We start from the raw sequence: 327,599 nt of genomic DNA on the forward strand, positions 1-327,599 counted from the left end.
GAAGCTACCGGCCTGGATACTGAGGGTAGGGGCATTATTCAGCACGCAGGCCAGGGAAGCAATGCTGCTGCTCAAAATCAGCCGGAATGTAAGCAATCAAAAAGCCAGGACCGTGCTAGGCTGGAGTCCTGTTGCTCCGCAGGAAGAAACGGTGCTGGCTTCTGTCGACGCTATAATAAAATATAACCTTCTTAAAACTGAGTAATATGAAGGTCATAAGCGGGCTGTTGATTCTGATTTCCTTATATTTGGGTGTCAGCCACGGAAGCCGTGCATTCAGAAAACCATCTGAGGAATATATCCATATGATGTCAGCCCTGGGCATAACGGACGCGGCGCGGACGGTATTTGGCCTTTGGGCGATAACTTCTGCCCTACTGATACTGCTGCCCAGAACGTTCTTTTTTGGAAATGCGCTGCGGGCCGTTCAATTGGTAGTTATGATGGCATTCGCACTGAAGGCAGGGAACTACAGGTTTGCTCTGATAGAAGTGCCGTTTTTGATTATGCCATTGCTGCTGATCTATCTGGGACATCCCTTCGAAGAGCAACGGGTCTGACATCACAAAATACGCTATCGATGAGAACGCTGACAAGCCAGGTAAAGCCTGATGTACTGAAAGAACAGTTCATACCCGATCACCTTTTCATATATATTGCAAAAGGTAATGTCAGTTTCTTTGACGGAAACGAGATTTACACCTACAGCTCAGGGGACTGTTGTATTGCCCGCAGGAACCATCTGGTTAAATTTATGCTCAGCGGTACGACGGAGGATTTTGAACCGATACTGTTTTGTTTTGATGAAGCGTTTCTCAATCAGTTCCGGCAAAAGTACCAAAGCAGCGCAGTCAAGTTTGCATCCGAACATGCTATTGTCAAGGTCTGTGAGAGTGAATTGATCCACAGCTTTGTCAGGTCGGTAAAACCTTATTCCATAGGTGTGATGGAACTGGACACAGCCTTTGAAGATATCAAGTACGAGGAGCTTGTGATCATCCTTCTCAGGTTGCAACCCGAGCTTGCCGGAATATTATTCAATTTTGACACGCCTGAAAAAATTAATCTGGAAGCTTATGTGAACCGGAATTTTCGGTTCAATGTCAGCCTGGAGCGGTTAGCTTTGCTGACCGGGCGCAGCCTTTCTGCATTTAAGCGGGATTTTAACGCGGTGTTCAGCGAGCCGCCGGGCCGCTGGTTGGTGCGGAAGCGTCTGCAGGAAGCTTACTTCCTGGTGCAGCATCAGGGCAGGAAGCCTTCGGATATTTATCTCGAGCTCGGTTTTGAATCCCTGTCCCATTTTTCTGTTGCCTTTAAGAAGGAGTTTGGAATGGTTCCAACCTCACTGAAGATAAGTAACGGGGACTAATTGTTATTTTCATTCAATGATGATTGTAAGAAACCATGCCCATTAGCACTTTCCCTGCAGATCTGAGCCAGAATACCGAGCTCTCCATACGTATCGTTTCTCCGGAGTTCGGACATGTATCCCCGGATTCGGCCGCTCAGCACGGTGTTGCCGGGCGGCTGCCTTATTATTTCTTTCTTTTCGTAATGAAAGGCAGCAGTAAGGAGGTGATTGACGGAGATACGATCGAAGTGGGCGAACGTGAGCTTTTTTTTGCTTTGCCTCATCAGCTCAGACAATTAAGTATGGGTTTCCATACCGCAGACTATTATAAACTGGGATTTGACGATGAGTGCCTTTCGCGATTGCCGAGAAAGTTCCCTTTTTTGCTCAACCCTTTGAGCCAGCAAAAAATCAGTTTTCCTTCCGACGCTGCGCTTAGGCTATCGAACACGTTCAGGATTTTAAGTGACCTGCTGCGCACTGCAGACAATGATCCGGAACTGATCCTGGCTTATCTAAACAGCCTGCTTACAGAAATCAACGCCGCTTATTTTGTATTAGATAAGAAACCTGCGCCACAGGGGCTTGATCAGTTTGTGGGGTTCAAGCTGTTTGTGGAAGATCATCTTACTGATCAGCCCAGTATAACCGAGATTGCGGAGAAACTGGCCCTGAGCACAGATAGTCTGTACAGGGTCGTAAAAGAACATTCCGGGGTTTCACCCAAGGAATTTATTACCGACCGTCTGATCGTAGAGGCAAGACGCAGAATGTATAATAACCGCAAGACCTCTGTAAAGGAACTGGCTTATGAGCTGGGCTTTAATGACCCGGGCTATTTTTCTCGTCTGTTTAAAAAAGTAACCGGTAAAACGGTAGCCGGATTCTATCAGGATTTGTCCTTGTAACTGCGGTATTTGTCCGGGCCTTACTGATAGATTAGCCACACCTTTGTCCAAAACAAATTTAATTATGGACAAACAATTTAGTAAGATATTGGTCACCGGTGCAACCGGTCTGGTAGGTTCAAGGCTTTTGCCACGCCTTCTTGAAGCAGGGTACGATTGTTTCGCATTGGTGCGGGGCAAAGAGGTCGCTGCCGGAGTAACGGCTGTAGAGGGAGACTTATTTGAACCTGCAACGCTGCAAGAAGCTGTCAGGGATGCAGTTGCCGTCGTTCACCTGGCCGCTGTGTTTCGTTCACCTGACACGGACCTGATCTGGAAAAGCAACCTGGAAGGCACGCGCAATCTCATTGATGCGGTAAAGCGCCATGCGCCGCATGCCCGCTTTATACTGGCAAGTACCAGCCATGTATACAACATATCCAATCCTCACCCTGGTAGGGAAGACGACGTGCTTAATCCTGAACATGCCTATCCGGCCAGCAAAGTTGCTGCTGAAAAGGAGTTGGGGGAAAGCGGTTTAAATTGGTCAGTTCTTCGTTTCCCTTTTGTTTACGGAGATGGTGACGGCCACCTGGAAGAGCTGCCCAGACACGTAGTGGCCGCCAGGTTTCATCCGGCCATGCGCATGAGCACAATCCACCACCGCGATATATACACGGCTGTCATGATGGCTTTGCAGGGGACTATGGATGGCAGAGTGGTAAACATAGCGGATGAGGCCCCGACTACATTATATGAACTATTACAGCTGGTGGGTCAGCCGATGACTTCATCCGCAGAGCCATTGACAAACCCTTGGTACCTTCATTCCGATACTTCGCTGGCCCGTAGTTTAGGCTTTCAGCCGTCGGTGAGAACCGTTTATCAGGCGGCACAGGAAAACCTGCTCTGACAACCTTGATCATTTTTTAACTGTCCGCGCCGGAATTACGTTTACGTAGTACCGGCGCCCGGGTTTGAATTGTATACATAACCTTCCGCCCTAAAAGCACAGCGGGCAAGACCCCTGAAACCAGTGACAGCCAAAAGATAAAGGGGTGTATTGTCGACATCCAAAGCCAGGCTGTTACCAATATGATCAGCCCACCAACGATCAGGTTTTCCCTTATGCTGCCACCAATGCCTGTGGTGAGCATCCCTCCTAAAACGCAACTGACCAATACGCACAATAGTTTGATCGTAAACTGAAGGCCTGTTGAAGCCAGATTTGGATCAGTAAATATTTGCAGAGATGAAGGGAAAAACATCCCCTGCAACCTGGCCAGGACAGAACTTAACAATCCAATTGTTCCAAATCCGATCAGTATGGAAATAACTTTTCTAAGATTCATCGTTAGCTTATTCTAAATTTTAACTGATCTTCTGTCAATACAATGGGATCTGTCATTATTTTTTGCACATCGAGATCCGATGCAGTCCGGAAGGAATTCACAAACCGTTTTAATTTTTCTTCGCTGTCGGGAATAAAAGATGCTGCATTATTTTTGGCGTTTGCCTGGAATTTGCGGACCACAGGTTGCATTACTGTGTTGTAATTTCTGCAAGCTGTTTTCAAATCATTGCTGTTCTCCCTGATAAAATGAGCCAATGCCTTTGCCCCGTAAATAGATAAAGAAGCACCCATACCTGATAATGCCGTAGGGCAATATCCTGCATCTCCCAACAAAACAACATTTCCCTTTACCAGATCCGGGGAATTTATCATACCCATTTTATCTGCGAACATGATTCCTTCTTCTGCAAAACGGTTCAACAGGTGCTGAATTTCCTTGTTGTAATCCTGAAATGAGGATATCAACAGCTCATTGGCTCTGCTGTGGATAGAGGCCGCATCTCCCTGACTGTGGATATAGCACTGAATAGCTATTTCATCCTGAGCAATGGGATAAATGGACAACATCTTGTCCACATCCACATAGATATCGAATTTACCGACAGTGTAAGCATGAGGTCCTTTCAGACGTCCTCCCATGTAGAGCACATTAAAATCCTCCAATACACTTGCAGGGAAATAACGTTGTCTGGTTGTAGATCGCAACCCTTCCGAAACGACCAACAGGTCTGCTTCCAGTTGCCCGCCATCCTGGAGGGTTATGCTGACCCCTTTGTCGCTTTGGGTTAGTTTATCGATGCTGGCAGAGAAGCGGAAATCAACATCTTCTTTCAGACCGTTATATAAAACGTGATGCAGACCGCCCCTGGTGATCAATACAGAACGTTCGATATGCTGGTTCATTTTTTCGTAACTGATACCTTGTATGATTTGGTCATTCGATTCCCTGAAATTCACAAACTCGGATGGTGATGATTCTTCGGCAAGTTTGTCTGTCAGTCCCAATTCGTCCATAATGGAAATACCAAAACTTTTAAGGGAGATCAGAAATCCTGATTTACTGAATGATGACGCCCTTTCCAGAACAGTCACGCAATGTCCTTGCCGGGTCAGAAATTTTGCGGCAGTTAACCCTGCTATCCCGCCGCCTGAGATTATAATTCTGTGTTTCATTGTTTACACCTTTTTGTTACTGACACAAAATTATTCCTACTTTTATGGACAAAATAGCTCCATTTAAATTAAAAATAGTCCAGAAAAATGGATCATGAAAAGCGGGAGATGCTCCGGATCGCAGAAAAACTCGGCGTGTCTGTAGCTGCTGTCGAAGAAGAAATTAAAAATCTGCGGCTAAACGACTTAAAGATTGTGGACCTGTTGCCGGAGATGCTGATTATGGTCCGCTCTTTAATTTCCAGCGAGACATTTTTGTATAAAAGGAATCAGATTGAGGCGGTAGATAAAGGATTGCTTATCTCATTTCAGAATATTTTAGATAAGCCGGGAGATGGGGCGGGTATCACAGCAGGAAATCCGGACAGCCGTCCACATGTACGCATTACGTCATCACATCTGGAAAGTGAGATATTGTTTCCGAAAGACATCCATGTCCAGCAGATTACTATCCTTGTGGAACTACAATACTTGAAACGCTTCGTGGGGTCCGACCGGAATAAATTGTATTATCTTTTCGATACCGATAAGATTTTTTGGATAGAAGAATTCATGTCGCCTGAGATGGGGATTTTAGTCGGTCAGCTTGCCAACCTTTCATTGGAGAATGTCTTATCACAAGCCTTTTATCGGTTAAAAGCGCTTGAACTGATCTATATGCTTTTCAGTAATTTACTGGGCCGGGAGAAAACAGAATACCATGACCTGAGCAAAGATGAAATTAATGCGGTTTATCTGGTTCGAAATGCCATAGCATCTTCACTGGATAAACCACCCGTAAAAGATGGGCTGGTAAAGCTCAGCGGCTTGAACGAACTAAAGCTCCGGAAAATTTTCACGCAGGTTTTTGGTAAAGGGATTTATGAATATTACAATCATTTGAGAATGCAGCAAGCGGCTGAACTTTTGAGGCAGGATAACCTTTCTGTTTCCGAAGTCGGTTATCAGTTAGGATTTAGTAACCTGAGCTATTTCGGAAGATTGTTTGAAAAAAGCTATGGCTTAAAACCGAAAAAATGGCAGCATCAAAATGCAAAGTTATTTGTGAAATGAACCTAACATATAGTTGTGTTTATCTAAATTTATTTAACGCACTTCTATTGGCTTTTACGACGTTTTCCGGACAAATCACTGATATACACATCTAAGCTCTTTACTGAGGTGTATGCTGCCCTAAAATTCCACAATACAAAGAGACTATAATACTCGCAAATAATGGGGACAGCAACTAAAATTTCTAAGTTAGTAGTTGATTATGAAAAAAGTACGTGGAAAATTCAGCTCGAGCTTCAAGGCCAAGGCTACCATAGAAGACATCAAAGAAATGAGTATCCTCCAAGACTTAGTTTCTGAGTGACCAAATCCATCCAACCCAGATTTCGGCCTTCTGCGAGTTGGCTGAAATTACTCAATAATCTGTCCTGCAAATGTCTCTTCAAATTTTTGAAGGATTGAATCTTCTGTATAGTTCTTAGCTAAATTGACACTGAACCTATGAAGTCTGTCGTAAAATGATTTGTCATAAATCAAGAGGTTGATTTTTTCTGTGATCTGATCGGCATTGTCCGTCCCAAGTGTGCCTACCAATCCTAATCCGTAGTATGCAATTCGTGCGGCAAATCCAGGCTGGTCCCACCAAATAGGATAAGCAAGCATAGGTACGCGATTGTAAATACTTTCCTTCACAGACTGGGATCCACCATGAGTAATAAATACAGATGTCTTGGATAAAATCATTAGCTGCGGGACATTTTCAAAAAAGTGAATATTTGGAGGTGTCCGCCCTAACTTAGCTGAGTATTCCTTACTCAAACTAACCACAAAAATGTAATCTTTAAGTTTTTTCGCCACATCAATTAGTGAGGTGAAAAATTGATTTATTTGTGATGACTTGTTCGATACGGTATAAACCGTTCCTAGCGAGCAGAAAATAATTTTTGATGTCTGGTCAATCTGATCAAAGAAAGATATGAATGAAGGTTCATAAGTTTCTTTCCTTTCGTGATCTATCACTGATCCAAGGTATTGTTGATAGTGTTGCTTGTGATTGGTAAATTCCAGCTCAAAGGGTGTTGTTATGAGCTCGGGGATGTTGTTGAACCCTACTCTGAAAACTTGTTTGGTACTGATGGAATACTTTAAGGGTATTCCGTTTTTTTTAAATTTATCTTTAATCATAGACAAATTAGACTTTCCCATGAAGATTATTCTGTCTGAGACGTCTTTAAAGAATCTGCGGGCATAGTATCTCTTCCAATGTTTATCGTAATCCGTTGTCTCATCGGGGATAACACAACAATCCAAGGGTAGGGACTTGGGTTGTTGTATGAATGATAGCATTATTTGTATAAATCCAAATTTAATATTATACTTCTTCAGTAACTTATATAGAATAAGAAAGTCGCTCGACTGAAAAGAGTCTAACAATATAATGTCGGGTCTGTGTTCCTCGACTAACTGAAGCATTCTATTCTCTCTGGCGTTGTATAACTTGTCGTATAGCCGATCAATTAAGTTATCCAAATACCCAATCCTGAATTCCTTATTTGTCATATCCATGAAGTTCTCTCCATTCGTAGCAAATGGTAGCCCATCCAAAGATATACATCTGAATCCATTCTTAACTACATATTGATGGATCGGATGTGGTACTGCAAATAAAATACTATACCCCTTTTTGGCCAGAATTCTTGCTAGTCCAAAAGCAGGGTGTATGTGACCCATTGCATTTGGTACAATGAACATTATCTTTTCAGACATAGGACTAACTTGCAGATAGTTGAGATACTTCTGCCCATGAATACCAATATTCACTATACAGATTTGAGGAAATCATTAGCTCCTGGTGAGAACCACTGTAAATCATTCTTCCATTTTCCAAAACATATATCCTTTCACATATATTTTTCAGGGTGTGCAGTCTATGAGTAATAAAGATGACGCCCATATCCCTTTTCAAGAGAGCTAGTAAATCCAAAACGAAACGTTCAGTGTAGCGGTCCATCGAGGATGTAATTTCATCTAGTATCAGTAGTTTCGGTTTACATGCCAAGGCACGGGCAAGGCCGATGATCTGTTTCTGACCTCCCGATAACTTGATTCCATCTTCCCCCAACTCTGTCATTAACCCCTGTGGAAGGCTTTCGAAAAAAGGAAGGAAACCATACTCTTGTAGCATTGTGAAAACCTCCTGTATATCTTGGTTTGAACTACTCAGGCATACATTGAATAACACGTTTCCATTGAAAACATGCACGTTTTGCGGCACCATACATACTGTGTTTCGCCATACATAATCGTCAACTGATGACAGAGGTATCTCATTGTTTATAAAAACGCTCTCAGATTCCGGGATGTAGAACTTATTGATAATTTGACATATCAGACTTTTACCACCTCCATTCTCTCCTACAATAGAAATAATTTCTCCTTTTGATACGCTCAGGCATATATTGTCTAATATTTTTGGCTTTCCAGGAAATCTATACGATAGACTATCTATTTTCAACGATTCAAAATTAAGGTTGGTATTATTCACAACGGCTGGATTTTCGTGAGAGAAAGCAAATTCGTACATACGGTCATACGCAACCTTAGCTTCATTGATAGGTATGCTGATGAGTGCAAGATTGCTTACCACCGGTATCAAAGTTGATGCTGTGGCCAGAATAGCCGTCAGTTCGCCGACTTTAATCATTCCCGATTGCACTTCGTAGATTGAAATTGACAAAACCGTCGCTATAAAAAAAACTGCTATCAATCCTGCAATATTGGATATACTGATTTTTATAATACCGGACCGATACAACATATCCTGGTAGGTGGTATACAGGTTATCATTTAAATTATAAAAAAGCTGTTTTCTCTTTGCTGTCTGAATATCAGCAATTCCTAGAAGGGTATTGATATAGCTGCTTTCACTGGTAGACTTGGTTGTCATAACATTCGACTGTGCCTGAACAACCTTGTCGTTTCTGGAGCTGATTAGGTAATAGTAAAGTGGTAGCACAATCACACAGACAATACCTATTACCCATTGATAATAGAACAACAGACCGATAGATGAAATAAGTAGAAAAACGTCAATGAGTATATTGCCAGCAATGTACGTTGTTGTATTGGAGATTCGTGCTGTATCATTTAGCCTGGTGATAAAGTCACCTATTTTTCGACTATCGAAAAATGACTTCGGAAGATTAAGTAGTTTGTTATAAAATGAAATATTTAATTTGGTTGCGAGCTCTTTGTGCTGCCTTAACAGTAAATACTGTCTTAATGCTGATATGCCTACTCTAGTGAAAAGAATGAGAATCAGCAAGGTTGTGGATATAATTATTTTATTTAAATCTTTAGAAGGGAGTATTTTATCTATCAGTTGCTGAGAGTATATGGCCATGGAAAGGCTCAATATCGCTCCGACCAGTCCAATTAAGGCACTGACAAATAGGATTGTGTAGTCATCTTTGAGTAGTTCTAGAAACCACTGTCTCTTTTGTTTATTGATATTGTCAGTTTTTGTGAAATCAGTTGTTAATTCCAAAGTCAGGCATATTCGTGATTTCCAAACACGAAGCAAATCCTGTTCTGAGTATTGTTTCAAACCAGATTCAGGATCACCGATCATATAAAGATTGACATTATCAACATTACTGGACGACTTTCCGTAAAACACTATGTAATGCTGCTGACCGCTTTCCAAAGCTACATGTAGAATCACTGGCTTTCCATGTTCGAGCAGACTATTAAAGTCTGCTTGACAGCCTTCCGCTTCGAAACCTGACTTTATCGCCGCCTCTTTTAGACCAAGCATCGATGTACCGTAAATATCTGTACCGGATAATCTGCGGATCTGCTCAAATGTGCTATCACCCCCATAGAAGCGAATTAAAGAGATCAAGCATGCAACTCCGCAATCTTTTTGATCATGCTGGCGTGTAAATGTTTTATTTAAAATTGATTCATTCACTGTAGGGCAGATTAATCTATGATAGTTTATATTTACATATTTAGCCTCAAATAAGCTACGTCTTTATTGGGTTATAGAAGCAGCAACTATTCTTATGTCCGTTTGACCGATGAATTTTTTAACTAGCACACCTTTATGGTTGTATACATATATGGTAGGGGTGACATTCAACCCCATGATATCTCTGGCGTTTTTAGGTGATATTGTTGCAAACATTAGATTCGGAATCATGTCGGTGAGGTTTGATTCACTATTGAAATGATTAACTACATCGGCATCTTCGCTGGAAAGCATCAATATTTTCGTTCCATTTAACTTGGGAAAGTTTGCTTTTAGATCATTAATTTCTTTATTGCAATGTTCGCATGTTGAGTCAAAATAAAATATTAATAAACCTTTGCCTTTGGACCATAATTGAAGGTTTATCTTTGCACCATTTGTATCTTTTATATTCAAGTTTGGAATGGTTTCCAACATCTCATTGGAAAGTTGTCTCTGGTTTACTTTTATGATAGTCTGCCATAGCATAACAACGGTTGCTGCGCAAACTATCATAAATATGCAGATGATTACTTTCTTAGTCATTTATGTCCGTAGGTAATTGATAAAAACATTACCGATACTATCCATAATACTAGTCCTGATCCATAGCTAGTTAGGACGATTTCAAGGGATTTGGATAAGTTCATATTTACTATTTTCCTAATTCCGTAAGCGAGAATAATCCAATATAGAATTTCAAAAATGTTTAATACCTGTAATGGGTATATAAGCCAATTCTCCAGAAGAACAGGGTCGAAAATATGGATTGCAGATAATGGGTAAAAAAAATGAATATCTTTTATACTGTAATCTATATTAACGAAATGAAACCATAATATTTTAATTACAGAAGGAATAAAGAAAATGAACTCAGCTTTCATTACGAGTGAAAACACTCGCTCGAAATCAAATCTGTCGCAATAGAAATATACTCCCAGACTTAAGCATACACTAACAAATAATAACTTGACTAATAGTATTAAAGGCATTATCAGGTATGGCACCCAAATCCACTTTCTCTCGGATTCAATAATAGATGCTATCTGATTGTAAGAGAACTGGTCTGAGAGGGACTTGAAGTATAAATTTTCAGATATGAGGAAATATTTCGTTAAGAATATAGTCGTTACCACTGACACGATCAGCATAAGAAATAGCGTTTTCTTATCTAGATGTATATCCATTCTAATTTCCCTATTCTGTTTTTCGATAATGTTTGAAATAAATCGAAACCAGGAGTATTAAAATAATAAAGAAGAGTCCGATATATAAAGGTGTTACATTCCCCCTTTCTGAAACCGGCTTTTGATAGTCTCTAATTATAAATACGGCCATCAGCAACAGACCCGATATTGCTGTTAGATTGTTTTTTAGGTATCTCATCTGATTATTCGTTTAATTAACTCGCTTGAAGTACTACTTCAAACGAGTTAAAATGTTATGCACAATAAATCGCTAACCCAGCTCCGGCGACCGCCGCTATCAGTCCGACAGTTCCTCCGGTTGCTACCGTTACAATTCCAAAATATGTTAAGCCAGCTGTTCCGACGCCCACACCGCCAAGAAAAGCCCCTGCGTTTGTGCAGAATCCACCTCCTTGTACAATTTCTAACTCACTGATTGGTAGTGTTTTCATGATTTTTTAAGTTATAGTTTACTTTATAAGTTATAGTTTACTTTATATAGGTATTCTAGCTTATTGATAACATATTTTATCCACACCCACCGCCGAAATACAATGCTGCCCCAAATCCACCGATCACAATCCCTAGTGGTGCAGCAATGATTGAAGTAGAAAGTGCGGTTCCCATGCCAATCATCGTCCATGTAACGGTATCACATCGTGCATCTCCCGCACGCGTTTGCTCTAATTCCTGTAGTCGTAGTTTTCTCATGTTTTTTGTGTTGAGGTTTACAAATTAATATTTTATAAGTGCAAATTAAACATCATATTATTTAAAAACATCTGTTTTTCGCTGGTAAATAACTAGTATAGTGATATAATTAACTTGAAAAATTATTTAATTGATTTTTTTATTGTTTACATGACAATTATTATTAACCTTCGTATCTGTGATTGGCAAACTATTACTATACACAGCAGGATGAAGAAATTACCTATTGGAGACAATATAAGGCTTGTTAGAAATCGCCTCGGTTATTCGCAAGAATATGTTGCAGAACGGTTAGGAATCTCTAAGCAGCGCTACAGACAATTGGAAAACGAGGATCAGAAGTCACTTACAATAGGGAGGATTCTCGAGATTGCAATAATCTTGCAGACAGATATAGAAACCCTGTTTAGTATCCATAGAATTAAATTCAAAAATGAAGATGTAGATATGCAACCTACTGAAAGTCAGTTGGATGAGTTGCTGTATCTGATTAAAGACCAAAAAGTTCTTATAGATGACATTCACAAGAATATGAAAAGTTAACTCTTGTGCGGATTTATTTCGTCCGTGCATTCAGATGACTAGTTACACCAGCTTTTTGTTTTGATAGGTTGTATCACGGGCCCAGGTGTTCTACTGGGTGTTGGGAATTCTAAAAAAACACAACCGAAGGATCGACCATCTGACTAATTCATACATTCATTATTATACTTTTCACAAATGATTAAAGTAGTTTGCTGTATTTCTGATTTCGGTGTGGCTGGTTACAGAAATGGTTTAAGCTATTCATGCAGGCGTTTTAAAATTAATCTTACAACTTTATTCCACAGTGATTTATGGCATAGTCATCGTTTGAAGGACAGTAGTCTGAAGTTATTCTTGCAGTCACAGCCCGCGGAGCAGATTGTTTTATTCACTGATGGTTACGACACCCTGTTTCTAGCTAGGGAAATGGATATCTATATCAAGTATTTACAGTTGTCTCCGAATAGGGATATTGTAGTGTCTGCAGAAACAAACTGCTATCCCGATGAAAATCTTGCAAGCGTATATCCGAATACTGTGGGTAGTTATCGGTTTTTAAATTCAGGAGGTATCATCGGGCCCGCTGCGAAATTGCTTTCTGCTCTTAATGAAATTGATTCCATTAAACATCTGGAGGATGATAAATACGCATGGAGCAACCAGTACCTATGGTCGAAATTGTATCTTAATAGGTCGGTCCCAATGATTGTAGATCATCAGTGCGAGATATTCCAGACATTCTCAAACGACTTAAAAAGCGCACATGCCTTCGCATTAGCATCAAAGGAAGGTAAAACGGAGCTGGTTAGTCGGTTAATAGAAGATGAACGTGTCAGAATTGATGCTAACTTTGAAATTAAAGACAGTGCGATTAGTAACTTGGAGACAAACACTAGACCTTTACATTTGCATTTTAACGGGCCAATCATGAAGTTCATGATGTTTCTTGATCCATTTAGAGCCTTGATATAGCTTACATAACTAGCAGTGTTTACATGTAAGAGAGTTAGTAAAGAAAGTATGAGTAGAGGTGCTTACTATTACAGAGTTTCAACAAGTAATCATCAATGCGGTAAATATTTTACGATAGGCGCTTCCCGGTAGTACATGATAAAATAATAGCTTCCTGGGGTGGCCCAAAAAGCGGCACACATTTTTGCACATCGTGATGCAAGTTGACATACAAAAAAACCGGTTAAAATTCTAAGGAGTTCTAATGCTGATTTTAAGCAGGAAGTGATAAGGATGCTGGCATCAGGTAGAATTACAAAGGAAATCTCCGAAGCGTTTGGAACTGCCGACAATCTTCTCCAACGTTGGAAGAGAATGGCAACAAAAATATAAAATCGACTCTTGGAGAAAATGGCAAGGAGAAGTCGGCGAAGATGGACACAGAAGTTGCTAAATTACGTGCTGAAAATGCGTGCTTAAAAGCCGAGCGCGAAATTTTAAAAAAGGCCTTAGGTCTACCATACAACTTCTCAAGCCGCAACGTCTTTCTGGCGTTTTAAAACCCTTTCCAGATTCGCTATTTTTGTTTGTCTATATTTTTCTTTGTATTCTTCGTAATCGAATGGAGTAAAAGGTTACTTATATCTAACCATACGGTAGTAGATAATTGCAATTTTTCTTGCCGTAGCGACAATTGCATATTTATGACCACCTTTTGATCTCATTCTTCTAAAATAGTCACCTAGCCAATTGCTACTGGATAACAAGCTGTTGGCCGCCATGCGAAAAGCTTGTGAGGCTAAGTTAGCTTTTTTGGATAACAATTTGCTACTGATTAGTTTACCGCCAGAGACTTTTCGGTTTGGACACAGATTTAACCAACTCACAAATTTTTCTTCCGTTGCCCACTTACTCAAATCTGTTCCTGTTTCACCTAACACCTCCAATGCAACCGTAGAACTTATACCGTATACATCGGTCCCAAGAATACCTTTTAAATATTTCCTGGTATTAAACGCGAAAAATGCATCTGATCCGGTCGTTGTCGCCAGATTGATAAAAAAAGGAATTGAGGCTAAATTTCCAAAAACGAGGTACACAGGAGCTTCTGGTGCTAAATTGATGTTATTTTTGAAAACAATGCTCTCGGACAGAATGTTTGACAAACTGGTGATGAGCCAGATGAAATAAGATGGAAACAGTAATCAACTATCTGCTGCAGTTCGGAAACCTCAACCAGCAGCAGATCAACTTTATGACGAAAAAGGGTAAGGCTTTAGAACTTACCAAAGAGGATTACTTTTCTGAAGCGGGAAAGATTGCAAAACAAGTCGGGGTTATCCTGGAAGGTATCCTGAGGGTCTGTTACTACAATAACAAAGGCGAAGATGTTACCAAATATTTCATAGACGAAAATAATTTTGTTGTGGATCTGGACAGTTTTGATAACCAGATCCTCTCATCCGAGTATGTGCAGGCCGTTACGAACTGCAAACTCATCGTTTTTTCCAAGCATGATTGGGAAGACATTTCTGCTACCATCATAGGCTGGGAAAGTATCATAACCAAAATCGTCAAAAAATCCCTGTTTCAAAAGATTGAAAGGCGCAGTCCCCTGGTTTCTGAAGATGCTACTACGCGTTATCTTGCCTTCATGGAAAAATTTCCGGAAATGGCAAACCGCATCCCGCTTTCCTACCTGGCATCTTATCTGGGTGTTACGCAATCGTCGCTGAGCCGGATAAGAAAAAGCATTCGCTGAGAACGCGTGGTAAAGTGCTTAACATTGCTGTATTGTACTGATATGATTTTTGATACGAGACTTTTTGATCAATAAAACAAGAAGCATAAACAAATCGTCAGTTGCATTCGTTAACATCGGGGTGTAGAAAAAGAGTCCTGGATGCAAGGCCGGGTCATTACTGTTAAGGTGATGTAACAATCTTACTGATAATTAGACAAGGTTACCTGTAGCAAAAGGTATTCTATGGCATAGATGCGGCAGCAGGTTGTACTGTCCGCTTTGTCTGCCCCTTGCTTTTACAAACGCATTGTTTCTGATTCTATAGCTCACTGACACAAGTCGGTAAGCAGACCTGAAGCACATCGGCATTTTTCAAACCTGATGATAGAAGGTAACGGTACAATTGAACTACTGATAGGGTATATAATCAGCTGGCTTCTTTTATGACTTAGCAGGTTAGAAGCCCGCAATTGCTCCTGGTGGTCTCCATTTGTAAATCTGTACTATCTTGCCCATTCGCCCAATACGGCAGCTTTTCGAATTAGCCCGACTTGCACACGGTTGGTTCATGTTAAACGTTAGGTTGATTCCACAGCATTTTTAGCTCTCCAGGGTGGTCTGTTTCGCCCGGAACATGTCGTCAGCTTAAATCTTACTTATCTGGTCAGTTAAACAGGTCATCGTCATTCTACTTTATTCTAAACGATCAATGACTTCATCATTACATCAGCCGATTGTTGATATCAGATCAGTTCAGAATAATTTTTTTTTCAGCCGTGCATCGTATCAGTATTTCACCTGTGTCTTAGGAGTAGATAATGGCAATACTATCTGTTATAATCTGTGTATAAGCCAACTTTCGCACGAGAATCCTGATGAAAACAGTACTTTTTTATTTAATGACCATATTGTCCGTCGGGCTTCTGTCCTGCGATAGAGTGGAGGGCCTGCAGCCGGAAGAGGGAGAGATTTCGAAAGCAACTGCTGCGCTTATTGCTGACCGCTTCCCGGATGCGGCGAACGTGACATTCAGGACCATCGATAAAGACCGGTTATGGGAAGCACGTTTCGAACAGGGTGCTGTTTCTTATTATGCAGGGCTGCAAACTGATAAAATCCTGGCGGTGCACCGGCTTCTGGGTAGCAGTGTCCCGGATTCGGTAGACCGGATTATACGCAGTAACATTCCTGTGGCCAGGACGGGCCAGTTGTCAGATTACCGCCAGGAACTGTTCATTGAGGGTGATACCGAAACCTCCCGCTACAGGGCTATGCTGTCTGTTGACGGAAATGAATACCTGGTCAAATGGAATTTTAACAGTAGTGCTTCCAATGGAAAAACCAGGGTTCAGATCGCCATGCATGAATACTCTATTTTCGAATTTGATACAGATGTTCGTACTGAGCCGTTACCGCCGGCATTGAAGGCTTTTCAGGACCGGACACAATACGTCGTGGTAAAATTAAAAACGAAGGTACTGGATGTAAATAAAATGCACTTCCATTTCGTGCCGGAAAACCGCGATGCAGCCATGATTCTGGACAGTGAAGGCGTTCTGATTGGTTCATATAACTTTATAGAAGGGTATAATTCATTTGATGAACTTCCGCTTTTGTTACAGGTCAGATTAAAATATTTCGGCACACAGAATTACCAGACATCGGTATTCAGCGGCAAATTCCAGGAAGACAATAACACAGGTTACCGTATACTGACCTGGTCAGATACGGTAACCGCTGATTTTTTCTTCGACCAGAACGGTGGGTGGCCGTCATTTAGCTACGCACTTGCTGTTAATTTATGAAAGGAGGAATTGTAGGATGACTCTCCTGATTTGTGATCACCAGAATGGGGCTGCCTTTAGCTGATGAAGTTTTTTTTGAACAGAAAATATAACGATGTAACTGAATTGGTAAGAGCCTGCCAGAGGCTGGACCCAAAGGCGCAGACAATATTCTATGACCGTTACAAGTCGGAGCTGACCGCTATCTGCAGCCGTTATGCAAAAACAAAGGCAGAAGCGGAGGATATCTATCAGGAATCGTTTATTAAAGTTTTCAATAACCTCTCAGAAGTAGCAGATCCCAACGCTATTGATGCATGGATCAAGTCAATCGTTGTCCGCACGGCAATTAATTACTACCATCGGACAACTAAAAACGAACTGCGTTCTACAGGTCCTGAAGACCATGTAGCATCTATCGAATCTGACGACTACGAGCGGATCATTGAAACAATGCGGCTGAATGATCTCAGAGATATTATCGGCAAACTGCCTGATGGTTACAGGATCATCATTAACCTGCACTTGATAGACGGATACTCGCATGTTGAAATTGCAGAAATGTTAAACATCTCTGACAGTACGTCCCGGTCACAATTTTATCGCGGACGCAACCTGTTGATCAGAAAGTTACAGCAATACGGCATTAATAGTTATGAAATACCCTGATGACCAGATAAATGAGCGGTTGCGCAAAGCGCTGCTTGCCAGATTAAGCCAGATTGAAGACCAGCCGGATCCGGCCCTGGCAAGGATCGTATTGGCTTCGGTCGCACCTGGAAACCGGATGGCCCAACAGGCCCGATGGATTCTTACGGCGCTGTTTGTTCTGCTTTTTTCCATATCACTTTATGATCCGAAATTGCCAGCCAGAGTGCTCAGCAGAGATGCATCATATGTCCCGGTAAATCCTGAAAGTATCTATGCCAAAGGAGAAAATCAGCCAAGGGGAGGCATTATCCCATCAGCACAGAAAGAGACACTGTCTCACAGGCCGCCTGCAAACAGTGTTGTCACAGCCACGGCAGATCTGGAAAAATCCGTCACGGGGACTTTTTCTTCTTCGCCCTATAATCCGGGCGCCGGACTTGCGGCAATGGATGATTTGAAGCTTCTGGAAAGCCGCCCGGCTGTGCCTTTTGAAGGGATTCCTCTTCCGGAGATTGAATCAGTTCATCAGAGCCGGCGTACTCCTGCCTTAAAACAAAGGTGGGGTCTGGTATTGGGTTTTACCCCGATGAACACCTCCCATCTGGTCAGAATTAACTCTGCCAATCATCCGGGATATCAGAATTTTAATTTCCCGGAGAATTTTTCGTCGCGGAAAATTGCATGGAAAGTCCAGGCTGGTGCAGAGTATAAAGGCTTTCAGCTATTGCTTCATTATGCCCGTGTAAAGCAGATCTTTGAATACGAACTTGCTACTGACGAGTTCGTTCTGGATGCACAGAAAAACCCGCTTCGTAAAGGGATAGAAAAACAACTTGATCAAACTCTTGAATTTGCAGGCCTGGGGATCAAAAAGAACATTGACCTGACAGCCGCCGGACTTAAAAATTATTTTGTTAATGCGGGCCTTGATTATTCAAGGGAACTGACCTCTAAACAAAATGCTTTCTGGGTAACAGTAAGTGCGGGCCGCCAGGTCAGGCTTCACCAGAACACTTATCTGATGATAGGGCCATATGCTGAGTATTCGCTCAACAGGTTAAATACCAGCGAAAGAGGTTTTCAGCTTCAGCCGTATCAGGTAGGTTTTTCGTTTAATCTCAAACATAAAATCAATTAGCCATATGTTTTCCACTCTGTTCAATCCGGTCCGCGTACTCATTTTTCCATTGTTTGCTGCCTGCGTTTTTTCCTGTAGCCGCAGCAAGGATATCCCACCCTCTGAAATCACAGAAATTAACCCGACGACAGCTTTTGAAATTTATGATTCTCTGACCTCTGCAGAGGGAACAGTGATTAAAAATATGCAAATCGACCGCACGGTTTATACCTATAACGGGGATTATCCGCCCGTTTCCTATAAGATCAAATCGGTTTACAGCTACGAATATGACCAGAAAAGCCGGCTGGTCAAATGTGTCTATAACGCTGACGATTACCGAAGAACCAGGACCACACAACTGGAGTACGGCCTGGACGGCTTGATCAGCAAGGTGACAATGAATTGGTATACCCCTCAGGGCACACCGGGCAAAGATATGGTATGGATTTTCAGAAAGGAAAACGGGGTCTCTAAAATTACGCCTGCCGGAACCTCCGTACCGTTTTTCCCACCTGTGAACCCGGCCAATGATGACTATAAAAATCTTGTGATGATCGGCGCTGACAATAAGATCATCCAGATGGGAGGTACAGAGAATGGATTTATGAGTAACTATTCTTCATTCAGCTACGACAATGAGAACAATATCAAGCAAATCATCTTCAGTTCGGTAACCACAGAGGGACAGCAACTGCATATCCCTTCCCTGGCAGGATTGGAATATACCAAATACGTCCGCTCACCATTTACTTCTTCCAGCTTTGCACTGGTGCATCATTTTACACAATATTCCGGCTTTAGTCCGTCAAGCGATATGCTGGACTTTGGTGTGAATATGCCTGTCAAAACATATACACACGAAATTATCAGAGAAGAGAGCCCTTCAAGCCGTTTCGGCTACCGCTATGGCAAGAGCGACTATGATTTTCATTATGACTTTGTATACCGTTATAATTTAAAAAAGTTTCCGGTCTCCGCTGTAAAAAAAGCCGGATATGCAGGAAAACAGGTCGCGTATGTGGATTCTATCCACTTTCAATATCAATGAATTATCCGAATAACCTGTCCCTGAATCAATATGAAATCCTGGATGTTTTCCGCTTTGGTGCCTTTGGTATTTGCATGCTCTAAACGTAACGTGATTTTACCGGATGCTTTACTGTCAGTACATCCTGTCTTCAGGGATTCTACGGCCCGGCACCGTCAGGGATACAATCTGGCGAATGGAGATCATATACCATACGACAAGCAAAACTTGTTTCTGAAGCAATATCTGACTGAACACCTGGATTCTCTGGGCTTTATCCCGGCAGATTCCAGCCTTGGACGTATTGTCAGGATTGTACAAAACTCAAAATCATTCAAGCCGCTTCCATTACCCATTAAGGTACTACCATTCTCAGAGTTTGGATATGTGAAAACAAAGGGCGGGAAGATAATTGCTTATGCAATGCATACCAATTGTTTTCACGATTTCACCAATAACAGGAGCTACGTGCCTGAGCAAGATACGCTGCGATGAAAGTGGTTTGAGTTATTATTTGATCCTATTGTCAGGTTGAATTCATAATTTAGTCCATACGATCGATTTTGTGAATGTCATTTCTCGGGCCGTAATTGTCAGGTTATCGCCGTTCATTATCAACTCGCAATCAGCTTTTGTGCTGCTACCGGGTTCGAAAATTTTTCCCTTCCAACAACTATCTGTAAATTGGACATTTTCAATTATTTTCTCCATTGATTCCTCAACGGCTCCTGTAAACCCTTTACAGCAGTGAGGATCATACAAGCAGGTTTATAGAACTATACAGAATCCTCCCTCCCTCGATTTGGATACAACATTTCCTGTTTTGGCTACAAAGATCGGATCGCTATCGTGGAATTTTGCTGTGTAAAAATTAAAATGATATGCAGACAGAAACAAAGAAAGTCGCAATGGTGACAGGAGCCAATACAGGCGTGGGATACCAGATTGCCAAATCGCTTGCCGAAAATGGCTATACAGTTTACGTTGGTGCCAGAAACATCGACAAAGGGGTGATCGCTGCTACTGAGATTGGAGAACAGTCAAAAGCAATTCAACTGGATGTTACCGATGCCAGGTCCATCGATGCAGCAGTAAAACAGATTGAAGGCGAAGCCGGATACCTCACGCTGCTGGTCAATAATGCAGCTATTTCGCATGCGGGCACACCTGAGCGCACCATGCAGGAGGTTCTTGGAGCTCAGCGGGCCAGTATTGCACCGATCGACGAAATGAAAATAGTCTGGGAAACGAATGTGTTTGGTACGCTTGCCGCTACGCAAGCCTTTTTACCTCTGTTAAGGAGGGCTGAAAAAGCACGAATTGTTACCGTGTCGAGCGCTTTGGGCTCGCTCACTTTGAATGCCAACCCGACTAACCCATACCGTTCAGCATTCGATGCCGTTTATGGCGCATCTAAAACTGCGCTTAATGGCGTTTTCCTTTCGCTTGCCATTGATTTGGCGGATACAAATATTAAAGTACACCTGGTGAGTCCTGGTTTTACGGCAACGGCTCTGAATAATTTCCAGGGAACAGATACGGTAGAGCAGGGATCTATAGAGCCCATAAGGGTGGCCTTGTCAGAAGACCTCCCGACAGGAAGTTTTACAGGGCCGGCTCATTATGCCGGAGCAGACAAAGCTGTTCCCTGGTGATAGTAAAAGGCTAAAAACCTGTGGCTGGAAACATTCACAGGTTTTTGGTATATTTATATGATGAAAAGTAAGGAAGACAAATTGATACGGTTCATAACGATATCGGAAACGCATCAGGCTTTCGGCTTGCCCAAGCCCCAGCATCCTTTAATCAGCCTTGTCCATTTCAACGAGCATAATCCTTTCAATACAGGCATGGCTCCAATCTACGATGTGCTTAGCTTTTATAAGATCACCTTCATCACCGACAACAACGGAAAGTTGAAGTATGGACGGGATTATTATGATTACGATGAAGGAAGCATGCTGTTTCTTGCGCCTAACCAGCTGGTGGGCAGTACAGACTATAACAGCAGGACCTATTGTTATATCCTGCTCATACACCCGGATTTTTTACTGGGTCATCCTTTGGCAGGCAAAATCAGGCAATACGGTTATTTCGCTTATTCAGCCAATGAGGCACTGCATTTATCCGACACAGAAAAGGAAAATATCCTTTCTATTTACCGGAACATGGAAAAGGAACTGGGCAGCCGTGTGGACGAATTCAGTCAGGAGCTCATGATTGCGCATATCGAATTGCTGTTAAGTTATGTCAACCGCTACTACAAACGCCAGTTTGTTACCCGAAAGGTAGCCAACGATGATATCCTGTCGAAGACAGAAGCGATACTGGATAATTATCTGAACAGCCGGCAGTCCCTGCATGACGGGGTTCCTACAGTTCAGTTTCTTTCTGAAAAACTGAACCTGTCGCCCGGTTACCTGAGCGATATGCTCCGTTCACTGATCGGGCTCAATGCGCAGCAGTATATCCATGAAAAACTAATCGAGAAAGCAAAGGAGAGGCTGACCACAACGCAGTTAAGTATGTCCGAAATCGCCTATGAGCTCGGATTTGAGCATTCGCAAAGCTTCAGTAAGCTATTTAAAAACAAAACCAATCAATCTCCGCTGGAATTTAGGGCATCATTCAGCTAAAGGCTTGATTATCGTTGGCAGTTGGCCGATACTATGGACGAAAAGCCATTAGAAATAGCTCCTTTAAAACACAGAATTAAATTAGGATTAATCGTTCGGTCTGCCCGCGTCATTCGTGAACACAGCTACACCCGGGCAATGTTTCTGCCGGGCCCGGAGTTTTACTGTGAAAACCGAGAGGGGAGCCCTTAGCCCAAACAGCATCAGACAGACCGGGAAAAAACATTTACAAGGTGCCGTTTCTCAAGCATACTTGCAAAACGAGGATAATCATATACCCCTCCATAGCATTAAACTGGTACTTCCGCATTTGAATAATGCCACGCTGGAGTTTGCCAAAACGCAGGAATGTAAAACGGGAGTCTCAAATGATATCACTTCGAAACAGCTTCAGGAAAGTGATATTTACAGCTGATTGTCAAGTCGCAGAGGACAAATGAATTATAGCAGTCAGCAGATGCAATCACCGGCGTTGGATGGATAAATTGTCAGGTTATATAAAAGGTTGATTATTAAGATAATTATACTTCAAAAAGCAATGTTCAACTATTTTGCCAGAATTGTCAATGACTATAAGCACTGTCTCTCCATTCCATCCGCCTGTGCTCAGGTGAAGGCGTACGTAGTGATTATCTCCAAGCTTAATATGGTGGGCAACGGTTAAATTCCGGCCGTTTCCTCGTCGCCAGGGCCATACTGATTTTTTTCTTATCGGCTGCCTTAGTCCGACGTAGAACCTTCTTTCGGTATTATTTAGATGGAAGCTGGAGTCGGCTTGCTGCTCTCTTGCCACTCTTTGCTGCAATAAGCCGGATTCATCCATTTGGCCAAGTGTCTTACATTTATCTGCAAATGGAGTTAACAGGGTTGCGTCCTCCTCGACCAGTCCTATTGAATAAGCCGTAACATCACCGTAAGTTTTTGCCGGCAGCAGACTATCTGCATAAAAATTTACAGCAAGTTGCTCAAAACAGGTGGTTTTCAAAGCCAGTTCCTGTGAATGACTTTCCAGATACGACAAGCCGGTAATCAGACCCTTATCGGTACCTTGTGATAAATCTGTACGGGTGTGAATAACACCGATGTCGACCGGTACTCCATGCGCCTCATAGTTTTTCCGGCTACTACTTACCGTTTGCCCGTTTGATAATGCAACCTGCCATCCGTTGGGCAGCCGTTTTCCAAGCATAGGTGAAAAAATTCCATTTGTGTTTTCTCCGATTTGTTTTACGTAGGGGAATTCTTTCAGGTAAAGGGCAAAGTGGTCTGCAGCACTGATCGTGGATCCGCTTGTAAGCAGAATGGTCGGTTTTATAAGCTTATGCTCCCCGACGGGATTCATAAAATAGGGTTTCCAGCGACTGTACTCATGCTTCTTACTATTTATCCTGGTGCGCCCGTATCCCACCAACCGCTTTACCTCGGTCAGCCGTCCGGCGAGCGCTTCTACAAAAGCCGGAGATCCGCCTCCATTGATCCTGATATCAATAATCAGCCCTTTGATGTCGGCAAATTCAATAATCATTTCATCCAGTTGCGTGCAGAAATCATCTAAGCGCATTCCACCAAATCCGTTAAGCTGTAAGTAGCCAAGGTCTGCTGACCTGCAGTAGCCTCCAATGTCATAATGCTGGCTGCGAAACTTCTTGATGCTTCCGAATCCGTTCTGCAATAATACGTCGAAGGTTGTTTTCCGGAATTGAGCCTGTAAATCCTTTGTAGGGAACTCATCGAAAAATGGAGCATACTTTGCACTCGCGGGTAAATCTCCTGTTGGAGATATGACAACATGACCATCCCTGAGAGGCGATGTCATCTCATTGAAAATGGTCAGCAATTGTTCCTGCGAGGTCGATCCGTTTACTTTTGGCCGAAAAGCTGCATATTGTTTTTTCCAGTCAACATTACGGGTTTCAAAATGAGCATAATTTTTATCGAACAACTTCCAGAATACTTCAAAATTATGCTCGGGATCATTTCTGCCTGCTCCACCTGCAAGAGCGATGGTTTGAACAAGAATGGTAAAAATCAGGGCGGTTAAACATTTCATCTTGCAGATTGGATTAATGTTGGCCGGAAGGTGAGTAAATAAAAGACCCTCCTGGTGTGGATATACTTCATGAACTTAGGGAGCGTGGCACTGAAAGCTATGTCTCCACAGAATGTAGCGCAGACAGGGATCCTGCACCAGGTACCACTGTTTAACTGGAACGGCTTTTTTATAACTAGCTGAGCATTTTTTATGTAGGGGAAGTAACAGGAATAGGATTGCTTGTATTGGCAATCCTATTTTTGCTAATGTATTACCAAAGACAACCGTTCAGGTGCCGGGCTTTTACCCTTCCATAAGAAACTTTTCCCAAACCAGGAAGGGTACGACAGGCGACACTTCCCGTGGAAATTCAGCAAAAAATACTCTCAGATAAATTGACTGTCTGTCTGAACTTCGAGAATATGTTCAACACCCGGCAGGTTCCTGTCTCCCTGTACAGTGATTCTCTTTCTGTGGAGTCCCTCAATAAGCTTACTGCAAGGTATGTTAGCTGAAATTAGTCTGTAATTTCGGGTAATCATTTAAATCAGGACAGACCAGGAGAACCAGCTTAACTATCTATCCATCATAAAATATAACCAGAGCCTGCTCAGATCGAGGCTATGCAGCTTCGCTCAGATGCCGTCGGCGGGCTGTCTGCAACAGCTTGGCATAACAGAGAAAGAACTGCCCGGTAGCGACTTTCATTGCCCGGTGTAGTCAGAGTGTCGAAGATAATTTTGTAATCAGCAAGAGCTTGTCCAAGTATTTAGATATCAAAAAGGGTGACCGACTTTGATTGGAGTTTGTATGTTTGAAAATGAAAGCTTCGGATTAAGTTTCACAGTAACTTTAAGTTGACAGAAGTGATAACAAAAACCCGAAGCTCATGGAAACTAATTTAAGAAATTTTAGTGGAGAATCCATTTATGTAGGGATCGATTCTCATTTAAAAAGTTGGAAGGTAACGGTTATGTCCGATGAAATGGAACTACGTAACTTTACTCAAGAGCCAGACACTAAGAAGCTTTCTTTGTTTTTACATAGGAACTACCCAGGTGCAAATTTCAAATGTGTTTATGAAGCAGGATTTGCTGGTTTTAACGCGCAGAGAGAATTAACTTCTGAGGGAATCAACTGTATGGTTATCCACCCTGCAGATGTACCTACAACAGATAAGGAAAAACGTCAAAAAAGTGATCGTATTGATAGCCGAAAACTTGCCAGAGGTTTAAAGAATGGAGATTTCAAGTCTGTATTTGTACCAGAGATATTGCAGCAACAGGACAGGTCACTACTGAGAACTTATGACAAAATTATTCGGGATACTACCCGTGTGAAGAACCGGATAAAGTTCTTTTTGATGTTCTTCGGCTTGAGTATCCCTGATGAGTTTCAGGGGAAGAATTGGACAAAGGAATTCATTAATTGGCTAGAAAAGCTTAATCCCGGCGGCTATGGCAATTTAAGTCTTCAGATACTTTTGGATGAATACCGGATGCTCTCTAGCCAGACAATTTTATTACGGAAACAAATTAAAGAATTATCAGAGCAAGCAAGATATAAAGCGAATGCTGAACTACTAAAGAGTATTCCCGGAATTGGTACTTTGACTTCAATGATCCTGTTGACAGAGATCGGGGATATTAATCGCTTCGCAGGCCTAAATGAGTTGTCTGCATATTTTGGTTTGATTCCTAACTGCCATGATAGTGGCGAAACAAAGCGGGTGGGACGTAACACTAAGAGAGGGAATGTGTATCTGAAATATATCCTTGTCGAGGTTTCGTGGATGTCTATCAGATATGATTCATCTTTGCTTCTGACATACAAATCAGCTGTCAGAAAAATGGATAGCAATAAAGCAATCATTAAAGTCGCACGAAAGCTGCTCAACCGGGTCAGATTCGTACTTAAAAATAAAAAGCCATATCAAGTGAATATGGCCTAAAATCAGACATAGTCTATTAAACCATTATGCGGGTCAACGCTTGAGGGTGTCTGTGACGCTATCATGAAGGCTGTTCACTATTTTGAGTTTGCGTCCCGCATTTATATAACATAACAACAAGACTGTGACTCTTCACAAGAAGATGTTCACTAAGAGAAGTGTGGTTTATAGAATTTAAGGGATCCCGTTAAAATGAGATAACCTTTCAGGTTAACACATTTCAACGGGAGATTAATAACCTATTGTCAAAATCTAACAAATAAGCCTAAAATTTAATCCTGGACTTGTTTTTCAACATAGAAGACACCCTCATGACATTCTGTATATACAGATCCATAACAATAACAGAGCAATTAATGGCTCCCTGTGTCTACGGATGTTTTTCTTGCCGTAGTTTTAATCATGCGGACCCTGCTTCTGATGCATTCATAGTCTGCCTGCCAGGTCTACTAACATGCTGTAGTTTATCCAAGATCTGCTATAATACTGACTATCGCGGCATGTGAGAACAAGTCATACCCGGCAGGCATTTTTCTTACATACAATTAAATTCTGATTCTTCGTCCGCTTCAATCTATCTTCCTTTCAAAAAGCATCTTATCCAGATGAAACATGGTATCGGTCGGGTTCGGACCCGAAAAGACCAGGTATATATTATGCCTGCCGGCCGAGGGTTTCAAAGGGATTGTCACCTGCTGCCAACCGGTTTTCAGGTCACTGACCTGCCCTTTTTCAATGTCAATTGAACCGATTTCAGTTCCGTTAGAAGCATTGGACCGTACAGAAATATGTCCGCCTGCACCGTGCTTTTGCACCCACAGCCGGATGGAGCTTATATTTTTCAGATCGATATCGTCGTAGCGGACATACTTCCCATCCCTGATATTGGAAATGTAGGATACGTAACCTGTATTTAATGTCGCGATCACCACGCCTACATTACCCTGTGAATAATCTTCCATCTCAATCTGAGGACTACGCAGTACCACATGCACGCCTGCGGTAATGGGCTGGATTGCTTTGTTGCCCGCATCGGTATAGGATGCCTGCAGCACATAAGCCCCATTGTCTCCCTTGCCTAAATGCTTGTTCAAAGTTAATTTTCCATGCAGGGGCAGCATCGGCTGCTTCTCATTAAGGTGCAGGATGTAATTTGTAATTTCTGTTGCCTGCTCCAAAGACAGATTAGGGTGGGGGGGCATCGGATAGGAGCCCCAGCTGCCACTTCCGCCTTTTATGATTTTTACGGCAAGTACGGATACGGCACCTTTATTTCCTGAGTATTTTGCTGCAATTTCTTTCAGGGAGGGGCCGATCGACCGCGTCTGCACCGTGTGGCATGCCTTGCAGTCAAGACCGGAATATAACTTCCTTGTCTGGGTATAGCGTACATCTTCGCTACCTGATGAGAGTACGCTGGCCAGGTCCTTCCCAAAAGGCAGGTAATTAAAAGCGATCTTCAGGCGGTCTTTGGCGATCGGATTGTCCTCCTTGTCACTGACTGATATTTTGTAATCAAACTCAGCGTTGTCCCAGTAAAAACTTTGATTGGCTTGCGAGACTATTGCCACTTTTGGGGGCTGGTTACCTACCCTGATCTGGGATGCAGTTGTTGCGCTGGCCCCTTTGGAATCCGTAACAGTGAGTACAACATTATAAATGCCGGCTTTGGTGAATGTATATGTCAGGTCCCTGCCGCTGAATGTGAGGTTACCTATTGTCCAGCTGTATGAAAGCAGGTCTCCCTGATCAAAATCTTTGGATCCGGTTGCCGAAAGCTTCACTTTTAACGGCACAGCGCCGACCGGATCAGAAATGCTCGCAATGGCAACCGGCCTTCTGTTTCCTTCGCTGTATTCTACACGGATAATCCCCGAATCTGTATTTTTTGCAAACCAGTTGGTTCCATAGGCCAGAATGTAAATGGACCCGTCTTTGGCAATCTGCATATCCATGGGCGCTACAACGCGGAGCTGAGGCAGAAACGGCTCCATTGCAATATAGTTTCCGTTTTCGTCCATTGTTACTGCAAGCATCCATTTTCTGATCCAGTCGTATATCAGTAATTTACCGTTATAATACTGTGGTAATTTGTAGGGGGCTTCCGGATATAAATCACTGTAATAAACAGGTCCGGCCATTGCGCTTGCGCCACCGCGGTCTACCAGTGGCCAGCTTTTTGAGGGGCCTTTGCCATACCAGATAAAGGCAGGCTGTGCAGCCGGTAGATTTTTCAGACCCGTATTGTTTGGTGAACTGTTAACCGGATGTCCGGGGTCTTTTCCCGGGCCTTCTTTTTTTGTTTCAAAATCGTACCTGGGGAAAATCTCATTCGCCCCTAAAAAGTAGGGATAACCGAAAAATCCCGGCTGACGGGCCTGGTTGATTTCGTCGTAACTTAGTTTTCCCTCCCGGGCAGCTACTTCAGTGTCAGGTCCGACATCTCCCCAGTATACGAAGCCGTTTTTGGGATCAACAGACATGCGGAATGGGTTGCGGCAACCCATCACATAAATCTCAGCACGTGTATTGGCCTGGTTTTTTGCAAAAAGGTTTCCGTCAGGAATAGAGTATGTACCGTCGGGTTCAGGTTTTATTCTCAGTATTTTACCCCGGAGGTCATTGGTATTTGCAGAGGTTGCCTGTCCATCCGAAAGTTGCCGGCCCGGGCGCTCGTCTGTAGGGTTATGACCTTCAATCTCTTCGGCATTTGTATTGTCGCCGGTTGAAAGATAAAGTAAGCCTTTCGAGTCAAAGGTCAGATAGCCTGCTGAATGGCAACAGTAAGTCCTTTGAGTGGGAATTTCGAGCAGCACCTTTTTTGAGCCCATATCCAGTTTTCCTTCCCGGTACACGAAACGGGAAAGTTCACTGACATGTTTGTCTCCTCCGAGTCCATAGTAGAGATAGATCCAGTTGTTTTTTTCATAGTCCGGATCCGCTGCCACACCCAGCAAACCGTCTTCTATCCCGCTAAAAACATTCAGATGGGCAACTGTACTGAGTTTTTTATCCTTTGCATTGTAAAGCCTGAGTGCCCCTTTCCTTTCGGCAACAAGAACATCGTAGTCAGGTAGAATCGCCATTTGCATCGGTTCATCAAAACCTGAAGCCAATGTGCTGTAACTGAACCGGGTAGAGTCCGGCTTTTCTGACTGTACGTAACAGCTGGTCACAGAGATTTGTCTTTGTGTTTTTTCTGTGTAAAAAAGCAGCGACAGCAAGCCGAGCAGTCCGGCTGTCCAAAGTTTATAACTGGTCAAAATTTTAACGGTTTGGTTAAGGAATCTAAAAAGGAAAAGGATTTATTTTTTCTTTATAACCATTACCAGCGGCAGGTGATCGGATGCATAAGTTTCTGAAACGGTTTTATAGGAAAGCTTGTCATATTTTTTTTGCGCTTTCCGGCTCAAAAGAATATAATCCAGGGTTTTGCCAGGATTATCTGCAGGGAACGTAAGCGGGCACTGCCAGCAAGGAATTTCAAGATATTTACCCAGCTTCTGTATGATGGCGTTGTCGGGTGTTGTGTTCAGGTCAGCACCCAGGACGATGGGCAATCTGTTATATTTTTGAAGTATTTTGTTGAGCTGCGCGATCTGATAGCTGCGTTGCTGGTCACTGAGGTGATCCAGATGGGCCGATACAAATGTCATTTTACCCAAATTGGTTTTTACAGTGATCAAAGCGACTGCACGAATTTCGTTTTCCGGATTCGTTGAGATAACATTCAGACGAAAGCTTTTACTCTTTTTGATCGGAAACCGGGAAAGTATGCCCACACCGTAATCACCGTTGCTGCGGTCAACTGCTTTTGAAAAGTGATAGTACATTCCGGTAAGCTCTGCAAGTTTTCTGGCCTGGTTGATGTCCTTTCCGGACCGGTCAGTAAAAGCATCGACTTCCTGCAAAGCAACAAGGTCCGGTTTCTGTTTTCGTATCACTTCCGCAGTAGCAGCCAGGTCTGTATAGCCCCATCCCTTTGAGGGGGGACTGGCAATCCGGATGTTGTAAGACATCACTTTGAGCGAGTCAGTAGCAGAGCCGGCATTTTGCGCCTGTGCCGGTAGCTGTGGCTGTAATGCCAGCAGTATTAGCAGGCACAGAAGAAGCTGTTTGGTCGAAGCGGTCATTTTTTAATGTTTAGTGTCGGACAAAATGCCTGATTGGCCGGTGGCGTCAGTTGTCTGGAAATAGGCCGCACTCATTCAATGTAGAATTCGTACTGGTCATAAGAGGCGGTACGCCATGCCAAATGTCTTGTAGAAGGAGATATGGCAAACAAAGGGGAGAAGGTTCTGACCTTTACGGTCTTCTGGTCCGGTAAAAATTCCAGAATTCTTATCCAGCCATCACCTCCGTTGCCACGCCAGTTTCCACCTTCATTTTGCGCATTAAAGAGCATTTGATTAACCACTTTTCCGGCACCATTTTCGTCGGTGCGGAAACCTACATGTCCGGCATGGGTTGGCTGGTCGATAACATGGCCGCAAATCACCATTCCGATATTTGAGGACGGCCTGACAAGTGAGTCCCAAAGCTGCCTGCCAAGTGTAACATCGGTAAAACCGGGAGGATAGTCCTCTTTAACGATATGTTCGTTGTCTTTAACTGTGGATCTGATGTAACTGTGCGTGAGTATCAACCCCAAATGGTTTTTGAATTGCGCGCGTGCCGATACGCTCCTGGCCCAGTCAACAATTGTTTTTCTGGGGGCAAATTCAAGAGAGAAAATGAGCATTGGTTTACCGAATGCAGGTTTAAATTCATAACAGGCATTTTCCAGAGTTTTTACGCCTTGGCCGTTTGCTGCCATTTCGACAAGAATTTTCTTGTTCAAAGCATTTTTATCGAGTGGAAAATAGCTGTTGAACTGCGAGTATCGGTTTTCGCTGCTGCCTGTTCCATAATCATGGTTACCTGTGCAAAGAATGTAGGGGACTTTTCCATCCAGCTTTCCGAATGCATTGCTGACAGCTTCCCACTGGGAGGTGCTTAGCTGATCGCCGTTTTCCTTTGTCAGCTCTGTAATGTAATTCTGTTCGACCAAATCGCCTGTGCATAGCACCATTCCGATGTTCAGCTTTTCGCGGTTGTCCTCTATCCAGGAGGTGATAAGCCCGAGCAGTGGCTGATTTCGTTTGAACTTGGTATACCCTTGCGTATCCGGCACGATCACAACAGACCACGATCCTTTTTCAGTGAGAGCAGGAGCCGTATATTGCTGGGCATGAGTGGAAAAGGTAAGAAATACAAGGGCAAGCCCAATCCCGATTACCGAAAACTGTTTCGGTATTAACCTGTGAATGTTCATCTTCATTAAGGGATAAGCAGCTTCCCGGCATCACTGGCCGGGAAGCTGTTGTCAAATTTAAGGCTTGTTGTACTTCATTTTGTAAACCATGATACCTGATGTGGTGACAGCATTGGTAGCCATAGTTGCGTAAAAGTAGATTTCATCACCTCTTACGTCGGCCACTATGTCGCCATAACGGTTGTAATTGGTGCCACCATATGCCTCGGATTCAAACAGCATAAAATCAGAATAGCCACCTGCACCGGGAAGAAGGCTGAATCTGGTAGGGTCCTTTGTCTGGAATACCTTCACGTGCGTTGCATCCCATGCATAGTAGCCCTGTGTGAGCATGGATGTAAATTCTTCTCCTTGCAAAGTGAAAGTATCAAAACCCAATACTTTGTAATAGTGATTTTGTTTGGCCATTGCAGTCACTTCCATGTCAGGTGTAAAGGACACAAAGCGGCTTCCCTGTGTCAGGTTTGGATCCGCAGCATTGTAGTTGCAATAAGTAAAGTAGTGCTCTGAGTTTGGGTCCAGCGACTTACGTTGTACAGCGGCAAAAGTCCATGCTTCGGCAGCGGCGTAACGCATAATGGTGGGTTCCTGTTTTAGCGCAACGCCGTCAAGGAATTCCCAATAGTATATGCTGTTATTGCCATTGGTGGTTGCATATACGAAGGCCTTACCATTTTTCAGGTTCCCGATCACGCTCACTTTACGGCCTAAATTGACCGGGCACCCGGCAGCTGCTGTGTAATTCAGTATTTGTTTTGGTTCACTGTCCACATTGTCATAATAGTAAACCACAAACCCGGCAGAGTAAATGTTATAACGGTTAATGATGAAATGACCTGCATCATCTGCGGTAACCTGCATACAATAGGTAGTAGGAGGAGCTATTGACTTTACAAGCTCGCCTGTATTCTTGTTTAAAACGCGAATTCCGTTATCCGGCCCGGTTGCCCCGCCATTAAAATCAGCAACAAGCAAATATTCACCGGCAACCGCTAAACCGGAAATGTTGGTTCTTTTAATGCCGAGAACATCACTGGTTTTAAACCAGAGTTTTGAGAAAACAGTCTTGGGAAGACTCGGCACCACTTTTACGATGAACCGTGCCACAGATCCGTCAGAATTGGTTACCTTGATATGTACCGGTTTTGTGAAGTCCATGATCCCGCCAAGCGCCGGTTCAATAATGCTGTTGTGATCCAGGCTCGCAAATGGTTTAAGCTGACTGGGATCCAGGGGATGCTCTTCAGTTGAAGGTACTTTAACCGTAATGGTATCTCCGTCCCGGTAAGGGCCGGCCACTGTGGCCGCATATTCTGTTGGCTGATTTGGAACCGCTACTGAAAAATTCATCAGCCCCTTTCTGGCAGTAACACCTTTATTGAGATCCGCCTGCTCACAGGAAAAAAGCAGTATCATGCATCCAAGCCAGCATGCAGTCTGATATATATATGATCGTTTCATTTTTTGCTTATTGATTTAGAATACAGGATCTTTTACTTCCACTCGTCAAATTGCTCAACCAGCGCGTTCCGCTGCAACTCAACAGAGGGTATCGGAAAGCGGTTATAGCGCGGTAGATAGATGCGCTTTCTGCCGTTATCAGCATCCACCTCTTTATAGGTGAATGTGCCGGCAGGTGCAGCAACAGGGACGCGTCCTGTAATCATGATGCCATTCAGTGCTGTTCTGGCAAGGTCCCATCGGCGAAGGTCCCAGTAACGATGCCCCTCGAAAGCGAGTTCAATCATACGTTCGTGACGAAGCAGCTTCATGAAATCCTCTTTGCTGCCTGCGGTCAGGTCCTGTTTAAAACCTGCTCTTTTACGTACTTTGTTGAGTGCTTCAAGCGCGCCGGACAAGTTGCCCTGCTCGGCCATTGCTTCTGCCTTTATCAAAAGTATTTCGGCGTAACGCATGAAGTAAAAAGTGAACTCTCCCGGCTGGAACCCAAGATCCTGTGTTTTAACGCTTCCATCAAAAAACTTTCTCATGTAGTATCCTGTGCTGGTCGTGCCCCCGCCTATCGCATACCCGTCTACGCCGCCTTCAACTGTACTGATCGTGCGGCCCTTCCAGGATGCACCGTTGTAAAGAATGGAAGCATAGAAACGAGGCTCCCGGCCTTCATAGGGTTTTTTGGCCTTGGCTGTATCAGCCCAGCTGAAACCGCTTCCATCTGCCATCTGATACTGCGAAACCAGATTTTCGGTAGGGCTTATCTGCGCGTATCCCTTATCTCCGGGAGGGCAGAAGAAATAGTCAAATGAATAACCAAAGTTGGGTGACGAGTAGGCAAATTCCAGAATACTTTCCTTGTTTTCCAGGTGCTGGGCACGCTTCATCTGAAACAGCTTTTCGTAGTCAGGGTACAAATCATAAAGTCCCAGTCCGTCCAGCGCTGTTATGGCCTCTGTTACAACATTCCAGCGTTTTGCATACAACATCGCTCTTGCCTTTAATCCAAGGGCAGCTCCCTTTGTAAGTTTTCCGGCTTTGGTAGCTGGCACAGTGGCTGGCAGGTTTGCAGCTGCAAAATCAAGATCTGTTGAAACAAAATTCCATACTTCTTCCGGTGTGCTCAAAGACCGCTGTGAACCATCAGGCAGTTTATCATAAATTATGATGCTTGCCCCGTAACGTTTTGCAAGCTCAAAGTTGACGTAAGCTCTGAAAAAGCGGACTTCAGCTTCTGCCCGCAATTTGATATCTGCTGGTAACCTGTCACCATTTGTCTTGATACCATCCAAAAACTCGTTGCAGGTCCTGATCCAGTTATAGCCCCAGTCCCAGTTGCCAAGGGGATTTTCGCCGGGAGTAATAAAGGATGAGCCGAGCGCGAAAAGGTTTGAGCTTTCGGAAGGGGTATTCTTTTTTAGAATATCTGCGAAAGCATCCTGATTTACATGAGATGTATAGTAGGTTTGTCCGATGAGCGGGTAGAACTTATTCAAAGAGAGTTCAAGGTTTGCCTCACTTGACCAGGCAACCTGCTCGCCGTATACATCCGTAAGCTCAGGGTCAATATTACAGCCTGATAACACCATTAGGAACCCGACTGTAAACAGGTTGATTTTAGTAAAGAATTTCATGATATATAAGTGGTAATATATGAAAGCCAGTTAGTTAAAAAGACAGACTTAAACCAGCCTCAACCAGCTTTTGCTGAGGATAATAACCCTGGTTAACATCGGGCATTTCGGGATCAAGATATTCGAGCCCGCTCAGGGTAAATAAGTTACTGGCCGAGACGTGCACACGAAGGTTGTCGATTTTGAGCCTTTTTGTAATCGTTGGTGGCAGTGTGTAACCGATCTGCGCGCTTTTCAGGCGGACATAAGAGGCATCTTTGATCCACCAGGAAGAAAATTTACCTCCGCTTTGCGCTGAAATTGTACTCAGACGTGGATACTTAGCATTGGTGTTTTCTGGTGTCCAGGCTCCTTCAGCCAGATATTTGGGCGCGTTTCCATCCTGATAAAACGCCATGGTATAGAACGTGTTGTCATATACCTCCGAGGTGGAGTACAGACCCGACAATGCCACGTCAGCCATGGCTGCTCCCTGGAAAAACAGATTGAAGTCGAATGCTTTGTATCCGCCGCCCACGTTAAGACCGAACATCATCTCCGGGGTGCTGCTGCGCCCGATCACGGTCCAATCCTGGTCCCACGTGATTTTGCCATCGCCATTCAGATCTTTCAGTTTCACTTCACCCACTCTTGACGGGCCGAACAGTGCGCTGTTGGCAATTTCTTCTTCACTCTGGAAAAGCCCGTCTGCGACAAAACCGTATTTCATTCCGATCTGGCGGCCGGTACGCCTGAGGTGATCAGGTACATTTACATTTTCTGTGGTTTCAATAACCTTGTTACGGGCCCAGGATACGTTTCCACGCACATTATAATAGAAATCGCCGATGCTTTTGCGGTGCGTAACGATCAGCTCGAATCCGCGGTTGTCTACAATTCCGGAATTTACCCTTGCTGGAAAATATCCGCCCATTGAAGGCGGCATCAAACCACTCTGAGCTTGCAGAATATCCTTTGTGACGTTGTAAAACACGTCGGCTTCCAGTCCAAGCAGCCCGTTCCACAGCGTACTTTCAAAGCCCGCATTGTAGGTTGTGGTAGTTTCCCACCTGATATCGGCATTGGGAACTCCTGTAACACCCAGAGACCGGACCAGCTTGTCACCGATCATCGCTACCGGATTGGCGCCCATTTGCATGGTTCGCAGGTAAGCGTAGTTGCCTACTGCATCATTTCCAAGACGTCCGGTGGATGCCCTTAACTTCAGGTCATTGACAAAATGCGCGTTTCTTTTGAAAAAATCTTCGTCCGATATCCGCCACCCTACTGCAACAGCCGGGAACAGACCCCAGCGGTTATTGGCCGGCAGGCGTGTAGACCCGTCATATCTTCCGGTAAATTCCATCAGATATTTTCCTTTGTAATCATAGGTAAGCCGTGATACATATCCTGCGCGGTGAAACATCTTATGTCCGCCTTTGACAAGATCGTCGATCACTTCCTCTCCCCAGTTCAGATCCATAATGTCAGTGATGGGAAAGCCACGGCGGCCGCCGGAAAGGGAGGTTTCGTTTTGGCGGATGTATTCATACAATAACATACCACCGACTTTATGTGCTCCGAAGGTCCGGTTGTAGTTGACCGATGGCTGAATGGTTGTTTGCCATGAATCAGCAAACCACTGGTTAATGGTTGCATTTCCGGTCAGAGCGTGCCGGGCGTAGGTTTCTGTGAAGTTTCTGGTTGTGTTGTTGTATACCGAAAGCAAGTAGGGTAGCAGGGCAGATTTACGCATGCTGTATCCCTTGTCGAGGCCACCGTTTACTTTCAGGTTAAGCCCCTGTATGCCGGGGATGTCATATGTAAGTGAAATATTTCCCTGGACACTGCTGGATCTGGTATCCTGTTTCCCTGACAAATCCCTGGCAGCAAGAGGATTTTGATTTCCGTTTCCTGTATTGAAGCTTCCGACTGGCATCCCGTTGGCGTTGGTGGCCCGCAGGAAAGGATAGGACATCATTGCCTGGCTGAATATGGATGCATAGGAATTACCGTTACCCGCCGATAATCCAGGTTGGTTAGTGGTTTCATCCCGGACTGCAATCCCGAAGGAAGCTTTAAAACGTTCAGCTACCTGGGCATCAATATTGGTCCTGAAGTTGTACCGGTTGTTGCTGGTACGTGCAATGATCCCTTGCTGATTATAGGATCCAACCGAAACAAAATATTTGAATTTATCCGAGCCTCCGTTCAATGAAAGGTTATTTGTGTAAATAGGAGCAACGCTTTTGAAGAGCATGCCAAACCAGTCCGTATTACCAAAAACACCCTGCGGATCTCCATTTGTGATCCGGTCTATTTCTTCAGTTGTAAAGCGTCTGCCAGTTTCAGCGATACCATCCATCTGCTGAGCTTTATCGTACCATTTTGCATATTCCGGACCGTTTAAGAACTCCGGAAAACGGGTGTTTGAACTGAGCGCAAGCGATGAATTGAAGGTAATCGTCGGTTTTTGAACAGTACCGCGTTTTGTGGTTACCAGAATAACACCGTTCGCTGCCCTGGCTCCGTAAACGGCCGCAGAGGCTGCATCTTTCAATACTGTGACCGATTCGATTTCATCCGGATTTATGGAAGGGAACCCGCGCTCAATTCCGTCAACAATGATAAGGGGGGAACTGCTGCTGAGAGTGTTCATTCCACGCACAAGAAGAGACGCACCGTCAGAACCGGGCTGGCCACTCGCCTGCCGGGTAATCAAACCGGGCAGGCGGCCCTGCAACATAGAAGATAAGTTTGCCGTTGGCGCGGTTTTTAATTCTGCCGAGCTGACCTGAACCACGGAAGAAACCAGACTCTGTTTTGTGGTCGAACCGTAACCCAGTACCACAACATCATCGAGCGACTTGTTTTCCGCCAGAAGCACGATGTCAATATTGTTATTTTTTCCGACTGTCACTTCCCGGGACACAAAGCCGATATAGGATACAACAAGGATACTTCCTTCCTCAGCCTGTAACAGGAACAGTCCTTTGGAGTCTGTCGTAGTACCCTGTCCCTGGCTATTTTTGATCAGAATGGAAGCTCCTATCAAAGCGTTTCCGTCTTTATCATAAACCGAACCGGTGATGGGAATACGCAGATCCGCCTTTTTTATGTCTGCTTTAATGGCTGGTTTAAGCTCCGGTTTTTTTCGGATCAGTACCGTAGACTTGTCGATTGTATAATACAGCGGCTGACCTTCCAGACAAGCATCGAGTATGGTGGTAACCGGTGTATTTACAGCTTGGATCGTAACGTTTCCGGTATGTTTGAGATCGTCAGAAACATACAGTATGTCTATGCCTGCCTTCTTTTTAAGCAAACGAAAAACCTCCTTGACCGATACGTTTCTTACATTGATACTGGCGTTTTGCCCGTAAACAGCCGCAGCAGTTACCTCCAGTACGCCGCAGAGCACCATGATGACACATAGTTTCATAATGAGAATTAATTTCACCCGGACCGAAAACTTGTTTCGAGCTCCGGGTAATGGCCTTTCTTTGTACATTTGCTACAATAGGTTACCGGTTGATTGAAATTGTTCACTGCACTTTCTTTTTGATGAGGACCTACCACAGCTTTCCGAAGCTGTCGGGCCGGGAGTGTTCGAGCACTTCCGGCTTTTTTCAATCCGGGGTCTGGATGAGCGTTTTTATTTCATGATGGTGATCTTTTTGCCCTGTTGTTTAAATTGAATATTACTTAATTGCTGTAAATAATTCAGTAAGCCGTCCAGGCCCTTTGATTTGGAAAAAGTTCCGCCAAACTTGTTATCCGGTATGGCTCCCTGGTACTCAACTTCGACATCATACCAACGGGAAACCATCTTCATGACTGACTTCAAGTCTTGATCTTCGAAGACAAAATATCCTTCTTTCCAGGCCAGGGCGCTTTCCAGGTCGACCTTTCCGAAAGTGATATCACCCGAAGCACTGCTCACCGACTGCTGTCCGGGAATTAAAGCTCTTTGGCTGTTGCTGTTTGAAACAATAACGGCCCCTTCGGCAAGTGTAGTGGTAACCTGCAGGTCATCTTCATAGGCTGACACATTGAAATGAGTTCCGGTTACAAGTATTTCGGTTCCGTTGGAAATGACCCTGAAAGGCCGCTTTTTATCCTTGGCAACCTCAAAATAAGCCTCGCCTGTCAGCTGTACAACCCGCTCGCTGTCGGCATTGCCCGCAGGATAGCTTATGGTGGTGGCAGAGTTTATCCATGCTTTTGTACCATCGGACATTGTGATCTGGAAAGTGCCTCCTCTGGGAACCGCCAGGGTGTTTCTGCCGGCGGGTGTTGAATGGTTACTTTCGGATTGATACTCCAGGGCGCCATTACTGTTTTTTAATACACGACTCGGGCCGTCGCTTGCCACTAAGCCGTTGGCAGCACCATCAAGCAGTACTGACGACCCGTCACTGAGCGTCAGCATAGCCTGTTTGCTTCCAGGTGCCACTGCGATCTGATGGAAGGGTTGTAGAGAAAGTTGCTTTTGATCGGATAAGTAAAAATACCAGCCTGAAAATAGCATCAATAACACCGATGCAGCAACGCTGATGTAGGGCCACAAGCGATTCTTCTTCTGCTCCGGCTCTTCTATTGCGGCTGTAATCCCCTTTAAAATGTCAGCCTTGATATTTTTTTTATGAGCCGGATCCCTCCATTGCCAGTCTGACTGCCCGGAGGTGATGTCAAACCACAGCTCAACAGATTCTCTTTCCTGCTCAGTGCAGTTGCCTTCGCGGTAGCGCTTTAAAAGTTCTTTTATTTCTTCTTCGTTCATACTTGCTATCTGGGCCAGGTCGCGTGCGGATCGCAGCTTTTTTTGTCTCTTTTACAGAAGAGTCAAAACAGACTGGCAGGTAGTAGGTAATCCGAGAAAAAGTTTAATTTATTTTTGAGATAGCTCCTGCAGGACAGAATTTTCTACATTTTCGAAATTGTACACAGTAAAATGGTCGTCCACATATGCTGTTCGTCGAGCTTAAATCGAAGATATTTTAGCGCATTGTGTATTTGTTTCTTGACGGTTTTGTCAGAAATATTGAGTCGTTCAGCAATTTCAGCGTAGGACAGTTGCTCCTTGCGACTCAGTAAAAAAACCTCACGCATCCGCTCTGGAAGACGTTGTATATGAGATTCAATAAATGTTTCCATTTCAGAGCCGATCAGATCCAGTTCCGGCGAATGATCATAGTCTTTGAAATATTGAAGAAATGAAGTTTTGTATTTTTCCTGTGAAAGCTGCAGACTGATGCTGCGCAGGGACTTGTAGCGTGCAATGGAAAACAGATATGATTTAAGCGACTGAATATTGGCTAGATCGCCGCGTTTCTGCCAGATGGCAATAAATGTTTCCTGGACAATGTCGCTTGCCTCCTGCTCGTCGCTTAACACTTTAACCACGTAGATATAGATTGCTTCCCAATAACGATCGTACAGCTCAGTCAACGCGGTATCGCTTCCCTCATTGATCAAATTGAGAAGGGTTGAATCCGTAGCGTTGGTCAGCCGATATTTACTGTAAATAAAATCTGTCACCGCAAATCAGGTAAGTAGTAAGGTTCTGACGGTTTTTTAGTTTAACCTGAGCAGAATGGGTTATTGCGCTGCAAGTTATTGGAAAATTTCTCTTAATACTGGTTAAGTAAATGTTAAATTTTGCTGTTTGGGGTTCATGCAAATGTAAAGTTTGGTTTCTTACCTGATAGTGAAATTTTAGTTTTTACAACTGCCAATGTGCCAAATATATGCCTGTTGGTGTTATGGTGCGGTTTTTGAAGATTTGATTTTTTTTCGCTTTTGGCATACTACCACCCCCAGCAATCCTGCACATAGTCATAGACCGCAACATATTTATGTGTCAGATGCCAACGTTGCCGGCAGAGTCTTTAACGCCTGTTCGCATTTGTGTCTGCGGGAATACTATTCCTAAATTCTTTAAAATGATCGACCTGTTTAAGCTTAAAAAGTGGGCTGTTTTCCTTTTATTACTTCTTGGGAGCTTCATCTCAACGCTTTCGATTGCACAAACGGGCAAAGATTCCGGAAAACAGAATCCTGCTCTTGCCATATCCAAAGAGAATCTGAAAGACAAAATAAAGGGTGGCTGGGCAGGCCAGACAATTGGTGTAACTTTTGGCTGGCCTACTGAGTTTGTCTACCTGGGAACATTCATGCAGGATTATCAGCAGATTAAATGGCATGATGATTACGTCAATGAAGCTATGCGCGTCTTTCCGGGTTTGTTCGATGACATCTACATGGATTTAACCTTTGTAAATACTTTCGAAAGGCTTGGACTTGATGCACCTGCCGACTCGTTCGCCCATGATTACGCGCATCGTGGTTATGAGCTATGGCATGCCAACCAAGCTGGCAGGTATAACATTTTGCAAGGTAAAAAAGCACCTGAGTCCGGTCACTGGCTCAACAACCCGCATGCGGACGATATAGATTTTCAGATCGAAGCCGATTTTGCAGGACTGATGAGTCCGGCCATGCCGAACACAGCGTCAGAGATTTCCGACCGGATCGGACATATCATGAATTATGGTGATGGCTGGTATGGCGGGGTGTTTGTAGCTAATATGTACGCGCAGGCATTCAAAAGTAAAGATATCAAGGTAGTGGTTGGTGAAGCTTTGAAAGTAATTCCAGCCCGCAGTAAGTTCTATCAATGCATTTCAGATGTGGTAAACTGGTACAAAAAGTATCCTGACGACTGGAAACAAACCTGGTTTGAGCTGCAGAAAAAATGGGCTGAGGAAGTGGGTTGTCCCGACGGAGTTTTTCATCCGCTGGATATTGACGCGAAACTCAATGCGGCCTACGTGGTGATGGGATTGCTTTATGGCAACGGAGATTTTACAAAAACGATGCAGATTACTACCCGGGCCGGCCAGGACTCGGACTGCAATCCGTCCACTGCGGCAGGGGTGCTCGGAACGATGATCGGATACAGCAACATACCCGCTTACTGGCTTAATCCGGTTAAAAAGGCTGAGGATAAAAATTTCAGTTACACTGATCTTTCCTTGAATAAAACCTACGAATTGAGCTTCAGGCACGCTCTGCAAAACATAGAGGCAAATGGCGGCAGCATAAAAGGTGACCAGATTTTGATTCCTGTGCAGATCCCAAACACTGTTGCTTTTGAAGAAAGCTTTGCCGGACATTATCCAAGGGAAAAAGTGACACACAACAAGCTGAGTGGTGAAAGGCTTGTGCTGAAAACCCAGGGGATTGGGTTCGTGCTACGCGGACATCTGCGGAAAAAAAACTATGGTGCTCCAAATAAAGTAATACGTGCAAAACTATTCGTTGATGGCGTTGAGCTGGAGGAATCTGGTTTTTCAACAGTCCCCACAGCGCGTAAAACTGAACTTTTCTGGCGATACAATCTCACAGAGGGCAGTCATCATGTGGAAGTGATAGTAACCGATCCAAGTCCTGATTACGAGTTTGTCCTGACTGAATCACTTGAATATGATGCAAAGAAGTAGCGTAAAAAGTAGCTGTTAAATCAGATTAAAAGGATGGAAAGAAGAACATTTATACAAAAGTCTGTTGCACTCGCCGGGGGCATGTTGGCAGCAAACAGCACCTTCGCCAGAGAAGATTCTGTTATTTTAGGTAAACGAATCGGAATCATCGGGCTTGACACGAGTCATAGTGAGGTATTTACCAAAATTATCAATAACAATTTGATTGACAGCCAGGGATTCAAGGTTGTCGCAGCATATGCAGATGGAAGCAGGGATATACCGTCTGCTCTAAAAATGAAACCTGCTGTCACCAATGCTGTAAGGCAGATGGGAGTCGAAATTGTAGATACAATCGATGATTTGCTTGGGAAAGTAGATGTATTGCTTCTTGAAAGTAATGACGGGCGTGTACATCTTAACCAGGCAATGCCTGTTTTTAAAGCGGGTAAACCTGTTTTTATTGATAAACCACTTGCTGCAAACCTGAAGCAGGCAGATGAAATCTTCAGACTGGCTGCCGTCTGGCACACTCCGGTATTTACATCTTCCGCATTGCGGTTCGAGAAAAATGTGCAAAGTATAACGAATGGAACGATCGGAGAAGTAACCGGTGCAGATGTCTACGTTCCGGCTGATATTGATCCGGGCCATCTGGACCTTGCGTGGTATGCAATACATGGTGTGGAGATGTTGTTTACCGTACTGGGACCAGACTGCAGATCGGTTTCAAGGGTGTACAGTGAAGGTACGGACTTGGTGATCGGGCAATGGGAAAATGGTGCTATCGGAACGTTGAGGGGAATAAGAAAGGGCGCATCGGGAATTGCAGGGACTGCCTTCGGGTCCCGTGGAATTGCTAAACTTGGTCCTTTTGAGACCTACAATCCACTTGTTGAGCAAATAATAATGTTTTTTCAAACCGGAAAGCCACCTGTGGCAGCAGCGGACACCATCGCTATGTTCCGCTTTATGGAAGCAGCGGATTTAAGTAAAGGGAGGGGAGGAAAGCCTGTCACTTTATCAGATTTGTAGTCTGTACAGCAACTGGTTCCCTGACCGGATTACACGGTGCTTGAGGCACCTTGGGATCTGGTCAGGGTTCCTAGGGGCCCGGGGATGGAATACTCCCCGGTAAGATATCAGTGTATGAGCTGAAAAGTTGTAACTTTTTTACAGATTGAGGGGCGCTTTCCGAAATCAGACGCTACCGCAACAAAAGCAAGATAGTTAGTTAGAACCAGGCCTGGATATCTTTATGCGACTTTTAGAAGGAGTAGCAGGTGTTTGTGCTGTTTGCTGTAAGGCCCGAATCACCTGCGTGCATACGTTGTATAGCCTCCATCGGCCAGAAGCTCAGTCCCTGAAATAAAGCTGGCATCATCTGAGGCCAGAAACAACACGGTTTTGGCGATTTCATCTGCATGTCCCAGGCGTTGCATAGCAGTGGCAGTGGTTAAGTACTGTTTTGCTTCAGGGGTTACGGCACCTTCCAGACCCGGGGTTTGAACTGGACCCGGACTTACGATGTTTACACGGATCTTTTTCGGGGCCAGTTCATTGGCTGCTATCTGTGCTATTTTATTTACAGCCCCTTTTGTTGCAGAATAAATGGCCGATCCCAGGTTTGCTGCTGTCGCAACTGTTGAGGACGTGAAAAGAACTGATGAACCTTCACTCAGATACGGCAGCAACTTTTGCAAGGTAAAGAAGTAGCCCTTCACGTTTGTATTGAACTGCAGGTCAAAATCAGTTTCTGTCACCAGTTCAAGCGGAGAAAAGACTGCTACCCCTGCATTCAAAAAAAGAACATCGACCTTGATCCCACTTTGAGAAATCGTTTTTTCCAGGACTGATATGCCTTTGAGTTCAGATGTATCGGAAACTACCGTTTTTAGTCTCGAATTGTTGATTTCTGCTGCTGCCTTTTGCAGATTATCCTCTTTTCTACTGGTTATCCACACGTTAGCTCCCGCGCCTATGAATGCTTTTGCTGCTGCCAACCCGATACCGGTACTGCCACCGGTAATGACTACATTTTTATTGGAGAAATTCATTTCTGTTTGTGTTTGTTTGTGAGGCAAAACTAGTTTGTGTTTGTTAATTATGGTAACTTTGTTACAAAAAGTAACAGTAACATCGAAGTAACAATGTAACCTTATGGAGTGCATCAAAGATTTTCAGCAGGAACACAAATTAGAAATGAGGGCAGTCCGTGATTCTATGGATGTGCTTAACGGGAAATGGAAAATCGCTGTCATTTCCTCAATCTGTTATTATAATAAGAGAAGGTTTTCTGACATTCTGCATGACGTCGAGGGCATTTCCAACAAAATGCTCAGTAAAGAACTGAAAGAACTGGAACTGAACCAGCTTATAAAACGGACGGTTTTGGACAGCCAGCCTGTCAGTGTGCAATATGAACTGACCGAGCATGGTCTGTCGCTGAAGACCATTATTACCAACCTGACAGTCTGGGGCATAGAACACCGGAAAAAAATTTTTGCAACCTGACCACTGTTTATTTCCGTTGGTAACAGCTTCCTGAAATCATATACATCCATCTTTGAAAGCAAGAATTCTGAAATATGGGGCCTATAGACAAATCAACCACTACGGAACTGGAGAAACTCTCAGCTGTCGTCACGCGCGTTACGTTTCACAGTCTGGAAACCGGTTATACGATACTGAAAGTGACAGCTATCCAAAGGCCTGGCCAGGAACTTACTGTGGTTGTTCACCAGTCAAAAGTATTTGCAGGCGCCACGATGGATTTTTATGGTGAATGGGTTACACACCCCAGTTATGGCCTGCAGTTCAAAGCTGCGAAAATTGTCGAGAGAAAACCCGCGACAACAAACGCCCTAGAAAAATATCTCGGATCAGGTCTGATCAGGGGGGTAGGGCCGGCGACGGCCAGAAAAATTGTGAGTTATTTCGGAGAAAAAACACTTGATGTATTTGAAGATGACATCGAAAGCCTTACTCAGATAGATGGGATCGCGCAACGGAAGCTTAGAATGATCAGTGAAGCCTGGATTGAACACCGTCAGATACGCAGTGTGATGATGTTTTTACAGTCACATAACATTTCGACGCTGTTTGCAGTTAAAATCTACAAGGTATACGGCAACGACGCGATTGAGATTGTACAAAGTAACCCTTACCGGCTAGCGTCGGATATATATGGGATCGGCTTTTTATCCGCCGACCATATAGCACTTGGTATGGGGCTGGCGGCGGACTCACCCCAGCGTATCGGGGCTGGTATCGGGCATGTTCTGCAGCATGCGCGAGAGCAGGGTCATTGCTATCTGAACCTGAAGCAGATTCTGCCGGGTGTAAGCGAATTGCTGTCTTTAACAGATACCGAATGCATCACGCGTGTGCTTGATCAGCTTTATGAAAGGGGAGAATTAAAAACCAGACAGTTGCCCGATGAAACGGGTGTGCTGCAGGTTTGCTACTACGCGCATTCGCTGTACTACGACGAGCAGTATATTGCCCTGCGGCTCAAAGAGATGGTCCGGATGACGCCGATGCCGCGTATGCCCGACCTGCAGCAGCGATTGGCGGGTTTCTGCGAGCAACAGGGGATAATACTGAGCGGGGAGCAGAATCAAAGTGTCCGGCAGATCCTTGCAGAACGGGTGTGCGTGCTTACCGGCGGCCCCGGATGCGGGAAGACTACTACGACCCGGGTTTTGGTGGGCATGCTGCAGATGGACGGAAAGCAAGTGATGCTGGCAGCTCCTACCGGCCGCGCTGCACAACGCATGAGCGAGGTGATTGGCCTGGAATCAAAGACCATACACAGATTGCTGGAGGTGGATGCAGTCAACGGAGGTTTCAAAAGAAAGGAGGACAATCCTGTGGAAGCCGATGTTTTGATTGTCGATGAATGTTCGATGCTTGATGTACATCTGACCGCTGCACTACTGCGGGCGCTGGACAAAGATACCCAACTGGTGCTGATCGGTGATGCAGATCAGCTGCCTGCTGTCGGGGCGGGAAATGTGCTGAAAGATGTTATCGCTTCGCAGCAGATTCCCTGCCTGAGACTTACAAAGATATTCCGTCAGGCCCGGGAATCATTGATTATTTCTTATGCACATCAGATCAATACGGGAGTAGTGCCACAGATAACCTCTCCTTTCAACTGGCCGCAGGCGTGGCAGCAAAAACAGGATTGCCTTTTCATAGACTCAGAAGAAGCAACGGGCGAACAGCTCCGCTTCATATCCAAGGTCAAACGCCTGGTGCACGCGACAGCTATAGACGCTGATACCTCACAGATACTTCAGGATCCCTATAGTCAGGATAACGGGCTTGTTATTCCCCAAAAGTTCAGCCATGTAAACCTGGAAGCTTTGGTGAAGGCCCGCAGCCATACGGAAGAATTAAGACAAGTGCTCCAGCGCATTCATCCCTGGTCATCCCTGAGATATGGCTATTCTGCTGTAGATATGGTCGAAAAGCTCTACGATGGTATCATCCAGAAATACTTCGGAAATGAGACCGAAATACAGATACTCTCGCCAATGACGAAAGGATCTTTGGGCACGGCGAATCTGAATAAGGTTATTCAGCAGAAGAAAAATCCTGCCTGTGCCGGAAAAGCTCAGCTTTCCATTGCGGGCAGGGTTTTCCGGCAGTCAGACCGCGTCATCCAGAAGCGTAATAACTATGATCTGAACGTCTTTAACGGGGACATCGGTTTAATTACGGATGTAGACAACGAGGGGATGGAATTGACTGTGCAGTTCAGGGCGGGGCAACAGGTAAAAGAGGTTGTTTATTCAAGGGAAAATCTTCTGGAACTGGATCTGGCCTATGCGATTACTATTCATAAATCACAGGGAAGTGAGTTTGAAACCATCATTATTCCTCTGGTTACCCAGCACTTCAACATGTTGTTTCGCAATCTCGTTTATACTGCAATTACCAGGGCCAGGAAATTGGTGGTTTTTGTCGGTACCAGAAAAGCATTGACGATGGCTATAGGTAAACAAAACCCGGCCGTCAGGCAAACAGCACTGGTATACCTGCTCAATCAGAGTGATAAGTAGACCTGGGACAAGGAAATGGCTGACCTACTTGCTGAGAAAATGCACATTAGCACTGAGCTCGCTTCTTGATCCGGTCCTCAGCGATTGAGAATGGCATAATTTTAAAACCGATGCATAGTACCGGCATTCGCGGGTCAGCACTCAGGCCTGTAAGAAGTTAGATTAAAGGATTGTAGAAAAAGTACCGAGGTTCGCTACTGTATGTGAGTTGCATGTAGATTATTGGAGTACTTATTCAAATTTTAATTGGTCCTGATACTTTCTTATTGATATGAATTTCATTCCATCTTCAAATGAAGGTACAGCAGTACCCATATGTTCCAGGTCTGGGTATACCCGGGTTTGAAGATCGATAATTCTGGAAGTTTTGAGAGCGTCGTTAAAATTTGAAAAAGAGTTTCCTGAAATCTCCATTTCGCCCATCGATAAAAAGAGTTTTAAATTCTTTCCGCCTTTTGGTAAGACTCTTTTTAACTCATTGACGATGTAGTCGTGGTGATAACTTATTGACGGACTGGCTGAGACATAATTATTAAAAACAAGACCCTTGTTTAAGCCTTGACAGAGAGCATATAAGGTAAAATATCCTCCCAGAGAATGTCCCATAATGGTACGATTTGTGGCATCTGTCTTATATTTATATTCTATCTGTGGGATCAGCTCATGTTCCAGAAATTTATAGAAATTTTGACCACCTCCGCTAACAGCAAAACTATCCGTAGCCAGAGCTTTGGGGAATGTATAGTCACGATTCCTGAGTGAATCCATTACATAGGCATCGCGGTAACCAATGCCTACAAGGATAGGCTCTTTAAAGGCTTTTCGCCTGCTAAGCTTGTTTATGGAGGTACTTACATGTTCAAAATAGGCATTTCCGTCCAGATGGTAAACAACAGGGTATTTCGTAACTGAGCTGCGCTGATAATCTTTTGGTAAACGTACAAACACATTAAATGTATCTTTTACGACTTCAGAGTATAATTTGAAAGCTGGTAATGTCTCTTTATCTTCAATCTCATCAGGCGTATCTTTGTCCACCAAGGCTGTAATAAAAAGACAATAATGGTGTGGGGGAGTATTCCATTGACCCAGGCTATTTCTTCGGTAAAAACTCTTACTTGATCCCCCTAATTTTACTTCATAGGTAAGCTTTCTGTCTGCTTTTTCAGCGTCTGGAATACATTCTACTGAAACAATGAAGTCTCCATCTACCACAACTCCGTGATCTGATACATCAAATCGCAACCAACCTTTTTTTACCGGATGCTTTTGCAAGATACTTTTTGCGATAATTCTGTCTGAGGGTTTTTCACCGTCATACCGGTAGAAATTAATCCTGAAACTTGCGCTGTCTTCGGTATCACTGCTTATATAAAGGTTTGCGGACATAATTTGCGCAGGACCGCGCCCTGGTTTTATCAACTGGCCAATTTCAAAAATATCTTCCTGCGAAAACATTCCGTCTGTAAAATGTATCGGGCCACCGCGTTTTTTGATCCCAAACTTTTTTTCAATTGGTCTGTTTTCACGGATTGTGAGTTCGTTTAACTCGACAGTTCTTTCCCGGAGTTTTATGTTTACGGACTTTTTATCACTGAGCATTTTAACGGGTAAATCCAGCTGCTGAAAACCTACCAGTGAAAAACTAAGGGTATCTCTCAGATTTTCATCTGGTATTTTTATGGAAAACCCACCATTTTCCCGTGAGATGGTCCCGATATTTTTTTTATTTATACCAACATTAACATACGCAAGTGGCTGGTTATTGCTGGCATCCACTACGTTTCCTTCAATTATGGTCTGAGATTGAACAAGGTAATTATCGCCAAAAATGAGTATCATCAAAATCAATCTGGTGATCATGGTTCACTGTTTATTATAAAAAATACATAACGCTTGTATCTGGTTACGTAGTTTTTGGGGAATATGTTGCATTATTTACAGGTTTAGATTGTTCATCCTGTTTTAAAAATCCTGGGGTATAAACTCTGGCGGATCTCATTACAGCAGCCCTTCGGATCTGATACTTTTCTTAGTATGTGAAATCTGCCATGAAGCGATAACTTCCCGGGCCGGTCTTTTATTCTAGGGTGTGCTTCAAAGAACCGGACAAACCGCATGCGTGACAAAATCCCGGCTAAGCACTGCCGAATATATATATAAACGGTTGCTTACAACCCTGTCTGACTTGCCTTGATGTATGTGGTTGGTAACAGGTACATATCCTGAATTGACAACAAGCGAAACCCTTTGCGGAAACTTTAAAAAGAGAAAAAAATTACCAGCTATCTTTTCATAGTGAAAGTCCGGCAGACGGTATGTGTTTTAAGGTCGGGATACTGTTTACATAACTCTTCGATTATTCTTAAACAGATCGTATCGAACTCTTTGTCATCTGCATAAACTTTAGCGATCTGCCTGTGCGTGAAATGGCATTCCAAGGAATTAGCCAAGCCATCGATTTTAAATTCAAAGCTTGCGCCGGTACTGTTAATTATATCGTTTCCACAGACCGTGGATTGTAATGCGCTGATCAGATAACAGGTAAGGGCAGTTCTCAGTATCTGAGCGTTTTCGAATTCAACAGGTGTGGTCATAGTGTAGCAAGGTAACTTTCCTGTAAGACCTGCTACTTTCATTTTCGTCACCGGGGCGTCTACCGGGAGCAACCGGTCTGGCGCTTGTTTGCTCAGAAATCTGATGCGCCTGCCGGTATCTGCTTGATTACCAAACAGAGCGCATCATTTTCTGATCAAATTAACTGAGGTTATGATATGAGTATTTTCCTTACCAGGGTAATAAAATTTCTTGCTGAAAGAGGCTTGAAAGCCGAAGCTTTGATCCGGGGATCGCTCAGATCCATAGTGTAAAGGTTGTCGGCTGTTATCAAACCTACCTTTACATCGGCTTCAGGCAAAGCAGCGAGCATCTGAAGGCCAGTCATATAGGGCATATTATAATCAAGAAAAACGATGTCTGGCTTTAATGACCTGATTTTCTCGATCCCGTCGACAGGAGAGTAACAGTTGGCCAGCAGTGTTAAGTTAGGCATCGTACTCAGATGAAATTCCAGGTCCTGGTGGCAACCGGGGTCGTCGTCAATAATAATACAGGTGTAAATTGGTGTCTGCATGGGAAGTAAGGTTAAGTGCAAATACGTCATAAGCCGGATACGGCTCTGGCTTTCTGTGTCGTTAATTCACCGATGAGTTACAAAGTATAATCTGCCGAACCAAGGAACTATTGAAATCTGAAAACAGATTATTCAAATAGTCAAAGAATATCTGGTGCGGTTAATCTTCATGTATGGCCGGCCGGCCTGGTTTTAAACTGAGATGTCACAGTCACATCACCCGTTTGATATGCTCAAATGCATTCAGTGTTTTGTCAAGATGCTCACGGGTATGAGTAGCCATTACGCTCATTCTAATGCGGGCATTCTTTTTGGCGACTGCCGGATAAAGAATAGGGTTGGTATAAATGCCGGCTTTCAGAAGCATCGAACCGACATCAGAGGTTTTGTGCGGATCTCCGATTTTAACCGGTATGATTGCAGACCCGGTAATGCCTACATCAAGGCCAAGACTGATTAATCCGTTTTTGAAATAAGTGATGTTCTCTGATAGCCTGGCCTGCCACTGCGGCTCCTGGTCAATCAGCTCTATAGCTTTAATAATTCCTGCCACCGCTGGCGTCGAAGTGGCCGAGAATATATGCTGGCGGGATTGAAACTTTAAATATGCTGCTACCTTGGGCGGCGCGATCACATAACCTCCGATGCCTGCGAACGTTTTACTGAAAGTTCCTGTGATAAAATCCACCTGATCAATCACCGAGTAAAGTTCCATGGCCCCACGGCCGGTTTTGCCTATTACTCCTATGCCATGCGCGTCATCGACCATCAGGTAAGCGCCATAACGGTTGGCGAGTTCTCTTATTTTATCCAGTGGAGCGATATCCCCGTCCTGTGAATAAACCCCGTCGATGATGATCATTTTAGTCCGGTAACTGCCCTGAACGTCTTTGAGTATCCTTTCCAAAGACTGAAGGTCATTATGAGGAAAGCTTTTTCTGTTCGTCAGAAGGCAGCCCTCGTAAACACTGGCGTGCACGGCCATGTCAACGATGGCAATGTCCTCTTTTCTCAGAAGGCTCTGAAGTGAGGCGCTGTTGGCCGTGTAGCCGGTGGTATAGATCACGGCCGAATCCGGGCTATGAGAGAAGAATGAAGAGATCGTTTCTTCAAGCTGCTGGTGGAAACTGAAGTGTCCGCCGATCAGCGGCGATGCCCCGGCGCCGGTGCCATAATTTTAAATGGCATCGATTACCGCTTTTTTGACCAGAGGATGCTGTGTGAAACCCAGATAATCATTGGAAACAAAACTCACATGTCTTACCGGCTGCCCACCGCTGTAAGGCGTGATTATATTCATTTCAGGTCCGCACCCTGAGCTGTTCACAAGGCGGTAATTCATGTGGCCGCTGTCTTTCATGAACTCAAGAAAGTCATAAAAAACATCAGCCCTTTCAATAGCATCCAGGCCGGGAATGTTTTCAAAATCCCGGAAGCTTGCTGTGGCGAAATTAATGTTCATTGCTGTGATATGTTTAAGTGGCTGGTAAGGAATTTGTGAAATTTACTGGTAGTTTTTCGTCGAAACGGTTACATAGTAAATTAATTTAATCCTGCCGCAGCTCGCGTGTACCATTCGAATACGTATAATGTGTTGATGTCTGTAGTCAGCCGGGGCCCGGGAAAGTGTACCCGGCAGGTGTTCGGCCAGAGCCTTTCAGGTTGATCCGGACAGCGCAGGCAGAAAATCGCCGTTGGGTAATTAACTGCAAAGTGGTCAATAGTCTTCGTTTCAATGATTTTATGAATTGTAACGGAGCGGAAAATCAGGCATTGACCATCTGATATGGCTGCTTACAGAAAAAAGCAACATTTTTTTATCATTTGAAAATCAGTGGAATAGATCCCAGTCACGCCCGGGCGCAGAGGGGAGGCGGAAAAAGCTGCGCTTTTAAATCCCCGCAGCTCAATCTTACTTTGTAGCCATCAAACATGATCACCGGTGCAGACAAGGTGACTGTGCATTTGCGAAACTATAAACGATACAATCTTATGTTTACGACCAATCCCTGGGTAGTTTATGCATATCTGACCGGCCCCGTAATTGTGGGTTACTATCTGTTTGCTGTCTTTCGATTTTACGGAAAAGAAATCAAGGCGTGGAACAGGATGACAGCGGACCGAATCAGAAATCCGTCAGCGAAATCAGCTGCGGTGGATAATTACCACAAAGATCCGGCGGAAACCGGATTGATTCAGCTCCGACCAGAGCTCGGTGCCGGTGAGATCAATCCGGCCGGACCTCAGGAAGGCTGACTGGCAGCCATGAATAATGACGATCTGGCAGCAGGTATTACAGAACTGATCCGGCGGGGCCACCAGAAAGGTTACGACAGAAGTGAGCTTATGCTGCGGGTTCAGAGGGCTTTAAGGATTTTCAAAATACCGGGCATTGATTCTGATTGAGAATGAATGCGCAAAGTACAGCCTCCTACACCTTGGTGAACAGGATAAAGCGGCGATTGGGGGTAAGGTGTAGTGGGGCGGTGTGTTTGTCTGGGCAGCATTTCCCGCCAGTGGGCGGGAAGCTGCCGGCAAACCAATGAAACAGCATGTTCAACTTTTAAATAGGTGTGGTATGAAAAGAAGGGTTATGATTTTAAAGGTTAAAAGAAAGCTGCTGCTGACGGCGGTAGGCGCTGTGACAGCCGTGTCAGCATTTTCTCAGGATGGTGCGGCCGGGATTGAAGAAGCAAATTCTCAGGTGCGCTCTTACTTTGAGCCGGGAACGAATCTGATGTATGCCATTGGGGCAGTGCTTGGCCTCGTTGGCGCGGTGAAGGTCTTTCAGAAATGGAATGCGGGGGATCAGGATACAGGCAAGGTGGCGGCAGCCTGGTTCGGCAGCTGTATTTTTCTGGTGGTCGTAGCCACAGTGCTGCAATCTTTCTTCGGATTGTAGAAGAGCGCTTTCAAAGCAGGCGAAGAGATACCTACCCCGAATGCTCTTGACTACAGGCCACCGGATCATAAGATCCAGATTCACACCGGCCCGGGCCTTGGAGAATTCTTTTTATAAGGTCCGGCCAGGGCAGAAACCAAAGGTTTTGATAGCAGGCAGACAGGATAGGGAGCTGATTTGGCAAAAGGGCCGAAGTGGCCCTGAGCCAGATCAGAAATCAGACCGCAGCGTATCAATTAACCAATACGGTTATGACCAGTAAATGCTTTGAGGGCAGGCTCCGAGAGAATATGTGGTGTTTTGTCAAGGCCAATACTGCCGACCTGACCGGTGAGCTTGAAGAATCTGGCGGCTGATTTGAAACCATCACGTTTTAATTGCCTGACAGCTGTACTGAAAGACGGATTTGCCGGGATTTATAAAAGCTGGTATCAGAAAGGCCAGACCACAGGGCATACTATCAAATGGTTTGTGATCTGTTGGGACTCAATTCAGATAGTGCTGTTATAACCGGACTTATTATCTGGTTAAAACAGAGATTCTGATCTACCTAGGTGAGCTCTCGGACGAACAGGGCTGAAAATATGGTTTACGTATATGTATTAACGGCAGTTTTGGTTAGGCCGGCTTGACAAGTATGTAAAGGATTATAAAGATTGCAAATTAACACAAGGCTTTATGGCAACTAACAGATACGTAATTAACAAAGGGGTCAATCAGAGCATTGTATTCAAGGGACTGAGAGCGCAGTATATCTGGTATATGGGAGCTGCTATGTTCGCTCTTCTGATCCTTTACTCAATCATGTATGTAGCGGGCATTAATACCTACATCAGCTTGGGTATTACCGTGTGCACAGGCACAGGAGTGCTTGTATGGATCTACCATCTGAGCAGTACCTACGGAGAGCACGGACTGATCAAGGCGCTGGCCAAACGCAGTATCCCGCGTGTGATTAAATCCCATTCAAGGAAGGTGTTCATCAGGCGCGGTGCGCCCGGGGAAAAGAACCAGAAATATTAACGAAACAAATCAGCAAGTGAAGATGGAAAAGGTGATAGATGATTTGCTGCCGATACTGGATATGGAAAATGGGTGTATTCTCTCCAAGCAGGGAGATGTTACAGTGGTGTTTCAAACAGAGCTGCCTGAGATATTCAGTCTTTCGGATAAGGATTATGACACGCTGCATCAAAGTTTTGTGAAAGCTTTAAAAATGCTTCCAGCCGGCAGCGTATTTCATAAACAGGATTATTTTATTGACAGTCGTTACAGGGCTGAATTTGGTGATCAGGACACAAGTTTTCTGTCTTTAAGCAGCGAGAGGTTTTTCAATGAGCGGCCTTATCTGGCGCACAGCTGCTATATCATGCTGACCAGAAAGCCCAAAGCGCGCAAGGCTTCAAGCTCGCTTTTCTCTAATCTGATCCGGCCCGCGCTTGTACCGCAGGACGCCATGGATGTGGCCGTTCATCAGGATTTTATTGATGCAGCCGATCAGTTCAGGCGCGTTTTGGAAGACAGCGGATATGTAAAGCTGCGTCAGCTCGAAGACCATGAGCTTTTTAGCTACGCCGGTAAAGCAGGGCTGATTGAAAGGTATTGCTATCTGAGCGAGCAGCAGACCAGTAGCATGATCCGGGACATAGAGTTCAAGGACGGTATAAAGATCGGTGAAAAGTACTGTCAGCTCTACACGCTTGCTGATGCGGCTGATCTGCCGGGATCCGCCGGGGCTGGCACTACTTATGAGAAGTACTCTACGGATAAGACAAAGTTCAGTATCGGTTTTGCTTCAACGCTCGGGCAGCTTCTATCCTGTAACCATATTTATAACCAGTATGTTTTCATTGAAGACAGCGGCGCTGCCATCAGGCGTTTGGAAAGCAAAAGGCTCAGGCTTCAGTCTTTGTCTGTTTACGCAAGGGAGAACTCTCTGGCGCTGGATGCGGCCAACGAGTTTTTGAACGAAGCGGTCAAAGAGCAGCGCTCGCCGGTCAAAGCCCATTTCAATGTGCTTGCCTGGACAGATAAACGCTCAGAGCTTCAGCAGATCAAAAGTATGGTCTCATCAGCTCTGGCGCAAATCGATGCTACTGTCAAACTGGAAACGACGGGTGCTCCACAGATATTCTGGGCAGGCATTCCTGGCAATGAGGCCGATTTTCCTATGAATGAGACCTTCGATACGTTCGCAGAGCAGGCAAGCTGTTTTCTGAACCTGGAGACAGGATATATCTCCTCGCTCAGCCCGGTAGGTATCCGGCTTGGGGATAGGCTCACCGGAAAACCGGTACATGTAGATATCAGTGATGAGCCGATCAGGCTTGGAATCTGCACAAACCGTAACAAGTTTATTCTTGGGCCTTCGGGTAGCGGCAAGTCCTTTTTTACCAACCATATGATCCGGTCTTACTATGAGCAGGGGGCCCATGTGGTGCTCGTCGACGTGGGGCACTCTTATAAAGGGCTCTGTGATCTGGTCGAAGGATATTACTTTACCTACGACGAAAAGCATCCGATCCGTTTCAATCCGTTTTATATTGAAGGCCGCGCAAAGCCTGATACAGAGAAAAAGGAGAGTATTAAAACACTGCTCTTAGCACTTTGGAAAAAAGACAACGAGGTTTTCAAAAGAAGCGAGTATGTGGCGCTCTCCAATGCGCTGACGCTTTACTACCAGTTTTTGCAGGAGCATCCAAGGGTTGTAGCATCGTTTGATTCTTTCTATGATTTTCTCAGAGATGTCTTTGTCAAGGTGCTGCAGGATGACCAGGTAAAAGACCGTGATTTTGATGTGTCCAACTTTTTGTATGTGCTTAGACCCTATTACAGAGGGGGTGAGTTTGATTACCTTTTAAATGCGAGCGAGAACCTGGACCTTCAAAATCAGCGGTTTATTGTCTTTGAGCTGGATGCTGTGAAAGATCATCCGATTCTTTTTCCTGTGATCACCATCATTATCATGGAGGTATTTATCTCCAAGATGAGAAAGCTCAAAGGGATAAGAAAAGTCATATTGATCGAAGAGGCATGGAAAGCGATTGCCAAAGAGGGGATGGCAGAATACATACGCTATCTGTTTAAAACGGTCAGAAAGTTTTTCGGAGAGGCCATTGTTGTTACCCAGGAGGTCGAGGACATTATTTCATCACCGGTAGTCAAACAGGCCATTATCAACAACAGTGATTGCAAGATACTGCTAGACCAGAGCAAGTATCAAAACAAGTTTGACCAGATTCAGCAGCTGCTGGGGCTGACAGAAAAGGAGAAGGCCCTTGTGCTGTCAGTCAACAAGGCCAATGACCCGCTTAAAAAATACAAAGAGGTCTTTATCAGTTTGGGCGGAATCAGTTCAAAGGTCTACCGCACAGAAGTGAGTCCTTCGGAATATCTGGCCTACACGACAGAGGAAACCGAAAAGATCAAAGTAGGCGAGTATGCAAAAAAATACGGCAGTGTGAAAAAAGGGATCAGTGTTTTGGCATCAGAGTTAACAAAGGGGAAAAAATGAGAAAGAACATCCTATTTTTTTTGTTTGTGAGCCTGGCCGTGCTCACGCCGGTTCACACCGCTCAGGCGGCAAACCCCTGGGCTGCTATTATCAAAGCTGCGATCAAAAGGGTGGTAAGGGCAGTAGACCTTCTGATACAACGCAGGCAGAATGCAGTCATTAAACTTCAGAATGCGCAGAAGGCCCTGGAGAATACCATGTCCAAACTGCATCTGGATGAAATTACCGACTGGGTCAAAAAGCAGCGCGACCTTTACAAGGAGTATTACGATGAGCTCAAAAAGGTCAAAGCGGTCATCTCTTATTATTTCCGCATAAAGCAGATCGCCGAGAAGCAGGTGCTGATCGTTGAGCAGTACCAAAAGGCTTGGGGATTGTTTCAGTCCGACAAGCATTTCAGCTACTCAGAGCTTATTTACATGCAGAAGGTGTATGAGGGGATTTTGGAGCAAACCGCGAAAAATGTTGATATGCTATCACTTGTTGTCACCGCATTCTCAACGCAGATGACTGATGTGGAAAGACTTGAAATGATCACCCGTGTAGCAGATCAGGTCGAGTTGGTGCACGACGAGCTGGTGAGTTTTAACCGGCAAAACCAGATGCTGAGTCTGTCGCGAGCCAGAAGCGAACTGGATGCCAAACTGATAAAACAGCTATACGGGATACAGGACTAGCAAAGTTAACAAGCCAGCAATTATGGGAAAGATTATAGCTACACTCGTTTTGGCATTGCTTAGCTGCTCGGGATGCTGCGCGCAGCGGCTGGCAGAATGGTTAAACCAGAATAAAACCCAGAAGGAGTATCTGATTGAGCAGGTTGCGCATCTGAAACTGTATCTGGAGTTGACCCAGAAGGGGTATCAGCTCGCTAAGCAGGGGCTTACCATGATTGGAGATATCAAAAGGGGGGAGCTCGCACTTCACAAAAACCGGTTTGATTCCCTTCTGATTGTAAGTGGTCAGGTAGGCTCGCATCCCGGACTCGTAGAGCTCACCAAAATGCATGGCAGGATCAACCAGATCTGCGCGCAGCTTACCGGCCAGTTGGCCAGTGAACAGGTTCTGACCCAGCAGCAGCTTGATTATATCGACCAGGTACTTGGCGTTGTCTATGATGATTGTCAGGGGATCATCTATGGTATGTTCGCTGTGATCCGAAGTGGTAATCTTTCGATGAGTGACCAAGGCAGGATCAAAAGAATCGATGCGCTGCTGGCGCGAATGCAGGACAACTATCTGTTCACTGAAAGTTTCGCCGAACAGGCCCGCCTGCTGGCATCAGAGGTCGCAAAAGAAAAAACAGAAATTGAAAACAGCCGGGTTTTACACGGCATAAAATAAAAAAAGCGATGAGAAGAAAATTTCTGAATCTGCTGCTGCTGGTTTTTCTTTCCAGCACAGTAAAGGTAAAAGCCCAGACCGCCGAGGTCACACAGTTAGTGCTTAACATTGAAAAACTTGACCAGCTGCGCAAGATCCTGCAGGAGCTCAAAGATGGTTACCAGATTCTTTTTAAAGGATACAGTACCATCAGAGATCTCTCCAGAGGTAATTTTAAGCTGCACGAAGCTTTTCTGGACGGACTTTTACAGGTAAGCCCGGCGGTAAAAAATTACAGCAGGGTGCAGGATATTATCCGCTGTCAGCTTGCTATCATCAAAGAATACAAATCTGCCTATCAGAAGCTGTCTTCCTCGGGAAGTTTTTCTTCCGCCGAGCTTGATTACATATCCGGCGTCTACGAAAGGCTCGCTTCGCAAAGTTTAAAAAATCTGGATGCGCTCGACACAGCCCTTACTCCCAAAAAGCTCAGGGCATCCGATGATGAAAGACTTGGTTTGATCGACAGGGTTTACCAGGATATGACAGATCAGCTATCATTTCTCAGGAGTTTTAATTCCAATGCCGGACTTCTTTCCGCGCAGCGCAGCGCGGAGAAGGCTGATATAGAATTGACAAAAAAGCTCTACGATTTATAACCTTTAAAACACTGACTTGTGAAAAACAAACTAATGATCACATGCTTTGTGATCGCGGTATTGCTATGGCCACACAGCGCTCCGGCCCAGGGCTTTGAACAGCAAATAAGGGGTCTGAACGGTGTATTAGACGAGCTCTACAGTGAAATGCTGCCTTTGTGTAGCAGGCTGATTAACGTAGGAAGGGGGATTGCAGGTTTTGCGGCCATCTTCTACATCGGAAACCGCGTCTGGCGTCACCTTGCCAGCGCAGAGCCGGTTGATTTTTATCCGCTGCTGCGCCCGTTTGTATTAGGGTTTGCGATCATGTTTTTCCCTTTGGTGATCGGCATGATCAACGGCATACTCTCGCCCACAGTACGCGGCACTGCGGGTATGGTCAAAGATTCGGACAAAGCGATTGCGATACTTTTAAAAAAGAAGGAGGATGCTATTAAAAGCTCTGATTTCTGGCAGATGTATGTAGGCGATGACCAGAAGGGAAGCCGGGAAAAGTGGCTGAAATACACCTACGGGGATGATTACTCTGAGGGCTTTGGTGATGGAATCAGCAATGACATCAAGTTTTACATGGCCAAGCAGTCTTATAATTTCCGCAATTCAATCAAGGCTGCGCTCGCTGAGATACTCAGGGTTGTTTTCGAATCGGCCGCGCTTTGCATTAACACAATGCGCACTTTTCAACTGGTTGTACTGGCCATTGTCGGCCCGATCGTGTTTGGTATCTCGGTATTTGACGGCTTTCAGCATACGCTCATTGCCTGGATCGCGCGCTATATTAATGTGTACCTATGGCTTCCGGTAGCCAATATTTTCGGGGCTATTATCGGCAAGGTTCAGGAAAAGATGATCGCTTTGGATATCCGTCAGGTGCAGGGCAGCGGCGATACTTTTTTCAGTGCACATGACAGCGCGTATCTGATTTTTCTGATCATAGGCATTGTCGGATACTTCTCTGTACCATCCGTGGCAGGCTACATCATTCAGGCCGGGGGGAGCAGCGCTATGCTCAACAAGGTAACCTCGCTTTTCGCTGCGGCAGCTTCAGGCGCGGGCAACAGAGCCTTTCCGGCCGGTGGTGGTTTTGGACGCTTGCCAAGACCAAAGTCAAAATCTTAAACGTAGATGAAAGATGTTTTCAAAAGCAAAAGATATTCAAAGGGCGTTTAGCCATATCCGTGTCTTTACTTTTCTTGTGGTAGTCTGTAGTTTTTTGTTCTGCTGCTTTGCTGTCTACAAAAGCTATCAGCTCACCGGGCAAAGCAGTGACCGGATCTTTATTCTGGCAGATGGCAAGGTGCTTGAAGCTTACGCGTCTGATCGAAGAGACAATATAGCGGTTGAAGCAAGGGATCATGTGGCGAGCTTTCACAGGTTCTTCTTTACACTGGACCCGGATGAAAAAGCGATCCAGTCCAATGTGGTCAAAGCGCTTTATCTGGCTGACGGGTCTGCTAAAAAGCAATACGACAATCTGAGAGAATCCGGCTTTTATACCAGCATTATTTCAGGCAACATCAGCCAGCAGATTTCAGTCGACAGTGTGACTGTTGATACAGGCAAGTATCCCTACTACTTCCGATGCAGGGCTTCTCAGCAGATTGTCCGCGCTACAAGCATCGTGACCAGAAGCCTTGTGACCGAAGGACATCTGCGCACTGTGTCAAGAAGCGATCATAACCCGCACGGATTTCTGATTGAGGGTTGGACTACACTCGAAAACAAGGATATCAGCAGTCAGAACCGCGTGCTAAGAAACAATCCGATCTTTTAAATAAAACCTGACAACTATGTTTTACCAGTTCAATGCCCATAAGCACACACCGCCAAATCGGAATAGGACAGTAGTAGACCATGGGAAATATACAGGCCGGCAGATGATGTCGGCACTCAGCCAGCTACAGGACCGCTGGATAAAGTTTACAGATATCCACAAAGGAGGGCTTCCAAAAATACTATTGGCGCTGATTTATGCTAATCTGGGATGCGGTTATGTATTAGCAATTCTCTGCATGATCCTGATTGCGCGCACTGAGCCTACAGATGTGCTTCCAATACCTGACAGGATTTCAATGCCTGCATGGTCAGATGCAGGTCTGCTAGATCAGAGTTCTGAGCATCTGACCGAATTTGAGCTTTACCTTGATAGTCTTGAAAAGCAGCTTGTGCTGGACAGTATTAATCATTTACAAACCATTAAAAAATAACAGCAATGGAAAACTCAGCTGATTCGGCCCGATTCTTACAGCAGCGAAGATTTTATATGATGCTACCCGTGCTGGTAATACCCTTTGTGACCCTTATTTACTGGGTACTGTTTGCAAAGGGTGCTAAACCCGGCGCGCAGACCGCGCACAGCCAGGGGCTGCTCACCAGTCTGCCTGACGCGATGCTTAAGGAAGATAACGATATTAATAAATTGAGTTTTTATCAGCGGGCGGCAGCTGATTCAGCAAGGCTCAGTGAGCTGATCCGCAAGGACCCTTACCATGTTGCTCAGACAGCAAATGATGATACACTGCAGACCGGCCAGCTGGCAGGATTGCAAGGGCCGGTTTCCAAAAAAGAAAAACCGGTCAGCTATAGAGGGAAAACCTACACTGGCGCCAGTGAGGTGAAAATTATCAGAAAGCTCAATCAGCTTGACAAAGCGCTTAGCAGCCCTGCAGAGCCGGCCTTCAGTCCGGTGGATAAAGACATCAATATTCAGGATCCAGGCGCCGGCGATCAGATCCGCAAACTTGAAACGCTGATGAGTAGTATGCAGAATGGGCCGGCACGTGCGGACGTATATGCTGATCCGGAGATTGCCGAGCTTAACGGAATGCTCGATAAAATTATCAGGATCCAAAACCCTGAACTTGATGGGGATAAAGTCAAAGAGCAGTCTGAGGCGGGGAAACAGAAAGTCTTCTCTGTTCAAAACATCTCTTTTGATAATCCCGTTAATTTACTGAGCACTGGGCGGGCTGAAGATTCACTAGGGCAGCAGACCCTGCAGGAAATCCCATTTGAGCAAAGCGGCTTTTTTGGTCTGGATCAGAGTGCGGTGTCTTCTGCCAGCAACGCTTTCTCTGCAGCGATTGCTCAGGATCAGACAATCACTGCCGGTTCAACAGTCAAGCTAAGTCTGATGCAGGATATCGACATTGCCGGAATACTGATTCCGAAAGGAAGCTTTGTGTATGGAGTGGCATCTTTGAACAATGAGCGGCTGATAATCAAAATAACGTCGGTCCGATATGAAAACAGTCTGTTACCTGTAAAACTTTCGGTCTACGATCTGGATGGGATTGCGGGAATTTACATCCCTGGTGCAATTGAACGAGACGTGGCCAAGCAGTCTTTGAGCCAGGATATCCAAGGGGTCAGTATAGGCTCGATTGATCCTTCATTAGGTGCGCAGGCGGCCAGCGCTGGTATTCAAACTGCGAAGACACTGATGAGCAGAAAGACCAGGCTACTTCAGGTGAAAGTGAAAGCCGGTTATCAGGTGCTTCTCCGCGATTTGGATGCCAGGGGTTAACGAACCTGAATCTAATCTAAAACATTATAGCTAACCGATTATGAAAAATTACACAAGAAAAATACTGCAGCTTCTGCTTGTTTTAGCTGCCGGTATGTTACATGCCCAGAACCCGCAGGAGCAGATGTATGCCGGCGCGTCTTATCCGCTGGAGCTGACCACAGCGAAGACTACACATCTTGTTTTTCCATTTGACATTATCAGCGTAGATAGGGGTAGCGAGAATATTCTGGCCCAGAAGGCCAGGGGAGCTTCCAATGTCCTGCAGGTAAAAGCGGCCAGATCCGGTTTTCAGCAGACGAGTCTGACTGTAATTACAGCCGACAAAAAGCTTTACGGATTTACGGTAGATTACGTTTCTAGTCCGCTGCAAACCATTATTGAATTTGTAGCGGGCCCGCCCGCGCCTGCAGTGCATCTGCAGGATCCGGCTTATAATCAGGCCGAGCTGGAAGAATTCTCTGAAAAAGTGCTGGATCAACCTAAGTCGGTGCGCGGTGTTAGAGACAAAAGTATTCAATCATCGTTTTCACTGGATGGTATTTTCATTCATAAAGACGTGATCTATTACCAGCTTCGCGTAAAAAATAACTCCCAGCTCAGCTATGATATAGAAAGTGTTAGATTTTTTGTCCGTGATAAAAAGCGGGTTAAGCGCACTGCTATACAGGAGCATGAAATCAGCCCTTTACATACCCGGTCATCTTCGGGCCTAGTGCTGGCAGAATCCACGCAACTTTTTGTGTATGCCCTGCCCAAATTTACTACTGACAAAGGCCAGTACCTAAGCATCGAGCTCAGAGAAAAAAATGGAGGCAGGCACCTTAATCTTGATGTATCAGCCAGAAAAATAGTAAGCGCCAAAGCCATTGCAGAATAACAGCCATTTGTATTTAAACCAATAAGATCATGAATCAGAAAAATTTCGATTATCTCAAAGACCAGATCAAGTACTCAGGATTTGGCGAAGGGTTGGAAAGCCAGCTGAAAGAAAACATGCAAAAACAAGCGCCCGAGTTCACGCTTCACCATCAGAATACTTTCGGAAAAGATGAGACGAGTTCAGCATTGCACTTTAAAAAATCGCCGAGCAGTGATATGTACTTTTTTAACAGTTACCAGGTGTCTGTGAAAAAGCAGGATCAGACCGAGAAGATCAGCCAGTCCTTCTACATCGAGAAAAATAATAGCATCACCTTAAAGGAGGCATTTAACCTTATGCATGGCAGGGCGGTAAACAAGGATTTGACCAATAAGGAAGGGCAGAGCTATAACGCCTGGGTTCAGCTTGACTATAAAAATACGGATCAGGCGGGCAGTTATAAACTCAAACAATTCCATCAGAACTACGGCTTTGAAATCGAAAAGGCGCTCGCAAAGCTTCCGATTAAAGAGCTTGGCAACCAGCAGGATAAAACAAGGCTGGTTGAATCGCTTCAAAAGGGTAACCGGCAGTCTGTGACTTTCATTGAGAATGGCACTGAGCAGAAACGTTTGATCGAGGCCAATCCTCAGTTTAAATCCATTACGGTCTATGATGGTAATGAAAAGCGCATCAGGCAGCAGTTGTCGGAAAAACAGGCAGAAAAACAAACACTATCGCAGAAAAAAGGTCAGCAAGTAACTCAACAGCCCGATGAAAATGATCAAAGCTCAGTCAAAGCAGGAAAGCGAAAAGGGCTCTCTGTTAGTCAGTAAGACCTGTGAATTAGGCCCGTTAGCTAGTTTTTTCAAAGCCATCGAAAAAGATCCCCGGATCAGTAGCACGCATATCGGAGTATATGCTTCCCTTCTCAACTGCTGGAATGAGCAGGGAAGGGTAGGCCCCATCCGGGTATTCAGTCATCAGATGTTAGCAAAGATGAAAATCTCTTGCCGGGATACCTATTTTAAATATATCGGCGAGCTTAGCGAATACGGATACATCCGCTATGAAAGGTCATTTAACCGTAACAGGCCCAGTGAAATTTACTTGCGTTATCAACAATGAAGGTTCGCCACTAGAACACGGCTATATTACTAGCAGAAGTGTTTTCAGGTCACATGCCGGAGATATTAATTAGCCGTAAAACCGATTCCTGCTGGAAATAATCTGATCAAAGAAACTGGCGGTTATATAGAATTATATTCTGATGATCACCGATGTGAACGGCAAAGCTGTCTATCAAACAACTCAGGTTGATTCGTCCGGAGTATCTACAGTTGGATATCCCGCCGGTCAGTATATTTTAAGAGTCGTTTATTCAGATGGAAGTACGGCAAGTGAAAAGATAGTGTTGACCCGCTAACATGTAGAGTTGTCGATTTTATCGACCCGATCTGGCAAACAGACTTTTGCCTGATCGGGTACTTTCTATATCCATCAATTCGCAGTTGACGATAGTTTCAGTTTTAGATTTGCTTATTTTCTACAGCTATATCAAGTCTATTGTGGAAGCATCTATTTTACACAACAGCAACTTTTCACAGCTTAAAGCCAAATATGGTTGCCCTTTTGAGCTTTTCTGCCAACTCACTTGATTTTCCATTTCCGGAATTAACCTGTCTCCTTATATCACTAGCTTTGAATTAACCGAACATTTAAATGACACAGCCTATCATAGATGAAAAAGATTATCTGAAACCATCTTTTAAGCTGTCGGTTTGATGCATTGATAGGTAAGATGATTTATCCTTTCGTTCCCGTTACCGCTGGATATTTATAAGCAAGCGGTAACGGATTTTTTCTATAAGCTTTTGGCTGTTCAATGATGTGTTTCAAGTCTGCTATGGGCTATCAAGATAGGACTTTCGTGGAAAAAGGGAAGAATGTCGGTGACGGGTTTAGTGGAGATTCTGTAATGTTGCGTGAGCTGAGAAAATGCCTATGATACCGAACTCTGTTATGATTACACCGAGCATTGCCAAACACTCAGTGTAAGTTGTTTTCTTGATACTACTCATTGCCAAAGGTTGCAAGGCAAGGCCTTTTCATGAGATGAAAGGTGTCAGCTGACATAGTACCACGTCTGTAAAACTTTCCACAAAACTTTCCACGTATAATCCTGTAACGAATTCCAGGTCCAAAATCCAAAAAAAGTATCCCGATAACTAATCAAGATTTTACAAAGTCTGTTTCTACTCCAGCACCAATGCAACTCCATGACTACTATCAGGCTCTTACAAATTCTCCGTTTTCACTCACGACTTGATTGCCCCATTTGGTAATAGCTTCTAAGACTGGACGAAGGCTTTTTCCAAAGTCGGTGAGATTGTAAACCACTTTGACAGGTGGTTTTTCACCATAAACCTTTCTTGCTATCAATCCGTCCCTTTCCAATTGTTTTAATTGCAGGCTTAACGTCATTTCGGTAATGGCTGGCATTTCTTTTCGAAGCTCGTTATACCTTTTGGGCTCATCCTTTAAATGATATAAGATAACAGCTTTCCATTTGCCACCCACCAAATCCATGGTCAGGCTAACTGTACAGGGGTAATTCTTCCCTCTATGTTTAACATAATCACTGATGCATTCTGTTTTCATTCTCTTTTTTTAGCCTATCTGTTTTGATAGTTATTGTAAATGCAAGGTACTAAAAATACTTTTGCTACTAAAATAATTATAGTATGTCTTTAATAGTTTTAGCACACCCCACCTTTGATAAGTCGTTGGCAAACAAAACGATTATCGAGGAATTGAAAAACAGTCCTGTTGATGTTGAAATCAGGAATATCCACGAGTTGTATCCTGACTACGACATTGATGTAAAAGCAGAACAGCAAGCCCTTTTGCGACACAAGTCCATTGTTTTCCAATATCCATTTTATTGGTACAGTATGCCCGCCATTTTAAAGCATTGGTTTGATATGGTATTTGAATATCAATTTGCTTATGGTTCAAAAGGCGACAAGCTCAAAGGCAAACATTTTCTGCCGAGTTTTACTGTGGGTTCATCTCAAAGCAGCTATACGGCTTTGGGCTTTCAGCATTTTCGTGTGTATGAATTTTGCAAACATCTGGAGCAGACTGCTTATCATAGTCAAATGGATTACATTGACCCGATTTGTTTTTATGGTACTTCGTTAACTGCAGGTTATACCGAAGATGAAATAAAAGCGGGTGCAAAGCAGCACGCTCGCAAACTAATGGAAAAGCTACTGGAATTGGGAGAATAAGAATCTGCCATCAAACCAGTAGCTGCAATATATTTTGTTATAATCTTAAATTGATCTTATAACCTGATCCAGTTCAAATCGGGATTTTGGAAAAACAGTTGGGTGCATCCAATCACTTAAATCAGCATAGCCCACGGTAACTGCAAATAAAGGAGCAAATCCATCTTGCGCTAATATCCGTTGATAGGCTTCACGATTGATTCCCTCCATTGGCGTTGCATCAAGTCCCAAACTTATGCAAGCACTCAAAAAGTAGCCCAGGGAAAGATAAACCTGATGCTCCATCCACGTTTTGGTCGCTGCATCACCATTTGATTTTATCATTGGTTCATAGAATCCTGTTATCCATCCTTCTGGGAGAATGGAAATATTATGTTTCTCAAAATACTTAATATCTTCCATTACACTGAACACGACCAACAGGCCGACATCATTGACAGACGGTTCGTTCATATAGGATTGGGAAGCTAACTCCTTTTTCACGATATCGTCTGTAACAAATGTGAATTGCCACGGCTGGCTGTTGATCGAAGAGGGGCTTAACCGGATTATTTCTTTTAGTTCGTTAATCTGTTTTGCCGATATCTTTTTAGTCGGGTCATACTTTTTTGTAGCGTATCTACGCTTTGCAAGTTCTAAAAAACTCATAATTTTCTGTTTTATAAATTCTACTATACTTTTTACTGTTGCAAAACTAAGTATAGTGCTATATCTTCGCAATAACGGTCGAATTTGATAGTAACAGATGTATAGTATAGACGACAAACAATTTCCTTGCAGTACCAGCCTTACGATGAAGTATATAGGCGGAAAATGGAAAGCGGTAATCCTTATTCACTTAATCGAAAAAAAAAGATACAGTGAGCTAAGAAAAGAATGTAAAGTGATAACGGAGAGAACATTGAGCCTTCAACTGAAAGAAATGGAAGAAGATGGTTTGATTATACGTACCGTTTATGCCAGCAAACCACCATTAAGAGTGGATTATGAACTGACTGAATTTGGCAGAACGCTCATTCCTTTGCTTTTATCTATTGCAGAGTGGGGAAAACAAACAGCAAAAAGCAACAAGAAGATTACGGTTATGGAATAGACAAAAATGACTTGGTCGGCGCCAAATTTTCGCCTTTCCCAGTACTTTTTTTCGCAATCTGACTTTCAGTCAATCGGGAGCTGGGAAGCGATACGCATGTCCGTCGTTAAGATTGGGTGATCAGGATGAGAAACGCCTGTGTTCAGCATTCTTTTTCTTAAAAGCCGATAACGTCAATCCAAAAATGATATGCGCAATGATCAGTTGAGTATAGAAACCTTTCTTGTCAGTTTTGGGAGGATTGCGATGGTTTTTGAATAAAACATCCCATGTGACCACCCCGGTTCCCCCTGCTAGGGTGCCATACAAAAGCCCGTTTGCAGCAGAGGTCGTCTATTTACGGAACCCAAAAGTAATTTATAAGCCACCGTAAAGACGACTCCGGTAAGGTAGTGTAATCCCCACCCCGAAAACGTTGATGCTTTTTTACTTGTGTGAAAAGTCTTTTTCACAAAGTTTCCAAGCAGCTTGGGGTCTTCGAAATTTTCGCCTTCTTTTTTCGAAATGCTATAACTGAACAGTGTCATTGTGGAAGTGGCCACGATGGGAAGACAATAAGGTAGATTGAGCTGATTTCATTGCAGATGTTAGATAAATGTGAAAGGCAGAATTCTGTTGATTCGCCGTCTTAGAAAAATGTGTGCCATGGCATTCCGTAAAGAGTAAAAGGCTATCAGCATGTTGGAGATGGGCCCAATATTACCCGGGAGCTTTTGAAGAGAGGATACTCCGAAGAAGATATTAAAAAGCTTTGGGGCGGTAACTTTCTTCAGGTATTCAAAGAAGTGGAGAAGCTTTCCTCTGGCAGGTAATGCAGCTGATGAATCATCTGAAACCACTTTGGGTAAATGAATATAAAGTCATAGCTTGATGATGGCAGAGCAAGTCCCACCAACCGGTTTGGTGGTATTTACACAGTTTTTTCAGTTTACGAGGTTAGACAAGGAAATTAAAGCAATACCTGGCTTAGAATACTACCAATAATAGCGGCCCCTGCAATAATATATAGCTCGGAAAGTTTCTTATATCGGTGAAGCAAAAACAGAGTTAATGCAGCGATTGCAACCGAGGGGATGTCAATCAACTGACGGCGCGCCAGAACAATTACTGCCCCGGCAATAGCCCCTATGGCTGTTATCGTTATTCCCTGCACAAAATCCTTTACCCCTGTATTTTTGCCCCAACGCTTAAAATACGGGGCGGGCAGCACTGTAAACAGGTAGCAGGGAAGAAACGTTGAAATTGCGGCAACGCAGGCGCCTGAGAATCCTGCGACAAGGTATCCGATAAAGGCGACTGTGATCACAACGGGGCCCGGAGTAATCATGGCTATGGCTACCGCATCCAGAAACTGTTGCTCTGTAAGCCACTGGTTTTCTTTGACGGCGCCTGCGTACAGGAATGGTACGATAGCCAGCCCGCTTCCAAAAACGAAAGCGCCTGCCTTGGTAAAGAAAATCGCTATTTTCCATAAAACCGAGTCCGAATTGATGGACTGAATCTGGGGCAGAAACATAGCCAGGTTTCTGACGGCACCACTCTTGATGGAGGCTGGGCGGGATTTGAAATACCAATATATTCCCCCGGAGCCCAGGATCAATGCCAACACTTCGGTTTCCATAATAGCGGTAGCCGCAGCAGAAGTAACAAACAGGAACCAACCCAACGTACCGCTTTTGACCGTTTTTAAAGTTAGCTTGTATGTACCATTGGCTATGATGCCGATTACTGATGCTTCGATACCATAGAACAATGCCTGGATCCAAGGCAGTCCTCCAAATTTTACATACGTTACTCCGAGTATCAAAACCATTAAAAAGGAGGGAATAACGAACGTAATTCCCACGACGGTCGCACCTAAATAACCGTAGTGTACATACCCAAGGTAAATGGCTAGTTGGGCTGCCAGCGGGCCGGGCGCCAGCTGTGAGAGTGCTATCCCTTCCTGGTAATCAGCTTCGGTGATCCATTTTCGCTCTACGGCAAGGTCCTGATACATGGCACTCACAAGTGCAGCAGGACCGCCGAAGCCGAGCGTTCCCAAACGCAGAAAGTAGCGTGCTAAATCGCTCAAAGAGTAGGTAGGTTCTATATTCATAAATGTGGTTACCGAAAATTAAAAGATAATACCGAACTGAAAGCCAGCAGTCAGCGATGCAGGATGATTGTTGCCAAAACGTACAGGTACTGGAACAGCAACGAAATAACTATTGGTAGGCCCCTTCCTGACAATTTTACTTATCACGGGCGTAATTCCGTATCTGCCCGAAGTTTCAAAAGCCATACGGCCGGCAAATGTAAAGTTGTGTCCCAGGTTGACAAGCACGCCTGGATGAAAGATTACATTGGCAACACGGCTTGTCGCACCTTGCGCACGGATCAAGGGGACCATCTCTACTGAGAATCCCAGCTTCTGGGTTTTCCATAAGTTTATACCAATCGGAAAACCGACTACGTAATAGTCTTTGAAGTTGGGTTGGATTGCGTCTTTATCCAGGGTAACGATGGGGTGCAGCACGCCCTGGTAGGCAGCAGTGCGCGGATATGCCGAGGGGGCTGGTGTGCTGGAAGATTGACCAAATGCGGTGAAAAACAGCAAATTTAACAGCAGCACCAGGGCATTGTTAAATTTGCTTTTGAGTTGTAGTGGGAATGTTATGATTTTCATGTAATAATCTTTTGATGCATCAAGATTACGACATGTTTGACCCCGGGAATAGAATGATTTTTACCTGGTAGAACGGATTTTACCTTTTGTCAGATTTTCTGTACTCAGAAGGGAGCCGGCCCGTTTGTTTTTTGAAGATTCTCGTAAAGTGGCTCTGATCTGAAAAGCCGGTCAGGTAAGCAATTTCGGTCAATGTGTAATTTGTCGATTCAAGCAGTTGAAGTGACTTATCGATCCGGAGCTTGCGTATGTATTCGCCATAGGACAGATCATCGAAATATTTAGTAAAGGTGCGCGACACATATGCTGGATTCACGTCAATGCTTTCTGCAAGCTCGGTCAGACTTAAGGCCAGATTCATATCAATCTGGTCCTGAATCATAGATTTGAGCTCCTTGACCCACCGGGGTGCTTTCTTTTGACCTTTTTTGTTGATGTAGGTATGCAATACGGACAGTAACAGCTGCTCTGTAGGGCTTTGTGTATGCCTGACAGACTGAAGGTGTTTTGCCCAGGAGTACAAAGCGTCGTATATTACAAATCCCTGTTGCAGGAGTTGCTGATCATCTTTAATATTGAAAGCCAGGCCGGAAGATATCGCCCAGAGTCCTGCAGACTGCGAAGTAACCGAATGATCATCCGTATCAGCTCCTCTGACAATGGGAGCCATCACCAGCAGTGCAGGATCCTGCAGATTGTGTCTTTTGATAAAGTAGTCGAATGTGCATTGGTCCTGATAATGGGTATACTCTACGCCCGGCACGTCGAAAGCAACAGCATCTAACCGGGCAGCGGCAGAGACTACTTGCGACTCCTCGACAAAATAGAACACAGCGTCCGGGTCTACAAAACGTTTAATAAGCCATGGGCATGCCAACCGGTCAATTTTGGGTCTCTCGCGGGTTATCCAGTTCATTCGTCATCAGTTTTTTGTAAATTACTGACAATTTTTTTGAAGGATAATGACTTGTGATTGGATTATGCTCAATTGAAACAGTCGAATTTATTGAGAATTTGGCGTGAGGATAATTCCGAAACTGATCCTTACCATATGAAAGCCCTACACAGAAGCAAGTTAAAAATAACAAACTAAGAGAGCTGACTAATCCAGCCAGCTCTCTTTCGTTGATTCTTAGTCGACTATTCTGCTCTTGCTTATTGGTTAACCTAGGCCTCGGCGAGTTTGGTCAGCAGGTTGGATAATACGATACTTCTGACCACTCAATTCCGATGCAAAATGACGATCTACAACAGCTCCTGTACTTTTTGTTAACTTTCAGAGAACAAGAATGACATCATGGTCATATTACTCCGAAATAGAATTGTTAGTCTAAACCCAATTACGGTGGTCAACAAATAGTTAATCGAACCAGAACTGGGAAACATTACATTTCAGGCAGGTTATATTTCGGGCGTCTGGTCGTGGCACTTTTCTGAAGCTGTGCGGCTGTATGGAATTTGAAAAAATCTAAAAAACGCGAACCTGTGATTGGCGTCCCTCTGCGAGTGGATAGATTTTTTCTACTTTTTTGAGTACAACTTGCACTGAATCCCTGTACTGATTTACACCTTTCAGAAGTATCCTGTCGCCATGGAAACTATAATGTAGTACCTGGCGCTCATCCTGATGGTTTTTATTCTTGTTTTGCAAGTATAATATCTGTTTAGTGGTATCGACATGATAAAAAAAGTAGCTGCGGTCACCGGCCATTCCTCCAACTTCCCAACGGGTTACGCCCAGGTCCCGGTTTTGTTGTTGTTTAAATAGCTGATCCGAATCCTGAGTATTGACCTGATTCAGATTTGTATTCTTTTTATCACCTTTTACACGCAAAGGAGAGTAGCCAATCATGCGGTCAACAAACGCAGTCCTGTTGGTTCTGAAGCTGAGGGTAGACCAGTCTTCAAATATGGCATCCTGCCAGCGGACCGAATCTGACGGACTGTAGGGCAGCGATTTTCCATTAAGGGCAAAGTTTTCAACATTGTAGTAGCCTTTCAGACCTGGTGCTGCTTGTGTTGAAGGTATATTGTAATTGTTTCCATTGAAAAATCCGTAGCCCCACATAAATGCTGTCAGAGGAACAAATATAAAAATACCAACAGCTTTAACCGCTAATTTTAGTCTGTTTTGGCTAGTGTTATAGGAAGGGTAAAAGCGGCTGAGTCTAACGTCTTTTTCTTTTACAAGCAAGGTGTAGATCTGACCGAAATCGCTTGCTACTACAAACAGTCCAAGCAGTGTAAAATAAGCAGCCGGCACGGCAACACCCGCATCGTAAGCATGGTTTGCCAGCACGATGTTGAAGCATACAACCGCTGCAAGTGCCCCGCCCAAAGAGGCTGTTTTACGGTGAAGCAGCAAAAGTCCCGGAATGATTTCAGCAAATCCTAAAAAAACGGTGTAACCAAATGACACACCGACATGGGACCAGTAAAGCTTCTTTTCAGCCATGTCAATAAACGGTGTGTTTAACATGCCAAGGGTCGGATAGACCATCTGCATTGGAAATGCTTTTTTCATTCCCCAGCCGACCATTCCGAATGCAAGCCTGTACCTGACCAGAACACTGACCCAGTAGTAAGCACGACGGTAATTTGTAGATCGCTTGTCAAACACTGTCCAAATCAGTCCAAGCACCACAGACACACCTAAAAGCAAAATTAGGTTAATGTAATTAAGAAATCCGAAAACACCTTCCTCCGTTTCTATCAGATATAACTGCGGAGGCCAGAAAGCAACCACATGCTGAAAGTCGTGATAGGTGATTTTAGAGAACTCCAGATTCCATAAATGCGTATAAAAGTTACTGTATGAAGGGATGCAAAGGAAAACGAAGTATGTACCCAAAATTCTGAAAAGGAGTTTTTGTCGGCTTGTCCAGATTTTGTTTTTCTCTGTTTTACTCTCAGCGTTTTGATCATCACGTGCGTTCGATGCCAGAGGCTGATGCAGTTTAATGGCTGTGTTATTGCTCATATTGGTTGGTTTTAAAGCTTGGCTGCACGCCGGCGGCCTTCGTACATCATGAATTTTCTGTCCTGACGTTCCAAAACGGCATGAATCCTGTTACCTGCCTGGTCGGTTCCTGAAAGTTCAATGTAGCGGTCGGTCGGTCGTTTAATCGCCAGTTTGAATGTTTCGTTTCGGTGATTTCGATTTTTGTTTGTCAGCAGCAGCGTATCTGCTGTAGCGTTGAGCTCATAGTGGTAGAAATGTCTGCCGGAAAGCCCCGCAAATTCGTAGTTGCGGTCAATATCTTTCAGCTGTAGTTTTTCTGCCGAGCTTCTGTCAATGATAACCGGCCTGTTTTGTTTGACGCTGATCGTAGACCACTGCTCAAAAACAACGTCCTGCCAGCGGCGGGTGTCAGATTTAGAGTGAGGGATCGTGTCATTGTTGAAGACAAAGTGCTTTACCTCATAGAGACCAAAGCTATTCTTTAATCCTTGCTGACTTGGATACTTATACGGGCCATTCGCCTGACTGCTTGCCGCTGAGACAAGTAGTAGTAATGTGAATACCGCGATACTTATTTTCGCGGCCGATCTGAGCTTGGTTAAACTGCTTGCCGAATAGTCAGCGACGAGCCTGTTGGCTAGCGCTTTTTTCTCCAGTATCAGTAGCTGATAAAGTCTGACTACATCAAACGAAAACAAGAAAACAGCCATCAATACAATCAATGTGCTGAGCGAAAGCTCACCGGCATCATAGAAACCATTTACAGCAGCTACATTGCCTAAAAAGCCAATCACAAGGCCAGCACCCATGGTTGTAGTTCTGCGGTTGAGTATCAGCAGACCAGCCAGAATTTCAACTGATCCAAGAAAAGAAGAGTACAAAGGAGAAATAGCCGTTGTCTGATAATATATTTTCCACGGGTATAAGTCTCCGTAGTTGGTCATCAGACTGCTCAGCGAAGGATAAGGAATTTGTAGTCGGAATAGCTGATACACACCATAAGCGATCAAAACCAAAGCAAGCCGGTAACGTACTATTGTTTTGGTCCATTCGAGCTCTGCAATCAGGTTCTGACGTTTTTTGTCGGTCAGGCTCCAAACAAGGGTCAATACCACCGATACGAATACAATTATTGCCCAGTTTGCAAAGCTGGCTGCGCCAAGCACCGGGTTGCCATGCTGATCGCTGAGCGGAACCCATTCCGGCTGATAACGAGCGAGGCTGAGCAGATGGTAAAAATGGAAATCTAAACTCAGCAAACTGCGGTAAAATTTCCAGTCAAGCGGAAAGATGAACAGTGTAAAAAAAACGGTTAAAAATCTGGTGGCAACAAGCTGCCAGTAGCCCCAGGATATGTTAAGTGAGCCCCCCTGATAAGGCTTCTCTAAAAACTGTCTCACAGCTGCAGTAAATGAGACAATTTTTGTCTTAGGATCGGACATAGTTCTGAAGCGTTTAGTAGCCGGGATTTTGTTGTAGCTTATCGAGTATAACTTCATCAATAGGTATTGGAAAAAGATTCAGATGGGGCTGAATTTTCAGATTTGGCTTCAGCTGCTCTATTTTTTCCTTTAACTTACCTGTTCTGCTCAAGTCAAAATACCTGTGCGCTTCCCAGAGAAATTCTAAGCGGCGCTCTTCCAGTACGGCTGCCAGCACTTCGGTGTCATTGTTCAGCGAGAGGTTGCCCAGACCAGCCCTGTTTCTGATCAAGTTTAGATCAAGAAGTGCCTTGGGCAGGTTGCCCAGCTGTGCAAGGGCTTCTGACCTGATCAGATAAAGCTCTGCTATTCTGATCACATATGAGGGGTCGGTTGCAGGACTGCGATAGTACAGAGCTCCGGCATATTGCGTGGTTCCTGCTTGGGTTGCGCTATCCAGCAAGGCTCTTCTGTGGCCGCCTGTGCCTGGGTTTCGCAGTGTCGCTACCAGATTATCCGAAGGACGGTAACGATATTCTCCCCCTCGGGACAGCAGACTCATGCGGGTGCGGAGCGCTGATGGATTTTGAGCAGAAAAAGCAATTTCAAGTATGGATTCCTGTGTTTGTACAACTCCGGCTGAAAACCAGGAATTAAATGGAGCAACCAGCCTGAAATGATTGTTAAGGGCAATGACCTTATCCGCATAATTTACCGCCTGAGTCCAGTTTTTGTTATACAAATAAAACCGGGCCTTCAAAGCCCATACGGTATAACGTGTAGCACGAACCCTGTTCAACTGCTCAGGTAAGAGCTGCTCTGCAAGATCCAGATCTTCGAGTACCTGTTTATAGGTTTGTTCCAGCGTTGCCCTGGGGATGCCCGTATCCTGACTTAAATCAGAAGTTGGTTTAAGTTTAAGCGGAACTCCGCCCCAGCCTCTTGCCAGGTCAAAGTAGGCCAGCCCGCGGAGAAAATGTGCCTCTCCCAGCGCTGCATTACGTTGGGCATCAGTCAAATTTACGTCGGTAATCTGGGGAGCTTTTTCAATGATGTGATTTACCAGATTGATCGTGGCATAAATAGCAGCCCAGCTGCCAGCAAAGGCTCCATCATCTGCACGGAAGTTCAAATCCGAAACATTATTGAAAACATTGTAGATCACATCCCCACTGGGAATAAAACCCAGATTGACATACCCTTCTCCATAATAACCTGCGTTTCCCAGACGCCTGTAAGCCCCTCGCACCGCCGTATTCAACGATGTTTTGTCTACGATGGCAAGCTCTTCTGAAATGGTTTCTTTGGGTGCTATTTCAAGAAATTCACCGCAGGAAGCAAGCAATACGAGCCCCAGGCCAAGTGTAGTCATTACAGCTACTTTTTTGGCTGCAGGTTTAAAGCGTTTAATTGTATTGAGATCTAAAATGCGTTTCATAGACTAGAATGTAAGATTGATGCCAAACTGAACCGTACGAGGGGTGGGAGGGGAAGCAAAATCATAACCTTGTATATTTTGACTTTCTCCCCTTTCTATTCTTGTTTCAGGATCGGCGCCTGAATAGCGTGTCCATAACCACAGATTTGTCCCCACAAAGTATAATCTGGTTTTAGGTAACTTCAATCGTGAAGTTGCTGATTGTGGCAGCGTGTAACCGAGGCTGAAAGAGCGGAGGCGGACAAAGGAAGCATCTTCGAAGAATCTGCTAAGCTCCTGGGTATTGTAGTTTTTCAGTGCAAGGCGGGGTACATCTGTGACATCTCCCGGCTTTTGCCACCTGTCAAGCTGGCTTGCAAATAAAACCCTGTTGCCATCCAGGCGTCCTCCCTGCTCCCCAAGCGCTCTGTTATGATTCCAAAGGTGGTTGCCAAAAGAATACGTAAACAAAATATTAGCATCAAAATTACCGAAAGTGAAATTGTTTGTCAGCCCGCCAAAGAAGTCAGGCCACGCATCTCCAACGACCTTCCTGTCATCTGCCGTGATACGGCCATCCTTGTTGACGTCTTCGATGATCAGATCTCCTGTCTGAGGATCTACACCATGCGATTTATAAAGCCAGTAGGAATAGAGAGATACCCCCTGTTCGATCCTTATAAATTGCCTGTCTTCAAATGACATCGGGTAAGGGAGTACCTCAATGCGGTTGACGTTACGGGAGATGTTGAAGGAAGTCGACCATTTAAAACGTTCCCTGCGTATGTTCTCTGAATTAACAGAGAGTTCCAGACCACGGTTACTAATCTCGCCAAAATTGGAGAGGTAAGATCTAAAGCCGGTGTAGTTGGGCACCGCGATTTCCAGCAGAGCGTCAGAGGTGTACTTACGATAAAGATTAATTTCAGCCGAGAGGCGATCCTTGAAGAGTCCCAGGTCTATACCCAGATTGAACTGACTGGTTTTTTCCCAACGCAGATCAGGGTTGGCCAATTGGAATGGCGCAGTACCGGGTAGCTCGGCTGTGCCTGCGTCAGGATAGCCCAGACCTGCAGTCCACAATCCCCTGAATGCGAAGTCGCTGATGCCGTTTTGGTTGCCGGCAACCCCATAATTAAGTCTGAGCTTTAAGTTGCTTATGACAGGGTTTTGGGCCAGAAAGCTTTCCTGACTTATTCTCCATGCGGCCCCGATAGCAGGGAAATAACCCCAGCGGTTCTTGGGACTAAATTTGGAAGCGCCGTCCGCCCGTACAGTTGCTTCGAAAAAGTACTTTCTTTTGAAATTGTATTCAAGTCTGGAAAATACAGATGCAAGGCTATTTTTGCCCCAGGATTCTCTGACAGTCTGATTGGAGGCAGCAGAAATCAGCTTGAAAGAGTTATTGGGAAAGTTGGTTCCTCTTGAAGTAGTATTGGACGTTGTACTGCCCTGCAAGTGAGTTCCTACCATCAAGGCGAACCTATGGTTGGTTCCAAGTGAGGTAGTGTAGCGCAACGTCTGTTCGTTGACCCAATAATTGGACTGTGTAAAGCCGGTGATCGCCTCGCCGTTGTTGGCGATACCTCTCAACAGGTTGGTATTCCAATATTCATTTTCCTCATAGATATTGTAATCAAGACTAAAACTGGTGCGGAATTTCAGGTTTCTCAGAATGTCGGCTTCTGCGTATAGAATTCCGATGTAATGATTGCTGAGCGCCGTTGCGTCGCTCTCGGTGGTCAACGAGTGAATATTGTCAAAGTTGACCCAGCGAAGCGGCTTGCCGGCCTGATCAAAGATAGGGAGGTAGGTGGGAATATCCACACTCGCCTGATAAAGCGCCCCTGTTCCACCGCTCCCTACTGCCCGTCCTATTGTTCTTAAAGACCGGGAAAGTGTGTTGCTGGTACCAATTGTGAGCCAATGATTGATTCGCTGATCAATATTGACCTTAAAACTGGTTCTGCTGAAACCCATAGGTTTCCAGATACCCTGCTGTGATGAATGACCGAATCCTAGATAATAACTTGTATTGGCAGTTCCACCACGTAAAGAGGCGTCGTAATTCTGGTAACGTGCAGTGCGGTTGAGTATTGCCTGGCGATCAAACGTGGGCTGATCCTGCGGAAGTCCCCTTGTTTCGGCAGTGAAAACGGGAGGAAGTTTTTCGTTTGCACGGTACTCTTCCACCAGCATGGCATGTTGTAGTCCTGTGGTAAGGTCCCATTTTTTAGGCGCCCAGCCCCAGCCCTGTGACGTACTTAGCTCCACGGTTGGCTTTTGCTCAAATTTACCTCTTTTGGTAGTGATAATAATTACTCCGTTTGCTCCCCGTGATCCGTAGATAGCAATGGCTGTAGCGTCTTTGAGGACCTCGATGTTTTCAATATCGTTTGGATTCAGGTCGGCCAGCGGAGAGGTGGTTCTGTCCGCATCCACACTCTGAAGGGAATTATTGTTGACGAAAACACCATCAATAATATACAAAGGGTCATTGCTGGAATTAATTGATGTGGCGCCTCTCACCCTGATGAATGTATTTGAACCAGGAATCCCCGTGCCGCCGTTTATCTGAACACCCGCAATGCTTCCCTGTAACTGTGTGTCGAAGCTTGCTTCAGGTATAGTCTTTACATTTTCAGGATTCACTTTCGCTACCGAACCGACCAGATCAGCTTTCCGTTGCTCACCGTAACCGACTATGATAAGTTCTTCAAGTTTGTTGGAAGAAGGTCGCAGCTGTACGTTCACCTCTGTTCGTGCGGAGATGATTTCTTCGGTGGATTCATAGCCCAAAAATGAAAAAACCAAAATTGATTTGGATGAAACTGCTGAAAGCGAATAATGACCTTCCTTATCAGTAATAGTGCCCACTAAGGTTCCCTTGATCTGAATATTTACACCGGGTATTCCCTCTTTGTTTTCATCGGTAACTCTGCCCTGTATACGTATATCATTATTTTGCTCCGGACCCGGTTTTGCTTCAGCAGCAGCTGAGGTTTTTGCTCTTTCAATGATCACACTTTTTCCTACATAAGCATATGTTAATCCGTGTGGTTTAAGGATAATGTCGAGCACTTCAGACAAAGTTTGATTTTTGACTTGCAGATCAATAAGTTTACCTGCTGAGTTGCCCAACACACTTTGGGTAAATCCTATCTTAACGCCTGAGGACTCTGAAAGCTTGATCAAGGCTGAAGTGAGCGGTTCATTTTTGAACGAGATTGTAATCTTATTCTCGAAGGCTCCCTGTGAAAGGGCTGGTAAAAACAGAAGCAAAAGCCAGCCGAAAAGCAGCTTCTTATACTTTTTGTACATGTTCTCAATCATAGTTTAGTTTAAAAATCAGATATAGTTTTCCTGGTCAGCCCCCTGGAGGCTGCTCAGGATTATGCAATCAAATGATGGGGAGGTTAGACTGTCACAGGCAGCCCTTGCCGGTCAATTGATACACTCCGTTTATGGTCTTTACTTTCGATTCCGTCAATTTTTCCAGCAGAATTAACATTTCAGCAAATGTCTCGTCGCTTAATTCGAAATAGATACGACATCGGTCAAAGTCAGCAGAGGAGTTTATTTTTTTTCCATATTTATGAAAGATACCCAGCAATACTTCCGGAAGGGGGGTATTGAAAAACACCAGACGCCCCGACTGCCATGAAATCTGTTCATGGGCATTCAGGTCATCAATCTGCGAAAGGTTCCTCGAAGCCTTATCATATACAGCTTGTTGATTGGCTTTGAGAAAAACTGAGCTTTGCTGTTTGTCTTCCAGACCCACACCAACCTTGCCGCTGATCACCGTTACAGCGACCCGGTTCATCTGAGCATAAGCCTTTACATTGAAACGTGTGCCAAGAACCTGTGTTTTAATGCCATGGCTTTTGACGACGAATGGTTTGAGCTCATTTCTTTTCACTTCAAAATATGCCTCCCCATCCAGCAAAATCTCCCGGGAAGCCCCTTGAAAGCCAGCAATATACCTGATAGTACTTCCGGTGTTAAGCCACACCTTTGAGCTATCGGGCAGGTAGCTGAGCTGAGCCTGTCTTGAATTGTTCTGAAGTGTCTGAAAGCTTGATACAGGTGCCTTCCGCTGGAAAAATAAAGTAATTCCCGCAACGAGGATAATGCTTGCCGCAGCTGCTATGGGCAAGCGCCTGAGGGAAATAACGCGCCTTGTTTCTCTGGCTTGAATGCGGGCATTTAATTTTTCATAAATCGATTCGTTCACTTCACTTTCGTTTGCCATGTAGGAAGTTTCTGCTTTGAACAGATCCTTCTCTGCCCTGCGAAAGTACCTTTCCAACAAACGATTATGCTTTGATCTCACTTTGGTACAATGTGATATGAAGAATTAAATAATTTAAATGCCTTGTATGTAAGAGTTCAAAGCTGGCCTCAACCCCCAAAGAGGTATGAATATTTTTTAATAAATTGTAGAGGACAGCTTCAAAGGATGAAATGATGTGTGTTTCGATAATCCGATTGGCTTGTCAGACGGCGCTAGAAGAGGTACCGAAATTGCCACCTATAGACCGAAAAGGTTCAAGCCTGTAGAAATGAGGTGATAATCATCACCACAAAATAATCGGAAAGCGAGCTTCGAAGCTTTTTTAAAGCGATGGTGATCTGATTTTCAACAGTTTTAGGCGATAACTCAAGATGCTGTGCAATCTGAGCGACAGGCATGGCGTGTTTGCGGCTCAGGACAAATATCTCTCTGCATTTTTCAGGCAACATGCTGATAGCCATAGAAGCTTGATGCGCCAGATCCTTTTCCAGGACATCAGAATCGCTTTCACCATGCCTGGTTGCCGCGAACAGATAGGAGCGGAGTGTTTGAATCTGGAGGCTTCCCCCTTTATCCCATAGTTGGAAAAACACATCCTGTACAATGTCTTCGCAAACAATCCTGTCCCTGAACAGATTAAACGCCAGGTGATAGAGCGCCTTCCAATAGCGGCGATAAATCAGATCGAAGGCCGGCTTGCTACCCGCCTGCATCCATTGCACCAGTATGTCGTCCGGAACAGAATCATTCAGAACGATTGCGTGATCAGGATGGATTGAAGATGCTGAAAGTGTTGTAGTGTCGGAGCTGGATTGCATGGACTCGTCGCTTTCGAAATAATGAATAGTCTATCAATATTATAGACAAATTAAGGTGTTGCAATGGGTATTTCCAAAAGTATTCTTCAAAAAGGGAGTTAATTGATAGACTTTCTTCACACTTTACCACAAGAATTGAAGAAGGTACGGGAGAGGTGGTTTATCGCTATGCAAGGTATTAAAAAGTAAATGTGATAATGTGGGTAGTTGCTTTGAAAGGGCCAGTCTTGAGTAAGCTTGACATTTACAAAGCTTAGCCGCTTTAGTCACAGACCCTGTAGATGTAGATCCTGGTGGCTTTAAAACGATCCCTTTGATGGGAATGCCAAATACTGACTATCCTACGTAGTCATTGGTCATAGTCAGATTTGGTAACCTCAATGAGGGGGCAAATAAGAAAAGAATATTTGAAATTTTGAGTTAGTGTTAAAGATCAAACCAGACAAATGACGTAAGCTCATTCGTCTGGTTTTTTATAAAATACATCCAGGCCATTCCAACTAAACAAACCATAAGTAAGTCACCATAAAGACACTAAATCTGATTGCTTTATGAATATAAACTTATCAATTGCTGCATTTTTGTTTCTGGGAATCGCAACGCTTAGTTGCAAGTCAGGTCAGGATGAACCCCTGACTGTAGGACCAGAGCCTCAGCCGCGGGTTAACTATTTGGGCAGAGACAGTATCACGACAGGAGAGTACCGGGGTCTTGTTATCAATAGTCCGGCAGATGAGGTCTATCAGGTGCTGGAAATGCACAGGTCTAATCAGGATGTTTCCTATATCAGTGCAGTGAATAATTATTTTGGCAATGTCAGCGACCTGAAAAATAGCCTGCAAGATTTCGACTGGCTGGTGCTCGATGAAAATCCAGAAACTCCTACAGGTGTACAGGTCAGGCTGAACAGGGGTAAGGTGGAACGTATCCAGCTTAATCAGGGTACACCACTCAATCAGTGGCCACAAGGCATTGATTTACAGCTGGCAATAGCCACAGGCGATTCATCGGACAAGCTATTCAATAAGCTGGTGTCGTTGAGTACTCAACTGGGCTATTCCAACAAATTTCAACGTATTGTGCTCGGATCAAAATATACATATGCATTGTATGACCCTCAGAAAGCGCAACTACCCTGGACCTTTGTATTTGACACCCGCGATCATGGCATAAAAGAGCACGTCAGGGTTCATTTTGAGGACAGAAAAGTAGCTTATATTATAGTGGACCGGTTTCAGCCGTATTAAGCCCATACCGCAAGTGCTACTGCATGTGCGCTGCTCAATTCGCAGCAAAGCGTCAGTAAGTTATAGCTTTTCCATACCGGAGAATATTCTCAATCTTAAATAGTCTCCGGTGTAATTGTCCCATCTACTTATCAGTAAATCTGTATTTTATGAAGTTCTCACAATTTGGAAAAACTATGCTGATCTCTTTGATTGTCTTTGCTATCATAGCATCAGCTATTTTGTCCGTGCTGGTCCCTGATATAGTCTGGATAAAATATGCGGCTGCGGCGGCTGTCCTTCTGGTCTTTTTGAACCTCTATAAATTGGATGTGACCACCACGGACGAATATGTTGTAATCTCATTAGGAATCGGACTGATTCAGCGGAAAATATATTTGAGAGATATTCAGCTGGCCAGGTCAGTTAAAAACACATGGTGGGTTGGTTTAGGAATTCGTTATGGACTGGAGCATACACTATATAGTGTTTTTTGCCTTGATGCTGTAGAATTATCATTAAACGCAAACAAGGGAAAGGTACGTATCAATACTGACTCTGCTGTGGAATTAGCCAAACATATTAATCAGGAATTGACTTAATATTTATTCTTGATAACTGAGCCAATATCCTAAAAGCTGAAGACACACTAGCTTTATCAGATGTATTTGTATCGTTTTTATTTCTCACTTTGGTTTACAACCAACGCTCTGAGTTTTTTTTACTGATGACATACCCAAAGTTGAGCCTAATTATCATATCTGGCAGATTTAGAAATATTATTGGACATAGGAAACCATATTGAAGAGGCTTCATTCAATTAAAGGAGCGCCTGAATTCTATTGGTGAGAGCCGGGTTTTTGCTTTAAATAACTTGCTGAACGATGGCGGATGCTCAAAACCCAGATCGTAGGCGATCTCACTGATTGTAAGGTCTGTCGTTGAAAGCTTTTGCTTTGCTTTCTCAATTAGTTTATTGTGAATATGTTGCTGGGTATTTTGACCTGTAAGGACACGCAACAGATTACTAAGATATTTCGGTGACAAGTTTAACTGGTCAGCGACCTTTTGAACAGTTGGCAGTCCTTTTCCCAGCAGATCATCGCCGCTGAAATATTCAGTAAGCAGCACCTCAAGGCGCGCCAGAATTTGATGATTGCTTTTTTGACGTGTAATGAATTGGCGTTGATAATACCTGTCGCAGTAGGTCAGCAGTAACTCCAGTTGGGCGACAATAGCTGGCTGACTGAATTTGTCGATGGTATGCTGGTACTCGTTCTTTATATTTTCTAAAAGTCTGATAATAGCGGCTTCTTCACGCTCAGACAGAAATAAAGCTTCATTTATAGCATAATCAAAGAAACCGTATTGTTTGATGTCTTTTGCCAAATGGGTATGCCATAACAGATCTGGATGCACAAGCAGTAGCCAGCCTGAACGATCAGTCGTTTCTTTGGCATCGATCTGAAAGATCTGGCCAGGCGACATCAGAAAAAGAACGCCTTTGTCAAAATCACTTTGCTGCTGTCCGTACTTCATCTTACCCTTGAAATCCCTGTCAAGAAGGATAGCATAAAAATCGAATACAAAACTTACATGTTCCTGGCAGGGTGAGAGAATAGTGTTGTAGTCGATTACGCTGATCAGTGGGTGCTGCGGACCGGGTAATCCCATTACCCGGTGATATTTGCTGATGGTGGTGATCCTGTGCGGCGTGTTACTTATCATTGTCTTTTAAAGCTTCCTCTAATTTTCTGACCATATTCTCAGGCTGTTCCCGCATCGCGTAGTGCCCTCCCTCTAAGGTAAAGATTTTCCAGTTTCTTTCCTTCGCTCTGTCATAGCCCATTTTTTGATTGCCGGGTTTACCATTTTGAGTCATAGAAATGTAGACTGCCGGGATATTTTTTGCCAAGGGATTACTGATCTTCAAAGGCTCGGTAAATGTCTTGATAGGCTGTGGTACATCCCTTGGGTAAGCGGATGTGGAAGCTCCAAAAGGATATAACATCACACTATCTTTAATAGAAGAAACCATAAGCTGATCCCACAACTCGCCGGTCACATCTTTGGCGCTTTCTCCATCATTGGGAACCATCGCATCCAGATAGACCAATTGACTTAAGCGGTCTGGCACTACTTCTGCCACCCCGGAGATAACCATACCTCCAAAACTATGGCCAACGAGTATAACGTTACGAAGGTTCTCAAATTTGATCACATTTACTATATCAGTAATATAAGTAGTCAAATTTACATTAGCGTTAGCAAGGTGCTCGCGTTCTCCGATACCGGTCAAAGTTGGCCGGTAGACGATCTGTCCCTGCGAGCTTAAAATTGAATCAACCTTTGCATAATCCCAACCTCCATCCCATGCTCCGGGAACAAATAAATAGGTTCTTGGTTGATTTTTTTGTCCAAACGAAGCGGTGCCGATCAAAAAGCTGATCGCAATAAAAATTGCTGTTTTCATTCCTTTTCTACATTAAAATTGTAATACAAAATTGTGAAAGTGAATCAACACAGATTTAGTCAAATTACACCTTGTCATAGCCAAAATGCGTCAGAGTTAGTGTGGAGAACTCGGAGTCGTTGATCCCTGCAATTCGCTTTTATCTGACCGGGTCATTTCGGTCTCAAATGATCAGGATATGACATCCATTAACTGAATATTGCGCAAAATGGAAATAGGTAACGAGGTTGGCCATTTTACTACGAAATAGGGGGATGGCCATCCGTTTTTTCAATTAGGTTAGAAAACAGGGGTCAATACTTATATTTTCAACTTTAATGCCATGTAAGTAAGGCATTCTTCGCTAATATTTAGCTATATTTGTAATACAATAGTATTAATTATGAGGTTTTAAGGCCAATATGTACTACAATGATATCACTTATATCTCCATCCAAAGCGCTTCGTAAGCTTGCTGAAAATGTCCGTTCAAGGCGTTTGAACGCGGGGCTTACTCAGGAAGGTTTGGCAGAGCGTTCTGGCGTCGCCTTGCCAACGTTAAGAAAATTTGAGCAGAAAGGGGTCATCTCACTTGAGTCGTTCCTTCGTCTTCTTTTGGTAATTGGTGGCATTGAGGAAGTGATTGAGGCTATCAAGCCTGTAAAGTCAGCTTTCTCTTCCATTGATGAAGTGTTGAAAGAAGAGACTTCAATTCGTAAACGAGGCCGTCACAAATGAAACGACTTATAAAAGAACTCAAAGTAAGATTGGATTTCGGCAGTGAAATTCTTTCGGTTGGGCGCTTGGCCATTCGCGATCATGCCATTTATTTTGAATATGAGGCCTCATTCATTCAAAGAGGGCTGGAGATTTCTCCTTTACGATTACCTCTCAAAACAGGCGTTACCGCCTTTGAAACAAGACCTTTCGAAGGATTGGCGGGTGTTTTTAGCGATAGCCTGCCCGATGGTTGGGGGCGTTTACTATTTGACCGCCTTTTGCGTTCTCAAAACATATTGCCGTCCGATATTACTCCACTCGATCGTTTGGCACATGTGGGATTTCACGGAATGGGGGCCTTAGTATATGAACCGGATTTTAGTCCGTCGGATATAGAAGATGGCTTAATTGATCTGGATCAACTGGCTCACAGGGCCGGTGAAGTTCTAACAGGAAGTTCAGAAGAGATTATTCAGGAGCTTCTGTCTTTAAATGGATCATCTGCCGGGGCACGACCCAAAGCACTTATAGGGGTTAATCCGACCCGTCAGAACATAGCTCATGGAGCGCAGCAACTCGCCCATGGATTTGAACCTTGGCTGGTCAAGTTCCCGAATTCCCAAGACGGTCTGGATTCTGGCGCTATTGAGTACGTATATGCTCTAATGGCAAAAGAGGCAGGTGTTACAATGTCAGAAACTCATTTATTCACAGCTAGTAAAGGATGCGGATATTTTGCAGCAAAACGCTTTGATCGGGATGGTCCAAAAAGATATCACATGCATACGGTAAGCGGGTTATTACATAGTGACTTTCGGACACCATCATTAGATTATGAAGATTTACTGACGCTAACTGGTCAGCTTACGAAAGACATCAGAGAAGTTGAGAAAATGTATAGACTGGCTGTATTCAATGTTCTGGCCCATAACCGTGATGACCATGCCAAAAACTTTAGTTTTCTAATGGATGATAAAGGGGAATGGAAGTTATCACCAGCTTATGATCTAACATTTTCTAATGGCCCCGGGGGAGAGCAAAGCACAATGGTAATGGGAGAGGGAAGAAACCCCGCAGAAAAGCAGCTTATAAAGCTAGGTATTGAAGGGGGGCTGTCCAAAGCTCTTGTAGATGAAAGTATTGAACAAACAAAAGCTGCATTGGGACAGTGGAAGTCCTTGGCAAGAGAATACGGTGTTGGTCAGGCAAATATAGATCTGATAAATAAAAGGCTGGCATAAAATGGATGGTATATCCACTTTATGCTGTTGCTAAATACGAAAGCGAGCAAGTAATCTTGGCGAGGCGTAAAAGGATGACACTATCTAGTATAAATATTTTTATGAAATAGGATGAAGATTGTTTCCTTAGAAATAGGAAAAAATATTTTTTAAAATTTTACATTTTTTTGGGGGGCTATTTTTACTTGTAAATAGTTGCTTTTTTTAGCCAAATGGCTGTCCCTTATTTGTCTCATTTAATATATAAATAATTGATATTCAGTTTGTTTTATATCGGAAGGTCAAAGGTGATGCCGCTTTGAATTTGTCTGACATATTTTTATTTTTCTGTCAAATTTTCTGCCATGGTGATTGGTTAGGGCGGGTAAAGCTGCTATTGACATTTCAAGAGACCTTTTCCGCGAAGGTATGGTTTTTACGCTGTGCAGCGATAATTTTGGCGTTCAGCTAAACCATCTGCAGACTACAGGTGGTCACAACCTGACAGTCTCTTTTATCTATAGGCAGCAAACTGGCGGTGAACCGGGGTAATGACAGCCCGCAGGCCAGCTCTATATTTCATACTCTGAAAATAATCTATATCCAGTAAAAAATATTCTCTTTTTGTTTAAGCCGAGAGTATTTTGTCTGTAATAATTATTGTACAGAATTTATTACGTTTTACTACAATATTAGATTGATGACTAAGGTCTGAAAATTAATAAATTGTATTTTTTGAATATTGTTTAGATACAGTATTTTAATTTTATTCTACTGTTTTATGAGCTGATGTGGTGTGCTGAAAAGGAGCATCATGTAGTTATAATTCGAAATATCCGTCTGATTTACTGTCTTTCACATTATATGTGTTTGGTGTAATTTTGGTTACATATTGACATTTGCCAGTTTGAATTTTGTACAGACTTGTCTTACAAATATTCATAATGTCAGATATGCCTTAGCAAAACTACGATCCTATTTCCAAACAAAACTTTATCTGGTGTGATTTCAAATTTTATTAGAAAAACGACTGCCTTTATTTTGCCACTCGCCTTAACGGCAGCTACTCACTACAAATCAAGCGCGCAGCTTAATCCTTTCGAATGTTCCTCTGGCGTGGGTTATATTCTTACGAATGCCGATCCTGGTACGGGAAATGTAACCAGCCTATATTCTTTCAATCTGACAACTGGAGCCAATACGTTAATCAAAGCAGATCTATTACCCAGCAGTCCTGCCAACCAAAGATTTTATAATGGATTTGGCTATAACACGGTAGACAATTTTCTATATGGATACAGGTATAATACAAGCGAGATCGTTAAAGTCGGGACCGGAGGTAATATCCAAATATTACCCATGACGGGAAGTGTTGCCAGCGGTTCTTATGCAGCGGGTGACGTAAGTCCTCAGGGAATTCTTTACTTGTTCGGTTCGGGCAGATTTATATCTGTCGACCTGAATCCTGGTTCAGCAAATTATTTGGTTGCAACCCAGAAGTTGGCTTATTCATCAACCATTAATGATTTTGCTTTCAGTCCTGTTGATGGCAATATTTATGGAATTACCAGTACAGCTGCCAGACAATTGTTCCGTTTTAATCCGGTAAGTAACACAATCACAATTTTAGGGGCTGTAACTGGCCTGAGTACGGAAACAAACGATTCTTTTGGAACTGCTTTTATGGATAATTTGGGAAACCTTTTTATCGGCAATAATTCGAGCGGAAGAATCTTCAGAGTTCCAACGCCGCATCTGCTATCGCAAGGGGCTACGATTTCTGCAACACTTTATTCCAGTGCCCTTGCCGGAAAAACACCTGGAGACGGGGCGCGGTGTTCTTCTCAGATTATTATGCCAAGTGCTAATGATGACCAGACTTGCAGCCCTTCGGGGAGTACTTCACCACTACTGATTACTGTCGCCGGTAATGATGGAGCGGGTAGCTATCAGCTAGCTAACAGCTCAGTCCGGCTGATTGATGCTTCCAATCAGCCGGTGACGACCCTGGTAACTCCGCAGGGAACGTTCACCGTAAATACCACAAGTGGTGTGATACAGTTTCAGCCATTGGCAAGCTTCACATCAGGCTCGGCCAGCGCAAGATACAGTATTTCGGATATCCAGGGCAACGTGTCTGCACCCGCAACGATTACAGTGACTATTTGTACGCCACCTACTGCAGTAAGTGACGTAGTAAATGGGGTTGTGCCCGGGCAAATTGCGACCGTGTCAACCATTTTGACCAATGACAGTGCCCCTGCAACAACTACGCTGACAGCTGCAACGATCAATCTGATTGCACCATCCTCCATTCCTTCTTCGGTTTTGGAAGATACCGATCTAGACGGAGATACTGACAAGATCACCGTTCCGGGACAAGGAGTCTGGAAAGTGGACGCTTCCGGGAATGTTACATTTACACCTGAAACAGGATTTCTTGACAGTCCCACACCAATCGCCTACACAGTAAAAAACAGCGCCGGTGCTGTCAGTAATCCAGCCAGTATTTCGGCTAATTACCTGCCTGTTGCAACAGTTAGCGGAAATGTCTTTGTAGATGGTAACGGCTTTAGCGATGGAATTGTAAATGGTGTACCATATTCAGAAGGAGGAATCTATGTATTACTGGTTTCCCCTGACGGAAAAATCCTGTTCTCTGAACAGGTATCGACCGGTGGAGCTTTCAGTTTTGTCAACATATTACACGGAAACTACACTGTGCAGTTAAGTAATGCTCATGGAGTTATTGGTAGCGACGCCCCCTTGCAGGCATCCCTTCCGTTGCCAGGCAACTGGGTATCAACAGGGGAACATGTTGGGGCTGCAGCAGGAAGCGACGGTAAGGTTAACGGCATCACCCAGGTCACAGTGAATGACAATCTTGATAACGTGAACTTTGGCATTAACCAGGCGCCAACCGCCTCTGCGGTAAATGATATGATAGCATCGCCTAAGCAGGGAGATACCTATAAGTTCAAGCCATTGACTGGTTCAGATCCGCAGGACGGAGCGTATGCAAACTTTGCCCCTGAAACTTCTGCTCAGGCACCCAAGCCCACTGTTCAGATATTAGGAAGTACTTTTCAAATCACTGCTGCGGGTAGTAGTTCTGCAAACATTATACTTAATTACGGATCAACTACGCTCTCTACCACCTCTAACAACGCTGCAATATCGAATTTTGATTTTACTGAGCTTTCTGCAGTTCTAAATGGGAGTGGCTATACAGGTTTTCAGTTTGAGTATGTGCTAATCGATGCTGCGGGTACCATATCGCGCCCTGTGATTTACAAGGTAGACTGGACGACTCCATTACCTGTTAAGCTGGCTTCATTTCAGGCCAGGCAGGAAGTAAACCAAGTCCATTTAATCTGGTCTACAACAGAAGAGTCTAATTCTTACAGCTTTGAGATTGAACGTAGTAGCAATGGTAAAACCTGGCTGCTGCTGGCCAGCCAAAAGGCAGCTGGCGAAAGTAATACAAACAGTAGTTATTCTTACACTGATGCAGGTGCTTTAAAGGGAAGAAGCTATTACCGACTAAAGATGATCGATCTAGATCAGACTTTTGCGTATAGCAGCATTGTTAGTGTGATTAATGAATCGGCCGGGTCATTGACCACCTGGCCTAATCCTTCACATGACTTTATTACAATTAAAGGTCTGACGGCAGGGGATCATATTCAGATCGTTAATGCCCTGGGAGTGAAGGTTGCGTCAATGGTTGGTCGCGATGATAATTTCAAATATGATATTTCAAGTTTGGCAACAGGGATTTATGTCATATTCGTAACAAATGCCAATGGACAGGTTCTCACACACCGCATAGCGAAGCAGTAGCAGATATCAATTAGAATCGGCCTGCTGCACCTATATTAAAATGAAGCCGGAAGCCCCAGCAGTGTACCTGGAGCTTCCGGTTTTTTATTTTTGATTGGATCAGGGAGGCGTAATTACAAAATAGCAGTCTGCTGACACCGGAACAATTCATTTTGAAGTCGGTTGATTTGTGTAGGGGAGGACTGGAGAACAGGTATTTTCCAGTCTTTGAGCATCCATAGTTTCTGATGGGAGTCTATTTTTTCTCGAAAGACCTTATCTTTCCTTCTGTGCTTTGGCCACTGTCTGATGTGAGAGAAATGTTATGCAAGCCATTGAATTTATTATATACACTTGCTTGGGGAAGTCGTAGGTTAGTATTATCCGTCAGTACAGGAACCTTAACTTTCGTGATTCCTGATTTTTTGATACCTTAGTTCTGTGCGCTCTTGCCACAGCGATATTCGCATCATGAGGTAAATATTTTTACAGGGGTGTCAGGCTTTGGCGCTCCTGTTTTTTGAATTAGCGTCTGCCTTGGTATGATAGTTTATACACCCTCCGGACTGCATTTTTCAATGTAGCGGGGAATGGTGCTTACAGGGATGCCGGGATGTGGTATCCCTGTTTTTTTGGCAGGGTATTAGTTTATGCCAGAAGCCTTAACCGACCACGATTATGTATACTTACCTTGATAGCCTTTATCTTGATATTCTCAAACATTGGGACGAAGATCACATTACGACTACGAAAAACTCTTATAGATCTATAAGTCAGATTGTTATTCAAAACTCTGACGACGTTATCTGTTGCATTGAGTATTCTTTTCATACAGATTTACGCATTACCTGTGAATTACTTAAACCGAGATCTAGGGATGTACTTGCCCATTGTGAGATGAAAACATTTAGAGTGAATTCAGGGTCACAGATATTTTTCAAAAAAAGAAATGGCCTTTCGGCGGCCTTGCCAACAGCATTTCAAAACATCTACATCATAAATAGCATCAAAGAGGTATTCAGGGAATACGAACTTATGGATCGGTCTGATTGATTCTGTTGTGTTAGAGAGCAAGCCAGACGAACTGATATTCTATATGAATAAGGTATGTTGACTGAAGGAATTTTCAATGTCTGTGAGTTTATTCTCTTGTTGCTGACAAAATAGCTGATTATTAATTTACTGAATGGTTAATGCTCCGCTTTGCTGGCTCGGTAATTGTTCACTAACGTTTATTAATTTTAAATGATAATAAGGTATGGCTTTTATTGACCACGTGCTGCAGGTGCCGTCGTATGGATGGACAGATCATAATGGAAGATTGGTCAGACCTGTAAAAGGCCAGATTCTCAGTGAATTTCTTAGACGGATAAATATATTTAAGGACTTCAGAAACTGGTTGCCACTGATGAGTTGGTTAAAAGTGTTGTGCACCGTTCCCTTTTTAGCCCTGTTTGTTTTCAAGTATTTTAGCTTGCCGTTGCTGGTGGTTGCCTTCTTATACAGCATGATTATCATGGGTACACACGGAACTATCTGGCACCACCGGTACTGTACGCACGGTGCTTATAAATTTAAAAACAGGTTTTGGCGATTCATTACGCAAAATCTAACCATCAGCATGATACCTGAAGAGATTTATGTTATTTCCCACCATGTTCATCATGCGAAGGCAGATCAGCCCGGGGACCCCTACAATGCACAAGCCGGTTTTTTATATTGCTTTCTTGCCGATGTGAACCATCAGCCTATTGCTAAGAATCTTTGTGAAAGCGATTACAACCGTGTCCGAACAATGATGAAGCATACCGGTGTATCTGCAAATACATATGTTCAGTATCTTCAATGGGGTTCTTATGTCCATCCGTTCAGAGCGGTGCTTGCCTGGGCGCTGAATTGGTCTTTCTGGTTTTTGGTATTTTATCTTCTGGGCGGGCCCGGACTGGTTGCCTGCATGTTCGGGGCAGCAGGTTTCTGGGCTGTTGGCGTGCGCACGTTTAATTATGAAGGGCATGGCAAAGGAAAGAATATGCAGGTTGAAGGCACTGATTTCAACAGAAATGATAATTCAATCAATCAGATCTGGCCGGGAATCGTGGCCGGGGAGTGGCATAATAACCACCATTTATATCCTAAAAGTGCCCGAAGTGGATTTAAACCCTATCAGGTGGATCTGGCGTGGTATTATATTAAATTTCTTTACCGAATTGGTGCCGTTACCTCTTACCACGATTCAAAGGAGGATTTTCTAAAACATCACCACGCACCCTTTATGCAAAACAGATAATGTTGTAGTTATGATCGGGCGCCAGGGATCTGTAAAAGTCTCTAATTTGATAATTCAGCAATATGCAACCCCCCAACTGATATCATACGTCAGGGGGGAAATGTATACAGTTTATGGCCGGCGGCGAAAGGGGTGATTTTATTAAAAAGGCTTTTAGCCACGTTTCACAGAAGTAAAAACTCAAAAAATAATAAAGGTTAAGTTATGGATAACAAGGTTCATATCAATAGTCTGGCAGACACGACTGCGCTACTGGAGAGCACGACCAGTAAACTGATGGGTAGTGAGATTTCCATCACACCTTCTGCAGGGATTGAATTACTTGATCAATGGATTGTACCACTCTCCGAAAATCAGAATACTCAGTCTATTTCCCGACAGCTTCAAAAATTGAAAGCACAGCTTCAGGAATCTGCAGTGGCATCTGTAGTTGCCGATCAGATGCAACTAATAGCCGGGGAGGTGTCTGAAATCGGTGCCGATATGGGTGCTGAAGGTGAAATGCCTTCATTGCTCACTGGCTTGTCTGCCGCTTTGCTGTTGGGCGGATGTCAGCTGGATGAGCGATGACCAGCTAAATTTTTGAGTATAACAGACTGTAATTAAAAGAGTATGCTAACTAAAAACAAGAATGATTATGGCAGAAAGTAAGTTAAAACAGATACATAATTTCGGCCAGAGTATCTGGCTGGACTTTATCGATCGTAAATTGATGTATTCAGGTGAATTGAAAAGACTCATCGAAGAGGATGGTGTAAGAGGCGTGACTTCCAACCCTGCTATTTTCGAAAAGGCAATCAGTAGCAGCTCAGATTATGATACAGATATCGCAGAGCTTGCTCGGAGTGACAAAACAACGGAGCAAATATTCTTTGATCTGGCAGTTTCGGATATTAAGCAGGCTTGTGATCTGTTGTGGCCGGTTTACAACAAGGAAGATGTTGTGGGCGCTGATGGATACGTAAGCCTTGAGGTTTCTCCGTTTTTAGCGAATGATACGCAGGCGACTATAAACCAGGCGCGGGCACTGTGGAAAGCTGTTGGTAAAAATAATGCGATGATAAAGATCCCGGGAACTGAGTCTGGGCTGATCGCGATCCAGACCGCAATCAGTGAGGGAATCAATATCAATGTCACTTTGCTTTTTAGTCTTGACCGTTATGAGGCGGTAGCTGAAGCCTATATTTCCGGACTGGAAAAAAGAGTTGCAGACGGGTTACCTGTCGCCCATGTGTCGTCTGTTGCCAGTTTCTTTTTAAGTCGAATAGATATTTTGGTAGACCCATTTCTGGATCAGTCAGGACTGGCAGAACTGAAAGGAGAAGTGGCGATTGCATCTGCAAGGCTGTCTTATCAAATTTATAAGCGCATGTTCAGCAGTGATCGTTGGAAAAAGCTTGCGGAAAAAGGGGCAGTGCCGCAGCGGCTGTTGTGGGCGAGTACTGGTAACAAAAATCCTGCTTTCAAAAATACCAGATATGTCGAGGCGCTCATAGGACCCGATACTGTTAATACCATGCCATTGGAAACATTGGAGGCATACCGTAAGCATGGCGAGCCGGCCAGCAGACTGGAGGGCAATTTAAACGAATCATCTGTGATCATGGAAAAAATTAAGGCGGCAGGGATCGATATGGACGCGCTGACAAAACAGTTGGAAGAGGAAGGAATAGAAAAGTTTAATACGCCATTTCGGCAACTGTTGGATGCCATTGAAAAACAACGGTAAACTCAGCACGTGGCGGGTACCGGCGTAATTTAGAGCAACTGATTCTGAAGCGGACAGAAGAATTTGAAGCTGCGGGGGAAAAGAGGGCTACCAACGAGAAAAACTTGCCGCAAGCAATCAGTAGCCGCTGACCCGCTCTAACGATAATTTACAACAGTTTTCTTATGTTGCATCCCACGATCTTCAGAAGCCCCTTAGGAAAATCCAGTCTTTTAGGAACATCTTGGATCGGGATTTCAGCCAGCATCTTGGAGCAGGGAGTGTTTACTTAAAAAAAGACGCAGTCATCGGCCCAGAGAATTTATTTTCTGATTGATGACCTGCTTTCTTTTTTACGGGTTTCTTATGTAGAAATTAAAAGGACAGCCGTAGATTTAAATATGGTGCTCGGTCTGGTTCAGTCTGATCTGGAGCTATTAATCGAGGATACATCTGCTGTAGTCGAAATAGGGGAGTTGCCGGTAGTTTATGCGGGCCAGTCGCAACTGGTGCAGCTGTTTACGAACCTTCTCAACAATGCCCTCAAATTCCGGTGTACAGATATTATGCCCCGTGTACAGGTAACTGCATATTATCCTGATCGTCGGAATCTACAGGTGTCCTGGACTGGCAACCCCCGGTTATGCCGAATCGATGTCTCAGACAATGGGATTGGTTTTGATCCGGTTTTCTCTAATAGGATTTTTCAGGTCTTTCAGCGTCTGCATGGGTGCAGCGAATTCGAAGGTACAGGGATAGGGCTTGCTATTTGTGAGAAAGTGGCGACTAACCATGGCGGCAAGATTAGTGCGTCCGGTTAACCGGGGGGATCTGTGTTTGGTGTATTCCCTCCTGTTTAAACGCTGACATTATTAGGATGCAGACACATGCGCCAGTAGTCTATGATCAATTTAAGATTGGCTTCAAACCTGTCAAGCTCACCCGCTTTCTTGTAGAACCCCTGAATAGTACCTTGGTAGGCTTTTTTTATCAGGGACGCATTGTCGGAGGTACTAAGGAAAACAAAAGGGATGGCTTTCTGTTTTAAATATTCTTCAGCTTCGATTTTTTCGCGCAGCTCTATTCCATTCATAATGGGCATATTAATATCGCAAAGTATCAGGAATGGCTGCTCTGTGGTCGTTTTTAGGTACTGATAGGCCTGCAGGCCGTTGTTGCAGAAAACGATAGTATTTTCTACTTTAAGATTCCCAAGGGAGTATTTGATCAGAAACTGATCATCTTCATCATCTTCAACAACAACAATAGGGCCTGAATGAGACATTTCGTTTGTTTTTTGGTAACTGCGTATATCAAAGGTACGGATTAGTTTGCGGCCAGCGTCATAGCTTGTAAAACTGGCGAATGTTTCCAACATATGTAGTCGGAGGGATCTGTGAAAGAGGTCTATAGATTATGTTTTGCTTGGTTCTGAATTGCAGAGTTTCGTCTTGATCTGATACATCCTTGGAAGAGAGCCTATAAATTGAAAGTCGGCAACACATGAATGATTGCAGGTTTGGCTTAGTTAAAGTTCAAACAGATATCTCAATCAGACAGACCGTGATTAGTTATGGTGTGATAATTGGGAGGGAGTAATGTGGAAATTCCCACTTTGAGAATTGCTGTGTATAACTTTAGACTTAATTTAAAGTCCTTACAGGATTTGGTAATTCATATCGCATTGTCAGAATGGCTCGCAGGCAGTTGCATTCGGTGAGTGACTTATGCTGACTGGCAGGGCAGGTCCGAAGGGCATGATCAGTGATTGTCCCTTAAAAGCTCCAGGTGAGGGGGGACAGCAAATATTATTATGGAAATAGCGGAATGTAAAGACGTATACTGTCATGGGTGTGTATTTGGCCTTACTGCAAGTCCCTAATTTGTGCCCAACGGGCAAGACTTCAAAAGCTAGTGACCAGGCAGAATTTTCGCCTGGGTTCTAACTGACAAAAAGATAATTCTGAATAGCACGTATACTGATCAATCTGCAGTAGTTATCATGTAAAGCAAACCGCCCGATCTAAGATAACTGGTCCGGCACAGCCAGCTATAGTTCAGGGTATAATAATTGCTATAAGGGAGCAATTCAAAAAATCCATATTATGGAAGGGCCAATAAAAATCGAAAAAATAAATTAATGCTTTCGTCACCAAACAGATCTGCTTTATGGCACCAAAGTTTAAATACCTAGTTTGCTTTTCCCACTTACGCTGGGATTTTGTTTATCAGCGCCCGCAGCATTTGATGAGCCGTGCTGCTGAAGGCTGTATTGTTTATTATGTTGAAGAACCTGTCTTTGATGCAGGGTCTATACCGGTTATGGAACTCGTGGAAAGGCAGGATAAGGTATGGTTAGCAGTACCGCATCTGCCTATCGGACTTGCCGAAAACGAAGTCAATTTTCACCTGGCCTCTCTTCTTGAATCCATGCTCAGTGAGATATCCATGCATGATTGCCTGTTTTGGTATTACACACCAATGGCGCTCAAATTTACAACAGGATTAAAACCTGCATACACAGTCTACGACTGTATGGATGAGCTATCAGCATTCAAATTTGCACCTGCTGAAATAATACAGTTAGAGAAGAAGCTCTTTGAGGTGGCAGATATTGTTTTTACAGGCGGACAATCACTTTACAAGGCTAAGCAAAACCATCATGAAAACATTCATTTGTTTCCAAGCAGTATTGACAAGCAGCACTTTCAACAAGCGAGGTATAACTGTCAGCAGCCGCAAGATCAGGCTTGTATCTTCGGTTTTAAACTTGGGTTTTATGGTGTTATCGATGAGCGGTTCGATATAGAACTGATCGAAGCTATCGCGACCCGGCGAGCTGATTGGCAAATTATCCTGATTGGTCCTGTTGTGAAAATCGATCCGGCAAGCTTGCCGCGCAATGCAAACATTCATTATCTGGGCCCGAAAACCTATGAGCAACTCCCGTCGTATCTGTCAGGCTGGGATGTGGCTCTGATACCTTTTCTGCTAAATGAGTCGACTGTGTTTATCAGCCCGACCAAAACTCCGGAATACCTTGCAGGGGGAAAGCCAGTTGTATCTACGGCGATTAAAGACGTGGTTTATGAATATGGTACGAACGGAGCAGTCGCCATTGGAAAGGATCCTGATGAGTTTATCGCTTTGATAGACAGATATTATGTAGAAAGACCCGACAGGCACTGGATTGAAAAAATTGACCAGCTGTTGGCCAGTAACTCCTGGGACCATACATTCTCCGCGATGTCGTCTCTGATCTCAGAAGGTATTATCGGTATACAAACAAAACATAGCCCTGACAGGATACTGGATGCAGACAATCATTGAAAATCCATTCTCGTCTTTTTGGATGGCGGGTTTTGAGAGCTCTGATCAGCTTAACGTTCACGGCGACAGGGTGGATTTCCTACAGCTGACATCTCATTTAAAACTGTTAGATGATGATTATCGCATGTTGGGGCCATTTGAAATCAGTAGCGTCCGCGAGGGGGTCAGATGGAGCCAGGTGGAGAAGAGTCCCAACGAGTTTGACTTCTCTACTGTGAAAACAATGTTGGATGCAGGTGATCGCGCGGGTGTACAGCAGATCTGGGACTTATGCCATTTTGGCTACCCGGATGACCTCACGCCGCTACACCCACATTTCTGTAGGCGGTTTGTTGCATTTTGTGCAGCATTTGCAGAGTTTCACAAAGCCTCCGGGACAAGTCAGGTCCTGATTGTAACACCGATAAACGAAGTAAGTTTTATTTCCTGGTTGGGTGGAGATGCGGCTGGCACATCTCCCTTCTGCCATCAAAATGGCTGGCAGGTCAAGTACTGTCTGGTCAGAGCATACATCGCCGGTATCCAGGCTTTGAGACAGGTCAATCCCGGCGTACGCATTCTGACGACCGAACCTTTGATCAGTATTACTGTTGAACAGTCAGCAACACAGGAGCTCATTGAGCAGGCAGCACATCATCATGAACTTCAGTTTCAGGTTCTGGATATGCTTTGTGGCAGAATGTGCCCTGAGCTTGGAGGACATCCTGAATACCTGGACCTGCTTGGTTTTAACTATTATTACGACAATCAGTGGATCCATAACCCGTATGGTGTGTTGGGGTGGAGGGATGCTGTCCCGCACCCCAACCTGAAACCATTGTCAGAACTGTTAGAAAATGCTCATCACCGCTACAACAGGCCTATAGTACTCTCTGAAACCAGCCATCCGGGCATTGACCGGCCGCTGTGGATACAGTATATAAGCGATCAGGTATGTACGCTACTGCAAAGACGAATACCGCTTTGGGGAATATGCATATATCCGATCATTGACCGTCCTGACTGGGATCGTCCCGATTGCTGGCATCACGCCGGGTTGTGGGATTACTTTCCGGATAATAATTACCGCGTTTTGCATAAGCCATCAGCCGATGCCCTTTTCGATTGCCAGCGCATGCTTGGTCCTGTTTTATCAGCCAGTGAAAATCAAAAGAGTTTTTACATCAGTAACATCAACGGATATAATCTATGTATGCGGTAAGTGATTTCGAACATCGTTTCGCTGAGATCAAGCCTGTTTTAGCCGGTACTTTTGGTAGTAGCCTGATCATAGCACCCCACCCGGACGACGAAACGCTCGGCTGCGGAGGCACTGTAGCTCTGCTTTTGCAAGCAAAAATACCCGTGTCGTTTTTATTTGTAAGCGACGGCACAATGTCTCATCCCAATTCAAAAAAGTATCCTGCGCCGCGGCTTAGAACACTTCGTGAATCAGAGGCTAAACATGCAGTGCAGTTGTTGGGTGGACACTCCTCAGAGGCCTATTTTCTGGCTTTCCCGGACCGCCATGTGCCTGACTTAGATAGTCCGTATTTCGAAGCAGCCGTGCGGCTGGTGATCGAGCGCATCGGACAGAGGCGGTCTGAGAGCATCTTTGTCCCATGGCAAAATGATCCTCATCCAGATCATCGTGCTACCTATCAGATTTTACAAGCCGCTGTCAGCCGGATGAACAGAAAGCCCAGACTGATCCAGTATCCTGTCTGGCTTTGGGAGATGGGCAGCCCAAATGATATGGATCTGATTGCCCAAATGAGTTTATACAGTGTTGATATCACCCAAACCCTCGACAAAAAAATGGCCGCACTTTGGGCACACCAGTCCCAGATCACTGACCTGATTGATGATGATGCCCAAGGGTTCAGGCTCTCAAAAGAAATGATTGCTCATTTTAGCAGTCCCAGGGAAATATTTTTTGAATTAAATCCTAATACACATGAGTCAGAAAAAGAAAACATTTAATGCTGCCTATTTCAATGAATTATACAGCAGCAACCCGGATCCGTGGAATTTTGAGCATAGTGAATACGAAAAGGCTAAGTATGAACAAACCATGCTGATGATTCCTGATACTATTTACAATGCAGGCCTTGAAATCGGATGTTCCAATGGGCTTTTGACTTTGCGTCTTAGGCAAAGGTGCCGAAATCTGCTTGCTGTCGATTCTAGTAGTGTTGCAGTTGAAAAGGCCGCTGAGAGGCTGGCCGGGTTTACGAATGTAACTTTCGCTGAGATGGAAGTCCCGGCCGAATTTGCCGAAGGGAAATTTGATCTGATCGTTTTCTCAGAGGTCGGCTATTTTATGACTGAGCAGGATCTTTTGATTACCCGGGAAAAGATAGTGGACGCTTTGTCAGATGCCGGGCATCTTTTGCTTGTCCACTGGACCGGGCCTGTGGCAGAATTTCCTTTGACTGGTGAGCGTGTACATGAGTTATTTTTAGAGTGTGCATCCAGTCAACTCCAAAAGTCACTGGTTCATCTACAAAATCATACAGATCCCCAATACAGGATGGATATGTTCCAAAAGCTATAGTTAATCAGATAAAGGCAGTCTGATCCGGTAAATTTCTGATTTGAGTGCAGGGATTACGTTGCAGATATCCTGTTTTGGCCAGATTTGTAACCATCCTTGCATTTGGAGTTGGTTTTCGACCACATCCCAAAATGTACCGAAATAGATATGTTCACCGAGCTGAGATTGTAGCCAATCTTCAGAAAGATGTAACAGATCCGCCACGGTTGCCAGACTATTTTCTGATTCAGCCTGCGCCCAGATACGACGAAGCAGTTTTTTTGCTGTGAATCGGGCGATTACAGATCCCGCAGGCTCAACCATGATAGCATGGTTGGCCAGATTCATCTCGCCCCATTGTTTCAGCTGTATTGACAGGCCAAAGTCGACCCTTCCCTGAATTCTTGAAGAGGTATTAACGCGCACAAGCGGACTGAGCCTTATTTTAGCATCTACCATTGTCAGGGATTTATGAAATGCCATATCTTCAAGAAAAGGGACAACCGGCAGGCGTCCGCTCAAATCATATATTCTGCATGTGACGGCAAAACTAGCTCCGAAACATTGGAAGTGCCTTGGCCATCTGTCGTTGCTTTGAGGATCAATTAGATCCTCGAGTCTGGAAACTAAATGTTTGTAAGTGATATCACGCAGGTAATATAATCTGGAAATGGTTTTTTCAGGTTTGGTCAGGATCCTGCCGCCCACTACATCATTACCTTTTTCTATTTCAGATAGCGTCTGATAAAGCCAGGACGCATGTACCTGTGAATCGCTGTCAGTGCTGGCAATTACGCCGTCCGGCCTATTGATCATTGAGAACCGATCATAAGCAGCGTCCATCAGCATTCTTCTGACCGTACCGATATGTGCAGTAGCAGCCGGAAGAATTATATTTTCAATGTGCAGGTTAAAGTCGGGGAACCGGATCTGATAATTACGCGCAATGCTAACAGACTGGTCTGTACAGTTGTTGGCAAGCATCAGCACCTCGTAGTTGCTGTAGGCAAACAGGTTGCCGTCAGCGTCTGTTTGGAGTCGCAGCGCTTCCAGCGCTTTCAGAATATTATCTTCTTCATCGCGGACCGGAAGTATTACGCAAATCCTGAGTGCAGGGTTTACTGCCTGGCTCTGAAAAAGTATTTGCTCATCAGCTTCGCACGGTCTGGCGTGCCGGGTAAGTGTGTCAGGCATAGCACCGCATTTTTGTGTTTTGCGCACTTCATTAAAACTTTGTACCAGTCCACGATGGCGCCATGCATGTTGGTCGGTACGATAATTTTAACAGGCTGGCAGACTTGCTTAAATCAGAATCATGGACGACAATTCTCTACACTACCTCGTTGAAAAAATAAGGATCCAGGCGCAAATAACTGATCTTCAGGAGCTGTTTCCACACAAAGAATTAGGGTGGATCCGTGATTCGCAATTACTGAGTATGCCGATTTGCAGTCAAACAATGGGACTCAGAAAGGGCAGCTCTCAACTGATTGACGTTTTGAAATTAATGGGTGGAGCAAGCTTACCCGTCGGTCGTATTTACGAAGGACATGTGAACGCTTTGCAGCTCATTAATGTGTATGCAGACCAGGAACAGAAAAATACTCTTTTCTCTGATATTATCAATCGCCAGCTATTACTTGGTGTGTGGAATACGCAACAGGCCGATGGGGTGGTGATCCGGCAAATAGAGGAAGGTAAATACAGACTTGAAGGCTGTAAGACTTTTTGCTCAGGAGGGCATTGGATTCAACTACCGATGATTACAGGACAGCTGATTTCAAAACAAACGAATGGTTGGCAGATGTGCATCATTCCGCTGGAGAAGGTAAAGCGAATTAGTGTGGATAGCAGCGGATGGAAACCGCTTGGGATGCGCGCATCTGCCAGCTACAAAATGGACTTCACAGGAATTGTTATAGATAGGAATGATTTGATCGGACAGGTCAGTGATTATTACCGGCAGCCTTATTTTTCTGCTGGAGCGTTGCGCTTTGCTGCTGTCCAGCTTGGGGCAGTTCAGATGATATTGCAAGAAACCCACCGTTTTTTGAAAGATTCCGGACGTGCGGATGACACATTCCAAAAAATAAGGATTGCTGAAATGGCCACTCTCGTCGAAACGGGGAATTTATGGGTCAGCCGGGCGACTGTGCTTACAGATCTGTGGCAAGGCGCCTGCCGCCATACAGAAAGTTTGCTTGCCTATGTGAACATGACCAGATCAGTGATTGCGGAAACTTGTATCAGATGTATGGATTTGGCTGAGCGTTCTGTGGGTATAAGTGCTTTAATGCAACCTCACCCGCTGGAAAGGATACACCGGGACCTGACTACCTATTTGAAGCAGCCTGCGCCTGATGCTGCAGTATTATCAACAGGCACATACGTATTAAATCAACAGGATGTAAATTCAATGTGGGCAGACTCCGATTGTTCAATCAGACCCTGCTGATGGCGATCGCTACATTATCAGACAGTTTATAGTCAATCTCTAAATTTTCATCAGCGATGGTTTTGCATATCATTTCTAGGTGGCCTGTCTGCGTGTCCCAAAAATGAATCTGATAGTTCCCCGGGCTCAGACCGTACACGGATAATTCAAATATAACCACTGCATCTTGTCTTTCCTTACCTTTGCAATTCTCGGGACTAACCAACCATAGAACCGCCTGATTTGCATCTGCACATCCCAGCACATTTATCGTTTTACTGGATTTTATCTGTGAGTTGATTGCTCTTCTTTTAAAATGCTTCCAGTCAATCAGCTCTGTAAAACGTGCCATATTAAGCTGAGCTCTTCGCATGCCATGTGTCAGCGTATGAGGATGCCTGTAGGGCCATCTCATACCCCCTCCGGCGGCTCCGGATGAAAGATGTGCCCACTGCATGTAGAGAAAATATTTATCGTCAAATGTTTCAGCGAGCCCTTTTTTGTTCTTGCTAAAATAGGTAATAGGGCCATGTTCACTATCTAAGAATGGTCTATTGTCTTCAATATCCAATATGGACGCCTTCACTATTTCTGCTGTGGCACAGGCAGCTGCGTATGCATTCGAAGGATAATCGATTGAAGATTTCTGATACATATGGATAGATGCGAAATCAAGTAAAGGATGTTTGAAGATGACATCTGTCATCTGATGGGCTTGTAGTGTAGGTGCGAAAACGGAAACTGTTTGCAGGTGTGATTTGTGATAAAGGCGCATCTCGGTCTGACGGATGTGTATGCTGATTTCGCAAATGTAATTGTTTAGCAGCAGCAGATCTTTACCGGCATGTTTCGGATCGATTTCATTCCACAAATCCCATCCGAACAATACACCGCTTCCGCCCCAGCGTTCAATAAAGAAGGTGAATCTATTTTTACTTGCAGCTATCATATCAGGCGATGAGAGCCACTGGTATTTGCTTGCACAGGGACCACCCAGGCGCTTGTTATAAGGATGGTATCTCCATCTTCTGGCCATCCAGAAGGTGTCAAACGGAGTGATCAACAGGCGGATGCTATACTTTTCACAGAGCGCGAACATATCATCCCAAAACCGGACCATATTTGGTTGGAACCTGCCTACCGGGTTTTCCAGGTAACGATGTTGGGTTTGACAGTATTCCATCATCATACGGATACACGTGACGCCGTGCTTTGCAAGAAAAGCCATGTGCCGTTCTGTATGTGAAAAGTCATGACGGCCAAACAAACTCTGAAAATCAGGCCAGGTGATTGCATCATTTTGTCCGACAGGCGTCCAGCTTTTATTATTTTCTGTTTTAAAGTAGGGCGAATTCTCACAGACCTTTATCCACGGCATACTGCTTTGGCTGTCTGACTGTATGATTAAATCAATAGGTTGCATCAGATTTGAAGTGTATCAATCAATTTCCGGTATTTATCTGCCTGACTTTCAAAATTTCTAATGCTACGTCTCGTAGATCAGTTTAAGAGATTCCAAATCGTCGAGGTCTTTTGCATAAGTCGGTTCCGCTATGTACGCCCGATCGAGCTCAGGCAACAATTTATGCAGCTTCTGCAATGACTGTGCGTTTTCTTGGTACTCATACCGTTTCAGCATTGTTGCGTAGCTTTTTTTCAAATTGTTTTCATACGCCATTTTAGCTCCATGATTTATTGGCGAAGTTGGTTTACAAATATGGTGCCCTGGATTCATGGATAATGTTGTCTGGGAAATTTGGATCGCTAAGCTGATCGTTATCAGGTAGCTATTGTAGGGGCGGAAGTATACAAGAAGCCGGTGTTTGTCAAAGATATTTAGCAGAACAGTGGTAGTGGTTTGAAGGTATTCTGCTAAAACTAATTCAAAATGAGAGGCTTTCGGTAGGGAAATTACAGCTATTGTACAACTGTAGCGAATCCATGCTGCAAGCAATTTAGCTACAGGATGGATCTACCTATAAATGAAAATGTCACTGGCCGTTGCCTTCAGCAGCGCCATATTCATCAGTCCTGTAAGAGTAATGCTCTATGAGAGAAGTGATGTTTGATTCGTGGAAGTTCATTCCTCAATCTTGGTGCTGAATTTGAGATTAAACCTCAAAACATGGTTATTGGCTTTAAGCACAAGGGGAAAGTATGTGCTGATGTGCTGGTTTTGAAATCGGAACTCAAATTTTGGATTAATTTAAAATTCGGAAACCTGGATGACCCTAAGAAATTGTCAAGAGATATTTCCAATATCGGGCAATGGGGTAATGGCGACTATGAATTCAGGGTGTCGGATACTGCTAATCCTGAATATATTATGAGCCTGATTAAGCAGGCTGTAAATTACTGATTCCGATTGAGCACACTAATAATCAACTTCTTAACCGTATCCATTTCCTCCGGCTTGCTGGCAGCGGCAAAAAGTGTTAAGCTGGCAAGCGCCTCATTACTAATGAGCAGATTTCCGTATTTTGACTGTAACAAACCATTCACTTCCAGGAATAGCAAAAAACAAGCTGCGGCGATTCGTTTGTTGCCATCCACAAATGAGTGATTCTTGATGATCAGATAGAGTAATGTAGCCGCCTTTTCTTCGATGGAAGGATAAAAGTCAACATCTCCGAAACCTTTGCTAATCTGTGCAACGGAGCTTTTGAAGCTATCGTCCTTTTCTTTTCCAAAAACAGAAGACTCAAATTCGCTTCTCATGGCTTCAATGACGTTTTGGTAGTCTGGTAATTCCGGGTATGTTGCCGGATGCGTGTTTCTGCCTTTCTGATCAAGATTTTCATGATCATAGTCGTCCAGAAGTTCAAGACCTTTTGCAAATTGGTCAAGCCATGCGATATCAGGATCTCCGATCTTTGTTTCAATGGCTCTGCTTAGAATACGGATTCCATCTTTCAGGGTTTGAACCTGCTGTTGTTTTTGAGCCAGTCGTTTTTCGTTGATGGCATAACCCTGTATTAGGTAGTCTTTTAAACGCTGGGTAGCCCAGATCCGGAAGTTGGTAGCTTTATTAGAGTTTACTCTGTATCCGATTGATAGGATCATGTCCAGGTTATAAACGTCCACTTGTCTAACAACCTGCCGTTTGCCTTCTGTTTGAACTATTTCCATTTTGGAAATAGTTGCGTCCGGTTTAAGCTCTCCGTCATTCAAGATATTTTTGATGTGCTTGTTAATCGCTGGTACCTCTGTGCCAAATAAAGAGGCAATTTGTTTTTGACTTAACCAAATGGTTTCGTCTCTGACAATTACCTCAATATGGCTTTGTCCGTCATTGTTCTGATAAATTTCTATTTGATTCTCCATGCTAAGATTTGATTGCGTCGAAGTTAGCGAAAAGCTGATAAAGGAAAAGTGACTAATAAAATTGAGGTATTTTTGACAGGTGCAATGCCAAACGATAATTTTTTTTGATGTTGAAAATGACAGACTTTGGTGTCAATTCGGACAAAATACCTCCACCAACTCATCCTACCTGATCACAAGCACAAAAATCCCGTAAATAACCAAAATCAGAAAGAGCACAGTAATAATGATCGCGCTTGACCTGAAAACAAATTGACTGGGCTCTCTTTCTCCGCAATGCGGACAAAATTCGGCGTTGGCAGACACTGGTTTTCTGCAGGTTCGGCATGTAATCAAGTTTGACATATCGTAGTCTGGTTTTTACTAAATAAAATAAGAATAACCCCATTCTGGTAATTTTATTTACCAACGGTCAACTGATGGCAACAAAGGGCAGATTCCGGACGTGGCGAATTATTATCAATCGTTATGACCATCAGGAACAGATGTTTTCTCTGGCTATCACAGATCTCTTGCTTTTCCAACCCATCCGCCTATTTTTGAAAGAAAAACAACTTAATGGTTTTTGAAAATTCGAACGAAATTCTAAGTCTTTATGACCTGGGGCCGGATGACAGCGGTTTGGTTTATGACGTGCGTAATACTGATATGACTTTTATCTGGAATGTGGGCGGCCGTATGAACATTACCGTGGACAAGGTCAGCTTTCACCTTCAAAAAAATCAGATCATTTTCTTAACAGAATTTCACAGGGTTGATCATATCGAAATCGAATCGGCAAGGATGGTCAGGTTCAATCAGCCGTTTTACTGTGTGGTGAATCATGACAATGAGGTAGGTAGTAAGGGACTTTTGTTTTTCGGGGCTGACGGGGTACCTATTATCACTGTGCAGGATGAAATGATCCGGGATTTTGAGCTGTCCTGGGAAAGTTTCCGTGCTGAAATGTATAAAACCGATATTCTGCAACAGGAAATGCTGCAGGCTATCCTGAAACGAATGCTGATTCTTTCAGTAAGAATATTAAGACAGTCGAGCAATATCAGCAAGCTCGACAAAAGTCAGGGAGAGATTGTCAGGGAATTCAATTATCTGGTCGATAAGCATTTTGCTTCTCACCATAATGTAGCTTTTTATGCCTCTCAGCTTAATAAATCACCCAAAACACTCTCGAATCTTTTCTCTTTGGTTTCCAACCGCACGCCGCTCAGTATCATCCATGACCGAATCATGACGCACGCTAAAAGACAGATCAACTATAGCAATTTGTCGATAAAGGAAATCGCCTACGAACTGGGTTATGACGATATCCAGACGTTCAGCCGCTTTTTTAAAGGTAAAGAGGGCGTCTCACCCGGGCATTACAGGGAGCAGTCAGGGCAAACCTTACAACAAAAGGAAGAATTGACAACAAAACAGGAATTATTGCCTATCAAAAACATATAGATATGATGCAACTTTGAGTCATTAAATCAAAAGGATTTTTTACTCAAAAACAGTATCATGAAAAAAATAGCAATTAATGGATTTGGCCGCATCGGCCGTGCTGCATTAAAGATTATCTTCGAAAACAATGATCTGGAACTGGTGGCTGTCAATGACCTGATGAGCATTGAAAACGCTGCTTATCTGCTTAAGTACGATAGTAACTACGGGAAATATGAGAAACAGGTCAGCGTGGAGGGAGACACCATCGTGGTAGCAGGAAAGGCAGTGAAATACCATAGTATCAGGGAAATTGAGAACCTTCCCTGGAAATCGCTGGGTGTGGATGTGGTAATAGAAAGCACAGGTTTTTTTACCAACAACGCCGACGCTGAAAAACACATTACTTCCGGAGCAAAATTTGTGGTGATTTCCGGCCCGACAAAGGACACACCGACGATTGTTCACGGCGTAAATACAGAAGAAGGAAAGGTGTCAATTTTCTCCTGCGCGAGCTGTACTACCAATAGCATCAGTCCTGTGATAGAGATACTGGGCCGAAAACTGGGTATCAAAAAAGCAATTCTGAATACAACACACGCCTACACAGCTTCACAGACGCTGGTAGACGCACCTTCTAAAAGAGAACCGCGTATGGGCCGTGCCGCGGGGATCAATCTGGCGCCGGCTGCCACCGGAGCAGCGATTGCTACAACAAAGGCATTACCCCAATATGCGGGTAAGTTTGATGGCATCGCAGTCCGTGTTCCGGTTGCATTAGGCTCTATTTCAGATATTACATTTATCGCCGAACGTGACACGACTGTCGAGGAAATCAATCAGATTCTCACCGAGGAAGCAGCCACAGAACGTTATGCGCAGGTGGTAGCTGTAACTGACGAACCCCTTGTTTCTACAGACATTGCCAAAAGCACTTTCGCTGCAACAGTAGACCTTGAAATGACACGTGTAGTGGATGGTGATCTGGTAAAGGTGATGGCCTGGTATGATAACGAATGGGGATTTACCAGCCAGATGATCAGACAGATCCAGTCGCTTTAATGGACAACCCAACCCTCATCAACCCGGATATGAATTACTCAAAGCTCGCATTTACCGAACAGATCAAGGCCATTCAGGAAAGAATGGGGAGTCGCAATACCTACGACAGGGTGGAAAAGATGAGTTTCAGGGAAGGGTTGACCGGGGTTGAAGCGAACTTCATCGGCCATATGGATAGCTTCTACATGGCCTCCCAGGGGGAAAATGACTTCCCGTATATTCAGCACCGCGGTGGGCCAGCAGGGTTTGTCAGGATTATTGACAACGAAACTATCGGATTTGTCGACTTCGGAGGAAACCGGCAATATATCTCGGTCGGCAATATTTCGGGTAATCCAAAAGTGTCTTTGATTTTCGTTTCCTACCCCATGCAGGCGCGGTTGAAGATTTATGCAGAAGCAGAAGTCATAGAGATCAGAGACAATCCTGATCTCTATGATCTTCTCCGGCCTGATAACTATAAGTTCAAACCTGAAAGGATGCTGATTTTTCACATCAAGGCCTATGACTGGAACTGTCCGCAACATATCACGCCCCGGTATACGCGACAGGAAATCGAGCCGATCTTGGAAGAGCAGAATGAGTATGTACTGGAACTTCAGAAGGAAATACAGAATCTGAAAAACAAATTGTTGCAGGTTGGGAGCTAAGTGGTTCTGGTGTTTAATTAGTTGTTTTTCTGTTGTTTATATGCATATTGTTGAGTCTTCAGTCAGATGCTGCTGCTGATGAAAATATCGTCCGGACTACCGGCTAAGTGAAAACTGGCACCATAGGCTCATCCGGCATGTGGATACTTTTGGAGCGAAAAGCTACTGGTTTCTTCTTTGTTAACGCTTCGAAAAAGTAGTAGTGGCCGGCCTTGACAAATCAGGGATGGCATAACCAAAAAAGTGATTGCGAAGTATGAACAGCGATTTACAGATCAGGCATGACTGGACCATTGAGGAAATAGAAAAAATTTATAATCAGCCGTTGCTGGAGCTGGTATACCGGGCAGCTACCGTGCACCGGCATTACCACCCGGCCAATCAGGTGCAGGTATGTACGCTACTTTCGATCAAAACAGGAGGCTGCCCTGAAGATTGCGCCTATTGCGGTCAGGCAGCAAGGTACAACACCGGGATCACAGTGAAGCCGCTGATGTCGGCAGAGCAGGTGGTCGGCATTGCCCGAAGGGCCAAAGAAGCGGGATCTTCCAGATTCTGTATGGCAGCTGCATGGCGCGAAGTTCGTGATAACAGGGATTTTGACAATGTACTGGAAATGGTGCGCGGAGTCAATGAGCTGGGTCTTGAAGTATGCTGCACATTGGGAATGCTGTCGCAAAGCCAGGCCGATCGTTTGCAGTTGGCAGGTCTGCATGCCTACAATCATAATCTGGATACCTCTGAGAACCACTATGATGAAATCATCTCTACCCGTACTTTTGACGACAGACTCACTACCTTAAACCGTGTACGCAAAGCAGGGATATCCGTTTGTTCAGGTGGAATTATCGGGTTGGGAGAAACACATGCAGACCGTGTAAATATGTTGCATACACTTGCGACCCTTTCAAAGCACCCGGAATCAGTTCCTGTAAACGCGTTGGCGCGGGTGAGAGGCACCCCACTGGAAGAACTACCGAAAGTCGATACCTGGGAAATGGTGCGAATGATCGCTACAGCACGGATTATTATGCCAGCCTCAATGGTCAGGCTAAGTGCCGGCCGTTCAGAAATGAGTACGGAAGAGCAATCCTGGTGTTTTATGGCAGGCGCGAATTCTATCTTTACCAGCGAAAGTGACGAGCTTTTGGTAACCCCTAATCCCAGACTTGACGATGACCGGAAGATGTTCGAGCTGCTTGGTCTGATACCGATGTCCACAGATAAGCACTATGCCTAATTTGTTTCACCCGGTTTGATCGGATGACAGGTTATGTCGGTTTTGCCCGTTTTTCAATTTTAATGATATGGCTCATTTTTCAGGGAAAACTGGCATCGTAGTTTTGCTGATGATAAGAGAGAATGGTAGAATCGCAGAGTGGAGTACTCGGTGAGAAGCTCGCATGATTCACTCTGAGGGGCATTGATGTTGAATTCACAAGCAGGTTTTGATATGGATATACAAGATTTGTTATTGGAAATAAGGCAAGTCGAACATGGCTTTAAACATATAATAGAAGCCGGGGAGAAGATTCTGGCAGAACGGGATGTAAATCATTTCGATGTAGCTGTGGGCTTGCTGTCTGAAGAAAGTTATCAGCTGCGGATGCTGGGAACCCATCTACTAGGGGAATTGTCACCTGTTCAGCCGGGTGCTTTAAAAATTCTGCAAACACAGGTTGCGGCTGATCCCAACTGGCGCGTACAGGAAATGCTGGCCAAGGCATTTGATCATTATTGTCTGATCATAGGTTACGAACATGCTGTGCCGATAGTCAGGGAGTGGCTCAACATTGAAAATGTAAATGTGAACAGGGCAGTTGTTGAGGGATTGCGGATCTGGACAAGCAGGCCCTATTTCAATGCCAATCCTGAGATTGCCATAACATTGATAAGCCAGCACAAGGCAAACCAGAGTGACTACCTGAGAAAGTCAGTAGGGAATGCCCTGCGTGACATCAGGAAAAAATATCCGGCTCTGATTGATCATGAAACAGCAGGGTGGGATCTTACAGATATAAAGATCAAATTTACCCACAAGCTGGTATATAAAACTCAGTGATATGGCAGTCGCGGCGAATAAAGACGAATTAAGCAAGGCGATAAAAGATAATTATGCCAGGCTTAAAACAGAGTTAGAAGGCATTAGTCCGGAAATTGCGGGCATTCAGGAACTGGAAGGTCATTCGAAGGGGACATTGATGAGTATCCATAACCTGGTTGCATATCTTGTAGGTTGGGGGGAACTTGTACTGAAATGGAACCAGGGAAAGGATGACTCAATGGACGTGGATTTTCCTGAAACAGGCTTCGGATGGAACCAGCTGGGGAAGCTTGCACAGAAGTTTTATGGTGATTATAGTGATGAAACCTATCCGTCATTGCTCTGCAGATTGGATAAGGTTGTTGGTCAGGTCCTGAGCCTGGTGGATCAGAAAACAGATGAGCAGCTCTATGGTTTTCCCTGGTACGGGAAATGGACGCTGGGCAGAATGATACAGTTTAATACCTCTTCTCCCTACGCTAATGCCAGAGCACGGTTAAGAAAATGGAAAAGGGAAAAGAAACGAATTTAATCAGGCCACAACCTTGAAAAAACTAATCGTTATCAAGGCTATCCATACTTTGATATGGGTGTTTTTTAATATAGTAATCTTTTACATGTCCTACGCGGTCATTACAGACAACATGGACGGCCGGTTTTGGCTGGGGTATGTGTTTGTCATTATTGAGGGACTGGTGCTTGTGTGCTTCGGCTGGACTTGCCCTATCAGTATCATCGCAAGAAAATATACTGGTTCCCAAAGGGCAAATTTTGATATATATTTGCCTGAATGGCTGGCAGAGCATACCAAAACTATTTACACGTCAATTATGGCAGCGATTGTTTTGCTTACAATCTATCGCCTGCTATGAGGTCATGCTAAAAATTACAGCTTGTTATCCCCCTTTTTCAACAGTGGAAGTAAGGTTTTTTAGCCTGCACTTACCGTGAGTGAGGAAATCCCGTATTAAAGGGTTTGGTTATGTGATTACTGATTTTGAACCATAGCCAGGGCGTCTGCAATCTACATTGATGTCCACGGGTCCGTTGAGCCGGGTTCTCAGCCCAACGGTACATAAGTTGTCAGCCGGTCTTCAGATGGATTCTGCTTGTTTACTCAATAGGACTGATCAGGACTTCTACTTCATCTGATTCAGCTGCATCATCGGCGTTTGCCTCTGAAGGTTGCCTTGTCTTGTCGCGTATAGTCAACTCCATCTCAAAATCGACTTTTGGAGTAGTGTACCTGTGCTTGTTTACACCAATGGTATCAAAATCACCTCTAATCACAGTGTAGCTATTGACTATGGTGCCGATAGGTTTGTCTTCTACATTCTTCAGGTATTTGCCCACCAGGCCAGCAATGCTGCTGACCAGATCCAGTGCCACTGTTACCGGTGTTGCTTTGGAAGCCAGCGAGGCAATCTGGGTTACCAGCGATTTGTAATCTTCATCTCCCTTCACTTCCGCCATGATGGAAGCTGCTTCACGCAGTTTCTTTCTGGATTTAATAATTGAGCAGAACGCATGTATCTGATTCGGACTCTTGTCTGCTTCACTGGTTTTCTGCCAGTAATAAATCGTTTTGTTGATCGGCAGGTATTCATGGTCGCCGATTCTGGGAAATCCCTGAAGGTCTATACCGCCTACAAGCTGATTGCCTACATCACCGACTACCACCACCAAACAATACAGATTCGCTCTGCCGGGAAACAGCGGTACTTTGGCTGTGTTGTTATCTTTGATGTACGGCGGAAGAATTCTGAGTTCCACTCCGCTGACTGACGATGAGTTTGCTATATCGCCATGTATCGTCGCAGGAGCTGTTGCCGCCGCCGGTTTTGCTTCCGGAAGAGGGGTTTGATAAATAATGTCGTTGGAAAAGAATTGAATAGCCATCTTTTTCAGGGTTAAATTTTCAGGTTCAGAAATGTTCTGGGGTTCAGTCTTGCAATCTGGTCGAACTCCTCAGTAGATAGTCCGTTCATCATTTCTGCAAGCATTTGTTTATCAGATTTGTGATTTCTTACAACATAAAAGTCAGTTCCGTAAAGTACTTTTCTGCGCAGCTCCGGATGACACAAAGTCTGTTTAAGCAGTGGCAGGATCTTTTGAGTATCGTGCAGGATATAGCTGATGTCGGCATACACATTCGGGTGTTGTAGCATCATACTGCATATCAGCGAGTACCAGTCGGCGTACTTCCAGAGCTTCTCAGGTTTGCGCCTGTCGGGTGTTTTTCCGTTTTCGGAAATGAAGGATATGCCTCTGAGGGGATACCTTTGTAGCTGTTGTCCCCAGCTGTCCCTGTCGCGTTCGAAGTATTTGAGCCATTCGTCTTCTCCACCAAAGTGCCCGAAACAGATTTTTAGCTCTTCCAGTCCGCAGGAAATAGTGCCCCTCTGCTGATCATAACCAAAGAGCTGCTTTACTTTCGGATCCTGTGATTTTGCCACGATAACCGCCAGCCATTCTCTTTTTAAAAGGCACGCATAGTTCATAGGATGTGTGAAAATTTCCTGAACGTCAATGGGTTTGGTTTGCTTGAAAAGCAGCGGTCTGAAGTGTTCTGCAACAGAAGGGGTATCGTCCTGGTTTCCTTCATATTGTTCAAATACAGGATGCTGGTCCCAATCTTTCTTTTTGTCGCCGCGGTAGAAAATCGTTCCCCGGATGCAGTGGGTCATGATCGGTAAATTATTGTCGGCTGCATATTTCCATAAAGCCAGCAGGCGCTCATCAAAAACATGATAACCAAGAGCGGGATATATTTTGAAGCCACTGAATTTGTGCACTTCGATATAAGTTTTGATAAAACAGGGTCTCAGCTTTACTTTATTATCCTGAATTTCATAATCGAAAAATAGCTCTTTACTTTCAACAGAGCGCTCATCGGTAATACGGCGGGGATCCACAAAAATAAAAGGATAGATAAAATCCTTGTGATTGGCTTTTACCCTTGCCAGTTCCTTCATTTGTGTTTCATAGGATTTTATCGGTTTTCCAGCTTTCATATATTCCATATCCATTGGAAGCACCACCATTGCACTGCCCTTCGGATATTGGCTGCGCAGACGTGAAAAGATCCGGAACTGGTCCTTATAGCGCGCCAGCATGACAATGTTGATATACCGGCTGATCAAAGCAAAGGTTTGCTTACCGGGAAGAATTTTAAAGAACCAGATCGTTCTTCTCATCAGAAAGATCAGCAGGTTTCTGCCTGAGGGAAAAAAGGTAAGCAGCAGAATCAACAGAACACTTTTCAAAAACCAGCTATTGGTGATAATCAGCATACCGGCGGATTCCAGCCAGCCAGTGAGCAGGTTGACGGCTTTAAAAAGGATATGCTGATCAGACTCTATGACCGGGAAATACAGCTTTTTAAGCTCGTAGAAGATACTTGCTGCAATAATGAGCCCGACTACGAATTTCACTGCACTCAATATCCTGGATCTTGCAATTCCGATCCTGATCCTGTACAGCGTCTGAATGAGGAGTATATACCATCTTTGGTATGGCCATTTGTATGGACTTGAATTACTGTTGAACCACCATTTGGCTGCGGGCACCAGCCAGCCCAGGCTGAATATACGGTGAAGCGGCTCAGGTATAAAGGTCTTGGCTAAATGGGGTGGTACATAATCTGAGGTGAATATATGCGTGTGGCAATTAATGACTGGATGCTTTGAATCTGCTCCGACTGATTCATGTCTTGGGTCGGTTGTCATGCGTGATTTAAGTTAAACAGAAGGGAATATAATTAAAATATTCTATTCCCGGTGAGAATCTAAGCCTGATTCGTCAAACTACTTATCAACCGGAATTGCGGCAACTGCGCAGGTGTAGGAATGCTGTAAGCAGACCGGCCCGCAGATATTAATTCCTTTTCCTGAATGCCGAAGGCGTGCTCCCATTGTATTTTCGGAACTGTTTGCAGAGATGACTTTCATCGGTATAACCAAACTCATCGGCGATTTCTGTAAGCGTATGTTGGCTGTACAACAAGCGTGCTTCAATCAGTTTGATCCTGTGCCGGATAATATATTGTTTGAGTGGCTCACCGGTCTGGGCTTTGAAAAACAGACTGATATAAGCCGGAGAATAGTTGAACGTATGCGCAAGGTGGTCAATGCTGAGCAGTTCAGGTTGGTAAATATGCTGTTTGATATACAGCAGGATTGCTTCCACTGAATGCTTTTGTACCGGCTTTGCCGGCATATCGTTAAACAAATTTCGAGCCAGGATTACTAGCATAATGCGCATGATACTATCGCGGATCAATTCATAGTGGGCCGACTGGTCATTTACTGACTCTGCTTCCAATACAGTAAGCAGCTGATGCAGTTTCAGTTTCTCGTCCTTGTCGATCACAATGGATCCTCTGCTTTGCGAAGATGTGCCCAGCAGCATTGTAATAACCGACTGCCAGGGCTGCTCTTTTTCCTGAACTGCTTGTTTATGAATAGATTCATTGAAGCGGACAAAGCAAAATTCTGTGAGTTCTTCGATCACAAAATGATGAAAATCTTCGGGACCAAGCAGAAATATATCCCCGTCTGCATATTGATATTTATTGCCATTGATAAAATGCTGCCCATTGCCTTTCAGAATGAATATGATTTCGTAATACGTATGCTTATGTACAGCGTGTGCCCATTCACCGGTTTCAAAATGGTAAATGCTGAAAGGCGTATGCAGGGTATAGCGTTTCATAGGTTTTAATAATTCTATAAATCTACCGGTAATTAATGGATTTGTACAACAAATCAGAATCCAGGCATATCTAATTTTGGACTTATCCGACAAGTCATACCAGCTAAATAAAACATACATGCTCAAATATTTTACGCCAGCAGTCGCTATTTTCGTTTTCTTAACGCTTTCTACTTTCCCGGTCTATGGGCAATGGGTCCCGCTCCTGGATAAAAATATGTCTCAATGGCAAACTTATCTGAGTTACAGACACCAGAATAACTACAATGGAAATGTACCAAAGGGCGCTGATGGAAAGGAAATGGCCCCGGTAGGCTATGATAAAGATCCGTCGGGTGTATTTTCTGTACTCAATGAACCGGAAGGATTGGTACTCAGGGTGAGTGGGGAAATTTATGGTTGTATTTTTACAAAGCAGGAATTTGAAAATTACCATCTTAAACTTCAGTTCAAATGGGGCGAAAAAAAATATGAACCGCGCCTGAACAAATTAAAGGATTCAGGTATACTGTATCATTCCACAGGGCCCGCCGGGGCGGAATATTGGAGAACGTGGATGTTATCCCAGGAATTTCAAATTATGGAAGGACATATGGGCGATTATTGGTGCCAGGCTAATTCCGTTGTTGACATACGCTCTTTTCCGTCAGAAGGAGTCATGAGTGCAATAGCCGATGCAAATCAGCCCTACCGTACCTACAAATCAGGGTCAGATTATTACTGTATGCGTTCACAGGATTATGAAAGTCCGGCAGGAGATTGGAATACGCTGGAATTAATCTGTTATCAGGGAAAGAGTCTGCACATCGTGAACGGACATGTGGTGATGGTACTGCAAAACTCCGGTTATGTAAAACCCGATGGAGAAAGAGTGGCGATGATAAAAGGAAGAATTCAATTACAAAGTGAAGCAGCAGAAGCGTTTTTTAGGGATATCAATATCATGAAGCTCGATAGAATGCCGGAAGTTTATCAGAAGTTTTTTGAGAAGCTATAAATCATCATTAAATACACGATACAAAAATGGAGAATCAATCAAGAAGATCATTTGTAAAAAGCAGTGTTGCTGCAGGACTTGCTGTCACATTGCCGGTAAGTCTGAAGCCTAAAGAGACATTTGTGCATCACGTTTTATTTTATCTGAAAAATCCGTCCAGCGCCGAAGATAAAGCGAAACTCTATGAAGGATTAAACAAACTTGCTAAATGCCCGACCATTAAGCTGGTTCATATAGGTACGCCGGCAGCAACGACCCGCGAGGTAATCGAACGTAGCTACGCTTATTCGTGGCTATGCTTTTTTGACAGCGCTGCAGATGAGGAGGCTTATCAGAAACATCCGATACATGACGATTTTAGGAACAACTATGCACACTTGTGGGAGAAGGTAGTGATTTACGACGCTGTAGGAGAGAAGAGATAAGTAATCACTTATCCTGATAGGATTATAGAAAAAAGTGTGAAGAAGAATTTAATCTCTTCTTCACACTTTTTTCATGCAGGACATGCTGAAAGTTTAAATCTGGCATAAGATCATTTTTTAAAACTTTCCGATTATTAATTGAAATTTTGCAGGAAATGGGCGGATTTTTATAACTTGCTTGTCATTTTGACACATTATTTCAAATAATAATCTAATGCAGCTTTCTGAGCCGAATGATGAAGAAACTCTTCAATGGAGCAGACTCCGGAATGGAGAACAGCATGCGCTTGCCTATTTTTATGAAAAATATGCAGATGTCCTTTTGAAATACGGTTTGTCTGTTTCCTATCATCGGGAGCTGATCCAGGACTGTGTTCAGGAGTTGTTTATACAAATCTGGAACCGCAGACAAAATCTGTCTACCCCGCGCTCTGTGAAGTATTATCTTATTTCTTCTCTTCGCCGGATCATCATGGATGAGTTGGGAAGAGGCCGTCTGGCAACAGATTCTTTTCCTGAAGATTCATTGTCATTACTGGAACACGAAAGCCAGGATCGCGAAGAGATGGAAGAAAATCTCAACTCCAGGTTGATCCATGCAGTCAGGAGTTTGCCTGCCAGGCAGCAGGAAGTGGTATTTCTCCGCTATTTTGAAAGGATGAGCTATGATGATATTTCTTCGCTGACAGGTTTGGACTATCAGGTTCTGCGTAATACCATTCACCGCTCTATCAAGACCCTGCACAAGGAATTATCCCTCACCCTGGATTTACTGATGATTATTTTCTTGTCGGTAACGCTTTGAAATTTAAAAGGTTACTCTGGTTTTGTGATTTTTTTATAATTTTTTTATTTTTTGAAGGTTACAAAACCCGGACTTTTTCCTCTCTGTATTCAGACTTAGACAATTTGGCTTTACAATTGATTTATTCTAATGGACTATCGCTTTTTTGAACCGGAAGATTTTGCTGCCGATGATAATTTCCAGCACTGGATATTGCATCCTGACCAGCAGTCGGAAAATTTCTGGACAGAATGGCTGAGAGAGCATCCGGACAAGGTGCACACGGTTCGGAAAGCTGAATGGATTGTACGCAACATTACCTTTAAAGAAAGCTGGTCGGCGAGTGAAAGAGCGGATATATGGAGTAATATCCAGCAAGGAATCGCAGCAGAAGAGACGCCGGTAGTCCCTCTTTGGAGACGCTTTCAATGGTTTGCTGCTGCGAGTGTTCTGGTGGTGGCAGCTGCGGTCTGCCTATATATGTTCAGGTTTAAGTCAGTAGAGATTCATACCGCTTACGGCGAAATGAAAGAAGTAAAGCTGGCCGATGGTTCGTTGGTGAAACTGAATGCCAACTCTACGTTACGGTACGACAGAAACTTTCTGGACAAAGCGATCCGTGAAATTTGGATTGACGGCGAAGGGTATTTTGACGTAGCTAAAAGAGAGGTGAAAGGAAAACGGGTCCCTTTTCTGGTTCATGCCAACACGCTTGAAATCCAGGTTCTGGGAACAGCTTTTAATGTCAATAACCGTCATGGAAAAGTAGATGTAGCCCTGGAGCATGGTTCTGTAAAGATCACAGACGAGAAAGACCAGAATCAGGCCATACTTCTCAAACCCGGCGAAAAAGCGTCGCGAATTTCTCAGAAAGCTGAGATTGTAAAGCAGCAGGTGCAGATTGAGGAATATACATCATGGAAAAACAATGTCATACTCTTCAAGCGTAAGTCGCTGACAGATATAGCAGTGATGATGAAAGATATGTATAACCTGGATGTTGTAATAGATAATACAGAGCTGGCCGGAGAGACTTTCACCGGATCATTCCCGACAGATTCCGCTGAGGTCTTTTTCAAAAAGCTGGAGAAGATGTACCCGATGCAGATTTCAAAAGACGGCAACACATACCATCTGAAATAAACTTACACACATATTACATTTTTGCTGATGCCCCGAAAGGGACATGCTGATATTGATTTGTATTTCCAATACCCTTTTTACTTATAAATAATGTTCCAAAAACTACGCACAATCGTACCGTCTGTTCTGGTATGTGGGTTTAGCGCTTTGCCCGGACAGGCTGCTTCCCAGACACTGGCAAAAAACGTGCTTCAAAAACCGCAGCAGGAAGTGGTGGCTCCTGCCAAATTGTCTCTGGACCAGGCGCTTGATATCCTTTCGAAAAAGCACAAAGTGCTCTTCGAGTTCAACGACAACCTGATCAAAAATAAAACAATTGATCGCAGCGAGCTGGAAGTGAAGGAAGATCTGGAAAATAAGCTCAAACGTTTATTGTCACCGTTAGAGTTGAGGTTTGAGCGGTTTCAGAGTAAATCTTATCTGATATTAGATAAAAATACAAACCGGCCGGATAACAAGGCAAAAGCTTCTATACAGAACAAACTGACAACAGATTTGCCGGCAAGCCATGCATTTGCAGGCAGAAGCGTGGCTGAAGTCGCCGCATATCAGCAGGCAAAACTGGCTGTAGCACGCGTGGAAGGCAAGGTCAGCGATGAAAACGGCGAAGGGCTGCCCGGTGTAAATGTGGTGGTGAAAGGCTCACAAACCGGAACCAGCACGGATATTGAAGGCCGCTATTCTATCGAAGCTTCTGCAGGTGCCGTGCTTGTTTTCAGCTACGTCGGCTTTCTGAGTCAGGAGGTTACACTCGGTAACAATTCGGTGCAGGACATTGTGCTGAAAGCAGATAACAAAACATTGGAAGAGGTAGTGGTAGTAGGTTACGGAACAGTGAAACGTAAGGATCTGACTGGTTCGATCGGTTCTTTGGACGCCAAGGAAATCAAAGATCTGGGTGTTGCCCGTGTAGATCAGGCATTGCTTGGAAAAGTGGCCGGTGTACAGGTGTTGCCAGTTTCTGGTGCTCCCGGAGCAGACCCGCAGATCAGGATCCGCGGTATCGGTAGTATATCGGCAGGTTCACAACCGCTGTATGTGGTGGACGGTTTTCCGACGGACAATATCCAGACGATCAACCCAAGCGATATCGAAAGCATGGATATTCTTAAAGATGCTTCCGCAACAGCGATTTACGGGTCCAGAGGTGCCAACGGGGTTATTATCATTAATACCAAAAGGGGTAAAGCAGGCAAGTCAGTGATTTCTTTTGATGCGCACTACGGTCTGCAGAAAATATCCAAGCAGCCGGAATTTATGGATGCCCGCCAGCAGGCCCAATACTACTATGATGGTGTGCGCAACCGAAATCTGGATGTAGGCAACAACATTACAGGAGCGCCGGGAAGCTGGGGTGTGCCCGTACCACAAACAGTACTCGACGTACTGGAGGGAAGAAATACCAACAATACCAATGCGCTTGATGCAGTGTTGAGGACAGCTTCTCAGCAGCAATATCAGCTTTCGGCTACGGGCGGCACTGAGAACGTGCGCTATGCAGTCAGCACTGAGTACATGAACCAGGACGGGATTATTAAAAATAGTAATTTCAGCCGTTATTCGCTAAGGGCCAACGTCGATGCGCAACTGACTAAAAAGCTTTCTGCGAAAGTAAATATGAACGCAGCGCTGGCCGACCGTCAGATCGTTGCGCCGAGTGGATGGGGTGGCGGCGCCAACGAGAGTATCGTAGCACAAGCGACGTCTGCGCAACCTTACTATCCACTCTATAATCCTGATGGTAGTTACTTTGTGTATGCCAACCTGGACGCATCTACCAACCTGAACAATCCGGTTGCACTGGCCAATGAAATCCAGTCCAGGGGCAGGCTCGCAAGATTCCTGGGTAACATCAATCTGGAATATGCCTTTACCGATGAGCTGAAACTGAATGTGATGCTGGGCGGGAATTTTAACAGTAACAAGGCCAGCAAGTTTACACCTCAGTTACCTGTATTCTTCAATACACCTGCAGTGGGTGTGGATAGTACCTCGATGGTCGTAAACTGGATTACCGAGACGACGCTGAATTACAATAAATCTTTCGGGGATCACAGTCTTTCGGCTTTGGTCGGTTATACGACCCAGAAGGAAAGATATGAATCCAACTTTCTGACCAGCAATAACTACCCCAATAACCTGGTGCCTACTTTGGGCGCTGTGAGCGGGATCATTACAAATGGTTCTTCGGCAGTTGCAGAGTGGTCATTGCTGTCGTATCTGTCCCGTATCAACTATAACTACAAGGGCAAATACTATGTAACGGCATCTGTAAGAACAGACGGTTCTTCACGCTTCGGTGCAGACAAGAAATACGGTCTGTTTCCTTCTGCAGCCCTGGCATGGCGTCTGTCGGATGAAGCATTTTTGAAAGATGTGCAGTTCCTAAGTGAATTCAAAGCACGTGCCAGTTATGGTGCGACAGGTAACAACAATATCGGGAACTACGAGCATTATGCAACTATCAATTACCACAAGTATAATCTGGGTGGGGTAGCAGTAGGAGGCTATGCGCCTGCAAAACCTTTTAACCCTGGTCTTACCTGGGAAAAACAGCAGTCGATCAACTTTGGTGTGGACCTGGCTTTCTTTAACAGAAGAATCATGCTGACAGTCGACCGTTTCCAGTCACGCAATACGGATCTCCTGCTGAACGTAAACGTACCTGCGATCACAGGATTTAACACGATGCTACAGAATGTGGGAGAAGTCAAAAATCGTGGATGGGAGTTTGTGCTCAATACTGTCAACGTTGAAAAGGCATTCCAGTGGAGCACAGACTTCAACCTTTCGACTTATAAAAATGAAGTGGTGAAACTGGGACCTTCGGGAGATCCGATCATCTCGGCAAGAAACATCACCATGATCGGGCAACCGATTGGTATGTTCTACGGCCTGAGAACAGATGGTATATTCAAAAACCAGGCTGAGCTGGATGCAGGTCCGATCTATAACCCTGGCGCTCCTGACCGTTCACGTGTAGGTGACCAGCGTTTTGTAGATGTCAGTGGTCCGGACGGTGTCCCTGACGGTATTATTAACAGCTATGATTACACGATCATCGGCTCTCCATATCCTGATTTTTACTATGGGATGACCAACCGTTTTGCTTATAAAAATTTCAGTCTGAGCGTGAGTATGCAGGGTTCTTATGGTAATGAGATTACCAGCACAGCCAACGATATCCGTCTTACAACCCGATCACGCAGCCGTACGCTTTCAACACAGGTTAATTACTGGAAGTCAGAGCAGGATCCGGGGGATGGTATGACGCCCCGTCCTAACGATGCCCCTACAGGAGGTGTTCGTCTGGTAAGTCCGCGTTACATGGACTCAGGTTCTTATCTGAGAATCAATAACATCAACTTCGGATATCTGTTCCCTGAGAAGGTTGCCAATGCAGTCAAGCTTAGCGCGCTGCGTGTGTATGTAAATGTGACGAATCCATTCATTTTTACAAAGAACACATCATTCAATCCTGACGTGAGCAACACGACAAGCGCTCTGACCCCGGGTATTGATTATAACAATTACCCGCTGCCTAAAAGCCTGATTTTTGGCGTGAATGTAACATTCTAAACCCTGCTATGATCCATTGAGATAAGAGCAAGCCTTTAAAGATTAACAAAATGAAAAAAATAGCAAGTGCAATCCTTCTCACATCGCTGCTGAGTGCTTCCTGTAGCCAGGACTTTATAGACCTGCCTCCGATCTCGACTGTGAATGTGGACCAGTTATATAAAACAGACAATGATTTCAGGGATGCAATGACAGGCGTCTACCGCAGTCTTCAGATGCAGTACCAGGATTTCTGGATCTATGGAGATGTTCCGGGAGACGACTCTGAACAGCAGGTGGCCCGAAACGATCCCTGGTACTTTGCAGATACCTTCACGATCAACAATGACCTGGTACTGCTCAATAACACATGGACGAATTACTATGTGCTGATCACACGTGCCAATACAATCCTGGACAGGATAGAAAAAGTGGACGGTGCCACATTGGCCAACCGCGACCGTCATATCGGCGAAGCTAAATTCCTCAGGGCACTAGCCTATTTTGATTTGGTCAGAATTTTTGGAAATGTTCCCATGATCACCTCGCTGATCTCGACGGAAGAAGCGCTGAAAAAGACCCGTGACAATGTGGCAACTATTTATGAGAATGTGATCATTCCTGATTTGCTCGAAGCAGAGAGCCGTCTGCCTGCGACTTACACAGGCGCCAATGTGGGGCGGGCGACAAAGGGCGCTGCGGCGTCACTGCTTGCCAGGGTATATATGACCAGAAAGGATTTTGTGAAGGCCGAAGAAAAACTCCAGCAGGTTACCACAATGGGTTACAGGCTTCTGGCCAACTATAATGACCTTTTTGACTACAGCAAAAATGAGCATCACAGCGAATACATATTTGATGTGGAATATGAAGAAGGTTTAGGTGGACAGGGTAGTGTGTTCACGCACCGCTTCATGCCTAACTCTACGACCATGGCTGGTTTTTATGGAATCAGAGGCAGTGAGCTGTCCGAAACCAATTCCCCGACCGATGAGCTGATTGGCCTTTTTCAGCAAGGTGATCGTCGTAAAGACATTACCGTGGGGCCCAAGGGAGGGTTTTACAACGCCCAGGGTGAATTCATAAGACTGCCTATTCCAAGTCAGACCTATACCAAAAAGTACATCACACCTGTAGCCATTCAAAATGATAGCAAAGCGAACTGGAAGGTGATCCGTTATGCAGATGTGCTTTTGATGTATGCCGAGGCACTCAACGAGAACGGCAAAACTGCGCAGGCTGTACAGGCGTTAAACCAGATTCGGGAAAGAGCAGGCGTAGCTGCTTACACGGCCACGACACAAGCAGACATCCGTGCAAAGATTGCATTGGAACGCAGGTTGGAATTGTCGTTTGAAGGTCACCGCTGGTTTGACCTGGTGCGTACCGGTAAGGCACTGGAAGTGCTTCGCCCGAAAGGAATTCAGGACTACATGACTATATTTCCTATACCCCTTAACCAGATACAGGTGCTCAATGACAGGAACGTGTTTCCTCAGAACCCGGGTTACGACTGATCCACCGATTACTGTCTGAAATGAAGCCACTAGTTTTTATTGTTTGTTTATTGTTTATGTTGGCCATAGGTCGGTGTGATGCGTTTGCTCAAATCACGCTGGCCTATGACAGCAGCCTTCAGCCGGTCCATTACGCCGCCGGAAAACTCAGTGATGCACTTGCCCGGAAAGGGAGAGGTATCAAAATTCTATCGGAAGTCAACCCCGGGAAATTGCCGTCGGTGTGGGTTATAAACAAGGGAAATATTCCCCGCAGGCTTCGGAAATGGGTCTCTGCCAAAGATTTCGAAGGGCTTCAGCCTGAAGGATATGCCATACAACGCATCGGCGACAAGCGGTCAATAGTCATTCTTTCCAAAGATGCAATCGGAGCTGAATACGGTTTGCTTGATCTGACAGAACATGTGGAGCTACATGGTGGTCTGGACAAAGTAGAAGCCAAACGTATCAATCCGAAATTCGAATACCGTATTGTCAAGTTCAATCTGCCCTGGTCGCCCTACCGTGTCAGCAAAGCAACGGAAGTTCATTTGCAGACCTGCCGTGATTTGAAATTCTGGGAGAAGTTTCTGGATATGATGGCTGAAAACCGACTGAATGCACTGTCTTTATGGAACAACCACCCATTTCCATACATGATCCGTTCGCAAAGTTTCCCGCTTGCCAGTGGGCTGAGCGATGCAGAAATGAAGGAGTGGCAGGGTTTCTGGAAACAGCTTTTCAGCATGGCGAAGCAGCGGGGCATCCAGACATACATCATCAATTGGAATGTGGTTGTCTCTCCTGAGTTTGTCAAAGCCTATGGCGGTAAAGAATACAGTGATTTATCTGATCAGGTTAAAAAATATACAAAGGAATCGGTCACCCAACTGATTGATGAGTACGAGGATCTTACCGGAATCGGTGTAACGCTGGCCGACTGGATGGGTAATTTTCCTGACAAACTTACACCGCAGCAGCGCGAGGACTGGATTGACGATACTTTTGTGGCAGGTATGAAAGCTGCGAGAAGACCGGTGAAATTCATTCACCGGTCTGTACTGGCAGGCGACCCCGTGGCGATGAGAGAGCTGATCTCCAAAGCAGATTTAAAAGATCCGGCTCTGGTCGAGATCAAGTTCAACTGGTCGCACGGACACTCCACACCCAAACTTTCTATTTCGCACGATTACCATTCGGGTAAAATCGACGAACGTTTCTGGAGTCCGAAACCCAAAGATTACAACATTCAGTGGATGGTCAGAAATGAGGACTTTTTCATTCTCCGTTGGGGGCAGCCTGATTTTATCCGTCAGCATATCGCGTTTAATAGCAAGGATTACGTTAATGGCTATTTCATAGGCTCGGAAGGGTATATCCCCGCCGCAGATTATTCTCAGAAGCCTTCACCTGAGAAAACCTGGCAATATGCATTCGAAAAGCAGTGGCTGTTTTACAAGTTATGGGGAAAGCTGCTCTATAATCCAAGTACCAGCGATAAAGAGTTTGAAAATGCATTTGAGCTGAAATATGGAAGTGGAGTAGGGAAGCCAATGCTTGAAGCTACCAGGCTTGCGGGTAATATGCCGCTGCGGCTGGCATCTTTCTACCGTTCTACCTGGGATTACACGCTGTACAGCGAAGGTTTTATTGAAGCCGAGCCCGCTGAGGCGAAGGGGAATTTTGACAGATCCAATCCACTTATCTCTATTACAGACCTACTGGATCACCCCACACTCGATCCAGCGATGCTATCCATTGCTGACTATGTAGATAGTGCGCTGATGAAGAAGGTGGTGGGCGAAGATGTCATTACACCTCTTGCCCTGGCAGATTCTTCGGAGCACGACAGCCGAAGGGCGCTTGAACTGGTTGATGGGCTTATGCCTCGTTCGGGAGCTGCCACCAGTGCAATTAAATCCGAGTTGGAGGATGTCGCTGTCTGGGCGCATCTGGGCTTGTACTTTGCCGATAAACTCAGAGCAGGTGTAGCGCTGAAAACATTTTACAGAACCGGAGACGCGCAACAGAAGCAACAAGCTGTTATATTGTTACAGAAATGCCTGAATCATTGGGACCAGGTGATCCGTTTTACCAAAGACAGATACCTGCCCACACCGCATGTGATGACACAAAACTACGGACCCGAATTCCAGGTTTTTCACTGGGAGCTCATGCGTCCGCAAGTGGAGAAAGATATTGCAATCGCCGACCATGCTGTTTTTAAACCCTGACCTTTTCAATTTTTTAGCTTAGCTGCCAATTTTACTATTCCTATGCTCAAAACCTTTTTATCATTTTGTCTCTTATTGCTTACCAGCGTGGCTGCCGTGTCCCAGAAAGCTTCTGCTGAAGAAGAATTATGGTGGCGTAAAAATAATCTCCGCGTCATTCAGACAAATCTTCCTGATTATGAAGCCGCTACGCTGAATCCTGATTCTCTGGTGAAGGACCTGGTTGCCTTTTCGGCCAACACACTGATCATCAACGCGGGTGGTATCATGGCTTTTTATCCTACCAAACTGGATTTTCATTACACCAATCCGCACATGAAGCCAGATATGCTCGGAGAGGTGGTTAAAAAATGTCATCAGAATGGCATTAAGGTAATGGTCAGGGTGGACTTCAGCCGGATGCACGAAAGTATATACAAGCAACATCCCGACTGGTGTTATATTTCTCCGGAAGGTGAACGTATGATCAATACGGATATGTACGTGGTTTCGATTAACGCGCCCTACGTACAGGAGAAAGCTTTCAACATCATTGAGGAGATTATGGATCTGTACCCCGTAGACGGCATTTTCCTGAACATGCCCGGTTATCAGACACGCAATTCCTATGCCGATAAATACCATGGCATAGACCAGAATGTGTATGATCAGAAGAGCTTTGCTGCCTACAGCGACGGGCTGAAGCTGCCATTAAAAGAAGACGGCTCCGACCCTGTGTTCAGAAAGTACATGGAGTTCAAAAAGTTTACCGTAGATCAGTGGTCTGAGCGGTTGAATAAGCTTGTGAAATCTAAAAACAAGCAAACCGCGATCTGTACCTATATGGACAAGCACGTCGATATTATCCGTCACGAATCCCAGAACAATACATCGTTACCGTACTGGCCGTATACAGCTTCAGATAACGTATCGAACGCTGGCAATTCCTATCCCGACCATATCATCAGCAACGCCTCAATTCAGCAAATCTCCTTCCAGTCCAGGTTCAATGCCGTGGAACCCATGGAGGTACAGATCCGATTGTATGAAAACATTGCCAACGGTTCGGGGCTCGATCTGAGCATGGCAGGTGATACCCGTGGTTACGAAGACGAACGCAATTTCAATGTGATCCGAAAAGTTTATACCCACCACAAAAAATTTGAGCCTTATTATGGCAACTACAAGTCTGTAGCCAAAGTAGCGGTGATAGCGCCCGGTTCGTGGGTGCATGGTGAGCAGGGGCAGGAGTACCGCGGCGTATCGCTGATCCTGAAAGAGGCCCATATTCAGTTCGATGTGATTGAGTTTACCCAGATCGCCAAACTTGCAGAACGTATCAAAGCCTACAAAACAATAATTTTTCCTGAAATAACCAACCTTTCAGAAGAGGCATTGGAAGTACTCAAACAAGCGGCTGCCGGCGGAACGAACCTGATCGGCACCAACCGCTCGTTTTCAGCTTATCCTTCTTTCCTCTCAGAGGTCTTCGGTGCCAAAGTAGTCAGTAAGGACAATGACGGTGCAGGTAATTATCTGGTGCCGGATCAAAAGGAATTCAAAAGATTTTCGCTGCAAAAGATGTTGTTCTGGAAGTTCAATCTGGGACTCTATAATTTCAGCGGGGCAGATGAGAAATTCTTCCCGATCCTGAGCAGCGGTCGTCCGGGTCCGCCAGAGATCATTGGCGGGCATGAGCCTACCGGTTATTATGCGATGGGGGTAAAGAAACATGCGAAGAGCAAAGCGGCACTATTGCCAATTAATGTAGGACGTTTATACTTTGTGCATGGCTATGAGCAGCACAAAAACATACTACTGGAAGCGCTGGATCACGTGATGCCTGATGCTGGGAAGCTAGTACAGACCAACGCACCTGCAAAGGTGGAAGTGATCCTGAAGGAATATGCACGCAATACGCCGGAAAACCGGAAGACACGGCAAATGGAAGGTTTGATGCTGCATCTGGTGAACCTGACTGGTTTCAGTGGCAATACCTATTTCGAGCCACTTCCCGTTCTGGATCTGAAGTTTACCCTTCAATCTGATTTCAAACCGGCCAAAGTCTTTGCTATGAATTCAAAGAAGCCTGTGAAGTATACCTGGAAAGATGGTTATCTGACCCTGGATCTAAGCCGGTTGGAAGACTACGAAGGGATTGTTATTTCAAAGAAATAATTCAAATACTACGAAAAGAGAAAGCCACTTCTGCGACCCGTAAAAGTGGCTTCCTCTTTTTGATCAATGTAAATGATCTTTATTCTCCCGGCTGCAAATGTGTACTGATCGCAATACGGTTCCAGGCGTTGATCGTGACGATCATCATAATCACCTGCGCTACATATTCCTTTCCAAGAGCAGCTTCCGCCTTTTGGTACAACTCATCTGAGATTCCTCCCTGGTGAATCAGCGTCACTGCTTCCGTCAGTTCCAGTACGATGCGCTCCTGTTCGGTATACAGATTGGTTTCCTTCCAGGCATCCAGCAGTACAATCCGCTGAATACTTTCTCCCAGTTTGATCGCATCTTTGCTGTGCATATCCAGACAGTACGCGCAGCCATTAATTTGGGATGCCCTCAGTTTGATCAGTTCCTTATGTGTTTTGCTCAGTGCGCTTTTCTGTAAATAAACTTCCAGACCAAACATTGCCTTATATCCTTCTGGTTGTACGTGCTGCATATTAAATCGATTTTCCATGATTTTCTCTGTTTTTGTGTTGTTTAATTAACATGACAAAGGTCGTGGATGCCTGTTTGGGAAATCTTAAGCTGGTTTAAGAAAGTGTAGAAATCAGATTAGTTTTTAGCCAGATATGACCTTACAATGTATTGTTCGGGTCAGCATATGATCCATCTGATGTCCGGAATTTTGCTGACTATTTTAAGATATCTACGTTTATCATCGGGATAATCAGCAGTTACTCTTTCGGATTATTAGATAAAAAATAAAATCTCCTCATTTCGGTATGGTTGTGATATTGTTGGACTGAAATCCCGAGATATGATAATAAGGTGCCCTTTGGACCAGATCAACAGGCATTTTCTATGTACAAGTCGTTTTGATTTTTGGTCCCTGATAACACTCCGGCATTGTTATGCGGTATACAACACAGAGGCAATCAGGTTCAATGGCATAATATTGATACACTTATACAGACAGGTTGTAATACCGATCGCTTGTATGCGTCGGGCAGTTCACCAGCAAGAGATATTCATCAGTATGAAGCAGAACGATAAAAAATTAACGCCGGAAGACGTTGACCGGGTCATTGAAATGGCCTGGGAAGACAGGACGCCTTTTGAGGCAATCAAGGCGCAGTTTCTATTAAGTGAACAGCAGGTGATAGCGATGATGCGTAATGAAATGCGGCCCCGCAGTTTCAGAATGTGGCGTGAGCGTGTACAAGGTCGGGTGACTAAACACATGAAATTGCCAGGGAATGAGGATCTGCGATTCAAATCGAACATGCAAAGACAGATCAGCATGAATAAGATAAGTAAACGGATGTAAAATCACAGTTCATCACAAAGACCTTCAATCAAATAAAAAATATGAGTAACTACAAAGTTAAAATTTTGTCCTTCGAGCAGATTCATGAATTGCCGGGCTCTTGGGAAAAGAATGATTTATTGAATCTGCTTAATGCGATGGATTATGATAATCCGTCAGAGATTGCAGATGCTGAAATAAAGGAAATGTGTATGATGTCGCTGACCGACTTTGAGCCTGAAGAAGCGGCAAAGATCGTTTTGGATTATACCATTGACGGACGGCTGACAAACGGACAGATCCAAAACCTGTCGCATGAAATTCTGAGCGAAAAACTTTGGGAAGAATATCCTGAGCTGCATTTGCATCCGGATCTTTTCAGATCCACTCAGTTGCTTTATGATGCTTACAATGGAAAATTTCCGCGTGCCGAGGCAGTTCGTTTCTCCGTTGAGATTGAGGGAGACATCAGTATTTTTAATGAGCATCCCGCTGCTCCTTTAGTAAGGATTCTTGCTGCCGGTATGTCGGACCGGAGTCTGATCAGCCGCTTGTTTACGGATCAGCTGAAAGACGATAAGTTTGAAGAAGCAAAGGACATTCTATGGCAACTGAACGTCGTTTCAAAAACCGAGACTACTGTTACTTACGATATTGTCAGTTCAGCATATTGGTTGGAAGAGATTAAATACGCAGACAGTTATGAAGCTGAGTCGCACGCTGATGCTGTTTCTGATGACGAAGAAAATTAATTGATTTAAAATGTAATCGATTGTATGATAGTTAGTTTTTAAAATGAAACTACTATCATACATGACCCATTCCCATCGCAGCCTAGTTCTGGTCTCACTGAAATACCTGAAAGCAAGCCAGCAGGTATCTGGTAATGCGTAAGTAAAGGGAGTGCCTCTGTGGGTCGGGCACAGCGTTGCTGGATATTTTCGATGAACAACCAGATTTATTTATCTCAATATTGCTGCAAGTCCTCGCTCGCGTCTCACTGCGGGCTTTCCGCTACTATCCCTCACGCGGGCTTGGTCGCCTTCCTCCTGATCTCACTCAGATACTCAGGTGTGATACCCAGAAAGGAGGCTAGCAGATATTGTGGGATACGTTGGCAGAAGTCAGGGTACTTCGTAATAAAATTGGTATACATTTCTTCCCTGGTCAATTCGTACAGAAAACGGATCCTGTTTTGTGCTGCTGCAGAAGCTCTCTGGTGGACAAGCCGGAAATACTTTTCAAATGCGGGATGGTCTGCAAATAGTTTCTCCAAACCCTGAGAGTCGATACAGAGAACCTCGCTTTGCTCTACCGTTTCAATTGCAAACTGGGCTGTAGTTTGTGCGTTAAATGCGGTATAGTCACTCAACCACCAGTTTTCCAGAGCGAACTGTGTGGTTTGCTGTGTCCCGTTGTCTTTGGTAAAGTAAAGCCTCAAACATCCTCTCTCCACAAAATAGATATAGCGGCAAGGATCGCCTTCGCTCAGAAGAACCGTTTTCTTCTTCACCTTCAATCGCCTAAAGCTACTACTGATCTCCTCTGAAAATGCAGGATCGTTATTCAGGATTTTGCTGATGTGCTGGTGGAGTGGGGTAGGCATGGGGAATTAAGGTTTAGAAGTCCGAAAGTAGTAAGTTTAGCAATGCGGATAAAATGATTATCCGTTTCCCTCCCCCAACCCAGGGTCAACCCACCCATAATCCGTCACCATAGGCAACTACAAAGTATATCAGGCCAACAATGAAAAAAGCATTGAAATATATATTGTTTATCGTGTTAATGGCCTATACAGCAGAGGGCTTGCTGGCACAGAACCAGTCTTCAAACAAAGCTTCTGTTGCGGGCAGGGTGCTGGATATTAGAAAATTCGGTGCGGTGGGCGATTCGGTACGGGTTAATACCAGTTCGATTCAAAAGGCGGTGGATGAATGCTTCCGCCTGGGTGGCGGTACAGTGCTTGTGACGGGAGGTGTGTATTCATCAGGTGCGATTTTCCTGAAATCCAAAGTACATCTTCGTGTTGACAAAGGGGCTAAACTACGCGCAGTGTCAGGTATTGAAAACTATCCGGTTTTAAAAAATACCCGTATTGCCGGAATTGAGATGGACTGGCCGTCTGCTTTTATCAATGCCATTGATGCTAAAAATGTGGTGCTGGAAGGTGAGGGGACTATCGACGGCTCGGGATACTATTGGTGGGAAAATTACTGGAGCAGACGGGATACACTTTCTAAAACGATTCCTGGCGATCTGATTGACTGGTATGTACCACGTCCCAGACTTGTGCTTTTTGATAAAGTAACCAACTCGCGCATCTCAGGGCTGAAGCTGATGAATTCGGGGTTTTGGACGGTGCATATCTGCTACAGTAAATCAGTGGTGCTTGATGGCCTTGATATATTCAATCCGATCAATGAGGAAGGAAAACGAGCTGCCAGCACGGACGGCATAGACATTGATTCGAGCCGGGATATTTTAGTAAGCAATTGCACCATTTCGGTGGACGATGATTGTATTGCAGTCAAATCCGGACGGGGATCAGATGGCTTGCGTGTCAATATACCTACCGAAAATGTGGTGATAGAGAACTGTTTGTTCAAAGCCGGGCACGGCGGAGTTTCTATGGGAACAGAAACCGCTGGTGGTGTCCGTAACGTACTGGTGCGAAATTGTAAAGCGGATGGCAATAGCGCTGCCATCAAGTTTAAACCGCGGCCGGGAAGGGGAGGGGTGGTAGAGAATATCACGCACGATGGCTGGGAAATCAAAAATGGCGGTACAGCTATTGACTATGCGCTCAGGAAAGTGAATGGGGATGATTATGTCGATGAATGGCAGAAAATAGTGGTTCCGTTTGCGATGGCCACCCCGAGGTACCGCAACATCACGATCCGGAACGTGAAAGCCAAGGATATGAAAAAGGCGATTGCTTTTCTGGGCTGGCCGCTGGCACATGCAGAGAATGTATTGCTTGAAAATGTGGTCCTGCAGGCGCAGCAGGCCGGTGAATTTCAGTATGTCGATAATCTGATCCTGACAAATGTGCAGGTTGCCGCACCAGGAAAGGCTTTACAGTTTACAGAAGTTACTAATCTTGTCCGTTAGATGTAAGTCTGGCGTGCGGATTTGAAAAGGCAGGATTATTGATAAAGGAAGAGTCTGTAAGCATTTGAAGAAAGGCAATAATATCCTTTTTCTCTTCAGTTTTGAGGGCAAGCGTAGTGCCATACTTGTCATTGGAAATATCCTGAAGAAAGCTACTAAGTGAAGGGCTTTGTTGAATATGGTCGCTGTAATGATCCAGCACTTGTCCTATCGTAGCGAAACGTCCGTCGTGCATGTAAGGCGCTGTGAGCATGATGTTGCGCAATGTAGGAACCCGGAACCTGCCCCGGTCGGTATCCTGTCCGGTCAGTTTTTCTCTTCCAGGGTCTGCGGGAACAGCGTCCAGTCCATTGTTGTGAAATAGCTCTTTATACATTTTTGGCGTTCCGTGGCAGTGCGCACAGTTAGCACCCCGTTTGCCGGTCGTCGGATTCGGGGCATTTTCAAACAATGCTATACCTCTCAGTTGTTGTGGTGTTGGTTTATACTGACCTGCCAGGTACTTGTCATAGTCCGATCCGGCTGAGATCAGCGTGCGTTCGAATTGTCCCAGGGCTTTCAGGATATTGGTTTCTGTAATTTGGTTGGTACCGAATGCCTGCTCAAACAGGGGAGGGTATTCCGAAATTCTGCTGATTTTTTGAACGGATTCAGACAACGATTGTCCCATTTCGTGCGGGTCGGTAAGAGGGAACTGCGCCTGGTCTTCAAGGGACGAAGAGCGGCCGTCCCAAAAGAAGTTTCTGACCCATAGCAAGTTGGCCAGAGACATCGCGTTTCGGCTGGTGAAGTTGCCATCAACGCCCATGCTGACCCGGCGCCCATCAGTAAAAGCCAGTTTTTGTTCATGGCAACTCTCGCAGGATAGCTTGTTGCCAGCAGAAAGGGCTTTTTCGTAAAACAGGTACCTCCCGAGTTTAACGCCGGCGACGGTCGTTCGATTGTCGGCCGGAATGGTAAACCGGGAACCGAAATTGGCCGGATATTTCAGAATGGGCTCATCAGCCGGGCGGAAACTTTGGATCACTATACAAAAGAGCAAAATGCCAAAAGCCAGGACGAGTTTGATCCGTCCAGGTTTTTGAAAATTACTGTTCTTTGCCTTGCTCTGATTCATTTTAGAAATGACTGAAAACCAAATTTACAAAGAAGTTGCGCCCTGCTTCGGGGAAGCCTTCCACCAGACTATAATTCTTATCGAAAATGTTGTTGATACCTGCTTCGGCAGATATGCCTTTGTAAAGTTTCACGCTTGCCTTGGCATTCACAAGGCTGTAAGCTTTTGCCTGCGTGCCGTAAGATGTGCTGTATCGGTCGCTGTTGTGTTCATAGCTGACCAGAACATTCGCTCTTCCCAGGAATGTGTAATCTGCGTAGGCGAATACCTTATGCTCGGGTACGTTGGTAAAAAGGATATTCGGGTTGCTGATGTTTTTTCTTTTGATAAATGAATAGTTCGATCCTATTTTCAATCCTTTCGCCAAAGCGTAATCCAATCCGGCTTCTGCTCCATAAAAACGGGCTTTACCTGCATTCTGTAACTGGAATCTGTTAGGTTGTACGTTGTCCACCTGCTGGATGATGTCATTGATAGCACTATTGAAAATACTTGCCTGGATACCAAGTCGCTGAGCAATTTTTCCGGTGTAACTCAGGTCCAGGTTCACAGCTGTTTCTGCGTGCAGGTCAGGATTGGGGATGGCTTGTCCCATGCGGTAGGAATATCTGTCTTTGATCGTCGCGAAGCGGGTCTTGCGTGCAACTGATCCTTTCAATGAATGATTGGTACTGATGTCCCAGAACAAACCAGCTTGCAAATTGAAAGCATTGTTTTTACTGTCAGCAAAATTGGTAATTTCTTTTGTCGTTGCATTATATTCTTCCGCTTTGTCGCTGTTTCGCATGTTGAAGCTGGCGCCTGGAATGAAAGCCAGTGCAGGTGTGATCTGGTAAGTATTTTCAATACCAATGGAAAGTGTATTGTCAATGTAGTTTTGTAGGGGTTCGTTCAGATCGTTTTCTCTGTGAATATCGCGTTTGTACTGCACGTTGAGCTTGAATACATTGTTAGCAATAGCTCTGGATTCGTATTCAGCGTTTCCGCCCACTGTATAATCGTTGTAGAAACTCTGAAAAGCATACCCGCGTGTCTGTGCCGTGTAGGTAGTATCGTCGTAGCTGAAAAGTTGGTTTACAAAGGTGTCGTAGTAAAGCCGGGACTTGATCTTGCTTTTTTCAGTCAGATTTGTGCTGGATATAAAGTAAAGACTCTGCTTATGCCATTTAGGCCATTTCCAGAAGCGGGTCGTGATCCTGGTATCATCACCTATATATGGAGGCGTTCCTTTTTCACCCTGCTGATTCACATAACCGATTACGTATTCATCGGTAGCGTTAGGGGTGAATCCGGCTTTTACACTGAACTTAAGATCGTTCCTGTAGGCATTTTCACGATCTTCGGTTTGCTGATACCGCCTTGGTACAAAATCTGCCGACAACGGATAGGTCTTCTGCTTCAACTGAGAAGCGCCGGCCTGATAGAAGAATTTACCAAAGCGCGAACCGGCATTTACGTTCCAGCGGTAACCTTCTCCGCTGAACACACCTGCACGTCCGTTGATCTCGAATTTACTGACCGGCTTGCGGGATACAAGGTTAATAGCACCACCCATCGTATTGGCACCATATAATATGGAAGCAAAACCTTTAGATACATTAATTTCTGCCAGATCGAAAGTCGTGAAACGGCCCATGTCTACGTAGCCATCGTAGGGAACATATACCGGTACACCATCTATAAATACAGGAACTTGTCTGAGGTCGAAACCGCGTACATATACTACCGACTCGTTTCGGGGACCTACATTGGCAATGTTAACGCCTGGAAGGATATTGAGTGCATTGGAAAGATCGTTGCGGTTGAATTTTTCAATGCGCTGATAGGACAGCACTGAACTACTGTCTTTGCCGGACAAGCCCGAAATGGTTACTTCGCCCAACTGGAAGGTTCTGTTGGCAGCTAAAGTGTCAGTGGATTGTTGTGCATTGGCAAATGTGGCTGAACAGGCACTCAGCATGAAAAATAGTAGCTTTTTTCTCATCAGTTTCGATATGTATTGTCGGATATATCGCAAAGATATATATCTGTCAGCAGGAAAAGACAGGTCAGGATGAAAAAACAGGATGTTGTTTGATTTTTGCAATGACAGACTGATGCAACAACGCTATTCAGGGAGTTTGGGCACAGTTTCAGGTACTATATGTTGATTCCGCCGCTTGCTATAAAATGGTACTATTTTGTTAGAAGGGTATGTTTTGTATAAAATGCTTGTAACCCTGTTTTGCTGCAAAATGAAATTTTTATACTCTTTCACTTCGTTTTTGAAACGTGATTTTTCACTACATGCATAAAAATTGTTGATTTTGAAGATTTGCTATACTTGTGTTGTGTCAAAACTTTATTCTTGTTAAAGTAATAATATTGTATAAATCTGATATAATATTCCACATAAACTAACTTTGATGATATATATGATTGTAATAATGTATTTATGCCAAATATTAGTTTAAAATAAGTTAAAAAAGATACTCTTTGTGTTAATATCGGTAAAGAAATGCTCTTTCAATGTCACTAATATTGTAAAAGCGAAACCGGAATCGCCTTACCATGGGTATTTGAAAAATGTTATTTAGCGCTCCACAATTTTTGTTTATGATGTGATAAAAAATGAATCGTTGCTCAATCTGAAAGTAAGCTAATTTTTGCGTATATCTGTGTCCGTTATGTTATTCCAGTTTGCGGATATCAGGCTGATTGACGCGTAACCGAATCGTTTCCTCTGAAGCGTCCTGCGTGTTTCGCATTCAGGATGATGTATTCATGCTGTTCCTGTAACAACGGAACGGGCATGCCTGCAATTGTTTGCTTTTTTAGTTTCGGGTGGTGCAGTTGCGCCAGTCCATGTCTGTTGTATGCTATTTCTAAACCCCACTTTCATCCTTTAAACAGTAAATACAGTATGAGAAAGTATGTTTATTTAATGTTCTGTTTGCTGCTCGCCCAGGTAGTGCTGGCCCAAACAAAGACCATCACCGGAACGGTGATCGGGAAAAATGATGATAAGCCCATACCAGGTGCTACCGTTTTGGTGGAAGGTACGAGCTCAGGTACGCAGACCAATTCTGACGGCGTTTTCTCTCTTCAGGTTTCCGGCAAGGGAACGCTTTCGATCTCCTTTATCGGTTATGTAAAGCAGACCATCGCTATTGATTCCAGGACAGATTATAAGATTTATCTTTCAGAAGACGCCACTTCACTGCAGGAGGTTACGATCAACGCTGCATACGGTACGTCTGACAAAAAAGCATTTACCGGCTCGGCCACTGTGGTAAGCAGCGAGAGGTTGATGTCGACTCAGCCCACAAACATTACGCAGTCACTACAGGGAACAAGTCCTGGTGTACAGGTGCTGAACACCAACGGCGCCCCGGGAAGTGATGCGACGATCGTGATTCGTGGATTAAGTTCAGTAGGAGGCGGTAACAATCCTCTGTATATTCTGGATGGTATGCCTTACGACGGGAGTCTGAACTCAATTAACCCGAATGATATTGAGAGCATGACTGTTTTAAAAGATGCCGCAGCTACAACCCTGTATGGTTCACGTGCTGCCAACGGGGTATTGGTGATCACCACCAAAAAAGGAAAAGCGGGTAAGCCGACTGTGAATGTAAGAAGCAACTGGGGCTATGCTGATATGGCTGTGGCTTATCCTGATAAGCTGGAACCACAGCAATTGATGGAACTTGCATGGGAATCGCTTAGAAATGGCCGTATGGACAGAGGATTGACTGCAGAGGCCGCAGCGCAGTATGCTACCGACAACGTTGTTCAGGAGTATTTCCAGAACCGTGACAGAAACATTTATAATACACCAACACCAATCGGACTGGACGGTAAATTAAAGCCGGACGCAGTTCAGCTTTTCTCTGGTGACTGGTTAACAGAATATTTTAAGCCACGTCTCAGACAGGAGTACAGTCTGGATATCAGCGGTGCTACCGGAACTGACAACAAAACTTCTTACTTCATTTCGGGAGCGTATCTGAATGACAAAGGAAGTTTCAAAGTACAGGGCTTTGAACGTTTTACCGGAAGGGCTAATCTGAATTCCCAGGTGACTAAATGGCTCAATGTAGGAACAAACCTTACCTACACGCATACAAAACAACAGAATCCGAATGTGGAAGCGCGGTTTACACGTGTAATGCCTTCAGTTTATCCTGTATATGAATGGGATTATACTGCCAATGCTTATAAACGTGACCCTTACGGAAACCTGCTGCCTGACTTCGGTGATGCAACAAGAACGGAGTGGAGAGGATGGAACCCGGCTTTTGTGGGAGATTACAAGAATCCGTACGACTGGCATTTCAGCTTTAACCAGAATGACAACATGTCGACCCGGAATTTTGCAGAGATTCAGATTCTTCCTTTCCTAAAATTCCGCAGTGGTATCAGTACTGATTTTCAACTTAGTGGAGGACACAACTACCAGTCTGCGACCCTTACTTCCACAGCAGGCTACGGTGGGTGGTCGTCACGCTGGTCGGACCGCCGCTTTACTTACACGATTAACAATCTTGTTACTTTCGATAAGGATTTTGGCAAGCACAATATCAACGTATTGGCAGGTCAGGAAATGTACCGTGCCCGTTACAACTACCTGAGTGCAGCCAAAGAGCGTTTCGCCCTGGGTGGACTCTATGAACTGGGTGCTGCAGCACAGATGTCTTCTTCAACTTCCTCGGAAGACAACTACCGCCTGATGAGCTACCTTTCCAGAGTTGAATATAACTACAATCAGAAATACTACTTGTCTGCTTCTTTCCGTAAGGACGGTTCTTCACGTTTCTCGAAAGCCAACCGCTGGGGTAACTTCTGGTCTGTGGGTGGAGCGTGGATTCTGTCAGCAGAAAACTTTATGGCCGGAGCGACCTGGCTGAATAACCTGAAAATCAGAGCGAGCCATGGTACTGTAGGAAATGACCAGATGTCTACGACTGTTGGGTACTATGCCTACCAGGGGTTGTACGCCACAGGGTACAATGACTACAACGATGCTGGGGTATTGCTTTCCAAGTTGCCAACACCTAATCTGATCTGGGAAAGTAACGAGCAGACAGATCTTGGGGTTGACTTTCAGTTATTCAACCGCCGTTTGCATGGTTCTGTGGATTTGTTCAGCAGAAAGTCCAAGGATCTGATCTTCAGCCGTCCACTTGCACCCTCGGTAGGTTTGAGCAGCATATCTGAAAACATCGGTGATATCAAGAACAATGGTATTGAGGTAGAGCTGGGTACTTATGTAGTAAGAAATAAAGAATTCTCATGGGATATTGATTTAAATGCATCTCACTACAAAAATGTGATTACCCGCCTACCTCAAGCTGAAATTATTGACGGCCGTTTCAAAATGGTGGAGGGCAAGTCGCGTTACGAATTCTTCCTTGTAGACTGGGCAGGTGTCAATCCTGAAACCGGAAACAATACCTGGTGGAAATACAACGCTGATGGCAGCCGTGAAGCTACTGAGCTTTATACAGAAGTAAGCAACAACGATCAGAAGCGTTTCCAGGGAAGTTCACTGCCTGATCTGTTCGGTGCACTGACAAACACATTTACCTATAAAGGTTTTGATCTTTCAGTAATGCTTTATTACAGTGTAGGTGGAAAAATGTACGATCAGGATTATGCTGAAGGGGTGCGTTACAGAAGAGGTTTTAACATGAGTACTGATATCCTTGATCGCTGGACTCCTGAAAACAGAGATACCCGTATTCCACGTTTGTCTGAGTTTACACAAAACAACATCACTGTGGCTTCTTCTCAGTATTTGTTTGATAACAGTTTCCTCAGATTGCGTAACGTATCACTGGGATACAACATCCCTAAAACTGTAGCTCAGAAGCTGTATGTTGGTAACATCAAAGTGTTTGGTCAGGCGACTAACCCATTAACGTGGGGAGCAGCAGCCAGAAGAGGAACAGATCCTGAAACAGGGCTGAATGGAACAGTGGCGAACGGGACAAACGGAAGCGGTGCAGGCTCTATCCGTAAGAGCTGGTCATTCGGACTTCAGGTTACATTGTAAATCGAGATACTATCAAGGTAAAATATTAAGATCATGAGATTTAAAAATGCTTTTATATATGGAATGACCGCGATGCTGGCAGTAGCATCGACAGGTTGTGACAATGAATTTCTGGAAACAGGTCCTTCAACATCTATTTCTGATGAATTGTTGTTCAGAACTGTATCAGGTGCGCAGAATGCGATCAACGGTGTATATAACTATATGCGTCTGCGTGGTACTGATATTGAATTCAGTACCATACTGCAATACAATAATGGCTTCGATATCATGGCGCAGGATCTGATCGTGCGTAACTCAATGGGCCAGATGCAGGTATATTATGCTTACAATACGAACCCGACCAGAGCAGATGGCGCGATGACTTCCAATGTGTGGGCCTATTATTACACGATTATCAATAATGTCAACATTATTCTTGATAATATCGACAGGGCAGAAGGAAGCGCAACACAGAAGAACAATATCAAAGGGCAGGCGATGGCAATCCGTGGCTGGGCCTACTTTTATCTGGTACGTTTCTATCAGCAGACTTATTCCATCGCAAAAGAACAGCCGGGAGTACCTTACTATGCTGTGGGCGGAACCACAGAGGGTAAGTCACGCGAGAAGGTGTCTGTGATTTACACCAATATCGTCAATGACCTGAAAGGTGCGATTGATTTGCTGGGAGGTTATTCCCGTAATTATAAGAGCCAGATCAACTTACCTGTGGCGCAGGGTATTTTGTCAGAGGTGTATCTGACCATGGAGGACTGGGCCAATGCGGAAGCGATGGCGAAAGCGGCGAAGACCAACTTTCCTCTGATGACCGAAACACAGTTTAAGTCAGGGTTTAATGACTGGACTTTGGGCGAGTGGATGTGGGGTGTCAATCAGTCCTCTACCCAAAATTTCGGCAACGGCTCTCCGTTTACGCTCTGGGCGAACCAGACCAGAGGCACGCGCTGGACATTTGATTTTCTTTATGTGAATGATGCATTCAAAAACCTTTTTGAGGCTGGTGATGTACGCAACCAGTTCTGGTTCAGAACCGATCACGGCCACTGGACTTCTGACAAATTCAGAGAAGCGCAGGACGACTTTTTCGGAGATGTTGTGCTGATGCGTTCGGCGGAGATGTATCTGATCGAAGCGGAGGCGCTTGCACGCCAGGGAAAAGAAGCTGATGCAAAGACCGTTTTATGGCAATTGCAGGATGCCAGAAAGGCAACGCGTGTGAATACAACCGGCAATGCACTGGTAGAAAGTATTCTGCTCGAAAGAAGAAAAGAACTTTATGCCGAAGGGAAAGCCTGGTTTGACCTGAAGCGTACACAGAAAGGATTTACCCGGACCGGGGACCATCCGGCGAAAGTAACGATTCCGGCACGTTCGTGGCAATTCGTTCTGCAGATCCCTGTCAATGAATTCAATAGCAATAAAAATCTTGTAAGTTCTGACCAGAATCCTTACGACGGAGTTTATCAACCGTAACTTTTCCTGAACTAAAATCAAAAACCTCCGCTGATCTGGTATTGGTGGAGGTTTCTGTTATAGAGTGCCTTCTCAGAGAGTTCCTGTGGAAGCTTTTGCTTCTTATTTTTTAAGAGAATTCAGTTCCTCCAGGCCGATGGGTTGAAACTGAAATAATGAATCCTTAAACACGATCGAGCCACGTGCGTACACATGAAATCCCATATATGTCCCTGCTGTGCCGGTACCCAATTTCAGTATTTCGTCCTGTTTCAAAAAGACGATAGGGGCAATAGACCTCACGTTATCTTTGGAAAGGTATTTGTATTTGCCCAACAAGGTATCGCCCGATATATTACCGGTAACGGTGCCATCGTCTGTGGATTTATCGTCATATCTGATTTGGTAATCTCCGTAAAATCCTGCGTCCGATATGTGTAATGTCAACAGTGCGGTGTCGAGCTTGTTCTCTGATATCGCTTTGAAGTATTTGGTTTCATATTTGGGGCCACAGCTTATCAGTACCACTATTAATGGTAGAAGGGATATGATTTTTATCATAAAGGTCAATTTAATGTTTGGATTTATACCTATGTGGTGGTGAGAGGAGAGGCTTCAGTTGAAGAGCCGGGCGATATTAGTATTTTGGATGTCAGATGACTCGCCGTGCGAGGAGGATCATAGAACGTATATCTAATGGGGCTCCAGATGTTTAGTGTCAGCCTTAAATTTTAAAGAGTTTCTGTGTCGAGCCAAAATACTGGAGATAGTTGTGGGTGGGGTATTATGGCCCATAATTGGATTTTTTGTATTAAAGCACAAAGTATGGGCTGTGTACTAAATCGGAAGAAGAGAACTAACGCCGATATTTTTCGGATAAACGATTAACCAATTCTTCCTTATAACCCAGTTTTTGCGTCTGTTTAAAAGAACCTTTTAACAAACTCACAGTTGGAGAAAATTCGTCTTCAGCTGAAACTTCATCATTAGATGAAGCTTTTAAGTAATTCTGAATGAGGCTGGAAAGGCTTCTCCTTCTCTGTTGAGCGTACTTTTTGGCCTTTTTAATAGTGGATTGCTCTATCATTAATGTAAGCTTTGTCTTCATAGCTTTCTCTTTTGAGTGAGATTCAAAAACCTTATTAATCCGTGTAAATTTATGCATTTTTTAGATGTCTGATGGAAAAAGATGGTTACGGATTTGCTCAGATTATATAACAAAAACGCCTCCACGATCCACTCGTGAAGGCGCTTTTTAAAGAAGTTTCTACTTATGCAGCATGCGAGCCGTCGTTATAGTTGATCATCCAGAGAATTCCGTATTTGTCTTTCAGCGATCCGAAATAGTCTCCCCAGAACATATCGTCTAACGGCATCTCAATTTCTCCGCCTTCGGCCAATGCGTTGAAGATGCGGTCGGCTTCTTCTCTGGAATCGGGGCTGAGTGAAATGTATGAGTAGTTGCCCGGAATCAGTTTATGGCCCATTGACTCAACGCAGTCGGATGCCATCAATATATTTTTACCGACAGGTAACGAAGCGTGCATGACAAGGTTTTTGTCTGCTTCGGAAAAGTTTTCTGATCCCGGTGCTCCACCCATCTTCATGATAGACAGTTCTCCACCAAGGATGGACTGGTAAAATCTGAAAGCTTCTTCTGCTGTGCCGTTGAAGTTCAGATAGGGGTTGATCGTAGCCATGTGATTAAAAGTTTTATGGTGATGTGTTGGTTAAGTAATTCAATAATAAAGATATATAGTTTTTACTGACCCGGCATTTTGGACATATCCATATGAAGCATTGCCCAGCGGTGACCATCAGGATCTTCAAATCCGACAACATACATCCAGCCATCAGCTTCACCTGGCTCGGCAAATATCTTCCCGCCAGCTTTTCTGACTGTCTCGGCGAATACATCCACCTCCTGCCTGCTTTCAGCATCAATATTGATCAGCATTTCATGTCCCTTCGCAGTGTCTGCCACAGCATTGTGTACAATCGTTGCGAATGTCTGCTCAGGGAAGAGCATCAGTACAAAATCTTTTTCTCCAATGTAAAAGCTACCGGCGTTTGGATTGTTATCGTGCATCGGGTTACTTCTGAATCCGATATCCGAGAAAAATTTGCGCGATACTTCCAGATTTTTAACCGGCAGATTGAGCCATGCTTGTTTTACACCCATGATCGTAACCTTTTAATTTTGTGAACAATTTAGCTAATTTGTCGTGCTGTCCGACGAATACAAATGTCAGGGAATCAGATCACTCGCATAAGGTGATAAAGCGACAATCAGGAGGGGTAAATGTGACAACTTTCTATTGGCGGTAGTATACTGACAGTGGAAGTGAAAAGTTTGACAAGTTTGTAATACATCTGTTTCCAAAAGTTTTGTAAAATTTGTCGCTTTAATCGCGCAACATATCCGGGAGAGAAATAACAGAGCATCGGATTGCTTGTCCCGGAAACAGGCTCAATAGTATTGCGTGATTCTATTTAGTTACTCAACAATCAGGCGTTTTTTGCAGCACTAGTTACCGCAGGTAGTGATGCATATGTATTCAATATCAATAAAATAGGGTAACAAGTGAAGATTCAGGAGGCAGTAAATTTACTTCGAAATGCAGTTTACAACCATGACAGTTCTCAGATTTGGCTCGATCTGGGTTGCGGGACGGGCACCTTCACCTACGCCCTGGCGGAACTGCTTCCGCAAACAAGTAAGATATATGCCGTAGACCAGTATCCTCAGCATCTGCAACAGGTAGCAGGAAGTAATGTGGCAATAGAGTTTATCCTCTCAGATTTTGAAAGCTTAGATATGGTTGTGGATGAGAGCATAACGGGGATTATGATGGGGAATTCGCTTCATTATGTCAGGGATAAAAAACGGTTCATTACTGAACTGTTAAAGCGCTTCCCTGCCATTCAGCAAATGATCATTATTGAATACGATACAAAGGCAGCCAATCAGCGGGTGCCGTATCCGGTCACTTTTTTGCAGCTAACAGAACTGCTTGAAAAGACAAAATTCATGGAAGTGAAGAAGATTGCGGAAAGACCTTCCGTATACGGGCAAGGGAACATGTACGTAGTGGCCGTACACTAATCACCAAAAACGAAACAATTACACTCAAACAAACATATGCATCATACTTTACTCTTGATTTTAGTCTTGCTTTTTGCCATGTTTCTGCTGGTCATGCTGGCCCAGCGAATACGAATTGCCTATCCGATTTTTCTGGTCATTGCCGGCCTGGCCGTCAGTTTTATCCCCGGGGTACCACAGCTGCATCTGGATCCGGAAGTGATTTTTCTGATTTTCCTGCCTCCGCTCTTGTATGAAGCTGCCTGGTATACTTCCTGGAATGATTTCTGGAAATGGAAACGCGCCATCTCAATGCTGGCATTTGGGCTTGTATTCTTTACATCCTCGATCGTGGCATACACTTCTGTATCACTCATTCCGGGTTTCACACTTGCACTTGGTTTTTTGCTAGGGGGAATTGTCTCTCCGCCCGATGCGGTTGCTGCAGCTACGGTACTGAAAGGTATCAAGGTCCCCAAAAGACTGATTACTATTCTGGAAGGGGAGAGCCTGGTCAATGACGCCTCTTCACTGATCGTATTCAAGTTCGCGCTGGTTGCAGTACTGACAGGTTCATTCTCGATGCAGGAGGCTACCGGCCAGTTTTTTCTCGTTGCGGGAATGGGCATTGTGATCGGTTTGGCTGGTGCGCATATCATGTATGCAGTACACAGGTTTTTACCTACAACACCTGCGATTGATGCCGCCCTGACGGTGATGACACCCTATATTCTATTTCTATTTGCCGAACAGTTTCATTATTCCGGTGTGATGGCTGTAGTGAGCGGAGGCTTATTTATATCTTACCGCTCACATGAAGTTTTCAGGACAGGCAGCACCAGGTTGAATATGCTGGGCGTGTGGACGACAATGATTTTTGTAATGAATGCGCTGGTTTTTATTCTGATCGGTCTGTCACTGCCCGATATTGTGCAGGGGCTTGGCGAATACTCGGTGATGGACGGCATTAAATACGGAGTAATCGTAAGTGCCATCATTATTGCACTGCGTTTTCTTTGGGTTTTTCCTGCGGCACATGTGCCACGTTGGCTGAGCGCAACGATAAGAAAAGAGCCGACACCAGGCTGGAAAGGGCCTCTGCTCACCAGCTGGGCAGGCATGCGTGGTGTGGTATCACTGGCAACGGCGCTTTCTATCCCGCTTGCGATGGGAGATGGTTCAGCATTTCCGCAGCGTAACCTGATCATCTTCATTACCTTTGTTGTTATATTCGTTACCCTTGTTTTTCAGGGGCTTACGCTTCCTGCGGTAATCAGGCTTATTAAAATCGGGGAGATAGACAAAACATTACCTGAAGACGAGCAGAGAACCGGTATCCAGTTGCGGCTCGATAAACTTGCTCTGCAATTATTGTCTGAACAATACAGTCATCATACGTCAACCAATGAGCTGGTGGGACAAATGAAAGACAATTTGCAAAACGAGATGCTTCGGAACGAAGAGCGGCTGGCCTCATTGGAAATGTGCCATTCGCAGCATCAGGTCATTTCCGGCTATCATCATGTTTTATTGGGCATTTACGCAGCGCAGCGTAAGGAGCTGTTTCAGCTTAGAAAGGAGAAATTTTTCAGTGACGAAGAAATCAGGAAAGCAGAATTGCAACTGGACCTGAATGAGCTGAAAGTGACCGGCAGCGGGCATTGAGATAACCTATTTTTTAACCATTACAATGAACCAAAATGAACGTAGGAAGTCATTATAAACTGATCCATTTTATTCCATGGACCAAGGAGAAAATCTATAAAATGCTGCTCATAAGTGTAGTGCCCACATTATTGTTTTACTTCCTGGGCTGGACCTGGCTCGCTATTCCCTGGGTGCCTGTGGCATTGCTGGGTACCGCTACTGCTTTCATTTCCGGTTTTAACAATACCCAGACCTACAACCGCCTTTGGGAAGCCAGACAGATCTACGGGGCGATTATCAATAACAGCCGTGCCTTGTCGATGATGATCAAGGATTTTATACGTACCGATGACAAAGCAGAAGAAAAATTACTCCATAAGGAAATGGTATACAGGCATATTGCATGGCTTACGGCGCTTCGGTTTCAGCTAAGAGAAAGCAAGAGTTGGGAGCACGTGAAAACCAAAAGCTGGAACAGGGAATATCTGCAATACTACAAAGTACCGGAATGGGAAAGCAGTCTGGAAGAAGAGTTGAAGCCCTTTTTGTCTGAGCAGGAGCGGCAATTTATTCTGGAACGTAAAAACAGGGCAGTGCAGATTATTGCCTTGCAGACCGATCAGTTACGCAAACTCAATGAGCACGGATTGGTGACGGACTTCAATTATGTAGCACTTGAAAACCAGTTTAAAGAACTTTACGATCAGCAGGGAAAATGTGAGCGTATCAAGAACTTTCCCTATCCGAGGCAGTTTTCCACCATTAATGTATTCTTTACGAATGCATTCTGCGCACTGCTGCCTTTTGGTTTTCTGAATGAATTCTCTAAAATCGGAGAACCATTTGTCTGGTTGACAATTCCTTTTAGTGTGATGACAGGGTGGGTGTTTATGACCTTGCAGCAAATAGGGGAGAGTACCGAAAATCCTTTTGAAGGAAATGCTAACGACGTTTCTATTACTCAGATCAGTCGTAACATTGAAATTGATTTGAGGGATATGCTCGGCGAAAAGGATCTTCCTGCTCCGCTCGCGCCGATGAATAATATTCTGATGTAGGGGGGGGAGGAGATAAGCTCAGCAGGCAGATTCCCGCTGAGCTTATACAAGTGAAAAATCCCTCCGCCCTTAACCCTCCGCTCCTTGCAATAAAAACAGAGCTGTTGTCAGAATACCTGAGGATTATATACTTCCATTACCACGGCACGGTCTCTGGCTACCAAAGTTTCCTTGGCCTGATACACGTTTTTGCCTTTTGTTACCGTGTAAGTGAGCTCAATTCCATTGCGGGATTTGTTACCCCACTCATAGGCACCCTTTTTGAATTCACCTGAACCTGTTATCGTGTATTCCGGACTGCCGGATGTGATGCTACATTTGTTATCGGTGAAATTGAGCAGTAAGCGTAGTGAACCTGCAAGTTTATCTGACTGGAAGGAGGTACTGTAGGTTACCTGATTTCTTCCGCTGGTGGTCAGCAGAGTAACCCCATTCTGTTCCACATACTGGGCCTTGTAAGTCTTTTGTTCGACGGTAGTTCCGGTGGAGTCCTTCACACTGCTTTCACCATGGAAGAAATAGTTTCCATGAAACTCGTTGATGTATTTGATGGCAAACATCGTAAAGTTTTTGGGAACTACCGTCCAGTTACCTGCCACCCTGGGATCTGCGTTAGGCAGGGATGTGCTTCCTGTTACGATTGAATCCAGATCAGGAGAACCTGTAATACGCAGCGGCACTACGTAGCTGAGCTTAAAGGATTTGGGATCGTTAAAAAATGCCTCAGTAAGCTGCACTTCAATACCTCCGTTGAACTTGCCCCTGGGAATTACAATAGAATTCGCAGAGCTCAGCGTGTAATAATTGGATGGAAGCGGGCGAATGGTATCACCGTTCGCAGCGAACCGGATATCCTCACAAAGTGATTCATCGAGTGCAATCTCAAATCTTCTGTCTCTGTCATTGGAATAGACACCGCCCATGGCTGCTGAAATGACAAATTTATGCGCATTGTCGTTAGAGTTGTCATAGATGTCGTCGCCCAGGATCAATGTTCTTACCGGATACTGATACGGGAAATAACCGGCGGTGTAATCGAAGTCAGGGTGAACGATGTCAAAGTTTTTGCAGGAGAAAAAACAGATCGACAGCACCAGATATAAAAGAATCCTTTTCATAGGTATGTTATTTAAGATTTTAATTATTTCCAACCCTGATTCTGCACAAACCCGAATTTGATGATTTCTCTTTCGGGAACAGGGCCGTAATGCATATAGGCATTGTCGTAAGCGCGGTTTTCAACATTGAAATAATTGATGCCACCGTCTGCTCCGAAACGTACCCCTTTTGCGGGCTCGGTCAGGTTGTGTTTCCAGCGGCGCAGATCCCAGAAACGGAAGCCCTCAAAGCAAAGCTCCAGCCGGCGCTCGTTGCGAATCAGTGTGCGCATGGCATCTTTGCTGGTTACAGAGGTCAGGTATGAATCGGGTTGGGTAATGCCGGCACGTTTTCTGATCAGACCGATAATGTCCTTTGCTGAATAAGCATTTGACCCGGTCCCTTCCGGTCCCCATGCTTCGTTGGCAGCTTCGGCATAGTTCAGATACAATTCGGTGTACCGGATATGGGTATTGAAGTGTTTCTGGTTGGAAGCCGAAGCAGGGTTTACATTCACATCTTCCCGCAGAAGCTTTTTCAGATAATAGCCCGTACGGGTAGAGTTCGGAACGGCGTCAATGGCATTATCTCCTCCGCCATCCCCTGTGTTGATTACAGTATTACGCAGTCTGCTGCCGTTGAAAACGATGTAAAGGGACAGGCGCGGATCCCTGTTCTCATAAGGTTTGGCAGGATTAAATAATGCCCTCGGGTCAGAGATAGGATAACCGTTTGCAGCGGGAAAGGCATCCACCAGATTTTGAGTAGGGTTTACCCGGCCTGATCCATACAGCGAGGGGGGGAAGTGGTCAGTTTCCCTTGTACGATCGGTGGTGATCGGCCTTCTCCACATGATCTCCTTGATATCCAGTCTGTCTCCGGTCGTTATATCGGACTCGTCAATCTGCTCTTTGAGATAGAAAATATGCCCTTTCGGATCCAGGCCCGCAATACCTCCGATCGCATTGAGAAGCTCGGCAGTCTGGTTGGCGGCGGTTTGCCATAAGGCAGCATTGTTGTTCAAATTAAAAGCAGGACTGGCTGCCAATAACGATGCTCTGGCCCGGATTGCGAGCGCATGCCGCCCGCTCATTCTCTGCTGACTGAAATCGCCGAATACCTCATTGTAATCAGAAATATCAACCGATTCAAAACCAACAGGTACAGCCGGACGGTTACCATAATCCATAGGAAGATATTTCAGTGCTTCGGTAATATCGGCATTGATACTGGCCATGGACTCTTCAAAGGAAGGACGTGGTGTTTCGAAATCTTCTCTTCCTTCCAGAAATTTGTCATAAATAGGTGTACCCAGCAAAGTGCCGTTGGCGCCCACACCTCCATGGTTACGAAGCAAAAAGTACTTGAAAAGCGCACGCAGTGCATGTGATTCACCTTTGAATTTACGGATGTATAAATCCTTCACCGCGGGGTTCGTCCATTTCCAGGGCACATTATCGACAATGCTCAGAAATTGATTGATGTACAAAATTCCGCGATTGGAAGACGTCCACAACTCCAAAGGGTTCAGACGAGGGGACCATTCACCGTTGGCAATGCGCAGGTAGTTGCTCAGACGGTCGTTGGTTACCGCATCGTCTGTAGCCACCTCGTCAAAGGTGTAATTGTTGGATGGGATCACCGTATAAGCTGTGATAAGCAGCCCTTCAGCAAAGGCCGGATCCCGGTAAACCCTGTCGAGCGTGTTATGGTTGTCATCCTCAGGCTCCAGCATGGTGCACGAAGGATTGACCAGAACTACCAACAGGATCAGCAATAGATAAGTATATGCTTTCATAGTTTTGTCAAATTAAAAATTGGCTCTGATACCCAGTGAGTAAGTCCTGTAGACAGGCTCGCTGCCAACTCTTACATCTCTTTCCAATCTGTATTTGGCAAACTGAAAAAGATCTGATGCGTTGGCAAAAATATCCATGCTGCTCATGAGTATTTTCTTTGCAGCGGTTTCCTGCAAAGTGTAGGTAAGCTGCACTCTGCGAACCTGGAAGTAATTCGTACTGTACTGCCAGTAATTGGACCGGCGGAAATTATTGGTACTGGTTTGGGAGCTTAATCTCGGATAAGTTGCCGTCTCGGCTGTTTCGGGCGTCCAGCTGCCAAGTACCACTTCAGAGTATTTTTTGTTTCCATCTACCCAGAAATAGTTGTTTTCACGAAAAGCTGTCGCACCGGCGCGTCCTTCGCCCAATACAAACAGGGACAGGTTTTTGTAACCTGCTTTCAGCTGAAGTCCTCCTGAAAATGGTGATTGCCAGCGGCCCAGATATACCTCATCATTGGCGTTAATAATACCATCATTGTTCTGATCCTGGTATTTCAGATCTCCCGGACGTACTGTTCCGAATGTGTGAACCGGGCTGGCGTCGATATCGGCCTGATCTTTGAAATAACCGACTGAACGGATGCCATAATAAGCATCCCGCGGACGACCTGCTCTGTTCTGGTAGGCATTGTCATAAAGCTCATTGACGATGTGTCTTTTAGAGGTCACATACAGCATGTTGGCTCCCGCAAAGAAACTCCAGTTACCTATGCTTTTGTTGTAGGTCAGTCCCAGCTCGGCTCCTGTATACTTGTCTGCTTCGAAGTTCTCATAACCTACGAAATCGTTATAAAAGGATGGGTATTCTACATTAGGACGCACAACCAGGTTGTTATAGTAATTGTAAAATACATTTGCCTGAACCCCGACAGCTTTATTCAGGAAAAGTCCGTCTATTCCGAGATTGATCTCATTTTTTCTGGCAAAGTCAAGATTGTTGTTGCTGCTCCAGTTTGATACGACACCATTTCTGGATCTTGTTCCCTCATACCAGTTGTAAGACCCCGAGTTTCCATATCTGTTGTCGTAGAAAAAATAATCCGAAATCGGTAGGTCTGACTTGATCATGCCGGCAGAGACACGCAGTTTCAGATAGTCAATGGCTTTAACAGAAGAAAGGAATCCTTCCTTGTTTAGCATCCAGGAAAGACCCACCGACGGGGAGAAACCTGTGCGGTTGCCGGGGGCCAATCTGGTGGAGTTGGCATAGTTGCTACTGAAATCAATGATGTATTTGTCGTCGTAAGCATACGCCGCCTGAAACCCGATGTGCGCATTGGTCATGGCCTGGAATACACCGTTCTCCTTGAAAGAGTTACCGAAACCCAGCAAATTGGCTGAGAAACGGTGCACATCATTGAATGCGCGGTCATATCTGAACTGGCCGTAGAAACCTACCCTTCTACGGAACAAGGAACCGCCAACGATTTGTGTACCCGGACGTGTATCCCTGCCATGCTGGGTAAGGCCGATAATCCTGTCTTCATTTGCTGCCCAGGTAGGAGTATATACCGAATACTCATTGGCAATGGTCTGTGTATATCCGTTAAAGAAGTCAAAGCTGATGTTGGTATGAGCTGACAATCCCGGTGTTACATCCGACAGATCAAAGTCGATACGGTTGTTAAAAGTGAATTTACGGTAGATGGTCTGCAAGACTCCGGCTGCGTAGGTATCTCCGAACGGGGTAGTCAGAAATGAGGTATTACCACCCAGCAGATACATTCCATTCACATCATTTTTGCGTGATCCCAGAAGCTCCAGGGAAGGGTCGATCAGACTGATCGGCAGAAGTGGCGTGTACTCATGAGGACGTATCGTACGCGCCCGGTCCCAGTAATTACTCCGCTGCTGCTGGTTACTGCCATAGAATGCTGCAGCATCAATAGATGTTCTGATCAGCCGGTTTACTTTCAGATCCACATTGCCGCGTACATTGAAAAGGTTGTTTCTGGCATTGGCACCTTCGCCGAAATTGAGCAGTCCTCCTGTTGAGTTCCAGCCTACATTAGTATAGAACTTTGCATTATCATCGCCACCTGAAAACTCGGTGACCACGTCATGATAGGTTTTGAAAGGACGAAGGAATTCATCGGAATAATAGTCTGTGCTGGGGTAGCGGTAGGGATTACCAGAGCGGTGGTTTTCAATAACTGCGTCGGTAAACTGAGGCGTGAGGCCATCGTTAGCACGTGCCCTGTTGAAGAGCGTCATATAATCCGCAGAATTCAGAAATTTCGGAAGTTGTCTGGGTGTTGATAATCCGTAATTCAGAATCACATTAGCAGTCGGGCGGTCCGCTTTGCCCCGCTTGGTAGTAATAAGTACCACGCCGTTTACTGCCGCAGTTCCATAAAGTATTGAGGCATTCACATCTTTGAGAACAGTGATGCTCTCCACTTCTGACAGCCGCAGCCCTTCGATATCCCTTGGAAGACCATCAACTATAAACAACATCGCGTTTCCTGAGGACAAACCACTACCGGTGAGGTCTCCCACATCAATGCCAATACCTACTCCGCGTATGCTATTGTTTCCGAGCATACCCAGGGTGCGGCCACTGAGTACACTGCTGAGCCATATGTTGTTATCAAATTTGTTAATCGCTGCAGCATCCAGTACAGTCACAGCTCCGGTGATCTGTTCCGGGTTTTGTCTTTTGAAAGCCACCGGTACGGTTTCTGCCGGCGGGGCTACTACGATGATGTTACTTTGGGTAGTATCCGTTTGCGCTTTCAGTTCTGCTCCGGCTGTCAGTATAAGCCCTGAGCAGACAAGTAAAGCGAGTATATTTTTCATCTGATCCATATTTTTAAGAATGGGTTAGGGGATGTTACCAGCCTGGGTTTTGAGGGAAATCCTTGTACATTCTTGTGAATGCAACCTGAACAGGCAGCCAGTTGTGCTTTCTCTCCACCGCTCGTTTCACGACAAGGCGTTCTGATAAATTGATCGGTTTGCCGTTGGCTCCGCGGTTGAAATCAATAGCAGTTTTATTCAGGTAACGCGGGTCTGCGTTGCGGTTCCAACGGCGAAGGTCGCAGAAACGCGCTCCCTCAAAAGCCAGTTCAACGGCTCTTTCCCTGACGATTTCTTCGAAAAACGAATCCTTCGATGTCGTGTATTTCGCGAGCAAATCAGGAAGCTGAGCTCTATTACGAATCATATTGACCGCCTTTTCAGCTGTTAGCGTGTAGTTGGAAGCAACTGCTTTCGGGCCGCCATTGGGTGAAAAGTTCACCGCTTCAGCATACATCAGATAAATGTCAGACAGTCTTAGGTAAGGAACATATGCCTGAAGCGCATTGGCCAGGGATGTCGTGAAATTAGGCCCGATAGGAGAGTAACGTTTTGCATAGTAGCCCGTCACGCTCGGAGGATTGATCTGATTCCTGTGGAAGCCCCCATTATACAATTGGGCAAACCTGTCGTTGCCTGCCGCATTGTGAATCTGGTCTCCGTCTACGACAATATCTTTGTAAAAACGAGGTTCGCGCCCTGTCCATGGATCACTCGGATTAAATCCTGAATTGGGATCGTCAATCGGAAGTCCGTTGGCCATACCGTAATTTTTGATAAAATTATGGGTAGGAACATCAGCCGAAGTTCCGCTGTTTAGTCCGAAAGACGAGGGTACCGTCCCGCCCAGTGCAGACCACCGTACGCGGTCTCTCTGAAAAACAGTCGGCATCATAATGGCTTCCGTACCACCGGGGCGTTCCCAGTTCCATCTCCAGAAGATATCCGTCCAGCTGGCCCATGGCTGCAGTTTGTACTGACCGGTCTCATCTGCCAGTTTGAGCAGTTCCCCGAATGCTTCAGCTGCCTGTTTGGACAGTTCAGGATCAAAGGCATTTACACCCGTAGCCTCCTGATTGATCATCGGACTTGCCGCATAAAGGAGCGATTTTCCCAGATAACCCAATGCGTGAAACTTATTGATGCGGTCGCGGTTATGACCCATAGTTGCCTGACCAGGCTGAGACTTATCCCAGTGAACCGGCAGCAGATCGGCTGCGGCACGGAAATCCGCAGCCATCTTTTTTGCAGTTTCCTGGAAGCTGAGCCGTTTGAATTCCTCGGTTGTCATCTCCTCGGTAGGACTCAGTACGCGGTTGATGTAGGGCATTCCTCCCCAGTAGCGGCAAATTTCGAAGTAAAACCAGCCGCGGAAGAAAAGTGCCTGGCCGCGCAGGTGGTCTTTTTCTTCCTGAGTGCCCTGGAAAAGTCCTTCCTGATCCAGTTTTTCAAGTGCAATGTTGGACTTGCGTATGGCATACCAGGCATATTCCCAGATTCTTTTGGTTCTGCTATCGTTATTGGTCGTATTCACGCTCTGACCGTAGAAGTAGCTTTCCGCTCCCCAGTAGTTGCCGTTATCAAAGGCATATGGGCTGTTATTGAGCGTTTCGTCAGCAAACAAGTAGGGGTTCCATGCTCCGCCTTTGTTAGGGTCCATGATACACCCGTACATTTCTTCAACAAATCCCTGAAAACTGTTGAAATTACCGAAAGCAACTTTTTCAGTAATGTCTGCCTCAGGGGCTCTGTCCAGATAGCTTTCGCAGCCAACAAGTAATAATGCGGATAGCAATATCTTGGCTGAGAACAGTTTTGTATATCTCAGTTTAATACTTTTCATATTTCAGGCTTTTTCTAGAATGAAAAATCGATTCCCAGATTGAATCTTCTCATGGTAGGATAGGCTCCCTGTGTACCGCTTGCCCCGCTATAGGTCGACTCACGGTCATCAGGTAGTTTCGTCCATAAAAACAGGTTGGTGCCATTCAGGAAAATACGGGTGCTGCTCAACCCCAATCGTTTTGCCAGATTGCTCTTGCCGAGATTGTAAGCAATTTCAGCAGTTCGTAACCTGAGGAAAGAGGCATCGTAAAGGAAATAGTCGCCAATGTTTTCACCTTGAGTTTTCCAGCGTGGAAGGAAAGAAGATGCGTTCTGATTGTCTTTGGACCAGTAGTCACGTGCATGACCGTAAACAATATCCACATCATACAGGTAGTTGTTAAAGTCGACCCTGCGGTTCACATTGTTTGCCCCATAGAACTGAACCATGAAACTGAAGCCTTTGAACTCGCCTCCCAGGCCCAGTGTACCGGTATTCTGCGGAACCTCTGTGTAGCCGGTCGGGGGAGTATCCTCATTGTTTTTGATGACCCCGTCGGCATTGAAGTCTACAAGGTTGTAATAGCCTGGAAGCTTTTGAAGGTCGTTGTTTTCTGTCGGAACGCTTGCATAGATATCATCCCAGTTATTATAGAATCCTGCGCTCAGCAAACTTCTCTGCTGTCCGATGGAATAGCCAGCCTGTTTAAGGTAATCCAGTTGTAGAGGCGCATCGTCGCGGAAAATGATCTTGTTTTCATTGTGAGAATAAGACAGGTTCGCCCATACGCTCAGGTTCGGATTGATACGCTTGTTGAATTTCAGTTCAACTTCGTATCCATTGGACTTAACCTGGCCAAGGTTTGCGCTCGGTGGCGTGGCTCCGAAGAAAGGAGGTACGTTGCGGCTTCCGCCAGTCATGAGAATGTTGGTCCGGTTCTCATTAAAAATATCGACATTCAGCCCAAGCATGCTCTCAAAAAATCCCATTTCAAAACCGAAGTTGGATTTAACGGCGGTTTCCCAGTGAATATTCGGATTCCCCACCACAGTTTCACGGTAATAGTTGTAAGGGCTGAAAGCATTGGTATTTTCATTCAGACGTGCCGCTCCTCCGAAAGCAAGCTGGGAGGCATAAAGCCAGCGGCTTCCGCTGATGTTGTCATCACCTACTTTCCCTATACTGTAGCGGAATTTGAGCAGGTCCATGAATTTATTCTTGAAGAATTTTTCATTGGACAGCACATAACCCAATCCTACCGAAGGGAAAAAGTCAAAGCGGTAGGCGGGGCCGAACTGCTCCGATCCGTTATAGGCTCCGTTCACTTCAAACAGGTAGGTGGTGTTGTAGTCGTAGGTAGCACGGAAAACCCAGTCTTCGCGGAAGTTTTTAAACATACTTCCCCGGGCATATTCCTCCCGTTTTACCAACCCCATCGCAGTCACATTGTGTTTGGCAAACTGACGGGCGTAGTTGAGCTGAAACTGATACATCAGTCTCCTTTCAATCGGAATACTTGTATCCCAGTTGGCAGCTCCAACTGTTTCCTGGCGTGTGGTCCACGGACGTACGATCCAGTCGTATTCTTCGTCACTGACAGGCAGATAAACCGTGTATTCGCTCGGATCCTGATCGCCGCCCCGGTAAAGCATCGGGTAGATTTGTTTGTAGGGAACATTCGAGGCAGCTTCGCCCGGGCGCACATGGTTATTGACATCATAAATACCGCCTTCAGAACGGATCGTGTTGTCATAAAACAGCATCCCGGAAGCCTTCAGGCCTTTGGTCAGAAAACTCAGATCCTGCTCAATGGTAAAATCGGAATTGAGCTGCGTAGCTCTTGTTTGTCTGATGCCCAGGTTATAGACAGCTGCAATAGGATTAAGCGTAAAGTTTCCGCCTTCCTGATAAGCGCCCCAGCGTCCGTCGCTGTAGCGGGGAAGGAAGATATTAGGAGGGGTGAAGTAAGCGGCTCCCCACATCCAGCTATCAGCACGGCTTGTACTTCCGTCGTTGTTGAAATTGGTGTTTTTCTGACTGAAATACCCGGCGAAATTCAGTTTCAGTTTGGTGGATTTGGTCAGCTTCACATCAATGTTACTGCGGAAGTTGAAGCGGTTGAAGTTATAGTTGGGCTTGTAGCCTTTGTTGTTGTCGTAATCCCGGAACATATCGCCTTCATTCAGGTAGGCCAGTGATCCGAAATACTGCACCGCTTTGCTGCCACCGCTGGCACTTAGTGTAGCGCGGTGGGACATGCCCACGTCCTTAAACATCTCCTTGGCCCAGTCTACATCAGGATAAATTTCCTGGTATTCTGCAGATCTCGGACCGCGGTAACGCTGCACAATTTCATAGGGAACATAGGCGTTCCAGGATGGCTGGTTGAGCACCCCTTCGCGTTCAATGATCTCGTTTTTTGCCATCATCGCATCGTAGGAGTTGAGTTTATCCGGAAGGCGCGAGACGGCTTTGGCTGTAGCCGTGTAGTTGAAATTGAGTTTGGTTTTACCCTGCTGGCCACGTTTGGTGGTGATCAGGATTACGCCATTGGCACCTTTCACCCCGAATACCGCTGTAGCAGAAGCATCTTTCAAAACAGATATGGACGCCACCTCGTTGGGGTCAATGTTGTTCATGCTACGTTCCACGTTATCAACAAGCACAAGAGGCTGGCCGCCGTTCCAGGTGTTCTGGCCGCGGATAAAAATGTTGGTCGCACTCTCGCCGGTTGTAATACCACCGGGCTCACCAGAGGATGTGAGTGAGACGATACCAGGTAGCTGCCCAGCCAGTGCTTCCCTGAGGTCGGTAACATTTCCATTTCGTTTGATCACTTCATCGGACATCTGCACAATGGATCCGACCACGCTCTCTTTTTTCTGCTGACCGAACCCGACTACCACTACTTCATCGAGCACTTTGTAGTCTTCTTCCATCACAATCGAAATGACGGCTTTGCCGGCAACGGGTACGTCCTTTGCTTTGTATCCGATAAAAGAGACCTTAAGCGTGGAGTTCATTCCCACATTTTCAAGTGAGAAATTACCACTTACATCGGTAACCGTCCCTTTGGTGGTTCCGGCCACCATCACAGTTACCCCGATCAGCTCATCCTGTTTGATGTCGACGATCCTGCCCCGGATGTTCAGAGTAGTGTCTTTGGCAGAAGCGCGGTTGATAACGGATGGTAGGTCATGCAACTGGTTGCGCCCGTTCGTACTACCTGCGTAGGCAAGAAAAGGTTTGGGGTTGGGTTGTTTTTTGATTTCGCCGGGCGGCTTTCCCAGGGAAATCTGCGGGCGTTCCGGAGGACCGGAAGGTTGCTGAAACGGAGTTTCTCCGGCAACTGCAGAAAGTTCCGGGAACGTTGCCAGAACCAGCAGGACTGCTGTAAATCTTCTTTTCATGAGTTTAGGAAATTAGGGGATTTAGGATTTAACGAGTGAGGTTATGACCAGACGCCATCCGGGAGTAAGACCAAATTTGGATGGGCAGGTGCCCGTTTCAGTTATGAATCTCAGATATTTTAGAAAAATTCTGAGAAAATCTATGAAATAACCTTAGTGATAAGCAGACGCCCAAACCCTGAAAGATCACCTACTTGTAACCGGCAGAAAAATGAAAATTTATTTTGACTCGTTTGTTCTAACTGCAAAGTAATCTGGAAGTTATGATATTTTTTAATGCTATTTTAATTTGCTAAGTGTCTGGTTTTCAGGAAGTGTAAGTGAGTTTACTAATCGGGTACTTATTGTTTTAGTACAATCCAATTTTATTGTAAAAAAGTACAGTTTTTTTTGAGAAAAATTTTTCGAAATTAAGGCATCGTCAGTGGGAAAAGGACTGTAAGGATGCGATTTCTACCTTCTGCACAGGGGACCAATATTCCTGTCGGCCTCCCGATTTTGCTAATCTTTCATTTAGTTTTTTGGTATGTATTTATTGGATTTTTAGATGATTAATAGGCTGAAATTAGTTAATGCAAACGTTTGCATTAATTTTGTCGTTCAGTTTTCAAGGAAGGAGAGACAGACCCGAAATCAGGCCTGAATCCTGGTGAAAGTTGCAACTTCCGATGAAATCAGTACACCAATTAATTAATTTAGTCCATGTCAGATAAAGTGAAAAAAATTAAGGTTGCCATTGTGGGGGTAGGGAACTGCGCCAGCTCATTGGTTCAGGGCGTAGAGTATTATACAACGCATTCAGAACAGTCATCCGGACTGATGGCCGATCAGATCGGAGGTTACAAAGCCGAGCATATAGAATTTGTTTGTGGCTTTGATGTTGATGAAAGAAAAATAGGTCTGCCGCTCAGTGAAGCGATCTGGGCAAAACCCAACTGCACGATTGCACTATACACACACATCACATCGCAGGCGCCGGTATACCGCTCGCCTGTCATTGACGGTGTTTCTCCTCAGATGTCGGCTTATCCGGCAGAGAACCGGTTTGTTGTTAAGGACGAACTGACTGCCACTGATCTGTTAGCCAACCAAGCCGAATATGACCCGGAGCTGGTAGCTTCGCTCCGGGAGGAGATCATCGCGCAATTACAGCACCATCAGGCTGAAGTGCTGATCAATTACCTGCCGGTAGGCTCACAGCTAGCAACAGAATTTTATGCAGAGATCTGCCTGGAACTGGGAATATCTTTGGTGAACTGTATTCCGGTATTTATTGCCTCGGACGAAAAGTGGGAGCAGCGTTTTGTGGATGCGGGTATTCCGATCATCGGAGATGATATGCGCAGCCAGTTTGGTGCGAGTATTGTCTCGCAAATGCTTCAGGAGTTGGCGTTTGAACGTGGTCACCATGTTAAAGCGCATATTCAGCGTAATGTGGGTGGTAACACCGACTTTCTGAATATGGAAGATAAAAACAGGCTGAAGTCCAAGAAAATATCCAAAGAAAACGTGATCCGTGCCCAGAATGACATCAGAGGCGTTTCATCAGAGAATAGCTTTCTGCACGCGGGGCCTTCTGAGTACATTGCCTACTATGGCGACAACAAGGTAGCCAATTTCCGTCTGGAGCTGGAAGGTTTCATGGGAGCGCCCGTAATTCTGGATGCGCAGTTGTCGGTGCAGGACTCGCCCAACTCGGCAGGTGTGGTGATTGATGCGATACGGTATGTCTATGTGGCGCGTGAGCTCGGTCTTGTGGGTGCCTTGCGTGGACCATCAGCTTCCACGCAGAAGACGCCCCCGCAGCAAATGATGTTCAGTGATGCCCTCTACGAATGCCACGCCCTGGCACGCCGGGAGCTTACCGCAACGACAAGAAAACAGGTAAGAAAAATGGAAATGATTTAACCCCTCCGCTAGGATTTTATAAATTTTTCAAACTGCACGGATTTCCGTTAATCCGCAGAAGCATCAGGAGATATTCTGAGCATTCTGCGGATTTTTATTTGGTGAAATAATAGCCTTAAGTCATAGAGTGTTATGATCAAATAAAAATTTTATGTTTTTTGATGTAGAAAAAAAGTTAACAAATTTTTCCGTTTAAGTATTTGATAATTAGCTATTTCTAATTTTTGTAGAATAAAAAAGTTTACAAATTATTAATATAATTTGTAGTTTTGTCTCAGCGAAACAAACAGGAAAAGAGAAGAATTGAATCGAAAATTGGTACTGTGCTGGATGTGAGGATTTAAGGTTCACCCAATGTATTTGCTGGCGTCATGGCGATCGCGAGGCGTCCATTTTAACTCGAATTATATCATTAAAGTTTACACATACCGCCATAAAAAATGAGCATCTTTGATAAACGTCTGCAATACAAGCCCTTCGAATACCCTGAAATTTTACAATTTACCGAAGCGATCAATAAAGCTTACTGGGTTCACTCCGAAGTTGACTTTACTGCCGATACGCAGGACTTTCACTCGCATCTGAGCCATGCGGAAAGAAATGCGGTGAAGAACAGTCTTTTGGCGATTGCTCAGATTGAGGTAGCTGTAAAATCATTCTGGGGTAATCTGTTTCATCACTTGCCAAAGCCGGAATTCAACGGTTTGGGAGCTACATTTGCTGAATGTGAGTTCCGTCACTCAGAAGCTTATTCACGCCTTCTGGAAGTATTGGGTTATACCAATCAGTTTGAGTCGTTGGTTGAGATTCCTGTGATCCGCGAGCGTATCGACTATTTGACAGAGGCCTTGGGTAATGCCAAGTCTACAGATAGAAAAGAGTATGCATTCTCTCTGATTTTGTTTTCGATCCTGATTGAAAACGTAAGTTTGTTCAGCCAGTTTGCTATTATCCTTTCGTTTACCCGTTTCAAAGGGTTGATGAAAAACGTGAGCAATATCATCGCCTGGACTTCCGTAGACGAACAAATCCACGCCAATGCAGGGATTTACCTGGTGAACAAAATTCAGGAAGAATTCCCTGAAATGTTCGATGAGGCGACAGTGGCTGAAATCATCAGACTTGTCCGCTCTTCCATTGATGTAGAAACACGTATCGTGGACTGGATTTTCAGCGAAGGAGAGATCGACAGTATCAGTAAGGAAGATCTGATCAACTTCATGAAATACCGTGCCGATGACAGTCTGCAGAAGATCGGCTTACCGCGTCAGTTTAATCTGGCACTTTCAGATATTAAGTTGTTGCAATGGTTTGAGGAAGAGGTGTTTGCTAACAGCCTTGACGATTTCTTCGCTAAACGTCCGGTAGATTATACCAAACACGACAAGAGTATTTCAGCATTCGATCTGTTCTGATCGGGCTACAGTCATATTTTATTACACAAGAATTTAAAAACAGAACAAGCTAATGAATAGTCCCGAACTTGATTTGTTGGATGGCGTAACGGCACGCTATGAAATGGAAAAGCTTTGGTGGAAAAACACCGAAAGCGAGCAGGTATTGAACAGAGGTTATTTGCTGAAAGGAGAGACTGTAGAAGGAGCGATTGAGCGCGTATGTGCTGCTGCAGCCAGACGTCTTTACCGTCCGGAATTGAAAGAGGCGTTTCAGGAAATGGTAGAGCGCGGCTGGATGAGCCTTAGCTCACCGATCTGGGCAAATATGGGAACCGAGCGTGGTTTACCTATTTCATGCTTTAATGTTCACGTGCCTGACAACATCGAAGGGATTACCCATAAGTTGGGCGAAGTAATCATGCAGACTAAAATCGGTGGTGGTACTTCTGCTTACTTTGGTGCGTTGCGCGGAAGAGGAAGTGCTGTGACTGATAACGGGAAGAGCAGCGGTGCGGTAAGTTTCATGCGTCTTTTTGATACGGCGATGGATACGATCTCTCAGGGGGGGGTACGCCGTGGTGCATTTGCTGCCTACATGGACATCGACCACGAGGATATAGAAGAATTCCTGCAAATCAAAGACATTGGTCACCCGATCCAGAATCTGTTCTCGGGCGTGTGTGTGCCTGATTACTGGATGCAGGAAATGATCGATGGAGACATGGAGAAGCGCGAGTTGTGGGCAAAAATCCTGCAAAGCCGTCAGCAAAAAGGATTGCCGTATATCTTCTTCTCTGATAATGTCAATGTCAATAAACCACAGGTTTACAAAGATAAAAATCTGAGAATCAATGCAAGTAATCTTTGCTCTGAGATTATGTTGCCTTCAGCTGAGGACGAGTCGTTTATTTGCTGCTTGTCATCAATGAACCTTGAACTGTACGACGAATGGAAAGATACCGATGCTGTGCGCCTGGCGATATTCTTTTTGGATGCGGTTCTTCAGGAGTTCATCGAAAAAACAGAAGGTAACCACTTCCTGGCCAATGCCAACCGTTTTGCAAAACGCCACCGTGCGCTGGGTCTTGGTGTATTGGGATGGCATTCCTATCTGCAACGCAACATGATCCCGTTTGAAGGGTTGCAGGCCAAGCAGTTGACTGTCAAGATATTCCAGGAAATTCAGGCAAAGTCTGAGAAGGCAACGCAGGAACTTGCTTTGATCTACGGCGAGCCTGAGCTTTTGAAGGGATATGGCCGTCGTAATACCACTTTGCTGGCTATTGCTCCTACGACATCTTCTTCCGCCATTTTGGGGCAAACTTCTCCGGGAATTGAGCCATTCAGCAGCAACTATTACAAGGCTGGACTTGCGAAAGGAAACTTCATGCGCAAGAACAAATACCTGAAGGAATTGCTGGAACAAAAAGGAATTGACAACGAGGAAACATGGCGTACCATCATGTTGAACCACGGTAGTGTTCAGCATCTGGAAGCGTTGACTCAGGATGAAAAAGATGTGTTCAAGACGTTCAAGGAAATCAGTCAGCTTGAAATTATTCAGCAGGCTTCTATCCGTCAGAAATATGTGGACCAGTCGCAAAGTCTGAACCTGAACATACCTTCCAACCTTCCGGTGAAAGAGGTAAACAAACTATTGATTGAAGCATGGAAACTGGGTGTGAAAACACTTTATTACCAACGCAGTCAGAGTGTTTCCAAGGAGCTGGTAACCAGTTTGGTAAGTTGCCAATCCTGCGAATCATAAGGATATATATATTTTAGTGTGCTGATCAGGCTGCTCTTTTTCGGAAGGGCAGCCTGATTTGCTTTGAAGCAGATGTTGCAACTTGAAAAATAAACCGTCCTGCGCGACACTTCCTGAGTAGCCAGTCTTTATATTTGCGATATAACCTTTAATACATATCGAACATCATGAACAGTTGTGCTACATCCGTATTCAATAAAATAAATGCTGTCCAATTCATCCTGTTTTTTCTGTTAATCGCAAATGCGGCTTTTGCCCAAAATGCTGCGTTGTCTGTTAGCGGTGAGGTAACAACCCCTTTGGAGCTGAAAATGGAGGATCTGTCTGCATTTAAGCAAATCACCAAAAAAGTAAAGGACCGGGACGGAAAAGAGCATGAGTTTGGCGGCGTGGCGCTGGCAGAAATTTTGGCAAAAGCGGGGGTGACGCTCGGTGCTCAGTTGCGGGGAGAAAATCTGGTGAAATATGTACTGCTCACGGCCGCAGACGGCTATGAAGTAATATATGCTCTGGCGGAGATTGATCCGGAGTTTACAGATCAGGTGGTGCTGCTGGCAACACATAAGGACGGTAAGCCTTTGCCAACCGGGGAAGGACCCCTGCGTATCGTTGCCGCAAAAGATAAAAAGCCGGCCCGATGGATTCGCGAAGTGCGTGCGGTGAAAGTGCTGTTCGCAAAGAATTGAAAGAAGGAAGTCAATAACTGAGAATTCTTTGGATAAAGACATGACGAGTATTTGTGATATTGCCAGAAGTAAAGCATCTTTGCTAATAGATCTTCTTTGTAACATTCATAGACTTTCTGGTAAAAAATCCATAATCTAATCTCAATTCTCGCTGATGAAAAAATCATTTTTCGTTCTTGGTATTCTCTTTCTGTTAACTGTCATTTCGACAAGTGCTCAAAAGCCGCTGAAGATCATGATTCTGGATGGAGAGTCCAATCCGTATCACCGCATAGATATCGGCACGCAAATCCTGAAAAAGTTGCTGGAAGAATACAAAGGCTTTCAGGTAGAGATCGTTTCTGCTCCTGGCAAGGATGGTGATTTTAGTGGTTTTATGCCGAAGTTTAAAGACTATCAGGCTGTAGTACTCAACTATGACGTTCCTACAGAACGCTGGCCGGACCCTTTGAAGAAATCATTCGAACAATATATGTCTGATGGCGGAGGACTTGTGATTATACATGCTGCCAACAATTCATTCCCGGGATGGGTAGAATTCAATAAGATGATCGGAGTTGGCGGATGGCGCGACAGAAATGAAAAAAGCGGTCCGTATTGGTATTACAAAGATGGAAAACTGGTAGAAGACAAGAAGCCGGGAAGTGCCGGAAGTCACGGAGCAAGACTGCCTTTTGCGATGAATGTGGTCAATGCCAATCATCCGATTACAAAAGGTTTACCACCCGTTTGGATGCATCACAATGACGAGTTGTATGCCAATCTACGCGGTCCGGGCGAAAACATGACCGTTTTGGCAACCTCCCGTTCTCTGAAAGAAAACCATGGGACAGGTTATGACGAGCCGCAACTGATGGTGCTGACTTACGGAAAAGGCCGCATTTTCCACCAGACAGCCGGTCATGATCCGGTAGGGATGAGTTCAGTAGATTTCGGAACGCTATTGCTAAGAGGAACCGAATGGGCAGCAACCGGAAAGGTTACTCAAAAAGTACCAGCCAATTTCCCTACTGCAAATACGGTAACCTACCGTGCGGATATCGCGGAGATGAATCCGGCACCGGTGAAGAAGTGATTTGGAGTCTTGAACAAAGCATTACAAAATTATTAGAATTGATGAGCCCCCACTCTGGGGGCTTTCTCTATTTTATTCGTCTTGTAATCAGTATAATATTCCTTTCCTTAATCTATTAATTATGAATAATACGGACACAATAAATCGCAGATCATTTCTGCAGACACTCTCGCTCGCCGCAGGCGCTCTGGCAACTACTTCAGCCTTTGCCGGAGAGTTGTTTAAAAAGGGTAATTTCAATATTGGTTATTCCTCTATTACATGGGGAGGAAAGGATTTACAGGCCATTGAGGATCTGTCTTCTCTGGGATATAAGGGTATTCAGCTAAGAGCCAATACTTTCGCACCTTACCGTACCAAAGTATCGGAATTGAAAGATGCGTTGGTAAAAAACGATCTTAAACTGGCGATGTTTTCCAGTGGAAATGTAGAGGTGGATCCTGCAAAGTTTCAAAGTACCGTCGATACACATGTGGCGCATGCAAGTTTTGTGAAAGCGCTGGGTGGCAGCGCGTTGCAGGTTACGAATAGTCTTCGCAAAAACGGCCAGGCACCCACGACGGCTGAACTGAAAAAACTAGCCGAAGTGATGAATGAGATTGGGAAACAAACGGCTGATCTCGGTGTACAGACCGTTTACCACAACCACATGAACCAATGGGGCGAAACGCCTGAGGAGGTAGACACGATAGTGCAGGCACTAAATCCAAAACATGTAAAGCTATTATTAGACATAGCGCACTACAAACAGGGTGGTGGAGAGCCGCATGAAGCTGTCCTCAAATACAAAGACATATTGCATACATTACACCTGAAGGATACCAAACCTGTTGAATCAAAAAGCGGCTATAAATTCGTAGAGCTTGGGCAGGGTCGTGTGGATGTACCGGCTGTGTTTGCGGCACTCAATAAAGTGAAATTCAAAGGCTGGGCAGTAGTGGAGCTGGATGGTGTTCCTGACCCGGACAAATCGCCTCTCATCTGTGCAGAAATTAATAAAAAATACCTCACCGAGACTTTGAAGTATCCATTGAGTTGATCAGTATAATTTAAAATGACGCCTGGAAATTCACGAACTTCAGGCGTCATTATTGTCCAGGCATCCTGAACTCTGCTTTACATTTACCATCCTTAATATACGGGGTATTGGGAACTATGCGGTAGCAGGCCTGAATCTTTTCCCCTATTTCATTGTATCGCCGGTATAGTTTTTCCAACTCTGCAAATTTTCTGTCAAGTTTCGAAGTGTTCACATCTTTGACATTGTAGATATAAGTAGGTCCGCAGCCATGGCCGGACATTATATCTCTTATTCGGCAGTCATCGACAAAAGTAACGCAGTTACGTGGGCGAATCATTTCTTGTATTTCGGTTCTTACTGTTTCGATAGAAGCCAACAGGTCAGCTTCGGTTTCCGGCTTTTTACATGCGGAAAAAATGATCAGTGCTAAGAGCAGGAAGTAGCGCATGATGTCAAGCTAGTAAAGGTGGATTTGCTGAAAGTCTATGATTTTTTTCGATTGACTTAACCGTGTCCGCTTATTGTATTGGGAATTGAGCCGGATCAGAATCCTCTGCCTTTCAATCCAGCCACACATTTACAATCTTTGACGTACAGACTGTCGAGAATATAATAATCGCAAACAGGTCCGATTGGATTGTCGATAGCGTATTCTCTTTGCAATCTTTTCAACTCCGAAAACTTAGAAGCGAGTTTAAGGGAGTCAACGTCCTTGCTATTATATACATAGACGAGTGGGCATCCACTCGGTTCAAAAATCACTTTAAGTCGGCAGTCTCCGGCGTTTGCAGCACAGCTTTTAGCCGCAACCATATTTTCTAGATCGGATTTGATCGTATTAATAGAAGCAAGCAGCTTTTCTCCGCTGATAGAATTCCTACATGCCAACATGGAGATTAAAAAGAAGAGTAGAAGTACGCGTGTCATATGGGCGTTGGCTATAATGGTGGATGATTAAATCTTTTTATATCCTGCCACACATTTAATAGTCCATGTCTTCATAACTGGTGAGGTTCGACCTGATGTAACAGTTACATCATGACATTCACATAAGCTAATTGGTTGTAACCATATTATATTTTTTGTGATTTTACTTTCTGGTCTGTATGATTTACCTATCTTTTTTAACCGCGCCTTGACACTTACAATCTTTAACGAAAAGGCTGTCAGGATTTATCCGATCGCACATAGGCCCCATCGGATTTTGTATCATGTAGCTTTCTTCCCATTTTCTCAGCTCAGCAAATTTGGCATCCAGCTCTATCGGATCTACATCTTTTATGTTATAAATGAAATATGGACTACACCCATCACCTTCCGACACCCATCTGCCCCTGCAGTCGGCTGGATCGGTAGCACAACTTCTCGGTTTGGTCAACTCTGCAATCTCGGCTTCAATTTTGGCAATTACTTTGTCTATTCTTTCCCGGGCCTGAATTGCTCTTTCTTCTTTGCTTTTGCACGAAACGAATAGTATAGCGACTAAGAGGGGGAGAATACGAACCATGTTGTAGACGTTTTGATGAGGGTTGAGTAAGGCTATACAGTTATTCCGTGACTGGAACCTATGTATCCGATAGTAAAGAAAGTGAAACTTATCAGGATATGATAGAAAAAGTATGTTAAGAATAAGAGAATATACGATTATTCGTACTTAAACTTACATTTTGTTAATGATCAAATTCCGTACTTTGTAGGGGTACGGAAGCGTTATTTTCGTTTATACTTATGCAGAACGAGAATTTGCATTAATACCAGTAATTATATTATTTATCAATAACCCCGCTTGCTTTTTTTCAAAATGAAGAGATCAAAGATCTGCACCGCATTATTATTTGCTCTGCTTAGTGTATCAACTACGTATGCCCAGAAGTCGAAGGATGGATGGCAAAGTCTTTTCAATGGCAAAGACCTGACAGGCTGGAAGCAGCTGAATGGCAAAGCCACTTACGAAGTCAAAGATGGTGCAATTGTAGGTACCTCAGTGATGGATACCCCGAATTCATTTCTTACTACTGAAAAGGACTACGGCGATTTTATTTTTGAATGTGAACTGAAAGTAGATAATAAACTCAACTCAGGAATTCAGATCCGAAGCCTTTCCAAACCTGAATATATGAATGGCCGTGTTCATGGCTATCAGGTTGAGATTGACCCGAGTGACCGTGCTTATTCAGGGGGGATCTATGACGAAGCGCGCCGTGGCTGGTTGTATCCATTGGATATTAATCCTGAAGGAAAAAAGGCATTTAAAAAAGAGCAGTGGAACAAGTACCGTATTGAGGCTATTGGCAACACCATCCGTACTTTCGTGAATGATGTACCGGTAGCTTATCTGGTGGATGATGTTACGCCAAGCGGGTTTATCTGCCTGCAGGTGCACTCGATCGGTAAGGACCAAAGCAAAAACGGAACCCAGGTTGCTTGGAAAAATATCCGAATCAAAACCACCAACCTGAAGCCAAGTCCCGCTACCAATATCCGAATCGTGAACATGATCCCGAATTCGATCACGGATGCTGAGAAGAAAGAAGGCTGGAAGCAGCTTTACGATGGAAAATCAGTTGATCAGTGGAGAGCTTACGGCGGCACGGATTTCCCGTCCAAAAGATGGAGCTACAATGACGGAACGATTACCATCGCAAAATCAGATGGCTCTGAAACCGGAAATGACATTGTGACCAAACAATTATACGGCCCTGCATTCGAATTTCAATTTGAATTTAAGCTGACAGAAGGAGCCAACAGTGGTGTGAAATATTTTGTAGATCAGAAATTCAACTCTGGTGGTAAATCGGGTATCGGCTGCGAGTTTCAGGTACTGGACGATGCGGTACACCCGGATGCCAAAAAAGGTAAAGACGGCAACCGTACCATCGGATCTTTATATGACGTGATCACATCTCAGAAGCCGGCCAATGCGATCAAGAAGATCGGTGAATGGAATCAGGGGCGTATCGTGGTAAGCAAAGACGGAACTGTTCAGCACTTTTTAAATAATTACAAAGTGGTAGAGTATGTTCGCGGATCCCAGGCTTTTAAAGACCTGATAGCAGGATCTAAGTTTAAAGATTTTGACGGATTCGGAATGTCAGAAAAAGGAAACCTGCTTCTTCAGGACCACGGCGACAATGTATCGTTCCGCAGTCTTAAAATTAAGGAGCAGTAATCCGGTCTGAACGATTTTTATCGGTCTGAACGGGGGCAGGTAAATCCATTAATATTTAACCATTAAAAATTAATAATTAAAATATATCATGACAACCAGAAGGGATTTTATAAAAAATGCAGCATTGGCTTCTGCCGGGGTTGCTATCGGAACCAGCGCTTTCAGTGCATCCAGCTACCGTCGTATTTTGGGAGCAAATGATCGTGTACGTGTGGGAATTATCGGTTTTTCTGACCGTTTCCGCAGTTCACTGGCTCCTAGTTTTGCAGAGCATTCCAAGGAACTCAATTTCGAATTTATGGGTGTTTCTGACCTTTGGAACAGACGTCGGGACGAGGCAGAGAAATTCATCACTGATAAAGGATGGGCGGCAAGCCAGTTTGTTAAGGCACGCAACAATGAAGAATTGCTTGGCCGTAAGGATGTGGATGCAGTAATTATTAGTACTGCGGATTTCCAGCACGCACTACATTGCGCAGAGGCAGTAAAGTCCGGCAGAGATGTATATGTTGAAAAACCTTTTGCAGAGTCTTTGGAAGATGCAAGAGCTGTGATGAAAGCAGTGGACGCATCAAAGCAAATTGTACAAGTGGGATCGCAGCGCCGCAGTGCACCTAACTACCACGCTGCTTACGATTATATCAAATCAGGAAAATTCGGTGATATCACAACTGTGGAAATGACATGGAACGTGAACCAGCCGGGCCGTTGGAGAAGAAAAGAACTAGTTGAGCAGATCAGAGAACAGGATACTGACTGGACACGCTTTTTAATGAACCGTCCGAAAGTAGCCTGGAACCCACGTTTCTATCTTGAATACCGTTTGTTCTATCCGTATTCTTCAGGTATTCCTGGTCAGTGGATGGCGCACCAAATCGACACTGTTCACTGGTTCTCAGGCCTTGATGCACCACGTAACGTGGTTGCCAATGGTGGTGTATATACATGGAAAGATGGCCGTACCAATGCCGATACCTTCAGTGCAACGTTTGAATATGGTCCTGCTGATGACAAAACCAAAGGCTTCCAGGTTATCTATTCTTCACGTTTCAATAATGAAGCAGGTGGTGTGAAAGAATATTATTTCTCAAACGGAGGAATGATCAATCTGGATACGAACCAGATCACACCTGAAGGAGGACTGAAAGAAAAGGACGCAAAAGGAATGGGACTGAAAGCTAATCTGCTTACAGCTTCTACTTTGAAAGCTTCCGGAAAAATAGAGACTGACGCCAACACAGGTGGTGATCCGATGACATCGCTTCACATGCGCAACTGGATGGAATGTATCCGTAGCCGCAAAGAAACGAACGCTCCTGCACGGGTAGGTTTCAACCACTCGGTGGCAAATATCATGGCTACTCAGGCGCTTCACACAGGCAAGAGAGTGAGCTGGGATCCGAAGAAGAAAGACATCGTGCTGAGCTAGTCAGTACTGAGTTATAATTGAGCGCAGAGCCAATGCCATTTGCCTGAAGAAAGCATTGCATAGCTCTGCGCTTGTTTGTGGTAAGCTGTTATATCCTAAAATGATAATCTGGTGAATTTAATCAATACAAAAGTAGCTCTGGCAACCTTATCTCTTGCTGCCTTCACTGGTCTTGCTCAGGCGCAGAAAGTGGATCTGGTCAACAATGAAAAAGAGAAGAAAGTAGAAGTATCCGTGGATGGAAAACCTTTCACATCCTACTACTATCCGGGAGAAGATGTTTTGAAGAAAGCGGTTCTGTATCCTGTTATGACGGGGAAAGGTACAGTGATTACGCGCGGCTGGCCGCTTGATCCCCGTGCCAATGAGCGCGTAGACCATCCGCACCATGTGGGCATCTGGCTTAATTACGAAGATGTAAACGGGAACGATTACTGGAACAATTCCGATGCAGTCGATCACAAGAGGCGTGCTTACGGTACAATCAAACACACCGGTATTGCTTCTATTAAAAGCGGCAAAAACAAAGGTGAACTTGTCGTGACTGCCGACTGGGTAGATAAGGATGGAAAACTTACCTTGAAGGAAGTGACCACCTATACTTTCAGTGGTAAGGGCGACACACGTGTGATTGACCGCAGTACCAAACTTACTGCAGTAAATGGTGATGTCGCTATGCCTGATATCAAAGACGGGATGTATGCGATCCGTGTAGCCCGCGAGCTGGAGCTGCCATCCAACAAACCTGAAATTTTTACGGATGCGGCAGGTATCGCTACCAAAGTGCCTGTAATGAACAATGAAGGTATCACGGGTAATTACCGAAACAGCAACGGCATAGAAGGAGAGGAAGTGTGGGGAAAGCGCGCGATCTGGTGTAATCTGACAGGGAAGATCAAAGGGGAAGATATTTCAGTAGCGATCATCGATCATCCAAAGAACGTGGGTTATCCTGCTTACTGGCATGCAAGAGGTTACGGTCTTTTTGCCGTGAATCCTTTGGGACAAAAGCAGCTGAGCAATGGAAAAGATGTGCTTAATTTCAAGATCAAAAACGGGGAGTCTACCACATTCCGTTACAGAATGGTAGTCGCTTCTGAGCACCTGAAAGATGCAGCTTTGAACGCAATAGCTGCGGATTACGCAAAAGTGAAGTAAGCCAAAGACATAATTCGATTAGAAAGCCACGGCGCCGTCCGTGGCTTTCTGCATTTATATACAGAGAGATATCACAATTTGCTGAAGTTGGAATTCGTGAAATCTGTGTCATGCGTAGTAATAAAAATAGTAGTTTATTTCACTTCTAAAACTATTTTTGCAGCCCCGAAGGGTATTGTGTAAATTCAATAAAATCAGGAAGAATTATTATTTCAATGGGAAAGTGGCTCGTGTGTTTTTTTAGTTGGTTGATTTGCATCCTGCTGCATGTACATGTAGCTTTTGCTCAGGCAAACGACTATCAGTTTGCCCGCTACAGTACCGAAAGGGGACTTTCTCATAATCAGGTCAATTGTTTTTTAAAGGACAGACAGGGTTTTGTCTGGATCGGAACCGCCGACGGACTCAACCGTTTCGATGGTTATTCTTTCAAGATCTTCAAACATGACCCCGCTGATTCGACCACTATCGACGATCATTACATCAACGATCTTTTCGAAGATCCGGAAGGTTACATCTGGATCAGTACCCATAAAGGCTACAGTGTCTATGATCCGGCCACTGAACGCATTACTTCCAACTCTGCCGGTGCGGCAAAACGTCTGGGCTTGCCCGATGCCAATTTCAGCAGGGTGATCAGGACAGCATCCGGCGACTACTGGATCAATCATAACCGTATGGGACTGCTCCGCTATTCCCCAGCCACAAAACTCTTGCTGCATGTCAAATTAAGACCGAAGCAAAATTTGCAGGCGGGCGCGGTAATCTCCGATTTTAATGAAGACAAAGAAGGCAACCTTTGGGTTGTATACAGCAATGGATATCTGGCAAGGATCAATGGCAAAACATTCCATGCCGAATACCAGAGTGATTTGCTGAGTAAACGCACTATTTCGAATTCAGTTAACCACCGTGTTTTTATTGATCAGCAGGGAGAACCATGGGTGTATGTGACCAAGGCTGTGAGAGGGCTTTTTTACTTTGATCTGAAAAATAACCGGCTGGTTGAAGGAAATACATCTTCGGCCGATATAAGGCTTACCAATAACATCGTAAGTGCTGTTATCTCAGGGCCTGATGGCAGGCTTTGGGTTGGGACCGATCACGGCGGGATCAATATAATTGACAAGAAAACGCTTGGCGTTTCAGTACTCAGCTACAATCCGAACGATCCAAAGACGATAAGTCAGAACAGTGTGATGGCTCTTTACAAGGATTCCTCTGGTATGATCTGGGCGGGAACCTTTAAAAAGGGCTTTTGTAATTACCACAAAAATCTTTTCAAATTCACCAATATCAGACATTTATCTTCCGTCCCGGGCAGTCTTCCTTTTGATGATGTCAGTGTTTTTGTGGAAGATAAAAAGGGCAATGTCTGGGCAGGATCAAATGGTGGAGGTCTTATCTATTTTGACAGAACTAAAAACACTTTCCGGCAATACCTGAACATTCCCGGTAATCCGGCAAGTCTGAGCAATAATGTTATCGTGAGCCTTTTTATGGATTCTGCCGGGATCCTGTGGATCGGGACTTACTTCGGCGGTCTGAACAGCTTTGATGGCAAGACCTTCACGCGTTATCAGCATAACCCTTCTGACCCGACAAGTCTGATTGACGACCGGGTTTGGGAAATCTATGAAGATTCTCAGCGCAGGCTGTGGGTAGGCACATTGGGAGACGGTCTGGATCTTTTCGACAGAAGTAAAAATGTGTTTACCCACTTCCGTCCCAATGCCCCGAATTCGATCAATTCGGACTATATCGCTGCGATGATGGAAGATAAGGATGGTGACCTTTGGATTGGAACAGCTGCGGGAATCGATGTGCTGATGCGTGAAACCGGGAAGTTTGTACACTACGGCCATCGCAATAATGATCCGAACACTTTGAGCAATGACGGCGTAACAGCGATCAACCAGGACGGATTGGGTAACATCTGGATAGGTACCGTTCAGGGACTTAACCTGTTTGACAAAAAAACGGGCCGGTTCAAGGTATATGATATGCGGGACGGCCTGCCTGACAACTCTATTGTTTCAGTAGCTATTGATACAAAAGAAAACCTCTGGATGGGGACTCCGAAAGGGCTGGTGAATCTGAATATTACCAAACGCCGGGGAGTAATTCCGGATGCGGTTCGGATACGCGTGTATAACGAAGTAGATGGTCTGCAGGGCAGAAGTTTCAATGAAAACGCAGCGTTGCGGTTACGTAGCGGAGAGCTGGTGTTTGGTGGAGCGAGCGGTTTCACCGTGTTTTCCCCCGAGAGTCTGGACGATGATGTGGTGCATGAAGGGGTCATGCTTACAGATTTTCAGATATTCAATAAAAGCGTTAAACCAGGCGAGCAGCTGGACGGTAACCAGATATTGTCCAACTCCATCTCGCAGACAAACCAGATTGAGCTAAAACATAGCCAGAATGTATTTACCATCGAATTTGCCGCACTGAATTTTCTTCATGCTGATAAAAATCATTACCTCTATACGCTGGAAGGCTTTAATGACCAGTGGTTTGAAGCCGACAACAATACCCGGAAGGTAACCTACACCAACCTTGATCCGGGAGAGTATACTTTCAGGGTCAAGATGCTGAACGGCAAGCAGGCAAGTCAGGACAGGCAGCTGAAAATACGTATCCTGCCTCCATTCTGGAAAACACCGCTGGCCTATCTGCTGTATGCACTGGTGATCGCCGGAGCATTGGCTATAGCCAGATGGATTCTTCTGGAACGGGAGCGGATGAGTTTTCGCCTTGTTCAGGAGCGGCGTGAAGCGCAGCAGCTGCACGAACTGGATCTGATGAAAATCAAGTTTTTTACCAATGTGAGCCATGAGTTCCGTACTCCGCTCACCTTGATGCTTACCCCGCTTGAAGGCCTACTTAAAACCATGCAGTCCAACGCGGAGGTAAAAGGCCAGTTGTCGCTTGTGCACCGCAACGCAACCAGGCTTCTGAACCTTGTCACGCAGCTTCTGGATTTTAAAAAAATGGAAGTGGAGGATACTGGTTATAATCCGGAAAGAGGAGATATAGTACGGTTTGTCAGGGAAATTACCCATACTTTCTCTGATTTGTCTGAACGCAGGCACATTGCCTATTCCTTCCGCTCCGACAGCGAGTCGCTCTACACGATGTTCGATCCCGAGAAGATGTCCAGGATCATGTACAACCTGCTGTCCAATGCCTTTAAATTTACTCCTGAGCAGGGTAGGGTAGTGGTGACGCTGGCAGCAGTGGATATTGAGGGAGAAAAAAAACTGGAGATACGCGTAGCTGATTCAGGGATTGGTATTCCTCATGAAGATCAGCCCAAAGTGTTTGACCGGTTCTTTCAGCATCAGTTGCCCAGCCATGTGGTCAACCAGGGGAGTGGAATCGGGCTGTCAATTACCAAGGAGTTTGTAAAGCTGCACGCAGGCACGATCCGCGTGGAAAGCGAAGAGGGAATGGGTAGCACCTTCATTATCGACTTGCCATTAGGACAGTTCGATAAGCCGGTAGAATCAGAGTCCGGCATTCAGGAGCAACCGTTGCTCGGCGGGCCGGAAGTGGTAGCAGAGCCGGAGGTTCAGGTAGATAAGGCAAAACCTGTGCTGCTTATTGTCGAAGACAATGATGAGTTCAGGGAGTATATGCGGGAAAAACTGGGCAGGGAGTATCAGGTATATGAGGCGCCCAATGGCAAAGCAGGTCATAAACTTACGCTGGAGCTGATTCCCGATCTGATTGTCAGTGACGTGATGATGCCGGAGATGGATGGTATGGAACTTTGCCGGCTTGTGAAAACGGACCGGCGGATTTCTCACATTCCCGTCATACTGCTGACCGCAAGAGCTGAGGATGAGCAGCAGTTGCAGGGATATGAAACAGGCGCGGATGCTTATGTGACCAAGCCTTTCAGGATGGATATTCTGATGGTTAGAATCAAAAATCTGATACAGCGCAGAGAACTGCTCCAAAAGCAGTTTCAGCAGCACGTAAAAATACAGCCCAGTGAAATTGAAATCCGTTCGGTTGATGAACAGTTTATTACAAAAGCGGTAAAACTTGTTGAAGAGAATTTAAGTAACGCAGATTTCACCGTTGAAGAGCTAAGCTCTGAAATGGCCATGAGCCGCATGTACCTGTATAAAAAGCTGCTTTCTCTGACCGGCAAAACACCCGTGGAATTTATCCGTATTATCCGCATGAGACGTGCGGCTTCACTGCTGGAGAAAAGTCAGCTTACAGTATCTGAAATTGCCTACCAGGTTGGTTTCAATAATCCCAAATATTTTGCCAAACTTTTCCGGGAAGAATTCAAAGTTTTGCCTACCGAATACCGCAAAAAGGAACCGTCTAATAAGTAACGGTTACATATGGTGTATAGAAATAGTACAACAAATAGATCATTAAGTTAAAGACGGGTTTTGGCGCCTTTAAAACCCGAAGAAGTAGGCCAATCGCTTTGAAATCTCCCCAAAACATGAATAAAAGTAGAAAATACACGCATTTTCTGCCATCAGTTTACATCTGATTCCCTATTTGTAAACATTTGATACACCTGTAGTCTCCGTTAATCAGTCACATTTGTCCAAGAATAAATTCGATTTATACTAAAACAGTGTAGGGTATGCGACTCATATTGGAAATGTATAAGGACAATTTTTCTAACTGACCTATTTTTAAAAACCATAACAACATGCAAAAAAACATGTACTTAAATCAACAGGCAAAATCGAGCCTGTTAACCATGATGAAGTTGCTTTGGATTCCCGTATTAGTACTTGCGCTGGCTTTACCGCAGACAGGTGCGTTTGCGCAGGATTCCAAAAGAACGGTGACCGGCTCGGTCGTTTCTGACAGCGATGACAGCGGAATTCCGGGAGCAAGTGTAGTCGTAAAAGGAACGTCCAACGGGACTACCACCAACACCCAAGGGTTCTTTACATTGGAAGTAGCACCGGGCAGTACGCTTGTGTTCTCTTTCATCGGTTACGAATCCACGGAAGTGAATGTAGGTAACAAAACAAAAATTGATATCAAGCTCAAAGAGAGCATCGCTAATCTGAGCGAGGTTGTGGTGGTGGGTTACGGTGAAATGAAGAAAACCGATGTGTCTTCTTCACAGGTAACTGTTTCAGGAAAAGACCTGAGCAAAACCATCAATACTTCTCTTGAACAAGGTCTTCAAGGACGTGCGGCCAACGTAATGGTCCAGCAGAATTCAGGTCAGCCGGGAGCTGCACCATCTGTTTTGATCCGTGGTTTGAGCTCACTTACAGGAACTACCCAGCCTCTTTATGTAATCGACGGGGTACAGATCAAACCTGATAACATGAGAGATGATCCCAATAACCGTCCTACAGGTTTTTCGAACATTCTTTCCAGTATTAACCCGGATGATATTGAAACCATCAACGTTTTGCAGGGACCATCTGCAACGGCGATCTACGGAGCGGTAGGAGCCAATGGTGTTGTGATGATCACCACTAAACGTGGTAAGGCAGGTGAAACCAAAATTTCGTTTAATTCACTTGTGACTCTGCAATCGGAACCGCGCCACATAGATGTTATGAATTTAAGAGAGTACGCACAGTTCAGAAATGAAACGGCGGCTGTCGGCGGAACTGCAACGGATGATCAGTTTGCTGATCCTTCTGTTTTGGGAGAAGGTACCAACTGGCAGTCTGCCCTGTATCGTCCGACTACATTGCAGAAGTATTCTTTGGGACTCAGCGGTGGTACAGAGAAATCTACTTACTATCTGTCGGGTGAATATTTCAACCAGAAAGGTATTGTGGAAGGTTCTGGTTTTAAACGCTACAATGGCCGCCTGAACCTGGAAAACCAAACCCGCAGCTGGTTAAAGATTGGTGCAAATATGAGCGTGGGTATCACAGAAGAAAAAGTAAACACTAACAACGGTGGTATCATTCAGCTCGCATTGGATCAGAATCCAAGTATTCCTGTAACAAATCCGGACGGAAGCTGGGGGGGACCTACCTCTACGCAATTCCAGTTTACCAACCCGGTAATGATTTCAAAGATCTACAACGATTACAACCGTCGTACTTCCATTTTGGGAAGCTTGTTCGCTGATGTGAAACTGGCTAAAAATCTGACCTGGCATACGGAAGCAAACGGAAGTTCTGAGTTTTTGAAATACTATTCATTTCACCCATCTTATACAATTGGCGGATTTGTGGTGTCTCAGGATGCAGCTACTTCTACAAGATCTGTCAATACCAACACGTGGTGGAGTTTTCACACGCGTCTTACCTATGATTTGAAGCTTAACAAGCACGCTGTCAACATCATGGCAGGGCATGAGGCACAGGAGTATACCTATGAGTCTTTGACAGGAACAAGAAAGAAATTCATTACCAACACCATCGAAGAGCTTTCGGGCGGAGACGGATCTGTAATCTCCAACGTAAGTAACAACAGTGGCAAGGGAGCGGGATCCCGTGAATCTTATTTTGCACGTGTCAACTATAGCTTCAACGAGCGCTATTTCCTTCAGGGAACGTATCGTATGGACGGATCATCTGCCTTTCGTCAGGGACGTCGTTGGGGTAATTTCCCGGCTGTGTCAGCTGCGTGGAGAGTATCCGAGGAAGAATTCCTGAAAGGGGTAAACCAGATCAATGACCTTAAACTGAGATTTGAAATCGGACGTTCGGGGAACCAGGGAAGTGGTGGTAACGCTATTTTCTCAACATTGCAATCCGTACCGACGGGCTGGGGGACAGGCTTTCTTGCTTCCAACTTTGCGAATGAATTCCTGACCTGGGAAAAGGATGATGTAATCAATGCAGGTCTTGATCTGCATATGTTCGGAAACCGCGTTGAGTTGATCGTGGATGCTTACATCAAAAATATTACGAGTCTGATCACTATCAACTCTTATCCGTTTACTTACGGAGGAGACATCGCCTATTCTCCTGGTTATCTGAGTTGGCCGGCTGTAAACGCAGGTTCGATGAAAAATAGAGGTATCGGCTTTACGTTGAATACTGTTAATATCGACAAAGGTGGATTTTACTGGAAAACAGGTTTGAATTTGTCATTTGACCGTAACAAAGTGACTTCACTGCTCAACCCGATCACACCAATATGGAATGCGACTTCTGTTGGTTTCAGAACCGAAGTGGGCCAGCCTGCAAGTATGCTGACTGGGTACGTGGCAGACGGACTTTTTCAAAATGCTGAAGATATCAGAGGGCATGCGATCCAGACATCTAATGGTGAGATGACTGTTAATCCTGCAACAGGAACATGGGTAGGAGATACCAAATTCCGTGATTTGAACGGCGACGGTGTGATTGATGCTGAAGATCGTACAGTAATCGGAAACCCATGGCCGAAGTTTACGCTAGGTCTGAACAACAACGTTAGCTACAGAAACTTTGAACTGAACGCATTTCTGACAGGAAGTTTCAAAAATGACATTCTGAACTATCCGCGTTACCGCGCAGAGATTCCGGGCAACGGAGGAACTTTCGGCAACCAGTGGTCATCTGTAGCTAATTATGCCCGTCCTAGCAGCTATCAGGTGGGTGATGCAGAATCTGTTACGCTGACCAATCCTGGATACAACATTCCACGTATTGCGCCTGGTGACCCTAATGGTAACAATCGTATGAACACCAATTTTATTGAAGATGGAAGTTATGTGCGTCTTAAAAATATCACTGTCAGCTACAACTTCCCTAAAACGGTTCTGAAAGATTTCTTTATCAAAGGACTGAAAGCATCTGTAGGTGCACAAAACCTTTTCACCATTACCAAATACAAAGGGTATGATCCTGAAATCGGTATGGTCAATTATGGTGGTACAGTCATGGCAGGTGTGGATACCGGCCGTTACCCGTCGGTACGCATGTACACTTTCGGATTGCTGGCTGACTTCTAAGCCGCGAAAACAAGCTGATATAACGTCAAATTATAAAAATATTCTGTATGCAATTCAAATTAAAACTCATAGCGGCCGTCGCAGCCTTAGGGCTTATGCAGGGATGCAGCGAAGATTTCCTGGATCGTCCGCCACTGGACGCGCTCACGTCAGGGAATTTCTATAAAACTGATGATGAAATTATGGCAGGAACTGCTCCGCTGTACAATATCGTCTGGTTTGATTTTAACGACAAGGCAAATATGTCATTTCAGGAGGCCCGTGCCGGAAACCTGAACTCCAACGACCGTACAGCTTATGTAAAACACGCCATTCCATCTACGGATGTGAATACGCTGCTGCCCGGCTACAAATCATTTTACAAGATTATTGCCCAAAGTAACAACGCGTACAAAGCAATCAAAGAAGCGACCGGAAGCACTGCTTCGGCAGCTGTAAAAGGACAAGGTCTGGGGGAATGCCGTTTCATGCGCGCTACTGCCTATTATTACCTGGTGACCAACTGGGGAGCAGTACCGATTGTATATGACAACGTAGCGCAGATCAACGAGCCTCCGACACGTAACAATATCGAGGACATCTGGAAGTTGCTGATTCAGGACTACCGTTTCGCGGCTGCAAATCTGCCAACGACTGCAGTACAGGGACGTCTTACCAAATACTCAGCCGAAGGAATGCTTGCCCGTATGTATCTGATGCGTGCCGGACTGAATCAGAACGGAACACGTAAGCAGTCGGATCTTGACAGTGCGAAATACTATGCTGAAAGTGTTATTACCAAGAGCGGACTGACTTTGGCACCGACCTATGCAGAACTGTTTGAAAGTGCTAATCACAATGCTACTAAAAACAATCCTGAAAGTTTGTTCTCATTGCAATGGATGCCGATCAGCAATCCATGGGGTATTAACAACTCTTTCCAGGCTTACTTCGCCTACGATGCCAACATCACAGGAACAGGTGATGGCTGGGGAGCTGCACAAGGTGTTTCTGCAGACCTGGTTAAATATTTCACTGAAAACCCTGCGGATTCACTGCGCAGAAAATCAATCGGGATGTTTGACAGTGACGTGTATCCCAATATCAGAAAGGCGAATGGCGGATTGAAATACACCAGACCTGAACAGCTTTCTGCGATCAAAAAATATATCATCGGTTCTCCGGCAGATAATGGTGGCTTAGGCGGGTTTATGTCTGCGAATATCAATTCCTACATGCTTCGTCTGGCTGAAGTTTATCTGATTTATGCTGATGCCGTACTGGGAAACAGTGCATCTACATCCGATGCGAAGGCTCTGGAATATTTCAATGCAGTCCGCAAAAGAGCCGGAATGCCTGTGAAGACATCATTGACGTTTGAGGATATTTTCAAAGAACGCAGAATCGAAACAGTGTTTGAAGGAAACTCATGGAATGAAATTGTGCGCTGGTACTATTTTGCCCCTGCTAAGGCGGTGGCTTATACGGCTGCTCAGCACAAGGAAAACTACACCATGTCTTATCTGACAGGATCAACCAATCCGAAAAGATATAATGTGGCATATTCTGCTTCCGAGTTTTATCCTGTAACTGCCAACACATTGTACCTGCCTTTCCCGGAAGCGGAGATTATCAACGCACCTTCATTGAAAAATGAACCGGTAGCTTTCGATTTTAGTAAATTAAAAGACTAATATTTAATACGTAACGATATGAATTTCAGATATATATTGAAGGTAGGTCTGGGTCTGTTACTGGCCGCTGGTATGCTGCTGACTTTCCAGAGCTGCGAAAACAATGATATGGACGGAGCACCGTCAATAACCAATGTACGCCTGCTGGATCCGACAAAGGCGGATAGTTCTCTGACAGCAGCTGAGCCGGGTAGTCTGGTTGTTATCCAGGGTCAGAATCTGGGCAGCGTTCTGAAAGTTTACTTCAACGACTTTGAAGCTACTTTTAATTCTGCTTTGGGAAGTAATTCCAACATTGTAATCGCTATTCCTGCAGATGCCCCCACCAAAGCAGTAGATGCGGGTGTTTCAAGTAAAATCAGGGTGCAGACAAAGGGAGGAGAGGCCACTTATGATTTTGTGCTAAGTGCACCGAAGCCGATCATATCAGGTCTTTATTCCGAATTTGTAAAGCCGAACGGAACAGTGGTGATCAACGGAGATTACTTCTATAATATCAAATCCGTGAAAGTCGGTACGACTACTTTGCAGGTACTGACAAGCTCGGTGAAGCAAATTACAGCACGTATGCCTGCCACTGCGATCATAGATGTACTTACTGTGGAAGGCGAATTCGGAACTGTTAAAACGAGCTACAAACTGAATGATCCGGTAACGGGAAACATGATTAATTTCGACGTACCTGCTACAACCTGGGGATCGGATGTTTGTTATGGTGCTGCTCCGATCATTGCCGCAACTGATGCCGGCGCGATTTCCGGAAAGTACTCCCGTATTAAGGAAACCAACCTTCCTAAGACAGGATATAGTGACAACTGGATATTTGCAACCTGTTACTTTGAATTCAAATTGCCTGCAGGGAGTGCTCTGAGCAACCATTTCAAGTTTGAGCATAATATTGCCGAGCCATGGAAAGCGGGTAAATATGATATTACCATCACTGCTGACGGTAAAGAGTATGCTTATTCTTATCAGCCATGGAATACTACCGAATTCTCTGCAACGGGTTATCAAACCAACGGTTGGAAAACTGCCGTTATTGATCTTGGTGAGTTCAAGAATTCAACCGGAGGGAGCATTGGTGATATCTCAAAAATTACAGATTTGAAAGTATTGTTCAATACGCCTGATGTGACGATTGCTTCATTTAACGGAAGTGTCGACAACTTCCGTATTGTCAGGAAATAGTGCTTCTTTCTGCTGCCTTCTCTGTCTCCGGAGAAGGCAGTTTTAATTTTCTTTTGTATGCCGAATACCATTAAATCTGCGAAAAGCCTGGCTTTCGCGACGGTTTTGCTATGTCTTTTTCATGGAGTTTTGTCTGCGCAAACCATCATTGAAATTGATGCGGAGGCAGATATAAAACCGGTTTCTCCGTATTTGTATGGACGCAACAATTCCTTCTCCTCCACGAATCCAAATTGGACGCTTCCCGCCGAAGACCTCATCAGGCTTCGCGATGCTGGTGTTACATTTTTCAGGGAGAGTGGTGGGAATAACTCTTCCAAATATAACTGGAGAAAAAAACTGAGTAGTCATCCGGACTGGTACAATAACGTCTACACCAACAATTGGGACCAGGCGGCGCAAACTCTTCAAAAGAACTTCCCTGGTGCACAAGGCATGTGGGCTTTCCCTTTGCTGGGCTATGCGGCTAAAACAACCAGTGCCAATTTTGCTGACTGGGACTATAACCGTTCACAGTGGTGGGAAGGTGTAAATCAGAATCTGGCAGGTAATGGGATGCCCAATCCAAACGGGACGAAAGCGAAAGTAGAAGGGGATATTAATCTTTATCTTGAAAAATGGAATGCAGACTCCGCCGTTGCTATCCTGGATCATTGGTTTGGGGATAAAGGACAGGAGCTGAAGAAGGAAGGTATCCGGTATTGGAATATGGACAATGAACCGGAAATCTGGTCTGGGACACACGACGACGTCATGCCAAGGCAAATTTCCGCTCAGGAGTTTATGACCCGTTATATTGAGCTGTCAAAAAAAGCCAGAGCCAAAGATCCGCAGATAAAACTGGTGGGGCCGGTAACGGCCAACGAATGGCAATGGTATAACTGGGACGGTAAAACGGTATCGGAAAATGGCAAGAGTTATCCATGGCTTGAATACTTCATCAAAAACGTAGCGGAAGAACAGAAAAGAAGCGGTGTCAGACTGCTTGATGTATTGGATATTCACTTTTACCCGGCGTCAAAAAAAGCAGAGGAGATCGTGCAGATGCATCGGGTTTATTTCGACAAAACTTATAATTTCCCGGAGGCGAATGGCGTCAAAACGATCAACGGGGGCTATGACAACAGCATTACCAAAGAGTACATTTTTGCCCGGTGTAATGACTGGCTTAACCAATACCTGGGAGCGGGGCACGGAGTAACACTGGGCGTAACTGAAACCGGTATTGATGATAGTATATCCTCGTCCGTCACGGCGGTCTGGTATGCTTCTACGATTGGGGAATTCATGAAAAACGGCGTAGAGCTCTTTACACCCTGGACCTGGAAAACAGGTATGTGGGAGACGCTTCATCTGATGAGCCGTTACAACCAGCGCTTATCAGTAAAAGGCACCTCATCCAATGAAACGATGGTTTCTGTATACCCAAGTCTGAATGCTTCCAAAGATTCGCTGACCGTGGTAGTGGTTAACCGTTCGTTGAACAAGAGCGAGCCGGTCGCTGTTCATTTTAAAAATTTTAACCCTCTGGCAGGAAGTACTGAAATCCTTACCCTCTCCACATTGCCTTCCTCAGAAACCTTTCAGTCACATACTGACAATGCGTTGAAAAAAGCAGCCTACACGGTATCGGGCAGCTCAGTGAATCTAACCCTGCCGGCTATGTCGGTAACTTCCTTTCAGCTTAAAGGTGGAGGGCAAATTTTGGGTACTGAAACAGATACTGATTCGGAAATAAAGGTTTTTCCCAACCCTAGCTGGGATAGCATAACTGTTAAATGGGGCAACAGATCCTTTCATTCAATTTCAATTCTTGATAAATCCGGAAAGAAAATAATGACTACGACGCTACAGAAAATGCAGCGTGAAACGGTACTTACACCAGAGCTGAAAACGGGTGTTTATCTGATCAGGCTCACTGCTGCAAACGGAGAGTCTGTTGTAAAGAAAATTATAGCTCGTTGATTTTAAGAACTTTCATTGCTGAATTATTCCATTATGTACAAAAATACACCTTCTGCCTGTAAGCTTATTCTTCCTTTTGTGCTTGTAGCTATAGGGCTTGCGGCACAGGCGCAGCATAGCAAACTCGTTAACGAACCGGTGGATGTCAGCGGTGATTTCAGGGATTTTTCCAATACCTTATTCTTTGCCGATAGTCTGGCTTCTTTTGATCCGCAGACGGGAGCAGGTAAGCTGAAATGGAAAAGGCACGAACCTTTTTCAGCGCATAATTTCGATAATTCGATGCTGAGCTATAAGCGATCTTACAGCAACGAATTTCCCGCGATTGAATATGCTCAGGATCCTGTTCTTCCTTTTTGTGTTGAATTTACATCTGACCGCAGTGTCAGGATCAGGGCGAATACAAGCACACACCCAACTGCCGGGGAAAAGTCGCTGATGCTGGTTGCTGAGCCTGCGAGAGACAATTCCTGGCAATACAGCCGCGTAGCGGGCGGACATTTGTATACTGGTAAACATGGTTCGGTAACCATCTATGAGTATCCCTGGAAAGTGCTGGTAAAAGATAAACAGGGTAAGATCCTGACCCAGACCAGAAGTAGCCAGGATGGAAGAGCATCCTACACGCCAACCCTGCCATTTTCATTTGTACGCAGGGCTTCGGATTATTCGAGAAGTGTGGCTGCTGTTTTCTCGATGTCTCCCGACGAGAAGATCTTCGGCTGCGGAGAGTCATTTACAGGCCTTGATAAAAACGGACAGAAAGTGGTGCTATGGACCCATGATCCCAATGGAGTGCAAACGCAAACCATGTACAAACCGATTCCTTTTTATCTGAGTTCGCGGGGATATGGAATGTTCATGCATACGACATCGCCTATCACATGTGATTTTGGTGCTACTTACGGAGAATCGAATGCAATGCAGATTGGCGATGAAAACCTGGATCTTTTTATATTTCTGGGAGAGCCCAAAGATATCCTTGACGCCTACACGGATTTGACAGGAAAAGCACCGATGCCTCCGTTGTGGTCGTTTGGTTTGTGGATGAGCCGTATTACCTATTTCTCAGAACAGGATGGCAGGAACGTGGCGGCGAAATTGCGTCAGAACCGTATTCCCTCCGATGTGATACATTTTGACACCGGTTGGTTTGAGACTGACTGGCGTTGTGATTACCGCTTTGCGCCAAGCCGATTCAAAGATCCTGAAAAAATGATCGCTGATCTTAAAGCACAGGGTTTCAGGACTTCGCTGTGGCAGCTTCCGTATTTTGTGCCAAAGAATGTACTTTATCCCGAGATTGTAGAGAAAGGTCTGGCAGTTAAGAACGCCAACGGAACCATTCCTTACGAAGATGCCGTACTGGATTTTTCAAATCAAAAAACCATTCAGTGGTATGAGGAAAAAATTGCAGGGCTGCTCAAACTTGGGGTTGCCGCGATTAAGGTAGATTTTGGAGAAGCAGCCCCGTTGTCAGGTGTGTATGCTTCTGGTAAAACCGGTTTTTACGAGCATAACCTGTATCCGCTCAGGTATAACAAAATTGTATCCGAGCTGACCAAAAAGCTGAACGGGGAAAATATCATTTGGGCAAGAAGTACATGGGCTGGGAGTCAGCGTTACCCGATCCACTGGGGCGGAGATGCTGAAACCACTGACAAAGGTATGCAGGCGCAACTCAGGGGAGGGCTTTCGCTGGGCATGTCGGGATTTACCTTCTGGAGTCATGATATAGGCGGGTTTACGATGAAAACGCCGGAGGACTTATACCGCCGCTGGCTGCCTATGGGATTGCTCAGCTCGCATACCCGCACGCACGGTCAGGCTCCGAAAGAACCCTGGGAGTACGGAGAAGCATTTCAGGATTATTTCAGAAAGGCGGTAGAAATGAAGTACAAACTCATGCCGTACATCTACACCCAATCCAAACTGGCATCAGAGAAAGGTTTACCGATGGTGCGTGCTTTGCTGGTGGAATTTCCGCAGGATCCTGGCGCCTGGCTCGTGGATAATCAATATATGTTCGGTTCGGATTTGCTGGTTGCGCCACTTTTTGAAAATGGGAAAGCGCGGCAGGTATATCTGCCCAAAGGGAAATGGGTGGATTATCAGACAAGAAAAGTATATGAAGGTGGCTGGCATCACATCCAGACAGGGGAGTTGGATGTAGTAATGATGGTACGGGAAGGAGCGGTGCTGCCTCATGTCAAAGTGGCCCAGTCGACAGGTGATATTGACTGGAATCAGATAGAACTGCAAAGCTTTGCCAATACGCCTGAAAAGGCAGTTTTAAAACTTTGTCTGCCGGATCAAGAGGAAATCAAAGAAGTAGTACTCACTAAAAAGGCAGGTAAACTTACAGTCAGCCAGGACCCTTTTGCCGGAAAAATTAAATGGAACCTGAAACAGTGAGCAGCCTATTTTTTAGTGGCTGCTGAATGCCAGTTGAGAACGTGGTAAGTCGCAGGAGTTTTACCGACATTTTTAATCGCATGCAGCTGATTGGAAGCCTGGAATATTACAGCTCCGGTTCCTACAGGTTTAATCTGGCCATTGACGAGCGCTTCAAGGTTGCCTTCTTTGATAATGATAATCTCTTCGTTGGGATGGCGGTGTGGGGCATGAGACGATTCGCCGGGGTTTAGGGTGGTAACATGGCATTCCAGCTCTTCAAGAGTGGCCGTTTTGGAGCGGAAGAATGATTTGACAGAGCCTGTTTTGGTAGTTTTGGACGGAATCTCATCCCAGTTAAAGATGGCCGAATCCATGATGTTCTCCTGAGAACTCACGGCAACACCAGTGAGAGTAAGACACATAGTGCAGAAAACAATGCCAAGATCACGTTTGGTAACCATCATGAGATTTAAATATTTGTTTTATAATGGGTTAAAGAAAAGGGGTTCATGAATATACTGTGAGAAGATATGGTAAGTTGAATAGCGGATTGGCCACATAATGAAATCAGATATGTAAATTGCGGCTAACACCGGAATTAAAAGCAATGAGTCAGAAGTATATCGCAATCCTGAGGGGAATTAATGTAAGCGGCAAGAACATGATCAAAATGCCACTGCTGGCAAAAGCCATGGAAAAGGCAGGATTTGAAAATACACAAACGTACCTGCAAAGTGGCAATGTTATCTTTACCAGTGAGCTTCGGGATACAATTCAAATCGCCGGACGGATCAGTGATAGTATCAAAGCTGAATTTGACATGGATGTGCCTGTGTTGGTTTTAACTGAGCAACAACTGGTAGCTGCCAGGGACAATAATCCTTATGCTGACGGTGAGAGGGATGAGACCAAACTGCATATCACTTTTCTTCAGTCAAAAGCGGTTAATGAACTGGCTGGCAAGATAGAAAAAGAGAAGTTTTTACCGGATGAATTCAGGATTGAGTCAGATTTGATTTATCTGTATTGTCCTACAGGATACGGCAAGACTAAACTGAACAATAACTTTTTTGAAAGTAAACTGAAGCAAATCGCCACAACACGAAACTGGAACACTGTTTGCAAACTTGTGGAATTGGCAGCGGCAGAGCAGAGCCAGGCCTGATAACTACCTGTTTGTGTGCCGGAATAATTACTTTTTTGATTATAGGAAATAAAACATATGATGATGGAAGAGAACTCCAGAAGAAAATTTTTACAGCAGGCAGGGATGGCAACGCTGGCATCGGTTACTCCGCTGGCAGCAGAGCCGGAACGAACCAAAGAGCTGTTTATTCACCATGTTTTCTTTTATCTGAAAAACAAGAATAACGCACAGGATGAAGCAAAACTGGTCGAAGGGTTGAAAAAACTATCAAAGGTACCCACTATCCAGTTTGCCCACATTGGAACGCCGGCTGCCACTAGCAGGGATGTAATTGTGAAAGATTATGCTATTTCCTGGATGTGTTTTTTTAAAAATATCATAGAAGAAGAAATTTACCAGACGGATCCGATTCACCTGGAATTCATCGAAAACTATTCTCATTTGTGGGAGCGCGTGGTTGTGTATGATTCGCTGGGTCCCAAGAAAATAAGCTAAATGATCCAACACATTTCTTTTGCGCATCTGTCAGAGTTGATTTTGGCAGCAGGGGCTGTGTTGGCTTTTGTTTTTCAATAGTATCAGGGTATTTTATTGCAAATGCTTGATAGTTAATTGTTTAAAAAAAAATATTCATTCAAATTCCTGAACCATGAAACATGCATTTTTGCTACCCGTTTTTTTGACCTTACTGACATTCAAAAGCCTTGCTCAGAAGTCTGAAGACATTCGTCTGAACCAGGTTGGGTTTTATCCCAAAGCGGAGAAATTGGCCGTGGTAATCACAGCAGCGCAAAGCCCTTTTACTATTATAAACGTCAGCACGGGCAAGGTGGTTCTGAAGGGACAATTAGGCGAGGTCAGAAAGAGTCAGCATTCAGGCAAAAGCAGCCGTATAGCCGATTTTTCAGCCGTGAAAACACCTGGTAAATACCGGCTGCAGGTGGGGGATCAAAAACGCATTGCAGAGTTTGAGGTTAAAGATGATGTCTACAAAAATATTGCAATTGCGTCGCTCAGAGGATTCTACTTGCAACGTGCTTCAACAGATTTACCTGAAAAGTATGCCGGCAAATGGGCAAGGCCGGCTGCACATGCTGACGAACACGTACTTATACACCCCTCAGCAATATCGGACGGGCGGCCCGAAAATTTCGTGATCAAATCGCCGGGAGGCTGGTATGATGCAGGAGATTACAATAAATACATCGTCAATTCGGGTATTACGATGGGTACGCTGCTGTCGTTGTACGAAGATTACCCGCAATATTTTGAAAACCTGAATACCAATATACCGGAAAGTAATGATGGGGTTCCGGATCTGCTCGACGAGGTGCTGTATAATTTAAGATGGATGCTGACTATGCAGGATCCTGCAGATGGCGGTGTATACCACAAACTGACCAATGCCAGATTTGATGGAATGGTTATGCCGGCTGCATGCGATAAACCGCGGTATGTCGTTCAGAAGAGTACTGCGGCCACGTTGGATTTTGTGGCAGTGATGGCGCAGTCTGCCAGGATATTCAAAAGTTTTGAGGCTAAGCTCCCGGGACTTGCAGATTCCTGTATCACGGCGGCGGTCAGGGGATGGAAATGGGCAAAACAAAATCCCGGACTTTTGTATGAACAGGAAGAGATCAACAAAAAATTCGCCCCCGGAATTCAGACGGGAACTTATGGCGACCGGAATGTTTCTGATGAATGGATCTGGGCTGCAGCAGAGATGTATACACTTACAGGCAAGGCTGAGTACATCAAAGATATCAATTTTCAGTTGGACAAACCTTTGAGTTTGCCGGGTTGGAATCAGGTTAAAACTCTGGGATATTACACGATACTACGGGCAGGTGAAGAATTAAAGCCTGAGGGAACGCTGCTTTCCGATGTCAGAAAGTCAGTGATGGCTTATTCCAATGATTTAGTGACAGAACTGGACAGACAGCCTTATCATACTGTAATGGGGAAAAAGGCTTCTGACTATGCCTGGGGAAGTAGTTCAGTGGCGGCCAATCAGGGTATAGCTTTGTTGTATGCTTACCGGCTTTCTAAAAATGTGGCGTTTCTGAATGCCGCGAGGGGCAATTTCGATTACCTTTTGGGAAGAAACGCCACGGATTATTGCTTCCTTACCGGCTCAGGAACAAAAAGTGTGATGCATCCACATCACCGTATTTCAATGGCAGACGGCATTGTGGAGCCAGTGCCCGGGCTTTTGTCGGGAGGCCCCAATCCTGGTCAACAGGATAAATGTACTACGTACCCCAATAAGTTTGCCGACGAATCCTTTACTGACCACGACTGTTCGTATGCTTCCAACGAAATTGCCATCAACTGGAATGCGCCTCTGGTTTATCTGGCTGCTGCACTCGACGCATTCAGTCAATAGCATCAGCTACTCCTGTTTCTTTGAAGATTTTACGGGTACGTCCGGTGGCGTTTCATTATAGCCTTTCTGACCGGTCATATTGTTGCTTTCGCTTTTCTTTTCAGCATCCTTTTCTACTTTTTTAGCAGGCTGTTTGCTGTCATCATCATGGCGATCTTCGTCCTCCACTCCGGAAGGGGATGGAGATCCGCCTTCTACATTTCCTTTTTTCGCGCTCATAGCTGTGATCGGTTGTTGTTAGGAGTCTGGTTTTAAAAATGCATGCCAGTGATGCAGTTACCCGGTTTTCCTATCCAAATATAAAATAAGGTTTTGTAACCTCTGGAATGATATTTTGGACTGCTACCGTATACGTAATTTATCAACAAGCACTTCTGAAAATAGAATCAGAATGCGTACCTTTTGCTATGAATCAATCCCGAAAAGAAATGACGTCGACCCCTAGAACTGCCTTGCTGGTGGGTGCCACCGGGTTAATAGGTAAACAATTACTGACCAAACTTTTACATGTGCCTTACTACGATAAGGTTGTGGTACTTTCCCGACGTTCACTGGGTATGGTACATACCAAACTGGAAGAAGTGATTTTCGACTTTAACAATCCCACCCCTTCTCTTGTCAAGGCCGATGATATATTTTGTTGCCTTGGTACCACAATAAGGAAAGCGGGATCCAAGGAAGCTTTTAAGAAAGTAGATTTGCTGTATCCGCTCAGTATTGCTAAACTTGGTTTGAAGAACGGCGCAGAAAAATTCCTGATTGTGACAGCCATGGGATCAGACGCGGAATCTGGTATCTTTTACAATCAGGTAAAAGGGGAAGTGGAAAAAGGGCTTTCACTTCTGAATTATCCAATACTGCATATCTTCCGGCCATCACTGCTATTAGGGAATCGTCAGGAAACACGTCTGGGTGAAAAAGCGGGAGAGGTTTTGGCCGCCATTTTTAAACCTATTATGCTCGGACCGCTGAAAAAATACAGAGCGATCGATTCAGGAAAGGTTGCCAACGCTATGCTTGCATTTGCCAAGAAGACCGAAAAGGGAATCTTCGTTCATGAGTCGGACATATTACAATCTTTCTGAAAATGCCGGTTCTTCCCATTATTCGCCGTGCTGCAGGTGCTGATCTTGACGTTGTATACGCCATGATTTGTGCGCTGGAGGATCAGCAATTGGATAAGGACGTCTTCTCAAAGGTGTATCTGAGAAACCTGACCAGCCCGGATATCGCCTATTTTCTGGCAGATGTAGAAGAGAAGACAGTAGGTATGGTTAGTTGCCATATTCAGGGATTACTGCATCATGCTGCACTGGTAGCAGAAATTCAGGAAATGTTTGTCTACGCCGACTACCGTTCTCAAAGGATTGGCGAAACGCTGATGACTAGGGTTGTGCAACATGCCATACTGGAAGGCGCGGCTCAGCTGGAGGTTACATCAAGGGCAACCCGGCATGCCGCCCACAGGTTTTATGAAAGGGAAGGCTTTATCAAGTCACATGTCAAGCTGGTCAGATATCTGGATAAAATATAAAAAGCATCCCGTCAGAAACAGGATGCTTTCCAAAATTACCCTAAACCTTCAAACTATCTTAGTAGCGGCCTCCACGTGCCCATCCGTCGTTGCGGCGTATCAGGCGGTGAGTTTCAGAGATCAGTTGTCTTAGATCGTTTCGCAGAATTTTAGTTTCACGGTTAGACAAACGGCCTCTGTGGCTGAACTCTCTTTCTTTCATTTCGATGCGCTCATACCTGTTTGTAAGCATATTCGCTTCACGGCGGGTAAGTTGCCGTGAACGTATACCAAACGCTATTTTTTCTCTTGCTTCTCTTTGTAAGTAGTTGATTTCAGAATTGGAACTGTGCCCGCGTCCACGATCATCGCGGTCTTCGTAGCGGTCGTTACGGTTGTCATGGCGGTAACGGTCATCACGCGGACCATATTGAGCGTTAGCTGCAGTGAAGCCGAATACCAGAAGCGTTGCAATCAAAAATATCTTTTTCATGACCTGTTGTTTTTAAAGTTCAACGGTTAGAGAAAAAGAAGTGGGAGAGGTTTAAAGTTGGGATTGTTAACGAGTGTTAACTTAGGAAAATGGTAAGAAGAAAGAGGTGTAGGCGTTTAGGAATACCGCTGATTTTTAGTGTTTTAACTTATTTTCAAGGTAGATGTTAACGACGTGTTAAGTGAGGATACGTTTTTCGGTGCGTAATGAGTACTAATCATGCATTTCCATAACAATCAGTGAAATCACTCACCGCAGTCAACAGTCCATACAATAACAAATGTTGTAAGTATTCCTCCTTCTGGATCTAAATGGATAATCATTTTTTTGCTAATTGCTCTCTCTTAGCTTCTGCAAGATCTATTCTGGCTTTATGACCGTGTTTTTCGAGAAGGAATAGCAAATGGTTTCCGTTGAGTAATGTTATAGGTTTGTTTTTAGCAAATTCGTAAGCATCTGGACCATAATCTGCCGTAGTAACAAGAATGCCTTTTGTGGCTCCTTCATTAACTACGGTTCCATACAAGTCTCTGACAGCGGAAACTCCGACCGTATTAGTATATCGTTTTGCTTGTATCACGATTTTTCCACCTCTAATTGGATCTGGATCAAAAGCAATTCCATCTACACCTCCATCTCTACTAGCTCGGGTAACCTTTACCTCACCTCCGTTACTACTAAATTCTTTTTCAAATAATTCTCTCAATAGATGCTCAAAATCTTCCCATCCCATACTTGCAAGATTATATCCTTCTGTCAGAGTTGAAGTAACCTCGTACGAAGAGACGAATCTCTTGTCATGTTTATTTATTGTAATTAGAGGTTGAATAGCTGTTATCCCACTCAACTTGCTGCTACCCACACCTTTTAAATTTTTAAAACATGTTTTAGGATCAACGTGAGCAAGGTCAATTTCCATGAATTCGGATTTCTTGACTTGAAGTGATACAATACAACTATTAACTTTTTTTCCTGTTGCTTTATTTATCACTTCAACCCAGCCATTAAATACAATTACATCAATACCGTTAATAGTATCTGCTTCAAAAAGTTCATGAACAGTTCTTAATGAAATATTATAAATAGAGGTGTCATATTGTTTTGCACTTTGTGTTTCAGAGATATATGATTCCTTTAATTCATTTCTACTAGCGATAAATTTTACTTCCAGTAACTTTGGTAGATCATTAGGTGCTGGAAGTGTGTAGTCCAGAACCATCATTTTACTTGTACTATTATAATCTAGTTCAAAATCTTTTGGAAATGTATCTGGATACACGGAATTATTTAAAACCATTTCAGAATATTGCACAATTGCTTCAGGATCTGAATTCAGGTATGCATTCTTTAATAATTCAATTTTTTCATTGTAAGAGCTTTGTTGATCCAGAAATACTTTTTTTTCCTCTTTCCATCGCTTCTCTAGATTTTGAAACTCTATTTTAAGATTTTCTTCTTGCTTATTTAATCTTTTTACCTCTTCGTTATAAAACCTCAGTTTATTTTCATTAGCTGTGATTATAGAGGCGCAACTACTTTTCCAATTTTCAATCTCAGTCTGATATATTTTGTTCGAAGTGTCCACCTTCTTTTGTCGAGATGATGAAAATAACTTATCCCAAAAAGTAAACTCTGGCTCGAACTTACTTTTTAAAGGCTCTGGAGGTTGACTGCTATACGTAGGTCTTACGGGTATCGAAAGTTTAGACACTTCTTTCAGATACGAATCCATTGGATTTGGTTTTACAAATCTTTCTCTATCCTTCAGGTCGTTCCAATTAATAGCGTCGTTTATAGAAAGAGTATGGATTAGGATATTTTCCACCTGATTCAGAGCTAGCCGGGCAATTCTGTTAAGCTCGTCAGCACTTGCCTGATTATTGGATTTCTCCTCTTGCTTTACCCTCCTAGCTTCATTCTTTTCCCATATTTCATCCCATTTAACTAACTGAGAAATAGCTTTTTTTCTCAATATTGAATCGTCTTTATCTCTTAATAATCGATGAGTTTTTAGTCCAATATGTTCTATCTGAACATAGTAAATAGTGCCACCCCTTGTGGTATATTCATCGTACTCATAAATCTTATGGTATTTGTTTTTTGATTGTATTGCCATTCTTAAAGGAGGATATAGAGGGAAGTTTTTATTGTAACGCTTATGGTTTAGAAGTGAGATGGTAATATACTGGAATTATTCTGAACATCTCCAGAGAGATGATGGAAATTCCTCATCCCTGTATCTCAGCCTGAATCGCAGCCTGCGCCTCGGCCAGGATTTCCTCTACTTTTTTACCCGCAGGCTCTATTCCCGGGAGGACTGTCCATGAAAGTCGGCTGAAAGATTTGAGGGGAAATACGCCTTTGGGATTGAAGGCTCCGGTACCGTTAATCGCTACGGGGACTATCAATGCGCCGGGTGCTCTTTTCAGAAGTGTAGCTACCCCGCCTGCGACAAAGGGCTTCATGATACCGCTCGCTGTACGTGTACCTTCAGGAAAGATAACTGCCGCACTTTTCTCGTCGTTGATCAACTTGCCGAGACGTGCGATTTCCATGATGGCCTGCTTTCCGTCTTTACGGTCTATAATGGCGGCCTCACTTTTTCTGAGGTTATAGGAGATACTCGGGATGCCGTGGGCCAGCTCAATTTTGGATACAAAGCGGGGATGATGCTTGCGCAGATACCAGATCAGTGCAGAAATATCAAACATGCTCTGATGGTTGGCCACAAAGATAATCGGGCGGTTATCGGGCAAAGAAGTTTTACTTTCAAGGATTATCCGTGAGCCAGTCAGGTACAGACCGAATGTCAGCGAGAAATTAAGATAATCGACACTTACCTTGTGCACCTTCTTTCCAAACACATGAAACGCAATTACCTGAATTACATGGAATACGAGTAGCGTCAGGCCGAAATGGAGCAGATAAAGGGCACTTAGCAGATAGTCAATGATTTTTTTCATTCCTCTTATTTTTCTGCAAAAATAGTCGAAAACTGCTTTGTATGATAAAAATTGTAGGGTACTAATTGATAAATATCATGTAAAACTTACATTAAATTACCGTACTTTGTAAAACTGTCAATTTGAGAATAAAATAGCATTTATAATGGATACCGCACTTTCAGCAGAAAGATTAGAAGTGATGCAGCATGTAGGGAAGGATTTGGACGGACTGATTTCCGAATATCTTAAGCCAATCGATGAGAACTGGCAACCAACAGATTTTCTGCCTGACTTCAGCAAGGAAAACTTTGCAACCGAAGTTAAATTACTTCAGGAAAGTTGCCGGGATTTGCCATACGATTATATAGCAGTTCTGATCGGTGACACGATCACAGAGGAAGCGTTGCCTACTTATGAGTCATGGCTGATGGATGTGATCGGGGTAGATCAGGTGGATAACCCTTCGGGCTGGTCAAGATGGGTACGTGCCTGGACGGCGGAAGAAAACCGTCACGGAGACCTGCTCAACAAATATTTATACTTATCCGGCCGCGTAAACATGCGGGCCATGGAAGTTTCCACACAGTACCTGATCGCTGACGGTTTTGACATCGGTACAGACCGCGATCCTTACAGAAACTTTATCTATACATCATTTCAGGAACTTGCTACCAACGTTTCGCACAGAAGAACAGCAACACTTGCCAAGAAATTCGGCAATCCGCATCTTTCTAAGATTTGTGGTGTGATTGCTTCGGATGAAATGAGACATGCAAAAGCGTACAAAGAGTTTGTAAGACGTATTCTTCTTGTAGATCCATCCGAGCTGTTGCTGGCATTGGATGATATGATGAGAAAGAAGATTGTGATGCCTGCCCATTTCCTTCGTGAAACGGGTGTGAAAATGGGGGATACCTTTGCGCACTTCTCTGATGCAGCACAGCGTCTGGGTGTGTATACAACCAATGATTATATTGAGATTCTTGAATCATTGCTCGTTGAATGGGAAATAGGTTCTATCCGCGATATCAACGAAAGGGCGGAAAAAGCCAGGGATTATCTGATGGCTTTGCCGGCACGTCTGAAAAGAATTGCTGAACGTACACGCGTACCTGAATTGGCCTACGAGTTCAGCTGGATCAAGTAATCTGTATTTTAGGATATAGAAAATCCCCGTAAAGCCATTGGTTTTACGGGGATTTTTAGTTGTAACAGATCAGGAATTAAGCTTCCGGATACAGGTTGTAGATTTCTCTGACGTTCTCCAGAACCTTATCAAAATCGATTTTAAGGTCTATCAGTTTTCCGGTGCGGATATCAAAAACCCATCCGTGAACTGTCAAACCTCTTTCAATTGCAGCCTGCTGTACGGCAGCTGTTTTGATCAGGTTGAAGCATTGCTCCTGTACGTTCAGCTCAACGAGTCTGTCATATCTTTTGCCTTCGTCTTCTATAGCGTTCAGCTCATCCTTATGCAAACGGTATACGTCACGGATCGTTCTCAGCCATGGGTTAAGCAATCCCATATCAACAGGTTGCATAGCTGCTTTCACACCACCGCAGTTGTAATGTCCGCAAACTACAATGTGATTCACTTTCAGGTGACGCACAGAATAATTCAGCACTGACATTACGCTCAGATCCACGTTGTTGACAAGGTTGGCGATGTTTCTGTGTACAAAGGCTTCACCTGGTTTGATACCCATCAGATCCTCTGCTGTAACACGGCTGTCTGAGCAGCCAATGTAAAGAAATTCAGGCTTTTGTCCTGAAGCAAGATTATCGAAATAATTTTCGTCAGCAGACAGTTTCGACTTTATCCACTCTTCGTTGTTCTTAAAAACGCTGTTAATATCCATATCAGAATTTAGTTAGTATGACGTCCCGCCGGGGACATCTTATTAATCCCAAATTTATGATAAAAATCATACGAGACAAGCTATACGATGTTGTGATTTTGTAATAAAACCAGTAAAAATTATCTATCTCAGTAATAAAATACTGCCTTCTTTACGGATCGTTCTATTTCGGTCACTTACTCCGGACAACTGAAAGGTATAAACGCCTGCAACCGGTTCGGCTCCCCGGAATCGCCCGTCCCAGCCTGCGGTGATATCATTCGTATAAAAGACAAGTTGTCCCCACCGGTTATAAATCCGCAAGTAGGAAAACTCTTTAATTCCCTTAGTATTCAGATAGAGTATGTCATTTTTTCCATCACTGTTCGGAGAAAAAGCAGTTGGAAGATAGATCCAGTCGGGAGGGATTATCAGCAGTGTGACTGATGCTTCTGCATAACAGCCTTCTGGTGTAGTGCCCCTCACGGTGTAAGTATTGCTTGAAAGTAGCGTAGCCACCGGATTAGCAATACGGGGATTGTTCAGCCCGGTAGGCGGAAACCATTGGTAGCTGCTTCCTGCAATATTGTCAAGCTGCGTTGAAGCGGCCTGCAATTGAAACGGTATTTCTTCTTCAATCTCCGTATCCGGTGTTACGGTAATCTCGATTTTGGGAATAACCGTAATGGTGACCGTATCCCTTTGTAGACAACCGTCACTGCCGGCTGAAACGATATAAGTTGTCGTTACATTGGGAGATGCCACCGGATCCTTTGTGGCTGCGTTGTCAAGTCCGGTTTCAGGAAGCCACGAGTGTATCTCAGAATTGCTCTCAGTGGTAAGAGAAATGGTTTGCCCTTCACATATGGTAGTGTCTTCGATAGTTTTTACGAGTACCGATCCGGTTGGGTCGATTATCAGATCTTTTCCGACAACACAGTCACCGGCATCTTTTACAAATATCCGATACGTATCTGCGGGTATGCGAAATTGTTCTGAACTCTGGAAATTAACAGAATCAACAGAAAATTGAAACGGGCCTTTTCCTTCAATAGGTGTTACTGTGACTGTTGCCAATGGATCTGCGCAAGACGGTTGTATTACCTCTGTGGTAAGATCCAGTGCGCTGATTTCGGCGATTTTGGTATTCTGGATTGTCTCGCCACATTCAGTGTGAGTGATGACCAATGATACATCTTTGGGGCCAGGCGTGTCCCAGGCTATCTGATAAGGACCGCGGCCGCTACCAGAAATTACCTTGCCGCCATCCCAATCCCATTCAAATGAATAGGCGGTGCTATTTGCGGGAATACTTCCGGAGTAATTAATTGTGATATTTTCAGGAAATCCGCAGCTTGGGTTAGGGGTGATCAGGAAGTCTACTGCGGAATTGATGTTGGCTGTGTAACATATATTACCATAGTTTTCAGCTACTTTCTGTTGAGACGAGGCTGTATTGCTGAAGGATATATAGGAAAAGTTTACTTCTGCATAGTCGCATGAGCTGACGTTTTCGTTCCGGAACAGATGGATTGCTCTGCCCGCATTGGCTGTATACCTGCCGGCAGCATCGTTGAATGTTGCAAACAGGGCATTATTTACATAAATGGACAATATGCCGGTTTGCTCATTGCGGGTAAATGTGAGCAGATAATAATTGTTTGTATTAAAAAACGGGCATTCGCCAACAGTAGCCTGACTGGAAACAGAAAGACAATATTCATTACCTACAGGTGCTTTTACAAAATAGATGCCGTCGTCGTCAGCTCCGTTGAAGAAGCTCAGGACGGGTATTTTGTTACCGCCCCAACTGGCAACTTTCACATACATGCTGATCGTGTAGCTGTTACCAATTACGCCTTGTGGGTTGGTGTAGCTCAGTCCCCAACCAGGATTATTGTGATACACCTTTCTATTCGCACGGCAGGGAGGATTGTCGTCCTGATAAGTACCGTGTACCTGACCGGCATTACAACTTCCTGCATTTTGCAATGGAATAAGATCCGGCCCACATTCCGGCGCGCTCACCGTCAGATTTTCATAAAAGCGGTAGACATGTTCAACATTTTGACTCTTACCTGACAGACTAAGAAGCAGATTACAAAATAATAACAGCCATAACGCGCGTTTCATGATACTACCGGGTGTGCTCAGCTTGGTAACTGATTACGTATACTTGTTTCTAAACTTAAAAGTGAATTGTACTGGTGGAGGCGGCTATTATGCTGCAAATTAAAACATAGAAACGGGAATGTCATCAGGTACCATCGTTTTATAAAGTTATTACCATTAATAATGAGCATATAAACAACAATAGCTACCGTGAGGGTAGCCATTGTTCTGTGTTTATTGCGGGAATTGCTTCCGGTTTCTATCTTTCTCTCAGAGATGTCTTGATCATCCGGGACTCAGTTACCTGAAGATTATCTCTGAACGAGCCTGCAACAACTGCAGAAGCCGTTCTGCCTGAGGCGGTCCTTGCATTGGTGCTTATGGGAATACCCATTACAGAAAGGGCTTTACTGAAAAGAGGCTCGTTGTCATCTCCGAAAGGTTTGTAGGGCAGAAGGTTGTCTGCAACCTGATAAACAGGCGTCATACCATTCACTGTACCGTAATCCGACTCACCGTTTGCATTAGCTGTCTGGCCGAGCATGATGTACAATCCCCATTTCCATCTGCCCTGATCGTCGCTGATTAAAGAGCCGAACAGATTCTTACCTGCCGTATGATCGCCGATTGTAACAACGTCCATGTAAGGTTTCAACCCGTTGATCACCAGCTCACTCGCCGATGCGGTTCCTTGTGAGGTCAGCACAAATACCCTGCTGATGTTGCCACCGATATTATTTGCTTCGTTCTGAAATGGATAGTCAAGCGCAGAAGATCCATACTGCTTTTGCCAGTAAGCCACATATTTATCGTTCCACTGTTCCCTGTAAAAGACTTTACTACCCGATACACTTTTTCCGATCAATGATGCCAGGGTGGTTGCAGAACTGATATAGCCTCCGGAATTGAGTCTCAGGTCCAGCACCAGCTCATTGACACCCTGACTTTTGAAGTCTGCGAAGATCTGGCGCAGTTCATTATCATATTTTGAGTCGTTGCCATCTATTCCCGGCACAAACTGAGTATAAACGATGTATCCGATCTTTTTGCCGTACGCAGACTTATCAATGACAGTAGAAAAAGCAACAGGATCCTCTGTCACAACTGCTTTGGTTACACTCACGGTGCTGCTGCCAGCCGATATCATGCTGCCATTGACAGTGCCGAGCGTGAAAGTAAGTGTTTCACTTCCTGACAACAGAGAGCTGTAGTTATCTCTGGTAAGCTGTGTTCCGTTTGCTTTTAAAATAATATCTCCCCTTTTGAGTCCTGCATTAGCAGCCGGACTGCCATTGACAACATAGTTGAGAAATAAGCCGACACTGGTATTTGTGTTGTCAATGTAAGAAATAGAATAGCTGATGCCGAAGATCTTGCTGATGCCATCGAAACTGTTCTGAAGCTCGTCAGTATCATCGGTAACCATCGAAAACCGGTCTGTAGTTGTACGCTGATAAACCAGCTTTTCAAAGTAATCGGTGGGATTCGACTTTGCATCCAGCGTGGTACTGGCAGGCATTTGCTTATACCAGAAATAGGCATCGTTCATCACTTCGTAAATCCAGGTATTCACTGACTGATAGTCAGAGTCGGAACCTGTTTCTTCATCGGGATCTACTTCATTATTCTGGCAAGCTGAAAATACAGCCAGTGCGAGAAGAAAGAGTAGTTTGTTGATTTGTTTAAACTTGATCATATAGCAGTAATTGGAATGGAATCTGTAAGTCCGGGGATTAATGTCTTGTAATGAATATTACGTGACAGGACTTTGAAGTGTGGCAAAAATGATGCTGCTATAAAAAAAATGACCCGGGAAACCCAGGCCAGTTTGTCTATATAACATCCTCTTTATTATTCACTTTTGTATCAGGTAATACTATGATTGTACCGCCTGTAAATTCCTTTGAAACCTTTTGTTAACGCCGTTTCCGTTTACTCAAAGACGTAGTTTTACGCTACCACGACTTTTGCCAGCTGCCTACTTTTATGTCAAAAAAAGCAAGCGCTATGAAAAAGTTATTTAAATCAACTATCGCAGTTTTTACGACTTTCGTCACTGTCCTTTTTTTATCCTGCGGAGGCAAAGACAACTCTCCAAGCCCTGTAAATTGCAGTAACAATGCTGAAAAGGCAACTGCAGCTGCAACTGCTTTGGCAAGTGATCCGACGAACACGGCTAAATGTGAAGCCTATAAAAATGCGATAAGGGATCTTTACAAAAGCTGTGCAAACTATTACACCGGTCAGGCTAAACAAGATCTGGATGATTTTCTTGCCACTCCGTGTAACTGATCGTTTTTTCAGCCGGTTGGATTGTATCTATCCGGCTGAAAGTTCTATATACCTGTCAGACCGTTGAAAAACTTTCTGGCAATGATCGCATATTCCAATGGATTTGCCTTGGCAGGATCCTGCTCAGCTTCCAGTACGATCCAACCCTGGTAGTCACTTGCTTTGATCACTTCGAAAAGTGAAGGAAAATCAATGCAGCCTTCTTTATCTCCCGGCACGGTAAATACGCCTTGTTTTACAGCAGTCAGAAAGCTCAGTTTTTCCTGATGAACACGTTCCAGAACATTCGGGCGAACGTCTTTAAGGTGGATATGTGCAGTGCGACTAATGTACTTTTCCAAAGCAGTAACCGGGTTTTCACCTGCAAAATGGAAATGCCCGCAGTCATAATTCAGGTACACGTAGTCAGGATTTGTCTCATTCAGCAGACGGTCTGTTTCTTCGATGGTCTGTATACAGGTGCCCATATGATGGTGGAAAGCAAGCTTCATACCACGGTCTTTTGCTATTTTACCCAGCGTATCGAGTCCTGTAGTAAAGGTTTTCCACTCGGCATCAGTATTCAGCATACCTTTTCCTTCAAAGACAGGCACGTTCAGGCCCTGGCAACTGTTACCGGTTTCTCCACCACCAATCACTTTTGCTCCCATGATTTCAAGGAAGTCGAGCAATCGGGTAAAGTTTTGAATATTCTCTTCCAGGGATTTGGTTGTCAGCTCATAGCTGTTCCATTGATTACATATCTGTAACCTTCTCAGACCAAGGGCCTTTTTCAATACATCCGTATCGCGGGGGAATTTATTTCCAACCTCACAACCAGTAAATCCGGCAAGAGCCATTTCACTGATACATTGCTCAAAAGTATTCTCGCCGCCAAGCTCCGGCATATCGTCATTGGTCCAGTTGATAGGAGCAATACCCAATTTTATATTTTCGAAATTCATTGTTTTAGAAAGAAGTTAAGTAGTAAGGGAGTTGAGAATTAAGAGTTAAGAATTGAGAGCTAAGAATGGCTTGCGGCGCAGTTAACAATTGATAATTAACAACTAAATTCTTCGCCTCGCGCTATAAAAATATTCTTTGTGTTTTCTTGTTCTCTTTATAGGTTTCAAAGGCTTTTTGGACGGATGGGGATTGAGAAACTTCTGCTACCGGAACTTCCCACCAGGCGTGGTAACCTTTTACGGTACGATACAGATTGGTTTCAATATAGATCACTGTTGTGCGTTCGTTCTGTTTGGATTGCGCGAGTGCTTCGTCGAGTGACTTCTTGTCGGTAGCACGAATTACAATTGCGCCCAGACTTTCTGCATTTTTTGCCAGATCTACCGGAAGGAATTCTCCTGAGAGATGTCCTGTATTTTCTTCTCTATATTGGTACCTTGTTCCGAACCGCTCTCCGCCTATACTTTCGGAAAGTCCTCCGATACTTGCGTAACCATTGTTGTTAAGCAAAAGAATCGTAAACCTGATACCTTCCTGAATAGCAGTTACAATCTCATGATTGTTCATCAGATAGCCTCCATCGCCACAGAGCACATATATTTCACGGGTCGGGTCAGCCATTTTTGCACCAAGTCCGGCAGCGATTTCATAACCCATGCAGGAGAACCCATATTCCAGGTGAAAATTCTTCGGATCCGTAGCGCGCCATAATTTGTGAAGATCGCCCGGAGCACTTCCTGAAGCGTTGATCATCACATCTCTGTCATCCATAAAGCTGTTCAGAGCACCAATGACCACGGCCTGGTCAATAGGGGAGATGGTTCCATTTCCTTCCTCATAAATACGGGTTACCTCATCGTCCCAAGCCTTGTTGATATCAGCAATTTTTTGACGGTAATCAGCACTTACTTCGAAATCTCCCAGCAATGCGGATAGCTCTTCAATTGTCGCTTTTGCATCTCCGACAACGGGCAAAGCAGCGTGTTTGAAAGCATCGAATTCAGAGATATTAATATTAACAAACCTGACATCCGGGTTCTGGAAAATAGACTTGGATGCAGTGGTGAAGTCGCTGTAACGTGTGCCTATTCCGATTACCAGATCAGCCTCATTCGCTACTTCAATAGCATATTTAGTACCCGTCGCCCCTAAACCTCCAACGCTGTAAGGCTGGTCGAAACGCACGGCTCCCTTTCCCGCAAAAGTCTCGCCGACAGGAATACCTGTTTTGATGGCAAACTGATGAAGGACTTCTGAAGCATCGCTATAGATGGCACCTCCTCCGGCAACAATTACTGGTTTTTTAGCAGATCTGATCCATTCTGCGGCTTCTGTTACGATGCCGGCATCCGGGCGGGGTCGGCCCACTTTCCAGACTCTCTTTTTGAATAGTTCTTCCGGGTAATCGTAAGCATGGGTTTGTACATCCTGGGGCATAGATAGGGTGACAGCACCCATTTCAGCCTGAGAGGTGAGCACGCGCATTACTTCTGGAAGAGAATAAATAAGCTGCTCCGGACGGTTAATTCTGTCCCAATATTTAGATACGGGTTTAAAACAATCGTTGACAGATATATCCTGAGTTCCGGCGCTTTCAAGCTGCTGTAAAACGGGATTGGGCTCGCGGGTAGCGAAAATATCTCCCGGAAGAAGTAAAACCGGCAGACGGTTAATCGTAGCCAGGGCAGCTCCTGTAATCATATTTGTAGCTCCCGGACCGATTGAAGTCGTGCAAACAAATGCACCCAGACGGTTTTTTACCTTGGCATAAGCGACCGCTGCATGCACCATCGACTGCTCGTTGCGAGACTGGTAGTAGCGGAAGTCAGGATTTTCGTGCAGTGCCTGTCCGAGACCAGCTACATTCCCGTGGCCGAAGATTCCGAAACATCCGCCGAAATACGGAGCTTCCTCGCCGTCACGCTCAATATACTGGTTTTTAAGAAAGGTTATAGTAGCCTGAGCTACGGTCAGTCTTCTGGTTTTCATACTCTATTTCAGTTTTGGAACTCAATAGCTTTACCTGTACTTCCGAACAGTTCAAACTTACTGATCATAAAATTTTTATAAGTCTCTATAAAAGTCTTTCCTGGTGTAGTCGGAGCGAATTCGTCCGGTTTGTCACGGAAAAATTCACGGTTGACCATCGTCCATACCAGGCGCATGTCAGTAGCAATATTGATTTTACATACACCCAGGGGAATAGCTTTTCGTATTTCATCATCCTGTACGCCACGGGCATCTGTTTTGATTTTCCCGCCTGCTGCGTTAATACGCTCTACAACCTCACTGCTGACATTGGATCCGCCGTGCAGTACCAGAGGGAATCCGGGAAGGCGCTTCTGAATCTCATTCAGAATATGAAGCTGAAGTCCCTGCCCGCCCGAAAATTTGTAGGCACCATGGCTGGTACCGACGGCAATAGCCAGACTGTCGCAGCCTGTGGCAGCCACGAAATCTTCCACTTCCTGCGGATTGGTATAGAACGAATGAGCTGCATCTACCGTCAGGTCGTCCTCTACGCCGGCGAGTACACCCAGTTCTGCTTCAACACTTATTCCCCGGGAATGCGCCAGTTCAACGATGGCTTTGGTTCGTTCGATATTCTTGTCAAAAGTATCATGTGAAGCGTCGATCATTACCGATGTATATCCTCCTTTGGCAACAGCATCATAGATATGCTCCTCATAACCATGATCCATGTGAATGGCAAAAACTGTATCAGGATAAATCTTAGCTGCAGCGTTGATCATTGCCAGAAGCATTTCGGCAGCAGCGTAATCACGTGCGAAAGGCGTTGTCTGAACAATGAAAGGCGAACCTGTCTGCTGAGCAGCGGCAAAAAGTCCGTGTATCTCTTCCATGAAAAATACATTGACCGCAGCAATCGCATAGCGACCATAGCATTTTTCAAAAAGTTGTTTGGTTGTTAGTAGCATTTAGCTGTTAGCTGTAGGCTGTTAGCAATCTTCAAAATTCCATTTGATGAGAACAAACTAACCTTTTATAATTTATTAAATCAACGAGGTCTGTTATTGGGCAAGAGCTAAGCGCTATCAGCTAAAAGCTAATAGCCATTCTACCAGAACACCGTATACAAAGCTGCCAATACACCACAGATCACAATCGATCCCACTACGAAACTTCTCCCTGCATTGAACATCGAACTTTCGATTTCCAGGCCTTTCGGATTGTTTCTGCTGTTTTTATCTGCCAGGGTCATGATGATAATCACGGCGCTGAGGATCAGGAATATGATTCCCATTCTATCCAGGAACGGAATATCTGGCCAAAGGAATTTTCCGGCTGTCGAAAGTGGAATGGTCAGCAATGCGGCGGTAAGGGCTGCAGCCGACGTCGTTCTTTTCCAAAACATTCCAAAAATGAAAATGGCAAAAACACCGGGTGTAATAAAGCTGCTGTATTCCTGAATAAACTGATATGCCTGTTCCAGAACGCGCAGCTGCGGTGCGATAAGTACACCTATTGCCATGGCTACCCAGATTGTAATTCTTCCGATTTTTACAAGTGTAGCTTCGGATGCTTTCGGATTTATATACTGTTTGTAAATATCAAGGGTGAAAATGGTTGATATACTGTTGGCCTTTCCTGCAAGTGAAGCAACAATAGCGGCGGTGAGTGCTGCAAATGCCATTCCTTTCAAGCCTGTCGGTAACAAATTCAGAAGAACCGGATACGCGTGGTCGGGTTTGATTACGCCTGCCGTATCAAGCATTTCCTGCTGAAACATTCCATTTTCATACAAAACAAAAGCAGCAATTCCAGGGATAACGACGATGATCGGGATCAGTAATTTGAGCACTGCCGCGAAAAGAATACCATTCCGTGCAGTTGAAAGATTTGCTCCGAGTGTACGCTGAATGATATACTGGTTGCATCCAAAATAAGCAAGGTTGTTGATCCACATTGCACCTATAATTACAGACAAACCCGGAAGATCTTTGTAAAACGGACTTTCTTTAGGCAGAATCATATGAAAATGACTATCCCCTTTTTCTTTCAGAAGGGCCAGTGCATTTAAAATGCCCGGTTCGTTGAAATGCTGTGATACAAGATCCAAAGCAAGATAGGTCGTCGCCAAACCGCCAAGTACCAGAACGATTACCTGAACGACGTCGGTATAGCCAATCACTTTCATACCACCCACCGTGATAATTACTGCAAAAATTCCCAGACCGATGATCCCGTAGGTGAAATCAAGCCCCGCTGTTACCTCCAGCGCAAGTGCACCCAGATACAGAATCGATGTCAGGTTTACAAATACATACAGCAGCAGCCAGAATACAGCCATAATGGTGGCAACTGTCGGATTGTAACGCTGCCGCAGAAATTGCGGCATGGTATAGATGTTGTTTTTCAGATAAACGGGAAGAATGAAAAGGGCTACAACAATCAACGATGCAGCCGCCATCCATTCATAGGATGAAATGGCAAGCCCTATCGCGAAACCGGATCCGGACATACCTATGAAGTGCTCGGCAGAAATATTTGAAGCAATAATAGAAGCTCCGATAGCCCAGAAGGTTAGCGAACCTTCTGCAAGAAAATAATCCGTTGCACTTACTTCCTTAGATTTTTTCTGATTGTAAATCCAGTAGCCGTAGGCCGATACTCCAACGAGATAGGTGAAAAAAACAACATAATCCAGCGTTTGTAAACCAGTGTTTGACATGCAGGGTTTTATATAATGAAAGTGAATATTAATTGTACTTTACGAATTGCAAACGTTTGCAATTCGTAAAGTATGCAATGTAATACATAAGATTCTAAGGACAGTCAGGGATCAGACATGACTTAGTTCCAGTACCTCATTTATTTGCACAGTGCGTCCCTCCGTCAATGACTTCATAGCCGCGATACCAATGGCAGTTGCCATAAGCCCGTCATGCGCGTCTACCGGTGAAGGTTTGTCCTGAAGTACGCAGTCGATGAAGGATTTCAGACAAACACGGTAAGCGGTCTCGTATCTTTCAAGGAAAAAATGGAGCGGCAAAGCGCTGTGTCCGCCGGCGCTGTCGAAGTGTATCAGCGAATCGGTGGTATTGTTTTCAGCTTTAGCCATGCCTTTTGATCCGAAAATTTCCAGACGCTGGTCGTAGCCATATACAGCTTTCCTACTGTTGTCTATCACGCCAATTGCCCCGTTTTCGAAGGTCAACACGATTACTGCCGTGTCAATATCCCCGAATTCTTTGATTTCAGGGTGAATCAGCGCATCACCTTTGACAAATACTTCTTTTACTTCGCTGCCCACGATGTAGCGAGCCATGTCAAAGTCATGAATGGACATGTCCAGGAATATACCCCCTGATATTTTCAGGTATTCTACAGGTGGTGGTGCCGGGTCGCGACTGGTGATTCGAAGAATATGCGGATCGCCGATTTTATTATTTTCCACAAGATTGCGGACGTTGCTAAAATTCGCATCGAAGCGACGGTTAAAACCCAGCATCAGTTTTACGCCGTTTTCAGCAACGGCTTTTTCTGCTGCCAGAATGGCTTCAATGGTAACATCGAGCGGTTTTTCACAAAATACATGCTTTCCCTGTTCCGCGGCTGCCACTGTGTAAGGAACATGGTACGGAGTAGGAGAGCAGATGATTACAGCTTCTACATCCGGATGGTTGATCACCTCGTAGGCGTCTGTTGTTACTTGTTTTACGCCAAGACGTTTGGCGAATTCATGTGATGCTTCCGATACATCCGATGCAATGATTACCTCGGCATCAGGCATGTGGTGAAGCAGGTTACTCAGGTGTATCTGGCCAATACGGCCCAGACCAATCACACCGGTTTTAAGTTTTCGTGACATTGGGGTAAGTTAGTTTAGGGATTTGGTCAAAGGGCATGGGGCAAAGGGTATGGGGTTCGAGTTAGGTGGGGCGGGTGTTTTCACCCTATTCCCCAGGCCCGAAACCCTGTGCCCTAAAACTTGCGGTTCCATTCTTTCAGCCAGCGTTCTATAACGACTTTTGTTTGTGTGAAAAACTCTACAGCATGTTTGCCCTGACCGTGCAAATCGCCGTAGAAGCTGTCTTTCCAGCCTGAGAACGGGAATTGTGCCACAGGAGCTGCAACACCTATATTGATTCCTATATTTCCGGCCTCGGCTTCATGACGGAATTTACGCGCGTTCAGACCACTGCTGGTAAAGACACAGGCCATGTTGCCATAACGTCCGGAATTGATAAACCGGATTGCTTCCTCGATTGTATTGATATGGACGAGACTCAAAACCGGACCGAAGATTTCAGTAGCTGCCAGTTCGCCATCCAAAGGAATGTCTTCAATGATCGTAGGGGCGATGAAGTTACCATTCTCAAAACCAGGAATGTTTGGGTTTCTTCCGTCAACGATAACACGGCCGCCTTCCTTAATTCCTTTATCAAGTAGGTTGTTCACACGGTTTTTGCTTTCCGCCGTAATGACCGGACCCATTTGAACTTCACTGTCCAGACCAAATCCGGTTTTACGGGTTTTCGCTGACTCGACCAGGCTTTCTGTAATATCTTTATGATCACCGACAGTGATAATTGTAGATGCTGCCAGACAGCGCTGACCGGCACATCCGTACACGCTGTCGATCACGATCTGTGTAGTCATGTCTATATCTGCATCAGGCAATACTACCACCGGATTTTTTGCCCCTCCCTGTGCCTGTACGCGTTTTCCATGCGCCGCACCTTTGGAATAGACATACTTTGCAACATTTGAAGAACCCACGAAACTAATACCCTTAACGACAGGATGTTCCAGAATCGCATCCACCACTTCACGAGCTCCCTGCACAAGTCCGAGCACACCTTTGGGCAAATCCAGCTGATCCATCAGACCCACAATTTTCGTCATGGTAAGTGGTACCTTTTCAGATGGTTTGATGATGTAGCTGTTTCCGCAAGCCAGTGCATAAGGCAGAAACCAGAAGGTGATCATACCCGGGAAGTTGAAGGGCGCTATACATGCACATACCCCCAATGGCTGACGGATCATATACTCGTCAATTCCTTTTGCGATGTCTTCCGAGAATTCACCCTGCATCATGGCAGGCATGCCGCAAGCGTTCTCTACATTTTCAATTGCCCGTACCATTTCCGCTTTCGCTTCAAGGAAAGTCTTACCTGATTCGAGTACGATGGTTTTCGCTATATCATCCAGGTTATCTTCAAGCAGTGTTTTCAGTTTGAAAAGATACTGAACGCGCTTGGAAACAGGGGTGTTTTTCCATTCCTGGAAACCTTCGTGGGCTGCTTGCGCGGCATCTGCCACATCCAGGGCATTGCCCGAAGGAACCTGAGCAAGCACTTCCTGGCTGGCAGGATTGACTACGTTCAGGAATTGTTCAGAGCGGCTATCCACCCATTGCCCATTGATATAATTCTTTAATTTTTCCATTCTTGTTTTGTTTTGAAACGCTGTGTTCGGGAAGTTATCCGTAGCGTTGCGCCGTATTTTATAAATTCTTACTGTTTGATAGAACCAAGCGAAACAGCGCGCCGAACTTCCCAGTTTTTAATGCTTTTGCGTAACTTCTACTAACTTCTACTAACTACTCTAACTTCTTCATTAAAATCCTCCTCTATTCTCCACAAATGCCATTACCTCTTCGTTGGTCGGCATAAAATTGGCACAGCCTTCTCTGGTTACGATGATTGCACCGCAGGCATTTCCCATGCGGACAGATTTGTATAAATCCCAGTTGTTCAGCAGACCGTAAGAAAAACCTGCACAGAATGCATCACCGGCTCCAAGTACGTTCAACACTTCAACAGGGAAACCGGGAACACGTATTTCTTCCTTATCTGGCTGGAAGATCGAAGCTCCCTCTTTACCTCTTTTCACCACAAGTGTTTCAACACCCGAGCTCATAATTTCCTGAATGGCACTGTCAATATTTCCTCTGATTTCAGGAGCAGAAATTTGTTGATGCTTGATCAAAAGTTGCTCTTTGTCTGTCAGATAGGTAGCCAGAATTTCTTCTTCCGTGCCAACCACGATGTTGAACTTGCTCAAAGCAGCACGCAGCGTAATTCCGAATGAACGGGGATCATCCCACTGATCGGCACGAAAGTCGATGTCCAGAAGCGTTTGTACATTGTTTTTCTTGGCCAGTTCCAATGCATAGAACATGGCAGTGCGGCTAGGGTCTTTGCTGAATGCAGTTCCAGAGAAGGCAGCAGCCTTGAAATCTGCGAACGGAATGGCATCAACGTGATCAATATTCAGGTTGATATCTGCGCAGTTTTCACGGTAGTAAACCAGAGGAAAACGGTCGGGGGGCTCAATGCCCAGCACTACCGCAGAACTTCTGGTCCCATCGATGGTGGGTACGTACTCAGTAATTACGCCTTCCTTGTCGAGAAAATGTTTGATAAAATTGCCGACCTGATCAGGGCCTATACCTGTTAGTATCGCCGTGTTCAGTCCAAGACGTTTTGCTCCGGTCGCAATATTAAGCGGACAACCGCCAACAAAAGCGTTAAAGGATGATATCTGTTCAAACGGACTTCCGACGTTAGCGGAATACAAGTCTATAGACGAGCGCCCCAAGGTCAAAAGGTCAAATTTTTTGTTGGACATAGTATGGCGTTTTACCGTCTGCACGCTTCTTCAGCGGGCTGAACGTTTATAAAATTATCTGTCACTTAGCATTCAGACTGCATTACGGTCTGCACGCTTTTTATCGGGCTGAATGTAACGCAGTAGTTGTGCTCTTCGCATTCAGACCACCTGTCGGTGTTCAGACTGCATGGCCATTCATCTCCGCAGTTACAATTGGCAACCTTGGATCAGCACCTTTCCATGACCCGTAGATCCAGTCATGATCCGGATCAGAGGTATTAGCCAGAGACTGATCACTTCCCGCCAGGAAATTCAGGTAATAGACATTATAACCATGTCCTGCTACCACAGGATGATATCCTTTCGGAATGAGTACGGCCTCATTGTGCTTCACCCTCACGATTTCGTCCAACGAGCGGTCATCAGTATAAACCTGCTGTATGGCATAGCCCTGAGGTTTGTCAATTTTATAGAAATATATTTCTTCCAGATTTGCTTCCAGTAATGTACCGTCTTCGGCTACTTTCCGTTCGTCGTGCTTGTGGGCGGGGAAGGAACTCCAGTTGCCGGAAGGCGTATAAACCTCAACGCAGACAATTTTGTGACAGTCAAAACCAGGTTCGAGTAAGCTGTTAATTTGACGGTTTGCGTTGTCCCCACCACGATACTCTATCGCCGCTTCCTCCGGGCGTTTCATACGGGGAGGGTGGTCTTCATCGCTTTTCACCCAACAAATCGCAATGTCCGTATCAGGTGATTGAGCTGTCAAAATAAAGTCCGTATTGCGGGAGAGGTACATTGCATGGCCAATACCGGTGAAAACGTCTTTTCTCCCATTGCCTGTTTCCCAAACTTGCCCGTCGGCCTCCACTTTAAAATTTCCACCCAGCAATACGATGCAATACTCATATTCACCGGTGTGTCTGCTAATTTGTTCGCCTGTATCCAGTACTTTCGCTTCAAAGTTCAGATAAGTCCAGCCAGCCTGTTCACTGGTAAGAGAATGGTAGTTTTTAGTGTCTGAAGATGGCTTGATCAGTAAATCACTCATTGAGATATTTCGATTACATTTGCACAATATTAGCGTTGTATTAATGAAGTACAAAATGTAAATATGTCGATACTGAATGCAAACGTTTGAAAAAATTTATAATTTTTAATTGTCAAAATCCTACTCATGAATTCGTCTCGTCCGGTCACAATTAAGGACATTGCCAAGCGCTTCCGGTGCTCACCATCGACTGTTTCCAGGGCTCTCAACGACCACCCGGCCATCAATGAAGACACCCGGAAAAATATACAGGAATACGCCCGTACGGTAGGGTATCAGCGTAATGAGGTGTCTTTGAGTTTGCTTAATAAAAAGACCGCCACTTTGGGAGTAGTGGTACCGACGATCAGCAACTATTATGAAACGGCAGTAATCGAAGGCTTGCATAATGTATTGCAGCCGATGGGGTACACGCTCAACATCTGCGTTACGAATGAGAGCTATCTTCTGGAGAAAGAATATCTGTCCAAATTGCTCTCAAACCGGACGGAAGGAATATTTCTATCCGTTTCGCAGGAAACATATGATTCGGGTTATTACGAACATCTCGAACAGGTAATTCAGAGGAAAACACCGCTTATTTTCATAGACAGGGAATATGAAGATTTCGAAACCAGTCGTGCAACTGTTGACGACTATCATGGAGCATTCGCGGCTGTGGAGCACCTGGTGAATATGGGTTACAAGCAAATTGCCCATTTGAAAGGCCCTAACGGACTGACTGTTTCTGAGCAGCGATTCAAAGGATACAGAGATTGTCTTATTAAATACGGTTTGCCGGTTCGTGAAGAGCTTATTATCAACACCAATTTCAAGGTTGAAAGTGCGATTCTGCCTGCCAGGCGCCTGCTTGAAATGGAGACTCCTCCGGATGCTATTTTTGGCGTGAATGATCAGGTTGCGATTGGTGCCATGCGTGTAGCAAAAGACAAAGGGTTACGTATACCTCAGGATATCGGACTGGTGGGTTTTGATAACTCTCCCATATCTGCCTACACGTTTCCGTCGCTTACCACGGTAAACCGTCCGGGCAGGAAAATAGGTATGGAGGCGTCGCGTTTGTTCCTGAGCCAGCTGAATGCTTCCGACGATTACACACATGAAGGAATTGTTTTGCCTTCGGAGTTGATTATCAGGGAGTCGTCGCTGCGGTTCTAAAAGTTTTCAATGTATCTCTAATGAATATTTATCACAATGAATTGGGAAATTAATCAGCCTGCTCCTGCACATTATGTCGCGATTGATGAAGAGACAAAAGCCTCTGGTTTTACTATGGCTTCCGACGCATTAACCTGCTCGCTTTTACGAACTCTGGCTGTAAGTAAGCCCGGCGGGAAATTTCTGGAATTGGGAACCGGTACCGGACTTTCCACCTCATGGATTCTTGATGGGATGGACGCAAGTTCAACACTTGTGTCTATTGACAATGAAGGTCAGTTTCTTGAAATAGCCAAACGGTTTCTGGGCGAGGATGAACGTTTAACGTTAATTGAAACCGACGGAGCCGATTGGGTCGAAGCTAATAAGAACAGGAAATACGATTACATTTTTGCTGATACATGGCATGGCAAGTATTTGTTGCTGGATGAAGTGCTTGCTATGCTGAACCCGGGAGGTTTGTACATCATTGATGATATGCTCCCTCAGCCCAACTGGCCGGAAGGACATGATCTGAAAGCCAGCCGCTTAATTGATTATCTGGATTCCAGAAATGATTTGTTTCTGACCAAGCAGGTTTGGGCAACAGGAATTATTGTGGCGGTGAAGCGTTGAGTATTTCTTAATCCGATTCAATTATGAATTTTGCCAAAGGAATCTTCATTGCGGTGTTCGCAGCGCTTTTGAGAAACCATGCAAGTGCCTGTTCCTGTGTAAATAATATCAGGGATTTAGAGAGTACCTCTCAGCTGGATCCTTATGAATTTGTCGCATTGGTGAAAATTACGGATGACCAGGTATATAAGGAGTCAACGACAGCGGACTACAGGTCTATTGGTCTGTTGGGGATTAAAATAATAGAACTGTTTAAGGGAGTATCTGTTGATAAAATATTTGAAGGAGATATACAAACATCCTGCGACATGGGTATTGAGAAAGGGCAGGAGTGGATGTTTTTTGGAAAGAAGATTGACGGTAAGCTCACTGTAATTCCGTGCGATAGAAATGCAAAGTATAAAGATTTGAATGGGTTTCGGGAATGGAGGAGCCTCGGCTATACCGACTTGCATGCGCTCCGTAAAATTTACAAGCATCCGGTTAAAGAGTATCGCACTGAAAAAAGAATCGAATACTACACAAACAAACAGACCGAAATTGAGGAGAATTATGTAGATGGCAAACTGGATGGAGTCCGTAAAATCTGGTATCCTGATGGCGTCCTGTTTGGAATACAGCATTATAAGATGGACAGTCTGCATGGAAGATCATCATGGTTTTATCCATCGGGTCAAATTCAGAAAGATGACTTTTATGTAAACGGGAAGTATGCGCAAGTCTCCCGGTTTTATTTCAAATCTTTGGAGCCAGAGTCTGGAAGAAACCCAAAGGTGCAATTTGAAACTGTTTTTGATTCCCTTGGTAATCCCATCATCTCCAGAGTATTTAGCTCCAGCGGAAGTTTACAAAGTGAAAGCTTGATTGATCTGGTGAAAAATACCAGAACAAACATACATTACCATGAAAATGGTATTATATCAGAAATTTCGTACAATAAAAATGATGAGAGCTCCGGGCAATACATCCGGTATGACGAAAACGGAATGCCTTTACGGAATGAGACTATGATGAAAAGGGAAGAGTGATAAAACGTAAGTGAGATTTTTGGGGTCATTGTTATGGGAGGGAAGAGGTGTATTTTTCTATAATTTGATACTCCCGTCAATGATTGAAGGTATTAGAAAAGTGGCTCGTTCGTCGTTTTTGTTAATTCTGTAGTACAAAAAGTAAAATAGATTACTTAATTGTGATACAGCCGAGTACAATTCTTTTTCTTCATCTGTACATCGTGATTCACGAAAAGGTGTACCCCGGAGGTCGAAATAAAGATATACATACCAGGCAACATTTGTGGGTTTGGCAGCAGGATTCACAATCCATAATCCATCTGTACAGTAAATATTGTCGAGAATTTTTGTTTGGACATCAAAGGGCAGATTTCCCCGGTAGGTAGTACTATCTACTTTTTTGCTGGTATTTACGCGAAAAGCAAAAATTCCCCACGAGGGTTTGCAACTGGCAGTCTGTAAAGGAACATCAGTTTCCAGCCTATCGGATAAGTTTTTTTTGTCAATGTCTGGAAATCGGAAGTACTCCGGTTTAAAATTAGCAGTATCAGATCGGAAATGTTTAACAGGCAGAGATTCCAAGCCCGGTAATATTGATAAATTGATTTTACCAGCCACTTTAGCTCTCTCCAAAGCCCAGTTGACTGCCGAATCTTCTGGAGCTACTTTTTCCTGATTGGCCGGAGTGTGTAGAGGCGCTCGTTCTGTTCCTCGTCCAGGGAATTGGTCGGTGTCAGGTATGCGCAGGGGCTTATGTTGTGCCGGGCACTGGGTTATACACGTAAGTAGGATCAGTATCGCACCTATTACACTTTCTGTTAATTTCATACACCTAAGTTCAGATTCCTAAGATGTTGTAAATGTATAATTTAATTTTATATGCGCAATGTTTTGTGCTTTTGTGGTGCCAGTGGGGGTATCACGTGGATGGACAAATTAATTAGTTGGATTTGGAACAGCATGTGTCACGGTCAATACGATAGGATAAAGGAGAGTTGAGTATATTAAGATTCAACCCTTTTTACGGTTGGCAATTCGGAATGTGGAATTGATTTGACCCCTGGGTTTTAACCCGAGGTTATTCATGTTGAATCTCTCCGGGATTTCGGGTTATACTTGATTAGCCGTTTAACCCTTGTCAGGGTTGGCTATTACGGAATGTCAGATTGATTTGCCGCCCGGGTTTCACCCGGAGTTATTCATGTTGAATCCCTATGGGATTTGGGGTTGCGGAGATTGTCCCTGTGCTAAGATGTTGCTGTAATTGAAGTTGTTTCACCATTAAGAACAGAAGGTACACATTTCGTCAAAATCCCGTAGGGATTAAATATGAGAAGCCACGGATGCCAATCCGTGGTTGAAAGAATACATCAGAATATCAGACAACCCTGTAGGGGTTGAATATTGATACCGTTAAAATCTCGCAATTTGTATTAATAACACTACCATACCTTAACCCCAAACAAAAAGGAGTCGACTCTTGCGAGCCAACTCCTTTTGCTTTCGATTCAGTTTAGGTTAAAATCAATATCCGTCATTTTGTTGCATATAACCCGGTAGGTTAGATGCGCCATCAATGGCGTTTTGCGGGATCGGGAAAATACGTTTCTTCACATCACTGTTGGTTTTCTCTGTCCAGGTTCCTTCGTATTTTCCAAAACGAATCATATCCGGGCGACGAACCATCTCCCAATATAATTCAAATCCGCGCTCACGATACAGAATATCCAGCGACATATTTGTCAGCGCCGGAGGAGGCGTAGTTTTAGTACGTGCCGCACGAACTGCGTTCACATCCGCCAAAGCTCCTGCCGCATCATTGCTCTTACGCAATTTCGCTTCAGCACGCATCAGGTAAATGTCTGCCAGACGCAGGATCACGATATCTGCATCACCTCTGTTTCTTCCGGTGTTCGACTTCTTGCTGAATTCATATTTGGATACACGGTAACCACTGTTGTAGTTACTTCCAGCCGTTGTGAAGTCAATGTTTTGTGAGAAACTAACAGGAAGATCAGCTCTGTTACGAGTCAGATACGTAAGTCTTCCGACTTTCAGTTTTCCGTCAGGACATCTCAAAAATGCTCCGTTTACACGAATGGCACCATATTGCTGATCGCGTAGAATACCACGGTTGATTTTGTAGTCGGCGTCGTTAATACAGGTATCAGCCTTGTTGGAGTAGACTGACATATTCTCCTGATAGAATCTCGGATCTGCTTTAGGATCAACCGTTCCGTAGGCATCTGTCCAGGTTTTGTAGAAATCGCTGGTGATACCTGGCCCGTCCGTTCCGTTTGCGGCTGGAAATTCTGCAAGTGGGAATTGGTCACCAGATATGGAAAAATACGCCATACGGTTATGTCCGTTCAGTTCAGCACGCTGATCCACCGCAAAAATGAGCTCATCATTGCTATGGTTGTTGTCGTTGAAAATAGAGAAGTAATCAGCAGATAATTTAGCCTGACCAGACGCAATGATTTTATCAGTATACTGAATTACTTTATCCATATCAGCTGAAGCGAATGTGAAGGATGCTCCATAGATGTTGCGGTAAACAGCAGCATTCAAATACAAACGGGATAGCAATCCCCATACAGCCGCCTGGTTAAGACGTCCCGGTCCTACAACTGATTTAGGCTGAACAAGAGGCTCAATAGCCAACAGTTCGCTTTCGATGTATTTGATCGCTTCTTCTCCTCTTACAATTGTAGAAGTTGTTCCCGGATCTTCCTTAATAAATGCAATACCATACAGATCAAGCATGATCATGTTATAGTAAGCACGCATTCCCCGCGCTTCAGCCAGATATTGAGCGGCACCCGGATACGTAGAACTTTTGAAGCTGGTGATGGCAGTGATACTTCTTGAAAGGGATTGTACCACGTTGTTCCATGTAGCGTTCACGTTCGGATCAGTACTGGTTGTGTTGTGACGATGCAAAGCCAGGTAGATCCCGTTATCGCCCCAGTCGGTTCCGCCGCGGTAAGGAAGAATAGCTTCATCTGTCGAGATTTCCTGCAATGCAAAGTATCTGGTATGCATGAAAATTTCTGGCAGAAGTGCATAGACCGGTGCCAGTAGGCCGTTGGCAGCTTCCTGTTCGGTGAGGTTTGCCGAAAGCGTTTCATCGAGTACCTGCTCGTTTAGGTCTGTACAGGCGTTAGACAGCAGAAGCATGCCTGCAGCAGTAAGTATGGTTGTTATTTTCTTTCTCATCGTTAATTTTTTAGAAGCCAAGGTTTATACCGATAATCACAGTTTTTGCCTTCGGATAGCTCAGGTAATCTACACCGTATGAAGTGATACCATTTATTTGTCTGTCGTTGTTTACTTCAGGATCGTATCCGTTGTATTTTGTCCATACGAATAAGTTCTGTCCTGTTACTGATACACGTGCAGTCTGGATCCATCTGTGGATACCCAGCTTGCTTGTATTCAGGTTATAACCAAGGGCAAGGTTGTTCAGTCTAAGGAACGCTGCATCTTTCAGGAATTGTGTTGATACAGGTGCGGAGTTATTGATAGACTCGCGTGTATCTGCAATTGCTTCCGGTGTTACGTTCAGGCCTTTCGCCAGACGCAGTTTGTAGAAATTAGAGTTGGCTGTATTGTCATAGATTTTATTTCCTGCAACACCATTAAAGTTGGCAGTAAGATCAAATCCTTTGTAAGCAATGTTACCACTGAAATTGTACATTCTGGTAGGAAGTGCAGATCCTGCCACAACCCTGTCTTTATCTGTAACGATTCCGTCTCCGTCCACATCTCTGAAAGTACTGATACCTTTGTCGTCATATCCCGTAAACTCTTTCAGATAAAATGCTCCGATCGAGTGATTGTTCAGATACCCGTTGATGGTAGCTGAGGTAAGTCCCGAACCTTGGGCAGAACCTGATACGATTACAGAATATGGTGAATTCTCAACCCGGTTTTTAATGAAAGTCATGTTACCGCCTATCGAGAACCTAAGTCCGTTGTCCAGCGTTTTTCTGAAGTTTAAATCCAATTCGAGACCCTTGTTGATAATGCGCATATTAGGAACGTTGGTCCAGAAGGTACCCGCAGGTTGAACCGGGTCAGCAGGAATTACTTCCAGCAGTATCTTTTCTGATGTCTTTGAGAAGTAATCAATTTCCCCTGTCAATGCGCCTTTGAAGAAACCAAAATCTAAACCAATATCGGTCTGAGAAGAAACCTCCCATTGAATATCAGGATTAGCAAGACGTGAATACGTAGTTCCTCCCGGAAAAGTGGCTGAGTTATCCAATGGATAGCTGGTTGTTGGCGATACAGTCGACGTGAAACGCGCCTGTGTGATTTTTGAAGGAATTTCCTGGTTACCCGTTCTTCCCCAGCCAGCTCTCAGTTTCAGATCAGAGAAGGGGCCTGATTTAAGGAAATCCTCTTCAGAAAGCCTCCAGCCCAATGAGAACGACGGGAACGATCCGTACTTGTTGTTAGCCCCGAATTTGGACGAGCCATCCACACGTAGTGTCGCTGTAACCAGGTACTTATCTTTAAAACCATAGGTAGCTCTTCCAAAGAAAGATTGCAGCTCATTGATGGTAGCAAATCCACCAGGCTTGTTCAATACCAAACTCAAATCCTGACCAAGTCCAGGATTGTAAATAGGTTCAATATCCGAGATTGGGAATTTGTCGATACTGTAGTTGCTTCCCTGAATAAAAATGCGCTGGTAAGAATGGCCCGCAAGAGCAGAGAAACTATGATTCCTGTTATTGAATGTGTACGTCAGGTAGTTTTCTATCAGACGGTTACTGTTTGTCAGTCTGTAATCTTCCAATCGTCCGATTTCGAAAGGAACTGCGTTAGGCCTCGTCTGTTTGTTCTGTGCAGAAGTAGAGTGGTCAATACCGAAGTTCAGCTTGTAAACAAGTCCTTTGATAATCTTCACAGAAGGAGAGATACTTGCCAGAACGCGGTTGTTGACCAGTTTCTCCTTATACAGATTCATTGTTACCAACGGGTTTGTTCCGTCCTGGTATTGGAAAGGAGATCCATCCTCATTATAAGGAACATAAGTTGGATTTGCCGAAAGGGCAGAACCAATTACGCTCTGGTTATTGGGGCGGTTGTTCTGGGTATTGTTGGCATTCAGGTTCAGATCCAGCGTTACTCTGTCTTCAAACATTTTCTGAGAAATGTTGATACGTCCTGTGTAACGATCCTGCTGACTGTTTTTGATGATACCCTGCTGTTTCTGTGCCCCGAATGAGGCGTAGTAGGTCATTTTGTCGTTACCGCCGCCAAGTGATATATTGTGGTTGTGCGTATAAGCGGTACGGGAAATTTCCTTCTGCCAGTCAGTATCACCACCACCGTTGATTACAGTAGCACCAAGTTTTGCGGCTTCAGCCAGAAACTCAGGTCCTGAGAATACATCCAGCGGACGAGCCATTTTGGATATACCGATGCTTCCTGAATAGTTGACGGTTGCCTGGCCGGACTTTCCTTTTTTAGTTGTGACAAGGATTACCCCATTCGCCCCACGAGATCCATAAATGGCAGTGGCGGATGCATCTTTCAAAACGTCAATAGATTCGATATCCTGAGGATTCAGAAAATTAAGCGGGTTGGCATCTCCACCTGTTCCGCTGTTATCCAAAGCCATTCCGTCGACCACAAAAAGTGGAGTACTTCCTGTGCGTACACCACCCGGTCCACGTACGGTGATACTCGTTTTTCCACCCGGCTCACCCGTAGCTGATGTGATGTTTACACCGGATACTTTTCCCTGAAGCAGCTGTTCAGGAGAGTTGATAATCCCTTGGTTGAATTCAGCGGCTTTTAACGATTTAACTGATCCGGTGATATCTTTTTTAGTACTGACACCATAGCCTACAACCACTACTTCGCCAAGGTTGGAAGCAGATTCCTTTAGATTAATTACTAAGGAGTTCGCGTTGGATTCGGTTACCAGAAAATCAGTTACCGAATGTTTCTCATAGCCAATGTAGCTGAATTGCAGCGTGTATCGGTTGCCTGTTTGCAGACGGGGGAAAGAAAATTTCCCATTTTCGTCAGTAGTGGAACCCTGCTTGCCAGAACCGTCTGTATTGCTGAGTAGGACTGTTACACCTGGAAGGCCCTCGCTGGTACCATTGGCAACTACTGTACCGGAAAGTGTGATTTCCTGAAGCATTACCACACCAGATGGATTTCCCAGAGGCGCTGTTGCCGCGAAAGCTGTTGTGTACAGTCCGCATACCGCGGTGAGCTGACACAAGCTGTTTCGAAGTAATCGCCTTTTGATAGAAAAGGTCGAGGTTTTTTTCATAAATGGATCTGATTAGTAAATAATTAAAGTGAATAATCCGCTTGAAAGATAGTGGCGGGTTTGAAATGTCCGACAATTTACAAATTGTATTATTGAAATAAATAATGTGAAATACCGAACAGTAAATGCAAACGTTTGTAATTTTTTAGAATGTGTAAAAAAATGTAAAATCGGATACATACAACCGATTTTCAGATGACATAATGGTGATAATTGGATGATGTGCTTAAATATTATAACTATTTGAGCTCTGTAAGTGTGTAGATATCCTTATTGATCAGGGCAGCGAAATAACTCGTTCTGTGTTACCTGAATGTTAACTACAGTTTATCGTTTTGTTATGCGGCGGTAAATTCCGGAAGATGGAGGCTTTTTGCGAAATTTAATTTTTTCAGGAAAAAACAAATAATATATATAACGTATTAGTGCAAACGTTTGCAATTAAGGAGCGTTCACGTAACCGGAATGGTAATGGGCACAAACCTGTATAAAAGCAAAAGCTATCCGCCCAATAATGGACAGATAGCTTTTGCTTTTAATGACAAGGTCAGGCTCAGGATTCCTGTCTGAGCACTTCCAGTGGAGGTTGAGATAAAATGCCGCGGCTGTTGAGAAGGCCTATTAAAACAGTGAGCAAAGATACAGCTAGGAACAGTCCTACCACGGGCAGAAGGGCTAGAGAGAATTCTGCTTCAAAGCTATAGGTCGCCAACGCCCAGCTTCCTCCCAGTGATAGCAAAATTCCTGTTAGCGCCGCCAGAGCACCAAGGAAAAAATATTCCAGAGCGGTGATGGCAAAAATCTGTTTGCGACTGGCTCCAAGCGTGCGAAGCAAAACACTCTCCTGCAGACGCTGGTATTTGCTGATCAGCACCGAGGCAATCAGTACGATAATACCTGTCAGGATACTGAAGCCCGCCATAAAGCGGATCACAAAACCTATTTTCCCGAAAATCTCGTCGAGTACACGTAATACCAAAGCAAGATCAATTATCGAAATATTGGGGAATGCCTGTACGATAGCTTGCTGAAAACGAGCAGAAGAGGCCGCGTCGGGCACATGCGTGAGCATAACATGAAACTGCGGAGCTTCTTCCAATACTCCGTTCGGGAAGACAACCAGAAAGTTGGTTTGCACTTCTCCCCAGTTCACATCACGCAGGCTGCCCACTATGGTTTGCATTATAGTTCCTTGTACATTGAAAGTCAAGGTATCGCCAAGTTTGATTCTGCTGCGGGTAGCAAAACCTTGTTCTACGGAAATAGGGACAGGAGTACCATTTTCGGTATAAATTCCCTGCCACTTGCCTTCTGTAATTTTTTCAGCTTTAGTAAGTGAATCCCTGAATGTTACCCGGTACTCTCTCCCAAAAATTCTTGCCGACTGCTTGTCGGTGGTGTCCTTCTGGAAATCTGCGGCAGTTTTTCCGTTCACTTCTTCCAATCTCATATTGACGATCGGCACGCTTTGGTTAACAGGGATTTTGTGTGATTGAGCTATTTTTAATACCTGCTCCTTCTGGCCCGGCTGTATATCAAACAGGACAATATTAGGCTGATTTCCGCTGGTAGAAAGATTAACTCTTGTGAGCAGGATATCCTGTGTGAAAAGCAGTGTGCATATTAATGAAGTACCAAGTCCGATGGATACGATCAGAATGGCAGTCTGGTTATTGGGGCGGAATAAATTGGCCAGTCCCTGCCGCCACAGGTAGCTCCATGAGGTAGGGAAGAACCGTCTGGTCAGATTAATCAGCAGTAACGCCGTCAGATACAATACCGCGAATGCGGCAAGGATACTTCCGGTAAAGATGAGCGCCTGCATCCACGACTGCATCTGTAGCCAGGCAAAGCCGAAAACGAACAGAACGATCAGCCCATACAACAGCCAGGTGATGGGATCTTTCTCCGATTTTACCTCATCTGCATTAGACCGGAGAACATTCAGGGGAGAGACTTTTCTGATCGAAAGCAGCGGAGGAAGCGAAAAAAGAATGGAAATAAGCGTTCCGATCACAACACCCTGTCCTATCGACAGCCAGGAAATGTCGGTGGTCAGTTCAAATGGCAGGAAGTCTTTGATTACAATAGGCAGAAACTGTTGAATAACGGCTCCGAGTACCGCGCCGATTACAGAACCTAAAAATCCGATCCCGACAATCTGTATCATGAAGATAAGCACAGCCTGATACGCTTTCACTCCCAGGCATCGTAATACTGCTATAGATTTGAGCTTTTCACGGATGTAGATATACACTGCGCTGGCTACTCCTATGCAGCCAAGAAGTAACGCTACAAATCCGACCAATGTCAGAAAGCGAGTCAGATCCCGGAACGATCTGCCGGTGTCTTCCTTCTGGCTTTCTACTGTTCTATAATCCAGATCCGCTTTTTCAAAATCATCCTTACGTTTTTCTACCAACGCCTCTACGTCAGTACCCGGCGCATATTTGATATAATACCTGTAGGCCACCCGGCTGCCTTTTTGCATAAGCCCGGTTTGATCAAGGTAATCCATCGGAATATAAACACTTGGAGCAACCGTGCTCGTAATGCCGGTTTGTCCCGGAGCTTTTTGTAAGATTCCGGCAATGGCAAAGCTTACCTCACCGATCCTGATCGAATCACCCACCTGAGCACCATATTGAAGCATCAGCGTCTGATCCACCAAAGCTTCCCGTTTGTTTCTGAAAGTTTTACCAGCTTCGCCAGGAGTAGTTTCAAGCTCTCCGTAGTAGGGGTAGTTGCCTTTCAGGGCTTTAACCTGCGCGAGGCGGTTACCGCCATTTTTAGCAAATACGACCATAGAAGCAAAGCTTCTTTCTTCGGAGCGTTCTGTACCCAGCTGATTGACAAGTTTGGCTGTTTTGTCATCAAGCGGTTTGCCGCTGTAGAGCGCCAGGTCGGCGCCAATCAGTGTGGCAGCCTGGCTGTCAATATTGTCGCGCAGGTTCTCTCCAAGGGAATAAATGGCAACAAGCGCAGCAATTCCCAGAATAATGGAGGAGATAAACAGCAGCAGCCTGGACCGGTTTTTACGGCTATCCCGCCATGCCATTTTCAGCAACCACGGGAAATTTAAATCATATTGTTTCATTAATTCAGTTGCATGAAGTGAGGGTTAGTTGATGTCAGCTCCAGCTGGTGCATCCTGGATAATCCGACCACCTTTTACGCGGATAACCCGCTGTGTTTTCGCAGCCAGATCCAGATCGTGCGTTACGACAACCAGCGTAGTGCCTGCCTCTCTGTTAAGGTCGAAGAGTAATTTCACTACCTTTTCGCTGGTTTCGGCGTCCAGATTACCCGTAGGTTCATCAGCAAACAGAATCTTTGGTCTGTTGGAAAATGCCCTTGCCAGAGAAACGCGTTGCTGTTCTCCACCACTGAGCTGGGTAGGGTAGTGGTGACTTCTGGCAGCAAGGCCTACTTTATCTAGTAAGTCCAGGGCTCTGGGTTTAATATTTTTCTCTCCTCTCAACTCCAGGGGAACCATCACATTTTCCAGCGCAGTAAGCGTTGGCATGAGCTGAAAATTCTGAAATATAAATCCGATATGTTCATTGCGCACAGCTGCAAGCTGGTCTTCGGATAACTGGTTGAGTTCAGTGCCGTGGAGCTCTACGATGCCGTTGCTGGCACGGTCCAGTCCTGCGCAAAGGCCGAGTAAAGTTGTTTTCCCGCTTCCTGACGGGCCAACAATAGAAACAGTCGAGCCTGCTTCAATGGAAAAGTTTACGTCCTGTAAAACGGTGAGGGAATTACTGCCGCTCTGATATATTTTCCCAACATTCTGTAGGCGAAGTATGTTATTCATCAATTAATTACGTGGTTTAGATTAACGTGGTGCTAAGTTTTGGCAACCTGAATTACCGGGTTTTGGTTCTTAAGATAGGTCACTTTCGCCAATTTATGTTTTAAGTGGTTTGAAAAGGTAAATGAGCGGTTGTTGTTGAGGTGTAGTAATTGTTTCCTTACTTTTATAATCCTTAGATAACATGGTTCTTAAATTAACATGCCCGATATGGCTTTTAACCGCATTTTTGTAAAGCACGCACAAAGGGTTGGCTGGCTTTTTGCTTTTATGGTAGTGCTTTCGTCTTGTAATAGCGCGAAGGAATCCGAAGAGAAGACAGAAACAAAAAAGGAAACTACGTCTCCTGCCGCAACAAAGAAGACAATTGTATTTTTCGGGAATAGTCTCACAGCTGGCTATGGACTGGATGATCCTTCTGAATCTTTTTCAGGACTGATACAGAAAAGAATAGATTCTCTTGGGCTGGCTTATAAAGTGGTGAATGCCGGCGTGAGCGGGGAAACAACTGCAGGAGGCAACAGCCGCATCGACTGGCTTTTGAAACAACATCTTGATGTATTTGTGCTTGAATTGGGTGGGAATGATGGTTTGCGGGGAATACCGGTTGCAGAAACAAAGAAGAATCTTCAGGCGATTCTGGATAAGGTAAAGGCAAAATATCCGGACGCTCAGTTGGTATTGGCCGGAATGCAGATCCCGCCTAATATGGGAAAGACATATGCTGGTGAATTCAAAGCGGTATACAAGGAAATTGCTGACAAGAATAACATCAAGCTAATTCCATTTTTGCTGGAAGGTGTGGGTGGCGAGGCGAAACTGAATCAGGCGGATGGGATTCACCCTACTGCTGAAGGGCACAGAATTCTTGCTGAGAATGTGTGGGTAATCATTAAAGATTTGCTTTAATAAACGATCAGGCTGGTTTGATTTTCTGCCATAATTCCAGTTTGGCTTTCAGAATTTCTTCTCTGGTTACGTAATTATCAAAAGTGTCAGAATAGGGTCCGGACGGAAATTTTGGCTTTATAACCCTTGATATATATCCTCTGTCGGAAAACGGATCAAGCCAGCGGTCAGAATTGGGTTCCTGCAAAAATATGAGATAGCCCCAATTAGATTTATTCTCATGGACATACAGCCAAACAGAAATTTTGACCTGACTTCCGTCTTTTCTTTTGTATATTTTTTCGTGCGTCATGGATAAGTATTTTTCAGCAGACATAAAAAACTCCGGAAATTAGACGATTCCCGGAGTTTTAACGCATCAATATTTTTATACGACCCTATCGCCGCGTATTACACGAAGAATAACTGCTACCACGGCAATTACCAATAGAATGTGAATGATGTTACCCATGCCGAAGCTCGCAAAACCGAAATAACCGATCAGCCACAGAATGACTAAAATGACAGCTATTGTATAAAGAAGATTTCCCATTGTAGTGATGTTTTGTTTAGTAGGATGATAATTTATTACGGTCTCTCCAATTAGGATGCCAGCCTGAAATAGAAGCAATTCAGGTTGGTTTTCTACATGTATTTGGATGGAGTTGTACGAGAAGAGCGGGAAGTTGTAGAAAAATTATCTCAGGGTTGACTAAAAGCAAATAGATATGCACTTCCAATAAGTATATCGACTGGCAATTTGTTTTAGATTAGAATCTCTAATGACAAAATACAATTAAACTTTTCAATATGATGAAAAAATACCTGACTGCTGTAATGCTATTGATGGGTTCGTTCGCAGCAGAAGCAGCTATCGTCGATACTGTAGATACATACAGCGCAGCAATGAAGAGAAATATTAAGGCAGTGGTAGTGAGGCCGGATAATTATGAAAAAATAAAGGAAATGCCTGTTGTCTATCTCTTGCACGGGTACAGCGATGGTTACGACGGGTGGTTGAAGAAAGGCGATGGTTTTCAGAAAGCTGCAGATTTATATAACATAATGATCGTATGTCCGGACGGTGGCTACAGCAGCTGGTACTGGGATAGTCCGGTAGATGAAAAGTTTAAGTATGAAACATATGTGTCGAAGGAGCTGGTCAGTTTTATAGACGGTAAATACAAAACAATTAAGGACAGAACCGGGCGCGCCATTACCGGTTTAAGCATGGGCGGTCATGGTGGATTGTATCTGGGTATAAAACATCAGGATGTTTTCGGTGCCGCTGGAAGTATGAGCGGAGGTGTGGATATACGCCCATTCCCAAATAACTGGGATATGGCAAAGCGGCTGGGCAAATATGCAGATCAGAAAGAAGCGTGGGAAAAAAATACGGTGATCAACCTGCTGCATTTATTGACTCCCAATTCTCTGGCGCTTATTATTGATTGCGGGACTGATGATTTTTTCTATCAGGTAAATGAAAATCTGCATCAGCAACTTGTCTACAGAAATATTCCACACGACTACATATCCCGTCCCGGAGGACATACCTGGCCGTACTGGAAAAATGCGGTACAATATCAGATGTTGTTTATGAGCAACTATTTCAATAAAACGAAATAATTGGCATGAATAAAAGACGGGAATTTCTGATAAATATGCTTGTCGGCGGACTTGCTGCCGGTTATGGCAGTGAGGCACTGGCGTCTGTAACAAGTCCTACTGTAATACCTGCCCGTGTGAAAATTCTCTTCCAGGGAGATTCTGTAACAGACGGAAACCGCAGCCGCAATAGTGACTGGAACCACGTGATGGGCCATGGTTATGCCTATACTATAGCAAGCAAGCTCTGGCATGATTTCCCCGACAAAGGTTTCTACTTTTACAATAGAGGAGTGAGTGGCAATCAGGTAGGTGATCTTGCGGCACGTTGGCAGAATGATACCATTGATATTAAACCCGACTGGCTGAGTATTCTGGTTGGGATCAATGATACCGAAGCATATATAAAAGGCAATCGTGAGCTGACGGCAGAAAGCTTTGAAAATACTTACAGAAAGCTGCTGCAGCAAACTCGCGAGCAATTACCTGATACGAAACTGGTGCTTGGTGAGCCATTTATCCTGCCGGTCGGGAGAGTGAAGGATCGTCTGGCATTGTATGAATCTGAGGTAGGTAAAAGACAGAAAATCGTCAAAAAATTGTCTGAGGAATTCGGGGCACTGTTTATTCCCTACCAGTCGGCTTTTACGAAGGCTTTGGATAAGGCTTCGGCAGACTACTGGATTTGGGATGGAATACACCCTATGCCCGCCGGACATGAACTGATGGCCAGATTATGGCTCGAAATCGCAGGGCCGGAATTGGGGATCTGATCAAAAGGGCAGGACTGACGTTAATCAGTCCTGCTGCTAATCAAGATCAATTTTTGCCGCGTACGGTTGCTTTATTTTTGGATCTTCAAATTTATTGCTTCCGGCAAATCATGATCCAGACAAATCAAACGCATACATTTCATATCCCCGTTTTAGGACTGGGGTATTCTGTTGATACGCCCGTCAAAGTATCCCCTTTCGGTATTTCATCTGTTGCCTCTATCGTCGATGACGAGATGATAGAGCGTATGAGAAAACACCATACCCTTCAGGCTGGCGAGGAGTATATTCAAATACCGACCTCCGAAGAAGATTTCAGAAGTAAACGGATTACTGGTTACCTTAATCTGATTGACCGGATTATTGATAAACACTTTCAGGCTCTGAAAAATGAGCCCTTTGCACCCGGATCAGATATAAATCGTTATTTCGATCTGTTGCCTGAAAGCTCACCGCTGAAAGCTGCATATAATGCTATGATTGAAATGGAGGACGGTGCGGAAAAACAGCAATTGCAGCAGCAGCTCAGGTCACAGATATCCAAAGGAGCCATTGATGTAAACATCATGTCGAAGGTCGATAAGCTCAATAAAGATGTTTTCGGTCAGCAATTGGATGATCGTTTCTCGGATGCATCCGCGGCGTTACGTGGCTTTGCCAACAGCACGCTGCAGTCCTCACTTGTCCTATCGGCGGGTATGAATCCGCGCCTGTACAACTATCTTGATCAGTTCGATGTGTTCTTTCCGGATGCAGATGGGAATCTGAGCAAAAGGATAATTTTGAAAGTGAGCGATTTTCGTTCTGCTTTTATCCAGGCAAAGTATCTGGCTAAAAAGGGCATCTGGGTTTCAGAGTTTCGTATAGAGTCTGGTTTGAACTGCGGTGGTCATGCTTTTGCTACGGAGGGATACCTGCTCGGGCCTATTCTGGAGGAATTCAAGGCGAAACGCCAGGAAATGCTTACTGATCTTTTTCAACTTTATCAGACTGCCCTTGAAGCCAGGGAAATTATATTGAACAAAATTCCGGATTTACGCATCACCGTTCAGGGCGGCATAGGTACGGCAGATGAAAATAGTTTTCTGCTGGATCATTATCAGGTAGATGCGACAGGTTGGGGGAGTCCTTTCCTGCTGGTTCCTGAAGTTACCAGTGTGGATGAGCAGACATTAGCCGATCTGGCTTCAGCAAAACAGGAGGATTATTATGTAAGCAACTCGTCACCGTTAGGCGTGCTGTTCAACAATTTCAAACAAAGCAGCGCAGAAAAACAACGATTGGAGAGGATCGCCAAAGGCCGTCCCGGCAGCCCTTGTAAAAAGAAATACCTTGTATCCAATACCGAATTTACACAGGAACCGATCTGTACAGCTTCAAGAGAATACCAAAGGCTGAAAATCAAACAGCTTGAAGCCCTGGAGCCAAGGCCCGCGGATTTTCAGCAACAGTTTGATGCCATTACGGAGAAACTATGTTTGTGTGAAGGGCTGAGTACATCCACTTTGCTTAAAAATAAACTGTTATCCCCAAGAGAAAATCACGCGGTATCTATCTGTCCGGGACCGAACCTTGCCTGGTTTTCGAGGGTATATTCACTGGACGAGATGGTGAAACACATTTATGGAAAGGTGGATCTGCTCAACCATGTGAGTCGCCCGAATATGTTCATCAACGAGCTGAATCTGTATGTGGAGCATTACCGTAAAGATTTGGAGATGCATGCTGCGGCTCTGAATGATAAAAAGAAGAAATACCTTCAGAAGTTTAAAGACCAGCTGCTGGTGGGTATTGAATATTATAAGGAGCTCGTGCCTCAGCTAGGCAATCAGACCAAGGCTTACAGGGATGAAATGTTTGCACAGTTAAGCGCGATTGAAAGGCAGTTGCTGGGTGTGGAGGCATGTTAAATATTATTTGATGTAGACTAATGGCAAATCTGTTGAACAATGGGTATGTCATTAGCCTGTATATTCATCACAGCGTGCCCTTTAAAAACTGTTCAAACAAAAGTTTGACAGCATTTTTTTGCTTGGGCTCCAGGGAATTTGCAATAAACAGGTCAAATTTATAAAACAAGAAATATCCAAAGCGGGAATACTGCTTGACCGGCGATTGTAGTCCAGCTAGTTTTTGGAACACTAACTTTATCGCATACCGACATTGTTCCGTAGTCACTTTCTGTTCCAGAACATCCGTTAGTATGGTTTTAATATCGTCTCTGAACTCATTAAGTATTGATAATCTTTTAAAAACCAGCTCTTTTCTGTTAAGACCACAAATTTTTATTGTTTCTAACGCCTGTGGAGTTCTGCCAACAATTTCCGCTTTTTCGTTATACAAAAAGTGATCTTCAACAATGTCAATTTCCGGATGTAATAAGAAGGTCCCTTCACTATTTAGAATTAAAGAATTAGCTAGTCTGTATTCGTCTGTTGGCAGTCCGTCGATATCTAATTGAGGTTCTGTCAGTCGGGTATTGAGAATTGGAAACCGATTTCTCTTCTTATTGTTACACTTGCTGCAACTAAGTATCAGGTTGCTCCATTCGTAAGCAAGCCAGTAATATCCCAGGTGGCTGGAATCTTCGGTAACCTTTGCTTTTGGTCTATAGTGTTCTACCTGCATGGGAGCTCCGGCAGCAGTGTCTGTTTCGCAGTAGGCACACTTGGATTGATATAGTAGCTCCAGTTCCTGAAGAGTTGTATCCCTGTAAACCTTTGAAGCAAAAGCATGTTTATTCTTAGTGTTGATCGAATCAAGAATGAGATTATTCCTGTCTGAAGCAACCAGTAAGGCTGGAGAAATTTCGAAATCTTTCTTTACGCTAATCATTTCTATACCCTATTTACTTTTAGCTTCAAAAAGTTCATCAGGGAATTGTTGATTGCTCTGCTCAAAGTCTTTTAAATAATTATCAACCTGATCATTTTTAATCATTTCAGAGAAAGTCTCTTCCGTGCGAACTGCGGTAATGTCAGCAGACTGAGATGAAAAAATGTCGTCCATATCGAAAATGCCTGAGGTTAACAGTAGATTGGGAGTCAGTGATTTCAGATCGATTTCAACCCGCTGTATGGTGATTCCTTCTTCTTTTGTTCTATTCACTTTAAGTATCACTGAGTTTTTAGGAGCACCCAATAAAGGTATAGGGCTATGCGTGGATACAATAAATTGAATACCGGGAAATACCTCTCCAAAGAGTTCAGGAATCTGTTTCTGTAACTTTGGGTGCCAGTGCAGATCGAGTTCGTCAATAATTACAATACCCTTTAACTTCGTCGGATCTGTCACCTCTTTCTGACTTTCAGATAATCTTACAATCATGTCTCCAGCCATTCCCAGAATGCTACGGAAACCTGAGGCAATTTTTCCAAATGGTAGCGGTTCGAATTGCTGCTCATCATCCTGAATATCTTTTTCGATATACTCAATCCTGTTGCTGGTGGAATTGAAACGTACATCCGACAGGTTTGGAACCAAACGCAGAAATGCTTTGCGAACCAACTTGAAGCGATTGTCATTTTTGAGAGACCAAATAACCAGTTCACTTTCTATATTGCGAAGTACGCCGTCTGTTCTGAAAAGACTATATAAGGTTCCGTTTTTTTGAGCTGCATCTGTTGTACTCGCGTCTACCTGCATATTCAATCTTACCGGACCATAAGCCGCCAAATGAGCGAGTGGAGATGGGTTTATCTTAAAATCATTGATCAGATTCTGAGTTTCACTTTTGTACTCCACCTTAATACGTGAGTTGGAGTCGGGAGCATAGTCATATGAACCATCTTTTGTCCCATGTAAGCCCAATACAATAGATTGCAGAATTGTACTTTTACCAAAGCCGTTTTCTCCGACCAAAAACACCCAACGCGTGTCTACCGGAAGGTTCTCTATTGTTGCCCGTTTGATGCCCTGAAAGTTTGAAACGGAAAGACTTTTGAGACAGTAATGGAGTATATCGCTCTTTTCTGAAAAGGTATCAGGTTCATTTTGGAGGAATTGCTCGTCTTGTTCAAGCTTGAAGAGGTCTTTCAGATTTACATGAGATAGGTCTTCGTAATCAGTTAACAGTGCCAGCCATTGATTGAACTCAACCATAATTCGGTCTTTGTACATTTCAGTGAACTCCTCCTTAGAGTCGTTGACTGATGTAGTAGGGTCCAGAGGAACAATATTGGCAGAGTAGAGTGGCTTTCCTTGAAAGATTCTATGGGATATAATGCTGAATTCCAGATCTTCCGATTTTCTGTAACTTACCTTGAATCCAAAATTGTCTCTTGGGCTCAAATCCAAATTCAAATGACTTTTTTCAATTGCTTCCTTAAGAAATTGGGAAATTTCTTTAAGCTCTTTTGTCACCTGTAACGGAAGACTCTTAGCATTCATACTTTTCAATTTTAGCTTCAATCCCAAAAATACAAATATCCGTCATTAACACACAGGAAGTTGAAACCCCTTTATTTCAAACGACAGGGCATTATTGGCTCCACACACCAAAAATTTCCCCTCAGAGCTGTTTTTTACTTTCTGTCACTTACATTTGCAAAAATAGAACCTACCTTACATTTAATTTTACTATTCAGCTAAATGAGTAACTATTCCTCTTCCCAACAGGTGGCTACACCTGCCAAATTTACTGATAAGAAGTACCTGATTACCTTAATTTTCGTCACTTCCCTGTTTATGTTCTGGGGAATTGCCATCACGATGGGAGATGTGTTGAACAAACATTTTCAACATACATTAAGCCTCACTAAAACACAGTCTGCATTTGTGCAGTTTGCCATTTTCGGCGCTTATGGTATCATGGGGATACCAGCTGGATTGTTTATGAAGCGTTTCGGCTATAAAAACGGGGTTCTGTTCGGGCTTGCGCTTTTTGCTACAGGTGCATTTCTATTTGTACCGGCTGCTGCTGCGGCTTCTTTCCCGTTCTTTGGCGGGGCGTTGTTTATCCTTGGCTGCGGACTGGCTACACTGGAGACTGTCGCTCACCCTTTCGTGGCGTCTTTGGGGGATCAGCGTACAAGTGATCTGCGCATCAATTTTGCACAGGCCTTTAATGCACTCGGGACGATTATTGGTCCTGCGGTTGGTTCTTATTTTCTACTGAGAAACAACGTGGAGGGAAGTTCTGACCTTACTTCTGTTAAAACATTGTATATCGTCATTGGAAGCATTATCGCTACAATTGCTGTTTTGTTTTCTTTTGTAAAGGTTCCGACGCTTACAGACCCCCACGTTACTACCGATTCTGAATCGGTGAATGTGGATGCTGCTCCGGGAAAATCGCTTTTTGAACACCGACACTTCAAGTGGGCAGTAATTGCTCAATTTTTTAATACCGCCGCACAGGCCGGAACATGGGCGTTCTTTATCAATTACGGTCATGAGAAAATGGGCTTCACCGACGAGGTAGCAGGTAATTACATGATTTTGTTTTTTGTATTGATGCTTACAGGTCGTTTTGTAGGAACATTCCTGATGAAATATATCGCACCGCATTCTCTGCTCGCCATTTTTGCTGCATGTAATATTGTGATGTGTCTGGTAATTGCACAGAGCTGGGGCTGGCCTTCGTTCATCGCACTTTTGATGCTTAATTTCTTCTTCAGTATCATGTTCCCGACTATCTTCAGTTTGGGATTGAAAAATCTTGGTGCGCACACGCAGCAGGCATCTTCATTTATTTCCATGGGTGTTGTAGGTGGAGCATTTTTCCCGTTTGCAATGGGAGCGGTTGCAGAACATAATGTTGCGACAGCCTACTATCTGCCAATTATCTGCTATACTGTGATTTTCCTATTCGGATATAAGTTTTATAAGGTTGAGAAATAGGGAGAAGTTAGAGGAGTTAAGAAGTTAGAAGGAGTTAGCCATCCGGTCTGCACGCTTTTTAGCGGGCCGCGAAGGTGGGGCTGAACGGTTGGGCTGGAAGTTAAAGCAGTTAAGAAGTTAATAGAAGTTAGCCATCCGGTCTGCACAGTTGAATACTACAAATTGTAAAGAGCTAAAAGCTAAATGCTAGCGGCTAAAAACTAAAAATATAAACGAGGGCTAACAGCTAAAGGCTGATAGCTAAAAGCTAAGAAACATGAAACTTTGGGGAATAGATTTAGGAGGCACTAAGATTGAATGTGCTGTTTTGGATTCGGATAAAGAACTGGAAGTAATCGCCCGGAAGCGTCTGCCGACAGAATCCGCAAATGGGTATGAGCATATCCTCTCACAGATTAAAAAACTGATTGATCTGGTAGCTGAGGAAGTGGGAGAGCGTCCTTCCAAACTTGGATTTGCTACTCCGGGAGTGTTGGAACCGGATACGCAATTGATGAAAAATTCCAATACGACCTGCCTGAACGGAAAGGCTATGGGTAAAGATCTGGAAGCTTTGCTTGGCATTCCTTGCCAGCTGGCTAACGACGCCAATTGTTTTGCACTTGCCGAGGCGCTTATGGGTGCGGGTAAAGAATATCCGAATGCAGAAGTCGTGTTTGGTGTGATCATGGGAACAGGTGTCGGAGGCGGTTTGGTTGTAAACAGTAAAATTATCGGTGGGCATCATGGTATCGGAGGTGAATGGGGACATAATATTCTGGAAGAAAACGGAGACGATTGCTACTGCGGAAAGAAGGGCTGTGTAGAGCAGGTGATTGCAGGTCCTGCTTTGGAACGTCACTATGAGAGAATCAGTGGTGAAAAGAAATCAATGAAAACGATTCTTGAAGAATATCAGAGCGGAAATAATGATCATGCCAATGCAACCATCGAACGTCTGCTTGAATATTACGGACGAGCGATTTCGACTTTGGTGAATGTACTTGATCCCGGACTGATTGTAATTGGAGGTGGAGTAGGGAACATCGATATGCTGTATTCGGAAGGTTATGAGAGGATCAAAAAATACATTTTTAACAAAGGAGTAATTACGACTCCGATACTGAAACCAAGACTGGGAGATAGCGCCGGAGTATTCGGAGCGGCCTTGTTGTAATACCAGATAAAAAGAATTCGAATCCCGGATGTGTCAGTTGGCGGGTCCGGGATTTTCTGTTAATAAATCGTTAGTTTCTCAAAAGTGAACAGTGGTGATGGATTTTACGGATTAAAATTGTCTAACTTGTATACGTTGTAATTAATTGAATCTATAAACACAGAAAACGATGAAAAAGCTATTTATGATCGTGCAACTGGCATTGCTATCGGCCGGTGCATTTGCTCAATCGGTGTGGCAGAACGATAAGGCACACTCGCAGTTGAAGTTTGATATCACGCACCTGGGGGTATCAACGGTGAGCGGCGCATTCACTGATTTTGATGCGACGATCTCTGGTTCAAAGGCGGATTTCAGTGACGCTGTATTTGAGCTGAATGCCAAAACAAAGTCTGTCAATACCGGAATAGACAAACGTGACGAACACCTGAGGTCAGCTGATTTTTTCGATGTTGAGAAAAACCCGGAACTGACCTTCAAAAGCACCTCGCTTAAAAATGCAGGCAAGGATAAGTACACGCTTACAGGCAATTTGACCTTGCATGGAGTTACCAAACCGGTAACACTGGAGCTTTGGTACAGAGGAACAATCACGAATCAGATGTCCAAAAAACCGGTAGCAGGTTTCCGTGCAACGGGAAAAATCAAAAGAGCGGATTTTAACATCGGAGGGAAATTTGCGCCTCCAATGCTGAGTGAAGAAGTAGTTATTATTGCTGACGGAGAGTTTGGACCCAAAGAATAGGTATCTAACTTTTTCTAGTTATAGAATTATTACGGAGACGCGAAAGTGTCTCCTTTTTGTTACCTGAATAGGATAAATAGTTTATTTTGATACAATTTGGCTATGTTTTTGGACAATTGGAACAACTATAGCTCATCGATATAAATCTTAATATATTCTTTACATGTCTCAAATTAGTATAGTATATATTTGACTTTTTCACTTCGAATAAATTTAAATATATCAACAATTATGAGACTAAAATTTCTACTGCTAAGTGTTCTTTTTATAAGTAGTTTCCTCGTCCGGGGGCAAGTTGCGGATCACGTTGTGATTAGCGAAGTTTATGGTGGTGGCGGTAATAACGGATCTACCTATAGAAATGACTTTATAGAGCTTTACAATCCTACCAGTTTGGATGTAACCGTATCCGGATGGTCTGTACAATATGCTTCTTCTGGCGGGTCAACCTGGCAGGTTACGACATTATCCGGTGTAATTCCTGCAAAAGGATATTATCTGGTTCAGCAGGATGCAGGTGCAGGCGGCTCGGTGAATCTTCCCACTCCAGATGCTGTTGGAACGATACCGATGTCGGCTACAGCTGGTAAAGTTGCACTATGTACAACAGCCACTACGTTATCAGGAGCTTCGCCGATTTCATCTGCGATCCTGGACTTTGTAGGATTTGGTACTGCAGCTAACTTCTCAGAAACTGCGCCGACCGCGACGCTGAGTGCTGCAAACTCTGCTCAACGTAAAACAAATGCTACGCAAATCATTGTAGGACAGGGGAACGGGTGGGATTCCAATAATAACTCCGCAGACTTTTTGACCGGAGCTCCGACACCCATCAATTCAGGTTTAAAAGATTTACCGGGTATTACGTCCACACCAACATCTCTGGATTTTGGCAATACATTCGTGAATACAAATTCTGCTGAGCGTTCCGTTGTTCTGAGATTTTCTAACCTGAATTCAACAGCTGCTACCATTACAGCAACTGCCCCTTTTCAAATTTCGAAAACTGCTGGTGGGCCTTACAGTGCTTCAGTTGAAATAACGGAATCAGAGCGCACGCCTTCAGGTGTTAGCATATATGTGATTGTAAATCCCGTAGCAACAGGAGCTGTTTCAGGCTCGCTTACGTTGTCGCATGCCAGTCTGACTACTGCGGGAACGGTAGCGTTGTCGGCAAATGGTGTCATTCCTCCCACATCAGTAACCAAAATCAGTCAGATTCAGGGAACCGGCGCGCAGGCTATTTCAGGCGTGTATATGGTTGAGGCTATCGTGACTGGCGTTTACAGTACTTTGAGCCCGGCAGGTTTTTATATCCAGGAGGAAGATGCAGATGCTGATGATGATATCAATACATCAGAAGGGATTTTTGTAGTGGCTGATAATCCAACAGTAGAAGTAGGCGATAAGGTATTGGTGACAGGCGAGGTTCAGGAAAATTCATCGGCTCCTTCATTCAATCAGGCGGTAATTACTTCGCCATCTATTTCTGTAGTTTCTCAGACAAACCCCCTGCCTTCCTTCGCCATCATCAACAATACGGATTATTCAACTGCCGCTGCAGAAAAGTATGAAGGTATGCGGGTTCAGTTTGCATCTCCACTGATTGTTTCGGATGTAAGAAGTCTGGCTCAGTATGGTGAAATCAGTTTGTCTACCAATGGCAGTGTTTATGTGCCTACCCAGATTGTAGATCCGAATGATAATCCTGCTTCAGGAACAAGTTCAACTGGCACTTCCAATGTAGCCGCAGTAAATGCTTATGCAGCTGCTAATGCTTCAAAAGTAATCCTATTGGATGATGGGTCAGGTCTTTCCAATCCTTCAGTGATTCCATATTTGGATCCAGCTCTGAAAACTGTTCGCGTAAACAGCACCATTGCTTCGTTAAAAGGAATCATGGGTTATGCTTTCAGCGCATACCGTATTCAGCCACTGGAAGGTGCTGATGCTCCGGTTATTTCAGTAAGTCGTCCAACCGTACCCACCTTTACCAAAACTGATGTAAAACTGGCTAGTTTTAATGTTTTGAACTATTTCAACGGAAATGGCCAGGGTGGTGGATTCCCAACCTCTCGGGGAGCAACAACAGCAGCTGCATTTGCTATCCAGAGGAGTAAGATTATCAAGGCACTTGAAGAAATGAATGCAGACGTAGTTGGTCTGATCGAAATTGAAAATGACGGAGTGGGACAATATTCGGCAGTTCAGGATTTGGTGAACGGCTTAAATGAGGCTTTGAATATCCCTGGTGCTTATGCTATAGTAAATGACGGAGCAAACATTCAGAATGATAACACGGACGCGATCAGATGTGCGATTATTTATAAACCAGGAGTGGTAACTCCGGTTGGAGCCGCTGAGTTGGATGGATTGTCAGGTCAGCGACCGTTTCTGGGTCAGACTTTTGAAACTGTTGTTGCGCCAGGGCCTGAAAACAGAGTGTTGGCTGCAGAACGATTCAATTTTGTTGTAAATCATTTTAAATCTAAAAGTGGTTCTGGAACGGGAGCTGATGCTAATCAGAATGATGGACAGAGCGCGTTTAACGCAACCAGAAAACTACAGGCAAGTGCATTGTTGACATTCATCAGCGGTTTGGAAACTTCGGGAAGTACCAATCGTACGGTGAGCGTAGGCGATTACAATGCTTATTATGAGGAAGATCCGATGGATATTTTGAGAGCCGGTGGATTACTTGTACCAAGTTCCGCTACAGACTATTCCTATCATTTTGATGGAGCGCTTGGTTCGCTGGATCACGCCGTTGTATCATCCACTATGGCCCCTTTCGTAAGTGTTAAAAAATGGAACATTAACTCTAACGAGCCTGCATTCCTGCAATATACTAATGCTTCGTTAACGGATGTAAACAGCCCTTTCAGGTCATCTGACCATGATCCTATCTTGATCGGTGTTGATTTTTCAGGTGCTTTACCGGTAAGGCTTGTTTCTTTCAATGCAAAAGCTGTGGACAATGGTGTGCAGTTGGACTGGAGAACTACAGATGAAGTAAATAACAGTCATTTCACGGTGCAGCGCTCTGAAGATGGTGTTAAGTTTGAAGATGTAGCTGTTGTAGATGCAAAAGGAAATAAAGAATTGGCTACCTATCAGATTCTGGACAAAGAACCATTGAAGGGACAATCCTACTACAGATTGAAACAAACTGATATGGACGGCACCTTCACTAATTCAAGAATTGTAACAGTAAAGTTGGGTGAGGCTTTGGGCATGCAACTGATGATTCATCCTAATCCGGTCTCTGATCAAATTAACTTCAGCTTTACCGGAAAAGGTGCTTTTAACGGTGATCTCAATTATGTGATTTACAATAAAGAAGGAGTTAGTTTGTTTTCCGGCAAGGGATCACTTGATAAAATCGGTGGACAGGCAAGCAGCATTCTTCCTAATCTAAAAACGGGATTATACATGATCAGGATTTCCAACAATACAGACAGCCGCACGTTCCGGTTTGTGAAACAGTAGTTGTTTTAGATAAAATTCAAAGTAAAAGCCACCGGGGGAAATCTATTTCTTCTGGTGGCTTTTTTATGTATACATATTTGCAAGGCACGCAATTTGTAACCCGCTGAAACAAATTGCCTGATGAACAGGTCTTCATTAAAAAGTCAGTATATGTATAAACTAAAAGTAATTTCGTCAACGGTACGCCCGGGAAGGAAAGGTCCTATCGTAGCGGCCTGGATTCTGGAGGTTGCACGTCAGTATGGTTATTTTGATGTAGAGTTGCTTGATCTGGGAGAGATTAATCTTCCATTGATGAACGAAGCAAAGCATCCCTCACTACGGGAGTATGAGCACGAGCATACTAAAAAATGGAGTGCGGTCATTGATGAAGCAGATGCTTTTATCTTCGTAACCGGCGAGTACGACCACAATTATCCGGCTCCGTTGCGCAATGCGCTTGAATATCTGGTACATGAGTGGGGTTACAAGCCAGCTGGAATTGTGAGCTATGGAGGAGTCTCTGCCGGAACCAGGGCAGCTACGAACCTGAAAGGGGATCTGGCAGTTTTCAAAACGGTAGCACTGCCGGAAGCCGTGAACCTGCCTTTTTTCACGGAAAGTATCAACGAGCAAAATGAGCTCGTGGTAAACGACATATCAAAGAAGGCTGCCAAAACTATGCTCGACGAGCTACTGAAGTGGACCAAAGCACTCAAACCGATGCGATCCGGCGATTGAGAACATCACAAATGACAAATAAGACAGGGAGGCAGTAAGTTGCCTCTCTTTTTTTGCCAAAATGGTTTTTAGGGCATTATAGATATCGTATCAGTTGCTTTATATACCAGATAACTACCGATTTATCAAAAACTAAGTCCCAGCTATGCCAGAACGGGTATCAACGTCGAGAGTGAATTCCATAGATATAATCAGGGGAGCCATTATGATTGTAATGGCGCTGGATCATGTACGGGAGTATTTCTATATCACCGCATTATCCGCCGATCCTACAGATCCGGCCACGACGACTCCCATACTCTTTTTTACACGCTGGATTACCCACTATTGCGCCCCGTCATTTTTATTACTTTCGGGAATATCGGCTTACTTGTCGGGCAGGAAGAAAACACTTTCTGAAAGCAGCAGTTTTCTGGCCAAGAGGGGATTATGGCTGATTTTTGTGGAGCTGGTTATCATCACATTCGCACTGACTTTCGATATTACTTATAAGTTCTTTATTCTGCAGGTAATATGGGCGGTCGGTATGAGTATGCTCGTTCTTTCTGTGCTGATCCGTATCGTTCCGACGAGAGTCATTCTGTATATAGGGTTGATCCTGATTTTTGGACACAATTTGCTTGGTTTAGTTAAACTCCCCGAGAATTCGGTTCCTGATATTGTATTGAATGTATTCTTTACCGCTGCCGGCAAGTTTTATCCGATCTATGCCAATCACGGTGTATTGGTGCTGTACGTAATACTTCCGTGGACAGGCCTGATGCTGGTAGGGTATGGTCTGGGTAGTTTGTATGACAAAGAGGCTGATCCGGCCCAAAGGAAAAGGATGTTGCTGATATTGGGTAGCGTTGCCACGGCCTTGTTTGTTATATTAAGACTCATCAATGGTTATGGTGATCAGGCGCCGTGGAGCAGCCAAAGTGCCTCTTGGAGGACTTTTCTATCATTTCTGAATGTATCCAAATATCCGCCGTCACTGATGTATTGCCTGATGACGCAAGGCCCCGTTCTTCTGCTGCTGGCAGTTACTGAGCAGGTAGACAACCGCATCAGTCGATTCCTATCAGTCTACGGAAAAGTACCATTTTTTTATTATATTATTCACTTTTACCTGATCCACGGCCTTTGTGCCCTGGCGGTATTGGCATCAGGCTATACCTGGCGTCAGGCCACTAATCCTGAGATGTTCTTCCAGTTCAGACCCGACAATTTTGGCTTTAGTCTGGAGTATGTATATCTGATATGGATTGGAATTATTATATTGCTGTACATGCCGTGCCGTTGGTTTGGGAAGTACAAAACAAAACGTAAGAAAAAGTGGTGGCTCAGCTACCTCTAACGCTTGCTTTTGATGTGGAGATGGAATATTTGGCATGGCTTGATTTTTGTAATCCGACAAATAAATCTGTCCATCGCAGATTTCCTAATCTCATTTAAACTTGAAGTACAGGTATTTTTTGCTGTTTCTGTTGGCTGTCAAGCCGGAAACGGACGTATTCGGACAGGAGCGGAAAAACTGGTTAAAACGGTTTGTCAGCAAAACTATTTCAGATACAACAGCCCCGGGTAAACCAAGTTTCCGTGTTTATCCTACACTGGCTTATTCGCCCGAAACAAGTTTTGAATTCGGGTTTTCGTCATTACTTCTTTTCCAGGCAAAGAATGACACCGTCAACAGACTGAGTGAGATCAATGCTTTCACATTTGTTACATTGGAAGGCCAGTATGGAATATGGCTGGATAATGCGATTTATGGTGATAAGGATAACTGGTTTTTTCTAGGCAAAACTAAGTTTCAGCGCTTTCCGCTATTGTACTACGGAATCGGACCTGAGACGCCTGGTAACGAACCTGCACTGATTGATGCCAATTATTTGCTTTTGAGGCAACGGATTTTGAGAAAAGTAGTCCGGAATGCTTTTATCGGTCCTGAGTTTGACTATCAGCAATTATATAACACAGACTTTAAACAACCAGAAGGTCATGATGTTTATGAGTTGCCTACTGGCAGCAATGGAGGTAAAAACCTCGGACTGGGTATTGCCATGGTGTATGACAACAGGCACAATGTGCTGAACGTGCGTAAAGGCTTGTTTGCCGAGTTGTCATTTCTGTCGTATCGTAAGGCACTGGCGAGTGATCATAATTTTTTCGGCGTAAATCTGGACTTCAGATCTTCTCATTCCACAAGTAAACGTAACGTTTTCGCCTGGCAGGTATATGGTAATTTCATGTCAGGAGATGTGCCGTTCAATCAATTGGCATTGATGGGGGGAGAAATGATTATGCGCGGTTACTATTCAGGTCGCTACAGAGACAAGAACATGGTTGCCGCCCAGGCAGAGCACCGCTGGCTTCCGTTTAAGTTTAGTCGTAGGTTTGGTGGGGCAGTATTCGGCGGTGCTGCTGTGGTGGCGCCCAAAGTAAACGAGTTTTCATGGAAACATATAAGGGCTTCCGGTGGGGTAGGGTTGCGTTATCTGTTATTTGCCAAAAAGGATATTTATCTGCGACTGGATGTAGGCTTCACAAAGGACGGTCCCGGATTTTACTTGTTTACGGGTGAAGCGTTTTAAATAGAGCCTTCGAAAATACATTAAATAGCGTGCTGGTTACAACTATTTCGAGCTGAGAGGAATCCTTTGTTTGTATCTATTTAACAGGATAAGATTTATGAAGAGGACCGTCACATTTGCATTGCTGTTAATAATGTTTGTATCCTGCAGGAAAAAGGATGTTCAGGTCGAGCCGGAACCCAGATATAAACCGACGGATGTTCTTGTAGGAATGAAAAATGATGCATCTATTGCGGATGTATTTCAATTTATCAATTCTTATGAGCACGAAGTTGAAACTATAACCGGTAGCTTTTATATATCTGATTTACCGGTAGATAGTCTCGAATATGTGTTGCTTGAACTAAATCAGAAACCTTATCTGACAAATCCTGGCTGGAAGGTAGGAGGTTATGTGGCTGATAGACTTATTCACGTTTTTCCAAGAATGTACAGTATGAATCAACTATCCAATCAGTCCGATTGGTTGAATACGGTTAGCCAGTTGAAGTTAAAACTGCTCAGACGGAGCAGTGGGGGAGTTGTGCTTTACCTGCATGTACCTGCTGGTGCTGAAAAGGATTGGGTGGAAAAGTTTAAGGAGCAAAGTGATGTTCAGTGGGCAGATTTAAACTATTATGCTGACATCGTCTTGAATTAAATCTCGGTCCGGGCGGTAATGCAAGCTGGAAGTTTATGGAAAGTGTTGAAAGCAGATTTTTTTGGTTTGAATCGGACGGTGTTGGATTTATTCACCAGCTATTTTCAATTTGGAAACCAGATGATGAAAGTATTCTGCATCCCAGATATCCAGTACGCCTGCATCGGGAATAAATCTGCTGATATCATCTTTTATCCGACCAAAATTCACTTCGTCGATTTTGTTTCGGAGTAATTCCCGAAAATCTTCCTGTACTATAGTATCTTCATTCCAATCACCGCTGTCTTTTGCTCTTGATAGAAAATGTTCGAGATTCATTGATGCACCTCTGCGGATATACCATTCCAGATCATACCAGTCTCGTCCTTTGACATTATTTTTCCATTTTCTAAAAAGTAGAGCGTGCATTTTTCCGGCAAACAAATCCGGTAGACTGAAACACTTTACATAAAATGAGAAAGGTTTTAACAAAAGCTTTTCCTCGGTGTGGAAGTCAAGAGGAGGCATCGTGTCGACTTCAATCTTAATTTTAATATTTGCAGTTTGTTTCAGACTCTGTTGAGGAATTACACTTTCAAGAACCAATTCTTTCCAGATTGTTTCTGATTTTAGAAATGCGGAATCAATGCTACTTTGTGTTGTTTTCTTTTTTTCTTTGATAGACACATGCATGCCCAACGCTTCAAATTCGTCAATAATTGCCGATAGATATCCGTTGATGGAAAAATCTGGCTTTACTTCTAATAACGAAAAATCCAAATCTTCTGAATATCGGTCTAATCCGTAAAAAAGCCGGAGTGCTGTACCACCATAAAAGGCCGCTTTTTCAAAAAAGCCTTTCCGATAGAGCCCGGCTAGCGCTACCTCTTGCATGATTTCCCGCAAAGCTTGTGTGGCATCGTCTTGATTTGCAGGATTATATTCGGTAAGCCACTGTTTTATCATAGGGTTCTGAGCAGTTTAAGTACCATTGTAAGGCTTGTTTGTTTCGGTGAATCTTCCAGCCAGGTTTCCATAGCGTCTGTATTTAATTCTTTTAACTGGTGTTCATCCATTCTCAGATTATCCAGTAGGTATTCAGCTGCTGCCGTTTGGCTTCTGAGTATAATTCCGGCAGAGTAGGCTACTTTGTCAAACAAGGCTTTCTCTGGTGTTGCGATGATAACATTTTGTTTTTCTGCAATTGAAAGAGTCTGAATCCCTAAGCTATAATAAGGCAATGGTAGCCGTGTATAAGAGAAAGAGCCTACAGGCGTTTGGAATTGCCTTGCAACTTTTGTCGTTCCCGAAGAAATTTCAAATACTCTTTCAGGAATGAGTCCGTAATAGGATAAAGCAGTGTCAAATGAAATGTAGCTTGGTCCCAGCAGATGGTTGGCCAAAAGAAACGGCTCAGTGCGTACGTTTGTGAGGTTTTTGGTGGGAAGGTAAATCCCTTTTTTTACAGATTGAATAATACCAGCTGAAATGAGCTCGTGAATTTTATCATTAGGACGTTTATAGTCTTTCAAAAAGGAAGTCAACAGCTGATGAGTTAGCGGCTGGTGAGCAATATTTCGTATGTTTTGCAAGAGATCCATGTATAAATTTAACAGGATAATCGGAATTTATCCGATTATCCTGTTAAAAATTTACAATAGCTTATTTTATTGTGAGTTAGTTAGCAACGATTTGCCATCTTTAAGTTAGTTGCCAGCCTGATGTCAATTAGCTCCGGTGCCGGTACGTAAATGCCACCAGCAAAAGCAAAAATCCAACAAAAGCGAGTGCAATAGGCAATGAAAAGCCTTCGGCAATAAAGCCGATCAGTGCAGGGCCGGCGAGCTGTCCGGCGTAACCAAGCGTAGTTACAGCGGGGAGTGAGACCGAAGGTGGAATGTTGGGAATGTTACCGGCAGCTGTGAAAAAGACCGGCACTACGTTGGCTGCTCCGAGCCCTACCAATACAAAACCCAACAATGCTGCTGCCTGTGAAGGAACAAAAGAGGCGATCAGAAAGCCCGCGGAGGAAATCAGTGCCCCGTATAACACGACTTTTCCAGCTCCGATCTTATGAACGATTTTGTCCCCTGTCAATCTCATGACGGCCATTGCAACCGAAAATGCAGCAAAGCCTAAGCCGGCCATAGAAGGATCGAATCCTCTGTTGAACTGAAGAAACACAGCGCTCCAGTCGAGCAGAGAGCCTTCTGCAAGAAAAAATACAAAACACATCAAACCTAAAACAAGTACGGGCCCTCGTGGCACTGCAAATGCAAATGAATCTACTTTGTCTTCCAGAGCATGTGGCAGCAGGTTTTTATACTGACTTACAGCAATCAGAAACAGCAGTGCGGATATGCATACAGCAGCGATAATCGGAGACAATCCGAATTTGATCAGAAAGCCCAAACCTATAGAGCCAACCAGTCCGCCGACGCTGAACATTCCGTGGAAGGAGGACATGATATGTTTGCCTGTGCGGTTCTGAACTACAACTGCGTGGCTGTTCATTGATACATCAATAGAGCCAATTGCAGAACCGAATATGAAAAGTGCTATGGCCAGTTGCCATGAAGATGTTGTCAATAAAAGCACAGGAAGGATAATTGCAATCACTGTAGCGGCGGCCAGCATGACTTTTCTACTGCCATAATTATTGATAAACATTCCTGTGAAAGGCATGGTAATAATGGCTCCTGCTCCCAGCGACAGCAATACCAGACCTAAGGTGGCATCATCCAGTCCGAGGTTGACTTTGGCTACAGGTACCATTGGTGCCCAGCTGGAAAGCCCAATTCCACAAACCAGAAATATAAGTAAGCAAGCCTTTCTGGCTGCATTTGTTTGCTGAGTACGCTGATCCATTCTGATGATGTTTCCTGCAAAATAAGATTTTAACGTAGCCCAACAAAACAGAAAGCCGGACACGTGTTTGCGACCGGCTTTCTATTTCTATTTTTAGTGGTTAGGATCTCTCCGATTATCAACCGCTACTGCTTGAAAATCAGCAGTAATTACAGATTCTTCTTTTTTGACTCTTTCACCGCAAAATCAACCGCGCGGGCTGTCAGTGCCATGTAGGTTAATGATGGATTAACACAGGATGCTGAAGTCATGGCAGCTCCGTCGGTAACAAACACATTTTTAACCGCATGAAGCTGGTTGTTTCCGTTCAGAACCGAAGTTTTCGGATCACGGCCCATTCTTGCTGTTCCCATTTCGTGAATTGCCATGCCCAGGTAAGAGCCATTGTCGTATGTTTTTACATTTTTAACACCCGACTTTTCAAGCATTTCAGCAGCGTCGTTCGCCATATCCACACGCATTTTCTTTTCGTTTTCTCTCAGGTCTGCATCAAAAACAACAGTTGGCATGCCAAATTTGTCCTTCTTATCTTTATTCAGATACATGCGGTTTTCATGGTAAGGAAGCGTTTCACCGAAGCCGCCGAAGCCCATCGTCCAGTTGCCCGGGGTAGTCAGTACTTCTTTGAAATCAGCACCGAAAGCAAGTTCTGCAATGTTGCGCTGCCATCCCTGACGGCCACCACCTCCCTGGTAGCCGAAGCCACGCAGGTAATCGCGCTTGTCGTTTCCGACATTGCGGTAGCGCGGTACGTAAATGCCATTCGCTCTTCTTCCAAAGTAATATTTATCCAAATCACCTTCCCACACACCGCTTGCTCCGGTACGGAAATGGTGATCCATCAGATTATGACCCAGCTCTCCGGAATCATTACCCAGTCCATTCTGGAAACGGGCAGAGGTAGAATTTAACAGCAATGCTGCAGAAGCAATTGCGCTTGCGCATACGAAAATGATCTTGGCCAGATACTCCCGTTCCTGCAATGTTACAGCATCAATGACACGGACGCCAGTCGCTTTTTTGGTCTTATCGTCGTACACAATTTCTTTTACTACTGAATCAGGACGAAGCGTAAGTAGCCCCGTTTTCATAGCAGGAGGCAGCGTACTCGACTGCGTACTGAAATACGCTCCGTAAGGGCAACCCAGGGAACATTTATTGCGGTACTGACATGGACCGCGACCACCATCCAGCTGTATTTTGGTGGGTTGGGAAAGGTTGGCAACGCGTCCGATCGTCATATGTCGGCCGGGAAATTCTTTTTCAAGTCTCTTACGAACCTCTTTCTCCACGAAATACATTTCCATGGGCGGAATAAAATCGCTGTCGGGTAGTTGAGGAAGATTGAGTTTTTCTCCCGAGATACCTACATGCTTCTCAACATAGGAATACCAGGGTGCTACATCTTTATACCGGATAGGCCAGTCAACGGCAATCCCGTCTTTCAGGTTGGCTTCAAAATCAAGATCGCTGAGTCTGTAAGACTGCCTTCCCCACATGATCGATTTACCTCCGACAATATTTGGTCTGAACCAGTCGAAACGTTTCTTCTCCTCGTAAGGAGCATCCATGTCATTCATCCAGTATTTTTCCGTCATTTCATTGTACGGGTAATCGCGTGACAGGAAAGGATGCGTTTCCTTCTGCTTTACAGTCAACCGCCCGTTGTATTGTGACTCCCAAGGTGCTTTTAGTGCATTCTCATAACCTGTAACGTGCTCCAGGTTTTTGCCTTTTTCGAGCATTAATACTTTTAGTCCTTTGGCAGTGAGCTCTTTTGCTGCCCATCCGCCGGATACTCCCGAACCAATGACGATTGCGTCATAGGTTATATCTTTTACTGCATCAATATTTAAGTTCGCCATTTTTAAAATAATTCATGATGGATTTGAGGAATGAAACTACAGGCTGTTTTTGAGACAACCTTTGTTAGCGAAATCAGATCGCCCAGCTTTTCTGCCCTTTAGGTAAAGGCCATGATCCTTCGAAGCGGCCGGGTATCGGAAGATAGTCCAATGCCTGGGTAGCGCCGATTTCAGAAGTGAAATAACCGGTGACAGTAAGTCCTTTCATCTGAAGAAAAAACGGTTTGTCAGATTTTGTAGCTCTTGTCAGTATCTCCTTTTTCTGGCCGGCATCCAGATTCACGAACGCTTTCTGGTATACTTCCTGACTATCCTTGTTGAGTCTTTCAACTCCATCATAGAATTTCTTTTGCTCGTCAATCTGATAGCAATCACGGACAACGCGTACTATAAACTTTTCTACACCCGCGGCTTTGGCTCCGGGAGTACCTGTGGTGGGGATAATAACATCTGCAATTTCTGATAGTAAGGCTTCCTGATCGGCAGTAACAGAAAGGGATGGCCCGAAATTCAGTTTTTCACCCATGGCTCCTGCCATCAGTGGCGCAGCAAGAACCCCGCCCATCATGAGGGTTATTCTTTCAATCGCTTCTCTACGGTTCATTGTGTTATTTATGGTTTAGAATAGGTTCCGGTTGAAGGGATACTATACAAGAATACAATCGTTTTAACAAATCAAGAAATAAAAGGATAAAATCTATTTTTCTCTTTTATCAAAAACGATCCAATTTACAGAAGTTATTGATGAACCGAATCTTTATTAACGAAATTAACATCCGGTTTTAGCAAAGATTTGAAATACAAATCCCCCGGATCATAAAACATAACCGGAGGATTTGAAGGTTTGAAAGGCAGGTATCAGCAAACCGGATAAAATTTGGTTTCGTGCATCATCATTTGCACCGCAGTGGGCTGTTCGTCCTGTAAAATCTCTGCTAAATAGCCCATTCCCCCAAGTAAACGGATAATTCCTGCGGCAGGTACGGTACCCGATTCGGACTGGATACGAAGTACTTTATCGCAATCCTCCAGATCAAAACTGGCTTTCAGAATGCGAAAATGCAGATGTATTACTTCCATCACAATGCCTGCAATATGTGGCTCGACGATATTTGTTTTAAATACTTCAATCATTTGAAATGGATTTACGGTCAGATCAAAGCAAGTTGTCCGGGCTACTGTTTTGCTTTGAACAGAGGCACATAACTTTGACGGTGATAATAGGCCAAAAACAGATGAGCAATCAGCAGGAATATTGCCACAGGAAGCCCGTCAGGCATCATGACAAGGTGATAAACAAAAATGTGGACGGTGACAGGGAACAAAACCACCAATGCAAGAGGAATAAAGAAACCGGAAAGCAGTGCCAGTCCGCACACAAGCTCTATCACCTTTAGCATAGGAATAAAGTAGCCGGTTACCATCAGACCATCATTGAAGGTTTTCACATCGCCGGTCAACGGCGGGGCTTGTACCAGATTAAAAAGCACGACAACTGCCGAAGCGACGTAAATAAAACCCAGCAGGCTTCGAACAATGATTACGGCGATTTTCATAAATGTTCAGTTTAAGTGTTGAAAAAGAGCTTTGTAAGACTCCTGCATCATAATGGTCTGATAAATTGCGGAGCTGTTTATAATAAGTTCAGGTTATGCGGTTCAGTCTGCTGTGAGGCGTACCAGGCAGAGTACATGGTCGTCGTAATACCACTCCAAACATGGGAAAGTGACATCTAGACGCGGATCAGAGAGCATTTTCATAAAAGTTTCACCGATTTGAGCAGGGTTTTTCATCCAATCACGAATTTCTTCGGAAAGATATGTGCCTGTAGTAACCGTAAAGTCTTCAAAATGATGATGTTCGTCTGAAAAAAGCTTGTTTATGGCAGCTTTATAGATTATCTCACCGTTAGGTCCCTGATACGATATTCCGTACCAATCTCTTTTATCACATTCTGAAATATTTTGCTGTAGTGTATCGAAAGCCTCCTGAATGCCGTCCGGGAATTTTTTAGCCTGAAAGCAGATCAATTCCACGTTTTGTTTCCATTCGTATTTTTCCATGGTTTATCTGGTTTAGAATTTTCGAAATATATCTCTTTTATCAAAACGTTGTTGTCACATAGTCAGTCAGATGTGGAATAATTTACGGCTCTCTGATGATACTGGTATTGTTATGCAAACTAACAATACTGTCAACAGATTTGCGGATGGAATTCGAGACAACGAAAGGGGGGAGACAGGACATCTGTGCGAGGAATATCTCAATATCAAGTACTGGATTTATGCAGTACTCTTAACATTGAGGTAATATATAAATATAAAAAAATGCTGAACTTTGTTAGTTACTACTGACACTGATATATCTAACTATGAAGAAGTGGATCTTCGGACTCCTTTTTGCAATTTCTTTTCTTAATTCTTCCCAATTACGCGCTCAGCGATTTCTAATGGATCTGGTGGATACCACCAATCAAATGGGTAAGGGAATGTTATCTATCTACGAACGCTACGACCGGGTGAGAATGAGTGGTTATATTCAGCCACAATATCAGGTGATTAGCAGCGAGGGTGCTGAGTCATTTAACGGCGGAAATTTCTCTCCGGCTTCCAATAATCGTTTTATGTTGAGAAGGGGCAGGCTCAGGGTTGATTACGCTCACCTGAACAAGCAGGGAAATGCTACATCCTATTTTGTTTTTCAATTTGACGGTACCGAACGTGGGGTGGTAATCCGGGATTTCTGGGGCAGGTTCTATGAGAATAAATTTAAGGTGTTTGCTCTTACTACAGGGATGTTTGCGCGCCCGTTTGGTTACGAGGTCAATCTTTCGTCGGCCAACAGGGAAACGCCTGAGCGGGGACGTATGTCACAGCTGCTGATGAAAACAGAACGTGATATAGGTGCGATGCTTACCATTAATGACCGCAAGGCAGGCAGCAATTGGGCAAATTGGAAGTTGGATATAGGTGTTTTCAACGGACAGGGTATGGCAGGACCTGTTGATTACGACAGTCATAAAGACTTTATTGGCAGGGTCAGTCTGAAACCAACCAAAATGAAATTTCTGTCAGGAGGTATCTTGTCAGCGGGTGTTTCGGGTTATGCCGGAGGTATTACAAGCCAATCGAATGTGTTATATGAGACCCGCGATAAAGGGGGGAGATTTGTGATGCAGCGCGATTCATCATTAACCAACAACCGAAAGATTGCACCACGGCAGTATGCCGGAGCTGATTTTCAGCTTGTGTTTCCCAATCGCAAAGGAGAGACAGAGTTCAGGGCGGAATACATGCGGGGAAAGCAAACGTCCACTTTTGGAACCAGTGAAACTCCCGGTACCTATCCTGCGACCAACGGGATCAAGGATCCTTTGTACATCAGAAATTTTGACGGCGCGTATCTTTATTTTTTACAACATCTGGGCAGCGAAGAGCATCAGGTTGTTTTTAAGTATGACTGGTACGACCCAAATAGGCAGGTTTCTGGTCAGGAAATTACCAGCGAAGCCGGTTTCAGTAAGGCTGATCTGTTGTACAAAACACTTTCAATGGGATATGTTTATTACGCCAATCCATCTTTGAAATTTATGTTTTTCTACGATGTAGTTAAAAATGAAAAATCTGGATTGGAAGGATTCACTTCTGATGTTCCTGACGATATATTTACCTGTAGGGTTCAGTATAATTTTTAGAGAAGTTTACTCACCCCAGATTGTCACCACAATATTTCGTGCTCCGCCTTGATCGCGGTGTTCGCACAGGTATATTCCCTGCCACATGCCAAGGGCAAGACGGCCATTTCTAACGGGTATCATTACAGAGCTCCCCAAAATGGAAGATTTAAGATGTGCAGGCATGTCGTCTGAGCCTTCGTAGTCGTGTTGATACTCAGGATCATTTTCAGGCACCGACTTGCTGAAATACATCTCAAAGTCCATTCTCACGGTCGGGTCTGCATTTTCATTAATCGTAAGAGATGCGGAAGTATGCTGTATGAAAACCTGACACATGCCCATTCTGAAAGTACCCACATCAGACAGCTCGCTCAAAATTTCTTCTGTGATCAGATGAAATCCTCTTCTTCTTGCACGTAGCCTGATTGATTTTTGCGCGATTCTCATAATTGTACCAGATGTATTGCCTCTTATCTTGCCTTTACATAAAAATGGGATGTATTGTTTTTGCCGGTTGGCCGCTCCTCAACCTGGAAAACCTTGATTGAACGTATCAGGTCCAGCAGCTTTTTGTGTCCGTAGTTTCGGGGGTCAAAATCGGGCATCTTTTTCAGGATCATGTTACCTAACACGCCAAGAAAAAGCCAGCCATCTTCGTCGGCAATATCGTTAATACTTTCTGAAATGAGTCGGATCAACCTTTTGTCGATCTTTGCGACCGGATTGGCTTCCTCTTTGGTAACTGTTTTTGCAGCTTCCGGAATTAAAGTTTCCTGTTTAGCCTCTTTTTTGAGAATTTCAATGTATATGAACTTGTTACAGGCAGCAATGAAGGCAGCGGGCGTTTTTTTCTCGCCTATGCCAAAAACCAGCATTCCGGCCTCGCGCAGACGTGTTGCCAATCTGGTAAAATCGCTGTCGCTCGAAACGATACAAAAGCCATCTACCCGGCCCGTGTAGAGAATATCCATTGCATCAATGATCAGGGCGGAGTCAGAAGAGTTCTTGCCCGTCGTGTAGCTGTACTGCTGAACAGGTGTGATCGCGTTTTCAAGAAGAACAGTCTTCCAGCCTGAGAGCGTCGGCTTTGTCCAATCACCATATATGCGCTTGAAGGTTGGAGTGCCATATATGGCAAGCTCTTCCAGCATTCCTTTGACGTTGGAATACGGCACGTTGTCGGCATCTATCAATACTGCCAGCTTTAATTCCTTCGGATTTTCCATAACCAAAGTTAAAGGAAAGAGGATAGAAATGATAAGGGTATGAAAAAAGGGAGAAAAAGACGATTGCCAGTTTCTCCCTATTTGAAGCTCAATTGTATATTACCCGTCTGCACACTTTCTAGTGGGCTGAACGGATAGTTGACGCCTTAATTCCTGCCTACATCTTCTCCTCAAACAATTTCAGAATTCGCTTGTACTCATCCGTCCACGAAGAAGGCTCTACAAAACCGTGGTCTTCCATAGGGTAGGAGGCAAGTTCCCAGTTGTTTTTGCCCAATTCGATAAGTCTTTGAGACAGGCGTACCACATCCTGATAATGCACGTTTACATCGACCATCCCATGACAGATCAACAAATGGTTCTTCAGCCCTTCCGCATGATAGATCGGAGAGCTTTTACGGTAAGCCAGACTGTCAGTTTGCGGTTCATTCAGAATATTGGCAGTGTATCCGTGGTTGTAAGCTGCCCAGTCAGTAACAGGACGAAGTGCAGCCCCGGCTTTGAATACATCAGGAGTAGTGAACAGGCCCATCAAAGTGATAAATCCACCGTATGATCCACCGTAGATACCGATTTTCTGTGGGTTAATTCCATATTTTTTTACAAGCCATTTTGCGCCGTCTGTATTGTCGGTAAGATCTTTTCCACCCATAAAACGGTAGATGCCCGTTCTCCAGTCGCGGCCGTAACCTGCACTGGCACGATAGTCCATGTCCAATACAGTGTAGCCAAGATCAGTCAGCAGGTTATGGAACATATACTCACGGAAATACTGGCTCCACCATTTATGCGCATTTTGAAGGTAACCGGCTCCGTGAACAAATATCACCGCTTTGCCATTCGATTTTTTTGGTTCATACACGCGGGCATAAATGTCTTTACCATCCGTTGCTTTAATGGTCACAACCTTCGCTTCCCGCCATTTGTAGGAAAAGAATTCTTCCGATGTTGACTTGGTAATCTGCTCGGCTTTGGCGGCAGGTTTGTTTTCCATAACAAACAGTTCCCATGGATTGGTACTATTGGAGTACCGTACTGCAAGTTTGGTTTCATCAGGTGATACTTTCACTTCATATGCACCAGTCAGTTGGGTGATCCGCGTGCGTGCTCCGCCTTTCACAGACATACTGTAGAAGTGTTTTTCTCCCGGATGAACCTCATTGGTAATCAGGTAAAATGTTTTCTTGTCATTCGAAAGTTGCACGTCCTGAATTTCGAAGTTACCGTTGGTGAGTTGTGTTTTCTTACCGGTTTTAATATCAACTGTATACAGGTGAGAGTAACCTGTTGCTTCGCTTTGGAAGTAGAAGGTATTGTTGTCGAGCCACCCCAGTTGTCCACCCGAAAATCCGCCTATGCCGGGTCCGCCGATCCATGCTTCATCGCGCTGACGGTCCAGTAGCCTTAATGTCAGCGAGTCAGCATTAAGTGCCATGATCCAACGGTCTTTGTTGTCCTGAGCGGTGACAACGACAATAGCACTAGCCCCATCTTCGGACCAGATCGGGGCGGCGACCATCACTTCACGCTCTTTCTTTTTCCAGGCGCTGTCCTGTTTTGGATAATCTTTCAGGTAATCAGGTTTGTCATTAATTCCAGGAATAAGCTTCATGCTTACCTTTCTCGCTGTATCTTTTTTTACATCATACACCCAGAACTCGTGGCTCGTGGCAGGCGCGCCTACTTTGGTTCTTGCAGGAAGATCTTCCGTAAATCCGGATTCAGTTACGTAATTAGGTACAATTGTGGATTTAGCTGCTTTATCAGGTTGAGATAAGCGGTAAGTAACAAATCTGCCGTCGGGACTCAATTTTACGTTACTGGCTCTTTTCTCACCAATATAAATCTCCTTTGGAGAGTCGGCCTTCTCTGCCTCATCGATTTTTTTACCGGCATCCTTTTTCTCTTTGCGCTCTTTCAGAACCTGAAACATGGCGAGCTGATCGGTCTTCAGGAACTTCTCTTCGTCACTTAATTTCGGATCTGATTTTTTACTGCCTGTTTTGAAATCAGTATGCTGAGCCAAGGTGCCACTTTCCAGATCAACACTGAATAGATTATTGTTTTTTTCGAAAACAATCTTTTTTTCATCACCGCTAAATGACGGGTTACTTTCGCGTTCAACAGTTTTGGTCAGCTGTTTTGTGCTGAAGTCTTTACAATCTGTTACGAAGATGTCTCCGTTTTTAGCATAAATACGAAGTGTACGGGCGCGGTTGTAAATTCCTTCGGAGGAAGGGATTTGTTTCCTGTCGGTAGCACTTACTTTGCCCGTTTTTTTCTCTGAAAGGTTGTAGGAATAAAGCGAGTCCGACAAATTTTTGTCCGGATTCCAGTCAAAGTAGATTTGCTTTGAATCAGCAGACCAGGAAACGTTCGAAGGAGAAGTTCCGATCCACATTTTGGGATCCCGCATGATTTTCTCTACAGTGAGTTTAGAGAGTTTTTGTGCCTGCACACTGGCAGAATGCAGAAGAAAAAGTAGTAAAATGGATTTTAAAAAGTATTTCATGGATTTGGGAAATGGTTCATTGAGACAGTTGGTGTCTTTTCTATTTTGGTTTCCTAAATGTACAGATTTCGGTGTTATTTTTACCTCATAGTTACATGAATGACGATTCCTCATCAAATGAAAAAAGCCGTATTCAGCTCGATTCTGATCATATTCGCTTCTCTCGCCCAGGCTCAAACCTTAGAGTTTACTTTTCTGGACAGCACCTTCACTACCATGAAGCCAGCCGGTCAGTTGCATGGCATTTCAGCTATTGAGTATCTGCCCGCCAGCAGCCAATGGCATTTGGCAACAGACCGCGGAGCCTATTTTGTTTTGGATAATATCCGGGACCTAAGGGATTTCGATAAAAGGGCCAATACTACCTTTGCCAAATCAACCAATAATTGGTTTGAATCGATCAGGTTCGATAAGAAAACTGGGCGGTTTTTCTATTCTGTTGAAAATGAATTCGAGCCGGGATGGGAGAATTTGGATACAACCACATTCGTGGCTTACTACGATAATTTTCCTCCAAAAGGTAAACCTCACTACCTCATTCCTCCCATGCACTTACCTTTCGATAACAAAGGAATCGAAAGTATGGCAGTGACGGATGACGGAACGGTTTGGATAGCGCCGGAGTCTGGTTGGGCTGGTGAAACCAAGGTGGAGCAGGATACGATCCATTTCATGCGATTTGACAAACAGGGAGATGGCTATCAAACAGCAAAACCGTATAGCTACCTGATTGACAGAAAGGGTTGTCCAAACAGCCCGACAGAATATCTGGGAGCGATATCAGAGATTCTATCTGTTAATGAAAATCAGCTTTTGGTGCTGGAACGATGTTTTGACAACGGTCCGGGAGGTAGCAATGTAGTGAAGGCGAAACTCTGGAATGTAACCATACAGGGAACTCATTTGAAGAAGGATAAAGAACCAGCTTTTGATTTTGACACGGGACTGCCCTTCGTGCCCGACAATCTGGAAGGAATGGCATGGTGGCCTACGGAAGATGGTAAACGCAAACTGATATTGGTGAGTGATGACAATCCGGGTCTGAAGAATAATCAGCGTACACAGTTTATTCTTTTACAGGAAAAGTAAGTTGTTATAATACATTGAGATTTCGAATTAGAATGGTGGCATTCCTAAATGCGGTCAGGCATGTATCGACCCATGTTTGGATGCCTCTATTTTCTATCCGAGATTACATCCCTACTGGATTCAGGCTTCAATTAGGGTATGTGTTTCTACCAAAATAACATCGCTACGCGATTGCCTTAGTTGATAATTGGTGATGTTAGAAATGCCGTCAGGCATGACATTTCGGTAGTACGTATAACAGGTGTACGATACAAAATGCCGTTAGGCATGTAATCGACATTAGTGTCCGAAACGACATTATTTTACATCAAAAACATAACTCCAAACAGCTCCTACTGCTTTAAATGGCACAAAAAATCAAGTTGCAGACCTTTCTAAAGGGAAAAAACCTTAACTTGCTATTTGCCTGGATTGAGAGCCAGTCCGGGCGAATACCTGTAATTTAATAGTTTGTTACCCATGTGTCGTTTCCTTTTGTATTGCTCCGCTACCTTTTTATGTCTCTTCGTTTTCATTAGCTGTAAAACTGCAAATACCGAAATCCCGGAAGCAGGGGTTTCCTTCCAATTGAATCAACAAAGACAAAAATCAATTTCAGGAATAGAATATACCCTGGAGTTAGATATACCAAAGGTGAAAAGTGAAGCTATTAAAGGAAAAGAGATTGTCTCATTTGCTTTAACAGATATATCAAAACCGGTTGTTCTTGATTTTACAGCAGATTCATCCCATTTGTTATCAGTGAAGATAAAAGGGGAGGAGGCTGACTATCAGTTTGAAAACGGGCATATTGTGCTGGCTGAAAGTAGTCTGCAAAAGGGACGTAATGAGATCGAGATTAATTTTGTTGCAGGTGATATGTCTCTTAATCGAAGCGATGATTATCTGTACACACTTTTTGTGCCAGACCGCGCTTCAAGCTGTTTTCCACTTTTTGACCAGCCTAATTTAAAAGCGGTTTATACGTTTTCCTTAAAAACACCTGCCGAATGGGAAGCGGTGGCCAATGGCGCTTTGTTGAATCAGACTACCGAAGGCAAAAAAAAGGTTTACCACTTCGCCAAAACGCAACCGATCAGCTCCTACCTTTTCGCATTTGCTGCGGGTAAATTTTTTAAAACTACGGAAACTGTGAAGGGAAGGGAAATGACCATGTACTACCGTGAAACTGATGCCGGGAAAGTAGCAAAAAACAGAACCGAAGTGTTCAGGTTGCACGCAGAGTCATTGGCATGGCTGGAAGATTATACTTCCATCAAATATCCCTTTGATAAGTTTGATTTTGCTCTGATTCCTTCTTTTCAATATGGAGGAATGGAGCATCCGGGAGCTGTTTTTTATAATGAGTCAGCACTTTTTCTGGACGAGAATGCTTCTGTCAACAAGAAAATGGCAAGGGCCAGCGTAATTGCTCATGAGTCGGCGCACATGTGGTTTGGCGACTTGGTGACTATGGATTGGTTTAACGACGTTTGGCTGAAAGAAGTGTTTGCCAATTTTATGGCTGCCAAAATCGTACATCCGAGTTTTCCTGAAATTAATCATGATTTACGTTTTCTGTTGGCGCATTATCCTGCAGCCTACGAAGTAGACCGGACCGCAGGCACAAATCCTATTTTGCAGGATCTTGGAAATATGCGTAATGCCGGAACGCTGTATGGTGCAATTATTTACCAAAAAGCACCGATTGTGATGCGGCAGCTGGAGCGTAAGATCGGGGAAAAGCTGATGCGTGAGAGCCTTGCGGAATATTTGAAAAAGTTCTTTTTTGGTAATGCCCGCTGGGACGATCTGATTGGTATTATTGATAGTAAAACGCCCCTCAATATTACGGAATGGAGTAATGTGTGGGTGAAAACCTCCGGGATGCCGGAGTATAACCTGCTTTCTGAAAACGGCCCGTTAAGTATTCAGCAGGCGACAGATTCTGTGTCAGCACGTATATGGCAGCAATCGTTACATGCAAGGTGGAAGAAAGATGATACTTACAGCGAAAGTAGCCTCAATCTGGTCAATGCCAAGCCTTTGTTGGTAAGTGGATCGAAGGCAATGGTGTTCCCAAATTCGAGTGGCGTAGGTTACGGCTATTTCCGGATGGACACTTTGAGCCGGAATTATTTCATCAGACATTATTACGATAAATCTGAAGCAGGTATGGATGATCCTGTATTCCGTGGAGCGATGCTTGTCAATATCTGGGAGGCATTCCTGCGCAGCGATGGCGCAGAGCCGGAAGTCATGATTACGGCAATATCAGACATGCTTGTGAAAGAGGACAACCCGCTGCTGACAGACTATCTGCTGGGAAATCTTCATTCGTTGTGGTGGAATTTTATATCTGATACCAACCGTCAGGGCCTGCAGGAGTATATGGAAACATTACTTTGGAAAAGACTTACAACCATACCTGACAAGGGTATTAAAACATCTTATTTCAAAGCTTTTAAAAATGTGGTCAGAACGGCAGACGGATTGGCTAAACTTGAAAATCTCTGGAATGATAAACTGAAAGTAAAAGATCTGGTACTGTCGGAGGATGATAAAATAGGGCTTGCCTGCGAACTGGTTCTGAAGGGTGGGGATCAATATAACCGGATTTTGGAGAAGCAACTCGGTGAAACTAAAAATCCTGACCGAAAAGCAAAATTGAAATTTGTTGTACCCGCGCTTAGTAATGATCAGACGCAGAGAGATGCGTTTTTCGAATCCTTAAAACTGGAAGAGAATCGGGAAAAAGAAGCCTGGGTTTTGGAAGGGTTGTCTTATCTGCATCATCCATTACGTCAGCAGAGCGCTGTGAAATACCTGAAACCTTCTTTGGATATGTTACAGGAAATTCAGCTTACCGGAGATATATTTTTCCCGACGCGCTGGACGAACACCACCTTTGCCGGTCATTCAGGGGCGGAAGCACAGAAAGTGGCTCAGACCTTCCTCTCAGAGCATCCGGATTATCCTTACTACCTCAGAAATAAAATTCTGCAGGCAACAGATATGCTGGATAGATCCGTTAAGTTGAAAAGGTAATCGGTGCAAGGAAATTCATTGAAAATGGAAGTAAAGCAATCCATTCCACTTCATGTTCTGAGTGAAGACAGCCATGATGGCGTATATCTGCACAAGATCCGGGTAATTGATCCCGAAAGACTGGATGCTATGGAGGCACACCGCGATGATCACTGTAACTTTTTCTTTCAGTTACAGGGCGAGAGCACGTTTATGGTGGACTTTCGGCAAATCTCCTTAAACGGGCCCGGCATATTCTGCATTTTTCCCGGACAAGTGCATTGGCCTGTTTCCATTGTGAACGCAAGCGGGTGGCTGTTGGCAGTGGACATGATGCTCTTGGGAGGTGTGTACCGTGAAACATTTGAAGAATACGTGATAAACGGAGATGCGATCTCCGTAAAGTCTGAGCAGGCAGAGCAGTTGACCAGCAGTCTGACTATGCTTGAAACATTCAGGACCGATGATGGTATGCCAGGATTCAGACAACAGCTCATTGCCGATATGATACAGGTTTGTCTGGGTGTTTTTGCTGCGATTATTCAAAGCAGCAAACAGGACAGAAGTACCGACCATACACGCCCTGCCAGGATCGCGCAACAGTTCAGGCAACTTTTGCGGAAAGAATATAAATCCGTAAAAAGTCCTGCTGCTTATGCCCATCTGTTGAATATCTCTCCATCGTATCTGACTGAAGCGGTGAGTCTTGCTACCGGTTTTCCCGCAGGATATTGGATACAGCAGGAAGTGATGATGGAAGCAAAACGGCTGCTGTATTACACAAATCTGGGTGTTAAAGAAATTGCCTTTTCATTAGGCTATGAGGATCATACCTACTTTTCGAGATTATTCAAAAAGGTAATTGGAGTGTCTCCGGGCCAGTTCAGAAGTGAATACCATAAATAGTCCAATCATTACCCGCCTTTCTCTATTTGTGAATAGCTCGTTCAGGTATTGTTTTGTAAGCGCTTTGAAACAGACGGATGAGTGATCTGTCGCTATGCAGTTGATGAACTGATCGGTTTGTCTGCGGATTGTAGAGCAGTTGATTCAGAGCGATTTGAAAAAACAACTTATCGTATGAATATTATAAAACAAAAGGCACTGAGTTTAATAGAAAATGCATTTGGGAAAAGTGGCAGAGTACTTGCAGTAAGGGCCTGGGAGTCGGCTGGCTTCGTGGAGATAGATGTGCATTTTCCGGAAATGGTGATGTCGGGCTGGGAGAAAGTACAACACGCCAAGATAAAAGTAGGAGAGGGTGTTTACCGCGATTATACACCCGCAGGATGGGACAACGAAACCCATACCTGCACACTCTATGTGGATACGATGCACAATGGTCCGGGCAGCACATGGGCAAGCTCACTGCAAGTGGGAGATCCGATAACTTACGTAGGGGTGAGCAACACATTTCACAAACCGCTATCGGGCAAAATGATTGTATTGGGGGATATGAGTGCACTCGGACATTATCTGGCTTTGCAACAACTGGCCGCCGGACAATCAATTTCAGGAGCTATTGCGGTAGACGAGGAAGATATGGCCGAATTTGAGTCTACATTCAGGTGGAATGTCAAAGCAGTGAAAAAGAATGATGCGGGTGGCCTGGCATCCCTGCTACAGTGGACTCAGGATATAGACCTGACCAATACCGAAGTTTTCATAGCAGGACATATTCCGACAGGGATTCAGCTCAGAAAGGAATTAAAAAAGCGTAAGGACCAGCCCAACAGTGTGAGGGTACAGGGATTTTGGTCATAAATGCAACAAGGCCGGTGTATGCCGGCCTTGTCGTACTCATTCAGAATAAACCTATTTCTCTCCTACGTACCTCTCAAAAAACTCATAAATACGAAGTGTTCTATCTATACGCTGGCGAGGATTACCTGTACGGCTCAGCTCATGAGTTCCGCCTGGCATTCTTACATACTCCACATCCCTTCCCAGAATCTTCAGGCTTTTGTACAAAAGCTCGCTTTGGATCACGCCGGTTCTCAAATCATTTTCGCCGTGTTTGATCAGCAGCGGTGTATGGATATGCTCAACAAATGACTGAGGAGAATTGGCATCCATGATTTTCTTAATCTCGTTTTGCCATGGGTAACCGCCGAAGTAGTTCGGAACCAGATTCCAGGCATTGCCTTCTCCCATAAAAGTAGTCAGTTCATAAACACCGCGTTGAGCGTGTGCTGCTTTAAACCGGTTGTCGTGCCCTACAATCCAGGCGGTAAGATAGCCGGCATATGACCCTCCCGTAATGACCTGTCGTGCAGTATCGGCCCATGATTCCTTTGCTGCATCCGAGGCCGCAGCCAGTACATCCGAAGCTGGACCCGTGCCCCAGTCCTGGAAGTTGGCTTTCATGAAATCAAGACCGTAACCTCCCGAGCCGCGCGGGTTGGCGTAAACCACTCCATATCCCTGTGAGCAGAAAAACTGGAATTCATGCCACATCGAAATTTCGCCAGGTCCCCACATGGCCGTTGGTCCACCGTGCATTTGTACAAGCAGAGGATATTTTTTACCCGCTTCGGTTTGTGATGGCTTCATCACCCAATATTCAATCGTCTGCCCTTTGGTGTTGGTCAGAGTTCTTTTCTCCGGATAACTGAGTAGTTTCCCTTTCAACCATTCGGTATTGTGATTGCTTCTTTTTGTTTCAGTCTGAAAACTTGCATCTGCCGTGTATAATTCGCTTGGATTTGCCACTTCGGTTTTTGAGAAAATTACCAAATTGGATGCTACATCGAAGCTGTTGATGCCAATATTATAACCAGTAAGCTGGTTGATTCTTTTGCTTACCACATTCATACGGTACACTGGAAATCCACCATTCGAAGCTGCAGTGAAATACAACGACTTACTGTCGGGTGACCAGGTGAGGTTAGCGGCACTGCGATCAAAGGCCGAAACGTAAGGACGTGCTTCCGAGCCCAAAGTAAGCACACCTATATGTCCCTGATCCAGTGTAGCCGGTTTAAGAGCAGCAGCGGAAGTGATATAGGCCAGATATCTGTTGTCTTTGGAAATAGTCGGCTGACTGAAGCTATAGTTGGGATCACTCAACAGTGTTACCGGAGCACTGCCGTCAGCATTGGTGCGTATAATACGGCTGGTTTTGCTGCGGTCAGGATGTTGCAGACTGTCGCCTTGTGTTACCATGATGATTTTGCCATCGGGCGTCCAGCTGGCCTGGGTATAGCTGTAAAAACCCCGTGTTACAGGTTTTGGCCTGGCACCTTCTTTTACTTCTACTGTATAAAGGTGAGAGAAACTTAGTTCAGGCTGAGTCGTAGATTCGCCCTGAAAGTTAAGCCTGTTGATCACCTTGGCTTTTTTGTCTTCGATATCTTTATTCAGATATGCCCTGATTTCTTCTATGGAACCGTCAGGGTTAGGTTTGGTGTCTTTGGCTGGTTTGATAAAATTATTGTCCGAAAAGCCTGGTTTTTCCAAGGACCAGACAGGGACTTTACCTGTCGGATTCAAGACGGAGTCCTTCAATATTTCCTGCAATGATAAACCTGCTGAAAAAAGAATCCTGCTTCCGTCGGCAGACCATTTCGGGTTGCCAGCCCCATAAGGCAAACTTGTCAATTGCCATGCTTCACCACCGTTAATGGGAAGAATAAAAAGCTGATTTTTTTCCTTCACTTTTCTGACAAAAACGAGCTTGCTACCGTCAGGAGACCAGTCTGGTTGGGAAGCACTTTCGCTTCCACGCGTTAGGGCCACGGGTTCATTTTTATTATCCAGATCCACCAGATAAAGATGCGTACGGTATTCATACTCGAATGGCGTATCAGCCTGGGGTTCCGTGGTGAGCAGGGTGTATACAGCGCGCTTTTCACCTGGTGCTATGGCCACATTGCCGACCTGTTTGATTTTGGTAAGGTCACTTGCTTTGATTTTTTCTTTGGACTGCGCTCTCGTAGAGAAGCTCAGAGTAGTTAACAGAAAAAAAACATATAATTTCTTCATGCGTTTATGAAAAAGTAGTTTTAGGATTAAATCATGATGACAATCCTTCAATTTAGTAAAAACAGCTTACAAAACTCTCCGGGATAAGTAAACAAGGATTTGATAAAGCGTTTTGCTGTTGAGCCCCGCCAAGTGCATGGATGGACTAAAGAAAGGAAACGCCTACATCCGGATATTTGACTTTACCCTTAGTTTTATCAAGATGTTTCAGTACCCTCAGCGGGTCTCCGATAGGCTCATCAGCCAGATCAAAAGTGCCATAGTGCATCGGAATCATGTAACTGGCACCCGTATCCTGAAAAGCCCTGAAAGCATCCGCAGGAGAAGTATGACTCTGTGCCATGATGAATTCGGGCTTGTATGCGCCTATGCCTACCAGACAATAATCTATTTCATGAAAAATTTGTCCGGCCGTTTTGAAATGACTGCCATAACCGGAGTCTCCACAGAAATAAATGGTTTTGCCTGCGCACTGAATCATGAACCCACCCCAGAGCCGGAGGTTTGTATCTCCGATCAGACGTCTACCCCAATGTCTGGAAGGCATGTAAGTAATTTTTAATTCAGGTTGTGTATTGTATTGCTGATACCATCCGGCTTGCTGAATCCTGCTACTTTTTGTGAAAGAGAAAAGCAGCTTTTCCATATTGAGCCCCGACAACCAAGTCGTGTCAGGATTATTTTCTGCTAAAAAACGTATGGTTTTTTCGTCGCAATGATCGCGGTGATCATGAGAAATAAGAATATAATCCAGTTGGCGGAAATCCTCAGGCGCTACAGGTAACGGACTTAGCCGGCGAAGAAAGCGGCTGTCAAAGAATAATGGATCAATCAGCATGGTGATTCCGCTCAACCGTATAAAGAAAGACGCATGTCCAAGCCATACGCATACATCTTTGTCATGCTTCAAAAAATCGCAATGTTCCGCCTGGTTCAGTCTCCACTTGTCATTTTGCTTTTCGACCTTTTGAGGATTTTTCTGCAATTGCCATTTAAACAGAAGTTTTAAAGAATCGTTGAAAGGAAATTCCTGATTTAAAAATCGGCCTTTTTCATTAACAGGTGTGCCCTCCCAGTCAAAAGGAAGGGGTACATATGGTAGATCAGGGTTGGATATGAAAGGCATTGGCGGCTAAGGGACTGAATGAACAATAGTTTTTACAGCGTGGGCGTCCGGGCCTCCACTGTATCTCCCTTAAAGCTCGTTAAAAATCTCAATTCTAAAAAACACAGCAGGATTTCGCGGATGAAATCCTGCTGTATAAATATATCCGGATCTTAGTTCGGGGATGGAGCATATCTGACGATGTCTATTGCAATGCCATTGGGATCAGAAATCGCAAAATGCCTGTCTCCCCAGGGCTCGTCCCGCATGTCGATTCTGATTTCAACGCCTTTCTTTTTCAGTTCTTCATGTAGTTCATCTACGTTTTCTACCTCTATAGTCAGGTACATGCCCTTTCCTGCAAAGGGAGCGTGGAATAGAGGTTGCTGTGAAGCGTGTTCAGGTAAAAGAAAACTGATCTCAGAGCTCTTATCGGGCGTGTGCAGCAACAAATAAAAGTCATTTTCGAATGTGATGCCGAAATGAAGAACTGACGTATAAAACTCTTTGGTCTCGGCTAATTTTCCGGTTACAATTCCTGCGTTTAGTTTCATCTTACGAATGGTTTTATCGGGTGACTGAGAAAAACTATGAGCAGCTGTGCCCACAATCAGAAAAAGAGAAAGTATGTATTTCATGTTACAATAAGGCTGATGGTTGACTCTGCAAAGTTGCGAAGGTCAACAGTGCCACGATTGTAAAAATCGGACATAATTACTTTGGAAATGGCTATATCACCGAAGGAGTCAGGCCTGAGAAATGTTTGAATTCTTTAATAAAGTGAGCCTGATCATAATAATGGTCTTCTGTAGGAATGCTTTGATTCCTGTCAGTAGACTCATTCACCTTTTGCTCCAATGCATTTTGAAAACGAATGATTTTGCTGAAAGTTTTGGGAGAGTCGCCTATGTAGCGATCAAATAACCTGCGTAGTTGCCTGCTGCTTAGGCCGGTATCGAGCTGTGTTTCGATATTGACGGCTCCATTTGTAGACATGATGATTTCCAGGGCAGCGTAAAAGCGGCAGTCCTGCTGAATGCTTAAGCCGGATATAAGCCTGCTGAAATAACTGTCCAATATGGTGCTGATCTCAGTTGTTGTATTTTTATGAGAAAACTGATTTTCAATAAACTTCGATGTATCCGGTGCTACGTTCGCAAGGTGCTCAAAGCGGTCGGTGAGATCCGAAGCATCTGTGCGGAAAAGTACGGGAAATGCAGACGGGAAAAACCGGATTCCCACATAATCGAATGTGTGGCCAATACTGAACTCGGTATATTTATTACAAAGTCCCATTACAAAATTCTCCGACGGATTATTCAGCTCAAAGAAAATATCAATACATCCGTCTGCGACAATCCGGTATTGAAAATTTTCGGTCAGTGGGCTTTGTGTCCGAAGTCTCCAGTAGCAGTAAATATAACGGCTGACCGGTTCGCAGGGGCACACTTCCTGATAAGCCACCTGGCTTGCCGGCAGAAGTAATGGCTGCAGCGGCCGGTACAATTTTCGAAGATCCGTTTCCTTATTCACAACAATGGTTTTATATCTCAGACTTCATTCATCAGTCTCTGAAAAGTGTCCACATACTCGCCTACATGTATACCGTCCATGAGTGCGTGGTGCACGTGTATGGAGACGGGCATAGTCAACTTATCACCCTGTTTTGTCATTTTCCCAAATGAAATTTTGGGCACGCTATCAGGAAATGAAAAATTGCGTGCGTGCGACATAGATGTAAATTTAAGCCAGGGCAAAGATGAATAATGAATCACATCATCTGCAATATGTTCCGGGAAAATGGACGGAGCAACTTGTATTCTGGCAATTTCTTCATCACATGCCTGCTTAAAAATACTGAAATCAGCATGGTAAGGCATGTAGCTGAATGCGAAAGTTCCATTCTCACGCCCTATGGTTGCAGACGCGGACACTACATCGTGTACCACAATCTGTTTTTCAGTATTGATCCGGTAGCGGAACGGTTCAGTCAAATTGACTGCAGTGAGGGACTTATGCAGATAATGAAGGAAAAACGAATGGTTTTGTTCCTTTGCGGTTCTGTAAGCTACTGTGCAGTCAATATCCACGCAAACGCCGAAAAACGGCTCGTCAAACTGGCTGAAAAACTGAAAATGTTCTTTTCGCGGCCAGTTATCCAAATCAAGTAATTTCATAGGTTAGTTAATATAATCAAGTACTTCGCGGATGCTTGTGAGCTGCCGGAAGTTATCGTGTTCAATATGTGCTTCTACTTTTTCATGTTCCCATGTGGTATGAAAAGGGACATGAAATCCATGCCCGCCGATGTTGAGCACGGGCAGGATATCAGATTTCAGAGAGTTTCCAACCATCAGAAATTGTTCTGGCTGTATGTCGAGATGTTTGACAAGCTTGCGGTATTCAGGCTCCTGTTTTTCAGATACGATTTCAATATGGTGAAAATATTTAGCCAGCCCCGACTTGTTCAGTTTCCTTTCCTGATCAAGCAAATCGCCTTTTGTAGCCATCACAAGCCGGTACTTTCCATGTAGTGCTTCGAGTACATCCTCCACACCATCAATCAGTTCAATATCCTTATCCAACATCTGCTTGCCAAGTGCAAGTATCCGTTCAATGGTTTCCACTCCGATGCGCCTGTCAGTGATGGTTATAGCCGCCTCAATCATCGAAAGTATATAACCTTTCACACCATATCCGTAATGTTTCAGGTTTTTGATTTCAATGGTGAGCAGCTCGCGCGAAATGCTATGGTAGGGCAGGAAATCTTCAAGCATGTCACAGAATGCATTTTCGGTTTCGAGAAAAAAAGGCTCGTTCACCCAAAGTGTATCGTCTGCATCAAAAGCTATAATCTGGATATCAGTCATTATAAAAACAAAAAAGTTTGAATCCCGGCAATTATGATCCCGGAATTCAAACTTACAAAAATCCTCTTTAACTGAATTACACAGAAGCCTTCATGGCTAGTTTACTTTTTCGGGTGTGATCATGGCATCCGAAGAATTTCTCGGTAGCTTGAAAACATCCCCTTTGTCATTAGAGAAATACAGAAACGATTCTGAAGGTTTTCGGCCGTGCCCGTCTGCCCAGATGCTATAGAAATCGGGTTTTGCATGTGAGGGACGCCTTACGTAAGAATGGTTCATTTCACTGTTTTCAGTCATTTGCCTTTCTTTTTTCCAGTTGATACCGCCATCCCCGGATACCCACATGGCTACTTCTCCACCAGGATTGTACGCCTGTGGTCCGTCTACGGTCGGGCCGATCACTTTTATTTTGTTATCCGAGTCGGCATATACCGAACCCATATCATAATTGCTGTCTGATGTGGTTACAATCCCGGATTGCCATTGTTTGTTCAGACCGCGGTAAAGTGTCCAGTTTCTTGGATCGTTACCTGGCCCAGCCTGAAACCCTTTACTGGAAATAACCAGAATGGCAGGATTTTTCTTTTGGTCAAATGTCATATCCAAAAGGTAACAATTTAGTTTTTCACTGGCATAGTCATGGACCACGGCAGGATTTTTACTTTCAGTCAAAGGCAATTGTACAGTTTCGCCCGATATTGTTTTCCAGGTCTTACCAAAATCGCTGGTTTCCAGATATTGCAGGTTTGTTCTATAATTGAGCCCTTTGCCTTTTGGGTGATAGTCGAAGGCGACGCCCACCTTGCCGTCAGCTTCTGCACTTACCTGATAATGACCGTCTTCTATATGTGCCAATATTTTCCACTCATTCCAGTGCTGCCCATCTTTACTGGTATTGAACCCGATTACACGATGGCTCGACTTGTTGTATTTAGTAAAAAGTGCAATGAAGCCCTTGCCTTTGATCGGGTAGACCTGAAAATAGGAGAAGTTATTGAAAGGCTGCTCTTTCCCGTCAACGATCTCTGTAGCTGCCACGGTTTCAAAAGCTTCAATATCAAAAGGCTTTTTGCTTTTATGGATATAGGAGGGACGGGCAATCCCGTGTGAGGTTGAGAAGATCCAGATGTGTCCCTTGTCATCAATTGAAATGACGGGGTTGTCATGCGCATCTGTTGTTTTTTTGTCAAGTAATATCACAGGATTTGCAAGCTTTCCTGTTTTATGATCATAGTAGGATACATTATGCAAAAGCGTGGAATTCTGATCATCGGTGCCGCCGAATACAAAGAATGTCTTGTTTACCTTCTTTGCGTAGACTGCAAATGGACGGTGATTGGCAGGATAAACTGCCAGCCCTCCGCTGTACTTGTATACATATTCATCGTTGCTGGGCTGGTTCATATACCAGATACCCTTAAAACCATTGGCCTTTTGCTGAATTAATTCTGCCTGCGCATACTGTGCATCAGGATGAACCTGTTGCGCCTGGGCTACAGATACGGTAAGAAAAAGCAGTGCGGTCTTCAAATATTCTTTCATTACAAATAGTATGGGTTAGGAATAGTTTTGGAAATGCAGAGTGATTAGTTGTAACCAGGGTTCTGCTTGATTTGAGACGGATTGATTTCTATCTGTGTGAGTGGAATCGGAAGTAGTAACTGATAGGATTGAATGTTGAAACCCTTGCTATTCATCACTGCAATAGCTCTGTCTGTGCGCAGCAGATCAAACCAACGGTGATTTTCAAAGGCCAGCTCAACTCTTCTTTCCTGTTCTACGGCAAGCCGGAAGGCTGCCTGACTGTTTAGCTGCTCACTGGTCTTGTCTGAGAGTCCGGCTCTTTTACGGATTCTGTTCAGGATTAGCAATGCTTCACCCGAAGTAGAAAAACTAAGCTCATTAAGAGCCTCTGCGCGCATAAGAAGCACATCGGCATAACGCAGAACCGGCCAGTTGTTGTCCGCGTCGCTTGCAGCGAAAGGTGCCGGATCCATGTATTTTCTTACATAGGGCGATTGCACAAACGTACCCCCGCTGGTGTAGCCCTGGGCGATGGATATATCTTTTCTAAGATCCTGCGCTTCATAAGCCCGGTTCATATCGGCTGTCGGCAGGTTGTGGCCTGTACCTGCTCCAATCGTGGTAACAACCACACCTGCAAGGCGCGGTGCAAAACGGTTGTTAAAAGGACTTCCAAGCCCGAATCCACCTTTTTTATACTGCACTTCAAACAGGGATTCTTTGTGGTTCTTGTTATTGATCCTGAAAATGTCGGCATACGAAGCCAATAGATCGTAAGTGCCTGCATCGATGATCTCTTTGGTTTTATCAGCTGCTTGTTGCCATTTCTTTTGGGTAAGATAAACCTTGGCAAGAAGCCCTTTGGCAGCACCGGACGTTGCTCGGCCAACATCCGCACCCGAGTAGGAAGCTGGTAAGGCCTGAGCAGCTTCGGTAAAGTCTTTCTCCACCTGTATATATACTTCAGAGGCAGGATTTCGGGTATAGGTATAACCTTCTGTTACATCGGTTGTTTCCTTTAAAAGCAAGGGCACGTCCCCGTACATTCTTACCAGATTAAAATACAGCAAAGCCCTCAGAAATTTAGCTTCAGCAGAAAACCGGGTCTTCATGGCTTCATTCATCGAAACAGTTCCTATACGATCCAGAACTGTGTTGGCTGCCAGTATTCCCCGATAGTGGTCGTTCCATGTTTCACTTACAATACCATTATTGCTTAGTGTCGTAAAGGCATCCAGCTGCGAGATATCAATGCCGCTCTGCGCATCCAGTATTTCTGTATTGTCGGAAATACCTTCTCCGATGGCATACATACTTTGGTTATACACCCCTCCGAACTGAAGGCTTGCATATGCAGCATTTACGGCGTTGAGCATATCAGCTTCATTACGGTAGAAGTTCAGGTTATTGGTTTCCGAAATTGGCGCAAGGCTGAGAAATCCGTCTTTGCAAGAGCTGAACAGTATCAGGCTTATGAAAAGTAAATAACGATATGATTTCATGTTGATCATTTTATAGATTAAAAACCAAGGTTAAATCCTACAGTATAAACTTTGGCAATAGGGTAGCCACCGTAGTCTACGCCAGGTTCAAGCGGCGCTGCTCCCTGTACGCTCACCTCAGGATTATAGCCTGTGTATTTGGTCCAGGTTACCGGGTTTTGCAGATTTACATACACACGCAATGTTCTGAGCTTTGCTTTTTCAAGAAGCTTCGGAGGAATGGCGTAGCCGAGAGCAATGTTTCTGATGCGAAGAAAGGAGCCGTCTTCAACAAAAATGGAAGAGATGTTGGCACTTGCATTGCTATTGGTATAGCGGTTCAGGTCGCGGTTTACACGCGGTGTTCTGCCGTCGCCCGGATCCTGCTCAGATTTCCAGCTATTGGTCATTTCTTTCAGACCGTTTGCTGTTCCGGCGTAGTTGGCATAAAACCGTCTTCCCAGATGCAGGATTTCATTGCCCTGAACTCCCTGTAGGAGTACATTCAGATCAAATCCTTTGAAAGATACAGTATTGGTCATACCGTATATGAAATCGGGTTGAGGATTGCCGAGTATCGTGCGGTCGTCTGAACTAAGCCGGCCATCGTTGTTGACATCCGCAAACCGTAGCTGCCCCGGTTTTGAATCGGCAAATTTAGGATTGTTATCGACCTGCTCCTGGTTCATGTAAATGCCTATTGCCTGATAGCCATAGAAATTACCCATTGGTTTGCCGATCTGCGTAATATGGCTGCTTGTCAGCTGGTAGTTCCCGTATAAAGGTTCTCCGCTCGGACCGAGTGACAGCACTTTGTTTCTGTTGAAGGAGATATTGAAATCAGTAGTCCACTTCACAGCCTTGTCGATGTTACGGGTAGTAAGCCCGAATTCCCAGCCCTTGTTTTCGATCTTGCCTATATTCTGTCTTGCGCTGGTATAGCCGGTAATAGAGGGAGTAGGTACGTTCAGCAGCAGGTCAGATGTGATTTTTCTGTAATAATCCGCTACCAGAAAAATTCTGTTCTGGAACAAACCTAGTTCAAGGCCTACGTCCATCTGCTTATTCTTCTCCCAGCTCAGATTGGGGTTGCTGATTCTATTCGGACCGAGTCCGTTCACGACCGTCTGGCTGCCGGTTCCGAAGACATAGTTTCTTTTTGCAATTAGTCCTACATGATCGTAGTTACCAATGAAATTGTTACCGGTATGTCCGTAGCTGGCGCGAAGTTTCAGTTCATTCACGACAGGCAAATCCTTCATGAATGCCTCTTCGGACAATCTCCATCCTGCCGATACCGAAGGAAATGTTCCCCATTTGTTATTTTCTCCGAACCGGGAAGAGCCATCGCGACGAATGGTTGCAGTTAGCAAGTACTTACTGGCATAGCTGTAATTGGCGCGGGCCAGAAATGAAAGTAGTGACCACTCGGTGGCAGTAGTGGTGGCCGAGGAGACGATCCCTGCATTCAGCGTTTCTACAAGATCATTGGGGAAATTGGTAGAATTGATCAGCGCATAATCAGAGTGGGCTTTCTGAGCTGTAAATCCACCCAGGATGTTAAAATCGTGTTTGTTCCAGCTTTTAGTGTAGGCAAGCGTATGTTCGATCAACCAGTTGTAAGAACTTCTGTTTTCGTTACTTCCTGATGGTATAACAGGAGGCAGTGCTCCACCTATTCCGACAGTGGAGGGTCTGAAGGTTTTGGTGCCGGAGTTTTGTAAATCGGTTCCCAAAAGCAGTTTGTAGGTCAGGTTGTTGAGAATTTTATACTCTCCGTATACAGTACCGAGCAGCCGAAGTTCATTCATGCGGTTCACACGTTCCTTCGCCAGTTTGACAGGATTTTCTATGGCGCTGAAACCATTGCCCAGATCAAGTCCGGTTGTATAAGTTCCGTCTTCTTTGTAAACAGGCAGATGAGGGGCCATAGTTAATGCCGACAGCACAATCCCTCCGTCAGCCCAGTGCCCTTCCGAATTGGTGGGGTTGCTTATCGTATAAGCAGGTGTAAGATTAAGCCCGATTTTAAATTTCTTCGAAGCATTTGCTTCCAGATTTACACGGAAGGAATAGCGTTCAAAACCTGAATTTAAGATAATACCATCCTGCTTGTAGTAGCCACCGGAGGTCATGTAGCGGATGTTTTCATTTCCTCCGCTCAATGTCAGCTGTACATTGTGAGTAGCTGCCTGTCTGAAAATCTCGCGTTGCCAGTCAGTTCCTTCCCCCAAAGATTCCGGATTCTGCAGCGCAGGCAGGATTTGATAGATGGCTGAGCGTGCAGAGTTTGGGTCATTGGGATTACCGCCCACATCCACCCAGGCATTGTTGCGGCTGTCCTTGATATACTGCGCAAACTCGCTGGCATTCATCATGTCCATGTGTTTGGTTACGCGTTGGATCCCGGTGTATGTATCAATATCCACGCGCATTTTGCCCGCTTTTCCACCTTTGGTTGTAACGAGCACAACACCGTTTGAACCGCGTGAACCATATATTGCCGTTGAAGATGCGTCTTTGAGGATTTCAATAGATTCTATATCATTGGGATTGAGTGCCTTCAATGGATTACTCATCTGGCTGTAATCCGCAGTAACAGGAAATCCGTCTATTACGTATAAAGGTTCGTTACCAGCTCCTATTGATCCCGTGCCTCTTACCCGGACGCTGAGCCCCCCGCCTGGCGTACCTGTTGACTGTGCGACATATACCCCCGGCATTTTCGCTGTCAGCGCACCATCCAGACTGGGTGTGGGAAGTCCCTGAATGTCTTTCGCACTGACAGAGGCGACTGCACCGGTTATGTCTCCTCTTTTCTGGGTACCGTAGCCAACTACAACGACTTCGTTGAGTGCTTTGATATCGGCCTGTAAAATCACATTTATCTGACTTAGATTACCAACCGGGGTTTCCCTGGATATATAACCCACAAAGCTGAAAACCAGAATGGCGGAGCTTTCAGGAACAGAGAGTTCATATTGGCCTTCCATGTCGGTGGTTGTACCAATGTTTGAGCCTTTTACTACAACACTTACACCCGGTAGCGCTTCTTTGCCGTCATTACTTGTTACAGTGCCTTTAATGACGCGGTCTGTTGTTTCAGGAGCGTTGGGCTGAGGAAGTTCCGCGGGCTGTGGCGCTGTGTTTTCCTTTTTGCTTCTTGATAAAAGAATCTGGCTGTTGACTACCCTGTAAGTGATGTCATACGGCTTAAGCAAGCGGTCGAGTACTGATGACAGGGTTTCGTTTCTGGCTGTTATGGATACAGGTTCTGTGGTCTTCAGAAGTTCGCTGCTATATGCAAAGCGCACTTTTGTGTTGGTTTCGATTTTATTGAGCGCTTCCCGCAGGCTCACAGAGGAAAGCTTTAAACTTACTCCACGATTGAGTAGTTCCTGTGCGGGCGTATGATGTGCATAAGCCATAGCAGACAAAAAGAAAATACACATCAGTTGGTAAAAGGTTACGCGCATAATTGTCAGTAGTGCTCCATGCTTGGAATACAGGTGTTTCTTCATAATTTTACGAATGACTGGTTATTGATCGGAAAAATCGGCCGCTTCCGGCGGTATAGTCAGTTGTTGATCAGGAGTGTTGCAACCACTCCTGATTTTTTTTTGACATGGATATTGCTGCTTTATTTCATAGGCAAAACAGAATTGGCGGGTTGATAAAGGTTTAGGAATAGTCTAGTTTTCACTACATCCGCTTCCGGACAGGGTGATATGATTGCCCTCCATTTCATAAGTAGAGCCTAGGAGTGTGTTGAGCATTTCCAGGATTTCCGGCAGGTTCTGGCGATCAAAATCAACCTTCAATACGCAGCCTTTCATGGCCGGGTTGGAGAGTGAGATTTTTACCCGAAACGTTTTCTGCAGCCGGCTTGTGATCTCTGTAAGGCTGGCATCATCGAAAGTAAGTGAAACGGGTTGCCATGGTTCTGCATCGGTTTTTTTCTCCTCTATCTGATTTAGTGTAATTCCGCTGGTGCTGGTACTGAAAACGGCCTGTTGCTGAGGTTTTAACAGCACGGTTTCACTTTCATTTGTGTTGTCTGAGGCACTTACCGAAACACTGCCGGTCACGACAGACACCAGATACTTCTCATCATTTTTTCTGGCCTGGATGTTAAAACTTGTACCTAATACCTGTGTTTTAAGCTTGTTTGTCAGGATAATAAATGGTTTTTCGGGATTTCGGGTAATATCGAAGAATGCTTCGCCAGTGAAGTTAATTTCACGTGTAGAGGCGTTGAACTTCCTGGGGTGCTCAATTACAGATCCTGGTTGCAGCCAAACAATACTTTCATCAGGAAGCTGGTAACGCGCAGTTTTTTTCTGCGTGTTACTGAACCGGACAGGTTGAATGGTGGCAGTAAGCTGTTTTATGTCCCCGGTCTGGCTTGTGTAGAATATATAACCCAGAGAGAGAAGCAATACAGCAGCAATGCCACTTACATATATCCACAGTCTTGAAATGGAGTTTTGCCTTTTGTAGGAAACAGTATTTTTTTCAAAAACCTGTTCTTCTATTTTTCGGTAAAGTAACTCTTCGTCCCATTCACTGAATGTCTCTCCGGATTTCAAATCCAGGGATTGGTACCAGGAATCCACTAGTGCCTTTTCAGCCTCTGTGCATTCATTGGACAGGTATCTTTTGAGGATTTCAGATGAAGGCGCTTTATGGTTCATTGTTGTATAAGTATTCTATGTTAAAATGTAACATATACCTATACAGTCGGGCGCAAAAGAAGATATCCCTTACTTGATATATAAATTTTTTTGCAAGAAACTGGATAATTTTTCTTGCTAGAAGCAAGATATGCCCAGCAGTGCAAAGGCAATGTAATCTTTCATTTCAATGCGCAGCAGGCGTAATGCTTTTGAAATGTGGGCTTCTACGGTCTTCTCGGAGATTTCCATAGATTGCGCTATTTCCTTCATGCTGAATCCTTTACGGCTTAGCTCGAAGGCTGTGCGGCATTTTGGAGGAAGTTTGGTAAGCGATTGTTCGTAGAGATTGCTTAATACATTCAGGTTGAGGTATTCCTGCGTATTGTCAATACCCGGGATCTCGACATCGTCAAGAGGAAGAAGCGCTTTTTTCTGTTCTCTGTGGTAATGGTCTATGACATTGTTTTTGAGTATACCGCTCAGGTAGGCCTGAACATTTTTTTCTATGTCAAAAGTCTGGCGTTTGATCCAGAATTTAATAAAGGTATCCTGCACGATATCTTCCGCTACAGACTTGGATCCTGTTTTACGGATGGCAGTGTAAACAAGAAACCGGACGTGACGCTGATAGAGCTCAGCAAAAGCCAACTCATTATCCTGTACACAGATCAACTGTACAAGTTCTTCATCCGAATGTTTGTCCCACTTTTTCACTGAATATTATCTTATCGATCTGCCTTTAAAAGACAGAAGTTATACTGATATACCTTACAAATGAGCTATGTTGGCACGATTAATTTTGGTGATCATATCATATTCTGCGAGGAATAATGTTCTTTTGGTTCGCCAGCAGAACGGATAACGTTGTTTGTCAACTGTTTCACCGGCAAGAGTCAAAAAAATATATTGATTTTGAGAAATAGTTTAATAAAATTATAAATCTTACGTACCAATACTTGATTTTTTTAAAAGAACAGAATCTAATGGCTAAGTCGACTGGTAAAAATAAAGCTGCTTCAATAACCGAACCTGCCGCGAGCAACGGCGCTGACATGCAAGTGAAACAATTTAACCCGGTAGAAGCAGTTAGCCGCTTTACGGATTTTGACATTCATCTTTTCCGTCAGGGGAAACACTTCAAATTATACGAAAAGCTTGGGTCGCATGTGATGGAACATGAGGGGGTAGTTGGTACCTACTTTGCGGTTTGGGCTCCCAATGCAAAATCGATTGTGGTAACAGGAAACTTCAATGGCTGGAGCCGCGATACACACCATCTTTCGTCTCGTTGGGACAGCTCCGGAATATGGGAGGGTTGGATTGCTAATGTAGGGGTAGGAGAGGTTTACAAGTATTTTATTGTATCCAATGACGGCCAACATCTGGAGAAAGCGGATCCGTTTGCTCTTTGGTGTGAAGTCGCACCCAGAACGGCATCTATTGTATGGGATACATGGTATGAGTGGAAGGATGCGGACTGGATGAAAAACAGGAAGGAAAAGAATAAGCTCAATGCGCCTGTATCTGTGTACGAAGTGCATCTTGGATCCTGGCAGCGTGACCCTTCCGATCCGGAAAGATTTCTGACTTTTAAGGAGATTGCCGTAAGTCTTGTGCCTTATGTAAAGGAAATGGGTTTTACGCACGTGGAATTGATGCCGATTATGGAGCATCCTTATCCGCCATCCTGGGGATATCAGATCACAGGTTATTTCTCAGTGGCTTCCCGCCAGGGGACGCCTCAGGAGCTGATGTATCTGATTGATGCGCTGCATCAGGAGGGAATCGGCGTTTATATGGACTGGGTACCTTCCCATTTCCCGGGCGATGCACACGGGCTTTACAGGTTTGACGGAACTGCCCTATATGAGCACGAAGATCCAAGAAAAGGTTATCATCCCGATTGGAAGAGTTACATATTTAACTATGGGCGTAATGAAGTAAGATCGTTTCTGATCAGCAATGCCCTTTTTTGGCTCGACCGTTACCATACTGACGGATTAAGGGTGGACGCTGTTGCATCCATGCTGTATCTGGATTATTCCCGAAATCACGGAGAATGGATTCCTAATGAGTTTGGAGGCAGAGAAAATCTGGAGGCCATTTCTTTACTTAGGGAAATGAATATAGCCGCATACACCGCGTTCCCCGATATTCAAACGATCGCAGAAGAGTCGACCGCTTTCCCGGGTGTATCACGTCCTGTGTTTGTAGGAGGGCTTGGTTTCGGAATGAAATGGATGATGGGGTGGATGAACGATACACTTAAATATTTCGAGAAAGATTCTGCATTCAGAAAATGGCATCAGGATCAGCTTACATTTAGTCTTGTCTACGCTTTCTCTGAAAACTTTATGCTGCCTTTCTCTCATGATGAGGTGGTGTATGGCAAGAAATCGCTGATCAATAAAATGCCAGGTGACGAGTGGCAAAAGTTTGCTAATCTTCGGGTGATGTTCAGCTATATGTTTACCCATCCGGGAACTAAGCTTGTCTTCATGGGTGGAGAATTCGGGCAGACTTCCGAGTGGAACTTCCAGCAGAGCCTGGATTGGCATTTGCTCGAATTTGAACCGCATAAAGGAATCAAGGAGTGTGTAAAGGCATTGAACCAACTTTACAGGACGGAGCCTGCCATGTTTGAACATTCTTTCTCTCAGGAAGGTTTTGAGTGGATTGATACGCAGGACAGAGAAAATTCGGTATTGGTATACGCCAGAAAATCTTCTAACCCGGATCTGGATCTGGTTGTCATTCTGAATTTGACGCCTGTAACAAGGCCCGGTTACAAAGTGGGGGTGCTTTCAGAAGGAAATTGGCAGGAGATTTTTAATTCCGATGCGGAGCAGTTTCATGGAAGTGGCGTGATAAACAGCGGTCTGTTGAAAGCCAGCCCTGATCAATGGCATGGGAGAGCGAATTCTGTTGTGATTGATTTGCCTCCGATGGGCGCTGTTGTTTTGAAGAAAAATCCCGATAAGAAAGCGAAAGTAACCAGAACAAAATAGAAGCACTACTAGGAAGAGTACAAAATTGTAGTAAGTTTTATAAGGCAGGGGTATATCTCTGCCTTATTTTTTCAACATTTTTCTAACTTTGCCGTTCAACTATTTTCGACAAAATGAAATTGACAAGATTAGCAGTTTTCTTCTTTTTGATTTTTTCTCTTGACGGTATGGCGCAGCAGCTGGGACGGGTTACTTCCGGACTGGATGTGGGAGTGGGCAGTAAGAAAGATCTCTGGGTACCTTCCATCACCTACCATCAGGAATTGAGTTTAAATAATTTTTCCTGGTTTCGGATTGGGTGGGGGATCAGAGGGGCAAGTGTTTTCGCCGGCCAGACAGACCTCACACCTAAAAATAGTGCGCTTTCGGGAGATACACTGAAATTTGGTAAAATTACGTCAACAAGCCTCAGCTTTCTGGTAGGAGCAAATGTCCGTTTATGGAGATTTGATATCGGAGCCAATACTGACTTATTCGGGTTATCCTTCGGTGCAAAACGCGGAGGATTATACGACCAGAATAGACTTCCGTTCAATGAAGAATCCGAAAAGTATAATAATTACATACCGGGTAGTCCTGTAGTGTTGAATGCAGTACCATTGGTCCTTGATAATCAAAATGGTCAGTCTGAGATTTATGTGCGATATTGGATTGCAGATCAGATTGGCATCAAGCTGGGCTATGTTCACGGAAGAGTGACGTATTCAACAGATGTGAAATTAGCTAACGACCAAACCCGCTTTTCAACTACGTACGGAATACCATACGTAGCGATCGCATTCCCTCTATATAACTAGATTTATTACTTCTAATGGCAGAACAGCTGACAGATTCCCATAAATTCAATCTTTGGAAGAACAGATTGGAGAAAAATGGAATGGATGTTCACAGGGTAGATGAGCTCTATTCCAGAAGAAACGGGAAAGGAGAAATACTTTTCTCCCTTTTGTATACAAACGCGACCACGCCGGAAGGTAATAAAATTCCGCCTATATGCTTTTTGAAAGGCGAAGTGGTATGTGTTCTGGTCAGCTTCATTGACTCAGTTACACGTGAAAAATACCTGCTTTTGGTTCGTCAGCGTCGAATCTGCGACGGATCACTGACGTATGAGCATCCGGCCGGTATGCTCGACAGTGAAAGTGACGCGGCAGAAGTAGCAGCCCGTGAGGTTTGGGAAGAAACAGGGATTAAGGTAGAAAAAGAGCAGCTGATAGCCTTGCACGATGAGCCCTATTATCCTTCAACCGGCACGAGCGATGAGGCCATGTACTTGTTTTATTGCGAACTGGAGTTGACACAAGAACAAATCCAGAGCTATCATAACAAGAGTCAGGGACTACTTTCTGACCACGAATACATCGAAACGTTTGTAGTTCCGTTCGCAAAAGGACATAAGCTCATCACGAATGTAAATGGCATTTTGCTTGACTACATGTATCTCAAGTCGGTGGGAGACTGGGAGTTACTTAAAAGCTTGTAAGCTGCTCGAAACGATGCGAAAGCCCGCCTAAACAAATTTTTCTGAAAACTATCAAAAAAGTAAAATAGCGGCTATATTTGCACCCCGTTACAATACCTGCACCCGTAGTTCAATGGATAGAATTGTGGTTTCCGGTACCATCGATAGGGGTTCGAATCCCTTCGGGTGCACCATACGGGACAAGTCGTTTTTTTTGCGATTTGTCCCGTTTTTTATTGGCTCTAACTCGCTCTTTTTCTGGTAGATAAGAAGGAGTGCCGAGTTGACTTTGGGAGTTCGATGTTCTTGTCCGTCAAAAACGATTTTTTCTGGAAACATCGAACTTATTATTCTCCTTTTGTCCTCGACGGTTCCATTTATATACAAGGATTCTAGCTCAGAAACCCTTTTAAGCGCATCAGGTAGCAGAGAGCTTATCTCTGAATACTTATCAGATAAATTGCTAAGCTTCTTTTCAATTTCCTCTATTCTTTTGTTTGATGTGGTTTTGATGTCTAAGAAATCATCATCGGCAAGCGTTCCATCAACCTTCATCATTCTTGCGTTTTGAAGTCGCTTGTTTATATTTTCAAGTTCTGCTACACCTGCTTTTCTCTCCTGGTCCTGCGCTTTTGTTTGGCTCTTGAAATCTCTCTGAAGGGCCGTTGAATAAAGTTCGAGCCTGCTCAGAGGAACACTTTATTAAAGCCATCCCTGAGATCAATGATCTTAAAGTCAGAGTAAGTTACGGTATTACAGGTAATGACAGGGTTCCCGCTTATTCCACACAGGCAGCACTTGCGCAGACTTTCTATGATTTCGGAGGTGTTTTTGCACAAGGTTATGCTCCTAACCAACTTCCGAATAAGAACTTGACCTGGGAGACTACCAACGAAATTAATGTAGGTGTCGATTTCGGACTGTTTAACAACCGCGTTTCTGGTAGCCTGGATGTTTATAATCGGGTGATCGACAATATTCTTTTAAGCCGGCAATTACCGGCACCAGCGGGTTTCAACGCGATTACTGACAACATTGGTAAACTTAAAAACAGCGGAATTGAGCTGGGATTAAGTACAATTAATGTTCATGCAGGAAAATTTATGTGGAAGAGTGATTTCGTTTTTGATAAAAACAAAAACCAGATTCTGGAACTCAATGGCGGCAAGAAGGACGATGTTGGTAACAAATGGTTTATCGGACAGCCCGTACAGGTGAACTATGATTACGTATTTGATGGTATCTGGCAGCAAGATCAAATCGAGGAGGCCAAAAAGTACAATCAAACCCCGGGGCAGGTACGCGTAAAGGATTTGGATGGAAATGGTGTGATTAATGCCGCCGACAGAGAAATCATCGGAAAAAGAGTACCTAGTTGGACGGGATCATTTTCCAATACATTCCGTTACGGTAATCTGGAATTATTTATCCAGGCCATTACGCGCCGTGGGGAGCAGTATGTAAGTTCGTTTGATGCCACACTGATGAACTACAACCAGGACTACAATCAGGTCAAGGTGGATTACTGGACGGCAAATAATCCTTCACAAACGCATTTTCAGCCTGGAAATCCGGGTCCCTACACAGTTATTCCTACTTACCGGAATGTGGACTTTACCAGAATCAGTAATGTCACATTAGGTTACAATTTACCTAATGGTCTAATCCAAAAATTTAAGATTAGCAACCTGCGACTTTATGCCACCGCGACAAATCCGTTTGTTTTTACAAAGTATGAAGGTTTTGACCCGGAATGGGCAGCGACCAATACTTACGGCACTGCTGTAAGTACATCTACCTATCTGTTTGGAATCAACCTTTCATTTTAATCATGGCCATCAATGAAAAAGATATTATATACAACCCTAATTGCTGCGTGCTTGGGTCTGGCCTCGTGCCAGGATTTTTTGACAGAAGAAAATATCAGCGGAGTAACCAGTGAAAACTTTTATGTCGATGCTGCAGGATATGAAAAGCTTGTGAATTCCTGTTATTCATCTCTTCGTGATATCTACAAAACAGATCCCAAGCTTTTTGCATGGGGTACGGATACCGAAACAAGAGGAGAAATTGAATCTGTAAGCGGTACTGTGGGAGACAGGCTTGTGCGTGCTACGCAGCTAAACGAATACAAAACACTGTCTTCGGATAATTCAGGGGTTAATGAAGTGTTCACAAAACTTTATGCCGGCATTCAGCGCTGTAACACAGCAATCAATAAAGCCAGCAGTATTCCCGGGCTTTCAGATGCAGTTAAAAACAAACGCCTTGCAGAAGTTCGTTTTATCAGGGCATATTTCTACTATCTTCTGGTAGAAAATTTTGGTGGAATTCCGATTGTGAAGGATGAATTCAATACGCCTGTTACCCATTTTGTTCCCAATTCTGAGCAGGAAGTATACGATTTTATGCTTGAAGACCTGAATGCATCTGTGGGTGGTGTTGATGTAACCACCACAGAATTTGGACGGGTTACCAAAGGGGCAGCAAATCATTTGTTGTCGTTAGTACATTTAACACGCGGTTATAAAGCCTTTGCGTCGGTCGACGACTTTGCAAAATCTGCGCAGTATGCGGAACAGGTCATTTCAAGCGGAAATTATAGCCTTCTTTCTTCTTTCGCCGATGTGTTTTTACCAACGAATCAGAAAAACAGCGAGATCATTTTCTCTGTTCAGTTTGATCCGACCAGTTTACAGGATAAAATTATCGGGCACGGGCAAAACTTGTTTTTTGGATGGCGCATTTTCCGTCAACCCGGGTTTTATGACGGCGAGTATGCAACATACAGCCGCAGAACCAGTGATTTTATGCCCACCCAATTTCTTTACTCGCTCTATAATACTGCGAAGGATACGCGCTATAACGGAACCTTTCTGAGCCAGTTTTATGCAGTTCGCGATGATAAGCTAGGTAATGCTGAGATTAAAAAAGGCGATCTCCGTTTTTATTTTCCTTACCCTGACCAACCCTTTACCAGTCAGGATTCTATTGCATTAATGGCGAAAAATCCGAACGTGGAGATTGTCAGGTTTGAAAGATGGAAGCAGGATTTTCAGGGGATAGGCGGAGCAATGAAATTCCCGATGATCGGCAAATTCTTTGATCCTCTTGATAATTTTCCAGGGAACAATGAAGACGCCTACTCTTCAACAAGGGACATATTTTTGTTCAGATTGGCTGATACGTATTTGCTGGCGGGTGAAGCTTACTTCAAATTGGGGCAGTTGGATAAAGCAGCTGAGAAGATCAATGTCGTCAGAAAACGTGCTGCCGTGGCAGGACAGAGCCTGGATATAAAGCCATCAGATGTAACCTTGGATTTTATACTGGATGAACGGGCTAGGGAGCTTGCCGGAGAATACCACCGTTGGTTGGATCTCAAACGTACCCGCAAACTGGGACGCGCTTTTGAACACAATATCCTTACAAAAATGGCCAATCCAGGAGGGGTGATTGACAAATATTACCTTCGCCCGATACCTCAATCGGTGATTGACAGAGATACAGAAGGATACCCTCAGAACCCGCAATACTAATTAGGTGTAACAGCCAGGGACATTGCCCTGGCTGTTATTTATTCCTGAAACCCCAATTACATCTTAATTACATGAAAAAAGGGATCTTGACTCTATTATTTTTTACAAGCATCTTGTTCGCTTTTACCGCAAAAAGCGAAGTACCTACTACCAAATTGAAAGTAAATGCGCGTTTTGCTATGCCTGATATTTTGGTTCCTGATTTCAGTAAAACTAAAAAACTGCTCATCACGGATTTTGGCGCGGTTCAAGGTGACAAGGAAAAAACATCTCTGGCTATCTCTCAGGCAATTTCGGAGGCAAACAAGTTGGGCGGAGGGATCGTGGTCGTTCCCAAGGGAGAATGGCTGACAGGAAAAATCCATTTGAAAAGCAACGTAAATCTTCATTTAAACAAAGGAGCAGTCCTGCTATTTTCTGAAAACCCGGAAGACTATCTGCCCGCTGTTCATAGCACCTGGGAAGGATTGGAATGCCTCAACTACTCGCCGCTGATCTATGCTTACCAGTGCAAAAACATTGCCATCACTGGCGAAGGTGAATTGAAAGCGAAACAGGATGTCTGGAAAACCTGGTATGCACGTCCAAAGCCACATATGGAAAGTATCAAGCGATTGTACAACCTGGCGGGTGCGTATACACCTGTGAACGAGCGGCAAATGGTTAATGACACTGCTCACCTTCGTCCACAGTTTATCCAGTTCAACCGCAGCGAGAATATTCTGCTGGAAGGCGTAACGATTACCAACAGCCCTTTCTGGACGATTCATCCTTATTTGTCTAAAAACGTTGTGATCAGAAAGGTGAAAGTGTATGCACACGGACACAACAATGATGGCGTTGACCCTGAAATGAGCCAGAATGTGCTGATCGAGGATTGTGTCTTTGATCAGGGTGACGATGCGATTGCCATAAAATCAGGGAGGAACCCGGAAGGATGGAGACTGAAAATACCCAGTAAAAATATCGTGATCCGGAATTGTATTGTCAAGAATGGTCATCAACTTGTGGCGATTGGGAGCGAGTTATCCGGAGGCATTGAGAATGTGGATATTTCCAATTGTACGGTAGTGGATGGAGCGAAATTAAACCACCTTTTGTTTATCAAAACCAACGAACGTATGGGTGGATATGTCAAAAATATTTATGCGTCCAATCTTACTGCCGGCAAAATTGATCTGGGTGTATTGGGTATTGAAACAGATGTATTGTATCAGTGGAGGGCGCTGGTTCCGACGACAATACGAAAACTCACGCCGATTTCTGATATCCATTTAAGCAACATCGTTGCCAAAGATGTACAGTTTGTGTCAAGAATATTGGGTCAAAAAGAGCTGCCGGTCAAAAATGTTTCCATGAAAAATATTGTGACCGATACCGTGCACGACAAAAAGCAAATCCATGAAAACATACTCAAGTTCCAGAATTGAGCCAGCAGAATTTTACTACATGAAAAAGTTGATGAAATGCCTGATTGTTATCTGTATCGCAACCGGGAATCTCTACGCTGCAAATGCAGCCAGGTTAGACCTGGTTACACCTCAAAACAAGGTGACGATTTATTACCAGAAATCCGAAGTCAAACTCGACTCAATCGCGGCCCATTTACTGGCCGCGGACATTGAGCTTGTAAGTGGATATCGTCCCAAAGTCTCCGATAACATTTCAGGTGCAAAAGGAAATATAATCGTTATTGGCCAGGTAGATTCAGAGCTGATAAAAGGTTTTGGGGGCAAAGCCACCGATCCGGATCTGAAAGGCAAGTGGGAATGTTACTCCCTTCGGTCGTTGTTCAAACCGACAAAAAATATATCCAATGCGCTCATCATTGCAGGGAGCGATGTACGTGGCACAGCTTACGGTGTTTTCGCTATCTCGGAAAAAATTGGCGTTACTCCCTGGTACTGGTGGGCTGATGCAACGCCGAAAAAGCAGAATGCGCTATCGATAAACATTCATAATTTCTTATCGAAAACTCCTTCGGTCAAGTTCCGGGGTATTTTTATCAATGACGAAGATTGGGGACTGCAGCCTTGGGCGGCAAAGACATTTGAACCGGAAACAAAGGATATCGGCCCCAAAACGTATTCGAAGGTGTTTGAACTGCTGCTACGCCTGAAGGCTAACCTGATCTGGCCAGCTATGCACCCGAGTACCAAAGCTTTTTTCCATTATCCGGCAAATGTGAAGGCCGCAGAACTGTATCAGATTGTGATTGGCTCTTCCCATGCAGAACCAATGCTTCGCAACAACGTAGATGAATGGGATGAGAAAACAATGGGACATTTTAATTATCTGACAAACCGAAAAAAGGTTGACGATTATTGGGAGTCCCGTATCAGGGAGAGCAGCAAGGTAAATGGCATTTACACAACCGGAATGCGAGGTGTTCATGACAGCGGTATGGAGGGTGTGAAAACAATTAAGGAGACCATTCCGCTTCTGGATACCATCATCAGCAGGCAGCGGGATATGCTGAAAAAATATGTAAATCCCGACATCACAAAGGTACCTCAGGCCTTTACGGCTTATAAGGAAGTGCTCGACATTTACGATGGCGGGCTTAAAGTGCCTGATGACATTACGCTTGTTTGGCCCGATGATAACTATGGATACATTCAGCGGCTGAGTAATGCGGATGAGAATAACAGATCGGGAGGCTCTGGTGTTTATTACCACATTTCTTATTGGGGCAGACCGCATGATTATCTGTGGCTGGCAACCTCTCATCCTGCACACATCCGTGAAGAAATGACCAAAGCTTATGCGATGAACGCTAAACAATTGTGGGTGGTGAATGTTGGTGATATCAAGCCTGGAGAGTATGCAACGCAGCTTTTTTTAGATATGGCTTATGATATAACACCGTTTGAAAAACCTGCATTTTCCTCTACGCATTTAGAGAAGTGGTTGGCAACAATATTTGGAAGCAGCCAGTCGGTTTCAATGGCAAAGACACTCTGGAAATATTATGACCTGGCTTTTGAGCGTAAACCTGAATACATGGGTTGGAGCCGCACCGAACCAACAACGGCTATTGATTTCACGGAGTATAATCATACCTATTATAATGACCAGGCGCAGCTCAGGATAGATGCGTACGATAAGTTGGTTGCCAGTGTGGAATCGATTGGTGCCGGAATTGAGATTAATCACAAGGCTGCTTTTTACGAGCTGGTAGCATATCCTGTCAAAGGTGCAGCCCTGATAAACAAAAAATTTTTATACCGGGATAAAGCCTACTTATATGCAAAACAGGGGCGTATGAGTGATCAGACTTACGCCTCCCTGTCGAATGACGTATACGATAAAATAGTTGCTGAAACCAAATTTTACAATACAGAACTGGCAGCAGGCAAATGGAATGGCATGATGGATATGTTCCCAAGAAAGCTTCCTGTGTTCAATCTGCCAGTATTTGATCTGCCTAAGGCAAATAATTTGCCCGCTTTAAGAGCACTGCCGGAAGGGTACAAAAATGCGGATTCAACCTCCGGTTTACAGCAGTTTTCACTTCCAGGTTTTGACAGATGGAATAAACAGAAGTATTTTATTGATGTGTTTTTATGTCAGAATGTGACAAGAAAATTCGCTGTTAGTACGTCTGAAAACTGGATCAAAGTCAGTGCTGGTAACGGCGAATTAAAGCCCGAAGGTCTCAGCAGTCAACAGCGTATCTGGGTGGAGATTGACTGGGCAAAAGCACCTTTACAAAAAGACCTGAAAGGAAATATTGTTGTTAAAGCCGATGGTGATCAATATACTTTTTCCACCGTTGTCAACAACGGTTTAGTAGGTGAGCTTGCCAATTTCAAGGGACATATAGAATCGAACGGGTATTTGTCAATCAATGCTACTGATTATTCACTTGCGAGAAATACCGAATCACGTTATTGGAATGTCTTGAATGGATTGGGCGTAAATGGAAAATCACTTGAATCTTTGCCCTTGATTCAAAGCCCTGCTGAAGGTGATCTGGATACACTTAAGGTAAAGGGAAATCCGGCAGTGGAATATGATTTTTATACTTTCCATCAGTCGCCAGCTGACATTACAATCACTTCTTTGCCAACGTACCCGCTCAACAAGAATTTTGAAGTGCGTTACGGCTTAAGTATCGATGGCGGCCCGGTGAACATCTTCAATTTCAGGACCTTCGGCAGAAGCGATGAGTGGAAAAACAATGTGCTGAGTAATTCAGCCGAACGGACTTTCAGAGTGCAGGATTTGAAATCAGGTAAACATAAGCTCACGATTCACATGATTGATCCGGGCGTAATCCTGAACCATATTTTTATTGATCTGGGGGTTGATCAGCCATTTTACGGCTCACTTGCACCTACTTATCAAGCAACTCCAAACGGCAAGTAACATCCTGGGAAAAGAATCACGATACTTTGTCTTCTGCCACTAACTATACAGCAGTGATCGTCTGGCACAACAACAGAAGCAGAATTACGCAATCTAGTCCGGTGTTCCTTGGTCTGATGACAAGTGGCACCGGATTGTTTACACCTTCATGATTTTGAAAGGACTACACTATATTGAACAGGTTTCGGGTTTCCGGCTGATAAAACTGGCATTATAAAAAGGTCCAACCGTATTCTTCTCCACCACTGGATCCAGGGTATCACAAATGGAAAACCAATTAAAGTTTTTAATGGCATAAATATGCATTTATGCTGTAGGTTAAATGGGGTAGGTTGATAGGCTGGGCAACACAGTAGCAGTCCTTTGAAAAAGAATTCGTTAAGCAGAAGCAAGATGACCGGCACTGCCATCATAACCGATAAGCCTGTCGATGCGCATTGGCAAAGGACTGACCGAGCTGTATCCAAGTCCTGACCTGACCCGCACGTATTGCTCAATCAGCGAGCAGAAGCGAATGGTAATTTGTCCCTGCTCAGAAACCTGTGTTAGGATATTTCGGCTATCAGTTCGACAATTGAGAAATATTTGTTAACAAAAATGCGTCGGTATGCTCCGACCAAAGAGGGAAGCGTAGGAGCTCATTTTACAGAACCGATGTAACGGTGCCAGAACATACCCGGTATTGAATAACTATTTTTGAGATATGATTTACTACTGATAAATGAAGTTCATTACATTTTGTAATCCGGGAGGTATTCCCGTCTTACTCATAGAAAGATCGATCATAATCTGTTTTTTTGAAACCAGTATCGCCTCTTTCACTTTCATCGTTTTGTTCTGATCTTGCTTACGTAGTTTTCAGAAATGCCCAGATAGGAGGCAATATGCTTCTGAGGGACACGATTAAACAGATCTTTCGACTGCACAGAAAAGTGCTCTATTCTTTCCTGAGCAGAACGGAAGCGCAGATCTCTGAGTTTGTCTTTGTAGATAATCCAGTAACGTTCAGCTATAAGCCTGGCGACATTACAAACCTCGGGATACTTAAAATACAACTCATATAAGTCGTTTCGATTTATATAGATGAGCTCAGAAGGTTCCAAGACTTCAATAGACTCATTTGCCGCAATCTGATCCACAAAACTCTTTGTGCAATTGAAGAAGTTTTTCTCTCTGGCAAACCATTCAGTAATATCGTCGCTATTCCTGTTGGCATTATCAGTGCTGGAAAATCCTCTGACTAACCCGGTTTTTACATACCATAATTTATCACAAACATCTCTCTGTGTGAGCAGTAACTTGCCTTTTGAAACTTTTGCGATGCGTAATCTTGAAAAAAAATCCGATTGAATCGCATCACTAAAGGGATGAACCGACATCAAGCTTTCAATAAATTCTCTTGGCATCACTGTGTTATTTACTGTTTAAGACTAAAACTACGAAATATTTTGACAGAGATATGAGCCAAGCTTTAATTTTTGTAAACTATAATGTAAAAAAGGGTTACATAATTAAGGTAAATTGAGGTCAGGATTCTTGTTGTGAACCCTGACGATGAGATCTGAAAGAATTTACCGACTTGCCGGAGTAAGTCCATGCTTGTCAATAACTATCTATCTCAGAACAATACGGTGTTTGTTGGAAGTGCCTTTTGCAGTGGATAAATGAAGGAAATATATCCCCCTTGGAAGATCACTTACCTCGACTGAGACCACTTTATTTGCTTTGAAATCCTGAGTTTGGTAGATATCAGCAGTTGACATAGATTTTACCTCTTTTGCTTCCTTTTCACTATACAGTTTTATGGTCTGTGGTAGCCCTTCTGTACTTTCAAAGGCAATGTATACCACGTCACTGGCTGGATTAGGATAAACAGTATGGGTAGCCATCATTTCAGAGCAATCGCCTACACAAATGGTGATTCCTTTTTGAACAGTTCCAAAACAATTTCCAGCTTGAACAGTAACACCATAGCAACTGTTCACATAAGAATTAAAATAAGCTGTACCACCGCTATAATTAAAGTAGGTATTGACCGGATCGCTTACAGCCCAACTGCTAAAGGTGGTTCCGGGCTCTCCGGTGTATGCATTTAGCGATAAACCAAAGCCATTACACATAAAATCAGGCGATCCTCCTCCATTTGCAGTAACCAGCAAGGAACTTGGTAGCGGTGCTGTACGCTTTATGTTTCGTGCAGTACTGTAAGCTGTTGTGACCCCACAACTAGAAGACACGGCGGCCACTTTGACGGTTCCGTCAACATTGGACGTTCCTGTAAGCGTCGCCGAACTTCCCGTGCCGCTAACAGATACTCCTCCGGTTGTTACCCAGTTATAACTTGTTGCATTATTGGCCGTTGCTGTGATTGTTTCTGTCGAACATAATAGGATATCCGGTGAGGTAATAGTTGGTGTCGTTGGTAAAGGACGGGTGATGTTGACAGAAAGTTTTGTGCGAAAATTACTGCTATCATTACGCTTGTCCTCAACCTTAATCGCACCGCCGGTACCACCATTAATATGTCGCGTCACAGTAACGCTGGGAGTCGTAGATGATGCAGGGCCTGACCACCCGGATGGGTATGTCCAATAATAGGTCACACCAGCGGTTGGATCTGTTGACACCGCTGGAACAGAAGCCGTAGATGTTGTTGCTCCACAGGCAACAGACAATGTGCTTCCGTTACCCACTGTTGACCCGTCGTATGACAGCGAACTAGGTGTACTAATATACTTTACCTCAATTGGCTGAGCTACATTACCACCTGCCGGCAATATGCTGGTGATAACCTTAGTTTGCGGCGTTCCGCCACTGGGAGTCCATTTAAACGTGACTTTAATACGGATTGTTTTGGTTGGAGTTCCACTGCTGTAATTGACCGTGTTATTCCATTTAACCCCTGTCGTTTCGGTCGTTGTTGAAGTAGCAGTTCCTCCGACTATGATCCATTCGTAGGTTTTCGTTACACCACTGGTAGGAACTGTACTTGGGGTAGGCTGCTCAATGTAGGGGATATAGTACCTGAAATTGTTATAGGTTGCATCACTGGGATCAATGTTGTAAAAGTCGATCCCGTCATATATTGTGCTCGCTACCGTCCCTTTGACGTAGACTTTCGGATCCGTTTGGGCATAAGATGATGTACTGGAACCTAATCCAATTGTAAAAATGATGAGAGTAAATATAAGTGGTTTCATATCGTTATAGTTTAAAGGTTATAGCTAAGATTTAACATGTAATAGGGATAGTGTAAAATTTCAAATGCATTAACTCTGGTTTGTGTCGTGCGGACGCCCTTGTATACTTCCTGTTGAACCTTTTTCGAATAAACAAATTGCAGTTGGCTCTCAAGACCAATGGTAAATCTATGGTTTAAGTAATATTTGCCACCAATCAAAGGAGCCGCCCAGAACGAATTCTGATGTGATTTGATGAGCAACTTTCCATTAGGCAAATTTGGATTCTTAGCATCCCGGTAATTATCATCCTTAAACTTGTCAGATTCTAATCGCCATGCAATATCGGCTCCATAGTAAAACATAAATCTACCTTTCATTATTTGCCGTTCGTAACCAAACGAGGCCATGGGTTGGAAATAAGATGATTTTGCATCATACCATATTCCATTTGTATCATTTTCAGATACCTGGCGACGATGTATGCTGACTGGAGAAACCATGAATCTGAGCGCTCCATATTTTGCTTCTCTGCCTAAATTCCTCTTAATTAAATATGGATTAGCCCAGGCACTGGAAGTTCCTAACTTTAATAGAGGCCCAATATTAATGTTGATTTCCCATTGATGCCTTTCCATCTTATCGTCCACCTGTCGCCTTATTTCGCCCGTGGAATTTGCAGCTGCTTGCTGTGCAAATACATAACCAGACACAACAACGAGGAATATTAAAATCAAAGAGAGGCAGACGTATTTATTGTTGAGCTTTACCATTGTAATCGGTGTTGTGTATATTAAATCGACCGTCTAACATTTCATTTTGAATACCTATCGACCGGGTGGTGATTTATTGGACAGAACTATGACTACCAGCATAGTCAACATGACCCATTCTGGAACGAGTCGGCAATGATTAAAACTTTCCATGGTTGCCTAGTTGTTTTAGTATAAAAATAACATGTTAAAATTATATTATTGGATGTCATTTTGCAGATTCACACTTACAAAAACCCAGAAAATTTGCTTCCTTTTTGTACACTTTACACAAGCAATCCATATTAATGATTTACATTGTATGCGATTTCAATCAAGTCTAATGGGTATCACAGCATCTTATGCGTTTGATGTGTGTGGACGTGGTTCAGAAGGCCATATCTTTCTGTATTATCTCAATATCTTTCTGGACTAGTTATTACAATTCTGGAATCAAGGTTCGAAAAGTAAGTTCAGCTAAAAATTAGTTTTATACTTGTGGGACGGACGTTTTGACACCAATGAACAGAGTTTTTGAATATATGCGTATTGCTACCGTTGACAAGAGCACCGGCACACAAATTCAAGCTCTGGAAAAATATTGTGTGATAAAATATTCCAGAAAAGATAAACGGCCTTTCAGTGCAAAGCCCCAAACTTGACAAAATGCTTTCTAAGAGAAGCAAACACCGTTACCGTGTAGAGGTTTTTCAGGCTTGGTAGCAGCAGGGATCACTTTATTAACATGGTTAAAGATTTTGCCAAAAAAGGAATTGTATTCAGAGTGCTGGATCTGGGAATTGAGTCATCAACTCCGGCGTGGAAGATGGTAATTGGTATTTCCGAATCATTAGCAGAGTATGAGTGGGAAATGATCCTGGAGAATACCAGAGCAGTGCAGCTGCTGGCAAAAAGCGAAAGGAAAACAAGTAAGTAGGCCCAGTGGAGCAAACGAGGTTTCGAAACAGACCTGTTAGTGTCATAGATTGTAAGTTTAACAGAAATAAGTATTTCATGCGTAAAGCGGTGCAGAATGCAAATTATAGAAAGTGGCTCCTAAAATTGTAAACTGCACATAACTACCAAAAAAGTGCCAGCTCTATCTGCTTCAGGGATAATGTATCCAATAGCAGGGGAAGCAAACATAAGGTATGGTCTGGTAGCTAAAACTGTTAGTAGATATCAGCTAATGCTGCTATGGAGAAGATAAGCCGGAAAGAAAAAGAAACGCTTAACTTGGTAGGTAGCAGATCCGGATCAGTTACTCACTATCCTTTTTTCCCCTTTTGCGTATCGTTTTTGTCGTTCCTTTTGAGAAAACATATAAAGTCTTAATTTTCAGGTCTTTCACAGGTATTGGCACAACACCAACATGGCCATTGGAAGTAACCGAAGCATGGGTAAAATGAATATACAAACTATCTTGGTTATTGCTCCCCAGATACCAATCGCTAAAATCTTGCATGTATAAGTTCTTGACAGCCTGTCGGTTATATGAGGTAAATTCCATTTCTGATTTTGGCCAATAGCCTCTCTCCCTACGATAATCAAACATAGCTTTGCTAAAATCATACGGTGGAGCCACTTTATTCTTACGCTTTTTCCCTCCAATAGTAGGCCCAGACACGCCGAATTGGTTAATGCAGGAGGATACGACAAGTGGTGTAAGTAAAATTGCAAACAGTATTTTGAATAATCTATGCATATCATTTAATTGACATTAATTCTGTAAAATGAAGTCAAAAATAGCAGATCCAGAGCTGTTTCTATTAACTTCTCTGATCCCATGGACTCCTTAATATTGAATCTATTTTTGTTTAGTTGCATTTTAGAATTGAAGTCTCAGCATGCGTAAATTATTTAAAATTTTCTTTTGTACGATCATAACTTTCTCTCAATTTGAGGTTAGTGCCATCAGTCCAATTTGCGCTTTATAGGTTTCAACGATCAGTTGAAAGACCGGTATCTTTCCGAACTCCATGCAGGCATAGATACACAAATCGAAAACATGTCGCTAGAAGCAGTCATAACTTATCAGTTTATCAAAAAAGAAGACTTTGAAATTTAAGCTGGATTAGGTGGAAGGGTTAACACGCTCCCTGGGTTGGTCGTAGTGGTTAGCGCTCACTTTTCTCACTTTTTTCGAAGACATTTGGATTTCAAATAGGGCTGGCACCAATCGTTTCTGAAGGCTCGGCAATCGTCACATCAAATTGGGGTATACGTTATAGGTTTAAGAACAAAACGGCTTCTGAATAAGAATATCTTTTCTTGTATTAGCAGCCGAAAAAGGTTTACATGAAAATAGAAGTTATTTTTTATAGTTTGTTCTTCCTCACTTGTAAAAACGCAAATTCACCGAACTCCGGATACTGGGTGCCCACCAGTTAGTATTCATTATCCTTCCTATCCCTAATTCCCCTTCAATACTTATCAGTTGGGTTATTCTAATTTCGGCTCCGGCCATTCCGTTCAATTTCAATCGGCGGTATAAAGGTGTCGGACCAGGCGTTTTATTATCCATATCAAAATCCCACTCCTGAAAAGATCCATAGGAAGGCCCGACTTGCACAAAAACAGAGAGTCTGTTGCTATTTACATATTTTCTTGCGAAAAGGCCCGCCTCTTTTCGAGAAGAAAGAAACTCATGTACTTCAATTGACGCGCCGACCAGAAAATGCTGTTTGAGGAAAATCCCTCCTTTCAGGTTTGCTCCAAATATTGTTGGCCCTGCACCTACCATCAGCGTTTTCGGACTGGTAGGAACATTATACCATTTGGCTTGCTGACCAAAACTGCTTTGGAACAAAGTGAGGATACAAAAAAATGATGTAAGGATATGTTTTTTCATATATAGTTTACGGAACTGGTTTCTTGGAAACGTACACCACGCCTCTCCCAAACTTACTGTTGCAAAACTTAAATGATTCTGCTGAACCGCAAACTGCGTCACTGCCAACAATATAAAGCCGCAGCTCGTCGTCCAGATAAAGGCTTCGCAACTGATGAAGCTGGGGAAGATTGATCCTTTCTCCCGTAGATTTTACAACCCCAGGTGTCTCAAAAGTACCGTTCTCTGCGTTTGGTCCATCTAGAAAGGCTCTGTTAATCTGGTAGGTTACCTTATTGGGAGCTATAATCGGATTTATCAGGAATTTGTCTGGGGAATCATATCTAGGGTGATCACGTAAGATAGGATTTCTTCCTTTATATATTTCCCAGGTTTTACCATCATCTATACTATAATCACCTGCGTGTATAATCACCTCTTGATGAATATTGTTATTTATACCTGTTGTTAGGCCAGTCATAGTGAATAGCGTGTCGCGATATTGAACTACTCCTATCATGCCAATAGACCGCTGGTGAACCTGCTCCCAATGCCTGCCCTGATCTGTGGTACGAAACAATTTAAACATTGTAGAGATGAGCACCGTCTTATTATAATTGCCCCAGACACCTGATATCGTATGGTCAATCGGAGCTTTCAAAGTATGCCAATCAGGATATTCATCAAGAACAGTATCTTTTACAACGACATCAACATCAGACTTTTTACAAGATAAGGCAATTAGGATAAAAAAGAAATAAAGAAAAATTTTCATAGGAATTGTTATAATTTCGATAATTCAAAGACTACATTTCTGCATTACAATCTTTAAAAATGTCGTTTCACAGGATTTACCTATCGCATTATTAGCAATTCTACACCTATGGACTTACTCTTTCGAATGTTGCTACGTATACAATTCGATAGTCGTTTTGCCCAAAAGGTATCGAAGTCATCGAGACATCTACCAATCGATAACCTTGGCTTTTGATAGATTCTGCTTCTTGCATAACTTTCGACGCAATAGATTTAGGGCTATTTACTTCTCCTGAAATAACGTGAGTTTGATAAGTTACCTTAGGTTCGTTTGAGATCGTATATGCATACACTGATACCGAAATAAGAAGGGCAATCAAACCTGTAATAATGGCTATCCTTTTCATTTGAAAATTGATTATTTGTACAATTTATGTAAAATATTATCAAAACAGTGTCTATTACCTTAAAACAGATGCTGATGTACCTCTAAACTGGCAGACGTTTTACACCAATCCATGGATACATTTCAGGTTGACAGAATTTATCTAAATTATGCTAGGCGAGAAATTGGTTCTTAAACCCGTGAGGTGTTTGTTTTAATCCAACGCAGATTCAACGTTAAACTCATAAGCCGTTCTCCAGAATAAACCTCATAAGCTGGCCAGGGGAATTTAATCCCAATTTTTGCATGATATTTTTTCTGTGTGTTTCCACAGTGTATATACTCAGGAATAATTGATCTGCGATTTGTCTGTTGGATTGACTGGTTTTGATTAATTGAATAATCTCAATTTCTCTTTTGGTGAGGTTGGACTGTTTTAAAAATGAATCTCCATGCTGAAAATCCATAAAGTTTTTTTTCGTGTAATTTGGGAAGCCACTCTCGCCACTCAGGACTTTTCTAATTGTAATTAGAAGGTCGTTTTTATTAATGTCTTTTATTAAATAGCCGTTTGCGCCACTTTCCCTTGCTTTTTCAATGAGATGTTTTTCGTTGTATGTAGACAACATAATCACCAGAATGTGTGGGTAGGCTTGGCGGATCATCTGTGTTGCGCTTAGTCCATTCATTTTGGGCATGTTAATATCCATCAGAATGAGATCGGGCAGATGCGTCTGTAAGATGTGCATCAGCTCTTTTCCATTATTGGCGATATTGATAACTTTGATACTTGTGTCATCTTCCAATAGTCGTTTCAGACCATCAATAAAAAGCAAGTGATCGTCAGCAATGATTATTTTAATTGGATCATTCATAGTGAATCAGCGAACTGGTGGTTTTAAAATAAATCCTTGGGACTGTCTTTCAGGTATTTAGTATTTCGTCTTGGTCACTGTTCTGTTTTAATAGGGAACCTGAATGACGGTAGTGGTTCCCCTTTCATTTGAGTCAATATTGCAATGACCTTTTAGAAAATTAACCCGGGACCGGATACTTTTCAAACCAATTCCCTTTTGACTGGGTTTGAAAAATCCTACTCCGTCGTCTTCTACCATGATTTCCAGATGCTTTTGATAACCAATGAATTGAATGGTGGCCTCTGACGCCCCGGAATGATTGATAATGTTGCTTACAAGTTCCATCACGATGCGATGCAAGGTTAGTTCCTGTTGTTTACTAAATTTACCTTCCTGGTATCCGGTGGCGTGAAAATGAAATCGGATGTCTCCATCCAGATCGAGCTTGCTAAAATGATTCGTTAACAAATCGATCAGCAGAACATCTTCAAAGTTGGGCGGCATCAGATTGTGAGCGATATTGCGCGTATTGACTGAAGCTTGATCGATAAGTTTGAGCAAAGGTGAAACCTTCTCCTTAATCAGTCCTGAGCTTTGCAGACTCATTTTGATCGCAGCCAGATTCCCCCCCAGCTCATCGTGCAGATCCTGGGCGATACGTTGCCGTTCGGCATCCTGAATTTGGATGATCTGTGTTTGGGCTTCATTGAGGTTATTTAGAAGTATATAATTCTGTTGCTGAAAGCCACTGAACCTTTCAGCAAGAGCAATTGCCAGAACGGTAACCTCAAACAGCGGTCCGAATTGCAGACCATGAAGGGTGATCCAACTTACAGGAACAGGGAAAAATATCCCAGCCATATAGTAAAGGATCAAAAGCAGAAATGGTGTTTGGGCTAATGCATAACTATTGACATTTCTGTTACCTCTTGCTGCTCCTTTAATTATGATTAATGCAACAGTAAACGCGGTCGCAATGATGCAGCCATACATCAGATAATATTTTAGTCGCGCAATTTGGCCGAATGGAATGAGCAGCAACAAAAGAAGTTGAGTAGAGATCAGCAACAGGATAAATTTATAAAACGTCAATCCGAGTAGGTTTTTGACTTGTACGAAACGCAGTACGAAAAAAAGGTGTGTCGCCCCATACGATAGCGCACAGATGTAGTTCGCATAACTTCCTGACAGCATGTCCAGGGTGCCTAACAAATAAAAGTTCAGAACTCCATGGCGTGCGCCGATTAAGAGGAACAGGGAGATATTTTGAAGACAATACCATAAATAAAGTTTGTCAGCAGTAAGGTAAAAAAGGAAAAAGCCAAATAAGCACATCAGCAAGATGGCTCCTTGAACTAAGGATGAAATGTGGTTTTCTAAAATGTAGTTCTTGTAAAAATTTTCTTTTGTTTCCAACAAAACAGTACCTTTTACTGTGCCTGTTGCCCTTCTGACATTAACAAATACTTCAAAAATGCCCGGAGAGTTAAGGCTGATTGGGAAGGCATGATGGTAGGATGCTACGGGTCTTTGGTTGATGGGTGTTCGCCATCCATTCGTCAGAAAATGATTGTAGGGTAAACCATTTTTGAAAATATGTACTTTAATGTGGTCAAGATAGGAATCAGGAAGATCCATAATCAATTCTTTCGCGCCAAAAGCATTTCTTATGGTGAAAAAATACCAGTGCCTGGACGGGTCAATGCCGAAGTTTCGATACGTTTTTGGGTTGTGCTCAAACAATCCGCGTCGCTGTATTTTTCTTATCGTATCAATCCGGAAGTTATTGGTTGTATCGGTGAAGTAGGCAATATGTCGCATCATTTCAAATTCCTTCTTGTGATGGTCAATTACCAATGCTGGTTGTGCATCAGCGGTTATGACACACAACAGAAACAGAAAAATTCCTGACGATTTCTTCATCGAGATCATAGCTTATGTAATACAGCCTGCTGACACCTGCGTTCCAAAGGTATCCTTCCAATAAGTCACTAAAAATACAAAGAAGTTGGTATTGTTCAACGGGGGTGATATAAGGAGATTTGCAAAGACACAACGGGCAGTGAAAAGTTATCTATTACGCTGCACGTGAAGTGTTTGTGTTTGCTACGGTGTAGCTATAAATAGCATCTTTTAACCAAAAATGAGTATGAAAAAGCTGTGTTTTTTATGTGCCGTCATGTGTTGTATGGCGTTCATTGCCAATTCAAATACCCCTGTTAAATCGCAAGACGGTTGGGGGGAGTGGTTTGTGGTAAATTCCCGGTATGAAGGAATCGTGTGCAGAGTAAAGCGCGGAGATTTCAATAACTATGCAAGAAAATGGCATTGGGAATTTCAGTTTGAAAATAGATATAGTCAGGATGTTTCATTTGGCTATGGATATCGTTCACAGGCGCAAAAGTATAATTGTGTAACTGATCGTGGGAAAACTTTGCAGGCAGGGGACGCATCTGACGTAACTGCTGCGTTAATTGATGAGTCCGGTAGCGTAAGAGTGTGTGTAGATAACGTTCGGTTCAGATGAGCTGAATATGATTGGTCATAGAAAACATAATGGGAGTTCACTCCTGAGATCATAGGTTAAATTAGCTTCTATGAAACATTTTGTCTTAAATCTATTTTTTATCTTTTTGTTTGGGATAGGTAATTCCTATTGCCAGGTATCTGATACACTTACAAAGCGCGGCATAATACAGTTGGGTTATTTGTCGGATAATATACATGGGGAGTCAAAAGGAGCTTTTCTGCAAGGGGTGGAAGGCCAGGTAAAATGGTTTTTCAAAGCACAACAGATCGTCAAAGGAAAACGTCTGAAAGATGTCGGCTATTTTAATGTCGGATATGCCTGTTTTCCCAGTGCTAACTATACGTTAGGCCAATTCAATGCGGGATTAGGCTGTGCATTACCAATTTTATGGAATGCGGCCCGAATGGATCTTGCGATAGGTGCAGCGGCATATCATGGTAGTGTTGGAGAAACAAAGTGGAGTGGAAGTAAAATAGACTTAGGAGCACATGCTGGCTTGAGTGTACCGATTGGGAGAAGATTTGGATTGTATGGGAAGGTATGGATACCTGGAGCATTTACGATGCTGAGTGATCAGGCATACATACCTCCATTTTTTATTTCCGCAGGCATTGAATTCTAAAATCAAATAAAAGTATGAATTATGAAAAAGCGTAGATCATTGATTAGCGTAGCGATAGTATTGATTTATGTGCTGATTGCGGGGTGTACGAGCGATTCTGGCATTCCGGCGAGCTTAAATGAAATTTTAGATCGTAATGATATAGAATTAACCCCTGCTGGGCAATTGGGCGGCGGTGCGGGCAGTACAACAAGCTACAATGGCAACAGTGCAGCAGTCGTTAAGCAACTATTAGGGCAAGTTAAAGGGTGGAAAACGCCCTCCTGTACTACTTGTAGTGATGGAATGCCGCCAAAGGTTAATATCAACTCAAATTGCCAGCGAGACAGCTATGTCGCTTCAGCTGTAAACTATGCATGGGCCATCGAATCTTACTACCGTCTTGGAGAAACATCAAGTATTGCGTCTTTGGTTACTAATATGAATCAGAGTCTACAGTACGCAAGGAATCTTTGCGGTTCATCCACTGTGAGTTCCGGGTCTTGCTACACATTGTCAATATACGGATGTTGACCTGTCAGCAAAGGATTACAAACCCCTGTTGCCACAAGCTAGTCAGGCAAGAAACAGCGGGGGCGTATCACAGATCGTAAGGACGTATATTGTTTACGGTGAGATATGTTGATTTATTTAGAATTCAGCTGGAAAGAAGAGGTTGTATTATGATCGGGTTAGAATTTTAGTGGGCGGATTGTCAGGAATGTAGACTAAGCAGCCGCCTGCATCACAAGGTAAGCCAATTGCTAAATGCAATGATCTGCCGGGGTATTGACGATGATATTTTTGTAGTATTTAAAAACTTACCAAATGAAAAATTACTATTTTTTAATGGCCTTACTTCTAAGTGCATGCCAGCCCAAAGCGGTTGTCGAAGAAGAAGATTTTCCAGCATCTCTTACGGAATCAATTTCCGGCACATATTCCGGAACTGTATCTCACATGGAAGGGAATATGAATTTGGGCCAAACAAATTCATGCGCACCTCCCTCCAATTGGCGGACCCATCTTAAAACTGGAAATGGGACGGTAAACATTGGGTCTTTAGCTGACAGTACAGTCAAGGTCACACTCGTTTCCAGTATTTTCGGGACAAAGAGTTTTGAGACTGTTGTTAGCCGGAAAGGTGCAATGATTGTAATGAAAAGAGGCAATGGGGAATATGATCCGGCTACAAAATTTATGGCTTTCCGTGTACCTTATAACTATGTTTTATGGCTACCAGGTTGCGGAAATACAAATCCTTATGTTCAGTCTGGTTATGGAGCTGTGACATCCGGTCAGCCGCTTGTTTATTTTCATTATTCAAATCCGGTTACCGAGTTTAACGGAAATGCGGATTAGAAGTAATGGAAAGCCCTGCAGATTTCTGTGTACAACTAAGTACGCTTTAATCTATGTTTGGTAGAATGATGAGCACCACCATTACATATAGTGAGCATGCTTGCGTCGCGGGCGAAGATGGTTTTTAATGAGTTTGGTTCAAACTCGGCATAATCTCCAGAATGTATCGCTGAGAGTTAGGTTCAATCTGTGATTTCTTTTAGCTGATATGAAGAATACAATTCATATTCTGTTGTTCCATGTCGCGATTTCAGTACTTGTTGAGGCTACTTTAAGTTAAATCTTTCCGAATCTTCCGGCCACTCCAGCCTTTATCTAACGGTATTAAATCATTAAGAAATTACCATTAACTTAGAACCCAATTCGAACTTGCCCTCCTGATAGTATGAGATTAACCCTTTCTTGCTCGTGATTGATGTCCTGATTTTAAGGTTACAGACCAATTGGTCATTTCCAATCAAGGATGCGAAATGACATTTTATGATCTTTTTACGGTAGATGATTTCTAAACGACAGCGCGGAACGGTACTATCCGAATCTGGCAGATGTCTGATGCAAAAAATGTGAAGTTATTGAAGAGAAGGCAAAATAAGCCGCAAACCATAATTTGGTCAACTATTTGTTTTTACAGATAAATCAATTGTTATATGAAAGCTTGGACGTATAAAGTTTACCATGGTTTTTTCAGATTAATTAATCTTTCTAAAAGCGCCTGGATTAGTCTGCTAATCATTTTTGTCGTGTATGGTCTGACTTATCTGGCGCAAACCGATACTCTTTTCATTGCGTTACTAAATGGGAAGGATAAAACGAGCCTACCATCCTTTTATCTGACCCTTTTTTTTCTGATAAGTATAGTGTCGCACTATCCGACATATATCGAATTCAGTCGTACTCTTGGTCAGCTGGATACCCTACGCATTACTTGGCACAAGTCCCCGGGTAATTGTCCGATAGGATTCATTACTTACAAGGCCAGCGGTCTAAAATCAATTTTTGATTCGAGCTTCCGGCATATACTTGGCTTACTTCTACTTGCTGCTGTGTATTATATAGCGGCAAGTACATACTATAATAATGTCGTTCGTGTGAGAGCAGCAGGTGACTTCGATTATACACTGCACAAATATATGTTACTGGAATGTGTGTTGTATCTGGCAATAAGCATTTCGTTTTTTGTATTTATCCCCCGTGTGGCCGGAGCGAAATTTTCGAGAATGATCAGGAATCCAAACTCAGTTAATTTAAAAAGACTAAAGCTTATATTCTGGGTTACCACAGTGATATGTTTTATCACAGTTTTTTTTGCGGTGATTATATCCTACATCAAGCATTGGTCTGAAGGCACTTATTGGACTTACATTCTTTCACTTTACACATTGTCATTTCAATATTCGGTAATGAGGCTATGTCGGAAACGGGTTGTGTTTCTGACAGACACGACTTTTTTGATATTCCTGTCAATGGGTGGATTCCTAAGTCTGGTCATTGTGGGCTTGGCACACTTCAGACCGCTGATGTTTAATTCGTTTGTAATTCTTATTAGCTACTTTATTATTTTCTATGGTGTAATTGTGCTTCCCATAAAGCATTATATATTTTACAGGCAGTATGACCGGGGAGGAAGGCTTTCTGAAAAAAAGCCTGAATTGTTCGGGCTAACCAAATTCAGCTATTATTTTTTTAGCTGGTTTACTCCGGTCTTACCCTACTTTTTTGTAGTGTGGGTAATCTGCATTGATTTTGTCAGCGGTAATGAGTTGCATCGCCTGGAAACGATTCCATTAAAATCTTCGGCCCATGGTCAGAAGCCGGCTGCGGTTGGAACCGGGGAATTCAATCAGGCCATGCAAAAACATTTTGAAGACAAGGAAAATATCTATTTTATCTCTCTGTATGGAGGAGGTTTAAAGGCCACCATCTGGACAGATTTGGTACTCAATGAGCTTGCAAGTGCTAATTATAACTATTTGCTTGATGATGCTGTTGCCGTTTCTGGCGTTTCGGGGGGAGGGGTCGGAGGGAGTTTGTACACTGCTCTGCAGAAGGAACCTGGCACCAAGACCACCGAGGAACTGATTGAACAGATCAGTCAAAAAAACTATGTTGCAATTGATCTGGTATATCTTTTAGGTCACGATTTACTTTGCGGCCTTTTGCCACAGTGCGTTCTGGATTTCTTTGGCGTAGACAAGGATCGTTCAAGCCGGGCTATGCAGATTTACGCCAACGCAGCACTGGACAGAGCAGACTACGATAATTCTTCTAACGCATTGACAAGTTCTACCTTTCAGGACTATTGGGGCGAGTTGTTCCGGCGGCAGGTAAGCCAGAAAAAGTTTTTTCCGGCGTTGATTATGAATTCTGCTGCCACACACACGCAAAGGGGAATTTCCTTTTCTGTCCGGACAGATGGCGCAAGTTTCGACGACATTTTTTTTGATTGTACAGACCTGTTGGATTTTAAAGATCAAAACAAAGCATCACTTGGTTTCCTGGATGCGACCTCTACTGTCGACCGCTTTCCGATATTGAGTCCTCCTGCCAAAGTAGACGGAAAAGGTTATTTTCTGGACGGAGGTTATTTTGAAAACAGTGGGTTGATGAGCCTGATGGACTACAGTGAATACCTTCGTACCAAGGTGTTCCCATGCTTTCCGAACTATGAAAAGAAATGGCGCAAAAAGAAATTTGTCTTCATTCAGATTGCTAACGATGAAGACGTTTATTTGCGCCAGATCGTGGCTAACCACCTTGTGCAAAAAAAGGTCAATAATAGTCAGGAATTTATTTCCGTTCTCGAAGCGGTAACGTCAATCAGTTTCGTCGCAACTTATCTGAACCGAAAATTTGATTATTTAGGCAAGGGCGGAGATTCCTTAATCAAATACCACCAGATACAATTGCCGTATCTGCTAAACAAGGATCATCTGGAGGATTTTTACAAAGGGAGGGTTGGTGACCAGGCGATAAAAAAAATGGTTGAAAATAAAAATGACATTATTCTTAACAATATATACCAAAAAGAACCATTTAAATATGTAACACCACCATTAGGTCGGCAAATGGTACCGCAGTCGCTGCAATATATGAGATTGAGTTTACCCCATTCCGGATTGCATCAAATTGTGAAAGATACCGCCTGGCTGAATAAACCTCTTCAACCATACTTACTTAAAATTTGAAAAATGTCGGTAATCAAGCCGGTTGACCAGATAAAAAGATATACAAGCAACTTTGATTTCTTTTATTCTGAGTATTTTTAATCTCAATGCATGAGAGGTATGGATGCATATAACTTAAACAGATAGACTGGATGGATACGGTGTTTAATAAATTTATCTTGGTGACTTATGGCTGAGCTGGTTACCGGCGTCAGAAACGGACTGTAAGCAATTGCGGTAAGAACTACTCCCATACCAGCTAACTTTTAATCCATCAATTGCTAGTAGAAAAGCTCATGAGCTGGTTTTTAACAATATGCCGGGGCCTAAGTTATAAGGTACTACTTACATTTAGTATCCAACTAACTATAGAGAATGAGAGTAACCAGGTATTGTTTAAGTTTAACCGCTGCTGTTTTACTTTTTATCGCATCAGTCACTTTCGGTCAAAGCAAAGAAGTTGAGGCTGTAGTAGAAAGGTTTCGTATCGATAGTGATTTTAACGGAGTTGTTTTGATTGCCAGGAATGGTAAAGTAGAATACCAGAAGTACGTTGGACTCGCGAATCGACAAGACAGTGTCTGGTATTCGCCTAAGTCCAGGTTTCATATCTTCTCTGTTACTAAAACCTTCACTGCTGCCTTGGTGATGCTACTCTATGAGCGGGGTAAAATTCACCTCGATTCTACCATTGGTGCTTACTACCCGGATTATAGAGGTGAAGGCGCTGATAAGGTTAAAATTAAAGATTTACTTACTTACAGTAGCGGACGCGATAAGAAAGAAATGCGGGAAATTGCAGAGGCATACAATTCAACGGCATGGCCTGTAGATAGCTTTATTACAAGATACTGCTCCGAGCGGCTTATTACCAGGCCGGGCACTTCATTCGATTACAATAACGGAGACTTTATTCTGCTTGGCAAGATTATCGAGCTTATCTATGGACAATCTTTCCAGCAGGCGCTTCGACAGCATATTCTAGTTCCACTTAACATGCAAGATACAGATTTCCTTCATCATGATGATGTCATAGCTCATTTGGACCAAGGATATTTTAATAGTGATCAGCATCCGTTCACGTTTTACAAACCTACCAATTATTACATTGATAACTATTTTTCCGCAGGTGCAATGTACTCAACACCAGAAGATTTGCTGCGGTTTGATCAGGCAATTTTTAAGCATCAGCTGCTAAAAAAAGGAACTGTGGATTTTATGCTTTCTTCCTATCCGAATCTAGGCGATGTAGGTATAGGATTTTGGGTATATCCCAAGCAGATTAATACTGAGCAATACCAGGTTGCTGAACGTCAGGGCTACGGTTATGGGCACCATGCGAATTGGGTTCACCTCATAGACCAAAATATTACGCTACTCATACTCAGTAACACAAATACTGTTGATCCAAACCAGATGCGCTGGGAGGTACTTTCTGCTTTTTTAAGGAATACAGGTAAGAATCGATGAAATTTGGTCGTCAGTAGGTGAAAGTATGATTAAAACGTTCTGAATATGATAAATCCCCTACTAAAGGGGCGTGCACGAGTTCATATCCTTTAACACTGCTCATTGATAATTAGCTCTTTACTACTACATTTGCCGTTTCATTCAAGATGTAAAAATATGACAAAAGCAGACGTAGTATCAAAGATCACGAGCAAAACAGGGCTTAACAAAGAGGATGCTGAAAGCGTGCTGGAATCTTTTTTCGTGACGATTAAAGAAGCACTGGCAGAGGGTGAAAATGTCTACTTTCGGGGTTTCGGCAGCTTTATTACCAAGCAAAGAGCGGAGAAGACGGCCAGAAATATTACTAAGAATACAACCATGATTGTTCCAGCTCACATTATTCCACATTTTAAACCTTCGGATGAGTTTGTACACCAGGTGAAGCAGCGACAGCTTCACACTGCTTAAGCGCTTACAATCCATATTTGACACTCAGGAGCCTTTGCTGTATAATCCTTTTTGCGTCTTGGGCGACTGAATAAGATCCTGTTTAATGAAATGCCTGTAAAAAAGTGGTTTTCCGACGTCTGGGCCTTTTGATGATTATGTAAAGGTCTCTGTATTGGTCTTGTCGGGTCTAGGTCATAGTTTTTGTGTGAGCTGAAATTGAAATGCTGATTTACTGTTGTGAAAGGGTCAGTGGTAGTACGCATGGACAATCTGACTGTCTTTTTGCGTCCTATTAGGTTGATGTTTTGAAAAATCATAATTTATGATGGCAATCGGTAATTTTCGGATGTCTTGCAGCCATGATTATAGCCGGTAGTTTCCAACGACTACCGGCTATCTTTTACAGACAAAAGCTACTTACTACAGGTAACCCTCATTGACAAAGGATAAGAAACCTTCGCTGGTCAGGATCAGATGATCCAGCACCTCAATATCTAGAAGCTTTCCGGCAGCTTTCGCCCTTTGTGTAAATTCTCTATCTGAAATACTGGCAATTAACTGGCAGGATGGATGGTTATGTGCCAGGATTATGCTCGCTGCATTAGCCTTCAAAGCGGCAATGAATATCATTCTCATATCTACTGCAACACCTGTTAATCCTCCTTTGGACACTTCATAAACTCCAAGGACACGGTTGGCTCTGTTGAGCATCATGATTTTAAAAGATTCACGAAGTTCGATTTCATCTTGATTCCAGTTATTCAAAAATACACGATAAGCATCTGAAGCAATTCCGATTTTAGCTCTTTGAGAGGCTTTGACGTAACTTTTATAAATCAGTTCTACCTCTGCTGCTACAAACATTCCGGATTGATTTCGGGTAGTTTCCACAATTCAATGATTTTAAGTGATCAGATCTATTATGGTGCAGCACCTGCCACCGGCGGCTAAGGAAGACAAAGCAACGGAATAAAGGATAGCCAGGCGCGTACGGCCCTGTGTTTATGCCGGACATTTGGCTTACTTCCAGCAAGGCCCGGTGGCTAACTTAGCAGCGAAATTGATGTGTGGTCTTCCTGCATTAACTGGTTCATTGCGTCCCAACTATTAAATGGGCGATTTAGGAAATGTAAATTCCTTTGATAGTCCGCTTTACGGTTGTCATAAGCTGGTTGTAAAATCCATTTTATAGCAAGCTTGAAGTAATGCGGTTTGGTAAAAAATGGGGAGAAGAAATAAGACAATGCCAAGATAGCAGACCTGGGGAGAAATCTGGATCGTAAGTCAATTATGGAAGCAAGTGTCGTTATTCTGAGGAAGGGCATCCACAGTGTCATGCGCGTTCTTGCAAAAAGAAAGTTACGTCGTCCCAAGTTATATAAAACTTTATATAACCTGGGAAAGAAAAAATGCTAATACAAATTCTACGAAAATGGACCGCATAATTAAGAGTCAATAGACGAAAATAATAATCCATTTTTTTACAAATTAGTACTACATTTATTTGTGGTATATGTAACGATGTGGTGTTTGCAATATTAATTTAGTTGACGGAATGTTTTGTAATGGCTGAGTCTGATACCTGTCAAAATGATTTTCTAGGGGATAGATCTTTGGGGATATGGAATTTATCCGATCCGGAATCCTGGTGGAGTAGTCCTTCACTTGGCCTTATTCTGGGATACAACCAAGCGGAGTATCAGTCCATCTGGCCCAATTGGCGTAATTTCATTGATATGCACGACGCACAGGGGCTTGGTAGTGCGATTGAGCGTTATAGAAGCAATATGGACTTACCAATGGTCTGTTTCGTGCACGCTTCCGGCAGAAATGGGCAGGTTTTGTGTATCAAATTTGAGGGTACACTATTGGATGAATTCTCAAGCCGGTTTACGATGCTTGTGTCATTAACAGATGTTACTTCAGAGAGGCTGGCTGCGACTAGAAAAGATGAGGATGAAGCTGTGCTAAGATATATATTAAAGAGCAATCTGATATACATAGCAAAGACAGATTTGAATGGAAATTACATCTTTGTAAATGATTCTTTCGCAACAACCTTAGGGCAGTCGCCACAAGATCTGGTAGGTACGCCGGCAAGCAGAGGAGTTGCTGACCAGGATCTGGAATCAGCTGTGAACGCGTTTGATAGATGTATTAAAACTCCGGGAAGTGAGCAGGTTGTAGTTTTGAAGAGTAATGCGGCTATTAATCATTCTCCTTATTTAGAATGGACTTTCGTAGGACTACAAAATCATGCAGGCGATGTTTACGAAGTGCTTTGTCTGGGAAGAGACCTTACTGCTTACCAGCAAGCTCAGGAAAATCTGTCACAAACTCAGCAAATCCTTCAACAAACATCACAGATGGCCAGAGTCGGTGGATGGGAATTTGATCCGCTCAATCAGACTCTTTTCTGGTCAAAGGTTACACGTCAGATATATGAGAGAGACGAATTTGAAGAAATTACTTCTGAGATAGCCTCATCCCACTTTTTTAGTAAAGCAGAAGAAGAAAAGATACAACAGGCTATCAAAAAATCTCAATCGGACGGTCAGCCGTGGGATGTCGAAGCGCAGATTGTTACGCAGAACGGCACGAAAAAATGGATACGGAGTTTCGGTCAAGCCACGATGAGAGGGCAGATTTGTACGCGTATATTTGGAACCGTCCAGGATATATCCGATCGCAAACTTGCAGAACAGCAGCTTCTGACCACGTCCGAACTATTGGAACAGACAGGGAAAATGGCAAAGGTTGGCGGCTGGCAGTGGCTGGTAGATAACCAGGAATTACATTGGTCACAGGTCACCCGTCAGATTCATGAGCTACCTGAGGGCTATGTTCCCGGATTGGCGGAGGGGATAAACTTTTATGAAAGCAGTGAAGCAAGAGCACGGGTAGCGCAAGTGGTGCAGGATGCTATTACTTTGGGAAAGAGTTGGGACTTTGAAGAACAAATAAGGACCTATGCAGGAAGGCTAAAGTGGGTACGCTCAAAGGGACAGTCTGTTTTTGAACAAGGACAGTGCGTAAGGCTATTTGGTACTTTTCAGGACATAGATGATCGCAAGCAGGCAGAAGCGTTAATCGACCAGGCAAGAATCCAGGCGGAGACTGCTAACAGAGCAAAATCCGAGTTTTTAGCCAATATGAGTCACGAGATACGAACACCATTGAATGGGGTCATTGGTTTTACTGAGCTGCTGATCAAAACCAGACTTGACAGAAGCCAGAAACAGTACATGGATATGATATATACATCCGCAAATTCACTGCTGGATATAATTAATGACGTACTGGATTTCGCCAAGATTGAAGCAGGGAAGCTTTTTTTGGCCGAGGAGAAGACAAATCTTGCCCTGCTCGCTCAGCAATGCATTGCTATTATCAGTTCTCAGGCCCAGAATAAAAATATTGATCTGCTACTAGATCTGGCTACGGATTTACCTGAGTACATTTCCATAGATGGAATCCGGCTCAGACAGGTATTGACGAACCTGTTGGGAAATGCTGTTAAGTTTACCTCTCGTGGTAGCATCAAGCTGGCAATTGTTGTAAAACAAATAAAGAAGGACTCAGCGCGCCTTGAATTCTCTGTAACTTATACAGGAATCGGCATTGAGCTGAGGAATCAGAAGCAGATATTTGATGCGTTCGAACAGGCTGATCTGACCACATCTAAAAAATTTGGTGGTACAGGTCTGGGGCTGAGTATTTCTAATAGTATCCTGGCGCTAATGGGTAGTCGTATGCAGCTACATAGCGAGTTTGGAGTCGGCAGCCGCTTTTATTTCGAAATTGATTTGGATGTGATTCATCAAGATGCATCACCTCTGATCATACCTGAAATATTTAGGTCGTCGGTTCTGATCAGTGATGATGAACACTTGGAACTAAACACAATGATTACACAGGCCGGTGTTCCTGTTGAATTGGTAAGGAGTGGTGATCTGGGTCCCGACATTTCCTTATTGCCACAGGCAGATTTTATTCTGATAGACAACCAAATGTTTGAAAAGGTATTATCACATTCCCAGAAAAATAAAGTGATGGGTTATGTAGGCCATTTGCCTGTCTTGCTAATTTGCGACGCGGTGCATACCAATCCCGCCATTGACTTTTCGAATACCCCGATCAATACTACTGTAACAAAGCCTATCCGCCGGCAGCATTTGCAAACAGCGCTTGATGAGCTACATATTGCTTTCATAAATCATGATAAAAACATCTCGCTGCCGGAGTCGCAACAGTTGTTTTCAATCTTGGTCATTGAGGATAATGAGATTAACAAGCTACTGATCCGTAAACTAATTGAGATGCTACGTTCGGATGTAGTGGTGAGCGTGGCTAGCGACGGCAGGGAAGGTTTGGAGCTCTACCGACAAAAGCATGTTGATCTTATATTGATGGATATTCAGATGCCAAACCTTAATGGCTATCAATGCTCGTCGGCAATACGTCAGATGGAAGAAGAGGGAAATAGGGTTCCAATAGTTGCCCTTACTGCCAGCGCCCAGCAGGGTGAACTGGAAAGATGCCAGGCTGCTGGTATGGATGACTACTTATCAAAACCAATTAGAAAGTCAGAATTTGAACAAATTCTTTGGAAATGGCTGCGGTAGTGATAGCCATTTTTAGTGATCCTGTTACCGCATCAGTTAATTCGTTACTTGCACCGGTGAGCCTAATGGCCATGACCATATAAGCCGTAATAGTTTTGAAAGCTGGCTGCAATAGGCACAATCTCAGTTCTTATAATCTCAGTAAAACGATTCGATTTTAAAATGATGTAGCAGGAGGGGAGAGCTTGACGGTTTTAAACCAATATTTGAAAAGGTCGGCAACTAATGTTTCCAACTGCGGAAAAGTTTTTGGTTTAACAACGTAGCTATTTGCACCCAGATCGTAAGATTTTTCTACAGAAGCAGTTTCAGAAGATGTGGTAAAAACAACTACCGGGATGCGTGCTAATTGGCCGTTGGTCCGTAAGTATTTCAAAACATCAAATCCATTCATCACCGGCATATTCAAATCCAGAATAATGAGTTCTGGCTTATATTCAGAATTCTTCATCAGGTCCAGGGCACATTTCCCATTATCAGCGAAAGCCAGTTCGCATGGCTGTCCACTATGGGTGAAAGCGTCGGAAATTAAAAGCTGATCATCCAGATCATCGTCAACTACTAGTATTCTATTCGGCACGAAGCTTTCTATATTCTGTTGATGTATGCTACAAAGATAGTATGTATTTGTTATAAAATTTCATGGCGCTATCCACCATCCAATCACTGGCTCGATATTAGTATTATTCTTTGATAATGTCTGTTATCAACTTATCCTATGCCATTTATTACTGTAACTATTGCCGATTTTCCTGATTCTGTGGTCGAGCACAAAAAGCAAATCGAATCGTTAGGCAGGTATGTTGATAATGCTAATGAAGGAACGCTCAGCGAAGAAAGATTTTCAAAATATACTTTTGGTATAGGTCGGTGGCTATACAGCTATGCGATGGCAACGTATACCAACCAGCCAGCTCTGTATGAATTAGAGAGGGTACATACAGAAATTTGCAGAATTGCGACTTTAATTATCGACCGGATCAATGCCGCAGACCTGACAACCGCGAAATCACTGCTTCAGAAACTTCAAGATTTAAACCGTGAATTTAACGGTCTTGTGCAGCAAGTCGAGACCTGGATCAGCGCGGATAATGTGAAAGAATATACTGAAAGTCACTCGTCAGAAACTAGTCTTGATACCTTTCTTCAGAATCAGGTAAGCTTCCAAGCGCTCACTGAAAATACTGACGTTCTTATTTTGTTCTTGGACCAGACCAGGCACGTATTCTATACTAATCAGGCCTGGGTAGATTTCACTGGAAAGTGTGCCGCTGAATTGTCACGGTTTAATTGGCTCAATACAATCGCGGAGGCGTACCATTCATCTGTTCAAACAGCGATTGAGCATTCGCTTGCGGGTGAGTCCGCAGATGCATTCGATCTCCGAGCTTTCGATTCGGATAATCAGCTTAGGGATTTTTCTATGAGAGTATCACCTTGGATTGGAGATCAAAAAGACATCAGCGGATGCATCATTTGGCTTACCGATGTTGACCAGCTGAGAAAAACAGAATCTGACAACAGGATCAAAACTGCGGTACTGGATCACTGTAAACTTATTATTGGTATCAGTTTGGTTGATCCAATGCCAGAGCCGATCTACAATAATCCTTATACGCTTCAAAAGCTCGGATGGAGCACTGGGAAGGGCCGCACGCTGATTGATGCAGTCTACCCGCCGGATCGGGATAGGGTATTGGAAATTTTGCCGGAAATATTGAAAAACAAGCAAGGTAGCCATGAAATTCGGCTGTATAATGAAGAGTCCGGAGAACCGTTTTGGGTGCAGTGGGATGTGATAGTTATTGAAGGCGATAAGAATGATGCGCCGGATATACTCTTCACAATCAGTCCTGATATCACTGAACGTAAACACCAACAAAGATTGCTGGAATCACACTTCCAAACATTAATGAATGCTGTTGACATTGCCCGTTTGGGCACATGGGATGTAGATTTAATCACGGGTGCGACCCACTTTTCTGATCGTCACCTGGAGATGTTCGGTGCAGCATCAAACATGAGTTTGCAGCAGGCCATTGCTCATGTTATCCCCGAACAAAAACATGGCTTAGTGTCAGCTTTTTTCGATGCTTTAAAGTCTGAGAGCGGCGGTAAATTCACCGCTGAATATACCATCGTCAATTCGGAAACGGGTCAGCATCATATTATCCAATCAATCGGACAGGCCTATTTCGATACCGAAGGGAAGGCAGTCAGTATCTCTGGCATTGCCCACGACATTACAGTATTTCGTGACCTTCAGCATGAGCTTGAAATACAGGTTCAGAGCCGCACGCTTCAACTCGATGAAAGTAACAGGCAGCTCGAGGATGGCAATCAGCAAATGAAGCAAATGAATCAGTTGCTGAGCCGGTCTAATGAGGATTTGCAGCGCTTTGCCTACGTCGCGTCACATGATCTGCAAGAACCGCTTCGCAAAATTCAGCAGTTTGCCAGCCGCCTGGAACTGGAAAATGAAGCTGTGTCTGAAAGGGCGAGAGACTATTTGAAAAGAATGGTGTCTGCGGCTGAGCGGATGTCAACTTTGATAGAAGACCTGCTATCTTTCTCCCGGGTATCGAACGGATCTGTCAACAAGCAACAGGTCTCAATAAAGAAAGTTATAGAGCATGCTGTGAGTAATCTGGAAGATTCAATTAGCAGGACTGGTGCGTCATTTGAAATCGGATCATTGCCCGTGGTTGAGGCAAATGCTATTCAACTCGAACAGTTGTTCCAAAATCTGATTAGTAATGCTATCAAATTCCACCAATTTGCCCAGGATGGATCGATAATCAATCCGGTGATAAATATTGCCGCAGATCTGGTTGGTTTTGAGGCAATACCTGATCAAATCAAACCCGCAGTAATTGCGGAAAAGTACCATAAGATCTCAGTAGCTGATAATGGTATAGGTTTTGACCCCATTCATTTGGAGAGAATCTTTGAGGCATTCCAAAGGCTTCACGGAAGAAGCCAGTATAACGGAACGGGGATTGGGCTAGCAATTTGTGAGCGGATCGCTCACAATCATGATGGCGCGATTACGGCCGAAAGTCAGGAAGGCCACGGAGCGACTTTTTTGGTATTTCTCCCTGCTTTAGGATGATATCCAATTAGTGAATTTTATAAAATTTAAGTTTATACAACCTTAAACAAGATACATTTTGAATAACAGTCCTATTTTATACGTTGGCGGCGATGATGATGACAGATATTTGGTCACTGACGCACTTTCTGATATTGGCTTTCAGGGTCAGGTTATCAATTTTGATGATGGCGATGATCTTATAGCGTATCTCAGCTCCAGCCAGGACAGACCTTTTATCATACTTTCAGATCTTCATCTTCCAAAAATGTCCGGCTTGGAGCTTAAAGAAACGATAAATGCAGATGACAAGCTAAAACGACGCGCTATACCCTTTATCTTTCTTTCCGAATCCGTGAATCCCAGAGATGTCGATGAGGCGTATATGTCCCTGGTCCAAGGGTTTTACATTAAAGCGAAAACTTACGAAAAATTAAAAGAGCAGATGGCAGCAATCTGTAATTACTGGGAGAAGGCGACTTTACCTGGTGAAGGTGAAAGAGCGGAAAGGATCGATGCAAACTGACAAACGACCCATTGCCTTGACCATGAGCAAATCAGGATAGATTCTATTGAAATATCTTATCTATTTTAAGCTTTTTGCACTTCATCATAGCCTGAGGTATAGACAAAAGACGTATGAGCTGGCCACGTGCTGCAGCGGGCAAGGCGGAAAAAGGCAGAGGGAATCCTTTGCCTGCAAAGAGATATCCATTTTTCAAGGAATTCAGACGCCTATGGGAGGTGGTGAAGATATTTCTGGCATTTGATCATTGTATTGCTATTCAAAACTAATAACTCGGAATCTGATGACGTAGTGAGATTCACGTTACAATACGTAGTAATTAAAACTGTCTTTACAATCACTATCAAATGGGTTCCCCGTACAGAAAGGTCAGACACTGCGAAAGAATCAGCTGACAGAAACGCTCGTAGCGTTGAGAAATGTGTTGGTCTAGACATAGCCCCAATCAGAGATTGTATTTGCATGTATTTATTGGTATGGTTTGCTGTATGCCGATAACTAAAAGAAAACGATTAATCATGCGCCGCAAGCTGTTAACTTATCTAACAGGTCATGTACTGGTGCTGGGGGAATGGTAAAACAATATGAATCCGGGCTGATGTTTGCGAATATTCAAGTACATTGTACATTTGCAATACTGTTGCATAACGATGATCGGATTGATGACTACTGCTGTTAGGGTTTACCTTATAAATTGCTTCGGTCATCGAATTGAAATAAGCCTCAACTGAAATTTAATTGTGTTTAAGCAGATAAATCATTATCGGGAATGAAAAACGTACTGTTAGTTGAGCATGAAGAGTTAAGTAGTAGATTGAGTACGGCGCTGTTACAGGATTACCTGGCTGACATGAAGATTGATGTCGAGTTTTGTACATTTGATTCTTTGCTTCAAAAAGAAAAGGGGACTTACGAAATGTTGATTATTGTGATGGTCGACTGCCAACACATCGAACTAATTGAGGGGATAATAAAACGTGATTACGAGATTCCGGTTCTGATATATTCCACGCTTAGTGAAGTTGACTATGGGGTACATCTTTTAAGACTAGGAGTGAAGGGCTATTTATCGCCTCATAGCTCAGAATATGAGATTAGATCTGCACTGAGTCTCGTGCTAAAAAATCAACTGTATCTAAGTGAACACTTATTCGTAAATTTCTTCGATGTCATTACTGGTGGGGGTGTTGATTCTGAAAAATGATAATTTCAACTCATGCGGTTTGCTACGCCTACACAGATGCAATGTAATATTTGAACATCTTTTTCCAAGCCAGTGAATTTCGAATGTACTATTGGGTATTTTGCGAGCTATTGTAGGAATTTCTAATATAAACGTGTTATAGTAGTCTCGGTTTCCGAGACTACTATTTTCTACCAAGACTTTGGCAGATTCCGAACAACGGTCCGAACCGTTATAAACATCCCGGAATGGGAAGCGATCCGGATCGACAGCGGGAAGGCGTGTATGCAGAAGCAATAAGTATTTCAAGCGTGAAGCGATACAGAAAGCAAATCATTGGTAGTAACACCTAATAATTTAAAGAAGTACAACCGATTCCTGTAGCTTGAAGTCAATCTTACACATTCTTCCGAGTCCGGTGGGTACAACTGTGGATCTCCGGTTTATTAAAAAGTATAAGCCCAAGGTAAATTGGAACTCCTACTTTATATTGTTCGCTGGTGCTGGTCTGTTTTTTTTATGAAGACCAGCAAGTTAGTTTTTTCTTGGTGTTAATTTTTCACAATTTTCATGGTCTGTCCAGCATTCGTAGTAATAAGATAAACCCCGGCTGGCAATGATGAAATATCGATTTTGTGGTCATCTGATGTAACTTGTATAAGTTTTAGAACCACTCCCTGGGTATTGACTAGTTTCAACGAAGTTCCGGTAAGGTCTTTTCCTTTGATGCGGACAAAATCATGAGCAGGTATTGGGTATGCCAAAATATTGCTGTGTTCTTTGGGCAATTTTACACCTATGATCCTGCTGTAAGCATAACTTCCATCAAGCTCGCTCATCCTTAGTCTGTAATACGCTATGCTATTCAAATGAGACTGGGTATCTGTGAATTCGTAGCGACTTTCGGTAGTCTTGCTTGCCGGGATATTGCCAATTGCTGTAAAGTCTTTGCCGTTATTACTGTATTCTAAGCTGTATTGATCCATGTCAACCTGCTCGGTTACACGCCATTGAAGTGATACTGTGTGAGTTTCTGTGAGTATTCCTTCAAAGCTTACCAATTTAACGGGTAGGGGTGCCTGGGCAGAGCCTATAAAGAAACCACTGAATCCTTTCACATCAAAACTTACTTCCCAACGCGCCAGGCCGTAATGCCACCTGAGTTCAGGTGTAATTGTGGTGGGGGTGCCCTGGTAGGCTGCGGGCCCGGTTTGACCTTGCTTCGGTAAGCCGTGGTACTGAAATACCCTTAACCTACCCGGGTTTTCATTTGGCCCGGAAGGAAGCTCCATATGCCCCAGGCTTGTGTTGTAGGCAGAGAACTCTTCTTGCGTGAAATACAACGTTACCCTGGCTGTAGCAGTGGTGGAGCTGTTGGCAGGTGATATATCATAATAACGTTGCAGATACGGAGAACCGTTATAGGTTTGAACGGAATTGTCGATGTGCGTGGTAACATTGACTATGCCATTCACGGGAGCATCACCGTTTGAACTGATAACAGCCACACTGCGGCAGACGTCGCCCATTGCCCGTATATAGTAAATTTGCCCGGCAGAAATGTTTACACTTGTTGTTTGGCCATTCGTAGAAAGACGATCAGCACCGGTCAATGAGGCAAGCTGATATTCATAGGCTCCGGCATCCACAATGCCATCGAAAAAACGGCTATTTCCATTTAGATCTGTTGTGAATCCATTGAGTACACCTCCTGTCCCGATATTCAATGCCGGGCTACATCCCTGCAAAGTAAAGTTTCCATTGGTAGCATCAGTAAAAAGCGGATCCTGCGAAATCGCTTGCACTGTTTCTTTGTCTCCGATAATGGCGTTTTCTCCACCCTCGAGAACACTAAAATAGGCTTTGGTTTTACCAGGTCCGGAGGTATATAACTGGCTGCTTGACGTGGACTGCATATTACCCCACACAATGCAGTTGACTAGCTCGGTTTCCGCCCCCTCATAATTATGCAATGCTCCACCATTTTGATCCGCAGTATTATTTACGAGCGTGACATTGGTAAACCTTGGTTTGGCATTTTGGTAAGAGAACGCCGCTCCTCCGCTTTGAGCTGTGTTTTGGATGAAAAGCGAATTAACGACGGTTGTCATGCCTGGGCCGTCATTATAGATCCCACCTCCCCACACGCTAGCGTTGTTTGCTCTAAACACACAGTGGTTGATCAGAGGATAAGCCAAATGATTGAGCATTCCGCCGCCAGTGACTGCCGAGCCGCCGGTAATGGTGAAGCCGTCCAGAAGAGCCGCCTTTGTCAAACCATTATTGTCATTGACAATCACACTTTTGCCGTTACCTTTCAGGGTTGTTACGTTCTGGTTCCAATTACGGTCGGTGAAAGCCGGCGTACCTGCAGATGAAAAGCCGCCGTATATTTTGACGCCTTCTTTCATAGAAAATGACTGTCCCGATGCGGGTTTGTATTCACCGGCGGCTACCCAGACCTGCTCAGCACCTTCGGCGTTGATCATAGCCTGTAAGTCACCGGAGGCATTTTCCCAGGAACCGCCGTTTCCGCCACCGTTTTGCCTGACATAACGGACCGGGAAGATTTCTTTCCCTGCTTCATAAGCACCCATATCGATGCTGACGCCATAAATCCTTATTTCGCCTGCCAAATCACTGATAGCAGCTGCATTATTTAGCAAAGAGCTGTTGCCGGCATTTACTGCAGGGCTTGAAACAGCAATTTGATAATTGTTGTTTCCCGCATCCTTAAACAGCGGGTTGGTATCCAGGTTATGTCCGTTGTCACTCCCTACCGAAGTTTGCCAATTGCCACTACCACCGCTGCCCTGTACGAGGCTGTAAGAAATATCCGCGCGACCATTGGCCCCCGGTCCCTGAAAATTAAGAGCAGTACCGCTGTTGCTCCAGATAATGCTATTGTGAACCGTCAGATTACTGCGTTCGACTGTGACACCACTTCCACCGGAACCGGCAGTATTGCCGCTGATGGTGACATTGACTATAACCGGGCTGCTACTGTTAAGTACGTAGATACCACCACCAGGTGCCGATGCGGTGTTGCTGGTAACCAGGGAATTTTCCAAACGAAAATTGTCTGATCCGCCTGACAAGGCTATTCCGCCGCCATGTGAAGTTGCGGAGTTGCCTTTAATCACCAGGTTCCGCATTAAAGGAGAAGAAGCCCTGTTGTAAATACCACCACCTTCTGAGGCACTTCCACCAGTAATGGTAAAGCCGTCGAGTATAGCAGCGTTTGTCAGAAAATTGAGATTGTTATAAACCACGCTGGCATTATTACCTTTCAGTGTAGTAACGTTGGTGGCATAGTTACGGTCGTTGATGGCCGGACTGCCTGTTGCTGGAAATCCTCCGTAGATTTTCACACCTTCTTTCATAGAAAACGATTGACCGGAGGCGGGCTGATATTCTCCGGCAGCAACCCAGACCTGATTATCTGTCGTTGATGAATTAATCATGGCCTGCAAATCTCCGGAAGCATCCGACCAGCTATATCCATTGCCGCTAGCTCCCTGGCGAACATAACGGATGGGGGCATCCTGCACCTGTTGGTTTTCGAAGGCTCCCATATCCACACTATTGCCGTAAACCCTGGGACTACCTGATAAATCTTTCAAGGTCTCTATATCTGTCAGTAAAGCATTGCTGCCTGCATTCACGGCCGGGCTCCATGTAGGAATCGAATAATTGTCGCTCGGCGCATCCAAAAATCCTGGATCAACATCCAGATTATTTCCGTTATCTGTTCCGACTGTACTTTGCCATCCGTTGCCACTGCCACCACTCCCCTGTATAAGACTGTAAGAGATGTAAACTGCACCGCTACTTGCAGTTACAGGTCCTGCGAAGTTTGCTGCCGTACCTGTATTTCCCCAAACGATACTGTTTTGAATATGCAGGTAACTGCGTTCAACGCTTACACCGCTTCCGCCTGCACCAGCTGTATTTCCGCTTATGGTCACATTGAGAAGAGTAGGGCTGCTACTATTGAGTACATACATACCACCGCCTTGCCCTAATGCAGTATTGCCTGTAAACAGCGAATTTTCCAAACGGAAATGATCAGAACCTTCTACCGCTGCCACAGCACCTCCAAGAGAGGTAGCAGTATTGTCTTTGATGATCAGGTTACGCATGAGTGGCGAGGAAACCCTGTTGTAAATCCCGCCACCTTCTCCGGCATGCCCGCCAGTAATGGTGAATCCGTCAAGTATAGCAGCGTTTGTAAGGAAGTTGAAGTTGTTGTAGACCACGCTGGCATTATTACCTTTCAGTATCGTGACGTTGGTAGCATAGTTACGGTCGTTCATAGTCGGATTACCTGTTGCTGGAAATCCTCCGTAAATTTTCACACTTTCTTTCATAGAAAACGATTGACCGGAAGCAGGCTGATATTCCCCGGACGCTACCCAAATTTCATTATTCGTGCCCGATGAATTGATCATCACCTGCAAATCACCGGAGGCATCTTCCCAGCTATATCCATTCCCAGTAGCTCCCTGTCGGACGTATCGAACAGACGCGTTTTGTACCTGTTGGTTTTCATAAGCTCCGAGGTCAATAACGCTGGCAACAATTCTGGCATTACCCGAAATATCTTTCAAACTAGGTGCGTTGTTCAGCAATGCAGTGTTACCTGCGTTAACAACTGGACTCCATGTGGGGAAAGTGTAGTTGCTGTTGGCTGGATCTATAAACAACGGATCGGTGTCGATGTTATGACCATTATCCGTTCCTATGGTACTTTGCCATCTGCTGCCACTACCGCCGCTGCCCTGTACTAGGCTGTAAGAAATATCTGCGCGACCATTGGCTCCCGGTCCCTGAAAATTAAGAGCAGTACCGCTGTTGCTCCAGATAATGCTGTTGTGAACCGTCAGATTACTGCGTTCGACTGTGACACCACTTCCACCGGAACCGGCAGTATTGCCGCTGATGGTGACATTGACTATAACCGGGCTGCTACTGTTAAGTACGTAGATACCACCACCAGGTGCCGATGCGGTGTTGCTGGTAACCAGGGAATTTTCCAAACGAAAATTGTCTGATCCGCCTGACAAGGCTATTCCGCCGCCATGTGAAGTTGCGGAGTTGCCTTTAATCACCAGGTTCCGCATTAAAGGAGAAGAAGCCCTGTTGTAAATACCACCACCTTCTGAGGCACTTCCACCAGTAATGGTAAAGCCGTCGAGTATAGCAGCGTTTGTCAGAAAATTGAGATTGTTATAAACCACGCTGGCATTATTACCTTTCAGTGTAGTAACGTTGGAGGCATAGTCACGGTCGTTGATGGCCGGACTGCCTGTTGCTGGAAATCCTCCGTAGATTTTCACACCTTCTTTCATAGAAAACGATTGACCGGAGGAGGGCTGATATTCCCCGGCTGCAACCCATATTTGTTGTCCGGCACGAGAATCATTAACTGCTTCAGTAAGGTCAGATGCAGCATTTTCCCAGCTGCTACCATTTCCAATGCTTCCTTTTCTTATGTAAAAAATACCATTGGCATCAGGTGAAAGTTGCTCTTTCCGCAATGCAAGACTATGAAAACCTCCTGCTGATGCATATGTGTAAATTTGATCACCTATCCGTACAGGACTGTGTTGGTCAATGGTATTTCCCGTACCCAATGCTCCATCAGCCCCATGTCCCCAGGACCATAACGTACCGTCTGCTTTAATAGCCAGCGTATGATCCTGACCCGCACTTACATGCCTCCAATCACTTGCCTGCCCAACCTGAACAGGGCTGTGTTGATCAGGATATTCGTCATTACCAGAATTGCCAGTGCCTAAGTGATTTCCCGTACCCCATGCCCATAACGTACCATCTGACTTTAATGCCACCGAATGCCATCTTCCCGCACTGACCTGCATCCAGTCAGCCGCTTCGCCTACCTGTACGGGCAGATGTTGACTATCGGTATTGCCAGTTCCTAATTTTCCATTGCTCCCACTGCCCCAAGCCCATAATGTGCCATCTGCTTTTAGGGCAAGCGAATGATTATCTGAGGTGCTTACCTGTGTCCAGTTAGTTGAATTGCCTATTTGAACAGGGCTGTATTGATCTTGAATGTTCCCTGTTCCAAGTCGTCCGGATGATCCGCTGCCCCAAGCCCATAATGTACCATTTGATTTAAGTGCAAGAGAGTGACTAAATCCCGCAATAACCTGTACCCAATCGGAGACTTCGCCAACCTGCACAGGGCGATCTTGGTCATTGTCATTTCCCGCTCCCAGGCGGCCGGAGTTCCCACTACCCCAAGCCCATAATGTGCCATCTGTTTTAATAGCTAGTGAGTGTGCTGAGCCCGCGCTAACCTGACCCCAATTAGATGCCTGACCAATCTTCACTGGGTGGTTTTGCTGGTCGGTATTCCCTGTTCCCAAACGTCCTGAATTTCCGTTGCCCCAAGCCCATAAGGAGCCATCGGATTTTACGGCAAGGGAATAATCTCCTCCCGCACTTACCTGTTTCCAGTCGTTATCATTATTCACCGCAACAGGGCTGTTTACGTCATTTTCGTTGCCTGTTCCTAATCGTCCTGATAATCCGATACCGAAAGCGAATAAAGTTGGCAGTTGCTCCTCTGCGGTATTGAAAGATAATTTGCCCGAAGCATACTTTTGTCCGTTAACGCCACTGACAGCGCCGAGCAGAATAAAGATTAAAGTTAAAAGTTTCCTGAGCCCACTGCTCAAAAGCAGTGGTTGAGTAGAATTTTTCATCATTGAGTTTATGGATTAAAATTAGATTTGGTCATTGATCCGCATACGTATACGGAAATCAGTGTTCAGTAGCTACGAGTCTGAACTGCACATCAATACCCGGCTTGACATACATGCTGTCTGCCGTATTTTCATCGGTGGCGTATCTCATTCCCCACAGTGTTCTGTCAAGACGTGTAGCACCAGTCACTTCCACGCTTTTTTCTGTGAAGTTCACTTTCACCGTAAACCTGACAGGATTGGTTTTGCCCAGGATGGTCAGCTCACCAAATGCCTGGTAGCTTCCGGGTAAATCAGTATCCGGGGTAAGAGAGATAATTTTGAAAACAATTTCGGGATGCGCGGCCATATCAAAAAAATCAGCGCTTTGCAGGTGATGTATCAGCTGTGCTTTAAGCTCATCAGTGGGTAGGTTAATACTGATCAGCGAGGAAAGGGGCAGTGTGATATGCCCGCCAGTGATTTGGTTTTTATCGTTGACCAGTAGCTGACCAGAAACTTTGATAGTACCGTTGTTGCCGCTACCATCTTTTAAGTACCCCTTCCATTCCATCGCCGAGGCAGATTCATCTACAGTGAAAGGCAGCGAGCCGCTACCTTTATCACAGGATTGTAGCAGAACACAAATAGTCAACGCGAGCAAACCGATGCTGCGGGTAACGAGTAAATTTTTTTTCATCCCTTTATTTCTAACAGTTGAGATCTGCTGCAAAATTGAAGGATAGTAAATATTTCGGCTATAACAGCTGTCGCAAATACTATAACTGATGTCGCATGCGCTATTCTGTTGTACAGAATTTCTAAATATTCTTTTTGTAATACTCAGAAGGAGTCTCTCCATAAAGCGCTTTAAAGCACTTTGTGAAATAAGCCGGACTGTCGAACCCCGCCTTGTATGCTGACTCGGAGCTGCTGAAACCTGCCTTTAAAAACTCTGCTGCTTTGGAAAGCCTGTAATTTCTGACCACATCACTCACAGTCATATCGGCCACAGCACGCAGTTTCCGGTGAAGTTGTGAGCGGCTCATGTTCATGCGTGAGGCCAGCTGATCAACACCTACGGAGGAATTGTCAAGGTCCTGGTCAATGACATGGTAAAACTTTGTAAGGAAAGGATCCAGTTCTTTTGTGGGTGCAAAACCTGGAGACCCGATCTGGTTTTGTATATAGGCTCGCATCCTGCGCTGGCGTTCAAGCAGGTTGTGAACCCGCAAATTTAGTTCCGGAACATGGAATGGCTTGGTCAGGTAATCGTCAGCTCCTGTGGTCAGTCCTTGCATGCGGCTTTCTACTTCTACTTTTGCTGTCAACAATATTACCGGTATATGACTGGTTTGCTGATGCTCTTTGATTTGTTGGCAAAATTCAAAACCGTCCATGACAGGCATCATCACATCACTGATGATCAGGTCTGGTAATGTTTCCAACGCGATTTTAAGGCCGTCGGCTCCGTTTGTTGCTTTGGTAATGGTATAGTGGCCAGGTAAGCTTCCGGCAATGAAGTCGGCCAACTCTATATTGTCCTCCAAAAGTAAAATACAGACTTCTTCATTTTTGTTGGAATATATTAGCTGTTCATCTGGACACACTAGTTCAGCAGCAGGCTTAGTTGATAAAATCGCAGGCAGATAAGGCAAAAATACACGGAAAGTGCTGCCTTTACCATACTTGCTTTCTACATCTATGTAGCCCTTCTGGACTTCAACAAATTCTTTAACCAGCGCCAGGCCTATACCACTGCCAGCCATTTCCGTACGGCCATTTTTATCAATCTGATAATAACGATCAAAGATAAACGCTAGCTTGTCGTCAGATATGCCTATGCCGGTATCTGTAATTGAAAAAATAATATAATCCTGCACGGCAGTCACTGTCAGGCTTACTTGTCCGCCTGCGGAAGTGAATTTTAATCCATTGCCAATCAGGTTTGCCAGTATTCGTTCAAGCTTAGCCGCATCGAACCAGTAATTCCCATGAACCTGATTGATCAACTTCAGTTCCAATCCCTTTTTTGATGCTTCTTCTATGAACAGCGCGATTGTATTTTCGCAGAAATTGCTCAAATCACCTGCCGACTGGTTTACTGTCAGCATCCTGGCGTCAGCCCTGGAAAAGTCGAGTAGCTGATTGATCAATTCCAAAAGTTGCCGGGCATTCCTTTCAATAGATTGTAGTTTGGTTGCGTCGTTGGTACCTGCGTTTTTTTCTATCAATTGGGCGAGGGGAGACAAAATCAGCGTGAGCGGGGTACGGAAGTCGTGGGTAACATTGGTAAAAAAGCGTTCTTTCATTTCTGCCAGAGTCCTGAGCTGCTGAGCTTCCCGTTTTTTTAGTTCAACTGACTTGCTAAGGTCAATTCTGATGAGTTGCAGACGGAACCAATACCAAATACCACCTGCAATCAGCGTCGCATAGAGCATATAAGCCCACCAGCTGTGCCACCATGGCGCCCGAATGGTAATGGTGAGTCTTTTAATTTCCTTGCTCCAGTGACCTGTGGTATTGCTGGCGTTGACCATAAACTGGTAGGTGCCCGGCGGAATTTTTGTATAATTTGCAAAGGGAATGTGAGCTGAGTGGACCCAATCATTATCGTATCCTGTAAGCTGATACCGGTATTTGAGGTCATGTGGCTGGTTGAACTGTAGCCCTGCAAAATAGAGTGTTACCGTGTTCTGATCATGTGGCAGTACAAGCTCCTTGATCGCATTGAGTGGAGATGTGAGCAGACCATCTGCAGAGTGTTCAATCGTTGCATTGTTGATCTTCAAGTCCGTTAAAGCGATCGTGGGCTGATGGGTGTCCTCTTTTATTTTGTCGGGGTCAAATAGTGTCCAGCCGCTTGTGCCTCCGAATGCCAGACGGCCGTCAGGAAGTGCCAGTTGGTGAAATCTGTTAAATTCATCTTCAAGCAGTCCATGCCGGGTTTGAAATACCTGCACCTGATGCGTGACAGGGCTGAAACGGCAAAGGCCTTTATTGGTACCAAACCAAAAATTGCCGTAACGGTCAGCGAGAAGTGTATAAATTGTATTATCCGGAAGACCAGTCTGCGAATTGAAAACCTGGGCTTTCAGTGTCTTTTTGTTCAGGCAGACAAGTCCGTTCCGGCTGCCGATCCACAAAAGATCCGGTCTTGTCGGATCAGCCTTCACGCCAAGCAGCTGATTGGTAGGAAGCGAGACGGGTGATGAATTTTGTTTAAGCTGCTGCAAGTTGCCGGTTTTATGGTCAATCACGATCAGTCCGTCCATTTCGGTCGTAATCCATAAATGCTGCTGGTCCATGCATATATCCTGAGGCGTTATATTTGTCCCTAATTTTTTGCTGATGTATCCTTCCGGCAACAGCCATTCCCATGCATTTTTACTTTGGTTATAGATCAGTATGTTTCTGTTGTAACCAATTACAACCGGTGCGCCTTCGGGGCTAATGGTTAGCCCTTTGATTCCGATACCTGTTTCAGAAGAGTTGGATATTTGGGTCAACTTTGGAAGTGAAAAGAAATTTTTTGTTACAGGATTATACCTGACGACCTGCTGTTTGATGCCGATCCAAAGATGCCTGCTCTTATCGTAGGCTGAACGGATGTGGTAACCCGGTGCTGCGAAACGCTGATCCTGAATGTTCCAGTCAAAAAGGGCTGACAGGGATTTATTGAACTCTGTTTTCAGAACATCTGATACAAATCCTTCTTTAAATGGAAAAGATGGAAAGAAAGGTGTCGTAAGGTCTGTCTGGGAAATTCCGTGGGCATTGGTACCCAGCCAGATAAGCCCCGACTGATCCACTAAAAACGATTGTATAGGATCCTTGCCAACTCGGGTTTCACCATGAACAAGCGCCAAACCGTCATGATCATTATAGCTATAAATGGCCCCACCTCTTTCAAAATATGTAATCCCGTCTAATCCTTCGCGTATCCAGGTCACGCTTCGGTCACTTCTTGAACCCAAAGGGATTTGGCTTAAATACTTTCCCTGGTGTGGAGAGAAAAGGTATAAAAACTTCCTGTCAGCCCACATTAGCTGACCATTTTTTCTTTGATGCAGACCTGCCGGAAATCTGACGGCATAACGGTAGTCGTGGTAGTCAGGTAACTGCCCAGAACCATAATTCCTGACTTTGCCAGACTTTTCATCCAGGCTGCTAAGTCCGTAATTAGTAAGTACCCAAAGCATTCCGTCACGGCCTGCAGCGATTCCCCACAGCGTATCGCTGTCAAATCCATTCGTTTTTTTATTGTATGACTTTGGCGTTGGGCCGTACTTTATCAACCCGGCTCCATCGACAATCCGCCAGATGATCCCCTTCGAATCAGCAATCCAGGCACGCCTCAGAAAATCTCCGCTTTTATATTTTTTGGGAAGTCCGTTTCCAATCACTATTTCGGTAACCGGATCGAACTGGTCTATTTCTCCTGACTCGTGTTCGATCCAGATTTTATTATTAAACCCTTTAATATTGATGATCAGATTCGAAGCGATAGACGATTTTCTTGCATTAGCCGATTGCTGAAAAAGTTTGAAATTGATACCGTCGAAACGTGCAAGACCGTTTCTTGTACCTACCCAGACAAACCCTTTATTGTCCTGCTCCAAACCGGAGACGAAAGATTGAGGAAGCCCCTGTTCGGTAGAGATTACGCGGCTTGTCTGGGCGTATATTTCTCTATCAGCAAAACAGAATACAGCTCCTATAAAAGAGTAAATGAGTATAAATGAATATTTGATAATTGTAGAGGGGATTTTGAGCTATTTGGAAGCAAAAATACTTTATTTAATTCGTGAAATTCTATTTCCTGCTATTTGGTTTTATTGTCTGTGCTTAGAGTACCGCCGCCTCGGCATCGGTTCATTTGGCGCAGTTCTGTCTGAGAGATATCAAAACTCTGTTGGATCTTGCGTGGACTGGATATCTCTGCACGATAAATTTCTACAACTTTTCTCTTAAAAGGTACAGATCGTCTGCTTTTTTTATTTCTTTTTAAGTCATTAACGGGTGCATTTCAAAACTACGCAGCCTGCTTTAATATCTGTGTGACACATCCCCATCGATTACTTTCCTTTATAACTC

260 protein-coding genes, 1 tRNA gene and 1 pseudogene (1 of these 262 cut by a window edge) are annotated in these 327,599 nt (G+C 44.2%); 141 read left to right on the top strand and 121 right to left on the bottom strand.

Annotated elements, in window-relative coordinates:
* The 5 genes from DSL64_RS03815 to DSL64_RS03835 all read left to right on the top strand — a co-directional run.
* Positions 1-205, top strand: partial view of an SDR family oxidoreductase gene (locus tag DSL64_RS03815; RefSeq protein ID WP_115829574.1) — the end only. It extends 839 nt beyond the left edge of the window; the window shows 205 of its 1,044 coding nt (coding positions 840-1,044); the start codon falls outside the window, past its left edge; its stop codon occupies positions 203-205.
* 1 nt (position 206) lies between these two features.
* On the top strand, positions 207-560 hold the full coding sequence (locus DSL64_RS03820) for a hypothetical protein (RefSeq protein ID WP_115829329.1): 354 nt from the start codon (positions 207-209) through the stop codon (positions 558-560).
* Between the two features lie 20 nt (positions 561-580).
* Entirely contained in the window at positions 581-1,369 is a 789-nt protein-coding gene (locus tag DSL64_RS03825; protein WP_115829330.1) for a helix-turn-helix domain-containing protein, read from the top strand.
* Between the two features lie 35 nt (positions 1,370-1,404).
* The gene (locus DSL64_RS03830; protein ID WP_115829331.1) at positions 1,405-2,259 is read left to right on the top strand and encodes an AraC family transcriptional regulator; all 855 of its coding nucleotides are present in this window, start codon (positions 1,405-1,407) and stop codon (positions 2,257-2,259) included.
* Between the two features lie 64 nt (positions 2,260-2,323).
* Positions 2,324-3,151 (top strand): NAD-dependent epimerase/dehydratase family protein, encoded by an 828-nt coding sequence (locus tag DSL64_RS03835; protein WP_115829332.1) that lies wholly within the window; start codon positions 2,324-2,326, stop codon positions 3,149-3,151.
* 16 nt (positions 3,152-3,167) lie between these two features.
* Here DSL64_RS03835 and DSL64_RS03840 read toward each other — a convergent pair whose 3' ends face one another.
* Positions 3,168-3,590: a hypothetical protein gene (locus tag DSL64_RS03840; RefSeq protein ID WP_115829333.1), complete on the bottom strand. Its 423-nt coding sequence runs from the start codon at positions 3,588-3,590 to the stop codon at positions 3,168-3,170.
* A 2-nt stretch (positions 3,591-3,592) separates the two neighbouring features.
* Positions 3,593-4,765, bottom strand: coding sequence for an FAD-dependent monooxygenase (locus DSL64_RS03845; RefSeq protein WP_115829334.1), 1,173 nt, complete (start codon positions 4,763-4,765; stop codon positions 3,593-3,595).
* Between the two features lie 87 nt (positions 4,766-4,852).
* Between DSL64_RS03845 and DSL64_RS03850 the strand changes: the two genes are divergently transcribed.
* Complete coding sequence (locus tag DSL64_RS03850) at positions 4,853-5,818, top strand: helix-turn-helix domain-containing protein (protein WP_115829335.1); 966 nt, start codon at positions 4,853-4,855, stop codon at positions 5,816-5,818.
* A 351-nt stretch (positions 5,819-6,169) separates the two neighbouring features.
* Here DSL64_RS03850 and DSL64_RS03855 read toward each other — a convergent pair whose 3' ends face one another.
* From DSL64_RS03855 to DSL64_RS03880, 5 genes are all read right to left on the bottom strand, one after another.
* Entirely contained in the window at positions 6,170-7,525 is a 1,356-nt protein-coding gene (locus tag DSL64_RS03855) for a glycosyltransferase (RefSeq protein WP_115829336.1), read from the bottom strand.
* 4 nt (positions 7,526-7,529) lie between these two features.
* Complete coding sequence (locus DSL64_RS03860) at positions 7,530-9,731, bottom strand: peptidase domain-containing ABC transporter (RefSeq protein WP_229216945.1); 2,202 nt, start codon at positions 9,729-9,731, stop codon at positions 7,530-7,532.
* 63 nt (positions 9,732-9,794) lie between these two features.
* On the bottom strand, positions 9,795-10,316 hold the full coding sequence (locus DSL64_RS03865) for a peroxiredoxin family protein (protein ID WP_115829338.1): 522 nt from the start codon (positions 10,314-10,316) through the stop codon (positions 9,795-9,797).
* An 895-nt stretch (positions 10,317-11,211) separates the two neighbouring features.
* Positions 11,212-11,409 carry a hypothetical protein gene (locus DSL64_RS03875; RefSeq protein WP_115829340.1) on the bottom strand — a complete coding sequence of 66 codons (198 nt, stop codon included), beginning with the start codon at positions 11,407-11,409 and terminating at the stop codon, positions 11,212-11,214.
* A 76-nt stretch (positions 11,410-11,485) separates the two neighbouring features.
* On the bottom strand, positions 11,486-11,668 hold the full coding sequence (locus DSL64_RS03880; protein ID WP_115829341.1) for a hypothetical protein: 183 nt from the start codon (positions 11,666-11,668) through the stop codon (positions 11,486-11,488).
* A 210-nt stretch (positions 11,669-11,878) separates the two neighbouring features.
* Between DSL64_RS03880 and DSL64_RS03885 the strand changes: the two genes are divergently transcribed.
* From DSL64_RS03885 to DSL64_RS03895, 3 genes are all read left to right on the top strand, one after another.
* Positions 11,879-12,211, top strand: coding sequence for a helix-turn-helix domain-containing protein (locus DSL64_RS03885; protein WP_158547868.1), 333 nt, complete (start codon positions 11,879-11,881; stop codon positions 12,209-12,211).
* A 177-nt stretch (positions 12,212-12,388) separates the two neighbouring features.
* Entirely contained in the window at positions 12,389-13,165 is a 777-nt protein-coding gene (locus DSL64_RS03890) for a glycosyltransferase domain-containing protein (protein ID WP_115829343.1), read from the top strand.
* A 344-nt stretch (positions 13,166-13,509) separates the two neighbouring features.
* Positions 13,510-13,704, top strand: a complete 195-nt coding sequence (locus DSL64_RS03895) for a hypothetical protein (RefSeq protein WP_115829344.1) — start codon at positions 13,510-13,512, stop codon at positions 13,702-13,704.
* A 75-nt stretch (positions 13,705-13,779) separates the two neighbouring features.
* On the opposite strand, the gene DSL64_RS03900 is transcribed toward DSL64_RS03895, so the two are convergent.
* A complete protein-coding gene (locus DSL64_RS03900) occupies positions 13,780-14,310 on the bottom strand; it encodes a transposase (protein ID WP_115829345.1) in 531 nt (176 codons plus the stop codon).
* Positions 14,311-14,336: 26 nt separating this feature from the next.
* On the opposite strand from DSL64_RS03900, the gene DSL64_RS03905 reads away from it, so the two are divergent.
* From DSL64_RS03905 to DSL64_RS03940, 8 genes are all read left to right on the top strand, one after another.
* Positions 14,337-14,906, top strand: a complete 570-nt coding sequence (locus DSL64_RS03905) for a Crp/Fnr family transcriptional regulator (RefSeq protein ID WP_115829346.1) — start codon at positions 14,337-14,339, stop codon at positions 14,904-14,906.
* Between the two features lie 857 nt (positions 14,907-15,763).
* Positions 15,764-16,693: a hypothetical protein gene (locus DSL64_RS03910; protein WP_147300327.1), complete on the top strand. Its 930-nt coding sequence runs from the start codon at positions 15,764-15,766 to the stop codon at positions 16,691-16,693.
* Between the two features lie 63 nt (positions 16,694-16,756).
* Positions 16,757-17,341 carry an RNA polymerase sigma factor gene (locus DSL64_RS03915; RefSeq protein ID WP_115829348.1) on the top strand — a complete coding sequence of 195 codons (585 nt, stop codon included), beginning with the start codon at positions 16,757-16,759 and terminating at the stop codon, positions 17,339-17,341.
* Positions 17,328-18,461 carry a hypothetical protein gene (locus DSL64_RS03920; protein ID WP_115829349.1) on the top strand — a complete coding sequence of 378 codons (1,134 nt, stop codon included), beginning with the start codon at positions 17,328-17,330 and terminating at the stop codon, positions 18,459-18,461. Before DSL64_RS03915 ends, DSL64_RS03920 begins: the two co-directional genes overlap by 14 nt.
* A 4-nt stretch (positions 18,462-18,465) precedes the next feature.
* Positions 18,466-19,491: a hypothetical protein gene (locus DSL64_RS03925; protein ID WP_115829350.1), complete on the top strand. Its 1,026-nt coding sequence runs from the start codon at positions 18,466-18,468 to the stop codon at positions 19,489-19,491.
* 30 nt (positions 19,492-19,521) lie between these two features.
* Positions 19,522-19,965: a hypothetical protein gene (locus DSL64_RS03930; RefSeq protein WP_115829351.1), complete on the top strand. Its 444-nt coding sequence runs from the start codon at positions 19,522-19,524 to the stop codon at positions 19,963-19,965.
* Positions 19,966-20,351: 386 nt separating this feature from the next.
* Entirely contained in the window at positions 20,352-21,125 is a 774-nt protein-coding gene (locus tag DSL64_RS03935; protein WP_115829352.1) for an SDR family NAD(P)-dependent oxidoreductase, read from the top strand.
* Positions 21,126-21,182: 57 nt separating this feature from the next.
* The gene (locus tag DSL64_RS03940; RefSeq protein ID WP_310587821.1) at positions 21,183-22,106 is read left to right on the top strand and encodes a helix-turn-helix domain-containing protein; all 924 of its coding nucleotides are present in this window, start codon (positions 21,183-21,185) and stop codon (positions 22,104-22,106) included.
* A 493-nt stretch (positions 22,107-22,599) separates the two neighbouring features.
* On the opposite strand, the gene DSL64_RS03950 is transcribed toward DSL64_RS03940, so the two are convergent.
* Entirely contained in the window at positions 22,600-24,156 is a 1,557-nt protein-coding gene (locus DSL64_RS03950; protein ID WP_115829355.1) for a S41 family peptidase, read from the bottom strand.
* Between the two features lie 871 nt (positions 24,157-25,027).
* Between DSL64_RS03950 and DSL64_RS03955 the strand changes: the two genes are divergently transcribed.
* Positions 25,028-26,089: an IS110 family RNA-guided transposase gene (locus DSL64_RS03955; RefSeq protein WP_115829356.1), complete on the top strand. Its 1,062-nt coding sequence runs from the start codon at positions 25,028-25,030 to the stop codon at positions 26,087-26,089.
* Positions 26,090-26,658: 569 nt separating this feature from the next.
* On the opposite strand, the gene DSL64_RS03960 is transcribed toward DSL64_RS03955, so the two are convergent.
* The 8 genes from DSL64_RS03960 to DSL64_RS03995 all read right to left on the bottom strand — a co-directional run bounded on the left by DSL64_RS03960 (position 26,659) and on the right by DSL64_RS03995 (position 40,012).
* Entirely contained in the window at positions 26,659-29,352 is a 2,694-nt protein-coding gene (locus DSL64_RS03960; RefSeq protein ID WP_229216946.1) for a PQQ-dependent sugar dehydrogenase, read from the bottom strand.
* 42 nt (positions 29,353-29,394) lie between these two features.
* The gene (locus DSL64_RS03965; RefSeq protein WP_115829357.1) at positions 29,395-30,222 is read right to left on the bottom strand and encodes an endonuclease/exonuclease/phosphatase family protein; all 828 of its coding nucleotides are present in this window, start codon (positions 30,220-30,222) and stop codon (positions 29,395-29,397) included.
* Between the two features lie 71 nt (positions 30,223-30,293).
* Positions 30,294-31,403 (bottom strand): metallophosphoesterase, encoded by a 1,110-nt coding sequence (locus tag DSL64_RS03970; RefSeq protein ID WP_115829576.1) that lies wholly within the window; start codon positions 31,401-31,403, stop codon positions 30,294-30,296.
* 57 nt (positions 31,404-31,460) lie between these two features.
* Entirely contained in the window at positions 31,461-32,864 is a 1,404-nt protein-coding gene (locus tag DSL64_RS03975) for a DUF5018 domain-containing protein (RefSeq protein ID WP_115829358.1), read from the bottom strand.
* A 32-nt stretch (positions 32,865-32,896) separates the two neighbouring features.
* A complete protein-coding gene (locus DSL64_RS03980; RefSeq protein WP_115829359.1) occupies positions 32,897-34,492 on the bottom strand; it encodes a RagB/SusD family nutrient uptake outer membrane protein in 1,596 nt (531 codons plus the stop codon).
* A gap of 34 nt (positions 34,493-34,526) precedes the next feature.
* Positions 34,527-37,913 (bottom strand): TonB-dependent receptor, encoded by a 3,387-nt coding sequence (locus tag DSL64_RS03985; RefSeq protein ID WP_199539324.1) that lies wholly within the window; start codon positions 37,911-37,913, stop codon positions 34,527-34,529.
* 213 nt (positions 37,914-38,126) lie between these two features.
* Complete coding sequence (locus tag DSL64_RS03990) at positions 38,127-39,254, bottom strand: FecR family protein (RefSeq protein ID WP_115829361.1); 1,128 nt, start codon at positions 39,252-39,254, stop codon at positions 38,127-38,129.
* Between the two features lie 143 nt (positions 39,255-39,397).
* Positions 39,398-40,012 (bottom strand): RNA polymerase sigma factor, encoded by a 615-nt coding sequence (locus tag DSL64_RS03995; protein ID WP_115829362.1) that lies wholly within the window; start codon positions 40,010-40,012, stop codon positions 39,398-39,400.
* Positions 40,013-40,416: 404 nt separating this feature from the next.
* On the opposite strand from DSL64_RS03995, the gene DSL64_RS04000 reads away from it, so the two are divergent.
* Together DSL64_RS04000 and DSL64_RS04005 are read left to right on the top strand one after the other, a co-directional pair.
* Positions 40,417-41,976, top strand: a complete 1,560-nt coding sequence (locus DSL64_RS04000; RefSeq protein ID WP_115829363.1) for an ADP-ribosylglycohydrolase family protein — start codon at positions 40,417-40,419, stop codon at positions 41,974-41,976.
* 33 nt (positions 41,977-42,009) lie between these two features.
* Entirely contained in the window at positions 42,010-42,990 is a 981-nt protein-coding gene (locus DSL64_RS04005) for a Gfo/Idh/MocA family protein (RefSeq protein WP_115829364.1), read from the top strand.
* 278 nt (positions 42,991-43,268) lie between these two features.
* Here DSL64_RS04005 and DSL64_RS04010 read toward each other — a convergent pair whose 3' ends face one another.
* Complete coding sequence (locus DSL64_RS04010; RefSeq protein ID WP_115829365.1) at positions 43,269-44,012, bottom strand: SDR family oxidoreductase; 744 nt, start codon at positions 44,010-44,012, stop codon at positions 43,269-43,271.
* 103 nt (positions 44,013-44,115) lie between these two features.
* On the opposite strand from DSL64_RS04010, the gene DSL64_RS04015 reads away from it, so the two are divergent.
* Both DSL64_RS04015 and recD2 read left to right on the top strand, forming a co-directional pair.
* On the top strand, positions 44,116-44,469 hold the full coding sequence (locus DSL64_RS04015) for a winged helix-turn-helix transcriptional regulator (protein ID WP_115829366.1): 354 nt from the start codon (positions 44,116-44,118) through the stop codon (positions 44,467-44,469).
* Positions 44,470-44,543: 74 nt separating this feature from the next.
* Complete coding sequence (gene recD2, locus DSL64_RS04020) at positions 44,544-47,024, top strand: SF1B family DNA helicase RecD2 (protein WP_115829367.1); 2,481 nt, start codon at positions 44,544-44,546, stop codon at positions 47,022-47,024.
* A 231-nt stretch (positions 47,025-47,255) separates the two neighbouring features.
* Here recD2 and DSL64_RS04025 read toward each other — a convergent pair whose 3' ends face one another.
* The 4 genes from DSL64_RS04025 to DSL64_RS29135 form a co-directional block, all read right to left on the bottom strand.
* On the bottom strand, positions 47,256-48,887 hold the full coding sequence (locus tag DSL64_RS04025; RefSeq protein ID WP_115829368.1) for an alpha/beta hydrolase-fold protein: 1,632 nt from the start codon (positions 48,885-48,887) through the stop codon (positions 47,256-47,258).
* 904 nt (positions 48,888-49,791) lie between these two features.
* Entirely contained in the window at positions 49,792-50,157 is a 366-nt protein-coding gene (locus DSL64_RS04035) for a LytR/AlgR family response regulator transcription factor (protein ID WP_158547869.1), read from the bottom strand.
* 211 nt (positions 50,158-50,368) lie between these two features.
* A complete protein-coding gene (locus tag DSL64_RS04040) occupies positions 50,369-51,304 on the bottom strand; it encodes an aminotransferase class I/II-fold pyridoxal phosphate-dependent enzyme (protein WP_199539328.1) in 936 nt (311 codons plus the stop codon).
* Between the two features lie 30 nt (positions 51,305-51,334).
* Positions 51,335-51,619, bottom strand: a complete 285-nt coding sequence (locus DSL64_RS29135; protein WP_199539325.1) for a hypothetical protein — start codon at positions 51,617-51,619, stop codon at positions 51,335-51,337.
* 530 nt (positions 51,620-52,149) lie between these two features.
* Between DSL64_RS29135 and DSL64_RS04045 the strand changes: the two genes are divergently transcribed.
* From DSL64_RS04045 to DSL64_RS29510, 15 genes are all read left to right on the top strand, one after another.
* Positions 52,150-52,413: a hypothetical protein gene (locus tag DSL64_RS04045; protein ID WP_147300328.1), complete on the top strand. Its 264-nt coding sequence runs from the start codon at positions 52,150-52,152 to the stop codon at positions 52,411-52,413.
* A gap of 9 nt (positions 52,414-52,422) precedes the next feature.
* Complete coding sequence (locus DSL64_RS28910; protein WP_158547870.1) at positions 52,423-52,563, top strand: hypothetical protein; 141 nt, start codon at positions 52,423-52,425, stop codon at positions 52,561-52,563.
* 172 nt (positions 52,564-52,735) lie between these two features.
* A complete protein-coding gene (locus DSL64_RS04050; RefSeq protein WP_445438700.1) occupies positions 52,736-53,059 on the top strand; it encodes a DUF4134 domain-containing protein in 324 nt (107 codons plus the stop codon).
* Between the two features lie 678 nt (positions 53,060-53,737).
* Positions 53,738-54,082 carry a DUF4133 domain-containing protein gene (locus DSL64_RS04055; protein ID WP_115829372.1) on the top strand — a complete coding sequence of 115 codons (345 nt, stop codon included), beginning with the start codon at positions 53,738-53,740 and terminating at the stop codon, positions 54,080-54,082.
* Between the two features lie 22 nt (positions 54,083-54,104).
* Positions 54,105-56,573 carry a TraG family conjugative transposon ATPase gene (locus DSL64_RS04060; protein ID WP_115829373.1) on the top strand — a complete coding sequence of 823 codons (2,469 nt, stop codon included), beginning with the start codon at positions 54,105-54,107 and terminating at the stop codon, positions 56,571-56,573.
* Complete coding sequence (locus DSL64_RS04065; RefSeq protein ID WP_115829374.1) at positions 56,570-57,250, top strand: conjugal transfer protein TraI; 681 nt, start codon at positions 56,570-56,572, stop codon at positions 57,248-57,250. The genes DSL64_RS04060 and DSL64_RS04065 overlap by 4 nt, the downstream gene beginning before the upstream one ends.
* Positions 57,251-57,272: 22 nt before the next feature.
* Positions 57,273-57,917, top strand: coding sequence for a hypothetical protein (locus tag DSL64_RS04070; protein ID WP_115829375.1), 645 nt, complete (start codon positions 57,273-57,275; stop codon positions 57,915-57,917).
* 8 nt (positions 57,918-57,925) lie between these two features.
* Positions 57,926-58,555 carry a TerB family tellurite resistance protein gene (locus tag DSL64_RS04075; RefSeq protein WP_115829376.1) on the top strand — a complete coding sequence of 210 codons (630 nt, stop codon included), beginning with the start codon at positions 57,926-57,928 and terminating at the stop codon, positions 58,553-58,555.
* An 18-nt stretch (positions 58,556-58,573) separates the two neighbouring features.
* Complete coding sequence (gene traJ / locus DSL64_RS04080) at positions 58,574-59,674, top strand: conjugative transposon protein TraJ (RefSeq protein ID WP_229216947.1); 1,101 nt, start codon at positions 58,574-58,576, stop codon at positions 59,672-59,674.
* A gap of 13 nt (positions 59,675-59,687) precedes the next feature.
* A complete protein-coding gene (traK, locus tag DSL64_RS04085) occupies positions 59,688-60,329 on the top strand; it encodes a conjugative transposon protein TraK (protein ID WP_115829378.1) in 642 nt (213 codons plus the stop codon).
* Positions 60,330-60,345: 16 nt separating this feature from the next.
* Positions 60,346-60,762: a hypothetical protein gene (locus DSL64_RS04090; protein WP_115829379.1), complete on the top strand. Its 417-nt coding sequence runs from the start codon at positions 60,346-60,348 to the stop codon at positions 60,760-60,762.
* 5 nt (positions 60,763-60,767) lie between these two features.
* A complete protein-coding gene (traM, locus tag DSL64_RS04095) occupies positions 60,768-62,081 on the top strand; it encodes a conjugative transposon protein TraM (protein WP_115829380.1) in 1,314 nt (437 codons plus the stop codon).
* 40 nt (positions 62,082-62,121) lie between these two features.
* Positions 62,122-62,961 (top strand): conjugative transposon protein TraN, encoded by an 840-nt coding sequence (gene traN / locus DSL64_RS04100; RefSeq protein ID WP_115829381.1) that lies wholly within the window; start codon positions 62,122-62,124, stop codon positions 62,959-62,961.
* A gap of 29 nt (positions 62,962-62,990) precedes the next feature.
* Positions 62,991-63,779, top strand: a complete 789-nt coding sequence (locus tag DSL64_RS04105) for a hypothetical protein (protein WP_115829382.1) — start codon at positions 62,991-62,993, stop codon at positions 63,777-63,779.
* Positions 63,780-64,213: 434 nt separating this feature from the next.
* Positions 64,214-64,369, top strand: coding sequence for a T9SS type A sorting domain-containing protein (locus tag DSL64_RS29510; protein ID WP_115829383.1), 156 nt, complete (start codon positions 64,214-64,216; stop codon positions 64,367-64,369).
* A gap of 863 nt (positions 64,370-65,232) precedes the next feature.
* On the opposite strand, the gene DSL64_RS04120 is transcribed toward DSL64_RS29510, so the two are convergent.
* The gene (locus DSL64_RS04120; protein ID WP_115829384.1) at positions 65,233-65,604 is read right to left on the bottom strand and encodes a winged helix-turn-helix transcriptional regulator; all 372 of its coding nucleotides are present in this window, start codon (positions 65,602-65,604) and stop codon (positions 65,233-65,235) included.
* Positions 65,605-65,687: 83 nt separating this feature from the next.
* On the opposite strand from DSL64_RS04120, the gene DSL64_RS04125 reads away from it, so the two are divergent.
* Entirely contained in the window at positions 65,688-66,236 is a 549-nt protein-coding gene (locus DSL64_RS04125; protein ID WP_115829385.1) for an NAD(P)H-dependent oxidoreductase, read from the top strand.
* Positions 66,237-66,281: 45 nt separating this feature from the next.
* Here DSL64_RS04125 and DSL64_RS04130 read toward each other — a convergent pair whose 3' ends face one another.
* Positions 66,282-66,884, bottom strand: a complete 603-nt coding sequence (locus DSL64_RS04130) for an NAD(P)H-dependent oxidoreductase (RefSeq protein WP_115829386.1) — start codon at positions 66,882-66,884, stop codon at positions 66,282-66,284.
* Between the two features lie 97 nt (positions 66,885-66,981).
* Here DSL64_RS04130 and DSL64_RS04135 point away from each other — a divergent pair, with 97 nt between their 5' ends.
* Both DSL64_RS04135 and DSL64_RS04145 read left to right on the top strand, forming a co-directional pair.
* Entirely contained in the window at positions 66,982-67,329 is a 348-nt protein-coding gene (locus DSL64_RS04135) for a winged helix-turn-helix transcriptional regulator (RefSeq protein WP_115829387.1), read from the top strand.
* A 674-nt stretch (positions 67,330-68,003) separates the two neighbouring features.
* Positions 68,004-68,141: pseudogene (locus DSL64_RS04145) on the top strand (membrane dipeptidase); the annotation flags it as partial.
* A 137-nt stretch (positions 68,142-68,278) separates the two neighbouring features.
* On the opposite strand, the gene DSL64_RS04150 reads toward DSL64_RS04145, so the two are convergent.
* The 9 genes from DSL64_RS04150 to DSL64_RS04190 form a co-directional block, all read right to left on the bottom strand.
* Complete coding sequence (locus DSL64_RS04150) at positions 68,279-69,427, bottom strand: chromate transporter (RefSeq protein ID WP_115829390.1); 1,149 nt, start codon at positions 69,425-69,427, stop codon at positions 68,279-68,281.
* Positions 69,428-69,445: 18 nt separating this feature from the next.
* Complete coding sequence (locus DSL64_RS04155) at positions 69,446-69,997, bottom strand: hypothetical protein (protein ID WP_199539326.1); 552 nt, start codon at positions 69,995-69,997, stop codon at positions 69,446-69,448.
* A gap of 79 nt (positions 69,998-70,076) precedes the next feature.
* Complete coding sequence (locus DSL64_RS04160; protein WP_115829391.1) at positions 70,077-70,913, bottom strand: chromate resistance protein ChrB domain-containing protein; 837 nt, start codon at positions 70,911-70,913, stop codon at positions 70,077-70,079.
* Between the two features lie 552 nt (positions 70,914-71,465).
* Positions 71,466-72,977, bottom strand: coding sequence for a hypothetical protein (locus DSL64_RS04165; protein WP_115829392.1), 1,512 nt, complete (start codon positions 72,975-72,977; stop codon positions 71,466-71,468).
* Between the two features lie 11 nt (positions 72,978-72,988).
* A complete protein-coding gene (locus tag DSL64_RS04170) occupies positions 72,989-74,401 on the bottom strand; it encodes a DoxX family protein (protein WP_147300329.1) in 1,413 nt (470 codons plus the stop codon).
* 13 nt (positions 74,402-74,414) lie between these two features.
* Positions 74,415-75,818 (bottom strand): RagB/SusD family nutrient uptake outer membrane protein, encoded by a 1,404-nt coding sequence (locus DSL64_RS04175; RefSeq protein ID WP_115829394.1) that lies wholly within the window; start codon positions 75,816-75,818, stop codon positions 74,415-74,417.
* 3 nt (positions 75,819-75,821) lie between these two features.
* Positions 75,822-79,130, bottom strand: coding sequence for a TonB-dependent receptor (locus tag DSL64_RS04180; RefSeq protein WP_229216949.1), 3,309 nt, complete (start codon positions 79,128-79,130; stop codon positions 75,822-75,824).
* A gap of 91 nt (positions 79,131-79,221) precedes the next feature.
* Complete coding sequence (locus DSL64_RS04185) at positions 79,222-80,109, bottom strand: FecR family protein (protein WP_147300330.1); 888 nt, start codon at positions 80,107-80,109, stop codon at positions 79,222-79,224.
* 239 nt (positions 80,110-80,348) lie between these two features.
* Positions 80,349-80,912 (bottom strand): sigma factor-like helix-turn-helix DNA-binding protein, encoded by a 564-nt coding sequence (locus DSL64_RS04190; RefSeq protein ID WP_115829397.1) that lies wholly within the window; start codon positions 80,910-80,912, stop codon positions 80,349-80,351.
* 551 nt (positions 80,913-81,463) lie between these two features.
* Between DSL64_RS04190 and DSL64_RS04195 the strand changes: the two genes are divergently transcribed.
* Together DSL64_RS04195 and DSL64_RS04200 are read left to right on the top strand one after the other, a co-directional pair.
* On the top strand, positions 81,464-82,159 hold the full coding sequence (locus DSL64_RS04195) for a hypothetical protein (RefSeq protein WP_115829398.1): 696 nt from the start codon (positions 81,464-81,466) through the stop codon (positions 82,157-82,159).
* Between the two features lie 149 nt (positions 82,160-82,308).
* Entirely contained in the window at positions 82,309-82,740 is a 432-nt protein-coding gene (locus DSL64_RS04200) for a hypothetical protein (RefSeq protein WP_115829399.1), read from the top strand.
* Positions 82,741-82,954: 214 nt separating this feature from the next.
* Here DSL64_RS04200 and DSL64_RS04205 read toward each other — a convergent pair whose 3' ends face one another.
* Positions 82,955-83,866, bottom strand: a complete 912-nt coding sequence (locus DSL64_RS04205; protein ID WP_115829400.1) for a helix-turn-helix domain-containing protein — start codon at positions 83,864-83,866, stop codon at positions 82,955-82,957.
* Positions 83,856-84,611 carry an alpha/beta fold hydrolase gene (locus tag DSL64_RS04210; protein WP_115829401.1) on the bottom strand — a complete coding sequence of 252 codons (756 nt, stop codon included), beginning with the start codon at positions 84,609-84,611 and terminating at the stop codon, positions 83,856-83,858. The genes DSL64_RS04205 and DSL64_RS04210 overlap by 11 nt, the downstream gene beginning before the upstream one ends.
* A gap of 411 nt (positions 84,612-85,022) precedes the next feature.
* On the opposite strand from DSL64_RS04210, the gene DSL64_RS04215 reads away from it, so the two are divergent.
* The 7 genes from DSL64_RS04215 (at position 85,023) to DSL64_RS04255 (ending at position 95,168) form a co-directional block, all read left to right on the top strand.
* A complete protein-coding gene (locus tag DSL64_RS04215) occupies positions 85,023-85,328 on the top strand; it encodes a helix-turn-helix domain-containing protein (protein ID WP_199539327.1) in 306 nt (101 codons plus the stop codon).
* Positions 85,325-86,551, top strand: a complete 1,227-nt coding sequence (locus tag DSL64_RS04220) for a type II toxin-antitoxin system HipA family toxin (protein WP_115829402.1) — start codon at positions 85,325-85,327, stop codon at positions 86,549-86,551. Before DSL64_RS04215 ends, DSL64_RS04220 begins: the two co-directional genes overlap by 4 nt.
* 1,020 nt (positions 86,552-87,571) lie before the next feature.
* Positions 87,572-90,373 (top strand): DUF6923 family protein, encoded by a 2,802-nt coding sequence (locus DSL64_RS04230; RefSeq protein WP_115829404.1) that lies wholly within the window; start codon positions 87,572-87,574, stop codon positions 90,371-90,373.
* 1,237 nt (positions 90,374-91,610) lie between these two features.
* Positions 91,611-92,639: a fatty acid desaturase gene (locus tag DSL64_RS04240; protein ID WP_115829406.1), complete on the top strand. Its 1,029-nt coding sequence runs from the start codon at positions 91,611-91,613 to the stop codon at positions 92,637-92,639.
* Between the two features lie 204 nt (positions 92,640-92,843).
* Complete coding sequence (locus DSL64_RS04245) at positions 92,844-93,209, top strand: hypothetical protein (protein ID WP_115829407.1); 366 nt, start codon at positions 92,844-92,846, stop codon at positions 93,207-93,209.
* Between the two features lie 67 nt (positions 93,210-93,276).
* Positions 93,277-94,368, top strand: a complete 1,092-nt coding sequence (gene tal / locus DSL64_RS04250; protein WP_115829581.1) for a transaldolase — start codon at positions 93,277-93,279, stop codon at positions 94,366-94,368.
* Between the two features lie 380 nt (positions 94,369-94,748).
* Positions 94,749-95,168, top strand: a complete 420-nt coding sequence (locus DSL64_RS04255) for a sensor histidine kinase (RefSeq protein WP_115829408.1) — start codon at positions 94,749-94,751, stop codon at positions 95,166-95,168.
* A 35-nt stretch (positions 95,169-95,203) separates the two neighbouring features.
* Here DSL64_RS04255 and DSL64_RS04260 read toward each other — a convergent pair whose 3' ends face one another.
* Positions 95,204-95,632 carry a response regulator gene (locus tag DSL64_RS04260; RefSeq protein ID WP_115829582.1) on the bottom strand — a complete coding sequence of 143 codons (429 nt, stop codon included), beginning with the start codon at positions 95,630-95,632 and terminating at the stop codon, positions 95,204-95,206.
* Positions 95,633-96,516: 884 nt separating this feature from the next.
* On the opposite strand from DSL64_RS04260, the gene DSL64_RS04265 reads away from it, so the two are divergent.
* From DSL64_RS04265 to DSL64_RS04280, 4 genes are read left to right on the top strand one after another with little or no spacing between them, the layout of a single operon-like run.
* Entirely contained in the window at positions 96,517-97,677 is a 1,161-nt protein-coding gene (locus DSL64_RS04265) for a glycosyltransferase family 1 protein (protein ID WP_115829409.1), read from the top strand.
* Positions 97,661-98,878, top strand: coding sequence for a glycoside hydrolase family 1 protein (locus DSL64_RS04270; protein ID WP_229216950.1), 1,218 nt, complete (start codon positions 97,661-97,663; stop codon positions 98,876-98,878). Before DSL64_RS04265 ends, DSL64_RS04270 begins: the two co-directional genes overlap by 17 nt.
* On the top strand, positions 98,866-99,639 hold the full coding sequence (locus DSL64_RS04275) for a PIG-L deacetylase family protein (protein WP_115829410.1): 774 nt from the start codon (positions 98,866-98,868) through the stop codon (positions 99,637-99,639). Before DSL64_RS04270 ends, DSL64_RS04275 begins: the two co-directional genes overlap by 13 nt.
* Positions 99,614-100,213 (top strand): class I SAM-dependent methyltransferase, encoded by a 600-nt coding sequence (locus DSL64_RS04280; protein ID WP_115829411.1) that lies wholly within the window; start codon positions 99,614-99,616, stop codon positions 100,211-100,213. The genes DSL64_RS04275 and DSL64_RS04280 overlap by 26 nt, the downstream gene beginning before the upstream one ends.
* Here the strand turns inward: DSL64_RS04280 and DSL64_RS04285 are convergent, their stop codons facing one another.
* Positions 100,214-101,386, bottom strand: a complete 1,173-nt coding sequence (locus tag DSL64_RS04285) for a glycosyltransferase family 2 protein (RefSeq protein ID WP_115829412.1) — start codon at positions 101,384-101,386, stop codon at positions 100,214-100,216. It abuts the gene before it with no gap.
* 121 nt (positions 101,387-101,507) lie between these two features.
* Here DSL64_RS04285 and DSL64_RS04290 point away from each other — a divergent pair, with 121 nt between their 5' ends.
* Positions 101,508-102,647: an acyl-CoA dehydrogenase family protein gene (locus DSL64_RS04290; RefSeq protein WP_115829413.1), complete on the top strand. Its 1,140-nt coding sequence runs from the start codon at positions 101,508-101,510 to the stop codon at positions 102,645-102,647.
* On the opposite strand, the gene DSL64_RS04295 is transcribed toward DSL64_RS04290, so the two are convergent.
* Together DSL64_RS04295 and DSL64_RS04300 are read right to left on the bottom strand one after the other, a co-directional pair.
* Positions 102,634-104,004, bottom strand: coding sequence for a glycoside hydrolase 5 family protein (locus DSL64_RS04295; protein WP_229216951.1), 1,371 nt, complete (start codon positions 104,002-104,004; stop codon positions 102,634-102,636). The genes DSL64_RS04290 and DSL64_RS04295 overlap by 14 nt on opposite strands.
* A 108-nt stretch (positions 104,005-104,112) precedes the next feature.
* Positions 104,113-104,304 carry a hypothetical protein gene (locus tag DSL64_RS04300; RefSeq protein WP_115829415.1) on the bottom strand — a complete coding sequence of 64 codons (192 nt, stop codon included), beginning with the start codon at positions 104,302-104,304 and terminating at the stop codon, positions 104,113-104,115.
* Positions 104,305-104,691: 387 nt separating this feature from the next.
* Here DSL64_RS04300 and DSL64_RS04305 point away from each other — a divergent pair, with 387 nt between their 5' ends.
* Complete coding sequence (locus tag DSL64_RS04305; protein WP_262512403.1) at positions 104,692-104,985, top strand: DUF5655 domain-containing protein; 294 nt, start codon at positions 104,692-104,694, stop codon at positions 104,983-104,985.
* On the opposite strand, the gene DSL64_RS04310 is transcribed toward DSL64_RS04305, so the two are convergent.
* Both DSL64_RS04310 and DSL64_RS29515 read right to left on the bottom strand, forming a co-directional pair.
* A complete protein-coding gene (locus DSL64_RS04310) occupies positions 104,979-105,950 on the bottom strand; it encodes a virulence RhuM family protein/type II toxin-antitoxin system death-on-curing family toxin (protein ID WP_115829417.1) in 972 nt (323 codons plus the stop codon). The two genes, DSL64_RS04305 and DSL64_RS04310, sit on opposite strands and share 7 nt — an antisense overlap.
* 165 nt (positions 105,951-106,115) lie before the next feature.
* Positions 106,116-106,295 (bottom strand): zinc-ribbon domain-containing protein, encoded by a 180-nt coding sequence (locus DSL64_RS29515; RefSeq protein WP_374755818.1) that lies wholly within the window; start codon positions 106,293-106,295, stop codon positions 106,116-106,118.
* A gap of 213 nt (positions 106,296-106,508) precedes the next feature.
* Between DSL64_RS29515 and DSL64_RS04315 the strand changes: the two genes are divergently transcribed.
* From DSL64_RS04315 to DSL64_RS04345, 7 genes are all read left to right on the top strand, one after another.
* Positions 106,509-107,396, top strand: a complete 888-nt coding sequence (locus DSL64_RS04315) for an AraC family transcriptional regulator (RefSeq protein WP_115829418.1) — start codon at positions 106,509-106,511, stop codon at positions 107,394-107,396.
* 57 nt (positions 107,397-107,453) lie between these two features.
* Entirely contained in the window at positions 107,454-108,437 is a 984-nt protein-coding gene (locus DSL64_RS04320) for a type I glyceraldehyde-3-phosphate dehydrogenase (protein WP_115829419.1), read from the top strand.
* Between the two features lie 29 nt (positions 108,438-108,466).
* Entirely contained in the window at positions 108,467-109,087 is a 621-nt protein-coding gene (locus DSL64_RS04325; protein ID WP_115829583.1) for a pyridoxamine 5'-phosphate oxidase family protein, read from the top strand.
* Between the two features lie 256 nt (positions 109,088-109,343).
* Complete coding sequence (gene bioB, locus DSL64_RS04330; RefSeq protein ID WP_115829420.1) at positions 109,344-110,327, top strand: biotin synthase BioB; 984 nt, start codon at positions 109,344-109,346, stop codon at positions 110,325-110,327.
* Positions 110,328-110,540: 213 nt separating this feature from the next.
* A complete protein-coding gene (locus DSL64_RS04335; protein ID WP_115829584.1) occupies positions 110,541-111,149 on the top strand; it encodes a DNA alkylation repair protein in 609 nt (202 codons plus the stop codon).
* 1 nt (position 111,150) lies between these two features.
* The gene (locus tag DSL64_RS04340) at positions 111,151-111,663 is read left to right on the top strand and encodes a ClbS/DfsB family four-helix bundle protein (RefSeq protein WP_115829421.1); all 513 of its coding nucleotides are present in this window, start codon (positions 111,151-111,153) and stop codon (positions 111,661-111,663) included.
* 13 nt (positions 111,664-111,676) lie between these two features.
* Positions 111,677-112,003, top strand: coding sequence for a hypothetical protein (locus DSL64_RS04345; protein ID WP_115829422.1), 327 nt, complete (start codon positions 111,677-111,679; stop codon positions 112,001-112,003).
* A 241-nt stretch (positions 112,004-112,244) separates the two neighbouring features.
* Here DSL64_RS04345 and DSL64_RS04350 read toward each other — a convergent pair whose 3' ends face one another.
* The 3 genes from DSL64_RS04350 to DSL64_RS04360 form a co-directional block, all read right to left on the bottom strand.
* The gene (locus tag DSL64_RS04350; protein ID WP_115829423.1) at positions 112,245-113,030 is read right to left on the bottom strand and encodes a hypothetical protein; all 786 of its coding nucleotides are present in this window, start codon (positions 113,028-113,030) and stop codon (positions 112,245-112,247) included.
* A gap of 11 nt (positions 113,031-113,041) precedes the next feature.
* Entirely contained in the window at positions 113,042-114,859 is a 1,818-nt protein-coding gene (locus tag DSL64_RS04355; RefSeq protein WP_115829424.1) for an amidohydrolase family protein, read from the bottom strand.
* Between the two features lie 148 nt (positions 114,860-115,007).
* Complete coding sequence (locus DSL64_RS04360) at positions 115,008-115,844, bottom strand: helix-turn-helix domain-containing protein (protein ID WP_115829425.1); 837 nt, start codon at positions 115,842-115,844, stop codon at positions 115,008-115,010.
* Positions 115,845-115,962: 118 nt separating this feature from the next.
* Between DSL64_RS04360 and DSL64_RS04365 the strand changes: the two genes are divergently transcribed.
* The 8 genes from DSL64_RS04365 (at position 115,963) to DSL64_RS04400 (ending at position 128,638) form a co-directional block, all read left to right on the top strand.
* The gene (locus DSL64_RS04365) at positions 115,963-116,841 is read left to right on the top strand and encodes a 3-keto-disaccharide hydrolase (RefSeq protein ID WP_115829426.1); all 879 of its coding nucleotides are present in this window, start codon (positions 115,963-115,965) and stop codon (positions 116,839-116,841) included.
* A 26-nt stretch (positions 116,842-116,867) separates the two neighbouring features.
* A complete protein-coding gene (locus DSL64_RS04370) occupies positions 116,868-117,266 on the top strand; it encodes a Dabb family protein (RefSeq protein ID WP_115829427.1) in 399 nt (132 codons plus the stop codon).
* 214 nt (positions 117,267-117,480) lie between these two features.
* Positions 117,481-118,071 (top strand): RNA polymerase sigma factor, encoded by a 591-nt coding sequence (locus tag DSL64_RS04375; RefSeq protein WP_115829428.1) that lies wholly within the window; start codon positions 117,481-117,483, stop codon positions 118,069-118,071.
* Between the two features lie 129 nt (positions 118,072-118,200).
* Positions 118,201-119,193 (top strand): FecR family protein, encoded by a 993-nt coding sequence (locus DSL64_RS04380; RefSeq protein ID WP_115829429.1) that lies wholly within the window; start codon positions 118,201-118,203, stop codon positions 119,191-119,193.
* A gap of 90 nt (positions 119,194-119,283) precedes the next feature.
* Positions 119,284-122,772 (top strand): SusC/RagA family TonB-linked outer membrane protein, encoded by a 3,489-nt coding sequence (locus DSL64_RS04385; RefSeq protein ID WP_115829430.1) that lies wholly within the window; start codon positions 119,284-119,286, stop codon positions 122,770-122,772.
* 50 nt (positions 122,773-122,822) lie between these two features.
* Positions 122,823-124,268 (top strand): RagB/SusD family nutrient uptake outer membrane protein, encoded by a 1,446-nt coding sequence (locus DSL64_RS04390; protein WP_115829431.1) that lies wholly within the window; start codon positions 122,823-122,825, stop codon positions 124,266-124,268.
* 20 nt (positions 124,269-124,288) lie between these two features.
* Positions 124,289-126,481 (top strand): hypothetical protein, encoded by a 2,193-nt coding sequence (locus DSL64_RS04395; RefSeq protein WP_147300332.1) that lies wholly within the window; start codon positions 124,289-124,291, stop codon positions 126,479-126,481.
* A 42-nt stretch (positions 126,482-126,523) separates the two neighbouring features.
* Positions 126,524-128,638 (top strand): alpha-amylase family protein, encoded by a 2,115-nt coding sequence (locus tag DSL64_RS04400; RefSeq protein WP_115829433.1) that lies wholly within the window; start codon positions 126,524-126,526, stop codon positions 128,636-128,638.
* A gap of 79 nt (positions 128,639-128,717) precedes the next feature.
* Here DSL64_RS04400 and DSL64_RS04405 read toward each other — a convergent pair whose 3' ends face one another.
* Positions 128,718-129,158, bottom strand: a complete 441-nt coding sequence (locus DSL64_RS04405) for a carboxymuconolactone decarboxylase family protein (RefSeq protein WP_115829434.1) — start codon at positions 129,156-129,158, stop codon at positions 128,718-128,720.
* 483 nt (positions 129,159-129,641) lie between these two features.
* Between DSL64_RS04405 and DSL64_RS04410 the strand changes: the two genes are divergently transcribed.
* Together DSL64_RS04410 and DSL64_RS04415 are read left to right on the top strand one after the other, a co-directional pair.
* Positions 129,642-129,971: a TIGR03643 family protein gene (locus DSL64_RS04410; RefSeq protein WP_374755819.1), complete on the top strand. Its 330-nt coding sequence runs from the start codon at positions 129,642-129,644 to the stop codon at positions 129,969-129,971.
* A 41-nt stretch (positions 129,972-130,012) separates the two neighbouring features.
* The gene (locus DSL64_RS04415; protein ID WP_115829435.1) at positions 130,013-130,702 is read left to right on the top strand and encodes a hypothetical protein; all 690 of its coding nucleotides are present in this window, start codon (positions 130,013-130,015) and stop codon (positions 130,700-130,702) included.
* 272 nt (positions 130,703-130,974) lie between these two features.
* Here the strand turns inward: DSL64_RS04415 and DSL64_RS04420 are convergent, their stop codons facing one another.
* Positions 130,975-131,556 carry a Crp/Fnr family transcriptional regulator gene (locus DSL64_RS04420; protein WP_115829436.1) on the bottom strand — a complete coding sequence of 194 codons (582 nt, stop codon included), beginning with the start codon at positions 131,554-131,556 and terminating at the stop codon, positions 130,975-130,977.
* Between the two features lie 140 nt (positions 131,557-131,696).
* On the opposite strand from DSL64_RS04420, the gene DSL64_RS04425 reads away from it, so the two are divergent.
* Positions 131,697-133,061 (top strand): glycoside hydrolase family 28 protein, encoded by a 1,365-nt coding sequence (locus DSL64_RS04425; RefSeq protein ID WP_115829437.1) that lies wholly within the window; start codon positions 131,697-131,699, stop codon positions 133,059-133,061.
* Here DSL64_RS04425 and DSL64_RS04430 read toward each other — a convergent pair.
* Positions 133,045-134,178, bottom strand: coding sequence for a cytochrome-c peroxidase (locus DSL64_RS04430; RefSeq protein ID WP_115829438.1), 1,134 nt, complete (start codon positions 134,176-134,178; stop codon positions 133,045-133,047). The genes DSL64_RS04425 and DSL64_RS04430 overlap by 17 nt on opposite strands.
* Position 134,179: 1 nt before the next feature.
* The gene (locus DSL64_RS04435; RefSeq protein WP_229216952.1) at positions 134,180-136,162 is read right to left on the bottom strand and encodes a TonB-dependent receptor plug domain-containing protein; all 1,983 of its coding nucleotides are present in this window, start codon (positions 136,160-136,162) and stop codon (positions 134,180-134,182) included.
* Between the two features lie 918 nt (positions 136,163-137,080).
* On the opposite strand from DSL64_RS04435, the gene DSL64_RS04440 reads away from it, so the two are divergent.
* Both DSL64_RS04440 and DSL64_RS04445 read left to right on the top strand, forming a co-directional pair.
* Positions 137,081-140,215, top strand: coding sequence for a SusC/RagA family TonB-linked outer membrane protein (locus tag DSL64_RS04440; protein WP_115829439.1), 3,135 nt, complete (start codon positions 137,081-137,083; stop codon positions 140,213-140,215).
* 33 nt (positions 140,216-140,248) lie between these two features.
* Positions 140,249-141,691 (top strand): RagB/SusD family nutrient uptake outer membrane protein, encoded by a 1,443-nt coding sequence (locus DSL64_RS04445; RefSeq protein WP_115829440.1) that lies wholly within the window; start codon positions 140,249-140,251, stop codon positions 141,689-141,691.
* 102 nt (positions 141,692-141,793) lie between these two features.
* On the opposite strand, the gene DSL64_RS04450 is transcribed toward DSL64_RS04445, so the two are convergent.
* From DSL64_RS04450 to DSL64_RS04465, 4 genes are all read right to left on the bottom strand, one after another.
* Positions 141,794-142,231 (bottom strand): hypothetical protein, encoded by a 438-nt coding sequence (locus tag DSL64_RS04450; RefSeq protein WP_115829441.1) that lies wholly within the window; start codon positions 142,229-142,231, stop codon positions 141,794-141,796.
* 295 nt (positions 142,232-142,526) lie between these two features.
* Positions 142,527-142,778, bottom strand: coding sequence for a DUF6364 family protein (locus DSL64_RS04455; protein ID WP_115829587.1), 252 nt, complete (start codon positions 142,776-142,778; stop codon positions 142,527-142,529).
* A 163-nt stretch (positions 142,779-142,941) separates the two neighbouring features.
* Positions 142,942-143,370: a VOC family protein gene (locus DSL64_RS04460; protein ID WP_115829442.1), complete on the bottom strand. Its 429-nt coding sequence runs from the start codon at positions 143,368-143,370 to the stop codon at positions 142,942-142,944.
* 62 nt (positions 143,371-143,432) lie between these two features.
* Positions 143,433-143,852 carry a VOC family protein gene (locus tag DSL64_RS04465; protein WP_115829443.1) on the bottom strand — a complete coding sequence of 140 codons (420 nt, stop codon included), beginning with the start codon at positions 143,850-143,852 and terminating at the stop codon, positions 143,433-143,435.
* A gap of 402 nt (positions 143,853-144,254) precedes the next feature.
* Here DSL64_RS04465 and DSL64_RS04470 point away from each other — a divergent pair, with 402 nt between their 5' ends.
* From DSL64_RS04470 to DSL64_RS04480, 3 genes are read left to right on the top strand one after another with little or no spacing between them, the layout of a single operon-like run.
* Positions 144,255-144,776 carry a class I SAM-dependent methyltransferase gene (locus DSL64_RS04470; protein WP_115829444.1) on the top strand — a complete coding sequence of 174 codons (522 nt, stop codon included), beginning with the start codon at positions 144,255-144,257 and terminating at the stop codon, positions 144,774-144,776.
* A 36-nt stretch (positions 144,777-144,812) separates the two neighbouring features.
* Positions 144,813-146,420, top strand: coding sequence for a Na+/H+ antiporter (locus tag DSL64_RS04475; protein WP_115829445.1), 1,608 nt, complete (start codon positions 144,813-144,815; stop codon positions 146,418-146,420).
* 35 nt (positions 146,421-146,455) lie between these two features.
* Complete coding sequence (locus DSL64_RS04480) at positions 146,456-147,460, top strand: bestrophin family protein (protein ID WP_115829446.1); 1,005 nt, start codon at positions 146,456-146,458, stop codon at positions 147,458-147,460.
* A gap of 107 nt (positions 147,461-147,567) precedes the next feature.
* Here DSL64_RS04480 and DSL64_RS04485 read toward each other — a convergent pair whose 3' ends face one another.
* Genes DSL64_RS04485 through DSL64_RS04505 form a run of 5 tightly spaced genes read right to left on the bottom strand, consistent with a single transcriptional unit; the run spans position 147,568 to position 158,435 of the window.
* Positions 147,568-148,578: a DUF5627 domain-containing protein gene (locus DSL64_RS04485; protein ID WP_115829447.1), complete on the bottom strand. Its 1,011-nt coding sequence runs from the start codon at positions 148,576-148,578 to the stop codon at positions 147,568-147,570.
* Between the two features lie 23 nt (positions 148,579-148,601).
* Positions 148,602-150,356, bottom strand: a complete 1,755-nt coding sequence (locus DSL64_RS04490) for a RagB/SusD family nutrient uptake outer membrane protein (RefSeq protein ID WP_115829448.1) — start codon at positions 150,354-150,356, stop codon at positions 148,602-148,604.
* A gap of 12 nt (positions 150,357-150,368) precedes the next feature.
* Positions 150,369-153,200, bottom strand: coding sequence for a SusC/RagA family TonB-linked outer membrane protein (locus tag DSL64_RS04495; RefSeq protein WP_158547871.1), 2,832 nt, complete (start codon positions 153,198-153,200; stop codon positions 150,369-150,371).
* 34 nt (positions 153,201-153,234) lie between these two features.
* Positions 153,235-155,043, bottom strand: coding sequence for a RagB/SusD family nutrient uptake outer membrane protein (locus DSL64_RS04500; protein WP_115829450.1), 1,809 nt, complete (start codon positions 155,041-155,043; stop codon positions 153,235-153,237).
* Positions 155,044-155,057: 14 nt separating this feature from the next.
* A complete protein-coding gene (locus DSL64_RS04505; RefSeq protein WP_115829451.1) occupies positions 155,058-158,435 on the bottom strand; it encodes a SusC/RagA family TonB-linked outer membrane protein in 3,378 nt (1,125 codons plus the stop codon).
* A gap of 702 nt (positions 158,436-159,137) precedes the next feature.
* Between DSL64_RS04505 and DSL64_RS04510 the strand changes: the two genes are divergently transcribed.
* From DSL64_RS04510 to DSL64_RS04535, 6 genes are all read left to right on the top strand, one after another.
* On the top strand, positions 159,138-160,343 hold the full coding sequence (locus DSL64_RS04510; RefSeq protein ID WP_115829452.1) for an inositol-3-phosphate synthase: 1,206 nt from the start codon (positions 159,138-159,140) through the stop codon (positions 160,341-160,343).
* 440 nt (positions 160,344-160,783) lie between these two features.
* Entirely contained in the window at positions 160,784-161,758 is a 975-nt protein-coding gene (locus tag DSL64_RS04515; protein ID WP_115829453.1) for a ribonucleotide-diphosphate reductase subunit beta, read from the top strand.
* Between the two features lie 52 nt (positions 161,759-161,810).
* The gene (locus DSL64_RS04520; RefSeq protein ID WP_229216953.1) at positions 161,811-163,508 is read left to right on the top strand and encodes a ribonucleoside-diphosphate reductase subunit alpha; all 1,698 of its coding nucleotides are present in this window, start codon (positions 161,811-161,813) and stop codon (positions 163,506-163,508) included.
* Positions 163,509-163,675: 167 nt separating this feature from the next.
* Positions 163,676-164,194, top strand: coding sequence for a molybdopterin-dependent oxidoreductase (locus DSL64_RS04525; protein WP_115829454.1), 519 nt, complete (start codon positions 163,676-163,678; stop codon positions 164,192-164,194).
* Between the two features lie 154 nt (positions 164,195-164,348).
* Positions 164,349-165,269, top strand: coding sequence for a ThuA domain-containing protein (locus DSL64_RS04530; protein WP_115829455.1), 921 nt, complete (start codon positions 164,349-164,351; stop codon positions 165,267-165,269).
* A 121-nt stretch (positions 165,270-165,390) separates the two neighbouring features.
* On the top strand, positions 165,391-166,308 hold the full coding sequence (locus DSL64_RS04535; RefSeq protein ID WP_115829456.1) for a sugar phosphate isomerase/epimerase family protein: 918 nt from the start codon (positions 165,391-165,393) through the stop codon (positions 166,306-166,308).
* Positions 166,309-166,357: 49 nt separating this feature from the next.
* On the opposite strand, the gene DSL64_RS04540 is transcribed toward DSL64_RS04535, so the two are convergent.
* The 3 genes from DSL64_RS04540 to DSL64_RS04550 form a co-directional block, all read right to left on the bottom strand.
* Positions 166,358-166,738, bottom strand: a complete 381-nt coding sequence (locus tag DSL64_RS04540; RefSeq protein WP_115829457.1) for a hypothetical protein — start codon at positions 166,736-166,738, stop codon at positions 166,358-166,360.
* 95 nt (positions 166,739-166,833) lie between these two features.
* Complete coding sequence (locus tag DSL64_RS04545) at positions 166,834-167,217, bottom strand: hypothetical protein (RefSeq protein ID WP_147300333.1); 384 nt, start codon at positions 167,215-167,217, stop codon at positions 166,834-166,836.
* Between the two features lie 184 nt (positions 167,218-167,401).
* Positions 167,402-167,797, bottom strand: coding sequence for a hypothetical protein (locus DSL64_RS04550; RefSeq protein WP_115829459.1), 396 nt, complete (start codon positions 167,795-167,797; stop codon positions 167,402-167,404).
* Positions 167,798-168,091: 294 nt separating this feature from the next.
* Here DSL64_RS04550 and DSL64_RS04555 point away from each other — a divergent pair, with 294 nt between their 5' ends.
* The 9 genes from DSL64_RS04555 to DSL64_RS04595 all read left to right on the top strand — a co-directional run bounded on the left by DSL64_RS04555 (position 168,092) and on the right by DSL64_RS04595 (position 187,187).
* The gene (locus DSL64_RS04555) at positions 168,092-169,459 is read left to right on the top strand and encodes a 3-keto-disaccharide hydrolase (protein ID WP_115829460.1); all 1,368 of its coding nucleotides are present in this window, start codon (positions 168,092-168,094) and stop codon (positions 169,457-169,459) included.
* Between the two features lie 88 nt (positions 169,460-169,547).
* The gene (locus DSL64_RS04560; RefSeq protein WP_115829461.1) at positions 169,548-170,888 is read left to right on the top strand and encodes a Gfo/Idh/MocA family protein; all 1,341 of its coding nucleotides are present in this window, start codon (positions 169,548-169,550) and stop codon (positions 170,886-170,888) included.
* Between the two features lie 120 nt (positions 170,889-171,008).
* On the top strand, positions 171,009-172,046 hold the full coding sequence (locus DSL64_RS04565) for a DUF6807 domain-containing protein (RefSeq protein WP_115829589.1): 1,038 nt from the start codon (positions 171,009-171,011) through the stop codon (positions 172,044-172,046).
* Between the two features lie 215 nt (positions 172,047-172,261).
* Positions 172,262-176,398 carry a hybrid sensor histidine kinase/response regulator transcription factor gene (locus tag DSL64_RS04570; RefSeq protein ID WP_115829462.1) on the top strand — a complete coding sequence of 1,379 codons (4,137 nt, stop codon included), beginning with the start codon at positions 172,262-172,264 and terminating at the stop codon, positions 176,396-176,398.
* A gap of 332 nt (positions 176,399-176,730) precedes the next feature.
* Positions 176,731-179,946, top strand: coding sequence for a SusC/RagA family TonB-linked outer membrane protein (locus tag DSL64_RS04575; protein WP_115829463.1), 3,216 nt, complete (start codon positions 176,731-176,733; stop codon positions 179,944-179,946).
* 47 nt (positions 179,947-179,993) lie between these two features.
* On the top strand, positions 179,994-181,619 hold the full coding sequence (locus DSL64_RS04580; protein ID WP_115829464.1) for a RagB/SusD family nutrient uptake outer membrane protein: 1,626 nt from the start codon (positions 179,994-179,996) through the stop codon (positions 181,617-181,619).
* Between the two features lie 18 nt (positions 181,620-181,637).
* Positions 181,638-182,807 (top strand): glycan-binding surface protein, encoded by a 1,170-nt coding sequence (locus DSL64_RS04585; protein WP_115829465.1) that lies wholly within the window; start codon positions 181,638-181,640, stop codon positions 182,805-182,807.
* A gap of 57 nt (positions 182,808-182,864) precedes the next feature.
* Positions 182,865-184,772 carry a glycoside hydrolase family 44 protein gene (locus tag DSL64_RS04590; protein WP_115829466.1) on the top strand — a complete coding sequence of 636 codons (1,908 nt, stop codon included), beginning with the start codon at positions 182,865-182,867 and terminating at the stop codon, positions 184,770-184,772.
* A 33-nt stretch (positions 184,773-184,805) separates the two neighbouring features.
* On the top strand, positions 184,806-187,187 hold the full coding sequence (locus DSL64_RS04595; protein WP_115829467.1) for a TIM-barrel domain-containing protein: 2,382 nt from the start codon (positions 184,806-184,808) through the stop codon (positions 187,185-187,187).
* Positions 187,188-187,192: 5 nt separating this feature from the next.
* Here the strand turns inward: DSL64_RS04595 and DSL64_RS04600 are convergent, their stop codons facing one another.
* Positions 187,193-187,633, bottom strand: a complete 441-nt coding sequence (locus DSL64_RS04600; protein WP_115829468.1) for a cupin domain-containing protein — start codon at positions 187,631-187,633, stop codon at positions 187,193-187,195.
* Positions 187,634-187,776: 143 nt separating this feature from the next.
* Here DSL64_RS04600 and DSL64_RS04605 point away from each other — a divergent pair, with 143 nt between their 5' ends.
* The 3 genes from DSL64_RS04605 to DSL64_RS04615 all read left to right on the top strand — a co-directional run bounded on the left by DSL64_RS04605 (position 187,777) and on the right by DSL64_RS04615 (position 190,702).
* On the top strand, positions 187,777-188,334 hold the full coding sequence (locus DSL64_RS04605; RefSeq protein ID WP_115829469.1) for a DUF1697 domain-containing protein: 558 nt from the start codon (positions 187,777-187,779) through the stop codon (positions 188,332-188,334).
* Positions 188,335-188,391: 57 nt separating this feature from the next.
* On the top strand, positions 188,392-188,811 hold the full coding sequence (locus DSL64_RS04610) for a Dabb family protein (RefSeq protein WP_310587822.1): 420 nt from the start codon (positions 188,392-188,394) through the stop codon (positions 188,809-188,811).
* Positions 188,812-188,965: 154 nt separating this feature from the next.
* Positions 188,966-190,702 carry a glycoside hydrolase family 9 protein gene (locus tag DSL64_RS04615; protein ID WP_115829470.1) on the top strand — a complete coding sequence of 579 codons (1,737 nt, stop codon included), beginning with the start codon at positions 188,966-188,968 and terminating at the stop codon, positions 190,700-190,702.
* A gap of 6 nt (positions 190,703-190,708) precedes the next feature.
* On the opposite strand, the gene DSL64_RS04620 is transcribed toward DSL64_RS04615, so the two are convergent.
* Entirely contained in the window at positions 190,709-190,921 is a 213-nt protein-coding gene (locus tag DSL64_RS04620) for a hypothetical protein (RefSeq protein ID WP_115829471.1), read from the bottom strand.
* A 209-nt stretch (positions 190,922-191,130) separates the two neighbouring features.
* Between DSL64_RS04620 and DSL64_RS04625 the strand changes: the two genes are divergently transcribed.
* Complete coding sequence (locus tag DSL64_RS04625; RefSeq protein WP_115829591.1) at positions 191,131-191,787, top strand: Rossmann-fold NAD(P)-binding domain-containing protein; 657 nt, start codon at positions 191,131-191,133, stop codon at positions 191,785-191,787.
* A 2-nt stretch (positions 191,788-191,789) separates the two neighbouring features.
* On the top strand, positions 191,790-192,236 hold the full coding sequence (locus tag DSL64_RS04630; RefSeq protein ID WP_115829472.1) for a GNAT family N-acetyltransferase: 447 nt from the start codon (positions 191,790-191,792) through the stop codon (positions 192,234-192,236).
* Positions 192,237-192,294: 58 nt separating this feature from the next.
* Here the strand turns inward: DSL64_RS04630 and DSL64_RS04635 are convergent, their stop codons facing one another.
* The 3 genes from DSL64_RS04635 to DSL64_RS04645 all read right to left on the bottom strand — a co-directional run bounded on the left by DSL64_RS04635 (position 192,295) and on the right by DSL64_RS04645 (position 195,671).
* Positions 192,295-192,708: a hypothetical protein gene (locus DSL64_RS04635; protein ID WP_115829473.1), complete on the bottom strand. Its 414-nt coding sequence runs from the start codon at positions 192,706-192,708 to the stop codon at positions 192,295-192,297.
* A 319-nt stretch (positions 192,709-193,027) separates the two neighbouring features.
* Complete coding sequence (locus tag DSL64_RS04640) at positions 193,028-194,824, bottom strand: restriction endonuclease (protein WP_115829474.1); 1,797 nt, start codon at positions 194,822-194,824, stop codon at positions 193,028-193,030.
* A 112-nt stretch (positions 194,825-194,936) separates the two neighbouring features.
* Positions 194,937-195,671 carry a lysophospholipid acyltransferase family protein gene (locus DSL64_RS04645; protein WP_115829475.1) on the bottom strand — a complete coding sequence of 245 codons (735 nt, stop codon included), beginning with the start codon at positions 195,669-195,671 and terminating at the stop codon, positions 194,937-194,939.
* Between the two features lie 145 nt (positions 195,672-195,816).
* Here DSL64_RS04645 and DSL64_RS04650 point away from each other — a divergent pair, with 145 nt between their 5' ends.
* Entirely contained in the window at positions 195,817-196,800 is a 984-nt protein-coding gene (locus DSL64_RS04650; protein ID WP_115829476.1) for an acyl-ACP desaturase, read from the top strand.
* 76 nt (positions 196,801-196,876) lie between these two features.
* Here the strand turns inward: DSL64_RS04650 and DSL64_RS04655 are convergent, their stop codons facing one another.
* The 3 genes from DSL64_RS04655 to DSL64_RS04665 all read right to left on the bottom strand — a co-directional run bounded on the left by DSL64_RS04655 (position 196,877) and on the right by DSL64_RS04665 (position 201,299).
* Entirely contained in the window at positions 196,877-197,512 is a 636-nt protein-coding gene (locus DSL64_RS04655) for a carbonic anhydrase (protein ID WP_115829477.1), read from the bottom strand.
* A 123-nt stretch (positions 197,513-197,635) separates the two neighbouring features.
* On the bottom strand, positions 197,636-199,624 hold the full coding sequence (locus DSL64_RS04660; protein ID WP_115829478.1) for a T9SS type B sorting domain-containing protein: 1,989 nt from the start codon (positions 199,622-199,624) through the stop codon (positions 197,636-197,638).
* 238 nt (positions 199,625-199,862) lie between these two features.
* Positions 199,863-201,299, bottom strand: coding sequence for a S41 family peptidase (locus DSL64_RS04665; protein WP_115829479.1), 1,437 nt, complete (start codon positions 201,297-201,299; stop codon positions 199,863-199,865).
* Between the two features lie 311 nt (positions 201,300-201,610).
* Here DSL64_RS04665 and DSL64_RS04670 point away from each other — a divergent pair, with 311 nt between their 5' ends.
* Entirely contained in the window at positions 201,611-201,895 is a 285-nt protein-coding gene (locus tag DSL64_RS04670) for a hypothetical protein (protein WP_147300334.1), read from the top strand.
* A gap of 44 nt (positions 201,896-201,939) precedes the next feature.
* Here the strand turns inward: DSL64_RS04670 and iolE are convergent, their stop codons facing one another.
* The 8 genes from iolE to iolB all read right to left on the bottom strand — a co-directional run bounded on the left by iolE (position 201,940) and on the right by iolB (position 212,471).
* Positions 201,940-202,839 carry a myo-inosose-2 dehydratase gene (gene iolE, locus DSL64_RS04675; RefSeq protein ID WP_115829481.1) on the bottom strand — a complete coding sequence of 300 codons (900 nt, stop codon included), beginning with the start codon at positions 202,837-202,839 and terminating at the stop codon, positions 201,940-201,942.
* 121 nt (positions 202,840-202,960) lie between these two features.
* Positions 202,961-204,829, bottom strand: a complete 1,869-nt coding sequence (iolD, locus tag DSL64_RS04680) for a 3D-(3,5/4)-trihydroxycyclohexane-1,2-dione acylhydrolase (decyclizing) (RefSeq protein WP_115829482.1) — start codon at positions 204,827-204,829, stop codon at positions 202,961-202,963.
* 8 nt (positions 204,830-204,837) lie between these two features.
* Entirely contained in the window at positions 204,838-205,779 is a 942-nt protein-coding gene (locus tag DSL64_RS04685) for a class II fructose-bisphosphate aldolase (RefSeq protein ID WP_115829483.1), read from the bottom strand.
* Positions 205,780-205,919: 140 nt separating this feature from the next.
* Positions 205,920-207,533: a sodium/sugar symporter gene (locus DSL64_RS04690; RefSeq protein WP_115829484.1), complete on the bottom strand. Its 1,614-nt coding sequence runs from the start codon at positions 207,531-207,533 to the stop codon at positions 205,920-205,922.
* Positions 207,534-207,644: 111 nt separating this feature from the next.
* Entirely contained in the window at positions 207,645-208,673 is a 1,029-nt protein-coding gene (gene iolG, locus DSL64_RS04695) for an inositol 2-dehydrogenase (protein ID WP_115829485.1), read from the bottom strand.
* Positions 208,674-208,786: 113 nt separating this feature from the next.
* Entirely contained in the window at positions 208,787-210,253 is a 1,467-nt protein-coding gene (locus DSL64_RS04700; protein WP_115829486.1) for a CoA-acylating methylmalonate-semialdehyde dehydrogenase, read from the bottom strand.
* Between the two features lie 171 nt (positions 210,254-210,424).
* Positions 210,425-211,438 carry a 5-dehydro-2-deoxygluconokinase gene (gene iolC, locus DSL64_RS04705; RefSeq protein ID WP_115829487.1) on the bottom strand — a complete coding sequence of 338 codons (1,014 nt, stop codon included), beginning with the start codon at positions 211,436-211,438 and terminating at the stop codon, positions 210,425-210,427.
* A gap of 160 nt (positions 211,439-211,598) precedes the next feature.
* Positions 211,599-212,471 carry a 5-deoxy-glucuronate isomerase gene (gene iolB, locus DSL64_RS04710; protein ID WP_115829488.1) on the bottom strand — a complete coding sequence of 291 codons (873 nt, stop codon included), beginning with the start codon at positions 212,469-212,471 and terminating at the stop codon, positions 211,599-211,601.
* Positions 212,472-212,597: 126 nt separating this feature from the next.
* Here iolB and DSL64_RS04715 point away from each other — a divergent pair, with 126 nt between their 5' ends.
* The 3 genes from DSL64_RS04715 to DSL64_RS04725 are packed head-to-tail and all read left to right on the top strand — an operon-like array spanning position 212,598 to position 215,272.
* Complete coding sequence (locus DSL64_RS04715; RefSeq protein ID WP_115829489.1) at positions 212,598-213,629, top strand: LacI family DNA-binding transcriptional regulator; 1,032 nt, start codon at positions 212,598-212,600, stop codon at positions 213,627-213,629.
* A 36-nt stretch (positions 213,630-213,665) separates the two neighbouring features.
* On the top strand, positions 213,666-214,244 hold the full coding sequence (locus DSL64_RS04720; RefSeq protein WP_115829490.1) for an O-methyltransferase: 579 nt from the start codon (positions 213,666-213,668) through the stop codon (positions 214,242-214,244).
* A gap of 23 nt (positions 214,245-214,267) precedes the next feature.
* Positions 214,268-215,272: a hypothetical protein gene (locus DSL64_RS04725; RefSeq protein ID WP_115829491.1), complete on the top strand. Its 1,005-nt coding sequence runs from the start codon at positions 214,268-214,270 to the stop codon at positions 215,270-215,272.
* 57 nt (positions 215,273-215,329) lie between these two features.
* On the opposite strand, the gene DSL64_RS04730 is transcribed toward DSL64_RS04725, so the two are convergent.
* The 5 genes from DSL64_RS04730 to DSL64_RS04750 all read right to left on the bottom strand — a co-directional run bounded on the left by DSL64_RS04730 (position 215,330) and on the right by DSL64_RS04750 (position 225,372).
* Entirely contained in the window at positions 215,330-216,082 is a 753-nt protein-coding gene (locus DSL64_RS04730) for a hypothetical protein (protein WP_115829492.1), read from the bottom strand.
* A 696-nt stretch (positions 216,083-216,778) separates the two neighbouring features.
* Positions 216,779-218,473, bottom strand: a complete 1,695-nt coding sequence (locus tag DSL64_RS04735) for a RagB/SusD family nutrient uptake outer membrane protein (RefSeq protein ID WP_115829493.1) — start codon at positions 218,471-218,473, stop codon at positions 216,779-216,781.
* Positions 218,474-218,483: 10 nt separating this feature from the next.
* The gene (locus tag DSL64_RS04740; protein ID WP_374755822.1) at positions 218,484-221,420 is read right to left on the bottom strand and encodes a SusC/RagA family TonB-linked outer membrane protein; all 2,937 of its coding nucleotides are present in this window, start codon (positions 221,418-221,420) and stop codon (positions 218,484-218,486) included.
* A 688-nt stretch (positions 221,421-222,108) separates the two neighbouring features.
* Positions 222,109-224,652 (bottom strand): ABC transporter permease, encoded by a 2,544-nt coding sequence (locus DSL64_RS04745; protein ID WP_229216954.1) that lies wholly within the window; start codon positions 224,650-224,652, stop codon positions 222,109-222,111.
* A gap of 24 nt (positions 224,653-224,676) precedes the next feature.
* Positions 224,677-225,372: an ABC transporter ATP-binding protein gene (locus DSL64_RS04750; RefSeq protein WP_115829495.1), complete on the bottom strand. Its 696-nt coding sequence runs from the start codon at positions 225,370-225,372 to the stop codon at positions 224,677-224,679.
* 207 nt (positions 225,373-225,579) lie between these two features.
* Between DSL64_RS04750 and DSL64_RS04755 the strand changes: the two genes are divergently transcribed.
* Positions 225,580-226,278 carry an arylesterase gene (locus tag DSL64_RS04755; protein ID WP_229216955.1) on the top strand — a complete coding sequence of 233 codons (699 nt, stop codon included), beginning with the start codon at positions 225,580-225,582 and terminating at the stop codon, positions 226,276-226,278.
* A 7-nt stretch (positions 226,279-226,285) separates the two neighbouring features.
* Here DSL64_RS04755 and DSL64_RS04760 read toward each other — a convergent pair whose 3' ends face one another.
* Together DSL64_RS04760 and DSL64_RS04765 are read right to left on the bottom strand one after the other, a co-directional pair.
* Positions 226,286-226,594 (bottom strand): hypothetical protein, encoded by a 309-nt coding sequence (locus tag DSL64_RS04760; protein ID WP_115829496.1) that lies wholly within the window; start codon positions 226,592-226,594, stop codon positions 226,286-226,288.
* A 51-nt stretch (positions 226,595-226,645) separates the two neighbouring features.
* Positions 226,646-226,810: a lmo0937 family membrane protein gene (locus tag DSL64_RS04765; RefSeq protein WP_115829497.1), complete on the bottom strand. Its 165-nt coding sequence runs from the start codon at positions 226,808-226,810 to the stop codon at positions 226,646-226,648.
* Positions 226,811-227,067: 257 nt separating this feature from the next.
* Between DSL64_RS04765 and DSL64_RS04770 the strand changes: the two genes are divergently transcribed.
* The 3 genes from DSL64_RS04770 (at position 227,068) to DSL64_RS04780 (ending at position 230,548) form a co-directional block, all read left to right on the top strand.
* Positions 227,068-227,886, top strand: a complete 819-nt coding sequence (locus DSL64_RS04770) for an alpha/beta hydrolase (protein ID WP_115829498.1) — start codon at positions 227,068-227,070, stop codon at positions 227,884-227,886.
* 5 nt (positions 227,887-227,891) lie between these two features.
* Positions 227,892-228,638, top strand: a complete 747-nt coding sequence (locus tag DSL64_RS04775) for an SGNH/GDSL hydrolase family protein (RefSeq protein WP_115829499.1) — start codon at positions 227,892-227,894, stop codon at positions 228,636-228,638.
* 110 nt (positions 228,639-228,748) lie between these two features.
* A complete protein-coding gene (locus DSL64_RS04780) occupies positions 228,749-230,548 on the top strand; it encodes a hypothetical protein (RefSeq protein ID WP_115829594.1) in 1,800 nt (599 codons plus the stop codon).
* A 67-nt stretch (positions 230,549-230,615) separates the two neighbouring features.
* Here DSL64_RS04780 and DSL64_RS04785 read toward each other — a convergent pair whose 3' ends face one another.
* Together DSL64_RS04785 and DSL64_RS04790 are read right to left on the bottom strand one after the other, a co-directional pair.
* A complete protein-coding gene (locus DSL64_RS04785; RefSeq protein ID WP_115829500.1) occupies positions 230,616-231,473 on the bottom strand; it encodes an HNH endonuclease in 858 nt (285 codons plus the stop codon).
* Between the two features lie 9 nt (positions 231,474-231,482).
* On the bottom strand, positions 231,483-233,027 hold the full coding sequence (locus DSL64_RS04790; protein ID WP_115829501.1) for an AAA family ATPase: 1,545 nt from the start codon (positions 233,025-233,027) through the stop codon (positions 231,483-231,485).
* Between the two features lie 201 nt (positions 233,028-233,228).
* On the opposite strand from DSL64_RS04790, the gene fucP reads away from it, so the two are divergent.
* The 8 genes from fucP to DSL64_RS04830 all read left to right on the top strand — a co-directional run bounded on the left by fucP (position 233,229) and on the right by DSL64_RS04830 (position 243,805).
* Complete coding sequence (fucP, locus tag DSL64_RS04795; protein ID WP_115829502.1) at positions 233,229-234,479, top strand: L-fucose:H+ symporter permease; 1,251 nt, start codon at positions 233,229-233,231, stop codon at positions 234,477-234,479.
* A 256-nt stretch (positions 234,480-234,735) separates the two neighbouring features.
* On the top strand, positions 234,736-235,635 hold the full coding sequence (locus DSL64_RS04800; protein ID WP_115829503.1) for an ROK family protein: 900 nt from the start codon (positions 234,736-234,738) through the stop codon (positions 235,633-235,635).
* Between the two features lie 169 nt (positions 235,636-235,804).
* Entirely contained in the window at positions 235,805-236,380 is a 576-nt protein-coding gene (locus DSL64_RS04805) for a YceI family protein (RefSeq protein ID WP_115829504.1), read from the top strand.
* A 231-nt stretch (positions 236,381-236,611) separates the two neighbouring features.
* Entirely contained in the window at positions 236,612-239,869 is a 3,258-nt protein-coding gene (locus DSL64_RS04810; protein WP_115829505.1) for an ExeM/NucH family extracellular endonuclease, read from the top strand.
* Positions 239,870-240,019: 150 nt separating this feature from the next.
* Positions 240,020-240,589, top strand: a complete 570-nt coding sequence (locus tag DSL64_RS04815; protein ID WP_115829595.1) for an NADPH-dependent FMN reductase — start codon at positions 240,020-240,022, stop codon at positions 240,587-240,589.
* Positions 240,590-240,734: 145 nt separating this feature from the next.
* Complete coding sequence (locus DSL64_RS04820) at positions 240,735-241,928, top strand: acetyltransferase domain-containing protein (RefSeq protein ID WP_115829506.1); 1,194 nt, start codon at positions 240,735-240,737, stop codon at positions 241,926-241,928.
* Between the two features lie 100 nt (positions 241,929-242,028).
* A complete protein-coding gene (locus DSL64_RS04825; RefSeq protein ID WP_229216956.1) occupies positions 242,029-243,165 on the top strand; it encodes a BamA/TamA family outer membrane protein in 1,137 nt (378 codons plus the stop codon).
* Between the two features lie 97 nt (positions 243,166-243,262).
* Entirely contained in the window at positions 243,263-243,805 is a 543-nt protein-coding gene (locus DSL64_RS04830) for a hypothetical protein (protein ID WP_147300336.1), read from the top strand.
* Between the two features lie 87 nt (positions 243,806-243,892).
* Here the strand turns inward: DSL64_RS04830 and DSL64_RS04835 are convergent, their stop codons facing one another.
* From DSL64_RS04835 to DSL64_RS04870, 8 genes are all read right to left on the bottom strand, one after another.
* Complete coding sequence (locus DSL64_RS04835; RefSeq protein ID WP_115829508.1) at positions 243,893-244,750, bottom strand: nucleotidyl transferase AbiEii/AbiGii toxin family protein; 858 nt, start codon at positions 244,748-244,750, stop codon at positions 243,893-243,895.
* Complete coding sequence (locus DSL64_RS04840) at positions 244,747-245,385, bottom strand: type IV toxin-antitoxin system AbiEi family antitoxin domain-containing protein (RefSeq protein ID WP_115829509.1); 639 nt, start codon at positions 245,383-245,385, stop codon at positions 244,747-244,749. Before DSL64_RS04840 ends, DSL64_RS04835 begins: the two co-directional genes overlap by 4 nt.
* Before the next feature lie 127 nt (positions 245,386-245,512).
* Entirely contained in the window at positions 245,513-246,652 is a 1,140-nt protein-coding gene (locus DSL64_RS04845; protein ID WP_115829510.1) for an MFS transporter, read from the bottom strand.
* Positions 246,653-246,801: 149 nt separating this feature from the next.
* Positions 246,802-248,517 carry a GMC oxidoreductase gene (locus DSL64_RS04850; RefSeq protein ID WP_115829511.1) on the bottom strand — a complete coding sequence of 572 codons (1,716 nt, stop codon included), beginning with the start codon at positions 248,515-248,517 and terminating at the stop codon, positions 246,802-246,804.
* Positions 248,518-248,590: 73 nt separating this feature from the next.
* Positions 248,591-249,121 (bottom strand): gluconate 2-dehydrogenase subunit 3 family protein, encoded by a 531-nt coding sequence (locus DSL64_RS04855; protein ID WP_115829512.1) that lies wholly within the window; start codon positions 249,119-249,121, stop codon positions 248,591-248,593.
* 254 nt (positions 249,122-249,375) lie between these two features.
* Entirely contained in the window at positions 249,376-249,651 is a 276-nt protein-coding gene (locus DSL64_RS04860) for a hypothetical protein (RefSeq protein ID WP_115829513.1), read from the bottom strand.
* A gap of 41 nt (positions 249,652-249,692) precedes the next feature.
* Positions 249,693-250,073, bottom strand: a complete 381-nt coding sequence (locus DSL64_RS04865) for a DoxX family membrane protein (protein WP_115829514.1) — start codon at positions 250,071-250,073, stop codon at positions 249,693-249,695.
* Between the two features lie 102 nt (positions 250,074-250,175).
* Positions 250,176-250,580 carry a hypothetical protein gene (locus DSL64_RS04870; RefSeq protein ID WP_115829515.1) on the bottom strand — a complete coding sequence of 135 codons (405 nt, stop codon included), beginning with the start codon at positions 250,578-250,580 and terminating at the stop codon, positions 250,176-250,178.
* 308 nt (positions 250,581-250,888) lie between these two features.
* On the opposite strand from DSL64_RS04870, the gene DSL64_RS04875 reads away from it, so the two are divergent.
* Positions 250,889-252,211: a putative porin gene (locus DSL64_RS04875; protein ID WP_229216957.1), complete on the top strand. Its 1,323-nt coding sequence runs from the start codon at positions 250,889-250,891 to the stop codon at positions 252,209-252,211.
* A 6-nt stretch (positions 252,212-252,217) separates the two neighbouring features.
* Here DSL64_RS04875 and DSL64_RS04880 read toward each other — a convergent pair whose 3' ends face one another.
* From DSL64_RS04880 to DSL64_RS04890, 3 genes are all read right to left on the bottom strand, one after another.
* A complete protein-coding gene (locus tag DSL64_RS04880) occupies positions 252,218-252,640 on the bottom strand; it encodes a secondary thiamine-phosphate synthase enzyme YjbQ (protein WP_115829517.1) in 423 nt (140 codons plus the stop codon).
* Positions 252,641-252,663: 23 nt separating this feature from the next.
* Positions 252,664-253,419, bottom strand: a complete 756-nt coding sequence (locus DSL64_RS04885; protein ID WP_115829518.1) for an NYN domain-containing protein — start codon at positions 253,417-253,419, stop codon at positions 252,664-252,666.
* Between the two features lie 157 nt (positions 253,420-253,576).
* Positions 253,577-255,931 (bottom strand): prolyl oligopeptidase family serine peptidase, encoded by a 2,355-nt coding sequence (locus DSL64_RS04890; RefSeq protein WP_115829519.1) that lies wholly within the window; start codon positions 255,929-255,931, stop codon positions 253,577-253,579.
* A 117-nt stretch (positions 255,932-256,048) separates the two neighbouring features.
* On the opposite strand from DSL64_RS04890, the gene DSL64_RS04895 reads away from it, so the two are divergent.
* From DSL64_RS04895 to DSL64_RS04910, 4 genes are all read left to right on the top strand, one after another.
* Entirely contained in the window at positions 256,049-257,020 is a 972-nt protein-coding gene (locus DSL64_RS04895) for an esterase-like activity of phytase family protein (protein ID WP_158547872.1), read from the top strand.
* Between the two features lie 459 nt (positions 257,021-257,479).
* A complete protein-coding gene (locus DSL64_RS04900) occupies positions 257,480-260,047 on the top strand; it encodes a M1 family metallopeptidase (RefSeq protein ID WP_115829521.1) in 2,568 nt (855 codons plus the stop codon).
* A gap of 24 nt (positions 260,048-260,071) precedes the next feature.
* Entirely contained in the window at positions 260,072-260,932 is an 861-nt protein-coding gene (locus DSL64_RS04905; RefSeq protein WP_115829522.1) for a helix-turn-helix domain-containing protein, read from the top strand.
* 174 nt (positions 260,933-261,106) lie between these two features.
* Positions 261,107-261,790, top strand: a complete 684-nt coding sequence (locus DSL64_RS04910) for a siderophore-interacting protein (protein ID WP_147300337.1) — start codon at positions 261,107-261,109, stop codon at positions 261,788-261,790.
* Between the two features lie 51 nt (positions 261,791-261,841).
* Here the strand turns inward: DSL64_RS04910 and DSL64_RS04915 are convergent, their stop codons facing one another.
* The 11 genes from DSL64_RS04915 to DSL64_RS04970 form a co-directional block, all read right to left on the bottom strand.
* The gene (locus DSL64_RS04915) at positions 261,842-264,010 is read right to left on the bottom strand and encodes a S9 family peptidase (RefSeq protein WP_115829524.1); all 2,169 of its coding nucleotides are present in this window, start codon (positions 264,008-264,010) and stop codon (positions 261,842-261,844) included.
* A gap of 145 nt (positions 264,011-264,155) precedes the next feature.
* Positions 264,156-265,136, bottom strand: a complete 981-nt coding sequence (locus DSL64_RS04920) for an MBL fold metallo-hydrolase (RefSeq protein WP_115829525.1) — start codon at positions 265,134-265,136, stop codon at positions 264,156-264,158.
* 152 nt (positions 265,137-265,288) lie between these two features.
* Positions 265,289-265,753 (bottom strand): VOC family protein, encoded by a 465-nt coding sequence (locus DSL64_RS04925; protein WP_229216959.1) that lies wholly within the window; start codon positions 265,751-265,753, stop codon positions 265,289-265,291.
* A gap of 91 nt (positions 265,754-265,844) precedes the next feature.
* The gene (locus DSL64_RS04930) at positions 265,845-266,648 is read right to left on the bottom strand and encodes an AraC family transcriptional regulator (protein ID WP_115829526.1); all 804 of its coding nucleotides are present in this window, start codon (positions 266,646-266,648) and stop codon (positions 265,845-265,847) included.
* Positions 266,649-266,665: 17 nt separating this feature from the next.
* The gene (locus tag DSL64_RS04935) at positions 266,666-267,292 is read right to left on the bottom strand and encodes a chloramphenicol acetyltransferase (protein WP_115829527.1); all 627 of its coding nucleotides are present in this window, start codon (positions 267,290-267,292) and stop codon (positions 266,666-266,668) included.
* A gap of 3 nt (positions 267,293-267,295) precedes the next feature.
* Positions 267,296-267,985, bottom strand: a complete 690-nt coding sequence (locus tag DSL64_RS04940) for an HAD family hydrolase (RefSeq protein WP_115829528.1) — start codon at positions 267,983-267,985, stop codon at positions 267,296-267,298.
* Between the two features lie 96 nt (positions 267,986-268,081).
* Entirely contained in the window at positions 268,082-269,527 is a 1,446-nt protein-coding gene (locus DSL64_RS04945) for a BNR-4 repeat-containing protein (RefSeq protein ID WP_115829529.1), read from the bottom strand.
* A gap of 44 nt (positions 269,528-269,571) precedes the next feature.
* On the bottom strand, positions 269,572-271,011 hold the full coding sequence (locus DSL64_RS04950) for a RagB/SusD family nutrient uptake outer membrane protein (RefSeq protein WP_115829598.1): 1,440 nt from the start codon (positions 271,009-271,011) through the stop codon (positions 269,572-269,574).
* A gap of 17 nt (positions 271,012-271,028) precedes the next feature.
* Complete coding sequence (locus DSL64_RS04955; protein WP_115829530.1) at positions 271,029-274,511, bottom strand: TonB-dependent receptor; 3,483 nt, start codon at positions 274,509-274,511, stop codon at positions 271,029-271,031.
* Between the two features lie 171 nt (positions 274,512-274,682).
* A complete protein-coding gene (locus tag DSL64_RS04965; protein ID WP_115829532.1) occupies positions 274,683-275,684 on the bottom strand; it encodes a FecR family protein in 1,002 nt (333 codons plus the stop codon).
* Positions 275,685-275,801: 117 nt separating this feature from the next.
* Positions 275,802-276,380, bottom strand: a complete 579-nt coding sequence (locus DSL64_RS04970; protein WP_115829533.1) for an RNA polymerase sigma factor — start codon at positions 276,378-276,380, stop codon at positions 275,802-275,804.
* A gap of 269 nt (positions 276,381-276,649) precedes the next feature.
* Between DSL64_RS04970 and glgB the strand changes: the two genes are divergently transcribed.
* From glgB to DSL64_RS05010, 8 genes are all read left to right on the top strand, one after another.
* Positions 276,650-278,674 carry a 1,4-alpha-glucan branching protein GlgB gene (gene glgB / locus DSL64_RS04975; protein WP_115829534.1) on the top strand — a complete coding sequence of 675 codons (2,025 nt, stop codon included), beginning with the start codon at positions 276,650-276,652 and terminating at the stop codon, positions 278,672-278,674.
* Positions 278,675-278,787: 113 nt separating this feature from the next.
* Complete coding sequence (locus DSL64_RS04980) at positions 278,788-279,471, top strand: hypothetical protein (protein WP_229216960.1); 684 nt, start codon at positions 278,788-278,790, stop codon at positions 279,469-279,471.
* A gap of 14 nt (positions 279,472-279,485) precedes the next feature.
* The gene (locus tag DSL64_RS04985) at positions 279,486-280,157 is read left to right on the top strand and encodes an NUDIX hydrolase (RefSeq protein ID WP_115829535.1); all 672 of its coding nucleotides are present in this window, start codon (positions 279,486-279,488) and stop codon (positions 280,155-280,157) included.
* Between the two features lie 98 nt (positions 280,158-280,255).
* Positions 280,256-280,330 (top strand) — tRNA-Arg (locus DSL64_RS04990).
* A 471-nt stretch (positions 280,331-280,801) separates the two neighbouring features.
* Positions 280,802-281,965, top strand: coding sequence for a TonB-dependent receptor domain-containing protein (locus DSL64_RS04995; protein WP_229216961.1), 1,164 nt, complete (start codon positions 280,802-280,804; stop codon positions 281,963-281,965).
* A gap of 12 nt (positions 281,966-281,977) precedes the next feature.
* The gene (locus tag DSL64_RS05000) at positions 281,978-283,675 is read left to right on the top strand and encodes a RagB/SusD family nutrient uptake outer membrane protein (RefSeq protein WP_115829536.1); all 1,698 of its coding nucleotides are present in this window, start codon (positions 281,978-281,980) and stop codon (positions 283,673-283,675) included.
* A gap of 71 nt (positions 283,676-283,746) precedes the next feature.
* Complete coding sequence (locus DSL64_RS05005) at positions 283,747-285,105, top strand: glycoside hydrolase family 28 protein (RefSeq protein ID WP_115829537.1); 1,359 nt, start codon at positions 283,747-283,749, stop codon at positions 285,103-285,105.
* Positions 285,077-288,046: a glycosyl hydrolase 115 family protein gene (locus DSL64_RS05010; RefSeq protein ID WP_229216962.1), complete on the top strand. Its 2,970-nt coding sequence runs from the start codon at positions 285,077-285,079 to the stop codon at positions 288,044-288,046. The genes DSL64_RS05005 and DSL64_RS05010 overlap by 29 nt, the downstream gene beginning before the upstream one ends.
* A gap of 824 nt (positions 288,047-288,870) precedes the next feature.
* Here DSL64_RS05010 and DSL64_RS05015 read toward each other — a convergent pair.
* From DSL64_RS05015 to DSL64_RS05025, 3 genes are all read right to left on the bottom strand, one after another.
* The gene (locus DSL64_RS05015) at positions 288,871-289,452 is read right to left on the bottom strand and encodes a Crp/Fnr family transcriptional regulator (RefSeq protein WP_115829538.1); all 582 of its coding nucleotides are present in this window, start codon (positions 289,450-289,452) and stop codon (positions 288,871-288,873) included.
* Positions 289,453-289,659: 207 nt separating this feature from the next.
* Positions 289,660-291,246 carry a T9SS type A sorting domain-containing protein gene (locus DSL64_RS05020; protein WP_115829539.1) on the bottom strand — a complete coding sequence of 529 codons (1,587 nt, stop codon included), beginning with the start codon at positions 291,244-291,246 and terminating at the stop codon, positions 289,660-289,662.
* 11 nt (positions 291,247-291,257) lie between these two features.
* Complete coding sequence (locus tag DSL64_RS05025; protein WP_115829540.1) at positions 291,258-291,998, bottom strand: hypothetical protein; 741 nt, start codon at positions 291,996-291,998, stop codon at positions 291,258-291,260.
* A 724-nt stretch (positions 291,999-292,722) separates the two neighbouring features.
* On the opposite strand from DSL64_RS05025, the gene DSL64_RS05030 reads away from it, so the two are divergent.
* Positions 292,723-292,914 carry a recombinase family protein gene (locus DSL64_RS05030; protein ID WP_115829541.1) on the top strand — a complete coding sequence of 64 codons (192 nt, stop codon included), beginning with the start codon at positions 292,723-292,725 and terminating at the stop codon, positions 292,912-292,914.
* A gap of 324 nt (positions 292,915-293,238) precedes the next feature.
* Here the strand turns inward: DSL64_RS05030 and DSL64_RS05035 are convergent, their stop codons facing one another.
* The 6 genes from DSL64_RS05035 to DSL64_RS05060 form a co-directional block, all read right to left on the bottom strand.
* A complete protein-coding gene (locus DSL64_RS05035) occupies positions 293,239-293,682 on the bottom strand; it encodes a hypothetical protein (protein ID WP_115829542.1) in 444 nt (147 codons plus the stop codon).
* Positions 293,683-294,312: 630 nt separating this feature from the next.
* Positions 294,313-294,828: a hypothetical protein gene (locus tag DSL64_RS05040; protein WP_115829543.1), complete on the bottom strand. Its 516-nt coding sequence runs from the start codon at positions 294,826-294,828 to the stop codon at positions 294,313-294,315.
* A gap of 7 nt (positions 294,829-294,835) precedes the next feature.
* Positions 294,836-295,582, bottom strand: a complete 747-nt coding sequence (locus tag DSL64_RS05045; protein ID WP_115829544.1) for a hypothetical protein — start codon at positions 295,580-295,582, stop codon at positions 294,836-294,838.
* Positions 295,583-295,688: 106 nt separating this feature from the next.
* Entirely contained in the window at positions 295,689-295,970 is a 282-nt protein-coding gene (locus DSL64_RS05050; protein ID WP_115829545.1) for a hypothetical protein, read from the bottom strand.
* 220 nt (positions 295,971-296,190) lie between these two features.
* Positions 296,191-296,823, bottom strand: coding sequence for a response regulator transcription factor (locus tag DSL64_RS05055; RefSeq protein WP_115829546.1), 633 nt, complete (start codon positions 296,821-296,823; stop codon positions 296,191-296,193).
* An 87-nt stretch (positions 296,824-296,910) separates the two neighbouring features.
* Positions 296,911-298,728, bottom strand: coding sequence for a sensor histidine kinase (locus tag DSL64_RS05060; protein WP_158547873.1), 1,818 nt, complete (start codon positions 298,726-298,728; stop codon positions 296,911-296,913).
* Positions 298,729-298,954: 226 nt separating this feature from the next.
* On the opposite strand from DSL64_RS05060, the gene DSL64_RS05065 reads away from it, so the two are divergent.
* The 7 genes from DSL64_RS05065 (at position 298,955) to DSL64_RS05095 (ending at position 306,382) form a co-directional block, all read left to right on the top strand.
* Entirely contained in the window at positions 298,955-299,332 is a 378-nt protein-coding gene (locus tag DSL64_RS05065; RefSeq protein WP_147300338.1) for a hypothetical protein, read from the top strand.
* Between the two features lie 70 nt (positions 299,333-299,402).
* The gene (locus tag DSL64_RS05070; protein WP_147300339.1) at positions 299,403-299,957 is read left to right on the top strand and encodes a hypothetical protein; all 555 of its coding nucleotides are present in this window, start codon (positions 299,403-299,405) and stop codon (positions 299,955-299,957) included.
* A gap of 21 nt (positions 299,958-299,978) precedes the next feature.
* Positions 299,979-300,470: a hypothetical protein gene (locus tag DSL64_RS05075; protein WP_115829550.1), complete on the top strand. Its 492-nt coding sequence runs from the start codon at positions 299,979-299,981 to the stop codon at positions 300,468-300,470.
* Between the two features lie 294 nt (positions 300,471-300,764).
* Positions 300,765-301,298: a hypothetical protein gene (locus tag DSL64_RS05080; RefSeq protein ID WP_115829551.1), complete on the top strand. Its 534-nt coding sequence runs from the start codon at positions 300,765-300,767 to the stop codon at positions 301,296-301,298.
* A 647-nt stretch (positions 301,299-301,945) separates the two neighbouring features.
* Positions 301,946-304,483: a patatin-like phospholipase family protein gene (locus DSL64_RS05085; RefSeq protein ID WP_115829552.1), complete on the top strand. Its 2,538-nt coding sequence runs from the start codon at positions 301,946-301,948 to the stop codon at positions 304,481-304,483.
* 354 nt (positions 304,484-304,837) lie between these two features.
* Entirely contained in the window at positions 304,838-305,932 is a 1,095-nt protein-coding gene (locus tag DSL64_RS05090; protein ID WP_115829553.1) for a serine hydrolase domain-containing protein, read from the top strand.
* Between the two features lie 156 nt (positions 305,933-306,088).
* Entirely contained in the window at positions 306,089-306,382 is a 294-nt protein-coding gene (locus DSL64_RS05095) for an HU family DNA-binding protein (RefSeq protein ID WP_115829554.1), read from the top strand.
* Positions 306,383-306,784: 402 nt separating this feature from the next.
* On the opposite strand, the gene DSL64_RS05100 is transcribed toward DSL64_RS05095, so the two are convergent.
* Positions 306,785-307,255 carry a JAB domain-containing protein gene (locus DSL64_RS05100; RefSeq protein WP_229216963.1) on the bottom strand — a complete coding sequence of 157 codons (471 nt, stop codon included), beginning with the start codon at positions 307,253-307,255 and terminating at the stop codon, positions 306,785-306,787.
* A gap of 674 nt (positions 307,256-307,929) precedes the next feature.
* Here DSL64_RS05100 and DSL64_RS05105 point away from each other — a divergent pair.
* Entirely contained in the window at positions 307,930-310,989 is a 3,060-nt protein-coding gene (locus tag DSL64_RS05105; protein ID WP_115829556.1) for a PAS domain-containing hybrid sensor histidine kinase/response regulator, read from the top strand.
* Positions 310,990-311,146: 157 nt separating this feature from the next.
* Here DSL64_RS05105 and DSL64_RS05110 read toward each other — a convergent pair whose 3' ends face one another.
* Positions 311,147-311,569 (bottom strand): response regulator, encoded by a 423-nt coding sequence (locus DSL64_RS05110; protein ID WP_158547874.1) that lies wholly within the window; start codon positions 311,567-311,569, stop codon positions 311,147-311,149.
* Between the two features lie 138 nt (positions 311,570-311,707).
* On the opposite strand from DSL64_RS05110, the gene DSL64_RS05115 reads away from it, so the two are divergent.
* The 4 genes from DSL64_RS05115 to DSL64_RS05125 all read left to right on the top strand — a co-directional run bounded on the left by DSL64_RS05115 (position 311,708) and on the right by DSL64_RS05125 (position 315,810).
* Positions 311,708-314,101 (top strand): ATP-binding protein, encoded by a 2,394-nt coding sequence (locus DSL64_RS05115; protein WP_115829558.1) that lies wholly within the window; start codon positions 311,708-311,710, stop codon positions 314,099-314,101.
* Between the two features lie 58 nt (positions 314,102-314,159).
* Positions 314,160-314,606 carry a response regulator gene (locus DSL64_RS05120; protein ID WP_158547875.1) on the top strand — a complete coding sequence of 149 codons (447 nt, stop codon included), beginning with the start codon at positions 314,160-314,162 and terminating at the stop codon, positions 314,604-314,606.
* Positions 314,607-314,719: 113 nt separating this feature from the next.
* Positions 314,720-314,875 carry a hypothetical protein gene (locus DSL64_RS28915; RefSeq protein ID WP_158547876.1) on the top strand — a complete coding sequence of 52 codons (156 nt, stop codon included), beginning with the start codon at positions 314,720-314,722 and terminating at the stop codon, positions 314,873-314,875.
* Positions 314,876-315,375: 500 nt separating this feature from the next.
* Positions 315,376-315,810 carry a DNA-binding transcriptional response regulator gene (locus DSL64_RS05125; protein WP_115829560.1) on the top strand — a complete coding sequence of 145 codons (435 nt, stop codon included), beginning with the start codon at positions 315,376-315,378 and terminating at the stop codon, positions 315,808-315,810.
* A 530-nt stretch (positions 315,811-316,340) separates the two neighbouring features.
* Here DSL64_RS05125 and DSL64_RS05130 read toward each other — a convergent pair.
* The 3 genes from DSL64_RS05130 to DSL64_RS05140 all read right to left on the bottom strand — a co-directional run bounded on the left by DSL64_RS05130 (position 316,341) and on the right by DSL64_RS05140 (position 327,271).
* On the bottom strand, positions 316,341-322,526 hold the full coding sequence (locus DSL64_RS05130) for an RCC1 domain-containing protein (RefSeq protein ID WP_115829561.1): 6,186 nt from the start codon (positions 322,524-322,526) through the stop codon (positions 316,341-316,343).
* A 55-nt stretch (positions 322,527-322,581) separates the two neighbouring features.
* The gene (locus DSL64_RS05135; protein WP_158547877.1) at positions 322,582-323,202 is read right to left on the bottom strand and encodes a YceI family protein; all 621 of its coding nucleotides are present in this window, start codon (positions 323,200-323,202) and stop codon (positions 322,582-322,584) included.
* A gap of 121 nt (positions 323,203-323,323) precedes the next feature.
* Positions 323,324-327,271 carry a hybrid sensor histidine kinase/response regulator transcription factor gene (locus DSL64_RS05140; RefSeq protein WP_310587823.1) on the bottom strand — a complete coding sequence of 1,316 codons (3,948 nt, stop codon included), beginning with the start codon at positions 327,269-327,271 and terminating at the stop codon, positions 323,324-323,326.
* Between the last annotated feature and the right edge of the window lie 328 nt (positions 327,272-327,599).

This window comes from Dyadobacter luteus (assembly GCF_003383615.1).
Lineage (GTDB): Bacteria > Bacteroidota > Bacteroidia > Cytophagales > Spirosomataceae > Dyadobacter > Dyadobacter luteus.

Bases quoted from the DNA above. Each gene is read 5' to 3' on its own strand.
- DSL64_RS03820 (WP_115829329.1), top strand. From the start codon at position 207: ATGAAGGTCATAAGCGGGCTGTTGATTCTGATTTCCTTATATTTGGGT.
- DSL64_RS03825 (WP_115829330.1), top strand. From the start codon at position 581: ATGAGAACGCTGACAAGCCAGGTAAAGCCTGATGTACTGAAAGAACAG.
- DSL64_RS03830 (WP_115829331.1), top strand. From the start codon at position 1,405: ATGCCCATTAGCACTTTCCCTGCAGATCTGAGCCAGAATACCGAGCTC.
- DSL64_RS03835 (WP_115829332.1), top strand. From the start codon at position 2,324: ATGGACAAACAATTTAGTAAGATATTGGTCACCGGTGCAACCGGTCTG.
- DSL64_RS03840 (WP_115829333.1), bottom strand. From the start codon at position 3,590: ATGAATCTTAGAAAAGTTATTTCCATACTGATCGGATTTGGAACAATT.
- DSL64_RS03845 (WP_115829334.1), bottom strand. From the start codon at position 4,765: ATGAAACACAGAATTATAATCTCAGGCGGCGGGATAGCAGGGTTAACT.
- DSL64_RS03850 (WP_115829335.1), top strand. From the start codon at position 4,853: ATGGATCATGAAAAGCGGGAGATGCTCCGGATCGCAGAAAAACTCGGC.
- DSL64_RS03855 (WP_115829336.1), bottom strand. From the start codon at position 7,525: ATGTCTGAAAAGATAATGTTCATTGTACCAAATGCAATGGGTCACATA.
- DSL64_RS03865 (WP_115829338.1), bottom strand. From the start codon at position 10,316: ATGACTAAGAAAGTAATCATCTGCATATTTATGATAGTTTGCGCAGCA.
- DSL64_RS03875 (WP_115829340.1), bottom strand. From the start codon at position 11,409: ATGAAAACACTACCAATCAGTGAGTTAGAAATTGTACAAGGAGGTGGA.
- DSL64_RS03880 (WP_115829341.1), bottom strand. From the start codon at position 11,668: ATGAGAAAACTACGACTACAGGAATTAGAGCAAACGCGTGCGGGAGAT.
- DSL64_RS03885 (WP_158547868.1), top strand. From the start codon at position 11,879: ATGAAGAAATTACCTATTGGAGACAATATAAGGCTTGTTAGAAATCGC.
- DSL64_RS03890 (WP_115829343.1), top strand. From the start codon at position 12,389: ATGATTAAAGTAGTTTGCTGTATTTCTGATTTCGGTGTGGCTGGTTAC.
- DSL64_RS03905 (WP_115829346.1), top strand. From the start codon at position 14,337: ATGGAAACAGTAATCAACTATCTGCTGCAGTTCGGAAACCTCAACCAG.
- DSL64_RS03910 (WP_147300327.1), top strand. From the start codon at position 15,764: ATGAAAACAGTACTTTTTTATTTAATGACCATATTGTCCGTCGGGCTT.
- DSL64_RS03915 (WP_115829348.1), top strand. From the start codon at position 16,757: ATGAAGTTTTTTTTGAACAGAAAATATAACGATGTAACTGAATTGGTA.
- DSL64_RS03920 (WP_115829349.1), top strand. From the start codon at position 17,328: ATGAAATACCCTGATGACCAGATAAATGAGCGGTTGCGCAAAGCGCTG.
- DSL64_RS03925 (WP_115829350.1), top strand. From the start codon at position 18,466: ATGTTTTCCACTCTGTTCAATCCGGTCCGCGTACTCATTTTTCCATTG.
- DSL64_RS03930 (WP_115829351.1), top strand. From the start codon at position 19,522: ATGAAATCCTGGATGTTTTCCGCTTTGGTGCCTTTGGTATTTGCATGC.
- DSL64_RS03935 (WP_115829352.1), top strand. From the start codon at position 20,352: ATGCAGACAGAAACAAAGAAAGTCGCAATGGTGACAGGAGCCAATACA.
- DSL64_RS03940 (WP_310587821.1), top strand. From the start codon at position 21,183: ATGATGAAAAGTAAGGAAGACAAATTGATACGGTTCATAACGATATCG.
- DSL64_RS03950 (WP_115829355.1), bottom strand. From the start codon at position 24,156: ATGAAATGTTTAACCGCCCTGATTTTTACCATTCTTGTTCAAACCATC.
- DSL64_RS03955 (WP_115829356.1), top strand. From the start codon at position 25,028: ATGGAAACTAATTTAAGAAATTTTAGTGGAGAATCCATTTATGTAGGG.
- DSL64_RS03965 (WP_115829357.1), bottom strand. From the start codon at position 30,222: ATGACCGCTTCGACCAAACAGCTTCTTCTGTGCCTGCTAATACTGCTG.
- DSL64_RS03970 (WP_115829576.1), bottom strand. From the start codon at position 31,403: ATGAACATTCACAGGTTAATACCGAAACAGTTTTCGGTAATCGGGATT.
- DSL64_RS03975 (WP_115829358.1), bottom strand. From the start codon at position 32,864: ATGAAACGATCATATATATATCAGACTGCATGCTGGCTTGGATGCATG.
- DSL64_RS03980 (WP_115829359.1), bottom strand. From the start codon at position 34,492: ATGAAATTCTTTACTAAAATCAACCTGTTTACAGTCGGGTTCCTAATG.
- DSL64_RS03985 (WP_199539324.1), bottom strand. From the start codon at position 37,913: ATGAAACTATGTGTCATCATGGTGCTCTGCGGCGTACTGGAGGTAACT.
- DSL64_RS03990 (WP_115829361.1), bottom strand. From the start codon at position 39,254: ATGAACGAAGAAGAAATAAAAGAACTTTTAAAGCGCTACCGCGAAGGC.
- DSL64_RS04000 (WP_115829363.1), top strand. From the start codon at position 40,417: ATGATCGACCTGTTTAAGCTTAAAAAGTGGGCTGTTTTCCTTTTATTA.
- DSL64_RS04005 (WP_115829364.1), top strand. From the start codon at position 42,010: ATGGAAAGAAGAACATTTATACAAAAGTCTGTTGCACTCGCCGGGGGC.
- DSL64_RS04010 (WP_115829365.1), bottom strand. From the start codon at position 44,012: ATGAATTTCTCCAATAAAAATGTAGTCATTACCGGTGGCAGTACCGGT.
- DSL64_RS04015 (WP_115829366.1), top strand. From the start codon at position 44,116: ATGGAGTGCATCAAAGATTTTCAGCAGGAACACAAATTAGAAATGAGG.
- recD2 (WP_115829367.1), top strand. From the start codon at position 44,544: ATGGGGCCTATAGACAAATCAACCACTACGGAACTGGAGAAACTCTCA.
- DSL64_RS04025 (WP_115829368.1), bottom strand. From the start codon at position 48,887: ATGATCACCAGATTGATTTTGATGATACTCATTTTTGGCGATAATTAC.
- DSL64_RS04035 (WP_158547869.1), bottom strand. From the start codon at position 50,157: ATGCAGACACCAATTTACACCTGTATTATTATTGACGACGACCCCGGT.
- DSL64_RS29135 (WP_199539325.1), bottom strand. From the start codon at position 51,619: ATGAACATTAATTTCGCCACAGCAAGCTTCCGGGATTTTGAAAACATT.
- DSL64_RS04045 (WP_147300328.1), top strand. From the start codon at position 52,150: ATGTTTACGACCAATCCCTGGGTAGTTTATGCATATCTGACCGGCCCC.
- DSL64_RS28910 (WP_158547870.1), top strand. From the start codon at position 52,423: ATGAATAATGACGATCTGGCAGCAGGTATTACAGAACTGATCCGGCGG.
- DSL64_RS04050 (WP_445438700.1), top strand. From the start codon at position 52,736: ATGAAAAGAAGGGTTATGATTTTAAAGGTTAAAAGAAAGCTGCTGCTG.
- DSL64_RS04055 (WP_115829372.1), top strand. From the start codon at position 53,738: ATGGCAACTAACAGATACGTAATTAACAAAGGGGTCAATCAGAGCATT.
- DSL64_RS04060 (WP_115829373.1), top strand. From the start codon at position 54,105: ATGGAAAAGGTGATAGATGATTTGCTGCCGATACTGGATATGGAAAAT.
- DSL64_RS04065 (WP_115829374.1), top strand. From the start codon at position 56,570: ATGAGAAAGAACATCCTATTTTTTTTGTTTGTGAGCCTGGCCGTGCTC.
- DSL64_RS04070 (WP_115829375.1), top strand. From the start codon at position 57,273: ATGGGAAAGATTATAGCTACACTCGTTTTGGCATTGCTTAGCTGCTCG.
- DSL64_RS04075 (WP_115829376.1), top strand. From the start codon at position 57,926: ATGAGAAGAAAATTTCTGAATCTGCTGCTGCTGGTTTTTCTTTCCAGC.
- traK (WP_115829378.1), top strand. From the start codon at position 59,688: ATGTTTTCAAAAGCAAAAGATATTCAAAGGGCGTTTAGCCATATCCGT.
- DSL64_RS04090 (WP_115829379.1), top strand. From the start codon at position 60,346: ATGTTTTACCAGTTCAATGCCCATAAGCACACACCGCCAAATCGGAAT.
- traM (WP_115829380.1), top strand. From the start codon at position 60,768: ATGGAAAACTCAGCTGATTCGGCCCGATTCTTACAGCAGCGAAGATTT.
- traN (WP_115829381.1), top strand. From the start codon at position 62,122: ATGAAAAATTACACAAGAAAAATACTGCAGCTTCTGCTTGTTTTAGCT.
- DSL64_RS04105 (WP_115829382.1), top strand. From the start codon at position 62,991: ATGAATCAGAAAAATTTCGATTATCTCAAAGACCAGATCAAGTACTCA.
- DSL64_RS29510 (WP_115829383.1), top strand. From the start codon at position 64,214: ATGATCACCGATGTGAACGGCAAAGCTGTCTATCAAACAACTCAGGTT.
- DSL64_RS04120 (WP_115829384.1), bottom strand. From the start codon at position 65,604: ATGAAAACAGAATGCATCAGTGATTATGTTAAACATAGAGGGAAGAAT.
- DSL64_RS04125 (WP_115829385.1), top strand. From the start codon at position 65,688: ATGTCTTTAATAGTTTTAGCACACCCCACCTTTGATAAGTCGTTGGCA.
- DSL64_RS04130 (WP_115829386.1), bottom strand. From the start codon at position 66,884: ATGAGTTTTTTAGAACTTGCAAAGCGTAGATACGCTACAAAAAAGTAT.
- DSL64_RS04135 (WP_115829387.1), top strand. From the start codon at position 66,982: ATGTATAGTATAGACGACAAACAATTTCCTTGCAGTACCAGCCTTACG.
- DSL64_RS04150 (WP_115829390.1), bottom strand. From the start codon at position 69,427: ATGAATATAGAACCTACCTACTCTTTGAGCGATTTAGCACGCTACTTT.
- DSL64_RS04155 (WP_199539326.1), bottom strand. From the start codon at position 69,997: ATGAAAATCATAACATTCCCACTACAACTCAAAAGCAAATTTAACAAT.
- DSL64_RS04160 (WP_115829391.1), bottom strand. From the start codon at position 70,913: ATGAACTGGATAACCCGCGAGAGACCCAAAATTGACCGGTTGGCATGC.
- DSL64_RS04165 (WP_115829392.1), bottom strand. From the start codon at position 72,977: ATGAGCAATAACACAGCCATTAAACTGCATCAGCCTCTGGCATCGAAC.
- DSL64_RS04170 (WP_147300329.1), bottom strand. From the start codon at position 74,401: ATGTCCGATCCTAAGACAAAAATTGTCTCATTTACTGCAGCTGTGAGA.
- DSL64_RS04175 (WP_115829394.1), bottom strand. From the start codon at position 75,818: ATGAAACGCATTTTAGATCTCAATACAATTAAACGCTTTAAACCTGCA.
- DSL64_RS04180 (WP_229216949.1), bottom strand. From the start codon at position 79,130: ATGATTGAGAACATGTACAAAAAGTATAAGAAGCTGCTTTTCGGCTGG.
- DSL64_RS04190 (WP_115829397.1), bottom strand. From the start codon at position 80,912: ATGCAATCCAGCTCCGACACTACAACACTTTCAGCATCTTCAATCCAT.
- DSL64_RS04195 (WP_115829398.1), top strand. From the start codon at position 81,464: ATGAATATAAACTTATCAATTGCTGCATTTTTGTTTCTGGGAATCGCA.
- DSL64_RS04200 (WP_115829399.1), top strand. From the start codon at position 82,309: ATGAAGTTCTCACAATTTGGAAAAACTATGCTGATCTCTTTGATTGTC.
- DSL64_RS04205 (WP_115829400.1), bottom strand. From the start codon at position 83,866: ATGATAAGTAACACGCCGCACAGGATCACCACCATCAGCAAATATCAC.
- DSL64_RS04210 (WP_115829401.1), bottom strand. From the start codon at position 84,611: ATGAAAACAGCAATTTTTATTGCGATCAGCTTTTTGATCGGCACCGCT.
- DSL64_RS04215 (WP_199539327.1), top strand. From the start codon at position 85,023: ATGATATCACTTATATCTCCATCCAAAGCGCTTCGTAAGCTTGCTGAA.
- DSL64_RS04220 (WP_115829402.1), top strand. From the start codon at position 85,325: ATGAAACGACTTATAAAAGAACTCAAAGTAAGATTGGATTTCGGCAGT.
- DSL64_RS04240 (WP_115829406.1), top strand. From the start codon at position 91,611: ATGGCTTTTATTGACCACGTGCTGCAGGTGCCGTCGTATGGATGGACA.
- DSL64_RS04245 (WP_115829407.1), top strand. From the start codon at position 92,844: ATGGATAACAAGGTTCATATCAATAGTCTGGCAGACACGACTGCGCTA.
- tal (WP_115829581.1), top strand. From the start codon at position 93,277: ATGGCAGAAAGTAAGTTAAAACAGATACATAATTTCGGCCAGAGTATC.
- DSL64_RS04255 (WP_115829408.1), top strand. From the start codon at position 94,749: ATGGTGCTCGGTCTGGTTCAGTCTGATCTGGAGCTATTAATCGAGGAT.
- DSL64_RS04260 (WP_115829582.1), bottom strand. From the start codon at position 95,632: ATGTCTCATTCAGGCCCTATTGTTGTTGTTGAAGATGATGAAGATGAT.
- DSL64_RS04265 (WP_115829409.1), top strand. From the start codon at position 96,517: ATGGCACCAAAGTTTAAATACCTAGTTTGCTTTTCCCACTTACGCTGG.
- DSL64_RS04270 (WP_229216950.1), top strand. From the start codon at position 97,661: ATGCAGACAATCATTGAAAATCCATTCTCGTCTTTTTGGATGGCGGGT.
- DSL64_RS04275 (WP_115829410.1), top strand. From the start codon at position 98,866: ATGTATGCGGTAAGTGATTTCGAACATCGTTTCGCTGAGATCAAGCCT.
- DSL64_RS04280 (WP_115829411.1), top strand. From the start codon at position 99,614: ATGAGTCAGAAAAAGAAAACATTTAATGCTGCCTATTTCAATGAATTA.
- DSL64_RS04285 (WP_115829412.1), bottom strand. From the start codon at position 101,386: ATGCCTGACACACTTACCCGGCACGCCAGACCGTGCGAAGCTGATGAG.
- DSL64_RS04290 (WP_115829413.1), top strand. From the start codon at position 101,508: ATGGACGACAATTCTCTACACTACCTCGTTGAAAAAATAAGGATCCAG.
- DSL64_RS04295 (WP_229216951.1), bottom strand. From the start codon at position 104,004: ATGCCGTGGATAAAGGTCTGTGAGAATTCGCCCTACTTTAAAACAGAA.
- DSL64_RS04300 (WP_115829415.1), bottom strand. From the start codon at position 104,304: ATGGCGTATGAAAACAATTTGAAAAAAAGCTACGCAACAATGCTGAAA.
- DSL64_RS04310 (WP_115829417.1), bottom strand. From the start codon at position 105,950: ATGGAGAATCAAATAGAAATTTATCAGAACAATGACGGACAAAGCCAT.
- DSL64_RS29515 (WP_374755818.1), bottom strand. From the start codon at position 106,295: ATGTCAAACTTGATTACATGCCGAACCTGCAGAAAACCAGTGTCTGCC.
- DSL64_RS04315 (WP_115829418.1), top strand. From the start codon at position 106,509: ATGGTTTTTGAAAATTCGAACGAAATTCTAAGTCTTTATGACCTGGGG.
- DSL64_RS04320 (WP_115829419.1), top strand. From the start codon at position 107,454: ATGAAAAAAATAGCAATTAATGGATTTGGCCGCATCGGCCGTGCTGCA.
- DSL64_RS04325 (WP_115829583.1), top strand. From the start codon at position 108,467: ATGAATTACTCAAAGCTCGCATTTACCGAACAGATCAAGGCCATTCAG.
- bioB (WP_115829420.1), top strand. From the start codon at position 109,344: ATGAACAGCGATTTACAGATCAGGCATGACTGGACCATTGAGGAAATA.
- DSL64_RS04335 (WP_115829584.1), top strand. From the start codon at position 110,541: ATGGATATACAAGATTTGTTATTGGAAATAAGGCAAGTCGAACATGGC.
- DSL64_RS04340 (WP_115829421.1), top strand. From the start codon at position 111,151: ATGGCAGTCGCGGCGAATAAAGACGAATTAAGCAAGGCGATAAAAGAT.
- DSL64_RS04350 (WP_115829423.1), bottom strand. From the start codon at position 113,030: ATGGCTATTCAATTCTTTTCCAACGACATTATTTATCAAACCCCTCTT.
- DSL64_RS04355 (WP_115829424.1), bottom strand. From the start codon at position 114,859: ATGACAACCGACCCAAGACATGAATCAGTCGGAGCAGATTCAAAGCAT.
- DSL64_RS04360 (WP_115829425.1), bottom strand. From the start codon at position 115,844: ATGAAACGCTATACCCTGCATACGCCTTTCAGCATTTACCATTTTGAA.
- DSL64_RS04365 (WP_115829426.1), top strand. From the start codon at position 115,963: ATGCTCAAATATTTTACGCCAGCAGTCGCTATTTTCGTTTTCTTAACG.
- DSL64_RS04370 (WP_115829427.1), top strand. From the start codon at position 116,868: ATGGAGAATCAATCAAGAAGATCATTTGTAAAAAGCAGTGTTGCTGCA.
- DSL64_RS04375 (WP_115829428.1), top strand. From the start codon at position 117,481: ATGCAGCTTTCTGAGCCGAATGATGAAGAAACTCTTCAATGGAGCAGA.
- DSL64_RS04380 (WP_115829429.1), top strand. From the start codon at position 118,201: ATGGACTATCGCTTTTTTGAACCGGAAGATTTTGCTGCCGATGATAAT.
- DSL64_RS04385 (WP_115829430.1), top strand. From the start codon at position 119,284: ATGTTCCAAAAACTACGCACAATCGTACCGTCTGTTCTGGTATGTGGG.
- DSL64_RS04390 (WP_115829431.1), top strand. From the start codon at position 122,823: ATGAAAAAAATAGCAAGTGCAATCCTTCTCACATCGCTGCTGAGTGCT.
- DSL64_RS04395 (WP_147300332.1), top strand. From the start codon at position 124,289: ATGAAGCCACTAGTTTTTATTGTTTGTTTATTGTTTATGTTGGCCATA.
- DSL64_RS04400 (WP_115829433.1), top strand. From the start codon at position 126,524: ATGCTCAAAACCTTTTTATCATTTTGTCTCTTATTGCTTACCAGCGTG.
- DSL64_RS04405 (WP_115829434.1), bottom strand. From the start codon at position 129,158: ATGGAAAATCGATTTAATATGCAGCACGTACAACCAGAAGGATATAAG.
- DSL64_RS04410 (WP_374755819.1), top strand. From the start codon at position 129,642: ATGCGTCGGGCAGTTCACCAGCAAGAGATATTCATCAGTATGAAGCAG.
- DSL64_RS04415 (WP_115829435.1), top strand. From the start codon at position 130,013: ATGAGTAACTACAAAGTTAAAATTTTGTCCTTCGAGCAGATTCATGAA.
- DSL64_RS04420 (WP_115829436.1), bottom strand. From the start codon at position 131,556: ATGCCTACCCCACTCCACCAGCACATCAGCAAAATCCTGAATAACGAT.
- DSL64_RS04425 (WP_115829437.1), top strand. From the start codon at position 131,697: ATGAAAAAAGCATTGAAATATATATTGTTTATCGTGTTAATGGCCTAT.
- DSL64_RS04430 (WP_115829438.1), bottom strand. From the start codon at position 134,178: ATGAATCAGAGCAAGGCAAAGAACAGTAATTTTCAAAAACCTGGACGG.
- DSL64_RS04435 (WP_229216952.1), bottom strand. From the start codon at position 136,162: ATGAGAAAAAAGCTACTATTTTTCATGCTGAGTGCCTGTTCAGCCACA.
- DSL64_RS04440 (WP_115829439.1), top strand. From the start codon at position 137,081: ATGAGAAAGTATGTTTATTTAATGTTCTGTTTGCTGCTCGCCCAGGTA.
- DSL64_RS04445 (WP_115829440.1), top strand. From the start codon at position 140,249: ATGAGATTTAAAAATGCTTTTATATATGGAATGACCGCGATGCTGGCA.
- DSL64_RS04450 (WP_115829441.1), bottom strand. From the start codon at position 142,231: ATGATAAAAATCATATCCCTTCTACCATTAATAGTGGTACTGATAAGC.
- DSL64_RS04455 (WP_115829587.1), bottom strand. From the start codon at position 142,778: ATGAAGACAAAGCTTACATTAATGATAGAGCAATCCACTATTAAAAAG.
- DSL64_RS04460 (WP_115829442.1), bottom strand. From the start codon at position 143,370: ATGGCTACGATCAACCCCTATCTGAACTTCAACGGCACAGCAGAAGAA.
- DSL64_RS04465 (WP_115829443.1), bottom strand. From the start codon at position 143,852: ATGGGTGTAAAACAAGCATGGCTCAATCTGCCGGTTAAAAATCTGGAA.
- DSL64_RS04475 (WP_115829445.1), top strand. From the start codon at position 144,813: ATGCATCATACTTTACTCTTGATTTTAGTCTTGCTTTTTGCCATGTTT.
- DSL64_RS04480 (WP_115829446.1), top strand. From the start codon at position 146,456: ATGAACGTAGGAAGTCATTATAAACTGATCCATTTTATTCCATGGACC.
- DSL64_RS04485 (WP_115829447.1), bottom strand. From the start codon at position 148,578: ATGAAAAGGATTCTTTTATATCTGGTGCTGTCGATCTGTTTTTTCTCC.
- DSL64_RS04490 (WP_115829448.1), bottom strand. From the start codon at position 150,356: ATGAAAGCATATACTTATCTATTGCTGATCCTGTTGGTAGTTCTGGTC.
- DSL64_RS04495 (WP_158547871.1), bottom strand. From the start codon at position 153,200: ATGAAAAATATACTCGCTTTACTTGTCTGCTCAGGGCTTATACTGACA.
- DSL64_RS04500 (WP_115829450.1), bottom strand. From the start codon at position 155,043: ATGAAAAGTATTAAACTGAGATATACAAAACTGTTCTCAGCCAAGATA.
- DSL64_RS04505 (WP_115829451.1), bottom strand. From the start codon at position 158,435: ATGAAAAGAAGATTTACAGCAGTCCTGCTGGTTCTGGCAACGTTCCCG.
- DSL64_RS04510 (WP_115829452.1), top strand. From the start codon at position 159,138: ATGTCAGATAAAGTGAAAAAAATTAAGGTTGCCATTGTGGGGGTAGGG.
- DSL64_RS04515 (WP_115829453.1), top strand. From the start codon at position 160,784: ATGAGCATCTTTGATAAACGTCTGCAATACAAGCCCTTCGAATACCCT.
- DSL64_RS04520 (WP_229216953.1), top strand. From the start codon at position 161,811: ATGAATAGTCCCGAACTTGATTTGTTGGATGGCGTAACGGCACGCTAT.
- DSL64_RS04525 (WP_115829454.1), top strand. From the start codon at position 163,676: ATGAACAGTTGTGCTACATCCGTATTCAATAAAATAAATGCTGTCCAA.
- DSL64_RS04530 (WP_115829455.1), top strand. From the start codon at position 164,349: ATGAAAAAATCATTTTTCGTTCTTGGTATTCTCTTTCTGTTAACTGTC.
- DSL64_RS04535 (WP_115829456.1), top strand. From the start codon at position 165,391: ATGAATAATACGGACACAATAAATCGCAGATCATTTCTGCAGACACTC.
- DSL64_RS04540 (WP_115829457.1), bottom strand. From the start codon at position 166,738: ATGCGCTACTTCCTGCTCTTAGCACTGATCATTTTTTCCGCATGTAAA.
- DSL64_RS04545 (WP_147300333.1), bottom strand. From the start codon at position 167,217: ATGACACGCGTACTTCTACTCTTCTTTTTAATCTCCATGTTGGCATGT.
- DSL64_RS04550 (WP_115829459.1), bottom strand. From the start codon at position 167,797: ATGGTTCGTATTCTCCCCCTCTTAGTCGCTATACTATTCGTTTCGTGC.
- DSL64_RS04555 (WP_115829460.1), top strand. From the start codon at position 168,092: ATGAAGAGATCAAAGATCTGCACCGCATTATTATTTGCTCTGCTTAGT.
- DSL64_RS04560 (WP_115829461.1), top strand. From the start codon at position 169,548: ATGACAACCAGAAGGGATTTTATAAAAAATGCAGCATTGGCTTCTGCC.
- DSL64_RS04570 (WP_115829462.1), top strand. From the start codon at position 172,262: ATGGGAAAGTGGCTCGTGTGTTTTTTTAGTTGGTTGATTTGCATCCTG.
- DSL64_RS04575 (WP_115829463.1), top strand. From the start codon at position 176,731: ATGCAAAAAAACATGTACTTAAATCAACAGGCAAAATCGAGCCTGTTA.
- DSL64_RS04580 (WP_115829464.1), top strand. From the start codon at position 179,994: ATGCAATTCAAATTAAAACTCATAGCGGCCGTCGCAGCCTTAGGGCTT.
- DSL64_RS04585 (WP_115829465.1), top strand. From the start codon at position 181,638: ATGAATTTCAGATATATATTGAAGGTAGGTCTGGGTCTGTTACTGGCC.
- DSL64_RS04590 (WP_115829466.1), top strand. From the start codon at position 182,865: ATGCCGAATACCATTAAATCTGCGAAAAGCCTGGCTTTCGCGACGGTT.
- DSL64_RS04595 (WP_115829467.1), top strand. From the start codon at position 184,806: ATGTACAAAAATACACCTTCTGCCTGTAAGCTTATTCTTCCTTTTGTG.
- DSL64_RS04600 (WP_115829468.1), bottom strand. From the start codon at position 187,633: ATGATGGTTACCAAACGTGATCTTGGCATTGTTTTCTGCACTATGTGT.
- DSL64_RS04605 (WP_115829469.1), top strand. From the start codon at position 187,777: ATGAGTCAGAAGTATATCGCAATCCTGAGGGGAATTAATGTAAGCGGC.
- DSL64_RS04610 (WP_310587822.1), top strand. From the start codon at position 188,392: ATGATGATGGAAGAGAACTCCAGAAGAAAATTTTTACAGCAGGCAGGG.
- DSL64_RS04615 (WP_115829470.1), top strand. From the start codon at position 188,966: ATGAAACATGCATTTTTGCTACCCGTTTTTTTGACCTTACTGACATTC.
- DSL64_RS04620 (WP_115829471.1), bottom strand. From the start codon at position 190,921: ATGAGCGCGAAAAAAGGAAATGTAGAAGGCGGATCTCCATCCCCTTCC.
- DSL64_RS04625 (WP_115829591.1), top strand. From the start codon at position 191,131: ATGACGTCGACCCCTAGAACTGCCTTGCTGGTGGGTGCCACCGGGTTA.
- DSL64_RS04630 (WP_115829472.1), top strand. From the start codon at position 191,790: ATGCCGGTTCTTCCCATTATTCGCCGTGCTGCAGGTGCTGATCTTGAC.
- DSL64_RS04635 (WP_115829473.1), bottom strand. From the start codon at position 192,708: ATGAAAAAGATATTTTTGATTGCAACGCTTCTGGTATTCGGCTTCACT.
- DSL64_RS04640 (WP_115829474.1), bottom strand. From the start codon at position 194,824: ATGGCAATACAATCAAAAAACAAATACCATAAGATTTATGAGTACGAT.
- DSL64_RS04645 (WP_115829475.1), bottom strand. From the start codon at position 195,671: ATGAAAAAAATCATTGACTATCTGCTAAGTGCCCTTTATCTGCTCCAT.
- DSL64_RS04650 (WP_115829476.1), top strand. From the start codon at position 195,817: ATGGATACCGCACTTTCAGCAGAAAGATTAGAAGTGATGCAGCATGTA.
- DSL64_RS04655 (WP_115829477.1), bottom strand. From the start codon at position 197,512: ATGGATATTAACAGCGTTTTTAAGAACAACGAAGAGTGGATAAAGTCG.
- DSL64_RS04660 (WP_115829478.1), bottom strand. From the start codon at position 199,624: ATGAAACGCGCGTTATGGCTGTTATTATTTTGTAATCTGCTTCTTAGT.
- DSL64_RS04665 (WP_115829479.1), bottom strand. From the start codon at position 201,299: ATGATCAAGTTTAAACAAATCAACAAACTACTCTTTCTTCTCGCACTG.
- DSL64_RS04670 (WP_147300334.1), top strand. From the start codon at position 201,611: ATGAAAAAGTTATTTAAATCAACTATCGCAGTTTTTACGACTTTCGTC.
- iolE (WP_115829481.1), bottom strand. From the start codon at position 202,839: ATGAATTTCGAAAATATAAAATTGGGTATTGCTCCTATCAACTGGACC.
- iolD (WP_115829482.1), bottom strand. From the start codon at position 204,829: ATGAAAACCAGAAGACTGACCGTAGCTCAGGCTACTATAACCTTTCTT.
- DSL64_RS04685 (WP_115829483.1), bottom strand. From the start codon at position 205,779: ATGCTACTAACAACCAAACAACTTTTTGAAAAATGCTATGGTCGCTAT.
- DSL64_RS04690 (WP_115829484.1), bottom strand. From the start codon at position 207,533: ATGTCAAACACTGGTTTACAAACGCTGGATTATGTTGTTTTTTTCACC.
- iolG (WP_115829485.1), bottom strand. From the start codon at position 208,673: ATGTCACGAAAACTTAAAACCGGTGTGATTGGTCTGGGCCGTATTGGC.
- DSL64_RS04700 (WP_115829486.1), bottom strand. From the start codon at position 210,253: ATGGAAAAATTAAAGAATTATATCAATGGGCAATGGGTGGATAGCCGC.
- iolC (WP_115829487.1), bottom strand. From the start codon at position 211,438: ATGTCCAACAAAAAATTTGACCTTTTGACCTTGGGGCGCTCGTCTATA.
- iolB (WP_115829488.1), bottom strand. From the start codon at position 212,471: ATGAGTGATTTACTGATCAAGCCATCTTCAGACACTAAAAACTACCAT.
- DSL64_RS04715 (WP_115829489.1), top strand. From the start codon at position 212,598: ATGAATTCGTCTCGTCCGGTCACAATTAAGGACATTGCCAAGCGCTTC.
- DSL64_RS04720 (WP_115829490.1), top strand. From the start codon at position 213,666: ATGAATTGGGAAATTAATCAGCCTGCTCCTGCACATTATGTCGCGATT.
- DSL64_RS04725 (WP_115829491.1), top strand. From the start codon at position 214,268: ATGAATTTTGCCAAAGGAATCTTCATTGCGGTGTTCGCAGCGCTTTTG.
- DSL64_RS04730 (WP_115829492.1), bottom strand. From the start codon at position 216,082: ATGAAATTAACAGAAAGTGTAATAGGTGCGATACTGATCCTACTTACG.
- DSL64_RS04735 (WP_115829493.1), bottom strand. From the start codon at position 218,473: ATGAGAAAGAAAATAACAACCATACTTACTGCTGCAGGCATGCTTCTG.
- DSL64_RS04740 (WP_374755822.1), bottom strand. From the start codon at position 221,420: ATGCTTCAGGAAATCACACTTTCCGGTACAGTAGTTGCCAATGGTACC.
- DSL64_RS04745 (WP_229216954.1), bottom strand. From the start codon at position 224,652: ATGAAACAATATGATTTAAATTTCCCGTGGTTGCTGAAAATGGCATGG.
- DSL64_RS04750 (WP_115829495.1), bottom strand. From the start codon at position 225,372: ATGAATAACATACTTCGCCTACAGAATGTTGGGAAAATATATCAGAGC.
- DSL64_RS04755 (WP_229216955.1), top strand. From the start codon at position 225,580: ATGGCTTTTAACCGCATTTTTGTAAAGCACGCACAAAGGGTTGGCTGG.
- DSL64_RS04760 (WP_115829496.1), bottom strand. From the start codon at position 226,594: ATGTCTGCTGAAAAATACTTATCCATGACGCACGAAAAAATATACAAA.
- DSL64_RS04765 (WP_115829497.1), bottom strand. From the start codon at position 226,810: ATGGGAAATCTTCTTTATACAATAGCTGTCATTTTAGTCATTCTGTGG.
- DSL64_RS04770 (WP_115829498.1), top strand. From the start codon at position 227,068: ATGATGAAAAAATACCTGACTGCTGTAATGCTATTGATGGGTTCGTTC.
- DSL64_RS04775 (WP_115829499.1), top strand. From the start codon at position 227,892: ATGAATAAAAGACGGGAATTTCTGATAAATATGCTTGTCGGCGGACTT.
- DSL64_RS04780 (WP_115829594.1), top strand. From the start codon at position 228,749: ATGATCCAGACAAATCAAACGCATACATTTCATATCCCCGTTTTAGGA.
- DSL64_RS04785 (WP_115829500.1), bottom strand. From the start codon at position 231,473: ATGATTAGCGTAAAGAAAGATTTCGAAATTTCTCCAGCCTTACTGGTT.
- DSL64_RS04790 (WP_115829501.1), bottom strand. From the start codon at position 233,027: ATGAATGCTAAGAGTCTTCCGTTACAGGTGACAAAAGAGCTTAAAGAA.
- fucP (WP_115829502.1), top strand. From the start codon at position 233,229: ATGAGTAACTATTCCTCTTCCCAACAGGTGGCTACACCTGCCAAATTT.
- DSL64_RS04800 (WP_115829503.1), top strand. From the start codon at position 234,736: ATGAAACTTTGGGGAATAGATTTAGGAGGCACTAAGATTGAATGTGCT.
- DSL64_RS04805 (WP_115829504.1), top strand. From the start codon at position 235,805: ATGAAAAAGCTATTTATGATCGTGCAACTGGCATTGCTATCGGCCGGT.
- DSL64_RS04810 (WP_115829505.1), top strand. From the start codon at position 236,612: ATGAGACTAAAATTTCTACTGCTAAGTGTTCTTTTTATAAGTAGTTTC.
- DSL64_RS04815 (WP_115829595.1), top strand. From the start codon at position 240,020: ATGTATAAACTAAAAGTAATTTCGTCAACGGTACGCCCGGGAAGGAAA.
- DSL64_RS04820 (WP_115829506.1), top strand. From the start codon at position 240,735: ATGCCAGAACGGGTATCAACGTCGAGAGTGAATTCCATAGATATAATC.
- DSL64_RS04830 (WP_147300336.1), top strand. From the start codon at position 243,263: ATGAAGAGGACCGTCACATTTGCATTGCTGTTAATAATGTTTGTATCC.
- DSL64_RS04835 (WP_115829508.1), bottom strand. From the start codon at position 244,750: ATGATAAAACAGTGGCTTACCGAATATAATCCTGCAAATCAAGACGAT.
- DSL64_RS04840 (WP_115829509.1), bottom strand. From the start codon at position 245,385: ATGGATCTCTTGCAAAACATACGAAATATTGCTCACCAGCCGCTAACT.
- DSL64_RS04845 (WP_115829510.1), bottom strand. From the start codon at position 246,652: ATGGATCAGCGTACTCAGCAAACAAATGCAGCCAGAAAGGCTTGCTTA.
- DSL64_RS04850 (WP_115829511.1), bottom strand. From the start codon at position 248,517: ATGGCGAACTTAAATATTGATGCAGTAAAAGATATAACCTATGACGCA.
- DSL64_RS04855 (WP_115829512.1), bottom strand. From the start codon at position 249,121: ATGAACCGTAGAGAAGCGATTGAAAGAATAACCCTCATGATGGGCGGG.
- DSL64_RS04860 (WP_115829513.1), bottom strand. From the start codon at position 249,651: ATGATTGAAGTATTTAAAACAAATATCGTCGAGCCACATATTGCAGGC.
- DSL64_RS04865 (WP_115829514.1), bottom strand. From the start codon at position 250,073: ATGAAAATCGCCGTAATCATTGTTCGAAGCCTGCTGGGTTTTATTTAC.
- DSL64_RS04870 (WP_115829515.1), bottom strand. From the start codon at position 250,580: ATGGAAAAATACGAATGGAAACAAAACGTGGAATTGATCTGCTTTCAG.
- DSL64_RS04875 (WP_229216957.1), top strand. From the start codon at position 250,889: ATGAAGAAGTGGATCTTCGGACTCCTTTTTGCAATTTCTTTTCTTAAT.
- DSL64_RS04880 (WP_115829517.1), bottom strand. From the start codon at position 252,640: ATGAGAATCGCGCAAAAATCAATCAGGCTACGTGCAAGAAGAAGAGGA.
- DSL64_RS04885 (WP_115829518.1), bottom strand. From the start codon at position 253,419: ATGGAAAATCCGAAGGAATTAAAGCTGGCAGTATTGATAGATGCCGAC.
- DSL64_RS04890 (WP_115829519.1), bottom strand. From the start codon at position 255,931: ATGAAATACTTTTTAAAATCCATTTTACTACTTTTTCTTCTGCATTCT.
- DSL64_RS04895 (WP_158547872.1), top strand. From the start codon at position 256,049: ATGAAAAAAGCCGTATTCAGCTCGATTCTGATCATATTCGCTTCTCTC.
- DSL64_RS04900 (WP_115829521.1), top strand. From the start codon at position 257,480: ATGTGTCGTTTCCTTTTGTATTGCTCCGCTACCTTTTTATGTCTCTTC.
- DSL64_RS04905 (WP_115829522.1), top strand. From the start codon at position 260,072: ATGGAAGTAAAGCAATCCATTCCACTTCATGTTCTGAGTGAAGACAGC.
- DSL64_RS04910 (WP_147300337.1), top strand. From the start codon at position 261,107: ATGAATATTATAAAACAAAAGGCACTGAGTTTAATAGAAAATGCATTT.
- DSL64_RS04915 (WP_115829524.1), bottom strand. From the start codon at position 264,010: ATGAAGAAATTATATGTTTTTTTTCTGTTAACTACTCTGAGCTTCTCT.
- DSL64_RS04920 (WP_115829525.1), bottom strand. From the start codon at position 265,136: ATGCCTTTCATATCCAACCCTGATCTACCATATGTACCCCTTCCTTTT.
- DSL64_RS04925 (WP_229216959.1), bottom strand. From the start codon at position 265,753: ATGAAATACATACTTTCTCTTTTTCTGATTGTGGGCACAGCTGCTCAT.
- DSL64_RS04935 (WP_115829527.1), bottom strand. From the start codon at position 267,292: ATGAAATTACTTGATTTGGATAACTGGCCGCGAAAAGAACATTTTCAG.
- DSL64_RS04940 (WP_115829528.1), bottom strand. From the start codon at position 267,985: ATGACTGATATCCAGATTATAGCTTTTGATGCAGACGATACACTTTGG.
- DSL64_RS04945 (WP_115829529.1), bottom strand. From the start codon at position 269,527: ATGAAAGAATATTTGAAGACCGCACTGCTTTTTCTTACCGTATCTGTA.
- DSL64_RS04950 (WP_115829598.1), bottom strand. From the start codon at position 271,011: ATGAAATCATATCGTTATTTACTTTTCATAAGCCTGATACTGTTCAGC.
- DSL64_RS04955 (WP_115829530.1), bottom strand. From the start codon at position 274,511: ATGAAGAAACACCTGTATTCCAAGCATGGAGCACTACTGACAATTATG.
- DSL64_RS04965 (WP_115829532.1), bottom strand. From the start codon at position 275,684: ATGAACCATAAAGCGCCTTCATCTGAAATCCTCAAAAGATACCTGTCC.
- glgB (WP_115829534.1), top strand. From the start codon at position 276,650: ATGGCTAAGTCGACTGGTAAAAATAAAGCTGCTTCAATAACCGAACCT.
- DSL64_RS04980 (WP_229216960.1), top strand. From the start codon at position 278,788: ATGAAATTGACAAGATTAGCAGTTTTCTTCTTTTTGATTTTTTCTCTT.
- DSL64_RS04985 (WP_115829535.1), top strand. From the start codon at position 279,486: ATGGCAGAACAGCTGACAGATTCCCATAAATTCAATCTTTGGAAGAAC.
- DSL64_RS05000 (WP_115829536.1), top strand. From the start codon at position 281,978: ATGAAAAAGATATTATATACAACCCTAATTGCTGCGTGCTTGGGTCTG.
- DSL64_RS05005 (WP_115829537.1), top strand. From the start codon at position 283,747: ATGAAAAAAGGGATCTTGACTCTATTATTTTTTACAAGCATCTTGTTC.
- DSL64_RS05010 (WP_229216962.1), top strand. From the start codon at position 285,077: ATGAAAACATACTCAAGTTCCAGAATTGAGCCAGCAGAATTTTACTAC.
- DSL64_RS05015 (WP_115829538.1), bottom strand. From the start codon at position 289,452: ATGCCAAGAGAATTTATTGAAAGCTTGATGTCGGTTCATCCCTTTAGT.
- DSL64_RS05020 (WP_115829539.1), bottom strand. From the start codon at position 291,246: ATGAAACCACTTATATTTACTCTCATCATTTTTACAATTGGATTAGGT.
- DSL64_RS05025 (WP_115829540.1), bottom strand. From the start codon at position 291,998: ATGGTAAAGCTCAACAATAAATACGTCTGCCTCTCTTTGATTTTAATA.
- DSL64_RS05030 (WP_115829541.1), top strand. From the start codon at position 292,723: ATGGTTAAAGATTTTGCCAAAAAAGGAATTGTATTCAGAGTGCTGGAT.
- DSL64_RS05035 (WP_115829542.1), bottom strand. From the start codon at position 293,682: ATGCATAGATTATTCAAAATACTGTTTGCAATTTTACTTACACCACTT.
- DSL64_RS05040 (WP_115829543.1), bottom strand. From the start codon at position 294,828: ATGAAAAAACATATCCTTACATCATTTTTTTGTATCCTCACTTTGTTC.
- DSL64_RS05045 (WP_115829544.1), bottom strand. From the start codon at position 295,582: ATGAAAATTTTTCTTTATTTCTTTTTTATCCTAATTGCCTTATCTTGT.
- DSL64_RS05050 (WP_115829545.1), bottom strand. From the start codon at position 295,970: ATGAAAAGGATAGCCATTATTACAGGTTTGATTGCCCTTCTTATTTCG.
- DSL64_RS05055 (WP_115829546.1), bottom strand. From the start codon at position 296,823: ATGAATGATCCAATTAAAATAATCATTGCTGACGATCACTTGCTTTTT.
- DSL64_RS05060 (WP_158547873.1), bottom strand. From the start codon at position 298,728: ATGAAGAAATCGTCAGGAATTTTTCTGTTTCTGTTGTGTGTCATAACC.
- DSL64_RS05065 (WP_147300338.1), top strand. From the start codon at position 298,955: ATGAAAAAGCTGTGTTTTTTATGTGCCGTCATGTGTTGTATGGCGTTC.
- DSL64_RS05070 (WP_147300339.1), top strand. From the start codon at position 299,403: ATGAAACATTTTGTCTTAAATCTATTTTTTATCTTTTTGTTTGGGATA.
- DSL64_RS05075 (WP_115829550.1), top strand. From the start codon at position 299,979: ATGAAAAAGCGTAGATCATTGATTAGCGTAGCGATAGTATTGATTTAT.
- DSL64_RS05080 (WP_115829551.1), top strand. From the start codon at position 300,765: ATGAAAAATTACTATTTTTTAATGGCCTTACTTCTAAGTGCATGCCAG.
- DSL64_RS05085 (WP_115829552.1), top strand. From the start codon at position 301,946: ATGAAAGCTTGGACGTATAAAGTTTACCATGGTTTTTTCAGATTAATT.
- DSL64_RS05090 (WP_115829553.1), top strand. From the start codon at position 304,838: ATGAGAGTAACCAGGTATTGTTTAAGTTTAACCGCTGCTGTTTTACTT.
- DSL64_RS05095 (WP_115829554.1), top strand. From the start codon at position 306,089: ATGACAAAAGCAGACGTAGTATCAAAGATCACGAGCAAAACAGGGCTT.
- DSL64_RS05105 (WP_115829556.1), top strand. From the start codon at position 307,930: ATGGCTGAGTCTGATACCTGTCAAAATGATTTTCTAGGGGATAGATCT.
- DSL64_RS05115 (WP_115829558.1), top strand. From the start codon at position 311,708: ATGCCATTTATTACTGTAACTATTGCCGATTTTCCTGATTCTGTGGTC.
- DSL64_RS28915 (WP_158547876.1), top strand. From the start codon at position 314,720: ATGAGCTGGCCACGTGCTGCAGCGGGCAAGGCGGAAAAAGGCAGAGGG.
- DSL64_RS05125 (WP_115829560.1), top strand. From the start codon at position 315,376: ATGAAAAACGTACTGTTAGTTGAGCATGAAGAGTTAAGTAGTAGATTG.
- DSL64_RS05130 (WP_115829561.1), bottom strand. From the start codon at position 322,526: ATGATGAAAAATTCTACTCAACCACTGCTTTTGAGCAGTGGGCTCAGG.
- DSL64_RS05135 (WP_158547877.1), bottom strand. From the start codon at position 323,202: ATGAAAAAAAATTTACTCGTTACCCGCAGCATCGGTTTGCTCGCGTTG.